Origin of the sequence: Ihubacter massiliensis, assembly GCF_024125305.1 — a bacterium.
Taxonomy (GTDB): Bacteria; Bacillota; Clostridia; order Peptostreptococcales; family Anaerovoracaceae; genus Hominibacterium; species Hominibacterium faecale.
In genome coordinates, this window is the sequence record NZ_JAMXVH010000001.1 from 748,948 (window position 1) to 1,210,320 (window position 461,373).

Sequence of the window (461,373 nt, forward strand, 5' to 3'; positions counted from 1 at the left end):
GCATTGGAAAAGGAGTCGTTTCCGGCATGCAGCATATGCGGGATTCTCTCAAATATGCCGTTCTGGACGGCATCATGTTCGAAGAGCTGGGATTCAAATATTTTGGTCCTGTGGACGGACACAATATGGAAGTGCTTTTGGAGACCCTTACCATGGCCAAAGAAGTCGACGGTCCGGTGTTCATTCACGTTATCACCAAAAAAGGCAAAGGCTATAAAAGCGCCGAAGAAACACCCAGCAAATATCATGGTACGGGGCCTTTCGATCCAACAACAGGACGCCAGCATAAGAGCGGCGGAAGCGTACCTTCCTATTCGGACGTATTCGGCAATAAGATGATCCAAATGGCGAAAACCAACAATAAAATCGTCGCCATTGGAGCGGCTATGCTGGAAGGCACAGGCTTGAAGGGCTTTAAGGAACGATATCCCGCCAGAACCTTTGACGTGGGCATTGCAGAAGGCCATGCGGTAACCTTTGCTGCGGGAATGACGGCCGGCGGCTACCGTCCGGTAGTTGCCATCTATTCTACGTTTCTGCAGCGTGCCTATGATCAAATGATAGAAGACGTTTGTCTGCAAAATCTTCCGGTGGTTTTCGCCATCGACCGTGCGGGCATTGTGGGCGCTGACGGAGAAACCCACCATGGTATGTTCGACCTTTCCTATCTGAGCCATATGCCCAATATGACCATTCTGGCTCCCGCAGACAGAGGTGAGCTGGAACAAATGCTGGAATACGCCATGACGCTGGAAGGCCCGTGCGCTATTCGCTATCCGAGAGGCGAGGCTATGGATCTGGGGTTGAACTGTCCGATCCAAGGCAGCCTGGTTATTGAAGAAGGAAGGGACGTGGAACTTTGGGCGGTCGGCAATATGCTGACCGTGGGCTTTCAGGTGCAGGAAGTATTGAAGAAAAACTCCATCGATGCCGGGCTGATCGATGCCCGTTTTGTCCGTCCCTTGGACCAGAAGGCCATAACCGCGTCTGCTGAGCGGACAAGACTGATCGTCACCTTGGAAGACAATGTGATCACCGGAGGCTTTGGAGAAAATCTGGCCGCGGCCATGATGGAATCCCCGGTAAAGGTTCTCAATTTCGGCTGGCCGGATCGTTTTATCGAACACGGAAGCATCGGTCAGCTCTTTGAAAAATATGGATTAAATCCCGAAAGTATTGCAGAAAGGATTTGTGAATATCTTGAAAAACAGGCTTGATGTGATTCTGGTAGAGCGGGGATTGTTTCCCTCAAGGGAAAAGGCCAAAGCTGCTGTTATGGCGGGTGTTGTCTACGTGGACGGCCAAAAGGTAGATAAGGCCGGGACTCCTGTGGATGAACAGGCGCCCATTCATATAAAGGAAAACCTTTGCCCTTACGTGAGCAGAGGAGGACTGAAGCTGGAGAAAGCTGTGGCAGAATTCAGGTTTTCCCTGAGAGAAGCGGTCTGCATGGATATTGGCGCCTCCACCGGAGGCTTTACCGACTGCATGCTGCAAAAAGGCGCCAGGAAAGTCTTTGCAGTGGATGTGGGCTATGGACAGCTGGATTGGAAGCTGCGCAACGACAAGCGGGTTGTCAATATGGAAAAAGTCAATATCCGCTACCTGGATTTAGAGTCCGTCGACCACGACCTGGATTTTATCAGTATTGATGTTTCGTTTATTTCCCTAAAATTGGTGTTTCCAATAGCTTCTGTGCTGCTGGCTGCCGGCGGCAGTCTGGTTTGTCTGGTAAAGCCCCAGTTTGAAGCGGGGAGGGAGCAGGTAGGCAAAAAAGGGATCGTCCGCGACAAAAACGTCCATAAAGAAGTCATTCAAAAGGTGATCGGGTATGGGCAGGATAATGGTCTTTATGCTCATGGGCTGACTTTTTCTCCGGTTACGGGAGCAAAAGGAAACATTGAATACCTGCTGTACCTGAAAAAGCAGCAGGCCCCAGAAGAGCAAAAGGTCGATGTGGATGCAGTTGTATTAACCTCTCATTCAGAGTTGGAATAAAAGGAATTAGAGAAGAAAAGGAGAATAATAAGAATGAAATTATCTGACAAGGTGCTGGCAATGCAGCATTCGCCCATCCGAAAATTCAACCCCATCGCGCAGAAGGCAAAGGAGGCTGGTAAAAAAGTCTACCATCTCAATATCGGTCAGCCGGATATCGAAACACCCGACTGCTTTATGAACGCGATCAAGAATTTTGACGAAAAAGTTGTCGCCTATGCCGAATCAGGCGGCGTAACGATTTTGCAGGACGCTATATCCGATTACTTTAAGCAATATGGAATGAATTATGGCAGGGATCAGATTATTGTGACCAACGGCGGTTCGGAAGCATTGAGCATGATCTTCATCTCCCTGCTCAATCCAAAAGATGAGGTGCTGATCCCGGAACCTTTCTATACCAATTATCATACCTTTGTCACCATGGCGGACGGCGTGGTCGTGCCCATTACAACCACGCCGGAAGAGGGATATCACTATGCGGACGCCGAGAAAATTGAGGCCGCCATCACACCCAATACGAAGGCTATCTGCTGCATCAGTCCGGGCAACCCAACCGGTGTCGTCCTCACCTTGGACGAAATGAAGCTGATCGGCGAAATCGCTAAAAAGTACGATCTATGGATTATAGCGGACGAAGTATACAGGGAATTTGCTTATGACGGCCGGGAGGTGACATCGTTCGGCATGATGGACGATCTGGCTGATCGAGTCATCATCGTCGATTCGGTTTCCAAGCGGTTTTCAGCCTGCGGCGCCAGAATTGGCTGCATTGCTGCCAAAAACAAAGACCTTCTGGACAATCTGATGAAAATCGCCCAGGGCAGACTTTGTTCGCCCACCGTCGATCAGATCGGAGCAGCAGCCCTCTACAAGCTTCCCAAATCCTATTACAATGAAATACGCGCCGAATACGAAGCAAGACGGGACGCTGTCTATGAAGAACTGATGAAGATTCCAGGGGTCGTCTGCCAAAAACCGGGAGGAGCTTTTTATCTCACTGCCAAATTGCCGGTGGAAGACGCATCGGATTTTCTCATGTTCCTGTTGACGGAATTTGACGATCACGGCGAAACTGTTATGTTTTCACCTGCTGAAGGATTTTATGCTACGCCGGACCTGGGCCGGGAGGAAATGCGTATTGCCTATGTCCTGAATCAGAAGGATATGGCACGCGGAGTCCAGCTGATCCGCCTGGGCATGGAAGCCTATAGCAAGCGATAGATGGACAGCCCTGGGAGGCAAAGGGCGCTTCTCAGGGCACTCTTTTTTCTATAAGAACAGAAAGGATTCAAGAAACTTATGGCACTGTCACCAATGATGCAGCAATATATAAAAATCAAGCAAGACTATGAGGATTGTATCCTCTTTTTCAGGTTGGGTGACTTTTATGAAATGTTTTATGAGGATGCAAAGACTGCTTCCAGAGAATTGGAGCTGACCCTGACCGGAAAAAACTGCGGACAGGAGGAGCGTGCTCCCATGTGTGGCGTACCTTTTCATTCTGCGGATACATATATTGCCCGTCTGGTGGAAAAGGGATATAAAGTGGCCATCTGCGAGCAGACGGAGGATCCGTCGCAGGCGAAGGGTATTGTAAAACGGGAAGTCATCCGCATCGTTACACCCGGAACGGTCATCAGCCAGACCATGCTCAAGGAAACGGAGAACAATTATATTGCCTCCGTTTTCAACATGGGAGAAAAGACAGGCCTGGCCTATTGCGATGTTTCCACAGGAGAAATCTACGGGACCGAGCTTCCCCGCGACAACGCCTTTGAAACGCTGCTCAACGAATTGGTAAAAATTCGCGCCAGAGAGATCTTGATCAACGAGGATCATCTTCTGGATCTGGATGAAATGAAGCTGGTTACAGAAGCTTACTTCAATCCTTTGGGAAATGATTATTACAACGATCGGGCGGTTTCTGACGCGGTTCTCCGCCAGTTCAAGGTGAAAGCCCTGTTAGGGCTGGGGCTGGAGGAAAACACGGCTGTGGTCCGGGCTCTGGGCGCCATGCTGCTTTACCTTCATGAGACACAGAAAAACAGCCTTGAGCATATTTCCTGGCTTCATTTATATGAAATGGGCACCCATATGTGCCTGGACAAGGCGACCATTAAAAATCTGGAGCTGACCGAAACCCTTTTTGAAAAGAAGATTCAAGGCTCCCTGCTGGGCGTGCTGGATAAGACCAGCACTGCCATGGGCTCCCGCAAATTGAAGCAATGGATCAAAGAACCCCTCAACAACGCCCATGACATCAACCTGCGGCTGGAAGCGGTGGAGGTTCTCACCGATGATCTTCTTATGCGCAACAATATCCGGGAAAGCCTGAAACAAATTTATGACTTTGAACGGCTGGCCGGTCGGATCGCTTGCGGCAGCGCTAACGGAAAAGATTTGATCGCTCTGCGGAATTCCTGTTTTGTGCTTCCGGACATAAAGAATGATTTATCAGGGTGTGGCAGCCGGCTTCTTTCGGAGCTGGAACAAGAGATCGATGATTTAAAACCGGTATACGCCTTGATTGATCGAGCGATTGTTGAGGAACCGCCCTTTGCCATTAAAGAAGGGGGCATGATCAAAGAAGGATATTCCAAGGAGCTGGATGAGCTGAAATTCTCCATCAAAGATGCGCAGAACTGGATTGCACAGCTGGAGAGTACTGAACGGGAGCGGACAGGCATTAAAAACTTGAAGGTGGGATTTAACAAAGTCTTTGGTTATTTTTTGGAAGTGACCAAATCCTATTATGAGATGATCCCCGATAACTATGTGCGCAAACAGACTCTGGCCAATTGTGAACGGTTTATCACGCCTGAACTGAAAGAGATGGAAAGCCTGGTTCTCAATGCTGAAGTGAAGATCAACCAGATGGAATACGAACTCTTCACCCAGGTGCGCGGCGAAATTCAAAGACATATCCGCCAGATTCAAAAAACTTCGGCAGCCGTTTCCAGCCTGGATGTTTTAACAGCCTTCTCTTTGGTTGGCCAGCAGAATAACTTTATTCGGCCGGTTGTGGATGAATCGGACACGATTGAAATTGAAAAGGGACGTCATCCTGTGATCGAACAGACGATTCGCGATGGAATCTTTGTCAGCAATGATACCTATCTGGACAGAGACAGAGACAGCCTGCTTTTGATCACCGGGCCCAATATGGCTGGTAAATCCACTTATATGCGCCAAACCGCGTTGATTGTACTGTTGGCACAGTCAGGCTGCTTCGTGCCGGCAGACAGCGCACATATCGGCATTGTGGATCGGATTTTTACCAGAATTGGAGCTTCCGACAATCTTGCCCAAGGACAGAGTACCTTTTTCGTTGAAATGAGCGAACTGGCATACATACTCAATTCTGCAACGGAAAAAAGCTTGATTATTCTTGATGAAATCGGCCGGGGAACCAGCACATACGACGGATTATCCATCGCCTGGGCCGCAGCTGAATACCTGTGCAAAACCAAACGCCAGGTGCGGACGCTGTTCGCTACCCATTATCACGAAATGACGACTCTGGAGGGGTATATGAAAGGTCTGCGCAATCTCAATGTGGATGTAGCTGAAGAAAACGGCAATGTAGTTTTCTTGCATAAGATCATCGAAGGCAGCGCCAGCAGGAGCTATGGGATCCAGGTGGCAAAACTGGCCGGTGTGCCGTCTTTGCTCCTTGAGCGGGCGGCGGATAAATTGAAAGAACTAGAGGAAGGACGTCCGATATCGGAGAACTCTTCTGGAGCTGAAGAGCCGTCTGTCATGGCAGAGGAAGAGCAGCAGATTTCCTTTTTCGGTTTTGCTCCAAACCCGGTGGTCGAACGGTTAAAAAGCCTGGATTTGATGAATCTGACTCCATCGGAAGCATTTAAAATTTTGGAACAATTGAAAGAGGCAGCAGAGGGATAAGGAGGAAATTTTGAAATATTTGATTATTTTAGTACCAATCGTACTGCTCATTGCAACCATTTATCTCATCCGTCAGGCCAACGCCAAGAAAGATTATCCAAAGTCAGCGGCTATGAAAAAATGGATCGGAAGTGAAGTGGTATTACTGGTCATTTGTATTGCCATTGTATGTACCTTATAGGAGACAGCCATGATTCGGATTTTAGAAAAAGAGGTTGCAGATAAAATCGCAGCCGGGGAGGTGGTGGACCGACCCCTATCCATTGTTAAAGAGTTGGTGGAAAACTCCATCGATGCCGGAGCATCGGCGATCACAGTAGAAATTAAAAAGGGCGGCAAAGCTTATATCCGGGTTACGGACAACGGGTGCGGGATCGAGGCCGATCAAGTGGAAACAGCGTTTTTGCGCCATGCAACCAGCAAAATCTCTCAAGCGAAAGATCTGGAGACAATTGAAACATTGGGTTTTCGGGGAGAAGCTCTGGCCAGTATTGCTGCTGTCTCTCGGACTGAAATCATAACCAAGACAGCAAATGCGCCGGCAGGGGTAAGGCTGGCGGTTGAAGGCAGCAGGCCGGCTGAAAAGGAGATGACCGGGTGTCCCAATGGAACTACGGTTGTTGTCCGAGATTTGTTCTACAACACTCCGGCCAGACAGAAATTCATGAAATCCGACGCATCGGAAAGCAGCTTGATTATAGAGTTCATCTCTCAGATTGCGCTTGCTTACGCCAATGTGAAGATTCGTCTTGTCAATAATGGAAGTCTGCTTTTTACCACACCGGGAAAAGGGGACCGCTATCAAAATATCCTCACGGTTTACAGCCGGGAAATCGGCGATGAGCTGATTCCAGTGCAGGGGCAGCAAGGTAACCTTTCTCTGGAGGGATACATATCAGGACCAGGGCTTTCTCATGCCACACGAAAACATCAGATTTTTTTCATCAATGGCAGAGTTGTAAACAGCAAAATTCTGCAAAAAGGTATCAGCCAGGCATATTCGGATAAACTCTTTGAAGGAAGATTTCCGGCAGCTTACTTATTTCTGCAGGCAGCTCCTCAGACATTGGATGTGAATATCCATCCCAATAAGCGGGAGGTGCGTTTTGACAATGAGGCTATAGTTACAGAATTTGTCCGCCAGATTCTTCGGCAGGCACTCCTTTCCAAAGAATCCATACCAGCTGTAACAGAAAAGGATGTTTTTCGTAAAGAGCGAAGCGAGGAGTACAAGGCTGCGGCGAAAAAAACGGATTTTCGCAAAGCTGCTCCTGTTCCGCCGCCTGAAGAAGAACAAGTTGATATAAAAAAATTATTGTCAACCATACGCCAGGAGGAAGAAAAAAAGGAGCCGTCCATTAAAGAGGAAGCTGCTTCCTATCGTGCGGATCCCGGACCGGCGGCAGCATCGGTTTCAGCCGAAGGAAAAAAAGCGGATCCGCTCGTGCAGATAAAAAAGCCTCAGACACCGGCGCCGTTTGATTTCGATGACCTGACCATCACCGGTTCCATCTTTGGCACTTATATTACTGCCATTGATGAAACTTGCTTTTATCTCATCGATCAGCATGCGGCCCACGAGCGGGTTTTCTTTGAAAAACTGATGGACCAATACCGAAGCTCCGAAAAACACAGCCAGCCCATTATGATCCCCATTATGCTCAATGTTTCTTATCCTGCTGCAGAGGAGCATGAAGAATGGATGGAGCCCCTCAGGCAGATGGGTTTTTCAGTGGAAGGGTTCGGGCCCAAGACCTACATTGTGAAAGAAATTCCCATGTTCATGGGCCTGGATGAAGCGGAACGTTTTCTCAACGATTTTGTAGACAGCGCTTCCGCGGGCATCAAGATGGATCACGCGCCTGCCATTGAAAAATTAACCATGCGCTCCTGCAAAAGCGCGGTAAAGGCCCACGATTACTTAAAAGATAGCGAGATCGACCAACTGATGGCTGATTTGAAAAAGTGCGAGAATCCATTTTCCTGCCCCCATGGCAGACCGACCTTCATAAAAATGACCCAATATGAGATTGAAAAAATGTTTAAAAGAGTTTGATATGAAAGAAATATTAGTCGTTGCCGGACCCACGGCCGTAGGAAAAACTGAATACGCTCTGAAACTGGCTCAGCGGCTGGACGGGGAAATTGTTTCCTGCGACTCCATGCAGCTTTATAAATACATGGATATCGGCAGCGCCAAGCCGACGAAGGAAGAACGCGCTCTGGTAAAGCATTACCTGGTAGATGAAATCGATCCCAGGGAGCCTTTTTCGGCCGCTGAATATCAGAAAAGGGCCAAAGCCGCCATCGCCGAAATCCATGACAAGGGAAAACTTCCCATCATTTCCGGCGGTACCGGGCTCTATCTCAACTCGCTGCTCTATGAAATGGATTTCAGCGCGCCGCCCAGAAGGGACGGTTATCGGGAAAAACTGGAGCAGCTGGCCCATGAACAGGGAAAAGAGGCCGTATATCGTCTCCTTGCGGAAAAAGATCCAGATGCGGCAGCACGGATCCATCCCAACAACACAAAAAAAATCATCCGTGCGCTGGAAGCCGTGGAGACAACCGGTCAGGGAATCCCGGCCTTCACTCAGGTCCGCACCCCGGTCAGCGGCTATAAGCCTTGCCTCCTCGGCCTTACCAGGGATCGGCAGGAGCTTTATGACCGCATCAATGCCCGGGTAGAGATCCTTATGAAGCAGGGCCTCCTGGAAGAAGTCAAGGGACTGCTCGGGATGGGACTATCCGAGGACGATATTTCCATGAAAGGAATCGGCTATAAAGAATTGATCTATCATTTGCACGGCAAATACGATCTTGATACGGCTGTGAAGAAAATACAGCAAAACACTCGAAATTACGCAAAAAGACAGTTAACTTGGTTCCGCAGATATGATAAAATTAAGTGGTTTGAGCTTTCTATGTATGAAAGCAGTGAAAAGGCATTAAAGGATATGATTTTATGGGTGGACAAAAACAAATAAAGGTTCATAATAAGAGTAGTAAGCCGGATAATATCGTCATGAAGGAACATGAGATCATCCACCAGTGCGAAGAGATCGAACATGAGCTTCCTCGGTTCCTCCGGGGATTTTTCGCATACCTTCGCGGCAATGTGCTTCCTATGACTAGGCTGGCTTACCTCCATGACATCAAATTTTTCTGTGAGTATCTCATAAAAGAAACGGCTCTTTCCGAGGCTCCATGTCCAAAAGACATCACCTTATTGGAGTTTGACGAGATCCGGGCGGTGGATGTGAACGCATTTATCGACTATTGCAGAAGGTACAAAGTCGAAACGAAGGGTTCGATTGTCGTCTATGAAAACAACAATAAGACCCTGGCCAGAAAAAAATCTTCTGTTTCGGTCATGTTCAAACAGCTCTATCGAGACGAGCTGCTGAAAAAAAACATTACCGATGGATTTGATCCCATTCGTGTTCCAAAAGCGACAGAACGGGAGATTAAAGCTCTTCAGGACGACGAGGTGATGATTATGCTGGATGCGGTGGCTGCGGGCAGCCATCTGACTAAGAAGGAACGGCAGTTTTGGGAAAAAACAAAAAAACGGGACAAAGCGATCCTGCTGTTATTTCTGACTTACGGTCTCAGGCTTTCTGAGCTTCAGCAGCTCAATGTGTCCTCCTTTAACTTTTCCAGAGGAGAATTCACGATCTACCGAAAGCGGGGAAAAGAATCCAATATGCCCCTGAATCAATCGGTAACCCTGGCGGTCAGAGACTACATAGAGGATGAACGGGCCGACGATTCCAAGCTGGAAGAAATCCATAAGGATGCGCTGTTTCTTTCTCTCCAAGGCAAGAGAATGACAGAACGGCAAATCCGGGAACTGGTGAAAAAATATACGTCCATTGGACTTGCTACATCCCGAAAATCCGGTTACAGTCCCCATAAACTAAGAGCTACCGCAGCTACCAGTCTGATCGGGCGCGGCAACTCCATCTTTGATGTTCAAGCTCTGATGGATCATGAACAGGTGACAACCACTCAGCTTTATGCTGCACATAAGATGAATGTCAAGCGGGAGCTGGTGAAAGATATGGAATGGGAGCTGGAACGAACTGAGGGTAAGAAGAAAAAATGATCACAGAAATAACAAAGATACAGTGTATGGTGGTTCTAGAAAGGAAAGAAAAAAGGAAATGAAGAAGAAGGCCTTTATCTGCACGTGTGCAGCATCTTTATTAATATGCAATTGTGTGACTGCGGCTCCTGTCTTTGCAGCCGACTATTCATTTATACAAAAAGTTGAAAATCTTCAATATGACGCTGAGTTTCAAGCAGAACTCGCTGAAGAAGAGGCAATTAAAGCAGGCAAGGCCGATACCAGCTGGTTTGATCCGGATGATCCCAAGGAAGTGTATGAGATTACGACTGAGCAGCAGCTCTTCGGTCTGGCTAAATTGGTCCGCACTAGGAAAATCGAATGGAAAGTCAATGAGGTCTATACTTTTAAAGGGGTTACCTTTAAATTGATGAATGATATCGCCCTGACCAAAAACTGGATACCTATTGGAAACTCTGAGGTACACTTGTTTGAAGGCGTGTTTGACGGGAATGGACATACGATCTCCGGAATAAAGATCAATGGCTCTCAAGAAGACAATCAAGGTTTTTTCGGTTATTTGGCAGGAACCGTGAACAACTTGAATTTATCCGGCAGCATCAATACTTACGGCAGCAATATCGGCGGTATGGCCGGCACGATGACCTCGTCGGCAGTCGTTGAAAACTGTACCGTAAACATAGAAGTCTCTGGGACAGATAAAATTGGCGGGGTAGTCGGCGAAAGCAATTCTGGTCAGGTGATCAATTGTCATAACCAGGGCAGCGTCAAAGGAAATGTCAAGGTTGGCGGCGTGGTCGGCGAAAACTGGAATGGACGTATTGAACAATGTTCCAACGAAGGAACCGTTGTTTCTAAAGGAAAGGGTGTGGGTACTTATGGTACCGGCGGTATTGCCGGTAGATCGGTAGCCAAATCAGCAATGATCAAGGAGTCCTTCAATCGAGGAAATATTCATTCGGGAAATGAATGCGCCGGCGGCGTGGTGGGTTATACCAACGCAGTCGGTTCAACGGTGGAAAGCTGTTATAATACTGGTTCTGTTTCCGGTCCTGAGGACGGTTCTTACGGTTATGTCGGGGGAGTGGTTGGTAGTATCGGCGAAGATGGAGTAAAACTTCGAAATTCTTATAATGCCGGAACCTTAAAAAATGGTAAATATATCGGCGGTATACTTGGCAATTACACGGCAGACTATTATAATGATATAGGACGCTCAATCAGCAACAATTATTATCTGAACAACTCGGCAAAGGCTGCTGTCGGAAAAGACAGGGAGGGGAAAGGGAAGAAACGGTACTCAAAGACGATCGTTCCCATGTCCTCCGGAGATATGAGGAGTACCCATATGGCATCCGATTTGGGCAATGCCTATCGTCCTGATACCAGCGGTATGTACGGCATGAACAACGGTTATCCGGTTTTTATATGGCAGGAAAATGAAACCATTGACCGGAACGCAATATTAAAAAAGATGAGGATCGGTTATAAGGATTCCTTCCAGAAGTTCTTTGAAGAAAATCTTTATGGGACTGTTTCTGGTGAATTTATTATAGAGATGTTCAACCCCCATGTTTATATTGAAAATATGTTTTCTGAATTAAAAGATAAAGCGGAAGATATGAAATAGACTAGATATAAAAATATTATGTAAAGTGAGAAATGAAACATGCAGACAAATACTTATCGATTATTATCAAAAGAGTTACAGATTGCCCCTCGCGTTCTGGATCATATTTCAGAGGCCGAGGAAGCGGTAAAAGGCGAATTTGATCATTTGGACGATATTATGGCATATAACCAGTATAAAGTCCTGACCGCATTTCAAAAGAATCGAATCAGTGACACGCATTTTGCGTGGAATACTGGATATGGCTACGATGATGCCGGCAGGGACGCTTTGGAGCGAGTTTATGCTGATATTTTTAAAGCGGAAGCAGCATTGGTTCGGCCGATTATCGTCAATGGGACGCATGCGTTAACCCTAACGCTGACCGGGATATTGCGACCGGGAGATGAGCTGATCTACTGCACCGGAGCCCCATATGATACGTTGGAAGAAGTAATTGGAATCCGGGGCGAGGGCAAGGGTTCTCTGAGGGAGTTTGGAGTCAGCTACAAACAAGTAGAGCTCACGCCGGAAGGAAATATCGATTTGACCGCGCTTAAGAATGCGATTACGGAAAAGACCCGCATGGTAACAGTTCAACGCGCTACCGGATATGGCTGGCGAAAGGCTATTACCATTCCTCAGATTCGTGAATGGGCGGACTTCGTCCACCAGATCAATCCCAATATTGTGTGCATGGTGGATAACTGTTACGGCGAATTTCTGGATACGGAGGAGCCTACTGAAGTTGGCGCTGATGTTCTTGCCGGTTCTCTCATCAAGAATCCGGGAGGCGGCCTGGCTTTGACGGGCGGCTATATTGCCGGAAAAAAAGAACTAATCGATCTGATTTCTTATCGAATGACCTCGCCGGGGATTGGGGGGGAATGCGGCCTCACGTTTGGACAGACCAGGACTATGTTCCAAGGACTGTTTCTTGCACCTAAAACAGTAAACGGTGCGGTTAAGGGTGCGGTTTTGTGCGCAAAGGCATTTGAAATGCTGGAATATGATGTCTGTCCGAAGGCAGGGGATACCCGGAGCGATATCATTGAAGCAGTCAAGCTTGGGAGTCCGGAAGCGGTGGTTGCTTTTTGTGAAGGAATTCAGGCAGCTGCTCCAATTGATGCTTATGTAAAACCGATTCCATGGGATATGCCGGGATATGAGGATCAGGTGGTCATGGCTGCCGGCGCCTTTGTTCAGGGTTCATCCATTGAGCTGAGTGCCGATGCTCCTATCCGCGAGCCTTACATCGTTTATTTTCAGGGGGGACTCACTTATGAGCATTCCAAATTCGGCGTTATCAAGGCCTTGCAGACCTTGTATGAACAAGGCCTGGTTTCATTGGATTAAAACAAATGGGTAAAGGGATTACTAGCTAGAGTTATGAATAAACAAAAAAAAGAACAATTACGAAGAAAAATTAAAGTATTTACAACCATTTTAAAGCTTGCACTGCTGCTGTTCATATTGGTGGGCTTGCCGCTGTATATCTATTTTTATCAGCCGGAAGTGATTGAACGCATGTCCAGTCTGGAAAGTGTAAACGCCTTTTTTAAGCAGTATAAAACCCAGAGCATTTTAGTCTATATTGGCGCGCAAGTGGCGCAGATCGTAGTCTGTATCATACCGGGCCAGTGGCTGCAATTCGCTGCCGGATATATGTACGGATTTTGGCTGGGCTTTCTGTTTTCTCTGATCGGCGCAGCGATTGGTTCGGTGATCACGTATTATCTGGCAAAACTTTTGGGCCGCGATGCGATGCATCTGATTTTCGGTGAGCAAAAGATCAATCAATTCATCCATAAGCTAAACAGCAAGAAAGCGGTTGTGATTGTGTTTCTGATTTTTCTGATACCGGGGGTACCCAAGGACCTATGCAACTATGCGGCCGGTATTTCGGAAATGAAGTTAAAGCCGTTTTTAATCGTTTCATTGATCGGAAGAAGCCCGGGAATGATGGGCAGCCTTCTTATCGGCAGACAGATTGAAGCGGGGGATTATACAGGAGCGATCGTCATTGCGGTTATTGCAGTAATTCTGTTTATCATTGGTATTGTTATGCGGAAGAAATTGACGATCTGGCTGGATAAAGCTTATGACAAACTCTATAAATAGGAGACCTCTATGAGAAAAAATCTCAATTTTATTTTATACGGAATTGCAATGGCAATCATTTTGATTCCCATTGCAATGACGCAAGCTCTTCACAAACCGATGGGCCAGCCTGCGGAAACATGGCTTCTATCCGGCGGATTGGTCTTATTGATCGCGGGCAAGCTGTTCTCTATAAAAAAGAAGCGGCAGGAGACCGGCGAGTCCATCTTTTTAGATGTGGTCATCGTTCTTTGCCTGGCCGCTATGATTATATGGATGTTTATAAAGATGTAAGATGCGAGCCGTGCCGAGCATCTTTCACTATTCTATACCTTGCGGCAACGCCGCACTCCGATTCTGCTTGCTTTAACCGTTTTCCGATAACCATCGGGTGGAGGGAAACGGTCAAAATTTTTGTTTCTAACATTCTTAACTCCTTGTAAAAATTCCATTCTTTAATTATGCGTTTTTATTTATCACAAACTTGCGAACAAATGTTTACATTTTTCTTGACAAGGAATATATGTTCGTGTATGATAAGAACATCAGGAAGAACAAACGTTCAGAAAGGGTGGGTATATAGAATGCAGATGAAAAGACAAACAAGAAAAAAATATAGAATTAAATCAAGAGTAAGATTTACTGTCTTTATTGTTCTAATGCTTCTTGTAACTGCAACTGCAGTCACAACATTTTTGGGATTTAATAATGCAGATGGTATGACAAAACCGCAATATATCCAAGTTCAAGTTGAGTCCGGCGACACATTATGGTCGATAGCAGAACAATATATGCCTGCGGATATGGATCGCCGTGAATCCGTACATATAATTAGTAAAACGAACGAAACTTCTGCATCAAAGCTTTATCCGGGACAAACACTGAAGATTCCTGTAAAACGTTAAGTTGTTTGTCTTTTGGATGTTGACAGAGGATACTAAATTATAATAAAAATTGCTTAAAACGGAAATTAGAGCTTCGCTTAGAAGGACAAAAGGAATAGGTATAAGATTGTGCCGACACGTAAGATACAAACGCTTGGAGAGCGAAATACACTAATAAACGATCAAGTGTTGGGGCAAGTGAAACAAAGCTGCTAAATGAATCTTTAGAAATTCGCCTACAATTTATTTAGACAAAAGGGGTTATTATAAAAATTATGCATTTTCCTAAACCAATATTATACAACTTACTTGAAAAAGCCGAACTGCTAATTTGTTCGGCTTTTTCGGTATTTCAGTATACTTTCGTGGAACTTTATAAATTATAACATTTCCGAAAATTATGATTTTAGGAATAGTTCCTGAAGCTTAATGTTACCTTCTTTCCTATTATAACCGTACAGTTAATCTGCTGATTTTTGCTTTTCAAATACCAGCGTGATACCGCTCTGGGAAAATAGCAGCTGATTATTTTCCAAATTTACTTGCAGATCAGAGCTATTGTCACTGTCTTTAATAGTATAGACACCATCACCATCATCGCTCCACTTGCTTTTTTTTGCTTCTCCAAAGATTTCAATTGAAACCGTATTGTCCTCGTAGAATATGATTTGAGGAAAGCTGTCAAGATTCATTTGTTTTAAAAAGTCGTCTCTGGTGATTTCCTGATCTGCGACTTTCGCAGAACTCAGTTCCCAGGTCCCTGTGATGAGAGCTTTTGAAGCGTCATCAGAATTATTGCATGCTGTTATGGTTATACAAATGAAAGCGGTCAATAATAACAGGACGACTTTGCTTTTGATTTTCTTATTTAACATCTTCTCCCCTACTTCTTCTCATAAGTCAGCGCATAGCCGTTTTGTTCCATTTTCAAAGTCGATCCGTCAAGTTCCACGGATTTGGTCACATCATCGTCCCCTGACTTATAAGTGATGGAATAAGCACCGCCCTCTTCGGACCAAGTGCCGGTTCCTGAATCGCCGTTCACATCCAGCGTTACTTTGCCGTCGTCTTCAAATGTTAAAACCGGAACTTTATCCACATCAGCGGATTTCATATAATCCTCCGCACCCATTTTGCTGCTGCCCGCCGCAATTTCCGATAACTCCCAGGTGCCGACGATTGCTGTATTTCCGCCCTTCTTCTGATCACCTGCACCGCAGGCCGCAAGTCCAATACATAAAACCATTGCTAGGATCAATGCCGGGATGTTTTTTTTCATCTGATACATAACATTAAACTTCCTTCCATTCTTCATTTCTTTTGTCTACAAATATATATGACTCATTTTCTGAAAGCTTTCTTGCGCTCGATATAAGCTTTTGCCTGCTCATAAAGAACTTTTTCGTCAGCCGTCTGCGGCATATAGGGTTTGACTTCTTGCGGACGGCCGGTTTCGTCGATGCATACCATGGTAAAGTAAGCGGACAAGGCAACCTGCGTATTCCCTTCAGACTTTAAATTTTCCGCATCCACCGTCACCAAGACTTCCATAGAGGTCCTGCCCACATATACGATGGAAGCGGTACATACGACCAGATCGCCCACATGAACGGGAAAATGAAAACTCATCTCATCCACTCTAGCGGTCACGCAATCTGACTTGGAATAACGCATGGCCACCGCCGCTGCCGATGTATCCATGAATTTTACCATTTCACCGCCGTGGACGACACCCAGCGCATTGGCATGGTGAGGCATCATTACCTGACTCATTACAATTTGATTTTTTACATCCATCTTTTGTCAACCTTCCTTCAGCATATGTCTCCAATACAGAGGGTTCCCCTGCTGTACCAGATCGATTCCTTTCCTATGATAACATAAAATGGACGAAAAGGTCAGCCTCTACAGGGCGGTTATTTGGATTTGGCAATCAAGTCCTTTTTCCTCTGCACATGCTTCGCAGCTTCTTCATACAAACGCAATTCGTCTTCCGTCTCCGGGACATAGTCAGCGACGCACTGGGGCCGCCCGTTCTTGCCCATGCACACCATGGTGAAGTAGGCGGACAGGGCTTTCTGAGGCTTACTGTTGGATTCCAGATCTTCCGCTTCCACATTCACCAAAACTTCCATGGAAGTTTTGCCTACATATACGATTGACGCTGTACAGGTCACCAATGCTCCCACAAAGATCGGAAGGTGAAATTCCAGCTCATCCACTCTGGCGGTTACGCAGTTTGCCTTGGCATATTTCATGGCCACTGCCCCGGCGGCCGTATCCATGAATTTCATGATTTCGCCCCCGTGTACGTTCCCGGCCACATTGGCCTGATGGGGAAGCATTACCTGGCTCATTACGATTTGATTTCTTACATCCATATTGTTCATATTCGTTTACCTCCTGGTCTTTCTAAAAAAAGTCAATTTCTTTTTCCCGGACACCTTATAGTGTATCCAGATAACTTTGCAGAATTAATACTGCCGCTTGTTTATCAATCACTTTTTTGCGCTTGTTTCTGCGCACATCGCCCTCGATCAGAACCTTTTCAGCCATGACCGTGGTCAATCGTTCATCCTGAAAGACGATCTGAATGTGGCCCATACCGGAACTTTTCATTTTATTTTCCAGCATGGTTTTAAATTCATAGACTTTTTCTGTTTGTATGCTATCGGTACCATCCAGCTTTTTCGGCAGTCCTATAACAACCGTGTCACAGTCATGTTCCTTAATCAGGTCCATGACTTTTCCCGCATCTTTTCGAATGCCAACCCTTTCGATGGTCATAATTCCCTGAGCGGTGATCAGCAAAGGGTCGCTTACCGCCACGCCTATGGTCTTGTCGCCTACATCCAACGCAATTTTTTTCATATTGTTTCCTCGCTTAAACAAAAAATAAGCGGACCGAAATGTTGGCCCGCTTCTCTTAACATTTTACTTGTTCAGGTAAGATTTAATCAATTCCTCTACCAGATCGTCACGTTCGATATGCCCGATGATGTTTCGCGCATTGTTGTGGCTGGTAATGTAGGAAGGGTCTCCCGACAGGATATATCCCACCATCTGGTCGATCGCATTATAGCCTCTTTCCTCCAGAGCGTCGTATACAATATTTAAAATTTCTTCAATTGTTCGTTGTTCTATCTTATCGAAATTATCGTACATTCTTGTCTGTCTGTCCATGGTATGTACCTCCTTACCGTCTCTACTTTGATACAATTATACACTTTTATACAATGAAGTACAAGAGATTTTGTTTGATTTCACAAAGACTTAACATTGCCGCAGTGCAAGGGCCCGCCGCTGCGGCAAATATTAAAGAGCCAGATGAAATCAAATGCTTTACAGCAGGCTTTCTGCAACTGCAAAGGCATCCTTAATCTTGGAAGGATCCTTTGCCCCCGCCTGAGCCATATCGGCTTTACCGCCGCCGCCGCCGCCTGCAGCCGCAGCAATCTGCTTGATCATTTTTCCTGCGTGATAGCCCTTATCCAAAAGATCATCTGTCAGAGAAACCAGGAAAGTAACTTTTTCGCCGTTTTGTGCAGCAAATACCATTGCTACATTTTTGTGTTCGGCTTTGATATCATCGGAAAGTCCGCGAAGATCCTGAATCGTGTAATCTTTGAAAGCTCTTGCGATTAACGTCACCCCATTGACCTCTTTGGCATCATCGAACATCTTGTCCATTGCATTTCCAATTGCATTCTTTTTGAACTCCTCCAACTCCTTTTTGACTGACTTGATTTCTTCAGTCAAATTTGAGAGCTTTGCCAAAAGTCCGGAAGGATTGGTTTTTAAGACGACTGCTGCTTCGGCGATGGTCTGCTCCGTTTCGTTGATTCTCTCCAAGAGCGCGGCACCTGTAATTGCTTCAATTCGGCGAACACCAGCGGCTACGCCTGATTCGGAAACAATCTTCAATGCGCCGATCTGACCGGTATTGGCAACGTGGGTGCCGCCGCACAGCTCCTTGCTGTAATCACCGATAGATACAACTCTTACCACATCGCCGTACTTCTCGCCGAAAAGTCCTACTGCACCTTCTTTAGCTGCTTCTTTCAGTGCCATTTCCTTAGTTGAAACAGGAATAAAATGGCTGATCTTATCGTTTATGATTTCTTCAACCTTTGTTAATTCTTCCGAAGTCAATGCTTCGAAGTGATTAAAGTCAAAACGGAGTCCGCTGGCTGTAACACTGGATCCTGCCTGTTGTACATGATCGCCCAGCACTTCTTTCAAAGCTTTATGAAGCAGATGGGTAGCGGTATGGTTCCGTGCGGTATTATTCCGATTAGGTGCGGAAACCAAGCAGTTTACCTCGTCGCCTGTTCTCAGCTCACCTTTTAAGCCTTTGATTTTATGAGCGAAAACATTCTGGAATTTGATGACCTCCAGAACCTCTCCGGCAAAGGTATCATTATATATAATACCAAAATCTCCGGCCTGACCGCCGCTTTCTGCATAAAACGGAGTTTTATCGAGAGCAATTCTGCAGATTTCGCCCTCTTTCAGGCAGCTAACCGGCTTTTGCTCCCAAAACATAGCTTTAATCCTCCCGGTATCAACAACGGTATCGTAACCGGTAAATTCCGTGCTCCCTTCGAAAACAAATTCTGTTGAAGCCTCTTCCCATCCGGCATCTTCTTTTGACCTCTGAGCCGCCCGAGCCAGTTCCTTCTGATGTTCCATATGCTTATTAAAGCCTTCCACATCCGCTTGGCAGCCCTGCTCTTCCAGTATTTCTTGAGTCAGCTCCAGAGGGAAGCCGTAAGTGTCGTGAAGCTTGAACACCTTTTCGCCGTCCAAGATAGTCTGGCCGTTCGCCTTCATTTCCTTTACATAGTCTGTGATAATGCTGGTTCCCTGATCAATGGTACTGCTGAATTTATCTTCTTCAATGGTTATGACTTTTTTAATATATACGCGTTTTTCTTCCAATTCAGGATATGCTTTGCCGGAAATCTCTATAACTCTGCCGCACAGATCGGCCAGGAATGATCCCTCAATTCCCAGCAGCCTCCCATGGCGGGCCGCACGCCTTAGCAGCCGCCTCAAGACATATCCCCTGCCTTCATTGCTCGGTATGATACCGTCAGCGATCATAAACGTAATCGAACGAAGATGGTCGGTAATGATGCGAATTGAAACGTCTGTCGGTGCTTGTCCATTTTCATATTTAACGCCTGCTTTTTCCACGACTCCATCCAAAACAAAACGGACCGTATCAATATCGAAGATCGAGTCAACGCCCTGCATGATAGTAGCCAGCCGTTCCAGCCCCATGCCCGTATCGATATTAGGATGGGCCAGATCCGTATAATTGCCGTCCTCATCTTTGGAAAATTGTGTGAATACATGGTTCCAGAACTCGATATAGCGGTCGCAGTCGCAGCCCGGTTTACAGTCCGGATTATCACATCCGTATTCTTCTCCTCGATCGTAGTAAATCTCAGAACAAGGACCGCAGGGTCCTGTCCCGATTTCCCAGAAATTATCATCTTTTCCCAGGCGAACGATTCGTTCTTCCGGAAAACCGACAATATCTTTCCAAATATCATATGCGTCGTCATCTTCTTCAAAGACGGAGACCCACAGACGATCCACCGGCAAATCCAAAACCTTTGTCATGAATTCCCAGCCCCAGGTGATGGATTCCACTTTGAAATAATCGCCGAAAGAGAAGCTGCCCAGCATCTCAAAGAAAGTGCCGTGGCGTGACGTATATCCCACGTTCTCAATATCACCTGTCCGCAAACATTTCTGACAAGTGGTCATTCTTTTGGACGGCGGATTCTCAAGACCCGAAAAATAAGGTTTAAGCGGCGCCATTCCTGAATTTATTAAAAGTAAGCTCTTATCGTTCTCCGGGATAAGAGAGAAGCTTTTTCTTTTATAGTGACCTTTAGTCTCATAGAAGCTTTGAAAGGCTTCTCTGATTTGATTAAGTCCCAACTTTTCCATTATAATGTTTCCTCCTGCATTTATTAAACAATTACCCGTAATTATAGCACAATTGCAGTGCGGATTCAAGGCTGCGCGCTATCTTATGTGTACCGGGGCGCTGTATTTTCCATAGACTTTCTTCTTTGCCGAATCGTATTTGTAAGCCCGGACCTTCACATAATAACGGGTGTCCTTTTTCAAGCCTTTTATGGTCTTTTTGGTGGATTTGGCATTGGCATAACTGCTCTTTTTAAAGGTTTTCGACCGGGAATATTTGATCTGGTAGCCGTCCGCACCACGGACTTTGTTATAGGACAGCATCATCTTTGTGCTTCTCTTTTTGCTGATCCGTTTGATATACGTTTTCCCGACCTTTACTTTGTTCCATTTGGCGTAAAGGGTATAATTCTTTTCTGCGCCTTTTTTGATTACCGTAATTTTATGTTTCAAACGTTTGTCCGTATACCAGCCTTGAAAGCTGTACCCGGCTCTCGCCGGTTTTTTCAGCGATACTTTCTCGTTGTAGTAAAGGTCAGGGCTGTTTTTCGCCAGCCTGCCGCCGCCGGTTTTATAGCGGATGGAATAGCATGTCGTCACCGCGCAGCGGGCTGATTTGCCGCCTCTGTCTTTGGAAACGACGGTAATGTAAGCTTTCCCATAACCTTTTGCAAGGACCTTTCCCTTTTGGTCCACAGTTGCAATTTTGCTGTTGGACGTTTTCCAGGTGACGCCTTTTTCTGTTGCATTGGATGGGGACACGGCTGCCTTTAAGGTAAAGGAAGCGCCTTTTTTTATTTTGGCGGAGGTTTTACTCAGCTTTACCGAATAAACGGCCTGCGGTATGGTGAGTTTGGCTAGATCCAAGACCCCGCCGGAGGCGACCTTACCTGCCAGGGAATCGGTTTTCCGCACACTCTTTTTGACTGTTTCTGCAACTTCCAGGGCAGAGAGGTCAGGATTGCAGGCGGCAATCAGGGCTGCGGCACCGGCGGCATGAGGGGCTGCCATGGAGGTGCCATACATAAATGTATATTTACCCCATGTCTAAAACCAGGATACTAGACGGCTGTCCACTTTTCGACAGACCACCACGGATCGCCAAGCTGGCATAGGTCGTCCCGACCTGACCGACCTTCTCCTTTAGCGTGTATGGAATTTGAAGAAAAGCTAAGCCTTTTGTTACATCGGTAAACTGTAATTTCAACGACTGTTTCCCGGTGTTGAAAAAATGCGCTTGATCCAGGGTATAAGTATAGTTGATTGAAGGATTCGTGTTTTTCGGCACACCCCATTTTCCCGGCTCCAGACTGTCTTTCTCCTCATAGTCGGCAAATTCATCGCAGAGCTGCGCTCGCTGCGCAGGCGTGTAGATACCGGGAGTAAAGGAAGGTTCGTTGATTGTCGATAAAATATAAGATCCCGGTGCCGCCAGATCGACCGACGTTTTCCCGTAATTGGAATAAGGGGCCAAATCCCCGGAAGGATCGCTGGCGGCAACGGCGATGTTGTATGGGCTGTCCGCGCCGGCAGGGGAAATTAGCCCGCGGTCATTATCCTCGCTGTCGTTTCCGGCGCAGCAGAAAGAGACGGCGCCCTTTTCCCCGGTAATATCCATTACCCTTTTAAACAGTTGGTTCATTGCCTTTATTTTAGGGGCATCTGGCGGGGTATAGTCCTCAGGGATCTCAGTATAGGAATTGTTGATCGCCGCCACGTCAACGCCCAGATCCTGAACGTCGCTGATGTACCAATAGGCACGCAGCGCATTGTAAAGCTCGCCGTATCCATCGTCATCCAGCATTTTCAAGGCCATAAGTTTGATCTTCTGGTTGATGCCGCTGATGCCCACGCCATTATTCCCTGAGGCTCCAATGATACCCGAACAGTGCGTCCCATGCCCATTGTCGTCCATTGGCTCGGCGTCTTCGCTGACAAAATCATATCCGTATTTCCCCGGCAGCTTGTCCTGATGAGGATTGACCCACATATTGCTTATGAGGTCTTCATGGGTATAATCTATCCCGGTGTCGACGACGGCTACCACCTTAGAGCTTCCCGTTGTCCCTTTATCCCATAGTCTTTCCGGGTGCAGATCAGCGCCGGGGGTGCCGTCGCTCTGGCCGGTATTCTTTAGGGCCCACTGGGATGTTACATAGGGGTCACCCGGCATTTTGCAGGCTTTTAACTGGTAATTGGGCGCGGCGATTTCTACTTGGCCGCTGGCTTTTAGGTTTTCCAGCAGTTGTTCCGTAGAGAGCTTCTCTGAACGCACCAGGGCGATGGTCGTTGTTTTTTGCGCCGCGCTTTTTTTTTGCTGCGGACGGGCTTTGGTCGGATGGTTCTTTCGCAGCATGTTTGAAATTACAGGTGTCAGCTACCTGGATGCCATCCACATCCAGCGAAGCGGCGGCCGCCCTGCGGCTCATGCCCCCTTGTGTATCTTTGAGAAGGACGATGGCTTCCCCTTCTTTATAATGCGGCTCTTTGCTGTCTTTTGAGCCTGTTTCCCAGGAAGAAGCTGCGAAGGACGCAACTGGGGAAAAACACATCATCAGGGCCATGATGCCCGCTAACAGTTTCCCTTTCATTTTATATACCTTACCCGCGACGGATCAAAAAAACCTCTCGCTTCAGGAGCCTGATCAGGAACCCCCACGGCGATAAGGGCATACGGAATGCTGGTCACCCGCAGCAGTGCTTGGGCTTTCTCCACCCGGTGCTGGATCGGATACATGCCGCACCAGCAAGTGCCGTAACCAAGATCTTCTGCCTGAAGGATCAGGTTTTCCGCCGCCGCCCCGCAGTCCTGAGGCCAGAAGCCGGAACAGATTCCGGTTTGCAGCTCCGGTTTTGCGCAAATCACAATGGCTGCGGACGCGGTCCTGAGCATTCTGGCATATGGATTTATTTCCGTAAGTTTCTCTAGGATCCCACGGTTTTCCACAACCAGGAATTCCCAAGGTCTGGTATTTCCGGCGCTGGGAGCCATCATAGCCGCTTCCAGCATCAGCTGAAAATGCTCCTGGGGAATGACCACGCCCTTTTTATATTTGCGAATGCTGCGTCTGCTGCGAATTGCTTCTGTTACGTTCATCTTTTATAACCTCCTCGGTTTAATCCATATATTGCCTCGGCGCCCGGGCAAAAGCTTCAAAGGGAACATCTCCCCGATAATTCAAAATCGTATCTTTTCGAAGAAACCGCAGATAACGGGATTCTTCTTTTTCCATTTCTTCAATGGATTTTCCTTCATAACCGTTGAAGACAGAGACTTTTAACGGCTCTGGACGCATTCTGCCTTGCTCGCTTTTTTTCAGCAGGGTTTTTATATGTATGTCTGCATGGGGAAAGGAATAGCCGCAGATCACAATGTGGTCCGCGTTGACAAGAGCTTCATAAGCATTTTCCCAAACGCGGCGGATATTGTCGCCGTACTGGACGAAATTTTTAAAATAGGTGGGCGGAATAATTACCGACGTCTGTTGACTGCCGCATTTTTCACATTTATGGGCGTTAAAATCCAGCAGGTTGTTGGCGGAAATATCCGCCGCTTCTTTCACTTGGATACATCCGCATTGGGTGCAGTAGAGCCAGTTCATGGAACCATGCAGCTTGAGCAGCCTAATCCCGTGTCCTTGGCGTGAAAAGCCATAATTGATGATTCTCCTTTGTGAAAACAATGCGTTATCCGCAAGGAGATCGTAATTGGTGGACAAAAAATCCACCTGACGCCCGCTGCGGTCGCAGAGATTTTCCACCAGCTGCTTATGATAACTATCGATAATCTGATAATTATCTTCATTTCGCTTATGTTCGAGCTGGGATTCGATGGCAAGGGCCATGCTGGCAACAATGGCATCCTTGTATTTCCTGACTTTCCCGCTTCCGGCATAGCTGCCTTCCACCTCAAGAATACCCAGAGCCTCCTCAAAAGACGGGAAAAGCATGGGTTTGGAGCAGCCCAAATCAATTCCAAAGTAACCATCAAAAAACGTAAAAAGATCCATTTTCACGTTTTTATAAAATGGATTCTTCTCATCGTACCGCGTTTGAATCTCCCGGGATTCATCCATCGATTCCATATAGGCCCGGAATAATTCTTTCTGAAGGGGTGCCCCATCGCTTTTTGATGCGCCGGCGCCCAGAAAAACTACAAGTCGCTCCATAAATTTCACCTGTGTCCGCCAAATATGAATTGCTCTGTTCCTATTATATACCGCTGCCTGTTCTTATGTAAACAAAAACTACCATAAAAAGGGCCGGTCCGCAGAACCAGCCTTTTTCCTCAAAGAAAACCGTTTTATTTTTCCTGTTTTGATTGAGCCTTTTCCTTTTCTCTCAACTCTTCAATGATGTTGTCATCATCATCCAAATCTTCTCTGGTCATTCCTAAAATCTTCATATCATCCATATGATTCCAGACCTTATCTTTTTCCATATCATCTAAAATACCCATTAAACTACCTCCGTTAACTTTTCCGTAATATTTTTCAAATCATCGACCGCATTTTTCAGGCCTCGGTGAATCTGTCTCTGGTCTCTCGGCGAAAGGAACATGTATATATGCATTCCAATGATCGCGCCGGCAATGCCAATCCCTACGGCACCAGTGCAAAATTTTCCCATTTTCCGTCCCTCCTTGTATGTTCATTTGTTTAAAATTAGTATGTCCTTACCTGTGGATATTATGTTACTATAAACTTAGATTTCAGGAGGTTTTTATGAAAAAAAAGAAATTAGGGAATACCGGAATTGAAGTAACACCCATTGGGTTCGGCGTACTGACCGTTGGAAATACCCAACTCAATCTGCCGGTAGAAGAAGGAGCAAACGTTTTGCGCTATGCTTTGGAAAAGGGAATCAATTTTCTTGATACTGCTCAATATTATGAAACCTATCCATATATCCGCCAGGCGCTTAAAGATTCCCCGTATAAACCGGTGATCTGCTCCAAATCGCTGGATTTGACTTACAGCCAAATGGAATTTGCCATTAACGAGGCTTTGGAAGAGATGGATCTGGCGTATATCGATATCTTTCTGCTTCACGAAGTCCGGCAGGATCCGGATTGGGATGATCGGGCGGGAGCCTGGCGCTGTCTGGTGGAAGCCAAAGAAAAAGGTCTGGTGAAGGCCATCGGCGTATCTACTCACCATGTGGATGTGGCGGAGAAAATGGCCGCAATTCCCGAAGTGGACGTCCTCTTCCCTCTCATCAATTTCAAAAGCCTGGGTATTCGAAAGGGAGACGGTCCGGGAACGAAAGAAGAGATGGCCGCAGCCATTGAAGCCAATGCCAGGGCAGGAAAAGGCGTCTTTGCCATGAAAGCCTTCGGCGGCGGAAACCTCACCGGTTCTTATCTGGAAGCGCTGGACTATGTGCGGGATCTGCCTGGCGTTGATTCGATAATGATCGGCTTTGGCAGCAAGGAAGAAGTGGATCGAATCGTGGAATATGCAGAAGGCACCATTGATCCGGATTATATTCCTGATGTTTCCAAAAAGAGAATCCGCATCGATCAGGGAGATTGTGAAGGATGCGGAGCCTGTATTACCCGCTGCCCCAATAAAGCCATTTTCCGAAACGGAAACGGTCTGGCGCAGGTGGATCCTTCGATTTGTCTCACCTGCGGCTACTGCGCGCCGGTGTGTCCGGTGAGAGCGATCATTATGTTCTAAGTTTACATAATAATTTTATTATACAGGAAATATCGATTGCGTAGCATTTCCTGTATTTCAAAAAAGTTTACCTTGTGAAAGTGAGCGCGAAGCGCGAATAACGTTTCCAAAGGAAACTTTTTTATAGTCAGCTTAGACCGCAGCTATTCGATAAACCCGCCGCCAACCACACAGTCATCCAAATAAAAAACGATCGATTGGCCGGGCGTGGCAGCTCTCTGTTTTTCATCAAACACAGTGAGGATCCTGCCGTCCGGCTTTGTCATGATCTGTGCAGGCGCAGGTCTTGCCGCATAGCGAATCTTAGCCATTACCCGGGCCCCTTCCAAAATTTCAGGCATGCAACTGCTCCCCGTCATCGAAAAAAAGCTCCCGGAGCAAATTACTTCCCGGGAAAAGAGATCCTCGTGATCCCCCAGAGTCACTGTATTAGCTGCCGGATCCATAGCGGTGACGAAAACGGGCTTGCCGAAGGTAATTCCCAGTCCCTTTCTCTGTCCGATGGTGTAGTGAATCAGCCCTTTGTGGCGCCCAAGGACATTCCCCTCTTTATCAATAAAGTCTCCCTCTTCGATGGAATATCCATGTCGTTTAATATAGTCGGCATAATTTTCGTCGTCCGCGATAAAGCAAATCTCCTGGCTGTCCTTAAGATCAGCGTTGTTCATATGATTTTGTCGGGCGATTTCCCTGGCCTGTTCCTTATGTTCCATCAAAGCCAGAGGCAGAAGCAGGCGTTCGATAACCTCCGCCGGCAGGCGATACAGCATGTAAGACTGATCTTTTTTTTCGCTGGCAGCCCGCCGCACGGTCCATCCAAGCTGAGCATTATAAGCAGTGCGTGCATAATGGCCTGTGGCAATGTGAAAAGCCCCCGCCCGATCCGCCTCTTGGGTGAGAATTTTGAACTTCACCGTGGGATTGCAGAACACACATGGATTGGGCGTTCTCCCTGCCGCGTATTCACTGCAAAAATTATCGATGACCGTGTCTTGAAAAAGCTGGTGAACATTGCGGTAAAGGAAGGGAATCCCGATCTGATCCGCCGCGGCCTCTGCTGCCCGGCGCCCCTCTTCATTGCCGGAAGAAACGTCAAAATAGAGGCCGGTTACTTCCATGCCTTTTTCCTTTAATAGTAAAGCAGCGGTTGTACTATCTACACCGCCGCTTAATCCAAGTATCACTTTTTTTCTATCCAGTGATTCGTTCATTTTATTCTTCCTCTGGCAGATCATGATGATCGTCCTCGTCCGCATTGGGATCGAAGCCTTCCAGACCTTTATAAGTTTTGCCTGTTTTCTGAGCGTAATCATAGATTGCTGATTTGATCGCATGATCCGCCAGCACCGAACAGTGTATCTTCACTGCCGGAAGGCCCCCCAGCTCGTTGATGATCTGTTTGTTAGTCAGATCGAGAGCTTCATCGATGGTCATACCGATGATCATGTCGGTTGCCACACTGGAGGATGCAATTGCCGATCCGCAGCCAAAGGTCTTGAACTTTGCATCTGTTATTTTATCATCCGCCACCTTAATGGAGATCTGCATCATATCCCCGCACACCGGGCTGCCGTAAGTACCAACGCCGTCGGCGTTTTCAATTTCTCCAACATTATGCGGATTCATAAAATGATCCATTACTTTATCATTATACATGTTAGCCATGTTTTACCACCCTTTCTCGCTCGATACTGATGAAATTTCTCTAAGTTTATTTACCACATTTACCAGGGTTGAAACAACATAATCGATATCTTCTTTTGTCGTCATATCGCCTACGGTGAACCGCAGGGTTCCGTGGATTTTCTCCACCGGTATTCCCAGGGCCGACAGCACATGGGAAGGCGTCAGAGACGCGGATGAGCAGGCAGAGCCGGTTGAAACGGCAATCCCGTTCATATCCAGATAAAGGAGCATCGCTTCTCCCTCAATAAATTCGAAGGTCAGATTGGCGTTGCCCGGATGTCTGTGTTCCATCGATCCGTTTACATAAACATTGTCGATCTTTTCCTGAACCTGCTGGATCAAGTAGTTCCGCAGGGACGATGTATGCTGAATATGTTCGTCCAGGTGGATCCGGGCCAGTTCAGCCGCTTTACCGAATCCTACGATACCGGCCAGGTTCTCCGTGCCGGCCCGTTTTTTATTTTCCTGGGCTCCGCCGTGGAGATAGTTGGAAAGCCTTACACCTTTGCGGATGTACAGCGCTCCCACTCCTTTAGGTCCGTAAATCTTATGTGCGGATATGGACATGAGGTCCACGCCCAGCTCCTTCACATCGATGGGCATATTTCCCAACGCCTGTACGGCATCCGTATGGAAGAGGATCTGATGAGATTTGGCAATAGCTGCCAGTTCCCTGATCGGCTCTACGGTTCCCACTTCATTGTTGACAAACATGATGCTGATGAGAATGGTCTTGTCGGTGATGGCCGCTTCCAAATCGGCAGGGTTCACCCTTCCCTCAGAATCCACATCCAGATAAGTAACGTCATATCCGTGCTTTTCCAGGAACTCGCAGGAATGAAGCATCGCGTGATGCTCAATCTTCGTCGTAATTATGTGATTTCCCTTTTTCTTCAGCACATCGGCAGCGCCCATCACGGCCCAGTTATCGGCTTCCGTACCGCAGGATGTGAAAAAGATTTCCTTTTCATCTGCTCCCACAAGTTCGGCTACCTGTTTTCTGGCGCCAGCCAGGGCTTCTTTTGATTCTGCTGCTATACTATATAAACTGGATGGATTTCCATAGAACTCGGTAAAATACGGAAGCATCGCATCTAAAACTTCTTTTTTTACCGGCGTAGTTGCTGAATAATCTAAATAAACCTGTCGCATTTTCTACTCCTTTGTAATTCGATTCCTTTCAATACAATATACTATTATACCAATATTCAGCCGCATTTAAACACTTTTTGCCAAATTTTTTTATAATACAGGAAATATCGATGCAATCGATATTGACGGAGTTTCAAAGAAAGTACCTTGCAAAGTGTCGGCCCTTGAGGTCGACATGTGTGCATAGGGAACTGTGCTCCCGTCATTCACACTTTTTTTAAAGTTTTGCCGGTTCAAATACGGTCAGCTTATAATTGCCGTCCTCTTCCTTAATGACCACGTTATAAAGCCCCTCTGAAGTAGAGGTCCCAGTATCCCAAACAATCTTCGCCTCATAGGTTATGTACTGAAAGAATTGTTTCTTCTTAGTCAATTCTTCAAAGCTGACGGAGCTTACTCTCGATATGCTGCTGGTCTCCTCAGCCGCGAGATCTTTCAAATCCTGCTTCAGGATTGTTTCATCTTCGATCTGGCGCAGGCGCTTTTCCGCTTCCCGATAAGGAATTTCGCCCAATGAAAAACTCTGCATCGTTATCGTCCTCTGGTCGATCAATGACTGAACTGCATGCTTGGGATCCTGTGAGGAAAAACCGCTGAACAGACAGAAAACGATTACAGCCAGCGCAGGAATCGCCAGCAAATTAAAATACTTTTTTTTCATTTGTATACTCCCCTTTGTTTTTTTCGATACTTGTATCATAAAACAAAGAGAGCGGGAAATTTGTCTTTTCCCGCCGTCCGATCAAATCTTTTTTTTGTGCTTTTTGTTGTATTCCTTCAATTCTTCCTCGCTCATATCCTCTACAAATTTGATTCGATCCAAATGTCCTTTGAAATTTTCACGAAACTTTGACAGATATTCTTGACGCAAAGATTCTCGTTCCTTATGCTCCTCATCCGTCAGACCTTCTTCTTTATGCTTTTTAGCCAGCTCGTTGATTCGATCGATCTTTTCTTTTCCAATCATTTCATCCACTTCCTTTTTATTTTAATTCACATTCGGCAGTCCGGCGCATCCCCTCAGTTTGGCTGATTGCAGACGGCACGGACATCCGCCTTTGTATTCCGTAATATCATTGTATTTGCGGATTCAGTATATAAAATCCCACTTTTTTTGTCAACCTGACTGTGGATTTTTACAAAAAATATGATAAAATATGGTGAATGTAATTACACACTTGGAGGAAATTAAATGAAAGAAAAACTAGTCATAACCGGCATGGGAGCTGTTACACCCATCGGAACCGGTATAGACACTTATTGGGACAACTTGGTACAAGGAGTCTGCGGGATCGATCGCATCACCCGCTTTGATACACAGGATTTGGCCGTGCAAATCGCAGCCGAGGTAAAAGACTTTAACCCGAAAGATTATATATCGCCCAAACTGATTCGGGAAATGGATCTGTTCCAGCAATACGCGTTTGCGGCGGCTGATGAGGCTTTGGAGCAAAGCTCCTTTCCGATACAGCAAGAGCCCAGCAGGATAGGCATTGTCATGGGAACTGCTATGAATGGAGTGGCAACAACAGCAGCGACTCAGGAGGAGCTGACCGCAGGTAAGGCCAAAAAAGTCAGCCCACGCTTCGTACCCAAGATTTTAGGCAATCTGGCCGCAGCCCAGCTATCTATCGCAAAGGGGATCCACGGCCCCAGCTATACGTTGAACACGGCCTGCTCTTCCGGCGGGGATGCGCTGGCCATGGCAGCCATGATTATCCACTGCGGTGAAGCAGATGCTATGGTCGTGATGGGTGGTGAAAGCAGCCTCTGCCCGGTGGTACTGGGAAGTCTGGCCCAGGCAAAAGCGCTATCCAGAAACAACGACAATCCCAAAAAAGCCTGCCGGCCCTTTGATGCTGACAGAGACGGATTCATCATGGGCGAAGGCGGCGGAGCGCTGATCCTGGAAACAGAGACTCATGCGCGGGCACGCGGAGCTAATATTTTGGCCGAGCTGGCGGGATATGCAAATACATCCGACGGCTACCACGTTACTTCTCCCGACCCATCAGCAAAAGGCGCCGTAGCATGTATGAAGCGCGCACTTGAGCTTGCGGAAATGGAGCCGAAAGAGATTGGCTATATCAATGCCCACGGTACATCCACTCCTCTGGGGGATCCCATTGAAACGAAGGCCATCAAAGACGTATTCGGCAGCCATATCCCCCCTGTCAGTTCGACAAAAGGCGCGACCGGACACCTGATGGGCGCAGGCGGTATTACTGAAGTTATCGCCTGTATCAAAGCGCTCCAGACTGCAACTCTGCCGCCCACGTGCGGCTATCAGACTCCTGACCCAGCATGTGATTTGGATTATATTCCGGGCCAGGCGCGGACATCGGCCATCCATGCCGCCATGTCCAATGCGCTGGGTTTCGGCGGACAGAACTCCAGCATTATTGTAAAAAAATATGAAAAATAGAAGATCAGAAAGAAGGTTTTAGTACAATGTCCTTTACTTATGACGTAACGATGTTTAAAGAAACCTTTGAAACATCGTTCACTTATTTAAATGGATTTATGCGTAATGTTTCGCGGTTCGCAGACCGTCCCGCTCTGTTTGATCCTGAACTGGAGCGGCAATGGTCTTATCGGCAGCTAAATTCGGAAGTCAATCGCTTGGCAAATGCACTGATTGAGGACGGGATTGAGAAAAACGATGTGATTATGTACCAGCTTCCCAATTGTGCTGAATTTGTATTCTGCTACCTAGCACCTCAGAAGATCAGGGCCATCAACTCCCCGATTAACTACCGGCTGGCTCCCGGTGAAACCGCCCTTTCTATTGACGATAGCAAACCAAAAGTATTTATCTACGATATGGAAATTCGGGAAATGGTTCAGGAGGCCCTTGCCATGTGCGCATACCGGCCGGATATTCTCATTATGACCGGGTGCACTGATAAAAAGGAACTTCCCCGCGGTCATATCACCTATGAGGACTACGTAAAAGATCAATCAGAGGAAAATCCGCTCTTACCGGTACCGGCTCATATCTATGATGAAACGACTCGTCTCTACACATCAGGTACGACAAGCAGACCCAAGGGCGTCCCCCTTAACAATATTAATGAAGTGCTGTCCGCCCACGATGTTATGATGCACTTCCCGCTGACCCCAATGGACCGGACAATGAATATGACACCGTGGTTTCACAGAGGCGGACTTCATTCCGGCGGTCCCTGCCCTACCCTTTACGCAGGCGGCGAGGTAATCATTCTCCGGGAATTTACACCAAAAAAATGTCTGAAATACACCGAGAAATATGAAATCACCTTTTTAATCGGTGTTCCTGCTGTTCTGACGCTGCTGACACAGGTTCAGGAGCGCAACCCGGTCGATCTTTCCCACCTGAAAGGGATCGTAACCATGGGCAGTCCCCTAGAAAAAGCTGCCTGCCAGCGGTTTCATAAGGTGCTCAGTCCGAATATTTTTAACGGTTACGGCACTACAGAGACCTTTTGGAACACCTTTTTGCGTCCTTATGACCTGCCGGAAATGGCCGGCAGCGCCGGACGCTCCTGCACGGACGATGATGTGCGGGTCGTAAAAGTCTATGACGATCGAAAAGCCGAGCCGGACGATCTTGCGGATATGGATGGACAGGATGTAGGAGAAGTCATTCTTTGTTCTCCGGCAAAATCCTCTTACAGCTATTATAACAACCCTTCGGAAATGAAGAAAAAGTTTTATAAAGGTTTTATGTATACCGGAGATTTGGCCACCTGGGATGCAAGCCAATTTATTACTATAGTAGGGAGAAAGGACGATATGATCGTTTCTGCCGGAGAAAATATCTATCCTTCACAGGTGGAAGAAATCCTCAATCAGCACCCAAAGGTCGCAGAGTCGGCCGTTGTAGGCGTTGCAGACAGGCTCAGGGAACAAGCGGTAGCTGCCTACATCGTGCCTGCAGACAGCAGTCTTACAGCGGCAGAACTGGGTATGTACTGCCTGGAGCATCCCATGCTTTCAATTTATAAATGTCCGCGCTTTTATCGATTTGTAGACGAACTTCCTCACACAGCCACCGGAAAATTAATGCATTATAAAGTGGCAGAAATGGCTGCCGAAGATCTGGCTGAAAAAAGACTGGAACGGCCTTAGTAAAGCAGATAAAAAGGCCCGTTGCCGCAAAAAACGATTGCAGCGACGGGTCTTTTTGTCCAACCTTGCAGGCCGGCAATAGAGGATCGTATCTTACAGGAACCTCCAGATAGCCAGATACTTTTAGGAAATTAAGATCATTCTTTGCTCTGTTGGCCCACATCGCATAAATATTGTTCCATGATCTGATAAATCTGCTCCAGGTCCAAAGGCTTGGCCAGATGTTCATTCATTCCCGCAGCCTTGCTTTCTGCGATGTCTTCTGTAAATACATTCGCCGTCATTGCGATGATGGGCACTTTTTTCGCATCTGCTCTTTTCAGATTGCGGATGATACGGGTGGCTTCAATCCCGCCCATAACCGGCATTTGGATATCCATAAAGATCAGACTATAGGTGTCTTCAAGGGCTGCTTGGAACATATCGACTGCTTCCTGTCCGTTTCGTGCGATATCCACAAGAGCTCCTGTTCGCTGCAAAATTTCCACCGCAATTTCCCGGTTCAGATCATTATCCTCTACTAGAAGCAAACGTTTTCCTGTATGAATTCCCTTTCGGAGTTTTGACCGAGACTGATCGACCGGCTCTTTCGTCTCTTTGAGTACATAACGTTTGAGCGCATAGGCGAGACTGGACCGCAGCATCGGCTTCACTACAAAACCATCCACTCCGGCGGCCTTTGCAGATGCTTCGTATTCCGTCCAGTCATACGCCGAAAGCAGAATGATAGGAATGTGTTTTCCTATTCGCTTTCGAATCTGCCGCGCCGTTTCAATTCCATCCATTCCCGGCATCTTCAGATCAATGATAATTGCTTGATAATCCAACGATTCTTGATGTGCTGAAGCAGCCATTTTTATCGCTTCTTCTCCGGAAAGGGCCCACTGACTGTCCAGTCCGAGTTCCTCCAGTCGCTGACAAGTCGTTTCACAAGAAATCTGATCGTCATCTACGACCAGAACCGGCGCAACGGCCTTTATTTTAAGATCAAATTCTTTTTCTTCCTGTAGTTTTAAATACATGGTTACGGTAAAGACCGATCCTTGTCCATAGCTGCTGCTAACCTGAATATCGCCTCCCATCATACGGACAATATTCTGACTGATAGCCATTCCCAAGCCCGTTCCTTGAATCGTATGTATATTATCATCTTCCGCACGCTCAAAAGGCAGGAAGATTTTTTTCACGAATTCCGGCGTCATACCGTACCCATTGTCTTTGAAAATAAATTCATAATAGCCGTAACCATCACGATTTGAGGGCTTTTCTTTAATATCCAGGACGATCTTTCCTTTATGCGGCGTATATTTAATCGCATTGGAAAGAATATTGAGAAAGACCTGCTCGATACGCTGGGGGTCGCCTATGACGTTTTCATGTTTCAATTGGTAAGCATGAATATCAAAAGTATGCTGTTTTTCCAGAACTGAGGGATGAATAATGGTTATCATGCTCTGTAGAATATCACTCAGACTGAATTCTTCGTCTGCCATTGTGATTCGTCCGCTTTCAATTTTGGACATATCCAGGACTTCATTGATCAGGCTTAGAAGAAGTTTTGAAGAAACTTCAATCTTAGATAGACAGTCTTGAATCCGTTCCTTATCATCAATGTGGGATGAGGCGATAGCAGTCATACCCATAATCGCATTCATTGGAGTTCGAATATCATGACTCATCCGAGACAAAAAATCCGATTTGGATTTGTTGGCTTTCTCAGCGGCCTGAAGGGCTTCGTTGAGCAATTTGGAACGTTCTTCCAATTGCTTTTGCAATTCGCGCTGTTCTGTTATGTCTGTGATATCAATGTAAATGACCAGATATATTGGAGATTGATCTACCCAATCAATGCACTCAGCGTTAACCTGCATCCACATATCTTTACCGGATGGATCTTTAGACTGCAAGGTAAAATGAACTGGTTCTCCCTTTTCCATAAGCGGAAGATTTTGACGAAAGGTTGCACGATTCTTTTCCGTATCATAATTCGTGAGGCCGTAGGGTAGGCATTCCTGTCCATCACTGCCAAAAAAGTCACGAAAACGCCCGTTGGCTTCTAAAAATTCGAAACCTCCGTTTTCCACTCGAAATTTGGCGACAAATCCAGGAAGATTATCATATGTTACGGACTGTTCCTTTTGCATTCGTACAAAATCGTCAATATTGGTGAGGACTGAATAGGCAACTTGATAGCCATTTACATATTCATCTGCAAATGCGGTGGAAAATTTTACCCAGATACGTTCGCCGTTTTTTCTACGTATAGGGCTGACCAGCTGGTATCCTTCCTGCTTTGTTTCTAAAGCCTTTGTAACCGTATTTACCAATAGGTTCCACTCCTCCGGGTCCGTTTTATAGTAGAGATCACAATGGTTGTGAAACCTGGTTTCATATTCCTCTTTTGTCCATCCAATCAACTGATAATAAAAATCATTGGCCCATATGACCGTATAATGTTCATCCAGAAGATGTTTGCTCACACTGACTCCCAGCAGACTCATCAACGTACGATATTCGTAATCCGAGCTCTCATCTGCTTTCGCCTGTTTACTTTCTGTTTCCGTAGCCAATAGCCTTTCCTCCTTGCCTACCTTTGCAGCTAAACTGCACACGTCAAATAAATTGATATATTTACTTTGGTCACATAGGTATCTTTGTATAATTCTATCAAACATATTGGTGCTTTACAAGCTTATAGTAGATCTGGTTTAAAAAAAATGGTATACTATTTTTCCCATGCAATTGTTCGATACGAGGAGGATATGTTGTGAAGTATGGCAAAACCACTTTAATCTATGAATTTTTTAAAGTTCAAATTGAATTTGGATACTATAAAAAAGGAGATGTTTTGCCGTCGATGGAATTTCTGCATGAAGTGTACCACGCTGCGTTCCGTACAATACGAAATGCTTATCTGCAGCTCCAGGAAGAAGGATACATTAGCCTTTCTTCCGGCAGAAAGACTTTGGTTGTATATGATCAATCAGAGCAAGCATGCAACCAAAACGCAAAGGCGTATTACCTGTCTAGAAAAGAGGCGATTAAATCTTTGGGCCAAGCTTGGCAGGTCCTGCTCGTGCCTCTGATGCACCAAGGGTGTCTGCGACTGTGCAAAAGTCAAATGAACTTCATTAAAGAAGTGGCTGCTAAACTGGAAAATGGAGATCTCTACGTTTCTTTTTTATTGGGTCAGGAAATTATATTAGCGATGAATAATCGTCTTGCGCTGGATTTATACAATGAAACTGTTTCCTTCTACCAATTTCCACACACATTAAATAGGAAACTTCCCAATACGCAAAACTTACAACACCTTAGATTGTTATCTGGAAAGGTGATCGCGGCCTGTGAGTCTAACGACCGTGAGGAACTTTATCGTATTTACCTTCTAATCGAACAGGAAATCGGTGGAACAATTCAGTCTTTTATTCGGCAGGCACAGACAGATGTGCCACCTCAGAAACAAATCCCTTTTCAGTGGAATGTCTACCGGGGACGCCCCCAGCATTGCTATTCTTTAGCAGCAGAGTTGATCAGACTGATTATGCTTGATTCTGTATACGAAGAAGGGGATCAACTTCCTTCTTACAGCACGATCGCTAACACCTATGGCGTGTCCTTTAGTACAGTACGAAGGGTTGTCGATCTTTTAAAAGTATTTGGAGTTGTTACTACATCTCAGGGGTTAAGAGCTTCTGTAATTGCCATAAGAGAAGAGAACATATTACTGAAGGCCCCGGCAGTGAAAAAAATTGCTTCCATGTTTCAGGAAGCAATGCAAATGATTCTTTTCGCTTTTAACCATATTGTAAAGCGCTATTCATCAAGATCAAAGCACAGGTTTTCACAATATACCTCCAAGCTTCAATCCCTGCAGGAACAAGGCGTTACATTCAAGAGCTTCTATCTTTGTTTGGATTTTCTTCTGTTTGACAACGATTGCCCGGCCTTAAAAGAACTTTGGTTAAAACTGCGGGAAACGCTGATTCTTGGTCTGCCTCTATTGGAATCGCAGGCAGGTTCCTGCGGCGTAAAACAACAGCTGAAAACTTATACGTCCGGGGTAATCAACGGATTAGAGTCCGGCGATATCCATCTGTTCTGCAGCAATTTGGAAGAATTGGCGTTTTTGGTCTCTGAAACAATGAAATTGATGAAAACAAAGAACGAAAAACTATCCTATAAAGACATGCCCAGTTCATAGGCTTGTTTCATAATCGCGCTGTCATCATCCGTATCTGTATCTCCTCCGGCAATGAGTTTGCCCACTAAGTCCATATCTTTGCCAATATAGGTCCCCAGATACCAATCGTAATTCGCCTGGTATTTTTCATAATCAGCCGGGGCTCCTTGAGCAAAAATCCCGATCAATTTAATCCCAGACGGAACACGGGGTTTGCGTTCTTTGTCGGAAAGGCAGTAATGGCGGTTCATAAATGTGATCATCGGTCCCGTTACTTGCGAATAATAGTTGGGAGAGGTCAGAATCAGTGCTCCGCTCTCCCTCAAATCTTTAAAGTATTCTTCCATATCGTCTTCGATGACACAGTCCGTATCATATTTTCGGCAGCAGCCGCAGCCATGACAGCCTAAGATGTCCATTTCGTTTACATTGTAAATCTTAACTTTATGTCCGGCATCTCTTGCGCCCTTGATTGCTCTCATGGCAATCCTGGTAGAAATACTGGCATCTCTGGGGCTTCCTAATACAGCGGTTATCTTCATAATTGCATCTCTCCTTTTTCAAGTATTCGTTAATATGATATTATACTATGATCGATGTTTTTTTCAATGAAAAAGGGAAAGCTTTTTTCCGCCGTCCGTTCTTAGATGGCGCATTTTTTATTCTTTCACATTTCTTTAGCTGTCTGGCTGCTGTCATGGCGCTTTTGCTGATACATTCTGCTATCGGCAATATAAATTAGATCATCCAGCTCTTCCGAGTCATCAGGGTACTTGGAATACCCCAGGCTGAATCCGAGGAATTCCATATCGTGGAACTGTTCATCCCAAGGATACTCATTCAGCTGTGTCAGACAGCGCATGACGTCTGTGCCTATGTAAATACAAATAAACTCATCTCCGGACATCCGGTAGAGTTTTCCTTGATCTCCGATAATTCTCCTCGCCACACCAGAGACTCTGCATAAATAGTTGTCCCCTGCCAAGTGTCCGTGGGAATCGTTGACAGATTTAAAATCGTTCAAATCAATATAGAATAAGTAGAACGGTATTTTATCCTTAATTTTTTCCGCCGCATCCAAAAACATCCGCGACCGGTTGCACAACCCTGTCATCTCGTCGAGATAAATCGCCTTTTTCAAGTAATGCATGTCTTTATCGTTTTTGAGTAAATAATACAAAAACACATAGGAGAAAAACAGGTTTACAGAAAGTATCAGCAATGCAGCTGCCGGCAGCCACTCGTTTTCCGTATAATGAAAGGCCAAATTTAATACAACAATCAGTAACAGCCAGAATATGTTTACCCAATGAAAGTAACCATGAATTTTACAGGAGATATGATTGGGCAGATAGAAAGATCTATTTTTAAGAAACCGATAAATCCAATAGATACAGATTGCATGAATGAAGGATTGGACCGCAAGTATCATTAATGGAGACGGGCCGGGCAGGAGTGCCCCAATATGTACAGACATGGAAAAAACAAGCATCGTATAGACTCCTGCCGCTGATAAAACAGTCAGAAAAATGGAATAAGGTTCTTTGTACAAGAAAAATGCAGGGTACAACAAGATCAGACAGCTGAGTATGAATAAACTGCTCTCGATCTTAAAACCGGTCATTTGAATTAGATTAACACTAATCGTAACCGCTATTGCCGAAAGCACCATTAAGAGAAGATAGACATTGATCGCTTTATATCGCTTATGAAGGCATGTATTAACGATACACAGACTCACAATTACCATCTCTAGGGCAATTATGTAGCTAAAAATAAAATCCATATTATTTATCCTCGTATAGCAGGATGGTTATTCCATGCATATTTTGTGAAACTAGTCTAAAACTATTATAGTCGCTTTATCGAGTATAGTCAATTAAATGATACTAACCTATACTTTTATAAAAGTGGAGGTGCATTATGATCATCTATGATCCATTCTGGAAGACATTAGAAAAAAAAGGCGTCAGCACCTATGCCCTGATCACCCGCTATAATATCAGCAGTTCTACAATTTCAAGGCTTAAGAACAATAAGCCGGTTACCACAACTACATTGAATGATCTCTGTCGTATCCTACAATGTTCCATATCGGAAATTCTTCAATATATAGATGTTGAGAAATAAAGAAAACATTTATCCCAACTATACCATGTCCCTTTGTTAGAAATTGTCGTATCCTGCGCAGAGGCGCTTTTTCTTTTGTCTTGAATACGCGAAATAATAATTTCGTTATGCATTTAAAAAACTCCCTTTATCGACTGATAAAAGGAGTTTATCCCATACGAATAATAAGTATTTCCATTACAATAATTCCATCTAATCCTTTATTCCTTTTCAATTACTTTGCTTGATATCCTAAAATAATTACAATATTATTCCCTTTGTTCAGCCGGCCTTTCTTTCGAGTCTCAGCTTGTCTGCAATAATTGCAATAAATTCCGAATTGGTTGGTTTTCCCTTGTCGTTATGCACCGTATAGCCGAACAGGCTGTTGATTGTTTCAATTTTTCCTCTGTTCCATGCAACTTCAATCGCATGCCGGATCGCCCGTTCCACCCTGCTGGGAGTTGTATTGTTGAGCTGGGCAATTGCCGGGTATAACTCTTTTGTTACCGCTCCCAGCAAATCCATATCCTCTACCACCATGGTGATGGCGTCCCGTAAGTATTGATATCCTTTGATGTGAGCCGGAACCCCAACTTCGTGGATAATGTTGGTGATATCCACTTCCAGATCTTCACGCGAGTTTTCTTCTTGATTATTGAGTATGGCTCTTGCGAAACTGATCTTCCCTTCTTCCTGAGCGTCGTTGCCGGCCAGTTGATTGATTCTTTTCAACAGAATGTCCAGGCTGAAAGGTTTAACGATGTAATATTCTGCTCCAAGATTGATGGCTTTCTGGGTGATTGTCTCCTGCCCTACGGCAGAAAGCACGATTGTCCGCGGATACACTGGCAAATCCATGCCGCTGATCGTTTCCAGAACGCCAAGTCCATCTAAATGGGGCATTATCATATCCAGAACTAAAACCTCAGGCATATGTTCTTTTATGGCTTCTACTGTCTTGATTCCGTCGTGGGCAATGAACGAGATGTCGATATTGTCCTTATCCTGGAAAAAATCCGACAGAATGTCACAAAAGTCTTTGTTATCGTCAGCAATACCGATTTTAATTCTTTTCATTTAATCCTCCTTTGTCAATAAACGCATTAAACATTTGTTTTCCTCTTTTTCTCTCTTTTGGCTTGTTATTCCATATATAATTTTAGATTATCCTGTAAAAATAGCAACGAAAAAAGAAAGTCAATTTGCGTAGTATTTCGACAAATTTCTTATTTATGAGTCAGATGCACGCAGCATCCACTCGATAAAAATCCCGTAGCCCTTCTGAGGATTATTGACAAATACATGGGTTACAGCACCGATAATGCGATTATTCTGTATGATTGGACTGCCGCTCATTCCCTGGACAATACCGCCGCTCTTTTCCAATAACCGCTTATCGGTTACTTTAATTACCATGCCTTTATCCGCTGGTTCGCTCTGATGGTTGATCTTTTCAATTTCAATTTCAAATCGTTCCAGTTTATTATCGTCCAGGGTGGTCAGAATATAGGCTTTTCCCTTTTCGATCTGGTCCTGTCTTCCGACGACTAAAGGCTTTGTGTACAGCGGATTTTCAATTGGATGATAAGCGTTTCCAAAAACGCCGTAAGAACTATTTTTCTCCAATCCGCCAAGTGGAGAGTCCGCTTCATAAAAGACGCCTCTGATTTCTCCCGGCGTTCCGGCGGTGCCTTCTTGAATGGATTGTACTTGAGCTTGCAGCAGCTGCCCTTTATCCACTGATAGAATGGAGCCTGTTTCCGGGTCTACAATCGGATGGCCCAGTGCTCCGAAGGATTGATTCACCGGGTTATAGTAGGTCAGAGTGCCAATACCGGCGGTCTTGTCTTTAACCCAGACTCCCAGTTTATAGAGATTATCATCTTTGGACACGACTGGAGTAAGATTAATATCCAGTTTTTGCGACTTTCGTTTTACTTTCAGCTTTACATCGCCTTGTATTTTGTTCACTAAAGCTTGCACTTCTTCGGCTTTATACACCTTGGTACCGTCGATTTCCAGAATCATGTCTCCGATCTGCAGTCCGGCTTGGATCCCCGGATTCACTTTCTTTCCGTCTGCCGTCTCAATTTCCTCCAGCCCTACGATCAATACTCCTTTAACATCCATTCGAACGCCTACGGAATGTCCGCCCGGCACCAGCACGGTTTCTGATACCACATCCACACTGGCGGTATCATCGTCCTTCATTGTAAACTGGCCGATGATAATAATCGTAAGGAGGAGGCCCATAAAGATCAGGCCTCCTTTTTTAATCGCACTCTTCATTGCTGCCTCCTCTAGCTATCAAAGTTTTGCAGAAAGTCCGCCAGCTCATTTTTTGAGTTAACCTGAACGCCCTCCGCCAGCATCTGCTGGTCTTCCTTACTAAGTAAAGCAAAAGGGATCGTCGTGATCTGATAAAGACTTTCCTCACCATTTCCATTGCAGTAGAACACTTTCACAACACCCTCGATCTCACGTATGAGAAAGTAGGTTTGTTGTGTTTCTTCGGTTTCTTTTGTTTCCTCTTCATCGGTTGTTTCTTCGTCGGTTGTTTCCGAAGTTTCATCATCCCTGCTGTCAACCACATCAGGACTTTGTGTCGTACTTTGTGTCTGTTGGTCTACTTTGGTAGCTGTATTGGCTTTCTGGCTGCCGCCATCATAATTGATCCATATTCCGAAGGCCAGCAGCGCCGCAGCGATTATTCCGTAAAACCATTTACTTTTAAAAAAACTCTTTTTTTGATTACTAAACATAACACCACCTCAGTTGGTAGTATTATCTAATAATTAGAATTTAATACCTCCTATGGCGATATGCCGCAAGAAAAATTAAGAAAACTGCGGCAAACAGCATAACAATCCAGATCCAGAACGGAAAATGATCGCCTGTTTGCGGAGAATGATCCGTTTTCTTCGGCGCTGCTTGCGAAGGGATTTTTTGATTGGTCATTTCGCATTTGATGATTTCTCCGTGCTCCTTTACTTCAAATGGGAATGCGGTTTCATCAATCTGATAACCTTTGGGAGCATCAAATTCCCGAAAGTAATAATTCCCGGCCGGTAGCTTTTCAAAAAATGCTTTTCCATTCTCATCAGTTCTGGTTTGAATCAGCACACGTTTGTCGGTATCCAGGATCTCAATCCCTGTATCAGGCAGAGGCTTTCCAGTGGAAAGATCGGTCTTTTGGATTTCTGCTCCGCCCTTTTTCAGTTCATTGGTCAGCTCCACATCGACAGAAGCGATTGCCGCCTCCTGGCCCGCGAACCGCAATTCTACCGCTGTCGGCTCTGTCAGGGCCGTATACCCTAAAGGCGCTTCCTTTTCCACTATATTGTATTTTCCCAGATATAATTCCTTAGAACTTGCGTTTCCCTGCTCATCCGTGGTGACAGTATCGGCCAGCTCTCCGGCTTTCAGACGGACGGTGCCGTCTTTTGTTACAATGTCTTCAGCGGCCATAATCTGAAAGACTGCTCCTGAAAGTTTTTTCTCTCCTGTTTTTGCCTGACCGCTCTCATACTCAATGGTATCCCCTTTTTTCATCAGACGGATGATCCCTTTCTGAGGCATATCCGTCTGTTCCACTACAACGGTGCCCGCCGTATTGTCAGCCACGGAAAAGACTACCGGCTCCTTTTCCAGACGGTATCCATCGGGCGCCTGAACTTCCTGAACCTGATATGTACCGGCCGGCAGTGCTTGCGGCAGCGCGGCCCTGCCGTCTGCTCCCGTAGTCAAATTTTCTGCAACGAGACTTCCGCCAGTTCCATTTACCAGACGAAACACGGTGGGAGCACCGGTGATCGTTTTTCCGGTTTCCCGGTCTTTTTTTTCGATCACAACCTGAGTCGGCGTATCGACGGTTTTCAAACCCAAATACATGGCGAATTGATCTTCCGATCCCATGATCATCGATTGGTACGCCGAATTGGTGGTGCAGTTCCAGACCAGGATCTTGCCGGAGGCGCTGCCCCCTTCCAGTGTGTTTTTCCCAGTCAGAACAACCGGCGTTTTCATGGGTGATGCGCTTTTAAAGGTGTATTGATTGCCGCTGCGACTTACGGTTACCCCTGAAACATTGCTCTTAATTCCGCTGGTTTTATTGTTGGTATCGGTGAGGGTTACCGCCCATCCGCCGGATGCCTGGTCATACGTCATATCGTATACTGGCGCTCCTTTTTTCGATTGTGACGCAAAGCTGTGGACCTTCAAATGATCGTTGACTTTTTTCAGCAGCCAGTTGTAGCACTTTTCTGCCGGCCGGCCTTTGAGAAAATTGTACATATGTTTGGCAGGCATGCTGTGGGCCTTTGCCAGCTTGGTTCCATTAGGTTTGCCTTTCTTCGACGCAATGGTCCTCAGCCCTTGCTGCGCTTCCCAAACCAGAACTTGTGTCGCGAAATAATAATCAGCATCGTTTGCCCCTGAAACGGGCACTTTGCGCGAACCGTTTCTGCCGTAACACAAGACTGCGGAAATAATCTTTTGTGCATCAGCGGGAAGGTTTTGAAACAGCGTCTTATCTTTGGATGAGTTATACGCCTTGTAATTGGCCGTATCCGCAAAGTTGGCGCCGAATTCGATGCAGTAGCCGTATCTGGCCGTACCGTCCGTCTTGTCGCTGATTTTCAGGTACCGCCACCTGACCTTGCTGCGGCCGTTGCCCGCCTTTACTTTCTTTGTGCCGTCGCTGTTGTAAAAGACAGTTTTGACATCTTCATTTATGTAATATTGTTTCCCATCTTTGCCTACCAGGATTTTGGTAAAATCCGCCGACCCCTTGTCTCCATGCTCCCAGGCGGCAAAAGCCGCAGCAGGAAACATGGACATGGTCACGCAGATGACCAGGATCCAGGTAAACACCCTTTTGTTCCTATTCATAATATCCCCCTAAACCATAATTTGTTCCTTTAATTTTTCAAATGTCTTGTCCCCAATTCCATTGACATTTTTCAAATCCTCAGGTTTCTTAAAAAATCCGTTGCTTTTTCGGTAGTCCACGATCTTTTCCGCAGTTGCCGGGCCTACTCCATTGAGGGTCTGCAGTTCTACTTCAGTGGCCGTGTTGATGTTGACTTTTGATTTTGCGCCGCTGCCGCCGTCAGAAGAAGGCAAATCCACAAGCCCGGAAACCGTTTCCCCCTTTTCCGGTATATAGACCTTTTCGCCGTCGGACAAAAAGGCCGCCTGATTGATTCCGGCCGTATCCGCATTGCTTTTCAATCCTCCGGCAGCTGAAACCGCATCCGCCACCCGGCTTTCCGCTTTCAGCTCTACCACCTGAGGCGTATTCACAGCCCCGCCCACATCGACCATAATCGTCTCCGGTTCTTCTGCCTCCTCCCCAGCCTCACCACTGGCAGAAGCCTGCTGCGCGGATTGGGAAACGGCCAGCTCTTCTTGGCTGCTGTTTCCGCCCAGAACAAAAACAAAAAAAGCAGCCGCAAGCATAACAGCGATTGCAGCTGCTTTGATAATCAATTTTTTGTTGCTGAGCAGAAATTCTTTGTTCAGGTATTGTTTCATCTCTAAATCCCCTTTCGTGAATGTTTACATTATTTTACAATTCACGAAAAGAAATGTCAATATATTACTTGTAATTTCTGTCAGTTATTGAAGAAAAGTTTTGTCCGCATCACATCCATCTCCCACCGGTCCGTGGGGATCTCCAGAAAGCGGGCCAGCGCCTGGATTACCAGCTCCGGACTGAGATTGGAATGGCTCCCGCAGTCCAGCAGCGCTGTGACAAGCAGATTTTCGCCTGCAAGGACAAAGTTCATGGAGCGGATCTTATCCCGGATATCCACTTCTTTCATTTGTTTGGACTTTTTCTGTTTCTTGGGAACCAGAATTTCTTTTTGCGCTAAAAAGGCTTCACAAAGGGCTTGTCCGCTTTCTTCCGGTTCTTTGCCCATGGGAATGCCGATGATATACTCTGCCGATTCGGCCCTTGCCGCAAGGCTTTTCTGCTGGCCGGCTGTCTTTTCACAGCTGAAGAGCTTCACGCCTTCCGGCATCTGCAGGTCCAGCGCCTGCTTCAGCTGTTTTTCGTCATAATCCTCCTCCGTCTCCAGCTCCAGATACTCAGCGATACTGGAATAGCCAAGGGACAAAGGCTGGGCGAATCCCATCTTGGGATGGGGATTGAACCCCTGAGAATAGGAAAGCTTGATTCCTGCTTTTTTCAGCGCTCTTTTAAACAGCCGCAGCATGTCCAAATGGGAGGTGTAGCAGATCGCCCCTTCTTTGGAAAATTTGATCACATATTGGCTCATTGGTTCACCTCCGGCATACAATTGGCTTTTCGGTTCATACCGCATCCCGCGCATCCTTTGCGGCAGTCTTGGGTGGTCGTTTCTGCTTTTGCCTTTTCGTTTTCTTGAATGAGAAACTCACGGGTCACATAGCAGTCGATCCGATCCCACGGCAGAATTTCATCATAGCTTCTGGCCCGGGTGGTGTAAAAGGCAGGATCGATTCCGGTTTCAGAAAAGGCCTGTTTCCACAGACCGCCTCTGAAATGCTCCGACCATCCGTCAAACTTACATCCCAGCTCAAAGGCGCGGATCAGAGCCCTGCTCACCCTCCGGTCTCCCCTGGCGAAAACGGCTTCCAGGGCGCTGACCTCTGTGTCGTGATAATTGAAGGTTACTCCCTTCATAGTCAGCTGTTTTGTCAAATAATCGTGCTTTTTGAAGAAGGATTCTTCTGTATCCTGCGCCTCCCATTGGAAGGGCGTATGGGCTTTGGGCACAAAGTTGGAGACGCTGACCGTAACATTGAAGCGTCCGCCTTTCCGCCCTTTCACTTCATAATTGATGGCTTTTATTTTGCGTGCGATTTCGGCGATTCCGTCCAGATCCTCATAAGTCTCTGTCGGCAGTCCGATCATAAAGTACAGCTTCACATTGCTCCATCCCAGTTCCAGGGCCTGGCGCACGGCTCCGTAAATATCCTCTTCAGTAATGCCTTTGTTAATTACATCGCGGAGCCTCTGAGAGCCCGCTTCCGGGGCAAAGGTCAGCCCGGACTTCTTGTAACCCTGAATCTCCTGCAGCACGTTGAAAAAGAAGGAATCCAGCCGCAGAGACGGCAGCGAAAGGGAAACGTTCTGCTCCTTGCACATGGCCATCAAATCCAGCGCCAGCTCTTCAAATCGGGAATAATCGCTGGTGGACAGGGACAGAAGGGAAAGTTCTTCATGCCCCGTATTGTCCAGCTGATGTTTCACAATCTCTTTGATGGTTTCCGGCTCCCGCTCCCGGACCGGCCGGTAGATCATACCTGCCTGGCAGAACCTGCACCCTCTGGTGCATCCGCGGAAGGTCTCAACTACTGCCCGGTCGTGGACCACTTCAATCAAAGGAACGATCGGTTCCTCCGGGAAAAATGCCCTGTCCAAATCCGCAATCAGCGCCCGCTCAATGCGGTCCGGCGCCCCTTCATAAGTTTTGACAATCTCCTTGATCGTTCCATTTTCATCATAGACAGGCTCATAAAACCGTGGAACATAGACGCCGGGAAGCTTGCAGATAGCTTTCAAATAGTCTTCCTTGGTCTGCTCGTCCTCTTTCATCTTGACCACTTGCGGCAGCAGCTCTTCTCCATCGCCGATGAGAAAGGCATCGACAATTTCGGCCAAAGGTTCCGGGTTATAGGCGCACGGCCCGCCGGCCAGGATGATTGGGAAGGAATCGTCCCGTTCCTCCGCCAGAAGGGGGATCTTGGCCAGAGAAAGCATATTGAGCAGGTTGGTAAAGGAAAGCTCGTACTGCAGGGTGAATCCCAGGAAGTCCAATTCCTTTAGCGGCGTCTTTGTTTCCAGCGTGAACAGTTCCATCCCATTGTTTCGCATCAGCTTCTCCATATCCATGGCCGGTGCGAAAACCCGTTCACAATAAATATCCGCTTCCTTGTTCAAGATATGATACAGGATCTGCATGCCCATGTAGGACATTCCGATCTCATAGGTATCCGGGAAAGCGAATCCAAACCGGTATCGGACCTGCTGGGGATCCTTGATCACCGCATTGATCTCCCCGCCAATGTAGCGGGCCGGTTTTTCTACTTGTTTCAATAGCTTGTCCAGTTCTTTACTGATTTCCATTTATATACCTTTCATAAGTTGATCTAACGTCATTCCGATGGTGTTTTCAATACCTTCGATGAGGGCCTGAGCTTCTTTTTTCTTTTCCAGTATTCGCTTTTCCGCATCCGCGTGTCCCTGTTTTCTGGCCTTTTCAATGATATATTCCATACGTTTGTCAAGCCCCACATAGGCATCTTCTTTGACAATGCGGTCGCCCAGGCAGACCAGGTCGGTTTCATTGACGTGTTCTACTGCGGAAAAAGGAGAATAGCGCATATGCACTTTGATAATATCGGCCTCCTGCTCATAGCCCAGAGACTTTGCAAGCTCATAGCCTTTTTCCCAATGCTCGTCCTCGACCCGGGCAATATCGTGGATCAGCCCGGCAGCTTCGATCAGTTCCAAATCCAGATGATAACCGTGTTCATTCAGCGCTTTTCCCATCTTCACTGCCGTGTCAGCCACCGCTTTGCAGTGCTTTACCACATGTTCCGGCGTTTTATATTCTTCCAATAGGCGCAGGCAGTCCTGCCTGCTGGGGTGTTTTTTTCTCATCGTTAAAATCAGTCCTTCCTTGCGGCAAATCCGCATTCAAACGGCGGAATTATTATACCATAAATTTAGTCCAGATTTCGAAAAGAATAATAAAATTCCGTATCGCCTTCTTTTTTAAAAGTGGCGATTACCTGGCCCTTTTTGACCCGATCCAATTCTTTGACATAGATGCTGGCGCAGTTTCCATAGATGCTCTCCGCTTCATCGCCGTGGTTGATTTTGATAAATTTTCCGATCTTTTCGTTTTCGCCTACAGCCGATATGGTTCCGGCTCCCACAGCGTAAACGGATACCGTTTCCCCTTCTTTTGCTTCGTCGGCCGGTTTGCCGTATTTTCCTTCATCCTTTGTGGACAAAACGGCGTTGGTCACGGTAACCGGGGTCTTGGCTATGGTGGTGATGCTGTTTTTGGCAAAAGTCATGGCGTCGGATACTGTATAATTTTTTGAAAGATAGGCGATGGCGGCCTCGCTTCCCCGGTTGAGCTGGGGCACATTGACGCTGCGGGCCAGCAGCAGGGCCAGGACAATGATCACACAGACGCCTGTCTGTTTTAATAATTTCGATTTCCACATAATATGATTCCCTCCTGGTACATCTTATGTGAAAACCATAAAAAAAGAAGGCGCTTTACCTCCTTTTTCTATCGGGTTTTATCTAAAATTCGTCGTAATACTCGAATTCGTAATCGATGACCTTGACCGTATCCCCTTCTTCCAGGCCCAGTTCTTTGAGCTTTTCAAAGGCACCGCTCTTTTCAATATATTTGTAAAGATAGCGCATGGAACCGGAATCGTTGAAATTGGTGGAATTGAAGATCTTCTGCAGCTGCTTACCGGTGATGACAAATCCGTCCTCGTCGCGGGAAACGTAGACTTCCCGGTAATCCGGATCCTGGTCGTCCTTTTCAAAGTCAAAGGTTTCGATGTATTCCTCCTCAGGCGGCAGCTTTGCCAGGCGATCCAGCTCTGCGGCGGCCTCGGCCAGCACTTCTTTGACGCCCACGTTGATCGGCGCTGACATAGGAAAGACTTTGTAGCCTTTTTCCTCCACGTATTCTTTAAAACGCTGGTATTCGGGGCCGTCCTCATCGACCATATCAATCTTATTGGCTGCCACGATCTGCGATTTTTTCATCAGCTGGGGATTGTACTCCTCCAGCTCTTTGTTGATTTTATCAAAGTCTTCCACCGGGTCTCTGCCTTCGCTGCCGGAGACATCCACCACATGGATCAAAACTTTGGTCCGCTCAATATGCTTTAGGAACCGGAATCCCAGACCGGCGCCCTGATGCGCGCCTTCGATGATACCGGCGATATCGGCCATTACAAAGCTGGTGTCATAGATCTGCACCACCCCCAGATTGGGATCAATGGTCGTAAAATGATAGTCGGCAATTTTGGGTTTGGCGCTGGTTGCCACGGAAAGCAGGGTCGATTTGCCCACGTTGGGGAATCCCACCAGCCCTACATCGGCGATCAGCTTCATCTCCAGGATCACGCTGCGTTCTTTGGCAAAACCGCCGGCCTCAGCAAAATTGGGAGCTTGTCTCACTGAATTTTTATAGTGTACGTTGCCTTTGCCCCCTTTGCCCCCTTTGGCGGCTACGAAGGAATCTCCGGCCTCGACCAGATCCTTCATCACCAAGCCCGTTTCCTCGTCGATGACTACGGTTCCCGGCGGAACCTTGATGACCAGGTCGTTTCCATCCTTGCCGAATTTTTTCTTTTTCATACCATCCTGGCCGTTTTCGGCTTCGTATTTCCGTTTATACCGAAAATCCATCAGGGTGCGCAGGCTGCTGTCGGCTTGAAACACCACATCTCCGCCTTTGCCGCCGTCTCCGCCGTCGGGGCCGCCCTCCGGAACATAGGGCTCCCTGCGGAAAGATACGGCTCCGTTGCCGCCTTTGCCGGATCGGATGATAATTTTGGCTCTGTCTACAAACATCAGAACCTCCTTTTTTTCTTAGTATGCCATGAATTTCATGAAAATATATCGTTCAGCCGCTCAAATCCCAGTTTATCGGGTATTTATCCCGATAGGTCCTGCGGTGCGGCTGCAGAACAAAAAAATGGGGCTGCAGCACGAATTCAATCTTCATGCGACAGCCCTCTTTCAAAACGTTTTTAAGCTTCTTTCGGGTATACGCTTACTTGCTTTCTTTCTTTGCCGAGTCTTTCGAACTTTACGGCTCCGTCAATCTTTGCAAATAAGGTATCGTCTCCGCCGATTCCGACATTGTTGCCAGGGTGGAACTTGGTTCCTCTCTGTCTGACCAGAATGCTTCCGGCGCTCACGTACTGTCCGTCTCCACGTTTAACTCCTAACCGTTTCGACTCACTGTCGCGACCGTTCTTCGAGCTTCCTACACCTTTTTTACTTGCCATGAAAAGACACCTCCTCGCTATATCAATCTACTTAGGAAATTACTTTAACGCTTCTTCAATTGCTTCAAGAATAACCGGCTTTGTAGCCTTTTCATCGATGCTGATGCTGTTTTCTTTTGCAAATTCAATGAGTTCAGCCTTCTTCATGGATTTTAAAGACGGCTTTTTGGAATCTTCAGCCGGCTCTGCCGGTGCTTCTTCCTTCGCAGGGGCTGCGGCCTTCTTTGCCGGAGCAGTTCCATCGGCTGAAATTCCTGTGATTTCAACTAATGTATATGGCTGTCTGTGGCCCTGCTTTTTTCTGTAGTCTTTCTTTGCTTTGTACTTGAAGATGATGACTTTGTCGCCTTTTGCGGTTTCAAGCGCATCTCCGTATACAGCAGCACCGTCTACATAAGGTGCTCCTACTTTTGCGTCTGTTCCTTCGCCGAGAACCAGTACTTTGTCGAATTTGATCTGCTGACCGTCGTCCACCTTTAATTTCTCTACTCGGATCTGATCTCCTTCGGCGACACGATACTGTTTCCCGCCTGTTTCAATAATTGCGTACATTTTGGTATGTTACCTCCTCTATCCAGTCTCGCCAGTGTGGGCAGCAATTTCTTGCTTTACAAAACAGCCCAGTTTGTGCGGCTTACAATAATGTATGATATCACAGGGACAGGCTGATGTCAAAGGTTTTTTGCCGGGTTTCATGGGAATTTCAAGGGTTGGCGGGTCAGGCTGGTTTTGGCCTGGACGTTCATGGGAAACTATCCACACTACAAAATCTTCTTCATAATGTAATGACAAGTTCCTTTTTCGGCTAAAATAAGATTGTATCGTTTATTAGCCTTGATATCGTTTTGATTTTAGGTTAAAATAAGATTAAATTGCAGATTAGTCAAAAGGAGGTTAGGATGGATTATATAAAAAGAGATTTGGAAAGCGTGATTCTGGAGTTGTCCCAGGAATACGCCTGTATCCTGGTTACAGGACCGCGGCAGGTTGGAAAGACCACCACATTGAAGCGGTTGATGCATCCTGATAGGACTTATGTGTCGCTGGATGATCTGGAGGAACGCAGCCTGGCAAAAAAAGATCCGGCATTATTTTTGCAGCTTCATCAGCTCCCGATCTTCATCGATGAAGTCCAGTACGCACCGGAACTTTTTTCTTATATTAAGATCGCCATCGACCATGGAGCTGAGCCTGGTTCGTTCTGGCTTTCCGGTTCTCAGGCTTTTCGCATGATGAGCCTGGCCCAGGAATCTCTTGCCGGAAGGGTTGCTCTGCTGCACATGTCTTCTCTTTCTCAGCACGAAATCTATGGAGAAGGAAAACAGGCTCCCCTTTCCATTGAGCTGGAAGCTCTGAAAAAGAGAAAACCGGCTGGAAAACAGGCGGATCTTTACGAGCTATATGAGCGAATTTGGAAAGGCTCTCTTCCCGGCTTGGTCAGCGGCAAATACACCAATCGAACTGTTTTTTTCTCCAGTTATCTGCAAACTTATATTGATCGGGATGTAACTGACCTGGTGCCCGGTATTAACAAACTGCTGTTCAGTGATTTTGTCCGGGCGGCGGCCTGCAGGACCGGACAGATGCTGAATGTCCATGATATCGCATCCGACGTGGGTGTTTCCGCTGATACTGCCAAGCGATGGCTTCAGATACTGGAAAAGTCCGATGTTATTTTTTACCTGCGTCCATACTCCAACAATCTGCTGAAACGAACGGTGAAAACGCCCAAAATGTATTTCTTTGATACAGGCCTCGTCGCCTATCTGACCAAATACAGCAGTCCTGAGATTCTGGCAAACGGCGCTATCAATGGGGCTATTTTGGAAAATTATGTGGTTGCGGAGATCCGGAAAAGCTATCACAACAATGGAGAGGAGTGCCTCCTCTGGTACTACCGGGATAAGGACTGCAATGAAGTGGATCTGGTAATCGAAAGCGACGGCCAATTGCATCCTTTGGAAATCAAACGCTCTGTAAATCCCGGAAGTGAGCTGATCCGCACATTCTCCGTGTTGGACAAAGGCTCTGTTCCACGGGGAAAAGGGGCAATCATCTGTATGCGCCCGGAATTGTCGGCGATCGATGCTGACAATTATATTCTTCCTGTTTGGATGATTTAGAGATTACGACAGTCAGGGCATAATTTATCCTGGTCTGCAACCTGGTCTTATACGATACTGTCAGTATTTGAGAAGAACTGTCTTAATCCCGACACTTTTTGTTCCCGCAAGTTTGAGAAAGGTTAAAAAAGTATCAAAATCAGAAAGTTTTAAACTGATCTTTGATACTTTTTTAACTGTAAGTTGTGATTTCTGTAAGACAAGGCCGAAAAACTATCAATATAACAGTCTTTTGGCCATAGACACGATATTTTATTTTGTAGCGGCCCGTTTGCCATCAGCGGGACTATCTTAGTTTACTATCCCTGCTGTCAATCTCCCGCTCCAGCAACGCATAATAGGCAGCAACCAGTATCGACTCTCTGCGCACATCCAGCATCTTCTTATAAAACTGCTTCCTGATTTCACTGATATACGGCGTTTCATCGACGATTCTGTTAATCATCTCCATGTCGATGCGGGGAAAAATCCTTTTCAGCGCCCTGTTGCAGCCTTCGTGTTTTAACCCGGTTATAAAGTCTGCATAATTGATCTTCTTTCCGTCTTGCTGCAGGGCAGAAGTAGGGAAAACAAAGATCCTTGCGTCGATTTGATCCTTATCCTCCATGATTGCAGCGATATTTTCATCAGAAATTTGAGGATACAGGCAGGAGCCGCAATCGTATACCGGCGCAATCACTGCTTTTTCTTCCTGTTCATTCACAAGAAATCCCCAGTTGCCATTATGCCTGTCGAAGTTTCCAACAAGGGCATCGGCAATGAACATATCCCAGAAAAAAGATTCCAGAACAAGAGGATCGATGATCTGCTGCTGGGAGATGGCCTTAAGGACCTCATCCAGTTCTGTGCCATAACCGCTTTGCGATGATTCAATACAGGCGTTCTTCAGTTCTGCAAATTCCTGAAGCCTCCACGGAGACTGTTCGAAGTCTTTACAGGCCACGACGATCTTTTCCTTGCCTTTTTCCAGGTAAGTCCCCAGCATCGTTTCCTGTGCCTGAATCCCCATACTGTTGAAAATGCGGCAGCAGATATCTTCCGAATAGCAGCTGTTCGTAAAGCGGCTGTTGTTTTTCGCAGGATTCAGCGACGGAAATTTGAGCATATACCGCTCATCCTGATAAAGAATGCTCATCTTATGTCCGTTCTTGCCGCCATAGTATTTATAGCGGTTCACTTTGCAGGCTGAAAAGTCAATCACTGAAAACTCCCCTCTTCATAAACATACGTGGTATACAAATAATCGCACTGTTCTTCGGTTATTGCGCCATTCACAAAGGCACTGTTGATCGATCCCTGCAGCTCATTAATTAGACAATCAAGGAAAGGAGAATTTTCTGCAAGTCCCTTCTTGTAGGCCGCCAAATCCTGTTCCAGATATTTCGGCAGCAGTTTTTCCAGATAAGCCTTTTCCTGTGCCATAACATAGACCCCTTTCCGCTCTTATTTCTCCATTACAAGTTTTTCGATCCGACACTGATGATGCTTGCTTTTATTATACCCCACTCCTGTCCTTTCAGCAATCGGCCCGCTCACATCATCATTCAGCATTCCGGCGCAGGGCCCGAGCCGGCCGTATAATATCTCTGCAGCTTGCTCTTGGGCTTTTCCGGCATGGTCATGGCCAGATAGCCGCTATCAAGCAGCGGCTTGATATAGTGTCCGCTCACATAGAAAATTGTCTTAACGTCCAGGAAATCTGCGATTTCTTTTCTGGTCCGCGGCTTTCTGCAAAACTCCAAAAGGTCACCTGTGGTTTTATCAGAGCAGGCAGGAAAATCTGCGTCTGCCGGGATGTCCATTCCAGTGGTGTTTGCAGCATCCGTATAATAAGGAGCCTGGTCCTCTGCCACCCGCATTGCCAGGGGACTTCGGATATCGTTATAAAATATGACCACAAACTCATCCCTTCTGTTTTCAAAGACAGGATCCGGAAGGTCATATGCTTTCATTTCCTCACGGATCGCAGGAATGCCCGAATATCGGATCTCTGGACCAAGCTGGCTTTCAGCCATTACTGCCAGAGCGGGATTTCGAAGCTCAGGCCGGGTTTTCCCCAGCTGATCGATGGTCATACGTCCATAGAGCGTTCCGGGGCTGTGAATCTCCAGGCGATCCGCAAAGATGAGGACCTGTACGGGAATCTTTTCTGTATGAGCGCTGTAATCCCGATGGACTAAGGCATTGAGAATTGCCTCTCGAACGGCATTGATGGGATAATCGGTCTTGTCCTCACGCATGCCGGTGTCGGGGTCGATGGTGATTTTTGTTTTCATATTGCGTTTGCAAAATTCGGCAGCTTCTTTCACCATATCGGAAATGGGCCCTTCGATCCTTTTATGATCGACCGCGTTCGCACTTCCTGTCCCGTAACCGGACATCACTGCAGCCTCGATCCCCAGCTGCGGGAACAGCCCCTGGGGATAAACGCAGAAACTCATCAGCGCCGCCAGCGTAGGTGCGCCGCTTCTTGTCACATTGAGCATTTCATAGACCTGCTCCTCATCCGCCAGGGAGAGCTGCGATTTCTGCTTTTCCTTTTTGCTGATATATGCAGCCAGCCGATCCGGGTCCAGCAGCTTCAAAGAAGCGCGCGTTACCGGCCGCTCATCATCATGAAGCTGCTTGCGATATGCTTCGTAAGCGTAGAGTTCATAATCAGTCAGCTGCAAATTCGCACCTCCGGCCCGCAGACAGGAACCTTTTGTCCTGCCCGCCCCTTTATAATAACAAGGCCGCTGGGCCAGATCGATTCCCGGAATCTCTGCTGCGCAGATCGTTACACCCTGGTATTCGGCTGCAGTGAATACCGCCTCCACCGGCGGTTCCATCTGATTGCACTGGTCCGTTACGTTTTTCTGCAGATCCAGCGGATCGTACACCCCGACGGCTTTAAACCACGTTTTTTCATTGAGGCCGAACACCAGCGTTCCGCCCTGATCCTGATTGGAGAATGCGGACAGGGTATTATATAATTTTTTCGGACAGTCTTCGCGGGCAGATTTCACTTCGACCAGCTGGGCATCCGTCTGCCCCTTTTGTATCCGTTCTGCCAATTCGACCAGCTCTGCTATTAGCATAAAATCACCCCTTTTGTTTGCTAATTTGTTTGTTTCTTTATTTTAACAAACTTTTCAAACAAAATCAACAAAAAACGAAAGCAAATTAACAAAGAGATTTGCTTTCGTTTTTATAAATTCATGCCAATAGGCGTGATCCGGGCGTAATATCGGGCCTACCTGGCCATGGCATAGAGCGCCCGGGCATAGATTTTGCTCAGCTGGAGCAGACGTTCGCAGGATATATGCTCATCCTGTTTGTGGAAACTCAGTTCTTCCCCCTGGATTGAAGGCCCAAAAGGAATAAAGTTTTCCAAAATCCTCGCATAAGAACCGCCGCCGTGGGCCACCGGCTGACTTTCCAGATCGCCGGTCATCTGCTGATATATATCGACCAAGGTCTGGACCAGGGAACTTTCAGGATCAACATAAAAATGCGGATTGCGCATCGTCACTTCACAGAAAACCCCTGATCGCTCCGCCGCCTGCGCAAGCTGTTCCTCCAGGGCTTTCGTATTCTGCGTAACCGGATAGCGGATATTAAGCCCGGCATAGAGGCTGTTTCCGTCCAATCGGAAAATCCCCAAATTATTGGTCAGCGGGCCGGTTCGGTCAGAAAAAGAAACGCCCAAGCCGCTTCCGTCCGTATCAAAGCCGATCGAATCCGCCAATGCGTGCAGTGTATGGCAGACGTTTTGCGGGAAGAAATCCAGCTTCTTCAAAAGCTGGAGCATCAGAGAAACCGCATTGACACCGATTTCCGGCGTGGATGCATGTGCCGATTTCCCAACCGTATACAGCTCCAGCAGGTTTCCTGTTTCCACAGCCTTAATTCTGTCTATGGGCAGCGTTTCCTTTGCTGCTTTTACAATGGCCGCCCGCTGCTCTTTGCTTCCCTCAAAGACCGCCTTGGCCTCCGGAATCACCACATTAAAGGCGCTGCCTCCGTGGATACTGTTCAGGGTAGGCAGTTCCTTTCCGCACGTTTCCGTTGGAAAGGTTTTACTGAATTCATAATTGAGGATGCCTTTTTCAGCAAAAGCCGCCGGAAACCAGGAGTCAGGCACAATGCCGCAGACCGGCATTTTTTCAACATGCTCCTTATAATAGCGGATGCAGGGGAAATAACCCAATTCTTCGTTGGTGCCGATGATATGCTTGATCTGCCGTTTCAGCGGCACGCCGCTTTCCTTCAAGGCCAGGCATGCGTAAAAAGCCGCGATAAAACAGCCCTTATCGTCCACAGCGCCGCGCCCGTAAATATTGCCGTCCGCAATCTGTCCGCCATAGGGATCATACGTCCAGCCTTCCCCTTCCGGAACCACATCCATGTGGCAGATAACCCCGGCAGCCTCGGCCCCTTCGCCGAAGTTGATTTCTCCGGCATAATTATCAAAATTCACACATTCAAAGCCCTTTTCCCTGCCCAGCTTCATGGCAAAGTCAAAAGCTTCCTTTGGCCCCCGGCCGAAAGGCGCCTCAGCCTCTTCCGGGCCGAAAACCGATTTTATCCGAATCAGACGGCACAGGTTATCGATCATTTCCTGATGATACCCCTCCAAAATCCGATCAAAATTTTTTTCTGCTTGATCACTCATGTTTCACTCTCTTTCTGGTACTTCTATATAAAGGATACCACTAAAAATGCGATTGTGGTAAGAACGTAGGATATAATCGCATATGGGAGCGTACCTTTCATCTGATAATAAGGCTTGATGTCCACCGCCCTTGAAGATACCATGACCGCATCTCCGCACACATAAGTGGTGCTGCCTGCCGCAGAAGCGCAAACCAGCGCCGCGCAGGAGATCAGCGGGTCCACGCCCAGCCCGTTGGCAAGGGGCACGACAATGGCGATAAAGATCATTGCCATATCCCAAAAACCGCCGCCGAAATAGGAATAAACAGCGCAGAATCCGAAAACCAATGCCGGCAGATAAGCCCCGTTGAGGAAGGGCTTTAAGGTTTCAACCACATAATCAGCCATACCAGTGGCCGTATTTACCTCCACCAGCGTCATAGTCATGGTAATCAGCGTACAAATGGCCACCATGCTCACAACTCCATTATATGCGTTATCAAACAGCTGGGTCAGCTTCACTTTTTTCTGCAGGAGCATTAAAATTCCGGTCACCGCGATCGCTGCCATGCAGCCCAGCATTACATTAATATCCGTCAGAAGGGTTACGACAACCAGAATAATCAATGGAACGAGGAAATTCCAAGGATGGGCCTTTTTCCCTTCATTTTCCGCCTGAATGGATGCAAAGTCGGGAGCCATGATTGCTTCTCCGGTATAACTCACATCTGCCGGGCAGACAACCCCGGTTTCTTCCGCCAGCTTGGTATGCTTTTTTGTGATCCCGAACATGGGAATAACTCCCAAAATTACCAGGGCCATGATGATTAAAGATATCCAGGCAAAGAACATATATGGCAAGGCCGCTATATAGGCGGATGCTCCGCTGCCGCCTGTGGTCACACCGAAATCTTCAAAGAGACCGCTGTAAAAAACCGCCCAAGTGGAGATCGGAATGGCGATGCAAACCGGCGCTGCCGTAGAATTGATCACATATCCGAGGAAGGTCCGGGGAATCCGATGACTGTCGCAGACCTTTTTCATGGCAGTAGCGATAGCCATGTTGTTCAGATAATCATCCACAAAGATCAACCATCCTAAAATATAAGTAATGAGTAAAGCCTTTTTCCTGGTGTTGGCGTATTTGCTCAGCCACATGGCAAATTCCGTGACCGACCCTGATGCGTCCAAAAGGGCGATCAGAATACCGAAGAGAGCCAGCAGCAAATACAAGTAACCAAGCGTTCCGCCGGAAAAGGCTGCCTGAACTTTTTCCAGCCAAACAGCCGCGAACTTCCAGCCGCCCAGCAGGATCGAACCGGTGATGGTCGCCGCCGTCACCGACAGCAGCATACGTTTTGTTGTAAAAATTAGTACGAATAATACTACCATTGGCAGTAAGGTCAATATTCCTAAATCCATGATTTTCCTCCGCTAAATTTTCCAAAGTTCTGTCTTTGCAAAGATGCTCTTGCCAGGCTTTGCGTCCTTTTTAATCTCGCCGCCGTCGATGACCGGAACCCCGGCTACTAATACATAATCAATACCATCCGGCTGGGCCATCGGGTCGCCCAGCCCTGGGAAGGTCGCGTTATCCTTGACTCGTTTCAGATCAAAGATCAAGATATCCGCATCGGCCCCTTCGCCGATGAATCCTTTTGTTTCCAGGCCGAAAAGCTGTGCCGGCATCCAGGATGACTTCTTTGCGAAATCCATCAGGGTTAGCACATCCTGATCCCGAACCAGATCCTTTAGAATTTTGGGATAAGTACCTGCTGTCTGGGGATGCCCGATTCCCGGAGCCAGATTGGGGAAACCCCCGTCGGTGGACATCATGACATATGGCTGTTTTAGGGCCAGCGCCACTTCATAAGGCTTGCCCACAAAAGCCGTAACGCTTGCGTCAGGATCCTGTTCTCTCATCTCATTAAAGGTCTCTTCCGTCAGCCGCTGCCCGGCATATTTGCCGGTCCCTGCAAGAATGTCGTGATAAGTGCAATCATAGATATCCTGCCAGCCTTCACAGAATACTTCCGAACCCACCGGGCAGGCAAAATCACAATAAGCCCCGCTGTCCACAGCGATTTCATATCCTTGCCGTCTCGCTTTTTCGATAATCTTTAAGGATTCCTCCATCATTCCCTGACCGCACTGGTAAACGTGGTGGGAGATCAGCACTCTCACCCCGGTCGTTTCCTGAAGTTTGATCACTTCTCTTGTGGCCTCCAGGGAATTCCAGCCACCGGCTCTGGAGTGGATGGGCATAACCTTATCGTATTTAGCTGCCACCTTTGCCATGGCTGCCATCTCGTCCCAAGACGTAACCGGAGCGTATTCCAGCCCTAATGAAAGTCCAATGGCGCCATTTAACAAGTCTTCTTCCGCCCACTGGGCCATCTGGCGTATCTGTTTTTCCGTGGCCTGGTGGTAGGGGCTTTCGATCCCTGCCTTCTCCCGCAAAATCCAGGATTGGGGTGTCAGCGCCGCTGTATTGAGCGGATAACCGGTTTCATCCAGACCGGTCAAAAACTCTTTCACTGGATATGGCCCCAGCCCGCAGGATCCCACAATAATGGTGGTAACGCCCATACTGGCCATGACATATCCGCTGAACAGCTGGCCGTCCGCATGGCTGTGGGGATCCACAATGCCCGGACAAACGATTTTTCCAGTAGCATCAATGGTGCGCGCAGCTTTCAGCGGCGCTCTGGTAACTCCGGCAATCTTTCCGTTTAAAATCGCCACATTGGCGATGGTTCTCAATTCCGTTTTTGGGTCAATGACGGTTCCGTTTTCAATCACACAATCGTAAGTTGTCTGAAAAAAATCCAGATTCTCTTTTTTTTCGCCCATAACGTATTCCTCCTCTACTCTTCCACAAAGTTGTAATGCTATATAAAGCAAATTTCGTGCCAGCAGGCTGCTTTGTCTCTGTACCGCTATAAAGTGTTGCGAATTTCAACATTTTTCTGTCAAATATGACTTTTAAACGGCGGCGGCAAAACTATATTTGCAGAATTTTGCCTGCAAAAAAATGCAGACCATGAAAAAATCTGCATTTCAAATCAGCTCTCCGTTACTGTTGCAGCTTATTATATAAACTGCGTATCGAAATTCCCAAATCCCTGGCTGTTTTCGTTTTGTTGCCGCCATTCTTTTCCAATACTTTTTTAATATATGCACGCTCTGTTTCCCGGACCACTTGGCTCAAAGGTTTCACTCCTTCCAGTTCTTCTTCCTTATCCAAAGTACGCATCTCTTTCAGGCCCAGATCGGGCAAGTCCTCCGCCTCAATCCTTGTTTTTGCCGGATCCATATCAATGATCGCTCGGCCGATATAATTGGCCAGCTCCCGTACATTGCCCCGCCATTCCTTTTCTTTGAGCACGGCCAGCGCACCGGAAGAGATGCCTTCGATATTTCGTCCATACTCCTCATTATATTTCACAATCATATATTCCGCCAGCAAAGGAATATCGTCCGGCCGCTCCTTCAGCGAGGGCAGCTCAATGGGAACCATGTTGAGGCGGTAATAGAGATCCTCTCGAAAATTTCCATTGGCAATTTCCTCTTCCAGATCGTTATTGGCGGCGGCAACAATCCGCACATCCACCGATATGGGGCTGGATGCACCTACGCGAATGATCTCCTGTTCCTGCAAAACCCGCAGCAGCTTTGCCTGCATGGCCGGGCTGATCTTGCCAATCTCATCTAAAAAGATTGTTCCCTTGTCCGCCTGTTCAAAGTAGCCTCGTTTGCCGGTTTTCTTGGCGCCGGTGAAGGCTCCTTCCTCATAGCCGAACAGCTCGCTTTCCAGCAATCCTTCACTGATGGCCGCACAATTGACCCGTACAAACGGTTTGGCCGCCCGCTTGCTTTCGTTGTGAATGGCATGGGCGAACAATTCCTTGCCCGTGCCGCTGTCGCCGATCAGAAGGATCGGCGCCGATGTTTTTGCTGCTCGCTTGGCCTTTTCAATGGCTTCTTTTAAGTAACGGTTCTTGCCAATGATATCGTCAAAACTGTACTTACCCTTTAATTCCCGGATCACCCGTTTGGCATCATCCAGTTCTCTGCTCAAAGAGAGAAGCTCTGTCAAATCATATGCCACAGCCACGCTTCCTTTCAGCTCGCCGTTGACCAGGATCGGCGCACCCTGGGCGATGATTTCCTTGTTGTGCCTGCCCACCACCATATGAAATCCCCGCTGCTCCTTTCCCGACTCTAAAACGGCCCGATGAATGCTTTTCCCTTTGCAGTCGATGTCGCAAGGCTGGCCGATCAGCTCCGATGGCTTCATTCCGATCAGCTTGGAATACGCTTTATTCATCATTACATTGATCCCGTTTTGATTAGCCACGGATATGGCGTCCTGGGCAGCCGAAAAAATCGCTTCCATCATGCTCTGCATTTCTTCCAGACGATTGACTTCCGTGGAAAGTTCCTCCAACTGGGGCACTTCTTTAAAAATCGCCACTGCGCCAATGACTTCCCCATCTTCATCCCAGATGGGCATTCTGCTGGTAACCAAGGTTGTCTCTTCATCGATCTTAATGATATGGTTAATTTCTGCGATGGCGTCCTTGATGACTTCCGGCATTCTGGCAACCGGAGAGATTTCCGAAACATGGCGGCCGATCGGATCTCCTTCCACATGAAAGATGCGCCTGGCAGCATCATTGAAAAGAATCACCTTTCCATCCCGGTCTGCGGCGGCGATTCCATCGTAGGTGGCGTTTAAAATTCGTTCAATGGGAATTGATGTCATGATCTGCCTCCCCTATCTCCCAAAATCACTAATATCCTGCCTGAGAAAATGGATCGCCCCTTCCATATCCTGATTCTGCAGGCATTCAATAATCTTAGCGTGGTATTTGGTGTCGGTGGGAAATACGATCTTTGCCCATTTATCCCAATAAAACTGGGCATATGCCCGTGTGAGGGTATCCAGGGACTGCTTGAGCATATTGTAGGAAAACTCATTGCCGCAGAACGAAATAAGCGCCAAATGAAACTCCATGTTATGTTCCCAATGAACCCAAAAATCATTCTTCGCCTGGTCGCTTTCACATTGCTGGTCGATCTGCTTCAGCCTGGCGATCTGTTCCTCTTCGATCTGGTGGATACACTCCCGCAGGCTGCCGCCTTCCAGCACCAGCCGGAAATTCAGAATATTTTCGATATCGGTTCTCGTCAGCTGGACGATCACATAGCCGAACCGGGGCATGCTTTTTAGAATGCCTTCGCTGCAAAGCTTACCCAGGGCCTCTCTCACCGGCGATTTGCTCACCTGGTATTTTTCAATCAGCTGCTTTTCACTGATGATATCGTTGGCTGAATATTCGCCCTTGATAATTGAGGAAAAGACCTTGCTATAGATCATATCTTTTAAATTACCGTTTTCTGCCATCTTCGCTCCTCTTCTTTTTGATACTTACTACTATCATACCATAAGGCCGGCTCTAAAGTAAACGGCCATGAATTTTTGCATTTAAAAGAGTTGACGCTTGGTTATATCTCTGATATTATCAGTAATATAATCAAAGTGTTAAAGGAGGTCTGGACATGAACGGAGAAACTGCTGCTTCTTACAGAAACATATTAGAAAACGAATTGATACTCGCCCTGGGCTGCACAGAGCCGGGCGCGCTGGCCTATGCTGCCGCCAAAGCCGTGGAGATTTTAAAACAAGCTCCTGAGCGCATGACAGTGAGCTGCAGCGGCAACATTATAAAGAACGTTAAAGGTGTCTATGTACCTAATTCCGGAGGCCTTCGGGGTGTGGAAGCTGCAGCAGTCTTAGGCGCTGTCATCGGCGATCCGTCCAAAGAGCTCAATGTCCTGGAAGAGGCTGACGATGAGGACCGCCGCCAGGCCAGGCAACTGCTGGCATCTGACTTTTGCATCTGTGAGCTGCAGGAAGGCGAGGACAACCTCTATATCGACGTTTCTGTCTTTGCTGGAACCGATTCTTCCCGGGTGATCATAAAAAACGCCCATACCAATATCGTTTTTATGGAACGCAATGGAAGGCCCCTCCTTGCAAAAGAAGAAGGCGCCGGCAGTTGTGAAAAAGATGAGAAAGCCAGCCTCAACATTACGGACATTATTGAATTTGCAGATTGCTGCGACCTGGCCCCGCTGAAGGAGCTTCTGGAAAGACAGATCGAAGTGAACTGTGCCATCGCCCAGGCTGGCTTGGATGAGAATTATGGCGCTTGTGTCGGTAAGACGCTGATGGAAACCGGCGGCAACTGTGTGCAGATAAGGGCAAAAGCAAAAGCCGCAGCCGGTTCCGACGCGCGCATGGGCGGAAGCTGCATGCCAGTGATGATCAATTCCGGCAGCGGCAATCAAGGCATTACCGTAACCGTGCCGGTGGTGGAATACGCGGAAGAATTGCAGGTCAGCCGTGAAAAACTATGCAGAGCTTTGATTGTAAGCAATTTAATCTCCATACATATCAAATACTATATTGGAAAGCTTTCCGCATTCTGCGGGGCTGTGAGCGCAGCCTGCGGCAGCGGAGCCGCCATCACCTATATGCACGGTGGAACTCTCGCCCAAATTTCCTCCACCATCGTCAATACGCTGGCTGATGTGGGAGGCATCGTCTGCGACGGCGCCAAGGCTTCCTGCGCTGCAAAAATCGCTTCCGCCGTGGATGCAGCCATCATGGCTCATAATATGTCTATGCGCAGCCGCAGCTTCCAAGCCGGAGAAGGGTTTATAACCGAAGATATTGAAACCACCATCGCCAACATGGGCTATATCGGACGTGAGGGAATGAAAACGACCGACGTAGAAATCCTCAAGCTGATGCTTGCCAATCGGGTTTTATAAATTACACTTCTTCCTCTTCTTTTATGTCAATATCCACGCCATTTACTTCTACATGGTCGTTAATCCCGATGACAATACATCTCCTGCCGTCAATGACCTTAGTTTCCACCAGGTCAGCCCGGTCCGGGCTGACCTTGATTACCACATCCGGCGTCTCAATGCTGAATTTTTTCGTTTCTGCAATGTTGGAAGCCATCAGCTTCCTCCGTTCCCCTGCTGTCTGCTCAAAGGTAGTCTCCACCTTCTCCAGCTTATCCTCCGAAGCGCCGCTCCGCTCCAGCAGCCTTCTCATATCGAACTTGTCCAGCTCCAAGGGTTCCGGTTCTTCTTTGCTCTCTTCGATCATTTCCTGCAGATTATCGTGAATGCATCTGACCATTGTAAAGTCACATTCTTCGCCTAATGTCTCGGATAGAATTTCGTTGAAGGTAACTTTTTGGTTTTCTGCGGACAGGGGAATCTCGCTGCCCAAAAGCTCTTCGATCAATTTGGGCTGCAGCTCTTCCGGCTTTTTGGAGAAGTACAACGCCTGATGAATGTCCCCGGTTCGATCATTGAAGGCAGGAAATAAAAATCCCTTGGCCGGAGGATCCACTACCCAGTCCCGACTGCGTCCCACGATACTGTTTTGGTCAGCGTCATAGCTGAGACCTGCCTTGGAAAGCTTGACCGGGCAAATGCTGCACAATATGTATTCGTATATGTTCTCGGAAGCATCAAACATTTCCAAGCCGTCCTCCGCTCTTCCCGGCACGTCATAAACCGCATGGATCAGGATGATATAATAGTTTTCTCCGTACTCATAATGGCCGATAATTTTATTGAAAAATTCGTCTACCAGAGATTCATCCTCCAGCTTGCTGTTTCTCAGACGGAAAAGGAATTCCTGGGTTCCCCCCGGCTCCTCTTGGGCCAGTGGAAATTCCATATTGATCAGTTTTTTACCCAGGGTCCCGGTAAGCGTCTGCTTGAAGATTTCAAAATATTTAAAGGCCTCTTCTTCAGGAAGGGACAAAAAGGAGCGATTCACCTCATATTTACGTACCTTTTCTGCATCCACGTAGCATCCGCACATGCGGGTAATGGTACAATTCTCAGGCGTAAACTGTTTTTTAATTTCCAATATTTCTTTGTTGATCATTTTTTAGTCCTCTCTTTTATAGTCTTCGCAGACCTTCCCAGCCTGCGATCATGATGAAGTGGGGTATGAACTTGGCGGCAATTCTATGGAGAAAGCATACTGGCCCCGGGGTGGAAACAGCCAGTCCCAATTTGCTATCTATGAGAGCCCATCTGACTACGGTTTTGGATTTGGATGCCATCGGAAAATGGCGGACCGCCTGTCCATTTTTTGTGTCTTTTGCCGTTGGAATGAATTCTGTGTCGCGGACCCAATATGGGCATACGGCCGTTACCAAAATGCCCTGACCAAAGAGCTCCCATCTCAGAGCCCGGCTGTAGCGCATGAGAAATGCCTTGGTCGCCGCATATACATTCAACGAAGGAAAGGGTTGAAAGGCTGAAGTCGAGGATATTTCCAGAATACGGCCTCCGCTACTCATATGAGACAGCACAATCTGGGTTACCGCCACTGCGGCACGACAGTTGAGATCGATCATATCCATACTGTCTTGTATGGAGACCTCTTTGTAATCCCCAATTTTTCCAAAACCCGCTGCGTTGACCAGCAGCCGTACATCCGGTCCTTCCTCCTTGAGGCGTTCTGCAAGAAAGTCAAGGCTTTCTTGTTTGGTCAAATCCAGGGGCAGTACGCGCACCGGAAGGGAAACTTCTTGTGCAAGGGCGCGGAGGCGGTCTTCTCTGCGGGCGACGGCCCATATTTCATCAATAGGTTCCCGTTGGATCTGCCTTGCGAATTCCCGGCCCAATCCGCTGGAAGCGCCGGTTATAAGAGCAATTTTCTTCTTTTCCATTTGTCTTTACTCCTGCATATCGATTTGTTTTTCTTTTATGTAATGAGCGGCAGCTGAAAGCAAGGTTTCAATCTCACTGCTCGATATGCCGTATGAAAAAAGACCATGCCTGGCAGAGCACCTCCAAATTTCTTCCGGTGACAGTTCTTCTCGATGCTGGTTCAAGCGATCAAAGGCGAATTTATAAAGAATGATCTTGGCAATCTCAACACTGGCAAAGATCCGCTCTTTATCTGTTTTTAAGCTTTTTTTCTCCGCAAAGGTACAGATCCGATCGACTATTGCGTCTGCTCTGTTTTCATAATTTGACAAAATTTCATAGCTCTGGAGCGTCTCCAAGTCTTTGGCCGAGGTGAATCGGCAGATTAAATCCGTATAACACCGCAAAAGCACCAGCGCAAAGATAGGGGCATCTTCCATATCTGCACATTTTATTATGATTCTGTCCCATTGATTGTCCCGCAGCTCGGAAAAATAGGAAAAAAAGAGCTCTTCTTTTCTTCCGAAATAATAGCGCAGATGTCCCCTGCTGATGCCTGCAAGTTCAGCGATCTGACGGGTAGTAGTCGCGGCGAATCCCTTTTCCTCAAAGAGTTCTTTGGCTACCTCCAATATTCGATTATAAACATCGCAATCTTTTCTCATACATTCCATCATACGTGATTAAAATCTCTTTGTCAAATGAAATGAAAGCGATGAAAAATCATCGCCTTCCACTGTTCTAAACTACTCTTTATTAAAATCGATTTGAATGGATTCTAAGATGTCCGGCTGGGTCAAAACCTTCAGAATCATCAGGGAAATGACCTGAGCGCCCCTTGTGATTACCGGTTCTATGACCTCTTTTTCTTTCATTTTGGCGGCGAATTGGCGCGTGTGATGCGTCAGGCTTGTGTCACCTATGGATAAGGTAGGATGAAAAGCCGGGCATCTCCAGCTCACATTGCCAATATCCGAAGAGCCTTTGTTTTCACTTTCTCCTGTGGCCAGATCAATTCCCAGCTCTTCATAAACTTCTTCCAAAATCTGTTCTCCGGCTGGGTTGGGCTTCAGGCTATCCAGGGTCGGTGCGTAATGATCAATTTCAACTTCTGTTTGTGTCGCCATAGCCGCACCTTTGGCACAGTCATGGGCCATTTTTTCCAGCTGGGAAAGATAGCGGCTGTCCGGGTATCGCAGTGTGTAATCCGTCACCACATAATCCGGAATAATGTTGGGTGCAGCTCCTCCCTTGGTTATGATCCCGTGTATGCGGGCATCCGGCTTGATATGTTGCCGCATCATGTCAAAAGCATGGATCATCAGCATGGCTCCGTTGAGCGCGTTCCGCCCTTCCCATGGTGCTGCCGATGCGTGGGCGGGCCTGCCTTTAAATTTATAATAAAAGGCCGTCAGCGCCATGAACTCCATCTTAACACGGTTTTCCATATCCATATGAATCATAATCACAAAAGAATAATCATCGAAGATACCGGCTTGGGCCATATCGATCTTCTTTCCTGTCAGCTCCTCGTCTGGCGTGCCGATGATATGGATATTTCCATAAAGATCCTTCTCGTTGGCATGAAGCGCCAGAGCGGCCAGAAGGCTCAAACTGCCGCTGGCACAATGTCCGCACCCATGCCCGATTTCAGCCAAAGCATCATATTCGGCGAGAATACCAATTTTCACTTTTGAGTCCGGATCCATGCGCACCTGGCCGCAAAAAGCAGTAGGTATGCCGGCAAAGCTTCGTTCCACCGGTATCCCGTGATTTTCCAGAATCCTGCACATCTGTTCGCACGCATGGAACTCCTTGCCGGAAATTTCCGGATGGTCGGCCAGATCGTAGTTGAGATCATAAGCTTCCTGGGCCAACTCTTCGATGGAGGTAAATGTTTGTTCTTTCAAAGCTCCTAACGGTTTCATCGCAATCTCCTCTCTATCTATTTGACAACCTGTTTTCCGATATTGGCTCCCAGCTCTTGGAGAATTCTATTATTGACCGTATAGAATTTTAAAACAATACATGCGATCAGAAATGCGGCTCCTGGGATACCGGCGTTGATCCAAATGATGCCGTTGATCGTGGCTGAAGAAGCCATATCTGCGCCCGTATAACCGGCTAGGGTCAAAAGACCGCCTACAGCCAATCCGGCCACAATGCCTCCAAAGTTCAACATAAATGTGTTGCAGGAAGTTGCAAGCCCCGCACTATATACATTTTTTGTCAATGCCACATATTCCACGCAATCGGCTACCATGGTCCATACGGTTACGATCATCGTAACCTGGAAATACTGTTGAATCATGTAGAGGATAATCAGTACGGTCATGCTGTCAAACGGGTCGAAGAGCAAGAATATCATCGGTTTAATCAAGCTCATAATCCCTGCCAGAATGAAGATTTGTTTTTTACCGAACTTTGCTACTAAAAACGGTGTTAAAAAAGCTCCTGCGATTGCCGCCGGCAAAGTGGCAAAGGACACAACCGAAAAGGCGGCTTCATTGCCGACCGCATATTTAAAAACATAGATGTTGGTGGCCGAAATCACTTCAAAAGCCAGAATCACGCATCCGAAGGAAGCGATCAAAAGGAGAAGCGGTTTAGTGGTAAGAACTTTTTTCAAATCTTCCTTCAAATAGCCTTTCTCCTGTTTCTTATCCTGCCTGGGCATGGGCAGATCATGTTTTTTTGAACCGCTTAGACTGAGGAGCATGCATAGAAATGCTGCTGCTGCAAAGATTCCGATCGTGATATGCCATCCCTTTTCATCATCGCCGAAAGCTTTTAAAAAGATCGGCACCAGTGCCATCGCCGAATAACCGAATCCGGTGCCCAAAACCTGTCTGGACATAACGACGAAATTGCGCTTGGAAAGATCGGAAGACATACTGGGCACCTGAGCCTCATATGTAACAGTCTGAAGCTCGTAATTGATGCAAAAAACAATATAGATTATCGAATAAAGGGCTACTTTTGCCGTGGCCGATATTTCGAAATTCGTAAACAAGAGAAAGAACAAAATAACTACCACCGGAGTCGTAACCATCAAATACGGCCGATATTTTCCGAATCTAGTGTTTGTTCTGTCTGAAATGATCCCTGCGATGGGGTCCGTGATAGCACAAAATACTCTTCCTAAAGAGTAAATAACACCGGCTGCTGCCGCTGGGACGAGGGCATAATCCGTCCAGAAAAAGATTACGTAGCTGGCATAAACAAAATAAATGATGTTCAGCGTAGCTCCTCCGAATCCGTACCTGAAGATTTCACTGAAGGTTGTAACAGGCTGCATCGGGCTGTCCTGCATGTTCATTTTCTTATTCATATGTATTCCTCCTTGTTTTATTGGGCGCGCACTAAGGCGCGCACTAATTTTGCATATAGAATAACACTTTTCCAATAAAAGTCAAGGCTTTTTCAGAATTATTCGATTCTTATCTACAAATTGGTGTTTTTTAAAGATCACGAAATTCTTCTGCCAGCACATCGTAATCACGCCTGGCTACAATTTCTAGAAAACGTTCCATAGAAAGTTCTTGATAGTCTCTCTGCAGGGCCAGCAAAGTCTGTTCAATCGCAGTTTCTGTAAATCCCAGTTGGTAAAGTCCATGTTTCATGGAAGTCAGCCAAATCGATTCAAAGTCTCGTTCCATATGGTAGGTGAATTTAACATATAGCATGCGTATGGCAATCTTCAGACCAATCTCACAGCTGTCCTGCAAGTGCTTTCTGTTGGGCTTTTGTCCATGATGGCCTGCAAATTCAAGGATCATTTGGCATAGGGAGTCAGTAATTAAATGAAAATAAGCATCCAGGTCGTATCGTCCTAAAAGCAACAAATCATGAATAAAGTTTTCTGTTTCTAAGGTTCGAAGCTGACATGCAAACAGGAGACCGTAATAGATAGCGTAGTCATCCGTTTGCACTTTGGATTCATTAAAAAAATATTTGATTTTTTTCACATAAAACCCGAAATGACAGGCCAATATATCCTCTTTCTTTGGAAAATAGTAATGAAGATGTCCGCGATTAATTCCTACAGCGTCAGCAATTTCCCTGGTCGTTGTTTTCACGTAGCCTTTTTGGTCAAATAATTTGGCGGATTCATTGAGTATTTGATTGTAAGTCGGATTGTTTTCCCGCATAACCCTTTCCTGCTTTCCAAAAAACATCGGCAGACAGACGTTACTTCGTCTGTCTGTCATTCAATGGTCTCTGTCCGATGGATTATTCAATGATAACACCATCTTCGTCCACCTGTAGATCGGCTTCAGCCGCTTCCACATCCTCGGCTTTTGCCTCAGTTTCAGCTTTCAGCTGATCCCGTAGCATCTGTTCCACCTTTTCCAGCGTTTGCGGATGTTCGGCCAGATAGTTCTTTACATTTTCTCTTCCCTGCCCTATACGGTCACCGTTAAAGCTGTACCAGGAACCGGCTTTCTCAATAATCTTGGCATCTACGCCGCAGTCCAGCACATCTCCTTCTCTGGAGATTCCCTGCCCATACATAATATCGAATTCAGCTTGCTTGAAAGGCGGTGCCACTTTGTTCTTTACTACTTTCACCCGGGTACGATTCCCCAAAAATGTATCTCCCGACTTTATACTCTCTATTCTGCGCACATCAAAACGCATGCTGGAGTAAAATTTAAGAGCACGGCCTCCAGTCGTGGTTTCCGGATTTCCGAACATGACGCCGACCTTTTCTCGCAACTGATTGATAAATACGACGGCAGTTCCCGATTTGTTAATAACACCGGCCAGCTTTCTCAGAGCCTGGGACATGAGCCGGGCCTGCAGGCCCACATGGCTGTCCCCCATGTTGCCGTCGATTTCTGATTTTGGAACCAGAGCCGCCACCGAGTCCACTACTACAATATCGATGGCTCCGCTGCGAACCAGCATCTCGCAAATTTCCAAAGCTTGTTCTCCTGTATCAGGCTGGGACACCAGCAATTCATCCACATTAACGCCCAAGTTTTTGGAGTATTCTGGATCCAGGGCGTGCTCCGCATCGATAAAAGCGGCTCGGCCTCCCGCCTTCTGTGCTTCCGCAATGATATGTAAGGTCAAAGTTGTCTTACCCGATGATTCAGGACCGTACACTTCGATGATCCTGCCTTTGGGAATTCCGCCGATTCCGGTAGCCAAGTCCAGGCTCATAGAGCCGGTGGAAATGGCCTCTATATTCATCCGAGCGCTGTCATCGCCCAGTTTCATGATCGCCCCCTGGCCGAACTGTTTTTGTATCTGTTTTAGCGCCTCTTGTAAGGCTTTATCTTTATCGTCTTTGTTGATCGCCACGTTCATACCTCCATGTGAACATTTGTTCTTTTCTCTTATAATACCCCATTCCTTTCATTAGGTCAAGAGAAATTCTGTTATGTAAATATTTTACATTTATAAGCTATCATTTATTTTTCGCAGTGTCAAGGATTTCTTTCTATTTTTCAGTCTGTTTCTTTAAAAACTGCGTCAGTTCTTTATAATCGTTTTCAAAATCTGTACCTTTGCATGCTGTCCGAGCTCTTTTTACAAGGTCTGCCGTATCCTCGCCTCTTGCCCACGCCTCGTAAACACCAACGACACATACCAGCCCAGCGATATTGGGGTGGGTTTTAAATTTTTCGATCTGCTGCCGGTTTTTCTCCAGTATTTCAAGGCCCTGTTCGCTCTTGCCACCGCGGAAACAATAATAAGCAAAATCGACATAATAAATGGTTAAATTCAGACCGGCAAGCCCGCGAAGGTCAATCTGCTCCATCAGCTCGGCCGCCTCAATGAATCGCTTTTGCTTTGCATACCCCAAAGCTTGATTCACCGTCAGAATCCTTTTTTTGTTGGGATCTTTGGTTGATTGGAGCATTTCATCCAAAAGCTCCATGTAAAGGTTGATATCCCCGCCTTTCATGGCTTCCATAGCTTTTCCCATCTGCTGATTGAACTTTTGATATCCTAAAATATTAGTCACAAAGAATATGACGATTAGGATGACAACAGCAATCACAATCAACAGCTGTATGGAAATTCCTCCTGCTTTAAGATCCACATCCATATAGGACATCATAGCTGCGATGGCGATTACCAGCACAAAAATCAGAGCTAGCTTTTTTTTCATACAAATTCCCCTTTCTACATCAGCTCGGTATCTTCAATCCGTTTGTTGAAAAACCGGTTCAGCCTTACAAGCGGCTTCCTCAGGACCAATCCCAGTAGCAGCGAGAAGGGAACGAAGGCAAAGAGCCGCAGAAGATCCAGCCAATAATTCATACCGTACACACCAGCGATACATTCCCGCATTGCATTGATGCCATAGGTAAAAGGCAGGAACGGATAGAGATTCTGGAAGAATTGGGGCGTCACTTCGATGGGGAAGGTGCCACCGGCTCCGCCGATCTGAATGACCAGCAGAATGACGCAAAGCGCCTTTCCGATATCTCCAAAAGAAATTGTCAGCGTATAAATAATATTGACAAATATGATGCTGCTGGTCCACCCGGCCAGCAAAAACAGAAACGGATGCTCGCACTGAATCTGCAGGTAAAATAGGTCGCCCAGGCAAATAATCGTAGCCTGCACCAGTCCTAGCACCATGAACAGAATATAGCGTCCAAAATATGCCTGATAGGGCCGGATCCGTCTCAGCCTTTCATGGTCTTCGCTGACCTGAGTCTTCATAATAGCAACGAGCACGATTCCCCCTACCCAGATTGCCAGAATCGAGTAGAACGGAGCCATGGCAGAGCCGTAATTTTTAATGGGATAGAGGGTGTGGGTATGGATTTTCACCGGCGAGCTCATGAAATCGCCCATCAATTCTGGATCGGTCTTGAGAATATCCATCAACTTCTTCACTCGCTCGTCACTGCCTACGTTTTCCAAGGAAACAGCCGCCTTTTCCAATTTGTTTTTAGCTCCATCAATGACTTTTTTTGTGCTGTCCAAAGCGTTCTTTCCGCCGGAAAGCGTGTCATCCACACCATCCAGCACCTGATGAATATTAGCAACACCGGTACTAGCACCGGTCAGCAACTGGGAAAAATCCGTCAGAGAATCATAAATGCTGCTGATCACTTTATTGAGCTTTGGCTGCACCTTGGTCCGATAGTCACTGCGGATCTTGGTCTGTTTTGCCAGTGCGCTGTCAATGCTGGACCTGAGCTTTTTCTGGGCTGCATTGGTCATTTTTCCTGAGCTTCGCACCTCCTGAGCCAAGGGCGGAATTTCTTTGATCAGCTGGCGATTGGCATCGTTGGCTGCCTGTAGTTGTTTGACCAGTGCGCTGAGCTCAGAGGACGGCTGTGGCAGTTCCTGATTCAGGTTTTGGAGAAGCTGGATGCAGGTATCGTTGATTTCCACAATATTCTGGACCTGATCGCTCAGCTTGAGTAAAGCATCGGCCGCCTTGGCGGAACTGGTCTCTGCCTGCGCGGCCGCACTGTCCAGGGTGTCCGCCAGATCGTTATATCCGGTCTGTGCGGCAGCAAAGATATCGTCCAGCGCCTTAACCGTTTCCCTGGCAACCTGTTTGGAGGAAAGCAGCAGAGCCTGCACATCGGTGGCAGTCGTCTTTCCGTCTTTGATCAGCGCCTGTACATCCGGCAGGGTGGCCTGGGTTGTTTTGACAAGCGACTGAATCCCCGCGGTCGTCTGGCTGAACGCGTCGATGGTATGGACGAATCCATCCAAATCCTGTTCCGCGTCGCGGAAGGATTGGACTAATTTGTCCATGGGGCCGCCGTCCGCCTCCAGAGTGCCGCTGACCGTATCAAACAACTGGGCCGCGGCCTGGGTTACGATACTGATAAAGGTTTCATCAATCTGGGTCTGAATGGCGGTTGCGCCCTTATCAGTTATTTTGGGCGCGATAGCATTCTTTTTTTCGTTTATGTAGTAATCAAACTGGGGCCTTTCCACATGGGATGTGAAGATACTGACCATATTACGGCTGAAATCAGCAGGGACAATGATGGCCGCATAATATTCCCCGCTCTCCACTTTTTCCATGGCTTCTTTTTCGCTGGTCAAGAACTGCCAGCCGATATCGTCGTTGGCCCGCAGGTTTTTAATAATCTGCTGCCCGGCATTAATATGGACCTTTTCCATCTCCGTGCCTTCGTCCAGGCTGACTACAGCTACCTGTATTCCGGAGGTGCTGCCGTAAGGGTCCCAGTTTACAGCTATGTTAAACCAGGCGTAAAGGGCCGGAATGACACACATGCCTACAATCACGACAATGGCGATCACGTTGGTTCTCAGCCGATTGACGTCTCTCAAAAAAATGCGTAAAATATTCTTCACGGTCGATTGTCCTCTCTCTTTTCCAGCAGATCTTTGTATTGATAATGCTTATAATCTACCAGTATGAGAAATACGGCGATTATAATGATGGATACGATCCAAAGCACCAGAAAGCGCAGCTTGGCTTCCAAGGTAAAGATCAGGAACAAAAAAAGGAGGGGAATGACTGCGATACAGGCCAGGCCGCCCCGAATCAGCTTTGGATACCACTCCAAAAACTTCTTGTGCTCATCCTGCAGTTCAAAATCATCCCGTTTTTTGCGCACCGCTTCTCTGGTTCCAAAATAATACAAGGTCTGGTCCGCGGCTTCCTGATCCCCATAGCCTTTTTTTCGGTAATATTTGTAGTCCCGGACCATCTGCTCCATAAATATCGGCTTGAGCAGATCCTTGTCTTTCTCTCCGTCCAGAATCGTATCTAAAAACGTATCAAATCGTTCCATTTGCGCTTACCCTTCAATCAATCGATTGATCACATCCAGCATGGAAAGCACGGCGAAATTCCGGTTCCAGCTGCGGTTGACGTTCCGCATTTGAATCTTCCGGCAAGTGGTTTTTCCCTGGAAACATGCGCCGATATAAACAAGGCCCACCGGCTTTTCTTCTGTTCCGCCGTCAGGACCTGCGATACCGGTCACCGAAATGCAGATATCGCTGCCGCTGACCCTTCTAAGGCCTTCAGCCATTTCTCTGGCCGTCTCCTCGCTGACCGCTCCGTGGGCTGCCAGAGTTTCTTCCTTTACTCCCAGCTCGAACATCTTGGCTTCATTGCTGTAAGTTACCAAAGAACGGTCAAAAACCCTGGAAATGCCCGATACACTGGTCAGCGCCGCCGCAAACATGCCGCCGGTGCAGGATTCTGCGCTGGAAATGGAAAGTCCTTGTTTCATCAGTTTGGCGCATACCACATCCACCAGTTCTTCATTGTCGCAGCTGTAAATATATTCACCAATAATATCCTGCACCTGTCCCAGCATGGCATCCACCGCTTCCTTGGCTTCTTCCTTCGTCTCCCGCTTGGAAGCGATGCGCAGACAGCATTCCCCTTCTTTTGCGTAGGTGGCTAAAGTTGGATCGGTCTGCCCGTCAATCAGCGGCAGCAGTTTTGTTTCCAGCATGGATTCGCCGATGCCGAAGGTACGGATCATTCGATAATAAATCGTCCCTTCCGATTTTGTTTCCAGATACGGGAGCACCCGGCGCTGAAACATGCGGGTCATTTCTCTGGGCGGCCCCGGCATGCAGATGATCTGTTTTCCGTCCTTTTCCAGGGCAAATCCCGGCGCCGTACCGGCATCGTTATCGAACACCACGGCTCTGGAAGGCATATACGCCTGCTTGCGGTTGTTTTCCGTCATAGTGCGGTTCTGCTTCTTAAAGTACTGCTCCAGCTTATCCATGGACGGCTGATGGAGGACCATGTGATCGTCCAGCGCCCGGCATGCGATCTCTTTGGTCAAATCATCCTGGGTCGGTCCCAGGCCGCCGGTGGTCAGAATCAAATCGCAGTCTTTGAATGCAAGGGCGATCATCTCTTCCAGACGGTCCGGGTTGTCTCCTACCGTGTAGTGATACATGACGTCAAATCCCAGCAGGTTCAGTTGCTGGGATAAAAACACCGTATTGGTATTGGTAATCTGGCCGAACAAAAGCTCGGTCCCTACACTTAAAATAGCGGATTTCATGTTCTATCCTTCTTTCTCAGCCGCAAAGCTTACATGGAAAGCAGCTGTCTGTTTTTTACAATATATTCGGTCCCGGAAATGATCGTCATGATTACAGCCGCCCACAGGAAAATCTGATCCAGCGGCATGCCGATATAGCAGCCGGGCCAGTTATCCAAAAGCAGCAATGGTATGGCGATCATCTGCAGGATCGTCTTTACTTTACCGGTCACGCCGGCAGCGATGACGATTCCTTCGGAAGCCGCAACCTGCCTCAGACCGGTAACAGCAAACTCTCTGGCCAGGATGACGACAGCCATCCAGCCTGCCACATTGCCAAGCTGCACCAGCAAAAGCAGCGCCGACATGACTAGCAGCTTGTCAGCCAGGGGATCCATCAGCTTGCCGAAGTTGGTCACCATATTGTATTTTCTCGCGATATGGCCATCCAGCATATCGGTCAGTGCGGCGGCGATAAAAATAACCGTCGCGATATACCGGTGTCCCATAAGAAGTACAACGATAAAAACTGGAATTGCGATAATCCTGAGAATTGTTAATTTATTAGGCAAATTCATGTTTAAACCTCCTTGCCAGCCAGATCATAATCAAAAGCGTCCGTTATCTCGACCTGCACCAGATCGCCCGGCACCAACTGCCGCTTTGCGGTAAATATGACGGAATTGTCGATTTCCGGAGCATCATAAGCAGTCCGGCCAAGATAACTTCCGTCCCCTTCTTCTGCCTCAACCAGTACCTCCAGCGCCTTGCCGATCTTTTCCTGATTGGCTGCCAGAGAGATGTCCAGCTGTCTGCGCATAATGGCATCCTGCCGCAGAGCTTTTACTTCCTCATCGACCTGATCCTCCATCTCCGCCGCCGGCGTTCCCTCTTCTTGGGAATAGGTGAAAACGCCCAGCCGCTGTAAACGAGTCGTCTCTACAAAATCCAGGAGTTCTTCAAAATCTTCCTCCGTTTCGCCGGGAAACCCAGTTATAAGAGTCGTACGGATATGAATATCCGGCATGGCTCGGCGCAGACGCTCGATGGTGCCGCGGATCCCGGCCGCCGTCGATCTGCGGTTCATGCCTTTCAGCACCCGGTCGCTGATATGCTGCAGCGGAATATCAATGTATTTGCAGATTTTTTCTTCCTCCGCCATCACCTGAATCAGCTCGTCAGAGATCCTGTCCTCATAGCAATACATCAGGCGGATCCAGTGAAGGCCTTCGATCCGGCACAGCTTGCGCAAAAGCTGCGGCAGGACGAATCCATCGTAGAGATCCATGCCATAGGCGGTCACGTCCTGTGCGATGAGAATTAGCTCCCTGCAGCCCTTTTCCGCCAGCATCCTGGCTTCTGCCACAATATCCTCCTGCTTCCTGCTGCGATATTTACCCCGTATGCTGGGAATGACACAGTATGCGCACACATTATTGCAGCCTTCTGCGATTTTTAAGGTCGCTGTATAAGGGTTTTCCCCCAGCTTTCGAAATGGGGTTTCCATAAATATTTTATTGTAATCACTCAGATGTTTTTCCCGCTTTCCTTTTTGAAACTTTTCCAGAATCTGCGGCAGCCTTTGATAATCGTTGACCCCTAGAAACAAGTCCACTTCCGGCATTTCCTCGAACAGTTCATTTTCGTAGCGCTGGGAAAGACAGCCGGTCACCGCCAGGATCTTGTCCTCCCCCTTATACTGGGCCATATCGAAAATCCGTTCAATGGATTCGGTTTTGGCATCGTTGATGAAGCCGCAAGTATTGACCATGATCAGATCCGCTTCCTGGGGCGATGGGACCATGGTATGTCCCGCATGTTCCAGAATTCCCGCTGCCATTTCCGAATCATTAAAATTCTTGGGACAGCCCAATGTTTCGATAAAAATCTTCATCTATTCTTCTTCCATCTCCTCTGTATCCGTTTGCAGGGCGTAAAGCTCTGCTTCGCTCATCAATACCTGTCTGGGCTTGCTGCCCTCCGAGGGTCCGATGATCCCTCTTGCTTCCATCATATCCACGATCCTGGCCGCCCGGTTATAGCCGATGCGAAAACGCCTCTGGAGCATGGAGACCGATGCCTGACCGGCTGAAACAACCGTTTCTATGGCTTCCGGCAGCAGTTCGTCCGTGTCGTCGGCTTTTTCCGGTGTGTTGACCTTCTCTATGGTATGGATGACCTCATCGGAATATTCGGCTTCTTCCACCTGTTCCTTGACAAACTCTATGACGTCGTGGACTTCTGAATCGGATATGAACGTCCCCTGCACCCGGGTCGGTTTTCCACCGCCCATGGGGTTGAAAAGCATGTCCCCTTTTCCCACCAGCTTTTCAGCGCCCGCCATGTCCAGGATCGTCCTCGAGTCAAATTGGGAGGACACGGCAAAGGCGATTCTGGAAGGAATGTTGGCTTTGATCACGCCGGTGATAACATCCACCGATGGTCTCTGGGTCGCCACGATCAAGTGCATCCCAGCGGCTCTGGCCTTCTGAGCCAGCCTGCAAATGGATTCTTCCACCTGGGACGGCGCCGCCATCATCAGATCCGCCAGCTCATCGATGATGATAACCACTTGGGGCAGAAATTTATCATCTTCTCCGTCTTTTTTCACTTTCGTGTTGTAGCTGGCCAGCTCCCGAACCCCTTCTTCAGCGAACTTTTTATACCGGTCCTCCATTTCCGCAACCGCCCAATTAAGCGCTGCCGCCGCCTTGGTCGGTTCGGTGACCACAGGTATCAAAAGGTGGGGGATCCCGTTGTAATTGGTCAGCTCTACCACCTTGGGATCGATCAGAACCAGTTTGACCTCCTCCGGCTTGGCCTTATAGAGGATACTGGTGATAATGCTGTTGACGCAGACGCTCTTTCCCGAACCGGTGGAACCCGCAATCAATAGATGGGGCATGGATTTGAGATCAGCTGTGATTGCGTTTCCGGCAATATCCTTGCCCACCGTAAAGGTGATCTTGGATTTGGCGTTCTTGAATTCCTTAGAATCAATGATTTCCCGGATGGTGACCATGTTTACTTTGTCGTTTTCCACCTCAATGCCCACAGCTGCTTTGCCCGGAATAGGCGCTTCGATACGGATGCTCTTCGCCTCCAGGTTCAACGCGATATCATCGGCCAGATTGACGATGCTCTTTACCTTTACGCCGACGTTGGGATGAATTTCATACCGTGTAACAGCCGGTCCCTGGGTCACCTGGACTACCTGGGCGTCAATATGAAAATTGCGCAGGGTTTCTTCCAGCTTCATGGCCTTGGCTTTCAGCGAAGCCGTAACGCCCGACCGATTCTGGGGAGCGCTGCCTTTATTCAGCAGCTCTGCCGGCGGGAATTTATAAGCATGGGCCGGCGGGGCCGCCGTATTAATTTCGTTTGGATCCAGCGCGGCTTTGGCCGCCTGGCTGTTGGTGATTTTATCCGGCTCTTTTTTCAAAGTGCCAGAAGTAGGCATTACTTCCTGAACGCCTTTTGTTAATCCCGGATTTTCCTGCTGGCGATCCTGGTTTTCATCCTCCACAAGTCCCAGACTCTGATCCGGGTCCGGTGCTTCCATCTCCGTCATCGCAGGTTCCAGGTCAGTGTCAAGGCCCAGATCCGGCGCAAGTCCAAACCCTTCTCCATGGTCCATTTCACTTTCATCCAGCCCGTATCCGGCTTCTTCCGAGCCGCCTGCGAACAAGTCTTCATCTTTCATGTATTCCAAAATGTTCCGCTGGCCCTGGGAGATCCTTCCCGGCACATAAGAAGTCTCTTGCTGGGCACGCTGCCGGGCTTCCTCAGAAGGCGGCACGGACACTTCTGCGGCCTGCAAATCCATTTTTTCCTGAATTCCCTGATCTTTCACCAGCTTTTCTCGAATAGGAGTCCGCTTCTTTTCTTTTTTCTCCGTCCTTTCAGCAAGCAAGGGGCGGGTTTCTTGTTCGTCTGCCAAATCATCCAAAAGCTCGGCTTCCTTTCTTGCCCGGCGTTTTTCCGCCGCCCGTTCAAAGAATCGGGAGATGGGCGTGTTAATCACAAGCAGCAGGCAAATGATGACCACCACAAAGGAAATGATATAAAGCCCTGGAATGCCGAAGGCTTTTACCAGCAAACTTCCTATGTACATGCCAAATAGTCCGCCGCTGTCCAAAAGGGTCCCGTCCCGGTAATAGTCCGCCGCATCGGCAAGACCGAAAGCCAGAACCTGCGGATCGATAAACCTGGCCGAATTGATGATGGACGCGGTAAGTAAAATGATGAACAGCAAAACCACCGATTTACCGCCAATGTGGATGGTTTTCCTTGCGAAGAGCAGGATTCCGTAAAGGATCAAGTAATAAGGAAACGCATATGCGATCATCCCCAGGCATCCTTTAAAGAAATGCGACAGCCCTTCTCCAACGGCTCCCGCCGCATGGGTCTGAAACGCCACCACAAGAAAGGCTCCCAGCGCTATGATTACGATGGACCAGATCTCATCCTTGACGGCCGGATCCATGGTCCTTGCTGCAGAAACGGTAGGTTGGCCGGCAGTTTTCTTCTTGCTGCTGTTTTTATTTTTCGAGCCTGGAGGTCTTCCAGGCTTTCTCTTTGCTTCTGCCATTATTTTTTATCCCTTTCTGTATCCTATGCGAGGAAAAACGCATAGAGTAATACTAGGGCGCCCAGTGCCCAAGTATAAATGGAAAATCCGGTGAGCTTTTTATTGGATACCACTCGAATCATTGTTTTGATGGCAAAAAAACCGGATATTGCAGAAACGATTACGCCGACGATAACTGGCCCCAGATCGCCCATGCTCATGCCGGCGCTGAAGGCGTCCGGCGCTTCCACGATGACCGAGCCCAAAATCGATGGTATGGAAATCAGAAAAGCGAACTTGACGGCGAATTCCCGGTTGAGACCTGAAATCAGTCCGCCGAAAAGGGTCGAACCGGATCTGGAAATTCCCGGCCAGATGGCGATCCCCTGCATCAAACCAACCAGCACAGCGTTTCTGAATTTCATCTGTTCAACGCGCTTTTTCCCCTTTGCCATTTTTTCCGCGATGACGAGAATGGTTCCGGTGATCAAAAGCCCAAAGCCAATGGCATAAAGGGACAGATACAGGCCTGCGAACAAATCGTTGAACGCCAGGCCGATAATAGCCGTGGGTATGGTGGCCACAATGATCATAAACCCCAGTCTTCTGGTGGGGTTGGCGTTGATCCTCAGCCCCTTGCCCGTACAAAGATCCTTGATGCACGCGCAGAGTTCGCAAATCAGATCGACGATGTCCTTCCAATATACAACAAACACCGAGATCAGCGTTCCCAGATGCAACAGTACTGCAAAGGGCAGTACGTTCTCCGCGCTGATATCAAAAAAATACTGCAGTAATGCCAAGTGGCCGGAACTGCTGATAGGCAGAAATTCCGCCAGCCCCTGAGCTAACCCCAAAATGATAGCTTGAATAAACGTCACAATCTCATCCTCCTCAAAAACATAAAAAATCAACATATATTATAGCACAAATCCCGATAAAAACATATACTATATTCTATATATTATGAAGCTTCATCCCGGGGTACAGGCCGGCAAGGTCTGCTCGATTACGCCCGGTCGGCCGGCCAAATTACCATTAGCCGCAAGTTCAGGCCGGACGGCGCATAAAATTATAAGAAAGGTTTTACAAAGTACGGTTGGAAATGATATAATAAATCCATTCATCTGGGCGCAGGTGCCGCAAAGGAACCCGCATTGATTCACGCGGACGGCCATGCGGACTGCGAATTACGCTGTTATTTCGTTCAAAAAATATTAACATAAATAGGAGGAAGAAGAAATGATCAAAAAACCAAACATCGCAATTGTGGGCGCCACGGGAGTAGTTGGCACTACGTTCCTCAAAGTATTGGAAGAGAGGGATTTCCCTTTTGAAAACATATACATGATGGCGTCCGCCAAATCGGCCGGAAAAACCGTCACCTTCAAGGGCAAAGATTATGTCGTGGAAGAACTGAATGAGCATTCTTTTGACAAGGATATTGATATCGCGCTGTTCTCTGCTGGCGGAAGCATCAGTGAGAAATACGCGCCCATCGCAGCACAGCACGGCGTAACCGTCGTTGACAACAGCAGCGCATGGCGTATGGATAAAGAAGTACCTCTTGTTGTTCCTGAAGTAAATCCGCAGGATGTGGAATGGAACAAAGGCATTATCGCCAACCCCAACTGCTCCACCATTCAGGCGATGGTCGTTCTGAAACCGCTTCATGACAAATATAAAATAAAGAGAGTGATCTATTCTACTTATCAGGCCGTTTCCGGATCAGGGGTTAAAGGAATCAGCGATTTAGAAGAAGGCTTGAAGGGAAACGACAAGTGCGAAGCGTATCCCCACCCGATCGCGGGGAACTGTCTGCCGCACATCGATGTTTTCCTGGATAACGGATATACCAAAGAAGAAATGAAGATGATCAACGAAACCCATAAAATCCTCGGCGACGACACCATCAAGGTAACGGCCACCACAGTCCGGGTGCCGGTATTCGATTCCCACAGCGAATCCATCAACATCGAGTTCGAAAAGCCGATCGATGTGGATGAAGTGCGGGAGACTTTGGCCAATTTCCCTGGAATCGTTGTGCAGGATGATCCGGCCAATAACGTATATCCGCTGGCTCGGGAAGCTGCCGGCCACAACGAAGTGTATGTAGGCCGTATCAGAAGAGACTTTTCTGTGGAAAACGGAATTAACCTTTGGGTTGTTTCTGACAACATTCGCAAGGGAGCCGCTACCAATGCGGTGCAGATCGCGGAGGAACTGATCAAATAATTAAGTGAAAGGATGAGGCAAAGTGACCTTATTTAAAGGCGCTGGCGTAGCTCTTGTAACCCCTTTTTCGGAGGGACACGTGGACTACGGCAGCTTGGCCGGTCTGCTGGACTGGCAGGTTTCTTCCGGTATCGACGCTATTGTAAGCTGCGGTACCACAGGAGAAGCTTCTACACTTAATGATGAAGAACATATAAATACGGTAAAGTTTACTGTTGATGCAGTAAAGAAAAAAGTGCCTGTCATCGCAGGCGCAGGAAGCAACGACACGGGCCACGCCGTTTTCATGGCGCAGGAACTGGAAAAAGTGGGTGCGGACGGTCTTTTGATCGTAACGCCCTATTATAACAAATGTACACAAAGAGGACTTATTAAACACTACGAGAAAATCGCGGATTCGGTCAATATTCCGATTATTCTTTATTCCGTTGCCGGAAGGACTGGTGTGAATATAAGTCCTTCTTCTGTTGCCGCTCTTTCCCGCCACCCAAACATCGTGGGAATTAAGGAGGCTAGCGGCAACATGTCCCAGGTGGTGGAAATCGCCCGCTATGTATCCGATGACTTCGCCCTTTATTCAGGCAATGACGATATGATTGTTCCCCTGCTGTCCGTGGGCAGCGTGGGCGCCATTTCAACAGTCGCCAATATCATTCCTTCGGATACCAGCAGCATGATACACAAATACCTTCGCGGCGATGCGAAAGGTTCTATGGAAATGCAGCTTGCAATGAAGCATTTGATTGACGCCATGTTCGTAGAAGTCAATCCCATTCCGGTCAAAGCCGCCCTTTCGATGATGGATAAGATCAAGTCCGAATACCGGCTGCCCCTCTGTGAGCCGGAAAACCTTTCCCTGTATGAAATCATGAGTCAGATGAAGGATTACGGATTGATTAAATAGTTTGCTTTTCAAGCATATGTCCTTAACGGGCTGTCGCGCCGTGGAAACTGGTTTTCCCTGGTACGGCAGCTCCGTTTTTTTGTGCCTGCATATCAAGTTATGCTAAAGGAAGAAAATTCCGTCAAAAAACAAGCACCCTCCTTTCTATAATGGCATTGGTTGAAAAGGTTATGGTTTATCGATATAATGACCATAGAAGTCCTGTATCGTAAGACGTCTTTAAAGGAGGAACCTCATGTTTTATAAAACAGGAAGAGGCCGAACAGTCTTGTTGATGGGTATCTGTATCGTGCTTTTATTCGTTGGAATACTGATCTTTTTTTCAATGCAGCGAGCTGCAATCATAAGCAAGATACCAATCGTTCAGGGCGATACACAAGCATTAGATATCCCAACCTGGGAGACAGTTCTCGAAAACATCAACACCGATCAGGGACCGGCTGTATTTAATTTTAAAGATAAAGCCGTTATATCGAATGGAAAATATGGGTTTCGCAAAAAAGTTACATATACGAAAGAAACGAATATTTGGATGGAAATCTACGGCAGCGATCAGATACAGTGCAAGGACGTGAGAGCCGGCGTTTACCAGGATAAAGATTTATCCCAACCGGTTGAAGAAACTCTGTTTGTCGATTGGGGTGATGAGAGTTATGCAGAGGCGGAACTTGGCATTCCAAGAGAAATTTCGGATGAGCGTGACGGCGTGATTATGGTACCGCCAGGCACCTATTATATAGGGCTGTTCACTTCAAATCCAAAGGATCACATGCAAATCGAATACCAGAGCTGGCGTAGCGACATTCTGCCGGAATATGAAGTGCCTGCGGGAAAAGATTTTTATTTCTTTACAGAAGGAGGAAAAAGGGAAACCTATTTAAAGCTCAAACCCCAAACTTCCATGATGACCGTCCAGCTCAGCGTGGATTCTGCGGATATCCAGTTATGTGATTATCGTAAAAGAGGGTTATCAAAAGAAATAAAAATGGAAAACGGCAGATATGATTGCAAATTTGAGGTCGACCCAAATCAGACCTACTATCTTAAAGTATACAACGTAACCATCCTGAAAGAGACGCTGCCCTATTCCATAATCTATCAGTGAACAGAAAACGTTTTGCGTAGACAAACTCCGCAGACTCAGGTATCGCGCAAGCGATTAAGCGTGAGTCGAGAACCTTGTCGCAGCAAAACGTTTTCTGCCCCTATTTGGCTTTTTTCGTCGTATATCCGCTGTAATTGCTGTAAATTTTCTTACCTTTTACCGTTTTATAAACCCGGACTTTATAATAATACCGTTTCTTTTTCTTCAGGTTTTTATTGGTATAGCTTCTTCGATTGCTTTTCAGGGTAGCAACTTTTTTATACTTGCCCTTCTTTTTCGTGGCACGGTAGACCACGTACCGGCTGGCACCGGAAACCTTTTTCCACTTAACCGTTATCTTGCGTTTGCCCGCCTTGCTGCTGACCGATGGCGTATTGGGTTTTACTTTAGCGGATTTGATACTGGAATAAGAACCATATCTGGTCCCGCTGGCCGTTTTTCTAAAAGGCCGTACTTTATAGTAATAAGTCTTGCCTGTTTTCAGCTTCTTATTCTTATAGCTGAGGGTTGCTCCCCTGGTAATGGTCTTTACTTTTTTATAGGAACCTTTTTTACTGGTCGCGCGGTAAAGAACATAACCGGTAGCGCCGATGGATTTTTTCCACTTGACCGTCAGTGTATTGTAGTTGGTATTGGCGATGCTGAGACTGGACTTTGACGGCGTAATCACATCTGCGCCGCTTTTGGTCAGCCCATAATATGCGGCAATATCCGCAGCTTCCGCCTCGGCCATTCTCCGCAGATTGGCATCGCTGGACAGCCACTTGGCAGCAGCCAGGTTGGTATGAAAAGAATGCTCTACGATCATTCCCTTCGTGCCCACTGCTTTAGAGCCACGAAGAACGCCGTAATATTCGGTCTTTTTATCCTTGTTCAGCTTTTGCCATATTCGGTAACCATCTTTTGTTCCCATCACCGATTCAATGGTCTGGCCCAACGAAATGGCCAAAGGATCCGTTGTGTTCCCTTTCTGCGTTATGACTAAAGGATAGTCCGCAGCTCTGGATCCGGCAGCATTAGAATGCAACGACAAGAACAGATCATAGCCGGCAGACGCTGTTCCCCGTTCATAAACGCCCAAGTCTCTGCTTTGGGAACTTCTGGTGGTGGATACCACCACATTGCTATATTGCTCCAGCTCCTGCTTCAAATAAAGATGCAGGGGCCAGGTCATCAAGGATTCATAGTAGCTTTTGTATACCGGGCTGCGATTGACCTTTCCATAATGGCCCGCATCCAGCATGATAAACACATAGCTGCTGCTCCTTCGGAAAGATGCGCTGATTTTTATCTCATCCTTTGTCGGAGTAAAAGTGTAATCATAGGAATAGGTGGCTCCCACCTGTTGGCCGTCCACGGTAAGGGATGCAACTCCGTATCCTTTATTGGGAGTAACGGTAATATGGATCGTTGTCGCTGCGCCCTGCTCTACCGAAGTCTGATCCACCGTCACAATACCGCCGCTGGTCTGAGAGACCGTGATTTTACAGTATTTCTTTGCCGGAGGCTCCGTTGGGTCGGTAGGATCAGTCGGGTCCGTAGGGATCGTCGGATTTGTCGGATCCGCAGGCTCTGACAACGGCGCTGCTTTTTGCAGGCCGGGCATCTCCTTCGTTTCTTGCAGATCAGCTGGCTGAGAAACGGTCTCCCGGTCGCTGGCTGCGCTCTCTTTGGCTGCATCCTTCTCCGCCGCAAATACGCCGGGCGCAAAAGAAAACATCGATGCGATGAGTGTGACACAAATAAAGTAGCTAAAAAATCGGATTGGTCGTTTCATGGTTATCCTTCCCTGAATCATGCTTTTTTGGTGTAGCCCTTAAGACAAATCCAGTAACCGTTGGTTTTCAGCTGACCCCATTTTCCGTCCTTGGTCTTGGCCTTCAGCTTGTAGACTCTGTTTTTCTTAGCCGTTCCCATTCTCTTGGAGCTGCTGCTGTAGCTTTTTCTCATGTTCAAGCTGCTTACAGTTACTTTCACCTTCTGGGACGATTTTACCACTTTTGTCTTGGATTTGGAAGAGGATGAGCTGCTTTTAACGACTTTTGTATACCCTTTCAAGCAAATCCAATAGCCGTTGCTCTTGATCTGTCCCCATTTGCCGTCCTTAGTCTTAGCCTTCAACTGGTATACTTTATTTTTCTTAGCGGTTCCCATTTTTTTAGAACTGCTGCTGTAGCTCTTTCTCATGTTCAAGCTGCTGACCGTCACCTTGACTTTCTGGGACGATTTTACTGTTTTGGCAGCAGGTTTCTTTGACGAGGAACTGCTGCTGGAAGAGCTGGTTACAACTTTTGTATAACCTTTCAGATAAATCCAGTAGCCGTTGGTCTTTAACTGTCCCCAAAGCCCGTCTTTGGTCTTGGCCTTCAGTTGGTATACGGTATTCTTTTTGGCTTTACCCATGGATTTGGAACTGCTGCTGTAACTCTTTCTCATGTTCAGGCTGCTGACCGTCACCTTGACTTTCTGGCTGCTGCTTACAACTTTCGAGGAAGAAGAGCCGGAGCTTGTGTCCGGAGCTGGCGCCGGTGCCGGATTTGGATCGGAATTTCCTGCTGAAGAACCGCTTCCCTCTGTAATTCCATAATAATCCGCGATCACCTTCGCTTCTGCTTCAGCCATCTTTTTCAAGTTTGTATTGCTGGACAGCCACTTTGTAGCGGTCAGATTCGTATGGAAAGAATGTTCCAGGATCATGCCTTTTGTTCCTACAGACTTGGATCCTCTGAGAACGCCGTAATACTCGGTCTTGCCATCGCTGTTGAGCTTCTGCCAGACTTTATATCCCTGCTTTGTATTCATCGTATCTTCGATCGTCTTGCCCAGATTTTTCGCCAGCTTGTCCCCTGTATTTCCCTTTTGGGTAATGATCAGCGGATAGTCGGTAGTCTTTGAAGAACTGGAATTGGAATGAAGCGACAGGAATAAGTCGTATCCTTTGGCCGCCGTTCCACGATCATAAACGTTCATATCTTTTGCCTGGCTGGCGCGGGTTACGCCTACTGTAAAACCGCCGTAGTCCTCCAGTGCGGCCTTCAGATAATTGTGCAGCGCCCAGCTCATGTTGGATTCATAGTAGCTGGTATAGACCGGGCTTCTGTTGTATTTTCCATAATGGCCCGCATCCAGCATGATCTTTACTTTCTCAGAAAAGATCGCTTTTACGGTATGGGCCTCTTTAATATGTTCAAGGGTATATGTAGATTTGGCACCCACCGATTTTCCATCGACCTGCAGATCAGAAAGATAGTATCCGCTCTTGGGCGAGGACGTGATGGTCATGGAATCGTTTTCTGTCACTGTTTTCCCTGCCGTGATCGTTCCTTTTGATGTGGAATTCACAGAAGTGGTGATTGAGTATTGTGCCAGTTCGGCAAAATCGGCCGTAACTTCCGTATCTGCTTCCGGTTTGAAGGTCCCGGTTGTCACTCCGTATGGATCTGCGACAGTGACGCTTTGTCCGCCGATGGCAATGCCGATGGTCTTATAACCTTCCGCCGGCTTTACTGTGTAAGTAACGTCCTTTCCGCTTTCCGCAGTCTGAGGATCGACCGTCACCGTACCGCCTTCAGCTGGCTGCGCTTTTGCTGTAATGGCAAAGGTTGTGACCGTAGCTGCGACCGGATCGGTTTCCTGAGTCGGCTGGGTCTGCTGCGTTGGCTGAGCAGGCTGGGTTTCGCCTTCTTCAGCAAAAACACCCGGGGCGAAAGCAAAGACAGACAGTGCCATAGATGCAGCTATAAACGTGCTTAATACTCTGTTCCTAATCTTCATTATGTTTACCTCTTGATAAATAATATTTCCTATATTTCTATATAATAACAAATTTATTATATAATGAAACGCTTAGAATTTCAAGCTTTTCATAGAAAGAAAGCCTCTGTCTTGCCGCAAAATCAGTCAAAATCCACCTTTTCCCGTAATATGTTATGTAAACTAACTAGATGTAGTATCGCCCCTGTTTTTCCGCCGTAGATTTTGGGCGCAGCGATCATGTCAATGGACAGTATTTCCGCGGCAATATAAAGCAAAGCGCCTCGCCAGCGGCAGGTTCCGGGTGTTCCGGCAGGGGCTCCTGGGTCTTTTTCGGCAAAGAAAAAGAGGATAGTATACTATCCTCTCGTCATTACCAATATTTTCAATTAAGCTTCGGAAGCTACGACTTCCTTGCCGTTGTAGTAATTGCAATTTGGGCAAACTCTATGTGGAAGCTTAGGCTCGTGACACTGCGGACAAATTGAAAGTCCAGGTGCTGTCATCTTCATATTTGGTGATCTTCTCTTATCTCTTCTTGCTTTCGAAGTTTTCCTCTTAGGTACTGCCATTTTCTACACCTCCTTTTTGCTCATTTGTGTGTAAAATCGTTTTACAACTTCTCAATTATATAGTCAGTTGGACAAATTGTCAACCAAATATTTGCAAAGAGCGGAAATTCCAGCATGGGATTTTATCCTGTACCGGCTCGATTAAATGTTTACTTTGCAAAGTCTGTAGGTATCTCTGGCAATCATCAGCTCTTCGTTGGTCGGGATCAGAATGATCTTAACTTTGGAATCGTCTCTGGAAATGATCATTTCCTTGCCTCTTACTTTGTTCTTTACCAGGTCCAGCTTAATGCCCAGGTTGCCCATGTCGTTGCAGATGATATCTCTCATAGAAATGTCGTTTTCACCGACGCCGGCTGTAAATACGATGGCATCCACGCCGTTCATTTCTGCAATGTATGCGCCGATATAGGATCTTACTTTGTGCGCGAATACTTTGATGGCCAGCAGAGCTCTTTCATTTCCTTCCGCTGCCGCAGCTTCCAGGTCTCTGAAATCGCTGGATACACCGGAAATTCCCAGCACGCCGGATTTCTTGTTGAGGATTTCATTGGCTTCACCCTGGGCCAAGCCTTCTTTTTCTCGAATGTAAGTAACGATGGCCGGGTCGATGTCTCCGCATCTTGTGCCCATTACCAGTCCTTCCAGCGGCGTAAAGCCCATGGAAGTGTCCATGCAGACACCGCGCTTGATGGCGGATACGGAAGCTCCGTTGCCCAGGTGGCAAGTGATAATCTTAAGGTCGTTGATGTTTACATTGAGGATATCGGAAGCTCTTTCTGCTACATACTTATGGCTCGTTCCGTGGAAACCGTATCTTCTGATTCCGTATTTTTCATAATATTCATATGGGATCGCATAAATATAGGATTCTGGAGGCATTGTCTGATGGAACGCGGTATCAAATACGGCAACCATCGGAGTATCCGGCATTAGTTCGCGGCAAGCAGCGATTCCCAGCAAATTAGGCGGGTTGTGCAGCGGTGCTAAGTCTACGCATTCTTCCAAAGCTGCGAGAACAGAGTCATCAATTACAACCGATTCTGCGTATTTTTCTCCAGCGTGTACGACACGGTGGCCGACCGCTCCGATTTCAGACATATCTTTTACCACGCCATGATCTTCATCGATAATCGCATCCAACACGTGGCCGATTGCGTCTCTATGGTTTTCCATCGGAGTAACCAATTTAAATTTATCCATGCCGATCTTTTCATGGGTGATGACAGAACCTTCCATACCGATTCTTTCTACGAGTCCTTTTGCTTGCAATATTTCGTTCGTCATATCAAGTACCTGGTATTTCAGTGAAGAACTACCGCAGTTGATAACTAATACTTTCATTCAATTTTCCTCCATCTTGTGATTTAATAAAAACAACATTTTATATTATAATCCCATTGTCTGGGATTTTCAAGCAAATTGTATGCTATTTGAACTTTCTATATACGGATGTCGCACATAGTCGCAGTTTTTATATAAATTGGCTCCTGTCAAGAGATTGTATATGTCGGAAGCCAGGATATCTTTCTCTAAAAGATCTGGCAGAGGCTGGATTTTGTTCAGGTTGGTGATCAATGGAATTTGGGCCGTCTTTTTCAGTTGCCGCAGCAGTTTTGTTCCTCCGGGTCCCGCTGCCAAAACTCTGGCGTAAAATTGTTCCTCAAAGTAAGTAAGCCCCATCAGGTTCTGACAGAGTATTCTGCTGATCCTGGTTTTAGGATAACGTTTGGATCCGATTTGCCCGATCAAGCTTTCCAAATCCTCTGCTCTGCGGATTTGCCCTTTGATCCGGTTTTCCAGGCCTTCTCCTACCGAAAAAATTCGCGATAATTCTTCACAGGACCGGTTGAGTACTGCTGAGCGGACCAGGTCAAAATAGCCCTTCACGGGCGGCGCTTTCCGCAATGCCTGGAAGGTTTCCTTTGGAACGCAGAGCTCAATCTGTTCCTGGGACAGGTGGCTGCGAATGGCTGTAGCGCTTGCAATATCACCTTTTAGCTCGGTATCAAAATAGCCGCTCCCCTTTCGGTTTACCATAATACATTTTATGGAGCTGTTACATAATTTTAACTGTTTTAAGTATTCCAGCGCCAAAATATTATTGGGCGTCAGGGTGAGCTGTGCCAGCCGCGTGCCCATGGTTTCCGCCACGGCAGCCTCCCTTGAGCGGGCATAGGAATGTCCTTCATCCAGATTTTGTTTCATCAATGCGCGGAACCTGTCCGATTCTTTTGCTAAACAGGAAGCCGCTTGTTCCAATTGGGCAAGACTCCCCTTTTCTGCGCCAAAGCCTAAATGGGTTACGCAGCCCAGCCCCGATAGAATGCCGATACCGCCTCTGGCAAAATATTCGGCGCTGTTCACCCCATAGGCAAATGGCAGCTCCAATACTAAATCTGCACCGCAGTTTATTGCGATCCTGCTTCTTGTCCACTTGTCCATAATCGCAGGCTCGCCCCTCTGAGTAAAATTTCCGCTCATTACTACAACCACAAAATCGGCCTCAGACATTTGCCTGCATTGCTGCAAGTGGTAAAGATGGCCGTTGTGGAAAGGATTGTATTCTGCTATAATTCCTAACACATTCATGTATGTATCATAACATACACCCGCAGAGAAGCAAAGCAATTATTCCTGCTAAAACCGCATGTGTCAGCTTGGTAAGTATAAAATAAGGCAGACTAACTCCAGCTCCGGAAAGCATGCTCATGGATTGACCAATAATGGAAAGGCCTCCCCAGGAAAGCACCACAGTGCAGAGAACACCTTTAAGGCCCATGGATAAATTGATGCATTCCGACAGAGCGCCGCACCCCACTGTCATTTCAAAAAATCCTTTTGCCAGCGCTTTCAGCGGCGGATATCCGATCCAGCTGAATAGTCCGCCCATGTGCATCAAATCAGTCAGGAACATGAATAAGACGATATATGCCAGAATAATCGCCAGGGACTTGAAGGCAGACAGAATTGCATCTGTAAAAAGCTCCAGCAGTCCCTGCTGCCTTCTTCTCACCGGGGTCGCACTGGCCCGTTCTTTGTTACTGCGAAAAAAGAACGAATAAATTATACCGTTTAAAACAGCTCCCAGGTAATGGGAAACAGCAATAAGCACACCTGCCGCTGTTGAGCCCAGCATGCCAATGCCCACTGCACCGACCATAAACGTGGGTCCTGAAGTGCTGCAAAAACTGATCAGCCGTTTTGCTTCGGTCTTTGAAATTGTATTGTCCTTGCGCATATCTCCTATAATTTTAGCTCCCATCGGGTATCCTGAAAGGACGCTCATAGCAAAAGGAAAGAGACTGGGGCGGATAACTTTCACTGCTCCCATGTAATTTAAAAAATTCGCGCAAATAAAAAATGGAAGCAGCGCAGGAAGCACACTTTGAACCCATAAGTAGATTCCTTTCTGTGCGGAATAGATGGCTATAGAAGGAAATATAACCATAAAGGCACAGCAAATCGCCGCCATAAGTCCAGCAATCATATAGTTTCGTTTTCGGCTCATAAAAATATTCATGGTTAAAGGTATTCTTCCAGCATCAAATATATGTCCGCTTTCTTGCAAGATGCGGCGGACTGGGAATCCGACTTGGGAAGAAAGTTGGCAGCGAAACCCCTAGATGAGAGGCTCCGGGAAAAAGCAAAAATATTTTTTGAATTTTATACCTTTTTCAGCGGTTGAGTACAGGGCCACCCAGCAAAAACGAAAAATCCGCCATGACTCACATCTGCTGCGATGCGCATTATGGCGGGCATGTTTCCCATTCTAAGTAATTTGATTTTAATTGCAGCCGGGTGCCGCTCCTTTTTGAGATTATTCGCCGTCTCGTTCTTCCTGGCGAGGCTCTGCTTCCTGCATGGTATCATCTTCGTTCATCTGGGTGCGGTAAGCCATTTCCTTAATCTCTTCCCGGTTATTGGACAGGGTCGAGTTGATATCGTTGAACGTCTTTTCAATAGTGCCGAACATATCGCCGAAATAAAGGGCATTGAGCTGCTCCATCTTTTCTTGGAAATTGAAGAGGATGCTGTCTACATAATCGTAGGTACTCATTTTGAGCTGTTTTGCGGTTTCTTCCGTTACCCGCATCAATTCATCAGCCCGCAATTTGGCCTTAACTGTGATATCATCGTTTTCTACCAAGGCTTCCGCCTGTCTTTTGGCATCGGCAATCACCGCTTCATATTCGTTCTTTGCTTCAGCAATGATCCGTTCCCGCTCATTTTTAATCCACTGCGCTTGCTGAATCTCCTCTGGCAGTTCATGCCGAATCTCCCTTACGATTTCTAAAAGCTCCTGCGCATCAACCATGATCTTACCCGTCAGCGGAAATCCTGAGGCAGTATCGACAATTTCTTCGATTTCTTCTAGCAGTTCTAATACCTTCATTCTTATCCTCCCCTAAACCTTATTTTTTTTATCCATATATTGCAAAATTATTTCCGGGATCAGACCCTTTACGCACCCGCCCAGAGAATGCACCTCTTTGATCATGCTGGAACTGAGGAACGAATAACTGGGGCTGGTCATCAGGAAAATTGTTTCTACACTGCCTTCATACAATCGGGCGTTCATCTGCGCCATCTGTATCTCATATTCAAAATCCGTCGTAGCACGCAGCCCTCTTACTACTACGTCAAACTTGTTTTCATTGACATAATCCGCCAGAAGGCCGGAGAAATGATCTACCTCCACATTGGGAAGGTCCGCAGTTACTTTACGTATCATTTCCTGCCGTTCTTCCAGAGTGAACAGCGAGTTTTTCGAAGGATTGACGATCACTCCAATCACCAGTTTATCATAAAGCTTGGATGCTCTTGTTATAATATCTAGATGCCCGTTGGTGAGCGGATCAAAAGAGCCGGTATAAAGGGCCTTGTTTTTCATCTATGTATCCTCCGTTGTCATATATTGTATTGTATCACAAAGACGCCGCTGATATCAACCATAGATTGATATTACAACGGTTCCGTACTTTCTTTCCTTAATTTTTGAAAAATTTGCCATATGTTCCGGCAGAACTTCTTCTTTTCTGTGCTCCGCTACAAGCACGCCGTCCTCTGCCAATAGCCCCAGTTCGCCGATCAGTTCAAAGCATTCGGGCAGCAGACCTTTTCCGTACGGCGGATCCAGCAGGATCACGTCGCAGGGGGTATTGATTCTGCTCAGGACCTTGCGAAAATCCCCCGCCAAAACGGTGGATCGGTCTTCCGCTCTGCAATAAGCGATGTTTTCACGCAAAAGCTTGAGGCTGTTCCTGGAACTGTCGCCGAACCAGCAATGCTCCGCGCCCCTGCTCAAAGCTTCCAGGCCCAGATTTCCAGTACCTGCGAAAAGGTCGCAGACCTTGCTTCCATAGATCCCCACATGGCTGTCCAAAATGCTGAAAATCGCTTCCTTCACCTTATCAGTGGTCGGTCTTATTTTATTATCCAAGGGCGAAGTGAGCCTTCTCCCCTTATAGTCTCCTGCTATGATTCTCATGTTTACACCTCACGAAGAAGTATTTTACCATATAACCGTTCATGTGGCTAGACCAAACCATGCAGAAAGACGGAAAAACCCGTTAATCCGTATCGGTTTTCAGCTCATGGGCGTCTCCGTTTTTGCGAAAAATCAAATAGAGACTGATGAGAATGGCCGGAGAACAGAAAATCCAGGTCAATAATCCGAAACCAAGCATAACAAAGGAATCTGTGACTACCTCATCTAAACCGTATATTGGAACCATTATAACCATCAGCGATATCTCTCCCGCCAGATAAGCAGCCGCAGCGACTTTTATTCCTGCGCTTCTTTTTTTGCGAATGCTTTTTCCCATGATAATTGCCGCAGTGGCAAACAGTACAATTGCAGGAAGATAATACCATCCCATCGACGATTCACCATACAGCACATCACTTTGGGCTTCCACTGCATCTCGAATCAGATTAACGACCCAAAAGAACAGCATCACCACATACAACAGCACGGCCGCCGCAGGAACCAAACCGCTCCTCTCATCGCGCTCCTGCAGGAACGCCATCAAACATAGGACCGCGCAGCAGACAGGCGCCGCATATCCATCCAGGAAAACCGTTTCGATCACAAACAAGGCAGCCGCAGGCAGGAGCAAATTCCGCCGTTTGGTTCGAAAACAAATCACCAGTAAAACAAAAATAACTGCAGCCAATGCAAATCCCCCCAGATCAGCCATGTAAAGCTCATCCTCAAAGGAATCATCTCTGATGTATTCCAAAAATGCCGGGACCGCATAACTGACCCAGTTCAGGACGCTGGCCGCCGTAACCACTAACAGAATAACAAAAAATACATTTTTTTCTTTGCTCGCTTTAATACTCATCATGTTCCTCCTTTTTTACATCCAATACACATTAAAGACAGTATAGCCGCCTTTTGGCAAAATTTCAAGAACATGCGGAATATTCCCACAATCGAAAAATATCCACCGAAATTGCTTTCAGTGGATATCTCTCATCTTCCGATGTCAACGCCTTGCGTCAACTCGCCTGTTTTCGGTTATTTTCCGGCTAACTGCTGTTCAGCCATTTCGACTAATCTCTTAGTCATGTAACCACCGACATAACCGTTCTGTCTTGCAGTCAGGTTGCCCTTGTCGATCTGGTCATAGTTGGACAGACCGAGTTCGTTTGCAATTTCTGTCTTCAGTCTGTTCAATCCAGGTTTTGCGTCTGAATAAATTTTTTCCTGTAATGACATGTTTCTCACCTCCTGTACGCTATTAATTTAACCCGCTCGCCAGATAGTATGTCATGTAATAATTAGATCGTTTCTCTTGATTTTCCAACGTTTCCAGCTTTTTTTAAACGAAAAATATCCACCGGAACTGCTTCCAGTGGATATCTCTCATTACCTGATTATGACCTTCAATGAGGTCCGCTCAACCGTTTTCGGTTATTTTCCAGCTAACTGCTGTTCAGCCATTTCAACTAACTTCTTAGTCATGTAGCCGCCAACGTAACCGTTCTGTCTTGCAGTCAGGTTGCCTTTATCAGTCTGTTCGTAGTTGGACAGACCAAGTTCGCTTGCAACTTCAGTTTTTAAGCTGTTTAATCCAGGTTTTGCGTTTTCATAGATTTTTTCCTGTAATGCCATGTTATCTCACCTCCTGTACGCTATTAATTTAACCCAGGAGCCAGATAGTATGTCATGTAATAATTAGATTTAATTCCTACTTTTGGTATCCTACAATTTCAGCGAAAAATCATCGCCGAACAAGTTTATAATACGCTTTTTCAATCCAACATATTTTTCACTTAAAAGATATGGATCTTCATCTATAATGAGATCCGCTTCTTTTTTTACCTCAATTAAAATTTTTGCATGCTTTGCTAAATCGGCGATCAAAAGATCAGGTACGCCGTGTTGACGTGTCCCGAAAATTTCACCCGGTCCTCGCAGCGCTAAATCTTGCTCCGCAATGTAAAATCCGTCTTGGGAGTCTACCATGATCTGAGCCCGCTGCTTGGCCACCTCTGATGATTCCTTTGTAATGAGCATGCAGTAAGATTGATGGCTTCCCCGTCCGACTCTTCCCCGCAGTTGGTGAAGCTGGGCCAATCCGAACCGCTCTGCATTCTCAATCACCATCATCGTCGCGTTGGGAACATTGATCCCCACTTCAATGACAACAGTGGATACCAACAGCTGAATTTTGTTTTCATAAAATTGGGTCATAATCAAATCTTTTTGCTGCTGCTTCATAGCGCCGTGCAAAAGGGCCACTTCCTGTCCGGGAAATCGCTCTTTCAGTTCCTGGTACAGTTCCTCCGCGGACTTCACATCCAGGACCTCCGATTCGTCGATGAGAGGCGCCACTACATAGGCCTGACGGCCCTTTTCCAGCTCTTTTTCCACAAAGTCATAGCAGGTATGCCTCCTGGTCTCATCCACCGCTCTGGTAATAATCCGCTGCCTTCCCGGCGGCAGTTCGTCGATGGCGGAAACATCCAGATCGCCGTAGAGAATTACAGCAAGTGTTCTTGGTATTGGTGTAGCTGTCATAACCAGAACATGAGGATTGTTTCCTTTTTCACTGAGAGCATTCCGCTGCTTGACGCCAAAGCGATGCTGCTCATCCGTAATCACAAGACCCAGGTTTTTAAAACTAACATCCGGCTGGATAATGGCATGGGTTCCCACCAGAATTTCAATCTCTCCGGTCGAAAGCGCCTCCAGAACTTCTCTCTTTTCCCGAGCCGTCATACTGCCGGTTAGCATACCTACTTTGATCCCATGGGCCGCAAAGTTTTTCGACAATCCGGCAAAATGCTGTTTTGCCAGAAGTTCCGTAGGTGCCATCATTGCTCCCTGAAAACCGCTTCTGACCGCTTTATAAAGGGCAATTTCAGCGACGACGGTCTTTCCGGAACCGACATCACCTTGAACCAAACGGTTCATGATCATTCCCGATTCCAAGTCTTTTAGGATCTCTCCTACAACACTCTTTTGCGCTTCAGTCAGATCATAGGCTAAGGAATGAATATACGGCTTTACATCCGCATCTTTGGAAAAGATCAGGCCTTTTTGACCGCGGGTGCTTTTTTGCCTGGATGCCAAAAGCCCGGTCTGCAGCGCTAACAGTTCATCAAAGATCAGTCGATATTTTCCCTGCAGAAGCGGCTGGCGTTCTTTGGGAAAATGGACGTTGGCCACGGCGTATCGTAAATCACATAACCGATTTCGCCGGACCAAATCTTCAGGTAAATATTCTTCAATACCATCGACAGACTCAAGGGCCATCCGCTGCCAGGTCCGCATTTCCTTCTGACTAATGCCGGCTGTCAGCGGATAGACCGGCAGGATTCCCTGCATCTGGGCCTTTTCACTGACAGAAAAATCAGGATGAATCATTTGCATTTTTCCATAATTTACAGATGGCTTACCAAAAAAATCAAACTGTTTGCCGACTTTAAATGTATCCGCCAGATAGCGGGCATTAAAAAACAGGACCTCCATCTGACCGCTGTCATCACTGACCAACAGCCGCAGAATCTGCTTTCTTCCCTTTCGAAACGGGTCCTTGACAACCAACTTCACCGTTGCCCTGATAAATGCAGGCTTGTCTTGTTTCAAATCTTTAATCACACAAAAAGAACGCCGATCCTCGTAATCTCGTGGAAAAAAGGCCAGTAAGTCTCCAATGGTACGGATTTTCAGTTTTTCCAATGCCTGTGCTTTTTTCGGCCCGATCCCTTTCAGGGCCGTTACCTCTTGGAACAGCTCCATCTATCTGGTCACCTCAATGTGTCTCCTGGCGATATTCTTAGAAATCATGCCGGTCACAACAACGGCCACGCTGTTAGGCTCAATGCCGATGGTTTCTTTGGTCTTTTCGTGAATATCATCTACCAGTTGATTGGCTACCTGTGTGATGCTGGTGCCAAAGCGGAGAACTACGAAAATTCTCAAATCGAGGCCGTTTTCTCCATAATTGATTTCCATATTGTTGATGTCGTCCATGCCGCCGATCCAGGACACAATTCCCGGCACTTTTCCCTTATGGTTGGAAATGATCACCTTGCCATCGAACCGCTTAACGGCTTCGATCACAATTTTTCCGATTGCGCTTTTTGAGACTGTGATCGATCCCAAATCCGTTTCTACTGTAAACAAAATTCTTCCTCCTAATAGTTTAATCTATTTTAGCATATTTAAACCGTTTTGCACAACAGATGGATTTCCTGCATAAACTAAATAAGGTGATGCTATGAATCGGAATAAATGCAAAAAAAATAAACGCAGAAAACCACCGGCCTGCCGGCAGGATATTCGGGATCTGGGTTTTATACTGCTGGTATTTGGCGTTGTTACGATCTGTGCTTTCTTTTTACCCATCAAAGCATGGATCCTGCTTTTAGGCGTTCTGCTTTTGATCTGCGGGATACGGCTGTACTGTAAATAACGGCAATGCCGCATGGGATGCTGTCAGAGTTTTAGGCGCTGGGCGTTCCGTCCGTCTTGGTTGACAAGCATATGAAAAAAAGAAGCTGTTAACCACTTGGTTTACAGCTTCCAATTTTTCATTAAATGGCACGGTTTACTTTGTTTGACCGGATACATCTGGTACAAACATTGGCTCTTCTAACTCTTCCGTCTTCTTCAATTCTAATGTTCTGGATGTTAGCGTTCCATTTTCTTCTTGTGTGTCTGTTTGAGTGGGACACGTTGTTTCCGGAAACCTGACCCTTACCGCAAATTTCACATTTTCTTGACATCTACCGCACCTCCTTTAAGTATCTTAAGCTTTCGCATGATTACAAATTAATTCGAGAGGACTCGAACAAATGACATTATACCACAAGGGAACTTCTGGTACAAGGATTTTTTCCTTTATTTTTTATTGGATTTGCGCCATATTCCCATTTTTTCCGCTTCGCTAATTAAATCTTCTCTGAAATCAGGATGGGCGACGCTGATAATTTTTTCCGCTCTCTGCCAAGTGCTGGCGCCTTTTAAATTAACCTTTCCGAATTCAGTGACCAAAAAATGGGTATTGGCTCGGGTATCCGTGACAATCGATCCTGGGGCCAGAGTGGGACGAATTCTGGATTGCAGCTGTCCATCTTTCCCTTTAAATGCCGCCGAACAGCAGATGAAGCTTTTTCCACCCTGGGAAAGATATGCGCCCAGAACAAAATCCAGCTGGCCGCCTGCACCGCTGATATGTTTGATTCCCGCCGATTCTGCGTTGATCTGACCGAAAAGATCCACATCCACTGCGTTATTAATGGACATAAAGCGATCAATCTGGGAAATGGTCCGTACATCATTGGTATAGTCCACCGGTGCACTCATACATTGGGGATTGTTGTCAATGTAGTCGTACAGCTTCTTTGTCCCTGCAGCAAATGCATAGACTTGACGAAAACGATCGATACTCTTGCAGGAACCGTTAATTTTTCCTGCGGCAGCGATATCTACGAACGCATCCACATACATCTCCGTATGTACACCCAAATTTTTCAGATCGGAATCCGCAATGAGGGAACCAACTGCATTGGGCATGCCGCCGATTCCCAGCTGTAGACATGCTCCATCCGGTATTTCTTCCACAATCAGTTTGGCTACGGTCTGGTCAACTTCCGTAGCCGGACCGCCGCCGCCCAGTTCACTCACCGGCGAATTTTCTCCTTCTACGATCATATCTACCTGTGAAATGTGAATAGCTTCTTCCTTGCCGCCCAAACAGCGGGGCAGATTTTCATTAACTTCAACGATAATAATTTTCGCCTGTTCACACATTGCCATCATATGAGAAGCACTGGGACCAAAATTGAAATATCCGTGCGCGTCCATAGGAGCCACTTGGAACATCGCCACTTGAACAGACCCTGTGTTTTCTCTGTAATAACGGGGCAGCTCTGAATAACGAATGGGTGCATAAAAGGTCGCCCCTTCTTTCATCATCTTGCGTTCAACCCCGGACATATGCCAGGAGTTCCAGATAAAATGTTCTGATGTGTCCGGCACTTGCATGATGGCCGGTTTTTTAAAGAGAATTCCGCCTCTCACCTTAACATCGGTTAACTCTTTATACCGCTGCGCTAATGCCCGATCCAATAAATCCGCTGTACCAGTACACCACCCATAATCAATCCAATCTCCTGACTTGACGCATTTAACCGCGTCTTGAGCAGTCGTGAGTTTTTCCTTATACTGATTTTTAAAATCCATTAAGGCACCTCCTATTTGTCTGATTTTTAACAATTTTCCGTTATTATACTCTACTTTGCGATCTGTGTCGAGAAGATTTTCTGCACAAGCATGTCCAAGAATATGCCCTTCCAGTTTAAAAAGACACAATTTAGTCAAAAAACCCGCGTTAAGCGGGCTTTGTTTCAGTCGTATTGCTCGGCAAGAACAACCTTTCCTTCCTTTCTAGTGGCATTCATATCGATCAGGCGCTGATTGCGGCTGCCGCGAAACGGAAGTGTTAAATCTTTTTCAGCCTTAATATAAGGACCGTCTATCAAAAGATCCGTGTCATCAAGAAGCAGGGCTATGGATTCCTTTTTCTCAGCGATTTTCATGAGATGTTCGTAGGTGTATCCGGTAAAGGTAACAATATCTAACCCTCGTTCTTTAACGCCTTTTGCCAGGCTGTGAAAGCCTTCCGGCTGACAGAACGGTTCGCCGCCGGTAAAAGTGACACCGGCCAGCAGCGGATTTTTCTCGATCTCTTCCAAGAGCCGTTCAACGGCCACGTCCTTTCCGCCGTTAAAATCGTGGGTAGCTTGATTGTGGCATTCCGGGCAATTGTGGGGACAGCCCTGGCAGAACACCGCAAATCGGAATCCGGGCCCGTCCACGATGGATTCACGGACGATCCCCGCCAATCTTATGGTATTTACTCCTTTGCTCATAAGGCCTCATAACCTTCTTCCATATCGTGCTTTACACGATCCTGTTCTTCAGCTGCCTTGGCATTATTAAAGCGGTCCACGGTTCCCACTAGATATCCGGTGATTCTGCGAATCCGTTCAAATCCCTGGTCGCCGTCTTCTTCTGTACGATGACAGTGGGGACATTCGTTATCGATGATACCAGTATAGCCGCATACCGGATCCCGATCCACCGGGTGATTGATCGATCCATAACCAACACCGCTTTCCTTCATACACCTTACGATGCGCTCAAAGGCATCCAGATTTTTACAAGGATCGCCGTCCAGTTCTACGTAAGTAATATGTCCAGCATTGGTCAGCGCATGATACGGCGCCTCCAGCTTAATCTTGTCAAAAGCAGAAATATTGTAATACACCGGAATATGGAACGAGTTGGTATAATATTCTCTGTCCGTAACTCCTTCAATCTCTCCGAATCGTTCACGGTCTATCCGTACAAATCTTCCGGAAAGGCCCTCGGCCGGTGTGGCAATTAGTGTGTAATTGAAGCCGGTCGCTTTAGTGGCTTCATCCATACGCTTTCTCATAAATCCCACAATTTCAAGTCCCAGGCTCTGAGCCTCTCTGCTCTCACCGTGATGCTTGCCGATCAGCGCCTTGAGGCATTCGGCAAGGCCGATAAATCCGACGGTCAGAGTCCCATGCTTCAACACTTCGGCAACGGAATCATTGGGCCCAAGCTTGTCCGAATCCAGCCAAATTCCCTGTCCCATGAGGAAGGGATAGTTTTTTGCTTTTTTTGATGCTTGTATTTTGTACCGCTCCATCAGCTGGTCGGCGCAGAGCGCTAGTTTGCGGTCCAGCTCTTCAAAGAAAAAGTCGATGTCTCCATGGGCTTTGATGGCAATGCGCGGCAGATTAATGGAAGTAAAGCTGAGATTTCCCCTTCCGCCAACCACTTCTCTGTCCGGGTCGTAATGGTTGGCCATAACTCTAGTCCTGCATCCCATGTAGGCCACCTCCGTATTATGATCGCCTTCATTATAATACTGGAGATTATAGGGCGCATCGATGAAGGAAAAGTTGGGGAACAGTCTCTTAGCCGAAACCCGGCAGGCCAGCTTGAAGAGATCATAGTTGGGGTCCTCGGGATTATAATTAATCCCTTCTTTAATTTTAAAAATATGGATCGGGAAGATAGCCGTCTCGCCATTACCCAGGCCGGCTTCCGTAGCCAGCATGATATTTTCGGTCACCATTCTCCCTTCCGGTGAAGTGTCGGTACCGTAATTAATAGAAGAGAACGGAATCTGAGCGCCGGCGCGGGAATGCATGGTGTTCAGATTATGTACAAAAGCTTCCATGGCCTGATAAGTTGCTCTTCGAATCTCCTTATTTGCATATTTAATCGCCCGGTCCTGCAGCGCGTCGATCTCTTTTTCCTCACAGAACGCTTTTAACAATTCCCGTTCTTTTTCCCGGTAGCCGTTGTCATCGGCCAGAATGGGATAAATCCCATATTTTTCCTCAATTTCTCTTCCGATGGCCGCCGCCTTGTCGGCCCCGTCCTCCACATCAAAGAGAATGTCGATCATTTTCCCGAGGTTTTTCCAATACAGCTTGCGGTATGTCTTTTTCACGCCGTTGGCCATTCCAAAATCAAAATAGGGAATACTTTGACCTCCGTGCTGGTCGTTCTGGTTGGATTGAATGGCAATGCAGGCCAGCGCCGCATAGCTCTGAATATCGTTGGGTTCCCGCAGAAAACCGTGCCCGGTAGAAAAACCGCCTTTGAACAACTTTTCAATATCAATCTGGCAGCAGGTTGTGGTCAAGGTTAAAAAGTCCAGGTCATGGATATGAATGTCCCCTTCCCGGTGCGCTTTTGCATGCTGGGGCTTGAGAACGAACATTTCGTAAAACTGTTTTGAGCCTTCAGAACCATATTTGAGCATGGTTCCCATGGCCGTATCGCCGTCGATATTGGCGTTCTCACGCTTGATATCGTTATCTGCAGCTTCTTTAAAGGTCAGATCTTCATAAATCTTCATCAGGCGGGTATTCATATCCCGTACTCTGGTCCGTTCCGCCCGGTAAAGGATAAATTCCTTTGCAGTTCGGGCATGTCCGTTTTCAATCAAAACTTTTTCAACTGCATCCTGAATCTGCTCTACTGTAGGGGTGTCGTTGTGGCGAATTTCTGCCAGATATAATTCTACCTGACGAGCCAGGTACATGGCCGTATCTTTGTCCTTTCCCCCCAGAGCTGTTGCTGCTTTATAGATCGCTTCGGCGATTTTATTCACGTCAAAATCCATAGTTCTTCCGTCACGTTTTACAATCTGTTTAATCGATGGTTCCATGCCAATACTCCTTCATATTACCTCTAAAATCTACTGAAACTCGTATATTTCAACGCTTTCTGTGCCATACTATATCTTGTGGTCAACTCGAAGCGTCCTTTAAAAATTATACATGGTTTAGATATTAAGTCAATATGATTATGATGTTTGTTCGTGTATTTTTTTCGACAGAATTCGCAGAAGCGCAAAAAAAGAAACCTCCCGGGATTAGGAGGTCTCTTGGTTTACATAATTAAAGATTATATTTATCATGCACTTTTTCAAAGAATTCGGCTCTCAGCATGGACATGAGATGTAAATCATAATATTTACCGTCTTTTTTGGTAGCGTTTCTGGCTACTCCTTCTTTGGCGAATCCCATCTTTTCGTATAAGGCCGCCGCGCCTTTATTGCCGTTGTAATAATCCAGCGTTACCCGTTCCATATGCAGGAACACAAAGCAGTATTCCAAGAGCTCCCGCATCATTTCTTTGCCATAGCCCTGCTGGCGATTCTCGCTGCCAGCAATGTAAAGTTTTGTAATGTCCAGCGAATCGCAGTACCGGTCCAGTCTGGTAATGTAAATCCGTCCGATCGGACGGCGAATTTCCTTTTTTACAACTGTAAACTGCAGTTTGGTTTCATCTAATTTGTCGACGATCCACTCTTCCACCACATCTTTATACGTCCTGTCCTCGTCATAACTGAGAAAGCGGGTCACTTCCGGATCCGTTTCCCACTTGGCAAAATACTCGCAGTCTTCAAATACGGTTTCCCTGATAATTAAGTTTTTCGTCTCCATATGGTCTCCTTAACAGAGATTTATTAAGATTTCGTGAAATCTCTATGAAATCTCTACCTTTACAATTCACTATATGCTATTATTATATAGGATTTCAAATAATAAACAAGGAGAATTTCAAAATTATGAAACGATTTTTTCCCTTCTTTCTGATTTCGACATTTATTGTCGTTTTTCTTCTTTTTACGGGCTGCAGCACGGATAAAGAAAATGCGAAACTATCTGTGAAAGAAAGTCTGAATACCAATTATGAGAGTCTCTCCTCTCAGATGAAAGATTCCACCGATTTTCAGCAACTATCCGATTATCTGACCGAATGGGCAAAGGAAAACGGCATTGATGTCAAGACCAGCAATGATCAATATATTGTGCTTGCAAAACCGGCTTCGGAAGGTTTTGAAGATGCGCAGACCTTTACCGTCCAGTGCCCGATTAATCTGGGTCAAGCAGAAGAAAAAAACGGTGACCTTGAAACTGCTGCTGCCGTGATGGCACTCCTATACAGTTCCGACAGTCACGGAAGCCTGAAGGCGATTTTTACTCTGGAAAAGGATGGAAAACCGGTGGGAGCCAATGCGCTGAGCGATAAGTATTTAAAAACGGATAATTTTATTGTTCTCAATCATGAAGAAGAGCCGGCTTTATATAACAGCATCGCCGCATCCTCCGAAATCATAGCCTCGCAAACGCTTAAGCGGACTTCGCCTCAGTACACAAAGGCTTACAAAATCCAGCTGACAGGAACGGCTTCCAAGAGTCCTTACAAGTATCGGGGCGATTACCCCAATGCCATCAAGACCATCGGCGATCTTCTTGCTTCCTGCAAGAGTTCCAGCGTCCTCTTTGAATTAGCATCCTTTGAAGGGGGAGAAGCATCGGATCTCTACCCCAAAACGGCTGAAGCGGTGATTGTTCTGCAGGAGAACGATGTGGAAAGCTTTACAAAGCGATTTGAAAGCTCCTTTGAAAAAGTTGAAGAATACTATGATGATCTGGAAGAACCCTTTGAATATACAATGACCGAAACAAAAATGCCCGATCAGGTAATTTCCACAAAAGATACGGATAATATTGTCAGTCTCATGTATACAATCATAAATGGCACGTATCTTAAATCCGATAAAGGAGATGTAATAGCGGCTTCCAACATCGGCCGTGTATCGACGAAAAAGGGCCAGTTTAAATTACAGATCAATGCAAAAAGTCTTGAGAACAGTATTCTCGATGAAATGCGTACAATATTTAAAACCACCTGTGGTCTTTGCGATATTAAATATAAAGAAGCCAGTTCCACAGCTCTATGGTACGCTTCAGAAAAGACCCCGCTCTTCAGTGCCCTTTCCACCAGCCCCAAAACAACTCCAGGCGGTACACTGGAAAACCTGGATGGATCTGCGTTTCTTGCAAAGAAAGCCGATTTGAATATGGCAGTCTGGTCAATGAATAAAAAGAGCGCAGAAAAACAACTGAATACTTTAATGGAATATATGAAAACCTTTGGACCTTCTGAAAAGTAAACGAATATGGAGCCGGGTGCGGATTAAAAAGATTCACATCCGGCTTTTTTATTATTCCAGGCTTTTGCTGCAGGATCGTCCAATCGCTTATTTTCGACAGATTTCTTTCGAATCGGACAATTTTACTATATCAATCCCGTTTTTACCATATTCGGCAAAAATAGTTTCTTTGCACCTCCTGGCTTGTATGATAGAATGTATATATCATACAAGCCAGGAGGTTATTTTTTGAATATAGCAATTGTAGATGATTTGGAATCCGAAGCGCAAAAATTGTCAGGTTTGATAAAAAAATATTGTGAGGAGCATTTCATTCCCGTCCAGATTAAGGTCTATAAGAACGGCAATCACTTGATTGATGAACAGCAGCCTTCGTCCTTTGATCTTATTTTTTTGGACATTTACATGCACGACATCAATGGTCTGGATTTAGCCCGCAAATTGCGGGATCAAGGCTATGATAATCTGATAATCTTTTCCACGGTCAGCACTGATTATGCCGTCAATGGCTATTCCGTTCAGGCTTTCGATTATCTGGTAAAACCTTACGATTATAACCGTTTCCACAAGACCATGGATCGCTGTATGGAGGAATTGGCTCATAAAAGTCGCTATATTGTAGTAAAAGAGAGTCGAACCTATGTGAAAATTCGTTTGAACAATATCATATATACCGATTATCATAATCACTATATACAAATCCATACACCTGTACGGATAGTGAAGAGCTATATGAGCTTTTCCGATTTTTCCAAACTGTTGGAACCTTATCCTCAGTTCCTCAACTGCTATCGGAATTGCATCGTCAACATGGACCATGTCGCCTGTCTCAAGGGTTATGAATTTATCTTGAAAAACGGTGATATTATGCCGATCACCCGTAATCGAAAAACCGATATTAAACAAAAATACGCGGACTACGAATTCTATCGTCTAGAGCAGGAATCCAAGATTTGAACCTGTAATCGTTTTAGAACTTAAAAAGGAGAGCTGCGCGTGTCCCCATTATCGATTATTATCAATATTCTGGAAGAGGATATGCCCTGGCTTCTTCTTTTTTTATTGAGCTTTCGAAACCAGATCCGTTTTGCCATACCTAAAACAATCTTCATTTCCATAGGATATATCAGTTGTGTTGCTATGGTAATTTTCATCAATATTGAAATTGTAAATGCTCCTGAATTCCTTGAATTTTATTCCAAATTCCGCTTTTTATTTTCGCTCTTTCATTTGGTGGGAACCGGATGCATATGCATATTTTTGGTCGCGGCGCGCAAAAGTGCACTCATCTTTTTCGTGCTGGTCATAAAAAATTATCTGGATACTCTTCTGCTCAGCGCCCAGCTCATCAGCATCCTCAGCGGGTGGTCTTTTGACCTGGTGGAGCTGCTCCATCTAATCCTGACCGGACCGCTGGTTTATCTATTTATTAGACGTCTCCTCTGCCCGATCGCCCAGCCGACCTTTTCCATGAAGTTTTGGAACAGTCTCTGGCTCATTCCATTTTCCTTTTATCTAATCTTCCGTCTGGGGATTATAGACGGATACTTTGACCGCCTGTCCCTTTTAGGAACAGCTGCTACTGTTTCGCCCTATATTTGGTTTTTTATTACCTTTATAACCTATTATCTAATCTTGTATATGCTCAGTCAAACGCTGAAACACGCCCGATTAAAGGAAGAGATTCGCCTTGCGCGAGCTCAGGGTCAAATTCGAAAAGCCCTTTATGACCACGACGCCCATCGTACGGAAAAAATTCGTTCCGAAATATTCCTGCCCCTGTCCCAATTGGAAAAGCTTGCCGAATCGAACGATATCCCGGCCATTCGCGCCTATATTCAAAATCGCCTGAATCGGCTTGCTCAGGCGACCGGAGCACCGGTCTGCGAACATTATGAAGTCGATACGATTCTGCGCCATTATCGTAATTTATATGAGGAGAATCAAATTGACCTCACTATGTACGCGAATGTATCCAAAGACATTTTTATATCAAAAATCGACATTTCTATCCTGTTGGGGAACCTGCTGGAGAATGCGCTGCAAGCTTGCCTTGGCCAGTCCGGCGGCGAAAAATTCGTCAAGGTCCGGTTGGAAAGTTCTCAAACAAAGCTGCTTTTATTTATTCAAAACAGCTTCAGCGGAGAAGTCGTCAAAAACGGCAGCGGTTTTGTCTCTTCCCGCCACAGCGGCAGCGGGCTAGGAACAGTTTCTGTACGGAATATCGTCGACAAGTATCAAGGCACTGTGCGATTTTACGATTACGAACAAAAATTTACAGTTCGGGTAATGATTTATAACTACAAGGAGGAGCGTGAACGATGAGCCTGTTTTTTATTATTCTCAGTGAACTGCAAGAGCTGCTACCTTTTTTCATCCTGTTTCTTCTGCCTTTGAAGGATCGGCTGCGGTTTTCCAATCGCATCAACATTCCCTTTGTTTTATTTTACATCATTTTTGTTTTTTGCAGCAGCCGCCACCTTCTTGCCGCAGCTTCCGTCTCCTCCTCCTCTTCTATTTCGATGATCCCTTTTATGGCTCTGGCAGCACTGGTATGCTGTCTGTTTTTCAAAGGAAGAAAGATCATTAATCTTTTTACGCTGTTCATCATCAAAAGCTACACGGATACCCTCTATATTATCGTAAAAACCACCAGCATATTTTCCTTTTTGCAACCTGCTCACACCCGGCTGGAAGCGTTAATCATCGGAAAGGGTATTTTAACATTGGTTACATTTCCGCTTCTCTACATCTTTGTCCTCCGCCTGCTCAAACCGATTATTAATAAAACGGAAAACCTGGATTTCTGGAAATACCTTTGGTTTATTCCCGGCCTCTTTTTCCTATACTTCCAACTGGCGCTCTATTTCATATACGGTGAATTGATCGATTCGGACCAAATATCAACGCCCCTTCTGCCGTCCATTTGGATTTTCGCCACTTTTCTTACCTATTATTTGATCCTGCATATGCTTAACGAGGCGATCGAATCGGCGGAAATAGAAAAAAAGCTCCGCACAGAAGAAATTCAGACGGAGCGTCAAAAGAAACAATATGCAGATCTCTTACAGGAGATGGAAAAAGCCCGTACGGCACGCCATGATCTGCGTCATATCCTGCTGGTCCTGGACAGCTATGCGGAAATAGGCGACATGGAAGCCTTTCGATCCTATCTCCGCCAGATTCTGCAAGACAGAGAATAGCTTAACCCTTCTGCGGGACGGGCTCCTGCCGTGTCAGCTTTTTAAAGGAATGATAGAACAAGGTCCCGGTGGTACAAACCGCACAAAAATCCGCGATTGGTTCAGCCAGAAATACGGCCAGCACCTGATTATTCAAGAACTGGGGCAAAATAAAGATCAGCGGAATCAGCAGAATGATCTTTCGCAGCACTGCCAGAAAAATGGAAGATTTGGCATTCCCCAGCGCAATGAACGTCTGCTGGCAGGCGATCTGTATGCCGAAGAGAAGTGCGGATCCCATATAAATGCGGATAGCCCAAACGCTGATTTCAACCAGATGGGTATCATTGGTAAACATATGTATAAACACTTGAGGCAGAAACATGCAGACCGCCCACAATGCCGTGGAATAAGTCAAGCATGAAATGAGCTGAAGCCGAAATGTTCTTTTTACACGGTGGAAATCCAATGCGCCGTAATTATAGCTGATGATCGGCTGGGCTCCCTGGGTCAGCCCTTGCAGAGGAAGCATGGCAAACTGCATAACGGTTATGAGAATAGTCATAGCCCCCACCGCCAAATCCCCGCCGTACTTGAGCAAGGAAGTATTGAAACAGACAGCAATGACACTTTCTGTGAACTGCATAATAAAAGGTGACAGCCCTAAAGCCATACAAGGAAGGATGATTTTAGCGCTCACCTTCATATGACATAGCCGCAGTTTAAGATATGGTTTTTTTGAAGTAAGGAATCGGAGCACCCAAGCTGCGGAGACCGCCTGTGAAAGGATTGTAGCAAGCGCCGCGCCCTTAACCCCCATGTTCAATGCAAAGATAAAAATTGGATCCAAAATTAAGTTAAGAACGGCTCCGATCAAAACGGTGAACATGCTGGTCGTGGCATAGCCCTGTGTCGTTATAAAGGCGTTGAGGCCCAAAGCCAGCTGAACGAAAATCGTTCCTATGGCATAGATATTCAGATATTCCAGGGCATAACCGATGGTATTTTCGCTGGCTCCAAACAGCAGCAAAATAGACTTTCCGAAAATAAGAATCGCTGCTGTCAGCGCCAGCGCAACGCAGACCAGCATCACAAAGCAGTTTCCGAGAATGGTTTCAGCCTCTTCCTTCTTTTGGCGGCCCATCATAATTGAAGCCCTCGGCGCGCCGCCCATGCTTACCAAAGCAGCAAATGCAGATACGGCCATGATCACCGGCATGGTGACCCCTACTCCGGTCAGAGCTTTTGCCCCGACCTCTGGGATATGGCCGATGAACATCCGGTCTACCATATTGTATAAAACATTGATGATCTGGGCCGTAATCGCCGGCAGAGCCAGTTTGAAGAGGAGCCGGCCCACAGGCTGGCTTCCCAGCGCGGTTTCTTCTTTTGATTTTATATTCTGCAAGGATTTTCCCTTTTTGACTCTTTCTTTGTCTTTCATGCTTGTCACTCCTGTTCCTTGATTATATTCCTCGACAGAATAGTCTATCACGAAACAAAGGCCGGGGCAACCCTGATGCGTCTTTCAATCGCCTCATGCCTATGTATTTTTGAGGTATTTTTTGAATCTGTCCCAAACCCCTTTTTGCCCGGACGAGAACGTTGTATAATAAGAAAAAACCATTATGGAGGCAAGTGTTATGAGCAAGCATATACTGATCCTTACAGGCAGCCCTCGCCAGGGGGGAAACAGCGATTTGATGGCGGACGCATTTATACGGGGCGCGGAAAGCGCCGGCCACCAGATCACGAAAATCCAGACCGCCCAACTGAAGATCAATGGCTGTACTGCATGCGAATGCTGCTACAGCAGCGACGGAAAGGCCTGCGCGCAGGACGATGATTTTAATCAGGTGGCCCGGGCGATGGAACAAGCGGATGCCATTGTATTCTCCACGCCCATCTACTGGTTTACCTTCCCTACATATTTAAAAGCCGTCATCGACAAATTTTATTCTTTCCTCATGGGGGAAAAGCAGCTACCCATCCGCGAGTCCATGCTGCTGGTCTGCGGCGAAATGGAGGAAAGCTCCATCTTTGACGGCATCATCAATTCCTATTCCCAGTCCATCTCCTATATGAACTGGCAGGACCGGGGCTGTTTTTATGTGACCGGAGTCTGTAAAAAAGGCGACATTCTGGCTACAGGGAGTCTGGCCCAGATCGAAGAAATCGGCAGGAACTTCTAAATGTACCAGATTGGAAGCTGCAGGATATTTTCTCTCAATGCTCCCGGCTGAGGACACAAACAGATAATCGCACCCATCCCACGTTTCTTATCTGGAATCTGATCTAAAATTGTAAAGGCGCTGGTCTGATCTGCGGATACCGAAGCGCCTTTTTTTATCTCAATGGGATAAAGGATGCCGTTAGCTTCAATGATGAGGTCGATTTCCCTTTCTCCCCGGCTATCTCCTTTTACCTTCTTATCCCTTCCCCGATAATAGGATACACAATATCGATAGTCAATGCCTCTGTTTGAATAAGACTTGAGAATTTCCGAAATCACAAAGGTTTCAAAAAATGCTCCGCTCATGGCTCCATTGGCAAGGGTTTCGGGTGTCAGCCATCTGGTGAGATAGGCGGCCAGCCCGGTATCTCTGAAATACACTTTAGGTGTTTTTATTGCCCGTTTTAATACGGATGAAGTAAAGGGTTCTAAAAGATATATAATGCCGGAAGCTTCTAATACGGACATCCATCTTTTGATCGTAGTCTGATCCTTTCCCACTTCATCGGCTATATTGGCATAGTTGACCATCTGGCCGGTTCTGGCAGCAACGGCAATCATGAATTTTCTGAAATCATCCAGATTCTGCACCGCGGATAGCTCGCGCACGTCTCTCTCCAGATAAGTCTTTATATAGCTGGAAAAGAAAGCGGACCACTCCACCTGCGGATCCTGAAGTTCCGGATAACTCCCCCTGTGTATGATTTCCCATATATGATCAAAGGGCTTTACAGTCTTACTTCTCTCCTGCACATATTCCATAGTAGGGACAAAAGGCTCGTGAAACGCATCCCCTTGTATTTCTCTCATGGATAAGCCTGAAAGCTCTATGATGCTCACCCGGCCGGATAAAGACTCCGACGCGCCTTCCATCAGCTCTAAAGGCTGTGAACCGGATAAGCAAAACAGCCCCCGCTCCTGGCTCTGGTCACATTTAATTTTGATATATCGGAAGAGCTCCGGAGTTCTTTGCACTTCGTCATAAATGACAGGAGGAGGGTTCAGCATCATAAACATATTAGGCTGCTCTTTGGCCTGCTCTTCAACAAAAGGATCATCCATCGGCACATATTTCTTTTCTGGGAAAAGTTCTTTGAGCATGGTGGATTTTCCCGTCTGCCTTGCCCCTGTCACCAATATGCTTTTAAAGGTCTTTTCAGACTGTAAAACGATATCTTCAATACTTCGCTTTACATATTTCATATTCATACTCCTTTCGACAAATCCAGCATATGATACTGGATTTGTCGTATATATCATACTATGAAATGATTGACTTGTCAAAATTCCTCCAAAAGCTTTTCTGTATCCGAAACAAAGACCTTATAAACCATCTTTGACCCCTTCAGCTGCATATAGGCGTAAAGGGTATCGTTTTCCTGAAAAGTCGACCCCATGTAAAAGACTTGTGTCTTTTCCTTACCGGAATCATCATAAACAGCGGTCATCTCTTTGCGTTTCTTCTGGTCGAGTCCATAATTGCTCAACTCCCCGGAGCTGGTTTTATAGTTGACGCAGGTATCCAGGGAAAGCCCTGACAGCTCGCTTCCATATTCGGACAGGTCCTCATCGTCGCCGGAGCAGCTGACCAGCGTCTTTCCTTTCTGTTTCACAGTAAAAGATTTCAGCGTCTTGCTGTCGATCTCGGGAAAGGTTTCTGTCTGAATCATGGATGCAGTGTCAAAGATCAGCGAATCGAGAATCGTACTGCTGACGGTGAAAACCGTAGTTCCCCCGTCTGCAGTCAGATAATAGTCAGTGCCTGTACTACTGCCGATGTCCACGCTCGTTTCCCTTCCTTTGCCATCAGTAAGTACAACGCTGAAGGCCGGTGATGCCAGCCCGTAATCTTCCATTGCATCCACGCCGGAAAGCTTGCGGTTTCCGGTTATGGTACAGAAAGCGCTGACGGCTTCCTGCGCCAGGCTCTGTTTGAGAGGCAGCGCTTCATCCTGCGAATAATACCAGGTATTTTCCTTCTTTTCAAAGGTCACGGTATCGCTGCCATCCGTATAATCAATTTTTTCAATATCCTCCGTATTCAAATCGGTTGCCGCCAACTCTTTGGATGTTTTTTCCGTTTCTGCTTTATAGCTCCAGCTGTTGTATGCTTTCAGGCCTGCGTACAATGCAAGCAGCACCGCCGCTGCCAGGAAAAGAACGGTGATCTGTTTTTTCTTTGTCATATTGATCCCCTCTTTCCTATGCTTTCCTGCGCTTCATCCACAATACAAAACCGATGATCAGCACGATAATTGGAATGATGAAAATCAGAACCACGCTGATATAGCCTCCGTACTGTACTGTATTGTACTGGACCTGCATGCTCTTGGCGTCGATGGACAGATTATCCACATCACCAATGGCAGATGTAATCGCATTCATAAATAAGGTTTTATTTTCCAGGCTTGCAAAGGCTTGCGTGATGGTTTCATCGATGATCGAATTGGATCCAAATACGGTCAAGCTTCCAGTAACGACTTGGTCATCGTCGTTCTCTGCCTGTGCAGTATAGGCTGCCACGGCTCCGATTTGAAAGGTCCCTTGTGTTTCACGATCCTCGGATACGGCATACCCGTCTTCCGAAGTCTGGAGGAAGGAGGAAACAGAGATTTCTTCACTATCCTCGCCCAATTCGAAGCCCCGGCTATTGGCCATAAGGACCATTCCCGTACTGAGGCCGCTGATCATATCGCCGCTGCCGGTCACATTGGGGAAAATGTAATAATAGTTTCCCTGATAGCACCGCTGCATATCTGCGATATATCCCTCCTCCATGATGATTTTATAGTCAGCCAGAAGGTTGATCAAATTCCCGGTTTCCGGCCCCTGCTCTGCCATGAGCACCATCACTTTGCCGCCCTTTTTGATATATTGATCCAGCTTGCTGCTTTCCCCTTCCGTCAAATCCGACGAAGGTCCGTTGAGCAGAAGCAAGTCGCAGTCCTCTGGAATTGAATCGTCCATCAACAGATTGAGCGCTTCTGTCGTCATACCGGATTTGTTCATCAGATTTGTGATCGCCGAGGAAAGCTCCGCTTCTCCATGGCCGGAAGTAGTATAGATTTTCTTGTTTTCCCGGCCTGTTACCTGATTGATGGCCCCGGTCAGCTGACCTTCCCCATCAAAGGATAATAAAGAGCTGTCGCTGCTGCCGGTATAATAATAAGACGTATCTTGCACCAAAATATCGGAAAAGCTGATGGCCTCTGAAAGTCCTGTATCTTCACATTCCACGACAATCGTCTGTGCCTGAGTATCATATTGGGTGAGAACCGACGGATGAAGAACCGGATCAATGGTAGTCATTTCAATATGTTTGGATAAAGACTTGTATTTCTCCAAAAAGGTTTTGAGCCGGTCATCGATGGAATCCTCTTCGGCGATCACGGTGATCTTGATATCGTGATTCAGGTTCTTTAAAAAGGTCTTGCTGGTCTTGGATATTTCATAAATCCTGTTGGTGCTGATATCCAGATTGCGGACGGAAGAAGGCAGCTGACCTGCCATGAGATTGATGATGATGGCGATTACCAGGACCAGGATGATTGCAGCCACACTGTAGGCTCCGTGTCTGGATGTTAAGGTAGAGAACGAAGCTTTTACAGCATCTTTGCTCAAAAGATGTTTCTTTGGCTTTAATTTTTTTATGATCTTCATATGTTTCATTTGCTGCACCCCCTAACTCCAACGCCTTTTTTCAATGCTCTGTACCGTCAGGAACCCGAATACAAAGATGACAGTTAGCTGCAAAATCACGCCAGTAACATCAAAAATTTGATTAAAAGCCGCATTGTTAAAACCCTGGGCCAGGTTCAGGCTGCCCAGCAGGTTCTTAATCAAGCCCTCAAAGAGTGATGAGTTGAAAATGCAAGTGATTATGGCTGCTGCAGCAATAAGAAATGCAATGGCAGAGCCGAGAAAGCGGTTTTTCGTCACGTGAACGATGACAGCCGCAAGTCCGAGGCCGATGGCCAGCACAAAGATAAAGTTGGCCGCTGCTCCGTCGGGCAAATAATCAGTCAGGTATTCCCAGATATAGAGGATGAGCGTTGCCGCAAAGGTGCTGACCGCAGCGATGACCGGGCTTTCGGTCAAGCTGGAGAAGAACATGCCAATGGAAATAAAGGAGCATCCCAGCAGGAAAAATTGCAGAATGGAACAATAGTCCGCCAGCAGATAGGCATTTCCCTGCGCCTTGATAATCAATGGAAATAAGCAGAAAATCAGATTAGGAATCAGGTATACGGTACACATAGCTAAATATTTGCCGGCTACCACCTGGCGGATTTTCACAGGTGAGGTAAGCAGCAGCTGATCGGTCCTGCTCTTTCTCTCCTCTGCAAAGGAGCGCATCGTCAGCACTGGAATCAACACCAGCAGTACCAGCATGATCGCCGATAAGGTATAAGAAAAGTAGGGATAGCCCTGGTTGAGGTTATAGAGCATAAAATAAACCCCTGTAAAAGTGACGAGGAACGCGATCAGTGCATATCCGGTCATGGAACGAAAAAAAGAACTAAGCTCTTTTTTGTATACGGCTTTCAATTGCTCCGCCCCCTTCCTGTGTCAGCTTGAGATAGACATCTTCCAATGTGCCTTTTTCCTCATAAAGGGAAAGGAGCGGGTAACCTTCCCCGGCAAAAGCAAAGAATAAGGCTTCCCGGATGTCAGCTCCCTTTTGTGCAGTTACAGCCGCCTGATAAAGCTGCTCGTCTTTTTTCGTAAGCGTATAGTCTTTGACAAACCGTACCCGGGACAGAATCTCTTTAATTTTTTCCACCGATCCCCTGGCTTCCAGCTTAATGAGGCCGGTACCTAAGAACAGTCGTTCCAGATTTTCCGGCGTATCCTGGGCCACCAGCTTTCCCTTTGCGATGATAAGGATATAGTCGCATAGCTCCTGGACTTCCGCTAGAATGTGGGAGCTGAGAATAACCGTATGATTTTTGGCCAGGCTGCGGATCAGCTGGCGAATCTCAATAATCTGCTGGGGATCCAGCCCTACCATGGGTTCATCCAAAATAATAGTTTCCGGAAATCCCAACATGGCCTGGGCCAGCCCTACTCTCTGCCTATAGCCTTTGGATAAATTGGCAATCAGCCGGTCCGCGGTCTGGTTCAGTTTGATCCTGCCCATGATGACCTCGGTCTGTATCTTGCGCTCTTCTTTGGAAAGGCCCTTTAATTCCGCTGCAAAGTTCAGATATTCCCTCACGGTCATATCCATATAAACAGGCGGCATCTCCGGCAGATATCCCACGGATTTTTTGAATGCCTCCGGGTTTTTGAGTATATCAAAGCCGTTGATCGTCACCTCCCCTTCTGTGGCTGCCAGATAACCGGTCATAATATTCATGGTTGTACTCTTACCTGCTCCATTGGGACCTAAAAAGCCGTAAATCCTGCCCTTATCAATCGAAAAGTTCAGGTTGTCTACGGCTATGTGGCTGCCATACTTTTTTACAAGGTTTTTCACTACTATCACGTTTTCATATTCTCCTTCCTTAGATTGCATCTGCCTAAGGATAGCGCTTTTATGTAAACTCCTGATAAAGATGATCCGTTGATTTGTTGTTGTTTTTGTGAATGGATCTCCTTATTCACTCGGTGGAAAAAGTCCCATTTTGATGTACTTGCGCATCAAAACCAGTCTTTGCATCAGACATTGCAGTCTAAACCTGTAAAGGATCGGCATCAGGGCTTTTTTATGCGAATCACGATATGAACTGTTAAAAGGAGATGACTTTATTTATGGATCGAAAAAACATCTTAAACAATCGGGAAGAATTTTCACTTAACCGCAGCGTTTATAAGGCTATGGGGTACAGCGACGAGGATTTGCAGCGTCCGGTTATCGGCATCGCCAATGCCTGGAGCACGCTGGTTCCAGGACACTTTAACCTGCGGCAAGTCTCTGACTATGTGAAGCAGGGAATCTATCGGGGCGGCGGGACTGCTGTTGAGTTTGGAACCATTGGCTGCTGCGACGCGTTGGGGCAAGGACATGAAGGCATGCATTACATTCTGCCCTCCCGGGAGCTGATCGCCGGCAGCATCGAAGTAATGGCTCAGGCTCATAATTTGGCCGGGCTGGTCCTCCTCGGTTCCTGCGACAAAATAGTTCCGGGCATGTTAATGGCGGCAGCTCGCCTGGATATTCCCTGCATCCATCTTCCTGGCGGACCGATGCTGGGCGGCGAAGTAACCTTCCACGGCCGCAAATCCGATATGACTGCCATTGATGAGGGGCTGGGCGCTCTGCGCGCAGGAAAAATCAGCCGGGAAACCTTTGAAAAACTGGAAGAAGGCTATTGTTCTTCCTGCGGTTCCTGTTCTTTTTACGGAACAGCCAATACCATGTGTACGCTGAGCGAGGCTCTTGGCATGGCCCTGTCCGGCGGCGCTATGACGCCGGCTGTGCATCCCGACCGTCTGAGGCTGGCGCAGAAAACGGGCGAGGCGATTTGTAATCTGGTGATAAACGAGATCACAGCGAGAAACATCATTACCCGCGATGCTGTTGAAAATGCAGTCCGGATTTGCCTGGCTACCAGCGGATCAACCAATGCAGTCATGCATTTATCCGCCATCGCCTATGAAGCAGAGCTTGACATGAATGTCCTTGAAACCTTTGAAGCCTACAATAAGGAAACACCCGTTATTGCCCGCGTATATCCGGCCTGTAATGCGGATATGAACGATTTGTTTCTTGCCGGCGGCGTTCCGCGAATTCAGCAAAATCTCCTGCCTCTGCTCCATGGCCAAGCAATGACCGTAACCGGCAGGCCACTGTCAGAAAATCTGAATGCTTATGTTTACCGCTATGAAAAAAATCCCGACTGCATCACGACCTTGGATGCTCCCTTTGAAAAACAAGGCGGCCTGCAGATTATGCGCGGAAATCTGGCGCCAATGACCGCGGTCACAAAACCAGGGGCCATCGATCCGTCCGCCCGCAGATTCACAGGTACGGCCCTATGCTTTGATTGTGAAGAGGATGCCAATCGAGCAATCCTCAGCGGCTTCATTAAAGAAGGCACGGTTATCGTAATCCGCTACGAAGGCCCGAAAGGCGGTCCGGGGATGCGGGAAATGTATAAGTCTATGAAATATCTCAATGGGATGGGGCTGGCTAAAACCGCCGCTCTCATAACCGACGGTCGTTTTTCCGGAACCAACAACGGCTGTTTTGTCGGACATATTTCACCGGAGGCCGCCAGCGGCGGACCCCTGGCTATCGTACAGGACGGAGATATCATTGAAATCGACTGTATCAGTGGAAAGCTGGAACTGAAGGTCAGTGAAGAGGAAATCAAGCAACGCCTGAAGACCTGGGTTCCAAAAAAGCCCAAATTCAAGAAAGGATATCTGTCCACCTATGCCCGCATGGTTTCTTCCGCTGCAGAAGGCGCGATTATTGGGTAGTTTACGGCGCAGGTTTGATTGACAGCAAAAGACGGGGATGCCGTATGAATGCGGTGCCCCGTCTTTTCTTTGCTTCTTGTTGTTCATTTTCTGTCATAGAGTGCCATCACTGCCGTCACTGCCACGATCGCAACCCCAGAGACTAGAAACCAAAAGGCGACGCCCAGCTTTTCCGCGCAGGGCCCGGCGATGAGAAGCCCAAGGGGCATGGCCAGCGACATGACGCTTCCCAGTAGAGAAAAGGCCCGCCCCAGAGATTTGGGGTCTATAGTTTCCTGCATATAGGTCATGACCGGAAGGCCATAGACATTTCCACAGGCGCCCATGATCAGGCAAAGTCCCGCGAAAATCCAAAAGAAGCCGTAGCTTGCCGGCAGAATGCCGCAAAGCAGGGTTACTGCTCCCAGCCAGAAAATCCCCATTCTCGCCAGCCGCAGCCGATTGGTCTTTTGGAAGAACTGTCCAATGACCAGTGCCGATACCATCATCCCCGCCGCATAGAGGAATTCCACAATTCCCGCATGAAATGCATTTACCTTGAAATAACTGCTGCTCATAAGCGGATAAAGAGATGAAAGCGGCATAAAGAAGATCATACTGATCGCTGCATTGATCAACAGATGAAGCAGTTTTGCGTCTGCTCGAAAAACCGCGATTCCTTCCTGAAATTCCCGTTTGAAGTTGGGATATTCCGAGCTGTTTGATTTTGGTTCGGTGATTTTAATCACGGCTACAGTTGTACATGCCACCACTGCCCCCAAAAGGTCGGTCAGCAGGATCACCGGCATGGAAAATGCTCCGAAGAGAAATGCTCCGAATACCGGCCCCAGCATGAATGCTCCCGACTGCATGAACTGGCTCCAGCCGTTGGCCTTCATCAGCTCTTGCGAAGGTACCAGCATGGGGATCAGCGCCTGAATGGCTGGAGTATGGAAAACGCCGCCCACCGCCCTGATACCCAGCACCAGGCAAACCGACCATATTGGCGGACTGCCGATGAAAAATACGATTGCAAATGCTGCAGCTACCAGTCCCACAAAGAGATCGGCGGCAATTACGACTGTTTTTCGTTTGCGCCGGTCAATCCAGACACCTGCAAAGGGTCCCAAAATCAGCTGGGGCAAAAATGCCACCAGGCCTGCCAATGACATCATCAACGGCGAGTCCGTTTCAATCGCCATCCACCAGATCATGGCAAACTGCACAGCAGAGCTGCCAATCAGTGAAACAGTCTGTCCAATGGCGATCGTAAAAAATTTCTTCTTCCATTTTATTGGTTGTATTTCGTTCATATATCCTCCTGTCTGTTTCTTGTATTGCTTTTAAAAAGCGGCTGGGCAAGAAAAAATGCAGACAGTTCCCACCGGGACTTTGTCTGCACAAAAATAGACGATATGAACCCATAGATGCACATTTATGGGCAAAAGAATCGCATTGATATCGTTCCATTCGAAAATAAGTACAGCAAATCAGCTCACCGGCGTGAGTCTCTCATTTTTTATTGCTTCTTATTTAATACGAATGGAATAAATCATCAATACACCTCCCTTTGTTTTAGCTTAGAAAACTATACTATTGTCATGTCCATTTGTCAAGCATAATTTTAGGAGCTGGCGCTGCTGGCGGACGCCGCTGCCGTTACGGTGACGATGCAGCATATGCACATAGTCTGAAGGGCCACCAGATAATCCACCACCATGGATTGAAGTGCAGTGCCGCTGATGCGGCTTTCTTCGCCGTCTCCCAGTTCATTTGTAATATAGATGCCCGCAGCCATCATGGCCCGCTGACATTTTTCCATAGACAGAGAGCCGAAACCCTTCTTCGTCTTTAAATAATCAGAAGCTTCCACGATCTCATCGGCCAGGAGATCGGCAGGCTGCCTGGACACGGAAAGCAGCGCCAGCAGAGCCGTCATATCGTGGGATTTGAAGTTGTATCCCTTTTCCCGAAAGGCCTGATGAATATTGATTGCCCGTTCGCACAAAGAAATATCATCCACATTAAAAAGCAGGATAATATTGGCAATGGATTGAAGCTGGTTTCCCCTGGCGATCCAATTGCGGAGTAGTTCTTCGATTCTGCTGATCCGCTGCTGGAATTCGGGCACTGAAATCCCGGAAGCCGCCAGCATAGCCGCCGTCACATAATCGTCTTGACCAGTGGCAAAGGGATGGATTTGTTTCATCGCCCGATACAGCATTTTCATTTTTGCCGCGGCAGCCGGAAAATCATCCGTTATCCTCGCCATATGCAGAGCCGCCGCCACTAAATGATTGCACGCAGAAAATCCCGCTTCACGAAGCGTATGGTAGCATTCCTGCATGTTGGCGAAAAAGGCTTCCGGCTCCTCCTCGGCAGCCATCTGCCATGCGACCACAGGCAGCATTTCTCCTTTAATGGTCGATAAAAAACCTGCATTTTCCTTGATATAAGTTCTGCATGCCTTGTACCTTTCCGTATCCGCCTGTCTGCCGCTGCAGACGCACTGGAGCGCGCACAGCTTATCCATCATGGTGCTGTCCCACTTGGTAACCGATTTGTAGATTTTGCTGTATTCGGCAAATTGGTCGATGGATGTTTTCAGTTCCGTTCTCATTGTTTTCTCCTTTGTTCGTTTCATAATCCGATTTCCCAGACCTATCGCCTTCCCAAATAACGAAATACTTTTTGTTTGTATTCCATATATGGGATGCCAAAGGCACCCTCAAGAAATCGTTCTTCCTGTAAAATCTGCAAATGCAGCATAATCGCTGCAAATATGGTAAAAACCAGCAACACTGGATTAAAAAACATTAGCAAAATTCCGGTATACATAAAGTCGAACCCTAAAAAAGCCGGGTTGCGGCTGTATTGATAAACGCCTTCGGTAATCAGTTCGGTTTTATCCTTTTCTGGAATGCCGGCTCTCCAGCTGTCTTTCATCGACCAAACCGTTACGGCAAAGAGCAGAACCCCCAGCATTGCCAACAAAAATCCTGTAAACCTGGCGTTCCGCGGCAGCCAGCTATAATCGAAGGCAATGGAAAGCAGCTGCACGAACAAAATGCCGTAAGTCGCAATCCCCATGATTCGTTCTATTCGGTATTGTTTTTTTTCCTTTTTTCCTTTAGCGATCTGATTCGTTTTAATGCCCTGTTTTTTCTGTGCAAACAGCTTTCCAAAATAAACTCCATAAAAGGAAAGCAATGCGAAAACCGCCAGTAATTGTTCCATCATAGATTTTTATCCGCCTTTCCTCCGCGTCTTGCTCTCACCTCGCCGAATGTTTCTTAATATCAATGCGCCCTTCTGAAATCAGCAGTCCTGCCAGGGTCAGAAGAATTCCCAGTATCATTAATCCCGTTATCTTTTCATGGAGCACCACCACAGAGGTAACCACCGTGATAACCGGACAGATATAAATGTAAATGCTGGTTTTGACAGCTCCCACAGTCTTGACCGCAAAGTTCCAGGTTACGAAACAGACTGCTGAAGCGCCCAGCCCCAGAAAGAGAATATTGAACAGGTATACCGGGCTTGCAAGCCGGGACAGTTCTCCATGAAAATCAAAGAGCAACAGGGCCGGCACCATAAATAACAGTCCGTAGATAAAGGTTCTTCTGGTGGTCTGAACGGTGGGATACCCGTAGCTGCTGATTTTCTTGGTCAGCAGGGAGTAAAACGCCCACACCAGCGCCGCGGTCACGGCCAGCAAATCTCCCATTGGATTGAGCTTAAGCGCGCTTCCATTAAAGCTGATGAGGCAGATTCCGGCCATCGCCGCCGCAAAGCCAATAAAAAAGCTGGTTTTCAGCTTTTCCTCTCCTTTCATGAAGAGGTGGGTTAATATCCCTGTGAAGAAGGGAGCCACGGACAATATGACACCTACGTTGGAGGCCATCGTATAGGTCAGCGCAATATTCTCCAGCAGATAATACAGGCAGACGCCGCATAGTCCGGCAAGGGCAAAGGTAACTTCCTGTTTGCGTTCTGTCAGTCGAAGTCTGCGTGGATACACCAGGATCAACGCGGCCAGTCCCAGAAGAAAACGGAAGAACAAGATTTCGATGGGCGTAAAATCCGTTAAAAGTATCTTTGTCGAGATAAAGGTCGTTCCCCATACAAGGATTGTAAACAAAGCTGCTCCATGGCCTTTCATCGCTGGATCAACTGTCATCGCTTGCCTCCTGCTTGCCTGTTTTCGGTGAATATATTTTGATATTGTTTGGGTGTCAGCCCGATGAAGCCTTTAAAGGCGTTGGTAAAATGGCTTTGATCTGAAAATCCGGCAAGTCCGGCTGCCTCAATCGGTGATGTGCCTCTTTCCAACATCCTCTTCGCCTCCTGAATACGGATCGATTGCAAATATCGGTATGGCGATACACCTGCTTGCCGGGTAAAGGACCGCACCAGATAGGACTTGCTGATTTTGGCCACATCCGCCAATTCATCCAGGGTAATGGCGGTGCTGTAATTTTTCTCCATATAATCGCATAGCTTTTGAATTTCTTCACTTGGGCCTTCCGGTATTCTGTCCGCCTGACAGGAAAGAAAGTCTTTTAACATCTGCTCGATCAAGAGATAAAACAGTTCTTCCTTTTCCATTTTCGGCAGGTCGTCCACAATGGCCTGGTAAAGGGCGTCAACCTGTCCGCTCAATTCGCATTGAACGACTGCGGTTGGTTCAAAACGCGGCGTCAGATTCCGGCCGGTAATGTCCATTGCAGCCTGCCTCATCCGTTCTTCCGGGATATTAAGCGCTCGGTATTCCAGGCATTCCTCGTTAATCGGCGCGCAGTGGTGGCTGTCCTTTGGATTGAACAAAACCAGATCACCGGCCGCCAGCAAGTATTCGTTTCCCTTGCACCACAGTTTTCTCCGGCCTCCCTCGATAAATCCGATTACATAATAATCGTGAAAATGGTTGGGGAATTTTTGAACGCTGCCGCTGAGCCTGTATGCTTCTATCTTCAAATCTTTATCGTAATATACAAAACGTTGTTCCTGATGACATAGCATGCCGTTACCTCCTCTTTTTAGATAACCGGATTGTATCATGGAGACACAGCAAATTCTTGTAAAATATGCTCCTTTTGCCGAAGCATATAGGATAGTATATCATTTCTTGCAGTGTATTTTCATTTTTTTTTCAATTTCTATTCGAAATTGGGCCTTATCGGCATGTTTGTCTAAAACGCAGCAATCCGGTTCCAAAATTGCTGGAACCGGATTGCGGAAAATTTTAAAATCATATTGATTTTTTACGCAAAGTTGTGGGTTAGCGGGGTCTCAAATTGAAAAAATGGAGAGCTTCCTGCTCCGAGACTGATTCAATGAGGTTCAATCGTTGAAAAATGCGTAAATTCCGCATATATTTTTTGTTTTTTACGCATAAACTTACCCGCTGATCAGAATTATATAGCCTCAATCCACGCCTTCAAGTCTTCCTCTCCCACTCTTCCATTGAGAATCCGGCCTTCTTTGATAACCTGCACATTATATACTCTGAAATCCTTTCTGTCTTACTTTATTCCATCTCAAACATTTTCAATCTGTTTCCGTTGAGATTCAAATTTTCGGAAAATACGTTTTTCAAATTTGATGTAAGCCAGGGATGCTGCCGCGCCTATCATATTCACAAGCATGCTTACGATGAATACGGTATTTACAACTGCGCTGCCTGCCAAAGTCGGGCCAATCAATGCTGAAATAATCATGGCTATTCCAAATATCCCCAGATTTGTACCATAATGCTTTACCCCAAAGACATTCATAACGACGGATGCCTGAACGGTTGCGTATCCCCCCTGCCCAACTCCCAGAACCAACGTTACGGCCGCGAACATACTGTATACGCCTTGCGCCATTACCAGATACACGATCAGTACCAATGCCGATACTGCGCTTATTGCCAGCAGTGTCGATCCGCCTCCAATTTTATCCACGAGAATTCCGGATATCAGACCGCCAATCCCAGTTCCGATAAAGATCAACATGCTAAAGAAAGCTCCCTGCGTATCAGAAACCCCCAATGCTGATTGCGCCATCAGAGACACATTGCCGGTCATGCTGTACCCTCCAACTTGCAGACCAAGCAATGCTACAAATAACATATAAAATGCAGGCGTCTTTATCATTTCGATCCAGTTGTATTCCGGACCCGCCAAAAGGGATTCCACAGGGTTTCCTTCTTCCTCCCATTTCTCCGGGATATATCCTTTCGGTGGGTCTTTCGTAAAAAAGGACACGCCTACTATTACAATGCCAAAGATAATTCCCATTCCTATGATCGTCGTCGTTACAGACGTCAAATTAATACACTTTGCAACCGGTATCATCAGAAAGGAAAACAATGCGATTCCCGGTCCAAAATACAGGCCCATTGCAAGTCCTCTTTTATCTGGGAAATACTTTCCGATCGAGGATAACTGCGCCATCATCAGCCCCATCATTCCGAACCCCGCAAAAACACCGCCAAAGGCGATGAATGCCGCAGCGCTTTTTACAAAAGCGCTGACGACAATAGAGCCCGCATATAATGTGCCGACGGCCATCAGGAGTTTTCTTTCTCCAATTTTTTCGCTGATTTTGCTGCAAATAATCATGGCGGGAGAATAACACCAGATCGCAACGGTAAAAACAAGCATCAACGTTACAACAGGCCAGTTCCTTGTTTCATTCAGAGGTCCCGCGAGTACAGAAATAAAATATGGGAACTGAATTGCCTGCAATATTATGATATGCAGCAGTAAAACGATCCACCTTTTTTTATCGATAGACATTTTGAGATTCACACTCCTTTCGGCTCACTTACTGATTGTATATGTATGTGCTCCTATTGTTTCAGTGGCAGCATCAATATCGCCTCTGATGAAATCTGACGCGTCTGCATTTCTCTTCAAAACTCGATCCATATGTGCGAGAATCAGACCTCGCCACACTTCTTTTGCAGTGTTTCCGTCAACCAGCTGGCCCGGTCTGCAGCATCTTTCCGCCATCAATTTCAGATTCATTTCAGGGTCAGGGAAAATGTTTGCAAGTCTTACAAGGAAATCCTTCAACCAGACTTGTCCGACATCATCAATGTCATCAACAAAATGATTATGATCAGCTCTGAACATGATAACCATCCTATATTCATTCTCCAAACGCTTTAGATTTTCCAGCTGTACCTGTAATGGAATAATGCAGTCTCTGTCAGCACAAAGAATCAAGGTCTTTGTATCTTCGGAATACTTACTAAAATCGATCTCCGGCATTACGTTCAGCGGGCCGGACTCATACTTAAAATCACTGCGAATGCCCGGACACATTGGTACGGATGCGATTACTCTTTGATCAATGGATGGCGCCATAAAGGATGTCCATCCCCCATAGCTTGCGCCTGTTATGCCAATACCGGCTTCTATATCTATATTCCTTTCCTTTTCAATAACCGTATCGATTAAGAAAGGAATATCCCTGAATCTGCTTTCGCCAATTGCAGTTACATGTTTTTCAAGCGCGTTATAATCATGAATGGTTTCCTGCTTAGTAAAGAATGCATCCACTTCACCAAATGTACCTACAGGAAAATCCGCGGAGATAACAACATATCCATAGCTTGCCAAGTGTGTTCCGATAAAGGTGGACTCTCTTCTGTGGCCAGCCCATCCGTGGGCCAGAATAACGAGTGGATACTTGCCCTGCGCTGCGTCCGCATCACGAACCGCATCTTGCGAAGCTGTTGATTCTTCGTCCATCCCTTCCACAAGCCATACTTCCTGATAAACGTCCTTCGTCTTTGGATCAAGATCCATGCCCGCGTATTTTTCTGCCGCGGGGTACCAGATTTCAACGTTCAGCACAACGCCCCTTGTTTCATCTGTATAACAATCTGACTTTACTCCTACCGGATAGCTTCCCCTTACAAATGGATTATACTTCTTTAACATTTTTTCACCTCTTCATTTTTATAAATTGACTTTTAATAAATCATTTCTACAGCATATCGCTGGCAACGGAGATAATTTTCCATCGATCATCTTTTTTTACTAGAAGAAAAATATCCATTGCATGTGTTTTTCTTCCATTGGAGAAATTCATGATAAAGTGTTGTCTCACCCAGGCGATGTCGCCGATGACTTCAATATCGTTGGAAACCGGGCTTTCTGAATAGCCTTCTTCCTGCAAATGATTGCCCATCTGCGCCTTTGTATATTCCACCAATGTCAACAGCGAAATCTCTTTGTCCTGCGGAAACACGCGCAGCGACAGCTGTGCGGATTCATAGAACAAACTCATAAACACATCCCATTTGGGCATGCCTCCCGGAGGAAAAGCCAACACATCATACGCTTTTTCGACAACATCATTGATGATCTGTTTCTCCTTTTCGATTGCCCTGTTCATTTCTTCTCCTTTCCAAAATTTATCATTACCGATATCCTCTCTTTCGTGTTTATTTTATTGTTAAACTGCATGCTAAACAAGAAACCACAGTCTATATATCTTTATGCTGCAGTATCTTTATTTCAAAGGTATAGCACTCTGGTATCATCTTGTCGTTTTCAGCAATAATAAAAAGAGCCATCGCACCAGACCGGCTTGTTTCTCCGATCATTGGTGCGACGGCTCCTCAAATTCTTTTTATAACTGTTTATTCTTCATCAATCATCTTTTCATCAATCATAAGCTTTAAAAGCTGATATTTGTTTTTTGTGTCTGTTTTACTTAATATGCTATTGAAATGTCGCTTTACTGTATTTTCAGATACGTGCAAAATCTGCGCAATTTCTTTATTTTCTTTCCCTTCCTTCACATGATCCAGTAAGATCATTTCACGTTCTGTAAAATCATATTTTGTTTTGAAGCGCTCTTGTCGTTTTGTGGCAAAATAATGAGCCTCCTCCACATATGATTTCAGCAGCATGCTCCCCATATGCGGCTGAAACACCTTTATCATCCGTACTTCCTCTTCGGAAAATGTGGTCGCTGCTCCTGTTCTAAGCAATGAGATAATCCCCAAACACATTTCATTACCGCATATAGAAAAATTATATGCTTCCGTAACATCATATTTCTTCATTACGTTGCTATAATATGTGTTGGTCGTTTTTATAGCCGTACTAAGCATCTCTTTTTCATCTATACAGCAGGGCTCCTTTTCATAGGCCATCCAGCTGAGATAGTCCGATCTTCCTTGTGCATTGATAATATCCAGCATGCGAGAAGCTTTTTCACGTGAAAAGTCTGATTCTATCACTCGGTTTACAAAACACTTTTCACCATCCTTTTGGTGGCAAACCAATGTAAAGACTCCAATATCATAAGGAATCACACTTCTGATTAATCGCAGGATCGTCTTTCGATCCCCTTCAGAAGCGGAAAGCTTTGAAATTTGTACCGATATTTCATTTAGTTTCATCCAGATATGATCAGGAATCATGACTTGCCCTCCTAATATAGAAGTTTAAGATTCAAGCACCCAGCTGAGGCTTATCCGTCTTATCATTTGATTATATCATGAGTTCCTGACCTTATGGAGTTTTTTCTTATAAGTTTAGTCCGTCAATCCACGCCTTCAAGTCTTCCTCCCGCACCCTTCCATTGAGAAGCCGGCCTTCCTTGATCACGGTATCTTTTGACACGCTGTCTTTTAGCTTTTGCATAGTCTTTCCAAAGCCGCTGCCGCCTGATGTGGCGAACAAAACAATCGTTTTGCCTGAAAAATCGTAGGTTTCGAGAAAGGTATTAATGATCTTGGGAGCCACGTACCACCAGATGGGAAATCCCAGGAAAACAACATCGTAGGCATCCATGTTCTCTACCCGGTTTGATATTTCCGGGCGTGATGCCGGTTCTTTCATTTCCATGGTGCTGCGGCTTTTCTTATCCATCCAGTCCAAATCGGCCTGGGTATATGGAACTGTTGGCTTGATTTCATGCAGATCCGCGCCTGCTGCCGCAGCCAAGGTCTCTGCGGCCTTTGCGGTCACACCGCTTGCAGAAAAATATGCAACTAAAACGTTTTTCATTTTCTTATTCCTCCAATTTCCTGTAATATTCATCTGTTACTGGTTCCAGCCACTCATTTGAAGTCTCTTCTCCGGGACATTCCACTGCCAAATGGCTGAACCAGCTATCAGCTTTAGCTCCATGCCAGTGTTTCACTCCCGCCGGTATGGTCACAACGTCACCCGGCTTTAAGCTCTGCGCCGCTTTGCCTTCCTCCTGGTACCAGCCTTCGCCGTCCACACAGATGAGCAGCTGCCCGCCGCCTGCTTTGGCATGATGGATATGCCAATTGTTCCGGCAGCCCGGCTCAAAAGTCACATTGGCGACAAAAACCGTCTCCTTGGGATCGGTCAAGGGTTTCAGATAGCTGTTTCCGATAAAGTACTGGGCGAATGCCGTATTGGGTTCCCCCTGGCCGAAGAAACCGCCGTGTTCCTCTGTACCTGAGACTTCAGCATGCACGCCTTTACCCGCGCGAAAGGCATCGCTGCCTGCTGTCTGTTTTTCCATTTTCTTCATCCCCCTATTTCAAGTTTTCCCGAAAGAATTCCGCCAGCTTATCAAAAGGTATGATATCGACCTGATCATATAAATCCGTATGAACTGCACCCGGAATGATCAACAATTCTTTATGATCACCCTTTAATTGCTCAAAGACATCCTTACTAAAGTAGCAGGAATGGGCTTTTTCTCCGTGAACCAGCAATACGGCGCTGCGAATCTCACTGCTATACTGGAGGATCGGCATGTTTAAAAAGGACAAGGCTGAGGTTGTGTTCCACCCGTCATTGGAATTCAGCGACCGCTGGTGATAACCCCGGCTGGTCTTGTAATAGGCGTGGTAGTCTTTGACAAAGAACGGCGCATCTTCCGGTAATGGATCTACAACGCCGCCTGCCCGCTCATAGCTGTTTTTCTTGTAATCGATGGTTCTCTGGGCGTTCAGGGCTTTTCGTTTTTCGTGCCGTTCTTCCTCACTGTCTTCCGAATCAAAGTAACCCTTTGCGTTTACCCGGCTCATATCGTACATGGTGGAAGCAACCGTCGCTTTGATTCTGGTATCAATGGCTGCGGCGTTTAACGCCATGCCTCCCCATCCGCAGATACCGATGATGCCGATTTTTTCAGGATCCACATTGTCCTGCACGGACAGAAAATCCACCGCCGCCTGAAAATCCTCCGTGTTGATATCCGGCGAAGCCACATATCTTGGACTTCCGCCGCTCTCCCCGGTAAAGGACGGATCAAATGCAATCGTTAAAAAGCCTCTTTCTGCCATCGTCTGTGCATAGAGTCCGGAGGCCTGTTCTTTTACTGCTCCAAAGGGCCCGCTTACTGCGATTGCAGGCAGCTTTCCTTCGGCCCCGGCCGGCTCATAGAAATCAGCCGCCAAAGTAATGCCATAACGGTTATGAAAGGTGACTTTTCGGTGGTTCACCTTGTCGCTTTTTGTAAATGTCTTATCCCAAACTTCTACTAAATTTAATTTTTCTTCCATTTTTTAAATCCTCCTCTATTTGATCGATTTGCCCATAGCATAAGCTTTTCTCAGTGACGAATGTCCTTCTATTGAACCGGCATCATCCACGCCTCCAGCGAACACCGTACCCGCCAGATTAGCCTTTTCATAGCATGCAATCCAGCCCTCCAGTCCGTGGATCGCTCTCTCATCTACCCCCTCTTCCTCTTCGGCTGCGGAAGAAAGGAGGTAAATGTCGCGGAAAGCATAGTCCGATGGATAGAGCGAGTTGGCTCGATCGAGCAGCGTCTTCATCTGCCCGCTCATTTCATAATAGTAAATCGGTGTCGCGTAGACGATCACATCCGCCCGCTTCATTTTCTCCGCAATTTCAATGGCATCGTCCTCAATCACGCACTTGCCCTGCTCCTGGCAGGCCAGGCAGCCTTTGCAGAAACCGATGTTTTTATCCTTCAGTGATATTTTTTCTACAGCATGGCCAGCTTCCTTCGCACCTTCTATAAAGGAATCCGCCAGCAGTTCCGAATTGCTTTGATTCCTCAGGCTGGTGCTGATAACGAGAATGTTCTTGATCATAGAAAAACCTCCTTACAATCAGATTGATCTTTTTATGGTAATGTGTTATGCTTATGGTAATACCTAAACCTGACTTTAGGTCAAGATGTTTTTTGAACTTTTTTTGAAAGGAAGGAAATTTTTTATGTATTCCATTGGCAAAGTGTCCGAAATGTTTCAGCTGCCAATCTCCACCCTGCGCTATTATGACAAAGAAGGGCTGTTTCCCCAAATGAAAAGAGCTTCCGGTATCCGCCAATTTGATGAACGGGAAATCGAAGCTCTTCGGGTCATCGAATGTTTGAAAAAATCCGGGATGGAAATCAAGGATATTAAGCAGTTTATGGAGTGGTGTTCGGAGGGAAGTAGCACCTATGCCCAGAGGCGCGATCTTTTTCTGAAACAAAAAGAGGCTGTGGAGCAGGAGATCCACCGAATGGAAAAGGTGTTGGATATGATTCGTTTTAAGTGCTGGTATTATGAAGAGGCCATTAAGGACGGCAATGAAGACCGCCTCCATGAAATGACACCGGAGCAGATGCCGGAGGAAATACGGGATGCCTATTATCATGCCCATGAGGAGTGATGCGGCTGCCCAGCGTCACGCAGCCATAAAAGTTATGAACTCAACTTCGATCATAGGCCATCCAAATCGTAAAATCGTATCGAACGCTGGCCCCATTGGGCTTCTTTCACACCATCCCCCATATGAAAATCATTTCCCTGCCCAGCGCTTGCATTGCTGGATGCGCTTGCCATCGTCACCTTGCTTTTCGTCATAGGCAAACTGATTCAGCAAAGCGCAGGGGAACTCGCCGCACTGCCCGCAGTGATGGTAATCCCTGGCCTCGCAGCAGCCTTTGACAGGACACTTGTCGCCCCAGAACGGTTTGTCGATATGTACGCAGCCTTCACATCCCATCTGCTCTTTATAACTACACTCACTGCACAGGATGCCGCATCTTGATTCAACCATAAATATAATCCTCCGTTTTTGTCTCAATCATAGTATAAGGAACACGACAACTGTGTGTCATGTTCCTTATAACTAATGCGACGCCCGGGTGTTTTTTTCTGGTGCGAATGATACAGCATAAATGCTCTTTGCCTCATTATTAGTTTAAAGAATCGATCAGTTCCTGCACTTCGATAAAAAATCGAGACAAATGAAAACCGTCTGCAACCGCGTGATGAATATTCATAGTGACCGGCATCATATAGCTGCCGTGTTCTATTTCATATTTACCCCAGGTTATTACTGGCGCAAGAAATTTGCCTTCGTCAAAAACATGGACATCGAAATGTCTGTATTTTACCCATGGCAGACAGGATACGTCGAAAAAGTTTAAAGGCTGATTTTCTACAAAAGAACGCTGGTGTTTATGCTGCTCCATATCGGCCATGCATTGTGAATGAAATTCAAATAAATCATCCGAAAACTCCGTAATAAATTTTGTGAAATTCTCATCTTCTTTGTGAAAATCAACGTAGGATGGAGAAATAGATTCCCACTTGATCAAATCACCGTCCCTGTCCCAGCCATACTTAAATTCATCATGCCCGTTGACAATTTTTGAAACGACCCAAATCATTGAGGGGTAAAACTTCAAGCTGTTTTTCTTCGAAAATCCGATTAAATTGGATACATCGATATCAACCGTTAAGCTCATGACAATACGCATATGATCAATATAGCTTTTAAACAGGCTCCCCCTGCTCCATTCATTCAAATCAACTTTTGTATATTTACTTTCCATATCCATTCTCCTGATTCACATTGGCTTTAAATTCTTGTTCAGCCGGTCCACCATCCAGGCAAGACGCTTTTCGCGCCCCGCATCTGTCTTTGCGTCAAAATATGCCCGCGTATAGGTTTTCTTTACCGACAAGGACATGGACAGGAAATTGGTATAAGCGGGATCATATTGCTTCAGCAGCGCAGCCAAAGAATCGATCATATCTTCGGTCACCTCCGGATTTTTGGGAGCATTCCATTGGCCGTTTTTCTTGGCTTCTTCTATCTGAGCCCGCCCATAATCCGTCATAAGACCCTGTTGTTCCAACTTTTCAACCAGGGCTTTGTTTTTCTCCGACCATTTGCTGTTTTTTCTGCGCATAGAAAAATACTTTTTGTAAGTTTTCTCGTCAATGCGCTGCATTTGCCCGTCGATCCAGCCAAAGCAGAGGGCTTCCTCCAGCGCTTCGCCCGCCTTGATCGTTTTCGGCCCGCCCGCCTTGCCGAAAAGCAGCCAGACACCGGACTTGGACAGACAGTTCTCAACCAGCCACTCCCGAAACTCCTCTCTTGTGGAAAACTCCATTATCTCATTCATCTTACTTCTCCTGACTCTGTTCATCTTGCCGGCCCACCATATCCGCCCAATGAACCTTCCCTAAGATCCTACTTCGTGAAACCACATTTACCGTTTCCCAATCACACATTCACCATTTGAATAACCGGATCGTGTATGGCTGATTTGAAAATCTTGCTTCTTCATACAATCGATGAGCGTGTGCATATCAAATTCTCGGTGGCAGTCCATGATTCATATAAGAATAATTTAGCTTTCCAAATCGTTTCCCATTTATCGTCAGTGCGTCGTTTTCAAGGCTTGTCTGAACCATACCCACTTTCTCCATTGCCCGTGTTGAACCAATATTGTTTTCTGCACACCAGGCTGTGACCGTGGATATTCCCTCATCTTCTGTCAAATAAGCAAGGACCCGTCGTAACGCCTCAGTTGCAAATCCTTTGCCCCAGCGGCTGCGGACGATGCTCATACCAATTTCAATGCTATTTTCTTTCTGATCATAGTCATAAGCGCCGATTGTTCCGACCAGCCGGCCTTCATATTCGATCGCCCATCCATAAAAATATGCATTGCTGTAACCATCTAAAAAATGCTGTATTGTTTCCTGGGCCGTTTCTTCTGTCGCATATGGGTTCCAACCGGAATATTCATACATTTTTTCGTCACTGCCAAAACACCGATACAGCATCTGCGCATCCTCAAACACATGCTTCCGCAATATTAGCCTTTCCGTTTCCAACTTAACTGTACCTTGCATATCAAATTCTCCTTAGCAAGCCGGGATTTACATAATCGTAATATGAAATCTACATCTTATATCTGCAGTATCTTCCTGTCGTAATGATATCTCCCCCATTACATTCATAAGGTATTTCTTTTACAAATCGAAACCCTAGTTTTTGAAGAACACGGCCAGAAGCCTGATTTTCTACAGCATACGCCGTACTGATCTCTTTTATTTTCATTACTTCAGCCGCATATTTAATTACTGCACGCATAGCTTCAGTCACATACCCATTTCCCCAAAAGTTCTTGCCAAGATTATAGGAAATATCCCAATGTCTTTCGTCATCATTGAAAAAAAGTCTAATGTTCTTACAGATTGGGATTTCCGTAAAAATCCGATTATATTTTATCATCCTCAGCCCGATATCTGCCAAACTTCCCTTTCGTACTTTTCTTTACCTTATACATCGCTTTGTCTGCCAGCTTTAACAGTTCCTGACTGGTGCCGGTATGCTCGGGATAATACAAATATCCGCCGGAGAGACTCACTGCCACATGCTCTCCATCAGGCATCACAAGATCTGACTTTTTCATATGGCTGTATAGGCAGTCCAGGCAGTCCTCTATCTCCTGCTGGGATTTGGCGCCGTAGATTACCAGCACAAACTCATCCCCGCTTAATCTGGCCGCCAAATTATGGGGGCAATCGCAGCCCTGGAGCAGATCCGCAGCGGCCTTTAGCATCTTGTCGCCGTAATCATGCCCCCAATGATCGTTGGTATATTTTAAGTTATCCAAATCCGCCATCAAAACCATTGCTGTTTTCAGTTCTTCCGGTTCCTGCAGCAATGCGTCAAACTTGCTGAAGAAAGCCCTGCGGGTATACAACCCGGTGAGCAAATCCACATCCCGTTCTCGCTCGATCTTCCGTTTTTCTATGATTTCTGCTGTCATATCCACAACGATTCCCAGCGTTTTTCTTTCCTCTTGGTAAAACTTTATTTTTACATAATGTTTGCGCCCTTCGTCCTGGTCAATGAGATAAACATCTTTCTCCAGTTCATAGGGATGGGTGCAGATCTCGGCAATTTTTTCAGCAAAGCGTTTCCTGCTGGACAGGATTTGGCGAAGCTCCTCTTCTGGCATCAGCAGGATCTCCCCGATTTTGCTCGTGGCCAAAACCCGTTCCATGTCCTGATTATATTCGTAGACAGCAACCGGAATATCGACACTCTGGAATACCAAAGAAAGCTTGCTGGTAGTCTCAAGAAGGCTCTCGACCATATGGTTTAAATTACTGCTTAACATGGCAAATTCAGGAGAATGATCGATCTCCACCCGGTAATCCAAATCTCCGGCCGCGATTTTTTTCGTTCCGGCAATGATACCGTAGATTCCGTTAATAATCATATTATCCAATATCCTAAGGAGCAAAAGAATCACCACGATGGCAAGGAGAGCCAGGCTGAAAATAATCAGCGCCATATTGGACGGGACATTTTCATAGATTTTTTCATGCGTGCCGCTTACACAAACTAAGACGTTGTCCGTTGCTTCCATGACACAGTAATTATCCTTTCCGCCAAAGGTGATCTTCCCGCTCTGCCGCTCTTTTCCCAATTCAGGAGCGCTCACATCCAGGCCGAGGTCTGCTGCCTTTTTATTCAGCAGCTGCTTATCAGTAGAACCTGAAATTTTGCCTGTATCTAAATCCACAGCAAAAATCGTGATGCCGTCCTCTGTTGTCATCAAATCAAAGATATGGGATAATTCATTCTTTTTCATGGCCTCCAGAAGGCGGATCGGTTCCATTCCAATCTGAACGATCCCTTTCTGGTCCTCACGCCACACGGCGATATACTGCATCAGTTTGTTTTCAGCAGTATTGGGCGTCACTTCCTGGCAAAGCTGCATGGATTTATCTTTCAGCATGGGGAGAAAGAATTTCATTTGCTCCCCGGATTCAAAGGTATAGTTATAATACTTGGGAACTGAGCCGGAAAACAGCTTTCCCTTTGTATCAAAAAGATGCAGTTCATCCACCTGCAACAAAGATGCGATTTTTCTAAGCTCCTTTAGATCATCGATTACTTCCGGCTGATTCTGTATGATATAGGCCGCAGCTTTTGCCCGAACAAAATAATCCTCTTCTAAATTTTGCTTCAATTTCTCAATCTCCGCACTGTTCTTCTCCAAAATCTCCTTAACCTGGTTGATCCTGAGTTCCGCGTTGGTTTCCATCGCTTCTCTTGCAGATTTGATTTGGATATAATAGCTTAAAACCGCCGTCGCGGCCATGCTGACCACGATAACGATGCATAGTCGAAGCGTAATGGCTTTTTTCATGGTGAGCCTCCCCAGAGCAATATAAGTTTATTGTATCATGGACCTTAGCCTATGGCTATAGAATATAACGAAAGAGCACAAGAAGAAAGCTGCCGCATGCAGCGACAGCCTCATAGGTCGAGCTTCCCCTTCTCAAGATTTTAACCAAATTCGATTTTTATCTGGAGAAACTTTCTTTTTTGTTACGATATAATTCCTCAAAGCGTCTGTCATCGTAACACCGCTTTCTTTCCCATCAAATTTTCCTTCTGGGAATGTTCCCTTGATATAGGAGATGGTATACAGGGCGTCCGACTGCAATTTGCTGCCGTCCTCCATGGTCACATCAGCAACCCTGCCCCCCTCCTCATTATCCAAATGATAAGTAACCTTCAGGCCAGATACGGCAAAGGGATGAAACCGGCTGACTTGGCCATCCTGCTGTTCTTTTTCCGACGTTGCTCCATATTCCAGCAGCGACAAAAGTTCGTTCCCTGTCACCGAAATGCTCATACCCTTTAGCGGTGTATCCGTCCGAGGTTTGGCGACACGGGTTATGTCATCTTCCGTGACAGCTCCTTTGTATAGCTTTGTGCCCGTCCCCCCTACCGGGTCATAACCGTTCACCTCCGATACACCGATCAGGGCAACATCCGCATCTGTGGCAGTACGCAAAGCATCTGCTTTCAAACAGCCGGTCTGCAAGACAGAAAAATCCGCCTCCGCCTCGCCTAATGCCGGAACGGACGGGGCTCCCTGCTCTAAAATCGAACTGCATTTATCCAAAATTTCTTTGCTGTCCACCTCTCCTCGGATGAAGGCCCCAATATCGTTTTCCAATACAGACGAAAACATATCATAGGTGGGCCGCATGATATAGCGTCCGCTTTCGATCTGCGTGCGTATCTGCTCAAATACCGGATCGTCAGGGATCTCACCGTTAATGGTGGCGGGCATCATACCCAGCCCATCCTCGACTAGGAGCTTCTGTCCCTCCTCAGAGGCGATAAAATCCATAATTTTCATCACAGCCTTGAATTTTTTTTCGTTTCCCGGCTGCTTCAGTTCTTTGTTCGCTCCAAAATAGAAACCCAAGTTCAGAAGCCAGCCCTGGCCATCCGTCATGCTGAAATGGGGCATAAAGCAGAATTCATCCTTGCTGCTTTCATTGAGTATCTTTATGTGGTCGATCTCCCCGCTGCCGATGGCCACCTGCCGGCGGACCAGCGCCTCCAGATTGGCGCTGAACGGAACCTCTATGTCCTCCGCCCGGACGGCCCCAATATCCATCATACGCTGCATATCCTCAAAAGCAGTTTCCATTGGCGCCAGCGAAACTTTTTCCCCCGCCATGAGCTGATTATGCCATATTTGCCCGCTTACCTGCGTCAGGGTATCCAGTGCGGAAAATACACAGTATTGGTAAAGCGTGTAGCTCTGCGAAGCAGAATCAAAATAACTGTTTCGAAATCCCCGAATCCCGGTCTTATCGATCTTCCTGCTTAAAGCTAACAGCTCTTCATAGTTTGTGGGGACTTCCCAGTTGTTCTTTTCAAACAGCGTCTTGTTATATATATTGCAATTAAAGCTTAGCGGCCCCGGAATCAGGTATATATGGCCGTCTTCATCCGCTTGGAAGGCATTGCTGTTAATTTTAATAGGGAATTTCTGAGTGGACAAATCGATCAACTGATCGGACATATCAATTTTGGGAATATGGCCTGCTTTCACCATTACGATGTCTCCAAAATCATTATTCTCCATGCGGGCAATATGTTCGCTGATCCGATACTGTCCCGTATAACAGTCCTGTACCAGCCTGATATCATCAAACCGCTCCTCCACGGACGCTGCAAAATGGTCCAGCTTGGAATTGCATGTTATGGTTATGGTCAGCTTATCTTCATCGGACTTTGAGAGCCCCAGCAAAGCTTCATCCGCCCCAGCCTCCTGGGACGAACATCCCACCAGTATTCCCAGTATGGCCGCCAGGCACGAAACTACGGCAAGCCCTTTTTTAAACTTCTTCATTCTGCCTCACCTCGTTTTCTGAGACCAATTTCCGGATCTCTTTCATCATAACGGTTAAATCCAATGGTTTGGCAAAATGGGCGTTCATTCCCACCTTTTTCGCCAGCGCGATATCATCAGAGAATGCATCGGCTGTCATTGCGAAAATCAGCACTTGGCCTGCATCTGCCCGTTCCATCTGCCGGATGGATTTTGTTGCCTCATACCCGTTCATGACAGGCATTTGTATGTCCATGAAAATCATATCATAAAAACCGAACGGCGAATGTTCAAAGCGCTCCACAGCTTCCTGTCCGTCATGGGCCGCATCCACCGCCGCGCCTGCGCTTGACAAAATCTCCTGGGCAATCTCCAGGTTTATATCATTATCATCGACCAGCAACAGTTTTTTACCCGATAAAACCTCCTGATCCAGGATTTGCATCGGCTGCTCCCAGTCGCAATGGAGGTAATATTTTTGGATATTATGGTAGAGCGTTGATTTAAAGAAGGGTTTTTGGATAAACCCGTTAATTCCCGTTTCACCAGCCTCCACTTCTATGCCGGACCAGTCATAGGCGCTGATAATCAGAATTGGGACCTCTTCTCCCACAATCTCCCGAATTGCCTTTGCCGTATTGGTTCCTTCCAGATCCGGCATACGCCAATCCAAAAAAATCATTTGATAATCGTTTCCGTTCTCAGCAGCCTCCGCAGTCATGTTGACTGCATCCCTGCCCCCATAAGCAATATCCGCCTTCGCTCCCAGCTCCTCCAGATAGCCGGCCGCGGAGCGGCAGGTTTCCGGATCATCATCGGCCACCAATACGCGGATAGCCGGCAGCTTCATCTCCTCCGGCGCACCGTCAATGGGAATATCCACCTCCACAGTAAATACGCTCCCCTTGCCCGGTTCACTATGGACGGTAATAAAACCGCCCATCATGGTCACGATCATCTTTGTAATGGCAAGCCCCAGGCCGCTGCCCTCGATTTTATCGACCCTGCTGTCCCGTTCTCTGGTAAATAGCGTGAACAGATTCTTCTGGAATTCGCCGGACATTCCGATTCCTGTATCCGCCACTTTAAAAATAAAGTGGGCAAAGGTTTCATCCTTTGCAGGCTCTTCTATCACATCCAGACTGATGCTGCCTCCCTCCGGTGTGAATTTTACGGCGTTTCCCAATAAATTGATCATCACCTGGTTCATGCGCAGAGAATCAAAAATCAAATTCTCATGGCGGATACTATGTAATCGGATATTAAATACCTGCTTTTTACGGTGAACGGTCGGCTGAGTAATGCTTACCAGATTCTGCATCAGATCCACCAGCGAGGCCGTATCGTTATTGAGAACCATTTTGCCGCTCTCAATCTTGGACATGTCCAGAATATCATTGATCAGCCCCACCAGCAGGCGGCCGGACAAATCTATCTTTTTCAGGCAGTCCTCCACTTTATCCGATTCCCCGATATGGTCCTGCGCGATCTTTGTCATCCCGATGATGGCATTCATCGGTGTCCGTATGTCATGGGACATATTGGAAAGGAACTGGCTTTTGGATCGATTGGCGCTTTCGGCGGCCTTGCGCGCAGCCTCTTCTGCTCTCAGCACTTTTCTGGCCGAATCCGAATACAGCAGGATAAAGGCGACCACAATCAGGGCGCCGATCAGAAACATACACAGAAAAGTAATCATCGAAGAGTGCATCAAACGTCCGCTGACCACATCGACAGGCACCATGGTAACCAGCTGCCAGTCGTCCACGCCCACCGGCGTATGGTTTATGTAATATTCCGTATCTCTTAAATCAACCGTCATCAGTTCCTGCTCGCCGCTCCGTATATGACTTCGGAGATCATCAAGGGAGCCGCGCTTGAATTCAGCCTCTTCCAGGCTGTTTATCATATTATAGCCGGGGATGACTTCTTCCTGGCCGGAGCGGAAAAGGGCGACACCATCCTGGTGGATAATGTACATCATGACTTCTCCGTTATAAGCCTGGATATTGAGCATATCGAAGAGGTTTTTGCTGTTGTAGGACACGCCCAATGCGCAAATGTTTTTGCCGTTAATGTTTTGTTTATCGATCGGTATAAAAAATATCAAACTGCCTTCTGTAGAAAGCATGTTGTCAAGGATAATTGGCTGCCTGTCCGTAAGCAGTTTTGCAGTAACTTCTTTGCTTGATAGCAGCGAAAAGGATTGTTTCCTGTCGTAATACATTGCGTTCTCATCCACCAGGCATAAGGAATCAAATCCAAAATCCGCTTTCTTTTCCTGAATATAGCTGCCCAAGGCCGTCCAATTATCGCCGGGAGAGTCCAAAAAATACCGGTAAAACATATCGAGCATATTCCAGTGGTCGCGAGACTGCTTTTCGATGGATGAAGCAATCTGCCCCGACAATTCATCCAAATACTGAGAACCTTCCTCATATGTCGTCTGGCGAATCAGCATAGAATTAAAGATAAGCGTGACGGCTACAATTAAGCCGAAACCTATCACAAGTATTTTTTTCCAAAACTTCATAAAATAGTTTTTCATTGATCCGTGTCCCATCTTTTATACGATCTTCTTTTGATCTTTTGCAGCCTTGGTACCCATACAGAACTATTGTAATGGATCAGGACCGGAAAATCAACTGCAATTTCCTATTGGGACGCTGCCCTTTTCTCTTTTAATCGCAAGCAAAATGAGCCTGCCGTTTTTATCCGGCGGACCCTCTTGCAGCATATTTTAACTAAATCAAATCCTTGCGTTCCGCGCGGTATACGGACAGTGCTGCAAACCCAAAGGGAAAACGGCTGGGAATATCAAGCTGTTTACCATTGTGAAATCGCCCACATTGGCTTGTTAAAAAATTTTTCAGTATGGTGCTGATTTCCATGTCGTCTCCTACCAATAAAATCTTATTCATTTGCAAAGCTTTCCTTTTTTGTTAAAACGTCCGTCTTTCGGCTCTGACCCGGCTGTTCGATTTTCAATGTGTCAATCCACGTTTCAATCGCCTGTGCCAGGGTATATTGCTGATGCAAAACGGCCATGCCGGTCGCTGGAATTTCCGGATCGTTTTCTTTTGCGGCAAGGTTTTCTTCCAGATATCCTTTTAACACTTTGATGTTGCTTCCGATCTCTTGCAGACATTCCGCCTGTTTTTCTTTTGGCAGACTTTCCAAGTTGACAATCACGGCATTGAAATCCAGAAACAAATGGATAGGCTTGCAGGAAATTTCCTTCATCAGCCGTTGAAATTGCTCATTCCCTTTTTCGGTCAACGAATAAATGGATTTCTCCGGCATCCGCCCTTCCTTTTCTATGCGGCTTTTGATGTACCCGTTTTCCTCCAGTTGTATGACTTTTTTATAAATGGAAGGCGTGCTGATCTTGACCCATTTTGAAATATTGCGATATTCCACTTGCTTCTGAAGGTCATATGCGCTTAACGCTTCTTTCTTTAACATTCCTAATACAATTAAATCAATGGTCGCCATAAAATTTTCCTCCTTGCGCTCTTGACAACTACTATAAATTATAGTAGTATTCTGTTTGCATTTCAACTAGTATAATTTATAGTAGTTGAAATTATACTTTTGTTTTGTGAAAGGAGACACATTATGAATGGTCAAAACAAAAAAATGGAGCTCTTGGGGACTGCTCCGATTCCCAAAGCGCTCCTGGCTATGGGGATCCCTACCATGATCGGTATGCTGGTCAACGCCCTCTATAATCTTGTAGATGCTTATTTTGTCAGCGGCCTGGGGGAAAGTCAGATGGGGGCTATTTCTGTCGTATATCCTCTGGGGCAGGTGATCGTAGGATTGGGGCTGCTGTTCGGAAACGGAGCTGCCTCTTATATTTCCAGGCTTTTGGGGTCGGGAAACTTAGAAAAAGCCAATAAAATTGCAAGCACCGCATTATACAGCAGTCTTTTCGCAGGAGCATTGGTCATCGCCTTGTCCGTTGTTTTCCTGCATCCGATTTTAAAACTGCTGGGCGCGACCCCGGGCATCCTGCCCTATGCGGCGACCTATGCCGGTATTTATCTCATTTCCTGCATCTTCAATGTATTCAACGTGACGATGAACAATATCGTCACCAGTGAAGGCGCTGCGAAAATCACCATGTGCGCTTTATTATTGGGCGCGGTCCTCAACATCGGATTGGATCCCCTGTTTATTTACACGTTGGACCTGGGCATTGCCGGAGCGGCAATTGCTACCGCAATCTCCCAAATCCTGTCTACATCGGTGTACCTGCTGTACATGTTCAGAAAGAAAAGCGTTTTTCTATTCAAAATCAAGGATTGTACTTATTCAAAAGAAATCATGTCCCAAATCTTTAAGATCGGAATCCCTACTCTCGTTTTCCAAGTATTGACGAGCCTTTCCATCTCTTTCATCAACAACGCCGCGGGGAATTACAGCGACGCTGTGATCGCGGCAATGGGCGTGGTGACCCGCCTTGTGTCCATAGGCAGCCTGACGGTCTTTGGCTTTATCAAAGGGTTTCAGCCGATCGCCGGCTACAGCTACGGGGCAAGAAAGTTTGACCGCCTGCATAAATCGATCCGCACTTCCATACTGTGGTCAACGATTTTCTGTGTTGTTTTGGGCTTGGTCTTAATACTGTTTTCTACCTCAATTCTCACCCAATTCACAACTGGTAATGTCGAAATGGTTGCTGTAGGGGCTAAGGCCCTGCGGGCAAATGGGATCACATTTATGCTTTTCGGGTTTTATACGGTGTATTCTTCTCTCTTCCTGGCCTTAGGCAAGGGAAAGGAAGGCTTTATCCTCGGCGCCTGCAGGCAGGGGCTCTGCTTCATTCCGGTTGTCCTCATCCTGCCGCTTTTTTGGGGCATCAACGGAATTTTATATGCCCAGCCCATTGCAGATGTCTTATCAGCTGTGATTGCTGTGTTTATGGCGGTTCATCTGCACAGACGGCTGGAGGTGTGTTGACGTGGATTGTGATTTTTTTCCGGATTGGTTTCGGGAAAAAAGCCTTGGATTTTTTGGAAATTTACCTTTTTTTCAACGGTTGCGCCCCCTTAATCTGATTTGAATCCGCTTTTTACATGCCTGGCACTCATTTTTCCAAGACGAGGCCTCGCAGCCCCGCATCTTTGCGTAAAAAATCTCGGATTTTTTTAAAGTTTACCGGATTTCGGCTGTTGCTGAAAGTCTGCGCCGCACTGCGCCAGGTATGGCAGACCGCTCCCGCAGCTTTGATAGATGGAAAACACGGTTTCTTTCAAAGAAGCCATGGCAAAACTCGGCATCTCCGAGACGGATCTTAACGAAGCGGAGGACGTGGAAGCAGGCGTTATTCCGGTGGAATCAAATTGTCCTTAATTGCATCCAGAATTTTTAACCCCCTCGAATTCGAAGGGGTTAAAACCCGGATTATTCTAGCAGCCTTCCATTATCATTCCACTCTCCATACATGATTCCTTTTCTAGTATTTTCAATCAATTTTTTTAATCTACTCTGAAACAGCTCCGGCTGTTTCTTTTTGATTTGGATTGTATCGATTCGTACTCGTTGATATAACTGCGGAAATTTATTGAAGTTTTCCCAAACTACAGAATCACTTTTCAAAGCTTGCAAAAGCTCTTCATCAATCACAAACCCATTTGGTGACATGTCAGGCAATACCGCTCTACCTGCATCTGTCATTTTTCCTTTGCGTTCCAATCTTCTGCATCGTTCTTTATTCAGCTCTGACCATATGCTGCCCTTTCTTCGTGGGGCCAGTCTCTGTACAGTTATTCCGCTATCCATCTTTTTTGTTGTGCTATCGATCCAGCCAAAACACATGGCTTCCTCAACTGCGTCTATATACCAGAAAGTGCCATTATCAACCGGCCTTCCACGTTTCACTGCCACCCAGCATTCTTTTTCCTTGTCATGATTATCTTTTAGCCACTCTCGCAATTCATCGCGATTTTTAGCTGTAAGCAAATTCTTCAATTCCATACCAGTTCTCCAAATTCTTATTTGTCCAAATTGCTCTGAAGTTTAACTCAAAACTTCATATGCTCACTCAATCTCCCATACGAAGGTGGCCGTGTCACTCACATGAATGTCATCTGGCTCAATCTCGATTGAATTTTCCATCACAGGTGCTGCATCATACAAATACTCTTCTGCCAAACTATATCTGGTATTGGAGTAGATGTTCAGCTCACTCCAGTTATAATCAATCGAAAGGAGCTGCCCCAGTTTTACGCCGGATGCTTCACAGAGCAGTTCTGCCTTTCGCTTTGCATTGGAAGCCGCCTCACGCAGGAGATTCTCCTTTACTGCCGTAGCATCCTTTACGGTAAAGGAAATACTCAACTCTGGGTGTGCCAGACATTTTGCGATAGTTGCCAATGCCCGTGACAATTTCTTCATATCAAAATCAAACGAGAGCTTCAACTGGTGGCTGCATACGAAGCCGTTAAATACTTTTTGGTAGTTTCCCTGCTTATCTTTGTAACTGTCGTAATCTGTATCCACATGAAAATTCGTAGTCTTCACAGCATCTTTCTCCAAACCAATGGAAACAAGACTATCATTTAGCTGTATTAACTGCTCTGCTGCCTTATCCATTGCTTTATCGTATTCCTCATCCTTGGCTTTCAGTTTCATGGAAAGTACTACAAAGTCAGGTTTTGTTAATATTTTACCGACTCCTTTTACTGTAATTGTTCTTAACATATTCGCTCCTTCCATTATCTTTCCACTCTCTATACATGATTCCTTCTCTAGTATTTTCAATCAAATTTTTCAATCTACTTTATCATAGTTATCGTTCGATAACGAACCTCACCGTTTCCTTCAATTGCTCACTAAATTCTTCAAGTTCCTCATAGGTGATCGCACCTTCATTTATGAGCGAAACAATGTTATAAACCAGCTTCGAACTATTAGTATAGGTCCACCAAATCCACTGAGCCTGCATGAGCTCAAATCACAAGCCGACTGTATGATCACAAACGACAAAGCATGATATATTCTTCCTCATTTTCATCTACAATTTCAAATCCTATTTTTCGATACATGTTTACCGCATAATTTGCTTTCTGTACGGCAAGTGACGCTTGTTTGTACCCTCTGTCTTTCAAAATACGGAGCATTTCTTGCATCAAAGCAGCTCCAATGCCCAATCCTCGATATTCTTTATATAGGGAAATCGCAAAGGAAGGTGTCGCATCATCAATATGCCCATAATCATCCATAATACGGACCCAAACAGCACCTACCATTTTGGGGCCAACCTCCGCAACCAAACCTATATCGTCTTTTTTCTTCCCAAAGTCGGCTACATAAACCTGCAATTCCGGCTGATTGATAATTGATTTGGGCGGTGCGGGCACTCCCTCCGGCACAAAGATAGCTTCGTACAAAAAAATTTCAAGCAAACAATATTCTTCTTTTAAGATTTCTCTGATTATGTACTCCATAATTACTATCCCCCATAAATATATCGGATTTCGCGCAAATCTTTTCCGCCGATGTTATCGTTCAAATCGTCATCGGTTGCTGAAAACCCTTCTTTTTCGTAAAAATGTCTTGCCCCCAGGTTTTCTTCCAGAACCCACAAAAAAACATCTTTGTAGCCCTGTTTTTTCAATTCAGCAAGAGCAGATTCCAAAAGAGCCTTCCCGAAACCTTTTCCCATATAATCCGGCAATAAATAAATGGAAATGATTTCTCCCTGTCCATCAAACTGGTTAAAACGGGATTTACAAAAACTGCTTGTCCCCACGATGCTTCCATGATCGACACAAACCAGTGTGCTCCAATCCGGGTTTTCTAAAACCGTTGCCCAGCTTCCCTCCGGGATTGAATCAAGATAATCCTGCGGTATTATGCCTTTATACGCATGTTTCCAGCTTTCTTCATATACCCTGCTGATTGCCATTCTGTCATCTGCAGGCGTAATGTATCGAATTTCCACTATGCTCCCACCTCCGTAAATTGCCATTCAGATAGTTCTTTGCAACTGATTTTTCCTGACCATTTGCGGAAACGGACAGCGCGGTCATTGTTGACTTTAAAGCCGACAGCAATAATCATCTGAAGGCTGTAATGGATAACTTCACGATTTACCTGCCTTGAACCTTCGGTTTGAACTATCCGGAATTTCCGGATAGTTGCCTCTTCAGTAAGTTCACCATCCGAATATATTTTTTTGATATGTTCATTGATAGTCCTCACATTTACATCATACAGCACGGCCATCATCTTCTGCGTCAGCCATATATTTTCATCTTCGTAGCGCATTTCCCTACTGTCAGCACGATCTCCAACTGCCGCAGCATAAGTCAGATATTCAGCCGCCGAGCTGTGTATCGTTATTTCATCTTTCTTCATTGACATGGTAATCCTCCAGTCCATAAACGTTTCTTAATATCAGCAGATGCTTTTAGCAGGAACTATGATAAAACTGCACCATTTTTCACTCCAATCTGTCAATAATATACCATCTTATCGAAATAAGATCAATTCGATCGGATGGCCCTGCCTGGTCCCACAAAGAAACGACTTTAAAGCCTGGCCTTCGAGATTAAGAAAATGTCTCAAAATGTATTGACACAGGCCCAAATAGATTCTATTATCGATATTAATAAACTATAGCGAAAAGTTCGAAAACACTTAGAAAGGGGGCATGAACTGGTCGTAAGGAAAAGCTAATTTTTAAGGAGGAATTATTATGAAAGTTAAGTATGAAGGAGGTCAGGTGTTGACCGACGCCATGCCTGATCTGAAAAAAACGAAATTCTCGCTCGCAGGTATTGTCTTCTTTATTTTCTGCGCAGTAAGCGGCGGAGCTTTCGGTATCGAATCGATCATTCCGGCTTCCGGTCCCGGGCTGACGCTTGTTCTGTTAATCGTGATCCCGCTTATGTGGGCGCTGCCCATGGGACTTTACGTATCGGAACTGACAAATCTGGCGCCGGTGGATTCCGGTCCGTATGTATGGATGAAAATGGCCTTTGGTGAGTTCTGGGGCTTTGTTTTCGGTCTGTGGATGGCCGTTGCCTGGTATCTGACGGGGGCGTCATACATCGTTCTGGCGACGGATTACATAGGTATGTATGTGGACATGAGTCCTACGGTGGCGCTGATAGTAAAATTCGCAATTATTCTCGTATTTACAGTTGTCAATCTGCTGGGCCTTGAGGAAGTGAATGTTGTAAACACGATCTTCACCTTTATTATTCTGGCCGCCTTCCTGGCAGTAGGCATCGTGGGCTTGGCCAACTGGGAAAACAATCCATTCGACCCGTTCATGAACGTTGAATCGGGCGCGTTCTCCAGCCTTGGCGTGGGTATTGCCATCGGCGTATGGATGTTCTGCGGATACACTGCTATCGCCAATCTGGGCGGTGAGATCGAAAATCCCCGGATCATTCCTAAGGGTATGAAGCTGTGTATTCTAGTTATGGTAATCAGCTATATCCTGCCGACATTGGGCGGAATCGTATCCACAGGCCCGTGGTCTGAATGGGGCACCACCATCGACTATTCAACCGTGCTTCTTACCCATGTAGGAAAGTGGGCCGGAGTGGCATTTATGATTGTAGCCGTCATTTCACAGCTGGCCCTTGTTAACGCCACAACGGCGACTGCGGCCAGATCCTTTATGATCCTCGGTAAAGATCATCTGTGTCCCAAGTTCCTGTCGACGGTTTCCAAGAACCGTAAGGTTCCTATCTGGCCCATCATTATCCTTGCTGTTCTTAACGCGGTACTGGTAAATCTGGATTTTGAAATTCTGGTAATCATACTGTCACCGCTGCTTTTCGTATGCTATACAGGCTTCGCTGTGGCGTTCCTCAAGCTGAGGAAGCTGTATCCAGTGGAAAAAAGAGGCGACCTGTACTATGTTAAAGGCAAGCTTTCGCCCTATTATATTGTGATTGCGATGTTGATCATCGGCATCGTAGGTATCCTGATGAACGGAACGGAATACTTCCTGCTGGGATATGTTCTTATCCTGTTCGCTCTGCTGATGTATATCATCTGCAAGAAGGTATATGGAGGGCTTTCCGTGGAAAATCCTTTGCAGTACCCGCTGAATCCGAAGACCGGCCTTGGCAAGGGCGATACCGTAAGAGTCGGAAGATTCTTCCTGATCTTCGGGGTTTTGGCTCTCGGCGGTTCCTTCTTCCTGAGATGGTATGAAGGAGACTGGGGTCACGATTATTACCTGGATCTGTACGGATCGGGCCTGATCAGCAACTGGGAGCTGATGATGACCATATTGACATGGCTGGGAGTTATCATGCTGGCCTTGAGTATTGTTCTTCACCTCGTCGGCAAGAAGGCTGACCCGATCCCGGATGATGAAGAATGCCGAGTAGCATAGTCTGATCCTTTCGGGATTGTTCCATAATGAGTACCGCCAGATAGTGTTTATCTGCTCGGTCTTGTTGGTTCTCATTATGGAACTTTTTTCTTTTATACCATTTTATATCGCTGCGAAAAGTAACAAACTACTTTCTGAATCCGAATAAATTTGATAGAATATGTCATATAAGCAACAGCTCTATGTTAATATTGACTAGTCGTTGTAACGTCCTATTAAAGGAGGGCAATCATGAAAAAGGACTATGAAGCTTTATTTACCCCGTGGAGCATCGGCGATTGTGAAATAAAAAACAGAATCGTCCAATGCTCCATGGGCGGAACTTCCATCTTCGGATGGATGGAGCCCAATCATTTTGATAAAGAAGCAGCCAATTTTCTGCTGGAGCGGGCCAAAGGCGACGCGGGCCTTATTCTGCCGGGAATCGCGCCGATTCGCGATACTTTCTTTGGCAAATGGCTCTACCAGGGAAAAGGGAAATTCAAGGAGTTAAAAGCGTTTATGGATGAGTTCCATAAAACCGGCTGCAAACTCTTTGTGCAGCTGACAGCCGGTTTTGGACGCTCCATGGCTGTAAACGAATTGATGGAAACGATCTATTGCAATAAGTTTCTAAGAACAATCGGAAAACCGATTATGAACGTTGAATATCTTTGTGCCAGCGCTTCCCCGAACCCGAACAGATGGAGCGATAAGGTTCCGTCAAGAGCGCTTACGGTGGAAGAGATTCATGAAATGGTCGAGGCCTTCGCCAAAACAGCCAAGCTCTGTAAAGAAGCCGGCGTGGATGGCATCGAAGTCCACGCGGTACATGAAGGCTACCTGCTGGACCAGTTTACGATGAAGTATTCCAACCAGAGAACAGACCAATATGGAGGTTCCTTTGAAAACCGATATCGTTTCCCGGTGGAGATCGTAAAAGCCATCAAAGCCGAATGCGGCAGCGATTTTCCAGTGTCGCTTAGATATTCTGTGGTTTCGAAAACAAAAGGTTTTCGGAAAGGGGCCCTTCCCGGTGAAGAATATGATGAGGTTGGGCGCGATATGGAAGAGTCGGAGCGGGCGGCAAAGTATCTGCAGGATGCGGGTTATGATATGCTCAACTGTGACAACGGTACATATGATGCTTGGTACTGGGCGCATCCGCCTGGTTACATGCCGGAAAACTGCAACCTGGAATATGTCAAGCACATCAAAGAGTTCGTCGATATTCCTGTCGTTTGCGCCGGAAAAATGACACCTGAGGCCGCCGCTAAAGCCATCGAAGAAGGCAGTATCGATGGTATGGGGGTCGCGCGCCAGTTCCTCGTTGATCCTAACTGGATCACAAAGCTGATGGAAGATCGGGAAGATGATATCAAACCTTGTATCAACTGCCATAACGCGTGCTTTACCATGGCCTCCTATGAAGGAGCGCCGAACGTTCAGGACATGGACGATACGCGGGGAATGGCGCGCTGCGCCTTGAATCCAAGGACCATGCAGTCGAAAAAGTACAAGATCGAAAAAGCATCCCACCCGAAAAACATCGCCATTATCGGCGGCGGGATCGGCGGCATGGAATCGGCGCTCGTGTTAAAGGCCAGAGGCCACCATGTTACGATCTACGAAAAGAGCGGTGAACTGGGCGGCATCTTTATCCAGGCTGCAGCGCCATCGTTCAAGGAAAAGGATCGCGCTTTAATTGAATGGTATAAACGAGCGGTCGCAAAAGAAGGCATAGAAGTGAAATTTCATACCGAGGTGAACGATGTCAGCGGTTTGAACGCAGATGAAGTAATCATCGCAACCGGCTCCACCGCCAAGGTACCGCCGATCCAGGGCATCGAAAAGGCGATCAAAGCAACGGACTATCTGTCGGGGGCTAATGTGGGCGAAAACGTAGTGATCATCGGCGGCGGGCTGACCGGCTGCGAAATCGCCTACGACCTGATCTTAAAAGGCAAAAAACCTTGCATCATCGAGAGTCTGAATGACCTGATCTGCGCAAAAGGCGTATGCCTTGCAAACTCGTCGTTTTTGAGAGAAATGATCGCTTACAAAAAAGCCCCTGTGCATCTCAACTCGACGGTCTGCGAAATCAAGGAGCATTCCGTCATCATCGAAAACAGCGATGGAAAGCTGAGCGAAATCCAGGCGGATTCCGTGATTTATTCCGTTGGGTACACCCCAACGCCGCTCCATGAAAAAGCGAAAAACATTCACCTGGTCGGAGACTGCAGCAATGTGGGCAACCTGAGGACCGTAATATGGAGAGCCTGGGATATTGGGATGAAACTATAGTCAAGCTGGGCAGGTTGCTGGCGATTTTGGCGGAGCCGCCTGCGGTGCGGGCAATGTGGGCGTTATTGGCAGGAGCCTAGAGCTGGCAATCAAGATGGTCGGAAAGACTTCCTAAAATAGGTATGTGATGTTAGGATATAAAAAGTTTAAATTCAATTATGACTTTCAACTTAATCACAAATGCTGCGCTGATGATTGAATCCGGCAGAGGATATGTTTTTTCATTTGAGGGATTTAGTTATACGGGAGATGGTGATCCATTGACTTTTCGCCCCCTTTACCCTAAGATACAGGCAAATCTGTATCTTATATGGCGAAAATATGAGATCTTCAGTAATTCTGCCGAAAAATTCTTATCCTTAATAACAGAATTTACTAAACCGTCTTAACTATAATCCACTTCATTAAACAATATCTTACTTATGTAAAAGTGGTAGGCTCCTCACCACTGGAACAACATCCAGTGATAGGGGCCTGACTCATTTTTCATAAATAAGACTAACGTGATAATAACGACTCCCGGTCCATCGCCGGAGGGCCGCTGATAGATTTTTTATGCTGATTCCAGTACTCCAAAATGTTGACATGCGATATTATCAAGTTGCTTTTTAATCTCTACAAAATCACAATTCAAATCAAGCGTCTTTACTCCAATTGTATTTCCACCCATTTGATATGTATGATCTGGTTGCATCTTATCAGTAGTTTTTGCATAAAGAAGGAGGCCTGCGACATTCCCCGTATCGTCTTTATCAAGATTTTTCACATACGTAAATATCTGATATAAGTTATTTGAATGAATGGTATATGTATCATACTGTATCTGCATAGTATGGGAATAGTACTTCGCATCGATTATTAAAGCTCGATCCGCTTTTTTCAGGGTTATATCTGTTTGCATGATCGGCAAAAAGTCTGCTATTCCATCGTCTAAATCCCAAAGTATTTGATCGGCGTTTGGATGCAGATACGGGTGATGATATCGATAATATTCGAGAATAAACTTTTCATACAACCTACACATCCTCTGCTCATCAATAAAGTTTGCCCATTTTATCTCGTCTTTCTCGGTGGATATAATCAATCCCTCTAACACAAGGTTGCACACATTCAAGAGCATCCTGTAATTCTGATTGTTTTTCTGGAACCTTATTGTATCCCACTTAATTTCTGATTTCTCTATACTATCGACTTCATCAAAATAAAGCAGGTTTTTCTTTAATAAAGCTTTTCTCTCTGGCTTAACATCTGAATTCCTAATAAGGAACCACATTGTAGTCTTCAGAATCCTATTATACAAGTTGTCTACGGACAGATCATCGAAATGACAATACAATTTCTGTTTCTTTGCCAACTTGTTTTTTATAGTACTTTGAAAATCCAAATGCCCTCTTAAAGTAGAAAGATCGTCTTCATATAAGACATACTCTTTATACAGCCCTTGCTTTAATTGCTTAGATACACCTTTTCCCAAAATAGCGGCGAACATATCATAAACGTTATCAAAATCCTCCGTAGCAATTTCATCGTAATTATCATGACGGAGAATCTGAAAAGCATAGGTAAGCATATAGTATATGTTCTTTATCAAAATACTTTTATCACCAGTCATCAGTCGTTAAAAACTCCTCTCAGAATGTTCTGCCACCGCTGAAGTTTTGTAGCATCATCAAACCAATATTCTTCCAATGTAGGTATGATATCGTATTCAACAACAGACTGCATCCATTCATCTGTACATTCAGTCTGATTACAAAAATAGCTGTGGCCTATACAAAAACCACTTCCCAGTGAACTATCCTTGATAATCTCTGTATTCAAATCCATTACTTTCTCGATTAACAGATTAAATGTTTCATTATCCAGTTTCTTCATATACCTCTGAAAGCCTTCTGAAATAAATCCCGGTTCCATCGAATAGAAGCTAAAACGTCTTCTAAGAGCATAGTCGATCATCGCTAAGCTACGATCAGCTGTGTTCATCATTCCAATAATATACACATTCTTCGGAACAGTAAATGTTAATCCATTATATGCCAGCACGGTTTTAGTCCCGCGGTATTCCTTCTCAATCAGCATAAGAAGTTCTCCGAATATCTTACTCAGATTACCTCTGTTGATTTCATCAATAATAAAGAAATATGGTAAGTCAGGGTTATTTGCCGCTCTCTGACAAAATTTGTAAAACACTCCGTTCCGAAGTTCAAATCCGTCACCGCTAGGCTTATAACCCATAATGAAATCTTCATAAGAATAATTCTGATGGAACTGTATCGTTTCTATCTGATTCTCGTCTTTAGCACCGATAATTGAATATGCCAATCTTTTCGCTGCAAAAGTCTTACCAACTCCTGGCGCACCCTGCAAAATAATATTTTGTTTTTTCTTGAGCAGTGCAATTAACGTATCATATTTCTCAGCTGTCATGTAAACATCAGCCAGAAAATCATTTTTTGTATAACTGTCAAATTGCTTCTCGTTAATAGGATTCTCTTCACGAATAACATCCATTATGAAGTCATATTCACCCTTAGTCAGCTTGAACAAGCTCCCTTGAGGATTGACGAAATACTCCATTTTCTCCAATTCCGCTGCTTTTCTAAGGGTAATATAATCAATCGGAGAAGTAAGCCCTTCAACTTTTTCAAAATATAAATTCTTCCCATCATTCTCTTGGCTAATTTTGGAAACAGCAACAACTTGTTTGACAGGATATGATTCGTATCCAATAACAGCATCACCGGCTTTAGCATCCAAGAAATTCTGAAAGATTCTTCTCTTATTACCATTCTCATTAAACAGTGTATAACTCTGTATATTGCCTACGGGCAATTCCGAAAAGCTCCATATCTTAGGGTTTGCATTTAACCACCAATATCTTTGCTCATCATCTGCTTCGGTTGAGTATAGCTTTACAGCGTCAAAATCATATTCATCAAGTGCCTCTTTCAGTTCTTTACGAAGTTTCCAGACAAAACTACCATATTCGGTTTTGTCTGCCTTGTGTCCCATATAAAGCACAGCCCACCACCGTTGCTTTCCTTCCTCGTCGATTCTGACTTCACAGCTAGTTTTCTCTGCAACTCGCCTTCCCAGACTTGAAGACCCAACATTATAATAATTAGGTTCCTCACCGTACTTAACAGAAAGTTGTTTACAAGTTGCAGCGCCACCATAGTCACGAAGTCGATATACTATCTCTAGACTCTGTGTGGTGAAAATTTTTTCATCACACAAAAGTTCAATCCACTTATCCTTTGAAATCCTCGGATCATATTCCGAATCGATCCAATCTTCTTCTACCGTTTTTTTCTTTGATAATTTTTCTGAAATATAGAAACAAATATCAAATGCAAGTGTTTTGTATGCCGGATCAGGATAACAAGAATCCTCCATGACCTCATTGAATAGTTCAACCAGAGATTTTTCACTGGTCACAGCTTTAGCAATGATATTTACTAATTGGTGATTTCCTTTAATGTTTGTTGAAGTATCTCCCTTTTTGGGGACAAAATCACTATCAAGGAAGACACACGTCTCCCGGCATACTGTATATTTGAAAACACTATATTTATCCGGATAATTCAGCCATAAATATACTGTGATTGCCATTGGTCTTTGATAATGCTGCATCCCAGGCGATAGTCTATTGCAGATTTCATCTGCATCGGCCTGGAACTTGATAATTCTATCAATAACATCCTTTGATTCATCATACAGATTGATGAACATTCCCCTTACGGTTTCTTGATCTTGAAGTGAATATTCATAGATCATTTTACGCGGGAAATTATTCATAGAAGCTAAAAGGCCATATGTATTCTCTGTTGCAGCATAAAACATTTGTCCAAAGTTCTCAGCATTTATATCCCATTTAGCCTTAAAGTTCTTTATGGCCTCCCATTTAAACTTTTCGTCAGACCATCTTCCCTTAAAAATAAGTTCATACTGCTTTATTGCATTTTTTAATTTTCCTTCATTGACCATTGTTCTATGCCGCCTTCCCTTAATTTAGTGATTCCATTCTACATATTCATACTGGCCGCCACCGCGCCATCCAACATCTTTCGAAATGCCACCTTTTTCGCCCTCTATTACCTTTTTCATGCGATCATTGACATACATACAAGTGATTAGGTTTTCCTCAATACAAAGGTAACGCCTATGCATCTTGTGAGCTGTTGATGACGTTGTTCCAGATCCCAGGAAGCAATCCATCACAAGATCCCCCTCATTTGTCGCAATTTCTATCACTCTACTAATTAACCGCTCCGGCTTAGGAGTTTCAAAAAGGTCCTTGTTATATACCTTCAACTTCTGCAAGTGTGTTTTTGCGTCTTTGTTGGTTCCCGCAAAATCTGAAAGCCATAAAGTCTCCGGAACAATTCCTTTTACAGATTCAGAAATAAATTTTTTTATTCGTGGGACTCCATTTCCATCACTTCCAAACCAAATATTTCCATTCGCTATTTCTCTCTTCATCCGTTCTTCGTTATAAACCCAACACCTCCCATGTGGTGGATTATGCCGTTTTCCATTTGGTGCAACAATCTCATAAAACTGCGAAGGAACTGCGTGTCCAGCCTGAACATTAGCTGTTATCGACTGCCACGGTCCCCTAGGATCATTATCCGGATTAGAATATCTGTCCAATACATCCTGTGTTAACGGAAGCCGGTTCCTTCTTTTCTTAAACAGTTCTGGATTGGGAGAGTATACTAGCAAATACTCATGATTATTCGAGAATGCCTTTCTGTTTTCTCTAGTGTTTCTCTGCTGCCAAATTATAGTTGTAATAAAGCAGTTTCTTCCAAATATCTCATCACAAAGAACCTTTAAATAGTGCATTTCTCCATCATCAATTGAAATCCATAGACTTCCATCGTCTTTCAAAAAATCACGTAATAATATTATCGTGGCTTTCATCTGAGAAATCCATGCTTCATGAGAAGCATTGTCTGCATAATAATTATAGGTTTCTCCATTGTTGTATGGTGGGTCAATGTATATGCAATCTACTTTTTTGCAATATATGGTCTTGATATCATTCAAAACTGCGATATTGTCTCCGTGGATAACCACATTCAACAAATCAGATTTCTCTTTTAAGAATTCATCTTTTTTCATGTATATCTTCCTACCTGTTCCTACAGATTATGAGCATTTCAGCCTCATGATTAGATTCAAAATTTTTTTCTGTTGCATTGAGCTTGCTATGTGTAAATTCTCCCGGCGACATTGTTGAAACATCAGAAAAATACATTTTTGCTTTCTCTATCAACTGGTCAATGGTCTGAAGCCTAGGTGTAACAGCTTGTCCAGGGTCAAACGGAGAATAAGATAACGCCAATGGAACATTAAGTGCTTTTACACCTATGAATAAGTCTTCGAATGCTTTCTCAGCCTTACTCTTAATACAAAATGGTGATTGATGTCTTCCCTCTCTATATATAGCACGACTTATTCCCCCAGTTCCATTAGGGAAGGTCGTAGTAATGACCGGATTATCATGCAGGCAAATTGTTTCTAACACATGATAGTAGCGACTGTAATGATATCTTGTATATGGCGGATCAGCATAAACCACCTTAACATCGCTACTCTTCATATCGTGTAACACTGTTTTGTAGTCATCACATATAACCCTATGGCTGTGTATTTTTTCTCCAGCTCCAAGATAATGCTCAAGCCATTTTTCAAACGTATCAAATACATTCAACGAACGATCATCAAGAATTTTCTTCTTCAAAGAATTCTTGTAATTACCTTTAGAGTCTCTTACTTTTAATGGCTGTGCAAATTGCTTTCCGACAGTGTTTACAATTTCACTCGCAGTACTCAGAAGGGCAGCTAATAGTTTGACCCTCAGCAAGCCATTGTGTTCAAAAACATAGTGTTCTATACAATCCAGGTCCATTGCTTGGCTATATGAAAAATAGAGTCCCCCATAATATCTAACGATAATGGAGTCCAAATCTTCTGTTTCATTTCTCTCTTGAAGGGTATACTTTAGCTCATCCAGTCTGTCTCTTAACTCTGTCGTACAGCTGTCATTTCCTTCTTTTAGATAAATATATATGGAGCCTTTCTCAATTATTTCATACAACGCATCAATATCGTTACTTTTAGCTTTGTCTATACACGCCTGTTCATATTCAAGTAATCTCCCAAAGACCGCATTAAGCTTCTTTCTCGTTTGTCCTTTTCTGATTTTTTCAACAATCTCTTCTGAACCAATACTACAATCCATCCAAGTCATGGTTGCCTCACATAGAATACTGGAATACATCTGTATATCTGCTGCAATTACATCCCTGTATGATGAAAGATACCTGGAAACCGTACCCGATCCCGAAAAAAGATCACATACACATCCATTAGAATCGTCTAACAAATCAACGGCTTGCTTAATTGTGTCAAGCATACGAAGCTTGCTTCCCAGATAGTGTATTGGCCTTGTTATAGTATTTTCTTCGTTATTCATCCTCTTCTGCGTCCAATCTTTTCCATAATGCCAGGCTCGATGTCCTTTGATAAATCTCTTGACAATAATACCTAATTCTTCTCATCCGTGTTGAATATGATTCTTTGCTATCAAGAACCTCTATACATGCGTCGTAAGCCTCATCACCCGGCATCAGCAACTCATACATAAAATCTCTCGGTGAAACCTTGACGAATACTCCAATCGGTCTTTCTTTTCCGCTCGGATAATCCAATCCTTTTGCTGCATCTAATTCAAATCTATAGTTTTGACTCGATACAGACACACTTGGACGAACTTCGACATCATGTAGTAATCCATCATGTCCCATATTCCGGAAAAGAATTCTATATACTCCATTTTCTCCGCACGTAGCGCCGAAAAAGTTTTCAAAAGAATTCTTATCAAAATTAACTTGTTGCCATCTGCTACCACTTTTAGGTATTTCTGCCATCAAAACTTCGCTATTCAGAAACACTGTCCAATAAGGTAAATCTATGTCTAAATCTTCCCCGTATATGACAGCATCTTTATCTGTTACGCTTTTTTTTGTCCCTTCAGATTTTTTTGAAGCTGCATATTTTTTAATATCTGGCTGTCCGCTAAGCAACTCTATATATTTTAGAAGACGATCCGCATCAGCCTTTGTCCCCTTTTGCTTTTGAATACTGATAATAGTTCTCATACGCTCTGTATTTTGCTCAGCATATGCATTAACAATATCCTCATCCAGGTCAAACAAAAATGGTTTACTGTGTTTAAGCCATTCGTCCCACTCATGAACGAAATTTTTTATTTCTTCAGATGTTAATTTCTCGATAGCGTATGCCTCGCGATTCTGCCTTAGTCCTTTTTGAGTCAAATTCCCAGATCCAATAACTAAAATGCCTCCATCCGGTTGAGCAAACCAACTATATTTGGGATGGAACGTAGAGCCTTTGCTGTTGTGAATATATGCCTTAATTAATAAGTGATCAGAATATTTTTCCTGCATCCTTTTCAACGTTTCAACGGAATATACATTTGTTATATCATCCATACCAACAATCAGCGTAAACTGACCGGTCTTAAGAAACTGTTTGAAGTTATCATCTTCAATTAGCAGTTCAATTCCATCTTTTGACGCAAACGCATATGCACCACCACCGACAGTCCCTCCAACACACGCAGAAATCAGTGCCTCATGTAAATATGACGATTTGTAGTATGTAGGATCCTGAATATAAAATGCCATGATTTTTCTCCTATTTATCTAATAGTAAGTAAAAGTTTCGCCAGATTGTATCTTTTGTCCAGTAAAACCCTCATTTCCATATCGCACTAACAATCCCGCCAGCCCGCCTAAAATCAACCTTTCCGCACCACCAACGCCACACATTCTGTATGCCGCGTCCCAGCAAAATTATCAAACGGCTTCAAACTCTTAACCTCATACCCATAATACTGCAAATAATAAAGATTCTCCACCAGCGTCTTCGGATTGCAGGAAACATAAACCATCTGCTCAACCCCATAGCTGATAATCTTATCCAGCGCTTTGGGCGAAATCCCCATGCGCGGCGGATCCACCACGATCACATCAGGCTTTTCCGTCACCGTTTCCAGCACCTCGAAAACATCGCCCGCGATAAACTGACAGTTGTCCAGGCCATTAAGCGCGGCGTTGCTTTTAGCAGCCGCCACCGCTTCCTCCACCAGCTCCACGCCCACAGCCTTCCTGGCCTTTTTCGCCAGGGTCTGGGTAATGGTTCCCGTGCCGCAGAACAGGTCAAAAGCAACTTTGCCGCTGAAATCATCGATCAAGTTGATGGCGTAGGAATAGAGGCGCTCCACCGCTTCCACGTTGGTCTGGAAAAAGGAAAAGGCGCTGACCTTGAAATCCAGGTCCATGATCCGCTCCATATAATAATCACGGCCCCATAACGTTTTCAGCTCATCGCACTTAACCGCGTCGGCCAGGCTATCGTTAAAGGTCCGCAGAATTCCAACTAAAGTATGCTCCAACGGAAGCTGCTGAAGAAGCTGCACATACCCTTCCTCGTCAAAGCCAGGCTCCGTAGAAGTGACCAGGTTGACCAGCAGCTCGCCGGTATGCACGCCCCTGCGCACAATCAGATGGCGCAGCAGGCCCTTGTGGGACTTTTTATGGTAAAAAGAATAGCCTTTCTCCTGGCAAAAGTCCAGGGTGGCCCGCAAAACCCGATTAAAATCTTCGTGAACCAGCTGGCACTGATCCACAGTAACGATGGACATAAAATGCTTCTTGCGGTGCATGCCCAGGGTCATATCGCCGCCCTTTTCCATATCGCCGAATGTATATTCCATCTTATTGCGATAGCGGTACTGGCTGGGCGCAGGCTCGATGGGAAGAATCTCCCCGCAGGCAACGCCCTTTTTTTCAAGAAGGCTGAGAACCTCCTGTTCCTTGATTCTCAACTGTTCCTCATAAGGCGTCCCCTGATAAATGCATCCGCCGCAGAACTCGTCGTGTTTACATATTTCCATCAAATACCTCTCCTTTAACTAACATTAATTAAAATGTCCCATACTTATCATAAAACTCTTTTTTATATTCCAGAAAACGATCTTCCTCAATGGCTTTGCGAATGTTTTTCATCAAATTGACCAGGAAATGCAGGTTGTGGTTGGAAAGCAGCATGGAAGACAGCATCTCATTGCACTTGAACAGATGGCGCAGATAGGCCCGGGAATAATTCCGGCAGGTGTAGCAATCGCACTGATGATCCAGCGGGCTGAAATCCCGTTCATATTGGGCGTTCTTAATATTCACCTTTCCGGCCGAAGTCATAGCCATTCCATGGCGGGCGATTCTGGTCGGCAGCACGCAGTCGAACATATCGACGCCCCGCTCCACCCCTTCAAACAGGTAATCTGGCGTACCAACTCCCATCAAATACCGGGGCTTGTCCGCCGGCAGATGATCGACACAGTCATCCAGAACTTCGCACATCAAATCCTTGGGTTCTCCCACACTGAGACCGCCGATGGCATAGCCGGGCAAATCCAGCTCTACAATCTCTTCGGCGGATTGTTTGCGCAGATCCTTATACATGCCACCCTGCATGATGCCAAAGAGCGCTTGGTGTTCCGTATCCTTCCAAGCCGCCTTGCAGCGCTTGAGCCACCTGGTGGTTCGCTCCAGCGAATCCTTCACATAGCTGCGGTCAGCCGGATAAGGCGCGCACTCGTCAAAAGCCATCATAATGTCCGATCCCAGCGCCGTCTGCACCTCGATGGATTTCTCAGGCGAAAGCATGTGTTTGGAACCGTCGATGTGGGAGCGGAACTCCACGCCTTCCTCGGTAATCTTGCGCAAATCGCCCAGGCTGAACACCTGAAAGCCGCCGCTGTCCGTAAGGATCGGCCTGTCCCAATTCATAAATTTATGAAGGCCTCCCGCCTCCCGCACAATATCGTGTCCCGGACGCAGATATAAATGATAGGTGTTGGACAAGATGATCTCTGCACCCAGTTCTTTCACTTCTTCCGGGCGCATGGCTTTTACCGTAGCCGCCGTTCCCACCGGCATGAAAACCGGAGTTTCAATGGTTCCGTGGGGCGCTGTCACCCTCCCCCGTCTTGCCTTGGATCGAGGGTCGGTCTTTATCAGTTCATAGGTTACTGCTGTCATAGGTTCTCCTTTTATATCTCATGTTTTTCTCTGCTTTATCAGCCATATTATCATACCACACCCAATTTACTTTTTAAACCGCCAGGTATATAATTATTGGAAAGAGCTGCTGCAAATGATACCCAAAAAGGAAGAATGAGAATGGCTTATTTTACCACGAGCGATCAGTGCAAACTGTACTATGAAGAACATGGAAGCGGCGAACCTTTGATTTTTATCCATGGCTGGTCCTGCAACCACAAATTTTTCAAATATCAAGTGGATGAATTCGCAAAAAACTACCGGGTCATCTTGTATGATCTTCGAGGCCATGGTCAGTCCGATCGTTCCCAGATTACAGAGCGGGGTATGAATCTCAACCGTTTCGCTTCCGATCTTCACGAGCTGATCGAACATCTGGGCCTGGATCAAGTGTCTGTCGTCGGCTGGTCTATGGGAACCAGTACCTTGCTGGCCTATGCGAGAGAATTCAAGTGTCAGTACATAAAAAAGATGTGCTTTATCGACATGACACCAAAACTTTTGAATGACCCCCAATGGAAGCTGGGTCAGAGCTGCACCTTTGACATTGTGCAAAATCTCCAATTCATGGCCGCCATTGCGGTCAGCTGGGAATTCGCCGCAAAGCTGTTCATTCCCAATGTTTTCGCAAAAGACTATGACCAGGAATCGGAAGAGTTCCAGTGGGTCTTTAAAGAAGCGCTGGACAATACGCCCCACTGCATGATGAACATGTGGATCGCCATGGCGATTGAGGATTTCCGCCCGGTCCTGCCGACCATCAAAGTGCCGGTACTTTTAGCTTACAGCGGAGACGGTCTGATTTACGGCCCGTCCCATGGCGAATATATGAAAGAGCATCTGGGCACAGACAGCAAACTGGTCATCTTCCCCGGCTGCGGACACGGTCTTTTCCTCGAGGATCCGCAAAAATTCAACAGTGAACTGAAGGACTTCCTGGAAGACTGATTTGATAAGTTTCGCCCATAAAAAAACGAACACAGAAAAAGTGTCGCCCCGGCAGTATCCGCATTGGAAAGCGGATGCACATTCATAGCCGCAGTGACACTTTTTCATTTGTTTTATTCTTTGCTTTTAATCAGCTCCACATTTTTAATCTCAATGTCGCTCAGATAGCCGCCTTGATCAAAGGTCTGAGGATCCACCGTTCCCTCATACCAGTCTTTGCCTTCAAAATAAGCAGCCAGCTGGGAGTCATTGAAAATCCGTCCATGCCTTGCCATGATTTCATTTCTCGCGATCCGCAGCTCCTCGGATGTCAGCCCCTGCAGATCTTCTTCTGTCAAAAGCTCTTCTGAGCTATTGGGAATTATGTAATCTTCATTGGCCTGCTTGGTGGTTTCTTCCGTGGCCTGGGTCGATTCTTCAGTAGCCAGCGTTTCCTCGTCTGTGATGCTGTTTTTCACCTTGACCACTTCATAATGGCGGGTTTCTGCCTCATTTATGATACTCTTCCATTCAATATCCCTGCCTTTGAAAGTGAGTACCCCGTTTCCGCTGTTGCCGGCTCCATCGTTGGAAAAGGTATAATAGGCTTCCCCGTCTTTTATAGTTGCGCCGATATCTTTGACTACGATGCTGTTGTAAGCGGCTCCTCCGTCATAAAAGCTCAGGGAAATCCGCATCGTTCCTCCATTGACGTCAGTAATTTCCAGTCGAACGCCGCCAGAGCTTTCAATATCGTCGGTCCCACGCTCCTGCCAGACACCGATATAATCGTTATATTTAATGGAATCCGGATCTTGAAAGACCGAACTCTGTAGGAGTACAACGACTACTACGATTACCAATACTACTGCAAAGCCGATTTTGAGATACTTGGTCGGAATGGGGAATTCCTTTTCCCGCTCCGACCTCAGCTTAAAATCATATTCTTTTTCCTGAGGCGTCGGTGCTGGCGGCGGCCCCTGCATGAGCGGCTCTTCCTTCACGGCTTCTTCTTTTACCAGCTTTTTCTGTTTGACCGGAGCGCCGCAATATTTACAGAAATGACTGCGATTACTAATCTTCTTAAAACAATTTTTACAAAACATGACTTACTCCTGGTTTATATAAAGACTGCATCGCTGCAAAAGCTGCGATGCATGAAAATTTCTACGGTTCGATTATACATGAACAGAAAGGGGAAGTCAATTTTTCAGAATTGAATATCACAAAATCAACATCATCCATTTACAGCAGCCATTTCTGCAAGGTACGATTCAAAACCTCAATATCGATCGGCTTGGCAATATGATCATTCATTCCCGCCCGCAGCGCTTCCTGTACATCTTCTGCGAAAGCATTGGCTGTCATTGCTACAATCGGGATATCCTGCGCATCGGACCGCTTTAGTCCCCGAATATAACTGGCAGCCTGATATCCATCCATAACCGGCATCTGAATATCCATTAAAATGAGATCATAATACCCTTCCGGAGAATCCTCGAATTTGTTTACAGCCTCATCGCCGTTAAAAGCTTCTTCGATTTGGATATCTGCTTCCTTGAGCAGTTCACTGGCAATTTCCATATTGAGCATATTATCTTCCACCAGTAGAATCCGTTTATTGCTGTATTGATCCGCCCAATCGATAACCGGCCCTTCTTCTCCCCGATCATTCAACTCATTGAGCAGATAGCAGAAATTCGAACGATAAAATGGCTTGGAAAGGAATCCGGTTACACCTTTTTCCTTTACATCTTCTTCAATCTCTGACCAGTCATATGCAGTGAGGAATATAATTGGAACTTCCGACCCAACAATTTTGCGAATTTGCACAGCCGTTTCCGCTCCATCCATTTCCGGCATCTTCCAGTCCAGCAGGATCACCTTATAAGCTTGATCGTCTTCCTGGGCCCTGCGGATCATCTCCAGAGCGGTCTTGCCGCTATCTGTACAGTGCGCTTCAATACCCATATCACGAAGGATTTCGATCGCTGCGCTGCAAGCCTGCCTATCGTCATCAATGATCAGGGCTCTGGCGCCGATCCAAAATTCGGGTACCATTTCCTGCCTTGCTTCCTCTAATTTAAGCGACAGGGTTACCGTGAAGACGGATCCCTTGCCGGTCTGGCTTTTGACATCAATATGACCGTTCATCATATCAATAATATTCTTTGTAATTGCCATGCCCAGGCCAGTCCCCGCAATCCATCTGGTCGAAGAATCCTGTACCCGTTCAAACGGCAGGAACAATTTTTCTTGAAACTCTTTAGACATTCCGATACCGGTATCCGTACAGCGAATTTGATACATTCCATATCCTTTGCGCGTGCTGGAAAGCTGCTCTGCCTCTATGAGGATTCTGCCGCCGGCAAGGGTATATTTAACCGCATTGCTGAAAATATTGAGACATATCTGCCGAAGCCGCAGCGGATCGCCGATGATTTGTTCATTTCTCAGAGGCGCCAGCCGGACGTCAATCTCCAGATCATGAGATTTTGCCTGCGGGCGAACCAAATTTACCGTCTCGATCAGTAGCTCCGCCAAATTAAAAGGTTCTTCCCTCATAATCAGTTTGCCGCTTTCTATTTTTGACATATCCAGTACATCATTAATCAAATTTAGCAGATGGGTACTGGAAAGATCAATCTTATCCAGGCAATCTTTGATTCGTTCTCTATCATCCAGATGCGCCTTGGCGATTGTCGTCATCCCTACAATTGCGTTCATCGGCGTTCGAATATCATGGCTCATATTGGAAAGGAACCGGCTCTTTGCTTCATTTGCCGCATTGGCGTTTTCCAGCGCGCTCTGCATCATTTTGCGGTTTTGCTCTTCTTCATATTTTTGCTCATCCACGCGTCTGGACAACAAAATCGCCATCTGTTCCTCGGAATAAGGATTATCCACATGGATGATCTGGGCCGAAATCCAATGCTGCTTCCCATCCGTCAAAAGTGCCCTTGCTTCTATAAATACTTCTTTTTTCTTTTTCCCTAAAATTTCTTTCAAACGATCGATGGAAAACCGCTTTTCATATTCCTCTTTGGCATCTGATTCCAAAATCCGGCCGAAGGCATCGTATAAGTCCGTGTAGGACCTGGGATTGCCCATATCGATTTTCAGCTCTTGTTCAAAATACAAAACATCGATTTGGTCCGCAGAAAGATTAATGCTGATAATCACCGGATAGGCGTTGGAAATGGCGCTGAGCAGGGTTCTGCGTTCCAAAAGCTTTTCCTTTTCCTCTTCCTCCTCAGCCAGCTTTTCTTTGGTTACATCGTGGAAGGTAGCCACCAGCACCGGCTTACCATTTTCATCCATGGTTTTCTCAACAATCCCCGACGACCAAAAATAAGAGCCGTCCGTTCTGAATATCCGATTCAGGAATGTTTGCTTTGTTCCTCTTTCAACGGCATTCTTAAAAATTCGCTCTGTTTCCTCCATGTCATCCGGATGAATGATGGTTGAGAGCAGCATTCCTTTTGTGTCAACGTCATCTTGACGATAATGAACCATTCGCAGCCCTTCTTTATTGAGTTGAATAAACTGATGGGGTGCATCGATTGTCACCACGGCAATTCCCTCTGGAATGGAATTATATAGATGGCTGATATAATTGGCCTGGCTTTTCAATTTGCGGTTAGCCTTGCGGCCATGCCATAGATAAAACAGAACCAGCGCCGCAATACCCAGGATGACTGCAATCATCAGAACCATGGTCCTGGCAAGAATTTTGTTGCTCTGTTCACTGATGATATCTTCGGGAATGATGGAAATCAGATACCAATCCGTAGCGTGCTTCAGAGGAACATAGCAGAAAACAGTCGCTTCTTGATTATAGTTGAATAAAGCCCATCCGTTTTCCTTTTTCTGAAGGGATTTCTGGAATTGGTTTATAGTTTGCAGATCGTTTTCATCCTCAGGCAGCATATCAAATAAATTCTTTACCGTCTTGTTACTATTAGGGTGAGAAGAACGGATTAGAATCTCACCATCATGATCGGCAATATAAGAAAATCCTTCATTATTATAAAAAGAAAGGGAAAAACGATCAGCAATATTTCGTACTTCATATTCTTTAATTAGATACCCGTTTCGACCGTCGGAAAAGGTCACTTTTCTGTAGAGATCAATCACGTTAACGCCGGAAGTGCTGCTGATATGCGGATCCACGACGCCTTCTGTGTTCTGGTTTTTTTCCAGACTGTCAGCTGCCTGGGCATCGGCAAGACCGCTGGGAATCCATTGACCGTTTGAAAGGTAAAGGCGGATTCCGCCTTCGGTCTGCGTCCTCAAAAGGTTGTTCAGCGTTTTCGAATCATTAGAAGTGATTTTACTGAGATAGGAGCTTATCGTTTCCAAGGACTGAAAATCTTTGCTCAGCAAAAGACCCAATCCACTGGTCCCCTGCTTCGTACTCTCAGTAATCGTATTGATTGATTCCTGCCACAACTGATTCTTTACGTCTTTGATATAAAGAACCGTGACCGAGCACAGCAAAGATGCAATGAGCACCGCCGCCAATGCCGTTTTTTTCCATATATTAGAAATCATCATTTCATCCTCTGCTGTTCATCCATCCACGTCATAATTGTATCAACGGTTTCTCCGGAGAGCAGTTTTTGCGCAGCTTCAGCGGTTATTTCCCAAATGGGAAGTTCTAAAAGGCTGTCTGATCCAATCACAGTCCGTCCCGACTGATAACATTCAACCAGCGGCTGAATTTCTTCGGTTGAGGATGGCTGGCCTTGTTTCAAAGGACTGAACGATGACTGATTATCGGCAAACTTCTGTATGGAATCTTCCCTTGTAAAATATTCAACAAATTTCAGGGCTTGTTCTTTATTGGCGCTGCCTTCGTTGACGCTCAACCGGGTATCGGCATTGACCACCAGGACCGAACCATCCTTCCTTGCCGGATACGGTACAACGGTAAAGTTCAATTTCGAATTCATGTTTTTGACCCGGCCGGCAGCCCAGCCTCCGGTCAGCATAAATGGGGATTCTCCTTTTACGAATTCTTCCAGATCATCAGAAGTCTTTTCGGTTTTTAGCGCTTTCTCAGCATCAACATATCCCCGGTCGATAAAACGCTTTGCCAGAAGAAAACCCGGTCTCAGGTAAGTACTGAGCAGTTCTTCATTCTTGTTAATCTTTGCGAACAGCTCTTTCTGTCTGTCTTCATGATAAACCAAATCAAACCCTACGGCAATAGCCAGGGTTTTTATGGAAATGTCGTTATTGGCGATGATCGGTGTGATTCCCTGCTCCTTAAAAAATTGACAGACCTGTTCCCATTCTGCTAAATTGTCCGGAATTTCTTGTCCATATTCCTTGAGCAGTTCTTCATTGCAGTATAATCCAAAGGCGGAAACCGTAGTAGGAACCCACAGGATTTTTCCATTTTCCTCCATCTGGCTGATCATGCTGTCTGAGTAGGAGGAAATGCAATTTAACTGGGACAGATCCGCCAGCTGTCCGTTCTCTCCCAGCGATAAAGCGGTATCGTGATTGACCATAAAAATATCGTCGCCTTTCCCCGCCGCCATTCGCTTTTCCAGGGCTTCAAAATAATCCGTTCCTTTCAGGCTTTCATAAGACAAACGGGTATCAGGGTTTTCATCCATGAAGCCGGTTATAATCTCTTCAATAACTGTAACGTTCTCCGGTTCGTTCTTATTGCCAAAAAAGGTCAGATTAAACTTTACCTGATTTTCATCCTGATTGCTGACTACTACGTTTTTGCTGCCGCATCCAGCCAAAAGGCCGGCCAACAGAACCATGCAAAAAAATGCCAATAACACTCTTTTTTTCATATCTAAATCTCCGTTTGTCACTTGTGTTCACGTTGAAGTTTAGTTTTCTCGCGATGTTTTGTCTATCTTCTTCCTCGTTTTGCGCAGTGACACGCATAAGGAATCTGTCGTAATCTCCACCTGTTTCCCGCTGAAAGCAACTCCGTACTTAAAGATTGTTTTAACACCCTTGGAAGCATATCGGTATCGTACTTACGATCCTCAATCTGTGCCAAAGCTGTCTCCGAGAGCTGTTTTAGTTTGTCTCCGGAAAGCTTCCTGGCCGCCTTCAGCTCAATCAGAATACCCGGCATATTCGCCGACTTGGGCGATAACTGGATATCATATCGGCCTTCCCCGGGCTCTCCATTCGAACTAATGTAGTAGCGGTTGTCCATCATAGCGCAAAGCCCCAAAACAAAACCGTGGTAAAAGTTTTCCCCGGCCGTATCCGTAGCAGCTTGCCGATTGGAGAAGCAGCTTGTGCATCTCTTTTTGCATCATTGGAATACAATGCCTCCTGTATCGAGATCGCGGCAGCCTGGGGAATGATATCGGTCAATTTTTGCAGGATTTCTTTGTTATATACAAACGCGATCTCCTGATTGGGCAGCCCCACCTCGCACATATAATCCCCGCTAAAAGATGGATCCATTCTCACAACCTTCAGATATCCGGCAACCAGCAGAAAACTGTATACGGAAGAAGGGTTGTTTCGAATCTGCGGATAAATGACGCCAATAGAATCCCATAATGCTCATCCAGCATTTGTGAAAGCCTCTGCAGGGACATCATCATGTCCGTATCGTCCGCCTTCTCTTCCACCACAGTTTTAAAATATGCTTTCTTATAAATGTTACAATGCTCACTTTCCAAAAGTTCACTGTGGCGTTCAAATTCCTGCCTTAAAATGCTTGAAATTTGATCATAGGTCTCCTCCCAGGTATCACGTTTTACATCCTTAAAGGTGATGAAAATCACCGGGTATTTCCCCTGATAGTCCCGATATTTTTTACCGCAGGACCAAATCTTTTTGTCTCTGAAATAAACAGAAGTATTTTCATCCGTCTTTTCAAAAACGGCAAATCCAGCTGAATTTCACTTTTTCTATATGCGCCGGTTTTCACGCGGCTGTCCGCAGGTTTTTTTGCGTCCACGGGAATCCTCCAGCTGCGTCCTTTTTTATGAACCCCCTCTATTCTTCCCTCTGCGCAAAGAACCGTTACTCTGCGTTCCGTTATTCCCCACCGTTTAGCCGCTTCCTTTACAGTCATTGTCTCTGCCATATCTGGCACCCCCAATTTTATAAAGATATTGTACCTTGTTTTCGGAATAAAGCCAATACATTTCACTTTGTTCTTTTGAATGTTCTGCAAAAGGTCACCGATCTTTAACGGAATGTTGCTGCCAACATTCTATTGGGTTTCATACAATCAACATCGCATCTCCATAACTGAAAAACCGATACCGCTCTTTTACCGCAACTTCATAAGCGCTGAGGATTTTCTCTCTGTCGTAGAGAGCGGAAATCAGCATCAGCAGCGTGGATTTTGGCAGGTGGAAATTGGTGATCAGCCCATCCACCAGTTTGAATTCGTAGCCCGGATAGATGAAAATTCCCGTGCTTCCTGCCCCCGCTTTGAGCCGGTACTGACCGTTTTCAAAAACCGCCGCGCTCTCCAAGGTTCTGGTGGAGGTCGTGCCCACGGACAGGATCCGGCCGCCGGCTGCTTTGGTCTCGTTTACCAGCCTGGCGCTTTCCTGGGAAACCTCATATTCTTCAAAATGCATCTCATGCTCTTCGATGGTTTCGCACTTCACCGGACGGAAGGTACCGATTCCCACATGAAGGGTCACATAAGCGATCTTAACGCCCTTTTCTTCAGCCTTTCTCAACAGTTCTTCCGTAAAGTGAAGACCGGCCGTAGGCGCTGCCACCGAACCCTCTTCTTTGCAGTAAACCGTTTGATAGCGTTCCTTATCTTCCTGGTCACTGTCCCGTTCGATATATGGAGGAAGCGGCATTTTTCCCAGTTCTTCCAGACGTTCCATAAAGATTCCCTGATAATGAAACTCTACGATCCTGGTACCGTCTTTTCCATAATCGAGATTTTCCGCCTTAAAGTCGGGAGAAAAAGCCACCGTATCTCCCGGTTTGAGCCGTTTTCCCGGTCTTACCATGGTTTCCCAGCGGTCGCCTTCGATCCGCTTGGTTAGAAGGAATTCCACCTTGGCGCCGGTCTCTTCTTTGGTTCCGAAAAGCCGGGCCGGGAGCACCTTGGAATTATTCAGCACCAGACAGTCCCCTGGCAAAAGATACTCCAAAATGTCGTAAAAATGACGATGCTCAATGGTATCGTTCTCTCTGTTGAGAACCATGAGACGGGAGCAGTCCCGTTTATCCGCAGGCTTTTGCGCAATCAGCTCCTGCGGCAGATGATAATCGAATTCGTTTATATGCATGTTCCTATTCCTTTATCTTTAATTCCACCTGCTGGTCATCGCAGGCAATGCCCAAATGCCGGTAAGCTTGCTCCGAAACCACCCTGCCCTTTTGGGTTCTGTGGAGAAAACCGGCTTGTATCAAATAAGGCTCATAGACATCTTCAATGGTAACCCGTTCCTCACCGATGGAAGCGGCGATGGTATCGATGCCGACGGGGCCGCCTTTAAAGCGTTCAATGATCATACGCAGGATTTCCCGATCCAGACTTTCCAGGCCCATAGGATCCACCCCCAGGGCGGCCATGGCTTCCTGAGTGATGGCCAGGTCGATCTTTCCGGTACCCTTGACCTGGGAAAAATCCCGAACCCGCTTTAAAATACGGTTGGCGACCCGAGGCGTTCCCCGGGAACGCTTTGCCATTTCATTGAGGGATTCCTCATCCACCTCCACATTGAGCAGACCCGCTGTACGGCGGATGATCTTTTTCAGTTCTCCAGTGGTATACATTTCAAATTTGCTGCTGACACCGAACCGGTCCCGCAGCGGTGCCGAGAGGCTTCCGGCTCTGGTGGTGGCACCGATCAGAGTAAAACGGGCAATATCCAAGCGGATGGATCGGGCCGAGGGGCCCTTCCCGATGATGATATCCAGCGCAAAATCCTCCATGGCCGAGTAGAGCACTTCTTCTACAGAGCGGTTGAGCCGGTGGATTTCATCGATAAACAGGACGTCATTTTCATTGAGATTAGTCAGAATCGCCGCCAGATCGCCGGCCCGCTCAATGGCAGGCCCGGAGGTGATCCGAATATCCACCCCCAGCTCATTGGCAATAATCCCGGCCAGAGTCGTCTTTCCCAGGCCCGGAGGTCCGTAAAAAAGAACGTGATCCAGGGGTTCTCTCCTCAGCTTTGCCGCTTCAATAAAGATCTTCAAATTCTCAGTTGCCTTTTTCTGCCCGATGTAATCCTCCAGCGTCTGAGGCCGCAAGGTGAACTCAGAGGCTTCTTCATTTTCGCCTGCGCTTGCCGCAGTTATTCTTTCTTCGTTTTCCATAACTCATCCCTTATCGTTAAAACAGTCTTTTCAGAGCCTGCTTAATGTATTCTTCCACAGTCAAATCCTTCTCTTTCACCGCTGCGAGGGCATTGACCGCTTCTCCTTTTGTATAACCCAGCGCCACCAGCGCGCTCACTGCTTCCGTCCTGCTGTCCCCGGCGGCTCCGTCTGCGGAAGCGCTGCTTTCCATGCCTTCCGGAAGAGCTGCCTGTTCCAGCTGGCCGAACTTATCTTTCAGCTCCAACACGATCCGCTCAGCCGTCTTTTTGCCGATGCCGTTGGCCCTGGTCAAAGATTTGGCATCCTCCAGCACAATGGCCTGATGGACTTCTGATAGGGGCATGGCTGATAAAATCGCGATGGCCGCTTTCGCCCCTACGCCGCTGACCGTAATCAGCTTGTGAAACGTATCCAGGGCGGCTTTTTCGCCGAAACCGAACAAACGAATATCATCTTCCCTTACGATCATAGCCGTGAAAACAGTGATGGACTCCCCTTCCTTCGCCAGATAAACGCTGGAATTGGCAGGAACGGTTATTTCGTATCCCAGGCCTCCCGCATCGACCACAATGCCGCTCTCTGTTTTTATAGCCAACGTACCTTTTATGTAATGTAGCATTTCCTACCTCCTGCTTTTCATGTTCAAGCTTTTCAGCCGGTTTCTGCTGCCTGCCGAATGTCCGTGGCACACGGCTGCCGCCAGAGCATCTGCCGTATCATCGGGCTTTGGAACTTCTTTTAGATTCAATATGGTTTTGACCATAGTCTGTACTTGCTTTTTCTCTGCGCGGCCATAGCCCACCAGAGCCTGTTTGATCTGGAGCGGAGTGTATTCTGCAATCTCCAGCCCTGAGTTCGCGCAGGCCAGCACGGCCACTCCCCGAGCCTGCCCCACCAGAATCGCTGTTTTGGCATTGGTATTAAAAAATAATTCTTCTACGGAGGCCACCTCCGGTTCATGGCGCATAATGATTTCCATCAAAGAATTATACAAAATCTTCAGCCTGTCCGGCATCTCCATGCCGGCATCCGTAGTCACGGCGCCATAATCGATCACCTTAAAGCGATTGCCGGTCATTTCGACGACGCCATAGCCCAGGATCGCATATCCCGGGTCTATTCCAAGTATTCGCATAGAGCCTCCTCAAAACAGCACGGATTTCAATCCGCACATTCAATTCAGTATAGCACACAAACATACGTTCCGCAATTCTCAATTAAGGTTTTTTTATGTGGTATTTTCCCAAAAGTATGGTATAATTATAAATGTATAAAATTAATTTAAAATGTATATTGAAGGAGAATACAATGCGTTATTCAAGACAAAATAAAATTTTAGAGCTGATCGAAGAATATGAGGTGGAAACACAGGATAAGCTGGCTTCCCTCTTGAAAGAATACGGTTATGACGTGACGCAGGCTACCATATCCAGGGATATCAAAGAGCTTCATTTAATTAAGACCCTCTCCTCCACTGGAAAATATAAATATGCAGCTGCCATGAATATGGAAGGACCGGTTTCCGATCGTTTTGTAAATATATTCAGAGAAACCATTAAATCCGTCGATTCTTCCGGCAATATCGTTGTTGTAAAAACTTTGTCCGGATGCGCCAACGCTGCCGGTGAAGCCATCGATTCACTGGGATTTCCCCATGTGATCGGTTCCGTAGCCGGAGACAACACGCTGATGATCGTCATCGACGATGCGGACAACACACCAAAGTTTTTAAAAGAATTCAATGAAATGCTTGGATAAGAGGTAGCATATGATATCGCATATCAGTATCAGAGATTTTGCCATTATTGAAAACGTGGAAATTGACTTTCACGAAGGACTCAACATCATCACCGGCGAAACGGGAGCCGGTAAATCAATTGTAATCGAAGCAGTAAGTCTGGCTCTGGGCAGCCGGGCGGATACTGCTTTCGTTCGTTCCGGAAAGGAAAAGGCTATCGTTCAGCTGGCCGGAACCCACAAGGGGGAAGAATACGTCATCACCAGGGAGGTATCGGCCGCAGGAAAGAATCTGTGCAAGATCAACGGCGAGATCGTCACTTTGGGTCATTTGAATCTGCTCTGCAAGAAGCTGGCCGATATCCACGGCCAATACGACCACCAATCCCTGCTCAATCCGGATTATCACATTAAACTGGTGGATATGTACAGAAAAGACACCATCGGACCGGCCAAACAAAAAGTAGCGTCTCTTTATTCCCAATACCGGGATATTTCAAACAAACTAAAGCAGCTTCTCGCCGATGCGGCAGAAAATCAGAGAAAGCGGGACTTCATGGCCTTTGAGCTGGAGGAAATTCACAAGGCCGGTCTGGCGCCAGGTGAAGATGAGGCGCTGGAAGAAGAAATCAGTGTGCTGCAAAACAGTGAAAAAATCTACGAAAATCTTGCCGGAGCCTATGAGCTGGCCAACGGCGAAGAGTTCCCTGCCCTTGGCAGCATGAAAAAGGCGCTGGACATGATCGGAGAGATCGGAGAATATTCCAAGGAACTGACGGACATCCACCAACAGATGTCAGAATCCTACTATATTATGGAAGAACTGTGTTCCCAGATCCGCGAGTGCCGGGACAGGACCGTATTTTCCCCCGAGGATCTGGATCGATGTATTTCCCGTATGGAAACCTTGAATAGCCTCAAGCGAAAGCATAATGCTTCTCTGGAAGAAATCATCGCTTACGGCGAAGAGCTGGAAGAAAAGCTGACGCAGGTGGAAAACATCGACAGCTTAAAAACGGAGCTGACCGAACTGAAAGAAAAATGCGAAGCTGATCTGAAAGCCGCTTGTCAGGAATTATCCGCTCTGCGGAAAGAAGCCGCTGCCGAGCTGGAAGAAAAGATTCTCGCAGAGCTGGGAGAACTGAATTTTAAAGACGCTCAATTATCCATCGAGTTTCAGGAAAGCACCGAGTTCACAGACAACGGCACAGATGTAGTCGAGTTTATGATCAGCACCAACAAGGGTGAAAAATTAAAGCCCCTTTCCAAGATCGCTTCCGGCGGTGAAATGTCCAGAATCATGCTGGCTTTCAAAAAGATCGTCGGCGATTATGACGAAATCCCCACCATGATCTTCGATGAAATCGATGCAGGCATCAGCGGCATCACTGCCAGCATTGTGGGAAAAAAACTGCAGCAGATCGCAGAAAATCACCAGATTATCTGCATCACCCATTTGCCGCAGATCGCGGCCTATGGCGCTCACAACTATAAGATCGATAAAGAATCCGATGACAGCAGCACCTATACTACGGTCATCCACTTGCGCCCTGACGAAAAAGTCCAGGAAATCGCCAGGCTTCTGGGCGGAATCAACATTACCGACATCACCCTCCAGTCAGCGAAAGAGCTGATTGAAGCATCCAAATAAACAAAAGAGCTTGCAGTCTCAGATATACTCTGAAAAACCGCAAGCTCTTTTATATCTCATCCTTATTTTTGCAAGTAGGTATCCAGTACAGTAACGTTGCCGTTAATATCGGAGGCACAGACGAGTCCGGCATGTTCGCCTTCCGTCATGCGCTCCACGTTGACAACCTCTTTCGCCCCGCCTAAATCAGTGATTTTCTCTATTTTGTACTCGTTAATGATGGCAGAAGGCAGCAGCGCTTCCACAGACCCATTTTCCATGATGAAAAAGACAGCTCCATACCCGCCGTTTCCATACGGGCAGGCGCATACACGCAGAACGCCCGACTCCACTTCATGGGTCAGACCGTAGACTTCTCCCAATTCCGCAGTGCAATGTAAAATAGCTCTGCCGTCCGACGTGAGTTCCACAGATTCAATCCCGCCAAAGTTGAAAGTTTTAAGCTGATCGGAGTTCATTGGAATCGTATAACCGCGGTTCTTTTTCGCAGACCATGAAAATTCTTCATACGCTTCAGATATGCCCTCTGTCTGTGCTTGGGCAGCGGATGTCGCAAGAGATGTTTCTGCAGGCTCGCTTTTTCCGCTGTCTTTAAAAAAGGTCTGGTAGATCAGACAGACGCACACGGTCAAAACAAGAACGCCCAGGATGCATATAATTGCAACTTTAAATCCATTCGATTTCTTTTCCATCTCAACAAGTTCCTTTCCTAATTTTTCATTTGGATATGCTCCCCGGAGCACCGCCTTAGTAATAAGCTACAATCTGCTCCACGGTCTGCTCAACAGCCAACCCGTCGGCTTTAACGGTAATATCCGCATATTTCTCATACAGCGGTACTCGCCTTTGATAGAGATCCCCTATGGTGTCCCCCTTTTCCATGGCTACCCCTCTTGTTTTTATGTTGTTAAGCCGGTTTAATACGGTTTGAAGCCGCACTTGGAGATAAACGATGCGGCCGTTCCTTTTCAGATGCTCGATGGCTTTGGGATAATAGATAGCGCTTCCCCCTGTGGAAATGACCGTGTTTTCAACATTCAGCTCCAGCAAAACAGCTTCTTCTGCTTGTTTGAAGTACTCGATGCCATGTTCATCGATGATTTGCTGCAACGGTTTCTGCTCCCGCTCCTGGATCAGCAGATCCGTATCCACAAAATTCATGCGCATGGTCTTGGCAAGAACAACCCCTGTAATGCTCTTGCCGCAGGCCGGCATGCCGACCAATATGATGTTTTCCATTCCAATTCTCCTTTTATAGCTCTTTCAACATGGATTTAACAAGGTTGGCCGATATTTGAGAAGCTTTTTTACAATTCTTTTCAAATTCTGATATTCCGCTTCGGTCCGGTGTATCGGTGATCGTCCGAATCGAAATAAACGGTATCCCATTAACATAACATACATGCGCAATACTAGCTGTTTCCATATCCACGCTCAAAGGTGAATATTTGGCAGCAATGTATTCGCGCTTATTGTTTTCAATAAATTGTTCGCCGGTTATCATTCTTCCTAAAAACACTCGATTGTTTAGGTTGCCTTTGGCAATCACTGTTTTTACGGCTTCAAGCAGCTTTTCATCTGCTTTGAAATAAATAGAATCTTTCCAGGGATGAAATTCGGTCAAAATATCATCTGCTACATCATGATAAGCTGTTTCTGTAGAAATAACAGTATCGAAAATTTCTAGTTTTTCATCTATTCCTCCGGCAGTCCCAGCGTTGATAATCACAGTACACCCATATGTATCGATTAAAATTTGCGCTGCTATGGCCGCATTAACCTTGCATACTCCTGAAAATAATGCTACAACTTCTATATCTTCCAGCTGCCCTTGGTAAAAAGTCAGCATCGATTTTTTTGTAGCTTTACAGTGTTTCATCATTCTAAGAAAGGGAACTACTTCTGTATCGCCAGCACATAAAATGCCTATCTTCACTTGCTGCTCCTTCCTTAAGCCCAAAATTCTTTTTCATAATCAATCCGTTTGCTAACGAAAAAGAGCGAGGTCGCAATTAAGCCCCGCCCTTGTAATTGTTCTTTTATTCTTCTGTTTCAGCTTCGGGAGCAGTTTCTTCTGCTGCTTGCTCAACGGGAACTTCTTCTTCGGTCGATTCGCCTTCCATCGGCTGATCTTCCTCATCCAACGTTTCTTTGATGCTCAGGCTGATTCTTCTTCTATCCTGATCGATCTCCAGAATCTTAGCGGAAACATCCTGGCCTACGTTCAGTTCGTCGGCAATGTTTCCAACCCGCTTATGAGCTACTTCAGAAATGTGTACAAGTCCGTCCAGACCCGGCTCCAGTTCTACAAACGCGCCGTATTCCTTAATCTGTACAACCTTGCCTCTAACGACTTGTCCCACTTCATATTTATCGTTAATCACGCTCCAAGGTTCCGGCTGGTTCTGCTTCAGACCCAGGGAAATCTTGCCTTTTTCCGAATTCATGGAAAGAACTTTTACTTTGATCTTGTCGCCGATATTCAGTACTTCCTGCGGATGCTTCAGCTTACCCCAGGAAATCTCTGAGATATGTAGCAGACCATCGATGCCGCCGATATCTACGAATGCGCCGTAATCGGTGAACCGCATTACGGTACCTTCTACTACGTCGTCCACAGAGAGGCCTTCCCAAATCTCTGCGATTCTCTTGTTCTTTTCGTCATTCAGATGCATTTTGTGGGAGAATACGGCTTTGCCCCTTCTCTGATCCACTCTGGAAACTCTGACCGGAAGAGTCTGTCCTACAAATTCTTCCGCGTTTTCCACGTATCTGTCGGAAAGCTGAGACAGTGGAATAAATCCGGAGACTTCTTTGTACGTTGCGATCACACCGCCATTGACGGGTCTAACAACTTTTACTTCAATGATTGATTTATCTTCAAGCGCCTGGTTGATTTCGTCCCAGTGTTCGCCAACTTCCAGCTTTTTCTTTGACAGCAGAATACTGCCGTCGCCATCGTCTGTCTTTACAACTTTGGCCTGAATTTCATCGCCTTCTTGATATAAGTCAGTTAGCTTTTGATCTCCTTCCAGTGTAATTTCGTCGAGTGGAATAATTCCATCTTTTTTGCAGCCGAGATTGACGATAATTTCCCGATTCGTAACCTGATGCACTTTACCTGTTACGATCTCTCCGCTGCGCGGCAGTCTTAAGGACTTTTCGATTTCGTCCATTAAGGCGTCCATTGAGTTCATTTCGTTGTTGTTTTCAAGTGTGTTTTCACTCATGTTGGCAATAACCTCCTTAATTAAGCATTCAGGCGTCGAAGCGCCCGCTGCTACACCTATTCTATTACATTTTTCAACTTCTTTCAATGGTAAATCTTTTATATTTTCAACAAAATGAGTATTTGTACAATATTTTTTAGAAATATCATACAATTTTTTGGTATTGGAACTCTGAGTATCCCCCAGTACAAGCATCAGTTCTACTTTTTTTGCTGTTTCCATACAGCTCTTCTGGCGATTGGACGTGGCATGACAGATCGTATTGGTCAGGGAAAAGGTTTTCCCTGTTTCCTCGAGGGCTCTGAGGACCTGATCGAATACTGAACTGCGGATAGTCGTCTGAGCGACAACAAAGAGATCATCTTCTGTGATCTGCTTTGCATCCTGCGGGGAGCTTACAATAATAGCCGAGTCACCGCACCAGCCGTTGATGCCCTGCACCTCAGGATGGTTCTCATCGCCGACGATCACAACCTGCTTGCCTTTTTCCTTTGCAGTCCGTACCAAATCATGAATTCTGGCCACAAAGGGACAGGTGGCATCGACCAGCTTGAGCCGCCTCTTCTCTGCGATCTCATAAAAATTCTTTCCTTCTCCATGGGAACGGACGATGACCGTGGAGCCGGCCTCTGCTTCCAGAGGGCTTTGGATCACTTGAATTCCTTTTCGCGCCAGCTTCTCGGTCACCAGCTTATTATGAATCAGCGAACCGCAGGAGTAGATGCTCCCCCGACACTGATCCGCCGCTTTTTCCGCTTTTTCAATAGCTTCTCTCACACCGAAACAAAATCCGGAATGATCAGCCCTTATGATTTCTTTCATCGATTCGTTTTAATTCCTCCAAATATTTTTTAAAGGAAGACTCGCTTCCATTTTCCGTAGGTTCATAGTACCGCACCCCCTCCTTGTACAAGTTGTCGGGCAGGTACTGCTGGGGCACATAACCGCCGTAGGCGTGGGGAAATTTATAGCCGATTCCATGGCCCCGCTTGGATGCTCCGCTGTAGTGGGCGTCCTTCAGATGGGGCGGAACATCATCGATTTTTTTGGTCTGTAGATCGGCCTGCGCTTTGGCCAGAGCCATATTGGACGCGTTGGATTTTGGGCAGGATGCCATGAGCACCACAGCTTGAGCCAGGTTGATCTGGGCCTCTGGCAGTCCGACCATGAGCGCTGCCTGAACGCAGGCATTGACAATGGTGATGGCGCTTGGGTAAGCCATTCCCACGTCCTCGCTGGCCATAACCAGCAGGCGTCTTCCAATCATCTGAATGTCTCCGCCCCCTTCCAGCAGACGTGCCAAATAATGTACGGCAGCGTCAGGATCGCTTCCCCTTACTGATTTTTGAAGAGCGGACAGCAAATTATATTTATCCTCGCTTCGATCGTAAAACGTGGTCTGCCGCTGCATGGCTTCCCCTACGATCTTTTCATCCAGCTTGGTTCCCTCGCTTAAATTATCCACAATGAAGCCCAGCGTATCCAGTGCAACGCGGGCATCGCCCGAGCTCATATCCGCCAGAATGCGCAGAGCTTCTTTGTCATAAGAAACATTGAGGCCGCCGAACCCTTTGAGGGAATCTTCCAGCGTCCGTTTTAAAAGGCCCAGGATCTCATCGGTGGTCAGCCGGCGAAACTCATAGATATTTCTTACTCTGCTGATTACTGCGTTATTGACTGCAAAATAAGGATTTTCCGTGGTGCTCCCAATAAAACGGATCACCCCTTCCTCCAGGGCTTTCAAAAGAGAGTCCTGCTGCAGCTTATTCCAGCGATGGAACTCATCCACATAGACATAGGTTGTCTCTTTTTGAAGACCGAAAAAACGCGTCTTTGCATTTTCAATAATCTCTTTCAGCTCTTTCGTCCCTGTGGTTGATGCATTAATCTCAATAAAATCAGCGTCCATCTCCTTAGCCACAATTCGGGCCAGCGTGGTTTTGCCAGTTCCCGAGGGACCAAAGAAGATTGCTGAGTCAAAGGTTTTGTTCTTGATGGCATTGTATAAAAGCGAGCCTTGATACATAAAGTGGGTCTGTCCCACAAATTCGTCCAAATTATCAGGTCTCATTTTGGTGGATAAAGGTATCATGTTTTCTCCTTGCTATGAATCCTTTTGTGTTATTGATCGACGGTTGTTACAAATGCTCCTACAGATTCGTCCATTTTTTCCAGGGCTGCTTTGGCTTTTTCTTTTGTATCGAACAAGTCTCCTACTACTTTATATGCGCCGTCCTTTTCCAGGACGCGCGCGTTGATCCCTGAGCTTTTTAGCTGTTTTACGCTCTTTTGGGCAGCTGCCTTCGTTGAGTAGCTGCCGAATTGGAGCGCATAGCCGGCGGTTTGTTTGACATCAACCTTATCCTGCACTACGGTCGTCGGCGCAGCTGTCGTTTCTGTAGGTGCGGCCGTCGTTTCTGTAGGCGCAGCAGTGGTGGATTCTTCCTTAGCCTTTGTCTCATCCTTTTTTTCTTGGGTGGATTTATTCTGTAGTATGTTGAGTCCTGTAGGCTCGTATCCGAGAATCGGATAAACAACATATTTGGCCGTCAAATATCCGGCGCAGACAGATAAGCATATTATAACAATAACAGGAGCAAAATTCACCTGTATTTTTTTGCCCCCATAGGCTCTCGGCCGTCTTCTGATTTTTCTCCTTCGGTTCATTGTCTCTCCTCTTTTCATCAATATCGCTTTGTACATCATATTAATTTTCTGGACAAAATAGACCAAAGGATTGGACAAAATCAACAGAGATGCAAATCCTTTTTCCAAAACAAAAAACGGCCTCCAAAGCCGTCTTTCCATCACGCTCGTTTATGATCGATAGTCGAAAAAGTACCCGGTCGACAAGACTACCATGATCCCGGCCGCAAGCAGGTAGATGCCCGTCAGTACGACAATAAAAGACATTACCGCGAAAGAGCAATAAACCATGATTACGCCAAAGACAACATGAATCAGTCCGAAGAGTATCGTATTTCCACATTTTAAGCCCCGTTTTTTTCTTTCTCTGGCAACAGCAAATCGATCGAAAGCCGAAGCAAAGGCAAAAATTCCGATCACAACCCCAAGCATCATGATGGAAATATTAGTATTCACCAAAATGAAAATACCTAGAGCCAGAAGCACGATTCCAACCGAAATTCCCAAAGGCTTATTTTGGACCTCATTTTTACTTAAAAACGCCTGGGCAAGCTTAAAGGCGCCAATTACAATAATGCCAATTCCTACAATCATCGCCAGCGCTTCCACAATATCTCTGCGGAATACAATGAATACCACCCCAAGCAGGATCAACAAAATTCCCAGAAAAATTCCCAGCGATTTAATTTTTTTAATTCCATCCATTCCAGTTCTCCATTTCTGTATCTGCAATTTAACGATGTGCGTCCGTAGTATATACGCTTGCCACCTACAATGCGCACCGAGTGAACTTTACTATATTTTACCTCTTTGCGAGGCGGCTTTCAATGGTAAAAATAAAAGCTATCCCGAGCAAAAAAACAAAAAACCGGCGAGCACTCTCACCGGAAAAAAATATACAAATGTATATATTTGTTTTGTAAGGAAACTATTTAAGAAGTCCCTTCTGAACGCATTCATCGATCATTTCTGAACATGTAAGAAACCCTTCTTTTAATGCGTGAAACCTCTTTACAATAGCGTTTTTCGTAGCAGTACTCATAATATCCCTCTTTTCTGTTTTGCTACCTTACTTTTCTTTACGATTTTATTATAGCGCTTAGTTTGCTAGTTGTCAAACTTTTTCCTGTACTATTTTGCTTTATTGATATATTTATTTGTTTTTATTATGTATTAATTTGCTCTTTCTTTTGCGCTATCCTCCATAAAAATGTCCAAAAAACCGGGCATCGTCTGGATACCCGGTTTTTCTCGGCTTTTTTGCCCGTCTTTCAAATTTAAACCATTTTGCGGTTAAGCTTTATCCTGAAATTCTTTCTTCAGGCTGCCCCCAAACCTTCTGTAGGAATGGGCTGTTCCTTAATGGGCAAGGCGGGGTCTTTCTTCCTGCCGATAAAGAAGATGACTAAGCCAACGACCAGCATAATGATTCCGGCAATTCTGCACCAGTTGATCATTCCCCAGAAATCGCTGAAAAAGCCTTGCATGGTGTCCTCCTTTCAATCTGTACTTCAACAACAAAGTCGGCTTCGCCGTTTTTTTAAGAAGTGGACCTTGTTGATACTCCGGAAATATCGCTGACGATATTTCCTACGTAATAAAAATCGGACCAGGCGGGTCTAATGCCTGATCCGTACAGTTACTTCGATTTTTATTCTAGCACTTTTTTTCAGAATATTCAATACATATTGTTATAAAATGACGACCGCTGGACAAAAAAACATCGCTAACCAAACTTTACGGTTAGCGATGCTTGTTCATTTCTATTTATGACACGTCTTGGTCGTCCTTTGCGATCATCTTATTTTCATCTTTTTCAAGATTCTTTCTGCCGAAAACAGCCAGGATCAAACCGATTATGATTGCTGCCAGTCCTGCCCATTTGAGGATTTCCAGCACCTGAGGAATGATGTTGCCCATCATATCATAATCATCCGGCCCCCATTCACCGTAATCGATTTCATACCAGTGGAGCCAGAACTGACCGAAGAAAGACAGCGCCCCTGCAACGATCAGGAACACGCCGATACGAATGGTATCGCCAAAAGCCAGCTTTGTCTTTTTATTCAACGGATAGTTGATCGGATCATTCTTAGCCATGCCGCCGTACAGCTTCTTAAAGATAATGTAGGCGATAGGTCCCGTACTGGTGGCGATCAGACCCATAACCAGATAGTCCGTACCGTTTACCAGCAGCGCGATCAGCGCAATGGCCATCGGGAATCCTGCGTAAAAGACTAGCCCAAGTTTTCCTCCTGGCATAACGTACAACCCTTTGGCTTTCCGTTCTTCGATTGGAATCTTTTTGCGCAGTTTGATCACAGCCAGAGGCAAAATGATGTACAGCGCCAGCATGAATACGACTTCCGCGCTGACCAGCGTTGTAAAGTCGGATTGTGCTAAAATCAATGTAACGATTGCCAGAGACAAAATACCCACATAAGGCACGCCTCTCTTTCTGCTTACCTTTACCAGGAACTGGGGGCAGAGATTATCATCCGCCAGAACAAAGAACCCTCTCGAACCGGACGCAAGGTAGGTATTGAAGATTGCGCATTGAGAAATAATGGCAATCACCAGGAATACATATCCCCACGCAGTACCCAGATTCTGAGTCAAAACAGTAGCATAACCGACGGTTTCACCTGTAAATCCGCCGTCTGTGGACCAGTTTTCCCAGCTTCCTGCCGGAAGAGTAGCCAGGCCTGCCAGCGTCGGCAGCACATAAGTCAGCGCTACCAGAGGCATCGCGATCATCAAGCCTTTTGGAATAACCTGAGGATTTTTTACTTCGCCGGCCATATTGGAAATACATTCATATCCGCAGTACATCCATACGCAGATACAGATTCCGCCGCCAATGCCGTCTACAACCGTATATTCCGGAGGAAGTACCGGTTCAATCGGATTGCTGTTCCAGTTCAAAAAACCAACGATAGCTACCAGGGCAAAAGCTAAAACGATCAGGATTGAGAGAACGGTACTTACTTTTCCCACCTCTTTTAATCCCATCAGGTTAATAATAGTAAAAATTAGAATCATTCCGATTTTTAATGCCTGATTTGCAATATCTGACATTGGAATCATCTGATGAACATATCCGGCTACTAAAGCCACGTATACACCATTGGTAATATAAGTGGAAACCGTACCCCACCAGCCTGCCTGGAAGCCCCAGAACTCGCCGAAGGCTTCTTTGACCCAGACGTACACGCCGCCTTCCGACGGAAGCACGGAACCGCATTCCGCCACCAGATTACTGATGGGATACGCCCATACGATCGGGAATGCAACCAAAAGGATGATCGTCATTCCAGGGCCAGCCTCCGGAATCATTTCTTCTATACCGAACGCACCTGCCGCAACGAGGCAGTAAAGCATAAATACAATGCCTGAAACTTTTATGTCATGTTTTTTCAGGCCGGCAACGCCGTCAACTTGTGGTTGGCTCATTCTTGTACCTCCTTAAAAGATAGCTATGGAGCCGGAGTGGGCTCCATAGCATTATGTATACGCTTACTTCTTTGCGCTTTCAAAGATTTCGGCCATCATTTCCTTATCCTTGGCAGTCTTATACGCAGAATCCATTTCTACGATTCCGTATTCAAAGCCTGCTTCATCCATAATCTGCAGATATGGGATCGGATCGAAATATTCAGGCGCATAAACGCCGGCATCTTTCCAAATTCCTCTGCCGATCAGCTCGATACCCACGGCTGCGCCAAATCCGGTCTGGGCGACGACAGCCTGCATGTTCCATTTTTCCATGGAATCCTGGTTGTCGAACGGCTGATACATAAAGATTTCTCTTTCTTTACCGTCTTTGATACCCTTGCAGTGGATACCTACGCACATCTTGCCCACCATCTCGTCGCCGATGTCCTTCGGCTGAGGCGCGCATGCAGCTACGATATCACGAGGTACAACTTTCACGCCGTTTACTTCTACTGGTTCCAGACTTCTCAGTCCCAGGGAAGTGATGACTTTCAATGCCTGAATTAGGTTATCGTCCAATGCAATTTTGAAGGTGACTTTTTCAAGTCCGTATTTTTCCAAGAATCTCGGCATGAGAACGGTTTCTTCGTGTTCTACTTTTACCAGCGTGTTCAGACCAACGCCAGCTGGCATTTCAAAGGTCTCTTCTCCTGCGAACGGAACATCGGTCACATAGCCTTTTTCTTTGCTCCATTCAACGTTGGGGTTCACGCACTCGTCGAGTACGGTCCATACGTTGAATCCAAATGTGATGTCGTCTTCTCCCGCATTGGGGATATCCAGATTTCCGCCGTCTTTTACATGGATTTCCTTCAACTCGTCAAAGAGATATTCAGCAGCGAACTTAGCAAATACATCTACAACACCAGGGTCGATGCCCAGGCAGATGCAGGCCATGTTTCCTTTTTCTTTCCACTTTTCATGCTGATCGAAGTTGTATTTGGCCATTGGTTCCGAGAAACTTCCCTCCAGGGTTCCATACTTGGGGGGATCGTACGGTACGGACCATGTGCCCATGCTTACATAGTTGGCACCTGCTTCATAGGCGGCGTCAAAGATATTGTTGGAAACGAACGGGGCGGCAGCATCCATTACAAAGTCGCATCCCTGCTTCTTAATAATGTCCACCAATTCGTCCTTATTCTTTGCGTTCAGCTGCTGCGGCGTAAAGCGCGCATCACCTTTCAAGTGGTCGCAAACTTCTTTGGCCCGGTCAAAATCATAATCTCCGACTACGACTTTTTCCAGCCATTTTCCTTCCGGATCTCTTACCTGCAGAATTCTTAAAATCGATTCTCCTACGGCTCCTGCTCCTACCAATAACATTTTCATAATAATTTCCTCCTTGCTTTTGGGTGGGCTTTTTGCCCATTCTCTTACTCAGCAGTTGGTACAAACCAGATACTCGATGCTGACATTATTTCTCTTTTTCCATACATTTCCTGCTAACAGGCCCTTTTCAAATCATGCATAAAAAAAGAGAAATACACGCATATAAATAATGCTGCATACTCCTCTGTCCCTTTGCCAGTTGGTTATCTCCTCGTAGGCGCCACATTAAAGTGATCTCTCCAAAGTTTCGTCCAATAACCTTCCTTTTGCCTGTCAGTTTCCACAGGGTAACTGCCACTACCCCGCTTTGCTTCTTCGGCCTCCTGACGAAATCAGGACGTCTAAGGCTATTTTCATCCGAAGTATCTAGTTGTATGATTTGAAACCATTTTACCATTCTTTTTCAGAATATTCAAGTTGTTTTTAATAATTAAATTATTAACGAAATGCATATTACAAATCCGGTCTGTTGTATGGACTCCTAACTGTGGTATACTTGAAAGAAATGCAAGGTACGGTGGTAGGGAAACACATCAATAAAATACATCCTGTTTCAAAGATTACCAATGCTCTAAAAACCGGCCAAGAGGATATGAACTGTTTTTATTTTTCCTCCGATGTTACTAATATCGCCAGAATCGAGCCCTTATATAAGGGGGAGAAACTGGTCGGTGCCATTGATTACGATCTTTTCACCAATGGACGGGATTTAAAGGAGTTTCTCAACAAACTGGAAGAATTCTCCTCAAAAGGGCTTCTCAATTATCAAAGTACCTTCCATTCTATGTACGATGCAAGCAAAAAATCAAATACGATTAAATATAGTATCAATGATTTCATTGGCAACAGTCACGCCGCAAAAGAAATCCGCATGCAAATCGCAGATTTAAGCGAGTCCAATTCCACGGTCCTCATAACTGGAAAAACCGGATGCGGCAAGGAAGTAGTGGCCCATTCCATCCATAATACGTCTCGAAGATGTCAGTGCCCGATTATTTCCGTCAACTGCGCCGCCATCCCTGAAGCGCTGGTAGAATCAGAACTTTTTGGATATGAAGAAGGCTCGTTTACCGGAGCCCAGCACGGCGGCAAGCGGGGATTCTTCGAAATGGCTCACAAGGGAACAATTTTTTTAGATGAGGTGGATCAACTCCCCTATCACATCCAGTCTAAGCTGCTGCGTGTGCTGCAAGAAAAGGAAGTCACACGCATAGGCGGAAAGACCATCCCGATCGATATTCGCGTTATCGCCGCCACAAACAAAGCTCTTTGGCATATGGTAGAAGATGAAACTTTTCGTGAAGATCTTTACTACCGATTGAATGTAATAGAGATAAATATTCCGCCCCTTTCCGAAAGAAAAGAGGATATTCCTCTACTTGCCAATTACCGGCTGGACAAATTGAATAAACAAATGGTAAAAAACGTAGACAGTATTTCCAATGAGGTGATGGAATTGTTTCTATGCTTTGATTGGCCGGGAAATGTCCGTGAGCTGAATAATCTTTTGGAGCAAGTGCGCATGCGCGCGGAAGCGGATACCATAAAAAAAGTGTTGGAGCTCAACAATCAAAATCGTAGCAAAACCGCTAATATGCTGAAAATTTCACGAACTGCTCTCTATGATAAATTAAAAAAATACAAGCTTTTGTAAGGGTATCTTGACACTGTAAAGAATTTCTTACATGCATGTCAGGCCGAATTTTATCCATGATTTAAGAATTCAGCATTTTTCAAGCCTTTCAAGTTTGGCATGATTTGTGCTTATAGTTATCTGTAAGTAAGTTGATTATGCGCAGACCCAACCGCTGCAATCCTTTATTAAACAGATTTTAAGGAGGTCCGTTTTATGGGTAACTATATATACGGTTTACCGGAACGGGACCCTGTGCTTACAGACGTATTATACAATGCGGCTGTTCTAATCGACCGCTGCGGGAAAGCCGCAGGCACTTACAGAAAGGTGCATCCCTTTGCTTCTGAAAAGACATGGTGCCGCGCAGGCTGCGATTTGCCCGTCTTTGATACAGAAATAGGCAGGCTGGGAATCATGATCTGCGGGACACCGCCTTCCCCGAAGTCGCCAGAGCTCTCGCTTTGAAAGGCGCCGATCTATTGGTAGTCAGTACAAATTGGGAAGATCCATATGAGGAGGCTTGGGATTCGTCAAAGATTAACACTCATGAAGAGGATTGGGAACTCATAACCAGGGCCCGTGCATTGGATAACACGCTCCATTTAGTTGCCGCCAATCGAATCGGTGATGACGGAAAAACACTGAGTTTCTTTGGCCGCAGCAAAATCATCGGCCCCAGAGGTCAGGAAATCGCTTCCCTCAACCAACGCAAAGAAGGCATCCTCTCTGCAAGAATCGATTTAGGGTTAACAGATGAAAAAAGATCAAGGTACTATACGTTTTTTAAAGACAGACGGCCCGATGCTTATGGAGATTTAGTAAAGCCTTATTAAAATCCGAAGTTTATCTTTCAAGATGCCCCTGCACATTTCTACGCCGGGGCATCTTTCTTTATGTCCTGCTCAGCCAGTATGCATTTGCATCCTTCCATTTCCCATCAGAAATACTACTTATCTCCATGTTTTTCCTAATTATGAGGCGGTTTTCATATGATATAATTGATATAATTATCTATTTCAAATAAGCGGGGACTTTTCAATATGGCAAACTCACTTCAAGCGCATACCTATGAACAGATTTTTAATTTTTATTTACAAATGAACGATGAGCTTTTGCAAGGCGCTGATTTTGGAGATACGGCCACGTCCCTGATCTCACGCATTTGGAGCTATAAAAGCTCCGTCACCATTTTCGAGGAAGATAAGTTCATCGGTATCTATGATAATGTCAATTTAAAAAAAATCTATTCCAATGAATACATCGATAAAGATGTGAAAAACGAATACATTTTCGATCATAAAAACGCGTTCACTTTCTCAGACAGGAATGATGACTCTTCCGAAATCCTCTATCTGGAGGACATTATATCCTTTGTCGACTATGAGCAAACCGAGTTTTATAATAACTTTTTCAAACAGCGGAATCTTTTTTATGAAGCCATTATTTTGCTGGATAGCTCTCTTTCCGCGCTTAGCTTATACAAATCAAAAGAGGATGAAAATTTCACAGAGGAAGAACGCTGTCTGATTTCGTTCATCGGCAAGATCGTCAGACAGGGATACCAAATTTATAAAAAAATAGGAAAAATGAATCAGGACATCCAACTTCTAAAGGATACCCGCAACATTTTTCCTCTGGGCAATATTCTGATCAATGAAAAGAAAGAAATCGTGGATTATAATACCACGGCTGTGGAGTTCTGCAAAGCTATCACCGGAGAAATCAACACTCAGCGAGTAATCAGCATCTTCATTTCCAACCTGGAAGATACGACCAACTTTACCATGAGCGCGGAACAGAAGATCTCTTATTATATTCTCGGATATAAAATTGAAATCAACATCTTGATCAATAAAAACATTTACGAAAATTTCGAAAAAAATTATTTGATTATCATATCCAAACAGGCCGCGAAAAAAGATGCTTCCGCCTTTATGGCCAAATACGGGATCACCAATCGGGAAAAAGAGATCATCGACTGTGCCGCCAAGGGACTGAAAACGCAAGAGATCGCGGAAGAGCTTTGCATCAGCATCTACACAGTCAAGGTGCACATCAAGAACATCTTTTGCAAGCTGAATGTGAATAATCAAAAGGCCATGATTGCGAGATATAACGAATTTCTTCGTTAAAAGCCTAGTCTTTTTCCGGATCCAGCAGGACTTTAAGGTCGGTTCCTTTTTGCCGGTCTTTTTGCTCAAAACAGCTTTGCAATTCGGAAAAGCCAATGGTTTTGAAAATATATTTGTCCACATCCAGGATACCAGCCCCGATCATTTTAATGCATTCATCAAAGTCCTTTTCAACTTGCCCGAAACTCCCTTTTACTTCCAACTCATTTTGGACGATTCGAACGTGATCCATCAGTTGTTTCTCAAAGTTGATGCCTACGCAGACCATCTTTTTCCCTTTTTTTAAGACGGATATTCCCAGGTTTATAGCATTCTGATGGCCGGTACAATCAATAAAACAGTCAAACCCTCCGTTACTGGCTGTCCATAATGTTTTCTCTGGTTGTTGATTGGAGGACACATCAAAGCTCTCGGTCACATCCCCAAGATCATAAGCGAGCTTTAATCTTTCATGCTCTATATCAAATACCGCTATGTATGCAGCGCCAGAGAGTTTGGCAAATTGGGCACAAAGCAAGCCAATGATCCCAGCTCCTGAGATGAGTACACCATCCCCCACATTCAAATCAGCATGCTGAATAGCCCGATAAGCTACGGAGGCTGGTTCAGCTAAACTTCCCTGGCTGTAAGTAACGTTATCTGGCAGTTTTGATAAAAAGCGGATGGAAAAATCCAGACACTCAGAAAAGGCCCCCGGCTCATGGAGGCCGCAGCCAAGCCCCATACTGCCCGGAGGCAGACAAAGATTTCGCAAACCTGTTCTGCATAGTTGGCAGTCACCGCATGGCTCAGCAGGAAAAACGGCAACTCGATCCCCTTCTTTTAAGGGTCCGTCATACCCGCTGGGAATTTCTTCGATCACACCGGCGGCTTCGTGGCCTGGGATCAAACCCTTATAGGTCTCGCCATCCTCCCACATATGAACATCCGTGCCGCATATGCCGCAGCGCTTAATTCTAATCCGTGCTTTACCTGCAGCAGCCGGCATTTGTTGCTTTTCCCTGATTTCAATTCTCCGTGCTCCTGTAATCATTGCGTATTTCATAGCATCCTCCTGCTTTTGAAGAGACCCAAGCCTGCTTTCGCCTGCTCGGATCTCTTCAGATTTATATTAGGAAGTCTTAAACAATTAATGCTCCAACTTGCTCCGGGGAAATCCCCTTAAAATATTCCGATACATTCACCGTGTTCAAAAGCTCTGATACCGCCGAGCGGCTGTATTCCAAGCCGATGAGCATCTGTTCCAATTCCCGGGTATCGCGAAGGCTGAAATAATCACCGAAGATTTTCAGCTCTGTGATTTTACCCGCCTCCACATTGAGTCTGACTTCCACAAAGCCGCCCTCAAAATAGCCGCTCCGCGTCAAGCTGCACTTAGGCGAATATCCGTAGTTCCAGTCATGGCTCCGATATTTTTCATCCGCCAGCCTGCGGACTTCCCGTTCCATCAAGCCGCTCAGCACATGCTCCCGCAGCCCTTCCTTCTGGGAAAACGCTTTCAGCAAATAAGCCTTGAATGCGGAAAGGGTCATGTCCTCTTTCAAATACGGGCGAATGTTGGTCACTCTGCTGCGAACCGATTTGATACCTTTTGACTGAATTTTTTCCGGTTTCACCTGGAGTGTTTTTTTTACACACTCCAGGTCGGAATCAAAGAGAATGGTTCCATGGTGGAGCAGAATCCCGTTCTGGTAATGCTGGGCATTGCCGGAGATTTTCTTACCATCCACCGTAACATCGTTTCTCCCTGTCTGCTCTGCTTCCACGCCCAATGCTCCCAGCGCCTTGACTAAAGGCTCGGTAAAGGTTGTGAAGTCCAGATCCGCTTTTGCCTCAGGAATCAGAAAGGAATAATTCAAATTTCCCCAATCGTGATAAACCGCTCCCCCGCCTGTAATTCTGCGGACAACATGAATGCTGCGGGCCGATACAAAATCCCGGTTAATCTCTTCAATGGTGTTCTGATGCCGCCCGATGATAACCGACGGCTCATTCTGCCAGAGCAGCAGCACAGAATCATCCTTACAGAGATTTTGAAAAACATATTCCTCAAACGCTAAATTGTAATGAGGGTCTGTCCCATTATTTCTGAGATAAATCATTTGAATAACCGCCGATTCCTTTTTTATTCTTCACCAGGAATAATTTACCAAGTATCGTATAAGAAAGCACCGCGAACACAAAGGTGGCTCCTGTGGCCGACATGTAGACGAACAGGGGCTTTGCTGCCAGCAGGATCGGATCGAAGAGGGCCACATATACGATGCAGGACAATGCGAAAACAACGATGGCAACCCAGTTGAAGCCGCCCCAGAAACGATACCGGCTAGCTTCCGTCTTATCAAACATATCCACCAGATCCAGCTTTTGTTTTCTCAGGATGAAGTAGTCCACCATCTGGATCGCCACAAGAGGCACATAAACGACACAGATAATTCCCATCAGAATATAGAAATGATCGTAAATGTACAGCGGACAGAAAATCATCACCAGGAAGGTCGGGAGCATGAAGAAGAATGTAACTTTGCCCCAATTCATGTTTTCGAAAATTTTGAATTGACGCAGCCCCAGACTGGACACATAGATGGTGACCGGGGTGGAGCTCAAGTTGGCGAAAGCGATGAATAAGAGGGCAATGATTCCCATCACCATACCGCCCAGAGGCACCATCCATTCAGTCGGATCGATGGAGTTGAAGGCCAAAGAAGTCGCTACGCCTAAAATGGTTCCCAAAGATGAAGCCAGACATACGCCGAGCATACTGGGCCAATAAGCGGCCCTTACGGTTTTGCATAATCTGGCGGCGGTTCCCCTTGATGCCCACCAGGAAACACCGGCGCCGATGTTGATTTCAAAAGCGATCATAAAGTTTACCATCTTGCCGCCGGATACCGGCGCGATGGCTTCGTAGTCAAAGACTGCGCCCCAGCCTCCGGGCGCTCTGGCGATGAGGATGGCCATGCCGATCATGACGATGCACATCAGCGGCGCCACAATACCGCTCATTTTACGCATGGCCACAGGCCCCTTCCAGGCGATGAGCCAGGCTGCGACAGCAGCAACCAGCCCCAGAACATTGATCAAATATCCGCTCTCAGATACGAATCCGGTGGTTGCGGCTAAAATATTTTCAAAGGCACGTCCGCACATAACGCTCAAGGTTACCGCCCAGCCAACCTGCGTCAGCAAAATGACCAGGAGCATCAGCTTCATCCCATTGCCGCCCAGCCAGCTTCTGCCCAGCGTCCAATGCTCCACCCCATATTTGGCCGATGTGATGGATGTAGCGACAATTCCGATAAAGACGCCGATCACATTCCCAGCGATGGTTGCTATGATGGCTTCCCAAAGACCGACGAACAGCGCCACAGTGCCGCCTGTCATAAAGCACCATGTGGCGATTGCCAGGGCAACGTCTACGTTGACGTTATCGAAAAAACTATAAATCCTGTCTTGTTTCAGCAAAGGTAAGTTTCCTGTCAAAAATTCGTTCTTACCGCCATGTTCATTTTTTCCCATGATTTGTCCTCCTTAGAAAATACCGCAGGCCACTAAGATAACCGGCAAAATGCCCAATAGCGCCGCAATGATAACGGTCAATGCCCAATCAAGTTTGGGTAAGTCCTCGCAGACGCCGCCCTCTTCTTCGATTACAGCAATGCGCCTGATCAGCTCCTGTTCAAGTTCTTCAGGCATTTCTGTCTTCCCTTTTATGCGTCTTTCAATGGTTTCATAAATCGACATGATTTGCTCCTTCCCTGCACAACAATAACAATGACTTCTATTCTTTTTCCAGATCATAGGTTTCCAAAATAAGTCCTAAATTCTCCTGGGTGTCGTAATAGGTATAGCCTCCGAATCCAGCCCAATAGCCGCTTTGTATGACCGGAACGCCCCGCTTTTCCAGGACCTGGCTTAGTCCATCCTGACTTGCCTGAACAGCGATATGATGAACGCCCGGCCCATGTTCTTTGAGAAATCTGGCGTAATCGCTCATCTCATCTGCGGGCTGGATCAGTTCGATTTCCACATCTCCGATGACGGAGAAAGCGGCATAGAACTCATATTCCCGCGCTTTTCCATTGACCCTGCGCCTGCTCAGGACCTGGGAAGTGCCGTCGTCCCTGGTCCATGGACCTACTCCATAAGCCTCAAAGTTTTTTATCGCCTGTTCAAGATCTTCGACGACAATATTCAGCTGAAGTATTTTTTCAATCACAGCCATTCTCTGCCTCCTATCTGAACTCGCATCCTCCACAAATGTTCAAAGCCTGACCGGTAATGTTTCCGGCTTCCCCGGATGTGAGGAAAAGCGCGGCATTGGCCACATCGGCAGGTGTCTGGGCCCGCTTTAAAGCGCAGAGCTGTCTGGAGAACTCGTCCACCACGCCCTTACCGTCTTTGGCGTTTTTGAACATCTGCGGATACTTTTCTTTGTAAGTCGGAGCTGCTGCTTCATAAAGAGGCGTATAGACAAATCCGGGACAAATGCAGTTCACATTGATGTTTTTTGGTCCCAGCTCTCTGGACAAGGTCTGGGTAAAATTGATCACACCGGCTTTTATTGCCGAATATTCGATAATTTCCGGCGCTCCCGTCTTGCCTGCGACAGAAGCTGTGGTCAGAATATTTCCGAATCCCTGGTTCACAAAGATGGGATAGATGGCCTTGCAGCAATAGAACACGCCGCGCAGATTGATTTGATAGCTGCGGTCCCAATCGGCCGTATCCAGTGCTGTCAGCGGGTCGCCCTTGATTCTGCCCACCACGCCGGCGTTGTTGACCATGATATCGATCCGGCCCAAAAGCCGCAGGGCCTCATCGACCAGTTTAATAACGGACTGCTCTTCTGTGACATCCGTCCGTACAAAGTCAGCAGTGCCTCCCTTTACGCGAATTTCTTCTACTGTCTGCCTTCCCTCTTTTTCGCAGACATCGGCCACAACCACCTGCGCGCCTGCTTTGGCATACGCCATGGCGATTTCTTTTCCGATGCCTTTGGCGCTGCCAGTTACGATTACATTTTTGCCATTGTAGTCAAATTTTATATTCATGCTCCACCTCTGGTTTTTAATTAGATTTTACTGCCTTTCTTTGGGCGGCATATGGATGCACCTGCCGCCTGCATCCAGCGCCGCCTCCTGCAAAGCCTCAGCTATAGTTGGATGGGCGTGGATCGTTTCTTCAAGATCCTTCAGGCCCGCTCCCATTTTCAGAAAAGCTGCTGCTTCGCCAATGACTTCTGTCGCATTGGCCCCCAGCAAATGAACGCCGAGCAGCTTGCCGTCCGCTCCGTCGCAGATCACTTTGAAGATTCCCTCCGGCTCCCCCATAGCAAGCGCTTTTCCGCTGGCAATAAGGGGAAATCTGCCCACGTTTATATCTTGGTATTGTTTGCGGGCTTCTGCCTCTGTCATGCCCGCAAAGGCCAATTCAGGGGATGTGAAAATACAGCTGGGTACGATGGAATCGTCATATTTACTATCCATTCCTGCTATGGTTTCTGCCGCTGCCTTTCCCATATGGGATGCTGTGTGAGCTAACGGCCGGATCCCTGTCACGTCGCCGATGGCATAGATATGAGGCAGGCTGGTTCTGGTGCATTGGTCTACTTTGATGTAGTCTCCTTTCATTTCCAGCCCCAGCCCGGCTACGGAGTCGGTATTGGGTGTTCTTCCAATGGAAATCATCACCTGATCGCCGCGAAAATTTCTTCCCTGACCATCCATCTGGACCAGAACCTCTTTTTCTTCTCCAGCTGCCCGAATCTCCTTCACCATGCATCCTGTTTTGATGGTAATTCCGGCACTTTTCATACTCTGTTCCAGCGCCAGGGATAGTTCTTCGTCCGCGCTGCTGATGATGCGGGGCATGGCCTCGAGAATGGTAACCTGGCTGCCGAAGCTCTGCAGTACATGGGCAAACTCACATCCGATCACGCCCCCGCCGATGATGACAACCCTCTGGGGGATCTGGTCCAATTCCAGCATTTGCGTACTGGTCTGCGCATAATCAGCCGCCCCTGGAACGGGGATGGCAGCCGGCCTGGATCCTGTGGCAATGATCAAATTTTTAAAGCGGATGATTTCTCCATCCTGGTCGAGCCGGAGGCTTGATTGGTCCAGTACCTTTGCGGCGGCATGGAAAACCGTCACTCCATTGGCTGCCAGCAAGCCTTCCACTCCTTGCCGCAGCTGGCCCACAACCTGGTTTTTCATGGCAATCGTCTGCTCAAGATCAATGATAAGCTCTTTTATATGAATGCCTCTGTAATCGCTGTTCTTTGCCTGCCGGATGATTTCCGCGTTTTTGACCAGCGTCTTGGTCGGAATACACCCCGTATTCAGGCAGGTTCCGCCGATCTGCTCCCGCTCTACCAGGGCTGTCTTCTGCCCCAGCTGGGCGGATCGGATGGCTGCCACATATCCTCCTGGGCCTCCGCCCAGAACTACTACATCGTATGTTTTCATATCTTCCTCCTTACGCTTCCATCATTTCAGGAGCCTCAAGGGAACCCTTCACTTGATTGAGATATTCTGCCGCCATGGCCCCATCGATGATCCTGTGGTCTGCTACCAAATTGAGCGGCATAAAGCGTTTTGTCAGAATTGTCTCGCCTTCCATCATCAATCTGGTGCAAATCTGATTGACCCCCAGAATCGCCACCTCCGGCTGGTTGATAATCGGCGTAAAGCCTTCGATGCCATACATGCCCAAATTGGTAATGGTAAAAGTGCCGCCGCAGATATCATCGTAATTCAATTTCATTTCCCGAGCGCCTTGGATAATTCGTCTCGTTTCCTGACACAATTCCTTGAACGTGAGCTGATCCACACTTTTCACATTGGGGACCATCAGTCCCTTTTCCGTTGCCACCGCAAGGCCAATGTTGATTTCATGGTGAAGGATGATCTCATCGCCTTCCACGCTGGAATTGAACAGCTCGTACTTTTTTGAAGCCAGGGCGCATGCTTTCATCAGAAGATGGTTGTAGTTGATTTTTAAATTTTCTTGTTCATGGGCGCCGTTAAACGTTCGGATAAACGCCTCCGCTGCGCTGATTTCCACGGACATGGAATAAGTGACACGGGGCGAGGTTTGCCAGCTTTCTTTCATGCGCCTTCCCATAATTTCAGTCATTCCCGCTATTTTGATTCCTTTGCTCATGTTATTGCTCCTTGATCTCTGCCAAACATTGGCTGATATCCTCGTCCTTTTGTCCGATGATGCACAACGGTGTCTGACAGGGAACCTTCTCGCCCTCTTGTACCAATATTTTTCTGATGGTTCCCTCATATTCGGACTCCAGGGAATTGGTCAGTTTATCGGTTGTAATTTCCAAAATCGTTTCTCCTGCTCTGACCGCGTCGCCTTCGTTTTTGCACCACTTGGCAACTACACCGTCTTTCATCGTCAGTCCTAATTTTGGCATTGTAATCAGATTGGCCATTTTTTTGTCCTCCTTGTTTCGTCTGTAATGGATCGGATTCCCCTCACGATATCTTGCACTTGGGGAATCACGTAGCTTTCCAAATCTACCGTATACGGAATCGGCGTGTTCAGCTCTCCGATTCTGACAATTCGTTTTTCCAATGATTCGTAGATGTCTTCTGCGATGCAGGCGGCCATCTCCGCTGACCATGCCCCTCGCTTTACTTCTTCTGTGACAATGACAACTTTTTTGGTCTTTTTTATGGAGTTGTAAATGGTTTTCTTATCCAGGGGATACAGCGTCCTTGGATCAACCACTTCTACGTGAATCCCGTCTTTTTCAAGGATTCCAGCCGCTTCCAGCGCTTTATGCACGCACAGACCTGTTGCGATGACCGTAACATCATCTCCATGCAATTTGATGTCGGCGCTGCCCAAAGGGATGGGCTCTCCATCCAGCTCGACCTCATCTTCTTGGAAATAAAGAGACAGATGTTCGAAATACATGACCGGATTTTCATCCCGCACCGCACTGATCAGCAGGCCGTACGCGTCCTGGGGAGTGGAAGGATACACAACTTTTAATCCCGGTATATGGGTGAGAAATGCCTCCAAACACTGAGAGTGCTGGGCAGCGGCCTGCAGCCCTCCTCCGCAGGGCAGACGCAGCGTCATGGGAATTTTCATATTGCCTCCGTACATATATCGGAACTTGGCCGCCTGATTGAGCAGCTGGTCAAAGGCGCAGCCCATAAAATCATTGAACATCAGCTCGGATACGGGAACCATGCCCAGCGATGCGGCTCCTACGGACATACCGACAATCTGCTGTTCAGTGATGGGCGTGTCTCTTACTCGCTCCGGCCCGAACTCCCTTTGCAGTCCTTCTGTCAGCCCGAAGGTTCCTCCCACAATTCCCACGTCTTCGCCCATGATAAAAACCTTTGGATTATGCTTCATTTCGTGTCTGAGCGCTTGGTTAATTGCTTTTGCGTAGGTCAGTTTCATCGATAGTCCCTCCCTTCTTCAACGATATCGGTATAAACATCTCTTACTGCCGTCGTCACCGGCGGGAAGGGACTGTTTTCCGCAAATTTTACGGCTTCGTCGATTTCATGTTCCATTTCTTGATCGATGAACGACTGCTCTTCTTCGTTCAAAATGTTGTTTTCTTTCATGAAGGCTTTGCAGTTTTTGATGGGGTCCTGGTCCAGCCACTCCTTGATTTCCTCCGCAGGCCGGTAAACATCCGGTTCTCCTTCAAAGTGGCCGTGCTGTCTGTAAGTTTTGTATTCCACCAGCATAGGCCCTTTGCCACTTCGCACATAATCCACCGCTTCTTTGGCAGTTTCATAAACGATGGCGACGTCGTTGCCGTAGGCGATTGTCTGCTCCATTCCATATGCGGCTGCACGGTCAGCTACATTTTCTACGGCCATTGACCGGTCGACCCGCGAGGAAATGCCATAGAGGTTGTTTTCGCAGACAAACAAGATGGGCAGTTTCCATACGCTGGCAATATTCATCGCTTCGTGCCAGCTCCCTTCGTTGGAGGATCCGTCTCCGAAAAAACATACAACAATGCTGTCGCTTTTCTTCATTTGACAGGCCAGGGCCGCTCCTGCGGCCAGGTTGAATCCGCCTCCTACGATGCCGTTTGCTCCCAGCACACCGATGGATGTATCTGAAATGTGCATGGAGCCGCCTTTTCCGTGGCAATAACCGGTCTCTTTTCCGAATAGTTCTGCCATCATGGTTTTTATATCAGCCCCTTTTGCGATAATGTGGCCATGTCCCCGGTGAGTGCTGGATATGAAGTCGCCTTCTTTTAAATTGGCGCATACGCCTGCCGCCGTTGCTTCTTGCCCGATGCAAAGATGGACAAATCCCTGTACCTGGCCCTTTGCAAAGCACTTTGATACCCGTGTTTCAAAGCACCGTATTCTTACCATTGTTTCATACAGTTTTTGTATTTTTGCTTTTTCTAACAATGTGTCAGCCTCCTTTTACTTATTTCTTGCAATTAAAGTATCGCAAATTTCAGACTTATTCGAAATTCTTCCTTCATGGTATTTCCATAACCCTTTCGAGTTATTTTTCTATAATGCCGGTCTTTGGCAGCAGTTTTGATATAATCTGACTTTTGAAAGCATAAAAAAAATTGCACTAATTTTTCTAGTGCAATCTGGCACAACGTATTTTTCATGGGGCCATCCCATGATCTTTTTACATTCTTTTGCATTTAGGTGCGATGCAGCAGTTTGATCAGCGACATTCGGTTATTGACGTCGTATTTGCTGAATATATTATAGACGTGCTTTTTCGTCGTCGAAACGGTAATGAAGAGTTTTTCTGCGATTTCCTCGTTGGAGTATCCCTGGACAATCAGTTCAAGGATTTCTTTTTCCCGGGAAGTAAGTCTGTCAGAATAACGGGTGATCCGCTCTTCCTGCCGGGAGACGAATTTCATCACCAGCTCTGTAAGATGGGGTTTGAAGAGTTCCAAGATGAAAACTTCTTTTTCTGTAAAGTCGTTCCATGCTTCTTTTCGGAAAATGCTGACTGCACCGATTTTACAGCCGTTTTCGATGAGAATAATGCCGCAGCTGCACAGCAATCCCTGCGGGGCTAGAAACTGTTTATAAAAATCTGTATTTCTGCGCGCATGTTCGTCCAGAACATCGGATTCCACAAAGACGATCGATTGACTATAGTTGAACAAGTTGATCAGATAATTATTCTCAGGCCGGTAAGAATCAAAAAATGCAGGAATCAGCCTTTCATCGGTATCGATAAAGCAGGCATCCCTGATCAATGGTTCGCTGCTCTTTGGGTCAATCCCATAAAAATTGCTCTGATGGTAAGGAATCAAGGCGCCGATTCCAATCAAAAAACATTTTTCCAAGGCTTGCAGATCGTCCATGCGATACAGCTCCAGCAGGATTTCATTGATGATCTGTACCTCTTTATCTTTTAAATTCATCATCTTGTTTTTGTACCTCGCTGTTGTTTTTCATACTATCAAAAGGTTCTATGAATTGCAAGTACGATAAATTTTCTTCCACCTTATAAGGGGCAATGGGAAAATGGAACCGTGATTTACAAATCAAAAAAACGGCACATCCCATTCGTTTTCACCAAATGGGATATGCCGTATAGATTTAGTAAGCAGTCGCCTCAGGACGTCTGTATGATGTAGAAGGCCTTTTCGGCGGCAGCCCCACGCTTTTCGCACTCAGGGCCGTTGATTAATCTTCAAAAAATCCCCAGCCGTACATTTTTCCGTATTTCTTCATATCTTCGTACAAATCCTCCGGGTAGCCCTGAGAAATATCATCTGTGTTGACAAGCCAATTCAGCATCGCTTCCGAAAACTGCAGCGGCGTGATAAAGCTCTGCTCGGAGATAAAGTGCATATTGTCATACGGCGTATGATTGATGGCATAGAACCCTGATGTCAGCGTCAGATGGGGAATACCTTTGAATGCAAAGCTAATGGTGTCCACAATCCAGGGACCGATATCAACGTTCCAATCAAAGCCGCAATCCTCGACAACCTGATTAATTTCCTTTTCGACTTTTTCGTTGCATCCGGCCCAGATCAGCGGAGAGCTTAAGGCATTGCCAATGATATCATAGTTAAATACAAATTTCATATTATCAATTACCTCTGGATAATCCAGGATAAAATTGCGGCTGCCGTACAGTCCACATTCATGTCCCGACCAAGCAATAAAGCGGATGGTTCGCTTGGGCAGGATTCCCTGTTTTTTCAGATTTCCGAAGTATCTTGCCATTTCCATAACGCAGCCCACGCCCCCTGCATCATCCGCAGCGCCAACGCTGCTTTCCGCAGAATCTAAATGAGCGCAGACCAGAATGTTTCCCAGCTCCGGATTGGTTCCCTCAATCATACCTATGGTATTCCTTGTTTCCGTTTCTTCCAGGGTGAATTGGCAGTTGTAGAAAATTTCCACGTCTTCTCGTTTGGCCAGCTCCATGGCATCGTCGTACTTGAGAATAGCAGTCGGTATGGTAAAGGGCTCGTCCATATAAGAATAATTGGCATACACGTATGGAATATCCCGATGACCGTCGGAAGAAGTGTAGAAAACGGCTTTTACACCATATTGATATAACCGTTTATACATGTCCAAATCCGGGTATTCTACATAAGAATCCCTGCAGATCAGTACCGCTTTTCCCTCCACGTCCTTTGCTGCTATATTGGCGATTGAACCGCCTTCACAGTATACCAGCGGATAGGTGATCCCTTCAGCAGGCGTTTCCTTTGCAAACAGCACCGGCGTATGCTTTAAGACTTTCCAATCACCGTCCACCTTTGCTTTGAATTGGGAATGGGTGATCTTGCAGATGGGCAGCTTAAAATGATGCAACTCCACATCCACCCCATAGCTTTCAAATTCTTTGACAATATAATCGGAAGCCTTTATGACCTCTGTTTCTCCGGCAATTCGTTTGCCGCATTCCTCCGCGAAATAACGGGTATGTTCGTAAGCGTCTTTATACATTTACTTTCTCCTTTCCTTACGCCTGTTACAGACACTGTCCACGACGTTTCTATGAGAAAAGTATAGCAAGCTGCAGAGCTTCCCGCCATTGTCCTGAATGTTTAAAATGATCTGATAAATAGAACTGCGCCTATTCAGCATGGAACTCAGGTTCTACTCATCTTGAGAATTATCTGTAAATATCCCGCTTCAGCTCCCCGATCAAATCAATAATGTCCGTGATATAATAATTGTTTTCTTCCAAATGCTGCTTCACCTTTTCCAGATAAACACGGTTGTATCCTGGAACGCGCCTTTCCACTTCCGTAATAAAATTTACCATGTTTTCCCGCAAAGTGACAGGCCGGTCCGCCGGTACATAAGCAATTCGCACTTGCCCGGATTTTCGGTTGTAAAAGATGGTATCCAGATTCAGTGTGATCCTGCTGGGCGTGATCAGGTATTCGCCGGCTTTGCTCACCAGTAGAAAGGTCTTTTCCAGAATATCCAGAGCTTCTTTAATCTCTTTGACATTGCACTGCCGCAGAGCCGTGTACCCGCTGCAGTGGTAGGACACCAGTTCTCCGTCTTCACAGCTGACAAAACCCATTGGCATAAACAATTCACAGAGCCCGGACGAAAGTACGACCTTCTCAAATTCCTTTACGGCTCCTTCTTTAAGCTGTAATTTAAAATCATTGTTTCGAATCTCCATTTTATCCCCCTCCGCACTTGCTGCACGGCTGATACCCTTTTGCCAGTGCGTCCTCTTTCTCAATCTCGATGGCATATTTGTCGATGGTTTTACAGCTGCCTTGATGATAGGCTTTGCCTGTGCTTGCAAAGCAGTATACCAAACTTCCCAGCGGCAGCCGGTCCGGCTTGCATAGTAGACATGGCTGGTAATTTTTTCGGATCTGTCCGGTCAAAACAAGCTGTTTGGCGTTGGCCTTTATATAGGTACATTCTTCCTGATGATATTTCTTTCCCCACATGGGGAAAATCCAGACAATTCTTGAATCGCCGTTGGTTTCCATTTCTGAAAATGCCATGGGATTGGCCAAAGCCGCTTTGCCGATAAACCCTCTGCACTTTATGCGGCTTTCCAAATCAACTCCATCGTATAAATCCAGCGGCAGCTTAATCTTAATATGGTAGTTCAGTTTCAGTAATATCAAGCCGTCCCTGCCGCCTTCTTCATACAGATATCGAAACCGGCTGACCTTGATATTATCTGCCTGTTCATTTTCTATTCTCAGCCGTCTCTCCACTGCCGCGGGAAAAATCGGCGCTGCTTTAACCCCATAGGCCTGTGCGGCCAGATGAGCCGTTTCATCCACAGCGGAAAAGGTTATGTTTTCCGCTGTGCTGAAAATCTTTATGAAATAGCCCAGGGCAGCAATGGCAATGATAAAGATCGGAAGGAAGATCGCTGCTTCTAATGTAAAATACCCCTTTTTAGTACCTAGCATCATACCCCCGTTCTCCTCCGCCTAGCTCTGCCTTTAACCGGAAGCCGCAATGATAGTTTTTCAGCAAAAAGTCTTTGCTGAACGTTCCTTTCATGTTGATCTGCATTAAATCCATCATACGGGCTATTTTCAACGGCTCGCTCTCAAAATGAAGAAAAATCATCAGATAGTCTTCATAAGACAAACCTTTTTTGCTCCCTGTGTCAATGCATCCCTGATCAAGATTTTTCAGTACAGAATCCAAATCTGTTGCCCAGGACGCCTTATTTTTTAAAAGCATGACCGGCTTCCCCTTTTCCAAGAGTCTGGCATCGTTTTCCGCTTCTGCCAAAGCCCAGGTACCGATCAAAATTGCCTGCGTCAGGACCGCCGGAGGCCCTGGCGTCATTAATTCAGCTGCCGCCAGAGTCTGGGCCCTTTTTTCTTCATCCAGATAAAGATACGCTGCGTTAAAGCTGCTCCGAAATAATACCAAACCTCGTCTCACTTCCGCTTGATTCTTTTTATTACTGTATTCTCCCTGCAGAATGTACTCGACTTCATTTTCAAAAAAGGTAGCCTGGTCCACCTGATCATTGAGCGCGTTTTTGAATTTAAGCGTAATATATCGATCCAGCAAGTATGTATCCTTGCTTTGATCAAAGATTTGATCCATATTCTTGAACTGATCCCTGATTTCGGCAATTCGTTCCGCAAATCCGGGGCTGCTTTCTCTCAGAGGCTTGGACGGAAGACTGTCGATGATCCTGCGATTTCGCAGAGTCCTGTCTTCCTTTTTCTCACCGCTCTCCTCACGCTTTCCCCGATTCAGCAATTCTTCAGCAATGGCGAATTTCATATAATCCAAAATTTGTTGTTTCATATTTTCCGGATCTGCCAATGAAAATTGACCAAAACTGACATTGATTCTGCTGGCGTGCGCCTCTTGACGATCTTGCAGCGCGTAATCCAGATCTTCCTTAATCTGTGCTTCCACCTCCTCTCCTGTTTTTTCAAAAGCAAACAGACCATAGCGGTCTTTCAGCTCCAAATTGAATTCCGATAAAGCGCTCCTGCACGCAAGGTTTAAAATACCGTCCCCATAGCTTATGACCGCCGCTCGTTTTGCGGCATAGATGAAAACCGCAGTCAACGCGACCATTGCAGTCAGAATAAATACTAAGAACACGGAAGCGCTGCCTTTCTTATTTCTCATCTGCTTGCTCCTTGATTTGAGCCAAATCCACCATACGTACAAACATTGCTTCATCATCGGCGTATTTGTGTGCTGAAAGCTCCTTTGTCCTCCGATTTAAAATTCCCTTTTTTGAGAACTCCACGCTGGAGGCATAAAATACCTGCCCGCCCCGGTGGTCAATCGGGTAACTGGCGTTCACTTTTGTTATATATTCAACGGTCTGAGTGACTTGTCCGCTTTCCGCCCTCAATGCGATATGCATCCGGGCCCGCAATTCCGTCTGCTGATAAAGAAACACCAGCATATGAATTAAAGCTACGACCGTAAGAATAATCAACGGAAAGACCAACGCGGCTTCCACCATGGTCGTCCCCTTTTTCTCTTTCCAAGCAGTGTTTAAAAGCCGCTGTTGAGGCTTTCGAAGGTTTTGTTGACAAAACTGGTTATTTCGCTTTTGAAAATCAGCCCCAGAACAATGGCAATCGCCACCAGAATTGCTACTTGCACCATTTCCATCCCCTTTTTGTTGTTGCTTATAAATCTCCATTTCTTCATTTTTATCCCCCTTACATTCCCATTAATGCCGGCGCTATGGTGATCAGAATCAAAACGGACAGCAGAATGACTAAGGGAAGGGTCAGTTTGGTTTCCGCCAGCCTTCCCTTTTCCTCAGACTGCTGCTTTCTTGAAAACCACAGCAAATCGTTTTCTTTTTTTAATTTTTCAGCCAAATCCGCGCCCTTGCTCACATTATCGCTGATGATGTTTGAAATCCGCATCAGCTCTTTGACACCGCTTCTCTTGGCGAAACGGCGCAGCTCCTGATGAAGCGATCCGTTGACCTCCTGAACCGAACGGCAAACCCGCTCCAATTGGGTATAAAAATAGTCCGGCGCACGCCCTCGTTTCATCCGATCGTCGACTGCTTTCAGAAATGCCGTATTCAAAACAACTCCGGCATTCAGCAGAAGGACCAGTTTATTGATAAATTCCGGAAGTTCCCGGACAATGGATTCCGCCGCTTGCTTTTCTTCTTTTTCAATTTCATAAAACCGCATTTTGTAAATGAGCGCCGCTGCTGCCAGTGCCATTATGAAATATAACGGCAGGCTGGTATCCTGGACTTGTTTCCAGATAAGGCGTTCCCCTGTTTCCAGATGATCCGGAAGGCGCACCCGCTCCGATGCGGTATCCGCATTGAGCTGCGCAATGACTTGCCGCATCTGCTGTTCATTTTTTTCTGCTTCTGTTTTTTCCAGAGAGTCCGCAGGCTGCTGTTCCTCCTTTTTTCCAATGGGATCGATGGTAATATAGTATTCTTTTGTTTCCTTTCCATCGGGTCCTTGGATCACCACCTCCGTGCTGAAAGAAACGGATCCCGTTTTTGGATCAGGCCGCTGTATCTCCAAAATCTGACCACCGCTTCCCAATTTCAGGTTCCCTGCGGGTTCAGCTCCCAATAACAGATCGTAGGCTGCGGCCGCGCAGATCAACATTACGAAAGCCGCGCATTTGATCAGCAGGTTCCTGCGGGCTTTTTCGATTTTCGCAGCGCACGCTTTTCCCCCGTAGAGCTTGCGGTATCGTTCCTCCAGTCTCTTTTCAAATTCCTGATAGACTTTCAAGTTACACCTCAATATCCGTCAGTCTTTCTGTCAAATAAAAGGCTGCGCCCAGACCTGCGATAGCGATGGTCATAATCATTCGTCCCGCCAAAGTGGTATATAACGGCTCCAGATAATCCGGAGAAAAAACATTGAGAAAAAGGATCACGATTAAAGGCATGACGCTGATAATCTTTCCTTCAAACTTTTTCTGAGCAGTCATGGTTTTGATCTCCCGTTCAATATTGATTTTATCCACTAGAATCTCCGTCGTACTTTTCAGCATTTTTTCTAAATCCCCGCCCATCGTTCTGCAGGTCATATAAACCTGAACGAAATTATCGATATCTTCGCAATGGCTTCTTTCCGCAAAATCCATAAGAAGTCGAATGTCACTTTCTCTATTCTCTGATATGGCTTTGACCATGTGCTTTAATTCCTCGATCAAAGGCGTCTTGGGGCTATAGATCAGGCTTAAATTATCCAGGCTGCTTTTCAGCGCCTCTCCAATTTGCTGATTTACCGCCGCAGATGCCGACAAGGAATACAGCAGGTCCTTAAATTGTGTTGTAAGCAAAGCCCTTCTTTTTCCGGCCAGATAGTTCTCATAGCGATCTATTAAAAAATAGGGAAGAAATCCTCCTGCCAGGGAAAAAGGGATACTATGATAAAACAGAAAGAGCACTGCAAAGGATACGACATACCCTGCCGCTAGAAATTTGGCCTTTTCCTTTACGGATAATTCGTACTGTGAATAATCAACTTTCAAGTGTTATCCCCCTCAACTCAAGCTTTTCTCCGTGGATGAGTCCATTGCCGCTTTTCACCAGACCGATCGACGGCTTGTATTTAAAAAGCAGACTGGTTTCGATCTCGCCTTTCGATATTCCTTTTACTTCTGCGATCTCTAAAACCTTTCGGCTGCCATCGGACAAGCGGCCAAGATGAATGATAATGTCTATGCCCTCGGCGATCTGAGATCGAATGGCGTCAACAGGGAAGTCGGCCGCCTGCAGGAACATGGACTCCAGCCTCCTGAGCATCCCGGAAATGGAGTTGCCGTGTCCGGTGGACAAACTGCCGTCATGCCCCGTATTCATGGCCTGAATCATATCCATCACTTCCTTGCCTCTAACCTCACCTACAATAATGCGGTCCGGACGCATCCTCAGGCTCGTTTTAATCAAATCGGCCATCGTTACCTGTCCCTTTTGCTGGACATTGGCTTGTTTGCATTCCATCCTGACCAGATTTTCGATTTGCTTGATCTGAAGCTCTGCCGAGTCTTCGATGAGAATGACCCGCTCATCCTTTGGAATGAAGTTGGATAGAACATTGAGAAAGGTCGTCTTTCCCGAAGAGGTTCCTCCGCTGATAAAGCAGTTATATCCGGCCTTTACCAGCTTTTCTAAAAAATCAGCGGCTTCTCTGGTGATGCTCCCCATTCCAATCAGCGCTCCCATATCGATCGCTTTTTGGGGAAATTTCCGGATTGTCAGAATCGGTCCGTTGAGGGCGATATTTTTGTAAACTGCGTTCACCCTCGATCCGTCCTCCAGCCTGGCATCCACAATGGGATTGAGTTCATTGATCTCCCGATGAACTCTGGCGGCCAGCCGCCGGATTAATTCTTCCAAATCCTCCACCGTATCGAAGGTCAGCTCGACCTGTTCCAGTTTTCCTCCCTTTTCGATGAAAATATGATCTTTACCATTGACCATGATCTCCGATACATTGGGATTTTCAATGAAAGGCTGTAAAATATCCAAATCCCTGCGCAGGGAATAGAAAATCCTGCGGATCAGGCTGCGGGTTTCCTTTGGTGACCGCATCGCCAGCCGTTTATCCCGCAGCACATAATCCTCAATGGCTTCCATTGCCTGCTCGTCGGTAATCTCATTTTCATCTGCAGTAGTTAGGGTCGTACGGATCTCTTCAATGATCTGTCCCAAATCTATATCCGGGCCTCGAATTACATTTAACTCCATAATTTACTTAATTTTCCTTTCCTGATGTTAGTATAACGCAAATGGTAAATAATTACAATACCTATTTTTTCGACAAGATTCGACAAATAGAAAAAACCCGGCAGAAGTCCTCTAACACCTCTGTCGGGTCCTAAGCTTAACGCTGCGGCAAGCGATGGCACTGGTCATAGCCGCAAAATCAGATTAAGCTTTATTCTGCCGCCTTTCAGTTGGCTGCATTTATAAGTGGCTCCATGAGACCACACACTAAGAATTGTTCTAGCAATAGAAATCATTGCGGTAAATCAAAAAGCATATCAGTGCGACAGCCCATCCTTGACTGATTGCATATCTTAGCTAAACGAGTCCAAAAAGACCCCATCCGTACATTTCACTGGTTTCTTTCATGGCCCGCGTAAGCTCCGAAGGATAACCCTGTATAATATCCACATCACCTGCCGCCCAGTCCAGCACAGCCTTTGAAAAGGCTATCGGTCTCTTAAAGCCCTTTACGGAAATCAGATCCATATTGTCGTATACCGTATGATTTCCTCTTACAACATCAGCAAACAAGGTTATCTGGGCGATCTCCTTAGCTGCAAAGTTAAGCGCATCGACCACCTGGGGTTCCATTATGACAGGCCACTTTAGCTTTTGTTCCTCCATGATTTCATTCAGTTTTGATTCCACCTCAGGCATACAGCCGCCAATGGCTGCATACGAACAAATATCATTTCCGATAACATCATAGTTGAGTACAAATTTCGTATTTTCAAATATGTCGCGATGCTCAAGCAGATAATATTTACTTCCATGGAGTCCGCATTCGTGACCGGACCAGGCAATAAATCTCATCGTCCTTGCCGGCGGTTTCCCTGCATCAGCAAGCTGCTGGTAGTATCTTGCAAGCTCCATCACCGCAGCCACTGCGGCAGCATCATCCGTAGCTCCCACACTTCCCATTGATGAATCAAGATGCCCGCAGATAATAACGTTTTCCTCAGGCCTGAGTGCACCTTCGATGACACCGATCGTATTCCTGCTGGTACTCATTGCTACATCGAACTGCAGGTTTATGAATATTTCCTTCACATCTTGTTTGAGAAGCTCGCGAGCCGTCTGATAATAAATGACAGCAGTGGGTATCGTATAATCCTCATCCATTGTTTCAAAATTAGCATACACATAAGGTACATCCATGTGGAACTCTCCTGTTGTATATATTACAGCTGCCGCTCCGTATTCCTTAAGTTTTTTGTACATACTGATATCGGGATAGACAAAATATACATCCCTATAAATCAGCACAGCCTTGCCTTTGACATCATTTTCTTCGAATGCCGCAGTGCTGCCGTCCTCGAGGAAAACGAGCGGGAAGGTCTCCCCGCCCTTTGCAGTCGATTTGGAAAACAAAGCAGGAGTATGTCCCAGCTCCGACCATTTTCCTCCGATGTTCGCTTTAAGATTCGACTCAATAACCTTGCAGATCGGCACATCGAATTCATGAATCTCTGTTTTTATGCCATGCTGCTTATAATAGTCCAGTATATAATCACTTGCCTTGATAACAGCTTCTGTTCCTGCGAGCCTTACACCGCATTCCTCTGCAAAATATTTTGTATGGTCATATGCCATCTGTTCGATCATTTTTTCCACCTCCCGGTAAACATCTATCATTATCCTTTTTTGGTAATGAGCAGATCCTTAAATTCAGCCAGATTAACATCCTTGCCTTCTTTTCTGTCATTGATTGCCTTGATAACGTCATCGTGTCTCTTCTTTGACAACGGATAGATCAGCCCTACAATAGCTATGATCCCGAATATTCCGCCGCATCCGCACACATAAAGCCATTTCAATGAACTCAATGTTTCAGCTGTCTGTACGGCCTCTGCTGAATAACCGATCACCGTCAGCATTACACCACATATGGATATGGAAAGCGCGCCTGCACATTTCTGAATGAACGCAATCAGACCAAAGATTACGCCGTCTGTTCTTTTGCCCGTGCTCAGCTCATTTACATCCACCGTATCCGGGATCATAGCCCATGGCACCTGATAAACCGCAGCAGTCCCCAATGATACCAGCGCTACAAATACACATACCTTTCCCAAATCCCCCGGGCCGATGATAAAGCCTACAAACAGGATCACAACGATTGCCGATTCCAGCAGGGTGATTACCCATGCGATTCTCTTGGATGTTTTTTTGATGATCACATCGACAATCAGTGAAGCAATGCAAGAAGCGATCCCAAGTACCAGGAATGCCGTCGCGATCTGCGCCGAATTGAGCTGCACGTAATATGTAAAGTAGTAAACCATAAGAGAATTGCTGCATGTCATGCCGATAACGCCTACGGCGAAAAGGATCATTACAATTATTACAGACTTATTCTTTATAATCTGTTTGATGGTTGCCTTGTCCAGCTTATTGTCCACGGTAGAATCATGATGACGCTCATAGCCTTTCGTCGTTTTCCATATGATAAAGATGCACACAAGTGCCACTGCCATATATACTGCCAGGGTGCAGCTCCAGCCATAGTCGGAGTTCTCGAAGAACTGACCGAAGAATTCCGTTAACAACAGGAATGGACTGTATGCCATTACGACCACCATTGCAAAGAAGTTTTTCAATGTGGCAAGGGTAGAACGTTCATCATAATCGATTGTCATTTCCGATCCCAGCGCCGAACAGGAAATGTCCAGCACAGTCTGTGCAGTGTAGTACAAAATGATGACAACGACGAAATATACCTTAGATACCTGTTCACTGAAACCGAAATTAGTAAACAATAAAATACTGATAAGGGCAAATGGTATAGCCACCCCTATGATAAGTGGTCTTCTCCTGCCCTTTTCGCTCTTGATCCCGTCTGATATTGAGCCGACAAGAGGATCGGAAATAGCATCCCAAACAGTTCCCAATGAGATCATCGCTCCGGCAAACGCCGCTGATATTCCTACAATATCTGTGAAGAAATAAAGCCCGTAGGCGCTGAAAATAGTCCAGGTGATAAAGCTGGAATATCCCGATAGCCCATAAGCCAGTTTGACTTTCAGCGGGAGCTTTTCATTAACATTCATCGCTGTATTGTTATCCATAAGTTCTCCTCCTTTAATTAAAAAAATATATACTTCGCAATTGTTAGTTGAAGTATATATCTTTACGAGGAATTATTATATTGTCCTGCAGTCTTAAAAACGAGAATAAAATTAGAACTTTTTGAATATTTGGTAAACCGGAGTTCTACTTAGCATGCAATTTTTTGATCAAGGCAACTCTGTTATGCACGCCGTATTTGTAAAAAATATTGTATATATGCTTTTTGGTCGTGGATACAGATATAAAAAGCATCTTTGCTATTTCTTCGTTCGTACAGCCCTTGACAATCAGCTCAGTGATCTCGCGCTCCCTGCTTGTCAGTATTTGATCACCCAGAGAGGCTTCACTTTTCCTCATGTTCATGTGATCAATTACTGCATTGGCAATGTGTGATTTCAAAACATCAAGTATAAATACTTCCTTTTCATTGAAATCACCCCACTGCTCGCTCCTGAAAAAGCTGATCACTCCCAGGCTCTGTCCTTCTTTTATCAAAACGATACCCGCTGCATATTCCAGATTCTGCGGTTTATAATATTTTTTATAAAACTCGATGTCTTTCCTGATATCCTTGTCAATCAAGTCCGATTCCAGGTAAACAATCGAATCTTTGCATGCCAGCAAATTCTTCAAATGGCCCTGGTCCGATCCAAAATCCTCAAAGAGGCGCCTGTATTTTTCCTGAACATTTTCATATACAGACATTTTCACATTCACTTCATCCGGTTTTTGCTGCCCCAGTTCAAGCACCTGAAAGCAGCTCTGGTCATATGGTATCAATGCCCTTATATCCGACAAGAACAGATCCATCAATTCTTCAAGCTCTGCAGCACCATACATGTCAAGCAGTATATTGCTCAACGTCTGCACCTCGTTGTTCTTGAAATTAGGCATGATTACCGTTCCTTTCTCCTTTGTAAAACAAACTACTGTACCGTAAAAGTAGTACGGCAGTACAATAATATTCTTCCAAAGTAATACTTTTATATGATGAATATACAGAATAAAGACAATTTAAAATCCATTTTTTCTATGATAATATTTTTAATATACGAAAGCAAGGAGTATCTTTTGAATAAACAATTAGGAGTAGTTCTTGACAGATGCTTCGACGAGATGATACTTAAACTGCAGGATCTCATCAGAACAAAATCCACTGCTGGCCTCGATGATGCGGCGGAGGATGCTCTTTACCAACATGCAAAATAGATCAGCAGAAAGGAAAGGTAACCTTAAGATGATGAATGAGAGAGCTTATGAGCACACAAAATATTTTGTAGAGGAATGCGGCATACGAGTTGCAGGTACCGAGTCCGTTATCAAAGGCAGTGACTACATACTAGATTATTATAAAAAGAACGGCATCAAAACGGAAACACATGAATTCGACGTACCGGTTTGCGAAATCTTGAAATCCCAGCTCAAGGTCAGGGAAAAGGGCGATTGGGTCAGCTTGAATCATACGCCTGCCCTGTTTTCAAGATCAACCAAACCGGGAGGTGTGACCCTGCCCCTCGTATATGTGGAGGATGGAAGCGTTGCGAATCTCAGGTCCGGTGATGTCAAAGGCAAAGCCGTCCTGATCTGCAGAGATGCGTATATGGTCTATCCTGACATCAAGATGTATAAACGGCTGAAAGAATTTGATGTCGCTGCAGTCATCTATACGTCCGGCGAAGGACATTGGGATGTTCCGTATGTCTATGCCAATTTTGAAACCATGGATGAGGATTACACGATTCCTACCGCGGTGATACACTCAAGCACTGCCAAAGAAATCGTATTAAATAACGTCAGCGAAGTATTCCTCGACATACAGTTCAACGTCAGCCTGAAAAAGAGCAGAAACACACTTGGTATCATTGAAGGAAGCAAATATCCGGAGCAGAGCGTTGTCGTATGCGCCCATCTTGATTCCACAGTCGGAAGCACAGGTGCTGTTGATGATGCTACAGGCGTAGCCGTAGTGATGGAGCTTGCAAGATACTATCAGGAATTGGCAAATAAGGGAATACAGCCGGACAGGACCATCAGGTTCATCGCCTGGTCCGGTCACGAATGCGGAATACACGGAAGCAAATTCTATTTGCTGGACCATCCCCATATCTTTGATAACATTAGCTTTGTCCTTAATTTTGACGGCATCGGCAGCGTTCTGAGCAACTATTCGGCAGTAGGCGGATGCACACCCAAAATCGAAGCCAAGCTCAATGAAATCACCCGTTCACTTGATCTTGACTGGCCGATCGTCATGGAACCCGCAGTAGTAGATGCCCTTAATTTTGCAGCTAAGGAAATTGCCCATATCACGCTCTTCGCAGGAGTCGGCTGCGGCTGCCATACAAAATACGACACGATGGATCTCGTCTCCGCAGCCGGATTCAACAGCCCGTTCATATTCTCGAAGGCTGTTATTGATTGGGCAGTCGGTGAAGATAAAATCGAACACGGTTTCCCGCCGGAGCTGGCCGAAGCATTGAAGGAAACTAGTAAAATGTACGGATGGGGGCTGTTCGGTCTTGTTTGAGCGAATGTTCAAACAAGGCCTCGTTCAAAAATCATATTACTTATCTTCCAATTGTCTTTCCACATCCGCCATTCTGCCTGTCACCAATTCCGCCGATAAATACACCTGTCCGCATACCGGGCACCTGGGCGCCTTGTACCGGAAGGACTTGCCCAGATAGCGAAATTGTACCTGAGCCTCTTCCAGTCTCGCCTGACAGGCATCACAGATCAGGCTTGACTTTTCTTCCATTCCAAACCGCCTCCAGTTCAATTTCCATCCTGTGGGTATATACATCTTTAATAACATAAACTTCGCCCGCCAGTTCATACCTGATCCAGCAGGTAATATAGTTCAGCTTGGCATAACAAACATAGGTACGGCTTCTTTCATCATAAATCCGTCTCCCCGTTTTTCTGCTTTCCTTAATAACCTGCCGAACATCTTCTTCCACCAGCCTGAGGGATTGGAGCTTCTTGCTGATTTCCCCATCGATCTCAATCTCAAAATCATATTTTTTCCCATGGCAGGCCCCCTTTTCCTTCCACAGCCGGTCCAGCAAGGTTTCTTTCAGAAAGGCCCGGTTGCTGCGCCTTGTCGTATAATCAGGACTGACTGCATCAAACCCATTGATCGAAAACAGGAGATCCAGCACATGGATTACCGGCTTTCTCTCATCAAGAAATACGTCCCGGCAATTGATGCAATAGGTAAGATACGGTTTTTCATTTAATCGGCTTCTTTGGGCCCCAACAAATTTAGTAAACTCCGGATTGGCTACAGCCCCATCCCCGCCGAATCCGCAGCAGCCGTAAGCGCCATCAGGCGAAAGCTCCTCTGCCTTGATCCCCGTCTTTTCTAAAAGGGATCTGATCGATTCTTTCATATGCGGATTGTGTCTCGCAGAACAGGGATCGAAGATGGAAAAAACCGTGCTGCCGATTTCCGGACTTAAATCCCGTATCGGCCATTTTCCGCTGCATTCCATCAGTTCATAGAGGGATATCACCGTTATTTCAGGAAGAGATTCCTTGAAATAACGGATACAGGAGGGACAGGCCGCAATCAATTTGGGTCGCCCCAGTTGTTCCCAATCCCTCTTCAAGCTTTGCTGCTGTTTTCTCTGCAGCTCTTCATCGCCCGCCCAGGAAGCGTGGATCCCGCAGCATCTTATGAGCAGTCCCATGTTTTTAAACTGCTTCAAAAGCCAGCCGTAAGTCTGCTCAACATATCTGGGATCGGCTGCACCTAAGTTGCAGCCCGGAAAAAAAGCGTATTCAGAAACGTCCGTTCCCGGAGCATGTCTGCAAATCTTCGAGACGCTGCTGCCGGCGTGCTCCATATCATCCAGCCAGAACCCATGATAAGCCGGTGGCATCTTCTTCTGCCTGTGCAGCGATTTCCTGGCTTTTAAGATCATTTTTCCCAGCTCAATCTGCGCCGGACATTCGTCTCCCATGACTCCGCATTGGGTGCAGGTATTGACCAGACGCAGCGCGGGAGCCTTGTGGATCATGGATTCTCCGGGCATGGCTGTGGTCGCGATCTCTTCACGCATAGCCAGAGGCCATTTATCATAGAAATTTACCAAATCGCACTGCTTACGGCAAACATCGCACTGGCACCGGATGCACCTGCTTGCTTCCAATTCCGTTTCCTCTTCGGTCAGCATTCCGCCGCTGGCAGGCACAATCGGTTCTTGCGGCTCAACCCCTTTGAGATCGGGCCTCACCTTGGTTGGCTCTCTCTTCTTGTAATAATCCAGCTTTCCCGCCTTGATAAAAACATCGATGGCAGCGGCGGCATCAATACCATCGGCAATGGAAGCAACAACCTCCTTGCCGTTGAGAGCACCGCCGCCCAATACCACCATACCGTCCTTCAAAGAACAATGGGCCGTTTCTTTTAACGTATCAAAATGTCTGCCGCCTTCTCCGGTCGCCGCATAGATGCAATCAAAGGAATAGGACTTGAGCTCATCCAGGTCATGAATTTCCATTCCGGTTTTTACTTGATCGTACTCCTTATCCAGCTGGCGCTTGATCTCCTGCAGATATAATTCTTCAGGAAGCAGCATCTTCAGCTGTCCTCCGATCTGCTGCTCTTTTTCAAAGATGATGACCGTATATGCCTTTTCCAGCAGCTTGACCGCGCACGCAAGACCGCTGATTCCTGCGCCGATTATGCCGATCCTGCCGGATTTGGGAGGCAAGTTGTATTTGGGCGGCTTTTTCTTTTTCGCTCTGCCCACGCAAGCCTCCTCCAGCAGCCGCAGCTTGACAGCCCCGTCCAGGTCCTTTCTCGGGCAGGCCAGGCTGCAGTACTCAGGACAGAGCCTGGCGACGATTTCCGGAAACAGTACGGCATTTCTGTAAGTCTTGTAAGCCCTGTCGTATTTATGCCGCACGATTTTATCCTGGAAATCCAGCACATCCAAATGAAATGGACATGCGTTGACACAGCCGGCCTCTTCCCTCTGCAGACAGTTTTCAAATTGTTTATAATAGGTATCCATCGACCTACAAGCTCATGGGCTTTTCCTTGATTGCTTCCAGTTCATCATAAAAGTCGGAGCCCAAAAAATATGTTTCAGGAACGTTTGGATTGGGCTCCCCTTTAGCAAGGGCCTCTATCCCGGCCTTAACCTTTTCAGGCGTGGCGGGAAGCTCATGGATCCTCACGCCGCAGGCATGATTGATGGCATTCAAAACAGCCACATGATTTCCTGACTGAAAGCCTTCCGAGCAGCCGGAGGAGCCCCAGGGACCTCTGGCGTTTTCACCGTTCATATGGATCAGCGTCATATCGTCGGGGATATCCTTAATGGTGGGAACGCCGGCCGCCAGCATATTGGTATGCTTTCTGACATCCTCATAGTCTTCGGAAAGGGCAAATCCGATGGAATGTGAAATTCCGCCGTAGGCCTGTCCGTCAAGAGACTGTACATTGCCAACCTTACCCACTTCATCGACGCATCGGAACCCTTCCACCGTCGTCTTTCCTGTACGCATGTCTACTGCCACTTCTGCCAGGAATAAGGTGTAAATATACGCATAGGCAGGATTGCCCATTCCTTCATTGGGCTCGATCTCTACCAGATCATCCCATTCGCTGGCTGCCGTCCAGTCGCCGTTGTATTTGGTCGGGATCCCCTCCGCTGCCATTTCATCATAGGTTCGATAAGTGCCGTCTTCCTTTCGCATTGCGTCCGTAAGATTCTTTGCCGCCAATATGGTAGCCTTTCCGTTGGCGAAATGGGATCTGGAACCCGCCGATTCGCCGGTGTTGGGACAAAGCTTGGTATCGGCCTGTACTAAGCGTATATCCTCAGGCGTGACCTGGGGGAAGTACTGTCTCAATGCCTGAAGGGTATGGATCAGGGAACCGGCATCCCCGCCCTGCCCCTGATCCTGCCAGGTATCGTATTTGGTGAACTTGCCGTCGGGCCTCAGCTCGATAGCCACGCTGGCTTCATCGACTGCTCCCAGACCTACAGTGTATCCTCCCCAGGCAAGGCCCACGCCTTTGCGCACAGAACCATCCGTGGCTGCATTAAATTCCTCTGCTTTTTTCTTGGCCTCCTCATACATGGGCTTCATCTTATCCATCATTGCTTCCATGGGGTATTCTAGGAAGGGCACCTGGTTGATGTTGTCCTGTCCGGGCCTTGCGATATTCTTATAACGGAATTCAAATGGATCCATGCCTGCCTTTTCTGCCAGCATATCGATGAGGGCCTCCCCGCATGTGAAGGCCTGGGGCGCGCCGTATCCTCTGTACGCGGTCCCAAAGGCGTGATTGGTTATGGCGACTCTCGACAGTCCCAAGGCATTGGGCACATAGTAGGGGTAAAAGATGAACCGCAGCATACGGATAATCTTATCGTCACCCATTTCATGATACGCGCCGTGATCCATGCCCGCGTCAAATTCTCCGGCGAGGATCTTCCCTTCCGCATCACACGCCAGGCGGCCGTTCATATAGGCCGGGGAACGCTTTCCTGAGAGAGCTATAAACTGGGCGTAATCAATGTGGAGGGCCACCGGCATCCTGGTCAGCTTAGCAGCCATTGCACAGAGGGCATAGGAACCTGCGTTCATGGCCCAGCCGAAGGATCCGCCCGTGGGATTTTCAACAACCCTTATGTTTTCGATCTCTTCTCCCAAAGCTTCTGCAATATCATCCCGGTCAAAATAGTTGGTCATGCTCTTGCACTGAACGGTCAGCAGTCCATCCTCATCATAGTAGGACTGAACCGTATCCCCTTCAATGGAAAGGTGGGGCTCCCTCGACGAATAAAAGCTGCCTTCTACCGAAAAGGCCGCTTCCTCGATCAGCTTCGCAACATCGTCTGCGGCGCCCTTGCGAAGAGGATGCTGGCAGTAAATATTGGGCATACCAGGATGGATTTCCATGGCATCCGGCAGCACGGCTTCCAGATAGTTCATATACTCCGGTAATTGCTCGTATTCCATCTTCACCAGTTCCGCCGCTTCTTGGGCGCGGGCTTTCGTGTCCGCCACCGCGATGGCAATCACATTGCCCCAGCTTATGATTTTTTCATCTTGTATGAGCTTGTGAACCTGATCGTAGGGCAAGGTTCTGGGCGAAAACGTATAAGCCATGAGTGCATTCTTGCATCCCGCTTTCTGGACATCTTTGGCCGTTATAATCTGCACCACTCCCGGCGCCTTTTCTGCTTCGGATGTATCGATGCGGATGATGTTGGCATGGCTCGTCACTCTTGGCATGACCAAAACCGCGTGCAGCGTTTCCTCCGGCATCTTCAAAGCCACATCATCACCGAAATCACAGACACCGCATGCCTTTGCCAAAGCATTGGGCCTTATCAGCGGCTTGCCGTAAAGATCCGTTTCCTTTTCCCACTTAAAGCGGATATCTTCCAGGGTCTTTTCTCCCCGCAGGATAGCGGCCGCTTCCATGACCCCATCGACAATCTGCTTGTACCCGGTGCACCTGCAAATATTACGATGCTTTTGGAACCAATCCCGCACTTCTTCCCTGGAAGGCGCCTGGTTTTCTTTGAGCAGCTGATAAGCCGACATGATGAAACCCGGCGAGCAGAAACCGCACTGGATTGCTGCCGTATGTACGAATGCGTATTGCAGCGGATGCGGGTTCATTGGATTCCCGATCCCCTCAATGGTGACCACTTTGCTGAAATCCTTGATGCCTTTTATTTTTCTGGTGCAGGATCTCACCACTTTATCATCAAGAACAACGGAGCATGCTCCGCATACGCCGGTTCCACATCCGACTTTTGTTCCGGTCAGCCCCAGTCTCCTGAGTACAGATGCCAGCGTGTCCTGATCCGGATCGCAGACAAAGGTCCTGTCCGCGCCATTTATTGTAAGTGTTTTTTTTGAAAGTTTCATATCTTCTTTTATGGCGCGTCTTGATCAACGCGCCATACTCTCCTTTATCTTATTTGTCTGTGATCATAATCCCCCGATACAGCAAGCGTTCCAACAAAAGTATTATTCGTCCCACTTGATTCTTAAATGTTTCATTTCCTGAAGGGGAATCGGTTCAAAGCATTTTTTCTTGAGCTTGAATTTTACCCAAAGAACCGCGTACAAGAAGAAGCCCAGCATGAACAGGCATGATTTTGAACCCGCATCCCAGCCTGATGAGTAGATGACAAAGACACAGGCCGCCAGGCCAATGATCTGCGGCAGCGGCATGAAGGGCGACTTGAACGGTCTGTGGAGCTTTGGATATTTTTTCCGCAGAATCAAACATTCCACCTGGACCATGACATAAGAAACCAGCCAGCCCACACAAGCGATGGAAATAAAGTAATTGACGGTTTCAATACTGATGGGTACGACCAATGGAATGCACAGAAGGATGCATACGAAGAAAATGGCAACCCACGGCGTTCTGAATTTGGGGTGGAGATATGCGAAAATTTTCGGCATCATCCCGTCTCTTGCAAGACCGTACAACATTCTTGGAGGTCCTGCCATGTGGGCTTCGGCAGCGCTTCCGCCTGCTAAAACGGTGGCAATGATCAGTGCCACGCTTCCCCATGTTCCGAACATGGTCTCCGCGGCTAACATCTGCGGTAAATCCGAGGCAGCCAGATCGTCCATAGGGATATACTTGAGGACGGCAAGGCCGAAAACGCAGTCTACGACGAAGATGGCCACGATTCCAAAGAACTGCGCTTTGTAGATCGTTTTCCCCGGATCCTTGATTTCCTCCGCCATCGGGCACAGATATTCATTTCCAATATAAAGCCAGAATGCCGTTGTAAAGTATGGCATCATAGCGCTGAATCCCTCTTCCGGGAAAAAGGGCGCTGCTTCCGATAGCTTTTCAGAAACGGTGCCAATTTCAAAATGGCCCATCAGCCCCATCACAAACAGCAGCCCCATCATGGATACGGCCAGCAGCAATTGGGATCTTCCCAGAACCTCAATGCCAAATAAGTTCATCAGCAGGAATACGACCACTAACACCAGCGCGGTGATCTTATAAGGGATGGGTACTAATAATTCCAAACATTGCCCTGCGATGAAGGTTTCCATGGCGCCGGCCGTGCATATTAAAATAAAATAGCCGGTTAATACGCCGAATATAGCCATCGACCGACCCATGGTAGGAAGGGTGTAATCAACGATCATTCCTGCGCTGGGTATGCTGGTGGCCACTTCCGAATAGGACGTGGCGATGATCATGCACACGATTCCCAGGGCAGCCGCCATCAGCGTAAAGGCCGGCCCCAATGTTCCGAAAGCATTCAAAAACGATACGATCGGCGTGCTTGCGACAACGATTCCAATTACAAAGCCCCAGGACTCCCAAAAGCCCATATGCTCTTTCAGCGTTACTTCTTGCTTTGCATGTTGTGTCATTTATATTCTCCTCTCTATTTATCATGATAAGTTATGCTTGCTGTCATCCCAATCCCTCAATTGTTATGATTGGATCAATATCCTGCAGTAACTCCCATATCGATGGATATACACGCTCCTGTTATTGCTGCCGCTTTTTCTTCCGACGCCAGGAAAAAGATCAGCTCCGCTGCTTCCTCCGGCCGGATATACCTGGCTTTTTTCCCTTGAGGATAAGGCTTTAGCGTCTGCCGGTCATATTCCTGCCGATTATCAAAGCCTGACCTTTTGAAGTTTTTTTGGATCATAGCGGTTTCGATGACACCGGGACATACGGCATTTACCCTTACCCCGGCTTCTGCCAGCTCCAGGGCCAACGCCTTGGTGAAGAGGGATACCCCTCCTTTGGAAGCGCAATATACCGCAGCTCCCTTATTGCCGATAAGCCCCGCGTCCGAGCTGATATTAACGATAGCTCCCCGGGATTCCCGCAGCAGCGGGATCCCATAGCGGCACATGAAAAAGGAACCCTTCAAGTTGGTATCAATGATCGTATCCCAGATCTCTTCCGTAGTTTCTTCCGCCGCCCCTTCCACATATACGCCCGCGCAGTTGATCAGCACATCCAGTCTGCCCATCTGCCGGGCAAAGGCGTTCACAATCGCCTGGCATCCAGCCGCAGCGGCTAGATCGCCCGCAAAGCAGCAAACCCGTTGGCTTTCTCTAAACAGTTCTCCTTTTATCTCATCGAGAGCTATTTGATTGCGCCCAGTAAGAAACAAACTGGCTCCTGCCCCGAAGAATCGTTTAGCTGCGGCAAGGCCAACGCCTCCGGTCGCGCCGGTAATAAGGATGTTCTTATTCATCCATTCACTCATCGGACTCATGATCGCGCCTCCATCTTTTTTTGCATTTTGGAATCAGCAGTTTTCTCATGGTTCATCTCTTCATCTCTAAATGTTTTTCCTAACAAATTCAGCAGCTGGCAGAGATGGTAGATCTCTTCCCCGGAAAATCGCATGGGATAAAAGACCGGCGGAAATTTTATCCACAGGTAGCCTCCGTTATAAGGCGTAATCACAACTTTCATCTGCCTTATATGGGCGTTGTATTCAAAGGTCATACTGTAAAAATCCACTTCCTTGCTGCATTTCAGCAGCTCTTCCATAAAGGGACGATTTGCGTTGAGTGCCTCAACCACTCTTTGATCGCCGCCGCCAGCCTTGAGCTTTACACCTGTCATCTTAATGGCGCCCGTAAAGACGAGCTTCGCTTTAAAGTCCGCTCCCAGATCAAGATCATCCATGACAAATGTGAAATCGATGAAGTATGTATTTGACAGAAGTTTTTTGTTGGACATGCAAGATATTTTTGTCCAGCTGTATTGGGAATAGTTTTCAAAATAATAACTGATTCCGCGTTCTCCCTTCCTTTTCCTATAAGGACCCAGAAGCTCGGAAAACGCTTCTATATGATCTTCAAAGAGCATGATTGCCTTCTTTTCGCCTTTATCAAATCCCACAACGTTTCTCCTTTACATAGCTGCATCCTTTCCTAGAGGGCGTAAGCTTTTTTATAGAGCTGAAGAAAATCGCTGTATCGGATCTTCCTTACGTTATCCCCGGCAGCCATATTTTCTGTACATGCCACAGCAAGACGCTCAAAGTCTTCTTCCTTGGCTCCGATTTCCTTCATTTTGGGAATACCCAGGTCTTCACCCAGCTTCTTCACAGCCAGCACCGCTTTATACGCCAGCCCGCCTTTGGTCAAATGGTCATCTTTTTCTCCCATGGCAGCGGCGATCCTGGCAAACTTTTCATAATCGGCGGCATAATTGAATTCCATCACCACCGGCAGCAGCATTGCATTGGCAATTCCATGAGGCGTATCATAAAGCCCGCCCAGAGCCTCGGCCATACAGTGAACAGCAGCCACATTCGAGCTGCCAAAGCAGATACCGGCCATCAGGCTGCCCAAAAGCATATTGGCTTTTGCTTCTTTTTTATCGGTAAAGGCGGCCTCTCTCAGATTGTTGGCGATCAGTTCAATGGCATATAGCCCATAAGCATCCGAGATGGGTTCGCTAACCGTACAGGTATAGCCTTCGATGGCATGGGTCAGCGCATCCATACCCGTTGAAGCCACGATGCCCGGCGGCAAAGTTGCTATCAGATCCGGGTCCACCAGAGCAAGCTTGGGGAACGCGAAATGGCCGCCCACGCTCATTTTAAAATGCCTTTCCGTATCCGTAATGACAGCCCAGCAGGTGGCTTCGCTCCCCGTGCCCGCCGTAGTGGGAATGGCGATCAGCGGCGTGATGGGCTTTTTCAGCATTTCCGAATCCACAAATTCATAGTCCTTTATCTGACCACCGTGTTCCAGCAGCACGCCCACCCCTTTTGCCGTATCGATGGAGCTGCCTCCTCCGATTGCAATCAGCAAATCCGCGGAGAGCGCTTTGGCCTGCTCATATGCCCGATGCACGGTGGTATCTCTTGGATTGGGTTCCACATCGTCGAAGATGGCGATGGATTCATGTCCTGCAATGCGCAGGGCCGCAACGACCGTATCGACAATTCCCGCTTTCATGATTCCTTTATCCGTGATAATCAGGATATTACTGCCGCCCATTGCCGCTGCTTCTTGTCCGATTTCTTGTGTGATTCCGGCGCCAAATCGGATTTTTGTCGGCAGTTCAAAATCAAAGCTTTTCATTTTCTTTTTCCTCCTTTTACTTCTGGTTTGTTTTAAGTTCAGTTTCTATTTTAGAAAATATTCAGAATTTTGCATACATTCAAAAGGTTGATTTTACCGGCCGATGCAATTCCCATTAAGATGGATTTTTAGGAGATCGAGCTGCTACTTTGGTAGACCTTCTTGCTGACAGCATGGTTCAATAGGCTCAGCATCAGGGCTTCTTTGACAGCCTGGCGGAAATTTCCGGTTCTTTTGATTTATTATTTTTTCGCCAGGATTCCTCTTTTGTATGAATACATTTTTTTGCCCAGCCATTAGAATAGCCTTGAAAGGATGTATCTTATGGATAGGAAAGCGATGAATCAACTCAGCCACCACAAGGATTTAGTTACGGTTAAAAAGAAAACCTGCTGCGCGGACATCCCGTGAAGCAGGTTTTCTTTTACAATTTTTTATTTGACATATTGGTGCAGGTGCATAAACCTTACCGATGCATTCACTTTCAATGCTCCGATATCCTTTCCCACTACCCGATCGGTCTTGCTGAATGCGCATACGACTTCGGCTCCGTGATCATAGACATATTTCATCGTCGGAATCGACATCTTACCGCAGCCGTACGGGGCGACTCTAATTTTTCTATTCATGGTTGTTTCCGCCTTACTTAACCGCCTATTTGAACCTTAAGTCCATAACCTTCCAGTTGTTTTTTGATCCTTTCCATTTGTTCCTCCGAAGGCGCTTTTAAGCCCTCCAATAAATAGGGCCTTCCCAGCGCGGCATATTTTGCCTCACCAAAGTTGTGGTACGGCAAAAGGTTGACGGAGATTAAATTCTCTTTTATATCTGCTAAAAACCTTCCAAATTCCTCAATTGCTTGACTGCTGTCGTTGACTGCGGGTATGATGGGGATTCGAACAATGGTGTCCACGAGAGCGCAGACCTTTTTCAAATTACTTAGAATCAGCTCGTTGGTATCGCCTGTATAAGTTCTGTGGAGCTCCCGATTCATCAATTTCAGATCAAAGAGAAGGAGATCCATATATGGAAGGACCTTTTCAAAATTCTCCCAGGGAACATGTCCGCAGGTTTCAGCAGCTGTGGAAATCCCTTTATCCCGATAGTGCCTGGCGAGCCTGGCAATGGTCTCCGGAAAACACAGTGCTTCTCCGCCGGAAAAGGTCACTCCGCCTCCCGACATTTGATAGAAAACCAGATCTTTATCCACTTCCGCGATGATTTCTTTACAGGTCATCTCTCTGCCGGAGCCGGCTCTCGCCTTTGAACTACAGACCTCCGCACATGCCAGGCAGCCGATACAGTTCTCTCTTTCGAACACCCATCTGTCACCATCTTTTATGATGCATCTTTGCCGGCATACGGCCGTGCACTTGCCGCAGCCGATACATTTATCCGGGAAAAAGAACAGCTCCGGCACAAATCGCTGGGACTCTGGATTGGCGCACCACTGACAGTTCAGGGGGCAGCCTTTGAAAAATACGATTGTTCGGATTCCCGGTCCGTCATGGACGCTGAATCTTTGAATATCGAAAACAGTTGCTTTTTCCATAGATGCTTTACCAGTTGGAATGTTCGGTTCTGGCAATGATCGCTTCCTGTGCCTGAGAAGTCAGCTCTACGAAAAAGGCGCTGTAGCCCGCGATGCGGACCAGCAAATCCCGATGCTGCTCAGGATGCTTCTGCGCATCCAGCAAGGTCTCTTTTGCCACCACATTGAATTGTACGTGGTATCCGCCGAGGGCCCCTTCTGCTCTCAGCAGATGGATAAAGTTCTGTTTGTCTTTGTCCGTCTTTAACAGCTCCGGGCTGAGTTTCATGTTGAGCAGGGTTCCGACGCCGTTTTTCACATGGTCCAGCTTGGTGATGGTCTTAATAACGGCGCTGGGTCCATTCTGGTCATTACCCGGATAGGGGGAGATGCCGTCGGATAACGGTGTTTTCGCTTTTCTGCCCGTCGGCAATGCCCATGTCGCTTCTCCGCAGGGTACATTGGATATGACCGGCACTACGCCGTTCATGAATTTGGTCCCGCGAATGCTGTAATAGGATTCGCACATGTCGCAGGAAGCCTCGCATACTTTGGCAGCAATTTGGTCCACATAATCATCATCGTTTCCGTATTTGGGAGCATCGTTCATCAGCATCTGTCTCACATCTTCATAGCCTTCAAAATCGGCTTCCAATGCATCGGCCAGTCTGCCCATGGTAATTTTTTTGTCATCGTACACCAACTTTTTGACAGCAGCCATTGCATCGGCCATATCAGTCAGTCCGGTGGATTCAATCCCCGGTCCGATATTGTATTTTCCGCCGCCGTTCATGGCGTCCAGCCCCTCTTCCATACAGCCTTCCATTAAGGCGGAGCGGACCGGGATAGGCATGCGCAGCCGGTGGGCTCTTTCGCAGACCTGGGCGCTCTGGCAGGCAGCCTTTATCATATGCCCCAGTTGGGCCAGACACGCACCTTCAAACTCCTGGTAGGTTTTGAAGGTCCTCGGATCTCCGGTTTTCAAACCGATCTCCCTGCCCAAGATCTTGCTGAGCCCGTTGAACATGGTCCATTCCACTGCCATGGAATAATTGAATCTGGCGCCTTCGGCCCACATGGACATGTTTCCGGGTATCTGCGGCTCAACGCAGCCGCCCACCGCCCAATTCCATAAGTCGCCTTCTTCGATTCCGTTTCTTCTAAGTATCTCAAAGGCAGTCTCATCAAAGAAGATTGCCGGCTGGCCCGTCCCTAGTTCGACCAGACTTGCAATTGCCATCATAAATTCATTGCAGGTATTTTTGTTGACCCGCACATTGATAGTAGGAGCATGCATCTGGGTATTGGCCGTGGCCTGCAAAACCATGTAGGACAATTCATTCACCGCATCGGATCCGTCTTCCTTGCAGCCGCCGACAGCGACTCCGTGATAAGGCTGATAGCCGGCAAAGAATTTTGATGTGGCATCGGAGATGGAATAAATCATTTCCGCCAGCTTGAGCCAAAAGCAGTCAAATAACTCCTGCATATGTACATCGTCGATCGTTCCCGCCTCTTTTTCCGCTTTGTAATAGGGGTATAACAGCTGGTCGATCCGCTCAATACAATATGCGGTCGCATTTTCTTCGGACCAGATCATCAGCTGGGTAAACCAGATGGCATGGAAGGCCTCCAGCAAATTTTGGGGAGGCTCCCAAGGTACACGGTCGCATGCCCGGGCGATTTTCACCAGTTCCTGCGCGCGCTTGGGATCGTCCGTGTTCTCCGCTTGGTTTCTTGCTTCTTTGGCATATCTTTCCGACTGCAATTTTGCCGCATCGCAGATCAACATGATGGATTCGTAGAACTTCCGTTTTTCATGGGTGGAAATGTCTTCCTGATCCAGCGCGGCATGCTTTTCCATGGCTTCTGCTTTAATGCCCCGAAAGCCCTTTTTAAAGACAATATCCCTGTATCCTGCCAAATATTCGCCGCCCCCGGATTGGGATTTGTTCTCGCCGAAAACAACGTTGGTTCCAAAAGCAAGCTTTCGCGCTTCCGGCGTCAGATTGGCAATATAGTAGTCCTCCATGGTTCTGCCCTTCCAATAGGGGATGATCTCTCGCAGTATGTCTTTATCCTCTTGGGAGATCAAATATGGATCCTGCTCTCTGGTCGCCATGGTCTCCAGCTCGTCCTCCACCCATGACATGCAGATTTCCGGGGAAATGATAACGGCGCGGGGCTGCTTGCCGTAAGCTCCGATGATCAATTCATCCGGGTAAATCTTCACGGTTTTTTCTGCCATGTAGTTATACAGACTCTGCGCTCGCTTTAAGCAGACGTCATAAGCCTCCATTTCCTGATAGGTCTTTGTATAAACGACGGCCCGTTCTGTATCTACTTCTGGTTTCCACTTCCAATACTGGTCGCGCAGCCGGTTGACTCTCTGGGTGGAGCCTTTATTCCATCCATTGTGGATCGTGGTTTTTTCCTTCATAGCTTTGGGTGCGGCGCTTTCATTTATCCGCACCTTGCCTCCTTTCGCAAACAATCGAAAACAGTATAGATTTCTAAGTTCATTATACGAAAAATTCAAAATATTACTTCCTACCTTCGATTGAATTTGCCAATTTAAAACTTCTCAAGAAGGTGGAGCTTTTCAGGGGATTTTTTACAAATTAATATCTTTGCCGCCTCTCAGCAGGAAGTTGACAATCTGGTGCTTGCCTTTTATTCCCATCTTTTGGTAGCTGTTGGTCAAATGTTTTTTTACCGTTGAAACATCCACATAAAAGGCTTTTGCTATCTCGGCAGTACCTGCGCCATTCATCGCCATGCGAATGATTTCCGTCTCCCGTTTGGTCAAATTGATGGTATCTTGTATCGAATTGAACGCATTATCTACCAGCTTGCTGAAATCAATCAGCACTGCGCAGTAATGCTGTTTGGAATTATAAAAAACTTTATTGATCGTGACTAAATAATCTCTGGGTATGGAGCCCGATCGGCCGCCGGCACCCTCTTCGATTGAGATGGACTGGGTGATGCTGTTTTTCCCGTTTAATTGTCGGCAAAGGGCAAACAGTCTGTTCAGTACAGCTGCCTTTTTCGAGCTGTCGATCTCCACATTCTCCAAATCTTCCCATTCCACGGAACCGTTGACATCCCATAAAACATAGCTGATGAAAAATCCTGAATTGAGACACTTGATCTGGGGAAGATCATCAATGGAAGTCACATAGTCGGTTGCCACATTGCGCAGGTGGGGCGAAAGCAGCTTCATCAGTTCCACGTCTTCCAGGGTGAATTCTCCCTGCTGAATTCCTCTATGCAGTCCGATGCCGCCAATGATGTTTCCCACGCAGCAGATGCTGCCCTCAATGGAATATTCCATTCCTAAAGGCTTGAGCGCCTTTAAATAGTAGGCGCTTTCCATACGATCTTCTGATGAAAAGATATCGGAGCTGCGAAACATGATCGGTTTTTTGCTGGAAATAAGCGGAAGCACATCATCGATCTGATAATAATCGTTGAGATATTGATCCAGCTCTTCCTGTTCCCAGCCGGCGGCGATGAAAACATTGATTCTCGGTTGTTCGCTGGAAGCATCATAAAAATAAATATCCCCTTTATCAAAGGGAATGGTTTTTCTCAAAACGTCCAGCGTATTGCGAAATGCTTCTTCTTTATTTTTTGTCCCATATAATGTGAGCAACAGCTCATTGATTTGCAGACATTCGCTATTCATCCTCTGATTTACACCTCGTTACTATGACGACAAGAACTGATTTTGCTTGGAAATAACGGCTATTGCTATATTATACGACATTATATTGGACTTCTTTTTCTGCCGGCGGCGCCAAGCGCTTATCTGGTCTGCAAAAAACAAAAAAACACAGCTTACTGTGTTAAAAGAATCTGCTTTTCCAGCGGATTTGATTGAAATTTCCAATATAATGTCGTATTATGTTGCATTACAAGCTGATCTTATTCAGACGGCTGCGTTTTTCTTCTGATGTGGTTTTTGTATAAATCCAGGTTGTTTCCAATCTGCTATGACCCAGCAGATCCGACAGCTCCGTGATATCTCCGATTTCACTCATATAGGTTTTGGCAAATAAATGGCGAAAACTGTGGGGATAAACGTTCTTTTCCGGGACGCCGGCCTGCATGCCGATATATTTTAAATTTCTCCACACCGTGGAAGGTGTTATGCTCTTTGTTTTATCTCTGCCGGTAAAAACAAATCCTGCTTCAATATCCTTCTCTTCACAATAACGGCTTAATTCGCTGCAAAGCCTTGCCGGCAAATAGATGCGCCGGTACTTTCCCTTGTTATAGACTTCCGTGCTTCCAGCCCTGACTGCCTCTACGGTTATATATTGCAATTCTCCTATCCTGATTCCCGTCAGGGCAATCGTTCTCATGATACAAAACATTTTCATTTTGTTTTTTCCCTTGGCATATTCCAGCATTTTCAGATAGTCGCTCTTGCTGATCGTATGTTCCAGACTGCTTTCTGTTTGTATCCTTTTGGTCTTTACTTGCAGTTCCCTATGTCCGAGCCATTTTAAATAGCGATTAATGGATATTAATTTAGAATTGATGCTGCTAGCCGCATATTTTTCCGAAAGGATGCCCTTGTATTGTATCATGGTGTCATTGTCAATCATGCTTGATTGTGCTTCGAGCCATTGATGAATATCAAAGAGATATTTTTTTATGGTTCGTTCACTCAGCTCGCTGACCCTCAGCTCTTTCTCATAGTCTTTCAATTGTTTTTTTGCTTCTGTCTTTTCCATGTTCTACCTCCAGTTATCTATGATTGCTATATGAAACAAGTTTTACCCTTATTTTTATTTGCAAAGACTATGCCAACTAAAAACCAGCTACTTTACCTGAAATAGCTGGCTTTCACCATCTAAGCGACTACTGCTCCATCAGCATCATCGCTTCTTGGAAAAACTTCAGATGCTTGTGATAAATCCCGTTGATTTTATCGACAAAGCTTAAGATCAGGGGATTTCTTCTGTTCCTCCTCCTTTACATGCTCTAATATTAAAACATCAATTGCTTTTTTTCAACCAAAAAGAAAAACCGGCAGCCGCCCTATAGGGTGTCCGCCGGTTTTTCTTTCGGTAAAATCTATGCCTGTTTTTTTGCAGCTTTCCTTTTATACACCAGCCCCAGCACTTGCAGGGCAATGATCGGAGTCAGCGCTACCATGGAAATGACGCCGAACCCCTCTACCATCACATCTGCCCCATCGATCGATTCAGCTGCTCCTTGGGTAAAAGTAAGAATAAAGGTAGCTGTCATCGGTCCGGACGCAACGCCGCCGGAGTCAAAGGCAATCCCCACAAAGAGCTTGGGTACAAGGTACATCAATCCCAGCGCAAGCGCGTATCCTGGCAGCAAGTAGTGCCACAGGAGCAGCTCGGGAATCAAAATCCGGACCACCGATAAGGCTACTGCGCTGCCCACTCCGATAGAAAGGGCCCCTAATACATAGCTTTGCTTCACATATCCTTCTGTGACATCTGCGATTTGGTGAGTAAGCACATGGACCGCTGGTTCAGCCAAAATCGTCACCAAACCCACTGCGAACCCGATCGTTATCAGGAGCCAGCTGCTGTAATTTTCAGCCAAGTAATGTCCAATATAACTTCCTGCGCTGAGAAATCCTGCGTTGACGCCTGTTAGAAACAAGGTGAGACCGATCCAGTTGCACAAAAGGCCGCTGCAAACCTTTCCCAGCTTTCTCATCTTTAATTTAATGCAGGTGAAATTACAGATGAGGAAGATGGCTAAGATTGGAGCCACTGCCATGGCTGCTTCCACCGCAATGACCGAACATTCTTCAAGAAAAGGCCCTATGAGGGAAAGATCTTCGTCATGGACAAGGCTGATACTTCCATGAATTTCATCGATACCAAAGATTATGTTCATAATCATAACCGCCAGAATCGCTCCGGTGGATGCGATGGCCACCAAACCGAAACCGTCGTTTTCCGAGGTCTGAGCGCCTTTTTTCAAAGAAGAGACACTGATCGCAAGGGCTATGATAAAAGGCACCGTCATGGCACCGGTTGTAGCGCCGGAAGCATCAAAGGATATGGCTAAAAATTCCTTGGATGTAAAAATCGCAAGGCCAAATATAGCCAAATACAAAACCATGAGCAGTTTGTAAAGGGAAATGCCCTTTACGATTCTCGCCAGTCCCAAGCTGAGCATGACCGCAATGCCGACGGATACCACAAGGACGATGGAGAATTTCGATATGACGCCATCGGTCACACGATCCACTTGATTTGCAAGAATATGCAGGTCCGGCTCAGCTACAGAGATAAAAAATCCCAAAGCAAGGCCGGCTGCCACGACAATGATCACTTTTCCACTTTTGGTAATAACGGAACCCATCAGATTCCCAATTGGAGTAATCCCCAAATCAACGCCTATGAGAAAGATAGCAAGGCCGGCGATCAGAAGGGCCGCGCCGATCAGAAAACGAATGACCATGCTGCCTGGCATTGGGGTCAGAGTAAAATTTAAAACAAGGACAATAACGGTTATAGGTAGAACAGATATCAGCACTTCTTTTAATTTTTCGATCAATACATTCAAACACATCCCGCCTTTCATATCATATATATAGGAAAGAAGTAACGAATTGTTCGAATATTATAACATAGATTTGTGTATTTAGCAAATTAATTTAAAAATCCAAGCAAGATTATAATGTCTTGCTGGGATTTTTCTCACATTTGCTATTCTTCTTCATCCAAAAAGTCCGCTTTCAATAAACTATTGGCCATCTTCTGTGTACCGATTACCCATAGCAGATCCCCTTCTTCGATGACCATATCAATATCCGGGTTGACAATGGGCAGCATGCCCCGTTCAATCCCCAGAATATATCCTTTATACTTGGGCCGGAACCCAGAATTTTTAATGGATTTTTTAATTAATATGGAGTCTTTTTCCACTTGAATCGGACAGCAGATAATCTGCTTTTCCGGTTCGATTTCGTAGAATATCTGTCCGTATATATATTCCCGCAGCGTAACCATCGGCTCCTGAGGTTCTTGGATATGATCGGCCTTTTCCAACATGAGAATACAGGATTCTATTTCATTTTTGGTACCGATGGCATGAATGATATCGCCTTCAATAACGCGGAATTTTCCGTTGGGCATGTTGAAGTGCTTTCCATCGCGGATAATTTTGATAATCGTTACATGGAAAAAACGACTCTGGCAGAATTCGAGGATTGTATTTTGTTTAATGGTTTGGGTGACCTTAAATTCAACCACATAAAAGGATTCATCCAGCCAATGATATTCTCCCTTGATTCCCCGCTCTTTTTTCTGCCTTACCAAGGTTGTCTCATAAAAATTCTCGACAAACCGCATTTCCATCTTTAACGTTTTACCTTTAATGTAATCTGATTTGATGATAAAGACGATAACGGCAAAAGAAAGAACCGCCAGCAGAATATATGGCAGGCGCAAAAGCACCCTCAAGGTCATGACAATAAATCCACAAGAAATGATGATCCGTACACCCGTGAATGCCAGCAGCGGCATCCGATTGGCCTGATTCTTCAGCCACAGCTTCGTATATAGAACGCTTTTTTTTGAGCACATGATACTGATGAGCGGGATCATGAATATGCAAGTGACCACAGCTGTAAGAATATTTGCCGCCAAACCCTGGATATATTGCTGCACAAATCCTTGAAGAAAACGAGTTCCTCCAATGTAAACCACAAAGATACCAGCTGTACAGATGCTGGACCGTATAAAAAACTTAATAATATAGCGCTGCCAATCCCAGTCTTTGTCAGCAGTGCTTTGCTGTTCCGACGTATGGCGGTTGAGAAACTTGTAGAGCTTGGGAGACAAGTGATGTTTTGCGAAATCATAAACTTTTTCCGAATGTTTGATAAAAATCGGTGTCGTGAAGGTGGTAATCACGGAAACGCAGACCACAATCGGATAGAGGAAGTCACTGGTTACGCCCAGATTCATGCCCAGCGTAGCCACGATAAAAGAAAATTCTCCGATCTGGACCATGCTGAATCCCCCTCGAATAGCGGTATGAAGCGATTGACCGGAAAAGAGAATTCCCAGGGTGGCAAAGGTCATCTGTCCCAGAATGGTGACGACGGTAATGATTAAAATAGGGCCCAGATACTCAATCAAAAGCTGTGGTTCAATCATCATTCCCACGGACACGAAAAAGACCGCACCGAAGAGATCTTTGATCGGTTTGACCAGCTTTTCGATCCTTTTTGCTTGAAGGGTTCCCGCCAGGATGGAGCCGGCCAGAAAGGCGCCCAGCGCTGAAGAAAAGCCGATCAAATTGGCGATCACCACCATGCCTAGACATAAAGCGATGGAGATGATTAACAGCAGCTCGTCGCTGATATGGTCGGATACTTTTTTGAGAAAGGTCGGGATCAAATAAATTCCCAGCACCAGCCAGATCATCAGGCACAGGATAAGCATTCCGATATCTTTGAACAGCCCCAGCCCGGAGGTGCTCTGCCCTACGGCCACCGTGGAAAGAATAATCATCATAAAAATGCCCCCGATATCCTCCAGAACCAAAGTTCCCAATACCAGTTGGGCAAATTTTTCCTTTTTTAGTTTGTATTCCTCATAAGCTTTTAAAATGATCATGGTTGAGGACATGGAGAGCATACCTCCAAGAAATACACTGTCCATTTTGGCCCAGCCTAAAAGCTGTCCGGCCGTATAGCCGATTAAAATCATTGCCATCATTACGGTCATGGCCGTGACAAATGCGCTGCCCCCGACTGTGGCGATCTTTTTAAAACTGAATTCCAGCCCCAAACCGAACATTAGGAACACGATGCCGATATTGGCCCAGACATGTATGTCCTCCACATCCACCACTGTAGGTAAATATCGAAAGTTGGGGCTGATCAAAAATCCGGCGATAATATAAGCTAAAACCACCGGCTGTTTGAGTTTTTTAAAAATCAAAGTCATGATTCCGGCAACCACCAAAATCAGGGCCAGGTCGCTTATCAAATAATCCAGTTGCTCCATTTATCGTCCTACCTTTCAAACGTCACATAAAATGTACTCCCCTCCCCTACTTCGCTTTCCACGTTCAATTCCGCACCAAATAACGCCGCGATATGTTTGACAATAGACAATCCCAGGCCGGTTCCTCCGGCCTTTGTGGATCTGGATTTATCGACCCGATAAAAACGTTCGAACAAGCGCTCCAAATGTTCTTTGGCGATTCCGATTCCTTCGTCTTTGACCGCCACCTGGACCTTTTCTTCCGTGAGCCGCACGATGACCCAAACCCGTCCGCCCGGTTCGGAATATTTGATTGCGTTCTCGATCAAGTTTACCATCATTTGACGAAAACGATCCGGGCTCCCATAGATCCACGCATCTTCGTCATATTCTGTGATCAGCCGAACCTCTTTATCCTCGGCGATGGGCTCCAGCGCTTCCACCGTCCTTTCCAGAACCGTTTTCACGCAGAATTCTTTTGCATCGGCCGACTCTTTCTTATTTTCAATATCCGACAGAACCAGCAGGTCCTCGATTAAACGTTTTAATCTGGCCGTTTCAATGGCAATAATATCGATAAATTTTGTTCTTATCTCCGGATCCTCCGCCGCACCCTGCTGCAGAGTATCGATAAATCCAAAAATAGATGTAAGGGGAGTTTTCAATTCGTGGCTGACATTGGCCACGAACTCTTTTCGAATAATTTCAGCTTTTTTGCTTTCTTCAGCCGCCTTTTTCAATTCTTCCTGGGCCTTTGCCGCAGGCTTTATCATGGTTATATATATGTGAAACCCGATCACAATCATTCCAGCCAAATAAATGCCGACAAAGATCATCAGCCCGGTTTCTACCGGGCCGCCGTCAGAAACAACTGCCAGCCTGGGCAGAATATAGAGCTTATACACCAGAAATAACGCCAGCAGATTAAAACCGACAATTTCTACAGCAGCTGCTAAAAATTTGTTTTTCATTTTATTTTATATCCTTTGCCTCTGATGGTTTCAATATGTTTTTCTTCGTCTCCGCCCTGCCCAAGTTTTTTTCTCAGATAGCGGATATGCACATCGACTGTCCTGGTCTCCCCGGCATATTCAATTCCCCATACTTTATCCAAAAGCTGGTCTCTTGTCAGTACATGCCCTCTGTTTTCGGCCAGATAGCAAAGCAGTTCGAATTCTTTCAGCGTCAGATCCACAAGCCGATCGCCGACCTTAACCTGATGCCGCTCAATATTGATCTCAAGCTCATCGATTCTCAGGATATGTTCACCAGGCGGCAAATCCTCGTGGGTATGATCATAACGTCTGAGCACAGCTTTGATTCTAGCCATCAGCTCCCGAATACCAAAGGGTTTTGATATGTAATCATCCGCTCCAAATTCCAGACCCAGCACTTTATCGATCTCTTCTGTCTTGGCTGTCAGCATGATAATTGGGGTTTCATTCCCTTCCTCGCGAAGCTCTTTACAGATATCATAGCCGTTTTTTCCCGGCAGCATGATGTCCAGAAGAATCAAATCCGGTTTTTCCTTATGAACCATGGTCACGCCCATATAACCGTCCTCTGCTTCAATGCCTTCGTATCCGTTTGCTTTTAGGTTATAGAGCACCAGCTCCCGAATATTGGGCTCATCTTCAATGATCAGGATTTTTTTCATGTTTTACCACCTTGTTCTATTTTACCATACTTTAGCCGCAGCTTCAATTTGCAGCTTCATCCATAGCCTTAAAATCTACATTATCCAAAACGGCATTGGCAATATTATCACAGCAGTCGCCGATTCGTTCAATGTTATGAATTACATCTGTATAAATTACTGTAAATTCCGGAGAGCAGGTCTTTTCATTGAGCCGTTTCATATGCTGTTTACGCAAAAGCACCTCAATATGATTCAACTCTTTTTCCTGTTCTTTCACATCGTCGGCCAAACCGTGATCACCCGTTTCCAGGGCCTGAATACTGTCCCGCATCATTCGCCCCGCATGATCAAAGCATTCATAAATTTCCGCACAGGCCGAGTCGGAAAATTCGTATTTGTTCTTAGTCTTTTCTCTGGCAAAGACTGCGATGTTTTCACAATAATCGCCTACATGTTCAATATCGGCTGCTACATGCATCAGCCCCGATACCTGGCTGGCTTGTTTTTCTGTCAGCGTTTCCGCAGAGGATATGGAGGCCAGATAGCTGACCGTTTTCTTCTGCAGCTCGTTAACCGCATCTTCCATATCTAAAACTTCTTTTACTGCCGTCAGATCATTGCCCAGGAACGCTTTTTTGGAGGAAACAATCATACCGGCCGCAAATCCCGCCAGTCTGGAAAGCTCTTTTTTCGCCAAATGGATGGCCGCAAAAGGTCTTTCCAGCACATTATAATCCAAGTAAATCGGCTCTGAAGGCAGCCGGTCGGAGTCTTTTCCCGGAACCAGCTTGGTCACCACTTTGACCAGTATGCCGATCAGAGGCAGGAAGAGAATGGTATTGAAAATATTAAAACACATGTGCGCATTGGCAATCTGCCGTGCGATCACTGCTACCTCCGGACCGCTGGGCGAAATAATCTGTATGAACTTTGCATACCAAGGGATAAACCAGATAAAAATAAAGGTACCTGTCATATTAAAAATCACATGGGCCGCCGCTGTACGCTTGGCGTTTACGGAAGCGCCGATTGACGCTAGAAGGGCCGTGATCGTCGTACCGATGTTGTCACCAAAGAGAATGGGCAAAGCTCCCTGCAAGCCGATAATGCTGCTGATTCCATCCGGCCCTGCTGTTGAAGCCAGATTCTGAAGTACTGCGATGGTGGCTGAACTGCTCTGTACTACAACCGTCATAATCGTTCCCAGCAGAACACCTAGAACCGGAATGTCCTGCACCTGCATCATCAGATCCACGAAAAACTGCGAGCCTGCCAAAGGCTTCATTGTTTCCCCCATGATATTAATACCTACGAAGAGAAGTCCGAAGGCAAAAAGAGTCTGACCTATGCTGATCACTTTTTCTTGCTTTAAAAAGAAATAAAGTACAAAACCAATAGCCACGAACAGCCACGCATAGTCGCCGATCTTAAAAGCAATCAACTGTGCAGTAATGGTTGTACCAATATTGGCTCCTAAAATAATGCTGATCGCCTGAGGCAGCTTCATTAGGCCCGCACTGACGAATCCAAGAACCATAACCGTAGTAGCACTGCTGCTCTGCAGAACCGCTGTACAAAGGGCACCGGCAAGAACGCCCAACACGGGATTTCTGGTAAGAAGGGCTAAAATTTTCTGCATCTTCTCGCCTGCCGCTTTCTGCAGACCATCGCTCATCAAGTTCATACCATAAATGAACATGGCGAGGCCGCCAAGCAGGGTAATGATCATCTGGAATACTTCTGCATTCATCATTTTTCTCCTTTTATAAACATAATTAGATAAGTTTATTATAAAGGTTAAGGTTATGTAAAAAAGCAGAAGTATGTTAAGCGATTGTTAAATCTATGTTAAGTAATCGAATGTTAAACGAGAGCATTGTTTAAAATTGCGTCTGTCAATTTTTTGATTCCGCTGCCGTATGGGCTATCCAGGCTGATTTTACAGATACCTTCTCGAAGGGTAAAGCTCGCAGGATCAAACGGCAGGACTGCCGCCGTTGTCAGAAGCTCCTCATCATGAGATTTGTTTTCAGGTTCAGCGTCAGCCTCTTCTATGGAGGAAGGCGCCGCCCGATTCAGAATTTTAGCCATACGGTCTATGATTAGCTCACCTTTTAAAAAAGTCAAGTATTCCAGCATCCGCTCTTCTTTATAACAGCTTTGCGGCCGCAGGGAAACCAGGCAAATGTGGTTCGCCAGCTCATAGGTGCAGAGGGCACTTTTTCCCAGATCACATCCGACATCAATGATTAAAAAATCATACCGGCCCGTATCCATGATTGCACCGATGAAGGATTGCATTTCTTCTCCATTCAGCCCTTTAAGCAGATTGCGTCCGGGCGCAGGCAAAAAACTGTCTACCCCATAATCATCAAATACTAGAAAACTTTCAATAAAAGGCATTCGCTGCCCGGCATCATCATTGAACAGATAATAGAGGTATTCGCTGATGCTTTTTCCCTCTGGAAAAGGCTGCATAAATTCCAATGTTGATTCCAATTCTTCAAGACTCAGATACAAGACTCGCTTTCCGTGAAACCGTTTCAGTTCCTGGGCCAATGCCATGGCTGCACTGGTGCATCCGGCCCCGCCCTCCGCTGCTCCGAAGGCAATTACCTTTACACTGTGGTTTTTAATGGGCACTGCCTTGCGTCCTGTTAGAAAACTGTAAATAAACAGCAGCTCCCCCGCAAGTTGGCGGACATTGGTGTATTTGTAAAGGGAAAAGGCTTTTTTCTCATAATCTCGGTCGGCCAGAGAAGGCTTTTCCGCCAGGCCGATAAATTTTCCGCCGATCCCTTCTTCCGAATCCATCAGAACCAAGTCAAAGCTTTCCAGTTGATTATGTAAGGGATCACTTTGATATAAAGTGATCGTAAAGGTTTTGTATGCGTCCACCAGCGCTAGACTCAGCGCTCTCCCGTAATCCCGGTCCTTGGTTACGATTGCCAGTTTAATATTTTCCATGATCGATATTCCTCTTATTTCTATTTGTAAATATTTTCCTTATTGTTTATCATACCGAAAATGTAAATAATTGTCAATCATTTTTTTCAATTTCACTTCTCAATTTTTTAAGAGCCTGGCTCAGACCGCCCACTTCATCGATAATTCCGATCTCCACAGCCTCGTGTCCGAAAAGGATGGTTCCCACGTCATTGGGCATGTTGTCCGTACGGTTCATCAGCTTGGTAATGGTATCCCGGTCAGCCTTGGAATGGTTTTCGATGAAATTAATCACTCGGTCCTGAGTTTTGCGCAGATAATCAAAGGTCGTTTCTGCTGTAATAACCAAACCGTTGGTGCGGATCGGATGCAGAGTCATGGTTGCTGTTTGTGCAATGAACGAGTAATCTGTCGATGTTGCCAAAGGAATGCCAATACTATGGCCTCCGCCCAGTACCAACGACACCGTCGGCTTGGAGAGGGTTGAAATCATTTCAGACAGAGCCAGCCCCGCCTCAACATCTCCTCCTACGGTATTTAGAATGATTAACAGCCCTTTTAATTTTGGATTCTCTTCCACTGCCACCAGCTGCGGAATCAGATGCTCATACTTGGTGGTCTTGTTTTCTGCCGGCAGCACCATGTGTCCTTCTACGCTGCCAATGATATTGATATATTGAATATCGCTTTCAAAATCTGTCCCAGTTGCTAAAAGGCCCAATTCTTTTATGATGTCTTTGCTTTTATCTTCTTCTGATGGCAGGCTCTTTTCATTATCTTTATTCATAATTCGCTCCTTTATCTAATAGATTTATAACATGTAGTATTTACGCTTTAGGAGGTCATTATGCGGCTTAGCGAGATCGGAAGTAAAGAAATCGTAGATTTATCAAAAGGAAGCAGCCACGGGCAGTTATGGGATACGGAAATGCTCTTTGAGCGAAAGACAGGCGTCATAAAAGCAGTTCTAATTCCCAGTTATCAAAGCAAGGGACCGTTCAAGGCCTCTTCTGAACAATGGATCCAGCTGCCTTGGAACAGTATTGTCAAGATCGGTGAAGACATGATTATCTTCAAATCAGAAGAAGACGACTGAAAGCTGTCAGTCAGTCGTCTTTTGTTTGAAATTTATATTGATAACCGCGATTTCACTATCGGTACCCACCCGCATGGCAGGTCCCCAAATTCCCACGCCCGAAGTAACGATGGAATGCATATTATCCTTTTTCAAATATCCGCAGGCATTTTCCCATAGCAGGCGGATTGTCAGATTACCGGGGAAAATCTGTCCGTCATGGGTATGCCCGGACAAGTCCACATCCACTCCTGCGTCTGCGACTTCCTGCAGATCCTTTGGCTGATGATCAATCAAAAGCACCGGCTTTGTCCGATCCACCCCTTCCATCAGGTCTTTGATCGATTTGCGCGATCCGTTTTCTGTTCCAGGCTTTGAATAATCCCTCCGGCCGATGACATAAAAGGCCTGGTCCACGAGCTGGGTTTGATCCTGTAATAATTTGATATTTGCCTTCTCCAGAAAATCATTCATTTCAGTCTCATTTTTTTGAACATCGCCAAAAGGCACGGTGAACCCGCCAACTAAATTTTCAACCACATCATGATTGCCGTAACAGGCATATACACCGTATTTGCTTTTTATGGAGCGGTAAATTCCGATCAGCTTGTCCGGGTTTTGCAAAGCGCTGTAATCGTTGTCAAAGATATCTCCTGCAATGCAGACAAGGTCGGGATTCTGATCATTGATTCGCCGCACCATCTTTGTCATCTGCTCCTCGCCGATGCTGTATCCCATATGCATATCCGCAATCAGAACCACTTTCAGCTCATTTCCTGCCGCGCAGGCTTTATTGACGGTAATATCATAGGTGCTGGTCTTTATGTTTCCCACATGAACCATTCCATATGTACTAAATCCGATAATCAATACGGCAACAACCGCTCCCCGGATTACTACAAACCGTCGTCTGAGCGGATCGCCCTTTTTAATCCTCCTGGCCAGCCGCCCTGCCACTGTCACCAGAAGGGAAAGGACCATGAAGAACATCGCATAAATGAAAATCCCGATCCAGATGTTACTGATATATTTAATCGCGAACTTGATGGCCGCATTGCTGAACAGCGCGTAGGCGGCTGGCGAAACTGCCAGCAGGATATGAACCGCCGTAAACAGAATGGTAAACCATTTGGCGTGAAATATGCCGTGCAGATTGTGAAGCCAGTTGACAGACCGCTTCCAAATAAACAGGTTCAAGCCTAGATATACGAGAATCAAGCAGATAAAAAACAGCATATTAGAGTTCCGTATTCCTTTCGTCACATTCTTATCTATAAATTCCAGGCAGTCGCATTAATTTTTTTGTGCCGGCTCAAATAAGCGGCTTTGTATATCACAAAGCTGGCGTTTTTCAAGGGTAAGCTCTGCCATTTTATTCACCGGCCTTTAGTATTTCATCAAAAAATCGCCCTTCACGACGATACGTTCGGCAGATTTCTTCTGCCATCTCAATACCTTTCAAACGGTTTGTCTCGCTTTCCCGTTTCAGTTCATTTCGATCAGCTTCAGACAGCTCCTGTTCGTCGAGAATGGTTATGTTTTTGCAAGCTTTCTCCGTAAGAGCCAGATACTGTTTACCAAGTTGTAGCGCAGAAAGGCTATTGACCAGTGCAAGGTCAGTAATTTCTCCATTGAAAAACCGGTCAAGAGTTAAATTATAACATATGCCCACCAAAAATACAATTCTATGCATTGCCCAAGAGTTTCCTGTAAGTTGATTTTTTCAACTAAAATCAACTATAAATCGATTGTAGCTTTGCTGCCAGCCGGTATAATAAAGGTAGAGGTGATGAAAATGAAAGAAATCAATATTGGAAAAATGATTATAACCAAACGTAAAGAAAAAGGCATCACGCAGGATGAACTGGCGGCCTACATGGGCGTCTCCAAAGCATCCGTCTCCAAATGGGAAACGGGACAGAGCTATCCGGATATCACATTCCTGCCCCAGCTGGCGGCCTATTTTAATATTTCCATAGATGATCTGATGGGCTATACGCCCCAAATGACCAAAGAGGAAATCAAAAATCAATACCACCGACTGGCCGATCAGTTCTCTTCCCGCCCTTTCGACGAAACCTATTCGGCATGCAGCCAGATTGTCCGCAAGTATTACTGCTGTTTCCCTCTGCTGCTGCAAATGGCGGTGCTCTATATCAATCATTCCATGCTGGCGCCTCAGGGCAAACAAAAAGAGGTTCTGGAAGAGGCTCTGGCTTTGTGCAGCAGGGTCAAAGAAGAAAGCGGCGATGTCTTTTTATCCAAGGATGCGGCAATGGTGGAAGCGGCCGCTCATATGATGATGGGCCAGCCTCAGGAAGTCCTTCATCTCTTCGGGGAAACGCTGCGCCCCATTCCCCAGGAAACCGAGTGCATGGCGCAGGCTTACCTGATGATGGGAAAAACAGACCAAGGGCGGGAAGCACTCCAGGCAGCCATCTATCAGCATTTGATCGCATTGGAAGGTAATATGGCCCAGCTCCTTACCCTGCCCGATCAGAGCCCTGAGCGGCTGGATGAAATCCTAAGTCGCCTCCTTGGCGTAGCCGAGCTCTTTGAACTGGAAAGGCTTCATCCCAATGTGATGGCCCAATCCGCCCTCACTGCGGCCCATACATTCTGCGGCTTGGAAAATCGGGAAAAAGCCCTTCAGATGCTGGAGCTTTATGTAAAAGTTTGTGAGCATTTCGCACCTTTTACGCTGCACGGGGATGCCTTTTTCGATTCCATCGATCCCTGGCTTGCTGATTTTGATCTGGGTAACCAGGCTCCCCGCAGCGAAGAGGTAATAAAAAAGAGCTTGATCCAGAACATTGAACAAAACCCGGCGCTGTCCATCCTGACAGATACTCCGGAGTTTCAAACCATTGTCACAAAACTGAAAGCAATCTTAGGAGGTAACTGATATGAACGATTATACAGAATACATGCCCTTTCTCATTCCCCTAGCTATTTTAGAAATTATTTTGGCCGTGGTAGCCCTGGTTCATGTTCTCAGGCATCCCCATTATCGGTTCGGAAACCGCCCTCTCTGGATCCTGATCGTGGTGCTGGTGCAAATCATCGGGCCGGTCGTCTATTTTGCCTTTGGAAGAGGTGATGAATAATGGATACCCTGTGCATCGACGGGCTGACAAAGAAGTTCGGGGCGCAGACGGTCCTCGACCGAATTTCTCTTTCTGTGCCTGAGCATTCTATTTTCGGATTTTTAGGTCAGAACGGAGCCGGAAAAACGACTACCATGAAATTGATTCTAGGTTTATTAAAAGCCGATGAGGGGCAGATTACAATCCTGGGCGAGACGGCCTGCTACGGCCAGACGCCAACCAACCGGCTGGTGGGATACCTGCCCGATGTGCCGGAGTTTTACGGATACATGCGGCCAGCGGAGTATCTGAAGCTATGCGGAAAGATAGCCGGGCTTCCGAAAGAGGAAATTCGCCTTCGTACAGAAGAACTTTTGCATTTGGTAGGTTTGGAGGATACTAAGAAAAAAATCCACGGCTTCTCCAGGGGAATGAAACAGCGGCTGGGAGTTGCTCAGGCACTGCTTGGAAAGCCAAAACTGTTGATCTGTGATGAACCTACATCTGCTCTGGATCCAGTCGGCAGACGGGAACTATTGGATATTCTCAGTCAAGTCAGAGGGCAGACAACCGTCCTCTTTTCGACCCATATTCTATCCGATGCGGAACAAATATGCGACCGCATCGCTATCCTCCATCATGGACGGCTGGCACTCTGCGGAGAGCTAAATGAGCTCAAAGCAAAAAAGGCTCAAAATGCACTTTTCGTCAGCTTTTCATCGGCTTCCCAGGTCTCTGAACTGACCTCGTCCCCATATTTGCTGCCCTACTTGGAACAGATGGAAGTTCAGAGCACTTCTGTGACCATCCGCTGTACCAGGATTAAGGAGCTAAAGCAGGCTGTCTTATCCGCTCTTTATGGAAAGAGCTTATTTCCTGTCAAAATGGAGATCCAGGAACCGACTTTAGAAAGCATTTTTATGGAGGTGGTACAATGAATGGATTGATTGCCTTTACTGGCAAAGAGCTTTGCGAATCCTTTCGGACTTACAAATTGATTATTCTGGGGATCGTCTTTCTTCTCCTGGGAATCATGAATCCCCTTTCCGCTAAATTAATGCCGGAGCTGATGGGTTCTTTCCTCCCTGAGGGTATGTCCATGTCCCTGGCCGAGCCTGCGGCTATCGACTCCTGGATGCAGTTTTTTAAAAACGTGCCGCAGGTTGGGCTGATCGTCATGGTAATCCTGTTCAGCACCATGCTTTCAGGTGAGCTGAACCGCGGAACTCTGGTAAACATGCTGACCAAAGGGCTCTCCAGAAGCAGTGTGATTCTGGCAAAGTTCATCTCCGCTGCCGTAACTTTTTCAGCGGCCTATCTGCTATGCTTCGGGGTTTCCTTTGGCTACACTGTCTATTATTGGAGCGATCCTGTCAGCCGCCTGCCGCTGTCCATTGCCGCCCTTTGGGCCTTTGGAATTTTGTTGATCGCCTCGCTCCTTTTGGGCGGTGTCTTGTTTCGGTCCGGCTATGGAGCCTTGCTCTTCACCGGCGGTTTTACTGTCTTGCTGTTTCTCCTCAATCTGATCTATGATCTAAAACGATTTAATCCGATCCGGCTGGCATCGGACAACGTATCGCTGCTCAATGGTCAGATGACCGGATCGGATTTTACCGCTGCCTTTATCATCTGCGGGCTGCTGGCTGCAGGGTTTCTTTTGGCGGCAATCGCCATCTTTAACCGCAAGCAGATTTAGATGGAAAGATTGCACCTTCAGGCAGCCTATTGACTTAAATCGGGAAACTTTTATTGAAAGTTTTCATCTTTTACGCAAAGTTGTGGGTTTACGGGACCTGATTTAGAAAAAAAGGAAGCCTGGACGCTGCAAAGCCGATCTGAGGGGCCGCAACCGTTGAAAATTGCGTAAATTTCACATGATTTTCTAAATTTTTTCTTTCTTAAAAGAACACCGCTCCGCCGTTGGGGCTTACAAACTGGCCGCAGAAGAAGTTTCCTTCATCCGATACCAGGAGCACCGCGGCGGCGCTGATTTCTTCCACTTTTCCCAGCCTTTGCAGCGGAATATCCTTTTCTTTTTCCACCCATTCCGGTTCCATGTCCGCCAGAATCATATCCGTTTCAATGGGGCCTGGGGCTATGATGTTCACTAGAATCTCGGGAGCCAGCTCCAGCGCCAGACACATGGTAAAGGAATTGATCGCGCCCTTGGCGGCGGCGTAATGACCGTACCCGGCCCTGCCTTTCTTGGAAAGCTCGGAAGAAATGTTGATCATCTTGCCCACCGGCTTTTCCGGACCTGTTTCAATCAGGGGGATAAAATGCTTGCAGCTGAGGAACACGCCCCGCAGATCGGTGTTGATTACCCGGTCCCATTCGCTGGTCTCCATTTCTGTGACCGGCACTTCCAAACCGATGGTCCCTGCGTTGTTGACTAAAATATTGATCCCACCAAATGCCTCTTTCACCGATTGAGCCATTCTCTTTACATCCTCTTCCTTGCCTGCATCCGCCTGAACAGCCAGCGCCTTTACACCGTATGCCTCGATCTCCTTTACGGTTTTTTGCGCCGCCTTTTCATTGCTGCGGAAGGAAAAGGCAATGTCCGCACCTTCCGCGGCCAAGGCCAGAGCGATCCCTCTGCCGATTCCCCTGCTGCCGCCGGTGATAACGGCGACTCTGTTTTCCAATTTTCTCATTTTACTTACCTCGATTCTATAAATAATACGGCGTGCAGCGATATTCTCCGCCGCTGACCGTCACATGCCGCCCGCTGAAAGCCCGGCCCCCAGCCTCAGTTGCCATAAAAGCGGCCATGCTCGCGATTTCATCGGGACGGGCGATTCGCTGCATAGCGATATCCTTTGCATACATCGCTCTGACTTCATCCAGAGAAATTCCCAGATCGTCAGCATCCACATTGAGCTGAGGCGTATCGATCACCCCTGGTACAATGGTACAGACTCGGATGTTATCCTTTTCATATGCCCTGGCCAGATATTGGCCCATGGTCAGTATGCCCGATTTGGAAGAGCCGTAGCCTGTGGCGTTGTTCCAGCCCACGGTTCCGAAAAAGGAACTGATGAGAACGATCGTGCCGCCGCCCCTTTGCCGCATCTTAGGGATTGCTTTGCGGATACAGGCCATATGTCCGGTCAAATTGATCTTAATCTGCTGCCACCAACTGCTTTCTTCGCTCTCTAAAAATGGCGACATGCTCATACCGGCCGCGTTGCAGACCAATACATCCAGCTTTCCGTAATGCCGGCATGCTTCCTCGATGACCTTCTCCGCAGCCGCCGGCTCCTGCAAATCGCCCATGGCGGTTTTGGCTCCCGTCTGTTCTGCAACCCGCCTTACCTTATCATTGAGCCTTCGTCCATTGATGATTACCTTTGCCTTTTCCCGGGCAAACTCCCGCGCCATCGCTTCACCGATGCCCTGTGTTCCGCCGGTGATAAAAACGACGTTTCCTTCCAATTCCTTATACCTCATCGCTTGTCACCTCCTGTTTCTTTGCGCCTCCGATGGAAATTACTTGCGCTGCCGTATATGTATCCTGGTCCGCAAGGTAAAATACCGTTTCCGTAAGGGCTGCCAAATCGATGGGAACATTGGGTGCCAAGGCGTTGACCAGCACATTGTCTTCCGCCACTTCCGCGCCAAAGCATTTGGCAAATCCGTGGAGCATGCCGGCGGCCGAAGCCTCCATGATACACTCCCGTTCTTCCCAGCGATAGTCGGGCGCCAGCAAAATGATTTTTCCTGATTTCCGTTTGACCATATAGGGCGCCTCTGCTCTGCATAGATTGGCTGCTCCGCCGAAGATGGTCTTCATAACCCGCTGCCACCCTTTCATATCGGTCTCTTCAAATCCGGTTTCCAGGGTAACTCCCGCGCTATGAAATACCGCATCCAAAGGCTGCTCCCCTTCGATGAGCCGGATCACTTCCAATACCGCTTTTGAGTCCCGCATATCGCATGGATAGCTGCGGTCCGCACTTGGGCAATCCCCAGTAAGATCAAGGCCGATGACGTTCCAGCCCCGCTGCCGGAATAACCGGGCCGCCGCTCCTCCGACTTTACCGTCGCATCCTGAAATCAGGATTGATTTATTGGTTTTCATCTTTTTCCTCCTTTCGGTCTCTCGGTCTGATATAGGCAAAATAGTAGATCAGCGCCAGTGCCAGCAAACCTCCCACAATGGCCAGATCCTTTGCCGTCTGCGAAGTGATCGCCACCACCAGAAACAGAATGACGATGATGGATGGTATGGGAAACAGCGGCATCTTGAATGGACGAGTCGATTCTTTGTCCCTCAGCCTGCTGTTGATGGATCCGATTGCGATCAAAAGATAAACCGTCGCTGCCGCCATCCCGCCGAATGTGATCAAGGTTACGATATCGGAAGCAAAGACCAGAATGCAGTCAACTGCTGCGATAAGGATGGTAGCTGCCCACGGCACCTTTCCTTTTCCGGAAACCTTCATCAGCGCGCTGTTCATTTTTCCCGGCCAGATGCGGTCCCGTGCTCCCGTGTAGAGCACCCTTGCCATATAGTTGATGATGACCACCAGGCAGCCAAAGGACGAAATGATGATTCCTGCATTGATGATGGTTGCGCCGATGGCTCCCATATAGGATTCCGCCGTGTAAAGAAGGGGGGATTCATTGCTCAGGAAAGCAAATAGATCGGGTGCCGCGACCATTCCCATAATCAGTACGACGACAATGATCACTGCTGTTGTAGCCGCTGAAATAAAGACCGCCTTTCCCACATTCCTGCAGGAACCCTTGGTTTCCTCTGAAAAGCCCAGGGATGCCGGATAACCGTCGATGGCTGCGCAGAGAATTCCGATTCCCATCAAAACCGCTGCGAAGGTCACAGGAACCGTTCCCGTACCGCTCTCATTGAGCATTTCCGCGTTAAACAGCACGTCTCCCAGAGATCGCTGCGGGTTGGCGAAGCAAACATACAGGAAAACAAAGATGACAGCCATTTGCAGAGCCAGAAAGATTTTCGCCACTCGATTGCTGGTCACTATGCTGTTGAGTCCGATGAGTAAAGCGATGATCAGCGTTATGGCGGAAATGGCGCTGCAGGCCAACGCTCCTTGGGGAAGCTGGGGAAAGAGAATCTGCAGGTACTGGGCCACGCCCATGGCGATGGACGGCGGATAAATAAACGCCTGAATCATAAAGGTAAACACTGCGATAAAGACCAGGGGTTTGGGGAGCACATAGCTGACAATCGAATATAGGCCGCCTGATACCGGATACATGGACCCCAGCTCACCCAATATGAGTCCGATTAAAATGACATTGATTCCCTGCAGGATCGCAGCCGGACCAGTGGCAATGCCCACTGTGGCAAAGGCGGCCAATGCGTAAACGAAAGCGGCCATGACCGGCGATACATTGGAAAGAGCCATCACCACATTTCCGAACACCGACAGCTTCCGGTCCAGCTCCTGGGGATACCCCAGCTGTTCCAGCCTCCGCTGTGCTCCATCTTCTTTGGAATCCACAAAGGGAAGGTTACTTTTTTTCATGAGAGTGCCTCCTTACGTACGTTCTCTGAGAATGTTTGCGTAGTTCTCTGCAATGTCGCGGGCCATCAGCTTTCCTTTGTCGGCGGAAGCGGTTCTGGCCGTTGCCAAAAGTCCGGTGGCCGGTACTTGACACCTTTCTGCCGGGTAAATGCTGTACCCCAGCTCTTTTGCGGGAGCATCCTCTGTAAACCGGTCCATGTGAACCAGGTCGGGCCGAAAATACAGGGTCAAAGAAGTTTCTGCGATGGCTGCGTGCTCCAGCGCCCATCCTGGAAATTCAACTTCATCAAAGACCTGATCCATCACTGGCTGGGAAATCTGATCCCACCAGCTGCTTTCGATAAAGGTTACATCTTTGTATGTTCTGGACAACAGATCTACGGCTTCTAGGATAAAGGCTTCGTTTTCAAAGTGTCCGTTCAAAATGAATATTTTTTTGATCCCGTCGCGGATCAGTTCCTCACAAACATCGGAAACAAGGGATGTCAGAGTTTCTCCGTTGAGATCCAAAGTTCCCGGAAACAGCGGGCCGCCCCCGGATAAAGGCGCTGATTTATATCCGTAGCAAATGGGAGGCGCTACGATTCCATCCACTTTCTCCGCCACCATCTCGGCCAAACCGGTGGAAATAATGGCGTCTACCGACAGCGGCAGCATGGGTCCGTGCTGCTCTGTGGAACCCACCGGTAAGATTACGATAGCCTCCTCTTTTTTCTTTTGGAAATCCTGCCAGGTCATTTCCTGCATAAATACGCTCATTTTCTTACATCTCCTTTCTACTTGCCCGACTTTTTCAAAGCAATGAGGCTGATAAATTCAAAGACCAGATTGGCGGCCAGGAAGGCTGTGATCTGGGTCGGATCGTAGGCCGGCAGAACTTCCACCAGGTCATAGCCGACAAAATTCAGTCCTTTCAGTTTGCGGACCATATCCAGGGATTCTGCGCTGGTGAACCCTCCCACCTCAATGGTACCCGTTCCCGGCGCATAAGCCGGATCCACAAAATCAATATCAAAGGTCAGGAAGGCCTTATGATCGCCCACTCTTTCGATAATTCGGCGGATTACTTCCGCAAGCCCCAGCTCACGCATCTCAAAGCTGGTAATCACCTCAAAGCCCAGGTCCGCGGAACCGTTGAGATCGTCTTCCGAATAGAAGGTCCCTCGCATACCGATCTGAATGGAATGGGTTACATCGATCAGCCCTTCCTCCAAAGCCCGTTTGAATACGGTTCCGTGGTTGTATTTCTTTCCGAAATATGAATCGATGGTGTCAAAGTGGGAATCGAAATGAACCAAAGCCACCGGTCCATGGACGCTTGCGATGGCCCGCAGTTCACCCAGGGTAATAGAGTGGTCCCCTCCCAGGCAGATGGGTATGACGCCGGCTTTGACAATCGGCATCAGGCCCCGGACCATTTGCTGGTACGTGTCTTCAATGAACCCTGGAATCACCGAAACATCTCCGTAATCTACGCCGGAAAGTTCATCTACCACATTGATCCGCTGAGGCACGTTATAAGGCTTGATCAGTGAGGAGATATCTCGGATGGCGGCGGGGCCGAATCTGGCTCCCGGCCGATAGGTGGTTCCTGTGTCAAAGGGTACGCCGATGACTGCGTAGTCGATGTCCTCCGTTGTCTTAACATTGGGAAGACGCATAAAGGTTTTGATTTCCGCAAACCGCGGTGTCTCCAAAGAATTTAATGGAACATACTTTTTCATAATAGCCTCCTTTAAGTCAGTTGTTGTGTTGCCATATTAAAACAGCAAGTATTATGCCAATTGATTGAATAGATTGAAAATTTCGCATTCAGTTGCAATCAGCTGTTTTCCCGCCGCCTTTTCTTTTTTGTTTATAAAAAAGGAACACAAAAACGTGCAGTTTTGCATCGTTTTTGTGTTCCTGTGTTGTTTTTCCATTAATTTCAATGGATTTATCCGTTTTCGGAAAAATGCAAAAATGCACGCAAATCGTGCATTTTTGCCCTATTTTAGTAAATTTTCATATTTGTCCAGTTTTCTTCGGATGGTGGTCGCATCAATTCCCAACCTGTCAGCGGCCTTGGGAATCGACCCTTCCCTTTCAATGGCCAGCTTTAACAGATGGTGGTCGTATTTTGCCAGAGCGGTTTTGTAATCCTCCGTTCCCATATCGTCGAAGGGAAATGCTCCTGTCTTTCCCCGCAAAAGATGTACGGGAAGGTACTTCACGTCGATTACATCTTCCTGGGTACTGACCAAAATTCGTTCAATCAAGTTTTCCAGCTCGCGGATATTTCCCGGCCATTCATATTCCAGCAGCAAATCTTTCACCTCTTCGGTAAGCTGCTTGCAAAATCCGTAATGTTTGTTGAGCTTTTCCGTAAGCCGTAATGTCAGCGGCAATATATCCTCTCGCCTTTCGCGAAGGGCCGGAATGCGGATCGGCACCACGTTGAGGCGATAATACAGATCTTCCCGGAATTCTTTTTCCCGTACTTTCTGCGTCAGTTCCACGTTGGTTGCGGCAATAATCCGCAGCTCCAGTTTCTTTACCAGCTTTCCTCCCACGGGAACAATTTCCCGGTGCTGAATGGCCCGCATGAGTTTGGGCTGCATGGACAGCGGCATTTCGCCAATCTCATCCAAAAACACCGTACCTCCGTTGGCCAGTTCCAGCAGCCCGGCTTTTCCTGTTTTTTCCGCTCCTGTGAAGGCTCCCTTTTCGTAGCCGAACAGCTCTGATTCAAACAGGGATTCTGGGATGCTGCTGCAATCGATTTTGATAAAAGGGCCCTGGGCGCAATTGCTGTTATTGTGAATGAACTCGGCCAAAAGGCCCTTGCCTACGCCCGATTCCCCTGTAATGAGCACCGTCGAATCGACTTTAGCCACATTTAAGGCTAGGCGGATAATCTTCTGCATGGCCGGGCTTTTGGCGATGAAATCCGGCTGCTTGCCATGCTGCTGTTTCAGTAACTCCAACTCGATCTGATACTGTTTTGCCAGCTCTTCCTTTACTGATAATTCTCGTTTTAGTTCATTGAGATCGGTAATATCCCGTGAATTGACCACGATTTTATCGATCGATCCGTCTTCCTTGAACGTGGGAGTACCTGTGGACAAAAGCTGGTTTCCGTTTTTAGCAGTCTGTATGATGGTGGTCGGTTCCTTTGTTTCCAAAACTTTTAGTGTCACGGATTCCGAGTAAACTCCGTTTGCTACAAGCTCCTTAATGGTTTTGGTCATCGCCTCTTCCCGCGATATGCCCTCAATTCTGGTACATGCATTATTTATATATAAGGTGTTTCCCTGGTTATCTAAAATATGAATCCCATCGTAAGACGATTCAAAGGCGGTTTTTAAAATTTCCACCTCTTTGTCCATATCCAGTCCTTTCACGGCCTACCTCCCAGTCTATCGCAGTTTTTCTGCACATCGCTGAAGCGTCTTTGCCTTGTGTTTTGAGGTCTTTTTCATTGCCCTCTCAATCCGGCAGCATTTTTAAATAGGTATCCAAACGTTCATTTACATATCCTGCAAACAGCTTTTCCATTGCAGACAGATCACCTTTCACATGATACGCATCAAAGGCATTGTAGTAAGCAATTCGGTCGGTAAACTTGATGTCAATAGGCGGATACCCAGCCTTCATCAGTTCAAGGTTAACCAGCAGCCGTCCAGTTCTTCCATTCCCATCAATAAAGGGATGAATTCCCTCAAATTCAATGTGAAAACGCGCCAACTTGGGTATGATATGTTCTTCACTTGCGGCGTATCGTTCAATCAGCTGCTCCATGCTCGGTATAATCAAATAAGGCTGAACAGGTTCATGTTTTGCGCCCATAATACGCACCGGTACCCTGCGATATACACCGCGGTCCTCTCTTTTGTCCGCAAGCACAAAATAATGAATTTGCTTGATTATGTCTTCAGTAAGAGGTGTATTTTTTCTTACTAATTCACTAACAAATTCAAAGGCTTCTTTATGACCAACTGCTTCCATATGGTCTTTCAGCGGCTTTTGACCAATTGTCAGCCCCCTGAGTACCATATCCGTCTCTCTCAAGGTCAAGGTATTCCCTTCAATGGCGTTGGAATTATAAGTATACTCCACTACAAATTCTTCATTCAGTCTCGCGGCTTCTCCTGCTGTTAATGGTCTTCTTGCATCCAGTTCAGCTTTCTTCCTGTCTATCATGTCAAGCAGAGTTTTCCTTGACCTATATCTTCCATCTGCCGGTTTAACGGCATCCACGGGAATTTTCCAGCTGCGGCCATCCTGATATGCACCGGCTATTTTCCCCTGTGAGCATAAAGTTCGGATTCTTCTGTCAGAAATTCCCCATTTATTCGCCGTCTCTTTTACCGTCATAAACATAAAAACCACTCCAATCTGTAAGATAATATTATACCCCCTTATCGGAATAATATCAACTTTATCGGAATAACATCTTGCAATATGAACGTTTATGACTTAAGCGTGAGTTCCCTCTTTATACTTTTTAAGGAGAACGATCATATCAATAATATCCGCTACAAAACAGAATTGAAAAACCATATAAAGCACCATCTGTTTTTTTGAAACAAGCCCCTTTTTCCTCAAGGCTCTGACAAATAAAATCCCATAAGCGGAAGTCCCCGCCGCTATAAGGTAGGTGATGCCAATGGCGCAAACTACCCATATCCACACCCAGGGTATAAAAATCGCGAACCCTCGTGACGCTGCGAAAATAACCAGGGCTACCGCCATGCAAAGCAGAAAGTTCAAAACAAAGAATGGAATCAAACTCAGCTTGAGGCGCCTCATGCCGCGCCGCAGGCCTGTGTAATCTTCTGCAGCGTACTGCTTACATGCCCTGGCTATATTGGAAATTATCAAAACTGTAATGGATGCCAGCTCTGCAATAAGCAACGAAAAATATATGTAAACGGCTATCAGCAGCATCCTAACTCGCTTCACTGTAGAAAATCCTCCTTATGCTTCTGCCTCCAATTTCAACAGCAGTTTCTCCGCCTCATCAAGATCTTCTTCTGCGAAAACTGTGAAGCCTGCATTTCTCAGATATTCAACCGCTAGTCCCTGTCCTTCCTTCTTCGTATCCGTGAAGGTTCCGTCATAAACAAATTTGCTCCCGCAAGAAGGGCTATCCTGTTTCATGATCGCGAAAACGACTTGGTGTTCCTTAGCCAATCGCAGCGCTTCCTCAGCCCCCAGCGTATACTCTTTTGTCACATCTTCCCCGGTCTGAGCCATTACTTTATCTCCCACTCTCTGTGAATCGGGCCTTGGCGTTGGCAAACCGCCAAAGACTTCAGGGCAGACCGGAATCAGCCGTCCTTCTTCTTTCCATTTCAAAAATCGAGGATCCGTTTCTGTCGTGTCTCCGCCATCGTATCTTACGATTTTTCCTCCGTAAAGACATTCACTTACTAAAATTTTCTTCATTTCAACTACCTCCCTGATACTTCCTATATTCAAAGGCGGCTTTTAACATTTCCACCTTTTTAGCTATATCCAGCCCTTTCACAGCAGCCTCCCGATCTATTTCCGTTTTTCTGCACATCGCTAAAACTTCTCGTAATGAACCTTATCCCATAGCTTTTCATCCAGAGTCATCGGTCTGCGCTCCTTTTCCGGCATACCTAAAGAAAGCATCGCTTCTACCGCATATTTTTCTTCGATTCCAAAGAGCTCTTTGATGAATTTGTCCGTGGTCACGCCTGGGGTTCTGCTCTGCCGACAGCGGACCTGGATCCAGCAGCTGCCCACGCCCTGGTCGGCTGCGGTCAGATGCATATTGCTCATAGCGATGGAGCAGTCCTCCACCCAAACGTCATTGACTGTGGTGTCAGCCATGACGATGATCGCCGCCGCAGCCCCTTTGAGCATATCGGCGCCCATCTGGCGGCTGTCGGCCAGCTTGTTCAGCGCTTCCTTATCCTGGACCACCAAGAATTCCCAAGGGTGGAGATTCTTTGAGGTCGGGGAAAGCAGTCCGGCTTTGAGAATGGTGTTCAGCTTTTCATCAGCAATTGGCTCGTCCGTATATTTGCGGATGCTGCGCCGCTTTGTAAGTTTTTCAATCATGGTTCATTCCTCCTGTTCTTTGGTTGGCGCCGTTTCGGCATCATCCGGGACCGGACGCCGGTTTTGGCACGGTACGCTGCTCTGACAGAGCCCGCAGCCAAAGATATAGGTTCCGCGCTCAATATGCGCTGGCCAGTAGGCATCACAAGCCTCATCTTCGTAGGCAGAGCAGGCTGCTTTATCATGCCCCTTTTCATCAATGGCATGAACCGGACACCGCTTGATGCATGCGCCGCAGCTGCCGTTGAAGGCATAGAGGCACCAATCGTAAGGGCCCCTGCCCTTCCGGTCCGTAGGCTCCAGATCTGCTTCAATGACCATGGACGTAATTCGGATGGCCTTTCCTTTTTCCGAAATAAAACCATCGGATAACCCAAAGGTTCCCAGTCCCGCGGCGAAGGCCGCATGGCGGTGGGACCATTTGGACGCGATCCCCAAATCGGGCGATGTTTCACGGCTGAACTCCGGCTGCAGGTCGACGGACACACATCGGTAACTCTGCGCTTCCAATTCTGCCACCAGTTTTCCGGAAAACTCCTCCATCAGGGGTTCCCATTCTCCTCTGCTGACCAGCCAGCGGTCGCAGGGGAAAACCTTGGCTTTTTGCTGCATGGCCCTGGTCTTTTCCGTTTGGGGAAAGATCATGGACACCACTCGCAGGCGGTCTGCGGCGGGAACGTCCTCATATTTCAGAGCAAAAACCTCCGACGGGCTCCAGTGAAACGGACCGATATGTTCCTTTATAAAGTCGTAATAGCTGTCATTTCCGGCGGAAACACCCACAATGGGCGCTTCCCACATGGGTTCGTCCGCAAAGCCTAAAACGGCAAAATTGTTTTTCTCCAGGCTTTGAAATACGTTTTGAATGGTGGTTCTTATATCCATCTTTCCAGCCCCCTGTCCAGGATTTCCTTTTGCAACGATAGCGCCACTCTTTCTGGCCTCATTCTACCATAACGTCCGGCCGATTGCCAGAAGGTTGTTATTTGAAGAGATACGTTTATAATATGGTATAGTATTTTTACTATTGAATCCGGCGTTGCCGCAGGGTAAAAATACTGAATCTTGCTGCGACGTGGATTGCAAGGTATACAATGAAAACCTTGTGCTAGCATAAATACTGTCAGGCAGCGAGCAGTGACAGTGTTTTGAAACTGGCCTCCGGGGCCGGAAGTCGGAAAATTTTTATAAGAACTTTCATTTTTTTCGCAAATCTGTGGGTTTGCGGAGACTGATCTTGTCAAAAAGCGGGAATCCCTGCTTTATGGCCAATTTGAGATGGCTCAATCGTTGAAAACAGGGTAAATTTCGTCTATCTTTTTTCTTTTTTACGCAAAGAGCCCCAAATCTCCCAAACTGGCCTCTTTGCTCTCACTGGCTTGCTGGTGGGTATACGGCGGGGGGGGGATAGTGATGCGTACATCCACGCCGCTCTTAGCCGCTTTTCCAGCGCTGTCATAAACTCGCTATCGAGAATCAAGTAAGGCGTATACAGCCTTCTTTTCTTCCCAAATCTTTGGCTTTCAGACCGTTCTTTTTAATCTGCCGCCGCCATCCCATCTGTGCGGCCAGCATATATAATCTTCTAGGAAAATTTGGTGAAACCAAAAGATCGGCTGCGGACTCTTGCCCATGGGTGTTTTCTCTGATGCTGTGAACCAGCTGGTCGATCCCTCTGCTGATGGTTTTTTTCGGGCCTTTATCCGGCGGAGCATCTTTCAGCATGGAAAGCATCCCGCCGCCGCCGATGCCAAGGCCGCGGCCCCAGCTCAAGCCCGCTTTTACGCACCAGTTATGCATGATTTCCAGCGCCCATCGGTTTTGTTCACCCTCAAAAAAACCGCAGTTTACTACTGCATATACAGAAATGCTTTTTCCGTGCAAAGTGGTTTCCAACCTTTCCAGCAAACGCACCAGATGAGAAGGCACCCCATCGACATACAGCGGGAATACGAAAACCAGGGCATCTTGTTCCTTCAGCGCCTCCGGGATTGCAAATGCACCGTTATACGCATGGTACTGTACTGTTTCCATATCCTCAAGGCATGCGGTCATTTCCTCAATAAGCATAGCAGAAGCGCTTCCTGTTTTCTTTGGACTGCCGTTTATAAACGCAATTTTCATTGGATCCCCACTCCTTCCATAGACGAAAAAAACTCCACCTTTTCCAGCTCAGCTCCCAGGTTAAGGCTGTTGGCCAGCAGCAGCCCATGGGCTGTTTTCTTCTCTTGCTTTGTTATTGCATCTCCATAAAAACAAACCTGTATTTTAATCGAATTCTTGTATCGCATCTTATGGTGCATCTCCCCTTCTTTGATTCGAAAATCAGGGTGAAGATACGGTATGGATCGGTCCAGGATTGCTTTTATAGAGGGGCTGAATCCGCCGTAACTGCACCGGCTGATAATGAGTAACTGGCTGCACGCTGCCAGCTTGGCGCCCATGTCTCCATAGCTGTCTCGAATCACACAGCGTCCCGGCGTTAAAAGCCAGCAGCCAAAACATCCGATGCAGGTCCCGGCGTGTTCATCACAAGTAATCAGTTCTATGTCTTTTTTTCCTTCCAGCAATTTTTTTGCCTGCTCCTGGGGCAGGTCGCAAATGACAAGCCTCATCTCTCATTCTCCTTTGCCTGAGTCAAAAACGCATTGTACGCACGATCGACATTCTCATGGATATTCTCAAACGATAAGCACATCCCTCCTGCGGCCACTATTGCCGCTATACCATGGGTGTAGATCATCATATCCAGGTAAAGTCGTTTTGCCTTATCCTTACTGAGGCCCAGCGTAGCTTCAATACTATCTGTTACCTCTTGCAGACCGTATTGCGCGTAAATATCTTCCACTGCAGTTCCCTTCACATATTTGGATAAAAAAATGAATTTAAATAATTCCCGTTCCTCCTGTGCAAAGGAAATATGCGCCCTTCCTGATGAGCCGAAATAATTTGCCGCATCCAAATGGCTGCGAACATAATCCAGCTGATAGCTGCGGCAATGGTCAAACAGCTCTTCCATCAGCTGTTCCATGTTGGCATAGCAGCTATAGATTGGCTGAACAGAACAGCCCGCCGCATTGGCGACGCTCCGGGCATTTACCGCCTCATAGCCTTTCTTCCTGACCAGCGAAAATCCAGCTTTCATAATAAGTTCCTTAGTTATTTTCTGTTTTGGCATTTCCTTATCCTTTCAAAATTACAGTCGTTATATAACTTATGTTATATTTCATTGTTCGAATTGTCAAGGGCGATTTTTTTGGTTAAAGGCTGTTTATGAACACTCTCTGGCAATTCTAATTATTTTATGGAAAACATTGACATATTTTAATGTATGTAATAAAATGGAAACCAATCCAACCACTGAACATATACAAGATGCCATGCAGAATTTATGCCAGAAATCCCAGAGAACTTACAAGCACGAGGCTTTCATCGTATACTAAAAGGAGGAAACACATTGAAGAAAAAAGAATTAAAAGATTTGAACTTACTGGATCGTTTTTTATTCGCAGAAGCAGTCGAAGACCCGGAGACCTTGCAGGATATGCTGGAAATCATCCTCGGTAAAGACGTGGTTCTCAAGCATTTGCCCCAAACCGAAAAGGAAGAGCGTAAAAGCCTCTGGACGAAACAGATTCGCATGGACGTCTGGGCTATGGACGAAGAGAATGTCATCTATGATACGGAGGTGCAGCAGCGTAATACCTATAACCTTCCCAAGCGCAGCCGGCTCTACCACGGGCTGATCGACAGCAAGCTGCTCAAGCCGGGCGAAATCGACTATATGGGAAGCTGAACGATGTTTTTGTCATCATGGCCATGCCCTTCGACCTCTTCGGACGCGGTCTGTACCGATACACGTTCCGGATGGGCTGCGAGGAGGTGCCGGGGCTGGAGCTGAACGACGGCGCCACAAGGATCTTTCTCAATACCCATGGAGCCGACAAAACCGGTGTCAGCGACGAGCTGATCGCGCTGCTGAACTATTTAGAGCGCACGTCACAGCAGGCAGCAGAAGCTTCGGGCAATGAAAAAATCCGCAGGATGCACAGAAAAATCGAAGCGATCCGATCCAGTGAAGAGATTGGAGTGAAGTATATGAACGAATATGAAGAAAAAATGCTGGAGAGACAGGAAGGCAAAAAAGAAGCACAAAAGGAGATGGCACTTAAGATGAAGAAGAAGAACAAACCTCTGGAAGAAATTGCAGAATTCACTGGTTTGAGTGTTGAGGAAATAGAAGCGCTGTGATTTGCCAGCCTTTATTGAGTGAGAGCATGCGCCTGGTTAGCTGCGCTGCTCTCACTATGATTCTCTCCCCTGCTCGGATTTTTAACAAGGCATGCCAACAGCGTACCCGATCATCCTGCCGAAACAAAAATACTGAAATTTTCTCAGTTTGTGGCAAAAAGAATTTCTCCGGCTGGTACATTTCCTTTCTGATATTGGTATTCCACTATAAAACTTTTCCTACCAGAGTTTTCAAAAACTCCCGGCGTTTAAAAAGTACCTCTATCAACTCTTCCTCTTTTTTCCAATTCAAAGGCTGTGAATGACAGCAAATATTTCGCAGTTTACGAAAAGCCTCTAAATCATCAGCATAAATTTTCCACCACCTGGCATCACAAACCTGGTTATGCAACTGCACATGGCGAGAAGCCAATTGGAGTCGGCAGGGCTCCTTGTTCAGGATATATGTAAAAGTTCCTGTAGTTGCCTTCTCTTCCTTTATATCTCCAAGTTTTTTCTTGAATATTCCTTCATTCGGGAACATAGCCTTTAGTTTACCTAACAACACCTCTTTAAGTAATGATTCCATAGTTTTACAGAATAAAATACCTGCACAAGAGGCATCCAATTCCTCTATTTGATATTGTTTTCTCAACGCAGCAAACATTTCATGTAATAAAATACTACTGTTAAGTCGTTTTTTCATTATTGGAGAGAGTTGATCCAGGTCTGCCCAAGTTAGGCCAAATTTCTTCAATTGCGCTGATGTAAGGACTTGGTCTTTCCATATACTTTCCAGTTTCTTATAAAACGGAGCTGCCAAGCTGTCCTCCAGTTCTCCGTCTATTGTTAAAGAATCAGGGCCCGGCATTTGCTTGAATAGCCGCTCTATCTGCTTCTCATCCTGGCAAAGCTCAGTATTATCGGCTATTTTATGTAAAGAACGCAGGGCAAAGCTATCTAAAATTCCTTTCACCTTTTGGAAAAGAGGGGATTGCCTCCAAACTGTATAATCTCCAATAACATACAGACGATATTTCGCCCTAGTAACCGCCACATTGACAATATTAGCATTCACCCATCGAACCGCCGGTAAAGCATTCTTATCGCATCCAAGCAGAAAAATAACTTCATCTGCCTCTTTGCCCTGAAAGGTATGAACCGTACCAATACATTGATCCGCCCATTCCTGAAAGCGTTTATCTTTTTGATATTCCGGTTGAGAGCAAATCATCTTTCTTAGGCCCTCCCGTACTGTAGTAAAGGGTGTAATGACAAAAAGATTTGGAATACCTTTGCTTTTTTGAAAAGCATTACGAATAAATTCCCATGCTTTTCTCCCCTGCGTGTCCACATAATGGTCTTTACCTGCTGAGTTATTTTCACTCCCACTAACATTAATCCAGCCTGAACTCTCTCGGCAGAATCCAGCTTCTTTTTCCAGGTTCGGCAAAGTAGTCTGCTGTCTCATCATATTATTATAGGACAGGGCATTGGATATCTCGAACATAGGGCTGATACATCGCCGATGCACGACCAAGGGACAACCTACCCAAGTTTCATATCCGTCATCTGCATATATGGTCCCAATCGTGTTGAGTCGATCTGCAAACTCTTGAACTGAATGAGTTTTTGACTGATAATACACCGTATAACGATTCTGAATAATCTGTTTGATTAAATCAAGTTCATCAGTCACCACTGGTTCCACCTGTTTGGGATCACCCACTACAATCGCACGGCGACAACGGTACAGAGAGCCCAATGCCATCTGCGGAGAAGCCTGTCCTGCTTCGTCAATAATCAGGCAACCGATTTCTCCCGGTTCTCGAATAGAGGCCAGCATATTTCCCGCAGACGCAAAAGTAGTGGAAAGTACCGGGGTCAATAAAAACACCGTATTCAGCAGAGAACTGAACGCCGCTTCCCGCTCCCGATGTGAAAAGGTCACGGTCTTTTTGTCATCATCTCTTTGTTCGTTCCATAGCAACAGCAAATTTTTAAAATTCCACAGACAAGCTTTTGATCCTAGTAGAAATGCCTTATGAAGTTGCAGGGCTTCATAAAACAGCTTTTCCCGTTCACGGTTGTAAGCTGGAGTATGCCATGGATTCGCTACTTGTACAATAGTAGACTCTTCCTCTTTTTTACTGTCATACAGATGGAAAAAATCTTCGTTTAAAACGATCATACCTTGCTCAGTCTGACATTCAGAAGCCTTCCGTATCACCTCCTGATAGTTATTATCAGCTTCTTCGATCTGCTTCTGACACGCCCCTGTCTGTAGCTCTACCTGCTTTACTCTTCTGAGACAAGTTTGCCTCTTTTTTGAGAGTTTATTTTTTCTGTCATCCATCTTGGAGATCGAGAGTTCCTGTGCTTTGCACATGTTCCTTTGATTCTTCAATTCCTGCCGCAGTTGATTTTCCTTGATTTCCTCCATCTGTAATTCCTGCTCTGCCAGCTCCAATGCTTGATACTGTTCTTGAATAATACGGGACAGCATAGTAGGCCGGTGAATCAACTCCAAGAGGATATCCCAAATCCTGCGACGTCCCTCTGCCTCCAAAATTTGCTGACGGATATTTTCAATCCGCTTTTCAAGTTCCACCTTGTATTCATCCTGTCGGGACTTCTGAGTCTGTAAATCAGTATATTTTGTTCGGTAGTTCTTCAGGAGTTCTTTTGCCTCTTTTGACTGCTTGGCAAACTCTTGTATTTCCTTTAATAACCGCTCTGCTGATTGCTCTTGCTGCTCCTGCAGCACTCTTAATTTTTCTTTCCGATTTTGCAAGAATTCCTTCTTCTGCATAAAAATTTTTCTGGCACTACTAATTCGCTGGAGCGCTTGTTTCATGAGCTCTACTTTTTTATATTGTTTTTTAAATCGATGCACAGCATCAGAATAATCAAGCTTTCCCTGCTGAATACAATCATTTGAGCCAAAGCTTTTGATATAGGGCTTCAAAACAGCACGCATGTACTCTCCTAAATTGCTGGACTTTCCAAATGGTGCGGAAATCAGCCCCCAACGATCCCATTCTCCATCTTTTCTTTTTGCCAGATCATTAGCCAGTTTCGTAAAATAGAGATCCGGATACTCTCTGGGCTCATACCGATCCTGACTTTCGTTCCAAATTGTATAGGTAACAGGTGTCGATTCATCGGTCCGGAATAAATTCTGCACCTCTAAAAGACCCCCACGAATCGAACCTTCCTCTTTCTCAGGCTGTATCCCTTTTAGCAACGCAGTTCCTATCAGGTAACTCTTTTGTGATATTCTCCACAGCCGCATTGTTGCTGGATGCGACTAACATTCCGTAATCTTTTAGCTGTTCATCATTAAAATCATAATATCCCCAGTAAAATTTTGAATAACCACAATGTGGTTTGTCACCATCCTGAAAACATTTTTGAACAAATGCTTCGTCCGGGTCTTCATACTTTGCAAGCATGCAAGCCCGTTCTACCACATTACCGGCTATGATCTCTTTAAGCAGGGTGGTTTTTCCTGTTCCGGGAGGTCCATTAACTGAAAAAATCGGCAGATTTTCTGAAGAAGGCTTCCAACTTAAATTAATTGCTAATTGCTGCATCAGGCATGGCATAAATCTTGAAGGCCATTTTCCCAGGGGCGCTTTATCTATATCTAAGTGATGATGGAAGAAGTCGGCTTGCTCTTGTTTCTTCCCTTTCTCCCAAGTTCTCTGTACATCAATACGCTCCTGCAGGTTCATCCAGTGCAAATTCGGATTTTCTTCCGCATAAACTCCTGTTATGTAATCAAATATCGCATTACCAAGTGGATTTTGGTCCATCTTTCCATAACTGATTGCCTGTTCAACCATGTTTAAGTCATTTGCAAAAAAGCTGTTGTACAGATCACTGTAGTGGAATACATCTGCATCCTGTGCCTTAATTTCTTCTGTACGATAGCGGCGATAAATCAATACGCCTTCCCAGTTCATCTCCTGTCCCGGTTGAATAACATAAGACAAATATTTTCTTTCTATTGATTTCGTAATGGATGTAAGTAGTGATGAGGTAAGGATTTTTCCGACTTTCGCTTCATCCTCCAGTTCCACCAGTTGATTATCCCACTGGTTCATATTGAGTTGGTACATATCAATAGATAGAAAATCCGCAATATTCTCTTCTGTCAATTCATCAGCATGAGCAAGTAACTGATTAACTCCCCAAGCCAAAGGGGATATATTGATGCTTCCGGGAATATAGCGGCCCTGTTTATCACACTTCATACCAATTAAACATACTGGACTATGATTTTTCTCTGGCAGCTCTAAATCTGGTCGAAAAGCTTGCTTAAGTCGTTCAGCCAATACATATCGTTCCATTTTTCCCAAGCAAAGATTTATTTCATCCGAAATGACTCCATAAGAATAATAGGTTCTCATATCCTGTTTGAGTGCCGCACCCGGATCAGAAGGCAAGTTCTCTGTTCTTTTTTGGAGACGCAATACCTTGCCTGGAAGTGTATGATACACCGTAAGCTGTTTATAACTAATATTACCATCAGCCGCTTCTTGGCATAATTTCCTGCCTTTTTTGCTCTGTGCCGGGAAATTGGGCTGTCCCAGGAATTCCACCAAGTACCAGTATTTTACGATCATCGAAGCAAACATCTGCTTGTCCATTTTTATCACCAACATATGACCGGGGTATTTCCCCATTCTAGTTACACCTTTTAACAGCTCCGTCCTATTTTTATAAATAATAACATAACTTCCTATTTTTGTTAAGATATCGTTGCAAGTTGATTCATTTTTTAACCATTTTAGCTAAAAACTTTATATTCCGCTATTAGGGAATCTCTTCTCCGTCAGCCATATACAGCACACACCACAATACAAAAAGAAATTTACCCCGCCGGCCCTATCGAGAACCGGCGGCAATCATCCATCAATCTAGCCAGCTTTACAGCACTTCCAGCCTCTCCAAAACCCGCACAAAATATCCGCTGGCAAACAATTCTTCCAAATGCCCGCCCAAGAACCGATCAAAGCGAACATGAGCAGTCACGATCTTGCGCAGAAACTCCAAGTCGGCCTGATCCAAAAGGGCCGGATCGGTGATGTCCTTTAAATCCGCTATCCAGCTCCCATAATCGAACTCAGCCACAAAGCCGGTTACATCCAGCGCCGTCAAAAAGCTGCGGTAAATCGTATTTTCATATATGTCCTGCATGTCTTCTGTATGCAGATTCATTTGCAGCGGAGCCAGATAAGCCAGCAGCTCCTCTTTCCTCGTTCTATCAAATTCAAGAATATCCATATTGTTACCTCCTTAACGCCTGCTCAACTTCATCCGCAGTGTATAAACGATAATTGCTCTCTTTTGTCACATCCTTCACAAGATACTGCATACGATCCGCAAAGAGCACCTCCTGCTCATTGGGGTAAATGGACAGCTTCTCAATGACAACACCAAAGAGCGATTGGAATTGAAAACGGTAGGGCGCGCCATAGTAAAACCCGCCGGGCGAATAGCTGGTGCTGGTGTATGCTGCGTTTACTACCTTATTACCCTTTTCGTTCTCTTTCTCCCGTTCCGGCGTCATGGTCTTTTCACCTCGGTAGACTTTCCCCGCAAAGACGGCCATATTCATAAGGCCGGTATCGATCGCTTCAATAAGCGGCAGCATTTTCTTATAGACGTCATGGTACTTCTCCTTTTCCCTGAGAGTTCCATTGATGGTCCTGAAATAATTGCTCGAATACACACAGATGGCAAAAGCCTCTCGATACGTCAGTCCTGGCGGAAGTTCTTTTTTACCGATGGTGCTGGCCGCCTGGGCGGCATAATAACTGTAGCTGTCCGGTAAATCCAGATGTTCCAAGTCACCGTAGGCAGCGCTCAATTGGTCGAAGCGAGCCTTCAGGCTGTCTACAGATGCCTTATTGTGATACAACGTGATCTTAATCTCGGAAAACGGAAAAGCCACGCCGCACCAGTGGTAAGCTGCGTAAAACAGCATATCCATAACCTCCATTTCATCTGCACCGGCGCAGCCTGTGCAAACCAGCGGCAGTGCAACGCATATGGGCGTTTTATCGCTGCCCTGTGCCTTTTGAACAGCGGAAAACAACGTGCTTACCATGTCATAGGCGCTGGCCACACCAGCAGGTTCGTACACAGCAATCCGCCGAAAAGCCGCTCCGGAAACATCTTTGCTCACCCAGCAGGGAAAGTCCGTGCGATAATCCGCCAGCTTGTCCTTCGCCAGATCAGCAACGGAAATCCCCTTTTTAAAAAGCGCCTGAATCAGCGATCCTCCTGTAGGCGAATAATCATTGGGAAAGGCCGACACGCCCAAATAATCCACCTGATCTTCCGCCGTCAGCGCAGACAGATCACCGCTGACCAAGCTGACCTTTCGTTTTTCAGTCCCATAAAAGACCTCTGTCTGTTTTAATAGTGTTAATGTCATAAGCTCATACTCTCCTTTCATAAAAGTACACATTATTGATACAACATCCGGCTATATTCAGCAGCGGGCAAGTCTCAAAAAAGAAGAATTGGGAGAATGGATACAAAAAAATCAAAAGTAACTTTTTTTGTATCTTTTTATCAGGATTGGCGGCCTTAATCCAGCGCTTTTCCATTCCTTTCCCCAATATCCACTTACAACTGCAAAACGTTGCCTGCAACCCTTGAAATTTGATACAAAAACTTAATTATCAAAATTTTTATAATAAAAATGCCCATTCGACTAATTTCAACCCGCCACAGCCAATACTACACAGTTGCTGCCTCTCACCTCCTGCCTCATAAAACTACAAATCAAATACAATATCGTCGATTTCCATCAGCACTGCGCCGGCAGCTTTCTCTTCTTCGACCGCCGGGTATTGGCGCAGCGTCAGCTTTACATGGCAAAGGCCCTTTCCTGCGATCCCTTTATCCTGCCAGCTTTTCTCCCCATGGCGGAAAAAGGCTTCGGCCGTATCCGGCGTCAGTACATGGGGAATCCGTCTGGCTAACGGACGGAAAAGAAGAGGACCATCCGCTCCGCCTGCCCTCTGTCCCAAGCTCAAGAGCAGTTCCGTGCGGAGCCCGTCTGCATATCCAACCGTTTCGCCCACAAAGGCCAGCGCCCGCTCCACCGACCAGCTTCCTACCGCAATCCGTTCCGAAAAGCGCAAAGCCGGATGCAGCAGCTCGGAAAAGCCCATAGGCGCAGTCTCATAAATAAAGTCCGGCCGCACCGCAAGCGGTTCCGTTTCCCCAGCCATGGCGGAAAACACCTCATTTCGCTTCAAATAAAGACCGCAGCTTATCGCCTGCCACATTCTCAAAGGAATCTGCCGGAACTGAACCTGAAGCCGGAATACATCTGCAGGCCCGATCCGCACGCTATCTTTCTTGATGGAATACGTCATGGTGTCCGGATCCACCTCACAGACGCAGCTTTGCTGTTCACGGTCCGTTATTACCAGCGTGGGAAGCGGGATCCCCTGCGGGATATGGTGCTCCGTGATCCGGATCCGGCGCAAAAGCCCTTCCTCATACTCAGCGGCCAGCACCATCCCAGACTCAATACTTTTCCCCATGAACGTCTTTCCCCAGCAGCTGCAAATAACGAGCGACTGCTTTCGAAAATCCTCCAGTACATCTGTCAGCGGATATTCCCGGGCTTCTCCAAAAAGCAGCTCCTCGTACTCATCTTCATTGAAGATAAACTGCGCCAAAGCGGAGTAAAGGTCAGAGCCGGAATTCCCAGCTTTCATCTCTTCTGCCTCTGTATGAGTCAAGACATGGAGACGGTCCTGGGATGATAAGGCGCATTCCGTTGCCAGCTCATATTGCCAAGCCGGATTTTTATAATCGCATCCCGAGGCGGCCGCCTGCTGACCGAGAAGGCGCGGCGCGCTGGGATAACGCCTTAAAGGCACAGGCAGCACGACCGGCCTTGCATCCTCATAGCGGCTCAGGTCCACCTGCACGTATTCCCCAAATTGTTCAAAGGGCTGGAGAAAACGATACCAGGTCTGCTCCTCCCGGTCCTCCAGATGAGTGAAAACATAGGCGGCCTGTTCCATGGAAATGGAGTCCGCAGCAGCGGGATCCGCAGGATCCGCTACAAAAGTCCCATAGCTGCAATCCGTAAATTTACAGCCCAAAACGCCATGGGCGTTTTTAAGGCTTCCGTCCAGAGCATAGCGCTGCCCCAAAGACTGGGAAACCGGATAGGCCGCACAGCCCGACGCCCCATAGCCACGCCCCAAATCCTTTTCCAGATAATCTCTTAAAGCCTCAGAAGCAGCCTGGTTTGCCTCGGAATCCCCGCCTGCAAACAGGCTTTCCGTACGGCGTGCGATGGTCTGCGCCAGCTGCCGTTTCACTTCCAACAGCTCGTCAACCTGCTCGGTCACATCTTCGGCAAACAAACAGCTCAGCGCCTGGGGAGCCAGCAGCCGCTCAAAGAATCCCAGAAAACGAGCCGCCCACAGATCCAAATCAATCTGGTAATAGCTGACCGTTTCCCCGCTTTCCAATCCTGACAACCGCTGGGCTACCGTCGTAAGCTCCATGTCGCTTCTGCTCATCAAATGCACACTGAGAGGCGGAATACTGTAAAACAAACTTCGCAGATTCCCCGGTGCAGCACAGAGGGTATGCTTGGGGAAGAACGCCCCATAAAGCCCCTCGCCCAGCATCAGCTTTCCCCCGGGAACGCTGGCCTCAAAGGCAGCGCAGGAAGCTTCCAGGTTTTTATCCGGCTGGATTTTACAAGGTATTTCCCATGCCTCCGCAAGTCCTGCCGCTGCGTAACGTTGATCCCGCTTCACCGAAGCCGTGACCGCCACAGGCAGACAAAGCAGCGATTGCGGCGATTCCGGCACCGGGCATACAAAGGAAAAGGCCAGCTTCACGTCCATGGGGCGCAGTTCTTTTTGCCCTTCCTTCAAATATTGGTATAGCTGCAGCAAATAACCGGTCACCGCCTCCTTCTGCGCTTTGGTAAAGGTCTGGGATGCCGCCTCATATTCTCCAAAAGAAAGCCGCAAAGAAAAGGCCGTGTCCGCGCAGCTGTATTGATAATAGGCCCGGGCCGTCTGCTCTAAGATTCCCTGCACGGTTTGCGGCTCCGGCTCTGCGGCGCAGCGCAGACAGAGTTCTACCTGCAAAGCACGATGCTCCGCCGCGTCTTTAAAACAATAGGAAGCCTGAGTCGACGGCAACTCAGTCAGAGCAAATAGCCGGTCATGATAGAGAATGGCAAAAGGCTCTTTCATGCGGTAATCGTCCCCGGCCGCCGTCCGGTTCCCGGCAATATCCCGAAAACCGAAGCTCAGCTCCGCTTTTTGGATCGAAGCCGGAGCGTCCGGTTCGTAATCCGTGGGGAGCACCCTGGTATAAGGGTTCGACTCTGCCAAAGGTAAAGCTTGCGGCTCCCCATTTGGCTTAAGGCTGAAAACATGCGTATAATAGCTTTCTCCCTCTGCAAGCCCTTCTGTTTCCTGCGGCGTAATGGGCGGAGAATCCTCTCCGTCCAGCCGGTAAACAAACTGTCCATAGACCGTGTCCATCTGCTTTAAGGTAAAGGAGAAACCGTACTCATCGGGTTTTACTCGCTGAAGAGACTTCATTGGCAGCTCTTGGTTATCAATGATGGGAACTTCATCCGATCCCACTGTACCGGCCCCGAGGCATATGACAGGGGCGTCCGGCGCATCTTCCGTTTCAATCAAGAGGTTGATGACCGCATGGCCGTTATCCTCAAATAACTCCGTAGGCAGCGGCTTTTTTCCGATTCCAATATAGTGCCCCTCTCCTCCGATGAGCGCCATGTGGTTTAAAAGCTTCAAGGCCTCCTGCAAGTTATCAAAGGAAACGCAGTTATGATCCTCTGTCCCGTTACGATCTAGCGCCACCGGTGCAGTGGTAATTTCCGACAAATTCCGGCGGATCAGAACCAGATCCGACTGATCGTCCTCGTCCATAGAGTAAGCCCCGGCCGGCCTTGTTTCTGAGGTATTTTTCAGTTCCCGGGAAAACAGCAGACGAGTCTTTTGCAGCGCGGCGGTTCCCTTTGCCAAAGCTTGCAGCTGCGCCCTGGACTCTTCATCCACCGATACAATGGAATAAACCATATCCGTATCCCTGGCCTTGCGAATCTCCAGGCGAAGTAAAAAACAGCGGCAGTAGGACAGGGAATCCTCCTTCTTGAAATCGCAGGATTCAGCCTCGCCGCCCACACGGATATCCAGATGGGCCAGCCGGCTGAGATCGACGGGTGCTCTCCACAGGGAGAAAACCGGCTTATCCTCCTGATAAACATCCTGCCGGTCGTGGAGCAGGATGGGGCAATGCTCCTTAGAATAAAACGGCAGCAGCGACGGCTCCTTCTGAAATTGGATGTTCAGCGGGTTTTGCGGATACTTCAAATCCGCCTCCGCGATCTCAATGGTCAAATCTTCACTGTAAGCCGCATTGAGAAGCGGCCCGCCCACAGACTGCTGCACATGGAGCCTGTGAACAATACATTCCGCCGCCCTGCCCGCAGGAACAAGGCCGGTGAATTGCTGAAAGGCTGCTTCATAAAGGGGCATCCCCTCCGGCCTTGGGCCGCTCAAAAGAAAGCGGGAAACCATGCCGGATACAGCATCTGCCTGTCCCCGTATCCCATCTGTCAGTTCACTGCAAAGCACTTCCTCCCTGCCCTGCTCCTGCATCCAGGATAAGCCCCTCTGCAGTCCGGTTTTGGTGATCAGCAGAAAGTATTCACAAAACAGCCCTGCCGCGTATTCCTGCCGGCTCAAATCAAAGGAAAGGCTGCTGTAGCTTTGGTCCTCCTCAAGGGTTTCCCAGATCAGTGTCAGGATCGGCGGCAGCGGCATCGGAACATGATCGGCCTCCCCGCCGCAAGCCTCCTCCATTGCGGCTTTACGGCTGTCGGTCACAGAAAATGCCGCTTTTTCAAACAAAAAGCGGAGATTGAGCCGCAAAAGCTCACACAGATTTTCCGCTGCAAAACCAGAGCACCCAGCCTCAAGGACGGAGAGCAGCTCCTTTAACTGTCCCTGGCTGATGGAGTCCATCTGCGGCCGCTTCTGTGCTCCCAGCGCAAAACCGCAGAGAAGGTCCAAAAGATCGGTGATGGAGCCGCGCTCATAGGATGCCAGTATGGCAATCCGATGTTTTTCCCCATTGCTTCCCGCTCCTTGAAGGAGCATCGCCTCCTCCTGCGACGCCATGCGGCTCCAGACAGCCCGCCGCTCGTCCTTTGTAAAATAGGGGAGCAGCCACACTTCCAGGTCGCAGATCTCCGGCAGTATCTGCCCCGGTGTCCAGTCGTAGGAAAGCGCCTCTTCATCCAATAGCAGAAATTCTTCCTGCCAGGGAACCGGCGAAGGGCTTCCCAGCACAAAGGTATCCCGGTATGTATAAGAAAACTCGAAGGAGATTTTAAAAATCCAGATTTTGATATAAGCGCTCACCTCAAAGGATGCCTCCAGCGCCACCTCGGTCGCCTTCCCCGACTCCAAAAGCGCCGTGACCGCAACCCTGGCGTAGAGCCTGAATCCGGCTTTGATGATGAAAAAATCGATTTCACCGGCAATTTCTCCGGCAATAATCACGGTACCCCGGCACCGATAATAAGTGGCCGTCACCTTTCCGTCCGCCGACACAAAGCGGGCAAAGACGCCTTCAAAGATCCCGGAGAGCTCCAGAGAGGCGGAAAGCTTTAGAATCCCAAGGGACAGCCGCTTTCCCACACCGACGGTGATGCCAATGCCCAGTTCAATGACCGGATCAAAATAGCCTTTTTTAGTATCCGGCGCGTTGGCGGACGTATCCCCGTTCAAATAACCAAAGTAGAAGCCTCCCCTGCCATAAAAAATCCCGTAGGACAGGGCAAAAGAAAGGGAAAAATCGTCGTTTTCCGGGAAACCGAAATTGATCTTGAAATTTCCGTTGGTGTAAACCCAGACCTCGATGCTGGGGAGGGTAACCGATAAGGCTCCAAAATCCATGTTGCGAATGCAGTCGGGAAGGGTAACATTGGCATAAAACACACCGATGTCCTCAGTCACCTTGCGGTAATAAATGGTCAGATCCAGCCCTTTAAGCGGTACCAGATCGTTATTCAGCACCTTTGCCTGGATTCCGTACAGCACCGGATCATAAAACAGAATTCCTGCTTCCAAAAACTCCAGCACCGTAAACCTGGCTCCCACAAACCAGCCGTAGGAGTCGTCGTAAATCTTAGTCGGCAGCTCAGCCGTTTCCTTCACATGCTCCCGGCATATATCCAGAAGGGCAAAGAGGCTCTGATCCGCCGCGCCCTGCAGCCCCAGATCGATGTGCCTGCCAAGGCCAAAATATTTCAGCTCAAACTTCTTTTTCTCCTGAGCCGATACCGGGCCGGGAGCGGAATCGTGAAAAGCATCCCAAAGATAATAAGCCCCGCCGCTATCCAGCATTCGGCCGCCGCTGGCCTCAATGGGAAGAATCGAATCATATTTAACAAGAATATGGAATTTGGCTTCCTTGTCGCCCTCCCGCTTAACGTAGGTAAATCCCACCTCCTGAATCTGCAGAATCAACAGATCGATATCCATCGGCAGGGTCACGGAAATATCTCTGGTCGCCGTATCGAAAAGAATGTGGATTTCCGGAAAGCCGATGCGGTTTAAAAGATCCCACGGCTTTTGCAGCTTAAAATTCACATTGGGCCGCAAAACCCGCATCAAGGCCCGCAGGATTCCTCCGATGGTGAAATTTTTTAACAGAATTGTCAGAACGCCGCCTTCCTCTTCCGCAGAAAGCCTGGCCCTCTCGTAGGCGTGGTTCGTCTCATAGAAGGCCTCCAGTTCCAGGCTGTCAAAGAGCACGGAAAAGAAATACTTTTTTGACCCGTCTTCCAGCAGATGGATTTTTGCCTGGAAGCGGAAATACTGGATCAAAAGCTGGCCCTCAAGGAGAATATCGGGATTTTCCGCCTGGGCGGCTTTCGCAATTCGTCCCCGCACGGAAATAGTCAGCTTGGAACCAAAGATGGGAAAGCCCGCTGTAATGCTGCAGTCAAAGAGGTAGCTCCCGTCGGTGCAGCAGCGAATATCCAGCCGGTCTACATCCAGTTCCAGAGAAAGGCTCCATCCGGTGATACTGTTGATGATTTCAGCAAGAGGAATGTTTCCTTCCCGCAAAGCCGCCTCAAAGGTCCAAATGCCTTTTTCTGTATCTTCCGTTTTCTCATAAGAAGCCATAAGGGCCAGGTCAAAGCTGGAATCCAGAGTAAATCGCAGGACTCCATGCAGGCCGATTCCCGTATTCTGGGGAGAGTAATTGAGATAGCCGCCGATTTCCTCTACGGTGAAGGTCAGTTTTCCCGCATTGAATTTCAGCGCCGCCGAAGTGTCCAGGTTCAAAATGATTTGCATCTCCTGATCTTGAAGGCTTCCTTCCCCTAAGAAATATATGACCTTGATGTCCCCGCTCCCAGGCAGCATGGCAAAACCGGGATTCCAGTCGGCCGCGTCGCTGTCCGGCGCAGTAATGGAGGTCCCGATGGGAGGCGCCACTTCCATACGGAAGAATTGGCTTTCCAGGTCGATTTGCAGGATAAGCCCGGGTAGGGAAAGCTTAGGCGGGCTTGCTACTACATGGGAAAACAGAACCATTCCCTCTGTTCCTTCTTTTAGATCTGTTTCATCCTCGGGTTCTTCCGGGTCTTTCAGATCCTGATAAATTCCAAGATCGAAATTGATGTTTTGCGGATGAAATACCTGAAGATCCGCCTCCGTCAAACAGCCTTCTATCTCTGTCTCATATTCTGACAGTTCAAATGGCATGGTTTTTTTGAATCTTGGCTTTACCACATAATTGATCCTGAAATAAATCATTTCCAGCTCATAGCACCCAGTATCTTCATTCAATAAACAGTAAAGGGACATGGCCATGTCTTTGATTTCATCAATACGATTACCAAAACTCAGGTACCAATACTCAACCCATTCTTCTACATCCTTGATAAACCTGCCCGGCATAAGACCGAGAATATGGCACAAAAATGCATCATCCGCACGGTAGAGCATACGGTATGGCACATGTTCGCAGCACATACTCAGAAGGCAAAGCTCCTTCGGGCTTTCCCGCATAAAAGAGCACTCCGCCCCATAAGGCACTTCCTCTGATGATTTTCCATTGGGGAGCAGAAAAACAAATCCAAAACAGACTTCTGTGACATAAGCTGTTTTTTGAATTTTCTCAGCATAATTATCGAAATTACTATCATCAACGATATGGGTATTGATCCGCAGATAATACCGATCCGGGACAAATACCCCGTTTTCCGTAGCCATGACAAAACACTCCCCGGGGAAAGGAACGCTTTTTGCAGTCACATCCAACCGACACAGTGGATCATCTTTGCTGGAATAATAAAACGCGCCCTCCATAAGCCACTCGGCGGGAGGCTCTATCTTGGACATAAATTTTTTTACTTCAGACCACAGTTCTTCGCAAGCGCTGAGATCAAAAATAGCATTCCAGATATAGGTGCTGCCATGGACATTCAAGTTGTGTTCATCCACCTGCAAATCCATTTTTTTGATGGCTGCATCCTTCAGCATGGAGTCTTCCGTGTATTCCAAGTACCCCTCGTCTGCAATCCGCAAGCTTACAAAACTTTCGGCAAAGGCAGGAAACGGGATCGGCTCTCCTTCATAGGACAAATAAAAGGCCAAACTCCCTTTCTCTATATCTTCTATTTTGATCTTCAGCTTGAAAGGAATATCGTGAATCTCAGCAGTACCCAAAACAGCCATTTCCGGTTCAAAATCACCCTCTATATATTCCAGAGCATCCAGAAAGCCTTCCCCGTTTTTCTCAGGGTAAAAGAGTATCTCCCCCACACCAAGCCTGTTGAGCATCCTGTACAACGTCCAATGTGTGTCAAATGTCAGTCTCACAAAATGTTCCTGGGAATTGTAGTTTTTTCTCAAGAGCTTGATCAATTCATACTTGTTCACTTGGTCACCTCATTTCGACCATCCTTACAGAATCTGGCTGATTACACTGTTAAAGACTCCGTTTTCCACCTCGCTGATCAGGCTGTAAAACTGATGGTCTGCAGCCGGCAGATTGGTAATGCGGAACGCTCCGCCTTTCGCAGAGGTGTAAGACACCAGCGGCTTGGAAAACGGCGGGTCCGGAGGCCGTGGCTGGGTGCGGGTGATGATCGTATGGGCCGTATAGGCCGCCTTTGTGCTGTCAATCGTAAAGAGGCCGTAGCTGGGAAATCCCCCTGCGGGTGCCGGTATGGGCACGCCGCCTCCATCCAGCCGGACCCGAAAGCCAAAATTCTCATGGTTCGCCGCGGCATCGGCGTGGGCTGAAAAAATATCGAAAACATCCATGTTGGGGTGTGAAAAGCGTTTGGCATTGTAATGGGCGCTGGCAAAAACATGGGTAGCCGCTACCGTATCCGCAAAAGTAGTCGCCTGGGCTAGCTGGTCTGCCAGCGTATCGCGATTGGTCATCTTGCCATCGGGGCAGGCGGTTCTCACCGCCCCATGGTGGGGCAGCATGAGCACTTTTTTTGCAGCGTTGAGGAATGTATACTTGGCGCTGAATTTATCCAGCCGCTTATTCATGTAAGCGAAGGTGTCATCCGTAGCATCTCCCGTAAACAGGAACGCGAAATGTCCTCCCTGGGGATGTATGTATTCAGCGACGATCACCGCCGAATTTCCATTGATATAAAGGTCATCGCCGTTCTTAAGGGCAGGCAGGCTGCGATTTGCCAGAATCCGAAACCGCAGTTCGTCTTGATTGCCGGTTGTCCCTTTAAAGTCCAAAAAATTGCAATCCTTTTGCACGTATCCGTCGATAACGGAAAAAATTCGGATATTGTTGCAGATCTTTTTCAAAGCGACCGCCATTTTCCTCGCAATAGACGAAAGGCCCGCCACACCGGCTCCCCCTGTAAAAACGTTTTTTTTCGCATTGAATTTCTTAGCTGTCCCTCCGATGAGCACCGTCCCGATCCGCTGCAGAGGGCCGTCCTGGCGTTCGCCTGTAAGCCTGATGATCTTGTTAATGTGGTCCTGGTCCAGATGGCTCAAAACCAGCGCTGACAAAGCGCCGTTGTTCTGCCTTATTTTACGTTCGATATAATTAAGGGCAATGGGCCTGTCCGGTTCGTTTGGCGCATGGGCCGGTTTACCGTCTTTGCCAAAGGTGCCGCAGTCGATGAGGACCAGGCCCTTGAACACCGGGTTGGCTGCCGTGGCGTCAGCTTTGTTTTCGTAAACCTCCACCAGATTGGACATTCCCTGGCCGATATAAAGTCCGGTCACTTTAATATACATGGTTCTTCTCGCCCTCCTTTTCATACGCCGCGTACCACCCCAGCTTGCCGTCCCTGTTGGGTCCGGGAAAAAGATAAATATCATTATTGCCGCTGGGAAAAGTATATTTGAGAAACTTCAGGGAAAAATCCCGGAAATGGAGATAAAATTCACCGGCTGCAGAACGTTTCAGCTCCACAGCATCAAAACCGAGGGACAAGATGCCTTCCAGCGGGACCATGCCGCTGACACCCTGAAAATTGCCTAGCTTTGCTCCGATGTACCCGCTGGCCGTCCCGGTGGTGACACCGCCGTCTCCCTGACGATCCACCGCTCCCACGCTCCAGGCCGTCAAAAGGGAAAGCTTTAAATTGCTGGCTGTCGACAAAGCGCCCAAGTCGCCCAGATCGATCTGCCAGCAGACCGCAGACCAAGTATCCGCAAGGGCTTCCTGATGGATACCTTCTGCCTGAATCCCCGCATAGCCCAGAGACTCCGGCGTAACGCCCGCCGAACCGGTGAGAAAATCCGTCACATGGATCGGAAACTGCTCTGCCAGCGATCCGGCTCTGGGCACGCTGTTCTCATAATGGTATTTCATGGTACCCGTGTGAACGGCGATGCTACCCTTTTTCTCCAACAAAAGCAGATCGGAAAAGACCAGGCCGGTATCCTCCTTTCCGCTTTCTGTTTCCATCGCCTTGGGATCCGGCTTAGGGTCTCCGTAGCTCAGCACATCGGAATCCAGCAGCACGAATTTCAGCCGCCCTGCCAGGAAAAAGGAGGCCCGCTCTTCTGCCGCCGAGGAGGTCAGGGTAACCTTGTCCACGCAAAGACCACTGTAGAACGCATTGTCTGTAAAATACTCGATCCGCTCCGCAAGCTCAAATAAATAATCGCTGACTCCCGGCGCGTCCTGATTCTCTGCCATTCTACCTGTAACAATCATATAATTTCCGCAGGACCCACCCACCGCGAATAGGGGGGAGCCGAGAAAATATTGCAGTGTCAGCGAGAGGCGGCAGGAAAAATCAAAGACCTGGGACTGACGGAATACAACCTGCAGCTGGTCCAGCTTGTAATAAAACTCCCAGGGTTCTGTCAAAATCGGATGCTCCGGGTCTTCATAAGCGATGATCCCGCTGATCTGACCCGGGCTTAAAATGCCTTTTTCGTCCAGACTTCTGCTCTCGAAGATCATGTGATGGGCCAGCAGCTTCCCGCCCTCCCGCAGGCGCAGCAAGAATTTCAAATTATCCGGCAGCTGATTTCCTTCCACGGGAACGGAAAAAGCGATGGTCCCGCACCATAGCGGGTCCTCTAAAATGGCCCGAAGATCGTCGAAGGCGGCATTTTCCTTATCAACCTCGTCCAGCTCCTTGAGGATCGCCTGCAGAGATGCGGCTCCCTTTCCCCTCAAATCTCCGGTATCGGGCGGATAAGACCATTCGGCGGGAGCATCAGCAAGGGCCCGTATGGATTTATGGGAGGTGTATTTTAAAAGCAAGAAGGTCTGATTATCCTTCCAACCAGCGCTATCCAGAGAAAAGGTCCAGCCGTCGAGGGAAAGAGGCGGTGATTCCGGCATGACCGAGGCGTATTTGGAAAATTCCTCTGGGTTATCAATAACCAAAAAAGCATGGGAAGCCAAAAGCGCCTGCTTCAAAAACCCGGAAACCTTGGCAAAACGGAACTTCTCACAGAATTCCAGCGTGTCAAAGTAATCCTTCCCCGGTGTCTGCGTGAGATAAAGCCCCTTGGTGCTCAAAACCTTCATTGCCTCTCCCATTCCATCCAAAGACAGCGGCCGCGCGCCTAACAGCCGGTTTCGGAGAGCCGCCAGCCGCCGTTCATCGAGGGCTTTCATCGCATCATACGCCTGCTGCTTTTTTGCCGCCCCGTGCTGCCCGCCGGATGTTCCCACAGGGAGAAGGGGGAAACAATCGTCCTTTCCGATCTTCTGAAAGGGAATCTCCGCATAATCCAGGACCCCCGCCTCATTGCTCATGGCATAAAAAGCGCAGTCCTGAGCCTGGGAATAATAGGTTCCCTTTTCCAAAGCAACGTAAGCCGTATCGCCGCTGGGCAGGCCGGACGCAAAAGACTGCTCTTGCAGCGGAAAATAAGCCTGTTTGCCGCTGATGAAAAAGAGACGGCTGTCCGCCTCAAAGTCCACATACTCCTGGCCGCTGAGACCCGCGCACAGACTGCCCGCCGGACTTTTTATGGTAAAAGCGCCGTCAAAGGTCAGATAATACCGGTACGAGGGCAGCTTAACCTCCGTCCTTCTTCTGGAAAAGACCAGCTTTGCCTCCCGTTCTTCCGTCTCCAGCTCCAGGTTCTCAGGTGATAGATAGATTGGAAAATTAGTACGCCATCGGCCTTTGGGGAGCCAGAAAAAGCTGCGTTCTTTATCCAGCGGATTCAGCACATCCAACCGGACCTCCAGCTCTGTGATCGGAAAATCCGGTTCCAGCACCTGGTCAAAGAAAGCATCGATTTCCCGCCCGCGGGCAGGTGCTTCTCTCTGCAAGCCGTACCAGATTCCGGCCCGCAGGCTCTCCATGGTAATCGCCCCGGCCGCAGCGAAGGAAAAGCATCCCGCGCTTTGTCCTTCCATCAGCAGCAGACAGCGCTCCATTCGGCACGCCAGGCCGCCGTCCCGCAAAAACTCCGCTCCATAATCGGCCCCGCCGGATCCCGGCGCAGCAGCGCTGATCTGGAGCTGCTCGTCGCCGTCCTGCCCGGCCAATACGGAAAGGAAGCTGTTCTTTTTCAGTTCCAGAGCATACTCGCCAATGAAAAAGGTTACGCTTTTTCCCAGACTAAAAACACCGCCGGCCGCCCCAGGCTTCAGGGGCAGCCGCTGCCAGTTTTCCCTCGGCAAAATGTCCTTTTCTATGAAAACCAGAAAGCAGCCCGGCTGCTCTGTCCCATGAACATCTAAAGCCTCTTTCAGTTTTTTTAATGCCTCTTTTTCCACCGGCCGCCCGGTAAAGACCAGCACAAAATCCGTCTTATGAAACCCGTCGGTAAGGGAAAGGGGCTGTCCCTGTCTGGTGTGGAAAAATACTTTATCCCCGCAGCTGTCATGGGCATAAAGATAAGCTTCTCCTGTCTCCTTCCACTGGCACATCTCATCACCTACTTCCAGCTTATTACATCACCGGGATACAAATAAAAGTCGCCGCTCCAGCTTCCTGTCATGTGGAACGTATACACCGGCAGACCACACCGGTAAACAGCCGGCTCCTGCCGCGGCTCCAAAAGTCCGGTCAGCGGCGCAAGATCGCAGAGGGTACTGCCCAGTGGCATCTGATGGAGAAAGCCATTGACGGTGACCGGCATACATGGCGTAAGCTGGGTCCTGCCCCGCAGATAAACAGCCGATGCTCCCGATTCTGGCACCCCGGTCTTACGGAAAGCGGAAAGATTTGCTGCCAAAGCCTTGTAGCTGGAAGCGGACAGAACCGCGGGATTTTTACATACCTGGGGAGCCCCCTCTTTTTCAGCAGATGGGAAATGATCCGGGTAGAGAATGCCCGCGTATTCCCTGGCGATTCCGCAAGCGTTCAAATCCGTAACGCTTCCGCCGCCAAAGGCGCACAGACCGCTTTCCATGGTTGGCTGCTCTAAGTCTTCTACATAGTCCCCTTCCGAAAGCAGGGTGACAAATGGATCCAGGCAAAGCTTGCCTTTTTTCCGGCTGACGGGCGCGTATTTGGTGCCGGTTCCCGTATAGCCGTTGACATACAAGGCCGCCCCCGTATCCCCCACATACTGGTAGGTTTGCTGGTCCGCCTTTATGGTCAGCCCAGGAAACAGCTCCACGAAATTGTTATCCAAGTGACCGTGGTAATATAAAAATTCCTCCATGGACTGGGGAAGATAGTCCTCTGCCAGGCCGCGGACAGCGAGAATCTGCCCAGCCGTAAAAGCCTTTTCCTCCATCTCAATTAAAAACCCTTGAAAGTCCTCTTTAATCGCCTGGCGCACGGCTTTATCGGAAAAGTCCCATGCCTCCTTAGCGATTTCTAGGACGTAACCGCTGTCTTTGGATAAAAGCTTAAAATAGGTTTTTGAAAGCTCGGTCTTGATCCCCAGCCCGCTATCCAGGGCAACGGTGATCGCCCCGCTCTGGTCCAAATTCGGTGTCTGGCTTTTGCAGATGCAGGGGGACGCATCACCGAAGAGATAAAAGGCCGGATGAAGTCTGTTTTGGGCCGGGCAGGCCTTCCCCTGGGAAATGCCGCTGGTATAGGAAAAAGCCACCGGGCTGCCTGTATCCAAGGGCAGAGATACCAGCTCCTCCCCTCCCTTTAGGTCCGGTGAAAGGGCATATGTTTTCTCCTTGGCAGCAGCTGCCATGCCATGGGGAAAGCCGCAGTTTCTTCGGAAATGGAAGCAAACCGTATCCGCTGCCGTGTAATGGCATTTTACCGGCTCCGGTACAGAAAGCAGCAGCCTTACCGGCATGGAGGGCAGGGATAGAACCTGATCTTTTTCAACCTGAAATCGAACAAAAAAGCCGCCCTCTGTTCCGACAGAAAAAGCGCCCTGAGGTATGGAAATGGTGTAGCTCCCGTCAGCCAGAGCGTCGACTTTGGCCTTGCTCCACAAAAGCGTGCTTCCCGCGTACAGAAAGACCGCCAGCTTTCCGCCTTTCCAAAACCCGCCGGGAGCGGAAAGGGAAAAGGAGCGCTCTGCGGCCGTATCCGCTGTCGCCTCCAGCCTGGTAAATTCAGGCCGGGGCAGATGCACTGCGCAGGAATCTGCGGGCTCATAATGAACCTTGGTTTTCTCAACCCGGTTTTCTGCTCCCAGAGTTAAGGTATAGTCTTCCAATGCCGGCAATCCGTGCTCCTTAAAACGGATTTGGCATGCATATGGGACCAGCTCTACTGTTTTTTGAATAGACTGTTCGGTATTTGTCAGGGAAACCTGCACCAGATCGGTGATCATGCCGGGAAAGGCGTAATCTACTTCGATAGCTGCATCCTTTAACACCCGTACCTGATTTAACTGAACCGGCGCTGTGGAAAATACGGGAATTTTCTTGTACGCCGCCGGGTTGTCAGAAGGCGCCACACCGATATAATACTGGGCGTCATCGGATACGGTTCTGGTAATGGTGCCGGAGGTTCCTGTCACCGCAACTGTTTCACCTACCAGTTCTTCATAGCGAAACACAGCCAGCTGGTAAGTAGTCACCCCCTTTTGCGGGCTCCAGAACACCTGGTAGGACCCTTCGGTGCCTGCGATCTTGCACAAAATCTTTGTTATATCAGGAGGCAGAGCCGGATCGCTGACCGCTCCATTCCCTTCGTCCGTGCCATCGCCCCAATCTAATCTTACCGCTTGGTCATCGTAATTTTGGTCCGCTTTTACTTTTTCCATAAGATCACACTCCTGTCCGGTCCGCGAAAATATCGTTCTACTGCGGCTACATCGGTTTCCCAGCTCACTGGGAGGCCGTTTTCTTGCCGCTTTTCTTCAAGGTCCAGTTCCGCAGCGTATCCCTGCATCTGGTTATCGCCCACAGCCAGACCATTGGCGTAAAACACGCCTTTCTCCACTGGGATCCGCTCTCCGTTTGCAGATTCCAACTCCAGATTGTACACCGTATTATCATCCACCACGGCCAATTCCAGGGAACGGATGGGGACAAATTCTCCGTCCTGCCGCTTGAGACGCTGATGGAAGGCCACGTTTCCATGATCATCAATATAGGACTTTATGCGCAGCAGGGCGCGGACCCCCTGGTCGGTGATCAGCGGGTGCTCCCCGGTAAGAGAAAGCTCCATAGCTTTTTCGCCATCCTTGCCCGCTGTCAGCTTGTAAACGCCCTTCCGTTCCGTTCCTGTGACCAACTCCCGGACACGCAGCGGGCCGCCGTCCGAATACACCAGGTCGCCCGCTTTCATATTCTGAATCTTTTTCACCGACTGATCGGCCATTGTAATCAAGGTGTCCCGGCAAAGGCAGCCCCAGTATAGTTTGATGGGTGCGATCGGTTTATCTTCCCCCTCAGGGATTTCTCCGGTATAGACCATCATGTGATAAACGTCCTCGGATCCGGCCACCTGATAGCTGACCGTAAGCTGATAGTCCGCCTCCAGAATTTCCATGATCGGCAGCGGATTTTTGGCCTGCCAGCGGGCGTTCTTAAAGTCCCACTGAAAGCCCGGAAGTTTAGTATCAGGATCAATATAGATGGAGAAAAACTGGGAAAAATCTTTATCCGGCTCGTTTTCAAAGGCAGCCAGTCCGCCTCCGCTCTTGCGTACCAGGGAAAGGGTTGAAGAAGATCCGGGGCTCCAGACACTCAGGGCTTTCACGAAGCGCTGATTCTTATCCGCAAAGACCGCCTGCCCCCGGCTGGGTATGTAAAAATCACCCTGCGTATAATAGAGCAGATAATCATACGCTTCCAAAGAACTGGGCGCCCTATCATAGCAGACAATGATAAACTCATCTTGCTTTTCCGCCTGTTCATGTTTTTTCACCGGATCCAGCACATGGATCTTGGAAAGCATGTCAAAGTTTTCGGCAAAGGAAGCAAATTCCAGGGTCTTTACCTTGAATCGTAAAATGTCGTCCTGACCGATAAAACAAGCCGTCATGAGGATCCCTCCAGGCTCTTTCAAAAGGGATTTTGGCGAAATCTCCAGCCAGGCGTCAACATTTTGTTCCGCAGGAAAGGAAAAAGAAGGAATTCCTTCTTCGATAAGAACCGGTATTCCTTCCTCCAAGGCATAGTAATCCACTTCCAGCGCCATCTCCCAGATGGGATGGACAGCTGTAGCACCGGCAGCGATCCGGTAGTTTCCTGCTTTCTGCTCCACGTTCTTTACAAAAATCCCGTCTGACCAGCCGTCTGACAGGTCGTCCCCCGTCACCCGGCGCAGGCCTTTTTCTCTGGCGATTGCACCAGTACGTTCCATACAGGAAACAGTGCATGGAAAGTTTTCCTTTGTCATGCCAGCAAAAAAATCCCGCATATATTGGGCGTGGCTCTCCTCCAGCGGTGATAGATAGCACGCTCCGTCCGATGCAGAGCGGGCGAGACGGATGATTTTTTCTTTGCGGGCAAGCTGCTGCGGTGTGCTTTTCAGTAATTGCTGATTTTTGATAAGCATTGGGAGCCTCCTTTGGTAATGATAAATTCAGTCTATTCTTTTGAGCAAAAATTGTCAATGTTTTCAGAACATTCTAATCATTTTGACCCAAATTTCGTCAATTGGTTGTTTTTCTTGTCATTTTTCCTTTTGTCTGAGGTTGGCAATGTACACACCCGCAAGGAGATCACCGCGACCAGCAGCATGATGTAACCCGGCGGCGAAAAAATAAAACCGTTTGCTCTATGTAACAAGCAAACGGTTTTATGTTTTAAGTCACTCTAACTTAATGATCCTTCTTCTACTACAAAGGTTCCTATTTTTCAGCTTTCACAGCTGCCTGCGCGGCTGCCAGCCGTGCAATTGGCACTCGGAACGGGGAACAGGATACATACTGAAGTCCGATGTTGTGGCAGAACTCGATGGATTTTGGATCTCCGCCGTGTTCGCCGCAGATGCCCAGCTTAATGTTGGGTCTGGTGGCTTTACCCTTTTCAACCGCCATCTTCACCAGCTGGCCTACGCCGACCTGGTCGATGGACTGGAACGGATCATCGTCAAAGATGCCCTTGTCTCTGTATTCCCGAATGATCTGGCCCGTATCGTCTCTGGAGAAACCAAAGGTCATCTGTGTCAAGTCATTGGTACCGAAGGAGAAGAATTCCGCTTCTTCTGCGATTTCGTCAGCTGTCAGAGCTGCTCTTGGGATTTCAATCATGGTTCCGATCAGGTAATCGAATTTCACGCCTTCCCGTTCCATAACCTTTTCTACTGTCTGAACAACAGTTGCTTTGACGTCAGCCAGTTCTTTCTTCAGGCCTACCAGCGGAATCATGATTTCCGGAACAATATCCAGGCCCTGTTCTTTTCTTACTTCGATGGCTGCCATGATGATGGCTTCCGCCTGCATCTCGGCAATTTCCGGATAAGTAACGGCAAGACGGCATCCACGGTGTCCCAGCATTGGGTTGAACTCGTGGAGTTCTTCTGTCTTTTTCGCCAATTTTTCATATGGAACATTGATCTGGGCAGACAGCTGTTTGATTTCTTCGTCTGTATGAGGCAGGAACTCGTGAAGCGGCGGATCCAGCAGACGGATCGTTACCGGTCTGTCACCCATTGCTTCATAAATGCCCTTGAAGTCGCTCTTCTGATAAGGCAGCAGGAAGGACAAAGCTTCTCTTCTTTCTTCTTCCGAGTCTGCCAGGATCATTCTTCTTACAGCCGGAATACGTTCTTCTTCAAAGAACATATGCTCAGTTCTGCACAGTCCAATTCCTTCTGCCCCAAAATCAACGGCCTGTTTGGCATCTCTCGGGTTGTCAGCATTGGTTCTGATTTTCAGGGTTCTGATTTCATCGGCCCACTGCATAATCGTGCCAAAGTCGCCGGACAGTTCTGGCGGAACCGTCTTGATCTGGCCTTTCAGTACTTCGCCGGCCGTACCGTCCAGAGAAATGTAGTCGCCTTCTTTGAACACGTCTGATCCGATGGTCAATGTTTTTGCTTCTTCATCTACTTTGATTTCCGCGCATCCTGATACGCAGCATTTTCCCATGCCTCTGGCAACGACGGCCGCATGAGAAGTCATACCGCCTCTTGCAGTAAGGATACCTTCTGCTGCAACCATGCCAGCCAGGTCTTCCGGAGAAGTTTCCAGTCTTACTAAGACCGCAGGATTACCGTTTTCTACAGCAGCTACCGCATCGGCAGCATTGAAGTAAATCTTTCCTGTAGCAGCGCCCGGGGATGCGGGAAGTCCTTTGGTCAGTCTTTCTGCAGCAGCCAGCTCTGCGTCATCGAATTTCGGGTGGAGCAGCTGGTCGATCATAGCCGGTTCCAGTCGGGTAACAGCCGTTTTCTTGTCGATCAGACCTTCTTTTTCCATGTCTACGGCAATCTTTACCGCAGCTGCAGCTGTCCGCTTACCGTTTCTTGTCTGAAGCATGAATAGTTTATTTCTTTCAACGGTGAATTCCATATCCTGCATGTCTGTATAATGCTTTTCCAACAGTTCTGAAATTCTTGTGAATTCTTTATAGACTTCCGGGAAAGCTTCCGCCATCTCTGCGATCGGCTGCGGGGTACGGATACCGGCTACTACGTCTTCGCCCTGGGCGTTTACCAGGAATTCGCCGAAGAGTTTCTTTTCGCCGTTGGCCGGGTTTCTTGTGAAAGCAACGCCGGTGCCGGATGTATCTCCCATATTGCCGAATACCATAGACTGTACATTTACTGCAGTACCGATGCTGCCCGGGATGTCGTTGAGCTGTCTGTAAAGGATAGCTCTTTCGTTATTCCAAGAACGGAATACGGCCATAACCGCTTCCATCAGCTGATCCTTCGGCTCCTGCGGAAAGTTTCTTCCCATTTCTTCTTTTACTAATTTTTTATAATTGACAATGATGTCCTGCAAATGTTCGGTCGTCAGGTCCACGTCAAATTCGCAGCCTTCCTTTTCCTTCTTGGAATCGAAAATGGCATCAAACTTTGTTTTTGGAATTTCCATGACAACATCGCCGAACATCTGGATGAATCTTCTGTAGCTATCATAAGCAAATCTCGGATTTTCAGTCAGCTTTGCCAGTCCTTCAACCGTGTTGTCGTTGAGACCAAGATTGAGGATGGTATCCATCATACCAGGCATGGAAATCTTTGCGCCGGAACGAACAGATACCAGCAGCGGATTTTCCACACTGCCGAACTGCTTTCCGGTCACATGTTCAAGATCGGAAAGTTTCTCAAAGATATCAGCTACGATGTCGTCTGCGATAGTCTGATTTTCTTCATAGTAGCGGTTGCAGGCTTCAGTCGTTACCGTAAATCCAAACGGTACAGGCAGGCCAATTTTGGTCATTTCCGCAAGATTAGCACCTTTTCCGCCCAACAGGTCTTTCATATCCTTTGAGCCCTCATTGAACGAGTAAACAAACTTTTTCTTTTCCACTTTTTAAATCTCCCTTGCTTAAAAAATTAGTTTTTCTTCTATATAGCTTTTAACCTGTTCTACAGGAATTCTAACTTGTTCCATCGTGTCTCTATCGCGGATGGTCACGCAGCCGTCTTCAGCCGTATCAAAATCCACGCATATACAGAATGGCGTACCGATCTCATCTTCTCTTCTATAACGTTTTCCAATGGATCCGGAAGCGTCATAATCGACGGTGAAATATTTGGACAGTTCCTCGTGGATCGGTTCTGCGATCGGCGCCAGCTTTTTGGCCAAAGGCAGCACCGCAGCCTTGAACGGAGCCAGCGCCGGATGAAAGCGAAGTACGGTTCGAACGTCTTCTTTTCCCTTGCTGTCGGTCAGCACTTCTTCATCATAAGCGTCTACGAGGAAAGCTAACGCCACACGGTCAGCACCCAAAGACGGCTCAATGCAGTAAGGTACATATTTTTCGCCGGTCTCAGAATCCACATAGTTCATTTCCTGTCCGGAATGTTCAATGTGCTGTTTCAGGTCGAAGTCGGTCCGGTCGGCGATTCCCCACAGTTCGCCCCAGCCGAACGGGAAGAGGTACTCAATGTCGGTCGTAGCGTTGCTGTAATGGGAAAGTTCTTCTTTTTCGTGGTCCCGCAGACGGATATTTTCGTCTTTCATACCCAGATTCTTCAGGAAGTTGACACAATAGTCCTTCCAATAGGAGAACCATTCCAAATCCGTTCCCGGAGCGCAGAAAAATTCCAGCTCCATTTGCTCGAACTCTCGGGTTCTGAATGTGAAGTTGCCCGGAGTAATCTCGTTTCTAAAAGATTTTCCAATCTGAGCGATGCCGAACGGAATCTTTTTTCGAGACGTTCTCTGCACGTTTCGGAAATTTACGAAGATACCTTGAGCTGTTTCAGGTCTTAAAAAGAGTTCCGATTTGGAATCCTCCGTTACACCCTGAAAGGTTTTGAACATCAGGTTGAACTGGCGGATTCCTGTAAAATCCTGCTTTCCGCAGTCCGGGCATTTGATGCCCTTTTCCTGGATGAATGCTTCCAGCTTTTCATTGGACCATCCGTCCACAGTAATGTCGGTGATGCCCTCATCTTTTAGGTATTCTTCGATCAGCTGGTCGGCTCTGAATCTGGATTTGCAAGCCTTGCAGTCGATCAAAGGATCCGCGAATCCTCCTACGTGGCCGGAAGCCACCCAAGTCTGCGGGTTCATGAGAATCGCTGCGTCCAGTCCTACGTTGTACTTGGATTCCTGCACAAACTTTTTCCACCAGGCCTTTTTTACGTTGTTTTTGAATTCAACGCCCAGGGGGCCATAATCCCATGTATTGGCCAGGCCGCCGTATATTTCGGAGCCCGGATACACGAATCCCCGGTTTTTGGCCAAAGCAGTAATTTTGTCCATCGTCACTTCTTTACTCATTGCTGTTTACTTACCTACCATTTCTATATTGTTTTTTATTTATCGTTGAGTTTATCTTCAATATTCTCTTTGATGTCTTCTACACCATCTTCCAAGTCATCAATGATCTCTTCTGCTTCATCCTTAATATCATCTGCAATATCGCCCGCTTCATCAAAGCAGCTGGAAAAATCGATGTCTTCTTTTTCTTTCTTTACTTTACTGATGGCATCGGAGGCCTTTGCTTTGGCATTCTGATAAATGTCGGAACTTCTTTCCTTTACGTCCTGATAAAGATCGGACCCCTTTTCTTTCACTTCATCGGCCACAACGCTGCCCTTTTCAACTACGTTCTCTACTGTATCGGAAACTGTATCGCTTACATCGATGATCGTACCGTCATCTTTTACAACTTCAACGGTACATTTGAATCCAAACGCCGCGATCACGCCTAAAACAGCGCCCCACGGAGCAACGACTGTTCCGATAATTCCCAGGTTCACCGGGATGTTGAGGATTACCTCATCCTCTCTTTTTACAACGATCTTGGAAACGTTTCCCTTCTTGATCAGTTCTTTCAGGTTATCCAATACGGCAGTCCCCTGTCTGCTGAAGGATTTGCTTTCCTTGCTGTCAATAGTCTCCTCGATGCTGATAATCGCATCTACTACACTGCCATCAGCAGCTTCCAGTGCTTCCTTTGCTTCCGCATAGCTCACACCTGTTCTGTCCTTGACTAATTCAATCTTTTCTAATGTAATCTCCATGTTCAACCTCCTGGTATTAATACTCCGTTAAAAAGCTTTCGCTCTTTAAATCACCAATATCTAAATGATACGCTGCATACCGCCTGATCATGGCCTGCAGCTTTTTTTGGACCTTCTCATCCAAAGCCAGAAGTTCAAAGTTTTTCAGAGAATTGTCCGCAAAGTACTTTAATATATCTACTATACCAAAACTAATCGGATAAATCAATGTATCATTGCTACTAATTTCAACGGCAGTACCGCATTTTTCGCAGATAATCCCTCCATCTTTTATGCTGAGATACACCGGCGGATTTTCCTGGCCGCAGAATTGTCCGCAGAGGCAGCACCGATCCAGTCGGGGCATAACCCCCATGATCTTCAGTGCTTTTACTTCATAACCCAAAACCAAGGTTCCATGGCTTTTTTGCCGTTTTTCCATGACGCTAAAAAAGTCCAAAATCAGGCTGAACAAGGCCTGTGAGGGTTGTTCTTCCACCAGCAGTTTTTCGGTAAATTCCAAAACGTAGGAGCTGTTCATATACTTGTCTACATCTTCCCCGATCCGATAGTAGCTTTTTAGCACTTCCGCGCCGTTGATATTGTAGCTGTCTCTGTTTTTAAAGAGTTCGTAGCGGCCGTAAGTGAAGGGGCGCATAGCCAGCGCCGATTTATTCCTGCCCTTTTCGCTGATGCTGGTTCCCGCGCTGATCTTTCCGTATTTTTTTGAAAACAATAGGACCATACGGCGTCCATATGCGGCTTTTATCTGTTTGAGTATGATGCCTTCCGTATCTGTGATCATAGTTGGGCTCCTTTCTGCGAATCATTGTCCTTTAGTTTACCACATCCACTGAAATTCAACAATAGTTACAGGACCGTGAAAAAACCGGCTTCATAGTTGAAAACCGGTTTTTCGTGTATATGGATCCTCCGCAGCACTAAGCTCCAATCAAATGGGACTTAATCATTGAAAGCTGCTACCGTTTATTTCATTGATTTTTCCTGAGGTCCCGCATGTTTATGCTGGGAAAGAGGCATGACATGGATATTGCTCCGCTGCTCGTTTTCCGCCCAGTAAATATCATCGGCTACCTTTGCCTCCGGATTGAATTCCACGCCTTCAAAGATATGTTTTACAAACTCTTTATATCCTACCCGATCAATCAGATGGCCTCCGTGGAGATATTCCGGTTTGTAGTCCAGGGCCCAAGCAGAAAATTTCTGCCAGTTTGCAAACATTCCCAGAACCACCTCTTCTGTGACCCAGTTGAGAAACAGTTTGCCGGATCTGGGCGTCTGTTTTCCCGTTCTTCCTCCCAAGGTAACTCGGTATAATTTCTTTGGATCCCGGGTCCATCCTCCCGTCGGACAGATTAATGTGCATTCTCCGCAGCCAACGCAGCAGCATGGGTCCTTGTCGATTTTTCCATTTTCATTAAGAGACAGGACACCGGTTGCATGAGATTGACATGCATCAACACAAGAGCCGCAGCCAATACAGCGATCGTAATCATAAACTTGTTTATTGATTCCGATCACCCCAAAATCATTAAAATTGGCCTTGGCACAGTCGTTGGGGCATCCGGCTACGGAAACTTTAATATGATAGTGGGACGGAAATACCAGCTTTTCAATTTTTTTCGCCATCTCATAGGTATTGGCATTTCCTTTTATGCAATGGGTGTTGCCAATGCATGCCATAACATTACGAGCGCCGATGGTGGGATAACCATACTGAGTCGCTTCCATGTCGCATCCGCAGATGGTCACATCCACTTCCTCGATATATTCTCGGATGTATTCATTGACCTTTTCAATATTTTCGTATTTAATTCCTGGTACATCCAAAGTTTGGCGGGTTCCCATATGAAAGGATCCGTTTCCCCACCGCTGGCAGATCTCTGCTACTGTTTTCAAATGCTGGGCATTGATCACTGCACCGGGCACGCGCATTTGCAGCATAAATTCGCCCGGCACCTTGGACTGGCGGAAACAGTTGGTGCGAACTTTCTTTACATCAATATCATGATTCATTTCCATTATCTCCTTCCCTTAATCCACCAAATATTTGGCCCGGGTATAATTAAACGTCGGCCCATCCAGACATACATAAACTTCATCGATCCGACAGTGGCCGCACTTTCCTACCGCACAGGACATCTTGCGTTCAAAGGAAAGCCAAATTTTTTCATCCGGCACGCCGCATTTGGTACATTCCATAGCGGTAAATTTCATCATCGGCGGCGGACCGACCACAACTACTTCGTATGCATCATCGAACGTGTCAAAGGGGATTTCTTTGACAAATTCCGTTACAAAACCTTTGCGCCAGCCTGGAAAGTTTTCGTTATCCAATGCATATATAGTTGAAAAATGATTTTTCCACGTTTCCAATTCATTACGAAACAGGATCCCCTCTTGATTTTTAAATCCGCAGATCAAATGAACACTTTTCGTATAATCCGGTTCTTGCTCAAACTTGCGCAGCATGCTTCTGACAGGGGCCAGCCCGGTTCCTCCCGTAATGATAACCATATGTTTCCTCTGGAAGGTTTCCATCGGCCACCCGTTTCCATACGCACCCCTCAGGAACAGCTCATCTCCCGGACGCTTTGCGAAAATCTCATTGGTAACTTTTCCAACGGAACGAATGGTAAACTCCATCCATCCATCGCCAAAGCTACTGACCGATATGGGCGCCTCTCCTATTTTGGGGATTGAAAGCTGGAGGAACTGACCGTGGGCAGGCCGGATATCGGTCTTTACTTTAAAGGTATATTCTTGCTTGCTTTCCTGTTTGATATCCAAGATCTCACAGGCTACGGGCTGAATGATATTATCCATGATTATCTTCCTCCTTCTGCACTGCGTTTGGCTGTGATTTCATCCACAGCAGCAGCCATTTTCTCTACTGTAGCTGCAATCGAAATCAATTCCGGGCATCGGCTGATGCATCTGCCGCATCCGACACACATATGAAAATCGTGGAAGCGGGCCTTGTAATCATGGAATTTATGAAGAACTTTATATCTCATTCGTTCTCCCGCAGAATCACGGAATACAATCCCCCCTGCCATATCGGTAAATCCTTTAATTTGGCACGATGCGGAAGTCCGCTTGCGTTCGCCGGCGCTTGTATTCTCCTGATAGATAATATCGCTGGCAGTAAAGCAGGTACATGTACTGCATGCGAGGGTACAGGCTCCGCAGGAAACACAGCGTTTATTAAATTCGTCCCACATGGAATGGCTCTTTAATTCAGTCAAAACCTCCTGATCCGGTATTTCCGGAATGGATACCTGAAGTTGGTTGTTTTCAACAAATGAAGGCGCAAACGAAGCAGAGGCGCAATCCCGGAAATAAGACTCCAGCGCTTCATCCTTTACTTGTATTAGCAGCGTTCCTTGATCCTCCCGTACGGCAGCAGCATAGTCTTCTGTCCGATTCGTACCCATGCTGGAACAGAAGCAGGTATCCCAGCCTTCACCGCATTCCATCAGCACAACCTTAACTTTCTCACTCATTCGCTGGTAATAGGAATCGGCAAAGTCTCCGTTCTGCAGATAAATCTTTTCCTGATGGTATTTTGCATGCACATCACAGGGCCGCATAAAAATAAGCAATTTCTTTTTCGTTTCTTTACTAGCCCTGTACTCGTCTTCTGTGAAATAAAACAAGGTCTCCGTAATCGGTGTTAAAACTTCTTTTGCTGGAAAATCCGACTTTTCGTGAAACTCGATTTCTCCTGCCGTATGTACTTGATCGTAACGAATGATATCGGTATCAGAGTATCTCCCCTTACCGACGAATCTTTTCGGAGCCCAGATCTCGAACTCATCCCGCAGTGCGTCAAAGATGCGATCTGCCTCCTCAAAATCCAGTTTATAGCCCATATCAAAGCCTCCTTTGGATCCTCTCTAATGTTATATTGATTTCTTATATTGTCTACCTTATTCACCGTTTTGTCTAATTATTAAAGTTTATCGTGTCATAAATATTATTTATGTATAATTCTGAAAATTCCAACCAGTTATCTAAGCTCTCCGCCTGCTCCCTTTCACAAATGAAAAGATTGAGAACGTATTGAAAAGGAAGTTCTGAGGCAAACTTGCTGAAAAAAAACAACTGCCCTCAAGCTAGATTTTAGTTCTAACTTACGGGCAGCCATTTAAATACGGTCATATTTTGCATTTTTATCTGTTAGATTATTTTCTTCAAAGCTTCCTTATCCAGCTTTTTTCGATCTAAGATCTTGATTGATTCAAATGCATCACCAATGCTGTTCTGAAGCATATAATAGTGGCGCTCTTCTCGTTCTGAAAGCTCTCTAAGTTCAACCCTTATGTCGTACACTTCTGATTTCAGCAATACAATATCAGCTTTTACGTTCACCATATCCTCTTTTAACACTTCTATATCGGAGCGCATGTCTTTCATCTCCGAGCGCATGTCTTTCATCTCCGAGCGCATGTCTTTCATCTCCGAGCGCATGTCTTCCATCTCCAAACACAGATCTTTCACTTGGGTCTCAAGCTTTTGCAACCCGGATTGTACTTCTAATAAAATGTTTAGGACTTTATCTTCCATCATGTTACCCCTTTCACAACTGGAAAATACCGTTTCTTAGATTGCTTGCAAGCTGCGTTGCAGCAAGATTCACTATTTTCTTCCTTGCGGCAACGCCGCATTCCGATGGTTAGAATAGTATGTTTTATTGTAGCACAAATGGAATCGCTCGTCTATAGATTTAGATATATTATTTACATTTATTTACATTTACTCCTTGTACCCAAAATTGGATAGCGCAAAGTCGCTGTCCCTCCAATTTTCCTTCACTTTCACCCACAGTTCCAAAAACACTTTCGTCCCCAGCAGAGCCTCGATCTCTTCACGGGCGCTCTTTCCAACGCCTTTCAATTTTCTGCCTTCTTTGCCAATGATAATTCCCTTATGAGACTTTTTTTCGCAATAGATGACAGCCCCAATTTTTGTAATCTTAGGAGTTTCCTTGTAGCTTTCGATCTCCACGGCTACACCGTGAGGCACTTCTTCCTGCAAATAAAGCAGCAGCTTTTCACGAATAATCTCACTGACAATGAAACGCTCCGGATGATCTGTAACCATATCTTCCGGGAAATACATCGGCCCATCTTCCATAAATTCAGCAGCAGCCTCGATGACATCGCCTACATTTTTCCCTTCTGTGGCAGAGGTTCCGATAATCTTGGAAAACACTCCCGTCTCCTCGTACTCTTTATAGATCTGCAGGAAATCATCCGGATCCAGCTGGTCGATCTTGTTAATGACTAAGATTTTAGGCGTGGTGATTTGCCGCAGAAGATCCAGAATGTATTTATCTCCCGGACCTGCACTCAACTTATCATCGACGATCAAAATCACCGCATCCACTTCTTTAAAGGTGCCGATTGCCGACTCGGTCATAAAGTCGCCCAGCTTATTTTTCGGCTTGTGAATCCCGGGGGTATCGATAAAGATCATTTGCAGATCGTCCTGCTTTTCCTGCCCGCTGCGGGTATAGATTCCCCGAATGGTATTTCTGGTAGTCTGCGGCTTGCTTGTGGTAATGGCAATCTTTTCTCCCAAGATGGAATTAAGCAGGGTTGATTTTCCAACATTCGGCCTGCCTACGATACTAATAAATCCTGATTTCATTCTTTCTCCAATCGAAAGCCTTCCGGAAGCAGAACATTTAGAGGCTGCACCCTGAGGCTGTTTTCATCTTTTCCTGTAATAACGTCTAGCTCCGGGCAAAATTCGTACATAAATTGCCGGCAGATTCCGCAAGGAAGAGCTTCACCGCCGCTGGAAGCGATGGCAATGGCAGAAAACTGCCGCTTTCCTTCTGAAATAGCTTTAACAAAGGCCGTCCTCTCAGCGCAGATCGTGCCGCCATAGGATGAATTTTCCACATTGACGCCGGTATACACTTGTCCGTCTTTTGTCAAAAGCGCAGCGCCAACCTGGAACTTTGAAAAGGGTACGTATGCGTTTTCTTTGACCTGATCGGCCATCTTGAATAGTTCTTTGTATTCCATACCGCTCACCTTTCCACCTGAATCTTCTCCATAACCTGGTCCTCTTTCGCCCGCATTTCCTGCTTGTCCTCTTCGTCCATATGGTCGTAGCCCAGCAAATGGCAAATGCTGTGCACAAATAAATAAACCATCTCCCGCTCATTGGAATGGCCGTATTCATCCGCTTGGATCAATGCCTGCTGCGTACAGATAACCACATCACCCAAAGGGATTCCGCCTTCCTCAGGAAGCTGATTCAGATCCTCGTATTGGGGGAAGGACAACACATCGGTGACTTTATCCACTCCCCGATACATGCTGTTCAGCTGCTGAATCTCCTCCGGGCTGACGAAGGTCAGGCTCACCTCTACACGATCAGAAGGAATGCCCTCAGACTCTACACAGATGACCGCCCCTTCCTCCATCTTGGCGAGGAGCTTATCTCCCGGTTTTCTTTCCGGGTCGCATATAATGTTCATTTATTCCTCCTCCGGTTCGGGATTTGCCTGATAATATTTATCATAAGCGCCGATAATCTTCTTAACTAATTCATGCCTGACAACATCCACATCTTTCAAATAGCAGAAATCAATGCCCCGCACATGTTTTAAAATCTTGGACGCTTCCACAAGACCTGACCGCTTGCCTCTGGGCAGATCGATCTGGGTCACGTCGCCAGTGACGACGATCTTGGATCCAAAACCCATTCTGGTTAGAAACATCTTCATTTGTTCGCGGGTTGTATTCTGTGCTTCGTCTAAAATAATGAAGGAATTGTCCAGCGTCCGGCCCCGCATGTATGCCAGCGGCACCACCTCGATCGCTTCTTTTTCTTTTAAGCGGAGGGCGCTTTCTCTGCCCAAAACATCGTAAAGGGCATCATATAGGGGCCTCAGATATGGATCAACTTTTTCCTGCATATCTCCCGGCAGGAAGCCCAGCCTTTCACCTGCTTCCACAGCCGGCCGGGTCAGAATGATCTTCTGCACTTCTTTATTCTTAAAGGCATGGACGGCCATTGCTACTGCGATATAGGTTTTTCCTGTGCCTGCCGGGCCGATTCCGAATACAATATCCCGCTTGCGAATGCTCTCGACATATTTTTTTTGACCCAGAGTCTTTGGTTTTAGCGGTTTGCCTTTATGAGTAAAGCAGATGATATCTTTATCTATCTTGCTTTCTTCATAAGAAAGCCCTTCATCCTTCAGCGCAATGACATAATTGATCTTCTGTTCATCCAGCGTTTCGCCTTTTTTCATGATCTCCGTTAATTCCTTAATAACTGATTCAGCCCGGTCTGTATCCTGGCCTCTTAAAATCAGCTCATTATCCCGCTGCATGATATCCACATCCATATTTTCCTTTATAATTCGAATGTTGGAATCCAGATTTCCAAAGAGCTCACTGCGGTCGATCTCCTCGCTGATCACGATCTTTTTTATCTTTTCCGTCTTGTTTATCAACTATGATCTCCTCTTCTGTTCCTATTTGCTGTAAGGTTTCTAATGTCACACCTATTGTTATTATATTTTTTTCCCGGGAAAAATTCAAACTTTTATTGAGAATTTGTGCTTTTTGCGGTAAATTTTCTTTTGCATACTGTCGAATCGCGGCATTTACTGTCTTTGTCAGTTCCTCATTTTTAACTTCGGTCTGACTTAAAGTCACTTGTTCCACGGTTACTGCGTCGATTTTCAGCCGAAACGGTTTGACCAGATTAATCAAATTCTTTGTCTTTACTCTGGAAACCTCATAAGGATTGACGGCCTTGGCAAGGTTATGGCCGTTGAAAGAAAGTCCCCATATCTTCTTTCCTGTCCCGGTCTTGATTCTCTTATACCTCTCTGCATAAAAATTCAAACGTTCCGGTATTTTAGCTTCCACCGTCCCTTCTGCATGGACGTAGGTTTTTGTTTCGTTTTCAGAATCAGTGCCGTAGGCCACATTCCGCAAAGGTACCGTTCCTGTAATTAAGATATCGCCTTTTTTTACATAGGCCCCGTCTTTCACAGCCCGCACGCCTTCAATCGGAATGACTTTGCTGATATATCCCGCTTTATCGGCTACGATATCGCAGGGCTTTTTGTCCTCAACTTTGGTCTTTACTGGCTTTGCACCTTCGGCGATAGTGACTTTTGCCAGATTTCCGGTAAAATCAATACCTACCCAGGAAATTTCATCGTAATCTTCATACAACTTTATTTTAACCTTGCCTACATCGATATTTTTCTTGCACCCTTCGTACAGCCCGGCCTCGGCCAAGGTTTGGCGCAGCTGAGGCTCATCGATCTTTTCGTACCCGTCAATTTGAATTTCCACGATAAAAAGGCTCTGATAGTAAAAAAACGCCAAAAACAGCACCACCCCTATAATCGTGACTTTTCGTTTCCACAGGCCCATCAAAGCATACCCGTATCCACCGTCGGAAATTACCGTAATTTTATAGGTACTCTTGGCCAGCTTTTTCAGCTTTTTAAAGTCTTGGCTGCTGACCATCATCGTCAGTTCCAAATCACTTACGAATGTTACGCCCTTGAGTTGAACCCGGTTCTTTATGCACTTGTCGATCAGCTTATCCAGCTGAAAACCTTCAACTCTTATCTTCTTGTAGTGTTCCGTAAAACTGGAGTTGTTCCAAGTCACCTGTGATCAGCATCCTTTCGTCTTTCAGTTCTTTTATGGTCAGATCTTTTCCTACAACAGAAGTAAATCGCTGCCCATTATGAACGATGATTTGATCTCTACTAAGCAGTACCAATTTTTTTACATTGTCCAAAATAACCGTATTGCCGCTGACCAGTACCCTGGGCATATTGATCGCAAAATCAAACAGCAGTTCATCCTTAATGGCCATATTCCCTCCTTATCATTCTTTCTATTTTATTACTCCCTTCTGAAGAATATGCAGGTAAGATGCGAGCTGCATCCAGCATCTTCTATCACAAAAAAACACCTGGATTTATGGCTTTGTAATAAATTCAGGTGTTTTTGTAAGTAGATAGCAAAGAGTCTATATTTTGTATGGCGCAGACGTTGTTTTTTTCGGGCCTAATGTTTGATGCGGCTCTACTACCAATCTGATTAGAATAGTATACAACGCAAGCCGCATCAAATAGAATCCCGATTCAAGACAATATGCTAAAATATAAATTATTCTTTTGTTCGAAACAGTAATTTTTTTAAAGCTTTTTTATCAAACGGGATCAGCGGATACAGATAGCTGGTCCCTGCCAGGGTCTTTGTGGAAACCATGAACAAAAGGCCCACGGCCAGGCCGATGACCGCGCCCCAGATTCCATAGACCGCAGCCCCGATCAAAATCAGAATACGCATGAATTTCACTGCATACCCCAGCTCGATACTGGGCTGGGTAAAGCTGGCCAGCGCCACCACGGCCATGCAGAGAATGGTTTGCGGAATGAACCAGCCGGATGATATGGAGAACTCGCCCAATATCAATGCTCCGATGACAGAAAGGGACATTCCCAGGGATTCCGGTGTATTGAGGGAAGCAAGCTTCAGCCCGTCGATGGCCAGCTCAAGGAGGATAAACTGCCAGAATAACGAGATTGCAAATTCTTCATCGGGCACGAAAAAGGTCTCGTTAATAGGAATTGGAATATCGCCTTGGCTCACCAGCAGATACACCGGTGTTAGAAACAAGATCACCAGCGCATTGGCAATTCGCAGAAGGCGGAAATAATTGCCTGTAACAACGGGGAAATAATAATCATCCACATCCTGGACAAAGTCGAAGATTCCTGCCGGAATTAAGATGACCGTCGGCGAATTGTCGGTGATGATCGCAAGCTTTCCTTCCGCCACATGGGCCGAAATCACATCCGGCCTCTGGGTATACCGAACCTTGGGGAAGGGGTTCAGCCAGCCTCCCCTGCGGCCTCCCCGCTTTCCCTGCAGTTTGCCCATAGCATCAATCAGCGTTTGTTCCCCCACTGTTGTCGTTTCCAGCTTCAATTTATTCAATTCATCGGAAAGCTGGTCGACCAGCTTTGGATCGGCCTTTCCTTTCATATAGACCAGGCAGACGTCGCTCTTGCTCTCATTGCCCACAATAAAGCCCTTGAAAATCAAATTGCTATCCCGAAGTCTGCGCCGTATTAAGGCTACATTGGTCATCAAGGTCTCCGTAAAGCCGTCCTTTGCCCCTCGCAGAGACTTCTCCTTGGCCGGCTCCTGCACGCTCCTGGCGGGATATTCTCTGATATCGATAATGATAATTTCATCCAGGCCGTCAATAATAAAGGGTATGAGGCCGGAATAAAAATGCTTGAGCGCTTTATCGATATCCGTTTCTGTCAATGTATCTAAAAAAGGAAGATTGCGTTCAATAAACGTTTTCGAGGTATGGACATCCTTCATTTTCTCCAGCGGCACCCGCAGCAGATAAGACATGACCCTCTGCATGACCTCACCGTTTACCAGTCCATCGATAAAAAAGATTGTCGTTTCTTTGCCGCCGATACTGATATTTCTTTCCAAAACATCAAAGCTTTCTCCCAAAGGCAGCTTTTTTCGAAATGCATCGAGATATTCCTTATATTTATTCATACTTCTCTCCCTTAACAAAACATATGACTTGCAGTCGCAAGTTTCATTCTTGTTTAGTTTGTCAAGGTTTTGGAATATCATTCGCATTTTTTCCAAACAACCCTTTGCGGCCGCTTCACACTCCTGCGGGTACGGAGAAGCGCATGGCCCTGGGCGCTATTTCAAAAGTGACTTTTTCTGTGTCGATGATTTCGCCATCTACACAAAGCTTCATTAAGCCCTGATTGGCCCAGATTTTCAATCGCCTGCAGGTTCGATAATCAATGATTTCCGGCGCTTTTCGGTCTGCTAGATGGATTCCTTTGGCGTATTTGGGAAACAGCCGGATAAAGGTCCTTCGAGGAACATTTTTGATCAAGCTCACATCCATCAATCCATCATCCACCTTGGAAAGAGGCAGTCCCTTTACGCCGCCCCCACAGTAACATCCGTTGGCGACTGCGATCAAAAGCAGCTTGCCGTCAAAGGCACTTCCGTCCTCATAGAAAACCTTCAGATCAGCGCCTTTCTTTTTAACCAAAATAATGGCCACCGACAGCAAATAGGCAAATGAACCCTTCACCAGCGGCCAGTTTTTGGCGCGGCTGGTCTGATCCACCACATTGCAGTCAAATCCAATATTGAACATATTCACGCAATATCTGCTTTCCCCGGCTTGTCCATTCCTTTCTGCCTCATAGCGAATCAAATCGCTGCTGCGTGCCTGACCGCGCAATTGGGCTTCAATATCCAGGAATTCCTGGGGTGAAGCATAGTTTCTCACATAATCGTTGCCCGTTCCCAGCGGCACGCAGCCCACCTCCACACCCTCAAACCCGACGGCCCCGTTGACCACTTCATTCAAAGCCCCGTCTCCGCCGCAGGCGTAAAAACGGATATTTTCACCGGCCTCTTTTTCCTGGCAGATCGTTCGAACGAATCGTTCGCCATCTCCCTGAGATCGGGTTTCATAGATTTCAGCAGCTTCCCCCAGCCGCTCCGAAGCAGATCGGATCTGCTCTTCCAGTTTCTGTTTCTTTCCCTTTTTTCCGGCCAGTGGATTGATCACAAAAATATGTCGCATCTTTTCTCTCCTTGCCTCTCATTTTAATGTTTCCTGAACCTGCATGCAACACTAATTCTTTTAAAATCCGCCCACTTAGGGTATAATATCTACCAGTATATAGAATTTAAAGGAGTTTGATTATGGATACGAGAATAAAAAAGCTATCGGATCTGCTGGTCCACTATTCCTGTAACGTACAGAAGGGGGAAAAAGTGCTGATCACCTATGAAGGAGACTGCTGCAAACCGCTGATCCGCCAAATCATCAAGGATGTATACGCCTGCGGCGGCCTGCCCTACGCGGAGCTTCGGGACTCTGCCGTAACAAGAGAGATTCTGCTGGGATGCCAGGAAGAACAGATTGAGTTTATGAACGAATATCAGTTGGCGCAGATGAAAGGCATGCAGGCCTATATCGCAGTGAAGGCCGGCGATAATACGGCGGAAATGGCGGACGTGCCTTCCGAAAAGCTGAACATGTACAGCAAGCTGACCCGGCCGGTACTGGACTACCGGGTGAATAAGACCAAGTGGGTCATCGCAAGATACCCAAACAGCTCCATGGCTCAGCTGGCCAATACCAGTCTGGAAGCCTTCGAGGATTTTTATTTTGATGTCTGCACCCTTGACTATCAGAAGATGAGCACGGCCATGGATGGGCTGGTAGATCTGATGAACAAAACGGATAAAGTCCAGATCAAAGGACCGGATACGGATTTGACCTTTTCCATCAAGGATATCCCCGCCGTAAAATGCGCCGGCGAGTGCAACATCCCCGACGGCGAAGTCTACACGGCTCCAGTAAAAGAATCTATGAATGGAACCATTTCTTACAACACACCTTCGGAAGAACAGGGTTTTACCTTTGAAAACATTGTATTTGAAGTCAAAGATGGAAAAATCGTCAAAGCCTCAGCCAACAACAACGACCGCATCAACCAGCTGCTGGATACCGACGAAGGCGCCCGCTATTTCGGAGAGTTCGCCCTGGGCGTCAACCCATACATCCTTCAGCCCATGAAGGATACCCTCTTTGATGAAAAAATCGCCGGCAGCTTCCATCTGACCCCGGGAGCCGCCTATGAAGATGCATTTAATGGAAACAAGTCGGCCGTTCACTGGGATCTGGTCATGATCCAGCGCCCGGAATACGGAGGCGGCGAAATCTACTTTGACGATGTGCTCATCCGTAAAGACGGCTTATTCGTGGTTCCCGAATTAAAAGGACTCAACCCGGAAAACCTGAAATAAAGCCTTTATCCGTTATTCCTTTCCTGTACAAAGAAGAAGGACCGGCCGCATCGCAAGCAGTCGGTCCTTTTCCTCTCATAGTTTCACCCTCTTCTTTCCGCCTGCCCGAAGCGGATGCAGGCAATAGAAAGACAAACAAACGTGATAATGGCGGCAGTTGGGACCCACGGCAGCAGCTCGCAGGGAAACGTTCCCATATGCGTGGCCAGTTCATGCATCCTGGCGGTAACAACCCGAAATGGGTAACACATCGGATAAGCAAACCAAATCCTGGTGTTCATGGCCAATACCGAAGGAACGATGGCCGCCAGTCCAATCCCCACGGAAAAAACCGGAGTTTGAACGCAGACAGCGATCATCCAAAATACGGCTGCCATGGGCACTGCCGCCAGATAAACGGAGCCGGCCAGTTTCAACACCTTTTCCAAATCCTGAACAAACGAATAATCTTCCGCTGAGGATGCTGCAGCAGCGCTTAAATAATAACAAAGCACCATCATAGCCATCTGTATCGCAGCTAAAAGAAGCAGCAATATAAATTTTGCCATGCACAGTTTGGCCGGGGATATGGGGAGGGAAAGCATCTTCAAGATGCCATGATTTCCCCGTTCTGTTTGATTGAGCAAAACGGTGCCAATTACCAAGCTGGCCGGAAACATAAACCAGGCCAGTCCCAGAAAGCTTTGCACCAGAAAATTGTCTTCCGGCAGAATGCCCTCCTCCTGCATGTTGAAATTGGTATCGGCATTGATAATCATCGGAATCCAGAGAATAACAATGGGGATCAGCAGAATCAAAAGAATTTTTGAACGCCGGATTTTTTGCCTTTCTATATCGATCATGGTTATCATATTCACCGCACATTCCTCCTTATCTTCAAATAAGCCAGCTCTGCCGTCCCAAGCACTACACTTTCCGCCAAAACTCCCCAAAGGAATTCCACCGCGCGTCCGTCCTCCATGCTGCATAAATTCCGGAACGGAAGGGAAAATGGAAAGAGCGATGAAAGAAAACCGGAAGCGGGAATCACCACTGTGATAAAGATGCCGATCACGCCGATCCCCAGAGATACCCACATATTCCTGCATGCAGAGGAGACTGCGGCCATGAGAAGCATGACCGGTATTGCCAAAACCAGGCTCAACCCCATTGTTTGAAGCAATTTGATCCAAACTGCTTCTGAAGGAGAGAACCAATGCCAGAGACAGAAGGCAAAGGCAGCGCTTTCCAAAACTGCCATTAGAAACAATGCGGAGAGCAGAACCATGCACTTGCTGAAAAAAATCCCCCAGGAGTTAGTCGGCAAGGTTTCCATCTTATCCATACCATTGTCGGAAAACTCTATATGATACACAATACACCCGCCGATCACGATCATAAAAACATTGAGCATAGCCACCATCTGCCAGTTGGCATCCATCAGAACCTTTATAGACGAACCGCCCATCGATGTGAAAACATCTTCTCGAAAAGCCATATTGCCAACAGGTATGGCGGCCGCCAGCAGTCCGGCTCCCGCAAAAGCGGGAAACAGTCCGGTCCGTTTTACCTTTTTCAATTCTAAAAAAACGCTCATCGACCGCGCCCCCTTTTTTGGTTATCTTCATCAATCATCGCTAAAAAGGTATCCTCAAGATGTTGGTTGGAATAACCTTTTTGGACGGCCAGCTGCTTTAAAGCTTTGAGAGAGCCTTCAAAGAGAAGTCTGCCATGGTTGATGATTCCCACGTCATCAGCCATCAGTTCAATTTCCGGCAGCAAGTGGGAAGACACCAATACTGTACAGTCAAACTGTTTGGGAAGATTCCGAATCAGCGTTCGTATCTCGTGGATTCCAACCGGATCCAAACCATTAGTGGGCTCATCCAAAATGAGAATCGGCGGTTTTCCAATCAGCGCGCCCGCCAGCCCAAGCCGTTGTTTCATCCCCAGTGAGTACTTCTTAGCCAGCCGCTTCCGATGCTCCGTCAGGCCCACAAGCTCCAGGGCCTCCTCCACGGCCGACTTGGGCAATCCCAAGATTTTTCGGATAAGCTCTAAATTTTCTTCGCCGCTGAGATTGGCATAAAACGCCGGCGCTTCGATAAAGGATCCGATTTCTCTGAGAATGGCCTGCCGATCTTTAGGATAAGACCTGCCGTTTATGAGAAAATTACCCCGGGTTGGTTTGATCAATCCCAAAAACAATTTCATGGTCGTAGACTTCCCTGCCCCATTGGGACCTAAAAATCCATATACGCTGCCGCTGCGGACATGGAGATTCAGATTGGATACTGCCTTAAAATCTCCATAGGCCTTTGTCAATTTATTTGTCTGTATGATGTTCATATCACCATCTCCTTTCTGATCACAATTCCATTCTACATCCTCATCCTTACGCCTGCTTTCTCATAACCTTACATTTGCCTTACATTTGCTTTGCAATGAAAAAAACCATGCTTTCGGTAGTATAATATGGATGAGGTGATCAACATGAACGATGATTTTTTAAAGGGAAAACCGATTTTGCTTGTGGATGATGAGCAAGAACTGTTGGATTTAGTCACATCCATTCTTAAAGATGGCGGCTACACACACATCTACACGGCCCAGACTGTTTGCCAGGCTGTAAAGACGGCTGAACTGGTTGAGCCCCAACTGGCAGTCCTGGATGTGACGCTGCCCGATGGGGATGGTTTTTTTCTAATGAAAGAATTGAAAAAAATGGCTGACTATCCGATTTTATTTCTTTCTGCCCGGGGAGAAGACGAGGATCGCCTGGAAGGGCTGGGGCTGGGCGCTGACGATTATATTGTCAAACCATTTCTGCCAAAAGAATTGCTGTTTCGGATCAATGCGATCCTGCGGAGAAGCTATAAAAACGAGAGCCCGCTTGTGCGGCTCCATGCCTGCAAAATCGATTTCAGCAAGGCGGAAGTCATCAAAAACGGCGAACATATATCCCTGACAGCCAAAGAGCATGATCTGCTCTTTGCACTCTGCCAGGGGGCAGGAAAAATCGTTACCATCGACACGCTATGTGAAGCAGCCTGGGGTAGCAATCCGTACGGCTATGAAAATTCTCTGATGGCCCATATACGGCGTATACGGGAAAAGATTGAAGACAATCCGTCAAAACCCAAATCCCTGGTTACAGTCAAAGGTTTGGGATACAAATTAATTGTGGAGGACAAGCAATGAGCAGCGCAATGAAATTGATCCGCAGATTTATTGTAATTCTTTTCCTGTCCATCTGCCTGCTGTTTATCTTCAATGTGGTGCTTTTTTTCTATCTGTCCTATCATCAGGCCGGAAACCAGGGCGGCTGGAAAGCGGCGGAAACCATTTCTCAGTCCTTACAAAAGGATGACCGCGGCAGCTACCGACTTTCTGAAAAGGGGGTAGCTACTTTGGATGAGTATCAGGCATGGGCCATTCTCATCGATGATCGCACCGGGAAGGTCGTCTGGCATAGCAGCAATCTTCCCCAGGCGGTTCCCCTTGCATATTCTGCTGCAGACATCGCCAGGGCAGTAAGAGGATATATCTGCGATTACCCCACTACTACCAGCGGCCACGGTAAGGATTTGCTGATCCTGGGTCACCCCAAAACCGCCTATTGGAAATTGATGCATAACACCTTTGATTACCAGACCATTGCCAGTCTGCCCCGCCACTTATTGGTGTTCACCATCTGTAATCTGGCTGCCATTTTTCTCATCTACATGGTTGCCGCCACGGGAATCTTCCGTTCAGTGAAACCGATTCTTTGTGGTATCGAGGCCCTTCCTGGAGGCGGAAACGTCTATGTAAAAGAAAAAGGGCTTTTATCACAGCTGGCAGCATCCATCAATCGGGTCTCGGAAACCTTGAATATGCAAAAACGGCAGATTCAAAAAAAGGAAACGGCGCGGGCGAACTGGATCGCCGGGGTATCCCACGATATCCGTACGCCGCTGTCCATGGTCATGGGGTATGCCGGTCAGTTGGAAGAGGATCAGGCGCTGGAAGAGCCTGTACGCCGCAAAGCATCTGCGATTCGCCATCAGAGTGAGAAGATAAGGAATCTGGTGTCCGATCTGAACCTGGCATCCAAACTGGAATACAACATGCAGCCGCTAAAAATGGCCCCAGTCAACATGGCTGCTCTCACCCGGCAAGTATCAGCAGATTTTATGAATATGGATATCGAGGACAAATATCCCATTAGCTGGAATGGCTCAGAAGAAATGAATGCCTGTTTTGTTTTGGGCGACAAAGACCTTCTGCGTCGGGCGTTTTCCAATATCATACAAAACAGCATCAACCACAACGATGGCGGCTGTGGAATCTATATCACCTTATCGGAAAAAGACGGTCAGTGCGCAATCCTGATGGAGGATGACGGGATCGGCGTCAGCAACGCTCAGATTGAAGAATTGAACAGCAGCCCCCATTACATGGTCTGCGACGATCAGATATCCCGGCAGCGCCATGGCCTGGGTCTTTTGATCGTCAAACAAATCGCCGCCGCCCATCATGGCAGTGTAACCATTGGCTGCAGTACTTATGGGGGCTTTTCTGTTTTGCTGGAGTTTCCCATCTGCCAAGAGAATCACAATTCTTAACGTTACTTTAGAAGCACCAAAAAAGAGCCACAACAGGCTCTTTTTTGTGTATCATTTATTTTCTACGTTTCAATTTCCAAACAATCAAACCGATCAAGATGATGATGACTGCCGCTATTGCGATCAGCAGCGGGTAATTGATGCCTGATCCTTCGCTGTCTTTTTGCTGTGCCTGGTCCATGGTGGACTCATCTGCAGCTGCTGATGAAGTCGGCTGGGTCGTTTCCGCTGCAGTCGTTTCTTCCGTCGTGCTCTCTTTCGTAGCTTCCGTCGTAGCCTTAGCGCCTGTTATTTTTACCGTGCTGTCCGCCGACGGATTGCCCAGTGACTGGTCGCCGTCTAAATTCTGAGTTTCTAAAGTTTCCAAACTGAGCTTCACATTGCCGGAAGCCTTTGCCTTAAATTTCACATTAAAGGATATCTTTCCGCTGGCATCGCCGGCGTAGGACTTAAGTTCCACAAGGCCAGCGTCGCCCTGGCTGCTGCCGCCGGACACGTACTCCAGCTTGCTGTTATCGTACGTTAAGTGCCCATTTACATACCCCAGAGAGCTGCCTTTGTAGGTCACCGTAACTGTCAGCGTTTTTCCCACCTGAGCGGAACCTCCGGAAACGGAAACGCTGGAACTGGCGGCAAAGACCGTACTGGGAACCAGAAGGGCAAACAATACCATGACTGCTGTCCATATTCTGAATGTCTTTTTCATTTCTTCTCCTCTGCCTTACCATTTATCACGGTTTTGCGCATGGACTTGACGGCATGCTGTTATAAACCGGAATATGGAATACGATTGGATAGTTGTCGCTGGCTTCATATGCGTACTTGAGAATCTTTCCTTCGCTCTCAGCGCCGGAAGTATTGGTCATATACTGATGGGAAGCCACATTGTTCAACCCGTTCATTACATTAAACTTCTTCGTATAATATGTATACTGATTATTCGTCAGATAGTTGCTCGAATAATAGCTGGCGCCGCCGGACAGGGATTTTTCTATGGTATTCCATGGTCTGCCATAGCTGGTAGCGCCGGTGCCCGCGCCCTTGGCCCACCACAAGCCGCGCTGAGTCGCATTCATGCCGTTAGCCGTATAAGCTCCGATATTAAAATGATTGTAGTAACCCTTATACCCGGAATAATTTCCTGATATCAGGCCGCTGCCGCCTCTCCAGCCCTGCTCCATAATGACCATAGCTGTGATCACATTGGGGTTTACTTTAGAATTGACACCCGCATTGTACAGATAATTGATGTAGCTGGTGGTATTCATAAAGCAACTGCTTCTGGATACCATACTCTTGATGGTGTTCTTGTTCTGCGACGCCGAATCGAATTTATGGTCCATAAATTGATAGATTGAACTTTCCGTCAGGAAATTTCTCGGATCCATATAATGGGCAACAATCTTTTCTGATGCCGCATTCCATCTGCCGTCAAAGGTCGTATATTTTCCAGTAGAGCTGTTATAGGCTCCGGCTGCTTTGGATTTCCAGGAATCGGGCGAAGTCGGCTCAACCAGATTAATTCCGATCTTCATTTCCTTTGACAACATACTCGACCAGGTAAGTCCCGTTTTCTGAGCCTTGAAAATCCACTGGGGATGGGCTTTGTGCAGGGTTCTCAGTTTAGTTTTATAGCTGTCCGGGAATCCTTCGCTGGTCATCCAGGTCTCAAACTGGGCATCGCTCAGGTTGGAACCGCTGCCGGACGGCGCCTGCGAACCGGCGGTATCCGTCAAGGTGACATAACTGGAGAGCACATAGCCCTTCTTGGATGACGTATAATTGAATTTATACCATACTTCCCCGGAAGAATTGGTTACCTTGGAAAGAACGGTGATCGACTTTCCTTTTGCCACCGAGCCGATCTTGGAGTAATTAGTCCCTGCTCCGCTTCTAACATTGAGCGGTCCGTTTTTTATTTTAGCCTTTTTGTTCAAGGCTGTCTCTTTATTCTTTGAAGACGACGAAGCTGCCTTTTTCACAGTCACGTACTTGGAATGAACATAACCTGTTTTAGAGCCAAATTTAATTCTGTACCATTTAGCCTTATCCGTACCCTTCTTTTCGCCGGTAATGGTTACAAATGCTTTTTTCTTTACCGTTCCAATTTTCTTATATTTGGTCCCGGCGTTGCTTCGCACATTCAAAGGACCGCTCTTAATCGTTCCCTTCTTTGACGGTGAATACGTTTTCAGTTTGCCTGCAGAAGAAGAATTCTTGGAAGTGGATTTCACGGTTACATATTTTGCACATACATATCCATTTTTGGATTTAAACTTGAACTTGTACCACTTGGTCCCATTCTTATCTTTTTTCGTTCCTTTGATGGTTATGGTTTTCCCCTTGGCAATGGTTCCCAATTTTTTATACTTTGTTCCGGCATTGCTGCGCACGTTCAATGGGCCATTTTTGATAGTTCCTTTTTTCGTTGCGCCGTACACATCTGCCTTCCCTGCCGCTGGCAGGACTGCAAAAACAGTCATTATCATAAACAGAGCTGTTACGACCGCAATGCATTTGCTGTTAATCTTTGTTGACATAATCTTTTACTCCTGTTGAAAAAAATTCCCCCCATATTCGACTTTTACTTACTAGAGTTTACCTTATTGTTCCTGAAAAGTCAATGATTCGACAATTTTTTTACAGTAAATTGAAATAAAAAAAGACTGCTAGGTTTCTTTACCATAACAGTCTTTTTTCGTTTATTGGATTCTTCGGTATTCGGGCTTTCCCTCCACGTATTCCACATGGAAGATTCCTTTCATATCGATCTGACATTCTGTAAGTGCAGCAATCACCTTCTGCAGGTCGTGCCCTGTAATATACAGTGCCTGGCCGCAGGATCGCAAAAGCTGGGTGGGTACGCGTCTCACCTCTGAGCCAATTCCCCGTTCCATCAGTTTATCTCGTGCATACATCGCCTTGTAAAAAGAAGAAAATGTGAATATATATTCTAACTTTGTTTCAGGTCTGTGCAAAAAAAGGACCTCCTGTCTATACTATATGATCTTTTTCATCATTTGTATGTAAAGATCCTTTATAGACGCCTTCTTTGCACTCTCTGCCGCTACAATGGGGAATCGTTCTTTTTCCACGCCATCCTGATATACGACCAGTTCTCCCAGCTGCTGACCTCTTTTCAGCGGCAGCGGCACATATCCTTTCATTTCCACTTTTGTTTTGATGCTATTCTTTTTTCCCTTTTTCACCAGAACCGCCACATCGTCTTCCATAACCACATCGATTTTTGACGGGGTTCCTTTTTCCAGTTTGAGCGCCTTTTGAACCTGGCCTTTTTTGGCTACTTTGACGCTTTCAAAATTGGAAAATCCGTAGTCAAACATCTTACTAATTTCTGCAAACCGTACTTTCGAAGTAGATGCACCCAAAATCACGCCAATCAATCGGGTCCCGTTCCGCTCCGCCGCACCCGACAGACAGTATCCCGCATCCTGGGTAAAACCGGTTTTAATACCAATGGCGCCGGGATAAATCTTAATAAGCCGGTTGGTATTCGTAAGCCCAAAATCCTTTTCCTTACCCGGCAGGCCTACTTTAATGGTCGCCTGCCATTTGGTGAACCACTTTTGGGTTTCGGGGAAGCGGATCAGGGCTTTTGACATGATTGCTATATCATATGCGCTGGTGTAATGATTTGACACCGGAAGTCCGTTGGTATTGACAAAATTCGTGTCTTTCATATCCAGTTCCGCCGCCCGTTTGTTCATTCGCTCGACAAACATTTCCACGCTGCCGGCAAGATGCTCAGCCAGAGCCACCGCTCCGTCGTTGGCGCTGGCCATGGCCACGCCCATGAGCAATTCCTCAACCGTATGCTGTTCACCCGGTTCCATATACATCTGGCTGCCTCCCATGGCGGCAGCCCGCTCTGAGATCGTGACCGTATCGCTCAGGTTGATCTTCCCCGACTCGCAGGCTTCCAAAATCAGCAGCATGGTCATAACTTTCGTCACCGACGCCGGCGGAAGCCTTTTATGCGCATTTTGAGCGAATAACACTTCGCCGCTGGTAGCATCCATGAGTACGGCTGCTTTGGCGTCCACTTTAAGTCCGGTCTCTTTCTGCGAAGGTTCTACTTTCGCATTTACAATGGAAATGCTCCTTTCTTCGGGGCGGAATCGATCGATCCCCATAAAGCCCCCTATTAGCAGAGCCAGCACCAGGCATCCGCTGATAATCCTTTTTTTCACACAAAAAACCCCCTTGTTTGCAAATAGCTACTACTAACATATTCGCCCTGCCTGGGTTTAGCACAATTAGTTCCATTTTTGACCTCGACACTTTTCAACATCCCCAAGTGGCTTTTTTCCAGGGCCGGAGGGTTTATCCACAAGATTTTAAAAATCGTATACAATTTTATCCCGTGTTTGCTGTGGATAATTACAAATTTGCAACACCTTAAATTTCAACGTTTTATACCATTTCGCCAAATTACTTATCCACAGTTTTTAGAGCCCCCAAAAAAAGTTACGCAGTATCCAAACATTTTACCAAATTATGGGCATAACTTTTAAAAAAAGTTTTTGTTTCGTTGTATTTACAACATACTTATGGCGCCCATTCTTTTAAAATGAGTATATCAAATCAAGCAAATCTGATTGGAGGATCAAGTTATGATAAGAAAAATTATTGAAATTAATGAAGAAAAATGCAATGGCTGCGGTTTATGCGCCGAGGCTTGCCACGAAGGCGCGATCGGCATGGTCGATGGTAAAGCCAAACTCCTGCGCGACGACTATTGCGATGGCCTGGGCGACTGCCTGCCCACGTGTCCCACAGGAGCAATCACTTTTGTGGAAAGGGAAGCTGCGGCTTATGACGAAAAGGCGGTTCAGGAAAATAAAAAGAATCCGTCCCAGCAGCCCCTTCCCTGCGGCTGTCCAGGTACCAATTCCCAAACAATCGACCGGGCCCAGACAGAATCCAGCCGCGCCGAAATGCCGTCTGCACTCGCACAAAACCAGCTGAATCAGTGGCCGGTTCAGATCAAACTTGTCCCGGTACAGGCTCCCTATTTTCAAGATGCTAGTCTGCTGATCGCTGCCGATTGTACGGCCTACGCTTATGGGAATTTTCACCAGGAGTTTATGAAGGGCAAGATTACACTGGTGGGCTGCCCCAAGCTGGACGATGTGGACTATACGGAAAAGTTAACGGAGATTATCCGTCATAACGATATCAAAAGCGTTACCGTTGTCCGCATGGAAGTTCCCTGCTGCGGCGGCATCGAAGCGGCAGTGAAAAGCGCATTGCAGGCCAGCGGCAAATTCCTGCCGTGGCAGGTAGTAACCATTTCCACAGACGGCAACATTTTAGATCGATAAACGAGGAGGACCAGAAAATGAATCAAATGTTTTGTTATCAATGTGAACAGACGGCCGGATGCAGCGGCTGCACAGGGGCAGCGGGTGTCTGCGGCAAAAACGCCAAGATTTCTAATTTGCAGGATGAATTGACAGGAGCGCTGATCGGCCTTGCCAGGGCCTCTGACGGAAATCAGCCCGGCCCGGCTGCGCACAAAGCGATGATCGAAGGGCTCTTTGTCACGGTCACCAATGTAAACTTTTCCGAAGATGCCCTCAGGGATCAAATTGAAGCCGTCCATCGCCAGAAGGCGGCCCTGATCCCCCAATGCAGCGATTGCGGCAGCCCTTGTATCCGCAACGATGATTACGACATGAATCTTTTATGGAACGCTGATGAGGATATCCGCTCCCTCAAGTCCCTGATTCTGTTCGGGCTGCGCGGCATGGCCGCATACGCTTACCATGCCCTGGCTTTAGGCTACAGCGATGATACGGTTAACCAATTCTTTTATAAAGGGCTCTTTGCCGTTGGTGAAGATTGGACTATGGAGCAGCTGCTCCCAGTTGTTATGGAAACTGGTGAGGTCAATTTGAAGTGCATGGAGCTTTTGGATAAAGCCAACACCTGCGCATATGGAACGCCCGCTCCGACTACCGTTTCCCTTGCTGTGGAGCCTGGACCGTTTATCATTATCAGCGGCCATGATCTGAAGGATCTGGAACGGTTGCTTATACAAACAGAAGGAAAAGGATTAAGCATCTACACCCATAGCGAAATGCTGCCTGCCCACGCTTATCCCCAGTTGAAAAAATATGCCCATCTGAAAGGCAATTTTGGAACTGCCTGGCAGAATCAGCAGAAAGAATTTGACGGCGTTCCGGCTCCGATCCTCTTTACGACCAATTGCCTGATGCCGCCGAAAAAGAGTTATCAGGACCGGGTGTTCACCACCGAAGTGGTGGCTTATCCCCAACTGACCCATATCGGCGAGGGCAAAGATTTTACACCTGTCATCGAAAAGGCATTGGAGTTGGGCGGATATGCACAGACTCAGCAGTTTACCGGAATCAACGGAGGCAGCCAGGTTACGACCGGTTTTGGACATGGAACGATCCTGGCAGCGGCCGATCAGGTCATCTCGGCCGTTAAGTCGGGCGATATCCGCCATTTCTTCCTCGTCGGCGGCTGCGACGGAGCCCGCCCGGGAAGGAACTATTATACCGACTTTGTAAAAAAGACGCCATCTGATTCGGTTGTTTTGACCCTGGCCTGTGGAAAATATCGTTTTAATGATTTGGACCTGGGCGCAATCGGCGGACTGCCCCGCATCATGGATATGGGCCAGTGCAACGATGCCTACGGTGCTGTCAAGGTGGCGTTAGCCCTTGCCGATGCCTTTGAATGCGGTGTCAATGATCTTCCGCTGACCTTGGTGCTGTCCTGGTTCGAGCAAAAGGCGGTATGCATTCTGCTGACACTACTATCTTTGGGGATCAAAAACATCTATCTGGGACCTACATTGCCAGCGTTCATCTCGCCCAATGTACTCTCCTATTTGGTGGATAACTTTCAAATCCGCAAGACATCTTCACCGGAAGAGGATTTGGCCCGAATTTTAGGATAATCATTAAAAGAGGCTGGGACGCGAAAAGTGTCCATAGCCTCTTTGTTCATTCTATTCTTTCTGTATTCGGAAAAAAGCTAAGCTGGCGGGCCTCTTCCTTATCTTCAAATTCTGCCAAATACTTGAAGATTTCATTTATATCGCAGAGGATCCCATGTTTCTTGCAAGTCGTTTTCAGCAGCCTCATTAAATCCTGGTTTTTGGGACTGTTCACTTGATAAGCATTTCCGTATTCTTCAATATACTTCTGTTTTAGTCCCGGAAAATAGCGGTCCAGCTGTTGGTAAAAATATTCCCGGTTTCCTTCCCGCAAAGTAAGGCCCATTCCAAAGCAGATAATTCCATGCACTCCGGCTTCTATACAGCCTTCTAAGAGTCCTTGAAGGTTCTCCTCCGTATCGTTGATATAGGGAAGGATGGGGCTGACCCAGACGATCGTTGGAATGCCATTATCCCTCATGGTTCTCAGCATCGCAAGACGCTGCCCCGTGGCAGCGACGTTGGGTTCCACGATTTTACACAATGCGTCGTCGTAAGTGGTAAGAGTCGTTTGCACTACACATTTGGTCTTTCGATTAATTCGGCAAATCAGGTCCAGATCACGAAGGATACGATCAGACTTGGTATGGAGTACAGCGCCGAATCCGTACCGCTCAATCAGTTTCAGGCATGCTCTCGTATGCTCAAGTTCCATCTCTAAAGGGATATACGGATCGGTCATCGCTCCGGTGGCGATCATGCATTTTTTCCGTTTGCGTTTCAGTGCATCTTCCAAAAGCTCCACTGCGTTGGACTTCACTTCGATGTCTGTGAATGCATGGGGCATATGATAGCATTTGCTCCTGGAGTCACAATAAATACAGCCATGGGAACAGCCGCGGTACAGATTGATGCCGTTCTTTGCTGAAAGAATTCCTTTTGCCTTTACCTGGTGCATGATTCATCCTCCTGCTGTTGTTTTACACGATCATACCGCATCAAACATGACAGCTGTATGGCTTGTTTGATTAATCAGCGATCTCATAACCTTCCTTTTCCAGTATGCGGAGCGCTTGTTCAAAGTTTCCTTCCTTTACCAGCACATAGTCAGTGTTATATGTGGACACTACGAAAATCCCAATCTGGTTATCCGCCAAAATTCCCGATATCTTTGACAGAATTCCAATCAGTGAAAAATCCAAAACACCCTGAATGCGGAACGCTTTCCAGCCGTCTTCCCTTTCCAGCGTACCAGCCGGAGCGCTGCCTGTTTCACAGACCAGCGACAGTTCCTCATCGGTCCTGCCGATAAAGTAGAATTCATCCTTTAAGTTCACTTGGGATAAGTCCTTAATTTTACATACGGAAAAGTCTTTGTCAATTTTTTTTAATTCCATGTTATTCCTCCTCGTATTCTATTTGACCATTATATCACCATTTTTACTGGATAGACTAATGGAAAATTTGGCAGAACGTCCTATGATACCTGCAGTATTCCTTTCTTCCACCGCCAAGCTGCCATCAAAAGGCGTAGTGATCTTTCCGTTTTTTGCTGAGGCAGAAAATTTGCAGCTCAGCCCCTCCGGCAAGCCGATTTCCAGCTTTCCGTTTTTGGTGGTGACATCAACATCCTCTCTTACTTCCATCACATTCACTTCGGCTGAACCATCTCCGGAAACCACAAAGGTTCCGCCTCCCTTTAATCCTTCGATAGTAAGATCTCCGTTCTTGGTTCTGCAATCCCCTTTCCCAGACACATCTTTAATGACTGTATCCGCTCCAGTGGTTTCCGTAACAAAGAGAGAAGTTTCCAATCTTGTCAGCTTCACCGGACCATTGGTGCTGACGACAGTCACCGTTTCTGATGTAAGGCCCGAACCTCTAATTTCTCCTTTTGTCGTAGCTATCCGTATGGAATTTGCAGCAAGATCGGATGCCCGGATCAAACCGCTCGTCGTATCTAGTTTCAAATTTCCCATTAATGTCACAGGCCCAGTTTCGATAGTCCCGCTGGTGGAATGGAGCGAAAGATTCCCTCGATAGTTCTTTGGTATGTAGAGTTCAATATAAGAATCAAAATCCGATAAGAGCGGACGCTTTCCCTCCGAAACCAATAGACTTCTTTCTGTCTCCAGCCTTTGGCCATAATATTTCTCTTTATCTCTGCTCAAATATTCCTTGACCACCACTTGCTCTTGTTCACCTGCAAACAGACGGATATCGTCCGCATCATAATCCAATTCAATCTTTTGAAACCGATCTGCGTCAAACCTCATCGTATTGACAAGGGAAGGCGCTGAATCCCCTTCTCCGCATCCCCATAGCAGGACCGCCAGCACAGCCGCCCCCAGTAACCCTGATAATACTTTCTTTTTCATCGATGTATTCCTCCTTATTTCTTGACTGAACCGTTCATTCAATTTCTTTATATTTTTTAACGGAGCATCAATCGCTCCGTTCAGATTCGGTCATCCATTATCCGTATGCATCATTGCTCGATCCTTTACTGCTTGTACGCATGGATCAAGTTATCCAGGCAGACCTTTTTCGCAGTCTCCACCGGCAGATCCTGCTCCAGCTCAAACGCGTCGTTCATGATGTGCATCCCCCACCAGCACAAAGTTTCTATGATCAGGCGGACGCAATAAACCGGCTGCTCCACTTTGCGGAACATTCCCTGCTCCATATAGCCGTTCACATACGCCAGCATTTGATCGAAAAATTGTCTGCGATACGCTTTATAGTAACCGGCCAGCTTTTTCAATGTGTCGGGATTTTTTTCGATCATCAAGCATCCGGTTCCGTATCTGGAAATAATGTCAAACGCATGGGAAAGCATTTGTTCAAAAGGATAATCCTCCAAGTGGTTCAGATGGGACGCGAATTCCTTTGTATTGTTTTCAAATACCTCCATGATTTCTTCTTCTAGGGAATCAAAGATTCCCGGGTCGACCGGCAATTCAAACTCTCTGTTTATGAAGGCCGGGTCGATGGTTCCTTTCAGAACGAAATGAAGCAAATCTTCTTTTCCAGCAAAATAAACATAGAGCATGCCTGTGGATAAGCCGATCTCCTTGGCAATATCCTTCATTTGGGTTCGTGCATATCCTTTATTAATAAACAAATGGCTGGCTGCCTGATAAATCACATCCATCCGGTTTTTCATATCCCACCTCTGTCATTATTATTGAATGGTTCATTCAATAATATATCAAACTTCTACCTATTGGTCAAGCAAAATTCAAAAGGGATGGTGGACAGATCTTGCTCCTTTTCTATAAAATGAGGCCCCGCAACTCTACGTAAAGATTCCGTACTTTCTCAGAAATTTACAGGAATGACTCGGAATTTGATCCCGACTAGAAAAAGCAGCAGCCCTGCTATATACAAATAGAAAACCAGGCAGCTAAAATGTAAATAATTTCTAAATCTATTCGAAATGCCTGGTTTTTGCAGCAATGTCCATATAAATTTGGCTTTCCCCGGCCTATTTCTTCCAATTTTTAATAAATAGCAGAAGTCACAGGACGAGTTAGCGCAAACTTTCCAATTTCAATCTCATCTTTCACAGCAAATTAATCCTGTTCAATCTACCGAACATAAAGATTTTTCCATTTTTATATGGACATTGCCCTCAAAACAGCTAATTTCGAATAGAAATTAGCAAAAAAACCTTAATCCGGGTTTCTCGGCACTCACTTTTCAATCCGATGACAGCTCCGCTTTGCTGCCTTTTATAGCGAACCAGGTCCAGTCTGAGGCAGATAACACAAAACGGCAGCTTTCGCCCTCTGATCACCTCAATTGTTCAATGCAGCCGGATTGAACCGCATCGAGATTTCGGGCAATTTTTTCTTTCGGCCAGTCCCACCATTTGGCGGCGGTCAAAGAAGCGATCGTTTTATCGTCGAACCGTTTTCGAATCGGTTTTGCCGGCACTCCTCCTACAATGGTATAGGGCGGCACATCCCTGGTTACCAGCGACCGGGTTCCGATAATGGCTCCGTTTCCTATGGTAATGCCGGATAACACCGCAGCCTCATAGCCGATCCAAACATCATTTCCAACTACAATATCGCCTTTGCGATCCCAGGCAGTTGTCACATCTTTACGATCCAGGTTCCACTCTTCAAAGAACAGCGGGAATGGATATGTGGATAGTGACGACATAGTATGATTGGCGCTGGTAAAAAGAAACTTTGCACCACAAGCTATTGAACAGAATTTGCCAATGACCAGCCGGTCATGGTTGATTGGGTAATGATACAGTACGTTGTTTTGTTCAAACAGCCTCGGATCATTGACAAAATCGTTATACATGGTATAATCTCCCACTAAGATATTGGGGTTTGTAATCACATTTTTCAAATAAACGGTTTCGTGATCCCCAGTGCGGGGATAAATCATTTTCTCTGGAATAGTCATTTTCCTTCCTCCTTGTTAAACTATCGAATCAAGCCAACTATTCCAGATAAAACAATGCAGCGTTTCACCCAAACCACCGTCCTTTCCTTTGCTTAACTGCAAATGATTGATAAGCGCCGATCAAACCACGCCTATCTTTTTTTCAGCAATGTCCCCAGATATCCTGCGGCATAACCGATCACGCCCCCGCCCAGTCCCCATGCTCCCATAATTTTAACATCCAGGGAATCCTGCAAGAACCAGCTCATCAACAGGCCGACTGTTATTCCGGCAGAAGCTGTAATCCAACAGCTGCTCTCGTCAGACATCTCCAGTTCCTCTTCCTCCCTCATCAGGGAATCCAGCGTTACATCAAAAAGATCGGAAATGGCGATTAAATTTTGAATATCCGGCAGCCCTTTACCGCTCTCCCATTTTGTGATCGCCTGCCGCGAAACATTGAGCGCCTCTGCCAGCTCTTCCTGAGAATATCCGTTTTTTGTCCTCAGGCTTTTTAGTTTTTCTGCAAATGTCATACTTATCACCTCTTGCAAAGGATAACAAAATCCGCCTAAAATGTCTGCTACGCTCTTTACCCATACTGCTACCAATGGTAGCATCATCTAATTCCAACGCTTTTACTCCTAAATTTTCAGGTAAAAATCCTCTACATCCCAGGTCTTGCCGCCCCGCTCAAATCCGTTCTCCCGTACAGCGGATGACTTGAATCCGAGTTTTTCTAAAATTTTTACGCTGGCTGTGTTTTCTGTCACCACATCCCCATAGATCGTTGAGCCGGGATAATTGGCCCGCATATAGGCGATCATCCAGCCCGCGCTCTTACCGCCGATTCCTTTATTCCAAAAGCAGCGATTAATCTGATAGAAAAAGCCGAACTCGTTTTTCCGAATCAACGGACACCCTGCCATACCGCAAATTTCATCGGCATAGAAGAGTGTAAAAATCGTCGGGCAGGTCAAATCTTTCTGATTGTCCAAAAAGACAGCCAACCTTTGTTCCCCTTCCTTTGGACTGCACGGCGCTTTGATATTGGTATAGCGAATCAATGCCTCGTCCGTCCACAGGGCAGTCAGTCCGCCCAGATGTTCTGCGGCAATTGGCTCACAGCGCAGACCAGTTTTCCTTCCACTGTCTGGCCTTCCCGGCCTTTCTTGGTTCAGATCAAACTGCATGACATAATCATCCATGATAAACCCGCGGCCAATGTGTGTTTTTTCTTCCCCTGCTTTTCTGAATCCCATATGCTCATAAGCTGCGATCGCCGGATTGTTCCGATTGACATTGAGGAGGATGGAGGAATATCCACATTTCAAAGTCTCGTCAACGAGGAAGTCCATCATGCCGCTGGCATGACCCTTGCCTCGTTCTGCTTTGTCCAGATAAAATTTACTCAGATACATCCTACCATCACGGGGATAAAAAGCAAGAAATCCGATGTTCCGATTGTCCTTCCTTACAAAATAGTAATTGGCGCCTTCCTCGATCTGCCTGCTTATTGAAGATGGAGATTGAAATTTTTCAATCATGTACTCGTTCTGCGTTTCACCGATGATCGGGGTAAAGTAATCTCTGACGATCCTGACCGCCAGGCGAGATAAAGCTTGTATTTGTTCCGCATCCTTAGAAAGAACCGGGATAAACTCCATGTTCAAATCCTCCTCTTATGCTTTTTATATGGCGGTTCTAGCGCTAGAATAAGAAAAACCTATCGCAATCTTTATTCCTGATCCAAGGCGGCACATAATCTGGCAGCAAATTCTCTTGCACGCCGTTCTTTTCCTTCATCCATGAACACCGTCTCATAGCCCATATGGCGTTCCGCCAGCATCCCTTTATAGATGAGCTGGGAGTGTTTGCAATAGCGTTTGATGCCTTCCTCCAAAAGATCCGCGCCTTTTTCCGGCGGGTAACCGCAAGTGGTAATGAGGGCGACCCGTTTCCCCTTCCAAAGAGAAGGCCCCTTCTTATCGCCGTAATACTTATTCAGCCCGTATACCATCCGATCCAAAAGCGCTTTCATCGGCGGCGTGCAATACCAGGAATAAACCGGTGTGGCCAGAACGATCATATCGCATGCCAATAGTTTTTGGGCCACCTGCTGGCCGTCGTCATCAAAGGAACAGTTAAAGCCGGACCAGTCTTGCTGGCAGTTTCTACAGGCGATGCAGGGTTTGATCTCCAGATCGTAAAGCCGGATCATCTCACTCTCATACCCGCAGGCATCAAGCTCTTCCATAAATGGCTTGAGCAGGGCGGCAGTATTGCCATGCTTTCGCGGGCTGCCCATTAAAATGCAAACGTTCATAACATCCTCCATTTCTATAGCTCCTTATAGCGGCAATCGATTCTTTTGCCAACGGCCGTCACCATCATTTTGACGGCCTATCCTCAGGCAGAAAGAGATGGGCCTTGCTGTCTTTTTCTGTAATCGGGCGTATCGGTCTGCAAGGATTTCCGTAGGCCAGATAATGGTCCGGAATATCCTTTGTCACCACGCTTCCCGCGCCAATGACCGCATGGTCGCCGATATGTACGCCGCCGATGACCACTGTGTTACAGGCAATCCATACGTTGTTTCCGATATGGATGTCTTCCGCGTATTCTGCCATGGTGGTATTCCCGTTTTCATCAATTCCCATCCGCTCATCCGCGATCAGAGGATGGTTGGTGGCCATCAGCGAAACATTGGGACCAAAGCACACATTGTCGCCGATGTAAATACGGGCATCATCCATAATGGTCAAGTTGAAGTTGGCAAAGAAATTTTCTCCAATAAAGGTATGGCATCCATAGTTGATCTGGATCGGGCCCTGAAAATAGTAAGTGTCTCCGATATTGCCGATGATTTCTTTAATGATGGCAGCTCGGTCAGAATCGTATTCATCCCTCTCATTGTAGCGCTTGCACGCCTGATGAGCTTTATGTTTGAGGTCTTTCAGTTCTTTTTTACGGGGATCGAACATCCATCCGCCAAAGATTTTTTCTTCTTCCTTCATGAAACGGCTCCTTTCTTTAATTGACAAGGTTTATTCCATTATAGGGATTTCAATTTGTGTAATATAGTCATCGATGGTATCAATAACGATCTCGTTGATACCTCGTTCATAAGCATAGCCGCGCAGGGTCAATCCGTGGTCCTTTGCATATTGAAGGATTTCCTGATATCGGACGGGCAGCTTCTCCCAGCTGCCTTTACAGAAAGCTTTCAGATACCGCCCTTTCGGCTGAACATGAAGCCCTTTTCCAGTTCCAGGATCCGGCAGATTGATGAAAAAGGCAAAGTAATCGTCGAAGTTTCCCTGGTAGAGCTTTTCAACCTCGATCATCGAACCATACTGAGCATCATGGAGACGCTGGAAGGAATATTTTTTTGCTTCCTCGATTACCCGTTTAATCTCCGCTTCTAAAGGTGTTCCTTTCTCCATATGAACAACCGCCAGACAGGAGGCTTTCTTTTCAATGATGCTGATCTCAGACAAATCCAGATCCACCAGCCGGGACATGGTTTCTTGCCGGTCCGTCAAAGTTTTTCGCATAGCCTTCATATGGGCAATGGTCTGATCCAGCTCGGCAATTTTTTCCGCGAAAAGATCCCGCAGCGCAGCAGCCGAACGGGCATTGATGAATTCCCTGATCTCTGGAATCGAGACGTCCAGCTTGCGCAGCATGAGAATGGTTTCCAGCGTAGTACTCTGATCGTAGGTGTAGCAGCGGTAACCGTTTTCCTTGATAACCGCAGGCTTGAAAATATCCACTTCATCGTACCACATGAGCGTTTTTTTATTGATCTGATGCAGGTCGGCGAACTGGCCGATTGTAAACAACGTATTTTTTTGATTTGACATTTTTTCATTTCCCTCTTGACCGTACAGTAGCTGTATGGATTATTCTGGTTTTACAGCATACGGCGGCCGCTTTTTATGCTTCCTAAGCTTTAAGTTAAATATACAGGAGGAAATCAAAACATGTCAAATTCTGTTCTTTTAAGAGAATTTCAAAATCAGGATCGCAAAGCCCTGGAGAAAATCATCAGTAAAACCTGGAATTACGAAGAATTTTGCGGCCCCAAGGCAGCGGCCAAGCTGGCGAGGGTTTATTTGAACAGCTGTCTGATCCAGCAGACGTTCACCCGGGTCGCCCTCATCGACCATGTTCCTGTGGGGATTATTATGGGCAAAAATACGGCTGCCTGCAAATGTCCGCTGCCGCAGAAGGTACGCTGGCTGTTTTCCATCGTTTCGCTGATGCTGTGCAAAGAAGGCCGCAAAGCCAGCAAGCTCTTTAAAAATGTAACCCAGATCGATCAAGCATTGTTAGACAGCACTGGCAAAACCTACCCTGGAGAAGTCGCTTTTTTTGCCGTAGATGAAACCCATCGGGGAAAAGGAGTCGGAAGGCAGTTATTCCAATCCTTACTTGCCTACATGGAAGAGGAAAAACTCCATGAATTCTATTTGTTCACCGACACCAGCTGCAATTACCAGTTTTATGAGCATCAGGGCATGAAACGGCGCGGCCGGCAGGATGCCGCGTACACCATTAAAGGACGGGAGGTCCGTATGTCCTACTTTCTCTATGAATACGCCGCCCGGACCTGATAATATCCCCTTTTCCTTACGGCATCAGCTGCGGCTGGTTTTCCCCATCTGTGACTTGGAGGAAATCAGCCTGCTGCGCCCCTCTACTTTCACTAAGTTTTCCAGTTCCTTCAGCGCGTCTTTCCCGATCCAGACCTGCGCTTTACCGCCGCTTTCTTTTAATTCGTGGGCCAGCAGCAGCGCTTTTTCGTTGTAATCAAAATCTCGCTTTCCAATTTCTCTCAGTGCCCACGAGACCGCTTTTTTTACATGATCCCGTTCATCGGCGGAATGCTCCCTAATTAGCTGCAAGTAGTTATCCAGCACGTCCTCGCTGAGCTTCTTTTCGTGAATAGCCGCAGAAGCAATCAAGGTAAAGGCGGCCCGCTTTTCGTATGTCATCTCTGATTCTGCCCACTCCGGAATCAAGTTCTCATATCCCTTTATTCTGATGATTAAGTTCTTGCACAGATGATCGCAGAGATCCCAGGAGATCACATCCTGCATCAAAGCTTTCACCTCTTCCATGGTGGTTTTCTTTTTATCAAAGAGGAGCGCGGCTAAAAGCTTTGCCTCATGATAACCGGTTTCCCATAGCTCACGGGCCAGTTCATTGGATTTTTCTATGGATTTCGCCAGCTTGCGGATATCTCCCGTCGAAACGCCGATGCTGTTTTCCTCCGGAATTCCCAGCTTTACCACATTGGCCTTGTGCTTTTCCGAAGCCATCTCCTGCAGCTTGGTTATGATTTCCTGGGTGTTCATTTTGTTTGCTCCCTTCTATATCTTTTTGGCGCCTTAACTCAATAAAAACTTTAAGATCTGATTTTTTTCTTCATCTGTTAATTCATGAATGTGCCCTCTTCCAGCCAGCAAATAGGTCTGGCACTGCTTCCAGACCTTCTTCGCCTGGCGGATCACCTGGTTTCCCGGAAACAAACAATCCTTCTCCGCCGCCATAATCAACACCGGATTTTTAAATCTTTTCAGGTGCTCCTCACTTTCGTCTTTTGGCATGCCAGTTTTAATCTTAGCATTATCGATGCTGCAGCGGGCAGTCGCCAGGATATCGTCGGAAATGTTTTCTCTGGTAACGGCCATGGGCAACAGACATTTGATAAACCACTCTTCTTTATGGGTGATCCAATACAGAATCATCGGCAGCAGCATGCTCATGCTTTTATAGGCCGGAGCATTCTTAATGGCAGAAGGTACCACCAGCGCGCTTCGCTCAACTTTTTCCGGAGAAACGCACATGGTCTTTACCAGCACCCCTGCTCCAAAAGAACCGCCAAAGCAGGCAATTTTCTCAAACCCGAGCTGGGTGATCACTTGGCTGGCCCATCTGCCGTAATCCTGGTTTGCTGGGGACAGACAGGTTTCTTCGCTTTTGCCTGGATGGCCGATGGTGTCCACTGCGTAAATATGAAAGTTGTCCAGCAGAAATTGGCAGTATTTCAGATTGTATGCAGTTGTCGCATTGCCCCCGTGAAAAAGCAGCAGCGGCTTTGCGGAAAAATCACCCGTTTCAATTAAATGGGTTTTTCCAAAGGATGTCTCGACATACAGGTCTTTATAAGAGCGATTCAGCTCCTGCAGCTGGGCGTCGTATAGGTCCAGCACCGCTTTCCTGGCGATCTCGTTTCGATATATGGATTTCATTTCTTCCCATACCTCGTCAAATCGTAACTTAGATCAATGAGATCAAAAATTTCACCCTCTGAAACCGGCCCGGCAAGCAGCACGGTGATCCAATGTTCTTTGTTCATATGGTAAGCCGGAAAATATCCTTCCTGACTGCGTAAGGTGCCAATTAGAAAAGGATCGCATTTTAAGTTTATGACCTCCACATTCCCAGCCTTCTCAATGCCCAGCGCATCGGCAGGCAGATTCATAACCAGGCCGTACCATTTTCGGCTGTTCCTGTGGCGGAGCACCGCATACTCCGGCGATTTGGCCCATGGGTAGTCCGGTTCTGTTCCATAAGTTTCTCTTACATATGCAAATATCTGTTCGCGTTTCATATTTTCACCAGCTTTCTCTCATCCTTTTATGCCAGCGATACGTCCCATCCGCAGCAGTCCGCCTCATACATGCGTATCAGCTCGCCTTCCTCGCAGCGAACCATCGTCAGAAATTTCCACCCGCATCGTTCATAGAATTCCATATGATCCGTAATCAAATAGACCTTTGAAACTCCCATCTCCCCAAGGTCCTTTCGGATGAAATCCAAAATTGACCTGGCGATTCCTTGGCAGCGGTAATTCTCTTCAACAAAAAGCGCGCACAGGTTGGGCGTCAAGTCTCTCCTTTCATGGAAATCATTTTCAATGACACCCGCGCCGGCGATAATTCCCTGCTTTTCATCCAGCACAACATACCACTGGGGAATCCCTTGCTGCTGCCGGATGCACAGCTCCATACTTTCCTTATAGGCTTCGACCGGGACTTCCCATTTGCTCGCAAACCAGGCAGCCGCCTGCTCCAGGAGCTTTGGATGATCCCGCAGTCTTTTTAATTTCACAGGACTTTCTCCCTTTTTAACATATTTTATTTTATTATACCACCGATCATTCTTTGCCGCACCTATATCTTGCTACGACGTGGCTCGCAAGGTATAACATATTGACCAATTGGTACGGCTTCGCCGAGGGGTTCAATATGTTGAATGATGCTCGACGTGGCTCGCATCGTATAGTATTCTAACCATCGGAGCGCGGCGTTGCCGCAAGGTAAAAGAAGCCGGAAAATTTTTATAAGAATTTTCGTTTTTTACGCAATTCCGTGGGTTTGCGGAGACTGATCTTTCCAAAAAGGCCAGAAAACGGAAAACCCTGCTTCAAGGCGAATTTGAGATGGCTCAATCGTTGAAAACAGGGTAAATTTCGTCTATCTTTTTTACTTTTTACGCAAAGAGGCCCATATCCCTCAAACCGGCCGCTTTGCTCCCTCTAGCTTACAATGATACTATTCTAACCATTGGGATACGGCGTTGCCGAGCGGTTGAATATCGTGAAATTTTTTCGTCGTAGCGAAAAAATTATAAGTTCATGCCCGGCGGGTTCGTTTGACGATTTGCGCGTTTTATGTTAAAATAAATTTATATTTTAGATTTGCATAAATAAGGGGTAAAAAACACATGGAGAATAAATTTTTTGAAAGAACAATCGAAGATGCGGTCAGAAATGTGAGTGAGACTTTTCCTGTATTACTTTTGACCGGTCCGCGCCAAGTTGGAAAAACAACCTTATTGAAAAAAATGGCGGAAAGGGAACGCCGCATTGTCTCATTGGATGATCCGTCCATAAGGCAGGCGGCCATAGAAGACCCGGCCATGTTTTTGCAGAGGTATGAGCCGCCCGTTCTCATTGATGAGGTCCAATATGCCCCGGAACTGTTTCCGTATATTAAGATGTATGTGGACGCCAATAAAAACTGCGGCGATTTTTGGCTGACCGGTTCCCAGACCTTCCGCATGATGAAAAATGTGACGGAATCCCTGGCAGGAAGAGTGGGCATCCTGGAAATGGAAGGCCTTTCAAATAGCGAGATCAACGGCAGGCGTTATGCTGCCTTTGATGCTGATATTCCCTCGCTGATCAAACGGCTTGACCATGGAAACTCCATGAGCCTGATGGAAGTTTTCGAGCGGATATACAAAGGCTCTATGCCGAGACTTTATGAAAACGAATCGGTGAACAGGGAACATTATTTTGAATCTTATTTGCAGACTTATATAAGCAGAGATATCCGGGATTTATCCCAGGTCGCCGATGAAATGAATTTTTTCCGCTTTCTGAGAGCAGTAGCTGCACGGACCGCAACCAACGTAAATTATGAGGCTCTGGCTAATGAAATGGATATTTCTGCGCCGACCGCAAAGCAATGGCTGTCGATCCTGGTTTCTTCCGGGCTGGTGCTTTTCGTGCAGCCATATTTCAATAACGCCCTGAACCGTGTCATCAAAGCTCCTCGGATGTATTTTTTAGATACGGGACTGTGCGCTTACCTGACAGGGTGGAATTCTCCGGAGGTACTGGAAAAGGGTGCTATGAGCGGACAAATTTTTGAAACCTGGGTCGTAGGTGAAATCTATAAAAGTTACTTGAACGCAGGAAAGAAGCCGCCATTGTATTTTTACCGCGATAGTAACCAAAAAGAAATCGACTTGATCCTATATCAGAATGGGATCGTAAATCCGATTGAAATAAAGAAAGCCTCCGCGCCAAAAGGAGCGACAAAGCATTTTTCTGTTCTCAAACCGATTGAAAAAGAACCGGAAAAAGACGATGTCTTCAAAGGGACTTCCCATTTAAAGACGGAAATCGGAACAGGTCTGGTCATTTGCCTGCCATCGGATATCATCCCCATTGATAAGAAAAACTGGTATGTTCCGGCCTGGTTGATTTAAAGGCAATTCCGCGAGCACCTCACACCCGTTTTTTCCGCGAAAGATTGGCTGCCGCCAGTGCGAAAAACAGGATTCCAAAGCCCAGCAGAATCAGCAGATTCATGCCGCCAGTCAGTTCCTTTTCACCGAACCAGAAATGAACGCCCAGCATCTCTTCCACATGCTGGGTCTGGGAAACCGGCACGCCTTCAAAGCTCTGGGCCATGGGCGCTTCCATCATCGTCTGCCGCATCAGCGCAGCCGCATGGGATGTGGGGAACAGCCTAACGATCCACTGCACCCCGTCCGGTAGCACGCCGATGGGCAGATAGATACCGGTAACAAAACCGATCAAGGTCCCAATGATTGTGCTGGCGGTGGAAAAGGCGTTATTACTTTCAAAGAAGGAAGTTATGAAAAAGATCATAGCTGTGTTGGCTAAATCGGCAGCCAGAATCAGCAGCAGCAGCTTGCATAATGCTGAAGTACTCAGCAGCTCTCCGCCCCGGGCCCCAATATAGATCTCTGCGGCAATCAAGGTTACAATTGAAAGAGCAAAGCCGACAATGGCCGCGCTCAGCACATATCCAAGGGCCAGGTCTCTGCGGTGGGTGGGAGAAACATAAAAATCCTTGCTGATCTTCTCCGCCCGATCTCCCACCATGATGCCGAAAGCGCCCATGGTCGTGGTGACAGTAGTCACAGAAAGCAGCCCAGCCATCACCCAGTTATCCATCAGCTGTTTTACATGGGCAAAGCCTTCAAAATCAGACGCCCATGTATCACCTAAAAATAACACGTACAAACCTACGATAATCAGGGAAGACAGCAGTGAAAAGAAAACAGCTGTCCGATCCCGAAAAAATACGAGCAAATTTCTCTTAGTAAAAGTTATCATTCTCTTAGTTCCTTTCCGGTGATCCCAATAAAAGCATCGTCCATTGACCCGGCCGTCACTTCAAAGCTTTCGATGTAAGAACGGCATTTTTCCAAAATCGGCAGCGCATCCACTGTCTTTTTCAGTTTGACTTCCAACTGCCCGGGGCGCTTCGTATGCTCCAGATTCAGGCCGCTCAGAATCCCGGAGACAGCCTCCGGGTCGCCGCAGACCAATTTGAGCCGGTCGGACGCATAGGCGTCGCAAAGCTGTGAGGGCGTTCCTTTGGCTGCGATTTCACCATCATCGATGACAATCACATAATCCGCTCCTGAAGCCTCTTCCATGTAATGGGTCGTTAGAAAGACAGTCATGCCGCTGTCTCTTTGCAACGTTCGTATGGTTTCCCATACCACTTTTCTGGTCTGAGGATCGAGACCTGTGGTGGGTTCGTCCAGAAACAAAATTCTTGGTGTGTTAATCAGCGCTCTGGCAATATCGCAGCGGCGGCGCTGGCCTCCGGATAATTTGCCGTAAGGACGTTTTGCATATTCGTTCACTCCCACGGAAGTCATAGCGCGATCCACCGCCTGATCCAGCGTTCTGCCTTTTAGGCCGTATAACGCGCCACGGCAAACCATATTTTCTCTCACCGACAGACGTCGGTCCAGCAGGCTGTCCTGAAAAACCACGCCGATGGATCTGCGGATGGCGTCATCTTCTTTGCCCAGCGTATGCCCATTTACCAGGACGCTGCCGCTGTCCGGCTTGAGAAAGGTACAGATCATATCGATGGTCGTACTTTTGCCCGCCCCGTTGGGTCCCAGGAAAGCAAAAAGCCTGCCCGTTTCCGCATAAAAGCTGATGCCTTTGACTGCTTCCACAGCTCCATATGCCTTTCGTAAATTTTCCACTTCAATGATGTGCTTCATTTTCTCTCTCCTTGATCTTCTTGTTAATTTTATTGGCGGTACTACTGGTGTGCCAGAGCAATAGAGCCGAGGTGACAAGGAAAACCGCCACAAACACCAGACAGACTTCCAAGATGTATTTTCCTTCCCATGGGAACCAGCCGAATAGCCCTCCTCCCAGACCCAGCACGCAGACTGCCACATCCAGCAGCTTTGTAAACTCTATGGCGAGAACCGACCGGAACCGGATCCTGGAAGTGAAAAAGATCAAGATGCTGATCATCGTAGTGCAGCCGAACACTTCCAGCGCAAACACATTTGTAAAATCCGTCATCAGATCCGCGTCAAAGGACAGGCAGGACAGAATGACCATCACTGTGGTAAACGATATGCAATCGATCAGCACGCAATTTTTTACCGTTACTTTATCCATAAAACCACCCCTTTCAAATTCCAAATTTCTTGCGAAAACCGCTCACATAGTGGCGATTGACTACTTGTTTTTCGCCGTTTTCCAAAGAAGCTTCCAGCCTTCCGCTGAGCATCGGCCGCACGGAGCACAGCTTATCCGTATTGAGAATGGTCGATTTGCTGATGCGGACAAAGGAAGTATCTTGCAGCTCTTTTTCCCATTCATATAATTTCCGCGGGGTCTCATAGACATCCCCTTCCAGATAGAAAAAAGTCTTTTCGTCCACACTTTCGATGTAAAAGATATCCTGCAGCGCCACCTTGTGGGCCGTTCCGCTCTTATATCCCACCGCTGCGCCGGCAAGCATCTCCAACTGCCGCAGCAGCGTCTTTGTCGCCTCATCGTGCTTGCTGCCGCAGCGAACAATCACTTCTGTTTCGCAGAGGGTCTCGGTTTGCTCTATTTTGATCTTCAAGAAAACACCTCCAATCCGCTTTCTTTGGTTATTTTAACGTCCTGCATAAAAAAAGCAAGTACCTGGACGGTATCTTGCTTTTTTTACCGGTAACATGCACACATGTTTCATGATCTGTGCATGTGGATGGTCGTGTATTCTCCTCTATATTCATAGCCCAGCTTCAATGCCATTTTTTTCGAGGCCAGATTTGCAGCATCCCAGCAAGGGCGTATTCCTCTCAGGGAACATTCTTTGACTAAAGCAGCCGCGCAGCAAAGTGCCAGCCCTTTTCTCCGATAATTTTCCCGGGTTGCCACCTGGATCTCCGCGCCTCCATCGTATACCGTCATGGTAGATGCTGCCGAAACCAATTTCCCTTTATCAACCGCGGCAAATCCAAGCCCGCGTTCCAGGAAATCTTTGGCAGATGAAAAGGTCTCACAAAATTCCCGGGACCAGGGTTCCGCCATAGCCTGCGCATACAGGTTTTCATCAAAGGGTATCAGAGAGAATCCCGGCGGCAAGGAATCCGCATAGCGCTGAAGCTTTGTCAAATCAAAAATATAATCCTTTTGTACGATTCCATACCGGGCTACCGGTTCAGGGTGATTGACATCGCAGGCCAGCAAGAGCGTCTCCCAGCCCGGCTGATCATCATCGAAGATAGCCACACTGCTCTGCGCTTGGCAAACCCGAAAAAAATGCCGAACTAGATAGGCGGCGTCCTCCGAGTTGGGATTTCCTCCAAAAAAGCTGTATTCACCGCTGATGATTAGTGCGGCTTTAGGATTTGTCCATGATGCTAGATACGCTTTTCCCATATATCCCTGCAGGCAAGCAATGACCATAGAATCTTCTATTCCGCTGAACATCGGTGCAATTTGATCCAGATCTTCTTTTTTCACTTCAATCATAAAAACCTCCTTTTTTGTAGATGCATACTTTATTATACAGGCTTAACGAAAGCTATAGAAGATCTTTCGCGATCGAAAAGGTTTCCCTGGCTGCGGCCTCTATCTCCGCCGATGAGCTGTGATAATCGTACAACTTCGGGCATTTACGGTAATAATGCAGCCTTCCGTCTGAGCATACCAGTTCTTTCCCTTTCTGGAAACTGCAGTCCCTGGGGCAGTAATCTTGTCTTTGCACCAGCCGACCACATCTTCCTCTGCTGCAAGAGAAAGATTGCTTCTGATTCGCGTTGCTCCCAGCTCGGTGGTATGTAAACGCCCCAAATTCCCGATCAATTCCTGCTTCGCAGCTTTTGGTCCCCAGGTTTCTTTTTGGGAGCCAGGCTGCTTGCTCAGCTTTTTTTCCATGATTTCGTAGACCAGCACAGCGCTGTTTCCAACGGTCTGAATTTTATGTTCAATGGTCTGATATCCCCTGTGTTCATACATGCAGCAGGCCGGAAGAGAGGCATCCAGCCGAACCACTCCATATTGTTTGCCGATTTCTTTCTCCAGGCATTCCATAATATGGCTCCCATATCCCCGGCCTTGATAGGCTGGGGCGACATAAACTCTTGTAATATGATTACCCTGGCGGCTTCCGGTCCCCAATAGCTGCTGGTCATCAGAAAGAAGGATGCCAGTACGGCCCTTTTCTATGTCCCCGCAGATTGCCTTCCGATCATGCAGGCTGCAAAAGAAAGACACCACTTCTTTTGGATAGTATTTGGGATAAATGGTTTTAATCGTCTCCTGCACAAGCTGGTAAACCGCTTCCATATGCTTTTTTTCCGCCTTCATGTAATCCATGTTATCACCTCAAATCGAATCGCTGCACTGGTTATCTGCACTAGTTTACCATACCTTGAGGCTTTCTATCAAATCTTACATTTATTGAAGCTCAAATTCACAGGACAAATTGTACTGTTTATAATCCCAATCCCGCTCATGGACGAACCAGTAAAAGCTCTTGATCAACCGGTAACGGCCCGGCGGCAGATCGTTTCCATAGTATGCGCTGATGTCTTGTTCCAGCCGCTTCTCCTGCCCCGGGGCGAGGTACAAATCCTTTGACGGTTCCGGCGTATCGGCAAGCTGGGTCAGCTGATACCATATCCCATCTTCTTCCACCTCCAATTCAAAGTATTCGGCATAACGATACTCCTTTTGCGAGTAATTTTCCATAATCAGCGTTATCCGGCCCAAATCGGAAGAAGGATACCCTTTCCGATCCGCAGCAAGCTTCACATCCGTCAGTGTATTCAGGTTTTCCTCCGTTCCATACGCTGATACCGGGTATTCCTGGGCATAATCCTCCACATCCGCATTGGGCCGATCCTTTTGCTGGGAACATCCCGCCAATATCACCAGTATAAAGGCCATCAATACAATCCATTTTTTCATCACATTCCCGCTTACTATCTTTAGAAACTGCCCGCCCACAATTCAACACACACGTTACAAAATAATTTTCATCACCCGTTTCAGCGAAAAACGGTACATGATAAACTGATAAAGCCCCATCACTCCACAGGTGACCAGATCGACTCCCAGAGCAGCCCATTCATCGGGGAGGAACCGCGAATCATTCTGCCAGAGCAGCAGCACATAGTAGCCAAACATGAGGCCACTCCCGACAATGGTCGGCAGCACAAAGAGCTTTTTCAGCTGGGAAACCACCAGTTTTCGGATATAACCGTGATCGGCTCCCAGTTTGCGCAGATCGTCGAAAACCTGCTTATTGGCAATCCCCACATTCATGCTTCTGGTATAAGCGATAATCCCCACTGCCGCCATACAAATGACCGCCACATAAATGAACAGTAAATAATAGAGGATAAAACTGGAAAAGATATTTTTCAGGTTGAGGATTTTAAAATTGGGGGCATATTTCCATCCCAGATCCACCTCAGAATGTTCCGGACGCAGTTGGACTTGACTATCATAGCCATAGGTTTTCCCGGCTGCCAGCGCCTCCTGCTTCTGAAATTCATCGTAACTGCTGAGCACCTTCATTTCGTCGGAAGCCCTCAGACAATACTCCTTGAAAAGAGCCTTGGCAAATTCGTAAGAATCCTCCAGCTCGCCCGCATCAAAGAGAATTTGTCTGGTTATCAGTTCATCGGACAAGCCTCGTTTCAATTTGGAAAAATCATTGTCATTTAAAACAAACCTTCCATTGACCGTAAATCCATCATTCTGCACCAATCCCTGATAATCCGCCGTGCCGCCGTCTTTCAAGTTCATAGTAAGGCCTGTCACCGTATTCTTTACATGATCCAGGTCGCCAAAACGATTCCAGATGGTTTCCTCGGCATTGGGCCTTTTGATCTGCTTGTAGGTTCCCCGGTCCACGGTTATTTCGCTGCCTGTGAGACGGTTATAGGCTTTGGCGCTGATAAACTCCTGGTAGCAGAACTGCTTTTTATAAATTTCGATCAAATTGCCGGAGCTGTCATAGGATTCCCGTTCAACTCCGCTGGCCAGCAGCCTGATCAGCTCACCCTCCCGGTAATTTTGGATTTCCGCATGATGTTTTCCGGCCAGCTCTTGGATGTCCTCTTTCTTTACTTCATCGACGTTTTTAGGGTAAGCCAAAGCAAAGTCCACCGGGTTATTTTGGTGAAGCATTTTCCCGTTCAAATACTGGGTAGGCCCGTAAAAACAGGCAAAGAGAGTGGCAATGATCAAAAGGGCGATGACCAGCATGTTCCGTACCACGGAAGCCCCTTGGAATTTCATCATTCCATAGGAAATCATATGTTTATAATATTTTTTTGGATTTCTTCCCTTTTTGTGGACGGCCACCGAATAAACCATCAGCATGTACAACCCGATCAGCGCCAGAATGTAAAACAGGTAAGGGATCAGTCCCAGGTTTTTTTCCATCAGCTTGGCCGCGATGACCGGAAGCAGCAGTCCGCAGGCAATTCCGATGATCAACAGCGCGCCGCCGATTGCAGCATAACGACCGGTCACCATCTTTTTCAGAGGTTCGCTTTTCCTCTGCTGATTCATAATATCCATTAAATTGCTACGTTTCATAAAGCGAAAAGCCATGAACATCAGACAAAGCAGCACGACAACGGCAAACAGCAGGCTGGTTCCGACGCCAGTCAACGACAAGGTGCCTTTTTCCACATCGGATACGGCCAGCCCCTTAAAGATTTGCCCGATGAGAACGGCCAGCGCGTTCCCTAAAATCAGCCCGGCCAGAGTACAGAGCCCGGTCAAAAGGGCTACTTCCAAAAGCAGCGCCCGGGACAGCTTTCCCTTCTCCGCCCCCAGAGCGATAAACACGCCGGTTTCCCGGCTCTTGTACCGGAGGAACAGTCCTGCCGCATAAATGGAAAACAGCAGGCAGCCCACCGCGGCCACGGCAAAGATCATGTAAACCTGCTTTCGGGAGTCGCCGCCTTCCGGCAGAACGCTTTGGATCAGCGGGCTGAATATGACCGTGGAGAAAGACCCGATCAGCATCACGGCAAAGGTAACGCAGAAAACAAACTGTGTGTAATTTCCCCTGTTTCTCTTTCGCAGCTTGGAAAACAGATTATTCAACGTCATTGCCTTCACCACCATTCAAAACTTTCAATACGCCCAGCAGCTCCTCCAGAAACGCTCTTCTGCTCCCCCTGCGAACCAGCTCCTGATAAATCCGTCCATCCTTCATGACGATCACCCGGTTGCAATAGCTGGCGGAAAAGCTGTCGTGGGTCACCATGAAGGTGGTGGCGCCAAGATGCTGCTGCGCCGCGAGAAAGGAACCGATCACGGCTTCACTGGAACGGCTGTCCAGGTTGCCCGTCGGCTCATCGGCCAGGATGAGCAGCGGATTGTTCATCAAGGCCCGCGCTACGGCTGTCCGCTGTTTCTGGCCGCCGGAAATCTCCGCCGGAAACTTATTGGCGATATCTTGAATGTCGAAAAGAGAAAGCAGCTTTCTGGCCTTTTTTTCCATGGATTTGTAAGGCTCGTCTTTGATCACCTTGGGTACGCAGATATTTTCAAAAACGGTCAATCCGTCCAGCAGCATGAAGTCCTGGAAAACAAATCCCAGCTGTTCATTGCGTACCCGGGCTAGTCTCCGCTCGTCCAAAGACGCCAAATCCACGCCGTCTAAAAGGACCTCCCCTTTTTCATACGGGATGAAGCAGGAAATGCAGTTGAGCAAAGTCGTCTTACCGCTTCCGGAAGGACCCATGACCGCAACAAATTCTCCTTTCTGTATCTGAAAGGACACGTCCTTCAAGACTTGGTAGGTCGCATCGCCCGTTTGATAACTTTTATACAAGTGTTCCACCTTTAACATATCGTTCCTCCTGATTGTTGTGATAGCTCTATTTTAAGCTATCTGCCCCTTGGGAAGCGATATGGGCGGCTGTCAACTTTGACCTGGATTTTGTAAAGTTTTGCACAGGAAGGCGGAATTGTGCTATGATAATGATCGTCAAACAGTAAAAAGGAAGGACAAAATCATGTTAAAAATTGCCATATGTGATGACGAAAAAGAGCTGCGCCAGGATCTGTCGAAGATCTTATCGCGCAGCCTGGAGCTTCAGGGCGTTTCTTATAAAATCTTTCCATATTCCTGCGGCGAACATCTTCTGGCGCTGGCCGGGGAGCAGGATCCGGATATTCTTTTTCTCGATATTGAAATGGGACAGATGGATGGGATGACGGCGGCCATGGAACTGAGAAAGGCCGGCTGCCGGGCGGTCATCATCTTTATCACCGCTTACCCGGACTATGTGTTTCAAGGCTATGAGGTTCGGGCCCTCAACTACATTTTAAAACCGTATAAGGAAGAGAAAGTGCTGTCCGTACTTTATCAGGCCATGGAGGAACTGCGGATCAGTGCTGACCAGTATTACACCATCCGGCACAAATCCGGCGCTGCACGGCTGCTGCTCAACGATACCCGCTATTTTTTCAGTGAGCGGCGCACCATTACGGCTGTAACCGGGGCCGGGCCGGTAAGCTTTTACGGAAAGCTGGGGGAGCTGGAACTGGAGCTGCCGGAATTTTTTATCCGCATTCACAACCGGTATCTGGTAAATCTCAGCTTTGTCTCGGCCATCGACGGGAACTCGGTTCTCTGTAAAGACGAAAAGCTGCCGGTCAGTCGCTCCTGTAAGCAGGAGCTGGAAGTATCCTTCGCGAAATATATTTTAAGGTAGGTGTGATATTTGATTGCCTTTTTCGATTTTATTGTAAAACCCATATCCATAACTTACGGTATATTCCTTTATCTGCTGCTTGCATCCTTTATCCCGGTGAGGGATCACTTGATCTGGAAGGTGCTGGCCATCATCGGCTGCTGGCAGACATCCCTCATGGTGATTTTTCCCAACGATCCCTTTAACCTGATCGCCCTGTTTGGGATGCTTTTTGCGACGCTCCTTATCACCTTTAAGGGCAAGCTGATCGAAACCGTTTCCGCGGTCCTGATCCTTTCTTCGATCATCATTGCCATCAACTATATGACCCACGAAATGGGGCGAATGTTTTTTCTTGCCTTGGGAAATACCAGCCAGGTGTACGAATCCGCCACTTTGGTGCTGGTTCAGGCGATTCGTGTCCCCATTTGGGCCGCCATCTATCTTTTTTTCCGCAAACGGCTCCGTCAGGCTTTCCAAATCCTCACTGTTCGCATGTGGCTCATTGTGGATGCGGTGTCTCTTGGCTCTCTGGTGGGCGTTATTTCTGTTTTAAACCTGATTCCCGACGGGCCGTCTCTCTGGCCCTCTTACCCGGCCTGCGCGGCGTGCCTTCTCACCGAGCTGGGCTGTATTTACCTCATATCCTATATTTCCGCTTCCATGCGGGCGCAGATGGAAATCAGCAATCTGCGCTATCAGCAGGCTTACTATCAGGAGCTGGAGCAAAATCAGAGGGAAACGAGAAAGCTGCGCCATGATATGAACAATCATTTCAGCGTCATCCGCTCGCTGTTGGAAAAGAAAAAGTGGGAGCAGGCTTTAACCTATGTAAGTGATCTTTCTCAAAAGCTCCCCGCCAAAACCCGGACTTTTTGCAAGAACAGCGTGATGAATGCTGTGTTCAACGCCAAATACGATCTGGCTGTGCAAAATCAGATCGATTGTTTTTTTAAGATCGATCTGGACCGGATGCCGGAACTGGATCCCATTGACCTTTGCTCCATCTTTGCCAACACCCTGGACAACGCCATCGAAGCCTCCTGCGCGCTCCGCGATCCTAAGGAGCGGAGCATCTCTGTAAAAGCCCGCTATGATAAGGAGTATTTCAGTTATGAAATCATCAATGCGAAGGAAAATCCTGTTCGTCAGCTGGATAACAGATTCGTATCTACCAAAGGCGATTCCAAGTTTCGCGGGTTTGGCCTGGAAAATGTGAAAGATGTGGTGAACAGACTTGGCGGAACAATGGATGTTTCTCATACGGAAGATACTTTCTCCGTGGTGATTTTGATCCATATTCCTTCGACACTTTTCAACATCTGAGATCGGCCTTTTCATCGGCCTTGCCGTACTTTTCCACAAGATTTTTAAAATCGTATACAATTTTATTCAACCCCTTTTGTGGATAAACATTTTTTTACAAACGTTGAAATTATTCGGATTATAGGAGCTGGACAGATAGAGTTATCCACAAGTTTTATATTTCTGAATATAATGGTACGCAGGGATCTTATCTTTCCTTTCCGTATCGCATCTCGTCTACGAGTTCCTGAATATCATCTTTGCTGTGAACATCCATTGCTTCTTGAAATCTAAAGAAAACTTGAACTCACTTATAGTATCTCCCCTTCCGCATCAAAAGTAAACTCGAGGCAAGGGAACCTGACAACTTTTTTCGGACAAACATGTTATAATAGTCTCATATCCGCCATACACTGAAAAAGATAGAAAAGGGAGGTAACGATTATGTTTCGTCAAATGCGATTAAAGGAAGAAAACCAGCTGCCGCAAGAGCATGCAGTAAAAATCTTGGAAAATAACACCCATGGAGTTCTTGCCTTGGATGGGGATGACGGCTATCCCTACGCAGTTCCGGTAAGCTATGCCTATGAAGACGGTAAAATCTACTTTCACGGTGCAGCCGAGGGAGGACATAAGCTGGATTCGATCGCAAGAAACAGCAAGGTTTCATTTTGTGTAGTGGAAAAGGATGAGATCCTTGCCGCCGATTTCAACACCTTATTCCTTAGTGCCATTGCCTTTGGCCGCGCTCGAATCTTAGACAATGATGAGGAGAAGCAACAGGCGTTGGAACGAATTCTAAAGAAATATTCCGCTGACTACATGGCAAGCGGCCGGGATTACATAAAGGCATCCTGGAATGAAGTCTGCGCAGTGGAAATCACCATTGAACACCTGACGGCCAAAAAGGGTATTTAAATGATTCGCAGCCGGATATCCACCCCATCCGGCTGCCTCTCTCTGCGCCGGTGTTAACACCGTTGAATTTCTAATCTATAGCAGGCTTTTCACTTCCTGCTGGTGGAGAAACAGCGTGCAGCCTCCGTGATGATCCTGCGCACGTTCTTCAATCTCTCGCACCTGTCGGAAAAAGGATGAGGTCAAGATTTTCTCCAAGCCTTCCCGTTTTACATTCAACCTGGAAAAAGGCGAAAAGGGACACGGCTCAGCACTGCCTTTGGGACTGATATGAAAAAAGCCCCTCCCTGCAGCCAGACAGCCGCCCATAAATTGTTCATCACCGGGAAAAGATAGAATGGCCATATCCTTATATCTTTTTTTCAGGCGCAAGGTCTCTTCCGTCAGCCAGGCTAATTGCTCAGAAGAAAGCACCAGCTCTTCCGTTCCTGTCTCTGCTGGAACATATTCTATGTAAAACACCACACCGCATCCTTTTTTTCTCAGTTCGTCAAGATGCTGTTCCCCTGCGATCTCATGGACATTCTCGCTGGTCACGGTGATGGAAACGGCGAACAGAATCCCCCGTTCTTTCAGAGCTTCCATCAGGTGCTCAATCTTCTCTGCCACACCGGCCCCACGGCGCAGATCGGTCCGCTCTTTCCTTCCCTCCACGCTGATCACTGGGATCAGATTGCGATTATCATCAAAAAGGTCCAGATAGCTGTCCTGCAGCAAGAGCCCATTGGTAAACACCGGAAAGGTCATGTTCTTGTAAGCTGCGGCTGCTTCTAACACATCCCGCCTCAAAAGCGGCTCGCCTCCTGCCAGTAAAACAAAAGAAACACCCAGCTGGGACGCTTGAGAAAAGACTTTTTCCCACTCCGAATCAGTCAGATCGTCTTCCGGTTCCCCGCTGTCGCAGCACATGCCGTCTGCCCTGGCATAACATCCGCTGCAATGAAGGTTGCAGGATGATGTAATGCTGGCGATCAGAAAAGGCGGTACATGGAGGCCGGATGCTTCCTTGCTTTTCCGGATATCCGCGCTTTTTTTCAGCGCAGGTATGAACCCTGCTAAAAACCGTCTTCCTTGTTTATCGGTCAAATAGAATTTCGCCGCTGTGTGGGCGATTGCATGTATCCCCTGTTCCATATATTGATTGAGATCCATAATATACCCCTTTCCTATGCCGAATAACGTTCTCCGAACTGTTTAATATGATCTTCCACAAGCTTTTTTGCTCGCTCCTTCTGGCCGTTTCCGTCGCAAACGGTCATCATTAAGAAGATCGGTGCGTAAAACTGAATGGCCATCTGCTCCGGATCTCCCTTTTTGAAATACCCCTTGTCCATCATCTCAGAAAACAGATTGGCCATATACTGAATCACACCGTCCGCCAGATATTGCCGGTACATCTGGGAAAGATCGCTGTTTCGGTATTGCTCCAGCATCATCATTCTGCGAAAGGCGGAAGCATAGGGGTCCTCCGTCCAATAGCGGAGAATCTCCTTGCCGTAAGTCTGCATATCGGATATGGACGCCTGGCCGTAAAGATCCGCCATCTGAGAAAACTCCCCGTCAGGAAGTCCCATCGCCTCCATCCGCCTTTCATATTCCTGGTCCATTCGATTTATAATGCTCTGAAAAATATCCTGCTTGCTTTGATAATGCTTATACAAGGAACTCTGCCTGATTCCCAGACGATCGGCGATATCCCGAACCGTGACACCGTCGTAGCCCCGATCTGCGAAAAGCTTCAACGCTTCAGACAGAATCTTTTCTTTTGTGTTACCAGTACTGCGCCCCATGACCTCCTCCTTTTTAGCTAACGTTTGTTCGCTTATAGTTTAGCTAATACCTGTTCTCCTGTCAAGAAAAAATTGCTTGCCACAGAAAAAGCGCTGCTATCAGCCGATAGCCTGCGCTTTTTGGTTTACCATAATCGAAGGGTTTTATCTAAAAAAGAAACAGCGACGCGATCTGATAAACACCAAAGGTCACTGCCCAAGCAACCACAATTTGGAAAATTGCTGTCTGCACCATTTTCCCTGTGCTGCCGGTTTCCTTTTTCACCGTTGCCAGCGTTGCCGCGCAGGGCGTATACAGCAGACAGAACAGCATCATGCAAAAGGCATTCAGCGGCCCAAATCCCATGTCTGAAAGTTCCTGGCTCAGCTGTGACATTCCGCCGCCTCCCAGATTTTCCAGTCCAAAGAGTACGATGAAGCTGGACACGACAACTTCCTTTGCCGATATTCCGGCGATCAGCGCTACGCCGACCTGCCAGAAACCCAATCCCACCGGCGCCAGAACCGGAACCAGCACGGCGCCGATCTTTGCGCCGAAGCTATCGGTCATATCCGCAGCATATCCGGAAGGGCCCAGATTGAGCAGGAACCACATGATGATCGATGCGATAAAAATCACAGTCCCCGCTTTGGTCAAATAGCTTTTGACCTTTTCCCAAACATAGATGGACACAGTTCGGATACTGGGCATTTTGTATTCCGGAAGCTCGATCAGCAGCAGGTCTTCCCGTTCTTCCCGGTCAAACCGGTGCAGGACAAGGGCGACCAGAATTGCTACCACAATCCCGATCAAATACATGGAATAAGCCACCAGCATCGCATGGTTTTCGAAAAACATGCCTGAAAAAAGAATATAAATGGGCAGTCTTGCACTACACGACATAAAGGGCGTAATCAGCATGATCCGGTACCGATCTTTTTGGCTTTCCAGTACGCGGGAAGCCATCAGCGCCGGCACGGTACAGCCGAATCCCAGAATCATGGGGATGAAGGCTCTGCCCGAAAGTCCCAGCCGCCCCATCATGCCGTTCATCACATAGGCCACTCTTGACATATACCCGCTGTCTTCAAGAAATGCCAGAGCCAAAAATAGAATGGCAATATTGGGCAAAAATGAGACGATACCGCCTACCCCAGCAATAATCCCATCGATCACCAATGAAGTCAGTCCCTTTCCGGCGCCTGCCGCCGCAAGCCCCGCAGCTGCCCCATCCGAACCCCAGCCGATAAAGGTCTCCAGGTACCCTTTCATCCAATCGCCGATGGTAAAAGTCAGGAAAAACACCAGTGCCATGATCCCCAAAAACACGGGAATTTCCAGCCAATTATTGAGCAGAATATTGTCCGCCTTATCGGTGATAGCTGCTTTCCGGTCTTTGTTCACCAGCACTTCTGATATAATCTCTTCTATAAAATCATATTTTTCGTTGATAATATCGCTTTCATAGCTTCGATCCAGCACCTGAGGCAGGTCAACGGGATACTTTTCACAAATTTCCTTATCGCTTTCCAGCAGCTTGATCGCATACCATCGATAGTTTTCCAGCCGGGGATACCGCTGGGAAAGCCGCTGGCAGAGCAAGTCGATCTTTTCCTCGAGATCGTCACTGTAAACCATCGCATACTTTTCGTGCTTTTCTTCTTTGCTCATGCCGCAGTCATGGTGATGGATCAGCCTGTCGGCCCGCTTTTCCTCTTTATGATGGGCAATTGCGTGGAGCAGGATATTCAGCCCTTTGCGCTTCTGCGCGGATACTGGAATAACCGGGATTCCCAGCATTTCCGGTAGCCTGTGAAGGTCAATTTCCATACCCCGTTTAGCCACAATGTCCATCATATTGAGGGCCATCACCACCGGCTTTCCCAGCTCTAAAAGCTGCAGAGTCAGGTAAAGATTGCGTTCCAATGCCGAAGCGTCCACCACATCCACGATTACGTCCACTTCATCACTGAGTATGTATTGTCTGGAAACCTGCTCTTCCATGGTATAAGAGGTCAGACTGTATGTTCCCGGCAAGTCCACCAGCTTGTAAGCACTCTCGTGATACTGCATGGCCCCTTCGACCTTTTCCACAGTAACGCCGGGCCAATTTGCCACTTTCAGGTTAGCTCCGGTAAAAGCATTGAAAAGCGTGGTTTTACCGCAATTGGGATTTCCAATAAAACCTACGGTCATTTCATTTTCCATATCTTACACCTCCCTGACCTTAATCCTTGAGGTCACGCCGTGTCCGACGGCAAAACGGGTGCCCCGCAGCATCATAACCATCGTTCCCCGCCTCTTTTTATGAATCAACTGGACCCGGGTCCCCTTTATCATTCCCAGCGCTTCCATCCGCTTTTCCAGCTGGGCCGGTAGAGCGGTTTCTTCTATTACATAAATTTTGCCGATACTGCCTTTGTCTAATGTCATAACATCCTCTCACTATTCGATCATTTCAACTGTTTTTCACAGGTGTTAGCCACGTCTAACATTAAGAATTGTACCGCATTTTTTTATGATTGTATACACTTTTCAGCAATTTTTTTTTATACATTTCCTGTTGTTTTGAACAAAGCGGTGTGACTCCAGGCATCTGAAAGCGATTTTCAGTTTTTTTGCCGATTCCTATTCGAAATGCCCTGATTTGGATGCGATGTCCATAGAAAATCCGGGCATTTTACTGTTTTCCCAGCGAAAGCGGTCTGCGCCTCTGTTCCGTCCTGGTTTTCCAGCAGGATCTCGCTTCCACAGCCGAGGCCGCGTAAAAAAAGAGCTGCTGCATGAAAATCAATTTGCTCCATGCAGCGCCCTGTTTTTCCGTCCCATGCTGGTAATCTTGCTTTTCTTAATTCATTATTTTAGCTGCTTCAAATCCAACTGCTCAATCATGGTTTCCAGCTTCTTTTTACTGTAAGTTCCTTTCCCTTCTTTCAGCTCGTCGGCCATGCACATGGTGACTACATAATTTCCTGCCGGAATGACCACTTCATAAATTTCCGACTGATTATCATCTTCCTTGGTGCCGTCCTGGTACATGGAACACTTCACCGTATATCCCGATTTGGTTACATAATCCCATTGTTCCACGTTTTTAACATCGTCAGAAAGACTCAGGGCCAATCCGTTGATTCCACTGAACACGTCGTTGGGCGTGCAGCTAAAGTCACAATAGGTGTTTCCATCCATTATGATACTGACAGAACCGTTTTCCGTATAGGAATACTGACCTTTACCGTTGTCTGGGAAACTTCCCAGGAAGTTGCCGGTTCCCGACTTTTCAAATGTCTCAGCGGCAGTCTTTGTGAAGATGTCTTTTTCATCGTATTTCAGGTTGTATTTCTTACACAGTTCCGCTGCTTTTTCCGGGGCAAATGAATGCCGGGTATAGCTTTCATCCGTCATCGCGCCTTTAGTGGCTGCGGCCTGTTCCTGGGACAGTTTTTTCAATTCTTCCGGCGGCAGATTTTCCACATATTCACGATATTCCTTCATGGCTTTGTATTGATTGCTGTCTTTCAGAGAAACCGTCTGAGTCTCTTCACCCAGATAAATTACCTTGCCAAAACCGAAAAGCTCCGTCGCATAGGCGACCGCTCCGAAGGCCAAAAGCCCCACCAAAGCCGCTGCCAGAATACACACCCTCCGGCTGCGTGATCTTTTTTTGCCAGGCATTGCGCGGCCCTCCTTTTCGTTTTGAATTTTTCTTAATACGCCGCAGGTAATAGCCTCTGCTTCCGTCCGCTCCAGTTTCTCCGTCCCGATCTTATCACACACTTGTTCTTCTTCAACGCTTGCCATTAATTCATATAGCTTTGTCATGTAAAACTCCCCTCTCTGTCAACACACGTCTCAGCGCCGCTTTTCTGCGGTGGAGAATGTTCTCCACTTTTTTCGGCGCCAGACAAAGTTTTTCTGCGATTTCTTTTATCGATAAAAAGTAGAAATGGCGCAGGACGAAAACGCTTCGGTCCGGTTCTTCCATCTCAGAAACCGCCTGCCTTACCAGCTGCTCGTTGTGCTTTTTGGCAAGATCGGATTCCAAATCCACGGACAGATCTGCCACATCGTAGTCGTTCATGTCCATGGGGATTTCCCTTGCCTGTTTGCGCAGACGGTCCAGCGAAACGCTTCTGGCCAGCATTGTGATATAGGTCTTGAGACTGGCGTTTTTCTTTTCATCGAACCGGTCGGCATATTTCCACAATTTGACGAAGGTATCGCTTACCGCTTCCTCCACATCCTCCTGTCCGCAGTATCGCAGCACGCTGCGGCATACGGCTTTTACATTGCCGCCGTATTCTTCCACTGCTGCGGCGATTCCCCGTTCCGGATCCGTTTTTATCATTTCGATCAGTGTTCTATCCTTCATTTTATCCTCCACACATTGAAGACGTCTTTCACCCTATTATACGTGACCTGGGCGATCTTTCACTCAAACTTTCTTCCATCTTTTTGTTTTTTGTCTTCCAGTTTGCATTTCCCGGCTTCGGTGGTATACTAATTGGGTGGAAAAAACAAAACCTTGCTGATAAAGGAGCATTTTAACTATGATAGATGTAAATCAGATGGACAACCTCTTTGGCCGCTTATCACGTTCCAAATTCAGAAGCGGTTTTTCACTGAAAGAAAAAGACTTGAACTATATCGCAGCAAAAGGGCTGGATACGATTCGCAGCCACGCATATGATTTTGTGGGCAAACGGCTGGCGCCGGCAGTCATCGCCAATGATGGCAAACAGACGCCCATGCGGGGTCATCCTGTTTTTATCGCCCAGCACGCCACGGCCACCTGCTGCCGGGGCTGCCTGCAAAAGTGGCACCGCATACCCGCTGGCGTTCAGCTGACTCAGGCGCAGCAGGATTATATCGTGGATGTAATCCTAGCATGGATTGTAAAGCAGATTAGCGATAAGAGAATGGACCGTTAGAGAGGAGATGATACCGTTATGGCACCAATGAGTGATAAAAAGAAAGCAATTATATTTATTATCTGTTCGGCGTTTTTCTTTGCCTTGATGAATATGTTCGTGCGGATGTCAGGCGATCTGCCTTCTGTTCAAAAGAGCTTTTTCCGAAATTTTGTGGCCTTTTTCTTCGCCCTCATCATACTCATCCGCTCCAAAGAGGGGTTTGCTTTTGACAAAAAAAATCTGCCGGTTTTCATCGCCAGAGCGGGTTTTGGCACGCTGGGTATACTTTGCAATTTTTATGCGGTCGATCACTTGCTCTTGTCCGATGCTTCAATTTTGAACAAGCTGTCTCCGTTCTTTGCCATTGTCTGCTCCTATTTCATTCTCAAGGAGAAAATAAAGCCGGTCCAAGCTGCCGCTGTGGCCATTGCTTTCTGTGGTGCGCTGCTGGTGGTCAAGCCAGGCTTTTCCGTGGCCGGTGCTTTGATTCCGTCGCTCATTGGAGTGGCCGGCGGATTCTGTGCAGGCATCGCCTATACTTACGTCCGGGTACTGGGGCAGCGGGGTGAACGGGGTCCCTTTATCGTCCTTTTCTTCTCCGCTTTTTCCTGTATCGTGACGCTGCCATTTTTAATTTTTGACTTTCATCCAATGTCAGCTGCCCAGGTCATTACTCTTCTGCTTGCCGGACTTTCCGCAGCGGGCGGCCAGTTCACCATCACTGCGGCCTATACCCACGCTCCCGCACGGGAGGTCTCAGTCTTTGATTACACGCAGATTGTCTTTGCGGCCGGCCTGGGATTCTTCTTCTTTGGACAAATCCCAGACCTCTGGAGCATCCTAGGCTACATCATCATCTCCGGCGTGGCAGTCGCAATGTTTTTGTATAACATTCTGCCCGGCAAGCGATAGCGAGCCGCGGTAGCCGGGACACGAAAACGCACTTCGAACCAGTCGGGCAGCGGATTGCGGAAAACTTCTGCGAGACTTTGCATTATTTACGCAAAGTTGTGGGTTTGCGGGGCCTGAGATTGAGAAATGACCTGGCTGGCTGCTGAAAGTTCATTTCAAGAGGCCGCAACCGTTCAAAAATGCGTAAATTTCAGACGATTCTTTTGCTTTTTTCCAAAAATTTTCAACCAGAATAAAAAAGATCGGCATTGGTATCAAAAATAAGAAGATTCCAAGCCGATCTTTGATCGTTTTTTCGATTCGTTCGATTAGCCGGTCCCCATCGAACGAGCCTCTTAAAATTCTTTACGTTCCAGGATTCCGACACTGCTCTTATAAGAAATCGCCAGGGCAGCCAGCACCACAATTGCAACAATTCCTCCAATCTGCGCGGTTCCCATACCTTCCAGGGAATTCACGATCTTGCCCAAATCCGCATGGTTGATAAGCACCTGCATGCAGGCAATGACCGCCGCGATTAAAACCAAAATGGCAATCTTGCCTTTCTGACCTCCAAATTTAATCTGTACCGGAATCATGACAGCTTGCAGCAAAAGGAATACGATCAAAGCTCCGGCAAACATGATATACAAGCTGTCAATATCAGACTGCCCGCTGACAGCTCCCACAATCAGCGCCAAGACAATTGCAATTGCCCAGCCAATCAGTCCGGTCACGAATCCAAAGATATACTTGGCCCTGACATAGGTCCTGCGGGAAGCAGGCAGCGTAAACAAGTACGCGAATCCATTATCCACCTCATCGTAGGCAATGGTGTTCAAAACCAAAACAGCTGCAATCACTGTAATATAGCTGATGATAAACGACGTACTGGCCTCGCCTCCCCAAAAAGCCATAATTACGGCTACAAACAGCATCAGCGCAATTAATATTTTTGCCTCTTTCAGCGTATAAAAATCTTTTAGCAGCATCGCTTTCATTTTCTTTTCCCCCCTATCAGCATGGTTTCCACTTGATCGATTCCGCATCGCTCCACAATCAGCGACGGATAATTCTCTTGATAATACTGTCGCTCATTAGTCAGTGCGCTGTATCCGAAACCTTCCTTTTTCACACACAAAATATGGTCTTTATCCAGAGTATCGTACTGGCGATCCTCCAATTTTAGAAGGCCGTAATTGCTGAGTATCACGTCGGTGTCCTCATGCAGAACAATTTTGCCTCCTTGAATCATATAGATATCATCGCACAAACCTTCCAAATCGCTGGAAATATGCGAACTGATCAAAATTCCCCGCCCTTCTTGTTCCATATACCCCCGGAGCATATCGAGAATTTCTTCACGTGCCACCACATCCAACCCGGCCGTCGGTTCATCCAAAATCAATAGGGCAGCCTCATGGGAAACCGCCAGAAGCACCTTGAGTTTGGCCTTCATGCCTGTAGAAAACTCTTTTATCTTTTTATTTGCGGGCAGATTGTGTTCCCGACATTGATAAAGAAACCCCTCTTTGTTAAAGCTTTCGTAAGATGCATCCATAATGGAAGCGGCCTCCCTAATATTCAAATGTCCGCCAAATCCGCTGTCGGAAAGCACTGTTCCGATCTTCACCCGATCTTCATCCGTCAGTTTTCTGCTATCTTTTCCAAACACCCATGCACTGCCGCTGTCAGGTGTCAGCAGCCCTAAAATCGCTTTAAAAGTCGTGCTTTTTCCCGCCCCATTCTGTCCGACCAGACCTGTAATATGGCCTTCCTTCAGGCTCAGGGAGCAATCAAGCTTAAAATCTCCGTAAGCTTTTGTCACATGTTCCAGTTTTACAAGCATCGCTTATTCCTCCATAATTAGATTAAACAGATCAATAATTTCCTGATCCGTCATACCGCATCTTCGTCCTTTTAGAATGGCCATTTCCAAATCAGATTCTACGTTTTTTCGGTGTTCCTCCATCAAAAGTTCCGGACTGGTGCCTGCGATAAAACTTCCTTTGCCGTGGACCGTGTTTACAAACCCTTCATGCTCCAAAGCATCATAGGCTTTCTTTACCGTCAAAGCACTGATTTTCAGTTCTTTTGAGAGGGATCGAACAGATGGGAGCATTTCGCCTTCCTCAAACATTCCATTCATGACATGCGCCTTAATCTGATCCACAATCTGTTCATAGATGGGCTGTTGAGAAGAGTTATTGATTATCAGTTTCATAGGTTTCCTCCCTTGTTCACAAACAGTATATAACAGCATATAACACTTTGTCAACTGTTATATGCTGTTTATTTTAAAAGATTTATAAAAGCGCTGCTTCCGCATCATCCGGTTTGATACAAACAAAAAAGCTGCCTGTTGAAAGACATGACTTTTCAATGCGGCAGCTTTATTCGCGGGAGTGCGCCCGGCAGCACAAGCGTAGCTCCAAATTTCAGGTGGCATAGGCTTTTGGGAAAAGATTTAAAACAAAAGCTTTCAATAAAATTTTCCTGATTTGATTCAATACCGATCCGCCCATGAAAATCAGCACGATTAATAAAAGACTTTATCCCGTTCTACGATCCGGGAAGAATCCACCGTTAATTCAGCGATGGTAGCGGCGCAGTTGGGCTGCCTTGGGTGTTTCCATAAATCCTTCAGATCGAGCCCTTCCAGAAAGCGGAACAAGGTCTGGTTAACCGCCGCATGAGCCACGATTAAAACTCGCTTTACAGCAGGATCGACGGTCCGCAGCTCCTCTAAAAAGGAATCCGCCCTGCGGCAAACATCGGCAAAGGATTCGCCGCCTTCCGGCGCCTGGTAATCCTGCGGCCAGTCATAAAAGCCGTCCAAAAGAGAGGCTCCGTCCTGTACGGGTTCGACGTACTCCGCGCCTTCTCCAATGCCAAATCCCATCTCCTGCAGCCGTTCATCCTGTTTGATCGCAAGCTCCCGGTCCCCTTTAATAATGCGGGCCGTCTCAAAAGCCCGTGCTAAAGGGCTGGAAAAAATACGGTCAAACGATACATTTCTAAGGCCTTCCGCTGTTTTTCGGGCCATTTGGATGCCTTCCTCTGCCAGCGGGATATCGGAACTCCCCTGAATGCGCCGTTCCTTATTCCATGTCGTGATACCGTGACGTACAATATATAATTCCATGATAGGTTTCTCCTTAAACATATATGGAATAGTTTATCCCTTTTTCTGCCCAATGTCAAAAGCATTCCTTCCTTAGTCGCTGATTTGGTTCTGCATGTTTTGCAGCTTCTCCGGTATGAGTTCCTCCCATTTTCCGCCATGCTCCTTCTGTTCCTGGGGCAGCGTTCTACGGTCTATTGCCATATGCAGTTTCAACATAACAAATCTTGCGGCAGGCTGAGCGATGCACATTTCAACCCCAAGAGAAATGGCAAAATTGCGCGGCCATTTGTAAAAAAACAGCTTAATCGGCGCAAGACTCAGTTCACCGTTTCCAATCCAGGTTCCGATAATCGTGAGAAACACTGACATCAAAAGCACCGAACACAAGATATTAACAAGAATATGAGCATTAAAGCTGTCTTCCTCCTCAACGATACTGGCGGTCATCAGGCTGGCCGGCTTGTATGTGATCAATACCAGTGCAATCACACATAACCATATCATTGGCATAATCTTCAGTGCCTGCGCCCACACAGCGAGAGAGAATCCGATCTCAAAACAGGTAATCAGCGGTGCGATCATGTTGACGGATATGACAGAAATGACTGCCATGAACAGAGTAAATTCCTTCTTGTTTCTCGGTAACTTCATAAAAAATTCCATACTTATAAAACTCCTTTTCTTTCATGTCGCGCAAAAAAGAAAGCGTGAAACCAATTTCTTGATTTCACGCTGAACCATTATACGCGTTGTTTTGTTCTTTGATTAGTATAGACGAATTCACAATAATTTTCAAGCGGCAAATTTTGATTTTTTTCTTCAATGGATGGTAACCCGCACTGCCTGTTCCATCACCCTTCTTTTCCATAATCCAAACGGACCAGCTTCTTGCCGTTGGGCAGATTCCGCTCTTCTTTTGCAAGAAACGAATATCCGCCTTTCTCCATACTCTCTGTCAGCAAAGGCTCTGTCACCTGATGATGCACCTCATAGAGCCGGTCAAAGGAATGGAGGTATGGAGAATCTGAGACAAAGGTTTCCTCCCCGCTGTTGACCTGAATGATACAGGAAGCATACTGGGGATCAACCAGCTTTACCACCCGCAGGAAACATTCGCAGCCAACATACTCGATCAGCAGATCGGCCAGCAGGAGTTCCGCGCAGGGAAGCTCCAGATCATCACCGGTCAAATCGGCTTCAATGGGAAAAAAGCTGTTCAAATCCTCGTAACGGCGGCAGCATTCCGCCAGATAATCACCATTGACATCGACCCCATAGACCCGCTCGAACTGTTTCGGTTTTATGTGATCCAGTCCGTTGCCTCCGGCAACGCCCAGTATCATGACAGTCTTTACGAGGTAATCATTAAGCTGGTCTTTCATCATTTCATTCAGCGTCTGCAGCTGACGCACATCATCCAGTTTCATATGATTTTCATAATCAGTAAGATCAATCGCCTTCCAAGGATTTTCCATACTCTGATTCATGTCTGTCCCCTTTCCGCAGTCTTGGTCTCTACTCTTCCAAAGCTTTCCGCAGGTCGTCCGCATAGGTCTGCTGCTGTTTTTTCAAATAAGCGCCGGCAAAAGGCTTCATAAACCATTTCTTCACCATTATATCTTCTGTAAAATCAATGGTTGTTTTTTCACCTTCACCAGAAAAGAGCCCGACCCAGTGGCCCTTCATATTGCCGTTTTCCATATCGAATTCGTAGCGCTGCAGGGGCTCAAAAGCCGTAATGGTAAAGGTGGTAGCATAGCCCTCCTCCGTATATTCCACGAATTTGCAGCCCTTTTCTAAAACCTCGATCCTGCTCACATCGCTTCTCCAGCCCCATTCTGTCAGAGATGTAACCGTATTCCATACAGTTTCCACATCCCCATTCAAAGTCACCTTTATATTGGCAGTTGTCATCCGTTAAACCTTTTCCTTTCGTTAAAATTCCAGCCGCATGTCGTACCACAAGGCCCCGCCGTGAACCGACTGGGATTGGCCCCAGTTCTGAAAGCCAAACTTTTCATAATAGTGAACCAGCTCTTTCTTGCAGGTGAGTATACAACCTTTACGACCCTGCTTCTTTGCATCTGTGATCAAGCGCTGTAGCAGCAAAGCCGCGCAGCCCTTGTGCCGGTATTGGGGAATGGTATCCACGCCGAACACGGTCTGCCAAGCACCATTTTCAATATGTAAATCTGCCTTTTCGTACATCAGATCATCAATCGTTTCTTCGTTGGTGACCAGGCCGTTGATAAAGCCCACCAGCGTTCCTTCATCCTCAAGCAGCCAGAAATGATCGCCGAATACCCTCAGCCTTTCTGCAAAAGCCTCTTTCCCCGCCGCTTCGGCCTGAGGAAAACACCCAGCTTCCACAGAAACCACAGCCGTCAGATCCTCCATCGACGCCCGCCGCAGCTTCAGCTTTGCCCATGCCTTGCAGTTTTCCAGCTTGGGCTTGGGATCGAACCCCTGATCCACGCCCATCGTCGCCAGCATTTCGCAAGGGAACTCCCTGCATTGACCGCAGTGGTTCAGTCCCTTTTCTTCGCAGCAGGACTTGACGCCGCACGGGCTTCCCCAAAAGGGCTTATCCATATAAATACAACCTCTGCAGCTGACATCCGTCTTTCTTTCACATTGGCTGCAATCGACGCCGCATCTCGATTCAAACATTTTGCGCCTCCTTCTCGTTCCTAGGGTAGTGTCTGGTTGGTGTTTGGATAAATCAGATACTACTCTGGGGTTTATTGTATAACAAAACAAAGAAAAACTCCATAGAAAAACCGCTGCATTGGGTTTTCAGCCAGCGCAGCGGCTCTCTTTTAACAATTATTCTTTTAAATCCTTGATCTGGGGCAGATCAATCGGCCCTTTGGTGATATGCGTTTGTTCTTCCGCAATGGTCCAAATCTGCGTCGTCACGTTGGACACGCCCTGGCGCGACTGCAAGTTGAGAACGGCCTGCTTCGCATAGGCTTTTGCCGCTTCTATTGAAGCAAACAGATAAAATCCGCAGCCCTGTTTTTTATCAGAGTCCAAACCCCAAATTTTCCATTGCAAGGTGGGCAGCTCCAGCATTCGCCGGGCCCCCTCCATGGTGAACGCAGTATCTACCGTCTCGTCAAAGGTCAAACCTTCACCGCCCAAATCCATTTTTACACAAAGAAATACAGACATCATTCCACCTCCTACAGCTTGTGATCAAATCCATAAAACGCATACGGCAAATACTCCTGTGGATCTACTGGGTACTCATCCTCCGGACTTCTTGCGCCATCAAGGGCAATGCCGTCAAAAGTCATGATCGCCCCCAAAGTATGAACAACCGGAAGAGAATCCCATGGGTCGTGATCCGAATGCTGATAGATGACCTCGCCGGTACCAAGGATCGGCTTTTTCGGGCCTGGATGTTTGGTCTTCCACACAGTATAGAGAATGGGGCTGGGTGCCTTGGAAATATCAGAAAGATGAGCCCACTGGCTGGCGGGCCAGAGATAATTGTAGATGATCGTAGCACCTGGATGGCCTTCCGGATCCGGCGGTGTCAGCAGCTCGCCGATGGCCTCCATCAGCTTGGGATCATTGGGTTTTCCGTTGAGCTGAGCTTTGACGGAATAATACGTTATCCCATGCCGCCTGGCGCTGGCCTGATAAGTTTCTCCCTCCTGCTCCAGGGATAGGCTTCCCCACTTTTTCGGATAACCGCCTACCTCCCGCCCGAGAATGCTGCCCATGTCCACATCTAAGGTCATGCCGGGAACAAAAAGTCCTGGAAGTCCAGTTTTTTCATGAACAGCTGCGACATAGAGAGCTGCTTCGTTATAGGGTACCTCAAAATTAGTCTCCGTAAAATGATTGAATCCGGCAACGACGATGGGACGTTTGTAGGGCTTCAGCCCCGGCGGCAGGACATCAGCCGCAGCCTCCGGCGTTGTTTCGTAAAAGACCGACATGATTTCTGCACCTGGAAAATCAGTGATCCCGCCTTTCAGCGTATCGCATACCTGCTCCTGCGTTCTTTTAAAGCTCATGGTTTTACCTCCTATGTTTTGCTTTTTTCGATTCTTTCTAAAACCATGATAGCATCTGCCGGCCTTGCTGAAAAATACCCATTACTTATAGGGGTATTGGTTTTTGTTTATCGCACTTCCTCGGTCCAGTCGATCTTTTGCATATCAGCGAAAAGCTCGGCGGTGGCCCAGGACAGCGGCTCGTCAAGAGAATGAATACTATACCCCAAATTAACCACTTCCACATCGCTGCAGCGGCGCAGCACCAGGCCGTTGTTCTGAAGCGTTTCGGGATGAAGGCCGGCAATCCACATATAGGTGCCGGGGCATCGACTCAGGGTTTCCATGGCGCCCGCCCGGTCATATACAAAGATCCGTTTGGGCGATAAGATAATATCGCTGACCTTGGTGATCGTCTCATAGGAAGCGGAAGGGATTTCATAATCCCCATAAATGACGACAATCTGCTCTTCCAGCATCTCTTTGCAAAGCGTTTCTTCCTTTGCCAGCGGGTTGTCTTTTGACATGGCAACCAGGAATTCCCGCTGATAATGTTTCTGAAAGGATAAAGAATAGCGTTGGAACAAATTGAGAAAATATTCCTTTTGTGCGTCGAAAAAATGCAGAACTCCCAGCTCAGATTCGCGGCAATGCACGTCCTCCACCACTTGGAAGGGATTGGTTTCCTTTACGTGTATCTGAAACTCCGCTTTGGCTGCATGACGGTTGATGAAATCGGTGATACAGCGATTGATCTGGTGGGATCGGGTTGCGGAGATGCGGCTGCGGACCGCTGTTTCCGGTTTTATGCGCAGCTTTGCGTGGAGCGCGTTCACCTCAGTCAAGATGTTTCTGGCTTCCTGGACAAAGACCCGGCCTTCTTCTGTCAGCGCCATCCCTTTGGCTGACCTGCGGAATAGCTGAACCCCCAGTTCCTTTTCAACGGCTTTGATGGTATTGCTCAGATGTGGCTGGGAAAGAAACAAATTCTGAGCAGCCTTTGAAATGGAACCGGTCTTTGCCACTTCTGAGATATATTCCAACGCAAATAGATTAAGACTCATAACACCTCTCCCTTTCTAATGATCTCTCATGCCTTTTCCTGAGGCTTTGTCAGCAGCTTTTGCAGGCCATAGTAAGCCGTATCGCCGATGATCTGCGCCAGCTCGTCATCGGTCATGGGCAGATCGCCCCGCAGCCACTCCAGATAGGTGGAAATGGTTCCGGCCGCATAAAACTCCGCGCAGATTTCCAGTTCCGCTTTGGAAATATCCAGCCGCTCTCCCATGGTTTCGATCAGACTTTCCTTTAATATATCTTTAATGGCTCCCCATAAAAAGGCATAGGAAGGCGTCTTGGCAATGTGCTGATACAACTGGAGATTTTCTTCCATCAGCGTGTTTAGAGCCCGAAAGAGCACCGCTACATCCGAGGTATCGTCGAAAAAATCGTTCTGTTCCAGCCGCAGGATAAGCTCTTCTGTTTCCTGCCGGCCGAATTCATGAATAATATCTGCGATGGAATCATAATGTAGATAGAACGTTTTTCGGTCAATATTGGCTCTCTGCGCAATTTCCGTTATGGTAATTTTAGGCGTATCCTTTTCCAAAATCAGCGACAGATATGCTTCACGGATGGCTTGTTTGGTTTTTTGTACTCTTCGATCTGTCATGTTTCGCCCCACTTTCTGTTAACTTGTAGAATAATACTCAGATCAAAAATTCTGGTAATTGAAAAAATTGTCACTCCCTATTATAATACCCATATGTAGAAAAAGCAACATTTGGGATATAATCATCGCGGAAGGGAGATGATCGGCCACCAGAAATCGGGATAAAGGTCCCCTGATGACATCGATACAAAAAATGCTATACGAAAAAAATTACAAAAAATATCCTCGCCTGCTGGAGGCAATTGAATCCTCCCCCGACACCTATAAAAAGCAAATCCGCATTTTGGAGCAGCTGGAAGGGGAGAAAAAAGTCTTTCGGATTCGTCCTGAAAGCCGTGAAGTGAAACGGTTCGAAACGGATTATGATACTTTGCAAGCTTATTATTTGCATGGATATGAGACTGCAAAGAACTGCTGGTCCGGCCTGATGAGCTTTTTAAAAGGAGCGGCAGCAATAAAAGCAAAGGAGATCGTACAATGAATATCAATGAAAAAATCAAAACATTCGGCTTCAATAAGGTCCTTCATTATCTTGAAAAGGATCCGCAGACCAATATACCAAAGCTGATGGAGTTTGTGGACCATGTATTTCCCAAGGATGAGTTTGCGTCCCAGAGGGCGGCCTTCCGCAGCGCTATCGATGAGAAAAACAACTGGTATCAGCTGATTATGCGGGGTTACGATCTGGATCCCCAGACCAGAATCACCTTTTTCCGCAACTTTATCCTCAACGGCAATCTGCTCAGCTGGCCCATTCAGGATGAAAACCGGGAAAAGTATGGCTGCAACATTCCCTGGGCGATCCTTCTTGATCCCACCTCAGCCTGCAATCTTCACTGTACCGGCTGCTGGGCTGCGGAATATGGCCACAATTTAAATCTGTCCTATGAGGATATCGATTCCATCATCAGTCAGGGCAAAGAACTGGGTACATATGTCTATATTTATACCGGCGGCGAACCGCTGGTGCGAAAAGACGATTTGATTCGCCTCTGCGAGAAGCATCATGACTGCATCTTTCTCTCTTTCACCAACGCCACTCTGATTGACGAGGCATTCTGCCAGGAGATGCTCCGGGTTCAGAACTTCGTGCCGGCCATCAGCCTGGAAGGGTTCGAGGAGGCCAACGACAGCCGCAGAGGAGACGGTGTTTACAAGAAAGTGATGCGCGCGATGGAGCTTCTCAAGGAGCACAAGCTGCCTTTCGGCATTTCCACCTGCTATACCAGCCAGAACTACGATGATATCAGCAGCGAGGCTTTCTTTGATAAACTGATCGATATGGGAGCATTCTTCATCTGGTTCTTCCATTACATGCCGGTGGGCAAGGATGCATCGCCCGAACTTTTGCCAACACCAAAACAGCGGATGACTGTTTATGACCGCATCCGCAAGTATCGGAAGACAAAGCCCATCTTTTCCATGGATTTTCAAAACGATGCTGAATTTGTAGGAGGCTGCATAGCCGGAGGCCGCCGTTATCTGCATATCAATGCGGCCGGCGACGTAGACCCTTGCGTGTTCATCCACTATTCCAACGCCAATATCCACGATTGCTCACTGCTGGATGTGCTGAGATCGCCGCTCTTTATGGCCTATCACGATGGGCAGCCGTTTAACGACAACATGTTCCGGCCCTGTCCGATGCTGGAAAATCCCGATATACTGCCGAAACTCGTAAGGGAATCCGGCGCCCATTCCACCGATCCCCAGGCACCTGAGACTGCGGAAGAGCTCTGTGCCAAGACTGTTCCCTATGCAGATCAATGGACGCCTGTAGCCGATAAATTATGGGCGGAGCAGCAGGCTGAAAAAGCAGGCAAATAGACTGGTTGTGCTGCGGACAAGATCAAAAAAGAATCTTTTCAACTTCACGCAGTGAAGAAACAACATAATCGATCTTCAGACCTTCTGGAACCGGTGCTCCTTCCGGGTTAAACCAGCAGCAGCGGATTCCGGCGTTGTTGCCGCCTGCCATGTCGCTGGTCAGGGAATCTCCGATAATCATCACGGCTTGCGGATCATAATCCGATATTTGCTCGCTGCACAGGTCGAAGAATTCTTTGCTGGGCTTTTCTGTTTCCATTTCTTCGGAGATAAAGATGCCATCCATCAAATCATAAAGTCCGCTGCGCCGCAGCTTTCCATTCTGCGCGACGCTGCTGCCATTGGTGACCACATACTGGCGGTAGTTTTGGGCCAGCTTTTGACAAATCTCCAGGGCATAATCCTGCAAAACGGCACTGTTTCCCAGTGCCTGCTGATACTCATCATGGAAGCGCTGACAATCGATTCCGCTGACCTTTAAGTATGCGAAAAAATCCTCAAATCTGCCGATGTACACCCGACTTTTGGGGATTTCCTTTTTCTCAAACCGCTGCCAGTAGGAGTGGTTGCACGCTTTATACCAGTTAAATTGCTCCTCATTAATCGTCACACCGTACTTTTTCAGACACTGGTTCATACAAATTTCTTCTGATGCGGCAAAATCCAGCAGCGTTCCGTCCACGTCCCATAATATGGTTCTTATCGTTTCCATACTTCCTCCTTGCGCCTCGATTCATGCTAATTTCTCTGCCATTCTTTTTTCATCTCTTCTCGTTTCTTTTTATCGCTGGCATCCAGAGCCGCCCCCAGCATGAATCCAATCGCGATTCCAAAACAACTGCCCATCGCCATATGATCCATGGCTGCGCCAATACTCAGCCCTACGCTCATGAACAAGCACATAAAAATGGGCAGATAGACGGAGGCCGGCTTTTCTTTTTCAAAGCAGACGCCCTCTTCTCCCCTGCCGCATTCAGCAAACTGTAATTTTTCCAAAAGACGCACGGAAGCAAGATTATCTTCTTCTGCCTCTGCTGTTACAAAATATACATTAGTCTGAGAAAAGGCCCATTCAACAGCCGCCCGAACAGCCTCTGTCCCCAAGCCTTGTCTTTGATATGCTTGTTCGATGCCATATCCGATTTCCACCTGGCCCTTTTCAGGCGCCCCATGAAAACCCAGGCTTCCAATTTCCTCTCCAGTTGTCTGTAAAGTGATCCGCCAGCCCGTGTACCAGTCTCGGTCCTGGGGATGCTGCCGACAGCCGTCGAGCATTTCACGCAAAGCCGCGCTCATATGCGCCTCTTTTTCCCGGGCAATCTTCTCACCCAATTCCTCGTCTGTCATCGGCGTAATAAGTAATTTTTTTGTTTTTAATGGTTTCATAATATGGGTCCCTGTCAAAGCTTCTCTTCCTTCACATCCATTTCAAAGGCTTTGATCAATCCTAAAAACTCCGGGTCTTTTCGCAAAAACGCGACAGTGGGGTCATTCTTCAGGCCTGCCGCAAAGCTAGCCGTCATTTGCTCTGTAAGCGCATAACTGCCCGCCTCATCCTGAATATGCTTATACAGTGAGGACTGGTTGATTTTCCACGGCTGTTTCATTGCAGCCAGCAGGTTTTTCAGAGCCTTTATACAGCGGTCCTTATCCTCCAGCACAGCGGCGATACGAAATTCTGTCAAACAGGGGAAAATCCCCCACAGGTCATACAGCTTTGCGGTTTTCTGAGACAAACCTATTAATTCTTCCAGCCTCTGCTCATCCCGTTCTTCAGCAGCGATTTCAATCAGCATCAGAAAGTGGGATTCCAACTCCTGTCCGGCCTTGGCCACAGCCAGTTCCATCAGTTCTCCGGCTTTATCAAGTTTTCCCTGGGCGATATAAAGGCTGGCCCTCAGATGAACCGTATCCACGGGAAGCTCCGGCAGCTCATCCAGCAGAGCTTCTGCTTGTTCCAATTCTTTACGCTCAATGTAGCGGCCGGCCAGCATCAGCTTCGCCTGATGGCTGATCTCAAAATCATCTCCCTGCGCCGCACGGAGGTAAAGCTTCTCGATCTCCTCCCTGCAGCGCTGACGCTCATCCTTTTCCGGCAGTCGGATCAGTGCCGCCTCCAGCGTGACGGCCGCATAATAGAGGAGCTTGACACAGGTTGGATACTGGGCAATCTTCTCCATGGCCGTCTGGTAGCATACAGCAAAATCCTCCGTCATCGCCATAGCGGAAAGCTCTGCTGCGAATTGTTCCACTTCCTGATCAGTCAGATTTTCGTGAAAAGCCAGCAAAGTATTCAGGTCCGTCCCAAGCAGCCGGGCCAGAGGCGGCAGCAGGGTAATATCCGGATAAGATATGCCCTTTTCCCATTTATTAACGGCCGGCGCAGTGACGCCCAGATAGCGCGCCACCTGTTCCTGTGTCAAATTCAATTGCTTTCGTTTCTCTCTGATTACTTGAGGCAGTTTCATAAAAAACTCCTTTCCTTCTTCAACGGTATCTTACTCGTATTTTAGCATTGGAGTTCTTCTAATGATATTGACCGGTTATTAAGTTTTCATCAAAAAACTTAACTGTTATTCATATATTTGCGCTGATTTCCTGCTCCAAACCACCTCAACCTAAGCGGATTGGCTTGTATGCGGCGATTATATTTTTTGCTTCCTCAAGCACGCGGGCTTCGCTCTCCACTCCAAAGGACCAGTACTTAAACAAGATATTATTGCTGCCGCCTGAAACCATAACTACGATTTTGAGCATTCCGACATATTCTAAAGTCGTAACGTTCATCGTCAGCCAATTGCCTCCGCGAAAGGAATATCGTTCAAAAACCTGGATACAGCACCGAACCCCATTGATCTTTGTACGGAACTGATGCCGGATCTCAGAAAAAAGCTTTTCACGCTGCATCGCCTGCTCCAGATAACGGGTAAATTCATCGATATTTCCCTGCATTTGCGTTACAAACTTTCCCATAGATTTGCCTTTCTCTATTTAATTGAACCTATTCACCGTATAAAATTGGTCCGTGCGCTCTTCTCTGCCTGGGGCGGCTGGATTCGTTCTGCCGACCAACTAATCAGCAGGTCAGACAGAGGTTCGAAATTGGCCGGACAATCCTCTTTCATCTCTAAAATTCTCTGCTCCTGCTCGCCCAAAAGCGGCAGCAGCTGATGATGCTTATGTATGTAGGTTCCAGTTTTGCAAAAATGCTCCGCCTGCATGACAAAAACCGCCGCTTTACATAATGCATTCAAAGCTGCCGGTTCTTTTCCATGCAAAAAGTTGTGGAGGCACCCATGATAAATGGCGCAGGCTCCCATATGGACCGCCTTTGCTGCGCTGTCCCCATCGTCCAGCTTGATCAGCTCTTCCAGGCTGCCGTATACGGGGATCGTATCGTAATAAAACTGGAACAATTCCCCTTGCTCCCAATTCTGCAGCTCGGCTTTTCCGGAGATAAAACCGCACAGCCGGTCTCTGCAGGGCAGGCTTTCTACAGTCCTTTCATATTGCTTGATATCTTCAAAGGACAGGGTATCGAAAATCACCACCACATCGATATCGCTGTCAGGCCCCGCCTCTTCCCTGGCCTGGCTTCCCTGCAGGCCGATAAAAAGGACGTTCTCTTTAAATTGATTCAGGATCGCATCCTGAAAGTCTTTCATCCATTGTTTAATATCCATATCTATAACCCTATGATCTCTTTGATCAGCTTGTTTGTCTGCAGCATTTCTTCTCCGATCTGATAGGCGGACAACAGCTCTTCGGCAGCCGCCGCAGCTTTCTGCTCATCGTTTGCAAATACAGTAGCTAATGTTTCGCCTTCCAGCGCCGCATCGCCCACTTTCTTGTGGAGATAGATTCCCGCCGTCATATCGATGGCATCACCTTTGGCAGCCCTGCCGGCCCCTGCGTGCTGAGATGCGATTCCCACCTGACGTGCCTTAATCTTTTGGATAAATCCGGCCCCAGGGCTGGTCACTTCCACTGCGAACTGATGCTGAGGAAATAAGCCGGCATCATCGAGGATCCTTGGGTCTCCTCCCTGCCCCTTTATAAAGAGGCGCATTTTTTCCAAGGCAGCGCCGCTTTGCAGGCTTTCACCGGCCATACGATAGCCCTCCTCAGGGGAAGCTGCTTTTCCGCCCAAATAAACCATGATCCCGGCCAAAGTCTGCGAAAGCAGGGTAATGTCCTCCGGTCCATTGCCCTTGAGCGTCTCGATGGCTTCGATCACTTCCAGGCTGTTTCCCACTGCCCGGCCCAGGGGCTGATCCATATCCGTGATAACTGCCGCAGTCCGCTTTCCGTCCGCATTGCCGATCTCCACCATCAGCTCGCCCAGGCGGCGGGCATCTTCCAGGCTTTCCATAAAAGCGCCGTCGCCGCACTTTACGTCCAACACAATAGCATCGCTGCCGGAAGCCAGCTTTTTGCTCATAATGCTGGAAGTGATCAGACTGAGGTTCTCCACCGTACCCGTCACATCCCGCAGCGCGTAAATTTTTTTATCAGCCGGAGCGATGCTGCCGGTCTGTCCGATAACGGAAATGCCGTTTTCATTGACCAGATTGACAAACTCCTGCTCCTCCAGCGTTGTCCGAAAACCTGGTATGGATTCCATCTTGTCCACCGTGCCGCCGGTAAAGCCCAGTCCTCTTCCGCTCATCTTGGCGATGGGCACGCCGCAGGCGGCGGCCATGGGGCCCACGATCAAAGTCGTTTTGTCTCCTACGCCGCCGGTACTGTGCTTATCCACTTTGATTCCCCGTATGGCCGACAGATCCACAATATCGCCTGAATCCCGCATAGCGGTCGTCAGGGCATAGGTTTCTTCCTTATTCATGCCGTTGAAATAAATGGCCATCAGCAGGGCGGACGCCTGATAATCTGGAACTGCGCCTTCCGTATATCCCTTAACAAAGAACTGGATTTCTTCTTCGGTCAGGACGCCTTTGTCCCTCTTTTTTATGATCATATCATTCATATTCATTTTCATGTCCCCCTGTCTTGAACCGATCTATTTTTTGATCTGATTGAAAAAACTTTCTCCAATGGCCGTTTTCTTTGCTCCCAGCATTTCACAGACAGTCGCCCCGATATCAGCAAAGGAACTGCGGATCCCCAGATCGACCCCGCTGCGTATCTCCGCTCCTGCGATCACTACCGGAACATGTTCTCTCGTATGATCCCATCCACTGTGTACCGGATCGTTGCCGTGGTCCGCACACAGGATAAGCACATCGCTGTCTTTCATGGCCGCCAGAATTTCCGGAAGGCGGGCATCGAATTCTTCAATGGCTTTTCCGTAACCCTGGGGATCTCTCCTGTGCCCATACTTGGAATCAAAGTCCACCAAATTGGTGAAAATCAATCCCTCAAAGTCCATATTGAGCGCTTCAATGGTTTTATCAACGCCATCCATGTTGCTGACGGTATGGACCGCCTGAGTGATTCCCTGGCCGTCGAAAATATCCCGTATCTTACCAATGGCATAGGTTTCCTTTCCCAGCTCCGCCACATGATCGAGCATGGTTTTTCCGGAGGGAGAAACGGCATAATCCTTCCGGTCGGCCGTTCTGCTCCGTTTTCCATCCTCCAAAACGTAGGGACGGGCAATGACCCGGCCGCAGGACCAGTCGCCCTGGAGCATTTCCCGGGCAATTTGACAAATATGGTAGAGCTCCTCCAGGGGAATCACAGCCGTATTGGCCGCAATCTGAAAAACACTGTCCGCAGAAGTATAAACAATGGGGTTTCCCGTTTCCTCATGCTCCGGCCCCAGCTCATCAATGATCACCGTTCCCGAAGCCGTGCAATTTCCCAGGACCTCTCTGCCTATGGCCTTCTGGAATTTCTCGATAAATTCCTGGGGGAATCCATCTGGATACGTCTTAAAAGGCACTTCCGTATATAGTCCGGCGATTTCCCAGTGGCCGGTAATGGTATCTTTGCCGTTGGATTTTTCCCTGAGCTTGCCGAAGGAGCCTGCAGGATCGCTGACTGCAAAAGCCCCGCCCGCGGCCCCCTGAATATTTCCAAAACCCAGTCTTTGCAGGTTTGGCATGGAAAGCTGAGGGTATTGCTGGGCAATATGGCCCAGCGTGTCCGCCCCCTGATCGCCGTAACGTCCCGCGTCCGAAAGCTCCCCCACGCCCAGACTGTCCAGTACAAGAATTGCTGCTCGTTTCATGATCATCACTCCTTTATCCGTACAGGCCTGCAGTTGAGATAGTCCAAAGAGACCAGCCTGTACATTACCCCGTTATAAGTTCCCTGTAATCCATTTTTGAAAGCCTCTTTTCCATGAAGATGGCCGTATACCACTTGACTGACGCCTGCCCTGGAAAAGGCATCCGTAAAACCTGAGCCCTGGGCCTGACCTGCGGACGGCGGAAAATGCAGGACGCCGATGATACGATCGCCGCCGCCTTTTTCTTTGGCATCCGTAAGGGACATCTCCAGTCTCAAAAGCTCCCGCTTATAGATTTTTTCATCCTGCTGGATAAAATCGTCATTTCCCGGGCAAATCCACCCCCGGCTGCCGCACAGAAAACAGCCTTCTGCTTCAAAGGCCGTATTCTGTACAAAATGGATCGAATCATAAAGGCTGTTGAGCTTTCCGATTCCGCTCCACCAGAGATCGTGATTTCCCTTGAAAATCACTTTTTTCCCAGGCAATCCGTCGATCCAGTCCAAATCCGGGATCGCTTCCGAAAGCTTCAGCCCCCAGGAAATATCCCCGGCCAAAACGATGGTATCTTCCGGCTTAATCAATTCCAGCCAGTTCTTTTTCAATTTTGCCGCATGATCGATCCACGCACTGCCGTATATGTCCATGGGCTTTTCAACGCCCGGAGCAAAGGACAGGTGCAGATCGCCAATCGCATAAATGCTCATGTCAATTAGCTCCTTCAGTCAATATCATCTGTAAAGTCCAACAACGTTTTACTGTCTTCTTCCGCCAGGCTGGAGACGCTGCGCAGCTTGCGCTGAATGCTCCTGGTCCTGGTGCCGATCAGCTTGTCCAGCTCGGAATTGGCCTGATTGATCCGGTTTTGAGTCGCGGCCAGTACGTCTCCGAATTTATCGAACTCGGTTTTGACTGCCCCCAGAACATCCCATACCTGACTGGAATGTTTTTGAATCGCCAAGGTCTTGAATCCCATCTGCAGGCTGTTGAGCAGGGCCGCCATGGTGGTGGGCCCTGCGATATTGATCTTGTAATCCCGCTGCAAGGTTTCCACCAGTCCCCGGCGCACCACTTCCGCATAAAGCCCTTCGAAAGGAAGGAAGAGAATGGCAAAATCCGTGGTCGCGGGCGGCTCCACGTATTTATCGTGGATATCCTTTGCCGATTTTTTCACAGCTCGTTCCAGCAGCTTGCCGGTTTCCTGGATCATCAGAGGATCGCCGCCATCGTAAGCATCCATCAAATTGGCATAAACGTCGGCGGGAAACTTGGCATCGATGGGCAGATAGACAGCTGCATCCCCCTCCCCCGGAAGGCGGATGGCGAATTCCACCCGTTCACTGCCGGAAGGCTTGGTGCGGACATTTTCCTCATACTGATCGGGAGCCAGAATTTGTTCCAGGATGGCTCCCAGCTGGATCTCGCCCAAGATGCCTCTCGTCTTAACATTGGAAAGCACCTTTTTCAAATCCCCCACACCCGAAGCCAGGGTCTGCATTTCTCCCAGCCCCTTGTACACTTGTTCCAGCCGCTCGCTGACTAGCTTAAAGGATTGGCTGATGCGGGTTTCCAAAGTCTTTTGCAGCTTTTCATCCACTGTATGCCGCATCTGCTCCAGCTGCCGGTTGTTATCGGCAGTCAGGGCAGCGAGCCGCCCTTCCATGGTCTGCCGTATCTGTTCCATCTTATGTTCATTTTGTATGGTCATGCTGGCAAACTGCCGGTTCATCTCCGCCAATCGTTTATCCTGAGCCTCCGCAGATCCCCGCTGGTTGACGGCCAGCATTTCGCCCAGGGCTTTGACGCTGCTCTGAACCAGCTGCAGCGTTTCCTGCCTGGATACCTGTATCTGCTGCTCCAGATCCCGTTTTGTCTCTTTAATAAGCTGGGCCTGCATACCGGAACGGCTGAGGGCACTGATCTTCAGCAGCGCAAAAACAAGCAGCACAACAGCAGCCAGCGCTGCCGAAAGTGTGATATATTCCATAGATTTACCTTTCGTATTTTTGATTGATTGCTTTTACCCGCTCCGCTACTTGCTGCCGCAGACTTTCCGGAGCCAGAACTTCCACACTGCCGCCGAACTGGATCGCCCAGTAAGCGATCGCTTGTTCATTTGCCTTTACCCGCACCAGATACCCGTCTTCTTCCCGGGAAATCTCAATGTCTTTTCCCAGCCAGTCGATGGCATCGTTGATCCCCCATTCTTCCACCTTTAAGGTGATCATCGAGGATTTTCCGGAAAACATATAAAGATGCTCCGCCATATGGGTCGGCAGATCCAATCCGTTTTTCAGCTCCTCCACCTCTTCCAGCGGCTTGGCGTCCAGCTCTAGAATCTCCGTATCGGTGATCTTTTCTACGCGGAAATGGGTGACATTATTGTATTTGTTCACGTTGCCGATCAAGTAATAGCGCCCATTGGCAACTACGATCTGATAGGGGTTGACCAGATGTTTGTTTTCTGTTGTGTGGTGCAGCTGTTTATCCGGTCCGTATTTATTATAGAAAAAGGAGATCTTTTTCCTGTCTTCAATTGCTCTGCTGATCTGCTCGATGGTATGGAAGAGTTCATTTCCTTCATCCCTCTCCATCCGTTCAATGTTATAGACGTGGCGCATCTGTTTTTTAAAAAAGACGCTGGATTGGTTAATCAGCTTCTCAATCAAATCCTGCGCCTGCTTTTCCGGTATATGGCGGGAAGCCATCACACTGTCGATCAAAAGCCGCAGCTCGCCGTCTCCGAATTCACGTTTTGCTAGAAACCACCCCTTCTTCTTAGTGTGGCGGATTTCGTAGCCCATATCCTGTAAATCGCCCACATTTCTCGATACCGCTTTGCGCTCGCAGACGATGCCAAAGTCCCGTTCCATAATTTCAACGATCTCTTTTTGCATCAGCGGGTGATCCTGGTCTGAGTATCTGCGGAGAATTTCCAGGATATAGAGGATATAGAGTTTTTTTACTTGTCCTTTACTCATCGGTTTCTTCCCCGTCCTCCAGGGGATATTCCTCCGTATAGTCGGTATAGACGATGTCCAAATCGTGAAGAGCCTGATTAACATCCTTTTTGCACTGTTCTACTTTTGCGAAAATTTCCTTGTAGGTGGACAATTTAGCCTCTTCCTTCATGGCTTTCTTTTTTAGAAAAACCTGCAGCTGCACATACACATCACACAGGGCGATAAACAAGGACAACGCCCGGCTGAAGCTTTCCGCCACCTCTTTTGAAGCCTGTTCATCGATTTGAATATGAACGATATCGATCTCCTGGGCCAGCCTTTTACAAGCTTTCAATTTTGCGATGTTGCCGTCATAGTCCTTCTTGCGGAATATGCTTCGAAACTGAGAATCGTTGATAATCTGCTGCTCCGCTTCTTTAAATTCTTCCACAACGTCGATATAAAAATGTTCGATCCTTTGGATCAGTGTTCGATAGTCTGACATTGGTTTCCTCCGCTTCTACTTTTCGGACATATTTTCTATCAGCTGTTGATAACGATTCAGATCGCTGTCACTGAAAGCAACCAACAGGATTGCCATCTCATACTCCTTTAGGAAATCCAGGCAGGCTTCCACTGCGATTTGAGCGGCCTTTTCTTTTGGATAACCATATACGCCTGTGGAAATAGCGGGAAAGGCGATAGAGGCCAGCTGATTTTCTCTGGCCAGCTTCAAGCTGTTTTGATAGGCATTCTTCAGAAGCTCCGGTTCACCCTGCTCCCCTCCGTGCCATACCGGCCCTACCGTGTGGATCACGTGCTTGGCCGGAAGTTTATATCCTTTGGTTATCTTGGCTTGTCCCGTTTCGCAGCCAGCAAGGGTCCTGCACTCTTTTAGCAGTTCTTTGCCCGCTGCCCGATGAATGGCTCCGTCCACGCCTCCGCCGCCCAGCAGCGTCCGATTAGCAGCATTGACGATAGCGTCTACGTTCAGCTTTGTGATGTCTCCTTTTATCGCTTTCAGGCTCATTGAGCATCATCCTTTCTTTTTCTTCTCTCATTCGGTCCCGTTCTTTCTTGTAAGCGTTACTGCGTGTTTCTTTTAAATAGTCGTTCCACAGAACAAGAACTAAAGCAATGGCGATCAGCATGAAAATCCAAGGTAAAATTAACAACATATTGTATGCACCTCCGTCTGTTCTACTTGATATGGTTATACCCGTTCTCTTGATAGTTAAACTATACCAAAGTCTATGTCCGTTTTTCGGTGCGTATGCGAAATTTCTTGAAATTTTTTTAAAAATTTTTTCCCGCCGGGTCTGGCTGCCTTTTTTATCGCAGCAAGACGACGGTAATTCCCCGGTTTCCATCGATATAGCGGCTGAAGTCCCTCAGCTGAGGACAATAATCGATAAACACTTTTTTCTTGGAATACCAATCCTCGCCGGCTATGGCTTCTTTGATCACTCCCCGCAGGAGCGGTTCTTTCAGTTTGCTTTTCGTCGCGACCTTAATCGCTCCGCCCGTGCCTGTGGAACCATATCCGTGTACAATGACCGCAGCTTTGCAGCCGCTTCTCTGGGCGGTGGTCAGATCGTTGACCAGGTTGCGCATTGCCTGGGGAACAGTCGGATATCCCCGTTCCAAATTAATTTCTTTTACTTTTACCATTACCATTTTATCAAATCCTTTACCACTTCGCCCGCAAGGATCAGCCCCGCTGCCGGAGGCACGAAGGAAACGCTGGCCGGAACGCCCCGCTCCGCCTGCTCTGCAGGTTCTTCTCTGGAATAAACGACTTTCAGGTCTAAAATTCCTCTGCGGCGAAGTTCTCTTCGCATGACCTTGGCCAGGGGGCACACAGAGGTCTTGTCAATGGTGGTCACTTCAAATCGGGTCGGATCCAGCTTGTTGCCTGTTCCCATGGATGAGATGACAGGCACTTTTGCTTTCCTGGCCCTGACAATCAGATCCAGCTTGGCAGTCACCGTATCGATGGCGTCCACCACATAATCAAATCGTGTAAAATCAAATTCGGTCGACGGCAGAAAAAAGCATTTATGAGCCGTCACCCGAATCTCCGGGCCGATGTCCAAAATCCGCTCCTTCATGACCTCCACCTTGTCCCGGCCCACCGTGCTTTCCGCGGCTATGATCTGCCGGTTGATGTTGGTCACATCCACCTTATCCTTATCAATGAGATCAATAGCACCGATTCCGGCCCGCGCCAGGGCTTCTGCGGCAAATCCGCCCACGCCTCCGATTCCGAAAACAGCTACCCGGCTGTTTTGCAATTTGTCGATTCCATCTTGTCCCAATATTAATTTTGTCCTTGTAAAACGGTCATTCATCATGTTGTTCCATATAACTTCCTATTATTTGATATACCACATCTGAACGATATCCCAGCCCAGTCAGCCGACGCCCCATCTTAGCCATCAGCTTTTCATCTATCTGCTTTCCAGCCGCGATTTTGGCCGCCTGCTTTTTCGCCCTTTCCATCTCCGTCTCTTCGCTTTCATATTCTTCGAATGCGATTTCAATGGTAGCGCGGTCGACGCCTTTTTGTTCCAGTTCTCTTTTGACCCGGTAGGCGCCCTTCCCCTTGCCAAAGGCATAATCAAAATATTGGCGGCAATAATCCTGGTCGTCCAGATAATGGAGCTGGCTTAGCTCCCGGATCACCTCTTCGATTTCCTGCTGGGAAAAGCCTTTTGCCTGCAGATGCTCTTTCATTTCACGGCAGGTCCTGGCTCTCGGCCCCAGATACCTGAGAGCTGAATCTTTAATATCCATAGCTGCTCCCCGCCGTGGCTGCCACGCACTTATCCCCCAGCGCTGTCTTGAGGTCGCAGATGGCGTCGATTCCTGTGCAGTGGACCGGCATTATCAGATCCATTTCTTCTTGTATGATCTGGTCCACCACCTTTTTTCTCATATCTTTCCCAGCGCTGTAAAGATGCATACCCGCTGCCAGCACCGCGATCCGTTCGCCGTCAAACAGTTCCCTGGCCCGGCGGACTGCCGCAACGACGCCCCTGTGGCTGCATCCCGAGAAAACGTACAGTCCTTCCGGTTCCCGGATGACGAGAATTTGTTCGTGATCCATGGGGTCCGGCTCATAGCTGCCGTCTTGACATTTCCGGTAAAAACTTTCCGCGGGCTCAAATCCGGGAATCTCAGGGATAGTTCCCGATATAACAATATTTTCTGAAATCCACTCTGGGCCATTTGTACGGACGATCCTTGGATCGATCATGCTCCGCTGGTGATCGTTCCAGCGAATTCCGCAGGTCTGACTCTCCCACTTACCATCTTCCTTTCCGTAAGTTTCATAGAAAGCGCCCTGGTGAATGTAGATGGGAGCAATCTGATTCAGCTCGCAGAACTGCGGTACTCCCCCAGTATGATCGTAGTGGCCGTGACTGATGACCAGTGCTTCCACCTGGGAAAGGTCCACGCCCATCGCTCTTGCATTTTGGGCAAACAGTGGAGAAGCCCCGGTGTCAAACAGCAGCTTTCGCCCTTGGGCCTCTATGTATATCGATAACCCGTGTTCTGCTATGCAGCCGGGTCCGTCGGTCTTATTCTCCATCAGAATTTTGAATCTCATCATCTGCCTCCTTTTTCTTTCCTGACACACTCAGGCCTACAACTCCGACAATGATTAAAACCGTGCAAACGATATGATACGCAAGGAGAGGTTCTCCCAGCACCACAACGCCGGCTATAATGGATATAGCCGTGGAAACATTGCCGAAGATCGTAGCCTTTACCGCTTCCATCTTGCTTAAAGAATAGCTCATCAGCTGGGCGGAAAGCAAAATACAGCCCACGCCCAGATAAGCCGTTGCTATAATAAATTCCGGGTGGGAAAAGGGCTCAAAGTAGGTGTGAAGCGTCCCAGAAAACAGTCCCTGGACCAGGAAAGCCAGGTTGAAAATCACGCAGCCGCCGATGATAATGGCCGCAGAGATTTCGATGGGTTTGTATTGGTCGCGGACATAACGCATAAAAACATTGCTGATGGCCATGGAAATGCTGGAAAGGACCAGCAGGATTGCGCCGCCGATGTTAAGGGAGACAGTGGTGCTGCCCATAACGATCATCACAATCAATGCCGCTACAGTCAAACAAACAAAAATATTTTGAAGGACAGAGGATTTTTCTCCCAAAAACAGTGAAGCGATGATCTTAGCGATAATCGGGATGATGGCAAAAATTATGGAACCTTCAATGGAAGTAGAAAAGATAAGTCCCACCACCTGCAAAACCATGAATCCTACGTAAAAACCCGCCGTCAGGATCAGATTTTTTTTCGGCTTGCCACGCAGATTGATTTTTCCAATGCGCAATGCCAGAATAATTACCAGCGCCAGGAACGCAAAATTATATCGGTGTACCAAAATTTGAAGGCTGCTAGCAAGCGGCACGCAGGTCTTGACACCTAAGAACGAAAACCCGACTAAAATAGAAAACAGTATTGCAGCGCCATATCCTTTCACACTATTTGTCTTATCCATAATTCTCTCTTTTCTTTCATGCAGCAGGATCCTTTGATCCCCGCACAAACATCGAAATCAATAAATTCTACACTGGTATCCTTCAGAGTCGAAAAGCTACGGAGCCGTTCGGTAAAGCCGTCGCCCGTGTATTTGGCGTAGGCCTCCTTTCTTGCCCAAATTTGGAAGAATCCTGATTCTCCCCTCGATTGGACATATTCCCTCTCGTCAGCTGTATAGTAACGTTCTGCGATTTTTTCTCTGCGGCAGCCGCGAATCTCTTGCACATCCACCCCCACCGTCCCAGTATCCATCAGGCAGACCCACAGGCTCCCGGTGTGGCTGACCGAAAATTCAATCGGAACTTCCTGAAAATATGGTTTTCCCCGCTCGGTTCGCAGAATACGACCGGAAACCGTCCCCAAATTCAAACGCTCTTCATATATGTAGCGCTCGGCGGCACGTCGGACCAGTTCCTCTGTTCGCTGCCGCCCTTCCCGGCCTCCTTGATAACCTTCATATACGTATAAATACATTTTTAACTCCAAAACAGCGGAACCTGACAGTTCCGCTGTGTATATTTCTGTTCTCCCTTTACCGTCCTAATCGGCTTTTTCCATGCGGTCCAGAATTCTTTGGTAACCTTCGGCGCCGTATACCAGACATTTGTTGATCCTGCTGATCGTAGCCGTGGACGCTTTTGTCAGGTCCTCAATTTCACTGTAAGTTTTCTTTTCTGAAAGCAGCTTGGCCACCTGCAGCCGCTGTGCGATTGCATGAATCTCATTAATTGTACAGATGTCTTCGAAAAAGCGGTAACAGTCCTCCTCATCCTCCAGCAGCAAGATTGCCTTGAAAAGTTCATCAATGTCTGCGCGTTTGAATTTTGATTCGTAAGCCATATGATATAGCTCCTTTCATCCTTACTTCAACACATTACAGTACAATTATAGCACCCGGCAAAATGACCGTCAACACTTTTTACTTTCACGCCCTAAAGCGCGCCTGCAGCTTTTTCTGTAAAAATTAAAATTTGACAAGCTTCCGCATATTGTCATATAATTCCTTTAGTATATAAATAAAGGGGAAGAACATTGGATTACATATTATTAATTGTTGGATTCATACTGCTTGTTAAAGGAGCGGATATTTTTGTAGATGGAAGTTCGGATATCGCACGGTATTTCAGCATTCCATCCTTTATCATCGGCCTGACCATCGTCGCCTTCGGGACCAGCGCCCCCGAGGCTGCCGTCAGCATCACAGCGGCAACTACCGGCCAGAACGGCATCGCCGTGGGCAACGTGATCGGCTCCAATTTATTTAACTTGCTCATTGTTCTTGGGGCCTGCTCTCTGCTCAAGCCATGTCCCGTACAGCCGCACATTTTAAAGAGCGAATATCCCCTCTCTATCATAGCCGCGCTTCTGTTTCTTGTTTTAACGCTTACCGCCCTTGGCTCTGGCACAGCCCTTTCTCTATCCAGGCCGGACGGCTTGATCCTTTTGGCAGTCTTCGCGTTTTTTATCATATCGACGATCCGCAAGGCAATCAAGCAGCCAGTCTTTGAGTCTGCTTCCGGGGAAAAGAAGCCTTCTCTGCCCAAAGGAATTTTGTTTGCGTTGATCGGACTGGCCGCTGTTATTTTCGGCGGACAGCTGGTGGTGGATAAAGCCAGCGCCATAGCTGCCTCTTTCGGCGTCAGCCAGACGCTCATCGGCCTGACCATCGTCGCGATCGGCACATCCCTGCCTGAATTGGTAACGAGTATTGCCGCCGCCAGAAAGGGAGAAACGGATATCGCCGTCGGCAACGTAATTGGCTCCAATTTGTTCAACATTCTCTTTGTGTTGGGCGCTTCCGTGACCGTCCACCCCATTCAGGTGGAAGCGATTTCGATTTATGATGCCTGGATTTTGATCGGCGCCAGCCTTCTGGTCATGATTCCCGCGCTTATAAAAAAAGAAATCCGCAGGGGCTGGGGACTTCTTTTTATTCTTGCATATTTTGTTTACAGCTATTATATCATTGTGCGCTGATCGTTAGTCATTCACGCTTTTTATATATGATTTCTCCTTCCGATATGGTCATATAAACTTCTGTTCGGTAAAAATCCGCCGCATCCGTATCAAAGAGATTTTGCTCCATCACTACTAAATCTGCATGTTTACCCACTTCTAAAGAACCTGTCATATCCTCAATCCCCATGGTATTGGCTCCGTTGATCGTAAATGCATCCAGTGCCTCTTCCAGATCGATGGCTTCTGCGGCATTTAAAACATCTTTCAAAATCGTATGGTCCTTCCCATACAAAGTTCGCAGCAGGGCAATCTGCATGCCCGCCGGAGGATATGGCTGAGGTGTCACGCCGTAATCGCTGCCGGCCGACACGATAAGGCCCAGGTCAAAGAAGCTTTTCATGGGATACTCCAACTCTGCCCGGTTGCCTAAAAAGGGAAGCTCGATGTTTTCGTAGTAGCCGGGAGCTTTGACAAACCAATAGGGATTTGATGAGATTCGTATATCCAACGCTTTCAGCCGCTGATAGTCTTTCGGATCTACCAACTGCATATGGGCAGCCACTGTGTTTCGCAGTTTTTCTCCATTTTTCTGATGGACGAATTCCATTGCGGTAAGCATTTCCGCCGCCGCGGCATCTCCTATAACATGAAAATGAAGATCATACCCCATCCGGTCAACCGCTGCACAGAACTGATTTAAAGCCTCCTGCTCCCAGAGCGGCTCCCCGTAGTAATCTTTCTGATGACAATATTCTTCCTTTAGAAACGCAGTGCCGCCTTCAACCACGCCGTCCACAAAGACCTTTACGATTGTCCCTTCCGTGAGCTTTCCTTCCTTAACCACTTTTGCTTTTTCATACTGAGCCAGTGACAGCTCCGGGTTTTCCGGATCGCTGGTATATGCCAGTACACATTTTATTTTCAGCTGTCCATCCCGGTTCAGTTCCCGATAGGCCTGGTGCATATTGCTGTTCAGGTCGACCATCGCGTCAAAGACTGCCGTATGCCCATACCCGGCCATCATGTCCTGAAAGTTCATCAATGCCTCTTTGTAATCGTCCGCGCTCGCATCAGGGACCAGATTCTGCAGATAGTCCTTTGCCTGGTCGCGAAAAGTGCCGCGAATAGATCCGTCCGCATTGCGCTCAATCGTTCCGCCCTCCGGATCTTCACTGGTCCGGGTTATTCCCGCCAGCTCGATGGCCCTTGAGTTTCCCCAGGTGGAATGTCCGTCGCCGGAGCAAAGTACGATGGGTTTGCTGCTGCATATAGCATCCAGCGATTCCTTGTCAGGTCCCAGTTCACCGAATGCCGGGTTCAGCCACCCCATGCCGGAATAGAGTTCTTGTTCAGGATTTTCCTCGACAAACTGACGAATGATTTGCAAATATTGGTCCTGCGTTTCTGCCGGATACAAGTCAATCTTTCCCAACGTGCGGCTGATTGACAAAGGGCCGTGTGCATGAGAATCGATGAATCCCGGCAGGACCAGCCGTCCTCCCAAATCGATCTGCTGGTCCTGTGAAGTGGCCTGCCTTCTGATCGCTTCATTACTTCCAATGCTTTTAATCCATTTCCCGTCCAACAGGATCGCTTCATAAAACCTTTTTCCGCTGTAAATTGTTCCGTTGTATAATGCAATCATATTCAGCCACCTAAACGATCCTTTCCAATTCTGATTCATCTGAAGGCTCTCCTGCTCTCTTCGCTTCCAGCTGCTGCATCAGTTTTTCAAAGGTTTTTTTGGAAAGAGGATATGCCAGACTGCACAATGCGCCCAAAACAAAGGTGATGATCGGAATTCCCAAAACAATATTGGAGATGCCGTTGATGGTTTCCGCAGACTGTACCGGAAGCTGAGGGTCGTATCCTACCAGGGTCAGCATAATTGTCAGCACCTGTGTTCCCAATGCCGTAGAAAGGGTAAAAATACATCCGTACATGGACATCAGGGCTCCCTCTTTTCTCTTTCCGTATTGATATTCATAGACTTCTGCCAAGTCATAAATGATGGGATAGATCAGCAGCCAGTATGCTCCGTTGCCCATGCCGAAGATGGCCAGCAGCAGGACCAGCATTCCAAAAGAATGGACGCCGACAAAATACATGATCGCCATACCCGCAGCACTCACCAGAAAGCAGAGGGCCATGCCCTTTTTCTTGTTGATCTTTGTCGCCAAAAGTGAAATCACCACGGTCCATCCCATTCCAATAAAGATGTAAATAAACATGGCTGTTGACATCTGCGCTTCTGTCAAACCTGCGTAAAACAGCACATAATAGACCAGTCCCGACTGGAATGCAATGTACCCAATCGCAAATAAAATCAGAATCCCAATCACCCATTTAAAAGGTTTCAGTTTGAGGATTCTCCAGAATGTTTTCAATGGGTTGAGTTCACGATCCTCCGGCGCCTCCAGACTTTCCTGCGGCAGTTCCTTGCCTTTTGTCGTTTTCCAGGTGATGAGGATGGCGATCAGACAGGCCGCACCAACAATCATCGCAAAATAATTCCACGCATTCCCTTCTGATGCACCTGATTTTGTAAAGGCCGCAACTGCGGTGAGGGGCAAAGAGATTCCAATAATATTGCCGACACAGTTCATGAAGGTAGCCGGAGTCCTCAGCTTCGTCCTCTCGTCGTAATCATTGGTCAATTCCGCACCCAGCGCATTATACGGAATCAGAAAAACTCCATACCCTATGTTAATGATGATAAACATTGCCATGTAGTACGCGAATTTTCCGCTGTCACTGAATTCCATAGGTCTGAAAAACAACACCAGACCTACCAGCAGCACGGTACCTCCGGCCAGAAGATACGGCCTTCTTCTGCCGAACCGGCTTCTGGTGTTATCGCTGATCGGTCCCAGCACTACCCCGACGATTGCTGCTATCACGGTGGCCACGGAAATAACCAGGCCCGCCTTTCCCGCACTAAGCCCTGCGATCGTCGTCAGAAAATACAACGCATACATAATATAAAAATTATATGCAGCCGCATCTGCCATCGCGCCAAAACCGTAACCGAAAATCGTTTTGTTTGAAAGCTTCTTTGTTTCGTTCATTATGACACCTCCTAAATTTTATGAGCCTAGAATATTAAAAAAAAGAGCCAACAGGAAGTTATAATGTTGCGCTCTTTTATCAGAAAATTGTCTAATTTCAGATTTTTGATTCTTTTTTTGTTTTTTCTATAACATTTCTTGCTTTTTTATCACAAGAATGCTCTCTTCATTTTGCAGCTCAATGGTAATTTTGTTTTTTCCCATCAAATCATGCTGTGTCATGACCTCGTTACCGCCTATGCTTTCCACAATAATCATTTTCCCGGCTCCTTCTTTTAAATGAAGTTCCACGATTTTATCAGTGTCGTCTATTTGGCTTATCCCGCTCATGACTGCTCCAATATCGGAAATCGGCTCCTCCAGAAACTCCTGGTGAATGACCGTATCTTTTTTGTGCGCTCTGCGATAAGCGCTTGGTATCATTCCAAAGAGACTTTTAAAGCCTTCGTTAAACGATTGATTTGATGACAGTGCAAATTGCATGCGGATTTCTTCAATCGTCTCATTTCCGTGGAGCAATGCGACTTCTGCTCGTTCACAGCGAATCATATGCAGAGATTTTTGAAAACCGTTTCCGACTACTTTTTTAATAAAGTGTGAAAGATAATATTTGCTCATGGCAAATTCGTTTGCCATTTTTTCCAGGGTAAGTTTTTCATTGCAACGCCGATACAAATACATATAGATGGCTCCGATCCTTTCCAGATCGACCTCACTGTTTTTCAGCACATTGTGGTCACCGGCAATCTGAAAACGCTCCAGCATGAACTCCATACGAAACAGCTGCAAAATCCGCTCAATAGAGTTTCGTACCTCGCTTTTCGGCGCAAACTGGGCATACTGTCTGATCAGCATCCTCAGGTTTTCAGCCTGCTGTATGAATTTTTCTTTGTTGGATTTCAAGACATCGATCCACCACACAATAAATCCTTCTGACGGCGGAAAGATTTCCTGGTCGATATGGATGCAGGAAATAGCCGTATCCTCAGCAATTGCTTTGATCCGATGAAGATCAAAGGCGTTAATGGCCAAAAATTCACCTTCCTGCAAGACGTATTGCTCAAAGGAAATCTTGCATTCAATCGTTCCCCTGAGAACATAGATGATCTCGACGCAATCGTGCATGTGAATCGGGTGTTCCTTGCAAATTGTATTCTTTATCACCACATCCTGATATCGTTCTCCGAATTGGGGACGAACCATTAGTTTGCTGTTCAGATAAAAATCCTTGCTGATCATAGCTGCTCCATTCTTTGTTTGAGAAGTGGCATTTCTTTTGATTATACCATGTTCCTGTGAAAAGGGAACCATGCATCGCGCTGTTGCCGAAGGGATCACGTTCTTAAATACGTTGAAAAAGAAAAGAAACGACCAAACATTCGCTCTGAATTTGTCCGGTCGTTTTTTATGTCCTTTTTTCCATAGTGATGCTGATGCTACTTTGCTTTCAGCAGCTCCAGCGCTTTGTTCAGCTGTTTATCGGTCTTGCTCTTTTTATCGTTCTTAACTTCATAAGTCGGTTTGATTCCCTTGCCGTTGATCACATGCCCTTTTGGTGAAAAATACTGCATGGTCGTGAGCTTGAGGGCGCTGCCATCGCTGAGCTCTCCTGTACTTTGGACAATTCCTTTACCAAAAGTCGTCGTTCCTACCAGCGGGTTTTTGCCGTCATCTTTTACTGCTGCCGCTATGATTTCGGAAGTGCTTGCCGTATTCTCATCCACCAGCAGCACGTATGGGATATCGATTTTGCTTTTTTCGGATTTCAAATACTGTCTTTTTCCATGCTGGTCCTGCAGGTATGTCACCGTTCCTTCACCCAGCAGTTCATCTGCTACCTGGATTCCGGCATCGACAATACCGCCGCCGTTTTCCCTCAGGTCGATTACCAGACCTTTTACCTGCTTCTTTTGCAGATTGCTGAGGGCGCTTTTGAAATCGTCCGCCGTATGCTCTTCAAAGGAAGAAATTTTAATATATCCGATCTGATCTTTCAAAACCTCGCTTTCAATGGTTTTGTTGACGATTGTCGCCCGTTTCATAACCACATTTTTTTCTTTGCCGTCCCGTGCATACGTAAGTTTTACCTTTGTTCCGGCCTTTCCCTTTAATGCCGCGCTGAAGGTGTCCATGGTGCTGTATGTCTTATCATTGACGGCCAGCAAAATATCTCCCGCTTCCAATCCGGCTTTTTCCGCCGGCGTATCCGGTATGGTATTGACGACTACATATTCCCCGTTTTTATTGGTGGAAAAGGTAATTCCTACGCCGTCAAATTCACCCAGTGTGCTGTCTGTCCAGGATGTATATTCCTCTTTAGTCATGTAGGCCGAATAAGGGTCGCCCAAACCGGCAACGAGCCCTTTATACATTCCTGTCGCCATCTGCTCCTCATCGGGCTTTTTATAAAAACTGTTTTCCAGTTCGTCATAAAGCTGATCCAGCTTGCCGTAACGTTCATCTAGTTTCTGATAATAATTGTAATTTTTCTTAGATACCTTTACTGTTCCCCCCAGAACGCCGTTTTCAATCAAAATCACCGATCCTGCGGCGATGGTGCCTCCCAGCAGGAAGGCAACGATCAGCAAAAGTACCAGGTTTCGTTTTTTTATCGTCATTCCAACTGCCTCCATCCCAAAATTCTATTTTCCCTTTTCCTACACCCTGCAAGCCACGTCGCAGCGGGTTTCAATGTTCGCTTCCCTGCGGCAACGCCGTATCAATCAACGCGAACATTATACCACACTTTCCACATTGAATTGTACCCTTTTATTTCCCCTCCACTCCTTAAAATCGACAGAGCCGATCAAATTTATGCTCGCTTCCCCGTAAAGCATCTGTTTAAAATCCTCCGCCCGGTTAAAAAGTACACACTCTACCGATTTTCCATCCTGTGAAACGGCAAAAAAGCGCATGTGCTTGCCGTCAGCACCCATAGGCTGCAAACGGGCGGCTCGAATGTTTTCCAATAGAAAGAGCGGTTTTGGGTTTTTACTGCCAAAGGGCGCCAAGAGCTCCAGTTCTTGCGCCAATTCCAGAGTAACCTTTTCTACAGGCAGCGACAAATCGGCTCTGATCAGTCGTGAAAACAGTTCCGGATCTTCATCGAGCATCCGTTTCATATCCTGCTCCAATAAAGCTTCCAAGGTTTCCAGCTTATCCCGTTTCATGGAAAAACCGCAAGCACCTTCATGGCCCCCGAAACGGAAAAACAATTCTTCATGAGATTTCAAGACTTGATAGAGATTGACACCGTTTACGCTGCGGCCCGTCCCCTTTAAATGTTCTCCTGACGGAGTTACCAGGATCGTTGGCCGTTCATATTTATCTTTCAGTTTGCCGGCAACGATTCCTGCAATCCCCTCATGCACATCTTCTGCGTAAACGACCAAAAACTTTCGATCTTTCAGGTGCTCGTCAATCAGCTGCGCGCACAGCTGATACGCTTCCTCTTGAGTCCTTTTTCTCTGTTTGTTAAAGTCAATCAGCTGAGATACTTGGCTTTGTATGGTACTTTGGTCCTTTTCCAGCATCAACCCCGCAGCCACTTTGGCATCGCCCATTCTGCCGGCCGCATTGAGATGAGGTGCCACACCAAAAGCAATTTGGTCAGAGCGAAGGTTTTCTCTTTTAAAAGAAATCCCTTCGATCAGAGCTGACAGCCCTGGCCTGAGCCCGCTGCTGATGATATGCATGCCATGCTTAACCAGCGTCCGGTTTTCATCCAAGAGCGGCACCACGTCGGCAATTGTTCCCAATGCGACTAGGTCTAAAGCCCTGTTAAGAATTTTTTTCGGAACGCCGGCTTTTTTTTGGATGCCTTGCAAGAGTTTAAAAGCCACGCCGCAGCCGGCTAATTCACGGAATGGATAAGAAGATTCCGGCCGTTTGGGGTTGATCAAAAGGCAATCGGCACGCACATCGGTAATGCTATGATGGTCGGTTACCAGCACTTTCATGCCCAATTCTTTGGCAAGTTCCACTTCTTCATAGGAAACGCTTCCACAGTCTACGGTCACCAAAACATCGGTTCTCCGTTCTCTGATCTTCCTTACTGCTTCGGCGTTCAAACCATATCCTTCATCAAAACGGGAAGGAATATAATATTGAAGCTGGTCGGTCAATATCCCTAAAAATTCCATAAGAATACTGACGGAGGTAATTCCGTCAGCATCATAGTCTCCGTAGATACAAATTCTTTTTCTATCACGGATCGCCTCTAATAGTAAATCCACCCCCGCTTCCAGATCAGGAAGCAGGAATGGATCATACGTTTTCTGGGGTTTATCCGACAAGAATTCTTCGATTTCCGCATCTTCGGAGATGCCTCGCTTGTTTAGAAGTTCTATAATAATCGGATTTATGTAATTCATTCGCTTTGACTCCTTAATGATAGGAATTTTATTTTAAGTAATTCCACGGATTCACATCGTTGCCGTAACCGCTGCCTCCTTTTCGAACTTCGAAATGACAATGATTCCCGGTCGAGCTACCTGTACTTCCGATTCTGGCAATTTTCTGTCCTTTTTTTACTTTGGCCCCAGAACCTGCTACCAAGCTGCTGTTATGCCCATAAAGGGTATATAATCCGCCTCCATGGCTAATGATAACCGCGTTTCCGTAACTGCCCAGATATCCGGAAAAAATAACGGTTCCTTTTGCAGCCGCCAATACGGCTGTTCCGTAAGGTGCTGGAATATCAATGCCAGTATGCTTTTCTCTTCCGTGGAAGGGGCAATTTCTCCATCCGTAATTGGAGGAAACCCTCGTATGTCCCGGCACCGGCCACCCAAATTGTCCATCGTTATAGGAACTTCCGCCGCTCCCGCCGCCGCTTCCACCGCTTCCACCGCTTCCGCCGCTTCCGCTGTTGTCATTCTTCTTGCTGTCTTGTTCGATAATGGCAGCAATCCGATCCGCTTCTGCGTTCAGATCGGCAATATTATCTTCAAGAGCTTCATTGCTGGCTACCACATTGGCCTTTTTCTTGGAAACCTCACTGCGATTAGCCGTCAATTCAGCCTGCTTGTCCATCTGCTCCTGCTTTTGAGATTCCAACTGGCTTTCTAACGAATCCAGCTTCTTTTTCTTGGCTTCAATTTTTTTATAGTCTTTTTCAAGATCAGCAAGCACATCTTTATCACCGGAATACACTTTCTTCACCATATCAATATTACTGATGAATTCCGAAATGCTTCCTGATCCCAGGAGCACGTCCATAAACCCAATGGTTCCATTTTTATACATTGTCCTGAGTCTGACATTGAGATTGGCGTTTTGGGTTTCCACATCTTCTTCCGCTTTTTTCAGGTCTGCTTCCGCCGCCACGACTTTATCTTCTGTTTCTGAAATCTTATTTCTTAAGCTCTCCAGCTGATTTTCAGCTGAGTTGATCTCCTTTTCCAAGTCCTGAATTTCCTGAGACAATTCCTTTTCTTGGCTTTTCCCATTCTCCAGCTGCTTTTGCTTATTCTGAATGTCCTTCTTAATATCACTCAGACTGGCTCCATATACCGTGCCGGAACTAAATACTACGGTAAACATAAGCATTAGAGCGGTAATTACTGTTATCTTTTTTCGCATGAAATGACCTCCTAAGCGTCTAAGAACTTTCTCATTGAAATGATACTGCCGCAGGCGCCGATGCTGACACCGAGAGCAGCGAAGATCCACACCAGGTTATAGGTCAGAAAATCGACCGGTACCATAGGTGTGGAAAGTACAGCAAATACGTCCTTCCCTATTAAATCCACAACTTTTTCATACACAAAGGCAGAAATCCCCACCGAGATTCCGGCCGAAAAAAGACCAATAATGATGCCTTCCGCTAAGAAGGGCCCCCGTATGAACCAGTTCGTCGCTCCCACATATTTCATAATGCTGATTTCCCTGGCCCGATTAAATACTGTCAACTTAATCGTATTCGATACCACCACTACTGATACGATGATCAAGAATATCATGATTACAATGGCTGCCAATTGGACAAACCGGGTGGCGCTCATCAGCTTGTCTACAGTTTCTTTATAATACTTTACATCTTCAATGCCGTCCAAGGCCGCAGCCTTAGCCGCTATATCATCAGCAGCTTCCAGACTGTTAATTTTGATAACAATGGAATTAGGCAAAGGATTGGATGCCAATGAATCCAGTAAATATCCGCTGTCGCCCCATCTTGTTTTCAGCTCAGTCATTGCCTCTTCTTTCGTGCGGTAAGTCACATCTTCCACACCGTTTTCCCCTTTAAGAGAAGCGATCATCGCATCCGCCTGCTCTGGAGCCGTAGTGTCCAGCAGGAAAACTTCGATGGAATCATAATCCTGCCGGATCATGGTAGCAGCAGTGTTAATATTAATCACAATCACAAAGAATAATCCCAGAATCAGCAGCATGGCTGTAATGGCAAATATCGATGCCACCGACATCGCTCTGTTTCTAAAGACTTGCAGGAATGCCTGCTTGATAGTATAGAAAAAACGTCTGAACATTATTACAAGTCTCCCTTTTTCAGTTTTTCATTAAATTGGCGGCGGTGGGGCAACGTGTCAAACGTCACTTCCATTTTAGCCAACGCATCCTCAAATCCGTAAGTTCCAACGTCATCCCTTACGATTTTTCCCTTTTCGATCGCAATGACCCGCTTATTCATTCGATCTACAATATCTTTGGCATGGGTAACCATGAGAATGGTCGTGCCTCGCATATTGATCAGTTCCAAAAGCTGCATAATTTCCCAGGCAGTCTCCGGGTCAAGGTTTCCCGTGGGTTCATCAGCGATGAGGATTTTGGGGTTATTGACAATAGCCCGTGCAATCGCAACTCTTTGCTGTTCACCTGCGGACAGCTCATTTGGATATTTTTGCGCTTTAGTACCGACTCCCACCAGACTGAGCACCTGGGGAACCTGTCTTTTAATGGTTCTTGGACTCTGATGGATTATTTCCATTGCAAAGGCCACATTTTCAAATACAGTTTTCTTTGGCAGCAATCTGAAATCCTGAAAAACGATACCGACATTCCTTCTCAGTTTCGGTATCTGCCTATTGGAGAATTTGGTTATATCTTCTCCTCTGACTTTAATTTTGCCTTTATTGACATCTATTTCTTTTAAGATAAGCTTAACAAATGTAGATTTTCCCGCTCCGCTTGGTCCCACGAGAAATACGAAATCCCCTTTGTTGATTCTCACACTGACATCATCAAGACCTATGTTGGATTTGTAATGCTTTGTAACATTTTCAAAAACAATCATTCTGCGTCTGTGCCCCTTTCCTTTTGATAGATCTACCATATATTTTACTATAACTGTCCGCTATTATCAAACAATTATCGCTAATATTCCTTAAAACGTTACAATATTATCATCATCAGGTGAAAAGTATGTGAAAAGTTGCTTGAAATTTTGGTAAGGTCTGACGTCTCTGTTCCGAAATACAAATCAAGATTTTGCGTAAAGGTTTAACTTTTGTGCATTCTTTTCATCGTAATCCGGTCGCCCCAAAAGTCCAAAATATTCCCCAAAAAGCAGCCTGCCATCGCCTAAACGCCTAGCTGCAAAATCCGGGAAAAACGTAACCTCTTCCAGAGCCAAAGCAGCTTCATCGCAATATGAAATCTGCCTCCTTTCCACTGTCCCAATAATAATAGAAATCTCGTCGCTTCACCAAATGCCTTTGGGGAGCAGTTTTAGTTCCGCTTTTATCTCACGTATTTCCTGTTGATATTCTGTATACATAGTTCTCCTTTTTCGGACGGCCCCCTGTTTGTTCTTTATTCCAAAATTTTACATCATTTGTTTGCATTTGTCAAATTCTGTAAAGCGTCTGGATACTTATTTTTTTCTGCTATTATGATACTTTTTTTATCTTCAGCACAATCTGGACAATAAAAAATATCAAAACGGCCATGTTTTGATGGCTGTTTTGATATTTTTTTCGATTTTCTTTCAATCTCCGAAGGAAAACTATCAAAAATCATGTCATTTTACATCAATTTCGATATTTTCAATGGTCCGGCTGGCATGGCGGCTATTTGTCCGACATCAAGCTGCCCGCCGCTTGAATAGCGATCTGGCTGGCAGGGCGGCCTAGTACCCCACGCCTGACTAACAACTCGCCAAAGCCCGGCACCTTGTCTCACGACAGGCCAGCGCCTGGGCGGGTCACACTGAGGAAACTACTGCCGGTTTCTCAAAAGTACCAGCGGCTATTCTTCATACTGAATGCGCAGCTCGATTTCATCCGGAAGCTTGGAAAGATCCGTACTGGCCACTTTCACCGGATAGGTAATGACCTGGGCGAGGGCTTTATCTTTTTCCGGATCTTTAAAATCCGCGTAGACGATCAAATTGGTCTTACCGTCCTGTTCCTCCAGCTTCATCTTATCAATATCCACTTCAAATCCAGAAGTCGGCTTTTCGCCTCTGGTTACAACCACATAGATTTTATCCTCTACCACACATGCCAAAGCCCGCTCCAGAGTTCTGTATTCCGGGATTACCTGACTGGATATGTCCTGAGGTATTTTGTTTTCGCTCAATGTTTTAAATTCCACTTTTTTGTCACCCTTAAACAGATTTACCGCAACCAGGGCGGCTACCAAAGCAACGATAATAATTGCAATTATGATGAGACCTTTCTTCCCCGGCTTCCATATTTTTTTCTTTTCTTTTTCTTTCTCTCCCAAAACAAAAACTCCCTTCCGTATAATCTGCCATATGCCGGCTGAGCCTGCGCATACCTGGACATATTCGTCTTTGCGGCCCGGCCGCTTTTGCATATGAACATGTCATACTTAAGACTATTCGGAAGGAGAGCTTGTTATTACTTGTTTTTCTAATCTTTTACCGGCGACAAGGTCTGCGCGATCTTGTCAAATTTTGGGGCTAACTTTTTCTCGCTGCCGTCTAAACTCCAGCAAGTCAGCTGAATAAACCGATCTTCAATTTCAGTGCAATAGATTTGATACGTCATCGCCACATCTTCTACGTTGCCGGAAATGGTTGTTTTGTAAGCATCATATTTACCCAGCTTCATCGTTTGTGATTCACTAGTTTTTTCGTCATCAATACTTTTTTCCATATGCTTCACTACCAGCTTATTGTAGCCGGAAAGTTCATTAGAAAAGTTATATTTGCTTTCACTGATAAGCGCAATATAGCCTTCCGTTCCTTTGGAAATGGATAACGTAGCGTCCTCAATCTTCAAAACATCTTTAGCATCAGACCAATCCTCATCGGCTGTGATCTGAAAGCGCTCGTCGCTGGTTTCAAATACTTTTTCCTTTGCCGGAGCTTGAGTTGTTTCCGTTGCCTCAGCCTTATCCGGTGCTCCTTTGGTTTGAGAAGAACCACAGGCTGCCAGGGATAGACAAATAATCAGCATCAAACTAAGACACAAAAACGATTTTTTCATAAAGCGATCTCTCCTCTTTCACACTTACAGGCTTTTGGCTGCCAAAACAATATCAGCAGCGGTCATGCCGTATTTCGTTTTCAATTCTTCCGGTTTTCCAGATTCTCCGTAAGTATCCTTCTGTCCTACAAAGGCCATCTTCACCGGCGTATTTTTTACGATAACTTCTGCCACAGCACTTCCCAGTCCTCCGATCACCGAATGTTCTTCCGCAGTGACAATTTTTCCGGTCTCCCGGGCCGCCTTGATAATGATCTCTTCATCGATGGGTTTTATGGTGTGTATATCAATTACACGAGCGTCAATGCCGTCTTTTGCCAGCTCTTCGGCTGCCATCACCGCTTCATTGACCATAATTCCGGTAGCAATGATCGAAATATCCTTGCCCGGTCGTACCTGACTGCCTTTTCCCAGTGTGATATCTGCGCTTTCATCATAAAATACCGGAACCGCGGCTCTCCCCAGCCTTACGTAGCAAGGCCCCTGCATGGCAACCGCCTGTTCCAGCAGTTTTCCAGCGGAAACACCGTCCGACGGATTGATCACCGTCATTCCCGGAATCGTTCTCATGAGAGCAATGTCTTCAAAGGTCTGGTGGCTGGCTCCATCTTCGCCAACCGTGATCCCTGCGTGGGTAGCACAAATTTTCACATTGGCTTTTGTGTAGCCGATGGAATTGCGTATGATCTCAAAAGCTCTGCCGGAAGCAAACATGGCAAAGGTACTGGCGCATACGATTTTTCCCGAAAGAGCCAGTCCGGCCGCTGTGCCGTACAGATTTTGTTCAGCGATTCCCATATTGAAAAAGCGCTCTGGGTAAGTTTTGCCGAATTCAGCGGTCATGGTGGATTTGGAAAGGTCTGCGTCCATTACCACCAGGTTGTCATATGTTTCTCCAAGCTCAACCAGCTTATTGCCGTAAGCCTGTCTTGTCGCCATCTTATCTGCCATTACCATTCACCTCCCAGTTCCTCAATCGCCTGTTTCGTCTGCTCTTCATTGGGCGCCTTTCCGTGCCAGCCGTATTCTCCTTCCATAAAGGAAACGCCTTTTCCTTTGATCGTCTTGGCGATGATCATCGTCGGTTTCCCCTTGCAGGCTCTTGCCTGGGCAAAAGCGTCGAAAATTTGTTCGAAATCATGGCCATCGATCTTTATCACGTTCCAGCCAAAAGCACGGAACTTTTCATCAACAGGAGCAACTGTCATTACATCTTCATTTTTACCGTCGATCTGCAGACCATTCCAGTCTAAAATAGCAGTCAGGTTGTCCAGCTTATTGTGAGCCGCTGACATGGCCGCTTCCCAGATCAGCCCTTCCTGAATCTCTCCATCTCCCAAAAGGACGTAGACTCTCGCCGGGCTTTTATCCAGCTTGGCTGCCATGGCCATGCCGCCGGCAGCAGAAAATCCCTGGCCCAGTGAGCCGGTGGACATTTCGATTCCGGGAACCTTTTTCATATCCGGATGACCCTGGAATTTGGATCCCAGCTTTCTCAGCTGGAGAATATCTTCTTTAGGGAAATAGCCTTTCTCCGCAAGGGCTGCGTACTGCACCGGACCTGCGTGCCCCTTGGATAGTATGAACTTGTCCCTGTCTTTCATCTTGGGATTTTGGGGATCGATGTTCATCTCCTTAAAGTACAGCGCCGTCACGATATCCGCCGCTGACAGAGAGCCTCCCGGATGGCCGGATCCCGCATTATGTATTGCTTTGACGATACCGGTACGGATATTGGCCGCTGTTTTTTCAAACTGTGTGTAATCCATTCTTCTTCCTCCTGTGTTAATTCTATCTATAAAAGCATTGGGCAGGGCAGCCCAGGGCCGCCCCGCTTTTTGCTATTCATAATTATTCAAACGTATTGGGATTTGCAATTCCCAAACTTACGCCTAATGCTTCATCTACATCCGGTAAACGATCATGGTCAAGTGTGCCAATTCGTTCCTTTAATCGTTTCTTGTCAATTGTTCTGAGTTGTTCTAAGAGCACTACTGAATTTTTGCTGAGACCATTGCCGTCCGCTGCGATTTCCACATGGGTCGGCAGATTGGCTTTATTTTTCTGTGAGGTAACGGCAGCCACGATTATGGTCGGGCTGTATTTGTTTCCTACATCGTTCTGAACCACCAGGACCGGCCTGACGCCGCCCTGTTCGGAGCCGATTACCGGACTTAAATCTGCAAAATAAAGATCGCCTTTCTTTACCAGCAAGTCCTTCACTCCTTATCTATTCAAGTTTTATTTTCCTATGATTTGTTTGAAAGCAAGAGCAACCATGTTTGCCAGGTCCAGGGACGTCATACCCGTCTCTCCAAGAGATTGGGCGCACAGGTCCCCTGCCATCCCGTGGATGAACACTCCCGCCTTTGCACAGTCCGCCGGAGAAAGCTTCTGTCCGGCCAGCGCTGCGATGATGCCTGTCAGCACATCTCCGCTGCCGCCGGCAGCCATTCCCGGGTTTCCTGTAGTATTAGTATATGATTCGCCGTCTTTTGTTGCCACCTGGGTTCCGCTGCCTTTGAGCACGCAGGTAGCCCGGGTCTGTTCCACCAGCAGCTGGGCCGTCTTGGGCCTGTCCATCCGGGAAGTTTCAATCCCGCAATAACTGAGAAGTCTTGCAGCCTCTCCAGGATGGGGTGTCATGATCACTTGGGCCTTCGTTTCCCGCAGTTCATCCAGCAGATCCGCCCGGCTGATGGTATTGATCCCATCGGCATCGAGGACGACGGTCTTTTTATATTCCTTTAAGATTGTACGGATAAGCTTGGCGTTCTGCCCATCATCTCCTAACCCCGGACCAACTGCGATGGCATCGCTGTCCATCAGTTCCGGTAAGGAAAGCTCTCTCGGGACACATGTGGCTTCCGGTACGCCCACCTGCAGAATGGGATATAGTTCTCTGGGAGCAGATATCCGTACGAGTCCTGCTCCGGATCGCAGCGCTCCCCGCGCGCAAAGCACGGCCGCGCCTGCCATGCCAACTGAGCCTGCAATCACAAGAACCTTTCCGCAGTCACCTTTATGTATGTCCCTCGGACGTTCCTTAATTACAGTATTTACATATTCCAAATTTATTAAACCTGTTTTTTTCATAAAAATTTCCTGCCTGGCGATGATTCAAATGATTTACCGGCTTTTTCTTGTTCTTGGTTCAGATTCTGAAATCCAGCCGCTGACTCAGCTTGACCTGCCTGAATCAGATACTAAAATCCCAGATTAAATAATTATATCACAATGCGGTCACGGCGCAAGGTGTCTGATGGAAAAAAGATAGAAGTTACTGTTTCTTCCGGCAAAAACGAAAAAAGTATCGGAATTGAAGCGTTTTAAAATCAATTCCGATACTTTCTCTGACGTCCGGCCCGGATCAAAGGCCCAAAACTGTCAGTATCCAAGGCCATTAGAACCCCTTCAAGGTAGGCGGCAGTTCTTTAAACATCTTTGTCCGGTACGCGAGAAAAATAAAGCCGGCCAGCAACCAGACAAATCCCAAAACCAGGCCGTATATTCCGACATTGATCAGTACAACCGCCAGGCTTAACGTACCAATAACCGGGGCGATTAAATATTTCAACTTGTTCATAAAGCCTGCCCTGTCTTTTTTCTTGATCCAGAACTGGGCGATTACCGCTATATTTACAAGAATAAAGGCAATCAGCGCACCAACATTGAGCAGGGAAACAATGACCTCCAGATCCCGCAGAAGCGCCAAAAGGCCTAAAACAGACACAAATATAATTCCATAACCCGGAGTTTTAAATTTCGGGTGCAGTTTGGAAAAGAATTTTGGCATTACTTTATCACAACTCATTCCGTACAGCAGCCTTGTCGCAGAAGTCTCAATGGACAATACGGAAGCAAAGACACCAACAACCAAAATTGCGCTTGTTATATAACCAAGGGTATCGCCGCCTACAGAGCGGATAATCTCGATTGCCCCTGTATCCGGGTTATCATACATATTCCATTTATCAGACCAGCACAGATCAAACAGGAACGAAAACAGCAATAAAATCGCACCGCCTATGGCAACAGAAAGAACCATAGAACGTCCAACTTTTTTGGTAGGATCAATCGTTTCCTCAGCAAGCGTTGAAATGGCATCAAAACCCAAATAGCAAAAACAGATATATGCCGCACCCTGTAAAATGCCCATTCCTCCAACTTCACTTGCCGCTTCCGGCTTATACAGATTCGCCAGACCATCGAAGAACCCGGGAGCAGTTGAATTTCCGGACAGATGAACGATAGCAGAAATCGCAATCGCAGTAAGCAATACAGCAAAAATAACTACAAAAATTGCATCTACAATAGAAAGCAGCTTGATTCCTAAAAAATTAATCACGCCAACGATGACGATTGAGGCTACGATCCAAACCCACATAGGGACACCGGGAATTAAAACATTCATGTACAATGCGAACAACAAGAAGTTATATCCGGGAAGGATCAGATAGGTGGAAAGAATCGCCCAGCCGGTAAAAAAACCTACATATGGATTGATTGCCTTAGAAGTGTAGGTGTAGGCGGATCCGGACATCGGATATTGCATGGACATCTGTTTATAGCTGAAGCTTGTGATCAGCATGACCACAAATGAGATCAGGATGGAGAGCGGCACCATTCCATGTGTCATTTGATCAACGATTGCATAACCCAGTATAATCGATGTAATGTTCATAAATGCCAAACCAAAAAAGACCAGGCCGGGAGTTCCAAGCACCCTCTTTAGCTTGGGTTCACTGGCTTGTACAGCCCTGTCGTGTTCGTTCATAGCGATACCTCCTTAATACATATGAATAATGAATTTGATTTTACGAAATTAATAAAGTGCAAGGTTCGCGCCAAAACTAAGAAATCACTGAACTGCAGGACAAAAAAATTTTCGGGCGTTACGGATTTTAGGAGAATTTACGGATTTGCACTAAAAAAATCAAGTCCTTTATCCTGCTGGAATTTGATCAAAAGATTTCGATTCATCCCAGGGTTTCAACCATGGGCCTGTTGCAGGACTAGGCATTTTTGGCTATACTTTTAAACCTCCTTTTTCCTCTTCCTCGTGCCTAAATCTGAATATAACAGCACTTTTTCATACTATAGCCATTTTTGACTATAATAGCTATTTTTGACTAGTTCAAATTTGCATATCCCGGAATATACTTACGCAGCTTTCTCGCAGCCGTTGTCTGACTGATTCCCAAGGCTTTTCCCACTGCTACGCTTGACTGATGTTCCTTAAAGGCATCGATAAAGATGTTGCGTTCATAATTTTCTAGCCGTTCTTTCAGCTGTCCCGTTGTTTCCGGCGTCTGCTGCATGGTCTCCCATTCCAAGTCAGCAGGCAGGTCTTCTATCCTTATTAGCTCGCCCCTGGAAGTAACGACCATCCGTTCAACCAGATTTTCTACCTGGCGGATGTTCCCGGGCCACGTCTGCCGTTCCAATATCTGAAGGGCATCTGCCGACAATTTTATATGTCTTCCATATTGAGAATTAAACCGTTCCAAAGCATTCAAAATCAACGGCAGGACATCTTCCCTGCGTTCGCGCAGAGGCGGAATATGAATTGGTATTACATTCAGACGATAAAACAAATCCTCCCGAAAGAGCCCCCGATGAATATCGTCTTCCAGGTCGCGGTTCGTCGCGGTGATCAGACGGAAATCCACCTCGATTTTACTAAGTCCACCTACTCTTGTTATCAATTTTTCCTGTATGACCTGCAGAAATTTAATTTGCAGATTGAGCGAGATTTCGCCGATTTCGTCCAGGAACAAAGTTCCTCCTTTTGCCAGCTCTATTTTTCCTATTTTCCCTTTGCTGTTGGCTCCTGTAAAGGATCCTTTTTCATAGCCGAACAGTTCGGATTCGATTAAATTTTCAGGAATTGTCCCGCAGTTGATCTCCACAAAAGGGCCTTCTGAACGGTTGCTGTTTTCATGAATGAGCTTGGCAACCATACTTTTTCCCACACCCGTTTCTCCTGTAATCAATACGGACGCGTTTGTATCCGCAATCTGCGAAATCAATTCGCTGATATTTTCCATACTCTTACTCTTTTTGATAAATTTCTTTTCTCTCAAATCTCTTAATCGAAGCTTATTGATTTCCTGATTATACGCTTGCATCATTGTGTTTAACTGTTCATATTGGCTCTGCAGGCTCGTAACGCCTGCAATATGAATCGAATTAAAGCTGACTACATATGCGATTTCTCCATCTTTTCCGAAAACAGGAACACCAGTAGTCAGTACATCCCGCCCCTGTTTGTTCTTCTGCATAATGGTGGTGTTTTTCTTCTTTTCCAAAACAGCAGCAGTTACCGACGGCTTAAAGACCCCCATATCCTCCAGCTCCCACACGGTTTTACCTATAATTTCCTCTTTCTTCAGACCGAAATGGTCTTCGTAGGAATCGCTGACTCTCAGCACAACGCCCTTCCCGTCCGCTAAGGTCACATCATTCTCATTATCCATAACTTCGAACAAGATATCCATTCGTTTTTCTTCATAATGGCGGCATGTTTCACATGGCGAACTGCTTTTCTCTGAATGTTTTTTTTCCATAATGCTCTATCCTCCTTCCACTTGCCTCCGCTTTTTCTACATTCTTATTATAGCAGAAAACGCCCCATTCCAACAGTAGCCGCCAGTATAGTTTTATCATTATTCTTTAGGGCCGATTATCTTTGGCATAAAATTTGCTTTATTATATAGCATAAAGATTTTCGTCCCCATCGTTTCTCAGGAGAATTTTCAGAATATTGAGCAATCTTTATGTTAAAATAAGGTTACGAGGAAACTTTTATGGTCCTCACAGGGATTCTTAAAGAAACCAAAGTAGAAAAGGAGTAGGAAATGAAATCAACAAAACGAAGACAAAAATATGAGCAGGCCCCTGTAACCCAAGATGTTATCGCGTGGGAGGATCCTGCAGTCGGTTTAGTCGCACTGGACAGCCCCAACGACCCTCGCCCCAGCATTAAAATCGTAGATGGCCAGATTGTGGAGATGGATGGAAAAACCAGGGATGAATTTGACTTTATCGACAAATTCATTGTTAAATATGGAATCAATGTCTCTGAGGCGGAAACCTCTATGGCCCTTGATTCCGCGGAAATCGCAAAGATGCTGGTAGATATCAACGTTTCAAGACGTGACCTTTTGAAGATCGCCTCCGGCCTGACTCCTGCCAAACTGGTCGATGTGGTCAGCAAAATGAACGTTGTGGAAATCATGATGGCACAAATGAAAATGCGAGCCAGAAAAAGTCCGGCCAATCAGGCCCATGTGACCAACCTGCTGGACAATCCGGTACTGATGGCTGCCGATGCCGCCGAAGCTGCCCTCCGCGGTTTTGCCGAACTGGAGACTACCTGCAGTGTGACTCGCTGCGCACCGCTCAACGCGATTGCGCTGATGATCGGAAGCCAGGTCGGCCGCCCAGGCGTTATCACCCAGTGTTCCCTGGAGGAAGCCACCGAATTGAAGATCGGCATGAAGGGCTTCACCTCTTACGCAGAAACCGTTTCCGTATATGGTACCGAGGCGGTCATGTCTGACGGAGATGATACTCCCTGGTCAAAATCTTTCCTGGCATCCGCCTACGCCGCCCGGGGTATGAAAATGCGTTTTTCCTCTGGTACCGGCTCTGAGGTCATGATGGGCTATGCGGAAGGAAAATCCATGCTGTATCTGGAAGCGCGCTGTGTCTGGATGGTAAAAGCTGGCGGCTCCCAGGGCACGCAGAACGGTTCTATCGACGGACTGCCCCTATCCTCGTCCATGCCCTCAGGGCTTCGGGCTGTTGCCGCAGAAAATCTGCTGACCTCTATGCTGGGACTGGAAGTAGCCTCTGGTAACGACACCTATTTTTCCCACTCTCTGGCTCGCAGCATGTCCAAGCTACTGATGCAGATGCTGCCCGGCACCGATCTGGTCACCTCCGGGTATGCCTCTATTCCCAACTGCGACAACACCTTCTCCGCCAGCACCATGGACTGCGATAACTACGCCAACTATTATATGGTTCAGCGCGATATGAAGGTAGATGGAGCACTGCATCCAGTCAGCAATGAGGAGGTAATTGCTCATCGCCGCAAAGCAGCCCAGGCTATGCAGGCACTGTTCTACGCGATGGATTTTCCTGAGATCACCGATGAAGAAGTAGAGGCTGCTGTTTACGCCTACAAATCTTCCGATATGCCAAAGAGAAACGTTGCAGAAGACATAAAAGCGGCTACCCACATTATGGAAAGCGATTTTAATGGTTTTGATATTGTGAAGGTTTTGTACCAGGCCGGATACGAGGAGCTTGCAGAAAACATCCTGACCATACTCAAGCAGCGCGTTGCAGGAGACTATCTGCACACCTCTGCAATCTTTGACGAAAACTTCCACGTGATAAGCGCGATCAATAACGAAAACGACTATGCCGGACCGACGACCGGCTATCAGATCTCGGATGCGCGGTGGGATCAGATGCAGCAGCACATGGGCGCTGTTTCCACAGATGACTTTATCGACTCCAGGGATGAATCCTACATCAATGGCATCACCGAATGCGGCCCTGCCGCTCCTGGTACAAATCCAGATGAAGTTGTTATTGCAGTTTCTCCAAGCTTTGGGCAGCAGCAGCGAAAGACCATCGTAGACCTCCCCCATGAAATCGTGCTCCGCGAGCTTGCTGCCGGCATCGAAGAGGAAGGCATGAAACCGCGCTTTATCAAATGCTACAGCTCCTCTGATCTGGCTGTAATCAGCAGCGCAGGTTCCAGGCTGAGCGGCTCAGGCATCAGCATCGGTATCCAGTCAAGAGGGACTACGGTGATCCATCAAAAAGATCTGGTACCTTTGGACAATCTGGAGCTTTTCCCTCAGTCGCCGCTTTATGACAAAAAAACCTACCGGGCTATCGGAAAAAATGCGGCCAAATACGCAAAAGGGGAAAGCCCTGAACCGCTTCCCGGCGATATCGACAGCAGCACGAGATTTTATATGTTGAAAACAACCCTTCTTCACAACCACGAAACAGCTCAGATCAAAAACATCAAACCGGTAGAGCTTGAAGTCTCTTTTATATAATTACAGAAAGGAACGGCAAAACCCATGAATACCTTAAATTACAAAACCGATTATCCACTCCTGGAAAAGCACCCTGACAAACTGAAAGCCATGTCCGGAAGACCCATAGGCCAACTGACCATGGAAAACGTTCTGGCAGGGACGGTCAAAATGGAGGACGGAAAGATCCACAAGGACACCTTGCTGATGCAGGCCGAAATCGCCCAGTCGGCAGGCGATATTCAGATTGCGGCCAATCTGCGGCGCGCGGCGGAGCTGACCAATGTTCCCGATGACTATATTTTGGAAGTCTATAACACTATTCGCCCTTTCCGTAGTGAAATGGAAGACATTTTAGCGGTTGCCGATGCTTTGGAAAACAAATACGGAGCCGCTGAGACCGCTCAGTTCGTCCGGGAGGCAGGCGAAATCCTGCAAGACAGCAACCGCCTCAAGCACAACCGGTAAAAGGAGCAGCCTATGATCACTTATGTAGCTGGTATCGATATCGGAAATGCTACCACCGAAACTGCTCTGGGCAAGATCCAGGATGGGCGGCTGCTTCGCTGCACCAGCGGAATAACAAAAACAACCGGTATCAAAGGTACAAAAGACAACCTTTACGGAATGATCAATTCTCTAAAAGAAGCCTGTGCGGATATGGATATCCCGCTGTCTTCTCTGGATCTGATCCGTATTAACGAGGCAACTCCTGTGATCGGTGATTTTGCCATGGAAACGATCACTCAGACGGTCATTACCGAATCTGCCATGATTGGCCACAACCCGGACACTCCCGGTGGCCTTGGTCTTGGCATCGGCTACACCGTATTTTTGGAGGATCTTCCCGCAGCAGATAAACAAAAGCCGCATATCGTTATTATTTCAGAGGAGCACGACTTTATTACCGCAGCCAGGGAGGTTAATCTGGCCATTGAAGATGGTTATTCCATCAAAGGACTGATCGTCCAAAATGATGACGGGGTGCTGATCTGCAATCGGCTTTCGGAAACCCTTCCCATCGTGGATGAGGTCTCCCTCATCGATAAGGTTCCGGTGGATTATCTGTGTGCCGTAGAGGTGGCAAGGCCGGGTGCGTCGATCGACTTTCTCACCAACCCCTATGGCATTGCGACCGCCTTTTCTCTCTCTTCTGCGGAGACAAAGCATGTAATCCATATTGCCAAAGCGCTGATCGGCAACCGCTCTGCCGTTGTCATCAAAACGCCTTCCGGCAGCATCCATGAACGGATCATCCCGGCGGGCGAAATCATCATCGACGGACAGAGGCAGCAGTACCGGGTCAACGTGGACGACGGTGCCCAAAAAATTATGGATCAGGTGAAACGTGCCGGTTCGATTCGTGATGTCCACGGCAGCAGCGGTACGAATGTCGGCGGTATGCTGGAGTCGGTTCGCAAAAAGATGGCTCAAGTCACCGATACGCCGGAAGATTCCATCTTTATTCAGGATCTGATGGCCGTAGACACTTTGGTGCCGCAAAATGTGATCGGCTCCTTGGCCAATGAGTTTTATATGGAAAAATCCGTCGGCATCGCGGCCATGGTAAAGACCCAAAAGCTGCACATGCAGCACCTGGCGGCTCTACTGGAGGAAACAGTCGGCTGCCCCACGGAGATCGGCGGTGTCGAGGGAGATATGGCAGTCCTTGGAACCCTCACGACGCCGGGAAGCGGAACGCCCATCCTGGTTGTTGATATTGGCGCCGGATCTACGGATTCCTGTTATCTTCACAGTGATGGCCGGAAAAAGACCATCCACCTGGCTGGCGCGGGCAACATGGTGACCGAGCTGATCCAGGCAGAGCTGGGCCTTTCTTCCAGAGAAGAAGCGGAAGCCATCAAAAAATATCCTCTGGCAAGAGCCGAGTCCCTGTTTCACCTGCGCCACGAAGACGGAAGTGTGGAGTTTTTCAAAGAGCCGCTCCACAGTGACTTTTTCGCCAAACTTTTGTCCATTCAACCGGACGGATATCTGCCGATCAATACCAGGCATTCTTTGGAAAAGGTTCGTTCCGTCCGCAGAGAGATCAAACGAAAGGTCCTTGTCAACAATGTGCTTCGGGCATTGTTGAAGGTTTCTGCTACAGGCACCCTTCATGAATTCGAGCATGTGGTGCTGGTCGGTGGCTCTTCACTGGACTTTGAACTCCCAAATATGCTGACGGATGTTTTGGCCTACTATGGCATCACCAGCGGGAAAGGCAATATTCGCGGGTGCATGGGGCCGCGGAATGCGGTTGCTAGCGGCCTGCTTTATGCATTCCTTCAGAAAGAAGAAGCCTTTGACCGCAAGTCTTCACCCCAACCAGATGGCGCAGCAAAAGCGCAAAAAGGAGGGGGCCATGAATAACCGATACCCGGCAATCCACCTGCTTTATACCGAGGACTCCCTATCCTGCTATGTGACGCAGATCGAGTACGGAATCGAGGAGGAAGGCTTGTTCAGCACCCGCACCCTTGCGCCCGCCTCTGCTCTGAACGAGCACACCTTTGGCTCAGCTCAGGCTTCCAAGGTGGGCATTGCAATCGGAATATCAAAAGAGAAGGTGTTTCTCATGCATCAGAAGGCTGGGCCCGGGACCTGTATCCTGGAAAAGAGGCCGCCTGCTCTGACGAAAAAGGAAGGGCGAATCTTTGGTCAAAATGCAGCCCGCCTCGTGAAAGGGCTGCCCTTATATCCGTTATAACTTGTGTTTATCCAGATCGGCTGATTTTGCCGTATCAACATATCAATCATTGTGAAAATTTTAGGAGGTAAAAAATGAATCGTAAAGTAAAAGTTGCTCAGTATGGAAGTGGAAAAATGGCTGGTCCAACTATGAAGTATGTCTATGACCATGGTGGCGAGGTGGTCTGCGCTTTTGGTAAATCCGACCGCGCCTTTGGCAAAGATATTGGCGAGATCATGGGCACAGAAAACAAGGGCGTTAAAGTCAGCTACGCCAAGGATGCCCGCCAGATCCTCACCCAGACTAAGCCGGATGTATGCATTGTTGAAACCATGGCCCTTCTCCCCGACTGTCAGGACATCTTCCTTCTCTGCGCGGAATTGGGCATTAATGCCATCTCCACATGTGAAGAGGCCTTTTATCCATGGAACTCCCGCTATAAGATGACAAAGGAAATCGATGAGCTTGCAAAAAAGAACAACTGTACCATCTGCGGGACCGGAGCACAGGACATGGGCTGGGGATACATTATTTCCACCATCGCCGGGGCATCCAATAAAGTCACCAAAATTAAAGGCTCTGTTGTATATAATTCGGAAGATTACGGAGTTGCCCTGGCCAAGGTTCATGGCGTCAACCTGTCGCTGGATGAATTTGAAAAGACCATTGCCGCTGTTAATAATATTTCTGAGGAAAAGAGACAGGAAGTACTGGAAACAGAAGATTTCCTTCCATGCTACATGTGGAATGCCAACGGCTGGATCTGTTCCCTGCTGGGATTGACTGTAAAGACACAGGAACAGAAATTCATCCCTCAGACCTGCGATCAGCCGTTATGGTCCGATGTTCTGCAGACAGAAATCCCCGCCGGCCATGCAGTCGGGCTCTCCGCTACGGTGATTACCACTACAGAAGAAGGCATCACGCTGGAAACCGAGTGTGTGGGAAAAGTATATGCTCCCGGCGAAGAGGATTTGATCAAATGGACCCTTTACGGAGAACCGACCCAGGACTTCGTATTAAAGAAACCGGACACCGTAGCCATTACCTGTGCTTCCGTTGTTAACCGGATACCGGATGTCATGAACTCCGAGCCAGGCTATGTTACGACCGATAAGATGGGCCCTCTCAACTATATGATCCGCCCAATGGAGACCTATGTGAAATAGCCGTTTCATATAAATTAATCGAGTTGGGCTGTCGCATCAATGAGGAAAGATCGCGAAGCGACATTTTTCCAATCTATGCGGAAGCCCAACAAAAGGAGCCGGCCACTGAATGCACAGTGACCGGCTCCTTTTTTAATATACGACATTACAGCCCAATTCTTCCAACACCTTGTAATATCGGCCCAGCTCCTCTTTTTCCATACGCTCTAAAGACCCCAGATCATACTTTCTGCCGAGCCATTTATACTTGTCTTTTCCAAAATTATGATAAGGCAGCAGTTCAACCTTCACCTGACTGTTTTGCCTCTGCAGCCCACGGACAAACGCTCCGGTTTGCCGTATATTCTCCCCGTCGTTTACCCCTGGGATCACCGGGACCCGAAAGCGGATCTCTTTGCCTGAGGCCGCCGCCTTTTCTGCGTTGAGCAGGATGCTTTTATTACTTACGCCAGTATACGCCCGATGCTTTTCCTCATCCATGCATTTCAAATCAAATAAAATCTGATCGGCCTGGCGAAAAACCTTTTCCACCTCAGACCAGTCTCCAAAGCCGCAGGTTTCAATGGCCGTATGGATGTTGCGCATGCTGCAGGCACGGAGAAACTCGTAAACGAAGTCCGGCTGGGTCAGAGGCTCGCCGCCTCCGACCGTCACACCGCCGCCTGAATTCCGGTATATGACCTGATCCTTTACAGCGATATTCACCAGCTCCTCCACAGTCACTACCTGACCGGTCAGCTTTTTAGCCTGTGCGTAGCAGCTTTTCGCGCACAGGCCGCAGGCATCGCACTTGCCCCGGTCAATCTGAAAGTTCAAGGGATTGACTGCCTCCTTCGGACATACACAAACGCAGTCCCCGCAGCCAATACAATTGGTTTTTACATCTATGATTTCCGGCTCCGGCCTCTGGGATTCCGGATTGCTGCACCAGATGCACCGCAGCGGACAGCCCTTCATAAAAATCAGGGTCCGTATCCCGCCGCCGTCATGTATGGAAAATTTCTGCGTATTAAAGATAATCCCTGTCCGTTTTTCCTTCATTGACAAATCTCCTGTATTTAAGCCTGATGTATGGTTCTGTTGATGATGTCGTCCTGCATTTCTTCACAAAGTTCCGTGAAGTAGGCGCTATATCCGGCTACTCGCACGATCAGTGATTTGTGTTCTTCCGGTTTGTCCTGCGCTGCTCGCAGCAGCTCACGGCTCACTACATTGAACTGAATGTGATAAATATTCAAGTCTACAAATGTACGGATGATGTCGGAAATCCGCTTGATTCCCAAATCTCCCGAAACACTTTGAGGGTCCAGTTTCATATTCAGCAGGGTGCCCGAGGTATGGACTTCGTGATTGATTCTGGAAACCGATTTTAATACGGAAGTTGGTCCTTCGTGGTCGGTTCCGCCATTTGGGGAGCATCCGTCCGCAAGGGCCTTTCCTGAAAGCCGCCCATAAGGCAGAGCGCCTACCACCAGTCCGTGGGGAACATGTGAGGATACCGGGTACAGACCGGAAATAAAGTGCGGACCTCTCCAGGATTTGCACTGGGAAATCACACTGTAGGCGTAATCAGTCATTTCTCCTGCCAGCGCATCCACCTCTTCAATGTCATTTCCGTACATCGGCGTTGTATTCTGCAGCATGAGACGGATTTTTTCATAACCATCAAAATTTGCTTTCAGTGCCTGGATCAACTCACCCATAGTAATCGTCTTATCATCAAAGACGTGCTTCTTAATTGCGGAAAGCGAGTTAACCAGATCTGCAATGCCTGTGCCGATCAGCGCCGGCCCGATGGTATATTTCACGCCACCCCGGGTCAGATCTTTTCCTGTATGTAACGTCCCTTCCAGGAATGTGGAAATAAACGGGTACGGTGTCAGCTCTGCGCAGACCTTCTCATTGACATTGGCGCAGATGCTGATGGACTCGATCATATATTTGAGCTGCTGTTTCACCGCATCTTTGATTTCATCGTAAGTCATGTCCTGTGGATCACCTGTTTCCAAACCCAGCAGCTTGTTCTCATTGATAATGCTTCTTCCGTTATGGAGAACGAATTCCATGGCCGCCGCATAGTTGTAGTGGCCGCCGTCTGACCATTTGGCCATCTTGCCGCCCATAAACGGCTCAACACACCCAACCATCTGATAGTCTCTGGCCTCTTCCATCGTTCCTCCGGACAGCAGCATCATCTTAATGGCGACTTCATCGTTATAGATAGCCGGAAATCCGGTTCCCAGTCTGGCCAGTTTGGCGATGTGGGCAATCAGCTCCTCTGGCGACTGCTGGTGTACCCGGGCGCACAGAGAGGGGCTGTGAAGCTGTACATCCATTTTAGCTGTGATAAACAGGTAGGACAGCTGGTTGGTCGCATCCTTTCCCCTCTTGTCAATCCCGCCTACGATAATGCTGTGAAACGGCTGATATCCCGCAAAGTACATGGCCGCATTTGCACTGAGAAACCAAGTGGATTCCGCTGTCTTTACATAGAATGCCTCGATCAGCTCCAGCGTCTGTGCATCCGTCAGTCTTCCTTCTTCCATATCCTTTGCGTACAGAGGATACAGATACTGGTCCATTCTTCCCGGCGAATAGGAAGGGCCGTTGCCTTCCATCATGCAGCCTGCCAGGATGAAGTAAGTAAGCTGCAGCCCCTGCCAGAAGGTTTTTGGTTTGTTATCTGAAAGATAGCGGCAGTTGGCAGCAATGCGTTCCAGCTCCTCCTTTCTTTTGCCTGCCGCCTGATCGGCCTGCTCTTCAGCCAGACCGGCAAACCGCAGGATATAATGCTTTAAGCCTTCTAAGGTCATCTTACAGGCTTTATAAAACGTAATTTTTTCATAGCTTTCCGGATCAATCGGATCCAGAGCGTCGATGGCATCCGCAAGCTCCTTTTCCATCTGTCCCAGGCCGGTATTCATGGCCTTTTCCCAGTAAGGAGCTGTCTCTCCGGCCGCGCTCTGAGTTTTGATCTCCACGTCGATGATGCCGGTCTTGACGGCCATTTCTCTTACATAAGGCGGGATTTGGCGGAGCCAGAGTTCGCTGACAATTTTGCCTTTCCAATATGGAAAAATGGTTTCCCGCAGTTCTTTTTTATCCTCTTCCGAAATGAAATAGGGATCCTGTTTTCTTGTGGCAATGGTGTCCAGTTCTTCGCTGAGCCAGCCGCAGTGAAACACCGGGTCTACAACTCCAGCCCTGGGGATTCTGGCGACATCGCCTGCAATCAGCTGGTGGTCTGCAATCCGTATCTCTCTTTTCTCGCAGTAATCCTTGAAGGCCTGGGCCCGTCTGGTAATGATGTCTTCCCCTTCTGTTTCTTTGAAAGACTCGGTATAGATTCTGGCCCGCTCGATATCTACGCTGGGCCGGGCTTTTCTGTAGTCTTCGATCAGCTTTTCAATTCTGGGGAAATGGTTTTCCCCTTCTAAAGAAAAAGTTCTGTTTTCTGTGTTCATGTGATTTGCTCCCTTCTCTTTCTATCCGTAGCAAAGCTCGGTCATTTCCCCCGGAATGTTGCAGGCCAGCCAATGTATAAAAGGAAATCCTTCCCCTTTTGCGTTGTCGTTATCCATAAAGATGACCGCATAGCTCTTTGTGCCCGCAGGTACCCCTTCCCACCGGAGGGGAAAAGATGTAAGCGGGATACCATAGGCGATTTCAGCTTCTCTGGACCAGCTCCCATATCTGTCAGCCAGCCTGCCGTCGGTAATCGCCGGGCTGGCTGCTCTAAATTTTATATTCGTTTTCTTTCACTCCCTTCCTTCGTCATTTTATCCGTTGTCTTGTCTTTTCCAAGTATAGATTAACTATATACCCGATCAAGTTTTCTGACAATTGTTCTGCAGTAGGATTTTTTCCATGGTAGCCGTTGGTATACCTTGCCGAATTGAACATTTACTTTTCAAATACAATCAAATATAATAAATATACAGTCTGTTTTTGCTAAATGTTATGCAGAGGAAATATTATGGCATTTACCTTTAATGAAAATGAATTTTATACGTTTAACAAAATGATTTCGGATTTATATGTTGCATACAATAAAATCGACGCTTTGCAGCACTTTCTTGAAGAACTAAAGAAACTTTGCTTCTTTGAAAAAGGCGATATTTATATTTTTAAAAAAGGGCAGAACAGCATTCGATTTGAAAATTTTATCTTTGCCGGATGGGGAAAGGATCTGAACTATTATTTCAAGGTCTGTGACATGGACGATGCTCTGCCTATCGTTTCTTTAAAACAGCCCATCATCTTCAAAAGCTCGGAGATTTTTACCCGCTCTGAGCGGGAGAAAACCCGCTATTTTAAAGAATGCCTCAAGCCCTGCAATATGTATTATTCCATCGAGGGCAATCTCTTTGTGGAAAATTCCCCCAGTGGATATGTCTGTGGCATTGGGCTGCATCGGTCAAAGCAATCTGAGGATTTTACCGCGCAGGATTTGGAATTGATCAAAATGTTCAAACTGCACTTGTCCAGAATCGTTCAGGATGTTTGTGAGGCAAAGCATAATCTGGATAAAAGCAAATATACTATGTTTTCTCACGATAATATTCTGGTGTACATGGTTTACGACCGGGATCTGAACATCATGCATTCCAATATTACCACCGGCCTGCATTCTCAGCTCTCTCTGGATACGATCCGGAATATGTTTACTGCCATGTGCGAGACGCTAAAGCAGGAAATCTCGGCCCGAGGCGCTTCCAAAGTGTCTGAAACTTTGAAAACCCACAGTAAAATCAACCTGGAAGATAAGTCCTATTACGTCAACGTCAGCTACAACGATTCTGACCAGACCTTCTCCTGCTGTGTTTACGACTATTCCACCATCATCGACAATATCCTTCTTTCCATCAAAGAAACCAATCACCTGACCCTCCGGGAATACGAAGTGCTCCAGTATCTGGTAAACGGCCTCAGCAATACGGAAATCATGGAGCAATGTCAAATCAGTATGCCTACCGTAAAAAAGCATGTATCCAATATCTATCAGAAATTGGAGATCAGCGGAAGACATCAGCTTTTTCAGCGGGTCTTTTATTCTTAGGGTATACGATTTTCCCCATTGAATGCGGCGTTGCCGCATTTTATCCCTTTACCCTTTACGCCCGTTCCAGCAGCCGCACAATTTCATTTCCGACAGCTTCTGTTGTCGAACTCCCTCCTAAGTCGCGTGGCAGGCTCTTTTTTTCTGTAAGAAGCTGTTCAATGGCATCCAATATGCGTTTTCCCCATTCCTCATAACCGAAAAAGTCCATCATCTGGCTGACTGACCAGACCGCTGCAAGGGGATTTGCCTGCCCGGTTCCCGCAATGTCGGGCGCAGATCCGTGGATCGGCTCAAACATGGACGGATAGAGCCTTTCCGGATTGATATTTGCCCCTGCGGCAAGTCCCATACCTCCCGCAATCGCTGCCCCTAAATCGGTGAGAATATCTCCGAACAAATTGGACGTTACTACGATCTGAAACCGCTCAGGTTCTTTTACAAAAAACATGCTTGCCGCATCCACCAGATAGGAGTAGGTTTCCACATCCGGGTATTCCCGTCCGACCTCTTCAAAAATCTGATCCCAAAATACCATGGAGTAATTAAGTGCATTGGCTTTGCTAATGCTTGTCAATGTTTTCTTCTCTTTTTTTGCTAATTCATACGCATAGCGAATCACCCTTTCACATCCCAGTCTGGAAAAAACACTGTCCTGTATCACCACTTCGTTGATTTTTCCCTTGTACATCCAGCTTCCGCTTCCTGCATATTCGCCTTCGCTGTTTTCCCGCACAACCAGCATGTCAATCTGCTCGCGCTTTACACCTGCAAGCGGACATGGGGCTCCTTTCAGCAGCTTGATCGGCCGCAGGTTGATATATTGATCAAACCCTTTTCTGATTTTCAGCAGAATATCCCACAAAGAAATATGGTCCGGTACCCCCGGAAATCCAACTGCTCCCAAGTAAACGGCATCAAATTTTTTTAGAGTCTCCAGGGCATCCTGCGGCATCATTTCACCATGCTCCAGATAATATTCACATCCCCAGGGGAAATCCTCAAATTCAAATCCGATGCCCTTATCCAGCTCTGCAATTTTATGCAGAACCTTTTTTCCTTCCCTGCAAACTTCCGGTCCTACGCCGTCTCCGCCGATTACTGCAATTTTATATGTATTCATTTTGTTTTCCTTTCCCAGAATCTCTGTTCTTTTAACCTTTTGATTGTGCACCGTCCATGGCCTCGATTAAAGGCAGTTTTGTCCCGGATACATACCTCACCATCGCACCTCCTGCAGTGCAGACATAACCAATATCATCCAGATTAATATAGCGCTGCGCCGCACTGACGGTGTCGCCGCCTCCGATGACAGAATAGCCTTTTGCAGCTGCAATCGCTTCCCAGACTTCTTTCGTTCCTCTTTCAAAAAGCGGATTTTCATAAGCGCCTGCAGGTCCGTTTACAAAAATGGTTTTTGCTTGTATGATTTCTCGTCGATAGTGCTCAATCGTTTTTTCTCCAATGTCCATAAACAGTTCTGACTTGGGCAATTCGTCAATGTCCAGCGTACAGCGTTCCCCGCTTCTTTCATACACCACATCAACTGGATAATCGATCTTTTGTGGGTATTTATCAAGATATTGCCTTGCCTCCTGTACGAAACGGTCCAGTCCCCGCTCGCGGATAAATAATTCCTTTTTTTCTCCCAATGAATAGCCTTTCGCCATCAGCATAATTTCACCTGTAACTCCGCAAGTAAGAATTTTATCCGCTTTGCCTGTTTCCAGAACTTGCTTCATCATGCCAAAGGCATCGGAAATCTTTGCACCTCCTAACACAAACAGACATGGGTGGTCCGGAGATTCAATAATCTGATCCAGCGCTTCAACTTCCCGGCACATCAGCTCGCCTGCTGCCGTAGGAAGAAGCCTCTGGAATGCAGCCATGGAAGGTGCATTTCTATGGGCTGCGGAAAAGGCGTCGTTGACATAATAATCACATAAAGGAAGCAGGGATCGTACCAGATAGGTCTGTTCCATCAATTCTGGCTTTAGACTTACCACATTCTCAAAGGTTGAGGTTTCTTCAGTAAGATAGCGCAAGTTTCCCAGTAAAAGTCCTTCTCCAGCCTTCAGCTTTCGGATTTCTTCCTGTGCTGCCGGACCGCAGGGATCATCAATATAGCGGATACCCCCGTTTATATATTGATTCAGCTTTTGAGCATGTTCTTCCATGGGAATCAAGTTTTCGTAATCCAGCGTATCTCCCTGGTGCGCGATGATCACCAGCTTCGCACCTTTATCCAACAGCTTCTGGATGGTTGGCACGCTTTTATGAATCCTGTTTTCGTTTAAAATTTTCTTCGTACCTGGGTGGATTGGAGAGTTGATGTCCACTCGCAGCAAGGTCACTTTGTTCCGATAATCATAATCGTCCACTGTTTTCCATTTAATCATTTCCATCCTCCCAGGCCAAGATTCTTGTTGGTCTTTTCCACCGCTGTTTTTCCGTCTGTATCCATGGCCATTGCCGCACGAATCGCATCAATCGTCTCAGGAATGGTTACCGATTCCTGTGGAATATGTATTCCAAACATAATATCCTTACCAGATTTTACGATGGTGTCCTCCCAGATGCAGATTTCATACAGATCGCCTCTTGGCCTTCCAAGATCTCTTGCGTATTTGAAGATTGAAGCATTGCCCTGAAATCCTTCATCCAGTCTGACCATGCGAATACGGTTGTGCTCTTTGAATGTATCGATTGCCTCCTTCACTGATATATCTCTCTTCGGTGTTGCCACTACGGTAATAAAGTGTCCATGGGTTACCGGTGCGTGCACCAGGATTCCGGTCGCTTTAATTTCCGGCAAAATCGTCATCAGATCCAGTGCCTGATGATTGGGCGCTTTGTCAACCTGCAGCGCATTGGTCAATCCTCTGTGGTAATCTCCCGGGTCCGCAACTCTCCGTACAATGGTAATCGCGACCTTCTCAATCCCGCATTTTTTATCGAGGCAGTCTACTGCCCGGATCAATCCGGTTGTGTTGCAGGATGTCAGCTTTAGGAAATCCGCATGGAGGCCTTTTTCATAGTTGGCATATCCGTGAAAAAACACATCTGCCACATCATTTTTCTCGCCGCCCTGGAAGACCGCTTTAACCCCATATTTTTTATATTGCTCTTTATTTTTCGCACCAACACCTGCGGATGTCGCATCCAATACAATGTCTGTTTTCTCAAGTGCTTCCTCCAAAAGTCCGCGGACTGGAATCCCGTTTGCTGCAAGCTCGGCCCGGCACGTTTCGTTTACTGCATAAAGATCATATGGCATGCCTTTTTCTTTCAGGGCCCTGATCGACAGACTCATTGCCGCGTCCACAACTCCAATCAGATTCATATCGTCCTGCAGACTAACCCCGTCGGCAAGCCTCTGTCCAATTGTTCCATAACCCACCACTAATACATTCGTCATTGTTTCTCCTCCTCGTTCACTCATTTCCGGAATCACCTTTTTTAAAGCTCCGCAGATGGCATGATCTGCAAGCTGCATTAACGGCGCCTCCGAGTCCTTGTTGATAATATACTGACCTTAATATATTGCAAATTGTATGCCAAATACATTTAGTTTCAAGAAACGCACAAAAAACCTTCTATTTCCTTGAAACAAAAGGTTTTTCTTCAATTTCATTTTAGCCAGGCATTTTTATTGCTAGCTAAAATTGACTATCCGCTCTTAAAATAGGAAGGAATTCATCCCAAACAACGTTATTTTTATAGTCAAAAACGACTATTCACATAGTCGTTTTTGACTTATTTCTGCTTTTTATCTATGCGGCCTGTAAATCAGATGTTTTGTACCGCTTGTCCTGACGCCGCCCTGTTCGGAGCCGATTATCGGACGTTCCTTAATTACAGAAATTATGTTTCCTGCTCTGCCTTTTCCTTCTTTTGCTCATTGTCAATGCGATGATACATGCCAGATATCCTATGGCGATGATGATCGCAGACAAAAGCAATGCCAGTGCTGATCCGAATCCATAAATTGCAGCAAAGGCGATCGCGAATATAATCCCGGCTCCTGCCCCCAAAGAGAAGAACAGTCCGCCTGCCATGCATACTCCGCATATGGCAGTGGCGATCCTGGAATCCAGCTTATCGTAAAATATGCCTGTACACGGCTTTCCCGGTATCACGGTAAACACCATAATGGTTAGGATATTTGCCGCAAGCTGAGGTGAATATCCCAGGTCGCCTAAATAAGCTACTACATGGCCTTTGATGGCTCCCATCGGCAGCATAAAACAGAATACACCTATGAACAGCACCCAGAATTCTGGTTTACGCATGATCTCTCTTATATCGCCTTCTTTTTCTGAAGCCGCATATTCAGATGCTTTCAGTTTCTCAATATACGCCTCATCTTCTTCGCCATATCGGAGCATATTTTTAGTATGCGGCGTTTTTGTAACGAAGGCCAAAGTGAGCGGAACCGTAATGACAATGATTGCTGCGCCCAGGCCAAAATAGGCGGCTTCCCATCCAGATGACTGAATGACGCGTGTGAGGACCTGCGATAGTATCGTTCCACCCACACCGCTTCCAACCATGGTGACGCCCATAGCAAATCCTTTTCTTTTGATGAACCAGCCATCAATGAAAATCGCCGCCGGTATTTGTATGGTTCCTGCAATTCCAATACCGATCAGTCCGGCTGCTATATAAAGCAGCGCCACCGAAGTTACAGTAGCATACATGATATATCCTATGCCCACCAGCGCACAGCATATTGCCATTGGCCATTTCAGATCCCTTTTGTCGGCGATTCTGCCAAAGATCAAAGCGCCCGGTATAGCTACCAGCAGCTCTATGGTAAAAAGACTGGATATGATTGTCCTCGATACCCCTAGCGTTTCAGTCATTGGTGTAAGAAACAGACCAAAACAGTTGAATGCCGAACCATAAATAAAAAAATAAGTAAAAAATCCCGCAGTTACAACCAGCCAGGCGCGCCTTCTGCTTTTCTTAACTAAATTTATATCCATTTAAATCCTCCTCCCATTTAACCTGCGATTTCGCCGCCTGATATGACGGTCTCCACTGTGATTCTCATGATCTCTTCCTTCGGGCAATCAAAAATATTTTCACTGAGAATAATCACATCTGCCAGCTTCCCCTCTTCCAGACTTCCTTTCATATCCTCATCAAAGGAGGCATACGCCCCGTTGTAGGTAAACATTCGTATGACTTCCATCAGTTCCACCTTCTGGCCCGCCCCTACCGGCTCTCCTGTTTTCAGATCTTTTCTGTTGAGGGCACCGAAAAAACTGTACATGGGGTTTGGATAAGAAACCGGAGCGTCTGACCCCAGAGCAGCCACGATCCCTTTTTCCAAATAGCTTTTAAGAGGAAACATGTATTCTGTCCGCATACCGTAAAAGCGATTGTAATCGGCACCGTTTATCGCTATAAAAGCGGGGTTTGCGATTGGAATTATGTTCAGCTCCGCTATTTGATCGAGCAATTGGGAGTTTACAATGCCACAGTGTTCGATTCTGTGTCTGCAATCCTCCCTTGGATATTCGTTCATAGCCTTTTCGATTGCATTTACAATGATCGTCACTGCCTGGTCCCCTACTGCATGCGCTGTGACCTGATAGCCTTTTCTGTGGAGATCAGCTACCATTTTGTCCGCTTCTTCTTGGGTCCATACTAGGATCCCCTTTGAAGGCAAATGGCAATAAGGCTCGATCATCGCCGATGAAGGTCCGCTGGAGCTGCCGTCCAGCATGATTTTCGCAGGCCCCAATTTGAATCGTTCATTTCCACACCCTGTATGTATGCCTGTTCCCACGAAAAGCTTTAAAAAATTACGGGCGGATTCCTTTCCAAATAAATTAAACAGCATTGGGTACATTTTAGTATTCAGCTCACTGTTATTACACATATCCTGCATGATCCTGTAATAGCTGCTGCCATACCCTCCTGCGTCATGGGCTGATGTTATTCCGTAAGATGTCAGGATTTGATCTGCGTTCTTGTAGCCGCCCCTCAGCTCTTCATCGTAGAATTCTACGATCTCGCAGGCATTCCAATGAGCCGTTTCCTTTAGCAATCCATGGGGTTCATGTTTATCATTCATCACCACTTCTCCCGGCGCATAGCCTGTATCATCTCGAATGCCTGCCAGCTTCAGCGCCGGTGAATTATAAACGCTCAGATGGGCGCAGCATCTCATACACTGGACTGGGTTCTCTGGAGCGGCCTCATCCAAATCCTCTTTGGAGGGATGTCTCTTTTCCTCCAGCTTGTTGTGATCATATCCCTGCAGTTTGATCCAGCGTCCCGGTGCACTCTTTTTGGCAGCCTCCCGGATCAGCCTTTTGATATCTTCGATGGACTTAACCTTTGGATAGCTGATATCTATGACTCCATGGCCGAGCAAACCAAACATTCCCAAGTGAAGATGAGCATCGACAAATCCCGGCATGACTGTTTTTCCCTGAGCGTCGATTACCTTTGTCCTCTTACCGATCAGTTCTTCTGCATCGTTTGTCCTGCCGACAAAAATGATTTTTTCTCCCTTAATGGCGATGGCCTCCTGTATTTCATTGCCATTGTTGACCGTCACGACATTGCCATTTTTTATGACAATATCCGCTATTGTTTTTGTGTGAAACATAACACCCTCCTTTTCTTCTGCAAAACAAAAAACCTCTTATTTACAAATTTCTTATTTACAGCGCAACTATGATGCCAACGCTGCCGCTGCGCAGAATTTTCTTAATATTTGTAAATATAAAAGGTTTTTTAAGCAATCTAAGGTCTTTTTTATGGTTTCTGTCTTTGCTGTCCCAAAAGGAACTCTTGCATTTTTGCATATTAGGAGCCGCCTTACCTCCGGAAGGCCTCAAATATCCAGCCTTAAACGAGAAATATGCAGGAACGCAAATATTGTATTCCTGCATATTTCCTATAAACCGTATTTTTTTAGCTTCCTAGAGATTGTGGCTTGGTCAGTCTTTAGTTTTTCTGCCATCACTGTGCCTTTGCCATATACTTTTTTATAATGAAGAAGGATCTTTCTTTCATATTGTTCCATAATCTTTTTCAGTGACATCTCTTCTTCTACTTTGATAAGTTCCCTTCTTCCTTCCCCATCCTCCTCGATGGTGAGGATACCCATGGCAGCAAAGGCTTCCTCCAAAGTAATAACATCATTCGAACTTTGGACAATGAGCCGCTCGACGATGTTTTGCAATTCTCGAACATTTCCGCAATAGTCCAAACCCATCAGATAATTGATGGCATCAATGCTGAATTTTTTATTGAAATTATATTTTTGATTAAAACGTTTTTCAAAATGAGCGATCAAAAGCGGTATGTCTTCTCTGCGCTTATCCAGTCCGGGCATTTTGATATCTACGATATTGATCCTGTAATACAAGTCTTCCCTGAACTTTTTTTCTGCAATGAGCTTTTTCAAATCTGCGTTTGTAGAAGCAATAATCCGTACATCAACCTTAATATCTTTCGTGCTGCCTATCCTGCGTACCTGCTGGTCCTGCAGCACCCGCAAGAGCTTGGCCTGCAGCTGCATCGGCATTTCGCCGATTTCGTCCAGCAGTATAGACCCTCCATCCGCATATTCGAGCAGCCCTGCCTTACCCTTTGGCGCTCCTCCGGTAAAAGCGCCCGGCTCGTATCCGAACAGCTCTGATTCCAACAGCTGCTCCGGTATTGCCGAACAATTTATTTTTACGAACGGTCGCGTTTTTCGCCTGCTCTTTTCATGAAGCAGATTGGCGATCAATTCCTTTCCCGAACCGGACGGCCCTGTGATCAGCACTGCTACATCCCGATCAGCTACTCGGCTCGCAAGATACACGATATCCCGCATAACCTTGCTCTGATAGATGATGTCTTCCTGTTCGTTCAGGATTTCCAGCAATTCTTGATACTTGTTGAAAAGTTTTTCTTTGTCAGATGAAACCGTTTCGATTTCCTGCTTTGCTTCCTCCAGTTCCGATTCATCCAATAAAAAATTGACCGTATATTTTATATGATCAGCATCATCCATCACAGGAATACCTTCAACGACATGGGACTTGCCCGCAGATAATTTCTGGTTAATCACCACTCGTTTTTTATCCTGAATTACCTGCATGGATGCGGACTGGGAAATATAGTTGCTTTCCACATAGCTTTCCATATTTGCCCCGATTGATTCCACGATTGGTATATTGGTTATCCTTGATTGAGCCTCGTTTACAACTACGATTTCGCCCTTTTCATCTGTTATCGTTATTCCTATAAAGGAGTTTTCCAGCAGCACATCAAACAATTCCGCCCTGGTGTCTTTATCGAGATTATGGCTTTTCATTGAAGTACCTCCTCGTCCCCTTATCAGAAATTAACTGCAATTCTATTTTAATCTGAACTGGGAAAAAAGGCAAGCGGAGGGCTTTCACCTCATCTCATACTCCACAGACTGAACCTCTGTCTCTACTGTCTCTTCGATAAAATGAACGATTTTCTCCATCATGCTGTCAGCCTGAGCCTGATGCGCTGCCAGAGCAGCTATACCAACGACGACCGTCTGGTGGGTATCCTGCTCTGCCGTCTCTGCGATTGCTATGTTGAATTTATTGCGGAGCCTGGCGCACAGACTCTTGACGATCATCCGCTTTTCTTTCAGAGAGTGAACCCAGGGAGCATAAAGTTTTATTGTAAGATATAGTATTTGCATTACAGGACCTCCTTGCCGCAATTCCGCTAACGGCCGACGATCTCACGCAGCTGTCCCAGCAAATCGCCTCCCGCCACCGAAATCTCTCCTACATTTTCGCATATTTTCTCCACATATTCCAGCTCTTTCAGTTTGTAAAGGGTCTTGTTTTCATCCATCAGCTTGGCTGTGTTCAGAAGGGAACGGGTGGACGCCACTTCCTCCCTGCGGGTAATCACGTTGGCCTGGGCGCGCTTTTCCGCGATAAGAACCGTGTTCATAATTTCCCGTATTTCTCCCGGCAGGATAATATCTTTGATACCCGCCTCTTTGATCTGCACGTACAGATCCGCTTCCTTTTCTTTCAGCTTCTGAAACACTTTTTCTGCCAGTTCTTCCTTGTTTTCCAAAATCTCGTCAATGCGGTAATTTCCCGCATACTCGCGGAGGATCAGCTGGGCAGTTACATGCAGCTGTTCTTGGTAATTATCCAGCTTGGTGATCGCTTTTACCCAATCCACAACCCGATAGTTGCACACAAAGTTGATACGCAGGGTCACTTTATCTTTGGAAAGAATCTCCTGGCCGCTGATCTCCATCCTCGTCAGACGGGTATCCACCAGCTTAACGTTCACCTTTGTCTTGCCCCTCCAGAAATAATAGGTGCCTGCATCCAGTACGCCGACGAATTTCTGATCATAGAACAGCACGCCCTTTTCGTATTCAGCAACCTCTGTTTTTATGTAATAGCTGGCGGGAATCTTGTCGAAGATGTGAGCGGGAATCTCCTGCGCCACTTCCGGGCGGTCAATCCCTACGGAAATGAATTCATGCCGATCATAAAGGGACCAAAAGGCATATCTTCCCGTATCCAGGCATTGGTCAAAACGCCCGTTGACAAAGTGGAGGACCAGTTCCTCATCTCCCACATTGACTACCTCCACCTGCTCCTGAACAGCCTCATTTCTCAACAGCACATCCAAAGAACAGGTCACCGGCTCCAAAGGCTCATCCAGTTCAACAATTTCCACTTGCGCGCCGCCGAACAAATAGCAGCATCCCGGCTCCACCAGTCTGATAAACCGGCCTTTTTTAAACAGGAGCCCCCTTTGATTTTCATTGATAATCTTCTTCATATAAATAAACCTCCCAGTTAAAATTCGTTCGGCAATCTGCCATGAACATGGTACGGCGGAAACATTCAGTTTGCTGCCGCAGCGGCGGAAGCAGATGCTCTGGCCGGCTGGGGCGCGCAAAACGGTATCCTCTTTCCGGCAGGGTACAATGCTCATTGTCAGCCTGCTCCTTCACCAGACGCATATCTGGTCAAGAACGGCTTGACGCGGCCTATTGCCTTTCTTGAGATGACGGATGCCACCTGTTTTCGTCTTTCAGACAAAAACTCAATTTTACTTACCAAAACCGCTTGGCTGAGTCAGATAAACTCAGGCAGGAATCGAACCTGCGATCTGGGGAGTCGAACCCCATCGCTTTTGCGATTGCCATCCATGTGCAGTTCATGCTTTGACATACGCCCCGGTACACCTGGCGCACCGCAGTGCCCGGCCCATGTACGGCCGCAGACACATGCTTAAGCATTCTTGCAGTTTTAGTATACTGGGAATGGTTTCCTGTATCACGGAAAAAAAGTTGCGAACCTTATTAAAGTCCGCAATCTTTTTGCATCATCAGTCTTTCTTTGATCCGTTCCACAAAGCTGGCCGGTTCGGTGACCTTTACCATGGGGCCGAAAGAAAGCACCCGGATCACCAGTTCCGTTTCATCATCCCGCTGGTAATCAATTCGCAGCCGATATCGATGATCCGAAAGCTGCTCCGCTTCCTTTTGGAAATGGGCAAAATGGAGCATCACCCGTTCCAAAGCGTTTCTTTCATCGGTCAGTTCTAAAACAAAATAATCCGATTTTTTTACCGCAGGCGCTTTTATCTGCCCATCGCTTTGTCCCACCGGGCGGCACTCTTTTATCCTGGCGATATTGACAATATCCGCATATCTGGTACCCGCCACCAGGGCTCTGAACTTGTCGTCTTTTTCCGAGTATTCCATCTGATAGGGCACACAAACAAACTCCCGCGCCGACCCCTTGCGGTTTTCATAGATCACGTGAACTTGCTTCTGATTGTTTATGGCATCGAGGATCATCCGGAAGTTTTCGCGGTACGCTTGGTCATCATATGGATCCCCGTCGTCATATTGATCAAAGACCACATAGTCCTGGGGTGTGAACAAAGGCTCTATGTCCTCCAGCCCTTCAAAATTCACGTCGAAGAGCTGTATCCTCGGATCCAGGCTGATCGCTTTCAACCAGCGCTTTTGAAGCAGGCTCACCGGCAGGGAAGGGTCGTGCTTCAGCGGCGTGAGCCCCTTTTCATCGATCAGCTTCCATTCTTGTTTTTTCAGTGCCGGCTCGATTGTCAGAAAACTCTCCGAAAAGGCATTTTCCGAAACGATCTGCCTCATCGCATCCCAATCGACGGTTCCCTTCCGCGCTTCTTTGAGGATCCTGGCGACCGTATTGTAGTAACAGCCGTAGATTTCATGAAACAGCATTACGCTTCACCTCCAATGCCATAGAGCCGGCACATTTCTTCAATATCCTGCCGGAATTGATTTTCAATGGTCCGATTGGAAAAGTTCATGGAAAGGATCCTCCCGATAAAGGTTCTGATCCAGGGGATCATTTCTCCGCTGTCGTAGACGTCTGCGGTAAACCTGCAGGTGCTGCTGTCCAGGCGCTCCACCGTGCCGCACCGCTTTTCCCGTATCAATCTTTGATAGATGTGCTCCTCTCCCTCCCCGATCTGTATGGTGAACTCCACATGTTCCAGGGCGGTGCTTCTGCTCTCGCAGACAGCACCCCATATCTGCGGCCGGATGGTCTCAAGTTTTTCCCTCAGCCTGGCAAAATCCGGTGAAACCTCTCCTTCGTCTATCTTTACGATTCGATCCAGGCGGTAAGCTGTGATTTTTCGCTGCTTCCGGTCGTAGCCCATCAAATACCGCCTGCCGTTTTGTGTGCTGGCAAAGATTTTTAAAGGCACCGCCCGCCTCGTGGAGTTGGTGTGCGGATTCTTTGTTGTCAGCTGCAGAGCGATCTCTTTTTCGTCAGAAATTGCGGAAAGCAGGCGGCACAAAATTTCATCGTCCAGTGTGCAGGCAATGTAGTGGTGCTTAGAGGTGAACACGGAGCTTTCCATTCCCGGCTGATCCAGCAGAAAGCTACCGATCACGCCCGCCGGCGCGGTTTCTGAAAAAAAGGCAATGGCATCCTTCATCGCCTCAATCGCCAGCTCCCCGCTCCTGCTGTAATACATCTGTCTGCCTTGTTTCCGATCCGCAAGAATGCCCAGTCCGATATATTCCTTCAGTTTCTTGCGAACGGTGGATTCGTCCAGGATCATCGGTTCCCGAAAGCGGGAGAGGTACTCGCTTTCCAGCTTTTCCATAATTTCAGCCAAGGACAGCCATTCTTCGGGTTGGTGGAGGATATCGAGAATCAAAAAATGCAGGGTAATATCCCTGTCCGTAAAGCTTTTGGCCTTCCATGCTTTATAGAGAGGGTTCTGCCTTGTCCTGCGGCTGTCGATGGATAGAAAAACGTTTTTACCCGTCGCCGTCTGGTGAAACTTCATATATTCGCCCAGATAGCTTTCGATCCGCCGGCGCTCATTGTCATAAGAGCGGGCGCTCTTTTGTTTGAAGTTGTCCCGGCTCTTAAAGCCGTAGACGTAAAAATCCCGCATGTAGCTGCGGATACGTTCAAAGTTTTTAATTAATTCGGTGTATGCCATTGATCTGCTCCTGGGTAAATTCCTGATCGGGTGGGGCTCTGGTGGTTGTTGCGGCCGTGCGATCCCTGAGAAAAACGGCATCTCAGCTAGAGGCACTTTATATGTACCAGTTTCCTTCCTTCGATTATAAACCAGCCAAAACTTTTGTAATCTAAAGGTTCATTGCATAATGCACATTTCGTAGGCCAACCTTTTTGACGCCACCCTGCTAACAATTTCAAATCAATACCTTGGCCGTAAGCTGTCCATTCGTATTCATTCATTCCCAACATCTTTGCTAAATCTATCTGTAATTTGGGATCATTGTGCCAAGCCTCAATTTGTTCATCTATCAACATCTCGATACTTTCTAAGTTGTCAGGTTCAAGTTGTATCTTTTTTAATATATCTATCATACAGCTATCTTTCTTTATATTATAAATAATGTCATCCGGTTCTTTTTACAATTCTGTTTGTCAGATTGAATCGTGATTAAGATTTTTTCTTCATCAACGGTTGTACCATCAAACCCAATGAAATAATACCCGCGCTTTGGAGTAAGAACCGTTTTCTGGGCTCTATAAAGGACCTCTATCTTTTCTTCTCCGACACCCGCCAGCACGCCGTCTTTTTCATAGATGTGATATGCGCTCTTATCTAATTCCCCTGTAAACCCGTCTCTCACGGAATAAAGGTCGAATCGATCTGATCGTTTTTTGTATCCATAACCGGATTTCCAATTAACAACACGGTCAATCCCTCCTTGCTCCATTGCTTTGCAAAGGGCCTCATAGTAAGGCAGGCTGTTATCCGGGCAAGACACCTTGTGTATCTTATTATCCATAAAATCGACTCGATAGAAACGACCGTTTCCACAAATCAAATCAACACGCTTGTCTGTCCATCGCACCACCTCATTAAAAGAGGTCATAAAACCATTGGGCAAATTGACGATCTTTTTTGACCTCTTTTTAAAACTAACATATATGATGCAGTTATTCTCCGCACAATGCAAAAAGACTTCTTCATCATGGACAAAACCTTCATATATAAAAAGTTCGTCGTCCATTTGCATATGGTCGATGCAGTTGAATTTCATGTCAAGTACGAAAAGGCCCTGGTAGTTATCGTTGATAAAAATCTTATCATGTTCGGTCTTTACAAAATAAATGTCATTATCTTCAAGGCAGTGTTCGCACAGTTTTTTAACCATAGGTCGCATCAATCCCCGTAAAGTTCCGTTTCCACTACGCACTCGTTCTTGATACGGCCCACCAGATATTGCAGCGCCTCGATGATATGCGGCCGGATGTCTCCGCCGATGAGTACGTACATGATATCGTCCCCCACCTGCAGCTGGCCCTGTGCCAGCCAGGTTCTGATATAATAGATGCCGTCCATCTTATAAGTTTCGTCAATGATGGCGTTTACTTTTTCCTGATCATAGGAAAATTCCATACCCACTACCGGGCGGGTATTCTCTGCGCCCTGCCGCACTTTTGCCTTGGCGCTTTCCCGGACAACGCCGTTGTGTGTCAGGTACATGCCGATTTTTTTAGCGCTTTCGTGCTGCTTGGCTTCCTTTAACCAAGCGTCCATGGAAGGGATGTTGTTTTTATTCATAAGATCGATACCTCCTTAATTACTTAGAATTTTTCAAAAGCCCGCAGACCAGTACAAAGCGGCCCGGAAGTACGCCTTCCCGGATCCACTCCAGCTCTATACCCATGAGTTTGTTAATGGTCAGCCCTACATTGCCTCCCAATGCTTCAATGGAGTATCGCATTTTGTCGGGAAACCTGCAAGCCTCTTTATCTTTTCTGGTGCAATTGCCCTGGCAAAGCTCACAGCTGCCGGCAGAAAGGCTGACGCTTCCCGGAGTTTGCCGCTCAATCTCATAAAGCTCCTCTGTCAACTGCTTTTTGACCTGTTTGAGAGAGTCGTCGATGATACGGTCCATTTCCTCCTGATCAAATTTCTTTCCTGCATGGGCTTCATCAAAGATAATTTCTTCCGCATAAAGGTCCAGGGTTTCAAACTGTTTCCAATAATCGATCGGGGAGAAATCAAAGGGCGGGCATGCCCAGAATGTCTGGTAGTTCGGACAGGTTTGGCAATACGTAAGAAACTCCTCTATGTTGACGTAACCATCCAGATATTCCTCTATCCCAACTGACATACAGTGTCGTTTTGTTGTATACATTCGTTCCTCCATACTTCAGATTTGGCTTTTCCTCCGTTACCGTTATTTTATCATCTGTGCTGTTATATGTATAGCTGGATTTCTCCGTCCTTTTGTTTTGCATTGGTTATATTTCAGGCTGCGCGGCAAAAAGTATCAAGATTGATATGTGCGATCTCGTATCCTGATAGTTTCGCTTGAAGCTGCTTCTCATATCAGGATAACAAGCCTGCCAGACTGTCGTGCTTTCTTAAAAAAATTCACTTTTTGATATTTCCTTCCGTATGCCGACTCCCAATGACCTGATACAACCCATCACCAACTCAAAATTATAGTGTAGGCCAAAGCACCCAAGTTCGCAGAGCAGTGAAGCGGCAGTATAAAAGTCGCCATGGAGTCTGCCTCCTTCACAGGCGAACCCTGCAAGCCCATCAACTCACCCCAGCCGCCAACCATCACAACCTTTCCCAAAAACCATTGATTTTCGTCCATATTTATGGTACCATTTTTAATATAGTATCGCTTTATTCCAATAACGCAAAGATGTCGCATAGGAATAAAGCGAACTTATTCTTACTTATTACTCATTAAGTTATGGAGGAAACACATCATGAAAAAGAAACTATTATTACTGGCAGCTGTGCTGGTACTGGTTGTCGGCTCACTGGCTCTCACCGGATGCGGCGGCAGCGACAAAGAAACTGCTGACGATTCTTCTTGGGAATATGTACAGGAAAAAGGTGAACTGATCGTAGGCCTGGACGATACCTTCGCTCCAATGGGCTTCCGCGATGAAAGCAACAATCTGGTTGGATTCGATATCGACCTGGCGACAGCTGTCTGCAAAGAGCTGGGCGTGAAGGTCAAATTCCAGCCCATCAACTGGGATTCCAAAGACATGGAACTGACATCCAAAAACATCGACTGCATCTGGAACGGCATGTCCATCACTCCTGAAAGAATAGAAGGCATGTCCCTGTCCAACAAATATCTCAACAACAAGATCATCGTTATGACACTGGAGAAGGATGTAAAAGTGGCAGCTGCTGAAGATATGGCAAAATACAAAATCGGAACCCAGGTAGATTCTGCTGCTCTGGAAACCATGAAAAAGAACGAAGCCTATGATTCATTCAAAGACAACATCACCGAATACAAAACATATGATGAAGCGCTGATGGACATGCAGGCCGGCAGAGTTGACTGCATCGTCGTTGACCAGGTACTGGGAGAATACAAGAACTCCAAATTGGACAAGAAAATGACCGTATGCGACTTTAACTTCGGCGATGACTTCTATGCCATCGGCTTTAGAAAAGATGACAAAGCTTTGACAGCCAAAGTAAACGAAGCCATCAAAGCCACCATCGACAGCGGTGAAGCTGAAAAGATCAGCGATAAATGGTTTGGAAAGAACATCGTAATTTTTGAAGAACTGGATAAATAAATAAACATACTTGGAGGAGTTGCTTCTATGAGTGATTTTATCGCAAGTCTTCAGGACACCCTGGAATATATGGTGGTCCTGATGCCCTCGCTCCTGACAGGAGCCTGGTGTTCGCTAAAACTATTTGTTGTGACCCTGGTTCTCTCATTGCCGCTGGGACTGCCCTTCGCACTGGGCAGCAACAGCCGCATCGGGATTTTCCGGGTACTTGCAAAACTATATATTTGGATATTCAGAGGCACTCCTCTACTGTTGCAGCTGTTCTTCTTTTACTTTTTTCTCCCCATTGCTTTTGACATTCGGTTCTCGGCATTTACAACGGCAACCTTGACCTTCGTACTCAACTACGCCGCTTACTTTGCTGAAATCTATCGCGGGGGGATCAACAGCATTGACAAGGGACAGTATGAGGCCGCCCATTCGCTGGGCCTTTCCAGGACCCAGACAACTTTTGGGATCATTTTGCCTCAGACCATGAAATGCGTGCTGCCGCCGGTTTCCAACGAAGCCATCATACTCATCAAAGATACGGCCCTGGTTTCCACCATCGGCGTACTGGAATTGATGAAAGCTTCCTCTTCGGCGGTAAATCGGGATGTAAACCCGCTGGCCTTTTTGCTGGCGGCCATCATCTATCTGATCTTCACCTTCCTGCTCACCCTTCTGTCCAATTATCTGGAAAGAAGGTTCTCAGTCTATGACGCGAAGGAGGAATGGTAACATGGAACAGATATTAGAAATGAAACAGATCGTAAAGGATTTTGCCAACTGCCGGGCGCTGGATCATGTTGATTTTTCCATTGCCAAAGGCGAAACGGTGGCCATTATCGGGCCTTCCGGATCTGGCAAAAGCACCCTGTTGCGGTGCGTCAACTGCCTGAATCGCATTACCTCCGGCACCATCACCCTCAACGGAGAAACCTTCGTGGACACGCCTGAGAGCGGCAAGGCCGAGTATATTCCCGATAAGGAACTGCGCCGCATCTGCGCGGAAACGGGAATGGTGTTTCAGCATTTCAACCTTTTTCCTCATATGACCTGTCTGCAAAACATCTGTTATGCGCCGATCAAAGTGAAAAAAGAGGATAAAAAGAAAGCGGAGGCCCGGGGACACGATCTGCTCAAGCTGGTAGGATTGGAAACCAAAGCCGGTGTCTATACGGCCCAGTTGTCCGGCGGACAAAAGCAGCGAATCGCCATTGCCAGAGGACTGGCCATGAACCCGGAGATCATGCTCTTCGACGAGCCAACCTCAGCCCTGGATCCGGAAATCACCGGCGAGGTACTCAACGTCATTAAAAAGCTGGCAGAAGAACGGATCACCATGGTTGTCGTTACCCACGAAATGGGCTTTGCCAGAGAGGTTGCCGATCGGGTGGTATTCATGGATCAGGGCAAAATCGTGGAACAAGGAACGCCAGAAGAGATCTTTAAAAATCCAAAGAGCGAACGTTTAAAAGATTTTCTCAGCTCCATGCTGAAATAAAAAAGTTTTCTTGGGAGACGTTAATCGCGCTTCGCGCTCACTTTCACAAGGTGAACTTTTTTGAAACACAGGAAATGCTACGCAACCGATATTTCCTGTGTTATGAAAAAGGGGCGGCTGTATGAAAAGCAAATTGCTTCATGCAGCCGCCCCTTTTCTATGTTTACCGCCGGACTGGGCATCCCATGGATTTTACCTCCTCCGGGCTCGTCATCGGGAAAATTTCAAAAAATTTTCGTGATATTTACGCAAAGTTGTGGGTTTGCGGGCCCTCATATTGAAAAAAAGGACTCCTGACGCCAAACAAGCAAATTTGAGGAGCCTCAATCGTTAAAAAAAGCGTAAATTCCAAAAAATCCACGCATTTTTTACCCTACACTTCCCCTTTTTTGGAGGGGCCCACATTATTCTCAATGAACCCCACCTTTTTTCCGCCTTCACGCCAAACCAACAGCCCGGCCCTTTCCCCCAGCGCCCAGGCTTCGATAAAACGCTCAACCGGCTGGCTCCCGCCCTTTCCTACACAGCCCCGATCAGCTGAGCCACAAAAGAATCGGCAGGATGTTCCTGAATCTGCTGCGGTTCATCCAGCTGAACAATTTTCCCCTGCTCCATGACCAGAACCCGATCCCCCAGCTTCATGGCCTCACGGATATCATGGGTGATAAAGACAATGGTAATCCCCAAACTGCGATGCAGCGATAAAATTTCATCCTGCATGGCCCGCTTGGTGATTTCATCCAGCGCCCCAAAAGGCTCGTCCATGAGCAGAATCCTGGCGTCAGATGCCAGGGCCCTTGCGATGCCCACCCGCTGCTGCTGGCCGCCGGAAAGCTCGGACGGATAGCGCTCCAGCATATCCTCCTCCAAACCGACAGTCTCGATCAGGCGGCGGGCCAGCTGAAGATTTTCCGCCTTGTTTTTCCTGCCGCTGATCACCGGCACATAGGTGATGTTCTTTTCCACCGTCATATGGGGGAAAAGGCCCTTATTCTGAATCACATAGCCGATGCTCCGCCGCAGCTCAATAATATCCGTCTCGCCGATATCCTGTCCCTGGACGAAGATCTTGCCGCTGTCCGGCTGATGCAAGCCATTGATCATCTTCAGCATGGTCGTCTTGCCGCATCCAGAGCGGCCGATCACCGTCAAAAACTCCCCTTCCTTGACGGCAAGGGAAAAATCATCAAGGATTTTCCGGCCGCCGAAGCTCTTTGACAGATGCTCTAATCGGATCATATCCATCAGCTTACTCCTCGATCAAACCCTTAGAAACCAGGAATGCCTTAGCCACATCCCCTTCATTTTTGCCATCAATCTCCACCTGATAATTCAGCTCCGCCATTTCCTGATCGGTCAGAAGATTGTCCATCAGAGCCAGCGTCTTTTCCAGGTCAGGATATTTTTCCAAAGCATCCTCCCGCACGACGGTAGCACAATAGTAGTTATACTGGAGATGCTTGTCATCCTTCAGCACTTTCACGAAATCTTTGCTCAGCTGTGCGTCGGTAGTAAAAGCATTGGTCGCATCGATATCGCCTTTTTTCATAGCTTCGTATTTAAGGCCGATATCCACGTCCTTCACCTGTTTGAACTCGTACTGATACGCCGCCTTCAGCGCATCGAAGCCTTCTTCTTTTTCAAAATAATCCGGGTTGCCGCCGAACACCAGCTTATCCGCCACTTTGGTTAGATCGGAGCAAGTTTCCAGCTTATACTTGTCAGCAACCTCCTTGCGCACCGCTACGGCAAAGGTATTATTAAAGCCGTAAAGATTGGTCCAGGTCATGCCGTAGTTTTCATGGTATTCTTCCCGGAGTTTTTTCAGCATCTCATCATCGCTGACACCTTTGGACTCATGGCCCAGCACCATGGACCATCCGGAAGAAGTATATTCCGGATAAAGATCAAAATCCCCTTTTTCCATAGCCGGCTGAATGTTGCTGGTGCCGCCGCCAACGCCTTTAGTGATCTCCGCTTTATAATCGGTTTTGCTTTCGATCAGCTGCTTGATCATTTCACCCAAAATGTACTGCTCGGTCATCGGTTTGGTGGCGATCTTGATAGGCTCGCTGTCCGCCCCGCCGCCGCTTCCGCAGCCTGCGAAAGCCAGCGTCATCAATAATACCAGTATAAATGCTGTGATTTTCTTCCATGTTCTCATTTTAGTTCCCTCTCTTTTTCTTAATACGTTTTTCCATATGCCCCAAAAGAAGGTCGCTGATCAGCGCGATCAGTGCGATCAAGAAGCTGCCGCCAAAGGTCAGGGCTGTGTCGTAGATGGTAATGCCCCGATAAATGGCTACCCCCAGACCGCCCGCTCCGATGAAGGAGGCGATGGCTGCTACGGATATAGTCATCACCACCATATTGCGCAGACCGGCAATAATGACCCCCAGCGCCAGAGGCAGCTTGATTCTGGTCATAATCTGAAAGTTGGTGCTGCCCATGCCCCGGGCCGCCGTGACCACATCCTCACTCACACCCTTGATGCCCGCATAAGTATTTCGCACCATGGGCATGATTCCGTAAATGATCAGTGCCACCACCGCCGTTGTGTTTCCGATCCCTAATAGGGGAATCAACATTCCCAAAAGGGAGATGGAAGGGATAGTGTAAAAAACATTGGCAATGCCCAAAACAGGCGGCGCCGCCTTCTCGTGCTCCGCAATCCAAATCCCCAGCAGCAGACCGATCACCCCTGCAAAGACAATGGCGATCAAAGATAAACCAATATGCTCTGCGATCAGCTGGAGAAACCAATCTTTTCTTTCAATATACAGGCTGATAACTTCTTTCACAAACTCCAAAGCGCGCTCCTCCTTATCATGGATGCAGCCTGCGAATCGCTCCCTGCGGGCACGCCGCCAGACATGCGCCGCATTGCAGGCAATGACTCTTCATTATACCATAGGCTTGTCCCTTCACAATACATTTTTGAGGACAAACCGGAAGACAAAGCCCGCATCCGATGCAATCGTCCGTAATCTCAAACCCGGCCGCTTCTTCCTCTGTGTTGTATGCAAAGGTCTCCCGATTGATAGGATAGCTGAGAAGATCGAACCATTCGCCGCTGCCTTCATAAATCAGAAAAGCCTCCAAAGCATCCCTCGTCTTGCCGGGATATACCTCGTTCATCCCCGGATTGGCTTCAAAGACCCGGTCTACCCATTGTTTGTCCACTTGCCGCACCTTGCCGCTGAATTTCAGCGATTGACAATCCGGACACATGGCGCTGAGGGCGACCCGTCCCGTATCAATCAGCTGTTTGTAAAAGGGCTTGCCTTTGGAAGTTACGATATACATGCCTTCGTCTGCAGCGATCATCACATTGATAATCCTGCTCTGGGGACGCCCCTTTTCATCCACAGTGGCCGCCGATGCGATCTTGACCTGACGAAACAAATCCACATATTTTCTCGCTTTCTCATTCATTATCCTTTACCTCTTCTTTTTCTTTTATTATAATAGGAATTAGTTTATCTGCCGTAATACAACCTGTTTATAGAAAGGAGCCGATCCACATGCAAGAAAAAATTCCAAAATGTCCGGTGGAAATGACCCTTCAGCTCATTGGAAACAAGTGGAAGGTCCTGATTATCCGCGACCTGCTCTCCGGGACGAAACGTTTCAACGAACTGATGCGTTCCCTGAGCGGCATCACCCAAAAGGTGCTGACCAGCAATCTTCGCGATATGGAAAAGGCCGGTCTTCTAAATCGCACCGTTTACCCGGAAGTTCCGCCCAGAGTGGAATATTCTCTTACCGAAACAGGACTCAGCCTGCAGCCAGTCCTAAAATCCATGATCGATTGGGGAACCGCTTATAAAGAGCAGCTTACAGATGACGAGCCGCCGCAGAAAATTTCCCGGTAAATCTCATAGTCCCTTTCTTTGAATACATTGAAAATCACCGTATCCAGCTCCCCGTTTTCCCTCAGAAAATCGCGGACAGTTTTCACTGCGATCTCTGCAGCAATCTCCTGGGGAAAGTGGAATTCTCCGGTGGAAATACAGCAAAAGGCGATGCTCTTTAGTCCCTTTTCTGCCGCCAATCGAAGGCAGGATTCATAGCAGCCGGCCAGCAGCCGGCAGTCCTCATCTGTCAACGTATCTGCAACGATAGGACCTACTGTATGAATCACATATCTGCAGGGAAGGTTATATCCGCTGGTGATCTTGGCAGTTCCCGCAGGTTCGCTATGTCCCTGGGCTTTCATGATCCTGCTGCATTCCTCCCGCAGCTGCACCCCCGCAGCCGAGTGAATTGCGTTATCGATGCATCCGTGACAGGGTACAAAACATCCCAGAAGCTGTGAATTGGCCGCATTGACAATGGCATCCGCCGCCAGGGTAGTGATATCTCCCCGCCAAAGAACCATCCGCTCCCCATGTTCCATAGCGCACCCCAATTCCTCTTTCACAGATGCAAGGCGTGAAATAGAGACAATGCCCTTTTCCCGGGCCTCCTGCTGTAGGAACTGATCTTGGACTTTCAGAAAATCCTCATCCATCGGTTCCGGCATACGGATATTCATAAAGGATCGCATCAGCCTTCTTTTTTCGAGTTTCCCTTTGGGAATGACCAAATCCTTATAGCGGCCGCTGTCTCTTTTCAGCTCCCTTACCAGATATTCCAGCTGTTCTTCTTGTGTATCAAACTGACTCATCCGTCCCATCTCCTTTTTCAAAGCCTCGATTCGTACAGCAATAATTGGTTGAGTAGTTCCCCGATATCCCCATCCACGCAGATGGATCGATCCTCAATTTCACCCGGCGCCCAGGCTTCTCCCCGATTGATGCAAATGTAAAAAGCGCGGCTCATGCCCTTTGTCATCTTCCAGAAGGGATATTTAATGATGCCGGGGGTATTCATGCCCACACCCAGCTCCAGGAACACGATGCTTTTTTCCATGTTCTCGTTTAAAAACGCCTCATATCGCCGGGCAGCCCGGTGCCAGCTCTCATCTTCCACAAAAAAGCCGTCTGCGCGGAGATTGACCTCCATCTCACCGCCGCATACCGGACATTTCGGCACCAGCGAGGATGGAATACGGCAGTTTTTCTGGTGCTTCACCATTTCCCGGACCTGATTTTCATTCTCATACAGCCTTTTGTGGCAAGCCCGCTTGCACTGGAAAAGCCCGTAATCCCCCTGAGTCGCAAAAATCCGATCATCGTCAAATCCCGCCAGCTGAAATTGATGGTCCACATTGGTGGTGATGACAAAATAATTCCTGTCGTTCACCAGCTGAAATAAATCCTTGTATGCCCGGCCCGCTTCCATATCGTAGCGGTTGACATAAATATGCCTGCTCCAATAGGCCCACTTTTCCTCCGGGGTTTTAAACGGATAAAAACCTGCCGAGTACATATCCGTCATCCCATACCGCTCGATGAACTCGGAAAAATTGTCGGTAAAACGGGGTCCGTCGTAAGTAAAGCCTGCTGACGCAGAAAGACCGGCACCGGCCCCAATGACAAGGGCATCGGCCCGGTTTAAAATAAGAGCCATGCTCCTCAGTTTCTCTTTATTGCTGTCCCGTTTCCTATCTTCCATGGCCGCGGCCTCCTCTATTCATGTTAAGTCTATTATGACCGCATGTTTTCAGCTTGTAAAGACGGCACTTCAAAGTGGGATAGGCACCAAAAGGATACCATTGGCGGGCATCAGCCCGAAAAAGCCCTCAGCATTTCAGGCGTATGCATATCGATCTTTTCTGGAAATGAGAAAGATAATTGCCACAAAAAACCCAAGAATTTCTGCTATCGGCACAGCGATCCAAATCCCAGCGCCGCCCAGTAAATAAGGCAGAATAAGAATCGCTCCCACAATGAAAATAAAGGTTCTGGAAAAGGATATGACAGCCGATATCTTCCCGTCGGAAAAGGCCGTAAACATGGAAGAAGCAAAGATGCCCAGACCCATGATCAGGAACGCCGGCGAATACAGCCAGAACCCGTTTAGGGCGATATCATAAACCCTGCTGTCTGCGGGCGTAAAAATTGTAAGGGCATGGGTTACGGTCAACTGGATCAGGATATTTGCCAGGACGGAGCTTATGATCAAGAATAAGATACTGCTTTTAAAGATTTTTTTTAATTGCTCTTGATCTCCACTTCCGTACTTAAAGCTGATGATCGGCGCGATCCCGTTGGAGTAGCCAAAATAGAGGGCGGTAAATAGATATTGGAAATATAGCAGGATCGTTATTGAAGCAACGCCGTCTTCTCCGTAAAAATCCAGTAAGATATAGTTGAACAAAAAGGTCGTTGCAGCATTGGCTAAATTCACCACCATCTCTGAAGAACCATTTGCACATGACTGCCGAAGAACCTTCCAGTCCACTGCCGGTCTGACCAAATGAAGCGGATTCTCTTTTTTCTTCAGAAAAAAGACCGATCCGACAACAGCAGGAACGCAATATCCCAATCCGGTAGCCAGAGCCGCGCCAGACACGCCCATATCCAGCGGCGCCATGAAAATAAAGTCCAATACAATGTTTACAATACCAGCGGACACAGTAACCATCAAGCCGAGAGCAGGTTTTCCCGCAGTAACCAAAAAGGTCTGGAAGGCCGTCTGCAGGAAAAAGGCAGGGGCAAAGGCAAATATAATTCTGCCGTATGCAAGAGACATGGGAAGCTGTCTTTCGCTTGCTCCCAGCAACAGAACGATTTCCTCCAGAAACAAGTTGCCTGCAACGGCAAATACAATGCCAATCACCAGCTCCACGACAATTAGAAAGCTTAAAATTTTCTGTGCCTCTCTTTGCTTCCCTTCTCCCAGTTTTCTGGCTGCAATGGCGCTTCCTCCGGTAGCGATCATGATTCCAATGGCCATTTCAAAGCAGATTGCCGGGTAAATCATGTTTACAGCCGAAAGCGCTGTCGTTCCCGCCAGACGGGATACAAACATGCCGTCAACAATTATATACATGGACAAGGTAATCATCATAATTACATTGGGAATGGCAAAGGACAGCAAGGAAGCAAATGTAAACTTCCCGGCCAGTTTATTCTCCATGTTCCATTTCCTCCTTTAATAATTCATAGTAGTTTGTATTGCAGGCAATCAGCTGAGCTCGCTGCTCTTGTCCCATCTTTTTCATAGCCTTCTCTTCCATCTTATAAAGGGGCTCCAGTATGGAAGCTGCAAATGCTTTTCCCTTTTCTGTAAATGCGACGAGCCGTTCACGCTTATTCTCTGTATTTGCTGTTATTGTAAGATAGCCTTTCTTCTCAAAATCCAGCAAAATGCCATGGACGGTCTGCTTGGGCAGCGCCCACCATTGGCAAATTTGTTTTTGCGTACAAGTCTGACAATCGTCCAGCGTATATAAAATGACGAGAGCATTATAGTTGAGTCCGTGCTTTTTCGCCCATACTCCGTACAAGTCCAGAGTGCCGCTCAGCGCACGATTTACCAGCTTGATCTGTTCACGAATATTCATCATTCACCTCCACAAAATAGTACTGATTCGTACCATGTTTATTATAGTACGGATTAGTACTATTGTCAATGTCAAATTTCAAACATCTTGCATCCCAATTTTGGTTATTATAAAATAGAGGAACCATCAAACAACGGAGGATGAATTATGACAACGAATATCAACAAACAGCTCTTTGACTTTATCGAAAAAAGTCCCAGCTGTTTTCACGCCATTGACAATATGAAAAAGGAATTGACTGAACATGGATTTGAGGAACTGAGTGAGGCCGATTCCTGGAAGCTGGTCCGGGGAGGGCGCTATTTTGTAACACGAAACCTTTCCTCCCTGATCGCCTTTCATATCCCAAAAGAGGACGGAAGCGGATTTCATATCACGGCCAGCCACAGCGACTCGCCGACTTTTAAGATTAAAGAAAACTGTGAAATAGAAAAAGAGCAGCATTATATCCAGCTCAACGTGGAAAAATACGGCGGCATGTCCATGGCCCCCTGGCTTGACCGGCCGCTGTCCGCAGCCGGGCGGGTTCTGGTGAAGGACGGCTCATCCGTTCAAACCCGGCTCGTGTCCATTAACCGGGATTTGCTGCTGATCCCTAGCCTGGCCATTCATATGAATAAGGAAGTGAACGACGGCTATAAATTCAATGCCCAGACCGATCTTCTACCCTTATACGGCAGTGAAAACGCCCGCGGCAGCTTTATGAAACTGATCGCAGAGGCCGCGGATACGGAAGAAGATGCCATCTTGGGCAATGATCTCTTTTTATATCTGCGCATGAAAGGCAGTCTTTGGGGCGCGGACGACGAATTTATTTCCTGTCCCAGATTGGATGACCTTCAATGCGCCTTTGCCTCCCTCAAAGGCTTTCTGGCAGCGGAAAGCCCTGCTGCCATCTCGGTTCATTGCACGCTGGATAATGAAGAGACGGGAAGCGGCACCAAGCAGGGAGCAGCGTCCACCTTCCTCAAGGATACGCTGAAGCGGATTTTAATGGGCCTGGGTGCAGATCAGGAGGCCTACCATACCATGCTGGCAAACAGCTTTATGCTTTCGGCGGACAACGCCCATGCCGTTCACCCCAGCCACACGGACAAAACCGATCCCACCAACCGGCCTTACATGAATCACGGCGTGGTGATCAAGTATAACGCCAACCAAAAATACACCACCGACGGCGTATCGGCGGCCATATTCAAATCCATCTGTGAGAAAGCGGATGTTCCCTGTCAAACCTTCCTCAACCGGTCGGACATGGCCGGCGGCTCCACATTGGGCAATATTTCCAACACCCAGGTGCCCATGAATACGGTGGATATCGGCCTGGCCCAGCTGGCGATGCATACTCCATATGAAACAGCCGGTTCAAAGGATACCGCCTTTCTGATTCAGGCCATCAAGGAATTTTATCAAACGGAAATCCGCTGCAGACACGACGGCAGCTATACGATTATCTGAGAAAGCTGTGCCTTCTGCCATAAAGAAAATAGATGGACATACCGACAGCGGTCCAGATGAAGAATACCTTCCAGGTAACCGCACTCAGCTGCAGGGCAAGAAAGGCGCACATCACCATGGCAATCAGAGGCACAAGAGGGACTACCGGAACGCGAAAGCCACGGCGCAATTCCGGGCGGGACACCCGCAGCACTATTACGGTCACTGATACCAAAGAAAAGGCCCACAAGGTTCCCATGTTGCATAGCTCGGCAATGGTCCCGATGGGAAGAAAACCGCCTAAAACGCATCCCATCAGCCATACGCAGGCCACTGCTTTTGTCGGCACCCCGTTTTTGCTCACTCTGGAAAAAGCCGGAGGCAGCAGCCCATCCCGGGACATGGAGTAGATCAGCCTGGATTCACTTCCTAAAAACACCAGCACCCCGGTAGTCAGTCCTGCGATGGCTCCCGCCGATACCATAGCCGCTCCCCATCGAATGCCAGCTTCGTTGAGGGCAAAGGCCACCGGAGCGGCAACACCAGCGTAGGAAGAGTAACGGGTCACGCCTGTCAGCATAAAGGTTACGACAATATACAAAACCGTAGCCATCACCAGAGAACCGATGATTCCCTTGGGCATGTTCCGCTGCGGGTCGATCACCTCTTCCGCGGAATTGGCAATGGCATCAAACCCCAGATAGGCAAAGAATACCACCGCAGCGCCTGAGCAGACACCTTCCCATCCAAAAGGCAGGAAGGGATCGTAATTGGCCGGGTCGATGCGGCCGGCAACCAGAACGATGAACAGCAGGATGACCGTCAGCTTAATGGCAACCAGAAGATTGTTCAGTCTGGCGCTTTCTTTCGATCCTTTCAGCTGCAAAAGGGCCATGATCGTAATGATGCCGGCTGCCGGAAGATTGATCGCTCCTCCGCTGGATGGGTCGGCAAGAATGGCCTGGGGAAGCTCCAGCCCCAGGACCGGCAGAACATTGGAAATATACGCTGACCAGCCCACCGCTACTGCCGACATAGCCACCACGTATTCCAGCGTCAGGCACCATCCTATGAACCAGCCGAAGATTTCCCCCAGCCCCGCGTAAGCGAAGGTATACGCACCCCCGGAGGCGGGAATGGAGGATGCCAGTTCCGCGTAGCATAAAGCCGCGCAGCCGCAGGCGATCCCGGCCAGAAGAAAAGAAAAGACCAGTCCCGGTCCGGCATGTTCCGCGGCAGCCACCCCCGTAATCACAAAAATTCCCGAACCGATGATGACGCCGATCCCCATCATGGTCAGTTCAAAAGCGCCTAAAGTCCGCTTCAGCCCTCCCCCGCCGGTCTTTCCGATGGGCAGCTTCTTAAAAATGGTATTCTTCATGTTATATTTCCTCTTTCCGCCAAGATACTCTTTAAAGTATATTAGCCGGACCGGGAAATATTAAAAGCTTTCTGATTTTATGTAATTTCCTCTCCTGCTATTTAACAAAAAAACTGCCGACATAGAAATACGGATATTTGGAACCTTGTTTTGTGTAGACATTCATTGGATCGATTAAGCTAGAGAAAATTAAGAGTTTGGTTCAACAATCGGGGAAAACAACTCATTTGTTGAGCTAAAACACAGGCTTGCAGGCTGCCTAAATGGAAAAAACTTGTATATCAAAGCCTTTGTCAAAAATTGCAGCCTGTAGGCGTTGAAAAATCTCAACAACAAGAAAAAATTAATGCATTGTTGAACCAATTCTCTCATTCGACAACTTTCGGCACCACCCTCGGCAGTGCTGTCCCAATTGATCAATATCAATTTCATCGATATTTCCTGCATAATGAAAAAGAGCAGGGATGCTCTCTGGTATCTCCGCTCTTCTTCTCGTTTATTGCCCTTTGATCAGGCTGCCCTCCGATTATTTTTCTGCTTTTTTATCTGCCTTTGCCTGAAATTTTTCATTATCGACGATGAACCGTTCATGGTTTCCCTCACCGATGACACCGGCTTCATCTCTGGCGGTTACATGAAAGGTCAGCTTTCTGCCGTCCACAGCGATCAGCTCACTTTCGCAGGTCACAGTCATGCCCAGCGGCGTAGCGGCCGTATGCTTGATATCCAGCGCCGTACCCACGGTTCCCTGTCCATCTTCCAGATGAGGCGCCGCGCTCATCCAGGCTGTCTTTTCCATCAACGCGATCATGGCCGGAGTGGCAAATACCTTTAATGTGCCGCTTCCCATGGACAGAGCGCTGTTTTCTTCACAAACGGTCACCTGCTGCATCCCCTTGATTCCTGTTTCTAACATAATCTAAGTCTCCTTTTACAATTTATCGTTTGCTTCCGGCGTATTTTAACATACTTGTTTATTTTCTGTCAATGCCGCGCATTTCCCGCAGCACCTTGGCAAGCTCCCGCCTCTGCACTGGTTTGGAAATGTGGCGATCCATACCGGCTTTCTTTGATGCCTGGATATCCTCTGTGAAGGCATTTCCCGTGAGCGCGATGATCGGCACGCTGGCACCCGCATCCGACATGCTGCGGATCTGTTTTGTTGCCTCATAACCGTTCATTCCCGGCATCTGTACGTCCATGAGAACAGCATCGAATTGTTCTCCTTTAAGCCGGAATGAAGTGACAGCTTCCAGCCCGTTGCCCGCCCATTCTACCTTGCATCCGGTCAGTTCTAAAATATCCTTGAGTACTTCAGCGGTCAGTTCATTATCCTCAACAAGTAAAATTCGCAATCCTGCAAGATCATCCTTTTCCGACGATGCCAGGCTGGTTCTGCCCATATCCGCCGTTTCCTGCAATTGGAGCTGCAACGGCAGGTTGACAGTGAATATCGTTCCTTCTCCCAGCTTGCTTTCAACGAAAATCTTTCCGTCCATCAATTCTACCAGACTTTTGGTGATGGCCATTCCAAGGCCAGTTCCCTCTACGCCTCCATAAACACCGTTCCGTTCCTTTTCAAAAGGCTCAAAGATAACCTTCAAGAATTCCTCTGACATTCCATAACCATTATCAAATACTTTCATCTGATAGGTCACGTACATATCATCCTCGCCGGTTTTTGCCACAGTTTCCACGGCCTGAAAAAAGAGTTTCCCGCCCTCGGGCGTATACTTAACTGCATTGGATAATAAGTTGATCAAAATTTGTTTGATCCGTACAGCATCTCCGTTGACATGATCATGAACAATGATCCATTCTGTTTCCAGTTCCTGATTTTTGTCTTCTGCTTGGGTTTGTATAATATCCGTAACCGACTCCAGCAGCGTCGACATTTGAAAGCTCTCATAATCCAAGGACATTCTTTCGCTTTCAATTCTTGACATATCCAGCACATCGTTCAAGAGACTCAATAGATAATTGGAGGAGCGGAAAATCTTATGTATGTATCCTTGTACCTTTTCCCCGTCTTCTTTATGCTCAATCGCCAGATCCGCTAAGCCGATGATTGCATTTAGAGGTGCACGGATATCGTGTGATACGGTGGAAAGAAAGCGGCTCTTTGCATCGTTGGACCGGTTTGCTTCCAAAAGTTCCTGCCTGGTCTTATCTAACAGCGCCCTTTCCTTGGAATAATCCAAAACATGAAAAATCAGTTTTTCTTCGCTGCTGTCAAAAAGAAATGCAAGGCGCCATCTGCATTTGCACCAAACGGCCTGACCTGTACGCAGATTGGTCAGACAGCACTCTGATTCAAAAGGCTCTGAGCCTAACCGCATGGCTTCAAGGATTTCCTGCGAAACTCCCACCCGATCCAGCAGCGTAAAAACGCATCCTTCAGTATCTGCATTTTGTATGCCCAGCAGCGCATTTCCGCCTGTGCTGATATATTCAATATTAAGACTCAGGCGGTCGGCAACGATCAGAACATCTTCCGGACTGTCAAAGATTTCATCCATACACTCGTATCCAAGAGCCGACTCTTGCTCTTTCTTCCTCCTCAACATTTCTCTAACCTCTTTTCTTTTACCGCAGTAATGCAGATCGCCGCAAACATTCCCGGTTCTGCCCGATACACAGCTGCGGAAATTGTTGTTTTCTTTCCCTGAATCCTTCGGATATTTTCGCGCTCATCATATACTCTTATTTCCATTATACCCTCTTTTTTCCTAAATATGATAACATTTTAGTAAATTAACTCCTAACATAACATGATTTTACAATTAATTGCGCCAAATAAGCAATTTTCTTTTCGACAAAATCAGACAGATCCTGTGGATACGTCTGCTATGCAATCAGCCATATAGGCCTATATCTTTTTTATTACGTAGGAAATATCGTCAGCGATATTTCCGGAGTATCAACAAAGTCTACTTCTTTTAAGAATCGGCAAAGCCGACTTTGTTATAGTTCCCATGTTTCCGAGTAAATGTTATAGTGTAGACGCTGGGACAAGGAAAGTTGTCCGAAAAGAAGCTTTGTCTCCTCAACTTCATAAATATAAACCGAAGTGAGTGTAAAAGTGCAAGTCAAAAATGCGGGCGTCCATCCTGCATGTTTACTTTTTGCAAAAAGAAAGAGACACAGGGCCGGCTGTGCCTCTCCTTTTAATCTTGTGTTTTTTATCACGTAAAGGCGACCAGTTCCTGTTCCGGTTTGTTTCCTTCCTCAATATGAATCAAATGCAGCAGGGGGCCTTCTTCTCCGTACATTTTGCTGAAACCATAATCAAATTGAGCCGTAACCCGTACCCAGTCTCCATGTTCAAAGGGCATTTCACCCTCGAAGTCACAGATAAACCCCAGAAATTGAATATCATCTTCGCAGCAGGTCATGATATGGCGGCCGGGGACAAAGTATTTCTGAGAGGCTTTGGCGCTGGCGCAGTATCTTGCTGTAAACATAACCTCTTTTCCCATATAGCGGTCGGGATGGTCCATTGCATCCAGATACCAAAGCCCGTAATCCATATCCTCAATGACCACTGTCTGTCCGCTGTAATCAAAGGGCATTTCTTCGATTTCGTTTTCAAACATGGTGCCGTCGGTGCGCTCAAAAGCCACTTGGACCTGAGGATTAAGGGCTTTCAGGCTTCTTCTGAATTTGAGCCGATCCGTATCATCGCCGCAGCGGTTGAATATGATCAGATTGGACTCCTTCAGCGGCTCCATAAAAACCTTGCGCATGTTGGCAATATACATTTCTGCAGACCCGGCATCGACGGTGGAATAGATGCCGCCGATGAACCAGTCTTCGGGAATTCCGCTCTCAAACAGCGTACTCAGCTCCCACATCCCATTGTATTCGATTATAATTTGAGCCGGCCGGTACGTTTTTTCACAACGTTTCCAAAAAAGCTCATTGAGTTCTTCCGGATCCTCCACGTCGATCTTTTTTATTTGATATTGTTCCAAAAATGCATCGCTGAATGAGGTTTCCCCCTCTTCACACTGAATCAGCAGCGTCGTCCCCGGCTCCAGAAAGTCTTCTTCACCAGCGACCTCCTGAATCAGGGTCGTCTTTCCGCTGTCCAAAAGTCCTGTAAACAAATAAACAGGAATTTCCATAATCTCTGCCTCCTTATTGCTCCGGCCCTCTATTTACCAAAGACCCGCTTTAGATCGTCCGTTTTGAGCTCGGTCCCGATCACACAGATTCTGCCCGTATAGTCAGGGCGGCACCTGCGGATCTCTGTCTCTTCGGGGACCATGTCAAACTCGAGCCACTGTCCGTCCTCACCTTCCACGATGCCCTTAGCCCGCAGAACCGTGCCGAATTCATCGGTCATGCTGAGCATTTTCAGCGTATCCGCAAGCTCGGATTCATTGAATTTGTGGACCGTTTCGATCCCCCAGCTTGTGAACACTTCATCCGCATGATGGTGGCCTTCGTGATCGTGGTCGTGATGATGCCCATGATGCTCATGATGTTCATGGCCGCAGCTGCAGCTTTCATCGTGGTGGTGGTGATGTTCATGATGGTGATCTTCATGGTGGCAGGCTCCATGGTGGTGATCGTGGTCATGCTCCCTGGCCAGCTCCGCTTCCAGATCATGGGCGTGGTGCAGGGCGTCCAGAATCATTTCGCCGGAAAGCTGCTGCCAGGGCGTGGTAATGATGGCCGCATCCTCATTATGCTCCTGGATCAAAGCCAGGCATTCCTTGAGTTTTTCCTCGGTCATGTCCTGGGTACGGCTGACAACGATCGTGTCCGCGTTTTCCAGCTGGTTGTTATAGAATTCTCCGAAATTCTTGATATAGAGCTTTGCCTTTTTCCCATCCACAACTGTAATTTTGCAGTCGATCTCTACCTGGGCGCTTTCCTCCATCTCCTTGACGGCGGCGGCCACATCGGACAGCTTGCCCACGCCGGAAGGCTCGATGATCACCCGGTCAGGCTGGAATTCTTCCACCACCTGTTTGAGGGCTCTTGCAAAGTCGCCCACCAAGGTGCAGCAAATACAACCAGAATTCATTTCTGTAACTTCAATGCCGCAGTCCTGCATAAACCGGCTGTCAATGCCGATCTCACCGAATTCGTTTTCAATAAGAACGATCTTTTCATCCTTCCAAACTTTTGCAATCAGCTCTTTAATAAACGTCGTTTTTCCGGCGCCTAGAAAGCCGGATATCAGATCTACCTTTGTCATCGTTTCATTCCCCTTTCAACTTAAAACTTCCCAGTGCGGAAGGCTTCGATCATGGCCGCTGTGATACTGATGCCATTGTTTTGCTTCGGTATTTCATCTCTATGGAGCCAAACGGCTTCCGACAGCTCCTCCCGATCCAGCCGGACTTGGCTGCTTCCTGAAAGATCGGCGAAAAAGCCTGAGATCACCGAATCGGAAAATCCCCAGGGCTGACTTCCAAAATACTGAAGGTTTTCCACTTCCAGTCCCACTTCTTCCATTACTTCACGCCGCAGCGCGCCTTCCAGCGACTCGCCGATCTCAACAAATCCCGCGATCAGAGCCAGTCCTTTGTAAGGCCTGCCCGCGTATCTGGTGACCAGCAGCCGGTCGCCGTCTGTAACGGCGGCCATGATTACCGGCGAAATTCTGGGATATTGGATGTTCTTGCACTGGGGACAGACCATGGCCCGCTCCCATTTTCCCAGCTTTGCCGGACTTCCGCAGCAGCCGCAGAACAGGTGCTCCAGATACCAGTGATTCAAATGGCTGGCTGTCACCCCGGCCAGGGCGGCCCAGACAGGTGAAACCCCGTATAAATCCCGTAGATCGTGGTATTCCAGGTCTGTCTGCCCTTCTTCCAAATCATGGGGTAAAATGAGGAACATGGGCTCCTGATCCACGGAAAAGGCATAGAGGGCCTTTTCTTCATATGTTTCAAAGGACCCCGGCAACTGCCCCAGAACCGGCAGCGTCAGGTTTCCCTCTTTATCCTTGTGCAGCAATATCTTGCCGTCTTTGAATGTAAAGGCCATATGTTCTTTCTCTGCTTGCTGGCGTGCATAAGAATTGTCCAGCTTGTGCGGCGCTATATCCTGTATCATCGTCATTTCTCCTTAGAAGTATGGTTCAATATGTTCTCTTACGATCTGCATGATTTCATCCAGGCCTTCCGTACATTCCCAGTCATCGGCAATGTATCGTTTTACGGTTTTATAAATCCACTCTTGAAAATAAGCTGCAGCAGCTTCATAATCGTATCCCTGTTTTTGCAGCTGACGGATATCGCTCTCAGCGTAATCCACCATGATCTTGCAGCGTTTCTTTTCTTTCCCGTCAGTCACATCGTATACGGTGACATCGCAGTTATTGTGAAACGGCTTGTCGCAAACCAGTTTTATGCTATGCATCTTCTTTCTTCACCTCTTTTATTCAGATTCCAAATCGGCCAGCATTTCACTTACCCGCTTTCTTGTGAGCGGGTGCCGCACCAAGGGCGCGATCTGGGCCAGAGGCCGCAGAACAAAATCCCTTTTTTCCATTTCAATATGGGGGATGGTCAGATCCTCAGTATCCAGAATCAAATCATCATAGAGCAGAATATCCAGATCCAGGGTTCTAGGGCCCCAGCGTATTTCCCGCTTGCGCTCCGCATCCGCTTCGATCCTGTGGATCAGCTCCAGCAGTTCCTGCGGCGTCAGCAGCGTGTGCAGTTCAAGGCAGCCGTTGAGAAACTCATCCTGGTCCAGATATCCATAGGGCTCTGTCGTCAAAAAATTCGATACTTGCTTCACCCAGCAGCCTTCTTCCTCATCTAGGGCAGCCACCGCCTGTTTCAAGTATGCCTCTTTATCGCCCATATTAGACCCCAAAGCGATATAGGCCCGATGCCACCCGCGAAGGATTTCCACCGATACGGTCTCCAGCGGAATGCCGATCGGCGCCCAGGGCTTTTTGATTTCCAATTTGACCTGCTCCAGATTGGAGATCTCCATCAGCATTTTAAAAGCCAGCCTTTCCGCTGCGGTCTCCAGCAGCTTGAAGGTATTCTCTTCAATGAACGCTTTCATCATCTGGCTGACTTCGCCGTAGTGGATGGATGCGGTCAGATCGTCGGTCATTCCCGCCTTCCTCGTATCCGTATATAGAACCGCAGAGATGAGAAATTTTTGTCCCAGTGCGTTTTCTTCCGGAAAAACGCCGTGGCGGGCGAAAACTTCCAGATTCTTGATATAGATTTTGTCCATGGTTCTCCTAACTGTTATTTGCCTAAAATGGCCTCTGTCATACGTATGACCCGTTTATTTTCTTTAATATCGTGAACCCGCACAAAGGCGCAGCCCTTCATCACGCCCAGGACTGTCGTCGCCAGGGTGCCTTCCAGGCGCTGATCCGCCGGCAGATCCAGCGTCAGTCCGATCACCGATTTTCTGGATGTTGCCAGAAGCACCGGATAACCCAAATGGCCCAAAAGCTCCACCCGGTTGATAGCCGTCAGGTTCATTTCATAAGTCTTGCCAAAACCAATGCCCGGGTCGAGGATGATTTTATCATCTGCAATGCCGCCGTCCTTTGCAAGGCGGACGCATTCCTTCAGATCCTCCAGCATGTCGTTGAGGAAATCTTCATAAACGGGCTGCTCCCGATTGTGCATCAGGCAGCAGGCCGCCTTTTTTTCTCCGATCAGAGCCGCCATCTGCGGATCCTTTTTCAGTCCCCAGATATCGTTCACCAGATGGGCGCCCCCTTCCAGCGCAGCACGGGCCACGCTGCTTTTATACGTGTCAATGGAAATGGGGATGTCAAAATTTTTATCGATCTGCTCGATGACCGGCACAACCCGTTCCATTTCTTCCTCAGGCGTAATGACCGTATGCCCCGGCCTGGTGGATTCTCCGCCCACATCGATGATGTCAGCCCCTTCCCGGATCATTTCTTCCGCACGAAAAAGAGCGGCATCCAGTCGATTGAACTTTCCCCCGTCGGAAAAGGAGTCCGGGGTCACATTGAGGATCCCCATAATGTAAGTTCGATTCGCAGCGTCAAATTCTCGATTGCCGATTTTCATATATGCTCTCCTTAGTAGTCGATTTTTAAATTCATATTTTCTTTATGCCACTTGCAGGCATCCCTGGCCCGGCAGATAAAACAATTCCGCGACCGCTTGTCCGCTTTGTTAAGGAACGTCCGCAGAGGTCCGCCCTTTTTTACGCCCTCCCGCCTGTGAAACAGGATAGCATCGATGATCTGGGCCTGCTCCTCGTCGGAAAAGCCGCACTCTGGCAGAATTTTCTCCGCCATGCCTACCCCCGCTTCGTGATGGGGAATGTCCTTTGTATATTGGAGCCCTCTGCCGATATCGTGCAGCAGGGCCGCGCTGTAGATGATTTCCCGGGCAATGCCTGCCTGTTCTTCCAAATTGTAGATATAGGCCAGCCTTGCCACACTCAAGAAATGTTCCATATCATGTTTGCAGAAAATCCGATCGGTTTCTGCTTCTTCAATGGCCTCCATCGCTTCCTGGTATGCCGGATGGTTAAAAATTCGATTTACTCTTTCCATATTATTTCACCATTTGTAAAAAAGTCTGCTGCAGCGAATAGTCCTGTGCAAAATCTCCTCTGACCATGGTGGTCACAGTCTTTGTTCCTGGTTTTTGCACGCCTCGCATGGTCATGCACATGTGCTCTGCCTCAATCATAACCATGACTCCTTTGGGGTGAAGGTGGGTTTCCACAGCATCGGCGATCTGGGCGGTCATCTGCTCTTGCAGCTGAGGTCTTCTGGCGTAAACTTCCACAGTTCTGGCCAGCTTGGACAGTCCCGCCACTGTACCGTCCGGTATATAGGCCACATGCGCTTTCCCGTAAAAGGGCAGCAGGTGATGTTCACAGGTGGAATAAAAGACGATGTCTTTTTCCAACACCATATTGTTGTTTTCCACGTGAAATTGCTTGGAAAGATGTGCCTCTGCGTCCTGGGCCATTCCTGCGTATATCTCTTCGCACATCCGGGCCACCCTGTCCGGGGTCTCTAAAAGGCCCTCCCTCTGAGGGTCCTCTCCGATCCCTTCCAGTATGAGCCGGACGCCTTCTTTGATTTTCTTTTGATCCATGTTGTTCTGTCTCCTTCTTTTTTTCCCATTGACAGAAAACAAAAAAGCTCTCCATCTATCATGATGCCGGTGAAAAACTTCTCCCTTCACATACATAATGCCAGAGCTTCTGTTGCAACGGGTGCGGAACATACACCGCAAGCAGCTTGTCCGTGCTTTTCGTTTCAGCGGCAACTCCCCATCCGCCGAACACTTGACGCGTACGTTCCTATTTTGCATGTTATTGCGCTATACTCTATTATAGTACAAATTCAGGAAATTACAAGGATTGTACTTGGAAAATCATCAACCGTGTGCTATCCTGTTTTCAGCAATTTGAAACAGAAAGTGAATCAACATATGACGAAAAAATTACTTATTTTAACTACAGGAGGCACCATCGCCTCTGTAAAGACGCCCCATGGGCTGATCCCTGCTCTGACTTCCGAGGAACTGCTTTCTTACCTTCCCGAAATCGGCAGCGATTTTCTTTTAAAAACAAAAGCAGTCTGCAATCTGGACAGCACCGATATCACGCCGGAGCATTGGCTGCTGCTGGCAGGCTCCATCCGGGAAGAATATCATAATTACGACGGATTTGTCATCTGCCACGGAACGGATACCATGGCCTATACGGCCGCCGCTCTTTCCTATCTGATCCAGCATTCGTCCAAACCCATCGTTCTCACCGGGGCGCAAAAGCCCATCGGCTCTGAGATCACCGATGCCAAAGCAAACCTGCGGGACAGCATTCTCTATGCGGCCGATCCCCATTCCCGGGGCGTTCAGATCGTCTTTGACGGCAAAGTGATCCTGGGCACGAGGGCGAAAAAGACCAAGACTTTGAGCTTCGCGGCCTTTTCCAGCATAAACTACCCCTACCTGGCTACTATTCAGGATGGCCGGATCATCCGCTATCTGCCGCCCAGCATCGAAAAAAATCCGGTAGTCTTTTACGACCGGCTCAATCCCAAGGTCTTCCTGCTCAAGCTGACGCCCGGAATTTCCCCGGTCCTTCTTGGCGAAATCTTTCGCCTTTACGATTGCATCATTATCGAGAGTTTCGGCGTGGGCGGCATTCCCGACACGCTGGAAAGCGAACTTTTTTCCCAGTTGAGCAAATATGCTCCCCAGGAAAAGGTGCTGGTGATGACCACCCAGGTTACTTATGAAGGCAGCAATGTGGGGACTTACGAGGTGGGCCGCAGGCTCAACGAAACCTTCAGCATCTTGGAAGCCAAGGATATGACCCTGGAAGCCGTTCTGACCAAGATGATGTGGATTATGGCGGAGGATGGAATTTCCTGGCCGGAAATTTGCCGCAAATTCTACAAGTGCATCAATTCGGACACCCTTTATTGAGGGTGTCCGGCGGCTTACTCCGTTTCCTCCTCAGCTTCCTCCTTGAACGATTCCCCCAGTTCCTTCAGCATCTGCTCGCAGGCCAGTTTCTGGGCATAGCTGGAAACCGCCAGCCGGAGGGCCGCTTCCGACAGCTGAGCTTTGTCCTTGGTCTCTTCCAGCGACGCCGACACCTTTTTAAACTCTTCATCCATCACTTGGATATATCGTTCATAAAAATCCCGAACTTCACCGTCTTCAATCCTGGCTTTTAACAGCTCTCCCGTATCCGTCACAGACAGAACCTGCTTTAAAAGACAGGTTGCCGTCAGATAAGCGATATGCTCTCGATTGTACTTTTTCCCCTTGGCTCTCGGCAGCAGCCCTTTTTTAATATAATTGTTGACCATCGCCGCCGTCAGATTCTCGTCCAGCTCCAGTCCGGCATGCTGCCTGGGCATGTAGCTGAGCACCTGATCCATATATAAATCGATGTCCGGAATATCATCCCATTTATTTGGCCTTTTTTCTTCCAATACCTTCTTAATTGTTTCCATCCTTTATACCTCTTTTCTGTATAAATAATTCCTTATTATGCCATTCTATATACAAGGACTCCATATTGGAGCTTTATTGGCTGCACCAATAGTATATATCATATATAAATAATTGTAAATAGTCTTGACCTCATTACAATTACATAATATAATATTAAATATTACATTAAACAATTTTTATTATCCCGTAGTATCAAGTAATGTTTAAGAACTCATAAAAGAGCTGGACTTACTGATAGATTCCAAGTTTCAAGAAAGGGGGATTCACCATGCAAATCTGTGTTCTCGGAGATTCCGTTGCCAAAGGGGTCATCTACGATGAGGCGAGGAACAAATATACGTTTTTGAAAAACAGTTTTATCAATCTGTTTTCCAGTGTGAGGCAGATTCCGGTAAAAAACTTGGCCCGCTTCGGCTGCACGACCACCAAAGGACGGGAAATCCTTGAAAAGCATAAAACCCAGCTGTCTCTATACGATTATACCATTCTGGAGTTCGGGGGAAACGATTGCAACTATAACTGGGAAGAAATATCACGGACACCGGAAAAGGACCACATGCCTGCGGTCCCCTCATCTGTTTTTAAGGATACTTACACTACAATCCTGAAGCAGGTCAGAGCCTGCGGAAGTCAGCCGATCCTTCTTTCACTGCCCCCTCTGAACCCGCAGCGTTTTTTCGACTGGGTCTGCAAGGGGCTGAACAAAGAGAATATTTTAAACTGGCTCGGCGATATCGATTATATCTATCGCTGGCACGAAGCCTATAATCTCATGGTCTTTCAATTGGCCCAGGAGCAAAATGCCCCTCTGATCGATATTCGTCGGATTTTCCTTGAAAACCGTCATTACGGCGAGCTGCTCTGTTTGGACGGCATGCATCCCAACGAAAAAGGACATGCGCTGATTAATTCTGCACTAGTTGATCTAATGATTTAAAGGTATACCCGAGTTCCTCCCACTTTGTCAGTAGTTCATCGAGAATTTCGGCATTGGTCTGGGAAGTACTATGGAGCAGGACGATGGCGCCCGGGTGTACCCTGGGGATCAGCTTTTTAAAGGCTTCTTCTCTGGATGGCTGCTGGCTCTCATACCAGTCCACATAGGCCAGGCTCCAGAAAATGGTATGGTAGCCCAGCTCCTTAGCCATTTCCAAATTGGACTCGCTGTACTTTCCCTGGGGCGGGCGATAAAACTTCTTCATTTCCTTCCCTGTGGTTTTTTTGTACAGTGCTTCCAGGTCCTTAATTTCTTTTGAAAAATCCTCCATGGTGGATATCTGAGACATATCCGGGTGATGGAAGGTGTGGTTTCCTACAATATGCCCTTCTTTCACCATTCGTTTCACCAGCTCGGGATTAGTCTGCAAATAATTACCCACCACAAAGAACGCCGCGGGGACCTTATGCTTTTTCAAAGCATCGAGGATTTTGGCCGTATGCCCGTTTTCGTATCCCGCATCAAAGGTCAGATACAGGACCTTCTCCTGGGTTTTTTCCGCATAATAGGCATTATACTTTTTCAGGTATTCCGCCGTCGCGTTGGCAACCGGAGGCTGCCCCGCCTGCTGGAAGCTCAGGCCCCAGTTTCCGTCTGCCGATGTGGAGACAGCATCCTTTTTAAAGACGCCGGCTGCCAGACCGACACCAACAAATGCTACTGCGAAAAGGGCCACTACTGCCGTTACACGCAGCAGTCTTTTTTTTCGAATCATTATAATCATAAAAAATCACCACCCAGTCAAGTATATTGGGCGGTGATTCAAACTATGCTTTTAATGCGGGAAAGGGTACAGGCCTCTTACCGCTTTCTGCCATACAGCCCTTCTATTTTTCCGATACTGGCATCAATTCTCCAGTCGTAGAGTCCATGACAAATCCGCCGATCTGAATATCCTCAGGAATCAATGGATGATGTTTCAGCAAATCAACCGTTTCTCTGACTGAAGTATTCACATCGTCAAACCCGCTTAGCCAGCGTTCAAAATCGATTCCACAATAGCCCATCATATCCAGCGATTTCTGAGATACGCCCCGCTCCTTCATATGCGCAATCATGGCCTTGCTGTCCATGTGCTGGACGCCGCAGTCGGTGTGTCCGACCACCAGAATGGTTTCCACGCCCAATTCATAAATGGCAATCAACAAACTCCTTACGACACTTCCAAAAGGGTTCGCGATCACGCCGCCGGCGTTTTTTATGATCTTTACATCACCGTTTTTCAGGCCCATTGCCGAAGGCAGAAGCTCGGTCAGTCTGGCATCCATACAAGAGAGTATAGCCAGCTTTTTATCCGGGTATTTGCTGGTGACGTAGGCCTTATAGCTTTCCTCTTCTACAAATTTTCGGTTGTATTCCAGTATTTCTTCAATCATTGATTACTCCTATGCATGTGGTATGTCGGTAAACTCTGAAATTTCTCTGTTGATCGTGCACAGGTCTTCCAGGGATAAATCCTGAAGGCGTTCATGTCCTGTAATTCTGGCAAAGGTCTCCAGCTCTCTGCAGGTACAGCTCAGGAAATTGGCCACTCGTTGAGCCGCGGCTTCTTCTTTGAGTCTGGATCGCAGTTCCGGGTCCTGGGTAGCCACGCCCACCGGACATTTACCGCTTCCGCAGATGCGGTACTGCTGACAGGCCGCAGCGATCAGCGCCGCTGAAGCAATGGCCACAGCGTCGGCCCCCATAGCCAGTGCTTTGGCAAAGTCAGAGGATACCCGCAGGCCGCCGGTAATCACCAGTTCTATGTCCGCGCCAACTTCATCCAGATATTTTCTCGCTCGGCTGAGGGCATAGATGGTGGGAACGCTGGTTGCATCTCTTACCAGTTTGGGGCTGGCTCCCGTAGCTCCGCCTCTGCCGTCGATGGTGATAAAATCAGGTTCCGCGAAAACGCAGAATTCCAGATCCCGTTCAATACGGCCGGCAGCGATCTTGATGCCGATGGGACGGCCTTCCGATTCCAGCCTCAGCTTTTGCACCAGCGCCCGCAGATCCTCCTTACTTTTAATTTCTTCAAAAGAGGAAGGACTGATCACATCCTGGCCCAGGGGTTTGTTTCGAATTCTTGCGATTTCTGGCGTCACCTTGTCTCCCGGCAGATGACCGCCCATGCCCGGCTTGGTGCCCTGGCCGATCTTGATCTCAATGGCATCGGCTTTTTTCAGGTTTTCCGGCGTAACGCTGTATTTGTTGGGAACATATTCAAAGATATATTTATAAGCTGCATCCATCTCTTCCGGCAGAATGCCGCCTTCCCCGCTGCACATGGCCGTCTTTGCCATAGCGCTTCCTTTCGCCAGGGCAACTTTTGTCTCTTTGGAAAGCGCTCCGAATGACATGTGGGAAATATAGACGGGACTTTCCAAAACCATCGGTTTGGCAGCTCTGCGCCCAATTATGGTGGTCGTGTCCACTTCCGCATGCTCTGACAACGGCGGCGGGTTGAGCTGTGCTCCCAAAATCAGAATGTCGTCCCAGTTGGGCATGGGCATCTTGGTACCCATGGCTTCGATAATGGTCTCTCCGGTTACTGACATCTTGTGAATCTCATCCATATAGCGGCAGGAGGCATCGGCTCTGGCATACTCGGGATCATAATCCAGCGAACCTTCGCCAGGAGAAGCTTCCTCCGGCGGCACTGCCTGAACCTCATCGTCATCGATCTTTTCAAAAACGCTCCTCGGCTGCCCGCAAATCGGACATTCACTCAGACTATCGATTGTTTTTCCCGGCTCTTCGGTAAAGATATAACCGCAGATGCCGCATTTGTATACTCCCATCTTCTTCTCCTTTACTCAATAACAGTTGCAGCGACGAATTGATCCCTTGCTATATCCTTAGTTGGACCCCTTTTTATTACAGCGGGGGCATTTCCCTTGGAAAATGATATTGTGATCTTCTATTGTAAACCCCTGTTCGCTCAAGTCCAGCTCGTTCAGCCTGTCCATATAGGGTACGTCCATATCGAATACCTGTCCGCAGTCCGTACATTTCAGATGGTAGTGTCCGGAGATATTAAAATCATAGCGGTCTGCCGAATTGGGAATCTGGATACGCAGGATCTGCCCTTGCTGAGCCATTTGATTGAGATTGCGATAGACAGTTGCTTTGCTGATTCTCGGATACTCGCGAATTACTTCCTCATATACCATCTCCGCCGTAGGATGATTATGAAGCTGATTGACAGCTTTCAAAATAATATCCTTTTGCAGCGTATTTCTGGTCTGCATTATGGTCACCTCCTTATTGATAATAATTATTATTTAAGATTATATTCTATTTTTAGAGGTTTGTCAATGGCAGACAAATTTTCTCAAACAAAAAGGATTGCCCTGACAAGACGTTTCCCTGCCGCCGCAATCCTCAAAATTTCTTATATCCTTATAATCTCTAAATCCCGTCGCCGTAAACCCTGACCTGCTCCACCATATGGCCGATATTTCCTTCTCCTGCGAACTTCTCCAGATCAAAGAAATTTTCATTCATATCCAGCCAAAGCAGAGGATGGGTTTCTTCCTTCAGATCCACGCTTCGGACCAGCGAACCCACGTATACTTCAACGACGCAGTTCTGATTAAAGTAAGTGAAGTTCATCATATGCTTGAGCACGATTTGATCCCGGCCGATGCCGGTTTCTTCCGCCAGCTCCCGATAGGCCGCGGCCAGTCCGTCCTCACCCGGCTCGATCTTTCCGCCCACCAGATTGAACTTTCCTTTATATGGATCCTTCGTCCGTTTGCAAAACAGCAGTTTTTCCCGGGAGGGATCATAGACCATGATACAATTATATCCCTGCATGTCCGCCTACTTTCCTGCAAACCGCACCATGTTCTGATTGCCGCTTTTGCGCACTTCGATTCCTTTGATGCTGCGAATATATTTTTTAAACTGGGAAAATCCGTAATCCTGTACATTGAAATTATCGTATTTTTGATGCAGCTCCTGCCCCAGAATACCCAGATCAACGCCTTCTCTGCCGCCGGCCTTAACCAGCTCGACCACAAAATCCTCCACATTGTTTCCCTCCGCCAGCTTGACGGAAACATAATTCCCTTTTTTCAGGAGGCGGATCTTGGGGAACTCTTCCAAAAGCTTGGAAAGCAGACTGTAGCCGTAGCTTCGTACGTCAAAGTCCGGATACAGCTTGAGCAGCCGGTTGCCCAGCTCAGCCAGCCCGGTCTCCCTGCCATTGTTGGTATTTTCTGTGATGATCTTAACGATGGCATCCTCAATCGTGGACTTGTCGATGTCCTTGACTGCCGCTTCTTCCTTCGTCTCTTCTTCTCCCTGGAGCAATTCCAGCCTGGTGAAAATATCGCAGGCCTTGCGGAAAGCCATGGGTGTCTTTTTTTCACCCATTCCGATCACCGTCAGCCCGGATTCTCGGATGCGGCTGGCCAGCTTGGTAAAATCGCTGTCGCTGGAAACAATGCAGAATCCGTCCACCGTACTGGTATACAAAATATCCATAGCATCGATAATCAGCGCCGAGTCCGTGGCGTTTTTGCCGGTGGTGTAGCTGAACTGCTGGATGGGCGTGATGGAACTGGAAAGAAGTTCTTCCTTCCAGCTGGAATTCTGACGGCTGGTCCAATCCCCGTAAATCCTCTTGTATGTGACGTTTCCGTATTTGGACAGCTCGTCCAAAATCGGGTCGATGTATTTTGCCGAAACATTATCGGCGTCGATCAGTAGCGCAAATCTCTTATCCAAATTATTCTCCTATCTCTTGATGCTCTCAAAGCAACCTTATTTCAAGAAATCTATTGCATCTAATGGTAGCATTTTTCAGAAAAGAAGTCAAATAGAGAGCAGCTCTCGGTTTGAGAACTGCTCTCTTTGCTAAATGATTTATTCTTATCTTTCAGCGTCGATCTTTGCAATCGCTTTTTCCAGAATGTCAAGTCCTGCGTTCACCTGTTCGTCGGTGATCACCAGCGGCATCAGGAAGCGGATGCAGTTGTCTCTCACGCCTGCGCCCAGAACGACCAGGCCGTTTTGCATACACTCGTTGATAATGGCTTTTGTTTCCGTCTTTGCCGGCTCTTTTGTGGCTCTATCCTTAACAAACTCCAGAACCAGCATGGCGCCAACGCCTCTGGCATCGCCGATAATCTCATATTTCTCTTTCATTTCCTGGAAACGTTTCATGGTCATGTCGCCGATATGTCTTGCTTTCGCGCAATAATCGTCCCGTTCCATGATTTCCAGAACCTTGAGAGCCGATGCAGTTGCCAGAGCGTTCCCGCTGTATGTACCGCCCAGTTCTCCTGGAGAAACTGCTTCCATAATATCTTTGCGGGCCGTTACGCAAGCTACCGGAATACCGCCTGCAACCGATTTGGCGCTGACCACAATATCCGGTCTCACGCTCCAGTGTTCACATCCGAACATCTTTCCGGTACGTGCATAGCCCGCCTGAATTTCATCCGCGATCAGCAGGATTCCATACTTGTCGCACAAACGTCTCAATTCCTGAACAAATTCATCTGGTGGAACGATGAAGCCGCCTTCGCCCAGAACCGGTTCCAGAATAATCGCTGCCGTTTCGTCGGGAGCTACATATTCCAGGAAGAAGCTTTCCTCGAACATCTTGGCGCAGTGCATGTCGCAGGAGCCCTTTTCCAGTCCATATGGGCATCTGTAGCAGTATGGGAACAGGAAGCGGTTCACGCCCTGCGGCAGGGGTCCGAATCCGGTCTTGTATGGATGGCATTTGCTGGTCATGGCCATTGTCATATAGCTTCTGCCGTGGAAGGCTCCGGCAAAACAGATGATTTCTGTTCTTCCGGTATATCTTCTTGCCAGCTTAATGGCATTTTCATCCGCCTCAGCGCCGGTATTGACCAGGATCGTCTGTTTTTCTCCTTCAATCGGGATAATTTCATTGAGCTTTTCCGCCAGTCTGGGATATTGTTCATAGTTGAACACATTCAGATTAGGTGCGAAATATTTGTCGCACTGTGCTTTAACTGCTTCCACAACTTCTGGGTGGGAATGGCCGATATTCAGCACGCCGATACCTGCTACAAAGTCAAGGAATACATTTCCATCCACATCCTGGACCATTGCGCCTTCTGCTCTGTCCACGAATACAGGAGCCAGCATGGCAACCGCATCGGTAACATTATCCTTTCTTACCTTTAACAATTCGGTGGATTTTGGACCCGGTACCGTATCTGTAACGATCTTTGGCAAGCTTGTTCTAAGTGACATATTTTCTCCTCCTCTTTCTATCTCTTTCAACGTTTTTCAATTAATAACACTCCGCATAAATTTCCTGAATGAGCTCCTTGGTCAGAGGCACATAGGAATTGGTGACCAGGCGCTGCTGGTTGGCTAACACCGAATCGGCAAAGACCTGGATGTCCTCCTCCTTGAACCCATATTCCCGCAGGGGCTTAAGATGGAGAATGGTCTCCTCCAGCGCCGCCAGATTCTTCAGGGCATCCGCTTCGGTTCCGCCCAGGATGCGGGCGATGGTCTTTTTGAAGTCGGCGATCTTGCCCTCCGGTTTCAATACCTCATACTTCTCCAGCACCTTGCCGAAGAGGGCGTAGTTGGATTCTCCGTGGGGTACGTGGTAGGTACCGCCCAGAGGGAAGGACATGGCGTGGACCGTGGCACAGCCCGCCTGCAGGAAAGCGATTCCGGCGTAGCAGGCAGCGGTGGAAAATTCATCCAAATAATCCAGCCTGGCATCCGGGCCCCCTTCTCCGATCCTGCGGAAGCCCTCCAGAATCAGCTCCATAGCCTTGACGCCATAAAGCTCCGAGGTCATGGTGGCCCTGGCCGGCGACAGATAGGATTCCACCGCGTGGATGAGGGCGTCGATGGCCGAAGAGGCAAAGGGCGCGTAAGGCAGGGTCTTGAGCATGTCCGGAATCAGGCACACGTCCTGGGGAATCAACAGATCGGACACCAGACCCAGCTTGGTGGTGTCCCCGTTTTCGTCCCGCACGATGGCCACGGAAATGTTGGTGACCTCCGAACCGGTGCCGCAGGTGGTTGGGATCGCCACCAGCTTCTTGGCCGGCACCACCTCGGCTTCCTTAAAGAACAGCTGATGCACCGTGCCGGTGCGCTTTAAGGACAGCAGCTTTCCGATGTCCATGATGGCGCCGCCGCCTACCGCGATGACCCGGTCATAGGAATCTTCCTTGATGGCCGCGAAAATGTCGGTGATCATCTCCTCCGAGGGCTCCCCGGCTCCGAATTTCTCCTGGAACACCACCTGGCAGGAAAGACCCAGCTCTTTCATGAAGGGCGTGTAGACGAACTCATTGGTGAAGAGCAGATCCCGTGCTCCCAGCTGGAATTCCTCGGCAAACGCCTGAAAGGTTTGGAACTTGTGCAATTGTCCTTTGATCAGTATTTCTTTCATGGTTACGAACCTCCTTTTGGTCCCTGGAATCGTCCCTGGCGTTTCTTACGCCTGGTCCCAGGCTTCGATGATTTCCGGAATGACCTTCTTCAGATCGCCGCAGACCGCGTAGTCGGCCAGCTGCATCATCGGCGCTTCCGGATCCTTATTGATGGCCACGATGATATCCGAGGTCTGCATCCCGGCCAGATGCTGGATGGCCCCCGATATCCCGCAGGCAAAATAGATGTTCGGCTTTACGGTGGTGCCCGTCTGTCCAACCTGATGCGACTGATCGATCCATCCGGAATCTACGGCTGCACGAGAGGCGCCCACCACGCCGCCGACCTTCTTAGCAAAGGCTTCGATTAATTCAAACCCGGAGGCATCCCCCAGGCCTCGTCCCCCAGAGCAGATGATCTTGGCGTCGGTCAGGGATACCAGCTCCTTGGCCTCCTTGACCACGTCCAGGATCTCCACCTGTATGTCCGCTTTGCTCAGCTGGGGCTGTATCCGCACCACTTCGCTCTTCAGGCTCAGGTCCTTCTCCAGCTTCTCCATGACCCCCGGGCGGACCGTGGCCATCTGCGGCCGGGTTCTGGGGGTGACGATGGTGGCCATCAGGTTGCCCCCGAAGGCCGGACGGGTCTGCTTGAGGCCTTTGTCCCCATCCTCTGCGCTAAGGCCCGCCAGGCTGGCGGTGGTGTTCTTCTCCAGGTATTCCATGTAGTCGCCGGTGTCGATATCCAGTCTGGTGCAGTCGGCGGTGAGGCCGGTGTCCAGTCTGGCCGCGATCCGCGGCGCCAGGTCCCGTCCGATGTGGGTGGCTCCAAAGAGCACGATCTCCGGCTTGCGCTCCTCAATGGCCTGGGTGATCACCTTGGCGTATCCGTCGGTGGTGTAATGGGCCAGCAGCGGATCGTCGATCTGGTAGATAAGATCCGCTCCATAGGCGGTCAGCTCGTCTGCCAGGTGGTCCGTTTCATGGCCCACCAGCACCGCGCACACCCTGGCATCCCCGCTGATCTCCCGCGACAGCCTGCGCCCTTCTCCCAGCAGCTCCAGGGCCACGTTCATCAGCTTGCCGCCCCTCTGCTCGGTGTATACCCACACGTCCTTGTATTCGCTAAACTTTGTCATCGTTTCCTTCCTCCCTATATGATGTGTTTCTTTCTCAGTTCCGTAAGCAGGTTCTCCGCCAGCTCCCTGGGCGTATCCCCCTCCACGGCCATGCCGGCTCCTTTGGGCTTGGGCGTGAAGGAACGGAACACGTTGGTCGGGGAGGCCTTCAGCCCCACCACGCTCTGGTCCACTCCGATGTCCTGGGCGCTCCAGACCTTGACCTGGGTCTTGGCCGCTTTCCGGATGCCCGGAACGGACATGTATCTTGGAGTGTTCAGTTCCTTGATGGCCGTCAGCACGCAGGGCAGCCTTAGCTTCAGCTTCTCATAGCCGTCCTCCAGGGCCCGCTTGACGATGACCGCTTCTTCCTCCAGCTGGAATTCCTTCACATAGGTCACCTGAGGCAGCCCCAGCTTTTCGGCGATCTGGGGCCCCACCTGGGCCGTGTCCCCGTCGATGGCCTGTCTGCCGGCGAAGATCAGATCGTAGTCCCCGATCTTTTTGATGCCCGCCGCCAGGGCGTTGGAGGTGGCCCAGGTGTCTGAGCCTCCCAGGGCCCGGTCCGACAGCAGGATCGCATCATCCGCTCCCATGGCCAGACACTCCTGCAGCATCTCCTTGGCCTGGGGCGGCCCCATGGTCAGGGCGATGACCTCCGTTCCCGGATTCGCGTCCTTGATGGCCAGCGCCTGTTCCAGGGCATTGGCGTCGTCGTGGTTCAAAATGCTCGGCACCCCGTCCCGAATCAGCGTCCCCGTCTCCGGGTTGATCCTGATCTGGTTGGTGTTGGGTACTTGTTTTACGCATACGATGATTCTCATGTTCCTTTGTCCTCCCTATTTAAAGATGTCTCCGGAAATCACCATCTTCATGACTTCCGACGTGCCTTCGTAAATCTCTGTGATCTTCTGGTCCCGGTACATCCGTTCCACCGGGTAGTCCTTGATGTACCCGTAGCCTCCGTGGAACTGGACCGCTTTGTCCACCACATAGGAGGCCGTCTCCGAACAGGACAGCTTGGCCTGGGCTGCTTCGACCGTGCTGGAAAGCCCCCGGTCTCTCCGGTTGGCCGCGTTGTAGAGCAGGAACCGGCTTCCGTCGATCCGCGTCTTCATGTCCGCCATCTCAAAGGCCAGCGCCTGGAACCGGTCCAGACTCCGTCCGAACTGCTTTCGCTGCTTCATGTATTCGACCGTCTGGTCGAAGGCGCCCTGGGCAATGCCCAGCGCCTGGGCCGCGATCCCCAGCCGGCCCACGTCCAGCGAGCTCATGGCCACCTTGAAGCCTTTGCCCAGCTGCCCCAGCAGGTTTTCCTTGGGCACGATGCAGTCCTCGAACACCAGCTCCGCCGCGATGCTCCCGCGGATGCCCATCTTGTTTTCTTTCTTTCCCCGGGAAAAGCCCGGCATTCCTTTTTCCACGATGAAGGCGCTGATTCCCTTGTTGCCTTTGCTCTTGTCCGTCATCGCCATCACCACGTAGACGTCGGCGATCCCGCCTCCCGAAATGAAGATCTTGCTTCCGTTTAAGAGCCAGTGGTCCCCCTTGTCCTTAGCCGTGGTCTGCTGCATAGCCGCGTCGGTTCCCGCGTTGGGCTCGGTCAGGCCGAAGGCCCCCAGGTGCTCCCCGGAAAGCAGCTTGGGCAGGTAGTTCTGCTTCTGCTCTTCGGTCCCATACGTAAAGATGGGCCAGCAGCACAGGGCGTTGTGGGTCTGCACGATGACGCCGTGGGAGGCGTCCACCTTGGAGATCTCCTCCACCGCCATGATGTAGGTCAGGTAGTCCGACCCCGCTCCTCCGTATTCCTCCGGAAAGGGCATGCCCATGATCCCCAGCTCCCCCAGTTTTGCCACCGTTTCATAGGGGTATTTGGCTTCCGCGTCGATTTCTTCGCTGATCGGTGCGATCTCCGTCTCTGCGAACTCCTTCAGCATCTTTTTTACCATCTCTTGTTCTCTTGAATAACTGAATTCCATTTGTCTTCCTCCTCGTTTGTTCTATTTATGAAGCCCCATGGGCTCTTCTTTAAAAATGCGCTCCTCCATCAGCTTGAGGTCCTTTGCGATCAGCGGAACAAATTCCATCTGGTCGAAAATATCCTTTTGGAGGTTGATCCCCGGAGCGATTTCGATCAAAGTCAGTCCCTCCGGCCTCAGCTCGAAAACGGCCCGCTCTGTGATGTACAGCACCGGCTGATGGACCTGATTGGCGTAATCGCCAGAAAAGGTCACATGCTCCACTTCTTTCACAAATTTTTTCCGCGCCCCTTCTTTTTTGATCTTCAAGCCTCCGTTATGGCATTCAATTTCCAGCCCTTTTGCAGTAAAGGAGCCGCAGTAGCATACCTTTTTTGCATTCTGGGTAATATCGATGAACCCGCCTGCTCCCGCCAGACGATCTCCGAACTTGGAAACGTTCAGATCCCCGTTGGCCGCGGTTTCCGCCAGTCCCAGAAACGCGATATCAAGGCCGCCTCCCTGATAAAAATCAAACTGCACATTGTGCTCCAGTATACACATGGAGTTTGCCGCCGCGCCGAACTGGGTCCCGCCCATGGGTACGCCGGCAATGGAACCAGCTTCTACAGTCAGGGTCATATAGTCGGCAATGCCTTCCTCGGCCGCAACGTTTGCGATCACTTCCGGCACGCCTGTTCCCAGATTTACAATGGCATCCGGCGGAAGTTCCATGGCCGCCCGCCTGGCGATAATCTTTCTCTGGGAAAGTTCCGCCGGTGGAATATCTTCAAAGGGAATCCGGAATTCACCGGTCAGCGAGCCGTCGTAGGGCATTCCCAGGCACTGCATGTTTTCCTCTTCGGTTCCCACCACGATGGTGTCCACATAAATGCCCGGAATTTTGACCAGCTTGGGATCCAGCGAACCTGCCTCCACGATCCGTTCCGCCTGAACGATCACTTTGCCGCCGCTGTTTTTACACGCCTGCGCCATGGCGGTCACATCCAGAGGTCCGATTTCCCGATGCACCGTACAGTTTCCGTATTCATCTGCATAACTGGCCCGCAGAAAAACCGCGTCGATGGGGAACAGTTTGTAGAGCAGCCGTTCCTGGCCCTCGATTTCCACCAGCTTTACCAGATCGTCTTTCGTGACAGCGTTCAGCTTGCCTCCGCCTTTCCTGGGATCGACAAAGGTATGCAGCCCCACATGGGTGATGGTTCCCAGATTGTGGGCCGCAATGTCCCGGTACATATGGGTGATGACGCCCTGGGGCAGGTTGTAGGCTTGGATCTTGTTTTCCAGGGCCAGCTTTCCCAGCCTGGGCGCCCGGTCCCAGTGTCCGCCGATCACCCGTTTCACAAGGCCTTCATAGCCGAAATGGTCTCCCCCGGTCCCGTCCCGGTGACCCTGTCCTGCAGCAAAAAACAGCGTCAGATCCTTTGGATGCCCGGTTTTCAAGTACCGCTCTTCCAATGCCTTGGACAAGGCTTCCGGGCAGGCGCAGCTTACAAAGCCCCCGGTGGCGATGGTCATGCCGTCTTCGATTTGTTCGACTGCCTTTTCCGCAGTCATGATGTTCACTTTTTTCATAATTCCATGCCCTTGTTATTTATTCACGAACTTTGCGTCCCGTTTTTCCAGAAAAGCCTGCATGCCTTCCTTTTGATCCTGGGTGGCAAAGCACATGGCGAAGAGTTCGTTCTCCGTCCGGATTCCCGTGTCCAGATCCGCATCCATGCCCCGGTCAATGGCCGCCTTGGAATATTTCACCGCGATGGGGCCGTTGCTGATGATTTTCTCCGCCAGCTTGATCGCTTCCTCCATCAGCTCCTCAGGCGGCACCACTTTGTTGGCCAGGCCGATCCGTTCCGCCTCTGCTGCTTTGATCACGTCTCCGGTAAAGATCAGCTCCTTGGCCTTGCCGATCCCTACCCGCCGGGGCAGCCTCTGAGTCCCGGAAAATCCCGGCGTGATGCCCAGTCCCACTTCCGGCTGTCCGAACTTGGCCTTTTCACTGGCCAAAATCAGATCGCAGCTCAGGGCCAGCTCGCATCCGCCTCCCAGGGCAAATCCGTTGACCGCCGCAATGGTGGGGATTTCCAAAAGTTCAATTTTGCGGAAGATGGCGCTTCCTTTCCGTCCCCAGGCTCTGCCGCCCTGGGCGTCCAGCACGCTTTGGGCCGCGATATCGGCTCCGGCAACAAAAGACCGGCCCTCGCCGGTGATGATCAGCGCCTTCACCCTTTCATCTTCTGCCACTTGCCCGATGGCTTCTTCCAGCTCCAAAAGCACCTCTCCGTCCAATGCGTTGAGCACCTCAGGCTTGTTTACTTTTATGATTTCGATGGCTTCCTGCTTCTCAATTTTTATGTATTTCACTGTTTACCTCCTGTGATTTCGTTTTCACGTTTATAATGTATCGCAAGCTTTATGCCAAGAATCAAATCCTCGGCTCTCATAGGGTTAAAAAAAGCGAAAACCCCAGAATTTCAACAGAATTAAGGGGTTCCCTTTTTTATCGTGAAAGCCGTGATCAAAGACGGGGGCACGCTCATGCTCCACCTCATCAAGTCAAGACTGACTACGAACTGAAAAAGGCGCCCGCTTCCTTTGATTTCAAGGCCTAATCAGATTCGACTAGGCTAGTTACTTTTGGCTATCCTCCAATCTGAGATAGGTATAGCCGGGAATATATTTTCTAAGCTTGCGGGCCGCGGTGGTCTGACTGATACCCAGCGCCTTGCCCACAGCGACGCTTGTCCTGTATTTTTCCAGTGCGTCGGTAAAGATTTCTTTTTCATATTCATCCAGCATGCGGGACAGGGAACTGCCGTCAAGATCGACCGGTTTCCTCTGACCCGGCTGAAATGCCTTAGGCAGATCTTTGCCGTCCACCATCTTTCCTTTAAAGGTAATGACGATCCGCTCGATGAAATTTTCCACCTGCCGGATATTCCCCGGCCAGTCGTAGCTTTCCAAAAGACTCAGCGCATCCGAAGATACGGACAGCACCTTTCGGTACCGTGCATTGAATTTTTCCATGAAATTGAGAATCAGGGGCACGATGTCATCTCTGCGCTCCCGCAGGGGCGGAATATAAATATCGATCACGCTCAGTCTATAATACAAATCCTCACGGAATTCCCCCTGCCGGATGGCTTTTTCCAGGTCTTTATTTGTTGCGGCTACCAGCCTGAAGTCTACTGCAGTTTTTTCCAGGCTTCCGATTCTGCTGATTACCTTCTGCTGGATAACCTGCAGGATTTTAATCTGCATATCCAGAGGCAATTCTCCAATTTCATCGAGGAACAAGGTGCCGCCGTTGGCCAACTCGATTTTTCCCAGTTTTCCCTTCTGGCTGGCTCCGGTAAAGGCTCCTTTTTCATATCCGAACAGCTCGGATTCCAGCAGCGTCTGAGGTATGGTCCCGCAGTTAATTTCAATAAAGGGGCCGTCTGCCCGGCTGCTGGTCTGATGGAGCATTTTCGCAACCATGCTTTTTCCCACACCGGTCTCCCCGGTAATCAGCACATTGGCATCCACCTCCGCAATTTGCAGGATTAAGTCTTTAATATCCGACATTTCTTTGCTTTTGGCGATCAGGGAGTTTTCCTCCAGTTCTTTCATTTTCAAATGTTGGATTTCGGCGCTGTATTCTTTCATTAGCTGGGTGAGTTTGCTGTAATTGTCATGTAAGGTTGTCACATTGGCAATGTCAATGGAATTAAAGCTGATGACATACTCCACCTCCCCATCTTCGTCCAGGATCGGCACACCTGTGGTCAAAACCTTTTCCCCTTTTTTATTCCGCTGCATCAGGGTGACTTTTTTCTTTTCCTTTAGCACTTCAACCGTTACAGAGGGTTTAAAGATCTCCTGTTCTTCCAGCTCGTATACCGACCTTCCAATGACGTCCTCTTTCGCCACATCGTAATGGTTTTCATAGGAATCGCTGACTCGCAGCACGATCCCCTTCCCATCCGTCAGGGTGACGTCGTTTTCGTTGTCCATAATTCGAAATACAACATCCATTTTGTCCTTATGACATTCGCTTCTGCTCTTGCACTGCCTGCAGATACAATTAATAGGATTCATCGCCGCACCTTCCTTATCATTCTCATTAAAGCTCATCCTTCATCTTAAATCAGGCCAACTGGTTCCAAAAAGAGGAAGCATATGAAACTTGAACGCTCATAGTGCTTCCCCTTATGTTTGTTTATTGTAACATGCCTCGGTTCCACATGAAAATCACCTACAGCCTTGCTTCTCTTTCCGGCAATGGGCGATAGATTAGTTTATCGAACAGGATTGTCGCTGCAAAGGCCACAACGATCCCCTGGATAGCCGGACAGCCTATATTCCAGACCTGTTCGGTAAGAATTACCGTCACAGCGCCCAGGATCAGACCAATAAAACTGCCTGGCTGCCACTCAGGAACAAGGCCTTCCTTCAGTACGCTGATATCTGGATATTTTCGTTTGTTTACCACTAAGAAATTGGCTGTAACAACGCCCATCAGCGGAACAATCAAGGCTACCATAACGATTAGAAAAATACTCAAATACTGTGAGAAGTGGGTCATTGCCAGCACACAGGAAATGGTGGGCATGATTACGACTCCGTACGCTCTTTTCCATCCCGTAGCCGCAGAAATAGCCAGGGACGAAGTATAGTAATCAGTATCGCAAGTCGTCCATGTCAGGAACAATACGACGAACGTCGCAGAAAAGAGCATGCCCAAACCGGCGAAAGCCTGTACCACGTCTGTGGTTCCTGCTCCCAGGGAAATAATCGTACCGGTCAGCATCAAATATACGTATGCAACGCCGAAGGTAACAACTGCGACCATGACCGCCTGGAAAGGACTCTTGCACCATCTTTGAATATCGGTGGAGCCGCCCCCGGTTCCGCAGGCAAACGTGCCTACCATCAAAGTGATGCCGGAAATGACGGTTATTGGCGTGCCTACAGGATCGGCGTTGAGAAGCGCATCCCATCCCCCGATCTCCTGCAAGCCCTTATATGCGCCGATGCCCAGCAAAATAATGCTCACAGGAACAGCTAAATTAGCAACCCATGTCATGTATTTGAAGCCGACAAGGGCGATTGCGCAGAATACCGCTGCCATTAAGAAACACAGCAGATAATAGTTGATATGAAAGGCGGTGGTTAAGAACTCCGCCGCGTATGAAATATGCGTGCCGCCCCATCCGATCAGACCGATCGGAGGTATGAGCGCGGCAATTCTGCCGCCTTTGCTGCCCCATACATAACGGGCTATCAGGCCAAAGGATAAACCGGTTTTCGCGCCGATGGCCCCCATGGTCCCTGAAATAAATACCAATACGATACAGCCGATGAACACGATAAGCGCTGCCTGCAGAAAGGAAAAGCTTCCTCCGATGGTAATGGCCGCCGCGATTCCCGATGGAAAGAACGCGTATCCAATCCACACAACCAGGGGCTTGACCATAGACCTTCTGGCTGCCATGGGAACCGCTTCCTGCGAATATTCTTCAAAATTATCTACGGTTACTTTTGCTTCGCTCATAGATAGCCTCCTATCTTAAAAACCAGGTTTAACGATTTCATTACTCTATTACTACTAACAGCGCGTTTCCCGCTACAGCTGTATTAACCTTTGCATGAATGGATGTTACTGTTCCACCTTCTTCCGCTACGATGGGCAGTTCCATTTTCATCGATTCCATGGTTAAAAGCTCCTGTCCCTTCGTAACCTGCTGGCCTACTTCAACGTTGATTTCCAAAATCTTTCCCGGCATCGGGCTTGTAATATTTGCCATGGTTCTCTCCTTTCACAAAAACAATCTATCCTTTCAGCTCATATCCTGCTTCCATCAGTCCTTTTTTGAGAAGCTTTATCGTCGTCACACAAGTGTCGGAATCGCCGTGAACACAGATGGAATCTGCTTTGAAGGTCAGAGTCGATCCGTCAGATGCCGCCACCTGTCCTGTTTCCAAGAACTTTATGGCCCTCTTTACGCTATCTTCCGGTGTAATATGTCCATAGGACTTACGGATCAAGATCTTTCCTTCCGGTGTATAGTCCGTATCGCAATTAAATTCGCTGACATAATTCAAACCATACTGATCGCAGTATTTCTCCAGGCAGTTCCCCTGCATCGAGCCAATAAAATACACGCTGCATCCGGGCTTTATATCCCGGCAGGCTTTGGCAAAGGCTTCCGCCAGATCATCATGATCGATCAGCGTATTATAAAGGGTGCCATGGGGCTTAATGTGATTCAGCTCCATATCGTTGATTTTGAGAAACTGCACCAGGGATCCCACTTGGAAAACGGTGTAATTGTATAATTCTTCCGGGGTCAAAGTCATATAACGCCTTCCAAATCCGGCCAAATCCGGATATCCGGGATGGGCTCCTACGGCAACGCCTTTTTCTTTCGCTAATTTGACCGTTTTGCACATCACATTGGCATCTCCCGCATGGAACCCGCATGCCACGTTTGCTGAGATCACTTCCGCCATCATATCTTCGTCGCATCCGATCGTATATTTTCCAAAACTTTCTCCCATATCGCAATTAATATCAATCTGTTTCATAACCTTCTCCTCTCAGATAAGCAGATTCATTCAAATCTTTCCGGGTTTATATAGTTCTCAAAGTCTTCTCGAACAGCTTTTATCTCATCGATGGTGATTCGCTTGAATTTGATCTTCCCGCCCAAATTGGTCTGCGCCACCTTCCACAGACAGCAGTCCGGTATGAAAAAGGGCTGGATATAGCCGCCGGCCGTCGGATAATCGGCGGTAAAGATCACGAGGGTTTGACCTGCCAGATTTACACCTCCGTGGTAGTATCCGGTGTCATATATGTTGGAAGGAAAAGCGCCGGTTGCGGCAGGTTTTCCATGGGCGATCTCTGAAAACTGGAATTCAGGACCTTCCAGCCGGTATCCAAGCCTGCTGGAATCGCGGCTCACCGTAAATTCACTGGAATAAACCAGATCGATGTCTTCCTTTGTCAGCCAATCCCAGTGAGAACCGAGCATCAGCTCACATTCCGCAGGCTCCCGGTAGTCCGAAATGTACTCCGTCTTCAATTTCCTGGGTTCATACTCGCTCCTGGATACCTTTGCGCCTACTGGGACTTCATCGCCTGCTTTGAGAAAACGACCTTTATAGCCGCCGAACTGCAAGGATGTGGCATACGTGGATTTGCTGCCCATAACCTTAGGAACATCAATGCCCCCCTTCACTGCTAGGTAGGAATATACGCCGGATGAGGCAAAGGAAAAATCCAGGATTTGACCTGCCTGCGCATAAAGGGCGCTCCATAAGTCGATGGGGTTTCCGTCGAGGGTTACATTCGCCGATGCTCCGCATACACTGAATATGGTATCCTGGCTGAACTGAATTTTCGCTCCTTTATAGATAAATTCCAAACCGCCTTCCGTCTCGTCGTTTCCCACCAGCGCATTGGCGACCCGCAGCGCCAGACCATCCATTGCGCCGGAAATTGGTATTCCCAGATGGGCGAACCCTTGTCTGCCCGGATAATCCTGCACCGTAACTCTCAATCCGGTTTCTAATATCTTCAACATCAAATCACCTCCTCTACTTTGTTCCCGCTTCAGCTAAGAACTCCCGATATCCGCCCAGGCAGAATTTATCATATGGGATAATGTTATAATGATAGGTCCCGTCAGCTGCTTGCTGCTTGATCCGGTTATAGTCGTCCATATCGATTTCAACATACTTGATTCGGTCGCCCACTTTAAACAAAACCGGAGAATCTTTAAATCCATCCAGCCGCTGATCTAAATCCAGCAGCGGTATCGGCGTTATGCCAAACAGCTGAAAGCCGCCCGCACTTACCAGCGGATAGATGGATGTGTTGGAGCCGCCTATGCCGACCGCGCCTGTGGGTGTTTCCAGCCGCGGCGGATTGTACTTGGGCGCGCTTAAATCGCATCTGGGATCGAGGCACAGACTGGAGGCCAGGCCGGGTGTGAATCCGACGTAGGTGACCCAGTGCTGGGGGAACAAATATTTGTACTTGAGTTCTTCCAGTCCATCCAGTTTGTTTTCCCGGCAGATGAGCTCGATGTTGTTCTCAATGGGTTTGATTTTCCTGCAATAATCTTCTACGCATTCCTTGGTCCACGGATCATCAAAGAGAATTGGCACCTCGATAATCCTTGAATGGATCTCCAAATTATCTTTGGATTCGATCCTATCCAGAAAATCGTGCATCAATTGAACGATTTTGGATAATTCAATGATTTTGGGATCATACTTAATGACAAGAGAAGAATTGGATGGAATGGATTCAACGATTCCATCAACGCCTTCCTTCCCCATCATATCCTTCAACAGGGTGGCTTTTATATTAACTTCGACGCTTTTCACAAGCCCAAAGTCGATCATAATATAACAGTCGCCGACTTCCCAAATTTTGAACGTTTTATCCATCATTTCACCTCCCGGACTTTTTCCTGCTGTTCAAAAACACCAGCTATTGAAATTAATACGCTTTTCATGTTTCCCTCCTCTCAGAAATGGTTTTCATCCCTTAATAGGCGCAATAATTGTGCCAGTGGAAAGGGCTGCTGTCAGGCCATGCTCCTGAAACAGCTATCTTCCATTGGAAATGAAACATCTGTCTCTCGCAAAATTTCAAAATATTTCGATTTATTCTTTTTTCTCCGCCATACTGCATATGGCAGCAAATAATCACCGCTGACTAATTTATCTGAACGATACTCATGGTGCCTTTTTTCCAAAGGCTTTCACCTCCTAATCATTTTTAGCTATAAAGTCAGAAACAATTAGTACCGTGTAAAGAAACACCAAAGGAAAAAGGAAGCGTATGGGCAGCGCTTCCTTTTATGATTCTTTTTCGTACAGCGCAGCCGTTATCTTTACTGGACCAGCAGCAAGGATGCCGCCGGTATATAAGTAACGATCAGCAGTACAATGCTCAAAACTCCGGTAAAGACGAAGGCTGTTTTAAACATTCGATCTACTGGTATCTTGGATATGGCCGAAGCAACGAACAGAGTTGAGCCATAAGGCGGCGTTACAAAACCGATCCCCAGATTGAGAACAAGCATGACACCGAACTGGATTGGACTCATACCGTAGGATTCCACCAGCGGCAAAAAGATTGGGGCTAAAATAATGATAGCCGGAATAATATCAATGAGCATCCCGATCAGCAAGAGTACAATATTGAGCAAAAGCAGGATGATGATTTTACTGTCGGTTATGCTGGTAATGGCATCGCAGATCATATCCGGAATACGTTCAATACTGATGAACTTACACATAGACGCTGAGAAGGCGATGATAAAGCTGGTGATTCCATTGATAATCGCCGTCTTGTAAATCGCATCCAACAGTTTTTTGATCGTCAGCTCCCGGTAGATAAAAAATCCCACCAGAATAGAATAGACGACCGCGACTACAGCCGATTCGGTCGGGGTGAAGATACCTGCGTAAATGCCTCCCAGAATAATGACCGGCGCCAGCAGAGCCCAAATCCCATTCTTGGCCGCAATGAGAATATGTTTTGCATTCGGTCTAGTGTCACTGCCGCCGTAACCATTCTTTTTGGAAATAATATAACATGCTACCATGAGGACAAGGGCCATCAGCAGTCCCGGGATAATACCCGCGATAAACAGGTCGCCGATGCTGGTGCCCGTGGACACTCCATAAATAACAAAGGGGATGCTGGGCGGAATGATAATGCCGATCGCTCCCGCAGATGCTACCAGCGTACTGCTGAAAACTCTCCCGTATTTCTTTTCCTCCATGGAAGGGATCAATAATGCTCCCACTGCTGATGTGGTGGCGTTTCCTGAACCTGTGATGGCGCCGAAGAAGGTGCTGGTCAAAATAGCTACCATTCCCAGTCCGCCGGTGACAAAGCCGATGACGGCATCCGCCAAATCCACCAGTCGTTTTGCGATTCCGCCTTCTCCCATGATGACTCCTGCCAGGATAAAAAACGGGATTGCCAATAAAACAAATGAATTAAGTCCGGTAAAACAGTTCTGTGATATCAGAGAAATTGAGACATTTGAGTAAGCTGCATAAGTGCAGATGGTAGACAGACCGATGGCATATCCCACCGGAACGCCGATGAAAATCAAAAGGATCATTCCTCCGAACAGCATTACAATACTACCCATTTACTCCCTCCTTTCTCTTTACAAACAGATCGCATACATTTTTGTACATCTCCCCGATCAGCCTCAGACAGATGATAAATCCGCTGACTGGTACGCACAGATAGGGGATCCACATGGGGATTCCTGTGGAAGCGCCGTAGACGGCTGTGTCCATCTGCATGCCCACGATGCCTATGCCATAATAGGTTACGATCACACTTGTGATAAACCAGCATAGGTTTAAGAGCAGTTCCAGCGTTTCTTGTGCTTTTACCAGTCCCTTTTTTGTGAGGGCGTCGTGTACCAGCCTGACCTGAATATGCTCTTTTTCTTTCATTCCCGCGCTCACGCCCAGCCAGGAAATCCATACAAAGATGAATTTTCCCAGTTCCTCGGACCAGTACAGCGCATCCCCCAGTACATAACGAGTAAATACTTGTGCGGCGATAACGATTACCATAATGAGTGTCAAAACAATCAAAACCCATTTTTCAATAAAGTCATAGCCGCTTACTATTTTGCGTATCGTTTTCATTGTTCTCCTCGCTTCCGCATAAGCAACTGTTTCTTTTTAAATGCGTTCCGGGTAAGGGTTTTACCCGGAACACCCGCTCCTTGAATTAGAGTCCCATCAATTCATATAGTTTCGGATCGACGACTTTGCTGTATTCGTCGTACACGGCCTTGCTGGCGTCTTTGAAGGTCTTTAATTCAGCCTCAGTCAAATCGTGCCGTTTGCATCCCGCGTCATCCATAACTTTGCACGCGTATTCTTCTGCTTCCTTAACGATGGCTCTTTCCTGAACGCCATAAGCTTCTTTGCTGGCATCCCGTATCACCTGCTGCATATCTTCAGGCAGCGAAGCCATGAAGTCGGTATTGATGATGCTGTTCATCAAGAGGGCCTGATGGTTGGTCATGGTGTAGTATTTGCCCACCTCGAAGAACTTTCCGCTTCTCTGATACAGGGGCGATGTATCTACGCCATCGACCGTTCCCTGCTGGAGAGCCGTATAGATTTCGCTGAATCCCATGGGAACAGCCGTGGACTTCCATGCCTTATAGATGGACATGTTCATCTGGCTTTCCTGGCTTCTGAATTTGAGATTGGACATATCGTTGACGGTTTTGATTTCTTTTTTGCTGTTAAGCAGAACCTTAAAGGAACCGTCAGCGAAATCGAGACATTCGATCTTGGATTTTTCTTTCAGGCCATCCTTGAGGATCTGTCCTACTTCGCCGTCCAGATGCTTGTACATGGTGTCTCTGTCTTTGAATACATATGGCATATCAACCAGGTACCAGTTTTCATCATAGGTCGCCAGGTAACATCCGGAGATGATGCCCATTTCCAGATTGCCCATGTTGACGGATTCGGCGATTTCTCTCTCATCGCCCATGGCGGAGTCGCAGAAATATTCTACGGTCATTTTGCCGCCGGATTTTTCCTCAACTTCTTTTTTGAAAATTTCAGTCGCTTCTGAGCAAGGGGTATCGCTGGTTTCATCCGATGCGATACGGATCGTGATCTGATCGCCGTCCGCAGCAGAATCATCGCCACCTCCTCCGCCG

The 461,373-nt window shown here is 47.2% G+C and carries 444 protein-coding genes, 2 pseudogenes and 1 riboswitch (2 of these 447 cut by a window edge); of the genes and pseudogenes, 79 read left to right on the forward strand and 367 right to left on the reverse strand.

The genetic code is table 11. The features are described from left to right. The 13 genes from dxs to NIA71_RS03425 form a co-directional block, all read left to right on the forward strand. Positions 1-1,217: the 3' portion of a 1-deoxy-D-xylulose-5-phosphate synthase gene (dxs, locus tag NIA71_RS03365; RefSeq protein ID WP_253019674.1), read on the forward strand. Its footprint begins 640 nt before the window's first position; only the last 1,217 of its 1,857 coding nucleotides appear in the window; the start codon falls outside the window, past its left edge; its stop codon occupies positions 1,215-1,217. Next, positions 1,198-1,998 (forward strand): TlyA family RNA methyltransferase, encoded by an 801-nt coding sequence (locus NIA71_RS03370; protein ID WP_336246054.1) that lies wholly within the window; start codon positions 1,198-1,200, stop codon positions 1,996-1,998. The genes dxs and NIA71_RS03370 overlap by 20 nt, the downstream gene beginning before the upstream one ends. A 33-nt stretch (positions 1,999-2,031) precedes the next feature. Then, the gene (locus NIA71_RS03375; RefSeq protein ID WP_148395185.1) at positions 2,032-3,222 is read left to right on the forward strand and encodes a pyridoxal phosphate-dependent aminotransferase; all 1,191 of its coding nucleotides are present in this window, start codon (positions 2,032-2,034) and stop codon (positions 3,220-3,222) included. 78 nt (positions 3,223-3,300) lie between these two features. Beyond that, the gene (mutS, locus tag NIA71_RS03380) at positions 3,301-5,907 is read left to right on the forward strand and encodes a DNA mismatch repair protein MutS (protein ID WP_253019675.1); all 2,607 of its coding nucleotides are present in this window, start codon (positions 3,301-3,303) and stop codon (positions 5,905-5,907) included. Between the two features lie 10 nt (positions 5,908-5,917). Beyond that, entirely contained in the window at positions 5,918-6,088 is a 171-nt protein-coding gene (locus tag NIA71_RS03385) for a hypothetical protein (protein ID WP_253019676.1), read from the forward strand. Positions 6,089-6,097: 9 nt separating this feature from the next. After that, positions 6,098-7,963: a DNA mismatch repair endonuclease MutL gene (mutL, locus tag NIA71_RS03390; protein WP_253019677.1), complete on the forward strand. Its 1,866-nt coding sequence runs from the start codon at positions 6,098-6,100 to the stop codon at positions 7,961-7,963. Position 7,964: 1 nt separating this feature from the next. Beyond that, the gene (gene miaA, locus NIA71_RS03395) at positions 7,965-8,894 is read left to right on the forward strand and encodes a tRNA (adenosine(37)-N6)-dimethylallyltransferase MiaA (protein WP_253019678.1); all 930 of its coding nucleotides are present in this window, start codon (positions 7,965-7,967) and stop codon (positions 8,892-8,894) included. Next, the gene (locus NIA71_RS03400; RefSeq protein ID WP_253019679.1) at positions 8,873-10,015 is read left to right on the forward strand and encodes a tyrosine-type recombinase/integrase; all 1,143 of its coding nucleotides are present in this window, start codon (positions 8,873-8,875) and stop codon (positions 10,013-10,015) included. The genes miaA and NIA71_RS03400 overlap by 22 nt, the downstream gene beginning before the upstream one ends. Positions 10,016-10,073: 58 nt before the next feature. Next, positions 10,074-11,627 (forward strand): GLUG motif-containing protein, encoded by a 1,554-nt coding sequence (locus NIA71_RS03405; protein WP_253019680.1) that lies wholly within the window; start codon positions 10,074-10,076, stop codon positions 11,625-11,627. Between the two features lie 39 nt (positions 11,628-11,666). After that, positions 11,667-12,962, forward strand: coding sequence for an aminotransferase class I/II-fold pyridoxal phosphate-dependent enzyme (locus tag NIA71_RS03410; RefSeq protein ID WP_227755166.1), 1,296 nt, complete (start codon positions 11,667-11,669; stop codon positions 12,960-12,962). Between the two features lie 33 nt (positions 12,963-12,995). Next, complete coding sequence (locus tag NIA71_RS03415) at positions 12,996-13,727, forward strand: TVP38/TMEM64 family protein (protein ID WP_148395192.1); 732 nt, start codon at positions 12,996-12,998, stop codon at positions 13,725-13,727. A 9-nt stretch (positions 13,728-13,736) separates the two neighbouring features. After that, on the forward strand, positions 13,737-14,000 hold the full coding sequence (locus NIA71_RS03420) for a hypothetical protein (protein WP_148395193.1): 264 nt from the start codon (positions 13,737-13,739) through the stop codon (positions 13,998-14,000). Between the two features lie 290 nt (positions 14,001-14,290). Then, positions 14,291-14,611 (forward strand): cell division suppressor protein YneA, encoded by a 321-nt coding sequence (locus NIA71_RS03425; RefSeq protein ID WP_227755164.1) that lies wholly within the window; start codon positions 14,291-14,293, stop codon positions 14,609-14,611. A 440-nt stretch (positions 14,612-15,051) separates the two neighbouring features. Here the strand turns inward: NIA71_RS03425 and NIA71_RS03430 are convergent, their stop codons facing one another. The 9 genes from NIA71_RS03430 to NIA71_RS03470 form a co-directional block, all read right to left on the reverse strand. Continuing rightward, positions 15,052-15,465 carry a hypothetical protein gene (locus NIA71_RS03430; RefSeq protein ID WP_253019681.1) on the reverse strand — a complete coding sequence of 138 codons (414 nt, stop codon included), beginning with the start codon at positions 15,463-15,465 and terminating at the stop codon, positions 15,052-15,054. A gap of 8 nt (positions 15,466-15,473) precedes the next feature. Then, a complete protein-coding gene (locus NIA71_RS03435) occupies positions 15,474-15,878 on the reverse strand; it encodes a lipocalin family protein (RefSeq protein WP_253019682.1) in 405 nt (134 codons plus the stop codon). A 53-nt stretch (positions 15,879-15,931) separates the two neighbouring features. Continuing rightward, entirely contained in the window at positions 15,932-16,387 is a 456-nt protein-coding gene (locus tag NIA71_RS03440; RefSeq protein ID WP_253019683.1) for an acyl-CoA thioesterase, read from the reverse strand. Positions 16,388-16,506: 119 nt separating this feature from the next. After that, positions 16,507-16,980 carry an acyl-CoA thioesterase gene (locus NIA71_RS03445; RefSeq protein WP_148395198.1) on the reverse strand — a complete coding sequence of 158 codons (474 nt, stop codon included), beginning with the start codon at positions 16,978-16,980 and terminating at the stop codon, positions 16,507-16,509. 55 nt (positions 16,981-17,035) lie between these two features. After that, the gene (gene ruvX / locus NIA71_RS03450) at positions 17,036-17,461 is read right to left on the reverse strand and encodes a Holliday junction resolvase RuvX (protein WP_148395199.1); all 426 of its coding nucleotides are present in this window, start codon (positions 17,459-17,461) and stop codon (positions 17,036-17,038) included. A gap of 63 nt (positions 17,462-17,524) precedes the next feature. Then, positions 17,525-17,755 carry an IreB family regulatory phosphoprotein gene (locus NIA71_RS03455; RefSeq protein ID WP_415270808.1) on the reverse strand — a complete coding sequence of 77 codons (231 nt, stop codon included), beginning with the start codon at positions 17,753-17,755 and terminating at the stop codon, positions 17,525-17,527. Positions 17,756-17,932: 177 nt separating this feature from the next. After that, positions 17,933-20,554: an alanine--tRNA ligase gene (gene alaS, locus NIA71_RS03460; protein ID WP_148395201.1), complete on the reverse strand. Its 2,622-nt coding sequence runs from the start codon at positions 20,552-20,554 to the stop codon at positions 17,933-17,935. Between the two features lie 78 nt (positions 20,555-20,632). Continuing rightward, positions 20,633-21,559, reverse strand: a complete 927-nt coding sequence (locus NIA71_RS03465; protein ID WP_148395202.1) for an Ig-like domain-containing protein — start codon at positions 21,557-21,559, stop codon at positions 20,633-20,635. Positions 21,560-21,569: 10 nt separating this feature from the next. After that, a complete protein-coding gene (locus NIA71_RS03470) occupies positions 21,570-22,889 on the reverse strand; it encodes a S8 family serine peptidase (protein ID WP_253019684.1) in 1,320 nt (439 codons plus the stop codon). On the opposite strand from NIA71_RS03470, the gene NIA71_RS03475 reads away from it, so the two are divergent. After that, a complete protein-coding gene (locus tag NIA71_RS03475) occupies positions 22,888-23,034 on the forward strand; it encodes a hypothetical protein (protein WP_253019685.1) in 147 nt (48 codons plus the stop codon). The genes NIA71_RS03470 and NIA71_RS03475 overlap by 2 nt on opposite strands. A gap of 86 nt (positions 23,035-23,120) precedes the next feature. Here NIA71_RS03475 and NIA71_RS03480 read toward each other — a convergent pair whose 3' ends face one another. From NIA71_RS03480 to NIA71_RS03495, 4 genes are all read right to left on the reverse strand, one after another. Continuing rightward, positions 23,121-23,630, reverse strand: a complete 510-nt coding sequence (locus NIA71_RS03480) for a nitroreductase family protein (RefSeq protein ID WP_148395204.1) — start codon at positions 23,628-23,630, stop codon at positions 23,121-23,123. A 19-nt stretch (positions 23,631-23,649) separates the two neighbouring features. Beyond that, a complete protein-coding gene (locus tag NIA71_RS03485) occupies positions 23,650-24,702 on the reverse strand; it encodes a Sir2 family NAD-dependent protein deacetylase (protein ID WP_148395205.1) in 1,053 nt (350 codons plus the stop codon). 134 nt (positions 24,703-24,836) lie between these two features. Further along, positions 24,837-24,992: a hypothetical protein gene (locus NIA71_RS03490; protein WP_227755160.1), complete on the reverse strand. Its 156-nt coding sequence runs from the start codon at positions 24,990-24,992 to the stop codon at positions 24,837-24,839. Next, a complete protein-coding gene (locus NIA71_RS03495) occupies positions 24,992-25,162 on the reverse strand; it encodes a hypothetical protein (RefSeq protein WP_227755159.1) in 171 nt (56 codons plus the stop codon). The genes NIA71_RS03490 and NIA71_RS03495 overlap by 1 nt, the downstream gene beginning before the upstream one ends. 95 nt (positions 25,163-25,257) lie before the next feature. Between NIA71_RS03495 and NIA71_RS03500 the strand changes: the two genes are divergently transcribed. Further along, positions 25,258-26,214, forward strand: coding sequence for an aldo/keto reductase (locus NIA71_RS03500; RefSeq protein ID WP_227755158.1), 957 nt, complete (start codon positions 25,258-25,260; stop codon positions 26,212-26,214). A 143-nt stretch (positions 26,215-26,357) separates the two neighbouring features. On the opposite strand, the gene mnmA is transcribed toward NIA71_RS03500, so the two are convergent. The 5 genes from mnmA to NIA71_RS03525 form a co-directional block, all read right to left on the reverse strand. Further along, positions 26,358-27,425 (reverse strand): tRNA 2-thiouridine(34) synthase MnmA, encoded by a 1,068-nt coding sequence (gene mnmA / locus NIA71_RS03505; RefSeq protein ID WP_253019686.1) that lies wholly within the window; start codon positions 27,423-27,425, stop codon positions 26,358-26,360. A 1-nt stretch (position 27,426) separates the two neighbouring features. Further along, a complete protein-coding gene (gene nifU / locus NIA71_RS03510; protein WP_148395354.1) occupies positions 27,427-27,870 on the reverse strand; it encodes a Fe-S cluster assembly scaffold protein NifU in 444 nt (147 codons plus the stop codon). A gap of 12 nt (positions 27,871-27,882) precedes the next feature. Next, positions 27,883-29,052: a cysteine desulfurase NifS gene (gene nifS, locus NIA71_RS03515; RefSeq protein WP_148395208.1), complete on the reverse strand. Its 1,170-nt coding sequence runs from the start codon at positions 29,050-29,052 to the stop codon at positions 27,883-27,885. A gap of 217 nt (positions 29,053-29,269) precedes the next feature. Beyond that, positions 29,270-29,713: a hypothetical protein gene (locus NIA71_RS03520; RefSeq protein ID WP_148395209.1), complete on the reverse strand. Its 444-nt coding sequence runs from the start codon at positions 29,711-29,713 to the stop codon at positions 29,270-29,272. Positions 29,714-29,794: 81 nt separating this feature from the next. Then, a complete protein-coding gene (locus NIA71_RS03525) occupies positions 29,795-30,019 on the reverse strand; it encodes a DUF896 domain-containing protein (protein ID WP_148395210.1) in 225 nt (74 codons plus the stop codon). Positions 30,020-30,244: 225 nt separating this feature from the next. Here NIA71_RS03525 and fabF point away from each other — a divergent pair, with 225 nt between their 5' ends. Together fabF and NIA71_RS03535 are read left to right on the forward strand one after the other, a co-directional pair. Continuing rightward, on the forward strand, positions 30,245-31,477 hold the full coding sequence (gene fabF / locus NIA71_RS03530) for a beta-ketoacyl-ACP synthase II (RefSeq protein ID WP_148395211.1): 1,233 nt from the start codon (positions 30,245-30,247) through the stop codon (positions 31,475-31,477). A 26-nt stretch (positions 31,478-31,503) separates the two neighbouring features. Then, positions 31,504-33,162, forward strand: a complete 1,659-nt coding sequence (locus NIA71_RS03535; protein WP_227755156.1) for a class I adenylate-forming enzyme family protein — start codon at positions 31,504-31,506, stop codon at positions 33,160-33,162. A gap of 137 nt (positions 33,163-33,299) precedes the next feature. Here the strand turns inward: NIA71_RS03535 and NIA71_RS03540 are convergent, their stop codons facing one another. Next, positions 33,300-35,732, reverse strand: a complete 2,433-nt coding sequence (locus NIA71_RS03540) for a response regulator (protein WP_227755155.1) — start codon at positions 35,730-35,732, stop codon at positions 33,300-33,302. Positions 35,733-35,929: 197 nt separating this feature from the next. On the opposite strand from NIA71_RS03540, the gene NIA71_RS03545 reads away from it, so the two are divergent. Next, complete coding sequence (locus NIA71_RS03545; protein ID WP_148395213.1) at positions 35,930-37,366, forward strand: GntR family transcriptional regulator; 1,437 nt, start codon at positions 35,930-35,932, stop codon at positions 37,364-37,366. On the opposite strand, the gene NIA71_RS03550 is transcribed toward NIA71_RS03545, so the two are convergent. Then, complete coding sequence (locus NIA71_RS03550) at positions 37,342-37,887, reverse strand: flavodoxin family protein (RefSeq protein WP_148395214.1); 546 nt, start codon at positions 37,885-37,887, stop codon at positions 37,342-37,344. The two genes, NIA71_RS03545 and NIA71_RS03550, sit on opposite strands and share 25 nt — an antisense overlap. A gap of 125 nt (positions 37,888-38,012) precedes the next feature. Then, the gene (locus tag NIA71_RS03555; protein ID WP_148395215.1) at positions 38,013-39,131 is read right to left on the reverse strand and encodes a GGDEF domain-containing protein; all 1,119 of its coding nucleotides are present in this window, start codon (positions 39,129-39,131) and stop codon (positions 38,013-38,015) included. 137 nt (positions 39,132-39,268) lie between these two features. On the opposite strand from NIA71_RS03555, the gene NIA71_RS03560 reads away from it, so the two are divergent. Continuing rightward, positions 39,269-39,475, forward strand: a complete 207-nt coding sequence (locus NIA71_RS03560; RefSeq protein WP_148395216.1) for a helix-turn-helix domain-containing protein — start codon at positions 39,269-39,271, stop codon at positions 39,473-39,475. Between the two features lie 261 nt (positions 39,476-39,736). On the opposite strand, the gene spo0A is transcribed toward NIA71_RS03560, so the two are convergent. The 12 genes from spo0A to rplU form a co-directional block, all read right to left on the reverse strand. Further along, the gene (spo0A, locus tag NIA71_RS03565) at positions 39,737-40,534 is read right to left on the reverse strand and encodes a sporulation transcription factor Spo0A (RefSeq protein WP_148395217.1); all 798 of its coding nucleotides are present in this window, start codon (positions 40,532-40,534) and stop codon (positions 39,737-39,739) included. A 153-nt stretch (positions 40,535-40,687) separates the two neighbouring features. Next, positions 40,688-41,746 carry a SpoIVB peptidase gene (gene spoIVB, locus NIA71_RS03570; protein ID WP_148395218.1) on the reverse strand — a complete coding sequence of 353 codons (1,059 nt, stop codon included), beginning with the start codon at positions 41,744-41,746 and terminating at the stop codon, positions 40,688-40,690. An 11-nt stretch (positions 41,747-41,757) separates the two neighbouring features. Beyond that, positions 41,758-42,219, reverse strand: coding sequence for a BofC C-terminal domain-containing protein (locus tag NIA71_RS03575; protein WP_148395219.1), 462 nt, complete (start codon positions 42,217-42,219; stop codon positions 41,758-41,760). A 40-nt stretch (positions 42,220-42,259) separates the two neighbouring features. Continuing rightward, positions 42,260-44,347, reverse strand: coding sequence for a SpaA isopeptide-forming pilin-related protein (locus NIA71_RS03580; protein WP_253019687.1), 2,088 nt, complete (start codon positions 44,345-44,347; stop codon positions 42,260-42,262). 9 nt (positions 44,348-44,356) lie between these two features. Further along, complete coding sequence (locus tag NIA71_RS03585; protein ID WP_148395221.1) at positions 44,357-44,992, reverse strand: helix-hairpin-helix domain-containing protein; 636 nt, start codon at positions 44,990-44,992, stop codon at positions 44,357-44,359. 80 nt (positions 44,993-45,072) lie between these two features. Beyond that, positions 45,073-45,741: a TIGR03936 family radical SAM-associated protein gene (locus NIA71_RS03590; protein WP_227755153.1), complete on the reverse strand. Its 669-nt coding sequence runs from the start codon at positions 45,739-45,741 to the stop codon at positions 45,073-45,075. Continuing rightward, complete coding sequence (locus NIA71_RS03595) at positions 45,738-47,573, reverse strand: TIGR03960 family B12-binding radical SAM protein (RefSeq protein WP_253019688.1); 1,836 nt, start codon at positions 47,571-47,573, stop codon at positions 45,738-45,740. The genes NIA71_RS03590 and NIA71_RS03595 overlap by 4 nt, the downstream gene beginning before the upstream one ends. Beyond that, positions 47,574-48,110 carry an HD domain-containing protein gene (locus NIA71_RS03600; protein ID WP_227755151.1) on the reverse strand — a complete coding sequence of 179 codons (537 nt, stop codon included), beginning with the start codon at positions 48,108-48,110 and terminating at the stop codon, positions 47,574-47,576. A 65-nt stretch (positions 48,111-48,175) separates the two neighbouring features. Next, on the reverse strand, positions 48,176-48,685 hold the full coding sequence (locus NIA71_RS03605; RefSeq protein ID WP_148395225.1) for a M23 family metallopeptidase: 510 nt from the start codon (positions 48,683-48,685) through the stop codon (positions 48,176-48,178). Between the two features lie 82 nt (positions 48,686-48,767). Beyond that, positions 48,768-50,060: a GTPase ObgE gene (gene obgE / locus NIA71_RS03610; RefSeq protein WP_253019689.1), complete on the reverse strand. Its 1,293-nt coding sequence runs from the start codon at positions 50,058-50,060 to the stop codon at positions 48,768-48,770. 179 nt (positions 50,061-50,239) lie between these two features. Then, on the reverse strand, positions 50,240-50,500 hold the full coding sequence (gene rpmA, locus NIA71_RS03615; protein WP_148395227.1) for a 50S ribosomal protein L27: 261 nt from the start codon (positions 50,498-50,500) through the stop codon (positions 50,240-50,242). Positions 50,501-50,539: 39 nt separating this feature from the next. Then, a complete protein-coding gene (gene rplU, locus NIA71_RS03620; RefSeq protein WP_148395228.1) occupies positions 50,540-51,052 on the reverse strand; it encodes a 50S ribosomal protein L21 in 513 nt (170 codons plus the stop codon). A 347-nt stretch (positions 51,053-51,399) separates the two neighbouring features. Between rplU and NIA71_RS03625 the strand changes: the two genes are divergently transcribed. Next, complete coding sequence (locus NIA71_RS03625) at positions 51,400-52,623, forward strand: ATP-binding protein (protein ID WP_253019690.1); 1,224 nt, start codon at positions 51,400-51,402, stop codon at positions 52,621-52,623. Between the two features lie 286 nt (positions 52,624-52,909). Here the strand turns inward: NIA71_RS03625 and NIA71_RS03630 are convergent, their stop codons facing one another. The 8 genes from NIA71_RS03630 to NIA71_RS03665 form a co-directional block, all read right to left on the reverse strand. Next, positions 52,910-53,824 carry a HipA domain-containing protein gene (locus NIA71_RS03630; protein WP_253019691.1) on the reverse strand — a complete coding sequence of 305 codons (915 nt, stop codon included), beginning with the start codon at positions 53,822-53,824 and terminating at the stop codon, positions 52,910-52,912. Beyond that, complete coding sequence (locus NIA71_RS03635) at positions 53,821-54,045, reverse strand: hypothetical protein (protein ID WP_148395231.1); 225 nt, start codon at positions 54,043-54,045, stop codon at positions 53,821-53,823. Before NIA71_RS03635 ends, NIA71_RS03630 begins: the two co-directional genes overlap by 4 nt. A gap of 122 nt (positions 54,046-54,167) precedes the next feature. Then, the gene (locus NIA71_RS03640; protein WP_253019692.1) at positions 54,168-55,703 is read right to left on the reverse strand and encodes an ATP-binding protein; all 1,536 of its coding nucleotides are present in this window, start codon (positions 55,701-55,703) and stop codon (positions 54,168-54,170) included. A 155-nt stretch (positions 55,704-55,858) separates the two neighbouring features. Then, positions 55,859-57,280, reverse strand: a complete 1,422-nt coding sequence (locus NIA71_RS03645) for a Sapep family Mn(2+)-dependent dipeptidase (protein WP_253019693.1) — start codon at positions 57,278-57,280, stop codon at positions 55,859-55,861. Positions 57,281-57,303: 23 nt separating this feature from the next. Next, entirely contained in the window at positions 57,304-58,683 is a 1,380-nt protein-coding gene (locus tag NIA71_RS03650) for a Na+/H+ antiporter NhaC family protein (RefSeq protein ID WP_227755145.1), read from the reverse strand. A 12-nt stretch (positions 58,684-58,695) separates the two neighbouring features. Continuing rightward, positions 58,696-60,114 (reverse strand): amidohydrolase family protein, encoded by a 1,419-nt coding sequence (locus NIA71_RS03655; protein ID WP_148395235.1) that lies wholly within the window; start codon positions 60,112-60,114, stop codon positions 58,696-58,698. A gap of 223 nt (positions 60,115-60,337) precedes the next feature. Beyond that, entirely contained in the window at positions 60,338-62,029 is a 1,692-nt protein-coding gene (locus tag NIA71_RS03660) for a sigma-54 interaction domain-containing protein (RefSeq protein ID WP_148395236.1), read from the reverse strand. A 12-nt stretch (positions 62,030-62,041) separates the two neighbouring features. Next, the gene (locus tag NIA71_RS03665) at positions 62,042-62,671 is read right to left on the reverse strand and encodes a GntR family transcriptional regulator (RefSeq protein ID WP_148395237.1); all 630 of its coding nucleotides are present in this window, start codon (positions 62,669-62,671) and stop codon (positions 62,042-62,044) included. Positions 62,672-62,826: 155 nt separating this feature from the next. Here NIA71_RS03665 and NIA71_RS03670 point away from each other — a divergent pair, with 155 nt between their 5' ends. After that, a complete protein-coding gene (locus NIA71_RS03670) occupies positions 62,827-64,104 on the forward strand; it encodes a serine dehydratase subunit alpha family protein (protein WP_227755143.1) in 1,278 nt (425 codons plus the stop codon). Between the two features lies 1 nt (position 64,105). Here the strand turns inward: NIA71_RS03670 and NIA71_RS03675 are convergent, their stop codons facing one another. The 15 genes from NIA71_RS03675 to NIA71_RS03750 all read right to left on the reverse strand — a co-directional run bounded on the left by NIA71_RS03675 (position 64,106) and on the right by NIA71_RS03750 (position 81,440). After that, on the reverse strand, positions 64,106-65,245 hold the full coding sequence (locus NIA71_RS03675) for a DUF4317 domain-containing protein (protein WP_253019694.1): 1,140 nt from the start codon (positions 65,243-65,245) through the stop codon (positions 64,106-64,108). A 16-nt stretch (positions 65,246-65,261) separates the two neighbouring features. Next, on the reverse strand, positions 65,262-66,038 hold the full coding sequence (locus tag NIA71_RS03680; protein WP_253019695.1) for an SDR family NAD(P)-dependent oxidoreductase: 777 nt from the start codon (positions 66,036-66,038) through the stop codon (positions 65,262-65,264). A 6-nt stretch (positions 66,039-66,044) separates the two neighbouring features. Next, entirely contained in the window at positions 66,045-66,683 is a 639-nt protein-coding gene (locus NIA71_RS03685) for a TetR/AcrR family transcriptional regulator (RefSeq protein WP_253019696.1), read from the reverse strand. Between the two features lie 81 nt (positions 66,684-66,764). Beyond that, positions 66,765-67,946, reverse strand: coding sequence for a M20 family metallopeptidase (locus NIA71_RS03690; RefSeq protein WP_148395242.1), 1,182 nt, complete (start codon positions 67,944-67,946; stop codon positions 66,765-66,767). 17 nt (positions 67,947-67,963) lie between these two features. Beyond that, positions 67,964-69,349 carry an MFS transporter gene (locus tag NIA71_RS03695; RefSeq protein WP_253019697.1) on the reverse strand — a complete coding sequence of 462 codons (1,386 nt, stop codon included), beginning with the start codon at positions 69,347-69,349 and terminating at the stop codon, positions 67,964-67,966. Between the two features lie 130 nt (positions 69,350-69,479). Beyond that, the gene (locus NIA71_RS03700; protein WP_253019698.1) at positions 69,480-70,229 is read right to left on the reverse strand and encodes a helix-turn-helix domain-containing protein; all 750 of its coding nucleotides are present in this window, start codon (positions 70,227-70,229) and stop codon (positions 69,480-69,482) included. Between the two features lie 22 nt (positions 70,230-70,251). Further along, positions 70,252-71,322 carry a recombinase RecA gene (recA, locus tag NIA71_RS03705; protein ID WP_336246052.1) on the reverse strand — a complete coding sequence of 357 codons (1,071 nt, stop codon included), beginning with the start codon at positions 71,320-71,322 and terminating at the stop codon, positions 70,252-70,254. Between the two features lie 145 nt (positions 71,323-71,467). Beyond that, positions 71,468-72,142, reverse strand: coding sequence for a hypothetical protein (locus NIA71_RS03710; protein WP_148395246.1), 675 nt, complete (start codon positions 72,140-72,142; stop codon positions 71,468-71,470). A gap of 14 nt (positions 72,143-72,156) precedes the next feature. After that, positions 72,157-74,325 carry a YhgE/Pip domain-containing protein gene (locus NIA71_RS03715; protein ID WP_148395247.1) on the reverse strand — a complete coding sequence of 723 codons (2,169 nt, stop codon included), beginning with the start codon at positions 74,323-74,325 and terminating at the stop codon, positions 72,157-72,159. Continuing rightward, a complete protein-coding gene (locus NIA71_RS03720; protein ID WP_148395248.1) occupies positions 74,322-74,768 on the reverse strand; it encodes a hypothetical protein in 447 nt (148 codons plus the stop codon). Before NIA71_RS03720 ends, NIA71_RS03715 begins: the two co-directional genes overlap by 4 nt. 6 nt (positions 74,769-74,774) lie before the next feature. After that, a complete protein-coding gene (locus tag NIA71_RS03725; protein WP_253019699.1) occupies positions 74,775-76,010 on the reverse strand; it encodes a competence/damage-inducible protein A in 1,236 nt (411 codons plus the stop codon). A 29-nt stretch (positions 76,011-76,039) separates the two neighbouring features. Further along, positions 76,040-76,567, reverse strand: coding sequence for a CDP-diacylglycerol--glycerol-3-phosphate 3-phosphatidyltransferase (gene pgsA, locus NIA71_RS03730; protein ID WP_148395250.1), 528 nt, complete (start codon positions 76,565-76,567; stop codon positions 76,040-76,042). 2 nt (positions 76,568-76,569) lie between these two features. Further along, positions 76,570-77,883, reverse strand: coding sequence for a 30S ribosomal protein S12 methylthiotransferase RimO (gene rimO, locus NIA71_RS03735; protein WP_148395251.1), 1,314 nt, complete (start codon positions 77,881-77,883; stop codon positions 76,570-76,572). Next, positions 77,884-80,580, reverse strand: coding sequence for an FtsK/SpoIIIE family DNA translocase (locus NIA71_RS19875; protein WP_269478408.1), 2,697 nt, complete (start codon positions 80,578-80,580; stop codon positions 77,884-77,886). 23 nt (positions 80,581-80,603) lie between these two features. After that, entirely contained in the window at positions 80,604-81,440 is an 837-nt protein-coding gene (locus tag NIA71_RS03750) for an undecaprenyl-diphosphate phosphatase (RefSeq protein WP_148395253.1), read from the reverse strand. Positions 81,441-81,804: 364 nt separating this feature from the next. Here NIA71_RS03750 and NIA71_RS03755 point away from each other — a divergent pair, with 364 nt between their 5' ends. From NIA71_RS03755 to NIA71_RS03765, 3 genes are all read left to right on the forward strand, one after another. Further along, entirely contained in the window at positions 81,805-82,794 is a 990-nt protein-coding gene (locus tag NIA71_RS03755) for an aspartate-semialdehyde dehydrogenase (protein ID WP_148395357.1), read from the forward strand. 22 nt (positions 82,795-82,816) lie between these two features. After that, complete coding sequence (gene dapA / locus NIA71_RS03760) at positions 82,817-83,698, forward strand: 4-hydroxy-tetrahydrodipicolinate synthase (protein WP_253019700.1); 882 nt, start codon at positions 82,817-82,819, stop codon at positions 83,696-83,698. Between the two features lie 235 nt (positions 83,699-83,933). Further along, entirely contained in the window at positions 83,934-84,803 is an 870-nt protein-coding gene (locus NIA71_RS03765; protein WP_148395255.1) for a hypothetical protein, read from the forward strand. Positions 84,804-84,903: 100 nt separating this feature from the next. Here NIA71_RS03765 and NIA71_RS03770 read toward each other — a convergent pair whose 3' ends face one another. The 14 genes from NIA71_RS03770 to NIA71_RS03835 all read right to left on the reverse strand — a co-directional run bounded on the left by NIA71_RS03770 (position 84,904) and on the right by NIA71_RS03835 (position 98,771). Beyond that, positions 84,904-86,580 (reverse strand): N-acetylmuramoyl-L-alanine amidase, encoded by a 1,677-nt coding sequence (locus tag NIA71_RS03770; RefSeq protein ID WP_148395256.1) that lies wholly within the window; start codon positions 86,578-86,580, stop codon positions 84,904-84,906. Between the two features lie 17 nt (positions 86,581-86,597). Further along, positions 86,598-88,577 (reverse strand): N-acetylmuramoyl-L-alanine amidase, encoded by a 1,980-nt coding sequence (locus NIA71_RS03775; protein ID WP_227755135.1) that lies wholly within the window; start codon positions 88,575-88,577, stop codon positions 86,598-86,600. Between the two features lie 368 nt (positions 88,578-88,945). After that, positions 88,946-89,128 carry a 50S ribosomal protein L32 gene (rpmF, locus tag NIA71_RS03780; RefSeq protein ID WP_148395258.1) on the reverse strand — a complete coding sequence of 61 codons (183 nt, stop codon included), beginning with the start codon at positions 89,126-89,128 and terminating at the stop codon, positions 88,946-88,948. Between the two features lie 141 nt (positions 89,129-89,269). Next, positions 89,270-90,472 carry an acetate/propionate family kinase gene (locus NIA71_RS03785; RefSeq protein ID WP_148395259.1) on the reverse strand — a complete coding sequence of 401 codons (1,203 nt, stop codon included), beginning with the start codon at positions 90,470-90,472 and terminating at the stop codon, positions 89,270-89,272. 69 nt (positions 90,473-90,541) lie between these two features. After that, positions 90,542-91,720 (reverse strand): nucleotidyltransferase, encoded by a 1,179-nt coding sequence (locus NIA71_RS03790; RefSeq protein WP_148395260.1) that lies wholly within the window; start codon positions 91,718-91,720, stop codon positions 90,542-90,544. Positions 91,721-91,727: 7 nt separating this feature from the next. Continuing rightward, a complete protein-coding gene (locus NIA71_RS03795) occupies positions 91,728-92,393 on the reverse strand; it encodes a hypothetical protein (RefSeq protein ID WP_227755134.1) in 666 nt (221 codons plus the stop codon). A gap of 555 nt (positions 92,394-92,948) precedes the next feature. Next, entirely contained in the window at positions 92,949-93,524 is a 576-nt protein-coding gene (locus NIA71_RS03800; protein WP_148395262.1) for a hypothetical protein, read from the reverse strand. Between the two features lie 12 nt (positions 93,525-93,536). Further along, positions 93,537-94,022, reverse strand: coding sequence for a pantetheine-phosphate adenylyltransferase (gene coaD, locus NIA71_RS03805; RefSeq protein WP_227755133.1), 486 nt, complete (start codon positions 94,020-94,022; stop codon positions 93,537-93,539). A gap of 54 nt (positions 94,023-94,076) precedes the next feature. Continuing rightward, positions 94,077-94,619 (reverse strand): 16S rRNA (guanine(966)-N(2))-methyltransferase RsmD, encoded by a 543-nt coding sequence (gene rsmD, locus NIA71_RS03810; protein ID WP_253019701.1) that lies wholly within the window; start codon positions 94,617-94,619, stop codon positions 94,077-94,079. Positions 94,620-94,701: 82 nt separating this feature from the next. Next, on the reverse strand, positions 94,702-95,478 hold the full coding sequence (locus tag NIA71_RS03815; protein ID WP_253019702.1) for a hypothetical protein: 777 nt from the start codon (positions 95,476-95,478) through the stop codon (positions 94,702-94,704). A gap of 176 nt (positions 95,479-95,654) precedes the next feature. Then, positions 95,655-95,855, reverse strand: coding sequence for an alpha/beta-type small acid-soluble spore protein (locus NIA71_RS03820; protein ID WP_148395266.1), 201 nt, complete (start codon positions 95,853-95,855; stop codon positions 95,655-95,657). A gap of 195 nt (positions 95,856-96,050) precedes the next feature. Next, on the reverse strand, positions 96,051-96,251 hold the full coding sequence (locus tag NIA71_RS03825) for an alpha/beta-type small acid-soluble spore protein (protein ID WP_148395267.1): 201 nt from the start codon (positions 96,249-96,251) through the stop codon (positions 96,051-96,053). Positions 96,252-96,341: 90 nt separating this feature from the next. Next, positions 96,342-98,384 carry an ATP-dependent DNA helicase RecG gene (gene recG, locus NIA71_RS03830; protein WP_148395268.1) on the reverse strand — a complete coding sequence of 681 codons (2,043 nt, stop codon included), beginning with the start codon at positions 98,382-98,384 and terminating at the stop codon, positions 96,342-96,344. Further along, positions 98,385-98,771 carry an Asp23/Gls24 family envelope stress response protein gene (locus tag NIA71_RS03835; protein ID WP_227755130.1) on the reverse strand — a complete coding sequence of 129 codons (387 nt, stop codon included), beginning with the start codon at positions 98,769-98,771 and terminating at the stop codon, positions 98,385-98,387. A gap of 94 nt (positions 98,772-98,865) precedes the next feature. Here NIA71_RS03835 and NIA71_RS03840 point away from each other — a divergent pair, with 94 nt between their 5' ends. Further along, positions 98,866-99,060 (forward strand): hypothetical protein, encoded by a 195-nt coding sequence (locus tag NIA71_RS03840; RefSeq protein WP_148395270.1) that lies wholly within the window; start codon positions 98,866-98,868, stop codon positions 99,058-99,060. Between the two features lie 121 nt (positions 99,061-99,181). Here the strand turns inward: NIA71_RS03840 and rpmB are convergent, their stop codons facing one another. From rpmB to NIA71_RS03865, 5 genes are all read right to left on the reverse strand, one after another. Then, the gene (rpmB, locus tag NIA71_RS03845) at positions 99,182-99,373 is read right to left on the reverse strand and encodes a 50S ribosomal protein L28 (protein WP_148395271.1); all 192 of its coding nucleotides are present in this window, start codon (positions 99,371-99,373) and stop codon (positions 99,182-99,184) included. Between the two features lie 115 nt (positions 99,374-99,488). After that, positions 99,489-100,832 carry a butyryl-CoA:acetate CoA-transferase gene (locus tag NIA71_RS03850; protein ID WP_253019703.1) on the reverse strand — a complete coding sequence of 448 codons (1,344 nt, stop codon included), beginning with the start codon at positions 100,830-100,832 and terminating at the stop codon, positions 99,489-99,491. Positions 100,833-100,996: 164 nt separating this feature from the next. After that, positions 100,997-101,521, reverse strand: a complete 525-nt coding sequence (gene nrdG / locus NIA71_RS03855; protein WP_253019704.1) for an anaerobic ribonucleoside-triphosphate reductase activating protein — start codon at positions 101,519-101,521, stop codon at positions 100,997-100,999. After that, entirely contained in the window at positions 101,518-103,866 is a 2,349-nt protein-coding gene (locus NIA71_RS03860; RefSeq protein ID WP_253019705.1) for an anaerobic ribonucleoside triphosphate reductase, read from the reverse strand. Before NIA71_RS03860 ends, nrdG begins: the two co-directional genes overlap by 4 nt. A 232-nt stretch (positions 103,867-104,098) precedes the next feature. Next, positions 104,099-104,647, reverse strand: coding sequence for a GNAT family N-acetyltransferase (locus tag NIA71_RS03865; RefSeq protein WP_148395275.1), 549 nt, complete (start codon positions 104,645-104,647; stop codon positions 104,099-104,101). A 125-nt stretch (positions 104,648-104,772) separates the two neighbouring features. On the opposite strand from NIA71_RS03865, the gene NIA71_RS03870 reads away from it, so the two are divergent. The 4 genes from NIA71_RS03870 to NIA71_RS03885 all read left to right on the forward strand — a co-directional run bounded on the left by NIA71_RS03870 (position 104,773) and on the right by NIA71_RS03885 (position 109,367). Beyond that, positions 104,773-106,164, forward strand: a complete 1,392-nt coding sequence (locus NIA71_RS03870; RefSeq protein ID WP_148395276.1) for an aminoacyl-histidine dipeptidase — start codon at positions 104,773-104,775, stop codon at positions 106,162-106,164. Between the two features lie 228 nt (positions 106,165-106,392). Further along, positions 106,393-107,121 carry a LytR/AlgR family response regulator transcription factor gene (locus NIA71_RS03875; protein WP_253019706.1) on the forward strand — a complete coding sequence of 243 codons (729 nt, stop codon included), beginning with the start codon at positions 106,393-106,395 and terminating at the stop codon, positions 107,119-107,121. 39 nt (positions 107,122-107,160) lie between these two features. Then, positions 107,161-108,489 (forward strand): ATP-binding protein, encoded by a 1,329-nt coding sequence (locus tag NIA71_RS20040; RefSeq protein WP_148395278.1) that lies wholly within the window; start codon positions 107,161-107,163, stop codon positions 108,487-108,489. Continuing rightward, entirely contained in the window at positions 108,486-109,367 is an 882-nt protein-coding gene (locus NIA71_RS03885; RefSeq protein WP_148395279.1) for a hypothetical protein, read from the forward strand. The genes NIA71_RS20040 and NIA71_RS03885 overlap by 4 nt, the downstream gene beginning before the upstream one ends. Before the next feature lies 1 nt (position 109,368). Here the strand turns inward: NIA71_RS03885 and NIA71_RS03890 are convergent, their stop codons facing one another. Continuing rightward, complete coding sequence (locus tag NIA71_RS03890; RefSeq protein ID WP_367177910.1) at positions 109,369-110,745, reverse strand: MATE family efflux transporter; 1,377 nt, start codon at positions 110,743-110,745, stop codon at positions 109,369-109,371. Positions 110,746-110,989: 244 nt separating this feature from the next. On the opposite strand from NIA71_RS03890, the gene NIA71_RS03895 reads away from it, so the two are divergent. Then, on the forward strand, positions 110,990-111,538 hold the full coding sequence (locus NIA71_RS03895; protein WP_253019707.1) for a flavodoxin family protein: 549 nt from the start codon (positions 110,990-110,992) through the stop codon (positions 111,536-111,538). On the opposite strand, the gene NIA71_RS03900 is transcribed toward NIA71_RS03895, so the two are convergent. The 5 genes from NIA71_RS03900 to NIA71_RS03920 form a co-directional block, all read right to left on the reverse strand. After that, complete coding sequence (locus NIA71_RS03900) at positions 111,535-112,782, reverse strand: ATP-binding protein (RefSeq protein WP_253019708.1); 1,248 nt, start codon at positions 112,780-112,782, stop codon at positions 111,535-111,537. The two genes, NIA71_RS03895 and NIA71_RS03900, sit on opposite strands and share 4 nt — an antisense overlap. A 77-nt stretch (positions 112,783-112,859) precedes the next feature. Continuing rightward, positions 112,860-113,765 (reverse strand): DUF4340 domain-containing protein, encoded by a 906-nt coding sequence (locus tag NIA71_RS03905; RefSeq protein ID WP_253019709.1) that lies wholly within the window; start codon positions 113,763-113,765, stop codon positions 112,860-112,862. Positions 113,766-113,781: 16 nt separating this feature from the next. Beyond that, a complete protein-coding gene (locus tag NIA71_RS03910; protein WP_253019710.1) occupies positions 113,782-115,248 on the reverse strand; it encodes a GldG family protein in 1,467 nt (488 codons plus the stop codon). 12 nt (positions 115,249-115,260) lie between these two features. Then, a complete protein-coding gene (locus tag NIA71_RS03915; protein WP_253019711.1) occupies positions 115,261-116,127 on the reverse strand; it encodes an ABC transporter permease subunit in 867 nt (288 codons plus the stop codon). Further along, positions 116,099-117,067: an ABC transporter ATP-binding protein gene (locus NIA71_RS03920; protein ID WP_148395285.1), complete on the reverse strand. Its 969-nt coding sequence runs from the start codon at positions 117,065-117,067 to the stop codon at positions 116,099-116,101. Before NIA71_RS03920 ends, NIA71_RS03915 begins: the two co-directional genes overlap by 29 nt. A 266-nt stretch (positions 117,068-117,333) precedes the next feature. On the opposite strand from NIA71_RS03920, the gene ilvD reads away from it, so the two are divergent. Further along, on the forward strand, positions 117,334-119,007 hold the full coding sequence (ilvD, locus tag NIA71_RS03925; protein WP_253019712.1) for a dihydroxy-acid dehydratase: 1,674 nt from the start codon (positions 117,334-117,336) through the stop codon (positions 119,005-119,007). 83 nt (positions 119,008-119,090) lie between these two features. Here the strand turns inward: ilvD and NIA71_RS03930 are convergent, their stop codons facing one another. The 13 genes from NIA71_RS03930 to NIA71_RS03990 form a co-directional block, all read right to left on the reverse strand. After that, entirely contained in the window at positions 119,091-120,299 is a 1,209-nt protein-coding gene (locus NIA71_RS03930) for an MFS transporter (protein ID WP_148395287.1), read from the reverse strand. A 311-nt stretch (positions 120,300-120,610) separates the two neighbouring features. Next, on the reverse strand, positions 120,611-121,606 hold the full coding sequence (locus NIA71_RS03935; protein ID WP_253019713.1) for a DUF4003 family protein: 996 nt from the start codon (positions 121,604-121,606) through the stop codon (positions 120,611-120,613). A 41-nt stretch (positions 121,607-121,647) separates the two neighbouring features. Beyond that, positions 121,648-122,226 (reverse strand): methyltransferase family protein, encoded by a 579-nt coding sequence (locus NIA71_RS03940; protein ID WP_148395289.1) that lies wholly within the window; start codon positions 122,224-122,226, stop codon positions 121,648-121,650. A gap of 34 nt (positions 122,227-122,260) precedes the next feature. Beyond that, entirely contained in the window at positions 122,261-123,166 is a 906-nt protein-coding gene (locus NIA71_RS03945) for a DMT family transporter (RefSeq protein ID WP_253019714.1), read from the reverse strand. Beyond that, positions 123,163-124,008 carry a helix-turn-helix domain-containing protein gene (locus tag NIA71_RS03950; protein WP_253019715.1) on the reverse strand — a complete coding sequence of 282 codons (846 nt, stop codon included), beginning with the start codon at positions 124,006-124,008 and terminating at the stop codon, positions 123,163-123,165. Before NIA71_RS03950 ends, NIA71_RS03945 begins: the two co-directional genes overlap by 4 nt. A 518-nt stretch (positions 124,009-124,526) precedes the next feature. Next, positions 124,527-125,771 carry an MFS transporter gene (locus NIA71_RS03955; protein WP_148395291.1) on the reverse strand — a complete coding sequence of 415 codons (1,245 nt, stop codon included), beginning with the start codon at positions 125,769-125,771 and terminating at the stop codon, positions 124,527-124,529. Positions 125,772-125,795: 24 nt separating this feature from the next. Beyond that, positions 125,796-126,923, reverse strand: coding sequence for an alpha/beta hydrolase family protein (locus NIA71_RS03960; RefSeq protein WP_148395292.1), 1,128 nt, complete (start codon positions 126,921-126,923; stop codon positions 125,796-125,798). A gap of 46 nt (positions 126,924-126,969) precedes the next feature. Continuing rightward, entirely contained in the window at positions 126,970-127,380 is a 411-nt protein-coding gene (locus NIA71_RS03965) for a nuclear transport factor 2 family protein (protein ID WP_253019716.1), read from the reverse strand. A 247-nt stretch (positions 127,381-127,627) separates the two neighbouring features. Continuing rightward, positions 127,628-128,416, reverse strand: coding sequence for a helix-turn-helix transcriptional regulator (locus NIA71_RS03970; protein ID WP_227755115.1), 789 nt, complete (start codon positions 128,414-128,416; stop codon positions 127,628-127,630). A gap of 106 nt (positions 128,417-128,522) precedes the next feature. Continuing rightward, positions 128,523-129,005: a flavodoxin gene (locus NIA71_RS03975; RefSeq protein WP_148395295.1), complete on the reverse strand. Its 483-nt coding sequence runs from the start codon at positions 129,003-129,005 to the stop codon at positions 128,523-128,525. A 4-nt stretch (positions 129,006-129,009) separates the two neighbouring features. Further along, positions 129,010-129,495 carry a cupin domain-containing protein gene (locus NIA71_RS03980; RefSeq protein ID WP_253019717.1) on the reverse strand — a complete coding sequence of 162 codons (486 nt, stop codon included), beginning with the start codon at positions 129,493-129,495 and terminating at the stop codon, positions 129,010-129,012. 13 nt (positions 129,496-129,508) lie between these two features. After that, positions 129,509-130,483, reverse strand: coding sequence for an alpha/beta hydrolase (locus NIA71_RS03985; RefSeq protein ID WP_253019718.1), 975 nt, complete (start codon positions 130,481-130,483; stop codon positions 129,509-129,511). A gap of 15 nt (positions 130,484-130,498) precedes the next feature. Beyond that, positions 130,499-131,041 (reverse strand): flavodoxin family protein, encoded by a 543-nt coding sequence (locus NIA71_RS03990; RefSeq protein ID WP_227755113.1) that lies wholly within the window; start codon positions 131,039-131,041, stop codon positions 130,499-130,501. 124 nt (positions 131,042-131,165) lie between these two features. Between NIA71_RS03990 and NIA71_RS03995 the strand changes: the two genes are divergently transcribed. Continuing rightward, a complete protein-coding gene (locus NIA71_RS03995) occupies positions 131,166-131,606 on the forward strand; it encodes a MerR family transcriptional regulator (RefSeq protein ID WP_148395299.1) in 441 nt (146 codons plus the stop codon). A gap of 129 nt (positions 131,607-131,735) precedes the next feature. On the opposite strand, the gene NIA71_RS04000 is transcribed toward NIA71_RS03995, so the two are convergent. From NIA71_RS04000 to NIA71_RS04045, 10 genes are all read right to left on the reverse strand, one after another. Further along, positions 131,736-131,996 (reverse strand): DUF3795 domain-containing protein, encoded by a 261-nt coding sequence (locus NIA71_RS04000; protein ID WP_148395300.1) that lies wholly within the window; start codon positions 131,994-131,996, stop codon positions 131,736-131,738. A 139-nt stretch (positions 131,997-132,135) separates the two neighbouring features. After that, a complete protein-coding gene (locus NIA71_RS04005; RefSeq protein WP_227755112.1) occupies positions 132,136-132,777 on the reverse strand; it encodes a CatA-like O-acetyltransferase in 642 nt (213 codons plus the stop codon). A 15-nt stretch (positions 132,778-132,792) separates the two neighbouring features. Beyond that, positions 132,793-133,353, reverse strand: a complete 561-nt coding sequence (locus tag NIA71_RS04010; protein WP_253019719.1) for a YdeI/OmpD-associated family protein — start codon at positions 133,351-133,353, stop codon at positions 132,793-132,795. 187 nt (positions 133,354-133,540) lie between these two features. Further along, positions 133,541-134,089 carry a GNAT family N-acetyltransferase gene (locus tag NIA71_RS04015; RefSeq protein WP_227755110.1) on the reverse strand — a complete coding sequence of 183 codons (549 nt, stop codon included), beginning with the start codon at positions 134,087-134,089 and terminating at the stop codon, positions 133,541-133,543. A 49-nt stretch (positions 134,090-134,138) separates the two neighbouring features. Then, positions 134,139-134,471 carry a GNAT family N-acetyltransferase gene (locus NIA71_RS04020; RefSeq protein WP_227755109.1) on the reverse strand — a complete coding sequence of 111 codons (333 nt, stop codon included), beginning with the start codon at positions 134,469-134,471 and terminating at the stop codon, positions 134,139-134,141. Further along, complete coding sequence (locus NIA71_RS04025) at positions 134,458-136,404, reverse strand: GGDEF domain-containing protein (RefSeq protein WP_253019720.1); 1,947 nt, start codon at positions 136,402-136,404, stop codon at positions 134,458-134,460. Before NIA71_RS04025 ends, NIA71_RS04020 begins: the two co-directional genes overlap by 14 nt. A gap of 132 nt (positions 136,405-136,536) precedes the next feature. Then, a complete protein-coding gene (locus NIA71_RS04030) occupies positions 136,537-138,414 on the reverse strand; it encodes an extracellular solute-binding protein (RefSeq protein WP_148395306.1) in 1,878 nt (625 codons plus the stop codon). Beyond that, a complete protein-coding gene (locus NIA71_RS04035) occupies positions 138,401-140,941 on the reverse strand; it encodes a hybrid sensor histidine kinase/response regulator (protein WP_253019721.1) in 2,541 nt (846 codons plus the stop codon). Before NIA71_RS04035 ends, NIA71_RS04030 begins: the two co-directional genes overlap by 14 nt. A gap of 196 nt (positions 140,942-141,137) precedes the next feature. Next, positions 141,138-141,314, reverse strand: coding sequence for a hypothetical protein (locus NIA71_RS04040; RefSeq protein ID WP_227755107.1), 177 nt, complete (start codon positions 141,312-141,314; stop codon positions 141,138-141,140). Further along, the gene (locus NIA71_RS04045; protein WP_148395308.1) at positions 141,307-141,888 is read right to left on the reverse strand and encodes a PadR family transcriptional regulator; all 582 of its coding nucleotides are present in this window, start codon (positions 141,886-141,888) and stop codon (positions 141,307-141,309) included. The genes NIA71_RS04040 and NIA71_RS04045 overlap by 8 nt, the downstream gene beginning before the upstream one ends. 123 nt (positions 141,889-142,011) lie before the next feature. On the opposite strand from NIA71_RS04045, the gene NIA71_RS04050 reads away from it, so the two are divergent. Further along, positions 142,012-143,358, forward strand: coding sequence for an MATE family efflux transporter (locus tag NIA71_RS04050; protein ID WP_253019722.1), 1,347 nt, complete (start codon positions 142,012-142,014; stop codon positions 143,356-143,358). A gap of 444 nt (positions 143,359-143,802) precedes the next feature. On the opposite strand, the gene NIA71_RS04055 is transcribed toward NIA71_RS04050, so the two are convergent. From NIA71_RS04055 to NIA71_RS04075, 5 genes and pseudogenes are all read right to left on the reverse strand, one after another. Continuing rightward, the gene (locus NIA71_RS04055) at positions 143,803-144,375 is read right to left on the reverse strand and encodes a YdeI/OmpD-associated family protein (protein ID WP_148395310.1); all 573 of its coding nucleotides are present in this window, start codon (positions 144,373-144,375) and stop codon (positions 143,803-143,805) included. A gap of 63 nt (positions 144,376-144,438) precedes the next feature. Beyond that, positions 144,439-145,101, reverse strand: coding sequence for an SIMPL domain-containing protein (locus NIA71_RS04060; RefSeq protein WP_148395311.1), 663 nt, complete (start codon positions 145,099-145,101; stop codon positions 144,439-144,441). Between the two features lie 272 nt (positions 145,102-145,373). After that, complete coding sequence (locus tag NIA71_RS04065) at positions 145,374-145,847, reverse strand: GNAT family N-acetyltransferase (protein ID WP_227755105.1); 474 nt, start codon at positions 145,845-145,847, stop codon at positions 145,374-145,376. A gap of 5 nt (positions 145,848-145,852) precedes the next feature. After that, positions 145,853-146,344, reverse strand: a complete 492-nt coding sequence (locus tag NIA71_RS04070) for a GNAT family N-acetyltransferase (RefSeq protein WP_253019723.1) — start codon at positions 146,342-146,344, stop codon at positions 145,853-145,855. A 47-nt stretch (positions 146,345-146,391) separates the two neighbouring features. Next, positions 146,392-146,766, reverse strand: a pseudogene (locus tag NIA71_RS04075) (virulence RhuM family protein); the annotation flags it as partial. Positions 146,767-147,100: 334 nt separating this feature from the next. On the opposite strand from NIA71_RS04075, the gene NIA71_RS04080 reads away from it, so the two are divergent. Both NIA71_RS04080 and NIA71_RS04085 read left to right on the forward strand, forming a co-directional pair. Beyond that, positions 147,101-148,759, forward strand: a complete 1,659-nt coding sequence (locus NIA71_RS04080) for an APC family permease (protein WP_148395313.1) — start codon at positions 147,101-147,103, stop codon at positions 148,757-148,759. Positions 148,760-148,990: 231 nt separating this feature from the next. Continuing rightward, positions 148,991-151,042, forward strand: coding sequence for an FAD-dependent oxidoreductase (locus NIA71_RS04085; RefSeq protein WP_253019724.1), 2,052 nt, complete (start codon positions 148,991-148,993; stop codon positions 151,040-151,042). Between the two features lie 553 nt (positions 151,043-151,595). On the opposite strand, the gene mcrC is transcribed toward NIA71_RS04085, so the two are convergent. The 7 genes from mcrC to tgt form a co-directional block, all read right to left on the reverse strand. Continuing rightward, positions 151,596-152,654, reverse strand: coding sequence for a 5-methylcytosine-specific restriction endonuclease system specificity protein McrC (gene mcrC / locus NIA71_RS04090; protein ID WP_253019725.1), 1,059 nt, complete (start codon positions 152,652-152,654; stop codon positions 151,596-151,598). Beyond that, positions 152,654-155,029 (reverse strand): AAA family ATPase, encoded by a 2,376-nt coding sequence (locus tag NIA71_RS04095; RefSeq protein WP_253019726.1) that lies wholly within the window; start codon positions 155,027-155,029, stop codon positions 152,654-152,656. Before NIA71_RS04095 ends, mcrC begins: the two co-directional genes overlap by 1 nt. 24 nt (positions 155,030-155,053) lie before the next feature. Further along, entirely contained in the window at positions 155,054-156,169 is a 1,116-nt protein-coding gene (locus NIA71_RS04100) for a site-specific DNA-methyltransferase (RefSeq protein WP_253019727.1), read from the reverse strand. Positions 156,170-156,179: 10 nt separating this feature from the next. Then, a complete protein-coding gene (locus NIA71_RS04105; protein WP_253019728.1) occupies positions 156,180-157,526 on the reverse strand; it encodes a DNA adenine methylase in 1,347 nt (448 codons plus the stop codon). Further along, positions 157,519-158,760, reverse strand: coding sequence for a phospholipase D family protein (locus NIA71_RS04110; protein ID WP_253019729.1), 1,242 nt, complete (start codon positions 158,758-158,760; stop codon positions 157,519-157,521). Before NIA71_RS04110 ends, NIA71_RS04105 begins: the two co-directional genes overlap by 8 nt. Positions 158,761-158,873: 113 nt before the next feature. After that, on the reverse strand, positions 158,874-160,031 hold the full coding sequence (rlmD, locus tag NIA71_RS04115) for a 23S rRNA (uracil(1939)-C(5))-methyltransferase RlmD (RefSeq protein ID WP_253019730.1): 1,158 nt from the start codon (positions 160,029-160,031) through the stop codon (positions 158,874-158,876). A gap of 28 nt (positions 160,032-160,059) precedes the next feature. After that, the gene (gene tgt, locus NIA71_RS04120; RefSeq protein ID WP_148395320.1) at positions 160,060-161,178 is read right to left on the reverse strand and encodes a tRNA guanosine(34) transglycosylase Tgt; all 1,119 of its coding nucleotides are present in this window, start codon (positions 161,176-161,178) and stop codon (positions 160,060-160,062) included. A 141-nt stretch (positions 161,179-161,319) separates the two neighbouring features. Here tgt and NIA71_RS04125 point away from each other — a divergent pair, with 141 nt between their 5' ends. Further along, positions 161,320-162,147, forward strand: a complete 828-nt coding sequence (locus NIA71_RS04125; protein ID WP_253019731.1) for an alpha/beta fold hydrolase — start codon at positions 161,320-161,322, stop codon at positions 162,145-162,147. A 113-nt stretch (positions 162,148-162,260) separates the two neighbouring features. On the opposite strand, the gene NIA71_RS04130 is transcribed toward NIA71_RS04125, so the two are convergent. From NIA71_RS04130 to ruvC, 11 genes are all read right to left on the reverse strand, one after another. After that, a complete protein-coding gene (locus NIA71_RS04130; protein WP_253019732.1) occupies positions 162,261-163,232 on the reverse strand; it encodes a YARHG domain-containing protein in 972 nt (323 codons plus the stop codon). A 139-nt stretch (positions 163,233-163,371) separates the two neighbouring features. Next, the gene (locus NIA71_RS04135) at positions 163,372-166,683 is read right to left on the reverse strand and encodes a response regulator (protein WP_253019733.1); all 3,312 of its coding nucleotides are present in this window, start codon (positions 166,681-166,683) and stop codon (positions 163,372-163,374) included. After that, positions 166,680-167,942 carry an ABC transporter substrate-binding protein gene (locus NIA71_RS04140; RefSeq protein WP_148395324.1) on the reverse strand — a complete coding sequence of 421 codons (1,263 nt, stop codon included), beginning with the start codon at positions 167,940-167,942 and terminating at the stop codon, positions 166,680-166,682. The genes NIA71_RS04135 and NIA71_RS04140 overlap by 4 nt, the downstream gene beginning before the upstream one ends. A 62-nt stretch (positions 167,943-168,004) precedes the next feature. Continuing rightward, on the reverse strand, positions 168,005-168,322 hold the full coding sequence (locus NIA71_RS04145; RefSeq protein WP_253019734.1) for a PD-(D/E)XK nuclease domain-containing protein: 318 nt from the start codon (positions 168,320-168,322) through the stop codon (positions 168,005-168,007). Then, positions 168,319-168,576, reverse strand: a complete 258-nt coding sequence (locus NIA71_RS04150) for a hypothetical protein (RefSeq protein ID WP_253019735.1) — start codon at positions 168,574-168,576, stop codon at positions 168,319-168,321. Before NIA71_RS04150 ends, NIA71_RS04145 begins: the two co-directional genes overlap by 4 nt. Before the next feature lie 11 nt (positions 168,577-168,587). Then, entirely contained in the window at positions 168,588-168,902 is a 315-nt protein-coding gene (locus NIA71_RS04155) for a hypothetical protein (protein WP_253019736.1), read from the reverse strand. Further along, on the reverse strand, positions 168,899-169,207 hold the full coding sequence (locus tag NIA71_RS04160; RefSeq protein ID WP_253019737.1) for a helix-turn-helix domain-containing protein: 309 nt from the start codon (positions 169,205-169,207) through the stop codon (positions 168,899-168,901). The genes NIA71_RS04155 and NIA71_RS04160 overlap by 4 nt, the downstream gene beginning before the upstream one ends. Positions 169,208-169,346: 139 nt before the next feature. Next, positions 169,347-170,384: a tRNA preQ1(34) S-adenosylmethionine ribosyltransferase-isomerase QueA gene (queA, locus tag NIA71_RS04165; RefSeq protein WP_253019738.1), complete on the reverse strand. Its 1,038-nt coding sequence runs from the start codon at positions 170,382-170,384 to the stop codon at positions 169,347-169,349. Positions 170,385-170,388: 4 nt separating this feature from the next. After that, positions 170,389-171,420, reverse strand: coding sequence for a Holliday junction branch migration DNA helicase RuvB (gene ruvB, locus NIA71_RS04170; protein ID WP_253019739.1), 1,032 nt, complete (start codon positions 171,418-171,420; stop codon positions 170,389-170,391). A 16-nt stretch (positions 171,421-171,436) separates the two neighbouring features. Then, positions 171,437-172,042: a Holliday junction branch migration protein RuvA gene (gene ruvA / locus NIA71_RS04175; RefSeq protein ID WP_253019740.1), complete on the reverse strand. Its 606-nt coding sequence runs from the start codon at positions 172,040-172,042 to the stop codon at positions 171,437-171,439. Between the two features lie 3 nt (positions 172,043-172,045). Continuing rightward, positions 172,046-172,558, reverse strand: coding sequence for a crossover junction endodeoxyribonuclease RuvC (ruvC, locus tag NIA71_RS04180; protein ID WP_148395331.1), 513 nt, complete (start codon positions 172,556-172,558; stop codon positions 172,046-172,048). A 173-nt stretch (positions 172,559-172,731) separates the two neighbouring features. Here ruvC and NIA71_RS04185 point away from each other — a divergent pair, with 173 nt between their 5' ends. Both NIA71_RS04185 and recN read left to right on the forward strand, forming a co-directional pair. Further along, on the forward strand, positions 172,732-173,181 hold the full coding sequence (locus NIA71_RS04185) for an arginine repressor (RefSeq protein WP_148395332.1): 450 nt from the start codon (positions 172,732-172,734) through the stop codon (positions 173,179-173,181). A gap of 10 nt (positions 173,182-173,191) precedes the next feature. Beyond that, a complete protein-coding gene (recN, locus tag NIA71_RS04190) occupies positions 173,192-174,811 on the forward strand; it encodes a DNA repair protein RecN (RefSeq protein ID WP_253019741.1) in 1,620 nt (539 codons plus the stop codon). 62 nt (positions 174,812-174,873) lie between these two features. On the opposite strand, the gene NIA71_RS04195 is transcribed toward recN, so the two are convergent. The 10 genes from NIA71_RS04195 to NIA71_RS04240 form a co-directional block, all read right to left on the reverse strand. Then, positions 174,874-175,503: a hypothetical protein gene (locus tag NIA71_RS04195; protein ID WP_253019742.1), complete on the reverse strand. Its 630-nt coding sequence runs from the start codon at positions 175,501-175,503 to the stop codon at positions 174,874-174,876. A gap of 55 nt (positions 175,504-175,558) precedes the next feature. Continuing rightward, positions 175,559-176,050, reverse strand: coding sequence for a shikimate kinase (locus NIA71_RS04200; RefSeq protein ID WP_253019743.1), 492 nt, complete (start codon positions 176,048-176,050; stop codon positions 175,559-175,561). A 13-nt stretch (positions 176,051-176,063) separates the two neighbouring features. Next, a complete protein-coding gene (locus NIA71_RS04205; RefSeq protein ID WP_253019744.1) occupies positions 176,064-176,747 on the reverse strand; it encodes a 5'-methylthioadenosine/adenosylhomocysteine nucleosidase in 684 nt (227 codons plus the stop codon). Positions 176,748-176,850: 103 nt separating this feature from the next. Next, complete coding sequence (locus NIA71_RS04210; RefSeq protein ID WP_253019745.1) at positions 176,851-178,863, reverse strand: bifunctional 4-hydroxy-3-methylbut-2-enyl diphosphate reductase/30S ribosomal protein S1; 2,013 nt, start codon at positions 178,861-178,863, stop codon at positions 176,851-176,853. Beyond that, the gene (locus tag NIA71_RS04215) at positions 178,841-180,133 is read right to left on the reverse strand and encodes a replication-associated recombination protein A (RefSeq protein ID WP_253019746.1); all 1,293 of its coding nucleotides are present in this window, start codon (positions 180,131-180,133) and stop codon (positions 178,841-178,843) included. Before NIA71_RS04215 ends, NIA71_RS04210 begins: the two co-directional genes overlap by 23 nt. A gap of 29 nt (positions 180,134-180,162) precedes the next feature. Continuing rightward, positions 180,163-180,708: an SPOR domain-containing protein gene (locus tag NIA71_RS04220; RefSeq protein ID WP_253019747.1), complete on the reverse strand. Its 546-nt coding sequence runs from the start codon at positions 180,706-180,708 to the stop codon at positions 180,163-180,165. A gap of 150 nt (positions 180,709-180,858) precedes the next feature. Then, positions 180,859-181,392: a DUF308 domain-containing protein gene (locus NIA71_RS04225; protein ID WP_148398849.1), complete on the reverse strand. Its 534-nt coding sequence runs from the start codon at positions 181,390-181,392 to the stop codon at positions 180,859-180,861. A gap of 614 nt (positions 181,393-182,006) precedes the next feature. Then, complete coding sequence (locus tag NIA71_RS04230; RefSeq protein ID WP_253019748.1) at positions 182,007-182,174, reverse strand: hypothetical protein; 168 nt, start codon at positions 182,172-182,174, stop codon at positions 182,007-182,009. Between the two features lie 280 nt (positions 182,175-182,454). Next, complete coding sequence (locus NIA71_RS04235; protein WP_253019749.1) at positions 182,455-184,140, reverse strand: APC family permease; 1,686 nt, start codon at positions 184,138-184,140, stop codon at positions 182,455-182,457. Positions 184,141-184,203: 63 nt separating this feature from the next. Continuing rightward, positions 184,204-185,514, reverse strand: coding sequence for a saccharopine dehydrogenase family protein (locus NIA71_RS04240; protein WP_253019750.1), 1,311 nt, complete (start codon positions 185,512-185,514; stop codon positions 184,204-184,206). A 592-nt stretch (positions 185,515-186,106) separates the two neighbouring features. Here NIA71_RS04240 and NIA71_RS04245 point away from each other — a divergent pair. The 4 genes from NIA71_RS04245 (at position 186,107) to NIA71_RS04260 (ending at position 189,282) form a co-directional block, all read left to right on the forward strand. After that, on the forward strand, positions 186,107-187,168 hold the full coding sequence (locus tag NIA71_RS04245; RefSeq protein ID WP_253019751.1) for a sigma-54 interaction domain-containing protein: 1,062 nt from the start codon (positions 186,107-186,109) through the stop codon (positions 187,166-187,168). Positions 187,169-187,363: 195 nt separating this feature from the next. Next, positions 187,364-187,615, forward strand: coding sequence for a carbon-nitrogen hydrolase family protein (locus NIA71_RS04250; RefSeq protein WP_253019752.1), 252 nt, complete (start codon positions 187,364-187,366; stop codon positions 187,613-187,615). Between the two features lie 14 nt (positions 187,616-187,629). Next, a complete protein-coding gene (locus tag NIA71_RS04255; protein WP_253019753.1) occupies positions 187,630-187,983 on the forward strand; it encodes a nitrilase-related carbon-nitrogen hydrolase in 354 nt (117 codons plus the stop codon). 207 nt (positions 187,984-188,190) lie between these two features. Beyond that, complete coding sequence (locus NIA71_RS04260) at positions 188,191-189,282, forward strand: response regulator transcription factor (RefSeq protein ID WP_148398861.1); 1,092 nt, start codon at positions 188,191-188,193, stop codon at positions 189,280-189,282. Between the two features lie 4 nt (positions 189,283-189,286). On the opposite strand, the gene NIA71_RS04265 is transcribed toward NIA71_RS04260, so the two are convergent. The 24 genes from NIA71_RS04265 to NIA71_RS04380 all read right to left on the reverse strand — a co-directional run bounded on the left by NIA71_RS04265 (position 189,287) and on the right by NIA71_RS04380 (position 211,449). Continuing rightward, complete coding sequence (locus NIA71_RS04265; protein WP_253019754.1) at positions 189,287-190,327, reverse strand: zinc-dependent alcohol dehydrogenase; 1,041 nt, start codon at positions 190,325-190,327, stop codon at positions 189,287-189,289. Positions 190,328-190,403: 76 nt separating this feature from the next. Continuing rightward, positions 190,404-191,384, reverse strand: a complete 981-nt coding sequence (locus tag NIA71_RS04270) for a lipoate--protein ligase (RefSeq protein WP_253019755.1) — start codon at positions 191,382-191,384, stop codon at positions 190,404-190,406. Beyond that, positions 191,365-192,801, reverse strand: coding sequence for a purine-cytosine permease family protein (locus NIA71_RS04275; RefSeq protein ID WP_253019756.1), 1,437 nt, complete (start codon positions 192,799-192,801; stop codon positions 191,365-191,367). Before NIA71_RS04275 ends, NIA71_RS04270 begins: the two co-directional genes overlap by 20 nt. Before the next feature lie 12 nt (positions 192,802-192,813). Beyond that, entirely contained in the window at positions 192,814-193,026 is a 213-nt protein-coding gene (locus NIA71_RS04280) for a hypothetical protein (RefSeq protein ID WP_148398869.1), read from the reverse strand. A gap of 37 nt (positions 193,027-193,063) precedes the next feature. After that, the gene (locus NIA71_RS04285; RefSeq protein ID WP_253019757.1) at positions 193,064-193,507 is read right to left on the reverse strand and encodes a VOC family protein; all 444 of its coding nucleotides are present in this window, start codon (positions 193,505-193,507) and stop codon (positions 193,064-193,066) included. A 10-nt stretch (positions 193,508-193,517) separates the two neighbouring features. Further along, positions 193,518-194,336 carry an SDR family NAD(P)-dependent oxidoreductase gene (locus NIA71_RS04290; protein ID WP_148398873.1) on the reverse strand — a complete coding sequence of 273 codons (819 nt, stop codon included), beginning with the start codon at positions 194,334-194,336 and terminating at the stop codon, positions 193,518-193,520. A gap of 27 nt (positions 194,337-194,363) precedes the next feature. Continuing rightward, positions 194,364-195,752, reverse strand: coding sequence for a dihydrolipoyl dehydrogenase (gene lpdA, locus NIA71_RS04295; protein ID WP_253019758.1), 1,389 nt, complete (start codon positions 195,750-195,752; stop codon positions 194,364-194,366). A gap of 10 nt (positions 195,753-195,762) precedes the next feature. Further along, the gene (locus NIA71_RS04300; RefSeq protein ID WP_253019759.1) at positions 195,763-196,449 is read right to left on the reverse strand and encodes a 2-oxo acid dehydrogenase subunit E2; all 687 of its coding nucleotides are present in this window, start codon (positions 196,447-196,449) and stop codon (positions 195,763-195,765) included. Between the two features lies 1 nt (position 196,450). Then, complete coding sequence (locus NIA71_RS04305; protein ID WP_148398879.1) at positions 196,451-196,732, reverse strand: biotin/lipoyl-containing protein; 282 nt, start codon at positions 196,730-196,732, stop codon at positions 196,451-196,453. Continuing rightward, positions 196,720-197,721: an alpha-ketoacid dehydrogenase subunit beta gene (locus tag NIA71_RS04310; protein ID WP_148398881.1), complete on the reverse strand. Its 1,002-nt coding sequence runs from the start codon at positions 197,719-197,721 to the stop codon at positions 196,720-196,722. The genes NIA71_RS04305 and NIA71_RS04310 overlap by 13 nt, the downstream gene beginning before the upstream one ends. After that, positions 197,718-198,665, reverse strand: a complete 948-nt coding sequence (locus NIA71_RS04315) for a thiamine pyrophosphate-dependent dehydrogenase E1 component subunit alpha (RefSeq protein WP_253021270.1) — start codon at positions 198,663-198,665, stop codon at positions 197,718-197,720. The genes NIA71_RS04310 and NIA71_RS04315 overlap by 4 nt, the downstream gene beginning before the upstream one ends. Before the next feature lie 290 nt (positions 198,666-198,955). Then, positions 198,956-199,699, reverse strand: coding sequence for a helix-turn-helix transcriptional regulator (locus tag NIA71_RS19885; RefSeq protein WP_269478410.1), 744 nt, complete (start codon positions 199,697-199,699; stop codon positions 198,956-198,958). A gap of 262 nt (positions 199,700-199,961) precedes the next feature. Further along, complete coding sequence (locus tag NIA71_RS04325) at positions 199,962-201,245, reverse strand: M28 family metallopeptidase (protein WP_148398885.1); 1,284 nt, start codon at positions 201,243-201,245, stop codon at positions 199,962-199,964. Between the two features lie 169 nt (positions 201,246-201,414). Then, a complete protein-coding gene (locus NIA71_RS04330) occupies positions 201,415-201,939 on the reverse strand; it encodes a DUF6382 domain-containing protein (RefSeq protein WP_148398887.1) in 525 nt (174 codons plus the stop codon). Between the two features lies 1 nt (position 201,940). After that, positions 201,941-202,699, reverse strand: a complete 759-nt coding sequence (locus NIA71_RS04335) for a hypothetical protein (RefSeq protein WP_253019760.1) — start codon at positions 202,697-202,699, stop codon at positions 201,941-201,943. Further along, on the reverse strand, positions 202,683-203,891 hold the full coding sequence (locus NIA71_RS04340; protein WP_253019761.1) for a DUF5702 domain-containing protein: 1,209 nt from the start codon (positions 203,889-203,891) through the stop codon (positions 202,683-202,685). The genes NIA71_RS04335 and NIA71_RS04340 overlap by 17 nt, the downstream gene beginning before the upstream one ends. Continuing rightward, positions 203,881-204,237, reverse strand: a complete 357-nt coding sequence (locus NIA71_RS04345; protein WP_253019762.1) for a hypothetical protein — start codon at positions 204,235-204,237, stop codon at positions 203,881-203,883. The genes NIA71_RS04340 and NIA71_RS04345 overlap by 11 nt, the downstream gene beginning before the upstream one ends. Before the next feature lie 32 nt (positions 204,238-204,269). Then, on the reverse strand, positions 204,270-204,428 hold the full coding sequence (locus tag NIA71_RS04350; protein ID WP_367177872.1) for a Flp1 family type IVb pilin: 159 nt from the start codon (positions 204,426-204,428) through the stop codon (positions 204,270-204,272). A gap of 11 nt (positions 204,429-204,439) precedes the next feature. After that, positions 204,440-205,498, reverse strand: a complete 1,059-nt coding sequence (locus tag NIA71_RS04355) for a type II secretion system F family protein (protein ID WP_253019763.1) — start codon at positions 205,496-205,498, stop codon at positions 204,440-204,442. Between the two features lies 1 nt (position 205,499). Then, complete coding sequence (locus tag NIA71_RS04360; protein WP_253019764.1) at positions 205,500-206,246, reverse strand: type II secretion system F family protein; 747 nt, start codon at positions 206,244-206,246, stop codon at positions 205,500-205,502. Beyond that, on the reverse strand, positions 206,236-207,465 hold the full coding sequence (locus NIA71_RS04365) for a CpaF family protein (RefSeq protein WP_253019765.1): 1,230 nt from the start codon (positions 207,463-207,465) through the stop codon (positions 206,236-206,238). Before NIA71_RS04365 ends, NIA71_RS04360 begins: the two co-directional genes overlap by 11 nt. A 336-nt stretch (positions 207,466-207,801) precedes the next feature. Further along, entirely contained in the window at positions 207,802-209,091 is a 1,290-nt protein-coding gene (locus tag NIA71_RS04370; protein WP_253019766.1) for a M28 family peptidase, read from the reverse strand. A 29-nt stretch (positions 209,092-209,120) separates the two neighbouring features. Beyond that, positions 209,121-210,554: an MFS transporter gene (locus tag NIA71_RS04375; protein ID WP_253019767.1), complete on the reverse strand. Its 1,434-nt coding sequence runs from the start codon at positions 210,552-210,554 to the stop codon at positions 209,121-209,123. Positions 210,555-210,699: 145 nt separating this feature from the next. Next, positions 210,700-211,449 (reverse strand): LuxR C-terminal-related transcriptional regulator, encoded by a 750-nt coding sequence (locus tag NIA71_RS04380; protein WP_253019768.1) that lies wholly within the window; start codon positions 211,447-211,449, stop codon positions 210,700-210,702. Positions 211,450-211,626: 177 nt separating this feature from the next. Here NIA71_RS04380 and NIA71_RS04385 point away from each other — a divergent pair, with 177 nt between their 5' ends. Both NIA71_RS04385 and NIA71_RS04390 read left to right on the forward strand, forming a co-directional pair. Continuing rightward, positions 211,627-211,764, forward strand: coding sequence for a hypothetical protein (locus NIA71_RS04385; RefSeq protein WP_253019769.1), 138 nt, complete (start codon positions 211,627-211,629; stop codon positions 211,762-211,764). A gap of 28 nt (positions 211,765-211,792) precedes the next feature. Continuing rightward, positions 211,793-213,082: a M28 family peptidase gene (locus NIA71_RS04390; RefSeq protein ID WP_253019770.1), complete on the forward strand. Its 1,290-nt coding sequence runs from the start codon at positions 211,793-211,795 to the stop codon at positions 213,080-213,082. A gap of 36 nt (positions 213,083-213,118) precedes the next feature. Here the strand turns inward: NIA71_RS04390 and NIA71_RS04395 are convergent, their stop codons facing one another. The 19 genes from NIA71_RS04395 to NIA71_RS04485 all read right to left on the reverse strand — a co-directional run bounded on the left by NIA71_RS04395 (position 213,119) and on the right by NIA71_RS04485 (position 238,538). Next, entirely contained in the window at positions 213,119-213,313 is a 195-nt protein-coding gene (locus tag NIA71_RS04395; RefSeq protein WP_148398947.1) for a DVU_1557 family redox protein, read from the reverse strand. After that, on the reverse strand, positions 213,285-215,576 hold the full coding sequence (locus NIA71_RS04400; RefSeq protein WP_253019771.1) for a pyridine nucleotide-disulfide oxidoreductase/dicluster-binding protein: 2,292 nt from the start codon (positions 215,574-215,576) through the stop codon (positions 213,285-213,287). Before NIA71_RS04400 ends, NIA71_RS04395 begins: the two co-directional genes overlap by 29 nt. A gap of 4 nt (positions 215,577-215,580) precedes the next feature. Next, positions 215,581-218,457: a molybdopterin-dependent oxidoreductase gene (locus tag NIA71_RS04405; protein ID WP_253019772.1), complete on the reverse strand. Its 2,877-nt coding sequence runs from the start codon at positions 218,455-218,457 to the stop codon at positions 215,581-215,583. Positions 218,458-218,559: 102 nt separating this feature from the next. Continuing rightward, a complete protein-coding gene (locus NIA71_RS04410) occupies positions 218,560-219,942 on the reverse strand; it encodes an APC family permease (protein WP_227755287.1) in 1,383 nt (460 codons plus the stop codon). 74 nt (positions 219,943-220,016) lie between these two features. Beyond that, the gene (locus tag NIA71_RS04415; protein ID WP_253019773.1) at positions 220,017-220,808 is read right to left on the reverse strand and encodes an SDR family NAD(P)-dependent oxidoreductase; all 792 of its coding nucleotides are present in this window, start codon (positions 220,806-220,808) and stop codon (positions 220,017-220,019) included. Beyond that, positions 220,805-221,443: a hypothetical protein gene (locus NIA71_RS04420; protein WP_253019774.1), complete on the reverse strand. Its 639-nt coding sequence runs from the start codon at positions 221,441-221,443 to the stop codon at positions 220,805-220,807. The genes NIA71_RS04415 and NIA71_RS04420 overlap by 4 nt, the downstream gene beginning before the upstream one ends. 32 nt (positions 221,444-221,475) lie before the next feature. Next, a complete protein-coding gene (locus NIA71_RS04425) occupies positions 221,476-222,636 on the reverse strand; it encodes an iron-containing alcohol dehydrogenase (protein WP_253019775.1) in 1,161 nt (386 codons plus the stop codon). A 434-nt stretch (positions 222,637-223,070) separates the two neighbouring features. After that, complete coding sequence (locus NIA71_RS04430; protein WP_148398931.1) at positions 223,071-223,265, reverse strand: hypothetical protein; 195 nt, start codon at positions 223,263-223,265, stop codon at positions 223,071-223,073. A 17-nt stretch (positions 223,266-223,282) separates the two neighbouring features. Then, positions 223,283-224,224, reverse strand: coding sequence for a glycyl-radical enzyme activating protein (locus NIA71_RS04435; protein ID WP_253019776.1), 942 nt, complete (start codon positions 224,222-224,224; stop codon positions 223,283-223,285). Then, entirely contained in the window at positions 224,196-226,640 is a 2,445-nt protein-coding gene (locus NIA71_RS04440) for a glycyl radical protein (protein WP_253019777.1), read from the reverse strand. Before NIA71_RS04440 ends, NIA71_RS04435 begins: the two co-directional genes overlap by 29 nt. 141 nt (positions 226,641-226,781) lie before the next feature. Then, positions 226,782-227,858 (reverse strand): LuxR C-terminal-related transcriptional regulator, encoded by a 1,077-nt coding sequence (locus NIA71_RS04445; protein ID WP_148398928.1) that lies wholly within the window; start codon positions 227,856-227,858, stop codon positions 226,782-226,784. A gap of 226 nt (positions 227,859-228,084) precedes the next feature. Next, a complete protein-coding gene (locus NIA71_RS04450; protein ID WP_148398926.1) occupies positions 228,085-228,912 on the reverse strand; it encodes a tyrosine-type recombinase/integrase in 828 nt (275 codons plus the stop codon). A 343-nt stretch (positions 228,913-229,255) separates the two neighbouring features. Next, a complete protein-coding gene (locus NIA71_RS04455; protein WP_148395728.1) occupies positions 229,256-230,734 on the reverse strand; it encodes a DUF1538 domain-containing protein in 1,479 nt (492 codons plus the stop codon). 143 nt (positions 230,735-230,877) lie between these two features. Next, entirely contained in the window at positions 230,878-233,187 is a 2,310-nt protein-coding gene (locus NIA71_RS04460; protein WP_227755291.1) for a cation:proton antiporter, read from the reverse strand. 8 nt (positions 233,188-233,195) lie between these two features. Beyond that, complete coding sequence (locus tag NIA71_RS04465; RefSeq protein ID WP_148395730.1) at positions 233,196-234,137, reverse strand: sensor histidine kinase; 942 nt, start codon at positions 234,135-234,137, stop codon at positions 233,196-233,198. Beyond that, a complete protein-coding gene (locus NIA71_RS04470) occupies positions 234,134-234,823 on the reverse strand; it encodes a response regulator transcription factor (protein WP_148395731.1) in 690 nt (229 codons plus the stop codon). Before NIA71_RS04470 ends, NIA71_RS04465 begins: the two co-directional genes overlap by 4 nt. Positions 234,824-234,866: 43 nt before the next feature. Next, on the reverse strand, positions 234,867-236,558 hold the full coding sequence (locus tag NIA71_RS04475; RefSeq protein ID WP_336246066.1) for a Na/Pi cotransporter family protein: 1,692 nt from the start codon (positions 236,556-236,558) through the stop codon (positions 234,867-234,869). Between the two features lie 110 nt (positions 236,559-236,668). After that, on the reverse strand, positions 236,669-237,772 hold the full coding sequence (locus tag NIA71_RS04480) for a hypothetical protein (RefSeq protein WP_253019778.1): 1,104 nt from the start codon (positions 237,770-237,772) through the stop codon (positions 236,669-236,671). Positions 237,773-237,845: 73 nt separating this feature from the next. After that, positions 237,846-238,538, reverse strand: a complete 693-nt coding sequence (locus tag NIA71_RS04485) for a ClpP family protease (RefSeq protein ID WP_148395733.1) — start codon at positions 238,536-238,538, stop codon at positions 237,846-237,848. A 60-nt stretch (positions 238,539-238,598) separates the two neighbouring features. Here NIA71_RS04485 and NIA71_RS04490 point away from each other — a divergent pair, with 60 nt between their 5' ends. Then, positions 238,599-238,847 carry a YlmC/YmxH family sporulation protein gene (locus NIA71_RS04490; protein ID WP_148395734.1) on the forward strand — a complete coding sequence of 83 codons (249 nt, stop codon included), beginning with the start codon at positions 238,599-238,601 and terminating at the stop codon, positions 238,845-238,847. Positions 238,848-238,853: 6 nt separating this feature from the next. On the opposite strand, the gene NIA71_RS04495 is transcribed toward NIA71_RS04490, so the two are convergent. Together NIA71_RS04495 and NIA71_RS04500 are read right to left on the reverse strand one after the other, a co-directional pair. Then, positions 238,854-240,062 carry a metallophosphoesterase gene (locus NIA71_RS04495; RefSeq protein WP_253019779.1) on the reverse strand — a complete coding sequence of 403 codons (1,209 nt, stop codon included), beginning with the start codon at positions 240,060-240,062 and terminating at the stop codon, positions 238,854-238,856. 136 nt (positions 240,063-240,198) lie between these two features. Beyond that, entirely contained in the window at positions 240,199-240,519 is a 321-nt protein-coding gene (locus NIA71_RS04500; RefSeq protein ID WP_253019780.1) for a DUF3990 domain-containing protein, read from the reverse strand. A 102-nt stretch (positions 240,520-240,621) separates the two neighbouring features. Between NIA71_RS04500 and NIA71_RS04505 the strand changes: the two genes are divergently transcribed. Genes NIA71_RS04505 through NIA71_RS04520 form a run of 4 tightly spaced genes read left to right on the forward strand, consistent with a single transcriptional unit; the run spans position 240,622 to position 243,608 of the window. After that, a complete protein-coding gene (locus NIA71_RS04505; protein WP_253019781.1) occupies positions 240,622-241,731 on the forward strand; it encodes a helix-turn-helix domain-containing protein in 1,110 nt (369 codons plus the stop codon). A 1-nt stretch (position 241,732) separates the two neighbouring features. Next, positions 241,733-241,933: a PLDc N-terminal domain-containing protein gene (locus NIA71_RS04510; protein WP_148395737.1), complete on the forward strand. Its 201-nt coding sequence runs from the start codon at positions 241,733-241,735 to the stop codon at positions 241,931-241,933. Continuing rightward, positions 241,933-242,850, forward strand: a complete 918-nt coding sequence (locus tag NIA71_RS04515) for an ABC transporter ATP-binding protein (RefSeq protein ID WP_148395738.1) — start codon at positions 241,933-241,935, stop codon at positions 242,848-242,850. The genes NIA71_RS04510 and NIA71_RS04515 overlap by 1 nt, the downstream gene beginning before the upstream one ends. After that, positions 242,847-243,608, forward strand: coding sequence for an ABC transporter permease (locus NIA71_RS04520; RefSeq protein ID WP_253019782.1), 762 nt, complete (start codon positions 242,847-242,849; stop codon positions 243,606-243,608). Before NIA71_RS04515 ends, NIA71_RS04520 begins: the two co-directional genes overlap by 4 nt. A 202-nt stretch (positions 243,609-243,810) precedes the next feature. Here NIA71_RS04520 and NIA71_RS04525 read toward each other — a convergent pair whose 3' ends face one another. The 15 genes from NIA71_RS04525 to NIA71_RS04595 form a co-directional block, all read right to left on the reverse strand. Continuing rightward, a complete protein-coding gene (locus NIA71_RS04525; protein WP_148395740.1) occupies positions 243,811-244,569 on the reverse strand; it encodes an SDR family NAD(P)-dependent oxidoreductase in 759 nt (252 codons plus the stop codon). Between the two features lie 16 nt (positions 244,570-244,585). Next, on the reverse strand, positions 244,586-245,365 hold the full coding sequence (locus NIA71_RS04530; protein WP_253019783.1) for an SDR family NAD(P)-dependent oxidoreductase: 780 nt from the start codon (positions 245,363-245,365) through the stop codon (positions 244,586-244,588). Continuing rightward, positions 245,355-245,996 (reverse strand): SDR family NAD(P)-dependent oxidoreductase, encoded by a 642-nt coding sequence (locus NIA71_RS04535; protein WP_253019784.1) that lies wholly within the window; start codon positions 245,994-245,996, stop codon positions 245,355-245,357. Before NIA71_RS04535 ends, NIA71_RS04530 begins: the two co-directional genes overlap by 11 nt. Then, complete coding sequence (locus NIA71_RS04540) at positions 245,983-247,422, reverse strand: APC family permease (protein ID WP_148395743.1); 1,440 nt, start codon at positions 247,420-247,422, stop codon at positions 245,983-245,985. The genes NIA71_RS04535 and NIA71_RS04540 overlap by 14 nt, the downstream gene beginning before the upstream one ends. Positions 247,423-247,434: 12 nt before the next feature. After that, a complete protein-coding gene (locus NIA71_RS04545; RefSeq protein ID WP_253019785.1) occupies positions 247,435-248,181 on the reverse strand; it encodes a creatininase in 747 nt (248 codons plus the stop codon). 17 nt (positions 248,182-248,198) lie between these two features. Further along, complete coding sequence (speB, locus tag NIA71_RS04550; RefSeq protein WP_148395744.1) at positions 248,199-249,146, reverse strand: agmatinase; 948 nt, start codon at positions 249,144-249,146, stop codon at positions 248,199-248,201. A gap of 264 nt (positions 249,147-249,410) precedes the next feature. Continuing rightward, positions 249,411-250,805 (reverse strand): sigma-54 interaction domain-containing protein, encoded by a 1,395-nt coding sequence (locus NIA71_RS04555; RefSeq protein ID WP_253019786.1) that lies wholly within the window; start codon positions 250,803-250,805, stop codon positions 249,411-249,413. A gap of 85 nt (positions 250,806-250,890) precedes the next feature. Next, positions 250,891-251,784, reverse strand: coding sequence for a Fic family protein (locus NIA71_RS04560; RefSeq protein ID WP_253019787.1), 894 nt, complete (start codon positions 251,782-251,784; stop codon positions 250,891-250,893). A 96-nt stretch (positions 251,785-251,880) separates the two neighbouring features. Continuing rightward, on the reverse strand, positions 251,881-252,366 hold the full coding sequence (locus NIA71_RS04565; RefSeq protein WP_253019788.1) for a DUF6652 family protein: 486 nt from the start codon (positions 252,364-252,366) through the stop codon (positions 251,881-251,883). Between the two features lie 15 nt (positions 252,367-252,381). Further along, on the reverse strand, positions 252,382-252,852 hold the full coding sequence (locus tag NIA71_RS04570; RefSeq protein WP_148395805.1) for a DUF523 domain-containing protein: 471 nt from the start codon (positions 252,850-252,852) through the stop codon (positions 252,382-252,384). Between the two features lie 120 nt (positions 252,853-252,972). Continuing rightward, entirely contained in the window at positions 252,973-253,494 is a 522-nt protein-coding gene (locus NIA71_RS04575) for a nitroreductase family protein (protein WP_253019789.1), read from the reverse strand. 3 nt (positions 253,495-253,497) lie between these two features. Further along, a complete protein-coding gene (locus NIA71_RS04580) occupies positions 253,498-254,379 on the reverse strand; it encodes a 4Fe-4S double cluster binding domain-containing protein (RefSeq protein ID WP_253019790.1) in 882 nt (293 codons plus the stop codon). Between the two features lie 591 nt (positions 254,380-254,970). Next, positions 254,971-255,618 (reverse strand): NAD(P)H-dependent oxidoreductase, encoded by a 648-nt coding sequence (locus tag NIA71_RS04585; RefSeq protein WP_253019791.1) that lies wholly within the window; start codon positions 255,616-255,618, stop codon positions 254,971-254,973. Then, positions 255,615-256,109 carry a flavodoxin family protein gene (locus NIA71_RS04590; protein ID WP_253019792.1) on the reverse strand — a complete coding sequence of 165 codons (495 nt, stop codon included), beginning with the start codon at positions 256,107-256,109 and terminating at the stop codon, positions 255,615-255,617. Before NIA71_RS04590 ends, NIA71_RS04585 begins: the two co-directional genes overlap by 4 nt. Continuing rightward, the gene (locus NIA71_RS04595; RefSeq protein WP_253019793.1) at positions 256,106-256,639 is read right to left on the reverse strand and encodes a TetR/AcrR family transcriptional regulator; all 534 of its coding nucleotides are present in this window, start codon (positions 256,637-256,639) and stop codon (positions 256,106-256,108) included. The genes NIA71_RS04590 and NIA71_RS04595 overlap by 4 nt, the downstream gene beginning before the upstream one ends. Positions 256,640-256,951: 312 nt before the next feature. On the opposite strand from NIA71_RS04595, the gene NIA71_RS04600 reads away from it, so the two are divergent. Next, a complete protein-coding gene (locus NIA71_RS04600; RefSeq protein ID WP_253019794.1) occupies positions 256,952-257,290 on the forward strand; it encodes a PD-(D/E)XK nuclease family transposase in 339 nt (112 codons plus the stop codon). A gap of 17 nt (positions 257,291-257,307) precedes the next feature. Further along, positions 257,308-257,745 carry an Rpn family recombination-promoting nuclease/putative transposase gene (locus tag NIA71_RS04605; protein WP_253019795.1) on the forward strand — a complete coding sequence of 146 codons (438 nt, stop codon included), beginning with the start codon at positions 257,308-257,310 and terminating at the stop codon, positions 257,743-257,745. 205 nt (positions 257,746-257,950) lie between these two features. Here the strand turns inward: NIA71_RS04605 and NIA71_RS04610 are convergent, their stop codons facing one another. From NIA71_RS04610 to NIA71_RS04730, 25 genes are all read right to left on the reverse strand, one after another. Further along, positions 257,951-260,971, reverse strand: a complete 3,021-nt coding sequence (locus NIA71_RS04610) for a DEAD/DEAH box helicase (protein ID WP_253019796.1) — start codon at positions 260,969-260,971, stop codon at positions 257,951-257,953. Next, positions 260,949-262,379 carry a hypothetical protein gene (locus NIA71_RS04615; RefSeq protein WP_253019797.1) on the reverse strand — a complete coding sequence of 477 codons (1,431 nt, stop codon included), beginning with the start codon at positions 262,377-262,379 and terminating at the stop codon, positions 260,949-260,951. Before NIA71_RS04615 ends, NIA71_RS04610 begins: the two co-directional genes overlap by 23 nt. A gap of 280 nt (positions 262,380-262,659) precedes the next feature. After that, positions 262,660-263,016, reverse strand: coding sequence for a DUF6508 domain-containing protein (locus NIA71_RS04620; RefSeq protein WP_148395840.1), 357 nt, complete (start codon positions 263,014-263,016; stop codon positions 262,660-262,662). Positions 263,017-263,020: 4 nt separating this feature from the next. Next, the gene (locus tag NIA71_RS04625; protein WP_253019798.1) at positions 263,021-264,172 is read right to left on the reverse strand and encodes an ADP-ribosyltransferase domain-containing protein; all 1,152 of its coding nucleotides are present in this window, start codon (positions 264,170-264,172) and stop codon (positions 263,021-263,023) included. Positions 264,173-264,518: 346 nt separating this feature from the next. Next, on the reverse strand, positions 264,519-272,723 hold the full coding sequence (locus tag NIA71_RS04630) for a hypothetical protein (protein WP_253019799.1): 8,205 nt from the start codon (positions 272,721-272,723) through the stop codon (positions 264,519-264,521). A 24-nt stretch (positions 272,724-272,747) separates the two neighbouring features. Further along, complete coding sequence (locus NIA71_RS04635; protein ID WP_253019800.1) at positions 272,748-274,064, reverse strand: hypothetical protein; 1,317 nt, start codon at positions 274,062-274,064, stop codon at positions 272,748-272,750. Beyond that, positions 274,054-277,179 (reverse strand): hypothetical protein, encoded by a 3,126-nt coding sequence (locus tag NIA71_RS04640; protein WP_253019801.1) that lies wholly within the window; start codon positions 277,177-277,179, stop codon positions 274,054-274,056. The genes NIA71_RS04635 and NIA71_RS04640 overlap by 11 nt, the downstream gene beginning before the upstream one ends. Before the next feature lie 8 nt (positions 277,180-277,187). Beyond that, positions 277,188-279,440, reverse strand: coding sequence for a hypothetical protein (locus tag NIA71_RS04645; protein ID WP_253019802.1), 2,253 nt, complete (start codon positions 279,438-279,440; stop codon positions 277,188-277,190). Further along, entirely contained in the window at positions 279,428-281,182 is a 1,755-nt protein-coding gene (locus NIA71_RS04650; RefSeq protein WP_227755327.1) for a hypothetical protein, read from the reverse strand. Before NIA71_RS04650 ends, NIA71_RS04645 begins: the two co-directional genes overlap by 13 nt. A 295-nt stretch (positions 281,183-281,477) precedes the next feature. Further along, positions 281,478-284,108 (reverse strand): pyruvate, phosphate dikinase, encoded by a 2,631-nt coding sequence (ppdK, locus tag NIA71_RS04655; RefSeq protein ID WP_148395847.1) that lies wholly within the window; start codon positions 284,106-284,108, stop codon positions 281,478-281,480. 18 nt (positions 284,109-284,126) lie between these two features. Next, on the reverse strand, positions 284,127-285,530 hold the full coding sequence (locus tag NIA71_RS04660) for a glycine--tRNA ligase (RefSeq protein ID WP_148395848.1): 1,404 nt from the start codon (positions 285,528-285,530) through the stop codon (positions 284,127-284,129). A 35-nt stretch (positions 285,531-285,565) separates the two neighbouring features. Further along, positions 285,566-286,276: a DUF4342 domain-containing protein gene (locus NIA71_RS04665; protein WP_148395849.1), complete on the reverse strand. Its 711-nt coding sequence runs from the start codon at positions 286,274-286,276 to the stop codon at positions 285,566-285,568. Positions 286,277-286,292: 16 nt separating this feature from the next. Beyond that, positions 286,293-287,060: a DNA repair protein RecO gene (gene recO / locus NIA71_RS04670; RefSeq protein ID WP_148395850.1), complete on the reverse strand. Its 768-nt coding sequence runs from the start codon at positions 287,058-287,060 to the stop codon at positions 286,293-286,295. A 182-nt stretch (positions 287,061-287,242) separates the two neighbouring features. Next, positions 287,243-288,292: a sulfite reductase subunit C gene (gene asrC, locus NIA71_RS04675; protein WP_148395851.1), complete on the reverse strand. Its 1,050-nt coding sequence runs from the start codon at positions 288,290-288,292 to the stop codon at positions 287,243-287,245. A gap of 18 nt (positions 288,293-288,310) precedes the next feature. Next, positions 288,311-289,102 carry an anaerobic sulfite reductase subunit AsrB gene (gene asrB, locus NIA71_RS04680; protein ID WP_253019803.1) on the reverse strand — a complete coding sequence of 264 codons (792 nt, stop codon included), beginning with the start codon at positions 289,100-289,102 and terminating at the stop codon, positions 288,311-288,313. 2 nt (positions 289,103-289,104) lie between these two features. Continuing rightward, on the reverse strand, positions 289,105-290,151 hold the full coding sequence (asrA, locus tag NIA71_RS04685; protein ID WP_148395853.1) for an anaerobic sulfite reductase subunit AsrA: 1,047 nt from the start codon (positions 290,149-290,151) through the stop codon (positions 289,105-289,107). Positions 290,152-290,458: 307 nt separating this feature from the next. After that, positions 290,459-290,848 (reverse strand): hypothetical protein, encoded by a 390-nt coding sequence (locus NIA71_RS04690; protein WP_227755328.1) that lies wholly within the window; start codon positions 290,846-290,848, stop codon positions 290,459-290,461. Between the two features lie 186 nt (positions 290,849-291,034). Continuing rightward, positions 291,035-291,931: a GTPase Era gene (gene era / locus NIA71_RS04695; RefSeq protein ID WP_148395855.1), complete on the reverse strand. Its 897-nt coding sequence runs from the start codon at positions 291,929-291,931 to the stop codon at positions 291,035-291,037. Further along, positions 291,928-292,314, reverse strand: a complete 387-nt coding sequence (gene cdd / locus NIA71_RS04700; protein WP_253019804.1) for a cytidine deaminase — start codon at positions 292,312-292,314, stop codon at positions 291,928-291,930. Before cdd ends, era begins: the two co-directional genes overlap by 4 nt. 5 nt (positions 292,315-292,319) lie before the next feature. After that, complete coding sequence (gene ybeY / locus NIA71_RS04705; RefSeq protein ID WP_148395857.1) at positions 292,320-292,772, reverse strand: rRNA maturation RNase YbeY; 453 nt, start codon at positions 292,770-292,772, stop codon at positions 292,320-292,322. Beyond that, entirely contained in the window at positions 292,773-293,756 is a 984-nt protein-coding gene (locus NIA71_RS04710) for a PhoH family protein (RefSeq protein WP_265333473.1), read from the reverse strand. It lies immediately after the preceding gene. Next, positions 293,695-294,936 carry a sporulation protein YqfD gene (locus tag NIA71_RS04715; protein WP_148395858.1) on the reverse strand — a complete coding sequence of 414 codons (1,242 nt, stop codon included), beginning with the start codon at positions 294,934-294,936 and terminating at the stop codon, positions 293,695-293,697. Before NIA71_RS04715 ends, NIA71_RS04710 begins: the two co-directional genes overlap by 62 nt. After that, positions 294,884-295,147 carry a YabP/YqfC family sporulation protein gene (locus NIA71_RS04720; protein ID WP_148395859.1) on the reverse strand — a complete coding sequence of 88 codons (264 nt, stop codon included), beginning with the start codon at positions 295,145-295,147 and terminating at the stop codon, positions 294,884-294,886. Before NIA71_RS04720 ends, NIA71_RS04715 begins: the two co-directional genes overlap by 53 nt. A 296-nt stretch (positions 295,148-295,443) precedes the next feature. Then, a complete protein-coding gene (locus NIA71_RS04725) occupies positions 295,444-296,862 on the reverse strand; it encodes a spore germination protein (RefSeq protein WP_253019805.1) in 1,419 nt (472 codons plus the stop codon). Between the two features lie 115 nt (positions 296,863-296,977). Beyond that, entirely contained in the window at positions 296,978-297,925 is a 948-nt protein-coding gene (locus tag NIA71_RS04730; protein ID WP_253019806.1) for a diacylglycerol/lipid kinase family protein, read from the reverse strand. A 119-nt stretch (positions 297,926-298,044) separates the two neighbouring features. Here NIA71_RS04730 and NIA71_RS04735 point away from each other — a divergent pair, with 119 nt between their 5' ends. Beyond that, positions 298,045-299,157: an aminopeptidase gene (locus NIA71_RS04735; RefSeq protein WP_227755413.1), complete on the forward strand. Its 1,113-nt coding sequence runs from the start codon at positions 298,045-298,047 to the stop codon at positions 299,155-299,157. 83 nt (positions 299,158-299,240) lie between these two features. Here the strand turns inward: NIA71_RS04735 and NIA71_RS04740 are convergent, their stop codons facing one another. The 3 genes from NIA71_RS04740 to NIA71_RS04750 are packed head-to-tail and all read right to left on the reverse strand — an operon-like array spanning position 299,241 to position 301,485. Continuing rightward, complete coding sequence (locus NIA71_RS04740) at positions 299,241-300,008, reverse strand: ABC transporter permease (protein ID WP_290446043.1); 768 nt, start codon at positions 300,006-300,008, stop codon at positions 299,241-299,243. A 2-nt stretch (positions 300,009-300,010) separates the two neighbouring features. Then, positions 300,011-300,733: an ABC transporter permease gene (locus tag NIA71_RS04745; protein WP_227755333.1), complete on the reverse strand. Its 723-nt coding sequence runs from the start codon at positions 300,731-300,733 to the stop codon at positions 300,011-300,013. After that, positions 300,730-301,485, reverse strand: coding sequence for an ABC transporter ATP-binding protein (locus NIA71_RS04750; protein WP_148395865.1), 756 nt, complete (start codon positions 301,483-301,485; stop codon positions 300,730-300,732). Before NIA71_RS04750 ends, NIA71_RS04745 begins: the two co-directional genes overlap by 4 nt. A gap of 144 nt (positions 301,486-301,629) precedes the next feature. Between NIA71_RS04750 and NIA71_RS04755 the strand changes: the two genes are divergently transcribed. Both NIA71_RS04755 and NIA71_RS04760 read left to right on the forward strand, forming a co-directional pair. Beyond that, on the forward strand, positions 301,630-302,337 hold the full coding sequence (locus NIA71_RS04755) for a response regulator transcription factor (protein WP_148395866.1): 708 nt from the start codon (positions 301,630-301,632) through the stop codon (positions 302,335-302,337). After that, a complete protein-coding gene (locus tag NIA71_RS04760) occupies positions 302,334-303,743 on the forward strand; it encodes a sensor histidine kinase (RefSeq protein WP_253019808.1) in 1,410 nt (469 codons plus the stop codon). Before NIA71_RS04755 ends, NIA71_RS04760 begins: the two co-directional genes overlap by 4 nt. 55 nt (positions 303,744-303,798) lie before the next feature. On the opposite strand, the gene NIA71_RS04765 is transcribed toward NIA71_RS04760, so the two are convergent. The 4 genes from NIA71_RS04765 to NIA71_RS04780 all read right to left on the reverse strand — a co-directional run bounded on the left by NIA71_RS04765 (position 303,799) and on the right by NIA71_RS04780 (position 307,954). After that, on the reverse strand, positions 303,799-304,449 hold the full coding sequence (locus tag NIA71_RS04765) for a hypothetical protein (RefSeq protein WP_148395868.1): 651 nt from the start codon (positions 304,447-304,449) through the stop codon (positions 303,799-303,801). A 25-nt stretch (positions 304,450-304,474) separates the two neighbouring features. After that, on the reverse strand, positions 304,475-306,283 hold the full coding sequence (locus tag NIA71_RS04770) for an SH3 domain-containing protein (RefSeq protein WP_253019809.1): 1,809 nt from the start codon (positions 306,281-306,283) through the stop codon (positions 304,475-304,477). 162 nt (positions 306,284-306,445) lie between these two features. Further along, entirely contained in the window at positions 306,446-306,721 is a 276-nt protein-coding gene (locus tag NIA71_RS04775) for a DUF3343 domain-containing protein (protein ID WP_148395870.1), read from the reverse strand. Positions 306,722-306,742: 21 nt separating this feature from the next. Next, positions 306,743-307,954, reverse strand: a complete 1,212-nt coding sequence (locus NIA71_RS04780; protein WP_148395871.1) for a D-alanyl-D-alanine carboxypeptidase family protein — start codon at positions 307,952-307,954, stop codon at positions 306,743-306,745. A gap of 423 nt (positions 307,955-308,377) precedes the next feature. On the opposite strand from NIA71_RS04780, the gene NIA71_RS04785 reads away from it, so the two are divergent. Continuing rightward, positions 308,378-309,088 carry a 4Fe-4S dicluster domain-containing protein gene (locus NIA71_RS04785; RefSeq protein ID WP_148395872.1) on the forward strand — a complete coding sequence of 237 codons (711 nt, stop codon included), beginning with the start codon at positions 308,378-308,380 and terminating at the stop codon, positions 309,086-309,088. Between the two features lie 17 nt (positions 309,089-309,105). Continuing rightward, entirely contained in the window at positions 309,106-310,695 is a 1,590-nt protein-coding gene (gene hcp, locus NIA71_RS04790; protein ID WP_336246064.1) for a hydroxylamine reductase, read from the forward strand. Between the two features lie 46 nt (positions 310,696-310,741). Here hcp and NIA71_RS04795 read toward each other — a convergent pair whose 3' ends face one another. The 10 genes from NIA71_RS04795 to NIA71_RS04840 form a co-directional block, all read right to left on the reverse strand. Next, on the reverse strand, positions 310,742-311,632 hold the full coding sequence (locus NIA71_RS04795; protein ID WP_253019810.1) for an SPL family radical SAM protein: 891 nt from the start codon (positions 311,630-311,632) through the stop codon (positions 310,742-310,744). 70 nt (positions 311,633-311,702) lie between these two features. Then, positions 311,703-312,071, reverse strand: a complete 369-nt coding sequence (locus NIA71_RS04800; protein WP_227755337.1) for an ACT domain-containing protein — start codon at positions 312,069-312,071, stop codon at positions 311,703-311,705. Between the two features lie 18 nt (positions 312,072-312,089). Further along, positions 312,090-313,052 carry a DUF4097 family beta strand repeat-containing protein gene (locus NIA71_RS04805; RefSeq protein ID WP_148395875.1) on the reverse strand — a complete coding sequence of 321 codons (963 nt, stop codon included), beginning with the start codon at positions 313,050-313,052 and terminating at the stop codon, positions 312,090-312,092. A 125-nt stretch (positions 313,053-313,177) separates the two neighbouring features. Beyond that, a complete protein-coding gene (locus NIA71_RS04810; protein WP_148395876.1) occupies positions 313,178-313,840 on the reverse strand; it encodes a TetR/AcrR family transcriptional regulator in 663 nt (220 codons plus the stop codon). Between the two features lie 629 nt (positions 313,841-314,469). Then, positions 314,470-315,099 (reverse strand): CatB-related O-acetyltransferase, encoded by a 630-nt coding sequence (locus NIA71_RS04815; RefSeq protein WP_227755338.1) that lies wholly within the window; start codon positions 315,097-315,099, stop codon positions 314,470-314,472. Positions 315,100-315,230: 131 nt separating this feature from the next. Further along, positions 315,231-315,614, reverse strand: coding sequence for a helix-turn-helix domain-containing protein (locus NIA71_RS04820; protein ID WP_253019811.1), 384 nt, complete (start codon positions 315,612-315,614; stop codon positions 315,231-315,233). A gap of 108 nt (positions 315,615-315,722) precedes the next feature. After that, positions 315,723-316,745, reverse strand: a complete 1,023-nt coding sequence (locus tag NIA71_RS04825) for a GNAT family N-acetyltransferase (protein ID WP_253019812.1) — start codon at positions 316,743-316,745, stop codon at positions 315,723-315,725. A gap of 71 nt (positions 316,746-316,816) precedes the next feature. Then, positions 316,817-317,404, reverse strand: coding sequence for a flavodoxin family protein (locus NIA71_RS04830; RefSeq protein ID WP_148395880.1), 588 nt, complete (start codon positions 317,402-317,404; stop codon positions 316,817-316,819). Positions 317,405-317,468: 64 nt separating this feature from the next. Beyond that, positions 317,469-318,095: a sugar O-acetyltransferase gene (locus NIA71_RS04835; protein WP_253019813.1), complete on the reverse strand. Its 627-nt coding sequence runs from the start codon at positions 318,093-318,095 to the stop codon at positions 317,469-317,471. A gap of 30 nt (positions 318,096-318,125) precedes the next feature. Beyond that, positions 318,126-318,944 carry a MerR family transcriptional regulator gene (locus NIA71_RS04840; protein ID WP_253019814.1) on the reverse strand — a complete coding sequence of 273 codons (819 nt, stop codon included), beginning with the start codon at positions 318,942-318,944 and terminating at the stop codon, positions 318,126-318,128. A gap of 120 nt (positions 318,945-319,064) precedes the next feature. Here NIA71_RS04840 and NIA71_RS04845 point away from each other — a divergent pair, with 120 nt between their 5' ends. Then, complete coding sequence (locus NIA71_RS04845; protein ID WP_148395883.1) at positions 319,065-319,697, forward strand: GNAT family N-acetyltransferase; 633 nt, start codon at positions 319,065-319,067, stop codon at positions 319,695-319,697. A 24-nt stretch (positions 319,698-319,721) separates the two neighbouring features. On the opposite strand, the gene NIA71_RS04850 is transcribed toward NIA71_RS04845, so the two are convergent. The 4 genes from NIA71_RS04850 to NIA71_RS04865 are packed head-to-tail and all read right to left on the reverse strand — an operon-like array spanning position 319,722 to position 322,200. Then, the gene (locus tag NIA71_RS04850) at positions 319,722-320,441 is read right to left on the reverse strand and encodes a DNA alkylation repair protein (RefSeq protein ID WP_253019815.1); all 720 of its coding nucleotides are present in this window, start codon (positions 320,439-320,441) and stop codon (positions 319,722-319,724) included. A 33-nt stretch (positions 320,442-320,474) separates the two neighbouring features. Continuing rightward, positions 320,475-321,338, reverse strand: a complete 864-nt coding sequence (locus tag NIA71_RS04855; protein ID WP_227755344.1) for an alpha/beta fold hydrolase — start codon at positions 321,336-321,338, stop codon at positions 320,475-320,477. Further along, positions 321,335-321,700: an MmcQ/YjbR family DNA-binding protein gene (locus NIA71_RS04860; protein WP_148395886.1), complete on the reverse strand. Its 366-nt coding sequence runs from the start codon at positions 321,698-321,700 to the stop codon at positions 321,335-321,337. The genes NIA71_RS04855 and NIA71_RS04860 overlap by 4 nt, the downstream gene beginning before the upstream one ends. Positions 321,701-321,726: 26 nt before the next feature. Next, on the reverse strand, positions 321,727-322,200 hold the full coding sequence (locus NIA71_RS04865) for a GNAT family N-acetyltransferase (protein WP_253019816.1): 474 nt from the start codon (positions 322,198-322,200) through the stop codon (positions 321,727-321,729). 615 nt (positions 322,201-322,815) lie between these two features. Between NIA71_RS04865 and NIA71_RS04870 the strand changes: the two genes are divergently transcribed. Continuing rightward, positions 322,816-324,087 carry an ATP-binding protein gene (locus NIA71_RS04870; RefSeq protein WP_253019817.1) on the forward strand — a complete coding sequence of 424 codons (1,272 nt, stop codon included), beginning with the start codon at positions 322,816-322,818 and terminating at the stop codon, positions 324,085-324,087. Between the two features lie 19 nt (positions 324,088-324,106). Here NIA71_RS04870 and NIA71_RS04875 read toward each other — a convergent pair whose 3' ends face one another. The 9 genes from NIA71_RS04875 to NIA71_RS04920 all read right to left on the reverse strand — a co-directional run bounded on the left by NIA71_RS04875 (position 324,107) and on the right by NIA71_RS04920 (position 331,985). Next, positions 324,107-324,964: an ABC transporter permease gene (locus NIA71_RS04875; RefSeq protein ID WP_253019818.1), complete on the reverse strand. Its 858-nt coding sequence runs from the start codon at positions 324,962-324,964 to the stop codon at positions 324,107-324,109. Then, complete coding sequence (locus tag NIA71_RS04880; protein ID WP_148395890.1) at positions 324,961-325,875, reverse strand: ABC transporter ATP-binding protein; 915 nt, start codon at positions 325,873-325,875, stop codon at positions 324,961-324,963. Before NIA71_RS04880 ends, NIA71_RS04875 begins: the two co-directional genes overlap by 4 nt. After that, the gene (locus tag NIA71_RS04885) at positions 325,859-326,287 is read right to left on the reverse strand and encodes a DUF3021 family protein (RefSeq protein ID WP_227755347.1); all 429 of its coding nucleotides are present in this window, start codon (positions 326,285-326,287) and stop codon (positions 325,859-325,861) included. Before NIA71_RS04885 ends, NIA71_RS04880 begins: the two co-directional genes overlap by 17 nt. Positions 326,288-326,300: 13 nt before the next feature. Continuing rightward, the gene (locus NIA71_RS04890; RefSeq protein WP_227755348.1) at positions 326,301-326,741 is read right to left on the reverse strand and encodes a LytTR family DNA-binding domain-containing protein; all 441 of its coding nucleotides are present in this window, start codon (positions 326,739-326,741) and stop codon (positions 326,301-326,303) included. 107 nt (positions 326,742-326,848) lie between these two features. Beyond that, positions 326,849-327,637, reverse strand: a complete 789-nt coding sequence (locus tag NIA71_RS04895) for a GNAT family N-acetyltransferase (RefSeq protein ID WP_148395893.1) — start codon at positions 327,635-327,637, stop codon at positions 326,849-326,851. A 99-nt stretch (positions 327,638-327,736) separates the two neighbouring features. Beyond that, positions 327,737-328,483 (reverse strand): GNAT family N-acetyltransferase, encoded by a 747-nt coding sequence (locus NIA71_RS20150; protein WP_415270811.1) that lies wholly within the window; start codon positions 328,481-328,483, stop codon positions 327,737-327,739. Positions 328,484-328,564: 81 nt separating this feature from the next. After that, on the reverse strand, positions 328,565-329,077 hold the full coding sequence (locus NIA71_RS04910) for an immunoglobulin-like domain-containing protein (protein WP_253019819.1): 513 nt from the start codon (positions 329,075-329,077) through the stop codon (positions 328,565-328,567). A gap of 54 nt (positions 329,078-329,131) precedes the next feature. After that, on the reverse strand, positions 329,132-331,240 hold the full coding sequence (locus NIA71_RS04915; protein WP_227755350.1) for an FtsX-like permease family protein: 2,109 nt from the start codon (positions 331,238-331,240) through the stop codon (positions 329,132-329,134). Next, positions 331,227-331,985 carry an ABC transporter ATP-binding protein gene (locus tag NIA71_RS04920; protein ID WP_148395896.1) on the reverse strand — a complete coding sequence of 253 codons (759 nt, stop codon included), beginning with the start codon at positions 331,983-331,985 and terminating at the stop codon, positions 331,227-331,229. Before NIA71_RS04920 ends, NIA71_RS04915 begins: the two co-directional genes overlap by 14 nt. A 166-nt stretch (positions 331,986-332,151) precedes the next feature. On the opposite strand from NIA71_RS04920, the gene NIA71_RS04925 reads away from it, so the two are divergent. The 3 genes from NIA71_RS04925 (at position 332,152) to NIA71_RS04935 (ending at position 335,055) form a co-directional block, all read left to right on the forward strand. Beyond that, positions 332,152-332,853 carry a LytR/AlgR family response regulator transcription factor gene (locus tag NIA71_RS04925; RefSeq protein WP_148395897.1) on the forward strand — a complete coding sequence of 234 codons (702 nt, stop codon included), beginning with the start codon at positions 332,152-332,154 and terminating at the stop codon, positions 332,851-332,853. A gap of 9 nt (positions 332,854-332,862) precedes the next feature. After that, on the forward strand, positions 332,863-334,158 hold the full coding sequence (locus NIA71_RS04930; protein WP_253019820.1) for a GHKL domain-containing protein: 1,296 nt from the start codon (positions 332,863-332,865) through the stop codon (positions 334,156-334,158). Positions 334,159-334,581: 423 nt separating this feature from the next. Then, entirely contained in the window at positions 334,582-335,055 is a 474-nt protein-coding gene (locus tag NIA71_RS04935; protein WP_148395899.1) for a pyridoxamine 5'-phosphate oxidase family protein, read from the forward strand. A gap of 75 nt (positions 335,056-335,130) precedes the next feature. Here NIA71_RS04935 and NIA71_RS04940 read toward each other — a convergent pair whose 3' ends face one another. The 7 genes from NIA71_RS04940 to NIA71_RS04970 all read right to left on the reverse strand — a co-directional run bounded on the left by NIA71_RS04940 (position 335,131) and on the right by NIA71_RS04970 (position 341,197). Next, positions 335,131-336,207 (reverse strand): radical SAM protein, encoded by a 1,077-nt coding sequence (locus NIA71_RS04940; protein WP_148395900.1) that lies wholly within the window; start codon positions 336,205-336,207, stop codon positions 335,131-335,133. Between the two features lie 14 nt (positions 336,208-336,221). Next, positions 336,222-336,845: a TetR/AcrR family transcriptional regulator gene (locus tag NIA71_RS04945; protein WP_148395901.1), complete on the reverse strand. Its 624-nt coding sequence runs from the start codon at positions 336,843-336,845 to the stop codon at positions 336,222-336,224. A gap of 148 nt (positions 336,846-336,993) precedes the next feature. Continuing rightward, positions 336,994-339,033, reverse strand: coding sequence for a ferrous iron transport protein B (feoB, locus tag NIA71_RS04950; protein WP_148395902.1), 2,040 nt, complete (start codon positions 339,031-339,033; stop codon positions 336,994-336,996). A gap of 3 nt (positions 339,034-339,036) precedes the next feature. Then, positions 339,037-339,258, reverse strand: a complete 222-nt coding sequence (locus NIA71_RS04955; RefSeq protein ID WP_148395903.1) for a FeoA family protein — start codon at positions 339,256-339,258, stop codon at positions 339,037-339,039. A gap of 176 nt (positions 339,259-339,434) precedes the next feature. Next, positions 339,435-339,629 (reverse strand): hypothetical protein, encoded by a 195-nt coding sequence (locus tag NIA71_RS04960; protein ID WP_148395904.1) that lies wholly within the window; start codon positions 339,627-339,629, stop codon positions 339,435-339,437. A gap of 52 nt (positions 339,630-339,681) precedes the next feature. Further along, positions 339,682-340,647, reverse strand: coding sequence for a hypothetical protein (locus NIA71_RS04965; protein ID WP_227755355.1), 966 nt, complete (start codon positions 340,645-340,647; stop codon positions 339,682-339,684). Beyond that, positions 340,631-341,197, reverse strand: coding sequence for an RNA polymerase sigma factor (locus NIA71_RS04970; protein ID WP_227755356.1), 567 nt, complete (start codon positions 341,195-341,197; stop codon positions 340,631-340,633). The genes NIA71_RS04965 and NIA71_RS04970 overlap by 17 nt, the downstream gene beginning before the upstream one ends. 178 nt (positions 341,198-341,375) lie before the next feature. Between NIA71_RS04970 and NIA71_RS04975 the strand changes: the two genes are divergently transcribed. Both NIA71_RS04975 and NIA71_RS04980 read left to right on the forward strand, forming a co-directional pair. Next, positions 341,376-341,756 carry a DUF4186 domain-containing protein gene (locus NIA71_RS04975; RefSeq protein ID WP_227755357.1) on the forward strand — a complete coding sequence of 127 codons (381 nt, stop codon included), beginning with the start codon at positions 341,376-341,378 and terminating at the stop codon, positions 341,754-341,756. 27 nt (positions 341,757-341,783) lie between these two features. Beyond that, entirely contained in the window at positions 341,784-342,650 is an 867-nt protein-coding gene (locus tag NIA71_RS04980) for a DMT family transporter (protein WP_253021273.1), read from the forward strand. 335 nt (positions 342,651-342,985) lie between these two features. Here NIA71_RS04980 and NIA71_RS04985 read toward each other — a convergent pair whose 3' ends face one another. From NIA71_RS04985 to NIA71_RS05045, 13 genes and pseudogenes are all read right to left on the reverse strand, one after another. Next, positions 342,986-343,630 carry an ABC-2 transporter permease gene (locus NIA71_RS04985; protein WP_227755358.1) on the reverse strand — a complete coding sequence of 215 codons (645 nt, stop codon included), beginning with the start codon at positions 343,628-343,630 and terminating at the stop codon, positions 342,986-342,988. Beyond that, positions 343,627-344,478 (reverse strand): ABC transporter ATP-binding protein, encoded by an 852-nt coding sequence (locus NIA71_RS04990; protein WP_148395909.1) that lies wholly within the window; start codon positions 344,476-344,478, stop codon positions 343,627-343,629. The genes NIA71_RS04985 and NIA71_RS04990 overlap by 4 nt, the downstream gene beginning before the upstream one ends. A gap of 3 nt (positions 344,479-344,481) precedes the next feature. Next, positions 344,482-344,853 carry a GntR family transcriptional regulator gene (locus tag NIA71_RS04995; protein ID WP_148395910.1) on the reverse strand — a complete coding sequence of 124 codons (372 nt, stop codon included), beginning with the start codon at positions 344,851-344,853 and terminating at the stop codon, positions 344,482-344,484. Positions 344,854-345,168: 315 nt separating this feature from the next. Further along, positions 345,169-345,774 carry a histidine phosphatase family protein gene (locus tag NIA71_RS05000; protein WP_227755359.1) on the reverse strand — a complete coding sequence of 202 codons (606 nt, stop codon included), beginning with the start codon at positions 345,772-345,774 and terminating at the stop codon, positions 345,169-345,171. Between the two features lie 72 nt (positions 345,775-345,846). After that, the gene (locus NIA71_RS05005; protein ID WP_253019821.1) at positions 345,847-346,419 is read right to left on the reverse strand and encodes a hypothetical protein; all 573 of its coding nucleotides are present in this window, start codon (positions 346,417-346,419) and stop codon (positions 345,847-345,849) included. Between the two features lie 188 nt (positions 346,420-346,607). Next, complete coding sequence (locus NIA71_RS05010) at positions 346,608-347,243, reverse strand: methyltransferase type 11 (RefSeq protein WP_253019822.1); 636 nt, start codon at positions 347,241-347,243, stop codon at positions 346,608-346,610. Between the two features lie 28 nt (positions 347,244-347,271). Next, a complete protein-coding gene (locus tag NIA71_RS05015; RefSeq protein WP_148395912.1) occupies positions 347,272-347,670 on the reverse strand; it encodes an SRPBCC family protein in 399 nt (132 codons plus the stop codon). Between the two features lie 21 nt (positions 347,671-347,691). Then, positions 347,692-348,201: a GNAT family N-acetyltransferase gene (locus tag NIA71_RS05020; RefSeq protein WP_415270815.1), complete on the reverse strand. Its 510-nt coding sequence runs from the start codon at positions 348,199-348,201 to the stop codon at positions 347,692-347,694. Continuing rightward, positions 348,175-348,426: pseudogene (locus tag NIA71_RS05025) on the reverse strand (DUF3795 domain-containing protein); the annotation flags it as partial. The pseudogene NIA71_RS05025 and the gene NIA71_RS05020, both read right to left, overlap by 27 nt. A gap of 156 nt (positions 348,427-348,582) precedes the next feature. Continuing rightward, positions 348,583-348,933, reverse strand: coding sequence for a YdhR family protein (locus NIA71_RS05030; RefSeq protein ID WP_148395914.1), 351 nt, complete (start codon positions 348,931-348,933; stop codon positions 348,583-348,585). Between the two features lie 8 nt (positions 348,934-348,941). Then, a complete protein-coding gene (locus NIA71_RS05035; RefSeq protein WP_227755362.1) occupies positions 348,942-349,784 on the reverse strand; it encodes an acetoacetate decarboxylase family protein in 843 nt (280 codons plus the stop codon). Between the two features lie 107 nt (positions 349,785-349,891). Then, positions 349,892-350,827 (reverse strand): LysR family transcriptional regulator, encoded by a 936-nt coding sequence (locus tag NIA71_RS05040; protein WP_148395916.1) that lies wholly within the window; start codon positions 350,825-350,827, stop codon positions 349,892-349,894. Positions 350,828-350,853: 26 nt separating this feature from the next. Beyond that, positions 350,854-351,435: a TetR/AcrR family transcriptional regulator gene (locus NIA71_RS05045; protein ID WP_148395917.1), complete on the reverse strand. Its 582-nt coding sequence runs from the start codon at positions 351,433-351,435 to the stop codon at positions 350,854-350,856. Between the two features lie 175 nt (positions 351,436-351,610). Between NIA71_RS05045 and NIA71_RS05050 the strand changes: the two genes are divergently transcribed. Then, the gene (locus NIA71_RS05050; RefSeq protein ID WP_148395918.1) at positions 351,611-351,916 is read left to right on the forward strand and encodes a DUF6363 domain-containing protein; all 306 of its coding nucleotides are present in this window, start codon (positions 351,611-351,613) and stop codon (positions 351,914-351,916) included. Further along, positions 351,913-353,262, forward strand: coding sequence for a radical SAM protein (locus NIA71_RS05055; RefSeq protein ID WP_253019823.1), 1,350 nt, complete (start codon positions 351,913-351,915; stop codon positions 353,260-353,262). Before NIA71_RS05050 ends, NIA71_RS05055 begins: the two co-directional genes overlap by 4 nt. A gap of 22 nt (positions 353,263-353,284) precedes the next feature. Here the strand turns inward: NIA71_RS05055 and NIA71_RS05060 are convergent, their stop codons facing one another. From NIA71_RS05060 to NIA71_RS05150, 19 genes are all read right to left on the reverse strand, one after another. Further along, positions 353,285-353,974, reverse strand: coding sequence for a YjjG family noncanonical pyrimidine nucleotidase (locus NIA71_RS05060; RefSeq protein ID WP_148395920.1), 690 nt, complete (start codon positions 353,972-353,974; stop codon positions 353,285-353,287). Between the two features lie 26 nt (positions 353,975-354,000). Continuing rightward, positions 354,001-354,648, reverse strand: a complete 648-nt coding sequence (locus NIA71_RS05065) for a GNAT family N-acetyltransferase (RefSeq protein ID WP_148395921.1) — start codon at positions 354,646-354,648, stop codon at positions 354,001-354,003. A gap of 14 nt (positions 354,649-354,662) precedes the next feature. Beyond that, positions 354,663-355,730 (reverse strand): helix-turn-helix domain-containing protein, encoded by a 1,068-nt coding sequence (locus NIA71_RS05070; RefSeq protein ID WP_227755366.1) that lies wholly within the window; start codon positions 355,728-355,730, stop codon positions 354,663-354,665. Positions 355,731-355,875: 145 nt separating this feature from the next. Then, complete coding sequence (locus NIA71_RS05075; protein WP_148395924.1) at positions 355,876-356,235, reverse strand: DUF6054 family protein; 360 nt, start codon at positions 356,233-356,235, stop codon at positions 355,876-355,878. Between the two features lie 32 nt (positions 356,236-356,267). Next, complete coding sequence (locus NIA71_RS05080) at positions 356,268-356,945, reverse strand: nucleotidyltransferase domain-containing protein (RefSeq protein ID WP_148395925.1); 678 nt, start codon at positions 356,943-356,945, stop codon at positions 356,268-356,270. 2 nt (positions 356,946-356,947) lie between these two features. Beyond that, the gene (locus tag NIA71_RS05085; protein WP_148395926.1) at positions 356,948-358,255 is read right to left on the reverse strand and encodes a pyrimidine-nucleoside phosphorylase; all 1,308 of its coding nucleotides are present in this window, start codon (positions 358,253-358,255) and stop codon (positions 356,948-356,950) included. Positions 358,256-358,282: 27 nt separating this feature from the next. Next, the gene (locus NIA71_RS05090; RefSeq protein ID WP_148395927.1) at positions 358,283-359,455 is read right to left on the reverse strand and encodes a phosphopentomutase; all 1,173 of its coding nucleotides are present in this window, start codon (positions 359,453-359,455) and stop codon (positions 358,283-358,285) included. A gap of 5 nt (positions 359,456-359,460) precedes the next feature. After that, positions 359,461-360,162 carry a metallophosphoesterase gene (locus tag NIA71_RS05095; protein WP_253019824.1) on the reverse strand — a complete coding sequence of 234 codons (702 nt, stop codon included), beginning with the start codon at positions 360,160-360,162 and terminating at the stop codon, positions 359,461-359,463. Between the two features lie 14 nt (positions 360,163-360,176). Next, positions 360,177-361,442, reverse strand: coding sequence for a DNA recombination protein RmuC (locus NIA71_RS05100; protein WP_148395929.1), 1,266 nt, complete (start codon positions 361,440-361,442; stop codon positions 360,177-360,179). A gap of 4 nt (positions 361,443-361,446) precedes the next feature. Next, a complete protein-coding gene (locus NIA71_RS05105; RefSeq protein ID WP_253019825.1) occupies positions 361,447-362,436 on the reverse strand; it encodes a helix-turn-helix transcriptional regulator in 990 nt (329 codons plus the stop codon). Continuing rightward, positions 362,429-362,902: a hypothetical protein gene (locus NIA71_RS05110; protein ID WP_148395931.1), complete on the reverse strand. Its 474-nt coding sequence runs from the start codon at positions 362,900-362,902 to the stop codon at positions 362,429-362,431. Before NIA71_RS05110 ends, NIA71_RS05105 begins: the two co-directional genes overlap by 8 nt. Positions 362,903-362,917: 15 nt before the next feature. After that, entirely contained in the window at positions 362,918-363,427 is a 510-nt protein-coding gene (locus tag NIA71_RS05115; RefSeq protein ID WP_253019826.1) for an O-acetyl-ADP-ribose deacetylase, read from the reverse strand. Positions 363,428-363,729: 302 nt separating this feature from the next. Beyond that, positions 363,730-364,074 (reverse strand): Smr/MutS family protein, encoded by a 345-nt coding sequence (locus tag NIA71_RS05120; RefSeq protein ID WP_148395933.1) that lies wholly within the window; start codon positions 364,072-364,074, stop codon positions 363,730-363,732. After that, the gene (locus NIA71_RS05125) at positions 364,068-364,748 is read right to left on the reverse strand and encodes a tRNA threonylcarbamoyladenosine dehydratase (RefSeq protein ID WP_148395975.1); all 681 of its coding nucleotides are present in this window, start codon (positions 364,746-364,748) and stop codon (positions 364,068-364,070) included. Before NIA71_RS05125 ends, NIA71_RS05120 begins: the two co-directional genes overlap by 7 nt. Next, the gene (locus NIA71_RS05130) at positions 364,741-365,193 is read right to left on the reverse strand and encodes a regulatory protein RecX (protein ID WP_148395934.1); all 453 of its coding nucleotides are present in this window, start codon (positions 365,191-365,193) and stop codon (positions 364,741-364,743) included. The genes NIA71_RS05125 and NIA71_RS05130 overlap by 8 nt, the downstream gene beginning before the upstream one ends. Continuing rightward, positions 365,183-366,013 (reverse strand): MBL fold metallo-hydrolase, encoded by an 831-nt coding sequence (locus NIA71_RS05135; protein WP_148395935.1) that lies wholly within the window; start codon positions 366,011-366,013, stop codon positions 365,183-365,185. Before NIA71_RS05135 ends, NIA71_RS05130 begins: the two co-directional genes overlap by 11 nt. Then, positions 365,982-366,920 (reverse strand): DMT family transporter, encoded by a 939-nt coding sequence (locus NIA71_RS05140; protein ID WP_253019827.1) that lies wholly within the window; start codon positions 366,918-366,920, stop codon positions 365,982-365,984. Before NIA71_RS05140 ends, NIA71_RS05135 begins: the two co-directional genes overlap by 32 nt. Beyond that, on the reverse strand, positions 366,899-367,435 hold the full coding sequence (locus NIA71_RS05145) for a 4'-phosphopantetheinyl transferase family protein (RefSeq protein ID WP_148395937.1): 537 nt from the start codon (positions 367,433-367,435) through the stop codon (positions 366,899-366,901). The genes NIA71_RS05140 and NIA71_RS05145 overlap by 22 nt, the downstream gene beginning before the upstream one ends. A 66-nt stretch (positions 367,436-367,501) precedes the next feature. Beyond that, positions 367,502-367,801, reverse strand: a complete 300-nt coding sequence (locus tag NIA71_RS05150) for a YerC/YecD family TrpR-related protein (RefSeq protein ID WP_148395938.1) — start codon at positions 367,799-367,801, stop codon at positions 367,502-367,504. Between the two features lie 192 nt (positions 367,802-367,993). On the opposite strand from NIA71_RS05150, the gene NIA71_RS05155 reads away from it, so the two are divergent. After that, the gene (locus NIA71_RS05155) at positions 367,994-368,938 is read left to right on the forward strand and encodes a calcium/sodium antiporter (protein WP_148395939.1); all 945 of its coding nucleotides are present in this window, start codon (positions 367,994-367,996) and stop codon (positions 368,936-368,938) included. 7 nt (positions 368,939-368,945) lie between these two features. On the opposite strand, the gene NIA71_RS05160 is transcribed toward NIA71_RS05155, so the two are convergent. The 16 genes from NIA71_RS05160 to NIA71_RS05235 form a co-directional block, all read right to left on the reverse strand. Next, complete coding sequence (locus tag NIA71_RS05160; RefSeq protein WP_253019828.1) at positions 368,946-370,565, reverse strand: amidohydrolase; 1,620 nt, start codon at positions 370,563-370,565, stop codon at positions 368,946-368,948. Between the two features lie 10 nt (positions 370,566-370,575). Beyond that, complete coding sequence (locus NIA71_RS05165; RefSeq protein ID WP_148395941.1) at positions 370,576-371,988, reverse strand: MFS transporter; 1,413 nt, start codon at positions 371,986-371,988, stop codon at positions 370,576-370,578. 126 nt (positions 371,989-372,114) lie between these two features. Beyond that, the gene (locus NIA71_RS05170; protein WP_253019829.1) at positions 372,115-373,227 is read right to left on the reverse strand and encodes a helix-turn-helix transcriptional regulator; all 1,113 of its coding nucleotides are present in this window, start codon (positions 373,225-373,227) and stop codon (positions 372,115-372,117) included. A gap of 197 nt (positions 373,228-373,424) precedes the next feature. After that, positions 373,425-374,606, reverse strand: a complete 1,182-nt coding sequence (locus NIA71_RS05175) for a S41 family peptidase (protein WP_253019830.1) — start codon at positions 374,604-374,606, stop codon at positions 373,425-373,427. Between the two features lie 117 nt (positions 374,607-374,723). Then, positions 374,724-376,361, reverse strand: coding sequence for a single-stranded-DNA-specific exonuclease RecJ (recJ, locus tag NIA71_RS05180; RefSeq protein ID WP_253019831.1), 1,638 nt, complete (start codon positions 376,359-376,361; stop codon positions 374,724-374,726). A 28-nt stretch (positions 376,362-376,389) separates the two neighbouring features. Next, on the reverse strand, positions 376,390-377,571 hold the full coding sequence (locus tag NIA71_RS05185) for a murein hydrolase activator EnvC family protein (RefSeq protein WP_227755375.1): 1,182 nt from the start codon (positions 377,569-377,571) through the stop codon (positions 376,390-376,392). 11 nt (positions 377,572-377,582) lie between these two features. Next, a complete protein-coding gene (gene ftsX / locus NIA71_RS05190) occupies positions 377,583-378,476 on the reverse strand; it encodes a permease-like cell division protein FtsX (RefSeq protein ID WP_148395945.1) in 894 nt (297 codons plus the stop codon). Positions 378,477-378,478: 2 nt separating this feature from the next. Further along, on the reverse strand, positions 378,479-379,240 hold the full coding sequence (ftsE, locus tag NIA71_RS05195; RefSeq protein ID WP_148395946.1) for a cell division ATP-binding protein FtsE: 762 nt from the start codon (positions 379,238-379,240) through the stop codon (positions 378,479-378,481). 953 nt (positions 379,241-380,193) lie between these two features. Then, positions 380,194-380,673 carry a protease complex subunit PrcB family protein gene (locus tag NIA71_RS05200; RefSeq protein WP_253019832.1) on the reverse strand — a complete coding sequence of 160 codons (480 nt, stop codon included), beginning with the start codon at positions 380,671-380,673 and terminating at the stop codon, positions 380,194-380,196. A 149-nt stretch (positions 380,674-380,822) separates the two neighbouring features. Further along, a complete protein-coding gene (locus tag NIA71_RS05205; protein ID WP_148395948.1) occupies positions 380,823-381,401 on the reverse strand; it encodes a hypothetical protein in 579 nt (192 codons plus the stop codon). A gap of 24 nt (positions 381,402-381,425) precedes the next feature. Next, complete coding sequence (locus tag NIA71_RS05210) at positions 381,426-382,352, reverse strand: transketolase family protein (protein ID WP_253019833.1); 927 nt, start codon at positions 382,350-382,352, stop codon at positions 381,426-381,428. Beyond that, positions 382,352-383,170, reverse strand: a complete 819-nt coding sequence (locus tag NIA71_RS05215) for a transketolase (RefSeq protein ID WP_148395950.1) — start codon at positions 383,168-383,170, stop codon at positions 382,352-382,354. The genes NIA71_RS05210 and NIA71_RS05215 overlap by 1 nt, the downstream gene beginning before the upstream one ends. A gap of 82 nt (positions 383,171-383,252) precedes the next feature. After that, positions 383,253-383,615 (reverse strand): type II toxin-antitoxin system PemK/MazF family toxin, encoded by a 363-nt coding sequence (locus NIA71_RS05220; protein ID WP_227755377.1) that lies wholly within the window; start codon positions 383,613-383,615, stop codon positions 383,253-383,255. Between the two features lie 27 nt (positions 383,616-383,642). Continuing rightward, positions 383,643-384,497, reverse strand: a complete 855-nt coding sequence (locus NIA71_RS05225) for an NAD(P)H-hydrate dehydratase (RefSeq protein WP_227755378.1) — start codon at positions 384,495-384,497, stop codon at positions 383,643-383,645. Positions 384,498-384,804: 307 nt separating this feature from the next. Further along, positions 384,805-386,178, reverse strand: coding sequence for an APC family permease (locus NIA71_RS05230; RefSeq protein ID WP_253019834.1), 1,374 nt, complete (start codon positions 386,176-386,178; stop codon positions 384,805-384,807). Between the two features lie 355 nt (positions 386,179-386,533). Next, complete coding sequence (locus tag NIA71_RS05235) at positions 386,534-387,970, reverse strand: sigma-54 interaction domain-containing protein (RefSeq protein ID WP_253019835.1); 1,437 nt, start codon at positions 387,968-387,970, stop codon at positions 386,534-386,536. A gap of 291 nt (positions 387,971-388,261) precedes the next feature. Between NIA71_RS05235 and NIA71_RS05240 the strand changes: the two genes are divergently transcribed. The 5 genes from NIA71_RS05240 (at position 388,262) to NIA71_RS05265 (ending at position 394,327) form a co-directional block, all read left to right on the forward strand. Next, positions 388,262-390,487 carry a propanediol/glycerol family dehydratase large subunit gene (locus tag NIA71_RS05240; RefSeq protein ID WP_269478478.1) on the forward strand — a complete coding sequence of 742 codons (2,226 nt, stop codon included), beginning with the start codon at positions 388,262-388,264 and terminating at the stop codon, positions 390,485-390,487. A 24-nt stretch (positions 390,488-390,511) separates the two neighbouring features. Continuing rightward, the gene (locus NIA71_RS05250; protein WP_148395956.1) at positions 390,512-390,934 is read left to right on the forward strand and encodes a diol dehydratase small subunit; all 423 of its coding nucleotides are present in this window, start codon (positions 390,512-390,514) and stop codon (positions 390,932-390,934) included. Between the two features lie 15 nt (positions 390,935-390,949). Next, positions 390,950-392,839, forward strand: a complete 1,890-nt coding sequence (locus NIA71_RS05255) for a diol dehydratase reactivase subunit alpha (RefSeq protein ID WP_253021276.1) — start codon at positions 390,950-390,952, stop codon at positions 392,837-392,839. Next, positions 392,832-393,176, forward strand: a complete 345-nt coding sequence (locus NIA71_RS05260; protein ID WP_253019836.1) for a glycerol dehydratase reactivase beta/small subunit family protein — start codon at positions 392,832-392,834, stop codon at positions 393,174-393,176. The genes NIA71_RS05255 and NIA71_RS05260 overlap by 8 nt, the downstream gene beginning before the upstream one ends. 74 nt (positions 393,177-393,250) lie before the next feature. Then, on the forward strand, positions 393,251-394,327 hold the full coding sequence (locus tag NIA71_RS05265) for a dihydrodipicolinate reductase (protein WP_148395958.1): 1,077 nt from the start codon (positions 393,251-393,253) through the stop codon (positions 394,325-394,327). A 132-nt stretch (positions 394,328-394,459) separates the two neighbouring features. Here the strand turns inward: NIA71_RS05265 and NIA71_RS05270 are convergent, their stop codons facing one another. The 3 genes from NIA71_RS05270 to NIA71_RS20045 are packed head-to-tail and all read right to left on the reverse strand — an operon-like array spanning position 394,460 to position 398,073. Continuing rightward, the gene (locus NIA71_RS05270) at positions 394,460-395,368 is read right to left on the reverse strand and encodes a glycyl-radical enzyme activating protein (RefSeq protein ID WP_253019837.1); all 909 of its coding nucleotides are present in this window, start codon (positions 395,366-395,368) and stop codon (positions 394,460-394,462) included. A gap of 17 nt (positions 395,369-395,385) precedes the next feature. Continuing rightward, on the reverse strand, positions 395,386-397,791 hold the full coding sequence (locus NIA71_RS05275; RefSeq protein ID WP_148395960.1) for a glycyl radical protein: 2,406 nt from the start codon (positions 397,789-397,791) through the stop codon (positions 395,386-395,388). A 21-nt stretch (positions 397,792-397,812) separates the two neighbouring features. After that, positions 397,813-398,073, reverse strand: coding sequence for a YbhB/YbcL family Raf kinase inhibitor-like protein (locus NIA71_RS20045; RefSeq protein WP_148395978.1), 261 nt, complete (start codon positions 398,071-398,073; stop codon positions 397,813-397,815). Positions 398,074-398,303: 230 nt separating this feature from the next. On the opposite strand from NIA71_RS20045, the gene NIA71_RS05280 reads away from it, so the two are divergent. Beyond that, positions 398,304-399,386: a response regulator transcription factor gene (locus NIA71_RS05280; RefSeq protein WP_253019838.1), complete on the forward strand. Its 1,083-nt coding sequence runs from the start codon at positions 398,304-398,306 to the stop codon at positions 399,384-399,386. A gap of 55 nt (positions 399,387-399,441) precedes the next feature. On the opposite strand, the gene NIA71_RS05285 is transcribed toward NIA71_RS05280, so the two are convergent. From NIA71_RS05285 to NIA71_RS05350, 14 genes are all read right to left on the reverse strand, one after another. After that, the gene (locus NIA71_RS05285; RefSeq protein WP_148395962.1) at positions 399,442-400,509 is read right to left on the reverse strand and encodes a tartrate dehydrogenase; all 1,068 of its coding nucleotides are present in this window, start codon (positions 400,507-400,509) and stop codon (positions 399,442-399,444) included. A gap of 31 nt (positions 400,510-400,540) precedes the next feature. After that, positions 400,541-401,785, reverse strand: a complete 1,245-nt coding sequence (locus NIA71_RS05290; protein WP_253019839.1) for a phosphoglycerate kinase — start codon at positions 401,783-401,785, stop codon at positions 400,541-400,543. Next, positions 401,782-402,804: a type II glyceraldehyde-3-phosphate dehydrogenase gene (locus tag NIA71_RS05295; protein ID WP_253019840.1), complete on the reverse strand. Its 1,023-nt coding sequence runs from the start codon at positions 402,802-402,804 to the stop codon at positions 401,782-401,784. The genes NIA71_RS05290 and NIA71_RS05295 overlap by 4 nt, the downstream gene beginning before the upstream one ends. A gap of 433 nt (positions 402,805-403,237) precedes the next feature. Continuing rightward, positions 403,238-404,374, reverse strand: coding sequence for an MFS transporter (locus tag NIA71_RS05300; protein ID WP_253019841.1), 1,137 nt, complete (start codon positions 404,372-404,374; stop codon positions 403,238-403,240). A 17-nt stretch (positions 404,375-404,391) separates the two neighbouring features. Continuing rightward, a complete protein-coding gene (locus NIA71_RS05305; RefSeq protein WP_227755388.1) occupies positions 404,392-406,011 on the reverse strand; it encodes an amidohydrolase in 1,620 nt (539 codons plus the stop codon). A gap of 291 nt (positions 406,012-406,302) precedes the next feature. Further along, a complete protein-coding gene (locus NIA71_RS05310; protein ID WP_253019842.1) occupies positions 406,303-407,712 on the reverse strand; it encodes a sigma-54 interaction domain-containing protein in 1,410 nt (469 codons plus the stop codon). An 84-nt stretch (positions 407,713-407,796) separates the two neighbouring features. Beyond that, the gene (locus tag NIA71_RS05315) at positions 407,797-408,078 is read right to left on the reverse strand and encodes a DUF503 domain-containing protein (protein ID WP_253019843.1); all 282 of its coding nucleotides are present in this window, start codon (positions 408,076-408,078) and stop codon (positions 407,797-407,799) included. A gap of 26 nt (positions 408,079-408,104) precedes the next feature. Next, positions 408,105-409,349: a slipin family protein gene (locus tag NIA71_RS05320; RefSeq protein WP_253019844.1), complete on the reverse strand. Its 1,245-nt coding sequence runs from the start codon at positions 409,347-409,349 to the stop codon at positions 408,105-408,107. Between the two features lie 370 nt (positions 409,350-409,719). After that, complete coding sequence (locus tag NIA71_RS05325) at positions 409,720-410,628, reverse strand: WYL domain-containing protein (RefSeq protein ID WP_253019845.1); 909 nt, start codon at positions 410,626-410,628, stop codon at positions 409,720-409,722. Next, positions 410,628-411,869 carry a WYL domain-containing transcriptional regulator gene (locus NIA71_RS05330; protein WP_253019846.1) on the reverse strand — a complete coding sequence of 414 codons (1,242 nt, stop codon included), beginning with the start codon at positions 411,867-411,869 and terminating at the stop codon, positions 410,628-410,630. Before NIA71_RS05330 ends, NIA71_RS05325 begins: the two co-directional genes overlap by 1 nt. 86 nt (positions 411,870-411,955) lie before the next feature. Next, positions 411,956-412,264, reverse strand: coding sequence for a hypothetical protein (locus tag NIA71_RS05335; protein WP_253019847.1), 309 nt, complete (start codon positions 412,262-412,264; stop codon positions 411,956-411,958). A gap of 14 nt (positions 412,265-412,278) precedes the next feature. Continuing rightward, the gene (locus NIA71_RS05340) at positions 412,279-413,061 is read right to left on the reverse strand and encodes a hypothetical protein (RefSeq protein ID WP_253019848.1); all 783 of its coding nucleotides are present in this window, start codon (positions 413,059-413,061) and stop codon (positions 412,279-412,281) included. An 8-nt stretch (positions 413,062-413,069) separates the two neighbouring features. Continuing rightward, the gene (locus NIA71_RS05345; RefSeq protein ID WP_148398579.1) at positions 413,070-413,471 is read right to left on the reverse strand and encodes a molybdenum cofactor biosynthesis protein MoaE; all 402 of its coding nucleotides are present in this window, start codon (positions 413,469-413,471) and stop codon (positions 413,070-413,072) included. A 19-nt stretch (positions 413,472-413,490) separates the two neighbouring features. Next, positions 413,491-414,051, reverse strand: coding sequence for a DUF2284 domain-containing protein (locus tag NIA71_RS05350; protein WP_148398581.1), 561 nt, complete (start codon positions 414,049-414,051; stop codon positions 413,491-413,493). A gap of 589 nt (positions 414,052-414,640) precedes the next feature. Here NIA71_RS05350 and NIA71_RS05355 point away from each other — a divergent pair. Genes NIA71_RS05355 through NIA71_RS05365 form a run of 3 tightly spaced genes read left to right on the forward strand, consistent with a single transcriptional unit; the run spans position 414,641 to position 416,963 of the window. Beyond that, complete coding sequence (locus NIA71_RS05355; protein ID WP_227755395.1) at positions 414,641-415,477, forward strand: amino acid ABC transporter substrate-binding protein; 837 nt, start codon at positions 414,641-414,643, stop codon at positions 415,475-415,477. Between the two features lie 27 nt (positions 415,478-415,504). After that, on the forward strand, positions 415,505-416,197 hold the full coding sequence (locus tag NIA71_RS05360) for an amino acid ABC transporter permease (RefSeq protein ID WP_227755396.1): 693 nt from the start codon (positions 415,505-415,507) through the stop codon (positions 416,195-416,197). Between the two features lies 1 nt (position 416,198). Further along, positions 416,199-416,963 carry an amino acid ABC transporter ATP-binding protein gene (locus NIA71_RS05365; RefSeq protein WP_269477569.1) on the forward strand — a complete coding sequence of 255 codons (765 nt, stop codon included), beginning with the start codon at positions 416,199-416,201 and terminating at the stop codon, positions 416,961-416,963. A gap of 519 nt (positions 416,964-417,482) precedes the next feature. On the opposite strand, the gene NIA71_RS05370 is transcribed toward NIA71_RS05365, so the two are convergent. The 4 genes from NIA71_RS05370 to NIA71_RS05385 are packed head-to-tail and all read right to left on the reverse strand — an operon-like array spanning position 417,483 to position 420,398. Continuing rightward, complete coding sequence (locus NIA71_RS05370) at positions 417,483-418,208, reverse strand: ABC transporter ATP-binding protein (RefSeq protein WP_253019849.1); 726 nt, start codon at positions 418,206-418,208, stop codon at positions 417,483-417,485. Between the two features lie 4 nt (positions 418,209-418,212). Then, complete coding sequence (locus NIA71_RS05375) at positions 418,213-419,127, reverse strand: glycine betaine ABC transporter substrate-binding protein (protein WP_227755397.1); 915 nt, start codon at positions 419,125-419,127, stop codon at positions 418,213-418,215. Between the two features lies 1 nt (position 419,128). Further along, positions 419,129-419,764, reverse strand: coding sequence for an ABC transporter permease (locus NIA71_RS05380; RefSeq protein ID WP_336246067.1), 636 nt, complete (start codon positions 419,762-419,764; stop codon positions 419,129-419,131). Positions 419,765-419,789: 25 nt separating this feature from the next. Beyond that, the gene (locus tag NIA71_RS05385) at positions 419,790-420,398 is read right to left on the reverse strand and encodes a 4Fe-4S binding protein (protein ID WP_148398617.1); all 609 of its coding nucleotides are present in this window, start codon (positions 420,396-420,398) and stop codon (positions 419,790-419,792) included. Positions 420,399-420,487: 89 nt separating this feature from the next. On the opposite strand from NIA71_RS05385, the gene NIA71_RS05390 reads away from it, so the two are divergent. Further along, positions 420,488-420,838: a winged helix-turn-helix transcriptional regulator gene (locus tag NIA71_RS05390; RefSeq protein WP_148398618.1), complete on the forward strand. Its 351-nt coding sequence runs from the start codon at positions 420,488-420,490 to the stop codon at positions 420,836-420,838. Here NIA71_RS05390 and NIA71_RS05395 read toward each other — a convergent pair. The 4 genes from NIA71_RS05395 to NIA71_RS05410 all read right to left on the reverse strand — a co-directional run bounded on the left by NIA71_RS05395 (position 420,787) and on the right by NIA71_RS05410 (position 424,419). Then, complete coding sequence (locus NIA71_RS05395; protein ID WP_148398620.1) at positions 420,787-421,632, reverse strand: protein-ADP-ribose hydrolase; 846 nt, start codon at positions 421,630-421,632, stop codon at positions 420,787-420,789. The genes NIA71_RS05390 and NIA71_RS05395 overlap by 52 nt on opposite strands. A gap of 17 nt (positions 421,633-421,649) precedes the next feature. Beyond that, a complete protein-coding gene (locus NIA71_RS05400) occupies positions 421,650-422,522 on the reverse strand; it encodes an SIR2 family NAD-dependent protein deacylase (protein WP_253019850.1) in 873 nt (290 codons plus the stop codon). Between the two features lie 135 nt (positions 422,523-422,657). Next, positions 422,658-423,989 (reverse strand): MATE family efflux transporter, encoded by a 1,332-nt coding sequence (locus NIA71_RS05405; protein ID WP_148398622.1) that lies wholly within the window; start codon positions 423,987-423,989, stop codon positions 422,658-422,660. Further along, positions 423,979-424,419 carry a MarR family winged helix-turn-helix transcriptional regulator gene (locus NIA71_RS05410; protein ID WP_253019851.1) on the reverse strand — a complete coding sequence of 147 codons (441 nt, stop codon included), beginning with the start codon at positions 424,417-424,419 and terminating at the stop codon, positions 423,979-423,981. Before NIA71_RS05410 ends, NIA71_RS05405 begins: the two co-directional genes overlap by 11 nt. 144 nt (positions 424,420-424,563) lie before the next feature. Here NIA71_RS05410 and NIA71_RS05415 point away from each other — a divergent pair, with 144 nt between their 5' ends. Next, positions 424,564-425,874, forward strand: coding sequence for a M18 family aminopeptidase (locus NIA71_RS05415; protein WP_253019852.1), 1,311 nt, complete (start codon positions 424,564-424,566; stop codon positions 425,872-425,874). Here the strand turns inward: NIA71_RS05415 and NIA71_RS05420 are convergent. The 12 genes from NIA71_RS05420 to folE all read right to left on the reverse strand — a co-directional run bounded on the left by NIA71_RS05420 (position 425,867) and on the right by folE (position 436,317). Beyond that, entirely contained in the window at positions 425,867-427,234 is a 1,368-nt protein-coding gene (locus tag NIA71_RS05420) for an amino acid permease (RefSeq protein ID WP_227755401.1), read from the reverse strand. The two genes, NIA71_RS05415 and NIA71_RS05420, sit on opposite strands and share 8 nt — an antisense overlap. Before the next feature lie 526 nt (positions 427,235-427,760). Next, entirely contained in the window at positions 427,761-428,150 is a 390-nt protein-coding gene (locus tag NIA71_RS05425) for a thioesterase family protein (RefSeq protein ID WP_227755402.1), read from the reverse strand. Positions 428,151-428,208: 58 nt separating this feature from the next. Further along, on the reverse strand, positions 428,209-429,801 hold the full coding sequence (locus NIA71_RS05430; protein ID WP_253019853.1) for a hybrid sensor histidine kinase/response regulator: 1,593 nt from the start codon (positions 429,799-429,801) through the stop codon (positions 428,209-428,211). Then, positions 429,795-429,947, reverse strand: a complete 153-nt coding sequence (locus NIA71_RS05435; protein WP_227108373.1) for a hypothetical protein — start codon at positions 429,945-429,947, stop codon at positions 429,795-429,797. The genes NIA71_RS05430 and NIA71_RS05435 overlap by 7 nt, the downstream gene beginning before the upstream one ends. A gap of 472 nt (positions 429,948-430,419) precedes the next feature. Continuing rightward, positions 430,420-431,361, reverse strand: a complete 942-nt coding sequence (locus tag NIA71_RS05440; RefSeq protein ID WP_227755403.1) for a GTP-binding protein — start codon at positions 431,359-431,361, stop codon at positions 430,420-430,422. 29 nt (positions 431,362-431,390) lie between these two features. Continuing rightward, on the reverse strand, positions 431,391-432,443 hold the full coding sequence (locus tag NIA71_RS05445; protein ID WP_253019854.1) for a GTP-binding protein: 1,053 nt from the start codon (positions 432,441-432,443) through the stop codon (positions 431,391-431,393). A 20-nt stretch (positions 432,444-432,463) separates the two neighbouring features. Then, positions 432,464-433,306: an NAD(+) diphosphatase gene (gene nudC / locus NIA71_RS05450; RefSeq protein WP_227755405.1), complete on the reverse strand. Its 843-nt coding sequence runs from the start codon at positions 433,304-433,306 to the stop codon at positions 432,464-432,466. Positions 433,307-433,318: 12 nt separating this feature from the next. Next, positions 433,319-433,612: a hypothetical protein gene (locus NIA71_RS05455; RefSeq protein WP_148398638.1), complete on the reverse strand. Its 294-nt coding sequence runs from the start codon at positions 433,610-433,612 to the stop codon at positions 433,319-433,321. Between the two features lie 18 nt (positions 433,613-433,630). Beyond that, entirely contained in the window at positions 433,631-434,449 is an 819-nt protein-coding gene (gene folK, locus NIA71_RS05460; RefSeq protein WP_148398640.1) for a 2-amino-4-hydroxy-6-hydroxymethyldihydropteridine diphosphokinase, read from the reverse strand. Between the two features lie 14 nt (positions 434,450-434,463). Beyond that, positions 434,464-435,270, reverse strand: coding sequence for a dihydropteroate synthase (gene folP / locus NIA71_RS05465; protein WP_148398642.1), 807 nt, complete (start codon positions 435,268-435,270; stop codon positions 434,464-434,466). A gap of 11 nt (positions 435,271-435,281) precedes the next feature. Next, positions 435,282-435,764: an HD domain-containing protein gene (locus NIA71_RS05470; protein ID WP_148398644.1), complete on the reverse strand. Its 483-nt coding sequence runs from the start codon at positions 435,762-435,764 to the stop codon at positions 435,282-435,284. 1 nt (position 435,765) lies between these two features. Then, positions 435,766-436,317 carry a GTP cyclohydrolase I FolE gene (folE, locus tag NIA71_RS05475; protein WP_253019855.1) on the reverse strand — a complete coding sequence of 184 codons (552 nt, stop codon included), beginning with the start codon at positions 436,315-436,317 and terminating at the stop codon, positions 435,766-435,768. A 113-nt stretch (positions 436,318-436,430) separates the two neighbouring features. Next, positions 436,431-436,535: riboswitch (THF riboswitch) on the reverse strand. A 121-nt stretch (positions 436,536-436,656) separates the two neighbouring features. Here folE and NIA71_RS05480 point away from each other — a divergent pair. Continuing rightward, positions 436,657-437,658 (forward strand): asparaginase, encoded by a 1,002-nt coding sequence (locus tag NIA71_RS05480; RefSeq protein WP_253019856.1) that lies wholly within the window; start codon positions 436,657-436,659, stop codon positions 437,656-437,658. 14 nt (positions 437,659-437,672) lie between these two features. Here the strand turns inward: NIA71_RS05480 and NIA71_RS05485 are convergent, their stop codons facing one another. After that, a complete protein-coding gene (locus NIA71_RS05485) occupies positions 437,673-438,194 on the reverse strand; it encodes a DUF1836 domain-containing protein (RefSeq protein WP_253019857.1) in 522 nt (173 codons plus the stop codon). A 269-nt stretch (positions 438,195-438,463) separates the two neighbouring features. Between NIA71_RS05485 and NIA71_RS05490 the strand changes: the two genes are divergently transcribed. After that, complete coding sequence (locus NIA71_RS05490; RefSeq protein WP_148398652.1) at positions 438,464-439,132, forward strand: SGNH/GDSL hydrolase family protein; 669 nt, start codon at positions 438,464-438,466, stop codon at positions 439,130-439,132. Here NIA71_RS05490 and pdaA read toward each other — a convergent pair. The 22 genes from pdaA to NIA71_RS05600 all read right to left on the reverse strand — a co-directional run. Further along, positions 439,101-439,916, reverse strand: a complete 816-nt coding sequence (pdaA, locus tag NIA71_RS05495; RefSeq protein ID WP_227755409.1) for a delta-lactam-biosynthetic de-N-acetylase — start codon at positions 439,914-439,916, stop codon at positions 439,101-439,103. The two genes, NIA71_RS05490 and pdaA, sit on opposite strands and share 32 nt — an antisense overlap. A 103-nt stretch (positions 439,917-440,019) precedes the next feature. Next, complete coding sequence (locus tag NIA71_RS05500; RefSeq protein WP_148398654.1) at positions 440,020-440,568, reverse strand: beta-class carbonic anhydrase; 549 nt, start codon at positions 440,566-440,568, stop codon at positions 440,020-440,022. 9 nt (positions 440,569-440,577) lie between these two features. Next, positions 440,578-441,975, reverse strand: a complete 1,398-nt coding sequence (locus NIA71_RS05505) for a glutamate synthase-related protein (protein WP_253019858.1) — start codon at positions 441,973-441,975, stop codon at positions 440,578-440,580. A gap of 57 nt (positions 441,976-442,032) precedes the next feature. After that, positions 442,033-442,425 carry a Fur family transcriptional regulator gene (locus NIA71_RS05510; RefSeq protein WP_148398656.1) on the reverse strand — a complete coding sequence of 131 codons (393 nt, stop codon included), beginning with the start codon at positions 442,423-442,425 and terminating at the stop codon, positions 442,033-442,035. Positions 442,426-442,585: 160 nt separating this feature from the next. Further along, entirely contained in the window at positions 442,586-442,993 is a 408-nt protein-coding gene (locus tag NIA71_RS05515) for an NUDIX hydrolase (RefSeq protein ID WP_227755411.1), read from the reverse strand. 6 nt (positions 442,994-442,999) lie between these two features. Beyond that, entirely contained in the window at positions 443,000-443,908 is a 909-nt protein-coding gene (locus tag NIA71_RS05520) for an NYN domain-containing protein (protein WP_148398658.1), read from the reverse strand. 144 nt (positions 443,909-444,052) lie between these two features. After that, positions 444,053-445,411 carry an aspartate aminotransferase family protein gene (locus NIA71_RS05525; RefSeq protein ID WP_253019859.1) on the reverse strand — a complete coding sequence of 453 codons (1,359 nt, stop codon included), beginning with the start codon at positions 445,409-445,411 and terminating at the stop codon, positions 444,053-444,055. A gap of 40 nt (positions 445,412-445,451) precedes the next feature. Then, positions 445,452-446,579 (reverse strand): 4-hydroxybutyrate dehydrogenase, encoded by a 1,128-nt coding sequence (locus NIA71_RS05530; RefSeq protein WP_148398660.1) that lies wholly within the window; start codon positions 446,577-446,579, stop codon positions 445,452-445,454. Positions 446,580-446,624: 45 nt separating this feature from the next. Then, a complete protein-coding gene (locus NIA71_RS05535; protein ID WP_253019860.1) occupies positions 446,625-447,698 on the reverse strand; it encodes an electron transfer flavoprotein subunit alpha/FixB family protein in 1,074 nt (357 codons plus the stop codon). A gap of 14 nt (positions 447,699-447,712) precedes the next feature. Continuing rightward, positions 447,713-448,501, reverse strand: coding sequence for an electron transfer flavoprotein subunit beta (gene etfB / locus NIA71_RS05540; protein WP_253019861.1), 789 nt, complete (start codon positions 448,499-448,501; stop codon positions 447,713-447,715). A gap of 15 nt (positions 448,502-448,516) precedes the next feature. Next, positions 448,517-449,656 carry an acyl-CoA dehydrogenase gene (locus NIA71_RS05545; RefSeq protein ID WP_253019862.1) on the reverse strand — a complete coding sequence of 380 codons (1,140 nt, stop codon included), beginning with the start codon at positions 449,654-449,656 and terminating at the stop codon, positions 448,517-448,519. 21 nt (positions 449,657-449,677) lie between these two features. Next, a complete protein-coding gene (locus NIA71_RS05550; RefSeq protein ID WP_148396556.1) occupies positions 449,678-451,231 on the reverse strand; it encodes an acyl CoA:acetate/3-ketoacid CoA transferase in 1,554 nt (517 codons plus the stop codon). 15 nt (positions 451,232-451,246) lie between these two features. Continuing rightward, on the reverse strand, positions 451,247-452,020 hold the full coding sequence (locus NIA71_RS05555) for an enoyl-CoA hydratase-related protein (RefSeq protein ID WP_148396555.1): 774 nt from the start codon (positions 452,018-452,020) through the stop codon (positions 451,247-451,249). 267 nt (positions 452,021-452,287) lie between these two features. Continuing rightward, positions 452,288-453,736 (reverse strand): sigma-54 interaction domain-containing protein, encoded by a 1,449-nt coding sequence (locus tag NIA71_RS05560; protein ID WP_253019863.1) that lies wholly within the window; start codon positions 453,734-453,736, stop codon positions 452,288-452,290. Between the two features lie 157 nt (positions 453,737-453,893). Next, entirely contained in the window at positions 453,894-455,192 is a 1,299-nt protein-coding gene (locus NIA71_RS05565) for a purine-cytosine permease family protein (RefSeq protein WP_253019864.1), read from the reverse strand. A 40-nt stretch (positions 455,193-455,232) separates the two neighbouring features. Further along, positions 455,233-455,445 carry an acetyl-CoA carboxylase biotin carboxyl carrier protein subunit gene (locus tag NIA71_RS05570; RefSeq protein ID WP_148396552.1) on the reverse strand — a complete coding sequence of 71 codons (213 nt, stop codon included), beginning with the start codon at positions 455,443-455,445 and terminating at the stop codon, positions 455,233-455,235. A 25-nt stretch (positions 455,446-455,470) separates the two neighbouring features. Beyond that, positions 455,471-456,226: a 5-oxoprolinase subunit PxpA gene (locus tag NIA71_RS05575; RefSeq protein ID WP_148396551.1), complete on the reverse strand. Its 756-nt coding sequence runs from the start codon at positions 456,224-456,226 to the stop codon at positions 455,471-455,473. A 26-nt stretch (positions 456,227-456,252) separates the two neighbouring features. Further along, complete coding sequence (locus NIA71_RS05580; protein ID WP_253019865.1) at positions 456,253-457,227, reverse strand: biotin-dependent carboxyltransferase family protein; 975 nt, start codon at positions 457,225-457,227, stop codon at positions 456,253-456,255. 13 nt (positions 457,228-457,240) lie between these two features. Beyond that, positions 457,241-458,101: a 5-oxoprolinase subunit B family protein gene (locus NIA71_RS05585; RefSeq protein ID WP_148396549.1), complete on the reverse strand. Its 861-nt coding sequence runs from the start codon at positions 458,099-458,101 to the stop codon at positions 457,241-457,243. Positions 458,102-458,547: 446 nt separating this feature from the next. Further along, positions 458,548-459,822, reverse strand: coding sequence for a TRAP transporter large permease (locus tag NIA71_RS05590; protein WP_253019866.1), 1,275 nt, complete (start codon positions 459,820-459,822; stop codon positions 458,548-458,550). Next, positions 459,815-460,336, reverse strand: a complete 522-nt coding sequence (locus NIA71_RS05595) for a TRAP transporter small permease (RefSeq protein ID WP_148396547.1) — start codon at positions 460,334-460,336, stop codon at positions 459,815-459,817. The genes NIA71_RS05590 and NIA71_RS05595 overlap by 8 nt, the downstream gene beginning before the upstream one ends. 85 nt (positions 460,337-460,421) lie before the next feature. Continuing rightward, positions 460,422-461,373 carry the 3' portion of a TRAP transporter substrate-binding protein gene (locus NIA71_RS05600; RefSeq protein ID WP_148396546.1) on the reverse strand. It continues 62 nt past the right edge of the window, so the window shows 952 of its 1,014 coding nt (coding positions 63-1,014); its start codon lies beyond the right edge, outside the window; its stop codon occupies positions 460,422-460,424.

What these genes read in the sequence shown, in the direction of transcription:
- NIA71_RS03375 (WP_148395185.1), top strand. Translation starts at nt 2,032, where the DNA reads ATGAAATTATCTGACAAGGTGCTGGCAATGCAGCATTCGCCCATCCGA.
- mutS (WP_253019675.1), top strand. Translation starts at nt 3,301, where the DNA reads ATGGCACTGTCACCAATGATGCAGCAATATATAAAAATCAAGCAAGAC.
- mutL (WP_253019677.1), top strand. Translation starts at nt 6,098, where the DNA reads ATGATTCGGATTTTAGAAAAAGAGGTTGCAGATAAAATCGCAGCCGGG.
- miaA (WP_253019678.1), top strand. Translation starts at nt 7,965, where the DNA reads ATGAAAGAAATATTAGTCGTTGCCGGACCCACGGCCGTAGGAAAAACT.
- NIA71_RS03400 (WP_253019679.1), top strand. Translation starts at nt 8,873, where the DNA reads ATGGGTGGACAAAAACAAATAAAGGTTCATAATAAGAGTAGTAAGCCG.
- NIA71_RS03405 (WP_253019680.1), top strand. Translation starts at nt 10,074, where the DNA reads ATGAAGAAGAAGGCCTTTATCTGCACGTGTGCAGCATCTTTATTAATA.
- NIA71_RS03410 (WP_227755166.1), top strand. Translation starts at nt 11,667, where the DNA reads ATGCAGACAAATACTTATCGATTATTATCAAAAGAGTTACAGATTGCC.
- NIA71_RS03415 (WP_148395192.1), top strand. Translation starts at nt 12,996, where the DNA reads ATGAATAAACAAAAAAAAGAACAATTACGAAGAAAAATTAAAGTATTT.
- NIA71_RS03420 (WP_148395193.1), top strand. Translation starts at nt 13,737, where the DNA reads ATGAGAAAAAATCTCAATTTTATTTTATACGGAATTGCAATGGCAATC.
- NIA71_RS03425 (WP_227755164.1), top strand. Translation starts at nt 14,291, where the DNA reads ATGCAGATGAAAAGACAAACAAGAAAAAAATATAGAATTAAATCAAGA.
- NIA71_RS03430 (WP_253019681.1), bottom strand. Translation starts at nt 15,465, where the DNA reads ATGTTAAATAAGAAAATCAAAAGCAAAGTCGTCCTGTTATTATTGACC.
- NIA71_RS03435 (WP_253019682.1), bottom strand. Translation starts at nt 15,878, where the DNA reads ATGTATCAGATGAAAAAAAACATCCCGGCATTGATCCTAGCAATGGTT.
- NIA71_RS03440 (WP_253019683.1), bottom strand. Translation starts at nt 16,387, where the DNA reads ATGGATGTAAAAAATCAAATTGTAATGAGTCAGGTAATGATGCCTCAC.
- NIA71_RS03445 (WP_148395198.1), bottom strand. Translation starts at nt 16,980, where the DNA reads ATGAACAATATGGATGTAAGAAATCAAATCGTAATGAGCCAGGTAATG.
- ruvX (WP_148395199.1), bottom strand. Translation starts at nt 17,461, where the DNA reads ATGAAAAAAATTGCGTTGGATGTAGGCGACAAGACCATAGGCGTGGCG.
- NIA71_RS03455 (WP_415270808.1), bottom strand. Translation starts at nt 17,755, where the DNA reads ATGTACGATAATTTCGATAAGATAGAACAACGAACAATTGAAGAAATT.
- alaS (WP_148395201.1), bottom strand. Translation starts at nt 20,554, where the DNA reads ATGGAAAAGTTGGGACTTAATCAAATCAGAGAAGCCTTTCAAAGCTTC.
- NIA71_RS03465 (WP_148395202.1), bottom strand. Translation starts at nt 21,559, where the DNA reads ATGTATGGCACCTCCATGGCAGCCCCTCATGCCGCCGGTGCCGCAGCC.
- NIA71_RS03475 (WP_253019685.1), top strand. Translation starts at nt 22,888, where the DNA reads ATGTTTGAAATTACAGGTGTCAGCTACCTGGATGCCATCCACATCCAG.
- NIA71_RS03470 (WP_253019684.1), bottom strand. Translation starts at nt 22,889, where the DNA reads ATGCTGCGAAAGAACCATCCGACCAAAGCCCGTCCGCAGCAAAAAAAA.
- NIA71_RS03480 (WP_148395204.1), bottom strand. Translation starts at nt 23,630, where the DNA reads ATGAACGTAACAGAAGCAATTCGCAGCAGACGCAGCATTCGCAAATAT.
- NIA71_RS03485 (WP_148395205.1), bottom strand. Translation starts at nt 24,702, where the DNA reads ATGGAGCGACTTGTAGTTTTTCTGGGCGCCGGCGCATCAAAAAGCGAT.
- NIA71_RS03490 (WP_227755160.1), bottom strand. Translation starts at nt 24,992, where the DNA reads ATGGGTATTTTAGATGATATGGAAAAAGATAAGGTCTGGAATCATATG.
- NIA71_RS03495 (WP_227755159.1), bottom strand. Translation starts at nt 25,162, where the DNA reads ATGGGAAAATTTTGCACTGGTGCCGTAGGGATTGGCATTGCCGGCGCG.
- NIA71_RS03500 (WP_227755158.1), top strand. Translation starts at nt 25,258, where the DNA reads ATGAAAAAAAAGAAATTAGGGAATACCGGAATTGAAGTAACACCCATT.
- mnmA (WP_253019686.1), bottom strand. Translation starts at nt 27,425, where the DNA reads ATGAACGAATCACTGGATAGAAAAAAAGTGATACTTGGATTAAGCGGC.
- nifU (WP_148395354.1), bottom strand. Translation starts at nt 27,870, where the DNA reads ATGTATAATGATAAAGTAATGGATCATTTTATGAATCCGCATAATGTT.
- nifS (WP_148395208.1), bottom strand. Translation starts at nt 29,052, where the DNA reads ATGCGACAGGTTTATTTAGATTATTCAGCAACTACGCCGGTAAAAAAA.
- NIA71_RS03520 (WP_148395209.1), bottom strand. Translation starts at nt 29,713, where the DNA reads ATGAAAAAAAAGTATTTTAATTTGCTGGCGATTCCTGCGCTGGCTGTA.
- NIA71_RS03525 (WP_148395210.1), bottom strand. Translation starts at nt 30,019, where the DNA reads ATGATTGGAAAAGAAAAGATCGATCGAATCAACGAGCTGGCTAAAAAG.
- fabF (WP_148395211.1), top strand. Translation starts at nt 30,245, where the DNA reads ATGAAAGAAAAACTAGTCATAACCGGCATGGGAGCTGTTACACCCATC.
- NIA71_RS03535 (WP_227755156.1), top strand. Translation starts at nt 31,504, where the DNA reads ATGTCCTTTACTTATGACGTAACGATGTTTAAAGAAACCTTTGAAACA.
- NIA71_RS03550 (WP_148395214.1), bottom strand. Translation starts at nt 37,887, where the DNA reads ATGAAGATAACCGCTGTATTAGGAAGCCCCAGAGATGCCAGTATTTCT.
- NIA71_RS03555 (WP_148395215.1), bottom strand. Translation starts at nt 39,131, where the DNA reads ATGGATTTTATTTTTAGCTACATAATTGCCCTAGAGATGGTAATTGTG.
- NIA71_RS03560 (WP_148395216.1), top strand. Translation starts at nt 39,269, where the DNA reads ATGATCATCTATGATCCATTCTGGAAGACATTAGAAAAAAAAGGCGTC.
- spo0A (WP_148395217.1), bottom strand. Translation starts at nt 40,534, where the DNA reads ATGAAAAGAATTAAAATCGGTATTGCTGACGATAACAAAGACTTTTGT.
- spoIVB (WP_148395218.1), bottom strand. Translation starts at nt 41,746, where the DNA reads ATGAAGAGTGCGATTAAAAAAGGAGGCCTGATCTTTATGGGCCTCCTC.
- NIA71_RS03575 (WP_148395219.1), bottom strand. Translation starts at nt 42,219, where the DNA reads ATGTTTAGTAATCAAAAAAAGAGTTTTTTTAAAAGTAAATGGTTTTAC.
- NIA71_RS03580 (WP_253019687.1), bottom strand. Translation starts at nt 44,347, where the DNA reads ATGAATAGGAACAAAAGGGTGTTTACCTGGATCCTGGTCATCTGCGTG.
- NIA71_RS03585 (WP_148395221.1), bottom strand. Translation starts at nt 44,992, where the DNA reads ATGAAACAATACCTGAACAAAGAATTTCTGCTCAGCAACAAAAAATTG.
- NIA71_RS03590 (WP_227755153.1), bottom strand. Translation starts at nt 45,741, where the DNA reads ATGAGCCAATATGTGATCAAATTTTCCAAAGAAGGGGCGATCTGCTAC.
- NIA71_RS03595 (WP_253019688.1), bottom strand. Translation starts at nt 47,573, where the DNA reads ATGGAAATCAGTAAAGAACTGGACAAGCTATTGAAACAAGTAGAAAAA.
- NIA71_RS03600 (WP_227755151.1), bottom strand. Translation starts at nt 48,110, where the DNA reads ATGAGAAAAAAACACCCCAGCAGGCAGGACTGCCTGCGCCTATTGGAA.
- NIA71_RS03605 (WP_148395225.1), bottom strand. Translation starts at nt 48,685, where the DNA reads ATGTGGAAATCGAAATTATTAAAACAGACAGGCGTCTGTGTGATCATT.
- obgE (WP_253019689.1), bottom strand. Translation starts at nt 50,060, where the DNA reads ATGTTTGTAGACAGAGCCAAAATTATCATCCGATCCGGCAAAGGCGGC.
- rpmA (WP_148395227.1), bottom strand. Translation starts at nt 50,500, where the DNA reads ATGGCAAGTAAAAAAGGTGTAGGAAGCTCGAAGAACGGTCGCGACAGT.
- rplU (WP_148395228.1), bottom strand. Translation starts at nt 51,052, where the DNA reads ATGTACGCAATTATTGAAACAGGCGGGAAACAGTATCGTGTCGCCGAA.
- NIA71_RS03625 (WP_253019690.1), top strand. Translation starts at nt 51,400, where the DNA reads ATGGATTATATAAAAAGAGATTTGGAAAGCGTGATTCTGGAGTTGTCC.
- NIA71_RS03635 (WP_148395231.1), bottom strand. Translation starts at nt 54,045, where the DNA reads ATGGCACAGGAAAAGGCTTATCTGGAAAAACTGCTGCCGAAATATCTG.
- NIA71_RS03640 (WP_253019692.1), bottom strand. Translation starts at nt 55,703, where the DNA reads ATGCTAATAGCAGAGCTGGTCGAATTGGCAGAACGGATACAAAAGGGG.
- NIA71_RS03645 (WP_253019693.1), bottom strand. Translation starts at nt 57,280, where the DNA reads ATGAGTGATCAAGCAGAAAAAAATTTTGATCGGATTTTGGAGGGGTAT.
- NIA71_RS03650 (WP_227755145.1), bottom strand. Translation starts at nt 58,683, where the DNA reads ATGGATTTAGGAATATTGACCTTACTGCCAATGGTAGTATTATTCGTA.
- NIA71_RS03655 (WP_148395235.1), bottom strand. Translation starts at nt 60,114, where the DNA reads ATGGGCGAAAAAAAAGAGAATCTGGATTTTTTTCAGACAACTTACGAT.
- NIA71_RS03660 (WP_148395236.1), bottom strand. Translation starts at nt 62,029, where the DNA reads ATGACATCAATTCCCATTGAACGAATTTTAAACGCCACCTACGATGGA.
- NIA71_RS03665 (WP_148395237.1), bottom strand. Translation starts at nt 62,671, where the DNA reads ATGGCAGAAAACGGTAATTTAAAAGATATGATCTATAGCAAGGTCTTT.
- NIA71_RS03670 (WP_227755143.1), top strand. Translation starts at nt 62,827, where the DNA reads ATGAACGGAGAAACTGCTGCTTCTTACAGAAACATATTAGAAAACGAA.
- NIA71_RS03675 (WP_253019694.1), bottom strand. Translation starts at nt 65,245, where the DNA reads ATGATCAACAAAGAAATATTGGAAATTAAAAAACAGTTTACGCCTGAG.
- NIA71_RS03680 (WP_253019695.1), bottom strand. Translation starts at nt 66,038, where the DNA reads ATGGAAAAGAAGAAAATTGCTCTTATAACCGGCGCTTCCAGCGGATTG.
- NIA71_RS03685 (WP_253019696.1), bottom strand. Translation starts at nt 66,683, where the DNA reads ATGAGAAAAGATTGCGATGTTTATAATCGAATATTGGAGGTAGCCAAA.
- NIA71_RS03690 (WP_148395242.1), bottom strand. Translation starts at nt 67,946, where the DNA reads ATGAAACCGTTAGGAGCTTTGAAAGAACAAACATTTACCTCCATCGAA.
- NIA71_RS03695 (WP_253019697.1), bottom strand. Translation starts at nt 69,349, where the DNA reads ATGAATAAGAAAATGAACATGCAGGACAGCCCGATGCAGCCTGTTACA.
- NIA71_RS03700 (WP_253019698.1), bottom strand. Translation starts at nt 70,229, where the DNA reads ATGACAGACAGACGAAGTAACGTCTGTCTGCCGATGTTTTTTGGAAAG.
- NIA71_RS03710 (WP_148395246.1), bottom strand. Translation starts at nt 72,142, where the DNA reads ATGAAAAAAAAGCTAGCTCTGATTTTTGTGCTGGTAATCGCCATCGCA.
- NIA71_RS03720 (WP_148395248.1), bottom strand. Translation starts at nt 74,768, where the DNA reads ATGGAACGATTTGATACGTTTTTAGATACGATTCTGGACGGAGAGAAA.
- NIA71_RS03725 (WP_253019699.1), bottom strand. Translation starts at nt 76,010, where the DNA reads ATGAAATCCGCTATTTTAAGTGTAGGGACCGAGCTTTTGTTCGGCCAG.
- pgsA (WP_148395250.1), bottom strand. Translation starts at nt 76,567, where the DNA reads ATGAATTTGCCTAATAAATTAACAATTCTCAGGATTATCGCAATTCCA.
- rimO (WP_148395251.1), bottom strand. Translation starts at nt 77,883, where the DNA reads ATGAAGATTTTTATCGAAACATTGGGCTGTCCCAAGAATTTTAATGAT.
- NIA71_RS19875 (WP_269478408.1), bottom strand. Translation starts at nt 80,580, where the DNA reads ATGGCAGAAGCAAAGAGAAAGCCTGGAAGACCTCCAGGCTCGAAAAAT.
- NIA71_RS03765 (WP_148395255.1), top strand. Translation starts at nt 83,934, where the DNA reads ATGTTTTATAAAACAGGAAGAGGCCGAACAGTCTTGTTGATGGGTATC.
- NIA71_RS03770 (WP_148395256.1), bottom strand. Translation starts at nt 86,580, where the DNA reads ATGAAACGACCAATCCGATTTTTTAGCTACTTTATTTGTGTCACACTC.
- NIA71_RS03775 (WP_227755135.1), bottom strand. Translation starts at nt 88,577, where the DNA reads ATGAAGATTAGGAACAGAGTATTAAGCACGTTTATAGCTGCATCTATG.
- rpmF (WP_148395258.1), bottom strand. Translation starts at nt 89,128, where the DNA reads ATGGCAGTACCTAAGAGGAAAACTTCGAAAGCAAGAAGAGATAAGAGA.
- NIA71_RS03785 (WP_148395259.1), bottom strand. Translation starts at nt 90,472, where the DNA reads ATGAAAGTATTAGTTATCAACTGCGGTAGTTCTTCACTGAAATACCAG.
- NIA71_RS03790 (WP_148395260.1), bottom strand. Translation starts at nt 91,720, where the DNA reads ATGAATGTGTTAGGAATTATAGCAGAATACAATCCTTTCCACAACGGC.
- NIA71_RS03795 (WP_227755134.1), bottom strand. Translation starts at nt 92,393, where the DNA reads ATGGGAGCTAAAATTATAGGAGATATGCGCAAGGACAATACAATTTCA.
- NIA71_RS03800 (WP_148395262.1), bottom strand. Translation starts at nt 93,524, where the DNA reads ATGAAGGTATTAGAACTGCTAGAAGAAATCGAAGAAATTGTCGATACT.
- coaD (WP_227755133.1), bottom strand. Translation starts at nt 94,022, where the DNA reads ATGAAAAACAAGGCCCTTTATACCGGCTCTTTTGATCCGCTCACCAAC.
- rsmD (WP_253019701.1), bottom strand. Translation starts at nt 94,619, where the DNA reads ATGAGAATCATAGCAGGAGACTATAAGGGGAGAAGGCTCACTTCGCCC.
- NIA71_RS03815 (WP_253019702.1), bottom strand. Translation starts at nt 95,478, where the DNA reads ATGAGTATTAAAGCGAGCAAAGAAAAAAATGTATTTTTTGTTATTCTG.
- NIA71_RS03820 (WP_148395266.1), bottom strand. Translation starts at nt 95,855, where the DNA reads ATGTCATTACAGGAAAAAATTTATTCAGACGCAAAACCTGGATTGAAC.
- NIA71_RS03825 (WP_148395267.1), bottom strand. Translation starts at nt 96,251, where the DNA reads ATGGCATTACAGGAAAAAATCTATGAAAACGCAAAACCTGGATTAAAC.
- recG (WP_148395268.1), bottom strand. Translation starts at nt 98,384, where the DNA reads ATGGAGCTGTTCCAAGAGGTAACGGCCCTGAAAGGGATCGGGCCGAAA.
- NIA71_RS03840 (WP_148395270.1), top strand. Translation starts at nt 98,866, where the DNA reads ATGAATCGGAATAAATGCAAAAAAAATAAACGCAGAAAACCACCGGCC.
- rpmB (WP_148395271.1), bottom strand. Translation starts at nt 99,373, where the DNA reads ATGTCAAGAAAATGTGAAATTTGCGGTAAGGGTCAGGTTTCCGGAAAC.
- NIA71_RS03850 (WP_253019703.1), bottom strand. Translation starts at nt 100,832, where the DNA reads ATGGATTTTAAAAATCAGTATAAGGAAAAACTCACGACTGCTCAAGAC.
- nrdG (WP_253019704.1), bottom strand. Translation starts at nt 101,521, where the DNA reads ATGAGCAAAGGAGTAAATACCATAAGATTGGCGGGGATCGTCCGTGAA.
- NIA71_RS03860 (WP_253019705.1), bottom strand. Translation starts at nt 103,866, where the DNA reads ATGGAACCATCGATTAAACAGATTGTAAAACGTGACGGAAGAACTATG.
- NIA71_RS03865 (WP_148395275.1), bottom strand. Translation starts at nt 104,647, where the DNA reads ATGGAGACGAAAAACTTAATTATCAGGGAAACCGTATTTGAAGACTGC.
- NIA71_RS03870 (WP_148395276.1), top strand. Translation starts at nt 104,773, where the DNA reads ATGAAACGATTTTTTCCCTTCTTTCTGATTTCGACATTTATTGTCGTT.
- NIA71_RS03885 (WP_148395279.1), top strand. Translation starts at nt 108,486, where the DNA reads ATGAGCCTGTTTTTTATTATTCTCAGTGAACTGCAAGAGCTGCTACCT.
- NIA71_RS03895 (WP_253019707.1), top strand. Translation starts at nt 110,990, where the DNA reads ATGAGCAAGCATATACTGATCCTTACAGGCAGCCCTCGCCAGGGGGGA.
- NIA71_RS03900 (WP_253019708.1), bottom strand. Translation starts at nt 112,782, where the DNA reads ATGAAATATGTAAAGCGAAGTATTGAAGATATCGTTTTACAGTCTGAA.
- NIA71_RS03905 (WP_253019709.1), bottom strand. Translation starts at nt 113,765, where the DNA reads ATGACAAAGAAAAAACAGATCACCGTTCTTTTCCTGGCAGCGGCGGTG.
- NIA71_RS03910 (WP_253019710.1), bottom strand. Translation starts at nt 115,248, where the DNA reads ATGAAACATATGAAGATCATAAAAAAATTAAAGCCAAAGAAACATCTT.
- ilvD (WP_253019712.1), top strand. Translation starts at nt 117,334, where the DNA reads ATGGATCGAAAAAACATCTTAAACAATCGGGAAGAATTTTCACTTAAC.
- NIA71_RS03930 (WP_148395287.1), bottom strand. Translation starts at nt 120,299, where the DNA reads ATGAACGAAATACAACCAATAAAATGGAAGAAGAAATTTTTTACGATC.
- NIA71_RS03935 (WP_253019713.1), bottom strand. Translation starts at nt 121,606, where the DNA reads ATGAGAACGGAACTGAAAACATCCATCGACCAATTTGCCGAATACAGC.
- NIA71_RS03940 (WP_148395289.1), bottom strand. Translation starts at nt 122,226, where the DNA reads ATGATGGAACAATTACTGGCGGTTTTCGCATTGCTTTCCTTTTATGGA.
- NIA71_RS03945 (WP_253019714.1), bottom strand. Translation starts at nt 123,166, where the DNA reads ATGACAGTTGATCCAGCGATGAAAGGCCATGGAGCAGCTTTGTTTACA.
- NIA71_RS03950 (WP_253019715.1), bottom strand. Translation starts at nt 124,008, where the DNA reads ATGCTATGTCATCAGGAACAACGTTTTGTATATTACGATAAAGATTTG.
- NIA71_RS03955 (WP_148395291.1), bottom strand. Translation starts at nt 125,771, where the DNA reads ATGTCTATCGATAAAAAAAGGTGGATCGTTTTACTGCTGCATATCATA.
- NIA71_RS03960 (WP_148395292.1), bottom strand. Translation starts at nt 126,923, where the DNA reads ATGTTAAAGAAGTATAATCCATTTGTAAGGGGAAGCTATCCGGTAGGA.
- NIA71_RS03965 (WP_253019716.1), bottom strand. Translation starts at nt 127,380, where the DNA reads ATGAACAGGGCAATCGAAAAGGAGAAACAGATCATCAATGATGTTGTC.
- NIA71_RS03970 (WP_227755115.1), bottom strand. Translation starts at nt 128,416, where the DNA reads ATGATTCCTGATCATATCTGGATGAAACTAAATGAAATATCGGTACAA.
- NIA71_RS03975 (WP_148395295.1), bottom strand. Translation starts at nt 129,005, where the DNA reads ATGAAAAACGTTTTAGTTGCATATTTTTCTGCAAGCGGTGTGACCGCA.
- NIA71_RS03980 (WP_253019717.1), bottom strand. Translation starts at nt 129,495, where the DNA reads ATGGAAAAACAGACAGCAGGCAGCGATGCCTTTCGCGCGGGTAAAGGC.
- NIA71_RS03985 (WP_253019718.1), bottom strand. Translation starts at nt 130,483, where the DNA reads ATGGAAGAAAAATTAAATTTAGTAGAAGTTTGGGATAAGACATTTACA.
- NIA71_RS03990 (WP_227755113.1), bottom strand. Translation starts at nt 131,041, where the DNA reads ATGATCAAGAACATTCTCGTTATCAGCACCAGCCTGAGGAATCAAAGC.
- NIA71_RS03995 (WP_148395299.1), top strand. Translation starts at nt 131,166, where the DNA reads ATGTATTCCATTGGCAAAGTGTCCGAAATGTTTCAGCTGCCAATCTCC.
- NIA71_RS04000 (WP_148395300.1), bottom strand. Translation starts at nt 131,996, where the DNA reads ATGGTTGAATCAAGATGCGGCATCCTGTGCAGTGAGTGTAGTTATAAA.
- NIA71_RS04005 (WP_227755112.1), bottom strand. Translation starts at nt 132,777, where the DNA reads ATGGAAAGTAAATATACAAAAGTTGATTTGAATGAATGGAGCAGGGGG.
- NIA71_RS04010 (WP_253019719.1), bottom strand. Translation starts at nt 133,353, where the DNA reads ATGAATGAGATAATGGAGTTTTCCACAAGAGAGGAGTTTCGGGAGTGG.
- NIA71_RS04015 (WP_227755110.1), bottom strand. Translation starts at nt 134,089, where the DNA reads ATGCAAGGTACAGTTAAGTTGGAAACGGAAAGGCTAATATTGCGGAAG.
- NIA71_RS04020 (WP_227755109.1), bottom strand. Translation starts at nt 134,471, where the DNA reads ATGATAAAATATAATCGGATTTTTACGGAAATCCCAATCTGTAAGAAC.
- NIA71_RS04025 (WP_253019720.1), bottom strand. Translation starts at nt 136,404, where the DNA reads ATGAAAAAAGCCATTACGCTTCGACTATGCATCGTTATCGTGGTCAGC.
- NIA71_RS04030 (WP_148395306.1), bottom strand. Translation starts at nt 138,414, where the DNA reads ATGAAGAAGTTTAAAAAAGGGCTTGCCGTAGTTTCGTGCCTGGCGGCC.
- NIA71_RS04035 (WP_253019721.1), bottom strand. Translation starts at nt 140,941, where the DNA reads ATGAAAAACTATTTTATGAAGTTTTGGAAAAAAATACTTGTGATAGGT.
- NIA71_RS04040 (WP_227755107.1), bottom strand. Translation starts at nt 141,314, where the DNA reads ATGAATAAGATTTTATTGGTAGGAGACGACATGGAAATCAGCACCATA.
- NIA71_RS04045 (WP_148395308.1), bottom strand. Translation starts at nt 141,888, where the DNA reads ATGGCGACCATTGATTTAATTGTATTAGGAATGTTAAAGAAAGAAGCG.
- NIA71_RS04050 (WP_253019722.1), top strand. Translation starts at nt 142,012, where the DNA reads ATGAATGGTCAAAACAAAAAAATGGAGCTCTTGGGGACTGCTCCGATT.
- NIA71_RS04055 (WP_148395310.1), bottom strand. Translation starts at nt 144,375, where the DNA reads ATGGAATTGAAGAATTTGCTTACAGCTAAAAATCGCGATGAATTGCGA.
- NIA71_RS04060 (WP_148395311.1), bottom strand. Translation starts at nt 145,101, where the DNA reads ATGTTAAGAACAATTACAGTAAAAGGAGTCGGTAAAATATTAACAAAA.
- NIA71_RS04065 (WP_227755105.1), bottom strand. Translation starts at nt 145,847, where the DNA reads ATGGAGTACATAATCAGAGAAATCTTAAAAGAAGAATATTGTTTGCTT.
- NIA71_RS04080 (WP_148395313.1), top strand. Translation starts at nt 147,101, where the DNA reads ATGAAAGTTAAGTATGAAGGAGGTCAGGTGTTGACCGACGCCATGCCT.
- NIA71_RS04085 (WP_253019724.1), top strand. Translation starts at nt 148,991, where the DNA reads ATGAAAAAGGACTATGAAGCTTTATTTACCCCGTGGAGCATCGGCGAT.
- mcrC (WP_253019725.1), bottom strand. Translation starts at nt 152,654, where the DNA reads ATGACTGGTGATAAAAGTATTTTGATAAAGAACATATACTATATGCTT.
- NIA71_RS04095 (WP_253019726.1), bottom strand. Translation starts at nt 155,029, where the DNA reads ATGGTCAATGAAGGAAAATTAAAAAATGCAATAAAGCAGTATGAACTT.
- NIA71_RS04100 (WP_253019727.1), bottom strand. Translation starts at nt 156,169, where the DNA reads ATGAAAAAAGATGAATTCTTAAAAGAGAAATCTGATTTGTTGAATGTG.
- NIA71_RS04105 (WP_253019728.1), bottom strand. Translation starts at nt 157,526, where the DNA reads ATGAATAACGAAGAAAATACTATAACAAGGCCAATACACTATCTGGGA.
- NIA71_RS04110 (WP_253019729.1), bottom strand. Translation starts at nt 158,760, where the DNA reads ATGGCATTTTATATTCAGGATCCTACATACTACAAATCGTCATATTTA.
- rlmD (WP_253019730.1), bottom strand. Translation starts at nt 160,031, where the DNA reads ATGGAAATATGTAAACACGACGAGTTCTGCGGCGGATGCATTTATCAG.
- tgt (WP_148395320.1), bottom strand. Translation starts at nt 161,178, where the DNA reads ATGACAGCAGTAACCTATGAACTGATAAAGACCGACCCTCGATCCAAG.
- NIA71_RS04125 (WP_253019731.1), top strand. Translation starts at nt 161,320, where the DNA reads ATGGCTTATTTTACCACGAGCGATCAGTGCAAACTGTACTATGAAGAA.
- NIA71_RS04130 (WP_253019732.1), bottom strand. Translation starts at nt 163,232, where the DNA reads ATGTTTTGTAAAAATTGTTTTAAGAAGATTAGTAATCGCAGTCATTTC.
- NIA71_RS04135 (WP_253019733.1), bottom strand. Translation starts at nt 166,683, where the DNA reads ATGATGATTTCTAATATATGGAAAAAAACGGCATTGGCGGCGGTGCTC.
- NIA71_RS04140 (WP_148395324.1), bottom strand. Translation starts at nt 167,942, where the DNA reads ATGAAAAAAAGAGTGTTATTGGCATTTTTTTGCATGGTTCTGTTGGCC.
- NIA71_RS04145 (WP_253019734.1), bottom strand. Translation starts at nt 168,322, where the DNA reads ATGATGGACAACCGCTACTACATTAGTTCGAATGGAGAGCCCGGGGAA.
- NIA71_RS04150 (WP_253019735.1), bottom strand. Translation starts at nt 168,576, where the DNA reads ATGGATCCATCTTTTAGCGGGGATTATATGTGCGAGGTGGGGCTGCCC.
- NIA71_RS04160 (WP_253019737.1), bottom strand. Translation starts at nt 169,207, where the DNA reads ATGGCAGAGACAATGACTGTAAAGGAAGCGGCTAAACGGTGGGGAATA.
- queA (WP_253019738.1), bottom strand. Translation starts at nt 170,384, where the DNA reads ATGCATATAAACGAATTCGATTATCATCTGCCGCAGGAGCTGATTGCG.
- ruvB (WP_253019739.1), bottom strand. Translation starts at nt 171,420, where the DNA reads ATGGAAAACGAAGAAAGAATAACTGCGGCAAGCGCAGGCGAAAATGAA.
- ruvA (WP_253019740.1), bottom strand. Translation starts at nt 172,042, where the DNA reads ATGCTACATTACATAAAAGGTACGTTGGCTATAAAAACAGAGAGCGGC.
- ruvC (WP_148395331.1), bottom strand. Translation starts at nt 172,558, where the DNA reads ATGCGAATACTTGGAATAGACCCGGGATATGCGATCCTGGGCTATGGC.
- NIA71_RS04185 (WP_148395332.1), top strand. Translation starts at nt 172,732, where the DNA reads ATGCGTTATTCAAGACAAAATAAAATTTTAGAGCTGATCGAAGAATAT.
- recN (WP_253019741.1), top strand. Translation starts at nt 173,192, where the DNA reads ATGATATCGCATATCAGTATCAGAGATTTTGCCATTATTGAAAACGTG.
- NIA71_RS04195 (WP_253019742.1), bottom strand. Translation starts at nt 175,503, where the DNA reads ATGGAAAAGAAATCGAATGGATTTAAAGTTGCAATTATATGCATCCTG.
- NIA71_RS04200 (WP_253019743.1), bottom strand. Translation starts at nt 176,050, where the DNA reads ATGGAAAACATCATATTGGTCGGCATGCCGGCCTGCGGCAAGAGCATT.
- NIA71_RS04210 (WP_253019745.1), bottom strand. Translation starts at nt 178,863, where the DNA reads ATGAAAGAAATCATAAGGGCTGATCATTCCGGATTTTGTTTCGGTGTG.
- NIA71_RS04215 (WP_253019746.1), bottom strand. Translation starts at nt 180,133, where the DNA reads ATGATACCTTTATCCACCAAAATGAGACCTGATAATTTGGACGAATTT.
- NIA71_RS04220 (WP_253019747.1), bottom strand. Translation starts at nt 180,708, where the DNA reads ATGAACCGAAGGAGAAAAATCAGAAGACGGCCGAGAGCCTATGGGGGC.
- NIA71_RS04225 (WP_148398849.1), bottom strand. Translation starts at nt 181,392, where the DNA reads ATGGATGGAATTAAAAAAATTAAATCGCTGGGAATTTTTCTGGGAATT.
- NIA71_RS04230 (WP_253019748.1), bottom strand. Translation starts at nt 182,174, where the DNA reads ATGCAAGGCTTTTTCAGCGATTTCTGGGGAATGATCAACTGGTGCAGA.
- NIA71_RS04235 (WP_253019749.1), bottom strand. Translation starts at nt 184,140, where the DNA reads ATGAGCCAACCACAAGTTGACGGCGTTGCCGGCCTGAAAAAACATGAC.
- NIA71_RS04240 (WP_253019750.1), bottom strand. Translation starts at nt 185,514, where the DNA reads ATGAAAATGTTATTGGTAGGAGCAGGAGCCGTAGGAGAATCGATTTTA.
- NIA71_RS04245 (WP_253019751.1), top strand. Translation starts at nt 186,107, where the DNA reads ATGAACTGTTTTTATTTTTCCTCCGATGTTACTAATATCGCCAGAATC.
- NIA71_RS04250 (WP_253019752.1), top strand. Translation starts at nt 187,364, where the DNA reads ATGGGTAACTATATATACGGTTTACCGGAACGGGACCCTGTGCTTACA.
- NIA71_RS04260 (WP_148398861.1), top strand. Translation starts at nt 188,191, where the DNA reads ATGGCAAACTCACTTCAAGCGCATACCTATGAACAGATTTTTAATTTT.
- NIA71_RS04265 (WP_253019754.1), bottom strand. Translation starts at nt 190,327, where the DNA reads ATGAAATACGCAATGATTACAGGAGCACGGAGAATTGAAATCAGGGAA.
- NIA71_RS04270 (WP_253019755.1), bottom strand. Translation starts at nt 191,384, where the DNA reads ATGATTTATCTCAGAAATAATGGGACAGACCCTCATTACAATTTAGCG.
- NIA71_RS04275 (WP_253019756.1), bottom strand. Translation starts at nt 192,801, where the DNA reads ATGGGAAAAAATGAACATGGCGGTAAGAACGAATTTTTGACAGGAAAC.
- NIA71_RS04280 (WP_148398869.1), bottom strand. Translation starts at nt 193,026, where the DNA reads ATGTCGATTTATGAAACCATTGAAAGACGCATAAAAGGGAAGACAGAA.
- NIA71_RS04285 (WP_253019757.1), bottom strand. Translation starts at nt 193,507, where the DNA reads ATGGCTGTGATTGAAAAAATACTTCAGCTGAATATTGTCGTCGAAGAT.
- NIA71_RS04290 (WP_148398873.1), bottom strand. Translation starts at nt 194,336, where the DNA reads ATGAATATAAAATTTGACTACAATGGCAAAAATGTAATCGTAACTGGC.
- lpdA (WP_253019758.1), bottom strand. Translation starts at nt 195,752, where the DNA reads ATGAAAACATACGATGTAGTAGTTCTGGGCGGAGGCCCAGGAGGATAT.
- NIA71_RS04300 (WP_253019759.1), bottom strand. Translation starts at nt 196,449, where the DNA reads ATGAGCAAAGGAATCAAAATAGCGGGAATGACTGAAATTATGGGAAGG.
- NIA71_RS04305 (WP_148398879.1), bottom strand. Translation starts at nt 196,732, where the DNA reads ATGGCCAATCTGATTACAATGCCAAAATTAGGACTGACGATGAAAGAC.
- NIA71_RS04310 (WP_148398881.1), bottom strand. Translation starts at nt 197,721, where the DNA reads ATGAAACTGACCTACGCAAAAGCAATTAACCAAGCGCTCAGACACGAA.
- NIA71_RS04315 (WP_253021270.1), bottom strand. Translation starts at nt 198,665, where the DNA reads ATGGTAAGAATACGGTGCTTTGAAACACGGGTATCAAAGTGCTTTGCA.
- NIA71_RS19885 (WP_269478410.1), bottom strand. Translation starts at nt 199,699, where the DNA reads ATGATGAATTTAAAAGATAAAGAGGTACAGATCATCAATGAAATCCTG.
- NIA71_RS04325 (WP_148398885.1), bottom strand. Translation starts at nt 201,245, where the DNA reads ATGTATAAAGACGCTTACGAACATACCCGTTATTTCGCGGAGGAATGC.
- NIA71_RS04330 (WP_148398887.1), bottom strand. Translation starts at nt 201,939, where the DNA reads ATGGAGATTCGAAACAATGATTTTAAATTACAGCTTAAAGAAGGAGCC.
- NIA71_RS04335 (WP_253019760.1), bottom strand. Translation starts at nt 202,699, where the DNA reads ATGATGCTAGGTACTAAAAAGGGGTATTTTACATTAGAAGCAGCGATC.
- NIA71_RS04340 (WP_253019761.1), bottom strand. Translation starts at nt 203,891, where the DNA reads ATGAGAAATAAGAAAGGCAGCGCTTCCGTGTTCTTAGTATTTATTCTG.
- NIA71_RS04345 (WP_253019762.1), bottom strand. Translation starts at nt 204,237, where the DNA reads ATGGTGGAAGCCGCGTTGGTCTTTCCGTTGATTATTCTTACGGTCGTA.
- NIA71_RS04350 (WP_367177872.1), bottom strand. Translation starts at nt 204,428, where the DNA reads ATGAAGAAATGGAGATTTATAAGCAACAACAAAAAGGGGATGGAAATG.
- NIA71_RS04365 (WP_253019765.1), bottom strand. Translation starts at nt 207,465, where the DNA reads ATGGAGTTAAATGTAATTCGAGGCCCGGATATAGATTTGGGACAGATC.
- NIA71_RS04370 (WP_253019766.1), bottom strand. Translation starts at nt 209,091, where the DNA reads ATGATCGAACAGATGGCATATGACCATACAAAATATTTTGCAGAGGAA.
- NIA71_RS04375 (WP_253019767.1), bottom strand. Translation starts at nt 210,554, where the DNA reads ATGGATAACAATACAGCGATGAATGTTAATGAAAAGCTCCCGCTGAAA.
- NIA71_RS04380 (WP_253019768.1), bottom strand. Translation starts at nt 211,449, where the DNA reads ATGCCTAATTTCAAGAACAACGAGGTGCAGACGTTGAGCAATATACTG.
- NIA71_RS04390 (WP_253019770.1), top strand. Translation starts at nt 211,793, where the DNA reads ATGATGAATGAGAGAGCTTATGAGCACACAAAATATTTTGTAGAGGAA.
- NIA71_RS04395 (WP_148398947.1), bottom strand. Translation starts at nt 213,313, where the DNA reads ATGGAAGAAAAGTCAAGCCTGATCTGTGATGCCTGTCAGGCGAGACTG.
- NIA71_RS04400 (WP_253019771.1), bottom strand. Translation starts at nt 215,576, where the DNA reads ATGGATACCTATTATAAACAATTTGAAAACTGTCTGCAGAGGGAAGAG.
- NIA71_RS04405 (WP_253019772.1), bottom strand. Translation starts at nt 218,457, where the DNA reads ATGAAACTTTCAAAAAAAACACTTACAATAAATGGCGCGGACAGGACC.
- NIA71_RS04410 (WP_227755287.1), bottom strand. Translation starts at nt 219,942, where the DNA reads ATGACACAACATGCAAAGCAAGAAGTAACGCTGAAAGAGCATATGGGC.
- NIA71_RS04415 (WP_253019773.1), bottom strand. Translation starts at nt 220,808, where the DNA reads ATGAGTCCGATGAGTGAATGGATGAATAAGAACATCCTTATTACCGGC.
- NIA71_RS04425 (WP_253019775.1), bottom strand. Translation starts at nt 222,636, where the DNA reads ATGAAAAGCTTTGATTTTGAACTGCCGACAAAAATCCGATTTGGCGCC.
- NIA71_RS04430 (WP_148398931.1), bottom strand. Translation starts at nt 223,265, where the DNA reads ATGAATAGAAAAATTAGAGTCGCCCCGTACGGCTGCGGTAAGATGTCG.
- NIA71_RS04445 (WP_148398928.1), bottom strand. Translation starts at nt 227,858, where the DNA reads ATGAATAGCGAATGTCTGCAAATCAATGAGCTGTTGCTCACATTATAT.
- NIA71_RS04450 (WP_148398926.1), bottom strand. Translation starts at nt 228,912, where the DNA reads ATGGAAAAGACAGAAGCAAAAAAACAATTGAAAGACTATGAGAAAGAG.
- NIA71_RS04460 (WP_227755291.1), bottom strand. Translation starts at nt 233,187, where the DNA reads ATGGAGCAACTGGATTATTTGATAAGCGACCTGGCCCTGATTTTGGTG.
- NIA71_RS04465 (WP_148395730.1), bottom strand. Translation starts at nt 234,137, where the DNA reads ATGAAAAACAAATTTTTAGCAGCTGCTGTAGAAATTGTCGGTTTTAAT.
- NIA71_RS04470 (WP_148395731.1), bottom strand. Translation starts at nt 234,823, where the DNA reads ATGAAAAAAATCCTGATCATTGAAGATGAGCCCAATATTCGGGAGCTG.
- NIA71_RS04475 (WP_336246066.1), bottom strand. Translation starts at nt 236,558, where the DNA reads ATGATGAATGCAGAAGTATTCCAGATGATCATTACCCTGCTTGGCGGC.
- NIA71_RS04480 (WP_253019778.1), bottom strand. Translation starts at nt 237,772, where the DNA reads ATGGAAAATATTAAACTGGCAATCGTAACCAAGGACCGGGATTACGGG.
- NIA71_RS04485 (WP_148395733.1), bottom strand. Translation starts at nt 238,538, where the DNA reads ATGAATAAAGATAATGAAAAGAGCCTGCCATCAGAAGAAGATAAAAGC.
- NIA71_RS04490 (WP_148395734.1), top strand. Translation starts at nt 238,599, where the DNA reads ATGCGGCTTAGCGAGATCGGAAGTAAAGAAATCGTAGATTTATCAAAA.
- NIA71_RS04495 (WP_253019779.1), bottom strand. Translation starts at nt 240,062, where the DNA reads ATGCTGTTTTTTATCTGCTTGATTCTCGTATATCTAGGCTTGAACCTG.
- NIA71_RS04500 (WP_253019780.1), bottom strand. Translation starts at nt 240,519, where the DNA reads ATGCATAGAATTGTATTTTTGGTGGGCATATGTTATAATTTAACTCTT.
- NIA71_RS04505 (WP_253019781.1), top strand. Translation starts at nt 240,622, where the DNA reads ATGAAAGAAATCAATATTGGAAAAATGATTATAACCAAACGTAAAGAA.
- NIA71_RS04510 (WP_148395737.1), top strand. Translation starts at nt 241,733, where the DNA reads ATGAACGATTATACAGAATACATGCCCTTTCTCATTCCCCTAGCTATT.
- NIA71_RS04515 (WP_148395738.1), top strand. Translation starts at nt 241,933, where the DNA reads ATGGATACCCTGTGCATCGACGGGCTGACAAAGAAGTTCGGGGCGCAG.
- NIA71_RS04520 (WP_253019782.1), top strand. Translation starts at nt 242,847, where the DNA reads ATGAATGGATTGATTGCCTTTACTGGCAAAGAGCTTTGCGAATCCTTT.
- NIA71_RS04525 (WP_148395740.1), bottom strand. Translation starts at nt 244,569, where the DNA reads ATGAGAAAATTGGAAAACAGAGTCGCCGTTATCACCGGCGGCAGCAGG.
- NIA71_RS04530 (WP_253019783.1), bottom strand. Translation starts at nt 245,365, where the DNA reads ATGAGGTATAAGGAATTGGAAGGAAACGTCGTTTTTATCACCGGCGGA.
- NIA71_RS04535 (WP_253019784.1), bottom strand. Translation starts at nt 245,996, where the DNA reads ATGAAAACCAATAAATCAATCCTGATTTCAGGATGCGACGGTAAAGTC.
- NIA71_RS04540 (WP_148395743.1), bottom strand. Translation starts at nt 247,422, where the DNA reads ATGAAAAAAAGTAACCTTCCCTTTGTGGATTCCAAAGAAGATGGAGCA.
- NIA71_RS04545 (WP_253019785.1), bottom strand. Translation starts at nt 248,181, where the DNA reads ATGAGCGTATTTATGCAGGAAATGACCTGGCAGGATTTCCAAAAGAAA.
- speB (WP_148395744.1), bottom strand. Translation starts at nt 249,146, where the DNA reads ATGAAAAAGTATGTTCCATTAAATTCTTTGGAGACACCGCGGTTTGCG.
- NIA71_RS04560 (WP_253019787.1), bottom strand. Translation starts at nt 251,784, where the DNA reads ATGTTTATGACGGTAAAAGAGACGGCGAATAAATGGGGAATTTCTGAC.
- NIA71_RS04570 (WP_148395805.1), bottom strand. Translation starts at nt 252,852, where the DNA reads ATGAAGAAAATTTTAGTAAGTGAATGTCTTTACGGAGGAAAAATCGTA.
- NIA71_RS04575 (WP_253019789.1), bottom strand. Translation starts at nt 253,494, where the DNA reads ATGATTGAAAAACTTACAAAGCGGCGCAGCATCCGCAAATATACGGAC.
- NIA71_RS04580 (WP_253019790.1), bottom strand. Translation starts at nt 254,379, where the DNA reads ATGGATATAAGAACCACCATTCAAAACGTATTTCAAAGCCTGGAGAAA.
- NIA71_RS04585 (WP_253019791.1), bottom strand. Translation starts at nt 255,618, where the DNA reads ATGAAAATTGCGTTTATAAACGGCAGTCCAAAGAAAACAGGAAGCGCT.
- NIA71_RS04590 (WP_253019792.1), bottom strand. Translation starts at nt 256,109, where the DNA reads ATGAGGCTTGTCATTTGCGACCTGCCCCAGGAGCAGGCAAAAAAATTG.
- NIA71_RS04595 (WP_253019793.1), bottom strand. Translation starts at nt 256,639, where the DNA reads ATGAAAGCTGGATTTTCGCTGGTCAGGAAGAAAGGCTATGAGGCGGTA.
- NIA71_RS04605 (WP_253019795.1), top strand. Translation starts at nt 257,308, where the DNA reads ATGGCCATGCCCTTCGACCTCTTCGGACGCGGTCTGTACCGATACACG.
- NIA71_RS04615 (WP_253019797.1), bottom strand. Translation starts at nt 262,379, where the DNA reads ATGGACAAGCAGATGTTTGCTTCGATGATCGTAAAATACTGGTACTTG.
- NIA71_RS04620 (WP_148395840.1), bottom strand. Translation starts at nt 263,016, where the DNA reads ATGGATATTCTTGAATTTGATAGAACGAGGAAAGAGGAGCTGCTGGCT.
- NIA71_RS04625 (WP_253019798.1), bottom strand. Translation starts at nt 264,172, where the DNA reads ATGACATTAACACTATTAAAACAGACAGAGGTCTTTTATGGGACTGAA.
- NIA71_RS04635 (WP_253019800.1), bottom strand. Translation starts at nt 274,064, where the DNA reads ATGTATATTAAAGTGACCGGACTTTATATCGGCCAGGGAATGTCCAAT.
- NIA71_RS04640 (WP_253019801.1), bottom strand. Translation starts at nt 277,179, where the DNA reads ATGTGCCAGTGGAAGGAGACAGGAGAAGCTTATCTTTATGCCCATGAC.
- NIA71_RS04645 (WP_253019802.1), bottom strand. Translation starts at nt 279,440, where the DNA reads ATGGAAAAAGTAAAAGCGGACCAAAATTACGATGACCAAGCGGTAAGA.
- NIA71_RS04650 (WP_227755327.1), bottom strand. Translation starts at nt 281,182, where the DNA reads ATGCTTATCAAAAATCAGCAATTACTGAAAAGCACACCGCAGCAGCTT.
- NIA71_RS04660 (WP_148395848.1), bottom strand. Translation starts at nt 285,530, where the DNA reads ATGAGTAAAGAAGTGACGATGGACAAAATTACTGCTTTGGCCAAAAAC.
- NIA71_RS04665 (WP_148395849.1), bottom strand. Translation starts at nt 286,276, where the DNA reads ATGGAGATTACATTAGAAAAGATTGAATTAGTCAAGGACAGAACAGGT.
- recO (WP_148395850.1), bottom strand. Translation starts at nt 287,060, where the DNA reads ATGATCACAGATACGGAAGGCATCATACTCAAACAGATAAAAGCCGCA.
- asrC (WP_148395851.1), bottom strand. Translation starts at nt 288,292, where the DNA reads ATGAATCATGATATTGATGTAAAGAAAGTTCGCACCAACTGTTTCCGC.
- asrB (WP_253019803.1), bottom strand. Translation starts at nt 289,102, where the DNA reads ATGGATAATATCATTCAGCCCGTAGCCTGTGAGATCTTGGATATCAAA.
- asrA (WP_148395853.1), bottom strand. Translation starts at nt 290,151, where the DNA reads ATGGGCTATAAACTGGATTTTGAGGAGGCAGATCGCATCTTTGACGCA.
- NIA71_RS04690 (WP_227755328.1), bottom strand. Translation starts at nt 290,848, where the DNA reads ATGATGGAAGATAAAGTCCTAAACATTTTATTAGAAGTACAATCCGGG.
- era (WP_148395855.1), bottom strand. Translation starts at nt 291,931, where the DNA reads ATGAAATCAGGATTTATTAGTATCGTAGGCAGGCCGAATGTTGGAAAA.
- cdd (WP_253019804.1), bottom strand. Translation starts at nt 292,314, where the DNA reads ATGGAATACAAAGAACTATTCAAGATGGCCGATCAGGTCAAAGAAAAC.
- ybeY (WP_148395857.1), bottom strand. Translation starts at nt 292,772, where the DNA reads ATGAACATTATATGCGACCCGGAAAGAAAACCGGGAGATAAGCTCCTC.
- NIA71_RS04720 (WP_148395859.1), bottom strand. Translation starts at nt 295,147, where the DNA reads ATGGCCATTAAGGATGAACTGCTGTTTGATTTTGCGATCAATATGCCC.
- NIA71_RS04725 (WP_253019805.1), bottom strand. Translation starts at nt 296,862, where the DNA reads ATGAATAAATATAAGGAATATCTCGATGCATTTCGAAAAAAGCTGCCT.
- NIA71_RS04730 (WP_253019806.1), bottom strand. Translation starts at nt 297,925, where the DNA reads ATGCGACATATTTTTGTGATCAATCCACTGGCCGGAAAAAAGGGAAAG.
- NIA71_RS04740 (WP_290446043.1), bottom strand. Translation starts at nt 300,008, where the DNA reads ATGATAACCATGATCGATATAGAAAGGCAAAAAATCCGGCGTTCAAAA.
- NIA71_RS04745 (WP_227755333.1), bottom strand. Translation starts at nt 300,733, where the DNA reads ATGAGCGTTTTTTTAGAATTGAAAAAGGTAAAACGGACCGGACTGTTT.
- NIA71_RS04750 (WP_148395865.1), bottom strand. Translation starts at nt 301,485, where the DNA reads ATGAACATCATACAGACAAATAAATTGACAAAGGCCTATGGAGATTTT.
- NIA71_RS04755 (WP_148395866.1), top strand. Translation starts at nt 301,630, where the DNA reads ATGAACGATGATTTTTTAAAGGGAAAACCGATTTTGCTTGTGGATGAT.
- NIA71_RS04760 (WP_253019808.1), top strand. Translation starts at nt 302,334, where the DNA reads ATGAGCAGCGCAATGAAATTGATCCGCAGATTTATTGTAATTCTTTTC.
- NIA71_RS04765 (WP_148395868.1), bottom strand. Translation starts at nt 304,449, where the DNA reads ATGAAAAAGACATTCAGAATATGGACAGCAGTCATGGTATTGTTTGCC.
- NIA71_RS04770 (WP_253019809.1), bottom strand. Translation starts at nt 306,283, where the DNA reads ATGTCAACAAAGATTAACAGCAAATGCATTGCGGTCGTAACAGCTCTG.
- NIA71_RS04785 (WP_148395872.1), top strand. Translation starts at nt 308,378, where the DNA reads ATGATAAGAAAAATTATTGAAATTAATGAAGAAAAATGCAATGGCTGC.
- hcp (WP_336246064.1), top strand. Translation starts at nt 309,106, where the DNA reads ATGAATCAAATGTTTTGTTATCAATGTGAACAGACGGCCGGATGCAGC.
- NIA71_RS04795 (WP_253019810.1), bottom strand. Translation starts at nt 311,632, where the DNA reads ATGCACCAGGTAAAGGCAAAAGGAATTCTTTCAGCAAAGAACGGCATC.
- NIA71_RS04800 (WP_227755337.1), bottom strand. Translation starts at nt 312,071, where the DNA reads ATGGAATTAAAAAAAATTGACAAAGACTTTTCCGTATGTAAAATTAAG.
- NIA71_RS04805 (WP_148395875.1), bottom strand. Translation starts at nt 313,052, where the DNA reads ATGAAAAAGAAAGTATTATCAGGGTTACTGGGGGCGGCTGTGCTGGCG.
- NIA71_RS04810 (WP_148395876.1), bottom strand. Translation starts at nt 313,840, where the DNA reads ATGAAAAACCGGATGGATGTGATTTATCAGGCAGCCAGCCATTTGTTT.
- NIA71_RS04815 (WP_227755338.1), bottom strand. Translation starts at nt 315,099, where the DNA reads ATGACTATTCCAGAGAAAATGATTTATCCCCGCACTGGGGATCACGAA.
- NIA71_RS04820 (WP_253019811.1), bottom strand. Translation starts at nt 315,614, where the DNA reads ATGACATTTGCAGAAAAACTAAAAAGCCTGAGGACAAAAAACGGATAT.
- NIA71_RS04825 (WP_253019812.1), bottom strand. Translation starts at nt 316,745, where the DNA reads ATGGAGTTTATCCCGGTTCTTTCTAAGGATGCGGAACAAATACAAGCT.
- NIA71_RS04830 (WP_148395880.1), bottom strand. Translation starts at nt 317,404, where the DNA reads ATGAACGTTTGCATTTTAATGGGCAGCCCGCGAAAGCATGGCAATACT.
- NIA71_RS04835 (WP_253019813.1), bottom strand. Translation starts at nt 318,095, where the DNA reads ATGAAGGAAGAAGAAAAAATCTTTGGCGGATGGATGTTCGATCCCCGT.
- NIA71_RS04840 (WP_253019814.1), bottom strand. Translation starts at nt 318,944, where the DNA reads ATGTCAAATCAAAAAAATACGTTGTTTACAATCGGCCAGTTCGCCGAC.
- NIA71_RS04845 (WP_148395883.1), top strand. Translation starts at nt 319,065, where the DNA reads ATGTCAAATTCTGTTCTTTTAAGAGAATTTCAAAATCAGGATCGCAAA.
- NIA71_RS04850 (WP_253019815.1), bottom strand. Translation starts at nt 320,441, where the DNA reads ATGAACACCCAGGAAATCATAACCAAGCTGCAGGAGATGGCTTCGGAA.
- NIA71_RS04855 (WP_227755344.1), bottom strand. Translation starts at nt 321,338, where the DNA reads ATGAAATCCATATATCGAAACGAGATCGCCAGGAAAGCGGTGCTGGAC.
- NIA71_RS04860 (WP_148395886.1), bottom strand. Translation starts at nt 321,700, where the DNA reads ATGAAACGCGAACAGATATTTGCATATGTAAGAGAAACTTATGGAACA.
- NIA71_RS04870 (WP_253019817.1), top strand. Translation starts at nt 322,816, where the DNA reads ATGGAGAATAAATTTTTTGAAAGAACAATCGAAGATGCGGTCAGAAAT.
- NIA71_RS04875 (WP_253019818.1), bottom strand. Translation starts at nt 324,964, where the DNA reads ATGATAACTTTTACTAAGAGAAATTTGCTCGTATTTTTTCGGGATCGG.
- NIA71_RS04880 (WP_148395890.1), bottom strand. Translation starts at nt 325,875, where the DNA reads ATGAAGCACATCATTGAAGTGGAAAATTTACGAAAGGCATATGGAGCT.
- NIA71_RS04885 (WP_227755347.1), bottom strand. Translation starts at nt 326,287, where the DNA reads ATGGATAAAGTAACGGTAAAAAATTGCGTGCTGATCGATTGCATATCG.
- NIA71_RS04895 (WP_148395893.1), bottom strand. Translation starts at nt 327,637, where the DNA reads ATGATTGAAGTGAAAAAAGAAGATCTGGATCAAATTGCACCGATGTTC.
- NIA71_RS20150 (WP_415270811.1), bottom strand. Translation starts at nt 328,483, where the DNA reads ATGGATTACATGAAGGCGGAAAAAAAGCATATGGAAGCGGTTTACCAG.
- NIA71_RS04910 (WP_253019819.1), bottom strand. Translation starts at nt 329,077, where the DNA reads ATGAAAAAATGGATTGTATTGATGGCCTTTATACTGGTGATATTGGCG.
- NIA71_RS04915 (WP_227755350.1), bottom strand. Translation starts at nt 331,240, where the DNA reads ATGACGTTGAATAATCTGTTTTCCAAGCTGCGAAAGAGAAACAGGGGA.
- NIA71_RS04920 (WP_148395896.1), bottom strand. Translation starts at nt 331,985, where the DNA reads ATGTTAAAGGTGGAACACTTGTATAAAAGTTATCAAACGGGCGATGCG.
- NIA71_RS04925 (WP_148395897.1), top strand. Translation starts at nt 332,152, where the DNA reads ATGTTAAAAATTGCCATATGTGATGACGAAAAAGAGCTGCGCCAGGAT.
- NIA71_RS04935 (WP_148395899.1), top strand. Translation starts at nt 334,582, where the DNA reads ATGTTTCGTCAAATGCGATTAAAGGAAGAAAACCAGCTGCCGCAAGAG.
- NIA71_RS04940 (WP_148395900.1), bottom strand. Translation starts at nt 336,207, where the DNA reads ATGGATCTCAATCAATATATGGAACAGGGGATACATGCAATCGCCCAC.
- NIA71_RS04945 (WP_148395901.1), bottom strand. Translation starts at nt 336,845, where the DNA reads ATGGGGCGCAGTACTGGTAACACAAAAGAAAAGATTCTGTCTGAAGCG.
- feoB (WP_148395902.1), bottom strand. Translation starts at nt 339,033, where the DNA reads ATGGAAAATGAAATGACCGTAGGTTTTATTGGAAATCCCAATTGCGGT.
- NIA71_RS04955 (WP_148395903.1), bottom strand. Translation starts at nt 339,258, where the DNA reads ATGACATTAGACAAAGGCAGTATCGGCAAAATTTATGTAATAGAAGAA.
- NIA71_RS04960 (WP_148395904.1), bottom strand. Translation starts at nt 339,629, where the DNA reads ATGGAGCAAATTGATTTTCATGCAGCAGCTCTTTTTTTACGCGGCCTC.
- NIA71_RS04965 (WP_227755355.1), bottom strand. Translation starts at nt 340,647, where the DNA reads ATGACAAAGCTATATGAATTAATGGCAAGCGTTGAAGAAGAACAAGTG.
- NIA71_RS04970 (WP_227755356.1), bottom strand. Translation starts at nt 341,197, where the DNA reads ATGAAGGATAGAACACTGATCGAAATGATAAAAACGGATCCGGAACGG.
- NIA71_RS04975 (WP_227755357.1), top strand. Translation starts at nt 341,376, where the DNA reads ATGATAGATGTAAATCAGATGGACAACCTCTTTGGCCGCTTATCACGT.
- NIA71_RS04980 (WP_253021273.1), top strand. Translation starts at nt 341,784, where the DNA reads ATGAGTGATAAAAAGAAAGCAATTATATTTATTATCTGTTCGGCGTTT.
- NIA71_RS04985 (WP_227755358.1), bottom strand. Translation starts at nt 343,630, where the DNA reads ATGAAAGCGATGCTGCTAAAAGATTTTTATACGCTGAAAGAGGCAAAA.
- NIA71_RS04990 (WP_148395909.1), bottom strand. Translation starts at nt 344,478, where the DNA reads ATGCTTGTAAAACTGGAACATGTGACAAAAGCTTACGGAGATTTTAAG.
- NIA71_RS04995 (WP_148395910.1), bottom strand. Translation starts at nt 344,853, where the DNA reads ATGAAACTGATAATCAATAACTCTTCTCAACAGCCCATCTATGAACAG.
- NIA71_RS05000 (WP_227755359.1), bottom strand. Translation starts at nt 345,774, where the DNA reads ATGGAATTATATATTGTACGTCACGGTATCACGACATGGAATAAGGAA.
- NIA71_RS05005 (WP_253019821.1), bottom strand. Translation starts at nt 346,419, where the DNA reads ATGGAATTTTTTATGAAGTTACCGAGAAACAAGAAGGAATTTACTCTG.
- NIA71_RS05010 (WP_253019822.1), bottom strand. Translation starts at nt 347,243, where the DNA reads ATGAATCAGAGTATGGAAAATCCTTGGAAGGCGATTGATCTTACTGAT.
- NIA71_RS05015 (WP_148395912.1), bottom strand. Translation starts at nt 347,670, where the DNA reads ATGACAACTGCCAATATAAAGGTGACTTTGAATGGGGATGTGGAAACT.
- NIA71_RS05030 (WP_148395914.1), bottom strand. Translation starts at nt 348,933, where the DNA reads ATGATGTCTGTATTTCTTTGTGTAAAAATGGATTTGGGCGGTGAAGGT.
- NIA71_RS05035 (WP_227755362.1), bottom strand. Translation starts at nt 349,784, where the DNA reads ATGAGCTTTAAAAGAACGCAGGAGCAGGTATGCGATACGCTGAAAGGC.
- NIA71_RS05040 (WP_148395916.1), bottom strand. Translation starts at nt 350,827, where the DNA reads ATGAGTCTTAATCTATTTGCGTTGGAATATATCTCAGAAGTGGCAAAG.
- NIA71_RS05045 (WP_148395917.1), bottom strand. Translation starts at nt 351,435, where the DNA reads ATGACAGATCGAAGAGTACAAAAAACCAAACAAGCCATCCGTGAAGCA.
- NIA71_RS05050 (WP_148395918.1), top strand. Translation starts at nt 351,611, where the DNA reads ATGACATCGATACAAAAAATGCTATACGAAAAAAATTACAAAAAATAT.
- NIA71_RS05055 (WP_253019823.1), top strand. Translation starts at nt 351,913, where the DNA reads ATGAATATCAATGAAAAAATCAAAACATTCGGCTTCAATAAGGTCCTT.
- NIA71_RS05060 (WP_148395920.1), bottom strand. Translation starts at nt 353,974, where the DNA reads ATGGAAACGATAAGAACCATATTATGGGACGTGGACGGAACGCTGCTG.
- NIA71_RS05065 (WP_148395921.1), bottom strand. Translation starts at nt 354,648, where the DNA reads ATGAAACCATTAAAAACAAAAAAATTACTTATTACGCCGATGACAGAC.
- NIA71_RS05070 (WP_227755366.1), bottom strand. Translation starts at nt 355,730, where the DNA reads ATGAAACTGCCTCAAGTAATCAGAGAGAAACGAAAGCAATTGAATTTG.
- NIA71_RS05075 (WP_148395924.1), bottom strand. Translation starts at nt 356,235, where the DNA reads ATGGGAAAGTTTGTAACGCAAATGCAGGGAAATATCGATGAATTTACC.
- NIA71_RS05080 (WP_148395925.1), bottom strand. Translation starts at nt 356,945, where the DNA reads ATGGATATTAAACAATGGATGAAAGACTTTCAGGATGCGATCCTGAAT.
- NIA71_RS05085 (WP_148395926.1), bottom strand. Translation starts at nt 358,255, where the DNA reads ATGAATATGAATGATATGATCATAAAAAAGAGGGACAAAGGCGTCCTG.
- NIA71_RS05090 (WP_148395927.1), bottom strand. Translation starts at nt 359,455, where the DNA reads ATGAAACGAGCAGCAATTCTTGTACTGGACAGTCTGGGCGTGGGGGAG.
- NIA71_RS05095 (WP_253019824.1), bottom strand. Translation starts at nt 360,162, where the DNA reads ATGAGCATTTATGCGATTGGCGATCTGCACCTGTCCTTTGCTCCGGGC.
- NIA71_RS05100 (WP_148395929.1), bottom strand. Translation starts at nt 361,442, where the DNA reads ATGGAATATATCACACTTTCGGCAGCGCTGGCTGCTGTTGTGCTGCTT.
- NIA71_RS05105 (WP_253019825.1), bottom strand. Translation starts at nt 362,436, where the DNA reads ATGAGTAAAGGACAAGTAAAAAAACTCTATATCCTCTATATCCTGGAA.
- NIA71_RS05110 (WP_148395931.1), bottom strand. Translation starts at nt 362,902, where the DNA reads ATGTCAGACTATCGAACACTGATCCAAAGGATCGAACATTTTTATATC.
- NIA71_RS05115 (WP_253019826.1), bottom strand. Translation starts at nt 363,427, where the DNA reads ATGAGCCTGAAAGCGATAAAAGGAGACATCACAAAGCTGAACGTAGAC.
- NIA71_RS05120 (WP_148395933.1), bottom strand. Translation starts at nt 364,074, where the DNA reads ATGGTAATGGTAAAAGTAAAAGAAATTAATTTGGAACGGGGATATCCG.
- NIA71_RS05125 (WP_148395975.1), bottom strand. Translation starts at nt 364,748, where the DNA reads ATGAATGACCGTTTTACAAGGACAAAATTAATATTGGGACAAGATGGA.
- NIA71_RS05130 (WP_148395934.1), bottom strand. Translation starts at nt 365,193, where the DNA reads ATGGATATTAAAGATTCAGCTCTCAGGTATCTGGGGCCGAGAGCCAGG.
- NIA71_RS05135 (WP_148395935.1), bottom strand. Translation starts at nt 366,013, where the DNA reads ATGATGAGATTCAAAATTCTGATGGAGAATAAGACCGACGGACCCGGC.
- NIA71_RS05140 (WP_253019827.1), bottom strand. Translation starts at nt 366,920, where the DNA reads ATGGATAAGACAAATAGTGTGAAAGGATATGGCGCTGCAATACTGTTT.
- NIA71_RS05145 (WP_148395937.1), bottom strand. Translation starts at nt 367,435, where the DNA reads ATGTATTTATACGTATATGAAGGTTATCAAGGAGGCCGGGAAGGGCGG.
- NIA71_RS05150 (WP_148395938.1), bottom strand. Translation starts at nt 367,801, where the DNA reads ATGGCTTACGAATCAAAATTCAAACGCGCAGACATTGATGAACTTTTC.
- NIA71_RS05160 (WP_253019828.1), bottom strand. Translation starts at nt 370,565, where the DNA reads ATGATTGCATTATACAACGGAACAATTTACAGCGGAAAAAGGTTTTAT.
- NIA71_RS05165 (WP_148395941.1), bottom strand. Translation starts at nt 371,988, where the DNA reads ATGAACGAAACAAAGAAGCTTTCAAACAAAACGATTTTCGGTTACGGT.
- NIA71_RS05170 (WP_253019829.1), bottom strand. Translation starts at nt 373,227, where the DNA reads ATGATCAGCAAGGATTTTTATCTGAACAGCAAACTAATGGTTCGTCCC.
- NIA71_RS05175 (WP_253019830.1), bottom strand. Translation starts at nt 374,606, where the DNA reads ATGACGATAAAAAAACGAAACCTGGTACTTTTGCTGATCGTTGCCTTC.
- recJ (WP_253019831.1), bottom strand. Translation starts at nt 376,361, where the DNA reads ATGAATTACATAAATCCGATTATTATAGAACTTCTAAACAAGCGAGGC.
- NIA71_RS05185 (WP_227755375.1), bottom strand. Translation starts at nt 377,571, where the DNA reads ATGCGAAAAAAGATAACAGTAATTACCGCTCTAATGCTTATGTTTACC.
- ftsX (WP_148395945.1), bottom strand. Translation starts at nt 378,476, where the DNA reads ATGTTCAGACGTTTTTTCTATACTATCAAGCAGGCATTCCTGCAAGTC.
- ftsE (WP_148395946.1), bottom strand. Translation starts at nt 379,240, where the DNA reads ATGATTGTTTTTGAAAATGTTACAAAGCATTACAAATCCAACATAGGT.
- NIA71_RS05205 (WP_148395948.1), bottom strand. Translation starts at nt 381,401, where the DNA reads ATGAAAAAATCGTTTTTGTGTCTTAGTTTGATGCTGATTATTTGTCTA.
- NIA71_RS05210 (WP_253019833.1), bottom strand. Translation starts at nt 382,352, where the DNA reads ATGGCAGATAAGATGGCGACAAGACAGGCTTACGGCAATAAGCTGGTT.
- NIA71_RS05215 (WP_148395950.1), bottom strand. Translation starts at nt 383,170, where the DNA reads ATGGATTACACACAGTTTGAAAAAACAGCGGCCAATATCCGTACCGGT.
- NIA71_RS05225 (WP_227755378.1), bottom strand. Translation starts at nt 384,497, where the DNA reads ATGAAAAAAACAGGTTTAATAAATTTGGAATATGTAAATACTGTAATT.
- NIA71_RS05230 (WP_253019834.1), bottom strand. Translation starts at nt 386,178, where the DNA reads ATGAACGAACACGACAGGGCTGTACAAGCCAGTGAACCCAAGCTAAAG.
- NIA71_RS05235 (WP_253019835.1), bottom strand. Translation starts at nt 387,970, where the DNA reads ATGGAAAAAAAACATTCAGAGAAAAGCAGTTCGCCATGTGAAACATGC.
- NIA71_RS05240 (WP_269478478.1), top strand. Translation starts at nt 388,262, where the DNA reads ATGAAATCAACAAAACGAAGACAAAAATATGAGCAGGCCCCTGTAACC.
- NIA71_RS05250 (WP_148395956.1), top strand. Translation starts at nt 390,512, where the DNA reads ATGAATACCTTAAATTACAAAACCGATTATCCACTCCTGGAAAAGCAC.
- NIA71_RS05260 (WP_253019836.1), top strand. Translation starts at nt 392,832, where the DNA reads ATGAATAACCGATACCCGGCAATCCACCTGCTTTATACCGAGGACTCC.
- NIA71_RS05265 (WP_148395958.1), top strand. Translation starts at nt 393,251, where the DNA reads ATGAATCGTAAAGTAAAAGTTGCTCAGTATGGAAGTGGAAAAATGGCT.
- NIA71_RS05270 (WP_253019837.1), bottom strand. Translation starts at nt 395,368, where the DNA reads ATGAAGGAAAAACGGACAGGGATTATCTTTAATACGCAGAAATTTTCC.
- NIA71_RS05275 (WP_148395960.1), bottom strand. Translation starts at nt 397,791, where the DNA reads ATGAACACAGAAAACAGAACTTTTTCTTTAGAAGGGGAAAACCATTTC.
- NIA71_RS05280 (WP_253019838.1), top strand. Translation starts at nt 398,304, where the DNA reads ATGGCATTTACCTTTAATGAAAATGAATTTTATACGTTTAACAAAATG.
- NIA71_RS05285 (WP_148395962.1), bottom strand. Translation starts at nt 400,509, where the DNA reads ATGAATACATATAAAATTGCAGTAATCGGCGGAGACGGCGTAGGACCG.
- NIA71_RS05290 (WP_253019839.1), bottom strand. Translation starts at nt 401,785, where the DNA reads ATGATTAAATGGAAAACAGTGGACGATTATGATTATCGGAACAAAGTG.
- NIA71_RS05295 (WP_253019840.1), bottom strand. Translation starts at nt 402,804, where the DNA reads ATGACGAATGTATTAGTGGTGGGTTATGGAACAATTGGACAGAGGCTT.
- NIA71_RS05300 (WP_253019841.1), bottom strand. Translation starts at nt 404,374, where the DNA reads ATGGATATAAATTTAGTTAAGAAAAGCAGAAGGCGCGCCTGGCTGGTT.
- NIA71_RS05305 (WP_227755388.1), bottom strand. Translation starts at nt 406,011, where the DNA reads ATGTTTCACACAAAAACAATAGCGGATATTGTCATAAAAAATGGCAAT.
- NIA71_RS05310 (WP_253019842.1), bottom strand. Translation starts at nt 407,712, where the DNA reads ATGAAAAGCCATAATCTCGATAAAGACACCAGGGCGGAATTGTTTGAT.
- NIA71_RS05315 (WP_253019843.1), bottom strand. Translation starts at nt 408,078, where the DNA reads ATGCAAATACTATATCTTACAATAAAACTTTATGCTCCCTGGGTTCAC.
- NIA71_RS05320 (WP_253019844.1), bottom strand. Translation starts at nt 409,349, where the DNA reads ATGAGCATTGTACCCTGCCGGAAAGAGGATACCGTTTTGCGCGCCCCA.
- NIA71_RS05325 (WP_253019845.1), bottom strand. Translation starts at nt 410,628, where the DNA reads ATGCTGTTTCATGAAATCTACGGCTGTTACTACAATACGGTCGCCAGG.
- NIA71_RS05330 (WP_253019846.1), bottom strand. Translation starts at nt 411,869, where the DNA reads ATGGCATACACCGAATTAATTAAAAACTTTGAACGTATCCGCAGCTAC.
- NIA71_RS05335 (WP_253019847.1), bottom strand. Translation starts at nt 412,264, where the DNA reads ATGATAGATATATTAAAAAAGATACAACTTGAACCTGACAACTTAGAA.
- NIA71_RS05340 (WP_253019848.1), bottom strand. Translation starts at nt 413,061, where the DNA reads ATGGTTAAAAAACTGTGCGAACACTGCCTTGAAGATAATGACATTTAT.
- NIA71_RS05345 (WP_148398579.1), bottom strand. Translation starts at nt 413,471, where the DNA reads ATGAATAAAAACAACATCCCTTCCATGGACGCTTGGTTAAAGGAAGCC.
- NIA71_RS05350 (WP_148398581.1), bottom strand. Translation starts at nt 414,051, where the DNA reads ATGTATACAACAAAACGACACTGTATGTCAGTTGGGATAGAGGAATAT.
- NIA71_RS05355 (WP_227755395.1), top strand. Translation starts at nt 414,641, where the DNA reads ATGAAAAAGAAACTATTATTACTGGCAGCTGTGCTGGTACTGGTTGTC.
- NIA71_RS05360 (WP_227755396.1), top strand. Translation starts at nt 415,505, where the DNA reads ATGAGTGATTTTATCGCAAGTCTTCAGGACACCCTGGAATATATGGTG.
- NIA71_RS05365 (WP_269477569.1), top strand. Translation starts at nt 416,199, where the DNA reads ATGGAACAGATATTAGAAATGAAACAGATCGTAAAGGATTTTGCCAAC.
- NIA71_RS05370 (WP_253019849.1), bottom strand. Translation starts at nt 418,208, where the DNA reads ATGGATATGATCCGATTAGAGCATCTGTCAAAGAGCTTCGGCGGCCGG.
- NIA71_RS05375 (WP_227755397.1), bottom strand. Translation starts at nt 419,127, where the DNA reads ATGAGAACATGGAAGAAAATCACAGCATTTATACTGGTATTATTGATG.
- NIA71_RS05385 (WP_148398617.1), bottom strand. Translation starts at nt 420,398, where the DNA reads ATGAATGAGAAAGCGAGAAAATATGTGGATTTGTTTCGTCAGGTCAAG.
- NIA71_RS05390 (WP_148398618.1), top strand. Translation starts at nt 420,488, where the DNA reads ATGCAAGAAAAAATTCCAAAATGTCCGGTGGAAATGACCCTTCAGCTC.
- NIA71_RS05395 (WP_148398620.1), bottom strand. Translation starts at nt 421,632, where the DNA reads ATGAGTCAGTTTGATACACAAGAAGAACAGCTGGAATATCTGGTAAGG.
- NIA71_RS05400 (WP_253019850.1), bottom strand. Translation starts at nt 422,522, where the DNA reads ATGGAAGATAGGAAACGGGACAGCAATAAAGAGAAACTGAGGAGCATG.
- NIA71_RS05405 (WP_148398622.1), bottom strand. Translation starts at nt 423,989, where the DNA reads ATGGAGAATAAACTGGCCGGGAAGTTTACATTTGCTTCCTTGCTGTCC.
- NIA71_RS05410 (WP_253019851.1), bottom strand. Translation starts at nt 424,419, where the DNA reads ATGATGAATATTCGTGAACAGATCAAGCTGGTAAATCGTGCGCTGAGC.
- NIA71_RS05415 (WP_253019852.1), top strand. Translation starts at nt 424,564, where the DNA reads ATGACAACGAATATCAACAAACAGCTCTTTGACTTTATCGAAAAAAGT.
- NIA71_RS05420 (WP_227755401.1), bottom strand. Translation starts at nt 427,234, where the DNA reads ATGAAGAATACCATTTTTAAGAAGCTGCCCATCGGAAAGACCGGCGGG.
- NIA71_RS05425 (WP_227755402.1), bottom strand. Translation starts at nt 428,150, where the DNA reads ATGTTAGAAACAGGAATCAAGGGGATGCAGCAGGTGACCGTTTGTGAA.
- NIA71_RS05430 (WP_253019853.1), bottom strand. Translation starts at nt 429,801, where the DNA reads ATGTTGAGGAGGAAGAAAGAGCAAGAGTCGGCTCTTGGATACGAGTGT.
- NIA71_RS05435 (WP_227108373.1), bottom strand. Translation starts at nt 429,947, where the DNA reads ATGGAAATAAGAGTATATGATGAGCGCGAAAATATCCGAAGGATTCAG.
- NIA71_RS05440 (WP_227755403.1), bottom strand. Translation starts at nt 431,361, where the DNA reads ATGGAAATTCCTGTTTATTTGTTTACAGGACTTTTGGACAGCGGAAAG.
- NIA71_RS05445 (WP_253019854.1), bottom strand. Translation starts at nt 432,443, where the DNA reads ATGACAAAGGTAGATCTGATATCCGGCTTTCTAGGCGCCGGAAAAACG.
- nudC (WP_227755405.1), bottom strand. Translation starts at nt 433,306, where the DNA reads ATGATACAGGATATAGCGCCGCACAAGCTGGACAATTCTTATGCACGC.
- NIA71_RS05455 (WP_148398638.1), bottom strand. Translation starts at nt 433,612, where the DNA reads ATGCATAGCATAAAACTGGTTTGCGACAAGCCGTTTCACAATAACTGC.
- folK (WP_148398640.1), bottom strand. Translation starts at nt 434,449, where the DNA reads ATGGACAAAATCTATATCAAGAATCTGGAAGTTTTCGCCCGCCACGGC.
- folP (WP_148398642.1), bottom strand. Translation starts at nt 435,270, where the DNA reads ATGAAAATCGGCAATCGAGAATTTGACGCTGCGAATCGAACTTACATT.
- NIA71_RS05470 (WP_148398644.1), bottom strand. Translation starts at nt 435,764, where the DNA reads ATGGAAAGAGTAAATCGAATTTTTAACCATCCGGCATACCAGGAAGCG.
- folE (WP_253019855.1), bottom strand. Translation starts at nt 436,317, where the DNA reads ATGGATCAAAAGAAAATCAAAGAAGGCGTCCGGCTCATACTGGAAGGG.
- NIA71_RS05480 (WP_253019856.1), top strand. Translation starts at nt 436,657, where the DNA reads ATGACGAAAAAATTACTTATTTTAACTACAGGAGGCACCATCGCCTCT.
- NIA71_RS05485 (WP_253019857.1), bottom strand. Translation starts at nt 438,194, where the DNA reads ATGGAAACAATTAAGAAGGTATTGGAAGAAAAAAGGCCAAATAAATGG.
- NIA71_RS05490 (WP_148398652.1), top strand. Translation starts at nt 438,464, where the DNA reads ATGCAAATCTGTGTTCTCGGAGATTCCGTTGCCAAAGGGGTCATCTAC.
- pdaA (WP_227755409.1), bottom strand. Translation starts at nt 439,916, where the DNA reads ATGATTATAATGATTCGAAAAAAAAGACTGCTGCGTGTAACGGCAGTA.
- NIA71_RS05500 (WP_148398654.1), bottom strand. Translation starts at nt 440,568, where the DNA reads ATGATTGAAGAAATACTGGAATACAACCGAAAATTTGTAGAAGAGGAA.
- NIA71_RS05505 (WP_253019858.1), bottom strand. Translation starts at nt 441,975, where the DNA reads ATGGGAGTATACAAATGCGGCATCTGCGGTTATATCTTTACCGAAGAG.
- NIA71_RS05510 (WP_148398656.1), bottom strand. Translation starts at nt 442,425, where the DNA reads ATGCAGACCAGAAATACGCTGCAAAAGGATATTATTTTGAAAGCTGTC.
- NIA71_RS05515 (WP_227755411.1), bottom strand. Translation starts at nt 442,993, where the DNA reads ATGCAGGGATATAATTGTATCATGGTCTATGATCCCTCCCGGGAAAAA.
- NIA71_RS05525 (WP_253019859.1), bottom strand. Translation starts at nt 445,411, where the DNA reads ATGTCACTTAGAACAAGCTTGCCAAAGATCGTTACAGATACGGTACCG.
- NIA71_RS05530 (WP_148398660.1), bottom strand. Translation starts at nt 446,579, where the DNA reads ATGAAAGAAATACTGATCAAAGGACAATTGCACAAGTTCCAAACCTTT.
- NIA71_RS05535 (WP_253019860.1), bottom strand. Translation starts at nt 447,698, where the DNA reads ATGACAAAGTTTAGCGAATACAAGGACGTGTGGGTATACACCGAGCAG.
- etfB (WP_253019861.1), bottom strand. Translation starts at nt 448,501, where the DNA reads ATGAGAATCATCGTATGCGTAAAACAAGTACCCAACACCAACCAGATC.
- NIA71_RS05545 (WP_253019862.1), bottom strand. Translation starts at nt 449,656, where the DNA reads ATGGAATTCAGTTATTCAAGAGAACAAGAGATGGTAAAAAAGATGCTG.
- NIA71_RS05550 (WP_148396556.1), bottom strand. Translation starts at nt 451,231, where the DNA reads ATGAAAAAAGTGAACATCATGACTGCGGAAAAGGCAGTCGAACAAATC.
- NIA71_RS05560 (WP_253019863.1), bottom strand. Translation starts at nt 453,736, where the DNA reads ATGAATCCTATTAATTGTATCTGCAGGCAGTGCAAGAGCAGAAGCGAA.
- NIA71_RS05565 (WP_253019864.1), bottom strand. Translation starts at nt 455,192, where the DNA reads ATGAGCGAAGCAAAAGTAACCGTAGATAATTTTGAAGAATATTCGCAG.
- NIA71_RS05570 (WP_148396552.1), bottom strand. Translation starts at nt 455,445, where the DNA reads ATGGCAAATATTACAAGCCCGATGCCGGGAAAGATTTTGGAAATCAAC.
- NIA71_RS05575 (WP_148396551.1), bottom strand. Translation starts at nt 456,226, where the DNA reads ATGAAACAGATTGATATTAATTGCGATATGGGAGAAAGTTTTGGAAAA.
- NIA71_RS05580 (WP_253019865.1), bottom strand. Translation starts at nt 457,227, where the DNA reads ATGTTGAAGATATTAGAAACCGGATTGAGAGTTACGGTGCAGGATTAT.
- NIA71_RS05585 (WP_148396549.1), bottom strand. Translation starts at nt 458,101, where the DNA reads ATGATGGATAAAACGTTCAAAATTTGGGAAGTCGGCGACTGTTATATT.
- NIA71_RS05590 (WP_253019866.1), bottom strand. Translation starts at nt 459,822, where the DNA reads ATGGGTAGTATTGTAATGCTGTTCGGAGGAATGATCCTTTTGATTTTC.
- NIA71_RS05595 (WP_148396547.1), bottom strand. Translation starts at nt 460,336, where the DNA reads ATGAAAACGATACGCAAAATAGTAAGCGGCTATGACTTTATTGAAAAA.